We start from the raw sequence: 461373 nt of genomic DNA, 5'->3' as shown, positions 1-461373 counted from the left end.
TGTAGTAAAAGCTTATTTCGATGACTTAAAGAATATAGATGATGCAGGAGAAAAACGCGACCTAGGTGCAGTGATTAATGTTTTACGCAATAAGATAGACCAGCTTATAACAAGCAAAAAAAATGAACTAAAAGATAAAGAAGTTAAGTTAAAACTGCAAAATGAAGCAGTTGATATCACACTGCCTGTCAGACCAGAAAGAATTGGCAAGATTCATCCACTGAGCAAAGTTATAAGTGAAGTAAAGCTCATTTTTGCACATATGGGCTTCAAAGCAGTTGATGGTCCTGATATTGAAGATGAATTTCACGTGTTTGATGCGCTAAATACTCCAAGTCATCATCCTGCGCGAGAGGAGCAAGATACCTTCTACTTAAAGAATAAAATAAACGATAAAAGAATGGTGCTGCGCACTCATACCTCATCTGTGGAGATCAGAGCTATGGAAAAAGCGAAAACTTTTCCGATTAAAATCGTATCTCCTGGTAGAGTATACAGAAACGACTTTGATGCAACTCACACTCCTATGTTTCATCAGATAGAAGGGCTTTATGTTAATGAAAATGTCAATATGGGCCAATTAAAATTTACTATTCATCGCTTCCTTAGTAAATTTTTCGGAGATAAAGGTCTAAAAATACGCTTTCGTAATAGTTTTTTCCCTTTTACCGAGCCTTCTGCAGAAGTGGACATAAGTTATAAAGGTAGTAAATGGATAGAAGTACTGGGATGCGGTATGACGCATCCAAATGTATTTCAAAATGTTGGAATAGATCACACTAAATACAGTGGCTTTGCATTTGGGATTGGTATAGAAAGGCTAGCAATGCTGAAATATCAAATTAGTGATCTAAGGAGCTTTTACGACAATAGAGTTAGTTGGCTCAACCATTATGGTTTTCATTTTTTGTCTTTAAGATAAGTGACAAATAAATCTTATACATTTGTTGTACTTGCTGCTGGGCATGGTAAACGAATGAATTCAAGCTTGCCTAAGGTTCTGCACAAAATAGGTAATTTCTCCATGCTTGAGCATGTCATTTACAATGCAAAGCAGCTGAATCCTGAAAAAATAGTTATTGTAGTCGATTTGCCTTTAACTCAAAGGCTGAAATGCTTTGAGGGTATAAAACTAATTACACAAGAGTCAACGCTCGGTACAGGGGATGCAGTCAAAATTGCAATGAGAAACCTGAAAGAATTGTCAGATATAGTTGTTGTGCAGTATGGGGATACTCCACTAATAAAAAGCAGCACAATAACTAAAATGATAAGCTGCTTAGGAGAGAGCAATGCTTTAGTTTGTCTTGGGTTTCAAACTAATAATAAAGGATACGGTAGACTAATTATTGAGAACGGCTCCCTAAGAGAAATCGTAGAAGCACAAAATGGTAGAAATAATGATGAGGAATTTCTTGCTAATGCCGGAATAATGGTTGCACGTGAAAAGAATCTACGTGAATTGGTGGAGAAAATAGAGTGTAATAACCAAGCTCATGAATATTACTTGACCGATATCGTTGCCATTGCAGTAAAGAGTAATTTAAATGTCGGCTATGTTATTGCTGATGAGGAGGAGGCAACTGGCATAAATAATAGGAATGACCTTGCAACGGCCGAGTTTTACTTTCAAGAAGAAAAAAGAAAGTTTTTCACTAACTCTGGAGTAACGCTTGTTGCTCCAGAAACTGTTTTCTTCTCTCTTGATACGCAAATTGGTATGGATTCGATTGTTTACCCATACGTTTTTTTTGGTCCTGGAGTAAAAATAGGATCTGGTGTTAGGGTTGGTCCATTTGCCAAATGTGAAAATACAACAATAGGTGATGGTGCAATCATAGGTAATTTTGTTGAAACAAAAGCAAGTGATATAGGTATAAATACTAAGATAAAGCATTTAAGTTATATAGGAAATACTCAGGTAGGGCAGGGGAGTAACATAGGTGCAGGTACCGTTATTTGTAATTATGATGGGAAAAAGAAACATAGAACAAATATTGGAAGCAATTGTTTTATTGGTGCCAATAGTTCATTAATTGCACCGCTTAATGTTCATGATGACTCTCTAGTTGCAGCAGGTAGCGTTGTAGTCAAAGATGTGCCAAAGGGAAGTCTGGCAATTGCAAGAGAAAGACAAATAACAAAAAAAATAAAATAATTCCAATTTTTTACTTGCAATTTATACTATTTTTAATATTTATATGCTTGTATATGCATATATTAATCTTTGGAGGATAAAAATGAAAAGGTTACTTACTTTGTTGGCTTGCTGTTCTTTGTCAGCACCGTCTTTTGGAGTTGATTGGGTTAAAGATAGAACCTACACCTCTTCGTCGTATGGTATGCTTGGTATTAATTATGATCTTGGCTATCATTGTACAGATAGCATTAAAATTTCATTTGGTCCTGCAGTTAAACTTGTTATGAGTGAAGGGATTTTAGACGCGGGACTTATGACAAAGCTTCATTATCATTATAAATTTGAAAATACAGATATTACTCCTTATGTTACTTTTGGTGTAGGAGGAGTTGCTAAAATTCCTCTTTCAGAAAATCAAGGGCCAGACGTAGAAGAATTTTTTTCTTATCAAATAGGTTCTGGTATTAATCTTCCACTTTCTGAGAGAACAAGTGTTTTTGCTGGCTACAAGCTGCAAAAGTTTCATGAACTTTCGCATGGGGTTGAATTTGGAATGAGTTTTAATTTGTAAGCTCCGATTGAATGTTTTTAGTGAAGTCTGGTTTGAATTTTTGTTGAAAAAAAGCAAGTGATATAGGCTAAAATGATGATTGCAGTAGGTAACAAAATGTGACAAAGAGAAGTTTGGCAATTGCAAGAGAAAGGCAAGTAGCTAAGAAAGTGATTCCGATTTTATTATGTAAGTTATGTAATTTTTAACTTTTCTGTGAGTATATATGCGTATATTCATGGTTAGAGGGTGAAAATGAAAAAATTACTTACTTTAGTAGTCTGCTGTTCTCTGTCAGCACCGTCTTTTGGAGTTGATTGGATTAGAGATAGAATCTATACTTCGTCGTCATATGGCAATCTTGGTGTTAATTATGATCTTGGTTATCACTATACAGATAGTGTTAAAATTTCGGTTGGTTCTGTAGTTAAACCTATTCTCACTATTCTCAATAGTCAGTATAACCTTGCTGGACTAGAGTTGGGACTTATGGCAAAGCTTCATTATCATCATCAATTTGAAAGTACGGATATTACTCCTTATATTACTTTTGGCACAGGAGGCATTATTGCAATGTCTCAAAAACAAGAAGGATTTTTTCCTACCAGATAGGTGCTGGTATTAATCTTCCACTTTCTGAGAGAACGAATGTTTTCGCTGGCTATAAACTTCACAAGTTCAGTGATTTTTCTCATGGGTTTGAACTTGGAATGAGTTTTAATTTATAAGCTCCGATTGAATGTTTTTAGTGAAAGCTTGAGTTTTTATTAACGTCGTAAAGTTTTCATGAGACTAAGAGAATTTGAGAGTAGTCAAGTTTTAAAACTTGACTACTCTCCACAAGGAAAAGCAGATAAAGGTAGAAGTATTTCATGTTTTTATTTATATTGACAGTATGTGTAACATCATTTACGATTAGTGTTAATAACAATAATTGATATTTGTCATGTTTGCAGTAATCGAAACTGGTGGAAAGCAGTATTTAGTAAAAAAAGGCAGCATAATTAAAGTAGAAAGATTACAAGCTGAAGAAAAAGAGGAAGTGGAAATCAATAAAGTGATTTGTGTTTCAAGTAATGGCTTATCTTGTTCATCTAATGCTGTTGTTAAAGCTGAAGTACTGGAGCAGTGTAGAGATAAAAAAATTATAATCTTTAAGAAAAAGAGAAGAAAAAATTACCGTAGGAAAAATGGTCATAGGCAGTATATTACTGTTCTTCGTATCAATGAAATTAGTCTTCAAAAGTAAGAGGTAAGATATGGCAACTAAAAAATCAGGTGGTAGTTCCTGTAATGGTAGAGATTCGGCAGGGCGTCGGCTCGGGATAAAGAAGAATGGTGAGGTTATTCCAGGTAATATAATTGTACGTCAAAGAGGTACAAAATTTCATCCTGGAAAGAATGTTGGTATGGGTAAAGATCATACGATTTTTGCTAAAACGAAAGGCTGGGTGAGTTTTAGAAAATCAGCAAATAAAAAGACGTTTATTGATGTTGTGCCTACAGATGATATGCAAGCCTTGGCTTGAATAGATACGGGTCTGTAGCTCAGGTGGTTAGAGCGCACGCCTGATAAGCGTGAGGTCGGAGGTTCAACTCTTCCCAGACCCACCATTTAAATTTGCAATAGTTTTGATATCGTGTAACTAAGCGATGGTTTTACATAAGAATTCAGTAACCAGTGAATCAGTAGCAGCCGGTCATCCAGACAAAGTAGCAGACCAGATTTCAGATGCAATACTTGACGAATACCTTTTTAATGACTCTTCTTCACGTACTGCAATAGAGACTTTGGTTACCAAAGATAATGTTATTATAGCTGGGGAAGTATTTGGGCCGAACATTGAAAATAGCAAGATTGAAAGTATTGTACGGAATACAATAAAAGATATTGGTTATGAGCATGATGGTTTCCACTGGGAAACAGTGAAAGTAAATATATTACTACATGAACAATCAAATGACATTGCAATAGGTGTGGATCAAGGTGCTGGGGATCAGGGCATAATGTATGGCTATGCAACAATAGAGACAGAAAGCCTCATGCCAGCACCCATTTTTTATGCACACTCGATTCTGAGAAATATCATGAGTATGGTCAAAGAGGTAAAGCTTGGTCCGGATGCAAAATCGCAAATCACTTTGGCGTATGAGAATAACCTTCCAGTGCGTGCTGAAAGTATTGTTGTTTCAATACAGCATCTTGAGGATTTGAGTCAATCGAAAGTGAAGGAAATAATTTATCCTTATATAGCTTCATCTTTACCTGAAGGGTGGATGTGCCCTAAAGAAAATCTCTTAGTCAATCCAACAGGTAGATTTGTTATTGGTGGACCGGTTGGTGATTGTGGGTTAACTGGACGAAAAATTATGGTTGATACTTATGGAGGCTATATTCCACACGGTGGAGGAGCGTTTTCTGGAAAAGATGCAACAAAAGTTGATAGATCCGCAGCTTATATGGCGAGATACCTTGCTAAAAATATTGTCTTTGCAGGTTTAGCTGAACGTTGTCTTGTGCAGCTTTCTTATGCAATTGGTGTCTCAAAACCTACTTCATTTTACATTGATACATTTGGCACGAATACAATAGATGAAGAGAAGATTAAAGGGTTTATTGAAGGTAACATAGATTTATCAACTAAAGGCATAATAAGACATTTATCACTTAATCGTCCTATGTATAAACGTACAGCCTGCTATGGGCATTTTGGTAAAGAGTCGGAAGGTGATGGTGGATTTTCTTGGGAACGTACGGACTTATCTGCTGATTTTTGTAGAGAATTTAATATAGAAGAAGAAAAGAGAGAATTTCTTTAAACTATTAAACTCTTTTATTTCTAGCTTGATACTGATATAATAACTTATTATAAATTATAAGTTACTTTTTAGTAACTATACTGGTTTTAATATTTGTGAGGCTTACAAGATGTCCGACAAACCAAAAGAAGAATTTTATGATATTGCTATAAAAGAATCATCTGATCTTATTGAAGAAATAAAAGAACATCCTTTCAATGTTGAATTGATAAACAATATGCTAGATTATGAAAAGTTCAAAATTTATCTTCAGCAGGATTTTTTATATTTAGTGGACTGTACTCGTGCTTTATTGATTATTGCAGCTAAAGTTGATGACATTGAAATAATGGGCAGTTTGGTTAATGTAGCAAGGGGAACATTTGCGGTTCGAAAGCAGTATACTGAATATTTTGAGACTTGTGATTTATCCGATAATCATAAAAAATCAAAATCTTGTTCTGCTTTTACTGATTTTTTTATGCGTGCTGCATATCATAATTCTGTTGCTGAAGCTTTAGCAGCGTCTTATCCTTGTTTTAATATATACCAAATTATTATAAATCATATGGTAGGAGAGGTTATGCCTAAAAAAGTTGAAGATCACAGATATCAAGGGTGGATTGATATCTATAATAACACAGTAATGAATGCTACGATTAATCAAGTTACTGACGTTGCAAATAATCTATATGCAAAGGCTGGTGATTGTGAGAGGAAAAAGATGCGTGAGTTTTTTAAGAGAGGTCTAGAGCTAGAAATAATGTTTTGGGATGAGATGTATTCTCTAGCATAATCTGTAGTATTAACACTAAATTATATTCTAGTTTATGTGATGTTTAGTGGTATAATTAAGAGTTATTATGGGTCAAATCTTTTAAAGGATATTATTGAGCATCCTTTCAATGTTGAATTAGCAAATAATACTTTAAACATAGAAAATTTCAAGTTTTATATACAGCAAGATGCATTTTTTGTAGCTGATTATGTTCGTACTGTTTTAATTACTGCATCAAAAATGGAGAGTTGTAACAACATTGTTCCATTGATTGAGGTGGCTCAAGGAGGAATAGAGATTATAAGAGTGTTATACAACCACTACTTTTCTGTATACTCCATAAATCGTGGAGAAAAGTTGCTTGAGTGTTTCAATTTTACTAACTTTCTTTTGTCTACTTCATATAGCGATGTTTATGAAGCTGTAACAGTTCTTTACTCTTGCCATTTCATATATAAAATTATTGTTGATAATATGAGAAATAAAATTAAAAAAAATAATAGGTATAAGGATTGGTTTGATTTTTTTGGCGGTAGTTTGATGGAATCTGGATGTGTTGCTTTGGAAGATATTGTTGACGAGTATTGTAACAAAGCAAGGGAAAGTGAAAGAACCAGAATGCTTGAATTATTTAAAATAACTGCACAATTTGAGTTAGGCTTTTGGAATAGCGCATATAATTTTTCAAAATTTGATCAAGATTTTAAGAAATATTGACAATTTTAAGCTAATTTGTATGCTTGGTACGTATTTTTGAAGATGATATGAAAAGTAAAGAACATGATTTTCATTTAGTAGACCCAAGTCCCTGGCCAATTGCTATATCAGCAGCAATTCTTGTTCTTGCACTTGGATTAGTTGGTACACTCCATAAACAAATTTCTGGAATATTTGGTTTAGTTTTAGGAATCTCTGCGGTATCAGGAGTGCTGTTTTATTGGTGGAGAGATGTAATAAGAGAAGCAATTTATGATAAATGCCATACTGCCATTGTAAAACATGGACTCAAGCTTGCAATGTACTTATTTATCCTCTCGGAAGTTGTGTTTTTTATAGCGTTCTTTTGTTCATTCTTTAAAGCCTGGCTTGATCCGATTTTTTTGTTTGAAGCGTTTTCTCCTACAAAAAAAATTGAATGGCCCCCTGAAGGGATTTTACCACCTGATCCATGGTCGTTACCATTCATGAATACACTAATATTATTACTTTCTGGTACAACAATTACCTCAGCACATCATTTTTTACTTGAAAATGATAAAAAAAGCATGGTTAAAATGCTGTCTATAACTATATTGCTTGGGATGTTCTTTATAATAGTACAAGCAATCGAATATCATGAAGCAAGTTTTTCTTTACGAGAAACAGGAGAAAAACTTATTTATACATCCAACTTTTACATGATTACTGGTTTTCATTGTGTGCATGTTATAATAGGTATAATATTTTTGTCAGTATGTTTATTTAGAGCTCGAAAAGATCAATTTACACCTCAAGATCACTTATGCTTTGAGTTTGCTTCTTGGTATTGGCACTTTGTCGATCTAGTCTGGATATTTTTATTTCTGTTTATTTATTGGTTAAGCCTTTATTAAGTGATTAAAATAATAGGTCTAGATCCAGGAATAAGCAAAACTGGTTGGGCCATTATCAACCTGGAAGAAAAGAATAGTATTGAATTTTTGGGTGGTGGTGCCATATCAACTGATGGTAAATTGGGTACAGGTGAACGTCTACATATAATTTTTGAAGAATTAAAGAAAGTAATTTCTCTATATTCTCCAAATGAAGCTGCTGTAGAGAAAATTTTTGTTAATAAAAATCCAAAATCTTCACTAACTTTAGGATATGCAAGAGCAATTGCAATTTTAATATTACGAATGACGGATTTACCCATGAATGAATATGATGCAAACTATATAAAAAAGAGCATTACTGGAAATGGTCATGCTGATAAGGGTCAGATTATATTTATGGTAAAGCAAATAGTTAAAAGCTCAAATATAAAATGTCACCATACTGCTGATGCTCTTGCTACAGCAATTTGTCATGCTTATACGAGAAATTCTTGTTTTATTGAGTAGTTTTACATGAATTCAGTTTAAAAAACTATTTGATGGCATTTATCTTATCCAATGTTCGTTGCAGAATAATACATGCAGCAATTTTATCATCTATTTTTTTTGATTTTGTGATTGATATTCCAGTAATTTTTAGTGCGTGAGTTGCAAGAGATGTTGATAAACTTTCGTCTTGTAGATATATGTTTATCTTACATTTTTTTATTATTTTATTTGCGAATTGGATTATTGCTTTACACCATTCGGTCTCTTGGTCATCTATTTTGAATGGTAGTCCTATTACCATTGATCCAGCTTCATTTTCTTTGAATATTCTATACAGATAACCTAAATCTTTGCTCATATTTCTTCTATAATATATACTATGAGCTGTAGCTATAAGCTGTGTTTTATCACTAAATGCTACGCCTATTTGTTTTTCTCCCATATCAAGGCACATTATACGTTTATCTCTTGGAATAGACTTTAGAAATTCATCTGGATTTCTATGTAGCATCTATGAAAACATAACTTTTGTACAATTGTATTTTTGTGACAGTAAGGTATGTACAGTCTACTGGCATGATAGACATTCATCATAATTAATATCTGTTTTTTGTTGCAATATTTCACTTTTTTTGAATATGTCATGTGAGACCTTGTCAGCTCTCTGCATTGATTGTGATCTGCAGTAATACAAGCTTTTTAATCCTTTTTTCCAAGCAAGCATATGTATTTTGTGTAAGTAACGTTTATGCACATTGGCAGGTAAGAACAGATTTACTGATTGAGATTGACAAATATAAGGAGTTCTATCACTTGCATGTTCTATGATCCATTGTTGATCAAGTTCGTATGCTGTTTTAAATGTCAGTTTTTCATGCTTGCTAAGAAAATCTAAATGCTGAACAGAACCCTCATTTGTTGAAATTGAGGACCATGTTTCATCATTGTCTTGATTTTTTTCTGCTAGTAGTTTTTGCAAGAATTTATTTCGTACTACAAATGAACCTGTAAGTGTCTTCTGTATAAATACGTTTGCTGCATACGGCTCTATTCCAGGAGAAGTGTTGCCTGCGATAATCGAAATTGAGGCAGTTGGAGCAATAGCGAGCTTATGTGTAAACCTTTCCATTAGATCGATTTCTTTAGCGTCAAGACATGGCCCTTTTTCTTCTGCTAATTTTTTAGAAACTACATCCGCTTGCTCGCGCAAATGCTTAAATACTTTTTTATTCCATTGTTGGGCTGTTACTGATTCAAAAGGAACCATTTTACTTTGTAAAAATGAATGAAAGCCCATCACACCAAGACCGATACTACGCTCTCTTATTGCGGAATATTTTGCTCGCTGTATTTCATTTGGTGCGTGGTTTATGAAATCCTCTAATACATTATCAAGAAAACGCATTATATCTTCTATGAAAAGCTCATTATCTTTCCATTCTTCGTAGTATTCAAGATTTACGGATGATAAACAACATACAGCAGTGCGCGACTTGTTCAGGTGATCGTAACCTGTAGTTAAAGTTATTTCACTGCATAGGTTTGACATTTTGATATCTAAATTGAGCTTTTTGTAAGGTTCTGGTTTATTGTTATTTGTTGCATTAAGAAAGATAATATAAGGTTCTCCAGTTTCAATTCTTGCTGTTAATATTTTAATCCATATATCCCGTGCTTTTACTGTTGAAATAACTTTATTGTTATGAGGGCTTATTAAATTCCATTCTTGATCATTCTCAACAGCTTGCATAAATTTGTCTGTTACTATTACAGCATGATGTATATTTAATGCTTTGCGATTTGGGTCACCACCAGTTGGCTTACGTAAATCTAGAAACTCTTCTATTTCTGGATGCCATACAGGAAGATAAACTGCTGAGCTTCCTCTTCTTAAGGATCCTTGGCTGATTGCAAGCGTCAGAGCGTTTTGTACTACGATAAATGGCACAATTCCTGATGTTTTACCGCTACCTTTGACACTTTCACCAATTGAACGTAAATTTCCCCAATAACTACCTATTCCACCACCACGTGCAGCGAGCCAAACATTTTCATTCCATAGATCAACTATTCCCTTCAAGCTATCTTCAGTTTCATTAAGAAAGCAGGAAATAGGCAATCCTCTTTTGGTACCGCCGTTACTAAGTATTGGTGTTGAAGGCATGAACCACAAGTTGCTCATGTAATCATAAAGACGTTGTGCATGTTTTCTATCATCAGAATAGTAATTAGCAATACGTATAAAGAGATCTTGATAACTTTCATTTTCTATTAAATACCTATCCAATAGAACTGCTTTTCCAAAATCGGTTAATTTACTATCTTTTGCGTAATTAATAGTAATGTAATTCATAAGGCTCCTTTTATGATAATATAGAAATTTATTTGAGCGATTTCTCGATTAAGTTGTTGAATTTGTTTGTGGATGTTGTAATGCAAATAAGATACCATCAACCTGACTGCCATATATTTTACAGTAACTCATTTGACTTATTTGCATATTTGTTTCTTTTGCAACATGCTGAATATAATCTTCTGAATGACGAAAATAATCTCCTTTGTTTACAAAGTCAATACCTTTACCTTCCTTTCTTCTTACTAAACATACAATAACCCCTTTTTTGTTTGTCAATCCTTTTGCTAGTTCCAATTCTGCTAGAAAATCATGTAGATAGTGTAGCACTTCAGCAAAGATAATTACATCATACTGCTGGTTCTTCTCTTGTTTAAGAAACTCTTTCATTTCTGTATGTATTAACTCATTGTAAACAGGTTTACCTTTTATAAGACATCCTCTTGCAATATTGAGCATTCTATTTGAGATGTCAACTCCTGTTATGCGACTTCTAATATTATTTATTTTTAGGAAGTGACCACATATTCCAGTACCGCAACCAAGGTCAAGTATATTCAGTTCAGAAGTGGAGTTGTGAAAGATTTTTTTGATTATCATATGTACTAGTTCATGTCCTCTGTATTGTTTGGCAATTAGCCAATGCTCAACAAAATATTTACCTGTGTAATCAAAATATTGCTTTATGAGATTTTCAGGCAATTCCACGATATCTGATGTGTTTGTTATTTTCTTTATATAGTAAGAAGCTTCTTTATGACTACTATCTAATTTTAGTGTCTTTGTTAAATAATTATAAGCTTTATTAGTATTTCCTACTGCAAAATGACATCTTCCAATATTATACCAGATTATAGGTAAATTGGGGTAGAATATGCTAATTAACCAAAATCTTAACTTTGCATCTGATATATTACCTTTATAGAAGTGATATAACCCGATTTCAATGTTGGTATTTAACAGGTTTTTAGATTTTTCAAGAAACACTACAATTTCTTTATGGAGAGTATTGTATTTATCCATAATGAAATTTTTTACTTTTTTAATATTTAATAAGCCAGTGAGCTTAGATATACAATTTAAAGCAAAGTTTTTTATAAAAGATAGATTACTTTTCATACATTAGAAATACTCCAAATGTTCATTTTCATTTTTAGGTAACTAATTTTAACACATTTTATCTTACAAAATATCTTTTTCATTAATTTTTCTGTACATATCAATTTGTCGAATATTTCTCAGATTGTACTGTTTTAGATTGCTGGTATATTGTTGTTGATAATAATAGGTAAATGTTTTGTGTAAAAAGGCGTTGACATATGATTTATCAGATTGTAACATATAAAAGATTAGTTTTTAGATGTTTGAAAAGTTTTATGGTAGAGATTATTTAATCTCAATTCAATTGTAAGTTAATATTTAACTCTGCATATTCTACATATAGTCAGATAAATAAATTATTAAGAGCACTTGATGGATGCCTTGGCGTTAAGAGGCGATGAAGGACGTGGCAGGCTGCGATAAGCTGTGGGAAATTGTCAACAAATTTTGATCCGCAGATTTCCGAATGGGGAAACCCAACTAGCTTAGCTAGTTATTATATACTAAGTATATAAAGCAAACTTGGTGAACTGAAATATCTAAGTAGCCAAAGGAAAAGAAATCAACCGAGATTCTGTTAGTAGTGACGAGCGAAAGCGGAAAAGGCTAGTGATTTAAAAATAAGAATTAGAATACTCTGGAAATGGTAACCATAGAAGGTGATAGTCCTGTATAAATAGAAAGTTTTTAAATCCTTGAGTAGAGCGGGGCACGTGAAATCCTGTTTGAATATGGGGGGACCATCCTCCAAGCCTAAATACTCCTTAACGACCGATAGTGAACAAGTACCGTGAGGGAAAGGTGAAAAGAACCCCGGGAGGGGAGTGAAATAGAATCTGAAATCAAGTGCTTACAAACAGTTGGAGCTCTATATCAATTTATTGATATTTAGAGTGACAGCGTACCTTTTGCATAATGGGTCAGCGAGTTAATCTATGAAGCAAGCTTAAGCCGGTAGGTGTAGGCGTAGCGAAAGCAAGTCTGAATAGGGCGTTTAGTTTTATGGATTAGACCCGAAACCAAGTGATCTAGTCATGACCAGATTGAAGGTATGGTAAAACATACTGAAGGATCGAACCAGTTAATGTTGCAACATTATTGGATGAGTTGTGATTAGGGGTGAAAGGCCAATCAAACTTGGAAATAGCTGGTTCTCCGCGAAATCTATTTAGGTAGAGCGTTGTATGTATGTTGTTGGGGGTAGAGCACTGGATAGACTAGGGGGATTCATCATCTTACCAAATCTAACCAAACTCCGAATACCAATAATTAATTATACAGCAGACACACTATGGGTGCTAAGTCCGTGGTGGAAAGGGAAACAGCCCAGATCACTATCTAAGGTCCCAAAATTGCAGCTAAGTGGGGAAGGAAGTAGAAAAACCATTACAGCTAGGAGGTTGGCTTGGAAGCAGTCATCCTTTAAAGAAAGCGTAACAGCTCACTTGTCTAAATAAGTTTTTCTGCGCCGAAAATGTACCGGGGCTAAAGCTGTATACCGAAGATGTGGGTGCTTATTGATTTCGATTAATAGGCGCGGTAGCGGAGCGTTCCGTAAGTCTGTGAAGGTGGTTTGTGAAAACTGCTGGAGATATCGGAAGTGAGAATGCTGACATAAGTAGCGTAAAAGAGTGTGAAAAACACTCTCACCAAAAATCTAAGGGTTCCTACGTTAAGTTAATCTGCGTAGGGTTAGTCGGTTCCTAAGGCGAGTCCGTAAAGGAGTAGTCGATGGCAATTAGGTTAATATTCCTAAACCTCTTAAGTGTGACGGGTTTTGTATTTGTATAGGTCTTATTGGATTGATCTATGCTTAAAAGAAGCTCCAGGAAATAGCACTTATATTTATGAGGCCGTACCGTAAACCGACACTGGTGGATGAGTAGAGTATACTAAGGTGTTGAAAGAATGATGTTGAAGGAACTCGGCAAATTATACCTGTAACTTCGGAAGAAGGGTAACCTGCTTTTAGGCAACTATGAGTAGGTGGCACAAAATAGGGAGTAGCGACTGTTTACTAAAAACACAGGACTCTGCAAACACGTAAGTGGAAGTATAGGGTCTGACGCCTGCCCGGTGCTGGAAGGTTAATAGGAGGGGTGCAAGCTCCAAATTGAAGCCCCAGTAAACGGCGGCCGTAACACTGACGGTCCTAAGGTAGCGAAATTCCTTGTCGGGTAAGTTCCGACCCGCACGAATGGCGTAACGATTTCTCCACTGTCTCCAACATCATTTCAGCGAAATTGAATTCCCCGTGCAGATGCGGGGTACCCGCGGTTAGACGAAGAGACCCCGTGCACCTTTACTATAGCTTTACATTGCTATTAAAAGTGTGATGTGCAGGATAGGTGGGAGACTTTGAAGTTATGGCGCTAGCTATAATGGAGTCAACCTTGAGATACCACCCTTTACACTTTTGATATCTAACTATGTTTCATTATCTGGAACTAGGACATTGTATGGTGGGTAGTTTGACTGGGGCGGTCGCCTCCTAAAAAGTAACGGAGGCGTGCGAAGGTAAGCTAGAGCTGGTCGGAAATCAGCTTGATAGTACAATGGCATAAGCTTGCCTGACTGCGAGGCTGACAAGCCAAGCAGAGACGAAAGTCGGTCATAGTGATCCGGTGATTCTGTATGGAAGGGTCATCGCTCAACGGATAAAAGGTACGCCGGGGATAACAGGCTGATGGTGTTCGAGAGTTCATATCGACGACACCGTTTGGCACCTCGATGTCGACTCATCACATCCTGGGGCTGGAGAAGGTCCCAAGGGTTCGGCTGTTCGCCGATTAAAGTGTTACGTGAGTTGGGTTTAGAACGTCGTGAGACAGTTCGGTTTCTATCTGCCGTGGGTGAAGGAAATTTGAGAAGATCTGACTCTAGTACGAGAGGACCGAGATGGATATACCTCTGGTGTACCAGCTGTTATGCCAATAGCATCGCTGGGTAGCTATGTATAGATGGGATAATTGCTGAAAGCATATAAGCAAGAAACCCTCTTCAAAAAAATTTCCCAATTAAGGCCGTGGGAGACTACCACGTTGATAGGCTAGGTGTAGAAGCATGGTAACATGTGAAGCTAACTGGTACTAATAGCCTGATTGATTTATTTGCTTTCTATATGTGCATATGCAGTGTTAAATATTAAATTGAAATTTGTTAAGTCAGAAATTTTTATTGACTTGGTGACTATAGCAAAAATGAACCACCCGATCTCATCTCGAACTCGGAAGTGAAACTTTTTAGCGCCGATGATACTTAAAAAGGGAAAGTAGGTCGTTGCCAAGTTTATAAAAATTTCTTTTTATTTATATCTGTTCAGTAGAGCGATGAAACAAGGTAAACATAGAGTAGCTATGAGGTAATATAACTGATCTTTTAGAATTTTGCGAAAACTTTTAAATAAAAGTAGAAAATTTAAAAGTAGAATTTGTCACCTATTTGCAAATGAGGAGGAGAGATAGCAATATTTAACAAATCATCAAACAATTGATCTTCCGAAAATCAAACTTTATATAATTGAATATTAATTAAGTTGTTGGAGATGAGGAGAAAGAAGAAGTAGCAAACTACCAAAAAGCAGATACATTTGGTCTAATAGTTAGGTGATAATTGTAGCACTCAGTGGATTTTATAAAAATTCAAAACGTGAAAATTATAAGTGATGTTTTTAATGTGAATTGAAAGCGTATCAAATAGTGAATATAGAATTCCCTCAAAATGCAAAAAGGTGTATGAGCAAATCGAATAAGAAAAGTGAGGTTTTGCGCATCAACGTGTTATAATAAAGGTAAACTTGGTTAGTGCTTAAGCAATACTGCAAGTTTTAAAGGGAAAGAAGATTTAAAAGACAGAGTGTATGTTGCAATCGTAATAGTCGCTGACAGGTACTTTGAAACATAGCTGGACTATTGAAGTTAAAATTCTGGGCTGTTACTTAAAAAACGCATCCACTGAATTATTTATGCTAAAAAAAGCTTTATTAAAAAATGAAACAGAAGTGTAAGAAAGTTGCAAAACGTATAAGGTATTACTTGAAGCTACCTATCTGAAGCAACTGGAGCTTTTCAAGTTGCGAAAAATATTTTAAAATCTGAAAGAATGATGTGAAATTTTTTAAGTAAACCAGAAAGTATTCCACTATCGCGCTGAACAGCAAATTAGGCATTATATCATTTACTGTAAAAGCTCATATTTTACGTAATCAGAGCTAGGAATTTGAAAGGATAATTTCATTATACTTAACATGGAAACAAAGAGAACTATACAATCCCCTGCCTATCGTTTCTTGAACCACTCCCTTGAACGGGTACTTTTACTTTTATCAAACCATTCTCTTATTGTAATAAGTTGCTTCTATATTCAAATTTAGCAACTTCCCTGTAGGATTATCCTTATTTTGTTCTAAGTATTGGCTTTGTTCAAATGCCATTCCCCATTGTGTACGATAGCTAGACTTTCTATATTCAGAAAAACTCTCTTCAGCATTATTTGTATCGAGCTTTTTATCTTGTTTTCTTATACTCTCTACCATCAAGCACCCACATCTATTAATTTATTTTAAAAAGTTTACTTATCTTATCATAAAAAATATATCTGTAAATACTTTAGTGAAAATTTCTTCTTATTTTATCTTTCTTTAAGCAAATATTGAGGTCTTTTTGTAAATTTTTATAGCCTGCTTGCATAATGTTTTTATGGGTTAGTATTATGTAATAGTATCCTACATTACTTATATTAGAAATGCTAACTTTAGCTAGCATTCGTAATTGCCTTTTTATTTTATTTCTTTTTGCTGCTTTTCCGACTTTTTTACTGATAGCCAGACCTACTCTAATAACATGAATATACTTTTCAGGTTCTCTTTCTTTTATAGCATATAGTGATATATATACCCCTCGATAAAAAAGACTGTCAGGTGCTAATCTGTTTTTAAAAGCAAAGGAAAACTCTTTTTTTTTATGCTTACTATGCGCATAATTTATTACACCCTAATGAGCGACGCTTATTAAGAATTTTTCTTCCAGCTTTTGTTGACATACGTGAACGAAATCCATGTTTGTGCTTTTTTTTTAAATTTTTTGGTTGAAATGTTCTTTTCATTGTTTTTATATTAATATAACTATTTATTTTAAATTATTTTGCTCTATTGTCAAATAATGGTCAACTTCTATGGCATTCTTGTTGAATAAAATTTGATATATGGAAAAATGAATTTAATTATAGGCGTACCTGTTTTACTAATCCTTTTATTTTGTTTGAGTAAGTTTCAAGCAGTAAGTAAAGTTAAGTCTTATATATATTTGAGTTGTATGTGGATGCTACCTTGTTTGTTAGCATTCTATGATGGTTATTTTATAACTTCTATTTCTATAGCGTTACTTTTTTTTATGCTGATTTTTATCTTTAAAGGTAAAAGAAATAAGATGGTAAAATTTTTGTTATTTATGGCTTTAGCAATATCACTTTTTATCACTTTATTTATAATGCTATCTATTTTTGTTCAGTCCATTTCTTTTTTTAATAAAGTAGCTATTTCAGAATTCTTATTTTGCTTAAAATGGAAGCATAATGTAGCTATTATTGGCGAAGGAGAGGTGGGATGTTTTGGTATAGCGCCACTTTTAGTGGGGACATTACTTATAACTATTGTAGCAATGTTAGTTGCGGTGCCGCTTGGTTTATTTTCTGCAATATATATTAGTGAGTATGCGAGTGAAAAAGTGCGTTATGTTATTAATACAGCCTTACAGGTTTTGTCTGCTATTCCTACTGTTGTATATGGATACTTCTCAGTTGTATTTTTGTCTTTTTTTATAAAGCAGGTAGCAAATTTTTTTAATTTAAGTATACACTCAGAAAGTGCTTTGATTGCTGGTTTATCGATTGGAATAATGATTCTTCCTTTTATTATTTCTTTGCTTGAAGATGCTATAAGATCTGTTCCAAAAAGTTTACGTTATGGTTTTATGGCGCTTGGCGCAACACCAGCGGAAACTATATGGCATATAACAATACCTTATGCAATGCCTACAATTTTAAGTGCAGTTTTATTATCAATTTCAAGGGTGATAGGTGAAACAATGATTGTACTAATGGCTGTGGGAATCAATGCAAATTTGACCTTTAATCCTCTCAATTCAGTTACTACTATCACTGTACAAATTGCTACATTACTTACCGGAGATCAGGATTTCAATAGTGTGCAAACTCTTGCTGCTTATGCGCTTAGTTTAGTGTTATTTGTTATTACTTGGCTATTAAATGCATTTGCACTATTTATAATGAAACGTAACTAGTAAGTGTTTTAATATTGCAAAATTTCTGTTAATAATATAAGATTTATTTTTTAGAAGTTCTTTTATAGAATTATAGTGTTAGGTGATGAAAGAGATGAATATAGGTAGAACGGTTAAGATAACTCAAGCAGTTGTTGATCTAAAATTTGAAGGCGAGTTACCTAAGATATTTAATGCTTTAAAAAGCAAACTAAAATGTAAGGACAAGGAGCTAGTTTTAGAGGTTTCACAACATATAGGTGACAATATAGTTCGTTGCATTGCTATGGATAGCACAGATGGTATGTCAAGAGGTGATGAGTTTGTTGATACAGGTGCACCAATATCAGTTCCGGTTGGACGCTCAACTTTAGGAAGGATTTTTAATGTTGTAGGGGAGCTTATAGATGAGTGTGGTCCGCTAAAAGGAAAGTATGATTTAGAACCTATACATAGATTACCTCCAAGTTTTACTGAGCAGAAGATACAGGAAGAAGTTTTAGTTACAGGAATAAAGGTTATAGATCTTCTTGCTCCTTATCTTAAAGGAGGAAAAATTGGCTTATTTGGTGGAGCTGGTGTTGGTAAAACAGTTCTGATAATGGAGCTGATTAACAACATAGCAAAAGCTCATAAAGGATTTTCTGTGTTTGCTGGAGTAGGAGAGAGAACGCGTGAAGGTAATGATCTTTATAACGAGATGATTACTTCGAATGTAATAGATATAAATGAGCACGAAAAATCTCAAGCCGTTTTGGTTTATGGTCAAATGAATGAACCTCCTGGAGCAAGGGCTAGGGTTGCTTTAACAGCACTAACTATGGCGGAGTATTTTCGTGATCATGAAAATCAAGATGTTCTATTTTTTGTAGATAATATCTTCCGTTTTACTCAAGCTGGCTCTGAAATTTCTGCTTTGCTTGGAAGAATACCGTCGGCTGTTGGTTATCAGCCAACTCTTGCGACTGATATGGGCGCTATGCAAGAGAGAATAGCCTCAACTACTGCTGGTTCTATTACTTCTGTACAGGCTATATATGTTCCTGCAGACGATTTGACCGATCCAGCTCCAGCAACGACATTCTCTCATCTTGATGCCACTACAGTATTGTCAAGGCAGATAGCTGAAATGGGTATATATCCTGCTGTTGATCCACTTGACTCAACTTCTCAGTCTTTATCTGCTGAAATCATTGGTGAAGAGCATTATAATGTGGCTTCTGAAGTGAAACGTATATTGCAAACTTATAAGTCGCTGCAAGATATTATCGCAATACTTGGTATGGATGAACTATCTGATGAAGATAAAATTATTGTTGATAGAGCTCGTAAAATTCAGAAGTTTCTTTCTCAACCTTTTCATGTTGCGGAGGTATTTACTGGCATGTCTGGCAAATTTGTTTCACTTTCTGATACTATTTCTAGTTTTAAAGGAATTATTGAAGGTAAATATGATCATCTGCCAGAAGCTGCTTTTTATATGGTGGGAAGTATAAGTGAAGCAATAGAAAAGGCTGAATCAATAAAAGCTGAAGTTGGAGCCGGACATTAAAGATTATGAACACTTTTAAGGTGCAATTTTTTTCTCCTGATAATCGAATTTTATTCGATGAAGTGGTTTCGCTTTCAGTGAATGGGCTTGAAGGAGAGCTAGTGATTTTAGCTTACCATTCTCCTTACTTAATTTATTTATTGCCTGGTATAATTACTGTTCAAATGAGTAACCAGACAAAGGAAAAAGTTGTAATTGATAATGGTATATTAGAGGTTGCAAATAATAATTGTAGCATTATAACGAATCAAATTCAGGTTTTTGATCATTTGACTCATGATGAGGAATCATTAAAAGATAAGAGAGTTGGTATATATTTAAGTTATCTTGATGTCAAATCTCTTTAGGGGCTCTTTTTGTGTTCAAGAAATGAGTTTACTCTTGTCATTTCCACTTCAAGTAGCTGACACACAACTGTACGAACATTATGGTTCAGGGAAGATGTCATTCCAGTATCTTCCTTCTTGTCATCCCAGTGCGTGACACTGGGATCTATCTTATTTTCATCATGGATATGATTTTAACATATGTTCCTAGAATCTGTTGTCCATTGCATAATTTGCAAATGTTTTTATGTCCAGATCCCAGTGTCACGCACTGGGATGACATTGTTTATTATGTGCCGTATTGCAATGTTCGTACAGCTATGTGTCACACTACTCGGATGACAAGAGGGGCTACTTGAATAAAGAAGCCGCTGGTCTCATGTGCATCTTTAAACATTTCCACGCTGACTTTGGCTACACACCTTTGATGGACTGCTGATTAAGTCTAGAAGTGAATTACAGTGATCGCTATGAAATGCGCTATCAAGGCTTAAAGACCTAGGTTTTTTTTCTGAATCATCAATTTCCTCTGTAAGCTGGTAAAACATTTTTGAATTGTTATCAAAAACTTCCTTTTTATTAACAAGTACTTGATCAATTACTGGACTTAACAGTTCTACTTGGCTATTTAAGTATTGCACTGTACCTTTTAGCTCTTTTTTTTCTCTTATTAATCTTTCAATCTCATCTTCATATTCTTTAAACTTTAATTCCAGTGATGGACGGTACTTATTAACTATTTCTTCTTCTATCTCCTGCCGTAATTGCCCTCTTATTGTCTCGATCTGCTCATCTTTAAGCTCTAGCTCGTTCTTTAACGTTTCAAAATCCCACGTTAGCTGATCTGCCTCTTGTTCATCAGATTCCAAATGTGCGTTATGCTCATTTTCTAAATTTTGTATTTGAGATTTATAACTCGCTATACACTTATCCCTTGCACTTATCATGTGTTCTGCTTCCTCTATCTCTTCCTCTTTTTTTTCAAACTGGTTCAATTTACCTTGTAGTTTCTCTTGTTCTACATTAGCAGTTTTTAGCTTTTCCTTCAGTTCTTCTACCTTTTCTTCCAGTTCCTTATTTTTTCCATAAATTTCTTGAATTTTCTGCTCTTGCTCCTTATTGAGCTGGATTATTCGCTCATCTGTTTTACTCATTTCTTTCTCAAGTCTTTGTTCATTTTTTTCATACTCAATTTGTAAATTATTGCACTGTTTCTCCAATTCTTCAATTTTTTGCTTAGCCTCCACGAGTTCTTGTTCTGATTCTACTTGCTTTGCTTTTAACACTTGATTTTCTTCTTTTAGTGATAATAACTCTCCTTCCAAATCTGATATTTGCTGTTTACTGCTTTCTTTTGTACTATTAATATGGAGTTCTAATTGATCAAGTTTGTCTTCAAAACTATACTTTTCCTCTCTTAGTTGATTTAATTCCTCGTGCAATTTTCTTAACTCGCTTATCAACTCTTCTTTTTCTACATTGGCAACTTCCAGCTTTTTCTTCAGGTCTTTCTTTTCTTCATATGCACCTTCAAGTTCTTGCGCTCTTTCTTGCAGCTCTGTTGACATATTTGCTAGTTTTTCATTTTTTTGTGTCAGTTCAGCTTGCAATTTTGCATTTTTTTGCTTTTCCTCTCCAAGTTCATTCTGTAAATCACTATTATGCTTTTCAAATTCTTGCTCAGCCTTGTCGAGCCTATATCGTAATTCGTTCCTCTGCTCATTTAATTCTCTAATTTCTTGCTCAGCTTTTGTAAGCTTTTGATCTAGTTGTTGTGAATTAACTTCTATTTGAGTTGCAATTGCTTGAGTTGCAATCTGCTGTGGATTAACCTCTGATACATTGTTGCTAGTGAAAGAGAGAATAGGATTGTTTTTAGCATCATTTTCAAGATCTTTCATCTTTTCATCTTTATTGATTACGATATGTTCGTTATTCTGCAGATTACTAACAGCCGGTGCAATGTTAGCATTTTTGTTCTTTTTCAATAATGCTTTTACAGCATCATGTAGAGAGAGGCCTTGAATATATAATTCCTCATTTTGTCTTATTAATTCCCAAAACTCCTCAGGTGGCGATTCAAAATCTTGACCATTAAACTTTAGTACTTCAGTTATACCAGAATTACTTACATTCATAACCATAGTACAGGTAAAAGTTTTCCCATCCTTGTCCTGCACAGGCCAAGTGCTTGTCATTTCATAATATGCACCCTCTTTAAATTCATAATGTCTTTCCTTACCTTTTCGGTAAGCGTATATGTCATGCTTTTTATCGCAATAGATATTCAATGTGCTAATATCCTTTTCTTGCTGTAAGATATCACTAATTCTTATTGGCTACTTCTATTGTAATTAATAAGATTAATGTTTAACACTTTATCAGAATTGTTAGTTTCTACATAAAAAGCTCGAAGGTCTATGTCTTTGTCTCTAAAATACTTACTTACAGCTTTTTTTGCCTGATTTGCTAATTCTATAAAGTTTTTTTTAAAGCTCTTGTTGAAAGATAGATCTATATATGCTTGCTTAAAATTTTCATCATTTGTTAAATCCATGAGCAAGTCATAAACCTCCCATTTTTCCTGACAATGTTCTTCTAAAACAGTAATGCTATTTTTTCTTTTCAGTTCTGCTAATATGTTTTTCAATGTCAGGAAATTTGTTGACATAGTATACCCCCTATTACTATTGTTCTGATAATATATTTACTTTAGGAGTGATTAACTCCTTTTATATTAACCTTTTTAGTTGAATTTTATTGCGAGCGTTAAACTCGAACTTAGTCATTTTGTTTATTGTTCCTCACTACCTATTTGTGTTACTATACTAATAGTAGCACTAAGTTTTAGGCTATGCAAGAATTTCTATTGAACGTAAAGCTAGTAAACTTCAGAAATTGGTTATGCTAATTTTGTTAATAAAATGCAACCAATTAAGGAAAGCGCTATACTGTGTCTCAGTGCAATATTTTCTTTCCTAACGGACTGAAAATTGAGTTGAGTTAAAAATCCGATTTTATTTAATACTTTTCAAAGATGACAATATTTTGTAAAAATAGGTTTTTAATAGGACAATAATATGGAAATTTTTCTTGATAGTGTTGATTTGAATGAAATTAAGGAGCTAAAAGAGTTCATTGATGGCATAACAACTAATCCTTCTTTAATAGCAAAATCTGGACATAAAGATAAGTACGAAGATTTAGTAAGCGAAATATGCTCTATTATAAAAGGGCTTGTTAGTGTTGAAGTTGTTGCAGATAGCCATGAAGATATGGTTAAGGAAGGCCTTAAGTTAGCGAAAATCGCTAGTAATATCGTAGTAAAGTTACCTCTTACACATGAAGGATTAATTTCTTGTAAAAAGTTGTGGACAGAACATAAAATACCTGCTAACATTACATTATGTTTTTCTCCTGGACAAGCACTGTTTGCCGCTAAGGCCGGTGCTTGTTTTATTTCTCCCTTTGTTGGTCGCCTTGATGATATAAGCTATGATGGCTTATCGCTAATAGAAGATATATGCACTATATATTCTAATTATAATTTTAAGACAAAAGTTCTTGTTGCATCAGTAAGAAGTCCAGCACATGTAATAGAAGCTGCACGGCTTGGTGCTCATTCAATTACTGTGCCAGCAAAAATACTTAGACAGTTAATTAATCATCCACTTACTGATCAAGGGCTCGCAATATTTGAAAAAGACTGGGGCGTAAAACAATAAATGACATTGCTAAAAAAGACATAAAAACACAATAATTTATATAAAAAGGACATAGGTACCATCTGTCCTTTAAAGACATGTAGGTCAATGATATGCGTAATTCAGTGTTTTAAACATGATAGTCCTCCACTAATAAAAAAGATTGAGAAAAATGTATACAGCTACGACCGAAGTATAGCTAAAATATATTTTAACTGAAGATTATAGATTAATTGAATTGAAAAGTCTGCAGACGAAGATATATTCCGAGCTCTAGAATACCTTCATTGCGGATGGTAACAAAGCTGTCAAAATTTGTCAAGTAATTTTTTATTGCAATTTTACGAACATGTCATTCCAGTTTTACGTACACAGCTGTACGAATATTGCAATACGGCATATAATAAACAATGTCATTCCAGTGCTTGACACTGGAATCTAGTTAAATTTATGACTATAAAAGTAATGTTAAAATGCAATGCTTCTAGTGATGATGGATCCCAGTGTCAAGCACTGGGATGACAAGAGAAGAAGCACTGGTTAGCCATGCATCTAAAAATTTATAAACAAAAGATTACACTTCACAACTTTGTGATGGAATAAGTTTTTCAATGCTGTTGACGCAAAACTCAGTTGTATTATTAGCTATTTCATCGAATTTATCATTTATATCCTTACCTATTTTTTCATCTTTAATATATTCGTACAGAGCTAAAATAGCTATAGTTGAACATATTGCGATGAAACCAACTTTTGCTGTAATAAGTAATGATAGCCCACCTGCAAGTATGGACACTGCTCCAATAGCTAGGTTTATAATTTTATTTTGTGTTGATTGATTCTCTTTATCCTCTAAAACGTTTGATATTGCTTTTGAGGCAATTTTTATTGCTATTGCTGTAGTTGAGATTATAACAAACATCATAGCTATTTTTGCTAAGAGAAAAATTGATGGTAGCATTATTACAAGAAACAGTGAAGCACCTCCTATAAACAACCATTTCTCATTTATTTTTTTAGACTGATCTGTATTATTAGGCATTGCAACCCTCCACTTTCATTAATAGTTTATTCATATAATATGAAACATGCGATAGTCAAGATGTTTTTGTGTGGAGAAGCTTGCGATTGAGTTTTGAAGAGCTTTAGCTTTACAAGATGGTAGATTTGGTGATTATCGTAAGATTCTTGCAGTCATTTTAGTGGGAAGAATTTGTAAAATATGAAAAAATAACCGCCAGAAAATTGGAAACGCTATAACTTTCTTTCCTTTAAATATACTTTTTAAAATATATGCTGCAGCTTTTTCTGGCTCCCATATGAAGGGAAGTGGTTTATTAGACTTAAACATATCTGTTTTTACTGGCCCTGGCATTATGGTGATAAACTTTGTGCTACTGTTAGCATATTAGATTTTTAGTGATTGAAAACAACTTTTTAGTGCTGCTTTGCTGGCACAGTATGCAGAAGCATGTGGTGTTGCATGCATAGCAACAAGAGAAGATATAACCGCAAAAGTTGCCAAGGAATTATGATGAATCCATTCTTCAATCCAGTTGATAACGCCAAAATAATTGGTTTCAAATGTTTTTCTATGAATGTTGGTATGAAACTTATCTTCTATTTCGCCACATCCTGCATTAAGAAAAAAGAGATTTGGTATAATATTTTGCTTTTTTAAAAAATCAGACGAGTTTTTAATATTTTCACTTTTGCTTACATCACATGTTATAGGTAAAAAATTACTACCTAATTCTTCTTTTAATTTTTCCAGTTTTTCAGTGCGCCTTGCAATGCCAACCACAAATCATCCATCTTTAATGAGCAACCGTGCTAGACTTTCTCCAATGACAGATGATGCTCCTATAATGAGACAAGTTTTTCTATCCATGTGAATTTACATAACGTGAAGTATGAATGTAATGACTATTGCCTATTCACACAAGTTAAGTTTGCTATAATTTTGCTAAATAATAAAAAAAGAAAGCTACTTATAATTTTGAATTTTATATAAACTTAAAGGGAAGTTTAGTATTTGCTTACTTGTAATTTAAAATTCTTATATAATATTTTAAATGAGTTGAGAGAATTAAATGCAGGATGCAGCTTTAGTTTTACAAGATGGCAAGTGCTTTTTGGGAAAATCGGTAGGTAAAAGAGGCAAATGTATAGGTGAAGTTTGTTTTACCACTGGTATGACAGGTTATCAGCATACTATAACAGATCCTTCTTTTGCTGATCAAATAATAGCGTTCACTTTTCCTCATATTGGTAATGTTGGAATAAATCACAAAGATAATGAAGGAGAAAAAGTTTTTGCAAGTGGTGTGGTTATGCGTGAACTTTCTCCTATGTCTCACTCTTCTTCATATATTAGTTTAAATGATTGGTTGGAGAAAAATAATGTAGTTGGGATATCGGGAATTGATACTAGAGCTTTGACGAGATATTTGAGAAAACATGGATCTCAAAATGGAATGATATGTCCGTCAAGTGAGGCACATATATTAGATGAATTGAAGAAATACAAATCTGTAAATGGAATAGAAATAACTAAGAAAGTCAGTTTAAGTAATAACTTTCAAAGCGCTCTTAATGCAAAATATAGGGTTGTAATTGTTGATTTCGGTGTAAAAAATAGTATAATCTCACGCTTAGTAGAACTTGATTGTACGGTTGAATTAGTCAAACCAGATACAGGTTTTGCTCACAAAATATTAAGCATGAATCCAGATGGTATAGTGCTTTCAAATGGCCCTGGTGATCCACAAGAGATAGGAGAGAGTGTAATTTCAGAAATAGAAATTATTGTGAAATCTAAAATACCAGTTTTTGGAATATGCCTGGGCCATCAATTACTTGCAGTTACTTTGGGAGCAAAGACTGTCAAGATGGATATTGGTCATCGAGGGAGTAATCATCCAGTTTATGATCTGGAGAGTAAAAAAGTTGAGATAACTAGCCAAAATCATGGTTTTGTTGTTGATTCAGCTTCTCTTCCAAGTAACGTTGAAGTTACTCATATTTCTCTATTTGATAATAGTGTAGAGGGGATAATGATGAAGGATTACCCAGTCTTTTCTACTCAATACCATCCAGAAGAAGCGCCAGGTACACATGATTCACATTACTTATTTGGGCGTTTTATTGACAATATTTTGTTATATAAAAGTAAAATCTAACTGAAATCAGTTAGATTAGCTTTTATTACTTGATCTTTTGGATTTGGATGTTTAATATTAGGAATAATAAAACTTAAGTTAAGGTAGTGTTCTCTTAACAGATTTTTGTGGAGGAGTGACCGAGTGGTTAAAGGTAACAGACTGTAAATCTGTCCGCATTGCGTACGTAGGTTCGAATCCTACCTCCTCCATTGTGCGGGTATAGCTCAATGGTAGAGCTCTAGCCTTCCAAGCTAGTGACGTGGGTTCGATTCCCACTATCCGCTCTTTTTTTTGTTGTATTTATATAAAATCAACATATTATTTATTGATGTATTTGTATTTTAGGTAGAAGAGTTAAAATTATGACAGCGATAGTAGAAGCATTTGGAAAGCCGCATGTAAACGTGGGAACGATAGGACATGTGGATCATGGGAAGACAACGTTAACAGCGGCGATAACAAAGCATTATGGTAATTTTGTAGCATATGATCAAATAGATAAAGCGCCAGAAGAAAGAAAGAGAGGTATAACAATAGCAACAGCGCATGTTGAATATCAAACAGAAAAGAGACATTATGCACACGTTGATTGCCCTGGACATGCTGATTATGTAAAGAATATGATAGTAGGTGCAGCACAGATGGATGCAGCGATATTGGTAGTGTCAGGGGTTGATGGGCCGATGCCACAAACGAGAGAGCATATATTGCTGGCAAAACAGGTGGGTGTTGGATATATCGTGGTATATATAAATAAAGCTGATGTTGCTGATGCTGATATGATAGATTTGGTAGAAATGGAAGTGAGAGAGTTGCTGAGTAAGTATGGATTTCCAGGTGATGAAGTGCCTGTGATAGTTGGGTCTGCGTTAAAAGCATTAGAGGATGATAGTAGTGAGTATGGAAAGAAATCAATAGATAAATTGATGGAGAAGTTAGATGAGTATGTGGTAGCACCTAAAAGGCTTATAGATTTGCCGTTTTTGTTGCCAATAGAAGATGTATTTTCAATATCGGGCCGAGGGACGGTAGTAACAGGAAGAATAGAGAAGGGGGAGATAAAGGCAGGAGATGAGATAGAGATAATAGGTCTGAAAGCGACGCAAAAGACGATATGTACTGGTGTTGAGATGTTTAAGAAGTTGCTAGATAAGGGAAGTGCAGGACTCAATGTAGGAATACTACTAAGAGGAACAAAGAGAGAAGAAGTGGAGAGAGGGCAAGTATTGGCAAAACCAGGGACAATAACCCCGCATAGAAAGTTTAAGGCGGAGGTGTATATATTGAAGAAAGAAGAAGGAGGAAGGCATACACCATTTTTTGGAAATTATCAGCCACAGTTTTATTTAAGGACAACGGATGTAACTGGGAGCATAAAATTGCTAGATGGAAAGGAGATGGTAATGCCAGGGGACAATGTAAGTATAGAAGTGGAGTTGCAAGTACCAATAGCAATGGATAAAGGATTGCGTTTTGCGATAAGAGAAGGTGGTAGAACTGTTGGTTCTGGCGTTGTTTCGGAAATTTTAGAATGAGTGTAATAACTAAGATGAAGCAAGATATATATATTAGAATCAAAGCTTTCGATTGTTCTTTATTGGAAAAGTGTATTCGCGAGTTTATTGATCAATTAAAGCAGTTTAATGCAGATTTATCTGGTCCGATTGCGTTGCCAAGAAAAGATTCTAAATTTACTGTTAATAGGTCTCCTCATGTTGATAAAAAATCTCGTGAGCAATTTGAAATGAGAATTTCTAAGCGGTTAATTGTTGTACATAATCCTACTTCTACTCTGATGAAGATGCTTGCAGATTTATCTTTTTCTGCTGGTGTAGAAGTGGATTTAAAGGTTAAGGAAGTTAATATTTAGGAAAAGGAAATGAAGAGAATAAATTCGCTTAGGAGAATTGGTTTGTTAATGAGGAATGTTGGCCATACTGCTATGTATTCTGACAATAGTCGCATGGCTGTAACTTTATTGCATCTCAGCGAAACTTATATTATTGATATAAAAGGACAAGATAAATGTGGTTATAATTCAGTCATTTTAGGCACAGGAGATTTTAAAAATATAGCAAAACCTCAGTTGGAATATTTAAAGAAAAAGGGTATAAATAGTAAATGTAAATTATACGAAAGTAGATTAACTGATCTATTCGGAATAGAATGTGGTAAAAAGGTGGGGGTTAATCATTTTGTAGTTGGTCAATATCTTGACATTACGGGTTATTCTTTAGGCAAAGGGTTTGCTGGTGTGATGAAGCGGCATAACTTCAGTGGGCTTAGGGCATCTCATGGCGTTTCTATTGCTCATAGATCACAAGGTTCTACTGGTCAATGTCAAGATCCTGGTAGAGTATTCAAGGGGAAGAAAATGGCTGGTCATTTAGGTAATAGCAGAGTAACTGTACAGAATATGAAAATATTATCCATTGATTATGAAAATAGCATAATTGCTGTAAAGGGTAATAATGTTCCTGGGTTTAAAAACTCTTATGTTTTTGTGAGAGATGCAGTTAAAAAGCCTTTACATAAAGATGTTCCTTTTCCAGCAGGTCTGCTGTTGAATATGAGTGATGATGCTAATAATTTGGTGAGTTAGTTATGGAATGTGAATTAGTTGATCTATCTAATAATAATGTAGGTAGTGTTGAGCTTAATCCCTTGATATTTTCTGCCAAGCAAAAATTGAGTATTTTGCATGATATAGTGAGATGGCAATTAGCAAAGAGAAGAGTTGGTGCTCATAAAACAAAGGGTATCAGTGATGTTTCTGGTACAACAGCTAAGCCGTATGGTCAAAAACGTACCGGTAGGGCGAGACAGGGGAGCTTGCGATCTCCTCAGTTTAGAGGTGGTGGAATTATTTTTGGTCCTGTTGTGAGGAGTCATGCTTATTCTCTTAATAAAAAAGTACGTAAGTTTGGTTTGAAAATTGCTTTATCTCTAAAATATTTAAATAATCAAGTTATTGTTCTTGATAGTTTAAATGTTGATGTGAAGAAAACATCTAAAATGTGTGAATATATTAAAAATTTTAAATTTTCTTCTTTTTTAATAGTTGGTGATTATGGAGATGATTTGTTACGTGCTGCTAAAAATTTGCATTATGTAGATTTAATCAAACCTATTGGGTTAAATGTTTTTGATATATTGAATCATGAATGCGTGATGTTAACAAAAGACACTTTAAAGCATCTTGAAGGTAGATTGTTATGATTAAATATAATAATATAATAAAATCTCCTGTAATCACAGAAAAGGCTTCTCTTTTAAGAGAGAAGTTTAATAAATACTCTTTGTATGTTTTTGTAAATGTAAATAAGCGTCAAATAAAATCGGCAATAGAGTCTTTATTTAATGTCAGAATTTCTTCTATAAATGTTATTAGAGTTAAACCTAAATATAGACGGTTTAGGAGTGTGATTGGTTGTAAAAAACAGAGAAAAAAGGTTTATTTTTCTTTGATAGATGGTCAAAAATTAGATATAATGAGCGTTTAATATGGGTATGAAATTTTTTAATCCTGTTACTCCGTCTTCTCGTGGGACTGTATTAATAAGTAAAGTTGGTTTATCAAAAGATAAGCCGGAGAAGTCTCTTATATTTGGTAAAAAATCCAGTGGTGGAAGAAATAATCATGGTAGAATTACAACTCGTCATAGAGGTGGTGGTCACAAGAAGAAGTATAGAGTTATAGATTTCAAACGTAATAGAAGTGATCAGGGTATAGTTGAGAAAATAGAGTATGATCCAAATAGAAGTGGGTTTTTAGCATTAGTATCATATAAGGAAGATGATGCTAAATCTTATATATTAGCTCCTCAAGGTATGAAGCCTGGTGATGTTGTGATAGCTGGAGATGATGCTGATATTTTGCCAGGGAATTGTTTACTACTCAAGCATATACCTGTTGGTTCTTTCGTTCATAATATTGAGCTGAAGCCAGGTAATGGTGCTGCGATTGCTAGAGCTGCTGGTTGTTATGCACAAATCGTTGGTCGTGATGGCCAATATGTTTTATTACGACTCAGGTCTGGTCAAATTAGGTTGATTTTATCTTCTTGCAAGGCTACTATTGGTGTAGTATCTAACCCTGACCATAAGAATAGAAAGTTGGGTAAAGCTGGGAGAAGTAGGTGGCTTGGGATTAGACCTACTGTACGTGGAGTTGCAATGAATCCGGTTGACCATCCTCATGGAGGTGGAGAGGGAAAAACTTCTGGCGGTCGTCATCCTGTTACTCCTTGGGGTGTTGCAACAAAAGGAAAGAAAACTAGGAAAAAAAATAAATCTAGTGATAAGTATATAAAAAAATTGAAAGGTTAATTTATGAGTAGATCTGTATGGAAACCACCTTTTTTACACCCATCTGTACTAAGATTAGTTCAGAGAGCTTTAAAAGAGGGTTCTATTAATAAGGTGATAAAAATTCATTCCAGGGCTTCTGTAATTCTTCCTAATTGTTTGGGTTTAAAGTTTGCTGTTTATAATGGTAAAGATTACATTCCTGTTAGTGTTGATAATCAGAATATGATAGGTCATAAATTTGGTGAATTTTCACCTACTCGTAAATTTACTGGGCATGGTGGTGATAAAAAGGCAACAAGAAGGTAGGCAATTGATATGAAAAATAGGGATATAATAGTTGAGGCTGGTTCTAAGGTTTTAAGATCAACTCCTCGCAAATTAAATTTGGTTGCTGATTTAGTGCGTAATAAAAAAGTTTCTTTTGCTAATGTACAATTAAGATTTTGTGAAAAAAAGGCTGCCGGTTTTATAATGAAGGTGTTGAATTCTGCAATTGCTAATGCTCAAAATAATTATGGATTGAACGTTGATAATTTATATATAAAGGAAATTTTAATAGGTAAGTCACTTACTTTGCGTAGAGTATATCCAAAAGCTATGGGTAGGGCTAATAGAATGAGCAAATTTTATAGTAATATAACTATAAAATTGAAAGAAATTGTATGATTTATAGAAATGGAAAATTAATAAGGAAAGTGTAAAAATATGGGACAGAAGGTTAATCCTAAAGTATTTAGATTGCAAATAAATAGTAATACCTGGGATTCTGTTTGGTGTGCTACGGACGATTATAAACAGAAATTGCATCAAGATCTATTTATTCGCAGTTATATAAATGAATCCTTTAAGCATGCTGGTATTTCTAAAGTAACTGTAGAGCGTACAATTAATTTAGTGTCTGTAATAATACATTCTTCTAAGCCTGGAGTTATAATAGGTAAGAAAGGTTTGGATGTTGAGAAGATAAAGCAAAAAATAGCTAAAAAAGTAGAAAGTAGTGTCGAAGTGAATGTAGTAGGAGTTAAAAAGTCTGAAATAGATGCAGTTTTAATATCAAGGAGTATTACACATCAGCTAGAAAAAAGGATTTCATGTAGAAGAGCGATGAAAAAAGCTATTCAAAATTGTTTGAAGATGGGTGCTGAGGGTATTAAAGTAAGTTGCTCTGGGCGTCTTGGCGGAGCTGAAATAGCTCGTACTGAATGGTACAAAGAAGGTCGTTTGCCTTTACACACTTTGCGTGCTAATATAGATTATGCTTTTTGTGAAGCGAAGACTATATGTGGTATTATAGGAGTTAAAGTTTGGGTTTATGTTGGTAGTTAAGGTATATTGAAATGTTTGTTCCCAAAAAGAGTAAATATAAAAAGGTATTTAAGGGGAGAATCAAGGGTAATGCTAAGGGTGGTAGCACGCTGTCTTTTGGAGATTATGGATTAAAAGCTATGGAAGTAGGTAAGGTTCAGTCTAAGCATATTGAAACTGCAAGGCGCGTAATATCTAGAACGTTAAAACGCTCTGGTAAAGTGTGGATAAGAATTTTTCCTGATACCCCGGTTAGTAAAAAGCCAGCAGATGTACGTATGGGTAAAGGGAAAGGTAGTGTTGAATTTTGGGTATTTAAAGCTAAGCCCGGTAGGGTTTTGTTTGAAATTAGTAGTGATGTTCCCATGCATTTAGCAAGATTGGCGCTTGAAAAAGCGACTGCTAAGCTTCCTATGAAGTGTAAATTTATATCTAATCATAATTGAATGGAGTTGCAATGGATATAGTTAAATTTGAATCAGAATCTTCACAAGGATTACATGAACTTCTTGTGAATTTGAGGAAAGAATTTGTTAATTTGGCTTTTCAAAAAAAGCTGGGCCAGTGCAACAATTTTTCGCGTTTTAGCTTAATAAGAAAGAGCATAGCTCGTAGTCTAACTGTATTAAATAGAAGAAAGAGAGAGGGAAAAAATGCCTAAGAAGGTTTTTTGTGGTGTCGTAACTAATGCTGAGTCTGATAAGACTGTAAAGGTTTCGGTGTTACAAGTGTATAAGGATAGGCTGTATAAAAAAGTTATTAAAAAATACAAGAAGTATACAGCACATGATGAGAATAATAGTTGCAAAAAGGGAGATAGGGTTTTAATACAGGAACATAAGCCTATTTCTGTTACTAAAAAATGGGTTGTTATCAATAGCTAAAAAGGAATAGGTATTTATATGATTCAAAAAAATACATTGTTAGAAGTAGCTGATAATTCTGGTGCGCGTGCAGTGCTTTGTATTGGCTTGTTAGGTGGTAGGAAATCTGCATCTGTAGGTGATACGATTATTATATCTACTAAGTCTATTAACCCAAAAGGTAAAGTTGAAAAAGGAAAAGTATATAAAGCAGTTGTTGTTAGAGTAAAAAATAGTGTTAAGAAATCTGATGGTTCTGTAATTCGTTTTTCTAGCAATGCTGTGGTTTTAATTAATGATCAAGGTGAACCACTTGGCACTCGGGTGTTTGGTCCAGTAAAAAAGTTGTTATCTGGTTCTTTTATGAAAATAATGTCATTAGCTGATGAGGTTTTATAATGAGTGCTAAAATAAAAAGTGGTGATGATATTATAGTTTTAACTGGTAAAGATAAGAGAAAAATTGGTAAGGTAATCAAAGTTATAATACGTGATGCTAAAAAGAAAGTAGTTGTTTCTGGCGTAAATGTGTGTAAGAGACATACTAAACCAAGAGCTGGTAGTGGTGGTGGTATATTGAATAAAGAGTTAGCTATTGATGTATCCAATGTTGCAATATTGGATCCTAAGTGTAAAACTCCAACTAAAGTAGGATTTAAGATTATAGATGGTAGAAAAGTGCGTTTTGCAAAAGTTTCTGGAGAAGTGATAGATTAGGTTGATATGTTTAAACAATTGTATAAAGATAATATAGTAAAATCCTTAAAGGATAAGTTTAATTACGGCAATGTAATGCAAGTGCCTAAACTTGTCAAGGTGTGTATCAATATGGGCGTTGGAGATGCTGCTACGGACAATAAAGCGATAAATGAGCCATTTGATAATCTACATTTGATTACTGGGCAAAAGCCTGTGTTAACCTTTGCAAAAAAATCTATTTCTGGTTTCAAAATTAGAAAAGGTGCAACTGTAGGTTGTAAAGTGACTTTGCGTAGAAATAAAATGTATGAATTCTTAGAAAGATTAATATATATTGCTTTGCCAAGGGAAAAAGATTTTAGAGGGTTTAGTGTGAAGCAATTTGATGGTCATGGTAATTTTTCCCTTGGTATCAAGGAGCATATATCATTTTTAGAAATAGACTATGATAAAATAAGTAAAATTAGAGGTATGGATATTAATATTATAACAAGTGCAGTTAGTGATAAGGAAGCAAAGGAATTATTACTGGCTCTTAAATTCCCTTTTTTTGATAATTGAGAGAAAATATATATGGCAAAAAAATCCATGATACAGAAGAATCTTCGTAGAATAAAGTTATGCGATCAGTATAGGGAGAGAAGGGAAGAATTAAAATCTATAATGAATAATAAGGATTTATCTATTGCAAAAAGGTTTGCAGCTCAAAGTAAGCTGATTAAAAAATTGCCTAGAGATTCTTCTAAAATCAGAATTAGGAATAGATGCGCTTTAACTGGTAGGCCGAGAGGAGTATATAGAAAATTTGGTTTATGTAGGATTGTTTTACGTGATTTGTGTTCTTTTGGACAAGTTCCAGGGGTTACAAAATCTAGTTGGTAAATGTGATATAAGGAGTGTAATAGTGTCGTTATCTGATGGTATTGGTGATTTTTTAACAAGAATACGTAATGCTCAATTGGCAATGCATAGGGAAACAAGAGTCCTATTCTCTAAAGTGAATTCTTCTATATTGAAGATCTTAAAAGAGGAAGGGTATATTCTTAATTATGAAAAGCAAGAGAGTGATAGTATCCCTTCGCTTGTTGTGCAGTTGAAGTATTATGATAAATCACCTGTGATTAATGATATAGCTAGGGTATCAAAGCCCGGTTGTCGTTATTATTCTAAGTGTAAGGACATTTCTAAAGCATATAATGGTCTTGGAATTTTTATTATATCTACACCGAAAGGAGTGATGACCGATTATAATGCACGTAGATTAAAAGTTGGTGGAGAAGTTTTGTGTCGTGTATTTTAAATGATAGGAGAAATGTATGTCTCGTATAGGTGCCGCACCTATCAATATTCCTGCTGATCTTTCAGTTGAATATAATGATGGTAGGGTATTAATAAGAAGTGTTAGGGCAGAAAAAGAGCTGAACTTGTGTAGTGGCATTCTGTGTCAGATAGTTGATAATCAATTGTTACTTTCTGTTGATCAAGGCAGGGATGATTATGATAAAATAAAATCTATATGGGGCACTTATAGAAGTAATATTAATAACATGATTAACGGTATGGTTAATGATTTTTCTGTTGATCTTGAGATTAATGGTGTGGGGTATAAAGCAGAATGTGATGATAAGTATTTGACTTTATATCTTGGTTATAGTCATAATATTAAGTATAAAGTGCCTAAAGACGTTGAGATTAAGTGTATAAAGCCAACTCATTTAGTGATTCGCGGTATGGATAAGCAAAAAGTCTATATGGTGGCTTCTGATATATGCAAAATTAGAAAATATGATCCTTATAAAGGTAAGGGTATTGTAATAAAAGGCAAATTTATGCTGCGTAAGGTTGTAAATAAAAAGAAGTAATTAAAATGAAAAGATTGTATAATTTTTTAAGTAGCTATGAAAAAAGGAAACTTCGTAATAGAGCGAAGCTCGATAAGAGCGCTGGACGTTTACGTATATCCGTATTTAAGTCTAATAAACATTTTTACGTTCAGTTGATTAACGATGCAAAAGGAATAACCCTAGCTTCTGCTTCTACTTTGGATGATAAAATTAGGAATGTATGTAAAGGTAGGGTCAATGCTGAAACTATAAAACAGGTTTCTTCTTTATTGATTGAGCGTCTGCCTAGTACAAAATTGCAGCAGCGGTTCGTCTTTGATCGGGGAGCATATAAGTATACAGGATTGATTTCTCAATTTGCTGAGGCTTTAAGAAGCTCTGGATTTAAATTTTAGAAGGTTTTAAATATGGCTGTAAAGAATTTACAAAATAATAATGATTTATCAGAACTTTTGGTTTCAGTGCGAAGGGTAACAACGGTTACTAAAGGTGGTAGAAGATTTTCATTTTCAACTTTGGTTGTTGTTGGTGATGGTAAGGGTAGGGTAGGATGTGGAATAGGTAAACACGCAGAGGTTGCTGAAGCAAGAGTGAAAGCTGTAAATGCTGCAAAGAAGTCGATGATTAGGGTGTACTTACGTGAAGGTAGAACTTTACATCATGATATTAAAGCTAAATTTTGTTCTGGTGAGATAGTTTTAAGAGCTGCAAGAACTGGAACAGGTATTATTGCTGGTGGAGCAATGAGGTCGGTTTTTGAGGTATTAGGTATAAAGGATGTGGTAGCTAAGTCTACTAGATCAAATGATCCCCATAATATTATATGTGCAGTATTTAAGGCTTTTGATGTTATGTTATCTCCTCGCCAAGTGGCAGGTAAGAGGGGTAAAAAGATTAGTGAGATAGTTGGAAATAGGTAAAGTATGAATGATGCTGTAAAATTAAATTCTGTGTTTACCAAATTATCTAAGAAAAAGAAGCCTAAATTATTAGGTAGAGGTATTGGTTGTGGTAAAGGTAAAACATCTGGTAGGGGGCATAAAGGGCAAAAAGCGAGAAGTGGCGTTTCTATAAATGGTTTTGAAGGTGGACAGCAGTCTATATATACTCGTTTACCTAAAAGAGGTTTTAAGCCTATACGCAAAAACTTATACTCTATATTTAATGTTGGTGATGTACAGTGCTTAATGGAAGCTAAAAAAATAGTCAAGGATTCTATCATAGATAAGGAGCTACTGCATAAATTAGGTTTTATCAGATCTGTTAAAAGTAAAATCAAACTTCTTAATAAGGGTAAATTAAGCGAAAAATTTGTGTTTCATGTTGATTTTGCATCAGAAGCTGCAAAAAGATCTGTAGCTTCAGTTGGTGGTAGTGTAGAAATACTATCGTAAATCATGAGCAGTAAATTTGCATTTAATAGTTTGGATTCTACGTTATTATATAAAAGTGATTTACTAAAGCGTATATTTTTTACGCTAATGGCTTTAGTTTGTTATCGTTTAGGCACTTATGTTCCTATTCCTGGAGTTAATCTTGATATAATCAATGATATATTTCCAAAAGAGAGTTCTGGTGTTTTTGGAGTATTTAATTTATTTTCTGGTGGCGCTTTAGCTAGAATGACGATCTTGGCATTAAACGTTATGCCATACATAGTTGCATCCATAGTTATGCAATTATTATCTTCTGCCGTTAAAGGAATCAATGAAATTAAAAATGAAGGAGAGTTAGGACGTCGAAAGATGAACTCTTATATACGCTATATGACTATAGTGTTTTGTATCTTTCAATCAATTACGATCTTAATAGGGTTAGAAAGAATGAATAGGGAAGGGGTATTAGTTGTAGTTGAACCTGGTATTATGTTTCGTACTATAGGTGTCTTTAGCCTTTTAGGTGGAACTATATTTTTAATATGGCTTGGTGAGCGGATCAGTGTGAGCGGTATAGGCAATGGTATCTCATTAATCATTTTTACTGGCATAACATCTGAATTACATAATGCTTTATCATCTCTGCTAACATTAAATAAAAATGGTAGTATGTCGTTTTTCATTACCCTTTTTGTTATAGCATTGTTTTTTTTACTGCTCCTTTTAGTCATTTTTACAGAATCTTCTTATAGAAAGGTAATTGTTCAATATCCCAAAAAACAGTTTAAAAAATTACATAATGATGATTTTACTTACATTCCATTGAAGATCAATTTATCTGGTGTAATACCAACTATTTTTGCTAACGCAATTCTATTAACGCCTATTTCAATTGCAAATTTCTATAAAGGTCATGCCATTGCTGATTTTATTTTAAACTACTTTATGGCAAATAAAGTGATGTACATTATAACTTACTTAATACTCATAGTACTTTTTAATTTTTTCTATACCAATTTTATATTTAATCCAGAGGAAAATGCTGATTTTCTTAGGAAAAATGGTGGTTTTATTCCTGGTAGAGGGCCTGGAAAACATACTTCTGATTATCTTCAAGATATAGTTTTTAAATTAACATTTATTGGGTCTGCGTATTTGGTGGTAATATGTACTATACCTGAAATTATGAGGTATCATTATGATATACCATTTATTTTTGGTGGGACGAGCTTGCTGATTATAGTTAACGTTATTACTGATACTATTATGCAAGTACAATCTTATGTTTTTTCAAATAGGTACGATAGTTGGATAAAGAAATATGAGTCTAAAACAAGGAGACTAAAGTGATTATTACAATTTTTGGTCCTCCTGGCTCTGGTAAGGGTACTCAGTCCAGTTTGTTAATAGCAAAGTATAATTTTAAATTAGTTTCAGTAGGGGATTTATTAAGGAATATTATATCTAGTGGGAGTAAATTAGGTAAAGGAATAAAGGATACTGTTGAATCTGGTAATTTAATTCAAGATGAAGTTATATGTAAATTATTGTGTGACCAGCTTGCATTAATAGATGGTGATTTTTTGTTAGATGGTTTTCCAAGAAATTTAAATCAAGCTCATTTTTTAACTCAAGTTTTGCAAAAAAGATGCAATAGGGATGTTGATCTTGTAATTGAGTTGCAGCTTGACGATAATATTGCAATTGATAGATTAAAAGATCGTCTTACTTGTTTGGATTGTAAAAGTATATATAGTATATCTTCTTTTAAGAATACTACTTGTGCTAAATGTAAAAGTACGAGATTGGAGAAGAGAATTGATGATGCTAATATGCTTGCAATTAATAAGAGGATAAGAGAATATCATTCTCAGATAGAGGGTTTGCGCGAGTATTATAAGGACAAGTTGTTAACAATTAACGCTAATTTGAGTGTTGATAGAGTAATGCAAGAGATTGAAAGTAAAATTTCTTGTAATTTGATTTGACTATAAGTTGTTTTATGGTATAAATTAAGAATTATTATTAATAAAGTATCGAGGTATCAGTGGCACGTATTGCAGGCATAAATGTTCCGGTGAAGAAGTGTATTCCTTTTGCATTAACTTATATACATGGTATAGGTATTACTACTGCGAATATAATTTGTCGTAGCTGTAAAATTGATGAGCGTAAGCGTGTTTCAGAATTACAAGATGAAGATATAGAGAAAATTAGTAGTTTTATTAGGCAAAAATATGTCATAGAGGGTGAGCTCAGAAAAAAAGTGGCTATGGATATAAAATCTTTAATGGAAATCGGTTGCTATAGAGGATTAAGGCATAGAAAAGGTTTGCCTGTGAGGGGACAAAGAACCCATACTAATGCTAAAACTCGTAAAGGCAGATCTAAATTGCCTATTGCTGGAAAAAAATAAAATTTGTTATTATCGTGAGTTTTTATGAAAAAAGTTAAAACGGTTGGTAAGAATACAAAAAGGTTTATTACTGGTATTGTCCATATTCGTGCAACTTTTAATAATACTTTTGTAAATGTGACTGATGTTTGTGGTAATACGCTTTACCAGACTTCTGTTGGTGCATGTGGTTTTTCTGGTTCGAGAAAATCCACACCTTATGCTGCAGGTAAGGTTGCCGATTCTGCTGCGAAGAAAGTAATAGAGAGATTTGGTATGAAGGTTGTTTCTGTAATAATTCGTGGTCCTGGTTTTGGTGCAGAAGCTGCAGTTAAAGCACTTCGGAATTGTGGATTGACTGTCACTTCAATTGCAGATAAAACGGCGATACCTCATAATGGGTGTAGACTAAGGAAAAAAAGAAGAGTATAGGATATTTGGAAGGTTTTTGTATGTATTATAGTGATAATGTCTCTTTCTGTGGAAATTTAGATAGATTAACTAAGCCTAATGCGATTAAGGTAATATCAGGTGATTCAAGTAAAAAAAGTGATATAGTTCTAGAACCTTTGGAAAGTGGTTTTGCTTTAACGTTGGGTCATGCATTAAGGCGTGTAATGTTGTCTTCTCTTCGCGGTAGTGCTGTTTATGGAATAAAAATTGAAGGCGTGAATCATGAATTTACTTCGATCCAAGGAGTTAGGGAAGACATAACTGATATAGCATTAAATATGGGCATGTTGAGATGTAAGTTAAATAACACGTCTAATAAGTGCTTAAATTTGAGCGCTAAAGGGCCTTGTCAAGTATTAGCTGGAATGATAGAAACTGATGACCAATGCTCTATTGTTAATAAAGATTTGGTGATATGTACACTAGGTCAAGATGTGGAGCTTAACATTACTATATATGTTGCTAGCGGAAAAGGTTATCTTCCTGTAAATAAATATAAAGAAAATGAATTTTTAAAGCTTATGAATGAACAAGATTTAATTGGTTTTATTCCAGTTAATGCTTTATATAGTCCTGTCGAGAGGGTTTCGTATAGAGTAGAGAATAGTCGTGTTGGTCAAGTTACTGATAAAGATAAGCTAATATTGTCAATTGAAACTGATGGTACAATCTCTCCAAGTCAAGCTGTTGACTATGCTGCAAGAATATTACAGGAGCAATTTCAGCCTTTTATTAGTTCTGATATTAGTTATAAAAAATCGCAAGTTTCTTTGTCTAGTGGTGCTAAAGATTTGGGCTATGATCCTGTTCTATTGCGTAAAGTAGATGAAATGGAATTATCTGTTAGATCTCATAACTGTCTGAAAAATGAAAATATCACTTATATAGGTGATCTTGTGCAAAAGACGGAAGTTGAAATGTTAAGAACTGCTAATTTTGGCCGAAAGTCTTTGAATGAAATCAAGGCAATTTTAAATAATTCAGGTTTGTCTTTGGGTATGAATATACCAAATTGGCCGCCTAAGGATATAGATGAACTGGCTAAACAACATACTGATGAGGATTAGGTAGTATATGAAACATGGAATAAAGAAAAATAAACTGTCTCGTTGTACCGAGCATAGGTTATCAATGTTAAAGAATCTATCTATCTCGTTAATTAATCATGAGCAGATTGTAACTACTTTACCAAAGGCTAAAGCACTTCGTCCATATGTGGAAAAGTTTATTACAATTGCTAAGAATAACGATTCTTTACATGGTAGAAGGCTTTTGCTTTCACGTCTTCATAATAGTAAGTTAGTAGTTGATAAATTATTAAGCGTTCTAGCTAATCGTTATCAAGACCGTAAAGGTGGATATTCTAGAATAATAAAATTTGGTACTCGAAAGGGTGATTGCGCTCCAATGGCAGTGATAGAGCTAGTTGATAGAGATATTTCAGCAAAAGGTGAGATTTATAGTAAAAATAAAAAAGGAAGCAAAGTAGTTACACAAAGCTAATTATTCTTTTTATGGTAAGTAGGTTGCGCTATTTTGTAGGTTACTTTGGAGAATTGTTAGTTTCGATATATTTAAAGCTGAAATTCTATAATGTTATAAAACGTCGCTTCCGTTGTAAGTTGGGTGAAATTGACTTAATTGTATCTAAAAAAAGGGAGCTGATTTTTATAGAAGTTAAAACAAGTTTATTTGGAAAAGAAGTACCGATATCTCATTTTCAGTGTCAGTCTATTATAAATTCTTCTAAATATTTCTTAAGTAAAAATCTTGATTTTTTAGATTATTCAGTCAGATATGATTTATGTTTTCTTTCCTTAAGGAGAAGACCTATTTATATAAAAAATGCTTGGATTGAACAATGGTAGCTAAAATAATTTAGATTTACTAGAATAGGTAATTGAATATGAAAAACAATAATTTAGTTTCATCTTATGCTAGAGCACTGTTTCATGTCTCAGGAAGCAGATTAGGTATTATAAGAAAAGAAGTAGAATTTTTGTTAGCTTTTTTTAAAGATCAAGATGTTTTTGTGTATCTATCTCATCCTATGGTTTCTCTTTTGCACAAAAAAGAAGCGATACTTTCTATAAAGGAGAACTTGAGTGAAAACTTAGTCAAATTTATTATGGTTACACTTGCAAACAAGCGCTCCCGTTTATTAATCCTTATATTAGAAAAATTCTTAAATCTTGTAAGGGAAAGTGAAAATGAATTGGAAATTACTATAAAATCAGCAGAGATTTTAAAGAAACCTGATATAAAAATAATTACTGAATCTTTGAACTTTCTTGGTAAAATAATAAAAGTCAGTCATGTGGTTGATCCTTCTATACTAGGTGGCTTTGTAGTTAGGTATGGTTTTAACTTGATTGATGCTTCGCTTAAGAGTTATTTGGATAGATTGGTTGATTTGAGTAAAATGGAAATGTTGAAAATAAGGAATTGTATATGAAGAATAGCATAAATGCCTCTGAAGTAGTAAACATAATAAAAGAGAAGGTTGAGACATTTGATAATCCTATAAAACGAGAAAATATAGGTGAAGTAATTTCAGTAACGGATGGTATCACATTGGTCTATGGGCTGGAAAAAGCAAAGTTTGGTGAAAAGGTATCTTTTGCAAGCGGTGTAGAAGGAATAGTTCTTGATTTAGATCATGATACAGCTGGAATAGTTGTGCTTGGCAATGACCGTGATGTAAAAGAAGGGGACGTTGTAAAATGTAGTGGTGATGTTGTACAGGTGCCTGTAGGTCATGAATTATTAGGGAGAGTTGTAAATGCATTAGGCGATCCTATAGACGATGGCGGAGAAATTAGAGCCAAGAACAAAATGTATATAGAATCTAAAGCGCCAGGTATTATTGACCGTAAATCTGTGCATGAACCTCTGCAGACAGGAATTAAAATTATAGATTTGTTGATTCCTATAGGTAGAGGGCAACGTGAATTAATTATTGGCGATAGACAAATTGGTAAAACCACTATTGCGATTGATACTATTATCAATCAGAAGAAGATTAATGATGAGGTAAACGAAAATCAAAAAATTTACTGTGTTTATGTTGCTATTGGACAAAAAATTTCGACAGTAGCAAAAGTGGTGAATAAGCTAAAAGAAAGTGGAGCATTAGAGTATACAACCGTAGTTGTGGCTAGCGCATCTGACTGCGCGCCTATGCAATTTTTAGCACCTTATACCGCTTGCACTATTGGAGAATTTTTCCGTGATAATGGAATGCATTGCTTGGTGGTATATGATGATTTATCTAAGCATGCTGTGGCATATAGGCAGATGTCCTTATTGCTCAGACGTCCTCCTGGTCGTGAAGCTTATCCTGGAGATATATTCTATGTACACTCTCGCTTGCTTGAAAGAGCTGCCAAAATGTCTGATGAAAAAGGACAGGGATCTTTGACTGCTTTGCCGATTATTGAGACTCAGGCTGGTGATGTATCTGCATATGTTCCAACTAATGTGATTTCAATTACCGATGGACAAATTTTTCTTGAGTCTGAATTATTTCACAAAGGATTTCGCCCTGCAGTGAATATAGGTTTATCGGTTTCTCGGGTTGGCTCTGCTGCACAATTGAAATCTGTGAAAAAAGTTGCTGGTTCTATAAAGCTGAGTTTGGCCCAATATAGAGAACTGGAAGACTTTGCTAAATTTGGTTCTGATCTTGATGCTACTGTTCAATTGTCCTTAAACAAAGGTAAATACCTTATTGAATTATTAAAGCAAAAACAGTATTCACCTATGCAAATAGAAGAGCAAGTATTGCTTATGTATATCTTTTCTAATCTGTATGGTCAATTAAATAAGGTACAGGTGAGCAACATCAATAGGTTCGAGTGTGATCTTATCAATTATTTTCAAACTGTTCACCCTGGAGTTTTAAAAAAGTTGTCAGGTGACATGAATGATGATATAAAAGATGATATTCTTGGTATTGTGAGTGATTTTGTCACTCAATTCAATTGCGTTTAGGCGGTGATTATGACTTCATCCATTGTTAACAAGTTTCCTATTACAAGGGAAGGTTTTGAGAGTATGCAAGTCGAACTTGAGAAATTAAAGGAAGAAAAACCTTCTATCATACAGGCTATTTCTGATGCTCGTGATCAAGGCGATTTATCTGAAAATGCAGAATATCATGCAGCACGGGAAAGATTAAGTTTTATTGAAGGCCGCATAATTGAGGTAGAGAGTAAACTTTCACATGCAGAAGTGATAGAAGTAAAAAATTTGTCTGGTGATACAGTAATGTTTGGTGCAACTGTTACGGTAAGCATGCTCGGTGATGATAACAGTGAAATAGAATATGTTTATAAGATTGTAGGTGGGTATGAAGCTGATGCTTCAAAGCAGTTGATCTCTACGGATTCACCACTCGGTAGTGCTTTAATTGGCAAAAAAGTTGGTGAGTATGTGGAAGTGATAGTGCCAAATGGAGAGAAATTGTATAAAATAGTTAAGATTGAGTTTAAGTAAATCATGGTACAAGTAACTTATCCTTCAATTAGTCTACCCGGTATTTCTTCTGTGGAAGATGTATTGAGGGATGCTAGTTCTGGTAAATTATTCATTTTAGTTGACGATGAAAACAGAGAGAATGAAGGTGATCTGATTGTATTAGCTGAGAAATTAGAGCCAGAACATGTGGCTTTTATGGTTAGATACGGTACAGGGATTGTTTGTTTAGCAATGACTAAAGTTCACATGAAAAGGTTAGGCCTTACTTTCATGGAAAAAAAAAATGTTGGTGAAAATCATACTGCTTTTACTACATCAATTGATGCACGTTATGGTATTACTACGGGTGTTTCAGCTGAGGATAGAACAAAAACTATACATGTTGCTATTGATAAAAATAGAACTCAGGATGACATTATAACTCCCGGTCATATTTTTCCTGTGATTGCACATGAGGGTGGAGTAGAGCAACGTGCTGGTCATACTGAAGCAAGTGTTGAGATAGCTAAGTTAGTGGGATGTAATCATTCTGCAGTTATTTGTGAATTAGTGAATGATGATGGCTCTATGATGCGCTTACCCCAGTTGCTTGAATTTGCTGAACAACATAATATTAAGTTAACTACCATTGATAAACTTATCAGTTACGTTCAAAATTTAAACTAGCGTTTATAGATTCGTATAGTTTAAGTGTTAAAATATAAAATTCCTCAAAGTTATACAAACAAGGAATTTCCATGTCTAAGCTTTTTGTTTTACTATTTTTTTTCGTATACTGTAATAGCGCTTACTCTGTTAGTATTATTAGAGATAGTGAAGTGGAAGCGGTAGTTAAGGATCTAGCGCAACCTTTATTTTCTGCTGCGGGTATTGATAATGATAAAATAAAAGTTTTTATAGTTGATGATAGATCGATTAATGCTTTTGTAATTAACAATAATAGCATTTTCATTCATTTAGGGCTTTTACAATATTCGACTGAACCTTATGTCTTACTTGATATATTAGCACATGAAATTGCTCATATATCTGCTGGTCATGTATTACAAATGAGTAGTGCTGTAGGTTATTTTCAATCAATAGCAATGATTAGTTATATGGTAGGATTAGTTTCTAGTATTGTCATTAACCCTCAGGTTGCGAGTGCAATCTTGCTTAGTGGTGTAACGCTTAGTTCAAGGTTGTTTTTTAACTATTCTCAAGAGCAAGAGAGTGTAGCAGATAGCTATGCTTTAAGATACCTAGATGAATCTGGCTATGATAATTTGGGTATGAAAGAGATTTTTGACTATTTTAAGAGTATTGAGCATGAAAACACTGAAGAGTATTTCCGCACTCACCCACTTAGTGATAAGCGTATATTTGCTGTACAGAATTATAAGGTTAAAAACAATATAAAACCAATCCTTGCAGATAAATTGCTGAAGTTTGAGCGTATGGTTGCAAAGCTAGACTCTTTCTTTGCTCCTATTCATGTGTTATCTAATAAATATGAAGGTAGTTCTAAGTATGTAAATGCTGTAATTCACTATAGGCAAGGAAAGATAGAAGAGGCTATTACTAAAGTTAATTCATTGATTCAAGAGTCACGCAATGATCCTTATTTATATGAATTAAAAGCGGAGATGTTATACAAAGCTGGAAATTTAAGTGAAGCAATAAAAATGTATGAAGAATCACTTAGATATTTATCTGAGAAGAATAACTATTTAGTGAAACTTGCGTTATCTCATACTTTATTATTACACGGTGAAATAGAGAAGGCAATTTTTTACCTAGAGCAGGTTGCAAACGTAGAAACAAATAACGCCTTTGTCTGGAAGTATTTAAGTATTGCATATAAACGTAGCGCTGATATGGCAATGTATTATTTTGCTTTGACGAAAAAGGCTTGTATTGAAGGTAATTTAGAGAAATTTATGAAATACGCCGATTTAGCTGTTAAAAGCTTACCAAAAGACAGCTCTTACTTGCTACAAATTGAAGATATGAAACAACAATACACACAAAAACACGCTTACTTTTAGGATTATTTTCCACACTTATCCAACATATCTTTTACTTCAGTACTTATATTGGGTATAATTTTCATTATAATCGTTTTGGCGCCAAAAAATACACCACAAAACATACCTAAGGCAAAGAGAGCTGGCCATGGCATTCTACCAAATATTGCAAGCAAAGCTGCACCTATTATGACTACAGTCATAAGTGGTCCGCCTATTCCCCAAACGTAACCAATAATGTTGCATATTACTTGGGCAGTTGTATCTTCTATGTCGCTAGCAGCACTTGCGTAATCTGAAAAAGAGAGAAACAGCACTATACATAAAGCATTAAAAAATTTTTTTATTATATAGCTCATTCTTTTGCCTCCAAGTAATAAACTAGTGTGAATCTAAATTTATATATATTTATTTTAAGGTAAAACTCATAGTTTGTCCATAAATAAGTGTTGCTACATAAATAGCCCACCATTGATGTTAAGCACATGCCCCGTTATATATCTTGCTTCGTCGCTTGCTAAAAACAATACCCCTGCTGCTATTTCTTCTCCTGTTCCCATTCTTTTTATTGGAATATTATCTAATATTTTTTCTTTTTGTTTTTCATTTAAAACTTCAGTCATCTTAGTATCTATAAACCCAGGAGCAATGCAATTTACTGTTACACCGCGACTTGCAACTTCTTTTGCTATAGATTTGCTCATAGCTATTATTCCAGCTTTTGATGCTGCATAATTTACTTGCCCGGCATTTCCTGTCAATCCTACTATTGAGGAAATATTTATGATTCTTCCCCAGTTGTTTTTAATTAATTTTCTGCATGCTTCTCTATTTAGTTTAAATGTAGAGTTCAAATTAATATCAATTACCTTTTGCCATGCTTCATCTGTCATTCTCAACAATAAGCTGTCTTGTGTAATTCCTGCATTGCATATGAGTCCATCAAAGCCTTTCATCAACTCACTTGCTTTATTTATTAGTTGATTTACCTCTTCAGGATTTGATAAGTCGCAAGGAAGTACGTGAATGTTTTTTTCATATTTTTTAGCAACTTCTTCGAGTACTTCTTTTTTTGTACTAGAAATACATAAAGTTGCTCTGGCTTTATGCATAACTTCTACAATTGCTTGCCCTATCCCGCCTGATGCACCAGTAATCAGAAATTTCCTGTCTTCTAATCCGAACATGATAATTTTTATATTATCCCAGCTCTTAACAGAATATTAAAAGACTTGCAATAGATTTTTTTCATAACTTTCATTTAATAGAAGCTTCTTGTAATAGAAGCTTCTTGACAACTCTTGTGTTTATTGGCGAAAATTATGGCGGCTGCATGCCTTTTTTTATTTTTTTCTATTCAGCCTAAACTCGCTTCGTTTAAGCGTTAGCACATTATCAATTACAGTAATAAAATCAGCACCATGTGGATTCTTTTGCCTTTTTTTGATTGGTAAATTTTTTAACACTTATAGCTAAAGTAATTTAAGAGAGCCAGCGCGTGACTAGTTCTTATTACTTGATCAGTCTTCTGGATCCCAGTACTGGGATGACAGGAGTGTGAGATAAGGCTACATTCATACTCCAACAGGTATGACATCATAGAGGTCATTGAGATGACAGGAAAGAATACTTGAATGACAATAGGGACATTAGAATGAAAGGAAAAGAGGCTATTTAATTGTGCTGAATTTTACAAAATTTATTACTCCTGCCTGACAAATTTATTAGAATAGTATGTATAGTATGTTTATTAGTGAAAATCCGAAAAAAATGCAAGAAAAGTTAATATATTACTTTAGCCAAAGCAACTGTGAAGGTAATGCAGCAATGAGAAATCTACTAGGAGGGAAGGGAGCAAATCTGGCAGAGATGTGTAACATTGGCATTCCTGTTCCACCTGGTTTTACAATTTCCACTGCTGTTTGTCAGGCCTATTGTCAAGATAATGAATTGTCTTGTGATCTACGTAACGAGATAAAAAACTACATGGCGATGCTCGAAAGTGACATCGGTTGTAAATTCGGGGATTCAAATAATCCTTTATTAGTTTCCATACGCTCTGGTAGTGTGAATTCAATGCCGGGCATGCTTGATACTATTTTAAATGTTGGTCTAAATGATGAAACCGTTGTTGGGCTTGCAAAAAAAAGTGGCGAACGTTTTGCCTATGATAGCTACTGTCGTTTCATCATGATGTACTCGAGTGTTGTACTACAGCTTGACCATCACTTATTTCAAGACATTGTTGATAGTGAACAGCAAAAAAGTGGAGCAAAAAGCTTAGCTGATCTTAATGTTGATGTTTTAAAGAAAATTGTTAATGATTTTAAAGAGATAGTATGTGAAAAAACTGGAAAGCATTTCCCGCAGAACGTTGAAGAGCAATTGTTAAACTCAGTTAATGCAGTATTTGCCTCTTGGAAAAATGATAGGGCTGTTTCCTATAGAAGAATACATAGTATTTCTGAAAACCTTGGAACTGCGGTTAATGTACAAGCAATGGTTTTTGGCAATCTGAACGATAATTCTGCAACCGGCGTGATATTTACACGTAATCCTTCAACTGGAGAAAAAAAGCTTTTTGGTGAGTTTTTAGTTAATGCTCAGGGTGAGGATGTGGTTTCTGGTGTTTATACTCCTATGCCAACTGACGGGGAGCAAGAAAGTACCATGGAGAAGTTGCTACCAAGTGTCTACCGAGAATTATGCGCGGTATGTGAAAAACTTGAAAGTCATAATAAGGACATGCAGGATATCGAATTTACTGTACAGGACGGTAAGTTATGGATTTTGCAGACTAGGTCTGGCAAGCGCACAGCCGAAGCTGCTATTCGCATAATAGTTGATATGGTAAACGAAGGAGTGATTACAAAAGAGGAAGGAATATTGAGAATTGATCCAAAAACTTTTGACAATTTATTACATCCAGTTCTTGATGTTAAAATCGATCAAGAAGTAATAGGCAAAGGACTGCCAGCTTCTCCAGGTGTTGCTTCTGGATATGTAGTATTCAGTGCAAGTGATGCTGAAAAAGCTGCAGAGCAGGGTAAAAAAGTAATTTTGGTAAGATCAGAGACGAGCCCTGAAGATATTAATGGAATGAATGCTGCAAGTGGAATAGTAACAGCGCGAGGAGGTATGACCTCGCATGCCGCTGTTGTAACTCGTGGAATGGGTAAACCATGCATTTGTAGTCTAAATGGACTTTATATTGATAAAGATGAAAAATTTCTTTCTATAGGGGATATAAAAGTAAATAAAGGTGAATCAATCACCATCAATGGAGGAACAGGAGAGGTTATGCTTGGTATTCTCCCTACAATTTTGCCTGAATTATCTCAAGAATTCAAAACGATAATTAACTGGGTAGATGAAATCAAAACAGTGAAGGTGAGAGCGAATGCTGATACTCCAAAAGATGCAAAAATTGCAAAAGAATTCGGTTCAGAAGGTATAGGATTATGTCGCACAGAACATATGTTTTTTGCTAGTGATAGAATCGAATTCATTCAAAAGTTGATAATAGCTGATGATGAAAATGAAAGGACAAATGCATTAAATAAACTCGAAGAAATGCAAAAGTCTGATTTCAAAGAAATATTTTCTATTATGGAGGGCAGGGAGGTTACTATACGTTTACTTGATCCACCTCTACATGAGTTTTTGCCCCACAATCAATCTATTATAGAGAAAATTGCCAAATCACTGAATAAGTCAGTTGAATCAGTAAAAAATAAAATAGCACAGTTATCAGAAAAAAATCCAATGCTTGGCCATCGAGGGTGTAGGCTTGCTATTTCTCATCCTGAAATATATAAAATGCAGATTAGGGCAATACTCAGTGCTGCAAGTGAATTAAGGAAAGAAAAGAAGATAGAAGTGAAACCTGAAATCATGATTCCTTTTATCATGAGTGAGAAAGAGTTTATTCTGATATGCGAGTTAATAAAGAAAGAAGCCGAAAATTTCGATGTGAACTATTCAATCGGAACGATGATAGAACTGCCACGAGCAGCACTGATTGCTGACAAACTCGCAAAACACGCAGAATTTTTTAGTTTTGGCACTAATGATTTAACACAAACAACTATGGGACTTTCACGAGATGATTCAGTTAATTTCCTCGATTCTTATAAGGAAAGCAACATATTCAAAAACGATCCCTTTGAGGTGCTAGATGTCGAAGGGGTAGGGGAATTAATCAGAATAGCTATCGAAAGGGGCAAAAAAACCAGAAAAGAAATTAAACTTGGTATATGTGGAGAGCATGGAGCGAATCCACAGTCCATAGAGTTTTTCATCAAATCAGGGGTTGATTATGTGTCATGCTCGCCTTATAGAGTACTGGTTGCAAAATTAGTGGCAGCACAGCTTAGCATAAGTTTGTTGGGCAGCACAACTGTACGAACATAGATTTCGCTAACAAGTAGCGGAATGATGATTTTTCAAATTGTCGATAAATCTAAGTCAGTTTAGCTATTTTGCTGCTACTTTTTTTCTTAATATCTTAAGAAAAATTGACTTTTTGTTTAAAATAATATAAGATAAAGTAATAGTGAGTTAGGTAAAAATGTCAATATTAAAAGAACGTAAGGAATATTTACTAGAAAAGTTTAAATATGCTGCCAAAGAATTTGGCAAGTCTGGTACAAAGTCCAATCATCTAGCAGTACCAAAGGAACAGCAACTCTCTATTGATTTAGGTAATAGAAAAGTTTTTGGTATCATAAATAAGATTCTGTATTGGATAGAGAATAATTTTACTTATTTTTTTCCACGATATAATTTGTTTCCAGAAGTTGGAGTTGAAGGAAGAAAAATTCCTGGAACTAATACAAGGGTTAAGTATTTTAACTCTGATGAACAATTTGATCAAAGAAAATTTATTGGCGAGCAAGATGGGGAACTTAAGTTATACAACTTAGAGGGCAAATTATATGATACAACTGATAAAATTAGTAAGGGTAAAAAAGGTTGTGTAGCTTATGTGATCACGCTTGATGGAAAATTAGTAACTCATGAACATATTAATGTTAACAAAAGCGAATGGGCTTATCGTCATTCAACTCTTGCAGGCGGTAAGCCGATTTTATGTTCTGGTTTAATGAAAGTGGTAAATGGTAAAATAACTTATATAGACAATAATAGTGGGCATTATAAACCAGAATCAGCAAACTTATACAATGCAGTGAAAAAATTAGAAGGTCTATTTTCGGAAGATGCAAAAGTTGTTTGCCTACCATATTGGATTAGCTTGAAAAAACAAATTCCGCTTATACGCAAAATTAGTCTAGCCAAACGAGAACCTGTAGAGAAATTCTTGGAAAGGATGGAGAAAAAAGGGAAAGATGGATTGACTCAATATGAAAGACATTTTCACAGGATAAAAGAATTTAATGAAAAATACTCAGAGAAATTAGAAAGCCAGTCGGTTTATGCTAAAGTAGCTGCTCATAATTATAAATCAGTGCCTATTTCAGACTGCAGTAATCCTAAAATAATAAAAATGGCAATAGAACATTCAATAAGAAGGGTTATTGGAGCAAATTATGGCCATAAGCCTACAGTTGCGCTTGCTAAGGCACAGGTAATAGATAAAGATGGAAAGCTGCAAGAAACGGACGAAATAGTAGGTATAAATGTTGCTTTTCACTATGAGAATGATCGTGATGGCTTTGCTAAACTTCTAGATTTTAAAAAGTATAGCTATATTTGCGAACCTCATTTGCAAGATAAAAAAAATAGAGCAGATATGGAAAAATTAATGCCCAATAAACATGCAGTTTTTATGAGTACAGACCAGGCTAATAAATTTATAAAGGGCACTTTACAAATTAAAATTGATAGTGTTGAGCAATTGGGTGTTGGTTTAGTGATGGGCTAAAGCTCTGTTTAAATATATATTTAGTTTTGTTACAATATTCTTATTTTCATCATATAATATGATGGAAATTTTATGCACAACTTTTTTATTTGATTAAAAATTGCATTTTTGCAATAAAAACTTATTTATTGTAAGAAAACTTGCTCATATAAAACTATTTATAGAGTGACAATAGCTGTGTTATACTTACACTTCTGATTCGAAAATTTATGCAGTTATTTCTAACAAGATTGGTCAATAAATTTTACTGTTTAAGGATGAGAAACAAAGTAATCATCGTTTCCAGTATTGCTCTTATTCTACTGTTTTTTATCAACAATACATTTTTAAAAAAAGATCAGGCGGTTCATAGTGATAATCCAATTAGTAGTTTTTCAGTAAAAACTCAGGATTATACTCCACAAAATCGCACTGTATATTTAAATTTTTCTGGTACAGTAAATCCCTTGCATAGGGCAAGCCTTGTCTCAAGAACAAGTGGTCAAGTTATTGCTATTTATTTGTCTGATGGTGAAAAAGTAAAAAGAGGCGATGTAATTTTAAAGATAGAAGATTATGACAGAGTTGCACAAGTTGAGAAAGCCAAAGCTTTATTAAATCAGCGTGAAATTGAGTATGATTCCTCTCGAAAATTGAATAAAAAAGGCTATGGAGCACAGATAAGAGTGGAATCAGCTTTTACTGCATTGCAGAGTGCAAAAGCTGACCTAAAAAGGCTAGAGTTGGATTTAGAAAATACTGCGATTAAATCCCCTATTGATGGTTATGTAGATAAGATCAACGTAAATGAAGGGGATTTTGTTAATCTTGGACATAAGATAACTGACATAGTTAATTTTGATCAGGTTCTTGTGGTGTTATATGTTTCAGAAAATGAAGTAAATAAAATAAAACTGGGTAGTGCAGCGCAAATTAATTTGCTAGACGGAAGGGAATTAGTAGGTGAAGTGAGTTTTATTAGTAAAATTGCTGAGCCTAAAACTGGATCTTATAGAGTGGAGGTCAAGGTAACTGATAATGAAATTATATCCTTGCAAGGACTGACTGCTAGTGTAAGCCTACCTTCAGGTGAAAGATTTGCATATAAAATTCCTTCTTCAGCCTTGAGCTTAAATGACGATGGTATTCTTGGAATAAAGATTGTTGATGACAATAATTATGTAGTATTTACACCAATAGAAATTGTTGACCATGAAGACGATGGAGTTTGGGTAGTCGCAAATAATGAAAGTAAGCCTATAAAGTTAATAACATTGGGCCATCTATTTGTTAAGCCTGGTGATAAGGTATAACTCGAATGTAACATGACTGTCATCCCAGTGTGTGGTCATAATCTCATCAAAAACTCAAAATTCCTGGATCCCACCTGGGATGACACCAAATGAGCTACTCGCATTTTTGAGGACAATATTTGTACAGTTGTGTGTGTGCTACTAAAAGGGTGTCATTCAAGTAGCTGACACTGAAATCCAGAAAAGAAGGCAGTGTCTGGACACTGACACTATGTTTTTATTTTGCCACTCTGCTGTGTAAACTTACTCCGCAATAAGCTTTTTCTCTTTTAGCAAATTTTGTAATTCACCGTTTTCATACATCTCGCGGGTTATATCACAGCCACCAATAAACTCTCCCTTTATATATAATTGTGGAATTGTTGGCCAATCAGAAAAACTTTTTATGGACTGACGTATTTCATCATTCTCAAGTACGTTGATGCATTTAAACTTTACATTCAAGTTTTTGAGAATTGACACGACAAGTCCAGAGAATCCGCATTGAGGAAAATCAAAGGTACCTTTCATATACAGTACCACATCATTTTCTGCTATGTCTTTTTTTATTTCTTCAAAGTTGTTCATAAATATCACCTTAATTTTAAGTGCTAGTTTCTAATTGCAATGCATGTATAGACTGACCTTCAAGAGCTTTATATACCATTCTATGTTGTTCTATTTTTGTCTTTCCAGAAAAACACCGGGAAGTTATTTTTAAATGGTAATGATCATCATCTCCAGCAAGGTCCTTAATCTTTATATCAGCATCAGGGAATGACTGTTTGATAATTTTCTCTAATTCATGAATTGTAATAGTCATCAGTTTATTTTAATTATAAGTCTAAGATATGCAATTGGTTATTGTGAAGACAATAGGTTCAGCGTGCTGAGAGCACTAGCAAGACGAGATTTTAATTGACTTTCATACTTATCCCAATCCTCTATTTCCTTTCTTGCAACACCTGAGGTAACTGCGGCTTTTGCAACAGCAGGAGATACTATAGAAATTAATCTTGGATCAAATGGAGTGGGTATTATATATTCACGTCCATAGCTCATTTTACGACCGCCATAGGCTGCAGATATCTCATTCGGCACTGGCTCACGGGCAAGCTTTGCTATTGCATCTGCAGCGGCAATTTTCATTTCTTCATTTATTGTCGGTGCATGTACATCAAGTGCTCCTCTGAATATATAAGGAAACCCCATTACGTTATTGACTTGGTTGTTATAGTCTGATCTACCAGTTGCAATTATTGCATCTGGCCTGACAGACTTTGCAAATTCAGGCCTTACTTCTGGATCAGGATTAGCAAGAGCAAAAATGATCGGGTCTTTACCCATGCTTTTTAACATCTCTTCGCTGAGCACATCCTTTGCAGAGAGTCCGATGAATACATCAGAGCCTTTTATGGCATCAAGTAGAGAACGTTCTTTAGTGTCAATTGCATATTTTTCCTTCCACTCATTCATGTCCTCTTTTCTGTCTTTGTGTATTACTCCTTGTTTGTCACATAGTACTATGTTCTTAGCGCCCATAGACTTTAGTATTTCCAAACACGCAATACCAGCTGCTCCAGCTCCATTCATGATGATCTTGACGTCTTCTAATTTCTTTTCAGCAATATCGAGGGCATTTTCTATACCAGCTGCAACAACTACTGCAGTTCCATGTTGATCATCGTGAAAAACCGGAATATCCATCAATTCATTTAGACGTTTTTCTATTATGAAACAATCAGGAGATTTTATATCTTCTAAATTTATTCCCCCCCAACTTGGCCCAAGATACCTTACTGCATTGATGAAATTTTCTATATCTTCTGTGTCAACTTCTATATCGACTGCATCAATGTCAGCAAAACGCTTAAATAAAACAGCTTTGCCTTCCATGACGGGTTTTGAAGCAAGAGGACCGATATTGCCAAGTCCCAGCACTGCGGTGCCATTTGAAATGACAGCCACATAATTGCTTTTTGCCGTGTAATCATAAACAGCTTTAGGATTTTTAGCTATTGCAAGGCATGGAGCTGCAACCCCAGGGGAATAAGCAAGTGATAGGTCATACTGTGTGGATAAGGGTTTTGTTGGTATAATCGACACTTTACCAGGTTTACCACCCCTATTATGATACTTCAGTGCTTCTTGTTTTGTGGTGTTATCTAAATCATTATTCATTCTTATGCTTTGAGCTTATTGTTAGTAATTTTTTAAGTATATGGGGTTTTTATGAATGTTCAACTATTAGCTTGTGAACTCTATTGTACTTCTGTATAAATTTATCTACTACGTAGGGTGATGTGACATGCTTAAGAAAAACGTGCCTAATTTGCTAACAATTTCTCGTGCGCTCGCAATACCGGCAATAATATCAAGCTTTTATATAGAAAGTAAATATGCAAGTCTAATAACAATATTGATCTTTATGTTTGCGTGCATTACAGATTTTTTTGATGGTTATTTAGCGCGTGCATGGAAAGTCCAATCGAATTTTGGCAAGTTATTTGATCCAATTGCCGACAAGTTAGTAGTAGCTTCAACAATAATCATGCTAGTTTATAAGCATAAGATAGATGATATTACAATTATACCGTCAGTTATAATTGTTTGTAGGGAGATATTAGTTTCAGGCTTGCGGGAGTTCTTGATAGCTACAAACGTTAGTTTACCTGTGAGTAAGGCTGGGAAAATTAAAACATTTTTGCAGATGGTTGCTATAGTAGCGTTAATAATGAGTGATTATGAAGCAACTAAATATATAGGTGTGGTTTGCTTATGGGCTGCGGCTGTTATGACTATGTGGTCAGGCTATAATTACGTTCTAGCTGGCATCAAACAGATTGACTAAATTACTTAAGAGTATACAAAGAAAGTTAATAATTTCACAATATTGACTGATTAGTTAAAATCCTGTATAATGTATTAGTTCATAAGTTGGTCTGTTCATATGACTAGTATTACAGGCACTAAGTTTTTTTTAAAAAGATCCAAAGGTAAAAAAGGTGCTAAAATGGAAGATTTTTTCTGGGATTTTTGGCCAACAGTTGATGAAGAAGTCAGAAAAGAAAGAGAGGAAGAAAAAAGAAAAAAGCTCGAACAAGAACTATTAACACTAAAAAAAAGAGAGCTACATAGGAAATGTGTATCATTGGTAACAATGGTTCCATTTGCATTATTGATGGCAATTGAGCTCGAAAAAACATGTAGCGATCAGGTATTACTTGGCCTTATAAGCAGCTCATTAGGCCATACTATATTACCTTTCACAGTCTTATCCCTTATTTGCACGCTATATTTAATTTATAATAATAGAAAAATAGCACAAAAAGAACGAGAATTGGAGAATATTGAAAGTGGGAAAACAGTAGAAAAAGAAAAGAGAGACCTTCCTTGTACCGTTGATGATAGTGCGCCGTAGAAACACGGAAAGTGTTGAAGCTGTGCAGTAGATGAGGGAGGGCCCCTCGGAGCCGGTTTGCAAGAGCAGGCTTCAAACAGCCATAAGCTGCTTTGGTAAAGAGCTAAGGTAGTGAGCGTTATGGAAAAGGCACAATTATGTGTCATGTATGAAATAGAGAGACGAACGCAAGTGAACCACTGATGAAGTGTCGAAAGCGTAGAGACGACGTCAAAACCAGGGGGTAGTCGTTAACCTGGGATGAATCTACTGGGAGCTTGTTTACTGGGTAGGTGGCGTCCGGCATAAAAGTGGCGTGAATCTATTTTAGGCTATTGCATGGAACTACGGGAACCTGTCGTTTCGATGAAAAGGGAGAAGTCCAAAGAGCTGATCTCTGAGGATGAGAGTACCGATGCGAAAAACAGGGGCGGATTAGCTCGTAGTAGCGAAGAAGTTTCTGTAATGGAAATGGAGTGAAGGGGCTAAGTTATTTAGTTTTAATTATTTATCAACCGAAAGGGAGGAGTTAATGAATAAAACAAAGTCTTTTGATATACCGAAGCAACTTATTTGGAGAGCTTATAAACAAGTATCGAAAAATAAAGGTGCAGCAGGTGTAGATGAGGTCTCGATAACAAAGTTTGAAGAAAATCTAAAGGATAATCTATACAAATTATGGAATCGGATGTCATCCGGAAGTTATTTTCCAGAGCCGGTAAAAGCTGTTGCGATACCAAAAGATACAGGAGGGCAAAGAATTTTATGTGTGCCTTCAGTATTCGACAGAATAGCGCAAACAGCAGCTACAATGTATCTTGAGCCGTTAGTAGAACCGAAATTTCACGAAGATTCATATGGTTATAGACCAAATAAGTCTGCGCTGGATGCGGTATACACAGCACGGAAGAGATGTTGGAAAAATGATTGGACGGTAGATCTTGATATATCTGGATTTTTCGACAATCTGGACCACGATTTAGCACTGCAGGCTATCAAGAAACACACAGACTGCAAATGGGTCATACTGTATGTTGAGAGGTGGATGAAAGCCCCACTGCCATTAAGTTAAGGGAAAGAGAAGTTAAGATTGGACAAAAAATTTGAAGTGATTGATAATTATGGTAAATACTAGGGTGAATTTTTAAGAAAAGGGAGTCTGAAAAGTGCAAGTTATTTAAAAAAGTAATAATTGCAGGTTATTTTGCAAAGAATGTACTAATGCAATGATACTGAAAAGATATCTTGAATTTAAAACACATGTTTTCTAGCTCTTTTCTGGTAGTTGAGTGAACGAATATCAGATATCTTATGACGATCAACTCTTCTCCCTTTTCTCACCACTAAAGTGTTCATCAAAAATAACTGTGATAGTCGATCCATAATGCAGTCTATGTCTGACTCTGTAGAAAAAATATCAAAGGCTAAGTTTTTAATCGCATTAAATGAGACAGATTTATTGATGCTTTTTTTTAGTTTACTATTCTGTGAGCTCAATGTCTCTTCATCATCTTCTATCATGATACTTTCTAGATTACTGATGAAGATAGTTGACCAAAAATCCTGCTTGATAGTTTCAATACTTTTTCCTGTGAAATTCTCTAAATTTAATCTTCCCTTCAGCCTAGAAAAAAATGTTTCTACTCCCCAGCGCAAGTAATATAATCTCTCAAACTCTTCAACTGTAAAACGTTTCTCATCTAACAGAGATGTTACTAACACTTCAACTTCGCCAGAAGAAAGTATTATTTTGACTAACCTGAATTTCATCTCATCAGGTAATCCTAGCTTTCGTAGCTGTCTTGCTACTTTAATAGGTGCGGTAGACACTACCACCGTACTAGATGGGCTTTCCGGCTTAAACATAGCGTTTATTTCATTGAAAGACGAACTTGAACAGCGAATTATATAATTGATTTTCCTTCCTGTAAGCTCAGCAAGAAATCGATAAGATACGTATCCTCTATCACAGATTAACAAATCGTCTGATTTTATGGATTCAAGCATACCGATTGCTAAATCAACCTCATAGCTGTCACCTCTACTTAGCACAGATTTTATTGCAATATTATTTAGCACATCGTAACAAACTTCAAAGGTTGCACTTGTATAGTCTTCAAATCTCTGGATTCCATTCCATACTGCTCTTGAGCTAAACTCACCTATTATTTTGTCGCTCTTTGGCAGAATCAGTATTGAAGCATCAAATGCAAGTACTCTGAAGCCATGGTGGGTTTTAAATTCCTGATCTTGGTAGTATAGGGAAACTATATCATCATTTAACTCTGAAAACGCAGTATGTTTTAGCTTCTTTCTTGCTTGAGTAAATGCACTTGCCGTAATTGTATAATCTTTTCTTGTATGCAGAACAAACTCATTAAGCATCACTTGTAATGACTTTACACTCTTTCTAAAAATCAGGAGAAATACATTAACGAAGGGCAGCTTTCTTTTTCGTGAGAAGTCTTTTGAGGATGCTCTGTGTGCGTTTATAAAGTTTAAACTCATCAATTTATTTTTTATAAACATGATTATTCTTTTTTTTACTCATGTCATTACTTCTTTTAATTTGTGAATCTTACCTGATTTTATAATACAGTTCATCACTTTTCCTTAACTTAATGGCAGTGGGTCTGATCTTACCCCCTCCGTTAAATTAAGTTGGTCTATTATCTGATTCATGTAGTCGAAAACTAATTGTAACTTTATTCCATACTTAGTATTGCTTTCATAGCCACTGTAGCTAGTACCATAACCTTTATACATCTCTTCCATACTGTTAGGTAGAGTAATATAGCTACTGTCCAATAATTTAACACTATTAAATTGCTGTAAGATTTTGCAATCAACTTGCAAGATATTTTTAAAGAGAATCACAGATTCATTATACATCCTTTTCATAAATTCCACTGCTTCTTCAGTAAATCTAAAATCCAAACCTTGTTTTGTTATATCTATCGAGTCCTCGTTTAGTAATTGACACATTGTTTCTACGCTACAATTATCAACTCCTATATTACCCAAGACCATGGCTTTTACGAATGATGAACCTTTTAGCTTTCTCTTTCTTTTTATAAACCTTGTTGTAATTGAGATTTTCTCTGCTTTTTCATTAAAAAATTCTTTGAGCTTTTTTGATAAGCTAGTTATTTTATTCATTGGTTCTCTCACTAAAAGTATATCTGGGAGAACTTATACCTTATTATTCTATCTCTTTCATACCTTTATTTCCTTAACTTGACGCGTATGGTAGGATTCATATGGTGGTTGGCAAAACTTGACTTACGTGTACACATCCATGATAAATTTATAGAAAAAAACCAAGGACTAATCGAAATAGTCTATCGACTTGAAGAGAGAGTGAAAAACCTCACTGAAGAAGTCAACGAACTTGAAGCTATTCACAAACACAAATAAATTTTACAGTGACAAAGTACATTTTATCTGTAGATGGAGGTGGCATTAGAGGGATAATACCTGCCATTATTCTAGCAGAAATTGAATCTAGGACAAAAAAGCCAATTTCCCAGATTTTTGATTTAATGGCAGGCACCTCAACCGGTGGGATTATTGTTGCTGGACTTTGTAAAAGCAATAAACTTCAATACTCTGCCAATGATTTGGTTGAACTTTACCAAGAGTATGGAGCATATATCTTTCAATCATCATTTTGGAGAAAATCAATTGCTTCTTAGCTGAGTGGTTCTCAGTACTCATATAGAAATATGGAATTTATTCTCAACAAATACTTTGGTGAAAGTACTATGGCCGATGTTGCGAGTAATCTACTACTCACCAGTTATGACATTCACAATAGTTGTGAATTTTTCTTCAAAAGTTGGAAAGAAAAAAACATTAAGTTGAAAGATGCACTCAGAGCTACAACAGCTGCTCCAACGTACTTCACACCAAAACGTCTGAAAATTAGCCAAACAGAGAGAGTATTGATAGATGGTGGAGTGTTTGCAAATAATCCAGCGGCTTGTGCATATGCAAGTGGTAAGAGGTTATTTCCAAATGATGAGATTATACTGCTATCAATAGGCACTGGTGGAACAGATAGAAGTATAAAGTATGCTAACTCAAGGAAATTTGGCAAAATAGGGTGGATCAAGCCACTACTGAATGTGATGTTTGCCTCTGGATTGGATTGCGTTGATTATCAACTAGAACAAGTAATAGACGATAAATATATAAGAATACAATCGCAATTGAAAGTAGCATCGACTGAGATGGACAATATTACACTCAAAAATATCAAATCTCTTCAGCAAGAGGCAAATGCAATGATAGAGGACAACCAGAAATTAATAGATAAACTTTGTGATTTCATATCTTAATTTATACCAAGCAAAATTCAACTGAGCCAAAAAAGTTGGTTAGCAAATTCTGCTGGTTAAATCATTAACTAACTTTACTTATATCTTAAACACATTCAATTTTCACACTCACCCAACTCATCAGCAGTTAGGCCACTTGCTCGCACAATAATATCAATAGCAACACCTTCCTTAACTAGATCTTTTGCAATCTTGATTTTCTCTGCTTTTTTAACCTTTTCTTTACCAGTTTGCATTCCTTCAGATAAAGATCTGGCTACCGTATCCAGTAATTCTTGATCCTCAATTTTTTCGCATTTACCTATAAACCCAAAAACTGGCTCATTTTCATATTCTGTTAGTCCAAGAGCTTTAATGTTAACTGATAATGTCTTTGCTATCTTATATAATATTTCAATTGGAATATCTGTATATCCTCGTTCATAGTCGTGTATTTCTTTAGGTGTTGAACCGATTTTATTTGCCAAGTCCTCCTGAGTGTATTCCCGTATTAATCTCTGCTCTTTTATCCTTTTCCCCACTTTGTAGAGTATAGAATCAGTACAAATTTCTTTCTCTATATCATCATATTCGTAAGTAGATAAGCGAGTCACTTGGGAAATAATATCAACTGAAACTCCTTCTTTCACTAGATTCTTTGCTACTTCTATTTTCGCTTCTTCTTGGCTAATTTTCTCGCTAATATATACAAACCATTACTAATGGATACAGCTTCTTGCGTAATTCCTGATCCTTAATTTCTCTATGTATTTTTGTTAGATAGACTATTTCTTTATCCTCATCTTCATACCAACTGTTTTCTCTTAGTACTGTTGGTCCTGGAAGTAGATCTATAACATTAACTGACAATGCTCCTGCTATTATATACGATTCTTTGATTGTAATAGCCTTGCACCCTAGTTCAAAGTTATGTATTTCCTTATGTGTTAAACCAATTTTGCTTGCTAATTTTGCCTGAGTATACCCTTGTACTATCCTACAACCTTCTATTTTTTTCCCTAGCTCGTAGCTTACTGAGCCAATATGCTCTGAATTATCATAGATAAATCCTCTAAAAGCTGTTTTTCCTACAGAAGCAAACATATATTCTATCACAAAAAAATCCACTATTGGCTAAGTTTTTATGAAATCACAAAAATTTCTCAATCATATAATTTGATAAGCCTGTCGTTTGCAAGATAATATCAACAGAAATTCCTTCTTTCACTAAATTCCTTGCAACTTCAATCTTCTTTTCCTCTCTGACCTTTTCTCTACAAACATGTATACCTTTAAATAAAGACTTGATTAGCATATCGCGTAATTCCCGACTCTCAATCTTTTTGTATTCTTCTATCAAGTTTGATAGCTTTTCTTCCACTTCTTCATCTGATTCGGGAAGTAGATCTATGATACTGATTGATAATACCTTTGCTATTTCATCTAACATTTCAAGTGAAACAGAAGCTCTCCCTTGTTCATATTCGTATATTCCTTGATTTGTTATGCCAACTTTATTCGCTAAATCTTTTTGTGTATATCCTCGTATCAATCTCCACTCTTTTATCCTTTGCCCTACTTTGTATGGAACCGAAATTTTGTTCTCCTCATACTCACCAATAGATAGGTTAGTTGTTCGAGAGATAACATGAGCAGAAACTCCTACTTTCATCAAACCCCTTGCTACTTCTATTTTTACCGCTTTTCTGCTTCTTTCCTCGCTCAAACGAATAAATTTGTTTAATAAATAAAATACCTCGCTTAATTCTTCATCCTTATACCCCTTTACTAAATTTAATATTTCTTCATCTTCAAAATATCTTTTTTCATTTGGTAGTGTCTCTCCACAAACTAGACCTTTAACATTCACTGATAATGCTTCTGCTATGGCATATAACTTCTTAATTGGAATTTTACGACTCCCTTTTTCATATTGCAGTATTGCCCAGTACTTTACACCAATTTTCTCAGCTAAATCCTTCTGAGTATACCCTCTCTCTAACCTCCAACTTTTCACTTTTTGCCCTACTTCACAGTCTAGACTTTTTTCCATACAAAGAACCATACATATAATATTTTCTACTATAGCTCAAAGGCTCCAGATATAACGGTAAGAAAAAACCTCTGGAACCTTAAAGTTGGCTGTAGACGCATTAAAGTTCTCTAAAGGTTTCTTTACTACCTTCACGTATTCTATTTACCCACGGAGACAATACTTCATTATTGCTAACCTCTTTTATAGCATACTTTTCACTCCATATGCCACATCTAGTGAAATTACCTTTCTCTACTGCTTCTTGAAGTTTCACTCCTCCAAAAAGGCAGTTTTTTCCTATTTCTTCGCCTCTTTTTTGTAACTCAGCCCACATTTCCTTGTTTTCTACTCTGACTTGTACTTGATCATATTTTTTTACATCGTGGTACAATATAATATTTAGCTTACCAATGCTTGTAGGAAACTCTAATATAATAGAGCTTTCATCTGACATATCGATATAGTTTCTTATACCTCCCTTCTCACTTTTAACCTCAACTGCATCATTGCCAATTTTTAAAATATTACTTCCTAACTCTCTCAGTATTTTGGCTACCTCTACCTTGCTATCCCCAGAAAATTCTATATACGATGTTGTATTATCTATCTCAACATCTATTAATTCTCCTTCTTGCATAGCATTTTCGCCAGCTTTCTCTAGTTCTTCTAGTCTCTCATCTATCTGTGGCTGAACTTCTGGTTGTAGCTCATTATAGATTTCACCTATCAATTTATTCTCCAATAAAGTATCATGAAACTCTGCACCGCTTAGCATTAATTTACGTATTAGCTTTTTACGATCAACCTTATCAAATTTATGAAAATGTGTACCTAATACTACATACTCTGCAAAACTCCATTCCCCGTCATCACATGCATTTATTCTTGCTCCTGAGGCTAGTACTTTGTCTATAACTTTGTGCAATTCATTTACATTCTTTGCCTCTACCACTTCACTTTTTAACCAGCTCAAAGTTTCTGCACTCGGCTTTATTTTTTTCAAAGCTGAAGCAAATGGATTTTTATCTTCTTGATCACTTACAGGTTTTGTGCCATAAACATAGTCAAATCCTTTCCCATAGTTGATTTTGTTTTCGCGAACTTCTCTACCAGGGAAAGGTGCTATTTCTTCAGGCTTTTTAGCCTTATTAATTTTGCTTACAAAGGTGGATTGCTCCTTAGTACGACCTATTCCTACAATAGCATTTAACACCTCACCTTTTGATAATCTATCAAGATCAATGTTTAACTCGTAAGTACCTCCTTCTTGATCATCAAAAGGTACAATTATTTTATTACTCATATTAGCCTCCGCTATTAAATATATTTAACTAAGTCTATAACCGACTTTATTACTTTATTATTAATTTAATATATACTTTCTCATTAATTGTAAGCAATAATTAATGCACTTGCAAATACTTTCTTCATTCAAGTAGTTAAACAACTCATGAAAATCTTCAAATATCTGCTTTATAACAGTCCTTGCTCTTTAAAGCTAAAATACCCAACACTTGTGATGATAATGTGATCCAGTAACCTAATCCCTATAGTCTGACAAGCTTTAGCCAAGTCTTTAGTTACAGCTTCATCCTCATCAGATGGCTTTAACCTTCCTTCTGGGTGGTTATGCGATATTATTATTGACGTCGCTTTTCTTATTAATGCCTTTCTTGTTACTTCTCTTATGTAAAAAGGTACCTTATCCACTGTACCAGTGAACACTTCTTCCCCCTTTAAACGGCACTTTTGATCAAAATATATTATTTTCATCTTTTCCTCCTCTGAATAGCCAATACTAACCCTTAAATATTTTACGATGGTTTCCAAGTTATCCATTACAGGTCCTTTCTTTAACTCTTCTCTTGGTACTCTCTTTGCAGCTTCCTTTAGACATAAAATTACTGCTACTGTAGAGTCAGTTATCCCTTCTATAGTTTTCAAGTCATCTATTTCCTGACCTAAAATTCCTCCTATTCCAAAACTATCTATTAGCTTTCTAGCAATAACTCGAGCTTCTTCCCTGTCATGCACTGCACTTAGAAACGTTTCTATTACTTCACGATCAAGTAGAGCTTTACCGTTGCTTTCTAATGCTCTGAACTCTATTTCTTCTCTACGATCTTTCTTATTATTCATAAAAATTACCCTTCACTAATAACAAAATGTTTTTATATATTTACTGCTGTTTTTTTGTCAGCATTGGCATAAAGCCATAGCTTTTGAGTGAAGTTAAATCAATTTCTCAATCTTTTTTACTTATTTTTTCATGAATAGGTAAAGATATTAATATATACTGATTTTTTATTTTAAATTTGTTGAATTTCGTCTAAAGAGATGCCCACTGTTTTTAAAATAATATTGATAGAAATTCCTTCCTTAACTAAATTCTTTGCAATTCTCATCTTTTCTACTCTCTTCACTTTCTCTTTGCAAACTTGTATGCTTTCAAACAGAGATTTTATTAGTACATGACGTAGTTCTTGGCTTTTAATCTTTTTATATTCTTCTATTAACCTTGATAGTTCCACTTCACTATTCTCATTTTCTCTTGTTTCTGGAAGCAGATCTGTAATATTAATTAATAGCATCTTTGCTATTTCATCTAACATTTCAAGTGAAACAGCAGCTCGTCCTTGTTCATATTCATATATTCTTTGATTTATTATGCCCACTTTACTTGCTAAATCTTCTTGAGTGTATCCTCTTCTCAATCTCCATTCTTTTATTCTTTGACCTACTTTATACGGAATGGAAATTTTTTTCTCATCATTATCATATTCATCAATAGATAAACTGGTCGTTTGAGAGATAACATGAGCAGAAACTCCTTCCTTAACTAAACCCTTTGCCACCTCTACTTTTACTGCCTTTCCACTCTCTTCCTCACTAATACGGATGAATTTAGTTAATAAATAAAACGTTTCGCGTAATTCTTGATCCTTAATCTCTTTATGTCTTCTTACTAGATTTAATATCTCTTCTTCCTCATACCTTTCCTCATTTGATACTTCTTGTCCGCAAGCTAGATCTCTAGCAGTTGTTGATAATGCTTCTGCTAATTCATATAATTTCTTAATTGAAATTCTGCGTGTTCCTTTTTCATATTGCAGTATTACCTGATATGTTGTATCGATTTTTTTTGCTAAATCTTTTTGAGTATATCCCTTTGCTAGTCTATGATTTCTTACTTCCTGTCCTATTACTTTGTAATCTAAAAAATTAGAGCATTTATTCTCTTTTTTCACATTTTATACTCCATAACCAGAAGAGCTGTTACGTATACTTAATTGGGAACCTTTTTGACAAACTGAACTCATCTCCTTTCAAACAATTTTTCTATATCACTTAGTTTCATTTCTATATACGTTGGTCTTTCATGACCAGAATATGGAGTTTTCTCAATTCGTCTTAGTATCTCATTCATCTCTTCCAATTTCATTTTTCTTCCTGCTCCATGGCAAGCGATTGTGGCTGATATTTTATTCACCTTATCCTCTATTGACAACGTATCTTCCATTTCCGTTAACTTATCTACTATATCAACTAGCATCTCTTTTATACCTATTGTTCCCAAGATTGAAGGTATTTCTTTCACCATTATTTTATCTTCTGATTCTATTTCAATACCAAAACCCATTTCAAAAAGCTTATCTTTATAAGTTTCAACCATCTCCGTCCCTGCTTGGTTTTTAATCTCAACTATTTCAGGAAGGAGAAGTTTTTGTCTTTTTATGCTTGATTTTTGCTTTAAGCACTCGTAGATCAACCTCTCATAGGCTGCATGTTGATCTACTATAATCAGCCTATCTCCAGCCTCAGCAATAATGTAAGTATTGTGGACCTGACAACGTGCATATCCTAGGGGATGATCCTCTACCAAATCAATTTGCTTCCTTTCTAAAACCATCGTTCCCTTTTGGGGTAGGGATTCTCCATACTTAAAAGTTTCTGGTAAGCTTTGTCTTCTTTCATCTGGTGCATTGAATTCTTTCATTAGACGATTTTCTAAAAGACTTGGTCTCTTTTCATAAAACTCTTTTTGATCTTTTTTCTCTTGACTATCAACCTGCTCTTGGCTTTTACTATCATTAAAAATTAGCTCCTCTCCAATACCTTGATCACCCGCTGCAAATCTCGTTGATAGTGTTTTTATTATCCCTCTTCTCACTATTTCATATATTAGCCTTTTATTCTGAAATCTTACTTCCGATTTATTTGGATGCACATTTACATCTACTTGGTCATATGGTACTTCTAAATGCAACACTGCAAAAGGATACCTATTGTTTGGAATAAAATCGTGATACGCATATCTAATTGCACCAACAAGTAGATTGTCTTTTATTGGCCTTCCATTAACAAACGTATAAATCTGAGTTGAGTTGCCACGATTGACATTAGGTTTACAGATGTGTCCCTTAAGTTTGATGCCTTCTTCTTCCTCTTTAACTTCCAGTGAATTGCTTTGAAATTCTTCTTCTATTTCACATAATCTGTTGAACAGCGAAGTTTGCTTAACATATTTTAAGAGCTTTTTATTACCAGAAGTGAGAGTAAACCCAATACTATAATTAATCATCGCTAAGTTATTCACAATATCAACAATACTTTGTGTTTCTGCCCTTTCAGTTTTTAGAAACTTTAGTCTATTTGGTGTAGCAAAAAATAAGTCACGAACTTCAATATATGTACCTTGCAACAAAGAACAAGGGGTAATCTCTCTTATTTTTTCTCCTCCCTCATACCTTATAGACCATGCTTCCTTTGCTCCACTTGCCTTAGACGATAATTTCATTCTGCTTACTGCTGCAATTGAAGGTAAAGCTTCTCCCCTAAACCCAAGGTGCTTGATTTCTATTAACTCACTATCGCTTAATTTTGAAGTGGCATGCCTCATAAATGCTAGTTCTAAGTCGTCCTTTTCTATTCCATTTCCATCATCTGTCACAGTTATAAGGTTACGTCCACCACTTTCTATTTTGATCTCTATCTCTGAACTTCCAGCATCTATTGCATTTTCTACTAATTCCTTTTGCTGGCCTCTCTATTACCTCTCCCGCTGCTATACGATTTATAGTTTTTGTGTCTAAAAGAATTATTGCCATAACACTCCCTCCAATCTATGAAACTTAGAGCTCCCTCTATTTTTTTGTGATTTCTTGATCTCACAATCTCTATATTTTAGCTTTTTAGATTCCTTTCTAGCAAGTCTATCTGCCTCTTCATTATAGGTATTACCACTGTGAGCCTTAACCCACTTCCAGTTAATATCATGCTGCAAGACAATTTCATCCAATTCCTTCCATAACTCAACGTTTTTTACTGATTTTTTATTGGCTGTCTTCCAACCATTTGTTCTCCACTTATTGATCCACTCTGTTATACCTTGTTTAATATACTGACTATCAGTGTGTAAAACAACTTTGCAAGAAACTTTCAACATCTTTAGCCCGTTAATCACAGCCTTTAACTCCATCTTGTTGTTCGTTGTGTTTTCTTCACCTCCAGAGATACGTTTTTTCACTTTTATTTTCATACATCATCACAGCTGCCCATCCACCAGGCCCCGGATTTCCAGAACAAGCTCCATCTGTATATATTATAACCTTCTTTTTGTCCATATTGACAGGATATAGATTTAACATAAATTTGCTACTGAAATGTTGACACTAAGTTTCAAGATCTTTATCATGTAAAGGTGTGGGAGATTAATGAACCTGTCCTCACGATATTAGGTAAATCGTAATTGAGCTTTTGGGCTTGTATTTTTATTAGGAGGTTAATCTCTCACACCCAAAATAAGTGTTTTTAAAGCTCTTTATAGCTCATGAATTCATTTGCTGGGGTTTATGGAGGGAGTTGTAAAAGATGATAAAATAAACAGCTAAGGTGCGCAGTAGCATTCTATGGTCATCTATGAAGGTAGTTTTTTGCCAACTCTTGAAATTTAGCTAACTTTAATAGACTTTAGCACAAAAACGTTGAATATTTCTTCACAATTGTGTATAATTATTAATGCTTTTTAGGTTAATTTATCATGGCTTTTTCTAAATTTCTTGATGTACGCAATGATTATGCCTTTAAAAGAATATTTGGCACCGAGAAGAATAAAGATATTCTCATTCATTTCCTGAACGATATTTTAGGCTTTACTGGCTTAGCTGCTATTCACGATGTTGAATTCTTAGCTACCATTTTGGACCCTGAAATTGCCGCTAAAAAGCAGAGTATTGTCGATGTTCTTTGTAAAGACTCTCAAGGTTCAAGATACATCATAGAAATGCAGTTTACTAAGACCAAAGGCTTCGAAAAACGTGCTCAATATTATGCTGCTAAAGCCTACTCAAGTCAAGCTGATCAAGGTGATAATTATCATAATCTCAAGGAAATTATCTTTATTGCTGTTGCTGATTGTATTATTTTTCCAGATAAGGCTGAGTACAAATCTAATCATGTCATTTTAGATCAAAATAGCTTTGAACATGACTTAAAGGATTTTTACTTCGTATTCATAGAACTACCAAAATTTACAAAGACAAAAGAAGATCAATTAGAAAATATAGTAGAAAAATGGTGTTATTTTTTCCGATATGCAGCAGAAACAAGCGAAGAGGACCTAGATAAAATAGTTGGTAGTGACGTAATAATAAAACAAGCTTATGAAGAGATGAATAAGTTTAATTGGTCAGAAGAAGAGTTACTAGCATATGAACAAATGAAAAAACGCATAATGGATGAGGTAGCTGCTTTAGCTCAAAAATTTGATGAGGGTCTTAAAGTAGGTCAAGAAAAAGGTAGACAAGAAGGCATCCAAATCGGCCATCAAAAAGGTAGGGAAGAGGGAGAAAAACAAGCTAAAATAGCTGTGGCCAAAAACCTACTTAAGGCTGGCGTGTCTGTTGACTTAATAGCTGAATCTACAGGCCTTTCTCAAGCTGATATTTCACAGCTCAAGGAAAAAGCTTAAGTACTGTAGCTCCCTTAGAGCGCTTTTCAACTTATTATACTTCTTTATCCATTAGTCTGATATATTAAAGCCTACATCTAACTCTTCCGCTATTCTCGCTATAGCCTATTTGATTTTCTCACCAATTCTAGGCATCAGTTAAGTGCAAAATAGATGATATTTAAATATAAAAAACGTTTTTCATAAAATTTTTCTTGTCCTTGATAATTTTAGTGTTGCTATTTGATTCTAACTTTTGCATAATACCTTAAATATTTTTATATAGGGGGTACAATGCCAAGGAAGAAAGATCGTCATGCTGCGGTACTTAATAAGTTACAAAATGTTGTTGAACATTCGGATTCTAACATTGCTGCTAAGAGGCGCTTATCTGTTGAAAGATGGGTCAAAACTTACATTAGACAGATAGAATATCTCGAAGATAACAAGCTACAATTCTTATACAACATATTTCGTGATGAGAGTTGTTGGTCAGGTATAAAATTAAATAATGCTACCCTAGGACAGAGGCTGACTGAAGAAAGTATAAATGGAATAGAAAACCCATTTTCTAGATATAATATGGCATGTAGATATTGTGTGAAAGAAAAAATTAAAGATCTCTTTCAGGAAAAGTTCGATCTCCACAAGAGCAGATTTTCTCCTGATGCATTAGATAGTGATGGCAGACCTGCAGCTAGCAACAACAGGTACATAAGAAGCGATCTATTAGGGTCTATGGAAAGCTATGATCCTGTGTTTAGTTTCTGGATTGACCGAGAATCTGAAGGATTAAAATTAAAAGAATATAGTAATGTAGAAGGTTTTAGAGGAGCTGTAGGTTTTAGATGGAGTGAGGGAGTAGAGTATTTTTATGACCGTTTAAGTGAAAAAGAGAGAAAGAAGGAAATTATCGGTGCAATTACTACCTTATCCTCTGTTCAATGTAATCACAATGGTGCTGTTATTTTAGATTTTTGTCTGAATAAAATGAATACTCAAGAAAAAAGTAAATTATTGAAAAACTCTGAGTTATCAAAAAAAGACAAAGGAATATACTCTATTCTTAGTGTGTTAATACGCCAAGATTTCTTTGATACAGTTCAAGCTATGGTTCCTGTGTTTAAAAATAAAATATTAGAGGATAAAATACTTTTACCTAAGGATTACGCTCTTCTTCTTTCTTCGCTTTCGGACAAGGTCGTTGAAAGTCCTACCTTAAGTACTCAAGCTAGAAAGGTTATGATAGATCTTATAAAGTGTGGTAATTTCAATAACCACAAAGAAAAGGAAGTAAAGGCAGCAGTCTTTTTTTTCGGTGGAATAGCTCCAATTGACCATGCGCTTTCAGGATTGATTATTGATTGGGCACATGATAACACAACAGATAGTGCTATAAATGTAAAAAAGGGCGAAATATTAAAGATACTACAATTTGCTAAAGAGCTCTGTTCAGCTACAGACTTTAAGAATTTTGAGGAGTCTATAGTTGAAAATCTAAAGATGGTTGGCAGAGCTAGTATGAAAGATGATATAGATTATGACAAATTGGCAAAAAAGCTGTTTTCTGAGTTAGAGAAAGAAGTACCTATACCTCCTCAAGGTGGTGGCTCTGGTGATCCACAGTCTATGTTAGGGAATGCTGGAGTTAGTGGATTTTCTTGTTACAGAAGATAGAGGTATTTATATGCATGGTAACGGTGAAAATATTGGATTAATTAGAAGTTTGATGAATGGAAATTGCCAAGATTTCGTGGAAAGGTTTGAATCTTTTTTAAACCAGAGTCCATCTTTTTTACATTCCGTTGGTAAAGATCGCTTTTTTCCTGCATTCTTTTTTGGGATGTTTGCTACTGCACATGATTCTGGTGTTGCAGACAATAATGAAAAGATTTTCTTTCGCTTTGATAATGACCCAAATAATCTTGGGAAGGGAAATTTAAAAATTGCTATTTTAACCAATGAAACAAATTCAAGAAGAAAAAGAATTGTGAGATGTTACACTATTTCTGATAGGCAAAATAGTTTTGGCTCAAGGTTTAGTGAAGAAGAAAGGCGGGATATGGAAGATGAATTGTTGAATGGTAATATTGTTGGAGTCAGAAATAGACATGATCTAGTGTGGCAAGAGTATAAAACATTTGTATGGGCATGGAATCAGGGGGAAGATGAGGAAGAAGAAGCAGTAAGATGTATGCAATTTCGTGAGGGAGAAGCATTTACCGGAAATTCAGCATCTCCGTGCAATGGTTTCAGGGAAATTACTAGAACTAGACAACAACACTACTTATCAGATCTTATCGAAGGGCTAGCAAGTAATGATGCAGGTAATGTAATGGATGATACTATAAGAATTCTGCAGTACATTGTTAGTATTTACAACAGATATAATGTTGTACTAAATTTTCACGGTAGAGAATCTGATTATCATGGATTTTTGTCAGGCTTTTTGATGAATTTTAGGTACCGCCATGCAGCTGGCATTTATCTTGAATTGTTTGTAGGAGGAGGGTATACAGATATTACTTTTCTTGTGCGTGGTGTGCAGAGGTTAGGGGATTCTGTGCCTATCATAATTGAGCTTAAGGCAGGAAGAAGAAGTGCTGCAGATGCGTTAGAGCAAGCAGAGAACTACGTTAACAGATGTCCTGTTTCATCACTGTCTATCCATACCTCATCAGGCAATGCTATCTGTGTGGGACTGAACTTTGACCTTAATCGTAGGCGTTTTCAGCTTAGTATAGAAAATTTCTTAGAAAGGGAATATTCTTTAGTAGAAAGATTATTTGAACCCTTAGCAAATCAAGAAGTTGAAGAAAATGTCAGAGATTATTTACTCCATCCATCGTTTGGTGTACCTGCTGTACCTGGTGTGAGAAGTAGAGGTGGTGTTAGCGCTAGAGATAGAAGAGTATTTCTTTATACAACTGGGTTTACTTTTGGAAGTACTGCATTTACAAGAAGAAGAGTTGTGTTAAGAGATGGAAATGAGATATATGTAACTAAGTACTTGTTTGAGTATCATGATAACGATAGGATGCTAGGTCCGCAAGGAGGAATTGCACAAGTAAGTATTGGAGATCGTGCTTTAACTATGGTTTTACATGTGTTATTAGGGAGGGAAGAAAGAGTTGTTGTGTTTCATATCCGTCATATCTTGGGTCACCAATTTCCCAATATGGGATTAGATTTAGCACAATGGCCAAATGCTAGGGTTTATGAAGTGATATGCCAATTAGACCCTAATAGAAGGAATGAAGATGATTTAGGCCTAACTGTTAATATAATACCATTCCAGTCACCTGCTCATTATCTGCAGAATAGGGGTAATGCTGTTTTTCAAGGTGACGTTTTACAAGTAGGTGGTGTTAGTAATGTGCACAGTGCTGCAGATATAATGATGAATACTGGTTGGCAAGTACAAAATCGTCATGCACAAGTATTCCAAGCCATTTCTAATGTGTTATTTCCATTAAGGTGGACAGTAAATAGAGATAACGCTAGGGAAGCAGGATTTCATTCTATATTGCATGGGTTATTTTACGCTTGCAGTAATCCAGCTAGGGTAATTATTGAATTTCAGTTGGGAGGAGGGCAGAAAGTGGACTTAGTTCTGTTAAGATCTGTGGAAGCGAGAGATGGTACCCATCCAATTGTAATAGAGTTAAAGTTTGCTGGTACTGGAGAGCTACAGCGAAAAATCGCAGAAGCAAATACTCAGCTAGGTAATTATTTTAATGCTAGAGGATATAAGCGTATTACTGACGGGAACACAGTAGTTTTAACGTATGCCATCTTCAATGATCGTGCACAGGGGCCAAATACTCTTATATCAGTTAAGGATGTTCTTCGTATAAAGGACAACTTAGGACATAGTTCTGCAGATGATCTTCCTGGTAGATAAGGGTTATTGAGAGTTTGTGTGTCAAATCTAGTGGTATAATGCTAATATATGGTCAAGAGTGTAGTGGTAGAATATATAAAAATTCACTATAAGTTTTCCTTGAATTTTCTTTTTATTTCAAAATTCATTGTTATTAACTCAGTATCATATATTATTAAAAACTTAAATAATATGATCACTTCCAGCAACCAAAACCGCTGCCGGTGAGAATCGTTCTTCTTGGTATCGTATGCTCTACCAAACGATACATACGAACTTTTTTATATGGTGATTTTATTATACGGTAAAATCAGCTATATTAGCCCATTTTATCCATATCTACATACGAACTGTTTTGCCTAAGCTTATGGAAATAATTTAAATCTTCTATTTTTATAATTTTATTTTTACTCGGCTTGTTCTCATAAATATATGATCTTTTTTGCGATTTTTGAAAAAGTAAACATTCAAAATTTTTATCACGCTAATTTGCAGTATGTTTATGAAGCTAAAGTCGATATTAACAATCTTATATAAAGTATAAAGAAATATATAAATCTTGACTCTTTTATTAAAATATTTAATAATTAAATTATATTATTATTTTGAGGTACTTATGTCTTTAACACTAAAACAATGGGAAAACCTACTAAAAACAGTAAAATTAAACAAAGATGGCATATTTGAACAAATAAAAAAGGGGTTAAAGGAAAAAGATGAAAGCACATATAAAAGTTGGAAAGGCGAAAGGTTTGATGTAAATTATATGTTTTGCGTAGAAGATAGTCCATTCAAATGTGGTTTGTTGCATTTAGCTGTTTTTAACAGAAATATAGATTTGATAAAGCTACTAATAGAAAAAAAAGTTGATGTCAATCAAGGAATCTTTTCAAACTCTATCTCTCTTTTAGATTATGCTGCTAGCAATGCAGATATAGATATACTAAATCTTCTACTAAACGCAGGTCCTTCGACCATTGAATGCAATATGGCTTTAAAAACAGCTGCTAAAAAGGGACATAGAAATGTAGTAAAACGTCTAGTAGAAGCAGGGGTTGATGTTAATGATTCACAAGGAGGTTGTCGTAGAACCGCTTTACATCTAGCTGCTATAGAGGGACATAGAGATATAGTAGAAGATTTAATAGAAGCTGAGGTCAAAGTTGATTTACAAGACATACTTGACAGAACTGCTTTGCATTGGTCTGTTATCAAGGAAAATAAAGAAATAGCAAAGTTTCTCATAGCACATAAAGTTAAGCTAAAAGGTTACAACGCAGAAAAGCCGCTCTTTTTATCAAGATTTGAAAATGATCACGAAGCTAGCGTGGTGGGTAGACAATTATCAAAATATTGGGATAAATGTTTAGAAATTGAGAGAATGAAAGAAAAAAGTATTGATGGTACTACTATCACATTTTATGATATTTTAATATGCAAGGGTAGTGAATTAGTATATTATGCACGAAAGGGAATTTTGCAAAGAGCATTAGAAAATGATAACTATAGAAATGAATTTCCTATACATGCTAATGACTTAAAAGATCAATATGCTAAAGGAACAGAAAGACTAATTTTATCTAATGAAATTGAACACTTATCTCAGAAGCGTCAAAAACTTTTTTTAAGGAAGGATGAAGAAAAGCCTGATATTATAACAAAACTACCGACAGAACTACTTGAGGCAGTAGCCACACATCTAGAAAATGCGAGTATGAATAATTTAAAAAAAGCATTAGAGATAAATATATAACATCGTCGATAAGTTCCTAGTCTAGCTAGTAAATAATAGACTAAGTGTCAAGTTAAAGCGAGTAGGAAGGAGAAATTCTTCCTTTCTTTGCTGTGTGATTCATGTATATTATGACAACTGATTTCTCACATCAAGTCTTGTTTAATACACTTTACATTTTAATAATAGTGATATGAAAATAGACAGCAGTTCACAATTCCGTTAACCTAGCATACTTTACTAAATAGCTACTTGTAAAGGTGTAGTAGAAAACTCAAAAATGTATTGTAAGCTATATTCTCAACGCAGAGAAATGGCAGGAGGGTTGAGAAATATTGAGTTAATAATTTATAGATTCTTCTGAAGAAATTATTTTTCTTTCTCGGTGTTTATTATCTTTTGAGTATAGTTTTCTGTGCTAGATCCAGAAAAGGTTGTCTGCTTCACATTTTCTACTTTTTCGAGTTTTGTATTTGACAGAACTTCCTTTATCAGACCCACCACATGATTCAGCGGGAGAAGTGCGGTCAGGGACATTTAGGTCTTACGCAATAACTTTGGAGTTCTGGAATCGTTTCATATGTATGTTTAAGATTATCACTATTTTTATTACATAGTTAAGTATCAGTTCCTGTAAAACTAGTTTACCTTAATTCTTTGTTTTAAAGTATTGGTTTTCTGGCACATAGTCTTTTCCATTGCCTATTGCTTTTGTAAATTAAGATTCTAAGCCGTAAAACTTCTCCAGTTGGTCACTCCATAACATTGGTACTTCTCTTAAATAAGCTAGCTTCAAATCTCTTGGCTGTCTCCCATTTACTATGTCTTCCTTTATTTTTGGAGCTAAATAATTTAATCTCAAAATTTGCTGTATACGTCTTGCACCTATATTAATTTTGGCACTCAGCTTTTGCACACTTCTGTATTTTCCTTCTTCTAGTTCCCGTTTCCACAGGTAGGCTCTTACCACTGCTTTGAGTAACGCATTATTTGTTTTACCTTCTGGCTCAATTACTGTGCATTTGCTTCCTTTCTTTTTTATTGGTATAAATTTTTCCTCTGATTCAGAATGCACCTCTATTCCATCTTCTACCATTACTCCCTTTATTAACTTTTTCACTACTTCTTTCTGTTTTCCAAAACTTAAATTTTTCCATTCTTCTGCTTTTTCTCCCCATTTTTCATATAAATCTTCCGCTTTCTTCATCACTTCTTTTTCCACTTCTCCAGCAACTATTGTTCGATTTACTGATTCACAATTCTTTCCCCTTAAGTGATTGTTGCATACGTAATATCTATACCTTTTGTTCTCTTTTTTTTGAGTATGTCAGCGTCATATTTACATCACAGCTCTTGCACTTGATTATTCCCTTTAGCAGTGCTTCCTCATATTTTGCTTTTCTATATGGCTGATTACTTATCAATTCCTGCGCTTTTTGCCATTTTTCTTCCTCTATTATTGCTTCATGCTTTCCCTCATACTCTTTCTCATAATGCCTGATTTTTCCCATATATATTGGATTTGTTATTATTCTTCTCACCGTTGCTTTTTTAAAGATATCCGATTTTGTTCTGTAACCTTGACTATTTAATTCCCTTGCTAGTTCTGCCATTGACTTCAGCTCCAAATATCTTTCAAATATGTGCCTTACTATTTTTGCTTCTTTTTCATTTATTATTAATTCCTTCTCTTTTACATCATATCCCAGAGGCAAAGTTCCACCTATCCATATTCCTTGCTCTTTTGATGTTGCTATTTTATTTTTTACTCTCTCTACTATCATCTCTCTTTCTAGTTGTGCTGCTCCTGACAATACCGTTTGTACAAATTTTCCCATTGGCGTATTATTGTCAAATATCTGCGTTACTGCTACAAAATTTACTCGGTGCCTTCTAAAAAATGATGTTACTTCGATGCTGTCTTTTGTTTCCCTTGATAGCCTATCCAGAGTATATACTACTACACAATCTATCTCTCCTCCTTTCACATCTGCAAATAATTCCTTTATTGCTGGTCTTTCTAAATTTCTCCCTGAATATCCACCATCGTCGTACCTTTTGGCCAATACTACCCAGCCCTCTCTGCTTTTTATGTACTTTTCACATGCTACCCGTTGTGCATCAAGACTATTAAACTTTTGTTCTAGTCCGTCTTCATTTGATTTTCTCGTATATATCGCACATCTTACTTCTTTTAGCATTTTCAACTTCCATTTTTATCACGCATTCCAAATAATAAAGGTCCGTTATAGCTCATTCCCATTATTCTGCCTGCCACCGCTGACAATGACGTAAAAAATTCTTCTCTGTAGATTAAACCCTTATCTGTTACCATTACTGCATGCGTTTCCTCACCTCTCTCCAATATCAACTCTGTTCCTGCTACTGGCAGTTTATCGCTACTTATTCTTTTTCCCTTCTCCAGCCGCTCTGCCAGATACTCTAGTCTTTTTGTCCCCTTTCTTGACATTTCTCCATACGCTTCCTCCTGTATTCTATATGCTAGTCTCGGTATCAGATATTTCTTTGAGTATCTAGGCGCTTCTTCTCCATATACCTTCTTCCATATTTTTCTCAGCTCATCCAAAGGTTTTCTCTCTAAATTCATTACTTTCTTTTCTGTTTCTCTTTCCATATTTTCAGCCTCTCATAGAAGGTTCTATTTGTTCAAATAACTTTTCAATTCTGTCCGTTTCTTTCTTCAATACTTCAGTTACTTCTTTACTGTTTTTTGCATAATCTATTGCTGTCATCCCACATTCATCCTCTTGTTCTATTTCTCCTCCAGCTTTTACCAGCTCCTCCACTATTTCTTTTTCACCTACCATGCACGCAAGGTGTAGAGGTATGCATTTATTTCCATATTCCTCAGCATTTACGTCTGCTCCTGATTTTATCAATTCCCTCACGATTTCTAGACGTTTCTCCGTTACCGCTAGGTGCAGTGCTGTGTATCCTTTCACATCTGCTGCATTCACACTCGCTCCTTTTTCAACTAATAATCTCACTGTTTTTGCGTCTACTGCATAATGTAGAACTGTTCTGCCTTTTTCGTCTCTTTTATAAATATTTTTATATGAGTTCTCTAATAATTCTTTTGCTGATTTATTAAATTTACCAAGCTTTAACATAATCCACCTCACCTTTTCTTTAAAATCAAGTCCCCTTTTTAAGCCTTTCTTCCTACTACATTTTCTACCTCATCTATCATTTCGTTCACTTTGCTCATTATCTTGCTTGCTAAATTTTTACATTCTTCCTTTATTAGCGATTTGTCTCTCTTCCTTATTTCTTCTATCTCTATTATTTTTAACTCTGGTAAATAACTCCCATTCAACATGTCTGCTATTTCTCCCACTAGCCTCTCTATTCCATAGCATGTCAGTTCTCTACTTTTTGTTACTCCTCCTTTTTCTCTCAAAAATTTACTTGCCTTTTCACTCTCTTTGCTATCACATAGACGATACTTTTCACTTTCCCATATGTAATACATTGGTGTTGCACCATATTTATTCAGTTGATTAACCTCAGCTCCTGCCTTCACTAGCTCTTTTATTATTTCAACTCCTGCTCCTCCTATTTTGCATGCAGAGTGGAGTGGCGTACATCCAGTGACATATTGAGTGGCATTTACTTCTGCTCCTTCCCTTAGCAGCACTTTTACATTTTCTAAGCTTTTCGCAAATACTGCACAGTGTAGTGGTGTATAACCATTCTTATCTCTTGCATTAACCTCTGCCCCTTTTTTTATTAATAATCTCACTGTTTTGTAATCGGAGATTTCTACTGCTTGGTGCAATATCGTCTCTCCTTCTTCATTTTTTTTATTAATGTTTTTAAACCCGTTATTTGATACTTCTTTAAAAAACTTACTCTTGCTAAAACTCATTTCATACCTCACAAAATTAGCTTTTCTAGCGCCAGACAAATTTCTTATATTTACCTGCTGCTATTCAAGTCATGTCCTTTTTAGCATGAGAAAGCAAGTCCTTTTCTTTTTATTTCATACATTTTAACCTATTATTAATATAATATATGAGGATCTAAATATAAATATTTAACTTATTACACATATTGCTTGACTATTTTTCCAACTTCTGTGCAAATGTCGATGTTCATGCCACTTCAGTACTCCCGGGTAAAATACTAAAATGTGCTTTTCTAATTCGTGTATTGAGTCTTTTTGCTCTGAATCCAAATCATTTCTATAGTAAACGTTGTGTTCTGCTATAACGTATCCTACTATTTTCTGGTTAATGAAATTCTTTGTTTGATAAAAATGAGCGACGCTAAACCTTTCTAAAATTTGCTCGTATTTTAAGTTCCATAGTTGTTCAGATAGTTTACTACTTCCCAATACAAATTTATTCCCTCTTTCCTCCACACTACTAACTGGAAAGCACTCATTTATTTCTCCTAAGTTCCAACTGTCTGATAATATAACTTGCGCTTTCGCAAACTTAATTTCCGGCAATAAGCTCTGCGGTAGAGGATATAGTGCTTTTAAATTGTACCACTGATGATTTCTTTCATAAATACCGTTATAATCCTTTGTGTGAGGCTCTGTTTCTCCAAGTACTGCCACACCTAACCGATATACATCATTACTAAATGCTTGCTCATAATGAACACGAAAAGTACTAAACTTAAAACTTGGATTTAAGATTTTTAGCTCAAATGCGTTCTTTCTACCAAATGATAACACTGGTCCATCTTTTTCTATTTTTACCCCTGAATAATCAGAAAGAAGATCTCCAAATAAACTCTCATCCAATATAAATCTCTGCACATTATAATAATCGTTAAAAATCCTCATCAATCTGGACCTTACAGGCAGTGATAGTTTTGCCAGCTCTACTACTGCATCTACGAAGAAGTCATTTGGTACCTCTTTTATCCCTACTTGCAACTCAAAAAAGTGTTTACCGGGTGGCTCTTCAATAATTGTAATATCTTCTATATTTGCCCATTTTAATGCTATTTTTAGTGATGCTGGAGTTCCTCTCAGTCTTTGAAATTTTACTCCTTCTACTACGGCTTTTCTTCTATCTTTTACCCAACGCAGTATCTCTTCTAAACCATATTCTTCTATTATCCACGGCAATGTTTCTTCTTTAAGACTAAACTTAAATCCTCTGATACAGTTTGGATCTACTTTATAATCTATCGCATCTACTAGCGCTCTTTCCTGCCTTGTTGCATTTGGTGGCAGTAACATTAATTCAACTCAATCTTTAAATTTCTCAAATTTGCACATTCATTTCCCAGAACCACAACATCCTCTTTTGGCTCGATTAATTCTACGTTTTCTACACCATCTACAAATAAATTCGCTATTATCCATGATCTTGTAACATTCCATCCCAGCCTTCTACTTGCTTCAAACTTCTTGATGAACTGTTCCTTAATTTCCTCCTTTGATATTACAGAACTTATGCTCATTCTGCTGTCAATATCTATTTCCGTAATATTGCAACCAATTACTGTTACTGTATCTGTTAAAACCCTTATATCATCTCTATTAACTTGCTTTCTTACAATTTCAAGTAGCTCTTCTAACACTATGCCAGTTTGTGTTGATAAGATTGAAATTTGTACTTTCCCTGGTATAGGTGATTCTACTAGTGCATCTTTTACTCTACTATCTGCTGACAGTGCATGATATTTATAATATTCCTTACTTCCTCCTGTTGACCAACCTGCTATCTTTGCTTTAATTCTTTTTCTAAATCGTTCATCATCTTCTTCTTTTTGCCTCTCCACTCCATAAAACTCAGCTAAATTATCAACTGTCGCAAATTTAAGTAAATTACTTTTTATTGCTTCGTTTATTCTTTGTCTCAGTAACAACTCTCTCCACGCTGCTACTTCCAGAACTTTCATTGCTGGATCCGATTCTACTAATCCTGAAAAGGTTTCATCTCTACGGACTAACTCCTCTTTCATTCTTGAAAATATTTCCTCTAAATTTGGCTTTTCTACAATATTTAGCTGCTGCATCTTTAAACTACAATTTCATCAAAATGAATGTTTTTCCCGCTTGGTAAGTATAATCCTTCTAGGTCAAGCGTTACTTTTCCTTCTTTCACCTCTGTCATTTTTACTTTTTCTAGCTTAAATCTTTCCTCCCACCTTTGTAGAGCTTCTGCTACTGCTGCATAGATTTCCAAAGTTAAATCTCTATTTATTGGCTTATCCACCAATTCAAATAATCTTGAGCCATAATCTCTCCTCATTATTCTACTGTTAATAGGAGTGGTCAGTATATCAATTATTGATCAACTATGTTTTTTTTAATTTTTTGAGTTTAGTTTTATTACAACTCTTGTTTATAATTTTGTATTTCTACTCAACTAAAAAATGTATTTTCGGCAATAAAAAATCTAATTTATTACAGAAAAAGAATTTTATATCAAACAGCTGTTACTGCTTAGATCTTATGATTAATGAATATGTGCTTTCAGTTTGTGTGGGCGCACATATTCATTAACCTATTTTCTATGCAGCTTTTTTATTTCATATTAATTGCTTCTTTAAGTCGTGCATTGGCAATTACTATGATCTTTCGCATTAGAGCTGTTATAGCCACCATCTTCTTTTTACCTCTACCAATAAGATCAGAGTAAAAAGTACCAAGTGCAGATTTAGATCTTGTAGCAGCCATCGCAGCTGTAAAAAGCTTTGTACGAACATTGCTTCTACCACCTGTTATTCTTCGATAGCCAATAGTTTTTCCACTTTCCTTTGGATGTGGCGCAACTCCAGCAAGACTTGCGACTTCTTTTTTGTTTAAGTAGCCAAGTTCTGGCATTAGACATACAAAGTCTTGAGACAATTTTGGACCTATTCCTGGCACTGTTCTAAGGATTTTTTGGCGCTTCTGTAACTCTGGATTTTCATCGATAATCTTTTGTATGGAATCGTTGAGCTCCTTTATCTGACTGTTAAAAAAGTCAATAGTTTTTTGGCAACTTTCTTTTACATAGCTGTTTTCAGGTGCTTCTAATCTGCATTTCTCTTGAGTTCTCATTTGCGTAAGATCATCACGACGTTGGCAAAGTGCAGCTAAAGTTGTTTGTTCCTTTGACATAGGTACAAATAGAGGTAGAGTACTATAGCGTTCAAATCCATATTGAGCAATAGCTTTTGCATCTGATTGATCAGACTTTGCTAAAGTTCCATGAGATAAGGTAAAGCTTTTTACTTTGCGAGTATTAGCTCGATGTACAGCAATATTCTTATCAACAAGAAAATGTGCTAAGCCAAGTTCGTACTTTCCTGTGTTCTCCAAAGTTACTAAAGAATCAGGTAAGATATTTGAAAACTCTTTAAACAATTGTTGCCAACCAGCAGTATTATTGTTAAATGTAACAGCGTTTTTCTGATTGTGAACTGCAACAACATTTTTAAATTTTCCGATATCAATGCCTATAAAATTTTGATAAGATGTAATCATGATAACCTCGATAGTTTAATTAATTTAAGATTGTAAACGGGTGCATACATATGTCCCACGCAACTATTCAAACGTATCGAGAGATAGGGCTAGTGTACCTTGATCAATACGGTTGTAATACCAATTGTTTCACCGGTCGCACACACCCGTGATAACTCTATTCCTATAGTGATTAGAGTTATCTTCCCTCTTGTTTCCTTTATATCACATTTTTAACTTACAATAGTTTCAATACTTTTTCCTGTGAAATTCTCTAAATTTAATCTTCCCTTCAGCCTAGAAAAAAATGTTTCTACTCCCCAGCGCAAGTAATATAATCTCTCAAACTCTTCAACTGTAAAACGTTTCTCATCTAACAGAGATGTTACTAACACTTCAACTTCGCCAGAAGAAAGTATTATTTTGACTAACCTGAATTTCATCTCATCAGGTAATCCTAGCTTTCGTAGCTGTCTTGCTACTTTAATAGGTGCGGTAGACACTACCACCGTACTAGATGGGCTTTCCGGCTTAAACATAGCGTTTATTTCATTGAAAGACGAACTTGAACAGCGAATTATATAATTGATTTTCCTTCCTGTAAGCTCAGCAAGAAATCGATAAGATACGTATCCTCTATCACAGATTAACAAATCGTCTGATTTTATGGATTCAAGCATACCGATTGCTAAATCAACCTCATAGCTGTCACCTCTACTTAGCACAGATTTTATTGCAATATTATTTAGCACATCGTAGCAAACTTCAAAGGTTGCACTTGTATAGTCTTCAAATCTCTGGATTCCATTCCATACTGCTCTTGAGCTAAACTCACCTATTATTTTGTCGCTCTTTGGCAGAATCAGTATTGAAGCATCAAATGCAAGTACTCTGAAGCCATGGTGGGTTTTAAATTCCTGATCTTGGTAGTATAGGGAAACTATATCATCATTTAACTCTGAAAACGCAGTATGTTTTAGCTTCTTTCTTGCTTGAGTAAATGCACTTGCCGTAATTGTATAATCTTTTCTTGTATGCAGAACAAACTCATTAAGCATCACTTGTAATGACTTTACACTCTTTCTAAAAATCAGGAGAAATACATTAACGAAGGGCAGCTTTCTTTTTCGTGAGAAGTCTTTTGAGGATGCTCTGTGTGCGTTTATAAAGTTTAAACTCATCAATTTATTTTTTATAAACATGATTATTCTTTTTTTACTCATGTCATTACTTCTTTTAATTTGTGAATCTTACCTGATTTTATAATACAGTTCATCACTTTTCCTTAACTTAATGGCAGTGATTTTAGGACCAGACCATCCTAATACTTTAATAACAAAAAGTAATATTGCAGGAATACTAAGAGAACAAGGTAAGTATGATGAGGCTTTAAATGCTTTTAAAGAGGTTCTTGAAGGGTATAATAAAGTTTCAGGTCCAGAGCACACATATACTTTAACGATAAAGAACAACATTGGATTAGTACTTCAAAAGCAAGGTAAATATGATGAGGCTCTAAACGCTTTTAAAAAGGTTCTTGAGGGATATAACAAAGTTTTAGGACCAGACCACCCATCTACTTTAAGTACTCGGAATAATATAGCATCAGTGCTCGGTGACCAAGGTAAATACGACGAGGCTTTACAAGCTTATAATGAGGTATTTTGTAAGAGAAAAGCCATTTTAGGACCAGACCATCCATCTACTTTAAATACTCAGAATAGTATGGCGGTGGTGCTTTCCAAACAAGGTAAATATAACGAGGCTTTTCGAATCTTCAACGAAATTTATGAAAAAAAGAAAGATACTTTAGGGCTTGATCATCCTGATACTTTAGTTACTTGGAGTGGTATAGCAGGGGTACTTTCTAATCAGGGAGAATATAATAAGGCATTGCAGATTTATAATGAAGTTTACGATATACAAAAAAGAAAGAATATCTTAGGTCCTGATCATCAGGATACCTTGACTACAAGAAATGGCATAGCTGAGATACTGAGGAGACAAGGCGAATATGAGGATGCACTAAAGATCTTTGAAGAGGTTTATGAAAAAAGAAAAGAGAAATTAGGAGAAGATCACTCTGATACTCTAAGCACGGAAAATAATATGGCAGGAGTGCTTTTCGAACAAGGTAGATATAAGGAGGCATTAAAAGCGTATGAGGAGGTGCTAGAGAAAAGAAAACAGATCTTGGGTCAAGGATCATCCAGATACATTAGCTACTCAGAATAGTATTGAAATACTGAAGAAGAAACAGGTCAAAGATGAAGAAGTATCTTCAGGTTCAGTAAAGCCGGAGGAATGTCCACCAAGTTCAGAAAGTAGTGGTAGAAGAAAAAGAGAGGCTAAAGAATGTGAATTATCATGGAATGATGTGGATGAATTTAATGAGGAAAAAGAAGGGATAAGAGATTTTGGTAAGATCAAGATTAATAGTGATAAGTTTATTGACTACATTAAAAGTGAATCAATGTCAGAAGCCAAGCTTGCCCAGCTGATTCAATTAGCTGATAAAGTTGAAGTTACAGGTAAATTTCAAGATCTAGTTAATAAGCTGACCAGCAATCAAAAAGTCATGGATCATTTAAATAAAGTGGGAAAAGTTTCTGGTATGGTAATGCATGGCATGATGGCTAAAAATGTATTAGCTGACTTTTTAAATGGAGATTATCAGGGCGTAGCAATTAATGTTGGTTTTATAGCAGGTGGTCAAGGATTTGCTAAAGTTGCTGAAGCTGCATCTATTAAAGGATTAAAATTAGCCTCAGAAGGAAAGTTATTGCTTGGTAGATCTTTAAGAGCAGCATCTCCTTTCCTTGCTCGTGGTACTTCTGCTTTTGTTGTCTATGACTTAGTAAATCAGGTAAAAGCATTTAAAAATGGTACTGAAGAAGCATTGGTTGGCGTAGTAGGAGATAGCATTTACTTAGGTGTTGATGCTGCAGAGATTGGTATAGAAATCGCTGAAGCTTTTGAAGTATTAGAAGGAGTATCATCTGTTACTGGACCGATTGGCACTGCAATTGGTGCTGTAGTATTTGTTGGCACTGATGTTTACATGGCAGTAAAGAGAGTTGATAAAATTGACCAAATTATTCATCTAAAAGGAAGTGAAAAATTTATTGAAGGGTTACGTGCATTTATCGGTATGGAACCTGAAAAACATATAGAAGAGTTAATAGAAGAAAAGCAGCTTAATAACCAACTAGTAAAGCAAGGACTTGAGTACTTACAGCAGCATAGTGATATTCAAAGGTATGTTTTTCCTACTGGTAAGTCAGTTGTAGATTCTTGTAATAAGGTACAACAGAGCAAGAGGATATGTGTTAGTCCTGGATTTAATGGATGTACTAGGGCACGTACAGTTACAAGTTACACTGAGAAATGCACAACTAAGTTTGAAGAAGATTTAGATAACACAGTACTACTTGATAGAAGAAGAACTGATATAAAATGGAGCAGAGCAAAGCCTGATAATCCAAGAGGAGGTCAGTTATTCTGCTTACCACAAGGAAATTATGAACCTGTTCCAAACTATGGATCTTACTTATGTAAAAGTGCAATTGGCATAACTGACTTATCTACTAACAAAACAGGAGGTTATACTCTAATTAACTTAGGAGAAGGTGAAGATTATGTAAAAGGATTTATAGATAATCCAAATATCTTTGTAGTAAATAATGGATCTAAAAAGTATCACGGTGGCAATAAAGACGATATATTCATTTTGCAAGGAAGCTCTATAACAGGATATTTTTATGGAGAAGGTGGAGTGAATACTTTGGATCTAACATCATTTGCTCCAGAAAAAGAATCTATAGATGTAAAATTACATGTAGGGCAAGTTGAAGATTATTATCAAGATAATTCCTTTGGAATGAGTGGAATAAATAGGTTTTTAGGTAGAAAAGGCAAGGCAGATCGTATGTTTATTACATGTGATAGCAGTACTAGTGATATTAAATTTGTAGATGGTCAAGGTAGTAGTGAAAGGTTTGTAGATCATATAAAAATAGATGATAAAGATTGTGCCTATGAGATGCAGATAGTGGTAAGACCTAATACCGTTATATACAATCGAGCATTGAAAGGAGATTTTCACTATATTATACCATATGCACTTGGTAGCGCTAAAGTTGATTTCATTTATACTGCTGGAGCATTGAACTTAAGTAATACTTTTGCATTTGAGTATGAACCTGCTCAGATAAAGAATGTCGACGTGAGAAATATAAATGTACTAAATAAGACTTCGCATATAATTGCGTTCAATTTTTCACCAATGTCAGACAAGGAATTTAATATAACAATATCTGGTGCATCTAATCCTTCTTATAGGCTAGGTAACAATACTGAAATAAAAGTAGGAAATAAGGGCAACCTGTATATGCTTGAGAACACTAATAAATCAGTTGATGAAATTATAAAGGATTACTTAGTTGTAGCAAATCGACTAAATAAAATGTCATTTTTTATACAATCACTATTAAGCAATGAAACTGTTGCAATAGGAAGTGGAAATTACGAGATAATACATAACAACCCACTACATAAAAGTCATTTAGTAGGTAATGGTGGTGAAAATGTATATGTAATTGATTCCGAAAACAAAAGGTTTGAAATTCCTCTACCTGAAGTGGTTATTTATGACCTTGATGTAGAAAGTTCAGTAGATACAGTTGATTTGAGAAACTTAGTACAGCAAACAAAAGGTGAGTTCTCAAATAGTTTTAAATTACAAATTCTTAAATCTGCAAATGATTTATTACTAAAAGCAACAGTAGAAAAGTCAATAGAGGATTCATCTATAAGTGAAAAACATGAATATTTTACTGTTAGATTAAAAGATGGGGTTAATTGGTATAACAAGACTCATGTGATTATGGACAATGTTCCTATGAGAATTAACCTTGATAACAATGAGTGGAGTTTAAAACCATTACCTTTAGTATTTGAAAAGGATAAAGAAGTTATTATTGTAACAAGTCAAGATGTAGAAGAAAATACAGAATTAATAACACCAAAAAAAGCAGGAAACTATACGTTTGTTCGTGATCATGGCAGTGATCTAATAATAACCAATGCTTTTAATACTCAAGATGATCTGTGTACAATAGTGCTGAGTAAGTTTTATGAAACACCTAAAATGAAAACGTTATCCATAAAATTTGCTGATAAAGAAATAGTCTTAAAAGATAAGCAAAAAGAAATAAACACTGCAAGGTATGTAGATATTGTGAAAAGAGAACATAAGGATCAAGTGTATAATGATGTTTTCAATAGAGGTAAACAGCAAACTAGGCATAGAAGGCATAAGGATTTAGATAAAGAATTTTTAGAAAGCAGTAGCACAAGACCATCTTCATGGATAAATGATTTATTTGGTTGGGTGAGAGATTCTGTAGGTGGGTTATTAAGTTCTAAGCCTGCATTGCCTAGGGAAACATCAAGCACTTCAGGTACAATCTCACAACCAATGGATGTAAATGGTACGATAATGTTACTTGATGTGATTGTAAGAAAGTTTACGGGTAAACAATATATACCTGCAGTAGATCAATCTATACCTTTATTAGAAGCGAGAGGTTATGCACTAAATATTACAAATAGATTTGAGAAAGTGTTGAATAAAACTGCTATTAAGTCAGGAATATCAGTGACAAATCTAAACTTTGATCCTGTGGTAGTGCAATCAGCTATAATTGGAAAAATAATAAATGGAAAATTTTCTGAAATAGCAAAAACCCTATATTCATTTGCAAAAGAAGCGTGTCCAGAATTTAAACAAACTGATAAGTTTCTAGATAATTTAAAGAGTAACTTAGAAGAAGTTTTAGCTAAGGAAGAAACTATGATACTACAGCAGAAAGTAGAAAAGCCTTCTAAAGTTTTAGGTCAGGAAGTTTCAAGGAAAGTACAGTTATCTAAAAAGCCGGATACATTCTTAAATGGAACATCAGTGGTTCAAGGAATAAGCAGAGCGATAAATTGAGGGGACTATGAGGTCTTTTCTGCCTGTAACTGTTTGATCTCATCGAAAGAAAGACCTGTGGTTTGTGATATGATGTCAGTGGAGATGCCAGCTTCAAGTAGGTTTTTGGCCACAGCTATTTTAGCCTGTTGTTCACCCTCTGCTATACCTTCAATTTTACCTTCAATTTTACCTTTTTCATGACCGATTTGGATGCCTTCTTGTCTACCTTTTTGAGTAGCATCATCGAGTTTTTGAGCAAGGACAGCCTGTTCGTCACGAATGCGCTTGATCTCTTGTTCATAGGCAATAAATTCTTTTTCTGACCAGTTGAACCTATTTAGTTCTTCATATGCTCTTTTAATTATTAGATCACTTCCTATTATTCTCTCTAGCTCTTCTTCACTAGTTTCGTCTGCATATCTAAAGAAGTAGACCCATTTTTCAACTATACTTGAAAGCTGATCTTCTTTGGTTTTTGGAAATTTAGGCAACTCAATAAATATAAAGTAAAAATCTTTTAGATCATGTTCATTAGTATCTTCATCGCGAATAGTGTGCTTTGATTTATACTCAGACTTATCAGGAAATAAAATACAGTCTGCTATAGCAATAAAGATAATTTCCTTAAGGTCATGATATTGATCACCTTTATCAGCCTGTCTTGAGTAAGCTTTAGCAGCGTAGTATTGGGCACGTTTCTCAAAGCCCTTAGTTTTAGCGATCTGCATTTCGACTATCACTTGCAGCCCATTTTCATCTCTACAAAGAACATCAACAATGCTTTGTTTTTTAGAAGCAATATCAGGGTCTTGAATAGTACTTAAAAACTCTATATCCTGTATTGCATTTTTTCCAGCAAAGCCGATAATATCATTAAGAAAGTGAATAAGGATATCTTTATTTTTTTCAGTGCCAAAGATGCGCTTGAACGATATATCATTCTTGGGATCGAGAAACTTCGAAAGAGCCATAGGAAATCGACTTAAAAAGCATTAATAATTATACATAATTGTGAAGAAATATTCAACTAAAATGCAAACATTTTGTATATCTTTATTTGGTAGTATTAACCTGTATAATATTTATGACAAATATCTCTATAAGATACAAAATAGCACAAAAAGTAAGGAGCTGGAGGTTAAAGCGAGGATATACTCAAAAAGATTTAGCGGAGAAAGTCAGTGTAACGTATCAAGTAGTACTACAATATGAAAAAGGAACACGTAAAATTTCGATTGAGAAATTATACGCTATGGCAGAGGTATTATCAATTAATATTACGGATCTTATTCCTGTATCAAATGAAAAAATCTGTCTTGAAGATGAGGGAGAGGAAATTAGTAAGAAAATATAAAAAGATTAATGATCAGGAGTTACGTAGAATGTTTTGTTTACTAACCAAATTTGCTCAAGTTAGTGAAAAAAGTAGTAGAAAATCGGAAAAAATAAAAATTGCAAAGGGTCTGGTTAAAGCAGGAATTTCTGTTGATATTGTTGCAAAAACAATTGGTCTCTCTGCTGATGAATGTGTTGAAGAAAAAGTCGGTTCTATCTACTACAAAATAGGAAAGAAGATAAAAGAATGGAAGAGAGTACACTCAAAAGGATTTAGCAGAGAAGATAGATACAACACGTGACGAAATAAGCAACTATGAACAAGGACGTGTGGCTATTCCACTGGAAAAATTGTATGCAATAGCGGAAACATTATCGATTAATATTACAGATCTACTAATAGAAGAAGATGAAGGTAGTAAAGTGGAAAATGAGCTACCTGATTTGATTAAAGAATACAAAGAAATTGAGAGCCAAGAACTACGTCATGTACTAATAAAATCTCTGTTTGAAAGCATACAAATTTGCGAAGAGAAAGTGAAAAGAGCAGAAAAAATGAAAATTGCAAAGAATTTAGTTAAAAAAGGAATTTCTACCGATATTATTTTGCAAATAACAGGCCTCTCTTTAGGCGAAATTCAACAAGTTTAAAATAAAAAAATCACCATATATTAATATCTTCACCTATTCATGAAAAAATAAGTAAAAAAGATTGAAAAATTGATTTGACTTCACTCGAAAGCTATGGCTCTATGCCAATGCTGATAAAAAACAGCAGTAAATATTTAAAAAAAGTTTGTTGTTAGTGAAGGGTAAATTATATGAATAAAAGTAAAGAAGAAATCGAATGATTTGTAGATTTATTACCTGAATCAGTAATAGTAAGGGAAGACAGCTATGAAGACGAGGAAATACTCTATCTAACAAAAATATACGAGAATCAAAAGTTAGGCAAAATAGTACCTTCATTAGTCAGGTTTGTTCATATTAGCGAAAAAATTAATCAAGAAGAGGCAAGATTAGAGGTAGCAAAAAATCTAGTTAAAGAAGGAGTGTCAGTTGACATAATTTCCAAAGCAACCGGCTTATCTACTTACGAATATAATGATGCAAGAAAAGAAGTCTGCACTGACTCTATATACTACAGAATAGGGCAAAGAATAAGAGAATGGAGATTGATAAAAAGGTATACTCAGGAAGATTTGGCGGATAAGGTTGATTTAACGCTCAAGGAAATATACGAGTATTAAAGAGGGTATACTGCTATAACATTTGATAAATTATATGAAATAGCAGGAGCATTGTCAGTGAATATTAAAGTTCTGCTACCTAAAACAAATGAAGATAGTGAACTACTTAATTTACTAAGAAAAACTGAAGAGCAAGAATTAGTGAAGAAATTTTTATCTAGGGATATGAAGGATAGTAAAGAAAAAGTTAAAAAAACAGAAAAAATCAAGGTTGCGAAAAATCTAGTGAAGGCGGGTGTTTCTACTGATGTTATTTTGCGAGCAAGTGGCCTAACTGCTGATGAGTTAGGTGATTGTGAAAATTGAATTGTGTTAAAGATATAAGTGAAAGTGGTTAATATATTAACTATTCTAAATCCTTGTTTAGCTGACTCAACTGAAGCATTTTCATAAAGTTTTGCTGCTAATTCGTGTTGTTTGATAAACTTCAAATTTAATGCTTTTAAAATTGATGCTGAAAACACATATTGCTAATGCTAGCAGAGGAGCTAGTTGGTAAAATCGCCACAGCCGTCAGTACTCCCGATTACTTTTCCTGATAATGTGATAGTATTGACTCCTGCAACAATGTTGCAATAAACTTTGGTCCGCTTTTCCACTGTGTGTGAAAGAGTCTGGCAGCTCTTTTACTCGAAACACGATATGCACGTCTTCATGGTTAATCTCAATTCGCTTAACTAATGTTCTAATGATATCACGTCTAGTTAGCCAATCTGCGTTATCAAGACTTGAGTTAACGCTAGAAGAAAACTCTTCTAAAGTAGTCACCACTAGAGTTAAGTCTTGTTCAAGTCTTTTTTGATCAAATATCTTTTTCTTTTGCTCTCCGATCATTTGTAAGGTTTGTTTCATTGCTTTAATTCTTGGTTTAAACTCTTCTTCATTGATGTATCCTTGAGTATAGCCATCAATAAGCCTTGCAATGCCACAGTTTAATTGATCTTCTTTTTTCTCAAGAAAGTCACTTTTTTGATCTAATGGTGATTTTTTAATCTCTGAAAGTCTACGCTTGTATTCTTCTAATATCCGAGTAGGATTTTTCAATAGGTATTTTACCTCTTCCCATACAGCCACGTCTAATACATCTGTACGAATCATTCTATTATTACACATTTTATTGCCACCAAAGTGACCTCGCTCCGTACCAGTACAACGATAATATGTTCGACGAGCGCTAGAGCAAGTGCTAATACCATGATATCCATAATGACAAAGCTGACATACTGTTAAACCTTGCAACAAGTAATTTGCTCCCATTCGTCTTCTCCTAGCTATTCTTTTATTTTCAGTTAGCTGTTCTTGAACTATATCAAATAAATCTTCGTTTATAATATTAGGTACAGGAATATAAATCCAATTTTCTTTATCAGTACGAAAAGTAGAATAATTGTCTTTCGGTTGCTCACAAGAGCGTTTCTGTGGTCTTACGTGTTTTAATTTTACTCCTAGCTTTTTTTTACCGAATGCTGCTTGTCCTTTATAAGCAGGATTTTGTAATAGACGACAGACTACACTCCTATCCCAATACCTTTTTCCTGTTCGTGTTACGATGGACATAGCTCTTAATCTATGACATACTTCTCCAATGCTTACTCTTCCCCTTCCCACCCAAAAAAACATTTTACGAATGACTTCAGCTTCCTCTTCATTAATTTCAAAAAAGGCTTGTCCTCCTCCTATATGCTTATTTATATAACGATAGCCATAAGGAGCTCCACTCATTACATTTATACTGCCTTTATTGGCTGCGTGAATCTTGCCTCTACGACTTCGTTCCATAATTTTTGCACGTTCATATTCTGCTATCATACCCTGTATTTGTAATAGTAATTGAGATTCTGGATTATCGTCAATTTGACAATTCAAGAAAACTGTTTCTACACCCAATTTCTTAAATTCATCAACTAATAACATTTGATGTACATATTTGCGAGCCAAACGATCAGGAGAATGAATATAAACCTTATTAATATTACCTTCTGCTATTTGATCTCTTAATTTTTCTAAACTAGGACGTATTATATCAGAGCCACTATAACCATTATCAATAAATTTATATTCACTTAGTAATTTATGTCCATCAGCACTAATCTTATTCTCTATAGCAGTAATTTGGCTTGCTATTGTATCTCCTTGCACTTGTTTTCCTGAAGAAACTCTCGCGTACAGACTAACAGTTATCATTGCTCCCCCTTAAATTGATTCTATTGTTACATTCAAAAATTTTCTCCTTTTGGCTCCCATTTACTTGTTTATTTAATGCTAGTTTTTTATATGCATCTAATAAGTACAATTCTGCTAACCGATTAGGTTCATAACTATAGCTAACACGAACAGTCAGTTTCTTTTTTCCCATGAGCTTTCCTTGAAAATATATAAATATGTTCATATATCACTCATCGAAACAGATGGTCAGTTGATCGTTGGTTCTATAAGTGAAAACAACTCCTCGTTCTTTGAGTAGAAGCTGCCGGGAAATTATTTTTTTTAGTTTTATGTTTGTTGCAACATTGTTGCAGGGGTATTCGCAAGTATTATCATATATTACAAAAAAATCAGTTAGCATTTCTGTTTATTAAAATTATGCAATAAAGCTGCATTTTATATAACACTTCTCAAATTATTTCTACTAAATATTTATGAATATGGTTAAACAGTAGATAGAAGAAACCTTTTCTATTATTGATCTTTTGTACAGTAAAGTTATCTCATAAAATATTAAATTTGGAGTTTTATGGATCACAGACTAAGAGCTTATTTGCTTGGAGTTACCTGGTTTATACTCAGTTTACTTAGTAGTGTAGTTAATGATACTATATCAAAGTGTCTCGGTTTACACCTTCAAAGTTTTGAGATAATCTTTTTCCGTTTTTTATTTAGCACTATTACTCTTATACCTTTTATATTTTACTATGGAATAGGAGTTTGTAAAACAAGTCGAATATCTATTCAAATAACTAGAGGTGCATTGTTGTTTTGTGGAATGACCTTATGGACCTATGGGTTGACTATTTGCCCAATAGTAACTGCAACAATTATAGGTTTCTCAATACCATTATTTGTTATGCTTCTTGCAATTCCTTTTCTGGAAGAAAATATAATTTGGCAAAGATGGGTAGTAGCTGTCATTGGTTTTATTGGTATTGCTATTACTACTAAAGCTTATAGTGAGGATTTTAATCCTAAAATTCTTATTTTTATTGTATCCGCATTAATCTTCGCTACACTAGATGTACTTAATAAGAAGCTTGTAATGAAGGAGAAAATAATAAGTATATTATTTTACTCAGCTCTAACAACAACAATTTTTTCCACTCCATCTTTGTTATTTTATTGGCATATGCCTTCCTTGTCAGAATTAATATTACTGCTGATTTTAGGAATAAGTTCAAACCTAATTCTGTTCTTCATGTTAAAAGCTTTTGCTCTTACTGATGCTACTGCACTTGCACCGTATAGATACATAGAGCTAATAATTTCTGCAATAGTAGCATACGTTATATTTAATGAATTACCTGATAAAAGTGCTTTATATGGTACTTTGATATTAATACCATCAACCTTGTTCATAGCTTATTCGGAAGGTAAGGCAATTAAGAAAAATAATGTAACAACAAAAGTTTATAATTGTTAATGGTATTTATTTTAGATGCTAAGCTATATTTTTAAGGTGATAATAAAATGCACATAACTATTATAGGAGTAGGGTATGTAGGCTTAGTATCTGGTACAATATTATCGGAGCAGGGCCATAAAGTTGATTGCATTGACATAAATACTGAGAAGATTGAACTTTTGAAATCAGGGAAAATTCCTCTATATGAACCTGGATTAGCAGATTATTTAGAGAATAATATAAAGTCACAAAGGATAAGATTTTTCGATTCGTATTTTCAAATAAATCCCAATACAGAAGTAGTATTTATAACTGTAGATACTCCATCAGACTCCCTAGGAAATGCAAATTTAAAGAATGTATATAATGCAGTAAGTGAAGTTTCTGAGAGAGTTAATCAAGATTGCTTAATAGTGATAAAGTCAACTGTTCCTCCTGGTACTGCAGAAAATATATATAATTATTTATCTAATAAGGGCTATAACTTTGATTTGGGGGTTAATCCAGAGTTTCTCAAGCAAGGCTCTGCAGTATCAGATTTTTTATACCCAGATAGGATAATAATAGGAGTAAAAACTAATCTAGCTAGGGCAAAACTAGAAGTTATATATAAATCATTTATAGATAAGAATATTCCGTTAATAGTCACTGATACAGTTACTGCTGAAATGATTAAATATGCTTCTAATGCTTTTCTAGCAACAAAGGTTGCTTTTATCAATGAGATGGCAGGTTTATGTGAGCTATTAGGAGCAGACATTGACCTTTTATCTAACAGTATGGGAATGGACCATAGAATAGGTAAGGAGTTTCTCAAAGCTGGTCCAGGATTTGGAGGATCATGTTTTCCTAAAGATTTGTCAGCTTTAATAAGGCTTGCTGAAGACCACAATGTTAAGCTACAAATTTTAAATTCAGTTAAAGAATCTAACTATAATCATATAACAAACATTGCTAAAAAGGTAGAATATGTATTAAATGGAGTCCAAAATAAAAAAATAGCGATATGGGGGCTAACTTTTAAGTCTGGTACTGATGATGTAAGAAATAGCCCAGCTATAGATATTGCAAAATTGTTAGTGAATAACAAGGCTAAAATTACTGCATATGACCCAGTAGGGATGGATAATGCTAGGCAAATTCTAAAGGATATAGAGTACGCGGACAGCGCTATAGGAGCTGCAAGAGACGCGGAAGCCTTATTATTATTAACGGAGTGGAAAGAATTTAAAAATCAAGATTTTGCAAGTTTAAAGAGTATTATGGCTGCACCTAATGTTTTTGATTTCCGTAATTTATTAGATAGTGAGCTGTTACTAAGATATGGTTACCATGTTTATTCCTTGGGTAAAAAATCTATCTACAAAGTTTAACTGTTGAGAAATTTTTTTTACACCGCTTTACTTAGTTTTTTTAGATCTTTGCTTGATAGTATGGAAAAGCAAACGAGTGCAACAACAGAGCAAATGGAAAAAAATGAAAACATAATACTGTTACCACAGTGCTTAACAAGCACTCCTAAGAGCACGCATGAAAATATTGAACTTGCAATATACCCAAATAATCCTGTTAAGCTTACAATTGCACATACATTATTTTGTGGAGCAATTTCTACAGCTATAACACCTGTCAGTACTTGCACTCCAAATATAAAGAATCCTGATAAGATTGCACCAAGGTTCATAAGAATTATGTTTTGACCAAAGTTCATTGCAATAAAAGTGAGTGCTATACCCAACATATAAAGTGATGCCAGCAAGCTTCTATTTTGAAAGAAGTACATATCACTAATTCTTCCTGTGATTAAAGTTCCAAGGATTCCACCTAAATCATATACGCCTGTTATTAGTGAGGATTGTACAAGAGAAATTTGTAATTTATCCCTTAAAATTATAGGAAACCAAAAAAAGATTCCCATTTTTATAATATAAGCACAAAAAGTAGCACAACATAGAAACCATATGGAACTTGTTACCTTGATACCTATTTGAGATTTCTGCACCTTATAATAGGTAGTAAAGTTGGCACTTTCTTTGTAATATGCTTTTAATATTATATAAATTCCAAAAAGTAAGCATAAGAGACCAGAGTACAAAAATGCACTTTCTGCATCATATATTTTAATTATACTTGGTAATACAATTAAAGTAATACAAGAACCAAGTTGCTGAGATGCGCTCATAACTCCCCATGATGATGCAATTGAAGAGATGCTAGAGTTTGTAACCATAAACTTGGTAATAGCTGGCCAACCTAACCCTTGTGTCCAAGCTAATAATATTAATGTTAACAGTAATAAAGTTAGATTATTATATGATAAAGTTATACCAATGGTTAATAATCCAGTTGCAATATTGCATAGCCCAAACATAAATAATGGATTATTTTTGGAGTCCATGATTATTCCATTAACGAATTTTGATACTCCATAAAAAAAAGAAAAGCAGGCAAAAAAATAGCTTAATTTTACATGGTCAGTATCTATTAACAGTGGTAGAGCAATTGGTATACTTTGTCTTGATAAATAAAGCAGCATATATCCACAGAAGAATAGCAAATATTGAAAGAAGACAAAGTTCACACCTATTCCCAAATAGCTCTATGCAGATGCTAGCATAATACTATATTGGTATAATATTGTTTGACAAGAAGTTTGCAAACAATTAGTGCAGAAAATTACTTACTTAGTATCTTTCTTATAGCAGATACAGTAATATTAATATCTTCATAGCTTATATCTCTATGTGTTATAGCTCTGATTTTACCTTTGATGTTAGCCATTCTAATTCCATAATTTGTCATTAGTACGTTTATTAATTCTTGAGTAGATATACAATTAGTACGTAATGAAAAATACGCTATATTAGTTTTATACAGGTTGATATCAATTATAACTTGATCTATGGAGTCTAGGCCTTCTATAAGGTGCTGCATCTTTTTATGATCTTCCTCTAAACAATTTACATTATTATGTAGAGCATATAAACATGCAGCTGAAATAATGCCAGCTTGGTGCATACCTCCGCCAATTTGAAACTTATAGTACCAAGCTTTTTCAATAAACTCTTCACTTCCAAGCAATATTGCGCCCATTGGAGCACCTAATCCTTTACTAAAATCAATAAATACCGAATCAAAATAACTTGCATACTCCTTTGGAGATATTTTAGTATGAGCACAAGCGTTGAACAGTCTTGCTCCATCTAAATGAGTGAATACGTCATTCTCTTTGCAGAGACTTGAGATCTCTTGAATATATTCTAAAGGCCACACAGCTCCACCACCAAAATTTGTCGTTTGTTCGATAGAAACAAGCCCAACTCTCGGAATATTTCTTAAACTAGGACGAGTAATAAACTCAACAATTTGTTCTCCAGTAAATATTCCTCTCGTACCTTTGATGGGCAAAGGAGTGGCATGTGCCTGGGCTGCGATCAAGCCAGATTGTACTATGAGAGGATGTGAAGTTTCATCAAGCAGCAAGTAATCACCAGGTCTTTGAATGTGTACTTTATAAGCAATTACATTGGACATCGTTCCTGAAATCAAAAAGATTCCTGCAGGTTTACCTAATATTTTACATGCGGTTGCCACTAATTCGTTTACAGTTGGATCTTCACATGCAGCTTCGTTTCCAACTTTTGCTTTAGCCATTGCTTCCCTCATTTCAACTGAAGGGTCAGTGTTTGAATCGCTAAAGAAATCTATTTTTATTCTCATATTAAATTTAATACAACCTCCTTTATAATTTCAGCAGCTTTCATGATGTCTGTTTCCTTTATGCCAAGGTGGGTAACTGCTCTTATATGAGACTCGAGCCAAGGAAAAAGCAATAAACCATAGGTTTGGCATTTACTCAAGAAAACCTCATTAGTTACATTTAGTGCTTTTATACTAAAGCTTACTATATTAGTTTCTGGATAAGGTAGTATCAGTTTTATGTGTGGAATTTCTTTAATCTTATCTGCAAACAATTTAGCTAGCTTATTATCTTCTTTAAGCCTAGAGATATTATTCTGTAGTACATATTTTGCTGCATTAGCACAATACCCTATCTGATGATAACCACTACCTAGCCAAACCTGTAGCTTTTTAGCCCTTTCAATTATCTCTCTTTTACCCATAAGCATTGAACCAAAAGGAGCGCCAAGTCCTTTAGTAAAAGAAAAGCTCATTGTATCCACATATTTAGCATAATCTGCTAAAGCAATATTTGTTTCGATATGAGCATTAAATATTCTTGCACCGTCTAAATGAAGATTTACATTGTGAGCTTTTAAAAAGTGATATAACTCGACTTGTTTTTCAAAAGGATAAATTTTACCATTAAACCCATTTATACTATTTTCTATAGAAACAAGACTCACCTGAGCAAAAATTTTATACCTCGGCTTAGAATTAATAGCATATTCTACTTCATCAACATCTAAGATTCCGCTATTATTTCTAATACAATTAAATACGATATTATTTACTTTTGCATTGCCTGCGCTATCGAAAAAATTAACGTGATAATTATAATGAGTTATTAGTTCATCACCAGGACTTGTTTGACTGGCAACGGCTAATCTATTTGCAAGCATACCGCTGGTTACAAATAATGCTTCTTCTACTTTGAATAATTGTTTGCAATATTCTGATAAGTCATTACAGCTTTTGTCTTCACCATAAGCAAAATCTCCAACAGTTGCATTACTTATTGCATGTATAACGTTGGAGCTCTGCAGAGTTGTAGTGTCACTTCTCAGATCAATAATTTTTTCCATCTTATTTTTTGCCATTCAAACAACCAATTTGAGCATTCCAAAGTTCTTTATAAAGACCGTGTTTAGAAACTAGTTCAGCGTGTTTACCATCTTGGACAATTTTTCCTTTGTTAAATACTAGAATTCGGTCCATGTGTAAAAGTGTAGAAATACGGTGTGCTATAGTAATCGTAGTTTTATTTTGCATCAGTTTAAATAAACTCATTTGAATTGTTTTTTCTGTTATAGAATCTAACTGACTAGTTGGTTCATCGAGAAATAGTATTGGAGCGTTTTTTAAAAATGCCCTTGCTATTATTATTCTTTGTCTTTCTCCTCCAGATAGCTTGATGCCTTTTTCTCCGACTGTAGTTCCATATTGATCTGGTAGAGTCATAATGAAATCGTGAATACCAGCCAGCTTTGCAGCTCTCATTATTTCTTCGATAGTAGATTGAAGTTTACCATATATGATGTTTGCTAAAATAGTATCATGAAATAACAATGGGTCTTGAGGTATTACAGATATTTGTTGCCTCAAAGAACTCTGTGTAACTTCTGATACTATTTGATTATCAATCTGTATATTACCTTTTTTAACATCAAATAGCCTTAGGATTAAGTTTATAAAAGTAGATTTACCACCTCCAGAATAACCAACTAGACCTACCTTTTCGCAAGGATTAATGGTAACTGAAAAATCTTGAAATAATGACTCCTGACCTTCATAAGAAAAAGAAACATTATTAAACGTTATTCTTCCACTTAATAAATTTAATTCTTTAGCATTTTTCTTATCTTGAATTTCTGGTACAGTAGTTAAGATTGGCAATGCATCTGAAACTTTGCCGAAATGAGTAGAAAATTGGGTAAGATTCCTAGTTAGATGGTTAAGAAACTCTATAATCGATATATTAATTCCAAGTACAAGAGCAATATCTCCTATTGCGATCTTGTTCAATTGATAATCATGAATTAAAAAATACAAGTTTACTGCTTGGAGTATATCGAATGAATAGCCATATATAAACCAAAGACAAAAGTATGCCCACTGCAATTTTCTCTCTGCAATAGTTCTTTTCTTGCATATTTGAAAAAATTTGTGTCTCTCATGTGCTTGCTGAGAAAATAGCCTTACTGATATAACATTTAAAATACTATCTGCTATACTAGCTATTACTTGTGAATTTTGTTTAGAGTAATTATCAGCTAGTTCAGTAAGTACACGAAAGCTGAAAATCGAGACTAAAATAAAAATGCTTACCCAAGTGAATGTAGCGATTGCAAACTTTATGTTTACTAATGATAAGGTATAAATAGCTAAGACTAATGCTATACTGTAACCGAAAAAACAATCTATAAGCAATCTTATTAACTCTATCACACTATCCATTAAGCTACTGACCTTATGTACTAAGCTTCCAGATAAATTGTTCTGATAATAGGAATGGTCTTGTTGGAGTAGCCTACAAAAAGATATATCAGCTATTTTTTGACGCATTAAGGTAAACATTCGAATGTCAACAAAATAGCCATAGAATCTAAAAGCAGTAGTGATAAGTAATGCCATGCCAAGATAAGCGCTTACAGGTAATAAAAGATTTTCAATTACATTACCTTCCTGATATTTTACAGCTGTATCTAGAATATTTTTTACTAAATACTTTCTAAAAGACAAATCAACAGCTACCACCAGAGCAACTAAAGACATTATAAGTACATTAAGCTTGAATTTAGATACTATATTCAAGATGAACATCAATACACATTTGAAGCTATCAACTCTACTTCTGTTCATTTACAATGCTAGCTCCACTACTTTGACTTTTTTATTGAGAAATACAAGTAGTGAAAACCATAAATTTTTGTATATTTTTCCTGAGATGTCTCCAGCATCATGTAGTGCTGATGCTTGATTTAGAATAAGCAGCTTATATAAATCTCGCTTAGCCTCAGTAGTGTCGATCTCAGAAATATTTGTAGTTGTGTCTGTAATAAAGGCTAACCAGCTCTTGATAAGTTCTTCCATGTTTTTTGCTTTTATACTTTCCTGGTAGCCAAACAATGACAAGCATTCTCTCAGTATAGATTCTGTTAACTCACCACAATTGAGTATACCAAAAACTGAAGGCTGAGGTTTTGGCACATAGGGAAGGTCTTGATCTTTTATAATCCACCTTGTTACATAAGCAAATCTATCTTTAGCATCTGTATTCTTATCACTACCATGCCATAACCGTGAATCAAAAACTATCGCATCTCCTGCTGAAATAGGTAGTGACTTAATTTTATAATTTTCTCGGTTATTTGAGTACTGATCAAAGAAATATGGGTACCAAAAATCAACTAAAGGCTGTATTTCCCATTTATGACTGTTTTCTATAATTTGCAGTGCACCTGAAGTTTCACTGACATTATTCAAAGCTAACCAAACAGAAAAGTGGTAAGGACCATTGAAACTATAGGAGATGTCTTGATGGAAGGGAACTGCATCTATTAAATCAGCAGTTTTACATATAACATTTGATTTTTTCTGCAGTATCTGACACTGAAGTGACTTTTCAAGGTAATTTTTAATAATTTTATCTAATGCTTGAGAGATAATTCTAGTTACTCGAGATGACGTGCCCCATCTGCCGGTACAGTTTAAGTAGTCAGAAGTTGAAACACTTAGTTCTTGGGATAGCTTTGATATCTTATTTGTTATATCACTTAAAGACTGAGTTATTAGCTCTAAAGGAACCAGATTTTTGATAATAAAAAAACCATTTTTTTGTAATGTTTCCATATGATTAACACCTGACATCAATAACTGATAAGTAATCTGTTAAAGGTATAACAGCAAAAATTTTGAATCCTTTTACTTGTTTGAGTATTTTTTCCCAATCGCTTAATGTTCTTAGTTTACCTCCTGTTTCAACCATGACATTAATATCTACAGAGCCTCCAGCTGGAGAGCGGTAATCTAAAATAGTTTCTATCAATAAAATACGAGATATTCCTTTGACCAATTTTAAATAAGATAATACTTTATCATCATCATAATGCTGTAGAAAGCGGCAAAAGACACCTAATTCATAATTTGTAGCTGATAGTTCTTCCTGAGTTATAAGTTTGACTTTTAAATTTTCTACTAACTGTCTTGGCACTTTATGTTCGTTATATAGGCCTATGGAACCTTTATTGTGTATATCAGAATAAGCAAGAAATAAAGAGTGTACACCAAATAGCAATATATTCTTAGCATCATCTATATTAATTCTAGAATTAAACTCTTTAGTATCAAACCTAGAATATCCTAGCAATGCTTGGTAAAATGCTATTTTCTTATCTTCTGATGCTTCTCTTTCCTTAAAAGATTCAAATGAAGAGATAGACTTCTGTTTTAGTATATCGGCCATCTTTAACCAATTCTTTTCAGCGGCAACTCTTGCCCACATCGTTGCTGCTTTTGGCAAAAATGGTATTTCCTTAAAACACTTACCTTTTGATGATAGTTGCCATAAGTCCTTGTCCTTATCGTAATCAATAAACCCTATTTCCCACAACGCCCTTAACAGCCTTTCTAGATTTGGTACGATAATGTTTAACTTTTTAGATAAAACTGGCGTAGTTGCAGGTAAAATATTTAACAAATCAAGTTCAATAGCAACGCTTGTTAGGTAAGTTTTCCAAAAGGCTGAAAGTTCTGCAGAAATCCTATGCACTTGAGATTCTTTACCTAAATCAAAAATACTAAACTTTACATTTCCGGTAATATCGATTTGTCCTAACACACCTTCAAAAGTTTCAACTTTTGCCATCCCATTATAAAATGCTTCTACCATTTTAAATCTCTGCTGGTAAACAGGATCACCATTAATATCTATATGAAACCAACCATGTTGATCTTCTGCAATAGAATACCCTTTATGAAAAACATTAAGTTTTTTATACCATTTATTATGTACTAACTTTCCATGATGATTAATATGTGTAGCTTTACTATCCTTATAGACTACAGCGATACCATCCTTAAAATCTCCAACATAATCATATTCCTCCTGATAAATCCTGTTGCCATTTAAATTAATATGAAAACATTTATCATGTCTTCTAACTACACAAGCATCTTCCTGATAATTTCCAATCCATTGATAAGACTGTTTGTATACTCTACATCCAGATGAATCAATATGGTAACACCCTGTATCATCTTCTACGGCTGCTCTATTAAAGTAGAATCCAAAAGTTTTCAGAAATCTATTATGATAAACTGCTTCTCCTCTTACATTGATATGATAAGCACCTGTCTGATCATAAACCGGTGCAAGACCGGGCTCATGAAATTTACCAACCTTTATAAACCTATTTTCATATAAAGGATTTCCTAGCAACTCGTGAAAGCTCTCACACGGTGAAATTTTAATAGATTTAAAATTATCTTTGATTAATTGATCAAAGGTTTTCTCATGTTGCATGTTTTGCATAATTTGTAATTTAAATAATTCTTTTGTAAGCTTAGGTACTCACTACTCTGCCATATTTCCTCGAGTTTAACCTCATTAACATTACCAAAATTTCCTAATGTCTTACGGAGTTCATCTGGAGCACAGCAAGGACTAAACTTTCCTTCATTGTTTATCCATGCTTCTTTACCTAAAAATGGGCATTGACCACCTGGAGCCAAATCCTTAATACCTTCTTGAGAAAGGATTGTAAAATTTTCTAATTTTATCTTTTTACCATTTGGCAATAGCATATTATCTCTAAGCTCATATAACCTTCTTACCTCTGTATTCCATCTACTAATTGCTAATTCATCTCTTCTCATAGATAGATCCTTAATTTCCTCAAAATGTGCCCAAAGATGATGTCCTTTAACTCTATCTATGCCATTTTTTATGGCCATCTTAACTATGTCATAGAGTTCATGTAAATTACTTTCCAAAAATGTTAATTGTAAAGTAACGGTACACCTTTCACCTGTATCGCTAAAGTATTTATCTCTAACTTCAAGGAAAGTTTTTAAATTTTCTGTCACTACTTCCCATTTTGAACCTTTCATGATTTTTTCATGAGTTTCTTTAGTTGCCCCATTCCAGGAAATCTTAACATCAGACAAAATTGGTACCAATAATTCAGCCCATTTTCTAGCTCCTTTAATAGGAAAAGAACCATTGGTTGTGAGGTTAAGCTTAAGGCTGAACTCATGGCACAAATTGATTATTTCATCAAAGCTTTTATACATTAAAGGCTCACCCATAGTAGAAGGAATGATTTCCCTTAAAGGTGTGCCAGCTGCTTCCTTAATTACTTTTCTGATAGTTTCTATCGACAGTATCTTAGGTTTTATTCCTTTAGCTTTCTTTTCTTCTTTAACTTTGCTGTATGGTGAAAAACATTCACACATTATACAAGCAAAATTGCAGTAATCTGGATTAGTATCAAAAGTAATTCTCCAAGGACCAGGTTTCAAAGCTACTGACTTGCCTTTCTTTTCAATAGCATTACGGTAAATCTTGTTAAGTTTCTCACTATGCTCACTTATAGAAGGTATATTTCCATTTTCAGTATAAGGATAGCCTTTTTGGGTAAGTTTACTATATAACCCCTGATCTGTAGATAGGATTTGCATTTTTTCTGATAAACTACTTGCATCTCTGTGCTTAAATAATAGTCCATCTCTTACATATTCTGCCATACCACCATAATCGGCTGTTATAACTGGTATTCTAAGTTGCTGTGCTTCATGTATTACTAACGGTGAATTTTCACCCCAAATTGAAGGAACGACTATTGCATCAACTTTATTAAATACGTCAGTAACTATATTCTTATTATCATAACTTCCCATCCACTCTATTCTTTCTTTAACAACAGGTGAAAACTGATCGGCAATTGCTTTTAAAGCTTTAGTTTCTTCTCTTGCTGCTCCCCAAATTCTAAGTTTTGCTTTAGATGGTAAGTGAGAAAAAGCCTTTAGTAATAGGTCAACACCTTTTTCGGGAGTATGAGTACCAATATAACCGAAAATAAACTCTTTTTCTTGTACTCTATTTCTATTCTTAAGACGATTGAGATCAAAACCATAATCAAGATAAGAAATTTTGTTTATCGGAACATTAAAATCCTGAGTAAATTTATCCATCAAGAATTTCGATGGGGAAATAAAGTAATCTATATAGTCTATTATTTTCCTTGTGTACTTCATTCTAGTTGCAACCCATTGTTCCCAATAATTTAGGTCTAAATTCAGGAATTCTTCATCTCCTGTAAAATATCCCTTGTAACATTGGGTTGCACATTTTTGATCCTTTTGTCCATCACAAAGCCGTAATAAATCTTCAGAATTACGTTGAATAAACCTTCCTCTTGGACACATTAACCAAAAGTCATGTAGCGTAAAAATTGTAGGTATATTTTCTTTAAAAGCAATTTCTGGTAAAGTAATTGATAGATGATTAAGATGACCAAAATGTATAAGATCTGGTTGAAAGTTATCTATTACTATTTTAAATTGTATATCTACTTCTTCATTGATAAATTTGTAACGATATTTAGCTGTGGGTATATTAATTAAATGCAGTAAGATTCGAGAGTCACTACTATCTAGGACTGTAGTGTAATAAAAATCAGGTAAAAAGCTATTTTCATACCTAGTAAATACTTGTACCTCATTGTTATTTGCTAGTTCATGAGCAAGAGTTTGGCTGTAAACCTCTGAACCAGCACTATAATAAGGAGGGTAACCATGAATAATTTTTAATATTTTCATATATTACCATATCTATATTGTTAGGATACTCTTGTATATTGTTTTGTAGACTTTTTATAAAATTGCTTAATCCTACTTCTAATGAATGCTTTGGAGACCAACCAAGTAGCTCTTTGGCTCTAGTAAAATCACCATGGAACTTAGTTACGTCAAAATTTCTTGGAGGATAAAAATCAATTCTAGAATCACTTTTCGTGACTTTTAATATTGTTTTTGCTAAGTTTTCTAAAGTACATGGGCTATTAGTAGTAAGATGAATAGCAGGAAGGGAAGATTTTTCGCTTTGTAAATATTTAACAGTTAAGCATATACCCTCTATAACATCATCCAAATAGGTAAAATCAAAAACACATTCTTTACCTTCTATTTTAATTGGATCACCTCTTAATGCATTAATGAAGAACTAAATTATTATACTTTAAACAATCAGTCATTTTCATAACTGTATCACTAGATATAAAGGGAGTATCTCCGTACTGTATTAAAACTATGTCTTGGTCAGATAACCGCTCCAGGTTTTCTAGGGCAATTTTAACTGCAGTGCCAGTACCTGTAATATTTTCTTGAATTATCAATTTTATATTATATTTATCAATTATATCTTTTAAGGTACTAAATCTTTCTAACTCCTTTAGAAAAGCCTTGTTAATGACAATTGATAGACTTTTTAAACTCAGCGGTTTTGCATTGTGAATTATATGCTCTAAAAGAGTAAAATTTCCCACTTGGTGCAACGCTTTTGGATATTCAGAATTCATTCTACTGCTTTTTCCTGCTGCTAATATTATCAAAATTTTACTCATACATAACTCAGGAATTGATTAGGTAGTAAGTTAATTTATAATTAGTAAGATGTAAAGTCCGCTTTGATTTTCTAAATGATCTAGAGGAAAATAACTACCATCGAACAGACAAAATTCGTTAAATTAGCATCTGTAGTAATTCTTAAGTAAAATTTTAGAAAGAGACGCCCCATAGTTATAATTGAGTGTGTGCTACTTTCAAGTATGGTTTTTATTGATGAAACCTCTTAGACCACTCTGTTTGAAATAAGGTAACTACTGCTTAATTCACCAAAAAGCCTGTAATTAAGTTCTAAAGCGAGTGTGTCCAACCCAATCGATTGTATCTCTTTAGCGTCTGTAATGCCCTTTAAAATTTGAATAAAATGTACTTATACTAATTCTATTAGTATAAAATAAACTTGCACATGATTTTATCGTCATTTTTATTCATTGTAAAGAAAATTTTGTATGAAGGTTTTTTAGAAAACTCACTTGCCCCTCTTAAATGCTCTCAACATCCTGAAAATTTGAATAAAAGTAATTGCTATTTTCAGAAACTTTTTGAAAAATTACCACAAAATATCTAAATCTTTAATAGGCAAGACCGCACCATTTGCTTGTAGATAGTAATGTGTTGGCTTTATTAACTTGTGCTCTACTTTATCTCCTACTGAAACTTTAAATTCCATATCCTGCACACAAAGAAATCCATATTTAGAATTGGTCCCATATCCTGCAGCATTACGAAAGAATTTAATCTGTCCAAGAGTTGCAAGATTATTTATTCTTTCTCTAATATTGCGCTCACTGCCAAGACCCTCTTCTCCTTCAAAACGCTTTGCAAATTGTCCAGCAGTATAAATATTACCTTGATATGCGCTACTGCGAATTAAACTCAAGATAACCTCATGTTTTCTCATCCGTTCTAAATCCAACTTTTTACTATATTGATCTCTGATTATTGGTTCTGAATTTAAAACTGAATTGTCATGTACAAATGCCCCATTTTTCCAGTAAAGTGTCATTTGCCCGTTATTGCACTGCGAATAGTTAGATTTTTTGCGCGATAAAATTCTCTCATCAGGAGAAGCATTAGCTTTATCTGGTCTAGTCAAATACCAACGAGACCTTACTGTATTATTCCATGCTGTTGAACCGCCTGTGCCAGTTTTACGTATTATTCCCGCATCAGAAGGGTGGGCAAGTAATAAAACAGCTCCTTTTATTGCTTGAGCTATTCGACCACAACAACCTTGAATAAATTGTCTCACATGAGAACGGTCGTTTTCATTTCCTCCAAATAGGTCTGCTGCTGTATCTAATATCACAAGCTTCGGCTGAAACGATTGTAATTTATTAGCTGTAGTGTCTGCACGATTTTTGAATTCTTCTTGGAGAGAGCTTCCGTACTTTTCTGTATTAGCCAGTAACTTTATTGCATCCTCATACTTATTAAAACTTCCAGCTAATAATGCAATATCATCTTGATATTCCTGACCGAAAAGTTTCATCAGGATTGTAGAACGTTCCTGATTATCCATTTTCTTTAGAGTTTGAAAAAAGTGAAGTAGTGCTTCTTCTCCGCTTTCACTGATCCTTTGTACCATTTCTTCCGCGGTTATGCCCATTTCTTCTAGTGCTGCTTTGAATTCTTTTCCTTGACCTTCAGCAGTTTGAAGTTTGCTAAGCAGTGCATTTATAGCAGTTGCAGCTTTTGCTGGTTGTTTACCTAAACTAATAAAAGCATTTACTAAGCTGCTTGTTTGTTCAAACTTTAATCCAAACTGCTTTGCAGTACCACCAACTATTGCTAGAGCTTCAACCATATCTTTTGCTTTAGCAGCAGTGTTATCTGATAAGTGGTTGATTACATTACCAACATGCTCCATTTCACTAACATCAATTCCATAAACGTTAGAAAGTTTAGCTATGGAATCACCTGCTTGCTCTGCAGACATATCAAATGCTGTAGACATTTTTGCTACTGTTTCTGTAAACTTAAAAAGATCTTCTTTCTTGATACCAAGTTGACCACCGCTTGCAGCTATTTGTGCTAATTCTGCGGCTGATAATGGTATTGTTCTTGACATTTCCTTTAACCCTTCAGCAAATTTAGTTACTTCATCTTTTTTATTATCAAACTTTACTACCTTCTTAACATCAGCCATAGCCGATTCAAAATCAATCGCAACTTTAACTGGAGCTGCAAGCGAAAGACCTAGCCCAATAGTCTCTATAATTTGTGACTTAAAATGTGCTTTACTTGCTAAAAAACTTTGGTGACTACGTATTGCAGATCCAAGCTTACCATACTTGCCTTTCAGCGCTTCAATGGACGAGCCAAGTTTATATTGGTCGCTTACTAATGACTTAATATTTCTTCCACTTTTTCTTACTTCTTCATTAAATGAATGCAAAGCATCTCTCTTTTTCAAATATGCTTCTTTTGCTTTTATTGCAGAGGTTTTGGCCTTGTCAAATTCTGCTTTTAAAGTTTTGCTCGGTTTCTCTATTGCCTTCATTTGTTTAGCTAAAGATTTTACTTGATCTTCAAAGCCTTTCCATGACCTCTTGCTAGTCAAAACATCATGACCTAATTGCTTAAACTTTGATACTGATTTTAAAGATGAATCAAGCTTTCTTATATTCTCACCAAGATGAGTAAGTTGACTGCTACTTCCTTTTATTACAGTACTGAAACTGCCATCTAGGACTGCTCCAATTTTTATAGATAACGTTGACATTGTACCTTCCTCGCTGCTTCATTCCATAGGATAAATTCATTAATTTCCATTTCAAGTATTTGCTCAACCCCGCCCCCTACAACAGAGCTGAACATTAATACTTCTGACCTCAAGTCCTTTGAATAACTGGTGAAAAAAAATCCTTTAATACCTCTTGCACTTTCACATAATCAGCAATATCTAACTCTTCAATCGCTTCTTTTGCAACTGATGTCAAATTGGCAGTCAAAGTTACTTCCTTACTTAGATCACTACCATTAAGTCTCTCAATAGCAAGATAGTCTCTAACTTTTGGACGTCTAATGGTAAGCTCTGAGATAGAAATACCATCTACTGTTATTGGATTATCAAGTTTTACTGTTGTCATACTTTCTCCTAAAAAATAAAATTCTAAAATCTTTTTAAAACTAAACCTAAATACCTAAGACCGCTTGTAACAAAGCCATTTGATCAACACCATTTATCTTTCTAATCATATTTTCAGCATCGATTTCTATTAATTCATTACCACCTATCGTAAGTTTATAGTAATGGGCAGCTACAGTGCATTTGAGAGTGGCTTTTTCAGCAGGTTTCCAGCTACCAAAATCAAATTCTTTGAATATTCCCCTTAAATTGATTATTACTGCTTCAATATCATTGTTTCCGCTGCCTTGTAATCCGCCCCTTAGCGTCAAAGCTACTGAATTTCCATTTATCAACCCAAATAGCCGAAAGAGCTCTGTATCGTATTCAGAAAAAGTGAAATCTGCTTCTAACTTTTCCATACCCATGTCAATATTTATTGGAATATCCATACCACCAGCTCTATATTCATCTGTTTTAATGGTGAGCTTTGGCAAGGTTACTTCATCTATTTTTCCTGCATAACCACGACCATCAACGAATACGTTAAAATTTCTCAGTATTTTCGGTAACACTTTGCTTTCTCCTAACTTATATTTACGAGATGAGATTTGAATGTTATTTGTTCTGCCGGATATGGTGGTGTAAACTCAAAGTCAAAATACACTTTCCCGCTTGCAATGTTTGCTGGTGTATTGAGTTCAGGTGTTGGATAACATTTTCCGCTGATAATCGCTCCTTGTGCTTTTAAATTTGCTAAGTAGGAATTCACCCCCTCAATCACATCATCTATGTAAGTTTTGGTAATATTGCGATCAACTGCCCATAGATGAGCTCGAAGTAAACTATCGTTGATTAAATCTGCAGTTCTTCTTACTGATAGAAAAGCCCATTTCGAGTCATTTGAACATGTTCTATTTCCCCAAAGCCTATAGCCATTTTGATGAATTATCGTTGTTACTTCATTTTCATTTAAGTGGTTTGCTCTACAATTTGTATTACCGAGCGTAAAATCAATAGGCCTGCTTGTTCCAACAATACCATTTATCTCTTTATTTGAAGGTGAATGCCAGAAGCCTTGTTCGCTGTCTATTTTAGCTATTAAACCAGCTACAAATGGACTCGATGGCAAGATTTTTTCTTTTCCTTCAATAAACAACTTAATCCATGGGTCAACTACGTAAACTCTTGAGCTGCCTACACTTTTTCTCCACTTTATTGCTTCTTCATCATTGGTATTTGGACCATCTGCTACTATTATGCTTCTCAGCTTTTCTGCTACAGAAATTAATGCTGCAACCACTGCATCTTCTGGTAGTTGGTGAGTAAATTGAGGTGCAATTAATATTCTTGGAGCAACATGAACTATGCTTTCACTACTGAGGAATGCCTCTATCCCTTGATACTCTCCAGTCTCTTTATCAACACCGCCAATTATATTTTTCAGCGTCTCTTCTTCTTTTAATTTTGGATTGATGTTTTCACTCTCTTCAACTCTAATTACTATAACTGTTGCACCAATTTGGGAAAATACTCCATTTATTGCTGAAAAAAGAGTTCCCTTTTTGCCAAGTTTTGCCGCTTCTTTTAAGCTTCCTGCAACTAACACTGGTTTATTTAGCGGAAATTTTTGCTCATCTGCTTCAGGTGCAGTACCAATTACACCTATCACTGATGATTTAGCCGTACGTACTGCCCTTGCTCCAGAGGTTACCTCTATAACATTTACTCCGTGCAAAAATTCCTCTGTCATATAGTTATCTGCTAAAACTTGCTCTTTAAAATTGTCAAGAAAACTCTTTTAATTTTCTTCTTCTGATTGCTACTTTTTAAGGTTTATTATATTTATTAAGATAAAGACAAAAACTAGAAAATGTAGAAAATTTCGCATTTTGTAATAGCTCTTCTTAAATATTCTTTTTACTGCGTTGAACAATTTTTCTCCCCTGTTAAACAATTAACAATAAAAATTCTCTCTGGCTTGTTTTAAAGTATTTTGTTTTCAACTTATATGTTTTTTTAATGCCAAAGTTTATATGTTGCATCTAATCCTGGACATTGCCATGCTCTTAGTGTTCTCTCTACATCTATTTCAAGTCCTGTAGTTAAAAAATTGCTGCGAAAGTTATATATTCCCCACTGAATAAATTGACCATAGATTGTGCTATACGTATGCTCACTTGCAAAGAACTCAGGTGTCTCACCAACTCTTTCACCTCCTGAGTGAAGATTGGATGACGTATAAAGTAACACTGTAACAGTTTTTCCTGCTGGAATGAGTATGTTACCTGATGCAATAAATTCAGGACTGCTAATTTCATGCTGGTAAATACGTGTCCAAGTAATTCTCGAAATCTCTGATTTCCTTGTGTTAGTTTTATCAGGTGTGCCTATAAATAATCCTGCTCCCCCATAATTAACTTCATCTTTATACCACATTGCAGATCCAACAAAGTTTAGAGTTTTACTTATATCTACATTGCTTGTGTTTTTTACGAATATTACTCCCAGTGCAGCATAAGGGTATTTCAGCATATTGAATTGCTCCGAAAATCCATCATACATGAATCTTGGGTATGACTCTCCATAGATAAATGTACCTTTACTTCCTTCTAAAAAACTGAGTTGTCTTGGCCGATAAAAACTAACATAGCTTGTATCATATGTGTGAGTACCTGCAAGTAGTTGCAGCATATAGTCTGTTTTTGTTATATCACTACTCCACTTTCCAAGCTCTGTCGTAAAAGTTCCGTGGCCAAAATAATTATTTTTTCTGCCAAGTACACCAAATAAGAAAGGTAATGACCCTGGTTCAACCATGTTGCGCTTTCTTATTTCATTTATAAGAGACGCTTTTAACTGTTCATCCCGAGTTTTTACCTCATTAAGGATGTTTTCAATTCGAGTTTCTATTTCTCCTATAATTGATGAGCCAGGTGGTACATTATTAACAGCACGAAAATCTTCTACTAAACCTTTAAGACCATCTTTATGACTGTTACTAATGCTATTTATTGCTGCAATATTGGCATTCTTTCTCGTATCAAGTAGCGATATGTGCGAATCTGATGATGCTTTTAAAGTATTTAAGGAATTATCCCTAAGCTTGTTGATTTCATTAACAGACTCTGTTTTTACTGCAGTTATTGCTGATATTGAGTTTGTTTTATTGCTGTTTATATCATTTAGGTGTCTTTTTGCACTATCAAGAAGTTCTTTTAGCTTACCATCTGTCATCTGTATAATTTCAGAAACCGAACTTTTGTCGATTATTGATTCCAATGCCTTAGCAAGATATGCAAGCTGATCTGGAGTGCTGTTTGCTGCTAAATCCTTAAGTCTCTTTTGTAGTGCATCAATTATTTCTTTTACTTTAGTCATTTGCGTAACATCAGAAATAGCTTTTTTACCTATCATCGATTCCAATGATTTAGCAAGGTACGCTAATTGATCAGGAGTGCTATTTGCTGCTAAATCTTTAATTCTTTGATGCAATGCATCTATGGCTTCGTTAGCAATGGTCATTCCACAAATTCAAAAAAGTTTCAAAGCTCAGTCGTTTAAAATTATTTTTTAGTTCATCTTCTCTTTCGGTAATATCTTCATCTATTTTTTCTATAGCTCTTCGAATACGTACTACATCTTCCACTGCAATATTCTCTGGATGAGGCAAAGGATATCCTCGTTTGGTTGGGTCAACATTCATTATGTTACTATTACTCTAAGATTTTTGACTTTAGGACGATAGATAACTGTACCACTTAAAACCAGTTTTATCCTTGTTTCATTGGCGTTAAAGTTTGTCAGTACATGAGTTCTCTCCACCAAATTTTCTCCTATTGGTTTTCCTGATGTTAAATTTACTAATTGTCATTCTTCTCTTTCAATATTTTTTTGTACGTAAGCTTTAACATCTGCAGTGCCAGGTATCAGCGCATCATAGGTAATTGTTATCTTAGTGTTAGAACCTGCTGTAATACTTCTTGTAACATAATCTCCGGACTCTGAAAGATTACCCATAACTAGCTGTAACCCAGGATAGAGAACAGGACTTTTTTCTCGCCCTCCTTTTAGGCTTGCTTTTACCGTTAATTCTCCATTTATTCTTTCACGCAGCGCGAGCGGCAAATTATCAGATAAAAAGTTTTCTCTTCCCTCTTCATCTGTTAAGATAAATTCCACATTGGTATCAAATGCTACTTTTTCGACGTTCGTCAAAACAATTAAATCTGAAGTATTGTTTGCAGTAACTTTACCAAGATCCATAACGTGAGAATTTTCAGTGAACTTTGCAGCTAGTAGTCGAAACGTAAGGTCAAAGTTTTGATGTGGAGTCCAGGTACTTGCATTGCTCGATGAAAGTAATACTCCTACTTGATAAGGTTGACTCGTTACCCAACGGCTATTTACTGCATCATACTTGCCAAGCTCTGCTATTTTTACTGCAGTACCCTGATCATCAGTGAGTAGCACTATTGCATATTCCTCTCCTGCATGGCAAAACACTGGTGACCACTCTATACGTGTTGCTGTGCCATCTATCTTTATATTCTTTGGCTCAATATAACTTTCAGCAATAACAGTTTGTGAGGGCATTCCCACTGCTGTTTCTCTAATCTGCACAACAACACGTTTTTTGCCTTTATTTATAAACCATAGCTACACGCCTCCTATGTGTCTGCTCTCATTTAGCGTAAATGTTTGGGCTAAAGGATCAACTCGTCTTGCTGCAATAACTCTTCTTCTTTCTTCTATGGTAATTGTTTTTTTACCAGTATAAGTTGCTTCTCCATAACTTCCTTTATCACCATAAAACTGTACTAATTTAGTACCTGCTGGAATATTTGCTGGTACTTTCACCTTTCCCTTTATTTTTCCCTGATTATTGGCTGTTAACATCTTTTTTTACTCTTTCTTATTCCATAGGTTGAATACTTATTCCGTCAAATCTTACTTCTTTAAGCTTTTCACCTGGCTCAAAACCTTCAATTTCAAAATTCTGTATTGCTTCTCTCATAAATTCAGTTTCGTATGAAGTACTTGACAGCAGCTCTGTCGTTTCTTTAACATTAAATACTCTGGTTACTGGACTTTTCCAATTAGTGGTAACCTCTGTCCAGTGGTCAATGTTTTTATTTAGAGTAATTTGTGCCGGTACTGGATCAAAAGCTTGATATGGATTAATCTTTTCTCCTTTAGTCTGTAAAAGCTGCTCCAGTACCGGTTCAAGTTCATACGGCAACAAATAAGTTTTTTCTCCCCCATCAATATCAGCAATCGTTACGTCTATTGGTAAAATTAGTTCCTTATTTACTATTGCTGCAGACTGTGAAATTCCTTGATCACGCATATCATCATCAAAGAATGAATCAACAAACACTCCTTTTTTGCTGGTAGGTTCTCTTGAATTTGCATCACTGCGTAGACGTTCCTGTGCAACCAGCGCATAAAGATCATTTATTCCTTTTTTCATTGCTTCAAGCTCATTCATCGGTACAGCATGAATAGCATTATTCACTATTTTCACCCCTTCTTTTTCTCCGTTTTTCCATGTTTGGTGAATGTGGCAGAGCAAAAGTTGTCCACTAGGCGCTCTAGGCATTGATGGTCTCCAGGGATGGGCAATTCCCTTGATTCTTCTCACCACTCCTTTTGCATCTATAGTGATTAAATCATAGCGGGGCATTTTCCAGGTGTAGTCAATCAGAACCAAACTGTTATCAACTGCACCTCTGACTTTACATCCCTCTTCGCTTATATCTTCAGGACTTATATGAGTGCGACAGCGGTAGGTTATCAGGTAACTACTTCCAGGAGCTGTTTCTTTGCCTGGTAATAACCAATCAACATTTCCTGCATTTAACTTATAGTCTGTACTATTTTCATAAATAACATTGCCTTGTTTAACTTGAATAATCTCAAGTACTGCAGAGTCAGGTATCGGATCAATGGCTCCTGAATATGAACCGTGAGTAATGGTAATGGTTTTTTGAATAGTGATATCTACTTTTTTAATTTCACTTATTGGAAAATCATTAACCTTCAATTCCATTACCCTTTGGCTATTTGGCTGAAAAGTATGTGGCTCTGATTCAACTGACTTTATATCTGGATCTTCATCAAAAGAAACACGAATACTGTGAGGAAGTTCAATCTCATAGCCATCAACATGAGCTTTGCCCTCATTAATCACAAATATTTTTTTTCCTCCTTCTCCCTCTTCCTTTTGCAGGAACATTACTTCAAGACCATTTACGACATAGGAACCATTGGCTTCTTTGTCATAACGAGCAAGAGCTGTAGTTACTATATTTGCTTGTGGTGGCGGTGAATGTTCTATCAATACTCCATTTTCAATATTGTAAATTGGGTAAAATTCGCCATTTGTAGAGTTAACAGTAACACTTTCTACTTGGTATCCCTAAATGATGGAAACTTTAAGCCTTGCTGCGCCTACTTCCTGATAATTTCTTGTACCAACTGCAGGATCACGAAGGTTTTCATCCTCAAGTTCTGTAATCGTAGATTCTAGATAATAAACACCTATGCGAACTGTAGTATTAAGCGGGATAACAAACTCTTTTGCCTCTACCTTTCTCACCGCTCCACGAAGATAGATTTTTCCTGACTCAAGTGTAACTTTTTCCCCATCTATGATGCAATTGCTTCCTGTTATAACATCACCATCACGAAATATTGCATCACCTATGCCTTTAAGCTTAGAGAGAGCATACTCCTGAGTCTCGTTTAGTTCTGCAGATTGCAAACCTCTTCCAGCAAGAAATAAGCTTTTTTCGTATTCTTTGTCAGGATTAAAGCGGTTATAATAGGCGTTTAAAGTCATTTTATGCTAGAAAAATTCAAAAAGTTACAACAAATGAAAAAGTTTCCCGAGTTGCAGATGTTCTGATAAGTGGTACGGTGTATTCTAAAACTAACAAAATTCCAGGATTTTCCACGTCTTTTGGTTCAAAATATCTCTGTCCTTCAGGTAATCCTTCTTTTATTTTAGTACCAACCATAACCCCTAATTCCTGTATAACTTGATTTGCTGCGTCCGTGAAATCGAAAGTAAATTTAAGGTACAAATTATTGGTTGGTACATTTGAGGACCTAAACCTTCCAGAAGGAGTTACAAGTTCTCCATTCTCATCACCTGTGCAGAAGAGAACTTCGTCTGCAGTACGCCTGCCAAGTTCATTGAGTAGTTTTTGAGAAGTAATGGGCTCCGGTGGTGTGCTTTGAACGTACTCTATAGTAACTGTACTACTCTCTACAATAGAGCTGTTTTCTGTGCACTGAATAACACCAGTACTACTATCAACTGTATAATCAATACTTGGCTGATAAGTTGTTTGTCTGATAAAAATTTTTACGTCTTTAATGGGATGGTGATCAAGCTTGATTTCGCTATCAGCTGCAAAAGTTTTTTCTACTTTATGATTGCTTTCCCAACCTGCATCACCTGTTCCCCAGGCAAGATGTATCGGCTGCTCTTTTATACTTGCTGCTATTGCTGCTCTTCCTGATTGTGTAAGAATTGACACCTGTGATGAGTTTGAAAGGCTTATATAATATATATTCAGGATTTGGAAAATTTTTGTCCAAAAAAAATGAATTTTTGCCTAATTTTTTGTTGCAGTATTATTTAAAAATCGAACTGTATTATTCTCGAAAAAAAACAATAGAATATCAATAGGTTAAAAATTGCATCTGTATTATTTATTTTTGCCCCTGTCCTACAAAGTGGACCTGTAAGTTCTCATCCTTAAAGCATTAATTGTTTTAGGGAAAAGTTATGAAACTAAAAACTGCCATAGTTGTTCAAAATATACGGTATCAAGCTAAGAGATTAAAACTTTTTGAATGCTTTGCTCATGAAACTCATGAAGATCTTGAGCAAGAACTTTTCTGTGAAATTTGGACTTATCTTGATAGATATGATGAAAGTAAAGGTAGCTTTAACACTTTTGTAGCAAGATTAACTGAACGTCGTGCCAATAACTTATTGGAGAAACAACTATGTATGAAGCGCAATATTAATAACTATGTCAATATTGAGAAAACAGAAGCTTTTGAAGATGAAGTAGCGAAACGTACTGATGTAGATTACATGATTTCAACGCTACCAAGAAAGATGCAAAAGATATGCGAACAACTCAAGTACTTTAACTTATATGAAGTTGCTAAGATGAACAACATATCAAGAACTACTTTAAATACTATGATAAGAAAAATACGTATAAAACTCTCTTCCATCTACTACAAGAGCAAAAAGAAAAATTGAACATAAATTCTACCTTTCCTGAATATATAACATATACCATTGAGGTGAATAAATGACTTTTAAAATTCTAAACAATAATGAAAGATTGAAAACAACTACAGGAATAAAAGTAGTAATTTTTGGTCCTTACGGTATTGGTAAAACCAGCCTCTTAAAGACTATAAGTGAACCAACACTATGTCTTGACTTTGAAGCAGGTCTGCTTGCTGTTCAAGATTGGCAGGGAGATTCAATTAGTGTTCGTACTTGGAATCAAGCTCGGGATATTGCCTGCCTAATTGGTGGTCCGAACCCTGCACTAAAATCTGATCAAGCGTATAGCCAAAGACAATATGAGCACGTATCAAGTAAATACAATGAAGAGTTTTCTAAATATCGATGTATTTTTATTGATAGCATCACTGTAGCATCACGTCTTTGTCTCTTATGGGCAAAAATGCAACCGGAAGCTTTTTCTGAGAGAAGTGGAAAGCAAGACATGAGAGCTGCTTACGGAATACTTGCGCAAGAGATGATGGCTTGGCTCAATCAGTTTCAACATATCAGAGATAAAGACATCATAATAGTTGGCACATTAGGTCAATATCTCGATGACTGCAATCGTCCAACTTGGCTACCTCAATGTGAAGGAGCTAAAACTGCTAGTGAGATTCCAGGGATAGTTGATGAGGTAATCAGCATGGTTGGAATCAAGAAAGATGATGGTACAGAGAAACGTTCATTTGTCTGTCAGACTATTAATACTTGGGGATACCCAGCTAAAGATCGCAGTGGCTGCCTGAATATGGTTGAGGAACCACATCTAGGTAAATTACTTGCGAAAATTAAAGCCAAAACTTTGGCTCCTATTGTTTAATTAAAAATTGGAGAATAATTATTATGGAACAAAGCTTTTTCAATATCGGTCAAAAAATTCCCTTTTTCAGCATAAAAGAGTATTTAAACGACAAAGCACCGATACCAGAAGATATAATCTCACCAAGGATTTTAACAAAAAGAGGTCTATTGGTACTAGGTGGCCCACCTAAAATTGGCAAAAGCGATTTTCTAATTTCATGGCTTGTCCACATGGCTGCTGGAGTTTCATTTTTGGGTATGACTCCAAGCAAACCTATGAAAATTTTCTATCTGCAAACTGAAATTGAATATGAATATATGAAAGAACGTTTGCAACAACTTCAACTGGATAACGAACTTTTGAATATAGCTGCCAATAACTTAATCATTACACCAAGAGTACAATTATCTTTCAGCAGTGAAGAAATAGATGAAATTAAAAATGTTATCAAAGAGCGTTTCAAACCTGATATTATTGCCGTCGATCCTCTTCGTAACATTTTTAACTCAAGTGAATATGGCAATGAAAACGACAATAGCGCTATGTTATTCTTCTTGCAAAAAATACTTGAAAGACTGAGAAATGTTATCAATCCAGATTCGGGCATAATACTCACTCACCATACAAAAAAACTATCCAAAAAAATGTTAGAAGAAGATCCATTTCAAGGCCTAAGTGGTGCTGGATCTTTACGTGGATTTTATAGCACTGGCATGGTGATGTTTGCTCATGATGAGGAAAGCACTGTCCGTCGTATCCGTTCAGAGGTATGGTAAGGATAAAAAAGAATTGACATAACATATCAAAGTAATAATAACAGAAAATGTTGATAGTAAGGTAAGGCTAGATGCTTCAATTGTTGATCAGTATTGTAGAGTTATGTAAAAACTTAGAGCAAAAAGTAGCAAAGCTTGAAGAAAAAAATAAAATCTTAGAAATAGAGAATGCTGAACTAAGAGAGAGACTTGGCTTGAACTCAAGGAATTCATCTTTACCAAGTTCAAAAGAGCTGTACAAAATAAAAAAAGACACACCAGAAGATAAGTCAGAGGGTGGCAGGAAGATAGGGGGTCAAGTTGGTCATAAAGGAAATTATCGGATAAAAATGGAAGCAGATGAAGTAATTAGAGTAAGATTACATGATACTTGTGAATGTGGTGGAGAAATTGCAGTATGCAACAAACCCTATATTCACCAGAATGTTGATCTCCCAAAAATTAAGCCTTACGTAGTGGAATACCAACTAGAACATGGGCGCTGTCGTAAATGCGGAAAAAGAAGGAGTAGCAAATTACCAGAAGGAGTTACACCTGATACCTTTGGTCCTAGAGTTAAGTCAGTAGTTGCATCACTAAGTGGGTTTTATAAGAATTCAAAGCGAGAAATAGCGAATATCATGAAAGACATCTTTAACATGAGTATAAGTGTTGGTAGTGTGTCCAATAGCGAAGCAAGGGTCTCGTCAAAATGTAAAGAAGCCTATGAACAAATAGAGGAAGAAATGAAAGCAAGCGAAATTTTGCATATTGATGAAACCAGTCACTATAACAAAGGTAAATTGGAATGGTGCTGGATGTTTGCCAACAATAAAGCAAGTCTTATGAAGTTAGCAGATACAAGAGGAATGAAGTTTTTAAAGAATAGTGCATTTTGTGATTACAAAAATCGGGTAATTACCGACAGATATGGAGTTTACAACCACTTCAGTGATGAAAAACGACAAATTTGTTGGGCTCACTTATTGAGAAATTTCGAGAGGTTATCTCATAGCTGGAATAGTGAAGTAATGAGACTTGGCCATTGTTTAAAAGATGCAGCTAATGGATTATTTACATTAAAAAACGCTTTGTCAGAAAATGAAATTAGTATTTCAAAGTTCACTAAGCAAGCTAAAGAGTTACGAAGATTTATGCAGTACTGCATGATAAAAATATCTTATATACTTGAAGCAAAAGGAGCTTCACGAACGGTAAAGGGTATTATAAAATCCGAGCCAATGATGTGGACATTTTTGGATGATCCAGAGAATATTCCATTAACGAATAATCATGTTGAGCGACAAATACGGCATTATGTTGTCTATCGTAAGAATTCATATTTTGCACAGTCAGAGCGAGGGAATAGATTCCTTGAGCGGATAATTTCGTTGTATCTCACTTGGAGGCAAAAAAAGTTAAATCCATTTCAAAACCTTCTATCTATTGTCTCTTAAGCCACACCTCTGAACGGATACGATTAACACCATGTCTTAACTTATAAGAAAGACCTTATGTTAATTTTATCACGTTTTACTTTAGTTGTAAAGAAATTTTTTTAATGTATGACAGATTTGTATAGTCGATATTTTACGTAACTTATGGCGTTTAATTGGTTATTTAGTATCTCTAAAACTTAACGAGTTGCTTTTATAACCAAAGTAAAAGGGTTAATACGGTAGCCATAATCTTTACGTGATGATCCAGGCCAACCAACTGTTTGAATCACATCATTACGTTCGATGTTTAATCCTAACTTTTTAGCTAAAGTGGTTTTTATTGTTCTTTGGATTGTGTTTATTGGTTTTCTAATGTAATGTTCTGGGTCTGCTTCTGGATCAAGATTTAGGCGCTTTTCTATTTCAGTGATGCTAAGCAACATGTGTTTTTCAGGGGGTAATTCTTTTTTACAATCATTCAAAAATTGTTCAAATAATACGCGCAAAACTTTCATACATGCTACAGCTTTCTTATTTAGAATCTCTATATTGTTTACGTAAAGTGAGCCCTCTATCAATTGCAACTTTAGTAATTCCTTCTCTTTAGGAGGTTCAATTAGATTAAGTGCAGTATGTAAGATTTGCATTGAAGTATTTGGTATGAACTCTAGTACTCCTCTTTGTGCTGCTTCTTGGAATACTTCAATTAAAGTCTTATGCTGAAAGAAAAGGTCAACCATTTTTACTATGGGCAAATCAAGAGGTATGTTTGATGGATTTTTTCTCAGTATTACTAATACGGTTGGATTGACTCTTAGCCTATCTATGGTTAAGAATGTTGGATTGGTGCAAAAATCAAGAACAATGAGATTTACAAATTGACCTTGGTCACCAACATGATAAACTCCTCTTTCCACCTTTTGCCACATGAAATGCGTATTACTTAGCTGACCTTCAAACCAATGCATGATTTTCTCTGGGTTTAAATATACAGATAAGCGATGAAATCTTTGCTTCTTGTAGGTATTAGGTAAAATATCACGGTTGCAGTTTTCACAAATTATATTATCGCATGCTTCGTTAAAGTCCTCATCAATGAAAATCTCATTGTTACAGTATGGATCAACTATATTTGGCCAATCTAATTTATCTTGTCTACGAGAGCAGATAATGTAAGACCTCTCTTGCATCTTAATTAATTCAAGATCTGACAAATACCTTGCTGCTTCGATGTAATTTTGATTTGGATTAATCCAAGAGCTGCCAGAATTAAGAAGATCAGAGATTTGCTCTTGGCAAGATTGTAAGACCATAAAATTGTTTTATGTATGCTTTAAAATCCTCTCTTTCCCTTTTATTCAGAGGATGTTCAGAGTAGTAAATTGCTATATACTCATCACTTCGCTTGAAAAATAAGCCTATCTTTTTGCCTTGAAATATTACTTTAATCGATTCTATAAATGGCACTATGTCTCCTACAAATGGCTTTAAAACATGCAATTCCGGTGCAATAGGATCATATGGAGCAACAGTCAAAGTGATATTAGTATAGCTGTAATTGAAACGATTTGACTGAAACTTTAACTCAAAAACACGAATATTTGAATCAGATTCATTAATACAAGTTTCTATAAATTTATGCACCTGTTCCGCGAAATTTTTATCCTGCACATCTACAAAAATACATTCGCAACCAAAGTAACAACTTGCAATGCTATTTGCTATTTCTATAGCTTGATCAATATTTCTAGCACCAAGATCTACCTGAGTGCCATTTAGTAGAAAATCCAAAATCATCCACTCTGCCTTATGGCCATGAATGACTTTGTTTGAATTTAACAATAAATCTATATCGCTAGCTTTGCGTATTAACACATATAAACGATTCTGATGATAGAAGAAACCTTGTAGTTGATTCTCGAAACTGTCATTTCTCTTAATGTTATCTTCTTTCAGTATTTGTTGTATGATTTCCTCTGAGATAAAGTCCTTAAATGGAGTACTTGGTCGTCTTGGTATTTTTTGTAAGGCAAAAGACATGAAACTCTTTCTTTGTATTTTTTCAAAGTGATAGACAGACTTTAAAAGATTGTAATCTGCATGAAACAGTAGAAACAGCAAAGACTTCTTGTCATATTTATTATTATTTTTTACAAGGTAGGATTTCATGAGTTCTGTAGTTAATGCAGATCTTGCAATTTCACTGACAGTAACTTCTAGTTTTGCACGGTCAAAACAGGTAATCAAGTAGTAAGTAACGAGAGAATCGGAATAATTAGCAATCACTTTACGTTTGTATTGTACAGATGTATTATCGCAACTTTCATCATCAAAGAGTTGAGCATTTAATTTATCTTTAAAGGAGTTTTGAAAAATAATATTTAATTGCTTACCAGAAAGTGAATCTATCCAAGACTGACGTATTTTTGTATTGTGAAAACGATCAAGCAAATGGTTAACAGGTACTTCTAAATCATCTTCCCAAAATTTACGATTTGGATAAATGTTCATAAGAAACTAACCACACCATAATAGCATAATAGACTATTTAAATAGTTAAGATAGAAATCTGAAAGTCTTGACCAATAATTATGCAAGGGCTGTTTACTGATTTTTAACCAAGTTTTTTCTAAAAAGTTTGCTTAAGAAGAAGATTTTTTGGACAAAAATTTTTCAAATCCTGAATATATATTATATAGCACTCTAGCGAAACAAATTCTGAATATAAATGTCAATCCTAACACTAGACCTCGGCAAGCAAACGGGCTGGGCAATTTTAACAGGTGGAGTAATTGAAAGTGGAAGCGAAAGTTTTCATGGTAGTCGTTTCAGTGGAGGCGGCATGCATTTTTTGAGTTTTCGCAATTGGCTTAATTCCTTGAAGCATAAGTTCACTGCAGTGTATTTTGAGGAAGTAAGAAGACATCTAGGAACTGATGCAGCGCATTGCTATGGCGGTTTTTTCGCAGTTCTGTCTGCTTGGTGTGAAGAGAACAATATTCCCTACCAAGGTGTTAATGTTAAAACTATAAAACGCTTTATAGCAGATGCAAGTAAGAGTGAAGTTATTGAAGCTGTAAAGGAAAAAGGTTTTTTGCCTAAAGATGATAATGAATCTGATGCTTTAGCATTAATGTTTTACGCTATGAATCTTGGTAAAGATTTTAACATATCAAAAATACCATAAAAGTGGGTCCTTTCGGCCATAATGGCGGGTTTAGTGGGTCAGACCTCAGGCCTTTTCTAGTGTTAGACATATTTTGAATATTAACTTTTTAATTATTAAGATATGAATTTAGCAATCCACTACTATCCTGTTGAAAATCTAGTCGAATATGAGCGTAATCCACGTAAGAATGATGACGTAGTAAATAGAATGTGTGCTTCAATCAGGGAATTCGGCTTTCGTATTCCAATAGTTGCAAAAAGCGATGGAACTGTGGTTGATGGTTATTTAAGACTTAAAGCAGCAAGAAAACTTGGTATGGAGAGTATTCCAGTTGTTTTAAGTGATAATTTAAATGAACCACAAACCAAAGCTTTTCGATTACTGGCAAATCAATCAGCTAATTGGGCAAAGTGGGATGATGATCTTTTAAAGGTAGAAATTCAAGAGTTAGAAGATTTGCAGTTTGATCTTAAAATGACTGGGTTTGAATTAGAAAAAGTTCAAAACTTTCTTGATGATTTAGATGGTGAAAAAGAAGATCTTTCTGACTTAGTTGTTGATGACAAAAAGGTAGAAATAACAAAGCCAGGTGATCTTTGGATTTTAGGTGATCATCGAATCTATTGTGGTGATAGCTCTGTAGTTGAATCATATAAAGCGCTGTTAGATGATAAAATGGCAGACATTACTGTTTGTGATCCTCTATATAACGTTGATTATGGTAATAGCCAAGACAAAAAGATATTAAATGATAATCAAGGTGAAAAGTATGAGCTTTTTCTCTATGACATCTGTTCCCATATTTTAGCATATACGAAAGGAGCAATTTACATCTGTGCATCATCATCAGAGTTTTCAACGTTGCAAAAAGCATTTGAGGAAGCGGGAGGAAAATGGTCAACATTTATCATTTGGGCAAAGAATCATTTTACGCTAGGCAGGTCTGATTATCAAAGACAATACGAAGCAATGCTCTATGGATGGAAAAGCGGCAATAAACATGAGTGGCATGGAGGTAGAAATCAAAGTGATCTGTGGTTTTATGATAAGCCAACACACAATACACTACATCCAACGATGAAGCCAGTAGAGCTAATGGAAAGAGCAATAGTTAATAGCAGTAGATCAGGAGATATCGTACTTGATCCATTTAGCGGCTCTGGAAGTACACTGATTGCATGCGAGAGAACAGGAAGAATTTGTAGGACAATAGAGCTAGATTCAAAATTTGTAGATGTAACTATAAAACGTTGGCAAATATATACCGGAAGAGATGCCATTTTAGCCGGTACTGGTAAAACTTTTGCAGAAATTCAAGGAGAAAAACAGTAGGAAAAAAGTGAAAATTACACAAACAGAATGGGCAAGAGAGATAGGAGTATCAAAGCAATATGTCTGTTATTTAGTAAAGAAAGGAATAGTTGAGTTGGAGGATGGTTTGATCAATAGAGAACAAGCAAATGAAGCAGTAGCGGCAATAAGAGATCCAAGTCAGCCACTGAGGAGGAAAAATCCAGAAAACGAAAATACAAGTAACCTTTCCACGATGTTGCTAAAAACTCGAATAAAAAATGAAATGGAACGAGGTAAACTTCTTGAGGCAAAAGCTAGGGCTGAGATAGGAGAACTTGTAGCAGTAGAAGAAGTAAAGCGCGATGCATTTAATGTAGCAAGAGTTGTCCGTAATAATTTGCTTAATATTCCAAATAGAGTTTCAGCACTGCTTGCATCACTGAGCGACACTGAAAAGATTCATAAGACGCTAACCGAAGAGATTACAAACTCATTACAAGAATTATCTAATACTAAATTTCAAATATAAAAAAGATTTTGAATATAAAATGGCTGATAACTTAAGTTTGGAGTTAATAAAATGTCTAACCTGGATTAGATGTAAATATTAGAGGATTAAACGGAAAAACCCCACTACATTGCGCTATAGAGTTTGATGAATTAAGTATGGTAGATCTGTTACTCACGAAAAAGAACATTAATCCTTTTATAGAAGATAATGATGGTAAAACATCTCTTGATTACGCCAAAGAAGGGAAAAAAGCAGAAATATTACAAGCGCTAATCAACAATAAATATGGATCAGAGCAAGATAGTTTACTTCATTTAGCTGCAATGATAGGTGAAGTTAATGCAGTTAGATATTTGATAGGAAAAGGTATTTGACCTTACCCAGAAAAAGTAGACAGGTAGTTAAGACGTTTTGAGGTAAAATAAAAGGTTATTTCAAAGAGGTTTAACATGGCAAGTAGAAGGGAATATACAACAGAGTTTAAATTGGAAGCAATAAAACTAGTAAAAGAAACAGGTCAATCATCAGCAAAAATAGCAAGAGATCTGGGTATTAACGGCGATTCATTAAGCAGAAAAATACAATGATAAAATGTCTGGGACAGACGCGTTTCCAGGAAAAGGAAAGTTGGCTCCTTATGACAAAGAACGGTTTGATTTAAAGAAAGAACTGGCAAGAGTAACTAGAGAAAGAGATATTTTAAAAAAAGCCCTGGGATATTTTGCAAACCAAAAAGAGTGAAATATTCTTTTATAAAAGAGCATGAAAACTGCTGTAAAATAAGAGAGCTATGCAGGTTTTTGAACGTATCTGCTTGTGGTTATTATAAATGGATTTCTAAGGAAAAAAGTAATAAAAAATCAACAAGAGAAGAGCTCATAAAAGATATTCAAAAGATATATCAAGCGTCACAATGCAGATACGGAGCTCCACGCTGAATTAAAGGTTTTAGGTAAAAATTATAACATCAAAACAGTGCAAAATGTTATGCAGGAAAATGGCATTCAAGCCCAACTTAGACGAAGGTTTAAGACTAAGAAACTTCAAACAGACAATAGAGTTATAACTCCTAACATATTGGATCAGAATTTCACCACTGATCAGCCAAACAAGATATGGGTAACTGATATTACATACATAAACACCAACGAAGGATGGCTATATTTGGCAGCAATAATAGATTTATATTCACGCATGGTAGTTGGTTGGTCAATGAGTAATTCAATAAATAAGCAATTAGTTATAGATGCTTTATTGATGGCTGTTGATAGGCGCAAACCCGTTAAAAATCTACTATTTCATAGCGATCAAGGATCACAGTACACCTCTAAAAATTATCAATTTTTACTGAATACAAAAAGTATTATTTCTAGCATGAGTCACAAAGGTTGTTGTTACGATAATGCTGTTTCGGAGAGCTTTTTTAGTTCACTAAAGAGGGAATTACTCATTGATACCTCACAACACTCCGCACAACAAGCTAGAACCGCAATATTTGAATACATAGAAATTTTTTATAACAAACAACGTAGACATTCTACTATTAACTATTGCATTCCTGAAAAATTTGATTCATCATTTTCATGAAAAAAACGTCTTAACTACCTGTCTACTTTTTCTGGGTAAGGTCACTCCATAGAAGAAAAAGAAAGTTATAAGTGGATAACAGCTCTCAAAGAAAGCATAAACAACCTTCCTGCAAATGTACAACTTGTTACCCTTGGTGATAGAGAGGCAGATATCTTCAAATTTTTATGGATCACTGAGACATTAGGTAGTTTTTATGTAATCCGTAATCGAACTAATAGAAGATTTATCTGTACTGAAATTGGAAAAACAGATTTGCAAACACGCATCACTCAACTGCCAGTAAAGAAGAAAATTTCTCTAGAAGTTAATAAAGGTAGAAACCAAAGATCAAGGAAAGCTAATATTGAAGTTAAGTATATGAAAGGCTATATACCTATCAGATCTTCTTCAATTTATGGATCAAAAGACACAGTGCATAAAATAAGTGATAAAATCCCTGTATATGTGGTAAGTGCAAAAGAAACAAATCCTCCTGAAGGATTGGAAGCTATTGATTGGACTTTGCTGACTAATGTACCAGTTAATAGCACTTTAGATGCTATAGAAAGGATAAATTGGTATAAGCTAAGATGGAAAATTGAGGAGTATTTCAGGGTTTTAAAATCAGGATGTAAAATAGAAAGCTCTCGTTTAACTACAAAGGAAAGGCTACAGAAATTAATTGCTATAAAGAGCATTATTGCATTTAAAATTTTATATTTAACAAAAGTCGCTTTATCAAATCCCATGGAAACCTGTACTAAAATTTTAAGCAATGAAGAGTGGAAGGCCCTTTTCATACGTGAGCATAAAGTAGCTACATTGCCAGAAGAACCTCCAAACATAAAACAAGCTATTATTTGGTTAGGAAAATTAGGTGGATTTATGAATAGAAAAAGTGATAATTTACCAGGGGCTATGACTCTATGGCGGGGCTATGAAAATCTTAAGGAGAGCATAGTTATGCTTCACACCATGACCTCTCAAAATTGTGGGTAAAAGTGAGGATTGAGGTCAGGTGAGTATGGCGGTAGGTATATAATTTCGATATTTTTGGGTACCTTTAAATTTTTTGACTTATGCCAACTAGCGCAATCCATCACGAGAAAAGCCTTTCGTATTCCTAAATATTGCGACATCTGTTCAAGGAATATATTTATACAATCAGTGTTGACGTTTGGTGCAAATAAGCTAAAATTCTCTCCATTTCTGGGATTAACTGCACTATAGAGATAAAAATTTTCCCTACCTAATTTTACCTTAACCTGTGTCCTACTGCCTTTTTTAAACCACCCGTGTCCAACTTTTGAATGTGTACCAAATCGTGATTCATCGAAGAAAAACAGCTCTTTTTCAGAATGCATGACAATAGTTTCATTGAGGTTTTTTTTTAAACTCCTCTTGCTTATTTTTATCTTGTCCACTATGTTGGTGTGATATATGAGAATTTCATCCTTTGCATATTACGATGTATTGCAGATTTGCTGATATTCAAACCAAATCTTTCTTGGATTCTTATTCTCATTTCTCTAATAGTAATATTGGGGTTTTCCTCTATCCACACCTCAATTTGTTCAAGTTGACTTTGGTTCAATATAGTTTTTCTACGGCGTTGAGGTGGAGAAAATAATTTTTCTTCTCTTCCAAACTTTATGTGCTTTATCCATGTAGTAATTGCCTTTCTCGAAATGCAACATATTTTTGCTACAGCTGTTATACTGTGCTTTTTTGCTGCAATTACAGCATTTAGTTTTTTTGCAACATACGCATTATTTCTTACTTTCTTCAGCATCTCTTTTGCTGATTCCACCACTTTTTCGTCCAATAATTTTGATCTTAATGCCATCTAAACCTCGCTATTTTACTTACTTCAGTATGGCTTTTTTTTTCCATTATTGTCTATTCGTTGCTTGTATAACGGGAATTGGTATTAGTCCGTAGAGATGAAACCTTTTCAGCATTAGTTGAAAGTGATCCAGCGATAAAGATTCTTGAGGTAGCAGCATGGCAAGAACTTTTGCTTAGAGAAAAAATAAACGAAGCAATAAAAAGTAATTTACTTAAATTTGCGACAGGAGAAGATCTTGATAATTTAGCTGAATTTTATGGAGTAGAGAGAGAAAAAGAAGAAGAGGACGAACGATTTAGAAAGAGAGTAAAAGCAAAAGTAAAAGGCTGGAGCACATGTGGGAGCAAGGAGTATTATAGGTATTATGCACTGTCAGCAGATAGTAGAGTAAAGGATGCGCTGGTTGAATCAAAAGTGCCAGGAAGTGTGCAGATCTCAATTTTATCAACCACAGTGTCAGAAGAGCTACTAGAAATTGTAAAAAAGCGAGTCACCAGGGACGATATAAGGGTTTTAACTGATACAGTAACAGTAATTGGTTGCAATATTACGGAAATAGATATTCACAGCAGAATGAGCATAAGTCCTGTAATATCGAAGGAGGAAATCAAGAAACAGTTCATTAAGAAGTTTGAAGCAAATAGAAGGCTGGGATGGAATGTTACAAGATCTTGGATAATAGCGAATTTATTTGTAGATGGTGTAGAAAACATAGAATTAATCGAGCCAAGAGAGGATGTTGTGGTTCTGGGGAATGAGTGTGCAGTGCTTGGCTACGTCAAGTTAGATAGGATTTAAAACGTATTTTTTTTGTTTTGTGGAATCGTACCAGTGAGGGAATTGCGTGCAATAAGTGGTTTACTGGATAAAAATGCCCAATGTTAGGGAGACGAAAGTATTGATTTTCTTCCAGAAGTTGTAATTTGTTTTTTAAAGTATGGATAATATGGTCAAATATTATGGAAAGTGTTTTTGATATTAAGAACATCTTTATTTTTGATCAGTTCTGCAATGATCTCTTGCTTACTCATAAGCTACCTAAATAAAGGAAATTAAAGCAACTTGAAAGAAAAGACAAATGAAAAGTTTATTACCGCCAAACGCAACAAAGCAAGAGCAAGCACTGGTTGATGCAATAGATTATAAGGTTGATCCAAGCTGTATCAAAGGATTTAAGTTTAGTCTTAAAGAAGAAACATTGCCGTGGATAATAGAAGAATATGGTTTAGAAGAGATACTGCGTTGGGTAAAAGATAGAAGAAAAGCCGTAGTAGAAGGAGTAAAATTTCAAAGACTGAGAGGAACTCCAGCATCACTAAAAATAGCATTAAAATGGGCAAATATAGAAGATATTACAATTATTGAAGAGCCACCCGGTAAACACTTTTTTGAGTTGCAAGTAGGGATAAAAGAGGTACCAAATGACTTCTTCGTAGATGCAGTAGTAGAGCTGGCAAAACTATCACTGCCTGTAAGGTCCAGATTGATGAGGATTTTTAACGATTATTATAATGTGCAGAGATTTATATTGGATGAGAGTTTATTTGGAGATCTTCTTTCTGATTATTCAGGGGTAAAAATAGAAAAAGATGGACCAGTGTTATCATTTGGTAGAAAGAACGCATTTGAGCTAAAAATCTTAAATCCAAGTTTTAAGTTTAGTACTTTTCGTGTTCATTATGAGCAAGCATTTAGTAATGATGTATATCGGTTAGGTGTGGCAGTACTTGGAGAAACAGAGCCTCACACAAAGGATTATAACGGTATTTATGAAAGAAATCATCAGTGGTACAATTTAAAAGCACTATATCCTCTACCGCAGAGCTTATTGCCGGAAATTAAGTTTGCGAAAGCGCAAGTTATATTATCAGACAGTTGGAACTTAGGAGAAATAAATGAGTGCTTTCCAGTTAGTAGTGTGGAGGAAAGAGGGAATAAATTTGTATTGGGAAGTAGTAAACTATCTGAACAACTATGGAACTTAAAATACGAGCAAATTTTAGAAAGGTTTAGCGTCGCTCATTTTTATCAAACAAAGAATTTCATTAACCAGAAAATAGTAGGATACGTTATAGCAGAACACAACGTTTACTATAGAAATGATTTGGATTCAGAGCAAAAAGACTCAATACACGAATTAGAAAAGCACATTTTAGTATTTTACCCGGGAGTACTGAAGTGGCATGAACATCGACATTTGCACAGAAGTTGGAAAAATAGTCAAGCAATATGTGTAATAAGTTAAATATTTATATTTAGATCCTCATATATTATATTAATAATAGGTTAAAATGTATGAAATAAAAAGAAAAGGACTTGCTTTCTCATGCTAAAAAGGACATGACTTGAATAGCAGCAGGTAAATATAAGAAATTTGTCTGGCGCTAGAAAAGCTAATTTTGTGAGGTATGAAATGAGTTTTAGCAAGAGTAAGTTTTTTAAAGAAGTATCAAATAACGGGTTTAAAAACATTAATAAAAAAAATGAAGAAGGAGAGACGATATTGCACCAAGCAGTAGAAATCTCCGATTACAAAACAGTGAGATTATTAATAAAAAAAGGGGCAGAGGTTAATGCAAGAGATAAGAATGGTTATACACCACTACACTGTGCAGTATTTGCGAAAAGCTTAGAAAATGTAAAAGTGCTGCTAAGGGAAGGAGCAGAAGTAAATGCCACTCAATATGTCACTGGATGTACGCCACTCCACTCTGCATGCAAAATAGGAGGAGCAGGAGTTGAAATAATAAAGGAGCTAGTAAAAGCAGGAGCTGAGGTTAATCAACTGAATAAATATGGTGCAACACCAATGTACTATATCTGGGAAAGTGAAAAGTATCGTCTATGTGATAGCAAAGAGAGTGAAAGGGCGAGTAAATTTCTGAGAGAAAAAGGAGGAATAACAAAAAGTAGAGAACTGACGTGCTATGGAATAGAGAGGATAGTGGGAGAAATAGCAGACATGCTGAATGGGAGCTATATGACGGAGCTAAAAATAATAGAGATAGAAGAAATAAGAAAGAGAGACAAATCACTAATAAAGGAAGAATGTGAAAATTTAGCAAGCAAAATAATGAGCCAAGTAAATGAAATGATAGATGAGGTGGTGAAAAGGAGGGCTTAGAAAAGGGATTTAAATTCAAAGAAAAGGTGAGGTAGGTCATGAGTAAAAAAGGAAAAGAGGAGTCACTATTAGAGAACTCATATAAAAATATTTATGCAAGAGACAAGAATGGAAGAACAGCTCTACATTATGCAGTAGAGGTAAAAACAGTGGAGTTATTAGTCGAAAAAGGAGCGAATGTGAATGCTAAAGATATAGAAGGATACACAGCACTGCACCTAGCGGTAACGGAGAAACGACTAGAAATCGTGAGGGAATTGATAAAATCAGGAGCAGACGTAAATGCTGAGGAATATGGAAATAAATGCATACCTCTACACCTTGCGTGCATGGTAGGTGAAAAAGAAATAGTGGAGGAGCTAGTGAAAGCTGGAGGAGAAATAGAGCAAGCGGATAAATTTGGAATGACAGCGATGGATTATGCGAAAACCAGTAAAGAAGTAACTGAAGTATTGAAGAAAGAAATAGACAGAATTGAAAAGTTATTTATGAAAGGCTAAAAATATGGAGGAAGAAATAGAAAAGAAAGTAATGAATTTAGAGAGAAAACCTTTGGGTGAGCTGAGAAAAATATGGAAGAAGGTATATGGAGAAGAAGCGCCTAGATACTCAAAGAAATATCTGATACCGAGATTAGCTTATAGAATGCAGGAAAAAGCGTATGGAGAAATGTCAAGAAAGGGGACAAAAAGACTAGAGTATCTGGCAGATCGGCTAGAGAAAGGAAAAAGAATAAGTAGCGATAAATTACCAGTAGAAGGGACAGAATTAATACTAGAGAGAGGGGAAGAAACGCATGCGGTGATGGTAACAGATAAGGGTTTAATCTACAAAGAAGAGTTTTATACATCATTGTCAGCAGTGGCAGGAAAAATAATGGGAATGAGCTACAACGGACCTTTATTATTTGGGATGCGTGATAAAAATGGAAGTTGAAAATGCTAAAAGAAGTAAGATGTGCGATATATACGAGAAAATCAAATGAAGACGGACTAGAACAAAAGTTTAATAGTCTTGATGCACAACGGGTAGCATGTGAAAAGTACATAAAGAGCAGAGAAGGCTGGGTAGCATTGGCCAAAAGGTACGATGATGGAGGTTTCTCAGGAAAGAATTTAGAAAGACCAGCAATAAAGGAATTGTTTAAAGATGTAAAAAAAGGAGAAGTGGACTGTGTGGTAGTATATACGTTAGACAGGTTATCAAGGGAAACAAAAGACAGCATCGAAGTAACGTCATTTTTTAGAAGGCATAGAGTAAATTTTGTAGCAGTAACGCAGATATTTGACAATAATACGCCAATGGGAAAGTTTGTACAAACAGTGTTATCAGGAGCAGCACAGCTAGAAAGAGAAATGATAGTAGAGAGAGTAAAAAATAAAATAGCAACATCAAAAGAGCAAGGATTATGGATGGGAGGAACTTTACCGCTTGGGTATGATGTAAAAGATAAGGAATTAATAATAAATGAGAAAGAAGCAAAGTTGGTAAAACATATATTTGAGAGGTATATAGAGCTGAAGTCAATGGCAGAACTGGCAAGAGAGTTAAATAGCCAAGGGTACCGTACGAAAGGGAAATCAGATATCTTTAAGAAAGCGACGGTGAGAAGAATAATAACAAACCCAATATATATGGGAAAAACAAGACATTACGAGAAACAATATGAAGGAAAACATGAAGCGATAATAGAAGAAGAAAAATGGCAAAAAGCACAAGAATTAATAAAGAATCAACCATATAAAAAAGCAAAATATGAGGAAGCATTGCTTAGGGGAATAATTAAGTGCAAGAGCTGTGGTGTAAATATGACTTTGACGTACTCAAAAAAGGAGAATAAAAGGTACCGATATTACGTGTGCAATAATCATTTAAGAGGAAAGAATTGTGAATCAGTAAACCGAACAGTAGTAGCCGGAGAAGTAGAAAAAGAAGTGATGAGAAAGACAGAGCAGCTATATGAAAAACGGGGAGAAAAGACTGAAGAAAAATGGAAAAATTTAAGTTTTGGAAAGCAGAAAGAAGTAGTGAAAAAGTTAATAAAGGGAGTGGTGGTAAAAGAAGATGGAATAGAAGTGAGTTCTGAATCAGAGGAAAAATTTATTCCAATAAAGAAGAAAGGAAATAAATGCACGGTAGTAGAACCAGAGGGGAAAACAAACAATGCGCTACTGAAAGCAGTGGTAAGGGCACATCTTTGGAAACGTCAGATAGAAGATGGAAAATACGTCAGTGTGAAGGAGATGAGTGTTAAAATTAAGATAAGCATGAGGAGAATACAGCAAATTTTAAGGTTAAATTATTTAGCTCCAAAGATAAAAGAAGACATAGTAAATGGGAGACAACCAAGAGGTTTGAAGCTAGTTAATCTGAAAGAAATACCGATGTTATGGAGTGAGCAATTGGAAAAGTTTTATGGCTTAGCATTGTAATGTTTATAAAAGCAACAAGAAGAACTATGAAAACACCGAAAAAATATAGGAAGGTATTGCTGGAAAACTTAAAAATAAAAAGGGTATCCAAATTACTACTACCTCATAAGGAGCTACTGTAGAGGAACCAAGGATTATGGGAGAAGATTTTGAGGTGAAAGAGCAAACCAGTGTTACAGAAACTGACACTTAGTCATATGAGGATGTCAATGAAAATAGCGAAGATCTTCAACCTGTGTATGAAGCAGAGAAGAGGTTGTAAATGCTTTAGTAAGACACTGCCGCAAAAGAGCCAAGTACTTATGATATCCAACTTCAAACTGAATCATGTAGAGGATCTAGCAAAGGAAATTCTGTAGACATCAAAAAAGGCAACTCATCCAATTATGGCTGGTATTGTCGGTACAGTATTATTGATAAGCAGTATTGCATTGTATATCATGAAAATGCATATATTAGCGGTAGTTGGCTGGATTGTTGGATTGGCTTGCATAAGTTTTGCGTTTTATAGTAATATGAAGCCGGATACGAAACTCGAAAAATTAGAAGGTCCAGTACAGCCGGGAGTGTTAAATAAACCATACGCGTCAAGTTAAGGAAAAGTGTAAGTAAAATTAATAGAGTGAAGGAAAATAATAAGGTATAAGTTCTCTTGGATATGTGAATGAGAGAACTTACAATGGACAGAATAGCTTGCTTATCAAAAGACCTCAATGAATTCTTTAATGAAAAAGCAGACAAAATATCAATTGCAGTAGATTTTATAAAAAGAAAGAGAAAACTTAATGGCTCATCATTCATAAAAGCTATGGTCTTTGGTAACATAGGAGTTGGTGATTGCAGCATAGAAACAATGTGCCAATTGCTAAATGAAGACTCGATAGAAATTACAAAACAGGGTTTGGATTTTAGATTTACTGAAGAAGCAGTGAAATGTATGAAAAGAATGTATAATGAATCTTTAGTTTTATTTAAAAATAGCTTACAGGTTGATTGCAGAATTTTGAAGCAATTTAGAAGCATTAAGCTATTGGATAGTAGCTATATTAGCCTGCCCAGTAGCATGGAAAATATGTACAAAGGATATGGCAGTAGCTATAGAGATTGCGAGAGTAATACCAAATCAGGAATAAAGCTACAGTTAGTCTTTGATTACCTGAATCAAGCACTAGATAAGTTAAATTTAATGGAAGGAATAAGGTCGGATCAAGGTTATAGGGATTATCTGAACGGTTTATCAGCCAATGATTTGCCAATATTTGATTTGGGCTACTTTGTGCCTAGTTCTTTGAAACAGATTGATGAAGCAGGTGCATATTTTGTTAGTCGTTATAAGTCTAATACCAATATATATGATATAGAAACAAATCAAAAAATAGAGTTGTTGGAATGTTTAGAAGGTCAATCCCTTCTAGAGATGGAAGTGCTATTAGGAAAAGAAGTAAAAATTAAAGTAAGAATTATATGTCAAAAATTAACTGAAGAACAGTCTATAATTAGAAGAAGAAGGGCTAGTAAGTTAGCAAAATCACATGGATATACATCTTCTCAAAAGAATCAAAAATTTGCTGGATTGGTCGATATTCATAACTAACGTTCCAGAGAGTAAAATCAGCGCTGAACAAGTATTAACAATTTACAGGGTAAGATGGCAGATTGAATTATTATTTAAATTGTATAAGAGTCACATCAGGCTTGACGAACTTAAAGGAAAACCATACAGAGTATTATGTGAACTATACGCTAAATTGTGCGCAATTCTTATATTTCATGGAATAGTTGGTTGTATAAAACTGAAAGAGAATACAGAGCTGAGTTTAACAAAGGCATTCATTGAATTAAAAAGAAGGATTAGGGAGTTGTTTTTAGCGTTAAGCAGTAAAATTAATAATTTGAGAATTTTCCTGAAAAAACTTACCACAGACTGGTCACAATTTTCTGTGAAAGACAGATATAGAAAAACTAGAGTATCCACCTTAAGTTCATTGAATTTTCTTACCCTTGCTTCTTAACTTGACGCGTATGGTTTATTTAACCATACGCGTCAAGTTAAGAAAATAAGCCCAATATAGCAACCATTGAAGGTAGGTGCCTTATTTGTTATATTTATTTTTTAAGAAGTTTTGATCTAAAATAAGGTAAATTTTTTAAAGAATTTATAAATTACTAACTTTATTACTTAACATATAAAATAGTTTTTTTCATTTCTTTTCTTCCTTATGCCACTTTTTCTTAACTTGATGCGTATGGTTTGTTGAATGTTCCCTAAAAGGATAATTAAAATTATCTTTTTATATCTTTATTTGTTGCTACTTAAAAGTATACTATACTTGTCTCATTTTCACCATTCATACTTTTTCAACAGCCCATTCTATCTAATACATTTTAGGCAAGATCAAGGGTTATAAATTACCTTTCTTCAAGCCGATTTTCGAGATTACAATTTTATTTACCCCTTGTGAGTAGCTCTCTACAGCTGGAGTTACATTAAATTCTACTATGTTTTTATCCAAAGTTACGTCATTTACCACATAGTCAGAATTCAGAAGATCACTATAATAGCTTCCGCTTCCCCAGCTACCCTCTGATATTTGCAAATACTCTTTGTCTAGCCATATAAGAGATGTTCTCTCATGATCTTCATGAAAAAATGCTAAATTTTCATCTTCATTTCCACACGGATGAAGCACCAGCGAGTATAAGTAAAAATCATCTTTAATATGCTGACCATCTTTATTATATTTGTGTACTTCATAATAAGAGTTATCATTAACAAATTCTGAATTATTATTGAAAAAATCTATAAAGTCTGTCATAATGTTGGCCCCTTTTATTAGTAAATTACTAATAGTGTAACTAATATTTTTGTATAAGTCAATATCATTTAATTTATTAACTAAACAACCATCGCCTACAAGGCGAAGGGTTAAAATTTTCAATCAATTTGAAATTGATCGTCATCATGAACTGGCTCACCTTCCTGTATAGATATGTATTCTTGTATCACTTAATCTGTAATGGTGCCAGAGCTAACGGCTAATTGCCCACAAATGTCTTTCCCAAAATTGTTTGCGTAAGCTAGCAAACTCCTGCATTAATAACCTTGAGCTTGTCCCTTTTAAAAACTGCACAATTTTACTAACACTTTGCTGAGGTTTGTACAAAATAAACATGTGAACATGATCAACAGATACTTTGCCGGAGATAATTTGAATTTCATTTTCCATTGCAACCTGCCTCAGCAACTCTCTGGTTCTGACTGCAATTTGGCCCATAAGAATCCTTTTACGGTATTTGGGAATCCAGACTAAATGTACCTTCATGTCATATTTAGAATGTGCGTTATACCTATATCGTCGCATACGCGACATCATAACTTTTCCTTCGCCTCAAGGCGAGATATTCCCCGACGGGGGACACTAAGGGCTAATTTACTAGTACAAATGCCTTGTACAAACAGGTATATTGTGCTATAAAAAGGTAGAGCAAAAATGGATTATGGCTTTGCCTAATTGGGCATTAACTGTCTCTCAACTTGATATTTTCTTTTCCAATAGATTGAAAATTGAGTTGAGCTAAAAATTCGGTTTGACACACTTTTTTGAACGTTCCCTCCGCTGAACCATGTTTTTATGTTACAGACAAAAAAGACAAACCGTTAATGCAACAAAGGCAAGTAATTCTAGCTGGTATTGTTGGTGAGGTGTTATTGGTGAGTTGTGTTGCATCTTATATTATGAAAAATACAATAGCGGTGGAATGGTTGGATTAGCTTGTATGAGTTATGCGTTGTACAGTACTCTAAAGCCAAATGCAAAACTCGAGAAAGTGGAAAATATAAAACATCCAATTGCTGGTTGATAGGAGATGATTGCTGTAAGTTGGCTTTATCTAGCTTATCGCTAGGTTTTAATATTGCATATGTAATACCACCAGCAACAAGTCCAACTACCAACGCAGCAGTCGTAACTATAGCTAATATTGATACCCAAACACCAGCGATACCACATCCAACACCTACTGTCAGTGCAGTGATAATACCCAAAGTAACACCAGTCTTTATTGCTTTGCTAGTTATTTGTTTAGTTTCTGCATTTTTTAAAAGTTGTATTATATTTTTATCTTTAGCTAGCTGTCTCGGAGTGTCACCATTCTTATTCTTTAATGAAGGATCAGCTCCTTTTGCTAACAGAACTCTAACTGTATCTAAGTGGCCATTAAAAGCAGCCAAATGTAAAGGAGTCATTCCATCTTTACTTGCTGCATTAACATCGATTCCTTCTGCTTTTACTAAAGCACTTACTATCTCTGTATGACCATTGTAAGCAGCTATATGTGATAATGCCAATTTTGCATTGTACCCTTCTGTGGTCAGTGACACACCAAATAGATGATTTATATCAAAGTCTTTCCCTTCCCACTCTTGATATGTATCTTGATCTTGTTTCTTTAATTCCTCTTTTATTGCTTCAAGTATACTACCATAGTTGATTTTACTGCATCTAGTATCTCTTTCCACTAAAGCTATGATTCCCTCTATTAAGATGATAATTTAACAGTTACTTATTTTGATGAGAAAGTCAAATTTTTACTTTTCCTAATACTGTAAGTTATTAATGATCGCTTCAGCTAATATGGAAAGATATTAAAGATCAGCGTTGCAAAGGATTGAATTATTTACTCCTTCAAGAAAGGTCATATATTTGTGAGAACAAGCCGCGTAAAAATAGGGTTGTGAAAATAAAAGCACAAAATTATTGCGACAAAGTTAGGTAAATTAGTTCATATGTAAATGTAGTAAAAGTAGGCTAATATAGCTGATTTTAGCGTATAGTAAAGTTACTATGTGAAAAAGTTCTAATGTATCACTTGGTAGACCATCCCATCCCAAAACGAACGATTCTCACCGCCCTTGGTTTTGGGTGTTGAAAATGGTTATTTTACTTGAGATCTTAATAATATATTTTGCTAAATTAATATTAATTTGCTTGCGGAAGAATTAAAGTAAATTTGTAACAAAAACATACTTTAAAAGTAATAAAATGTCGTATATTGAGCCTTTTTTCCAAAACTACTCCAAGCTAAAAAATTTCCTAAAATAGTGATTGACAAGTTTTAAAAGTGGAGTAGTATGCTTAAAATGTCCTTAAGAGCTAATTCATTATGGTACTCGAGAGAGTTAAGGGTCAAAGTATTTTTTCATTCATTGTAAGGGAGGTAATTATGGATCGTGGAGACATTGCAGAAGTTTTGTTTTTATCTATTAAGGAAGATGATCCCTACAGGGCATCTAAGCTTATTCAAATTGAACGTTGGTGCTATGCAAATTGGGAGATACATGCAGGGGATGGTGAAATAAGAAATAATTTTCTTGCACAAGTGTTATCTAGTGAAGATTGCTGGGAGAAAGTTAATAATTTACATGGAGTTAAGCTCAATGGACAAATGGTAGGTAAAAAATTAATTACGCCAAGTTCAGATAATAATCCAAATCCTTTTGGCACTGATAGATACAAAATTGCATGTGAGTGTTGTTTAGAAGAGGATATCGTCAAAATATTTGAGGATTATAGGAAGGAACGTAATGTAGAAAATGATGATTCGTTAAAGAGGTTAGTAAGTAATTTAAGCTATGGGAATCCCCTAAAAACTTTTTGGTCGCACCATATTGGTGGTTATATGTCTGAGTTAGATTTGAAAGGCCGTCATCCATATGAGTATGGGCTTGACTGTGCTATAGATTGGAAACGGGCAGAGGCAGTGGAATTCTTCTGGGATAAAATAAAATCCTTACCTGAAAATGAAATGAGTGCAAAAAAGAAAGATGAGATCTTGATGAAAAATGCAATATATGCAGCAGGACCTAACTTTCGCGTTTATCCTGATATATTTGAGTTTTTCCTTAATCAGATAAGTCCTGATAGATATCCGGAACTTTTGAAAAGGGATTTAGTAAAAAATGGTCATTATGGTTCTTTAAATAGGATGATAGATATGCTTAGCTTTGATAAATTTCAGAAGTTATTTGATTATTTAGAACCAGGTAATATTTCAGAAAATCATTATCATACCCGTTTATTCTCTATAGAAATACAAAACTATTCAGGACATTATGTAGATGCAGCTAAAAAGCTTTTCATGCACATATGGACAAAGGAAGGGTTTGATAGCCATCGTGCACTTGTAATAAATGAAGAAGTAATGGACAAGTCTCCCTTTTTCCATAAAAATCTATTAGTACGTTGGGTGGAAAGGGATTGTATGGAACCAGTATGGGCAGTACTGGATAAACTAGATTCTAATCAAATAAAGGAATATATGACTTATAAGCAAGCGAGTTATATACGTTCTGTCTTGGAACAAAAAAATGATGACTTATTGAGCAAGTTTTTGTCCTATAGTAAGCCTGCAATTAAAAATCTTGATGAAGAGGTTGTAAGTGCTAATCTGGCAGCAGTTCAGTTAAGTAATGTACATGATCAGTCTTATGTGGGGTTAGGTGATCATTAAAAAGATCTAAAAGGAGGGTTATATGCCTAAACGAAAACAAGGGGAAGTCGATAATGAGGGAGTACAAGATTTTGAGTTAATAGAGTTGTTAATTCGAGAAGCAGGTTCAAATGCAGGAGCTAGGCCAAGTACTTCAACTCAACAAGGAAGTGATTTTGAATCTTTTAAAGCAAGGTTTCAATCGTATATAGATCAGATTCCATCATATTTACATTCAGTAGGTAAAGAAGGGTTTTTTCCGCATTTCTTTTTAGGAAGCTTTTCCACTTTGATAGATACGGAAATCGCGAAAAAGCTAGACATTGAAAAAATATATTTTAGTTTTGATGGTTCGAAAACTCTGAAAGTGGCTGTTATTAAGAAAGAAAAAATCACGAGTCCAGAGGATGCAGCTAATAAAGTAAAGCTCTTTGTTATCGGGGAATCTGATAGTACAAGAAAAAAGTTTAGTTATGGTGAGCTGGATAAGATATTAGATAATGCTAACATTGTCCAGAATGATCATGTGAGGCAGGCTAGAGATAAAGGCATGCTTGGTGTGAAATTGGTAGAAATTACCAAGAAGAAAGATGCTAAAGGGAAAACAGCAGGAATATCTGTTGAAGTAAAAAGTGATAACTTAGATCAAGACACCTCTACAGCACATGAGTTTAAGGAAATAAAAAAGGGGGTATGGAATAATCCAGAAAGTGATATAGCAGAGCTGACTAATTCTGATAAAAAAGAGGTGAAAAAATCTTTGAATAAAGTTCTTAAGAAAATTGGTGAAGTTCATTCTGGATATAGGGGCGAATTTAAAGAAGAAAGGCTTTTTATTCGTGATGGTTCTCTTACCTATGCTAAAGAGGCACGAGAAGCAGCACATCATGGATTTATAGCAGGTGCTTTAGTAAATTTCCGCTATAGGCATAATCTGAGGGTTTACCTGGAGCAATTTGCAGGAAGAGGTTATGCTGACATTGTTTTAGTGCCTCGTGGTAAAAAACGAGCATTAGATGCTATTCCTATTATCATAGAGATGAAAGCTGCTACTAAGGCAGAGTTAAAAGAAGGTAAAATAGGAGAAAATACCCCTGCAACAATGTTGCAACAAACATAAAACTAAAAAAAATAATTTCCCGGCAGCTTCTACTCAAAGAACGAGGAGTTGTTTTCACTTATAGAACCAACGATCAACTGACCATCTGTTTCGATGAGTGATATATGAACATATTTATATATTTTCAAGGAAAGCTCATGGGAAAAAAGAAACTGACTGTTCGTGTTAGCTATAGTTATGAACCTAATCGGTTAGCAGAATTGTACTTATTAGATGCATATAAAAAACTAGCATTAAATAAACAAGTAAATGGGAGCCAAAAGGAGAAAATTTTTGAATGTAACAATAGAATCAATTTAAGGGGGAGCAATGATAACTGTTAGTCTGTACGCGAGAGTTTCTTCAGGAAAACAAGTGCAAGGAGATACAATAGCAAGCCAAATTACTGCTATAGAGAATAAGATTAGTGCTGATGGACATAAATTACTAAGTGAATATAAATTTATTGATAATGGTTATAGTGGCTCTGATATAATACGTCCTAGTTTAGAAAAATTAAGAGATCAAATAGCAGAAGGTAATATTAATAAGGTTTATATTCATTCTCCTGATCGTTTGGCTCGCAAATATGTACATCAAATGTTATTAGTTGATGAATTTAAGAAATTGGGTGTAGAAACAGTTTTCTTGAATTGTCAAATTGACGATAATCCAGAATCTCAATTACTATTACAAATACAGGGTATGATAGCAGAATATGAACGTGCAAAAATTATGGAACGAAGTCGTAGAGGCAAGATTCACGCAGCCAATAAAGGCAGTATAAATGTAATGAGTGGAGCTCCTTATGGCTATCGTTATATAAATAAGCATATAGGAGGAGGACAAGCCTTTTTTGAAATTAATGAAGAGGAAGCTGAAGTCATTCGTAAAATGTTTTTTTGGGTGGGAAGGGGAAGAGTAAGCATTGGAGAAGTATGTCATAGATTAAGAGCTATGTCCATCGTAACACGAACAGGAAAAAGGTATTGGGATAGGAGTGTAGTCTGTCGTCTATTACAAAATCCTGCTTATAAAGGACAAGCAGCATTCGGTAAAAAAAAGCTAGGAGTAAAATTAAAACACGTAAGACCACAGAAACGCTCTTGTGAGCAACCGAAAGACAATTATTCTACTTTTCGTACTGATAAAGAAAATTGGATTTATATTCCTGTACCTAATATTATAAACGAAGATTTATTTGATATAGTTCAAGAACAGCTAACTGAAAATAAAAGAATAGCTAGGAGAAGACGAATGGGAGCAAATTACTTGTTGCAAGGTTTAACAGTATGTCAGCTTTGTCATTATGGATATCATGGTATTAGCACTTGCTCTAGCGCTCGTCGAACATATTATCGTTGTACTGGTACGGAGCGAGGTCACTTTGGTGGCAATAAAATGTGTAATAATAGAATGATTCGTACAGATGTATTAGACGTGGCTGTATGGGAAGAGGTAAAATACCTATTGAAAAATCCTACTCGGATATTAGAAGAATACAAGCGTAGACTTTCAGAGATTAAAAAATCACCATTAGATCAAAAAAGTGACTTTCTTGAGAAAAAAGAAGATCAATTAAACTGTGGCATTGCAAGGCTTATTGATGGCTATACTCAAGGATACATCAATGAAGAAGAGTTTAAACCAAGAATTAAAGCAATGAAACAAACCTTACAAATGATCGGAGAGCAAAAGAAAAAGATATTTGATCAAAAAAGACTTGAACAAGACTTAACTCTAGTGGTGACTACTTTAGAAGAGTTTTCTTCTAGCGTTAACTCAAGTCTTGATAACGCAGATTGGCTAACTAGACGTGATATCATTAGAACATTAGTTAAGCGAATTGAGATTAACCATGAAGACGTGCATATCGTGTTTCGAGTAAAAGAGCTGCCAGACTCTTTCACACACAGTGGAAAAGCGGACCAAAGTTTATTGCAACATTGTTGCAGGAGTCAATGACCAGGTTTTACTATTACTCAAAAAGTTACAAAATGACCTTTCACTGAATGGTTATGACCAAAATGTAATAGATCAGTGCGATAGGCTAATGATAACCTCAGGATTGGGAATATTAAAGCTACTTATAAATAACGCTGCTCAAAAAGGTGAATGGGAAAGAGTTAAAGATCTTCTTGATACTACTGCTAACAGAAGCAATGCCGATATTGAAAATAAGAAAGAATGGTCAAGTACTTGGACACTTTTACACTATGCTGTTTACAATGGAAATTTAGATTTGCTCAAGGATACATATCAACTCTTATTAAGTAAAGTTATTGATGTTAACGCTAAAGACAAATATGGTTGGACACCGTTGTACTATGCTATTTATTATAATGAACCTGAGATGGTCGAGTTTTTTATAGATAAAGGTGCTAATATTGATATTAAAAACAATAATGGCAAAACACCTTTAGAGGTAGCTAATGAGTATGGTAAGCCAAAGATAATAAGTATATTTATAAATAAGATTATTGAAAATGGTCAATTTGATGTAGTTAAAAACTTCCTCAAGAAAACTGCTAAAAAAACTAGTATGAAAGACGAAAATGAATGGAGAATAAGGTGGAAGCTTTTACATTATGCTGCTTACAATGGCAAGTTGAATAGAGTAAAAGATTTGTTTAGTCTACTTCTAGAAAAAAGTGGTGATGTTAATGTAAAAGAGGGTTACTATAGTTATACTCCCTTACACTGCGCTGTCTACTATAATAGGCATGAGATGGTTAAGTTTCTTATAGAGCAGGGTGCTAACATTGAAGCTAGAACTGTGTATAGTGGTATCCGTTCAGAGGTATGGTAAGGATAAAAAAGAATTGACATAACATATCAAAGTAATAATAACAGAAAATGTTGATAGTAAGGTAAGGCTAGATGCTTCAATTGTTGATCAGTATTGTAGAGTTATGTAAAAACTTAGAGCAAAAAGTAGCAAAGCTTGAAGAAAAAAATAAAATCTTAGAAATAGAGAATGCTGAACTAAGAGAGAGACTTGGCTTGAACTCAAGGAATTCATCTTTACCAAGTTCAAAAGAGCTGTACAAAATAAAAAAAGACACACCAGAAGATAAGTCAGAGGGTGGCAGGAAGATAGGGGGTCAAGTTGGTCATAAAGGAAATTATCGGATAAAAATGGAAGCAGATGAAGTAATTAGAGTAAGATTACATGATACTTGTGAATGTGGTGGAGAAATTGCAGTATGCAACAAACCCTATATTCACCAGAATGTTGATCTCCCAAAAATTAAGCCTTACGTAGTGGAATACCAACTAGAACATGGGCGCTGTCGTAAATGCGGAAAAAGAAGGAGTAGCAAATTACCAGAAGGAGTTACACCTGATACCTTTGGTCCTAGAGTTAAGTCAGTAGTTGCATCACTAAGTGGGTTTTATAAGAATTCAAAGCGAGAAATAGCGAATATCATGAAAGACATCTTTAACATGAGTATAAGTGTTGGTAGTGTGTCCAATAGCGAAGCAAGGGTCTCGTCAAAATGTAAAGAAGCCTATGAACAAATAGAGGAAGAAATGAAAGCAAGCGAAATTTTGCATATTGATGAAACCAGTCACTATAACAAAGGTAAATTGGAATGGTGCTGGATGTTTGCCAACAATAAAGCAAGTCTTATGAAGTTAGCAGATACAAGAGGAATGAAGTTTTTAAAGAATAGTGCATTTTGTGATTACAAAAATCGGGTAATTACCGACAGATATGGAGTTTACAACCACTTCAGTGATGAAAAACGACAAATTTGTTGGGCTCACTTATTGAGAAATTTCGAGAGGTTATCTCATAGCTGGAATAGTGAAGTAATGAGACTTGGCCATTGTTTAAAAGATGCAGCTAATGGATTATTTACATTAAAAAACGCTTTGTCAGAAAATGAAATTAGTATTTCAAAGTTCACTAAGCAAGCTAAAGAGTTACGAAGATTTATGCAGTACTGCATGATAAAAATATCTTATATACTTGAAGCAAAAGGAGCTTCACGAACGGTAAAGGGTATTATAAAATCCGAGCCAATGATGTGGACATTTTTGGATGATCCAGAGAATATTCCATTAACGAATAATCATGTTGAGCGACAAATACGGCATTATGTTGTCTATCGTAAGAATTCATATTTTGCACAGTCAGAGCGAGGGAATAGATTCCTTGAGCGGATAATTTCGTTGTATCTCACTTGGAGGCAAAAAAAGTTAAATCCATTTCAAAACCTTCTATCTATTGTCTCTTAAGCCACACCTCTGAACGGATACATTCCTTTAGGCTTAGATAGTCCTTCGGCATTAACATCAGACATATCAGTTTTTACCTCATCAAAATTCCTCTCAGCAAATTCGCTTGCCACTTCTGCAAAACACTTTCTAACAAGAGGCATAATTATCGGCATTAATAGCCTTCGTGGATCATACCGTCCTAACAGATCAGTCTCCTTTTGCACTCTATCTCTTGGATCTTCCTCAAGTAAATCTCTTATGTGCTTATCAGAATATATTTTACAGCCTTTTGAAAAAATAGGAGCTAATGCTTCAATTAATACTGCCAATAACAATAGTGGACCAAGTACAGCTCCACCAACAGTTAATCCATTAGCAATGAAATTTATTGTAACTAAATAAACAGAAAAAGCAGCTAAAGGATAGTTGATAAGAAGCTTACTGCCTAGCGCGATATAGTTCATTTTACTTATGAATTCATCAGTGGAAATTTCTGAATTTTTATACTTTTCCATATAATAATTCACTAATAAACCAGAGGCTCTACTAATAGCGATGTTAAATGCTATGATCCACCATGAAAAATCAACCTATAGTAACTGTAGTTAACAGGCCTAAGGGTAGAACACTAAGAGTCCGAATAAATAGTAAGGCATTTTTACGTTCTATAAATCTTAACGCTAATTCTTTTTTATCCTCATCTACTAGGTTCTTTTTTTCCTTTAGAGGAGTAATATAATTGAATAATTGTATGCTTGGCTTTGCTATATATTGATATAACTCTTGCATTAACTTTGCACTTTGTACACTCTTCTGAAAATTATCTAAATTTGAATTTAGCAAAATCCTCCCTATTTGAGCCTGAAGTTCATTATAGCTTTTTAGGTCTTCTCCAAACGAACAATCATTTCTTTTTAGTATAGCAATCAACCCATCAAAATCTTTACCTACAGCTTCTTCCTCACTGATTTTTAGCTCGTTAAACAACTTTCTCCTATAGTGAAACTCTCTTGCCGTTAAACGCCCATCACTTTCAGCATCAACGCTGACTTTAACACAAGGATTTCCTGACTCCAAAGGTTCAATGTATTTTTTTAGCTCTTGATGAGCTTTACAAATTTGATTAAATCTATTTTTATCTCCACCCTTGTCATGATGGTTTACAAGTATCAATTTACTATATTGTTTTTTCAGAAACTTGCTAAGAGCTTGATAATCTTTACCTACAATTTGTTCAGCTTTTATCTCTAGTACGTTAAACAGATCATTATTATCATAAAACTCCTGACCAGTTAACTTAAAATGTTGACTCATTACTACACCTCACATAAATACACGATGCTATTAGTATAATATATTTAATGTTTCACACAAGCATAAAAATATCAAGCAACCACTAAGAGAAGAAACCCTCTTTCCCATCATACAAATACAACTTATCCATTCTCACTACATTAAAGTTATTTTCTTCGAGTTTGATTAGTAAATTATTCACGTCACTATTTGTAATAGTTTTCTTTTCACTATTCGCAATAAACCTACAAGTTATTTGGTCACTTAAAGATTTTGAACTTCCTGGCCAAACTGCAAGACCCTTTGAGTATATTGCTATCATCTGCAGATTACTCGATTCTAATAATCCTACTATTTGATCAAAATTGTTGGATTTGTCCCAGGCAAGCGTTATATCACTACCCACTAGCTTTTTAACTTTGTAATCTTGTTCGTAATTGTCTTGTACTTTATTTATTTTACTATCCGAATCACTGCTAATTATAAGCTCAGATAACGTTGTGGGTTTTTTCCCTAGATTATCTATAACAGCTTTTGCAAATTCTTTTGTTCCAACCTTTTGTTTACTCTTTTTCTCCTTATATAAATCAGCGGTATGTACTCCATCTTCCAAAGTCTTGAGCCATGCATCGTAGATTAGTTTTGCAGTACTCACTTGACCAATATAGACCAACATATGTACTGCGGCATTTAAAAGACCAGAAGGATTAGCTATATTTTTTCCTGCAATATCAGGAGCAGAGCCGTGAACCGCTTCAAACATTGCATATTCATTACCTATATTGCTACTTCCTGCAAGCCCTACAGAACCTGAGGTTTGTGCCACTATATCTGATAATATGTCGCCATATAGATTTTCAGTTACTATAACATCGAAATTCTCGGGTTCTGTGGCAACACGTGCCATTCCAATATCAACTATATAATGTTCCGCCTTTATATCCGGATATTCTTTTGCAATACGATCAAACGCTGCATGAAAAGCGCCGTCAGTCATTTTCATTATGTTGTCTTTAGTCAGGCAAGTTACTTTCTTTCTGTTATGTTTTTTCGCATATTCAAAAGCATACCTGCATATTTTTTCTGAGCCAGATCTAGTAATAATTTTAGTGCATTGGTACGAGTCACCAGTGAGCCTATGCTCTATTCCGGTGTAAACGTCCTCTTCATTTTCGCGTATTACAACAACATCAAATTTATCGAATTTATTTTCTATAACAGGGTGATACGAAATGCATGGTCTAATGTTTGCATACAGCCCTAAGTTCTTTCTGAGTGCAACGTTTAAGCTTTTGTGCCCTTTACCTTGAGGGGTTGTTGTTGGAGATTTGAGTAATATCTTTGTCCTTTCGATAGATTCCCAACCACTCGGAGAAATTCCATGAGACCATTCCTTACTATAAACACGCTCCCCTATTTCAATAATATCTATTGAGATCTCTGCTTTCGCTTCACGCAATATCGACAGCACCGCTTCCATAATTTCTGGTCCGATACCATCACCATATGCGACTGTGATTGGTGTTGACATAACTTCCCTACCTATAAATGATTTAATGTTAATTCAAATGATAGAGCAGTACAAGTAGCTAATATTACCCAAATCAGTATATTTATGGTTATTTAATAACGTACTTTTATATTACTTGGTAAAACATAGGTGAAGATATGGATACTGAAACGGGTGTTAAAGTAAATTATGCGAAAATTACTAAACGCGTTACAGCGTATGTAGTTGACCAAATAATATTTCTAGCCTTTTATTTATTCATTTTGTTCATGTTATCAGGTAAACACTATGCTGACTTTTTTAGCGATTTCTTTTCTGATACCAAGACAGCCCCTTCAGTGCAAAATGAAGTACTAGAAGCATTAATATATATAGTATTAGAAGTATTAATGATAATAAAACTTGGCTGTACTCCAGGAAAATTGTTATGTGGTATATATATAAAAGATGCAAATACACCTAAAAATGTTGCTTTAATGCAAGGAGTAATAAGAAGTACTTTTAAAGTGTTTTTATGGGTACCTTGCTATATTTCTGGTTGGTTTTTTATTTTACCAATTTTTGTTTTAATATTTGCAGTATTTGATCGACGCAAACAAACTTTCTATGATAAAATCGCAAAAACAGTAGTATATGATAAAACTGCAAAAAAAACTGAAGAATGCCACTTAAATTTAAACTATGTGGGAATAACTAGGCGTGTAATAGCATATATTATTGACCTTTTTATTATTATAGGAATTTCTTTAGTCTTTTTTTCTCCTGCAAAGATGGCTTTTGATCCTGATGGATCTAAACTGTTGGCTATATGCTTGTGCTTTTTGCTATCAATAATATTCGGAGTATTCATGGTAAGGAGGTTCAGTGGTACTCCAGGGCAATTGCTGTGCTGTATCTGTATAAAAGATGCAAATACATTTGAAAATATTACTCTAGTGCAAGCAACAATTAGGTATGTTTTATTTAAAGTTCCTAGCTTATTTGTATTGAGCTTTATAGTTATTGTGGGCATTATAAGAGAATCTCTTGATAACCCTTATGAATGGTGGTTTTTACTTCCAGTAAACTTAGTCTCCATAACTATAATTATAGCTATAATACTAATTTTTATATATGCAGTATTTAACCAACGCAAGCAGTTTTTTTATGATAGAATTACAAAGACAGTGGCAATAGACTACAAACCTAGTTGATATTTTTCTTTAATTGTCTGTATTACTGCCTGCAAAGTAACTTTTTTCTTTCCTATATGAGCTACCTGCTAGCTAACATTAACTACCAATATCATACCTGAAGAACCCACCTGACCATTCTAGAAAATTTAACGCTGAGTACACTTTACTTTTAGCTTCTTCCACAGTGTTTCCTTCTCCTACTATATTTAGCACTCTTCCGCCATCGGAAATCCAATTACCACTTTCATCCAACTTAGTACCAGCATGAAAAACTAGCACACCAGGAATGTTTTCAATTTTATCCAATCCTTTAATTACCTCTCCTTTTTGATAATCACCAGGATAGCCTTTACTTGCAACAACTACACAAACTGTAGCTTTGTGATTAAACTCCACCATTTTTGTATTTAACTTGCCTTCTGCAACTGACAACATCAACTTTAGCAAATCACAATTTGGATCAAGTCTAGGTAACATAGATTGTATTTCCGGATCCCCAAACCTAACATTATACTCAAGAAGCTTTGGACTATCTTTGCAAATCATTAAACCAGCAAAGAGTACTCCTTTATAGGATGTTCCCATGTTAGTCAGTGCTTGAATTGTAGGATATATTATTTTTTGGATAATTTTTTGTTCCATGTCCTTACTTATAATCGAAGGTGATGAATATGACCCCATGCCTCCAGTATTTTGGCCCTCGTTTTTTTCACCAACTCTCTTATAATCTCTTGCACAACCAAAGGTTACTACTTTCAACCCGTCAATAAGAGCAAAAAAACTTACTTCCTCTCCAATTAAAAACTCTTCTATGATTATTTCTTCACCTGACTCACCAAGATTTTTCTCCACTAGCATTGAATCTATTGCTGAAAAAGCCTCATTTTCTGTGTGGCATATTATGACACCTTTCCCTGCTGCAATTCCATTTGCTTTAATTACAAGCGGCAATTTTATTTTATTACTACGGACAAAATTTTTAGCTAACCTTTCATCAATAAAACGTTCATATTTGGCGGTCGGTATACCATATTGTTTACATAGTTCCTTCGTAAAAGACTTTGATGCCTCAAGTTTTGCAGCTGCTTGACTTGGAGCAAAAACGTTTATCCCCTCCGCAGTTAAATCATCAGCAAGCCCATTAATTATCGGCTGCTCTGGACCAATAATCACTAGCTCTATATTTTCTTTCTTGCAAAATTGTGTAACATCCACTGAATCTTGAATATTTATATTCACAAGAACTCCAAAATTTTCCATGGCCGGGCGACCAGGAGTAACATATAACTTAGTCAAGGTAGGAGACTTCTTTAAAGCCCAAAGTAAAGCATGCTCACGCCCACCAGAACCTATAACCAGAACCTTCATCTTTATTTCCTCGCTTTTCTATATGTCAAAATTATTGTTTGCTTATAACAGTATCATTACTCATGTATCTTTGCAACACGTTTGGTATTGTAACTGACCCATCGGAATTTTGATAATTCTCCATTATGGCAACAATTGTTCTTCCTATGGCTAAAGCTGAGCCGTTTAAAGTGTGAACGTATTTTTTTGTTTTTCTGTCAGTTTCTAAGAAGTATTTAGTATTCATTCTTCTTGCCTGGAACGTACCGCAATTTGAGCAGCTTGATATTTCTCTATATTTATTTTGCTCAGGTAACCATACCTCTATGTCATAAGTCTTTTGTGCAGCAAAACCCATATCGCCACTGCAAAGTAGCATTACTCTGTACGGTAATTCTAGTTTTTTTAATATCTCTTCAACAACACTCGTCATGCGCTCAAGTTCATCATTTGATTGGTCTTCAGCTGTAATACTCACCAACTCCACTTTACCAAATTGGTGTTGCCTTATCATGCCCCTGGTGTCTCGTCCTGCGCTGCCTGCTTCTTTACGAAAACACTCTGAATACGCAGTAAAACGAATAGGCAGTTCTTTTTCCTCTACTATTTTATCAGCAACCAAATTCGTTAAAAACACTTCACTTGTGGGAATTAATCTCAATTCGTCGGTAGTTAAATACGAATCGTCAGAAAATTTCGGTAGCTGACCAACATTATACATAGCTTCGTTTTTCACCAAAGCTGGGTGGTACACTTCAGTATAGCCAAATTCATTAACATGCATTTCAAGCATAAAATTTATTAGCGCTCGTCCAAGCTTAGCTAACTGTCCTTTTAATATCGCAAATCTTGATCCGGAAATTTTCGCCGCTTGTTCGAAGTCTATTAAACCTAATTTTTCTCCGAGTTCATAATGAGATTCCGGTACAAAATCAAACTGTCTTTTTCCTCCATATCTTCTCACCTCTAAATTAGAGTTCTCATCTGCGCCTATTGGCACATCTTGCGCAGGAATATTCGGCAAGTTAGATAAAACATTCACTAACTTATCCTTTTCTGCTTGTTCCTTTAAGCTAATTGCCTCTATCTCATTCGTGATGTCTTTTGACAACTCTATTTGCTCTTCACAAGGGCTCTTGCTCATTTTAAGCTTCTTTATTTCCTCTGTGATTTCATTGCGCTGCCTATTTAAATCCTGCAGTTTAGTGGTTAATGATCTTTTCTCGTGATCAATTTCTAATATCTCTTCCGCAGTAAATTCTCTAATTCCCCTGCTTTTCATTGCCTTCTCAAATTCTTCAAAGTTCTTACGTATATATTCTATATCATGCATATATTGTGCTATTACTAACCATTATTACTGTACTTCAAAAGCTTTTAATGCTCAATATTTTTACATATAAATGTTAATATTGATTTTACTTCATAATTTGCTAGAATTAATAAACGTAAAATATAATATGTTAGGCGTCATAGAAAAATACGATGAATTTAAAGAGAGTACTCACTTCACCAAACTTAAAGCTGGTGGAAGATTTGCCATTTATGCGCTTGGTATATACTTAGCAGCTACAGTTACTATCGGCTGTTTGGGACTGATAGTGGGGTCTTTCCTCTTAACCTTACCACTTGCTATGCTAATTTTTCATCCTGTAGCTTGGATCTTAATGGGAATAGTGCTTGCAGCGACATACAAGATGGTTATTGAACCTTTATTTTACTTGGTAAAAGGTTATGTTGATGAAAAAGGAACTGTAAAGGAAGAAAAGAGTCCAAAAGAGCAAAAATTCACAAGATGTAGATCATTGGATAGTGGACTAGATACTATATCAAGAAAAACAGATAATTCAGATAAGAGGGTACGTAGAAATTCCTATTCTCCATCTACAGATAGTGGTATTAGTATCAGCTCAACAAAAAGTGAGCAACCTAAACAAACAAAAGTTGTTCGATGTTATACTGTAGGGGACGGTAACTGCTTTTTCCATGCTGTGTTTGGAGCGAAGAAAGGTGATTCCAGTAAATATAGAGCTGAAAAAGCACAAGAAATGAGATTAGAGTGGCATAAATTTTTAAGTCAATTCAATTCTTTAGATGATGAAAGAATGCCACCTGCTTTAAGAGCTGAATTACGGACAGTTTTTAATATGTTTTTAGACAGGCCAAGAGATCTAACAGATAAGTATAAGGAAATAGAAAAGTTAGCTGAGCACACAAAAAAGAAAATAAAAAAGGTTGAAAAAAAGGTTGAAAAATTGATAAAAAAACTACTTAGTACAGGATTACCTGAAAATGAAGTGAGTAGTAACTTAAGAGAACTTGCTGTTAATAACCTTATCAGCACAAAAAGATATGACAAAAATTATAGTAGCGAAAGTGTGACAAATTCTTTTCTGAATGGCAAATCCATTTATAGATCTTATCTAGAGGCAATTAGTAGTCAAAATTACTTTATTTTCATAGAAGAAATTCCTATCTTAGCTTCGTTGGCAAATATCGAAATCCACCTTCATCCTCATATATCACATAATCAAGGTATATTTAAGCCAAATCCTGAAATGATAAATGAAGGTTATCAACGGAACAACGAACTATGGGGAAATAAAAAACAAGAAACAATATACTTAAAACCTGGTCATTACGAGAGAGCTAAGGTAGTAGAGGCGGAGCCTTCTCTTATAGAGAAAGCAAATTCATTTATGCAAGATGCTATAATAGCAGCTTATAATAGTGTTAAAAATGCATTTTCTAGCGACTAGAAAGCCTGTGTCCCTCCAAATAGGAAATTTGGCTATTGATTCTCCAGTAATTTTAGCTCCGATGTCTGGAGTGACTGATTATCCGTTTAGGAGTATTGTAAAAAAACTTGGTGCAGGTTTGTTAGTCTCAGAAATGATTGCAAGCAGGGCTATGATCATGCAAACTCGCCAGAGCATGCAAAAAGCAAAAGTTGATGAACTAACCGCTGTACAACTTGCTGGTTGTGAGCCTGATATTATGGCGGAAGCTGCAAAGTTAAATGAGGACATGGGTGCGAAAATCATAGATATAAATTTTGGTTGTCCAGTTAAAAAAGTTGTAAACGGTTACGCAGGATCAGCACTTATGCGTGATGAAAAAAAGGCTGCTGAGATAATAGAAGCTGTAGTCAAGGCAGTGAGTGTGCCAGTTACAGTAAAAATGCGTACTGGATGGAATGACGAAAATCGTAATGCTCCGCGCTTGGCAAAAATTGCAGAAGATTTGGGAGCAAAGATGATTACTGTACATGGAAGGACAAGGGCACAGCTTTATAATGGTCAAGCAGATTGGAAATTCGTTAGAAATGTTAAAGAGCAGGTAAAAATTCCAGTTATAGTAAATGGAGATATTAAGAGTTTGAATGATGTTCAAAGTGCACTTAAAGAATCTGGGGCAGATGGAGTAATGATAGGTCGTGGTGCTTACGGCAAACCTTGGCTGATTAATCAAGCAATAAACTTTTTGAGTGGAAATAAAGTTTCTGAGCCAACAGCCTCAGAGAGATTAAGCATAATACTCAAGCATTATGACAGTATTCTTGAGTACTATGGAAGCGATACAGGAATAAAGATGGCCCGCAAACATATAGGATGGTACAGTAGCGGGCTTCAAAACTCATCTGAATTTCGTGTAAGAGTAAATAACATAATAGACAGCACAGAGGTGAAAGAAAATATAATTGATTTTTTTAGTTAAAAACAGATTAAACATACTACCTCATTAGCTATATTCAATTTGACTGATCATAGTGCGATGCCACCACACTCTCTTCTTCATCAGAATGTAATTGATAACTATTATCACTCAGCAATTTTTCGTCATAAGTCTCAATATCAAAATATTTTTCATATTTATCTATATTTTCACAAAGCGAAAGTGCTTTCACCTTATTCATAATCAGACCCGTACCAGCAGGAATTAACCTTCCTACTATAACATTTTCTTTTAACCCACTCAAAGGATCACTCTTTCCGCAAAATGCTGCTTCCGTAAGTACTTTTGTTGTTTCTTGGAAAGAGGCAGCAGAAATAAAGGAATTAGTTTCAAGGCTTGCTCTAGTAATTCCCTGCAGAATAGGAAGATAATGAGCAGGTCGTTTTCCAGAGTTATTCATAGCATCATTTTCTCTATCAATTTCCAGCCTGTCGATATTTTCTCCAATTAAGTACATAGTATCACCAGGATCGGTAATTTCTACTTTTTGTAGCATTTGCTTTAAGATCACTTCTAAATGCTTGTTATCTATGCGCACACCTTGCAATCTATAAACTTGCTGTATTTCAGAAATCATATAGTGTGCTAACGCTTCTAACCCAAGCACACGTAGAATATCATGAAGATCAGGATCGCCATCCATCAATAAATCACCTTTACGCACAAAATCACCTTCATTGACTATTACATGCTTACTTCTTGATACTAAATACTCAACTTGAGAAGCTTGCTCATCTACAGGTTTAATTACTACACTGCGTTTTCCTCTACGGTCTTTTTCAGAGAACGTTACATAGCCATCTATTTCACTAACGATAGCATGCTCTTTAGGACGACGTGCTTCAAATAATTCTATAACCTTAGGCAAGCCACCAGTAATATCACGAGTTCTAACTGACTCTCTCGGCGTTCTTGTGATAACATCACCTGAATGAACCTTTTGGCCATCCTGTACATTAAGCACTGCACCAACTGGTATAAAGTAACATGCTTCCACACCACTTGAAAGTGTTATTACTTTTTCATTATCATCAAGCAGTGCAATACGAGGACGTAAATTAGCTACACCAGAGTGCAATTTCCAATCTTTTACTACTCTATTTGATATTCCTGTAGATTCATCCATCACTTCAGTGATTGAAATTCCATCTTTTAAATCCTGGTAAGATATTGTACCACTCTTTTCCGTAATAATAGGTAGTGTATACGGATCCCATTCCGCAACTTTATCACCAATTTTTACTAACTCACCCTCATTTACATAAAGTTTAGCACCATAAGGCACACTGTGCTTCAATTTTTCACTACCAAGGCTATCAATTAAAACGACTTCACAGGAACGGCTTATCACAATTTTATTTCCGTTTTTATCTATAATTATATTACTATTGTTTAGTTTTATTCTAGCATTAATAGAAGCTATAATATTTGAGGATTCAATACCTCTAGTCATTACCCCACCTATATGGAAAGTACGCATCGTTAACTGAGTACCTGGCTCTCCAACAGATTGAGCAGCGATAACACCAACTGCTTCACCTATTGAAACAATTTTACCAGTTGCAAGGTCTCTTCCATAACACAAAGAACACACACCAGGACTTATTTCACAAGTTAAAGGCGATCTAATTTTTATAGCATCAAGACCTGCAATGTTGATTTGCTTTACTTTATCTTCATCAATTAATTCCCCTGCTTTTAATAATAACTCTTTGGTTACTGGGTTATATATATCATTTGCAGCTGTTCTACCCAGTACAACACTCTCTAGAGATGCAACTATAGTACTACCTTCAACTATAGCTCTTACAATAAGGCCATTTTTCGTTTTACAGTCATGTTTTGTAACTATGCAATTTTGAGATACATCAACCAAGCGACGAGTTAAGTATCCAGAGTTTGCAGTTTTAAGTGCAGTATCAGCTAAACCTTTACGCGCACCGTGAGTAGAATTAAAGTATTCAAATACATTTAATCCTTCGCGAAAATTAGAAATTATAGGTGTTTCTATAATTTCACCAGAAGGTTTGGTCATTAACCCTCGCATTCCTGCTAACTGCTTCATCTGGGAAGTAGAACCTCTTGCACCTGAGCTAACCATCATATATATTGAATTGTACTTACTATTTTCATCATACACAGATATCGCTTTTAACATATCATTCGCTATTATATCTGTGCACTTAGACCACTCATCTATAACTTTATTATACCTCTCACTTTTAGTGATTAGTCCGTCTTGATACTGTGCAGAAAATTTCTTAATTTCACCCCTTGTATAATCAACGTGTGTAGCTTTAGTTTCAGGTATGACCATATCGCAACGACTAAAAGAAGTACCAGAAAATGTAGCATACTCAAAGCCAAGTGTCATCAATTTATCAGAAAATACCACTGTAGCACTTTGACCGCAGCTACGATATACTAAATCAACAATACTAGTTATTTCCTTAACTGTTAATACCTGATTTATTAAATCGAAGCTTAGATTCTCATGTTTAGGAAAAATCTGCCATAATATTAAACGTCCAGGAGTTGTACAAATAGTTTTATACTGAATGTTTCCATCGCTATTGATGTATTCCATTTTGTACTTTATATGAGAATGAATATGTAGAGTACCGTTGTTTAAGGAATGCTCAACTTCACAAAAAGAACAGAAAAGTGGTAAATCATCCTCCTTAAGTTGCTGTAAAGTTAGGTAGTATATACCAAGCACTATATCTTTACTAGGAACTATAATCGGTCTTCCATTAGAAGGACTTAAAACGTTATTAATTGACATCATCAACACTCTAGCTTCAAGTTGAGCTTCCAATGAAATTGGCACATGTACCGCCATTTGATCACCATCAAAGTCAGCGTTAAATGCTGTACAAACAAGTGGATGGAGCTGTATTGCTTTACCTTCAATAAGGACTGGCTCAAAAGCCTGAATACCAAGCCTATGTAGCGTAGGCGCTCTATTTAGCAAAACAGGATGCTCTTTTATTACTTCTTCAAGCATATCCCAGACTTCTGGCTTTTCTGCTCTTATTAACTTACTAGCAAATTTAATAGTTGGAGCCATTCCATATATTTTAAGCCTTGAGTAAACAAAAGGCTTGAATAACTCAAGAGCCATTCTTTTCGGTAATCCACACTGATTTAGTTTTAAAGTTGGACCAACAACTATTACAGAACGTCCAGAATAATCTACCCTTTTTCCTAAAAGATTCTGACGGAAACGACCTTGCTTTCCTTTCAGCATATCGCTAATAGACTTTTTATATCCAGTAGCGCCAGCTTTATTTACCAGAGCATTACGACGACTATTATCAAAAAGAGAATCAACTGCCTCTTGTAACATTCTTTTCTCATTACGAATCATAATCTCAGGAGGATTTAAACTTAACAATTTTCTCAATCTATTATTTCTATTAATAATAGTTCTATAATGATGATTTAAATCAGAAACTGCAGGTCGACCACTTTCAAGCGATACCAAGGGACGCAAGTCAGGTGGTAAAATAGGTATAGCTGTAAGTATCATCCACTCAGGTCTGTTTCCAGACTTGATAAAATTTTCAACAATACGTAATCTCTTTATAATTTTCTTTCTTCTCATTTCAGAAGCAACAGACTCTAACTCCTGTCTTAAATTCTTCCTAATTTCATGTAAATCAAGGCGTGTTAGCAATTCTCTTATAGCTTCAACACCTTGCATAGCTATAAAGCTATCGACCCCATAGCTATCTTTAGCTTCATTATAAGCTTTCTCACTAATAATTTCACCTTTTTCAAAAGAGGAAACAAGGGGATCTATTACAACATAATTATCACTATATAAAATACTTTCGATATCTCTAAGAGACATATCTAATAATGCTCCAATTCTTGAAGGAAGTGACTTCAAAAACCATATATGAGCAACAGGAGATGCAAGCTCTATATGACCCATTCTTTCTCTTCTTACTTTAGAAGATGTAACTTCTACTCCACATTTTTCGCATATACGGCCCCTATGTCTTCTTTTTTTGTACTTTCCACATAAACATTCATCATCATTGACAGGACCAAAAATTTTAGGACAAAATAATCCACCTTTCTCAACTTTGAATGTACGGTAGTTTGCAGTTGAAACATCTGTTATCTCTCCATAAGACATACGTTTAATACTTTCAGGGCTAGCAATGGAAATGCTAACCTCATTAAAAGATTGTGCGATATTAGTGTGAGATATATCTTCAATTACTATGTCATTTTGCTTCAAATCCACATTAAAACACAAGGAACGCAACTCTTTTATCATGACATTAAAGGATTCAGGAATTCCACATTCAAAGTTACTGTCACCTTTTATTACCGATTCATAAATCTTAACCCTGCCATTAATGTCATCAGACTTCACAGTTAACATTTCCTGCAAAGTGTAAGCAGCACCGTAGGCTTGCAATGCCCAACATTCCATTTCACCAAAACGCTGACCACCGAAATGAGACTTTCCTCCAAGAGGTTGTTGAGTAACCAAACTATAAGGTCCTACTGAACGCGCATGAATTTTACCATCTACTAAGTGATGCAACTTAAGCATGTACATGTAACCAACTGTAACTTTGCGATCAAACTTCTCACCCGAGCAACCATCATATAATACAACTTGCCCAGAGTTATCCAATCCAGCAAGTTCAAATAGCTTTACTATTTGTTCATCTTTTGGACCTTCAAATACAGGTGCAGTAACAGGAATGCCATCACGCAACTTATGCGCAAATTCAATGAGGTGATTATCATTAATATCACGAATATTATTACAAATAGATAAATTACTGCCACAACTATAAACCTCAATCAGGAAGTGACGTAAACTACTGTGTACATCTTTACAAGAGTTAAAATAATTCTCTACTAATGTAGTCAATTCATTATTTAATTCATCCTTATTAGGCGTATCTAAAATAGAAGCCGTTATTTCATCATCATTAATATCCTCACATTTTTTATTATCAAGATATACTGCTGCAAATTTTACAAAATCATCATCACTGAGAGATCTAATTCCCTCACAAAAAGCACGTTTGATTTTATTGATCTCATCAAGAATATTGCCTACTTTTTCTCCTAATTTTTTACAAGCCCAACCTACATGCGTTTCCAATATTTGCCCTACATTCATTCGTGAAGGAACGCCAAGAGGGTTAAGAATAATATCAATAGGAGTACCATCTTCTAAATAAGGCATATCTTCTACTGGAACAACTCGAGAAATCACACCTTTATTTCCATGTCTACCAGCCATTTTATCCCCTGGCTGCAAACTATGTTTTACAGCAATAAAAACTTTTACTGACATCGACACACCTTGAGGCAGATCATAACCTTCATGCAATTTTTCTATTTTTTGCTTAAAGTTTGCTATTGCATGTGATACTTTTTCATCAAAATCTTTTTTTAAGCTCTCAACTTGCTTAGAAATAGATTGGTTTTTCAATCCTATATCCCACCATCCCTCACGTTCAATAAAATTAATACTTTCTCGATCTTGAGAGCCAGAATTAATAAGAATTTTTCTTAATTCATCATAGAAATATTGATTAATAACATTGATTATATGGTCTCGTTCTTTCTCAAAGTCGTTTGCCTCTTTTTGTTTAATAAGAAACGCCCTTTCGTTTTCTTCTTCCCCTCTGCGTGTAAAGACCTGCACATCAATGACTATCCCTTCAATATCTGGAGATGTATATAAAGAGGAATCCACACAATCAAATGACTTTTCACCAAAAATTGTCATTAACAATTTTGTCTCAGGAGGCAATGAAAGAGAATGCTTAGGTGTAACTTTCCCCACCAAAATATAACCTGGACCAACTCTTGTACCAACCTTTACTATACCACTATCATCCAAGTGATAAAGATTTTCTTCATTAACACCGGGTATGGCACGAGTTATTTTTTCCGACCCTAAAGGAGTGTCATGTACAACACATTCAAATTCTTCTATATGAATAGAAGTAAATAGATCTTTTTTAACAACTTCACTAGAAATAATGATTGAGTCTTCAAAATTATAACCTTGCCAAGACATAAAAGCGACTAGCAAGTTTTGGCCAAGTGCCAATTCACCGTTATTAATAGCAGGACCATCAGCTATCACATCACCTTCCTTAACACAATCACCTACATGCACCAGTGGTTTCTGGTTAATACAAGTATTATGGTTAGAACGCTGAAATTTTCTTAGATGATAAATATCTACATCCAAGTAGTTAATTCCTCCTTTGTCAAAAGCACGTATAACTATAGAGTTACTATCTGAGCTGTCAACTATGCCACCACGTTTTGCTAAAACTACAGCACCAGAGCCAGAAGCTACGAAAGATTCCATGCCAGTAGCAACCAAAGGAGCAGTAGGCTTCAATAAAGGTACAGCCTGACGCTGCATATTTGAACCCATTAACGCTCTATTAGCATCATCATTTTCTAAAAATGGAATTAAAGAAGCAGCAACCGATATTACCTGCTTAGGAGATAAATCAATGTAACTTACTTGATTACTATTTACCATTACAAAGGTACCAGCATACCTACAGTATAACATATCATCAACAAAGCAGTTGTTCTCATCAAGCTTTGCGCTGGTATCGGCTATATAATATAAACCTTCATCTATAGCAGACAGATACTCAATTTGATCAGTAACAACCTTATTAACTACTTTCCTATAAGGACTTTCAATGAACCCATATTTATTAATACGAGCGTATATAGCTAAGCTGTTAATTAAGCCTATATTCTGCCCCTCAGGAGTTTCAATAGGGCAAATTCTTCCGTAATGAGTTGGATGAACATCACGCACTTCAAATCCCGCCCTCTCTCTTGTTAAACCACCAGGACCTAACGCTGACAACCTTCTTTTATGTGTTATTTCAGATAATGGATTAGTCTGATCCATAAATTGAGATAATTGGGAAGAGTTGAAAAAATCTCTTAAGACATTGGTTAACACTTTTGGATTTATAAAATCAGATGGAGAGACTTTATCTAAACTAGAAGTAGACATAGAATCAACTACTGCCCGTCCCAATTTTAATAATCCAGTTCTAAATTGATTTTCTATAAACTCTCCAACTGAACGGACTCTTCTATTTGCTAAATGATCAATATCATCTACAGATCCTTGACCATCACGTAACAATACTATTTTTCTTATAATTTCAATAATGTCTTCATGTGTTAAAGTAGTTAAATTTTCCTCATAATTTAACCCAAGGCAAGAGTTAAGTTTTAATCTACCAATGTTAGACAAATCATAATATTCCGGACTGAAGAAAAGATTACGAAAAAACTCCTCTACTATCTTTAAAACAGGAACTTCACCAGGACGCAAGACCTTATATATTTCATATAGAGCGTTCTCATAAGACATGTTTTCATCTAAGAAAAGTGTGTTTAATATGTAAGGTCCAACAGAAACATTATCTATGTTCAACACTGATATTTTATCTATAGATAATAATTCAAGCTTTTTTATATCCTCTAATTTTATAGATTCACCAGCAGATAAGACTTTTGTAGAACTAGCACTATCTATTAAATCTTCTGCAAGAAATAAACCACATATAGAATCATAAGGAATTAGATACTCTTTCAATCCGTTATCATATAGATTTTTAGCTAATTTTGAAGTAATACGAACATTAGCTTTAAGTAACACATTGCCTTCAACATTCTTTAAATCAAAAGGAAGCCTCACTCCCTTGAATTTATCAGGGGAAAAAGGTACTCTCCAGCCACTTTTATGTTTTATATACTCTATTTTTTCATAAAATTTATTAAGTATGTCATTATTTGATAAGCCCAAAGCCTTTAATAAAACTGATATTGGCAACTTTCTCTTTCTATCAATACGAAAATACAAATGATCTTTAACATCAAACTCAATATCAAGCCAAGAACCTCTATAAGGAATAACTCTAGCAGAATAGATCAATTTGCCAGAATTGTAAGTTTTTCCCTTATCACTATCAAAAAACACTCCAGGAGATCTATGCATTTGTGAAACGATAACTTTCTCTACGCCATTGATGATGAAAGTACCTTTATCAGTCATCATAGGCAGTTCACAAAAGCGAACCTCCTGCTCTTCAGCAGATTTTATAACAGTTGCAAGCTTAGAATGATCATCATCTTCTTTAATCTCTTGATATTTTTCAAGAGAAACACCATCCTGCATAATAACAAGACGTATAGAAGCAATAACCTGAGCAGAAAAAGTTATACCACGTTTTATACATTCAGATTCACTATACTTAAGATCATCTACCCTACAATTCAAAAATTCGATAGTAGCCCTATGCAAAGGATCAGATATTGGAAAAATTGTATGAAAGATAGCTTCAAGTCTTTCATTACTCTCATTATTAGGAGTAAAGGAATTATATGACCCCTTTTGGACTTTAACCAAATCCAACAAAGAATCTTTTAAATCAATCGACCTGGAATAAGAAACTCTAGGAACAAAAGCACTAGAAGCACACATATAAGAAGAATCAACCATTAAAATACCTTCACTAATTAAAAGAGCTATATCAACATAAAATTAATATACTAACATTTTATTCAAGCTCAACTTTAGTTGCTCCTGCTTCAATAAGTTTTTGCTTTATTTTTTCTGCTTCGTCTTTAGAAACATTAGCAGTCAAATCTTTGGGTAAAGACTCAACTAATTCTTTCGCTTCTTTTAAATTCAATGTAGAATTAACTTCTCTAATAGCTTTAATCACTCCTATTTTTTTGCTTGCATCAATCTCTTTGATTACAACTTTATATTCAGCTTTTTCTTGAGCAACAGGAGCATTAGCATTATCACTAATAGGCACCCCAGCACCAACAGCCCCACCAAGAAAAGAACCACTAGGCAACCCTATTTTTTCTTCTAGAACTTTTACAAGTTCAGAAGCTTCTAATAGATTTAAAGATAATATTTTATCAACCAAATCACTTGTTACATTATTCATACTTACCACCATTTAACAACAAATTTATTTTTTAGAACTATAGTAATCCAAAACTCTCATAAGCCTCATAGAAGATGAATTAATAGATAATGCTAACCGAGCAGGAATATCATAAGATATTAAACGCATAATTTTAACACGCAATTCATCCAGAGAGGGAAGCTTAGCCAATTTGTTAACATCTTCCACTGTTAATAATTCATTTATATGAGCCGCACAAATCACAGACATTTTTTCTTTGTTAGCATTAATAAAATCAACTATTAACTTTGCAGCTTCTACTATAGCACTAGAATATATAATAGCAACAGAACCAGAAAATTTACCTGATAAATAAGAAAATTTACCAGTCCTTTCCAAAGCCAAGCAAGCTAGAGTATTTTTAACTACTAACATCCCACCCATTACAGATTTTAGACTATTCCTAAGAATTAATGAATTGCTAACATTCATAGACTTGAAATTTACCAATATTAAGAAATCATTATTTACAAACACATTCATTATGTTTTGTATAAATTCATCCTTATCTTTACGCTTCACAATTTCGCTCCCTTAAATTATATCTTCTACTTTGTTTATTTTATGAGCTTTACCCATAGTTGAATTTAAAAAAACGCTTTTAAAGTAAACTCCTTTCACAGAAGCAGGTTTATTGTCTCTAATTACTTTAAGAAAGGCTTTTAAATTTTCCAGCAAATCATCAATATCAAATTTAATACTTCCTAATTTACCATGAATAACCCCATTTTTATCCGTCCTGAATTTTATTTGACCAGACTTAATGGTTTTAGTAGCTTCCGCAATGTTAGAAGTCACAGTACCAAATTTAGGGTTAGGCATCAGCCCTTTAGCACCCAATACTTTTGCAATAGGAGTGATTTTTGCCATGAAATCAGGAGTAGTGATGCACCAATCAACATTCAACTTTCTACCTTTTTTTATCTCTTCAACTAAATCTTCTCCTCCTGTAATATCAGCACCAGCTTTTTCAGCTTCTAATAAATGTTTATCTTGAGCAAAAACAGCTACTTTAATATTCTTCCCGATACCTTTAGGCAAAACTACTGTACCACGCACCTGCTCTTCAGATTTACGTGAATCTACACCTAAATTGACTGCGATATCAACTGATTCATTAAATTTTGCTGAAGCAGACTCAACAATCTTCTCCAAACACTGCTTAGAATTATCATTATATGTACTCATTTACCTAACCTTCCACAACTTCTATACCCATAGATTTTGCAGTGCCTATAACCATCTTCACTGCTGAATCTTCATTATCCACTTTCATATCAACCATCTTACACTTTGCCACTTTAATGATAGCAGACATAGATAATTTAGCCACTAATTCTTTACCAGAATTACCAGAACCTTTACTTAATTTAGCTTCCTGCTTAAGCAAATAAGCCACAGGCGGACCGCTGACAGTAAAATCATGAGAGCGATCATCCTTTATGGAAATTCTCACTGTTACTAAATCACCTACTTTATAACTAGCGTTAGCAGCGCTAGTAGCTTTATTAAAAGCTTCACAAAATTTAGGAACAGGTATACCACGCGGGCCAAGTACTGAAGCAATTTTCGGTCCTGGAACTGCTTTCCCAGCTTCCATAAGTAAGTTAATCTTAGCAACTATATTACTCATAATTAATCCTCTATTTTCTCTACTTGAGCCAAATCAAGCTCTATTATTGTTGGCTTACCTAAGATTGATACTTCAACATTAATAATTTTTTTCTCGTCATCTACCATATCTACCTTACCAGTAAAATTTTGAAAAAGACCATCATTAATTTTTACTTTTTCACCTTTCTCATAACCATAACTCAACTTTTTCGTTTCTTGAGCATTGTAAAGCGCACTACACATTGAACGAATCTCATTATCCTCAATCACCTTTGGAACATTACCATTTTTCAAAAATCCATAAACCTTAAGAGATTTTGGTATATTATTAATAAAATTTAATACCTCATCGCATAAATTCATGTATAAAAAGACATAACCAGGAAAGGACTTCCTTCGTTTAGCATTTTTTTTAGATTTTAAATCCATCTCACTTAATTCTTCACAAGGAATAAAAACCCTATTAAAATAATTATTAATATTCAATCTCATAGAATTTTCTAATATATATTGGCGCACTTTCTCTTCATAATTAGAGGCAACTCTTAAAATGTACCACTTATACCTATTAAATTCCTTACGTTTTAAAATTACTTCATCATCTGAAATCATCTCAAAATGACCAGACTCATCACCACAAAACCCAGTCATTTGATTCAAAATATTTTTGCTTTCATCACACAGATGCATACATATATATACTTCACATAACTCTTTTATATCAGATTTTACATCACATACTGTCTGATAAGGAATAAACACCTCCTTAAAGTAAACAGTATTGGTTGCCAACTCGCATATATCCTTCTCATACCCGTAATCGACTTTAATGATATACCATTTATACTTATATTCCATAAATAATTCCAAATAAAGTCTTAATTACGTAAAGAGACATAAAATCTACGAAGCAAAAGAAAATCGAAAAGCATAATATAACAGTTATTACAATAAACAAAGATGACAATACCTGCTGTTTTTTTATCCAAGCAATTCTCCTTATTTCTTGCTTTATATCGCAAAAAAAAACATACAGGTTTTTTAACATTTCTACCATAATATTAATGCAGGAGCGATAGGAATTGAACCTACAACCTCTGGTTTTGGAGACCAGCGCTCTACCAATTGAGCTACACTCCTATAATTCAAAGTTTACTCTAAAATTTCCGAAACAACGCCAGAACCAACAGTTCTACCACCTTCTCTTATCGCAAAACGCAATCCTTTATCCATTGCTATTGGTACTTGCAACTCCACTTCTATACTTACATTGTCCCCTGGCATTACCATCTCCTTTCCATCTAGCAATTTTATGCTCCCAGTTACATCCGTTGTCCTTAAATAAAACTGTGGCTGATAATTTCCAAAAAATGGTGTATGCCTTCCTCCTTCTTCTTTCTTCAATATATACACCTCCGCCTTAAACTTTCTATGCGGGGTTATTGTCCCTGGTTTTGCCAATACTTGCCCTCTCTCCACTTCTTCTCTCTTTGTTCCTCTTAGTAGTATTCCTACATTGAGTCCTGCACTTCCCTTATCTAGCAACTTCTTAAACATCTCAACACCAGTACATATCGTCTTTTGCGTCGCTTTCAGACCTATTATCTCTATCTCATCTCCTGCCTTTATCTCCCCCTTCTCTATTCTTCCTGTTACTACCGTCCCTCGGCCCGATATTGAAAATACATCTTCTATTGGCAACAAAAACGGCAAATCTATAAGCCTTTTAGGTGCTACCACATACTCATCTAACTTCTCCATCAATTTATCTATTGATTTCTTTCCATACTCACTACTATCATCCTCTAATGCTTTTAACGCAGACCCAACTATCACAGGCACTTCATCACCTGGAAATCCATACTTACTCAGCAACTCTCTCACTTCCATTTCTACCAAATCTATCATATCAGCATCAGCAACATCAGCTTTATTTATATATACCACGATATATCCAACACCCACCTGTTTTGCCAGCAATATATGCTCTCTCGTTTGTGGCATCGGCCCATCAACCCCTGACACTACCAATATCGCTGCATCCATCTGTGCTGCACCTACTATCATATTCTTTACATAATCAGCATGTCCAGGGCAATCAACGTGTGCATAATGTCTCTTTTCTGTTTGATATTCAACATGCGCTGTTGCTATTGTTATACCTCTCTTTCTTTCTTCTGGCGCTTTATCTATTTGATCATATGCTACAAAATTACCATAATGCTTTGTTATCGCCGCTGTTAACGTTGTCTTCCCATGATCCACATGTCCTATCGTTCCCACGTTTACATGCGGCTTTCCAAATGCTTCTACTATCGCTGTCATAATTACTAACCTTTAATTATACTTTAACTTTAACTCATCAACCACATATTGTGGCACTTGTTCATAACAAGAAAAATGCATACTATACTGAGCTCTTCCCTGAGATATAGAACGCAAAACATTTATATAACCAAACATATTTGCAAGAGGAACCGAAGCAGTAATTATTTTGCTATTATTACCTAAATCCAGCATATCAACAACACTGCCTCTTCTACTATTTATATCACCCATAACATCACCCATATATTCTTCAGGAGTAATGATTTCCACTTTCATTATAGGTTCTAGCATTTTTGGACCAGCTTTATTTGCCATTTCCTTAAAAGCACCTTTAGCAGCAAGTTCAAAAGCCAAAGGACTAGAATCAACATCATGAAAAGCACCATCAAGAAGAGTAGCCTTAAAATCAATCAATGGAAAGCCAGAAATTATACCACCTTCTTTTATCAACTCTAAGCCATTTTGCACTCCAGGTATATACTCTTTTGGAATAGCACCGCCTACAATTTTACTTTCAAACTGAAAGCCAAAACCAGGCTCAAGAGGTTCGAATTTTATTTTAACTTTAGCAAACTGACCAGCACCACCTGATTGTTTTTTATGAGTGTAATCAATTTCAACAGATTTAGTGATAGTTTCACGATATGCAACTTGAGGCGCACCAACGTTAGCTTCAACATTAAACTCGCGCTTCATTCTATCAATAATAATCTCAAGATGCAGCTCACCCATACCTTTCAATATAGTCTGGCCACTCTCCGCATTTACTGACATCCTTAAAGAAGGATCTTCTGCAACCAATCTATTCAAAGCAACACCTAATTTTTCCTGATCTGAGGTGGTTTTCGGTTCTATAGCAATTTCAATAACAGGATCAGGAAATTCCATACGCTCTAATAGTATAGGAAAATCAGATGAACATAAAGTATCACCAGTAATTGTTTTCTTTAATCCAACTAAGGCAACTATATCGCCAACTTTAGCTTCGTTTATATCTTCTCTGTTATTTGCATGCATAAGCAACATTCTACCAATTCCTTCAGTCTCATTCTTTCCAGCATTTAACACAGCAGATTTAGATTTTAACTTACCAGAATAAATACGAATAAACGTCAAGCTACCTACAAATTTATCCGTCATCACTTTAAACGCAAGAGCAACGAATTTCTCTTTTTCTGAAGGTTTGATCTCAATTTTCTTTTCTGAATCTTTAGGATCAGTTCCAATAATTACATCAACATCAATAGGAGAGGGTAAAAAATCAACCACACCATCTAAAAGTGATTGCACACCTTTGTTTTTAAAAGCTGACCCACATAATACAGGGACAAATTTTCCTTTAATGGTCCCGCTTCTCACACACTTTTTCAATAAATCAATTGGCAGATCGTTAGATTCAAAGTAAGTATTTATCGCCTCATCATCCATTTCAGCTGCAGCATCTAATAAAAGATTTCGATACTCTTGAGCCTTATCAAGCAAATCAGAAGGAATATCTTCATAAGAAAATTTAGCACCTAATGTTTCTTCTTGCCATATAATAGCTTTCATAGAAATAAGATCGATTATGCCTTTAAAATCTTTCTCACTTCCTATTGGCAACTGAATAACTAAAGGTGATGCGCCAAGCTTTGTTTTTATCATATCGACACATCGATAAAAATTTGCCCCGATTCTATCCATTTTATTAACAAAGCAGATACGAGGAACGGTATATTTATCAGCTTGACGCCAAACTGTCTCAGACTGAGGCTCAACTCCAGCAACTCCATCAAATACAGCAACTGCACCATCCAAAACCCTCAAAGATCTCTCAACCTCAATAGTGAAATCAACATGACCAGGAGTATCTATTATATTAATCCTATGATCATTCCAAAAACATGTTGTTGCAGCAGAGGTAATTGTAATGCCACGCTCCTTCTCTTGCTCCATCCAATCCATAGAAGCTGCACCATCGTGCACTTCACCAATCCTATTTTGTTTACCAGTATAAAATAAAATACGCTCTGTTGTGGTGGTCTTGCCAGCATCTATATGAGCCATTATTCCTATATTTCTATACCTAGATATTAAAACTTCCATACCACAATCAATCAGCTAATATTAAAAACGAAGATGAGAAAATGCCTTATTAGCTTCAGCCATTTTATACTTTTCTTCACACATCTTAAATGCACCACCACATTTATTATAAGCATCTAATATTTCAGACTGCAAACAATAAATAGTAGTTCTACCGCTCTTTTTTCGAGCAGCAGAAGTTGCTCTAGCAATCCACCTTAATGCCAAAGAAATTGCTCTATCTTGACGAATTTCAACAGGGACTTGATAAGTTGCACCACCAATACGCCGAGAGCGTACTTCTATAGAAGGGGTAACATTTTCTACTGCTGTTTCAAAAATTGATAAGGCATCTTTGCCTATTTTCTTTTCAGCTAAGGACAAAGCACTATAAGCAATCTTTTCTGCAATAGATTTTTTACCACATTTCATAATTATATTAATAAAACGCATAAGCAAGACACTACCATAACGAGAGTCAGGGCTTGTTCTTTTTTTTGCTTTATTACGACGTGCCATAAATTTTAACCAGATTTCTTTACACCATATTTTGAACGAGCTTTCTTTCGATTTTGCACACCACGTAGATCAAGAGCACCTCTTATTATGTGATAACGTACACCCGGCAAATCCTTAACTCGCCCACCACTTATTAAAACAACGGAATGCTCTTGTAAATTATGACCTTCGCCAGGTATATAAGCCGTCACTTCACCGTATCCACTAATCTTTACTCTAGCTACCTTACGTAGTGCTGAATTAGGCTTTCTAGGAGTTGTAGTATATACCTTAGTGCAAACACCCCTTCTTTGAGGATTGCATTTTCCCAAAGCTGGCACCTTCTTCTTGCGAGTTAACCCTGATCTACCTTTACATATTAATTGATTTATCGTAGGCATATACTGTAAACTTAAAACTCTAAAAATAACTAAGTCTTAGTTATAAAATAATAAACCTCAATAGTCAATATAAAAATAAACATTACTACTCTAATAATCTCAGCCTAATTGCTTTGAAAGCTACTGATAATTATATGCTAAAGCGCATATTGGTTTTAATATTAAGAAATTATCACTTGCTGTGGTCGAATTAATATAGATATGGAACAAGTAATATACTGTGATGGCTATCAAAGAATATGCAGAAAATAATGCTTATAATAGAGCCAAGAGCTTCTAACATTAATGCAAAAATACCAACCGAACTAACCGAATTACCAGTAAAGCCGGATGATTTTTACAATCCTACTCTTGACACTTAGATTTAATGCAGCTACCCTAAGTTCAAAATTCTATACTCAATTTTGCTGTTCTTGCATACAAGGAACACGTTTTTAGAATAATGAAAACAATCAGCGCTTTAATTAAAGAAGGGTCAAAGCTACTATCATCACATAGAATTGAATCACCACATTTGGATTGTGAAATCATCATGCAGTACGTACTTGGAGTAGAAAGATCATTCACAATCATGAATCACATCAATCAGGTACCAAGAAACAAAGAACTTCTATTCTGGAAATTAACAAAAAAAAGAGCAGAAAGATATCCAATATCGCAAATAATAGGTAATCGTGAATTCTGGAGTAAAAATTTTATAGTTAACCAACATGTTCTAGATCCAAGACCAGATAGTGAGACAGTAATTTCAACAGTGTTAAAATATTACCAAAATAAGAAGCAAAAAATAAAAATTGCAGATTTTGGCACAGGCACAGGCTGTTTGTTGATCTCCGTACTTAGTGAGTATGAATATGCTATTGGAGTTGGTTTTGAAAAAAGCCTGGAAGCATACAAAATTACCTGCCAGAACACAAAGAAACATAATCTTCTCAACAGAGCTAAAATATTTCCAAATTCGTGGACAGAATGCAGAGATTTATTTGATCTCATAATAAGCAATCCTCCATATATTAAAAGAAGTAAGTTAAAAGATCTGCAAGCTGAAGTGCAAAAAGAGCCAAGAATTGCTCTTGATGGTGGTATCGATGGATTGAGCTGTTACCTGAGTATTTTTCCAATATTGAAAAAGTGCCTTAAAAAAGATGGGTTTGCGATATTGGAAATAGGCGAAGATCAAAGCAATATTGACAAAATAATACCCTTATATGGACTGGTTTTTCAGGAATACGTATACGACTTGGCTGGAATGAAAAGATGCATTGTTGTAAAGCAAGATAAAGAACATGACTAGTAAAACGCTAGCTTTCTAAGAACCTGTTCATAATCTCAAGAAAGGCATAAAGTAAGAAATAGAGTGTATAAATTAGGATATATGAGGAGTGTATACCCAAGTGACATAAGTCGAGAGAAGTTTGAGATTATTTCACCAGATCTGGAGTCTTGTGGAAAAAACAAAACCAAGAAAACTTGATTTGTATGATATATTTTGCGGAGTGTTGTACGCCCTAAAAAGTGGTTATCAGTGGAGGATGCTACCAAAAGAGTTTCCAAAATGGCGCAATTGTTATGATTATTTCAAAAATGGAGTGAAAAAGTAAAAGGAAATAAAAAAAAGTATTTTGGAGTGCATGTTAAAAAAAATAGTTAGTGTGGTCCGACAAAACAATGTTTGGAAAGAAAAAATCAGCTTTTGCATAATTGACACTCAGAGTGTAAAGAACGCAGACACTGATGAAGAAAAAGGCTATGACGCTGGTAAAAAAATCTCAGGAATAAAACGCCATATCGCACAAGATATAGATGTTTGCTATTTATTCTTAAGCTTGGGAGTGTTAAATAGCATTTTACTTTTTTTAGTATGTAGAGATTTTCTAGGAATTATTCTATTGAATTCTATGATATTATTTTTTGTAACATTGTTATACATACCATAAGAATGAACTGACGAAATTTGTAAAGGAGTTTTATGGCTTAGCTACATGGTACTAACACTCAAGTAAATTTTCATCAATGACGCAATTTGCTATGTCTATATCTCACATAGCTTACAACTTGCTTTACTCCTTTTACTTTTCTTGCAATTGCTATTACAGCTTTTAATTCCGCCTTATTTTGAGCTATACCCATCAAATAAACGACTCTATCAACTGTATTAACGCTATAATTAATTGATTTAATATTTCTTTTTCCCAGAAGCCTCGTGCTTATCTCTGCTGTTATCATACCATCTACAGTAACATCTAGCATAGAAGCCATTTTAATTGGTATGACTCTTATTTCATTTATCACTTCTTTAATCTCTTTTTGCTGCCAAGCTATTTTCTCTGCTGTGAGTTGCTTTTCATGATTATCAACATTTCCAATGAGTAATACTCTTCCTTCACTCACTTTAACTTTTATAGATGAAAACAGTCCGTGTTTTAAGAGTCCCTTATTGATTCTTATTACTATAGTTGTATCATCAATAATGTTTCCCAAGGATTTATCTTGCATTGTTATTGCTGTAGCCGCTGCAGTTGCTGTTACCACTATACCACTCACAAGAGTCGTACAGCCACTCTGTGTAATCAGAAAAATTGCGAGTAAGAAGCTTGCTATTAATCTCATTATTAATTTCCAGAGTTTAGAGCTTTAATTAAAGAATATTAATAAGCTTTTTTTATTGTGTAAATACTATAAATTGAATAAGCCTTGAATATTTCTAAGACAGTACTTATCTCAATAATGTTAGTTAAAGTAATTCAGGCTTAGATTCATAGTGGAGTTAACCAGTATTATAAGTTCAGTCTGTGGTACTAAAATCTAATCTTTAAATTGCATAAGATGACAGAAGTGGTTATCTATAAGTTAATGAAGGGTTCTTGCGGATATGGCGAAATTGGTAGACGTGCCAGGTTTAGGTCCTGGTGAGCTTGCTCGTGGGGGTTCAAGTCCCTCTATCCGCACTTAAAGTCATGTAACTCAGGTTTTAAGAGAAAATTTATAATCACTAAGTACACTTTTGTTTGTATAAGAACCTGTTCTTAAGGATTGTATTTAACTTAAATTCTGGTAAAATGGCTTTATTAAAACATAAATAAAATATTGATAACAGGTTGTAATGTCTAGTAATATAACTCAAAATGCAGTCGAAGCAGATACATTAAGTAATATATATACCTATAAGGAACTTAGTGTAGATAAACTAAAGTATGAGTATGAAATCACAGTTAGTAGTGATTATATAGAACAAAAGATAAACTCTAGATTACAAGAAATAGCGAAGGATGCAAAATTGCCTGGATTTAGATCCGGAAAGATGCCTTACGATCTTGTTGTTACAAATTATAAAAACGAAGCTTTGGAATATGTGATAAAAGATACGATTGACTATTGCTCAAGTGATTTAATGAAAAAAATCGAAGTTAAGTCTCACATCCATCCTAAGGTTGATATTATGTCATTACCAAACCTGGATAAAAAGGATGAAAAAGGCGACTTTCTGTACAAATTATCTTTTGAATCGATGCCAAAAGTGCCAGTAATAGATCTTGATAAAATAAATTTGAAGAAAGTTAAGGCAAAAATCAAAGAGGGAGACATAAAAGAATTTATTGATTCTATAAAAACAAAATTTCCTAACTTTGTCTCTGTTGATGATGCTTCTTATCAAGCAAAAAACGAGGATAAACTGATAATTGACTTTGAAGGGCGAATTAGAAATAAGCTCTTTCAAGGTGGAAGTGGCAAAAATTTTACTGTTAATTTAGGATCTGGAACATTTATAAATGGTTTTGAAGATCAATTAATTGGCATGAAAAAAGGGGAAACAAAAAGCTTTAAGTTGAGATTTCCTGAAGATTACCAGGTAATTTCCCTTGCGGGGCAGGAGGCTGCTTTTTCTGTTCGAGTTAATGATATTCAGATTGCCGAAGATTTGCAAAGTGATAATGAAATAGCTAGGAGAATTGGTTTTGAAGATCATTCTTCGCTAATAAATCATGTAAAAGAAGTAATTGATAATCAGTGTAAAGAAATGGGAGATCTCTTAATTAAGAAAGAGCTATTTGATTGTTTGGATGCTAGTTATAGTTTTGATTTGCCTATAGAAGTAGTAAAACAGGAACAGCAGAGAGTGGAAAGAGAGTTGAATGCTAAAGATGATTCTTGTAAAGAAGCTGAAAGACGTGTAAAGCTTGCAATGCTATTTATGGAGTTCAGTAAAGAACATGAAATATCATTAACTCAAAGTGATATTATGAATGTTATTGTAAATCAATATGTCAGTAAAGATGTATCATTTGACAGAGTATTTAAACATTTTAAATCAGACGGACAATTTCAGGAATTAGTTAGAGGGCAAGCGCTTGAGTATAAAGTGACAGATTATATGATAGAAAAAGCTAGTAAAGAAGAACAGATTGTTTCTGTGAAAGAATTAAAGGAATTATTTGATAATATTTGATAGGAAAAGGTATGACTCTTATACCAATTGTAGTTGAACAAACTAGTCGCGGTGAGCGGGCTTATGACATATATTCAAGGCTAGTAAAAGAAAGAATAATTTTCGTAACTGGCCCTATTGAAGACAACATGGCCAGCGTAATAGTAGCACAGCTTTTATTTTTAGAATCGGAAAATCCTGATAAAGACATTCATATGTATATTAATTCGCCAGGCGGTGTTGTAACTGCTGGTTTATCAATCTACGATACAATGCAGTACATAAGGCCAGACGTTTCAACTTTATGTATAGGTCAAGCTGCATCTATGGGTTCTTTGTTGCTTGCAGCTGGTGCGAAAGGTAAGCGCCACTCTCTACCTCATTCAAGAATTATGATACATCAACCATCTGGTGGTTATCAAGGTCAAGCAACTGATATAGAAATACATGCTAAGGAAATTTTGCGAATTAAGAAAAAGCTAAATCAAATTTATGAAAAACATACTGGGCATTCACTCAAGAAGATTGAAGGAATGATGGAAAGAGATAAATTTTTGGATCCTATAGAAGCAATGGAACTTGGCTTGATTGATAAAGTAATAGCTGAGCGTAAAGATATTAAGATTGAAAACATTAAAGTTAAACAAAAGGTAGTTTAATGGATAACAATAATGATTTACACTACTGTTCTTTTTGTAACAAGGCACAAAACGAAGTAGATAAATTGATTACTAACTCTTCAGATGGTTTAAAGGTGTTTATTTGTAATGAATGCATAGAGTTATCCCATAAAGCAATAAGTCAAAAGAAAGAGAGAGCTTTTAATTCAGATCATATATCTGATATGAAGCTATTACTAAAGAAACCTGAAGATATAAAAATTTTTCTTAGTAAGCATGTTGTAGGTCAGGAACATGCGCAACACGTTTTATCTGTGGCTATGTATAACCATTGTCAATCCATGGTGCAACTTCATTCTATAAGTGATATTGAAATTGAGAAGTCAAATATAATGCTTATTGGCCCTACTGGTTCTGGTAAGACTTTGCTAGCCAAAACACTTGCTAAAGTTTCAGATGTGCCATTTGCTATGGCCGATGCGACAACTTTGACTGAGGCAGGTTATGTAGGTGATGATGTAGAAAGCGTGTTGTCACGTCTATTACAAGCTGCAAATTATGACGTTGCAAAAGCACAGTGCGGTATAGTGTTTATCGATGAAATAGACAAGATTACAAGAAAATCTGAAAGCGCTTCAATAACCCGTGATGTTTCAGGTGAAGGGGTCCAACAAGCTCTACTAAAAATCATGGAAGGTACGGTTGCTTATGTTCCTCCACAAGGAGGGCGAAAACACCCGCAACAAGAGTTTATACAAGTAGATACTAGTAACATACTGTTTATTTGTGGAGGAGCTTTTGAAGGCCTCGATAAAATTATTGAAGCAAGGAAAAAGGGAACGTCAGTTGGCTTTGGTGCGGACATAAGTCAGTCTAAAGAACAAAAGAAAAAAAATGCTTTACATGATGTTCAACCTGAGGACTTAATCAAATTCGGTTTGATACCCGAATTTGTAGGACGGGTTCCAATAACTGCTGTTCTAGATGAGCTGGATCACGAGGATTTAATACATGTGTTGACAGAGCCAAGAAATGCGCTAGTAAAACAATATAAAGCATTGCTTGCATTTAGTAAAGTAAACCTTGAGTTTTCAGATGAAGCAATATCAGCTATTGCTAAAAAAGCTATAAGCTATAAAACAGGTGCAAGGATGTTACGTGCTATCTTAGAGTCACTTTTGCTTGATGTTATGTATACAGCTGGCAATGGAGGTTTTGAAGGTAGCGCTATAACGGTTACTAAGAAAATGGTAGAATTAGGCAAAGCGACTATTAATCATAATAATAAGGGTAGTGTTATAACGGTTAATGATTAATTTGAGGCATATATTATGAGTATTGGACGTGCTGTAAACTTTAATTCTACTGTATTACCAGTATTACCTCTAAGAGATGTAGTAATTTTTCCAAATATAATGTTGCCTTTATTCGTAGGTAGAGAAAAATCTGTTCATGCACTAGAGTATGCAATAAGTAGCAGTAGTCACCAAAACGAGATTTTTCTCATAGCACAAAAAGATGGTTCTATTGATAATCCAGAGCCAGAGAATCTTTATGAAGTAGGCGTGTTAGCAAACATTATACAACCATTAATAAAACTGCCTGACAATGCAGTAAAAGTCATGATTCATGGGGTAAGAAGGGGAAGAGTTATAGAATATATTAGCTCTCACACTTTGTTACAGGCCAGAGTAGCGTTAGATGGTCATTATGAGTATGGAGAAAATGAAGATAATATTGATTTAGAAGCTTTAAGGCGTTCTGTTATAGATGCATTCGACAATTGGTGTAAACTAAGCAAGAAAAGTCGACCCGAGATTATTATTGACCCCATTGATCAAGTTAAAGAGGTTAATCAAATTGTAGATATGATAGCTTCGCACTTAAATATAAAGGTATCAGATAAGCAAAACATACTTGAAGTTTATAACCCAAAAGAGCGTTTAAAAAAAGTTTTTGCTCTTATTGAGAGAGAAATAAGTATTTTGAGTGCACAAAACCGCTTGTATAAGACAATTAAATCACAGGTTGAAAGTACTCAAAAAGTTTACTACCTTAATGAGCAATTAAAAGCTATACAGAAAGAATTAGGTGAGTTTGAAAATGGAGATGAAGGGAATATACTCAATGAATTTGAAAAAAAGATAAATGAAACAAAGCTTTCTGAGGAAGCAAAAGAGAAAGCCATAACTGACTTAAAGAGATATAAGAAAATGAATCCCATTTCTCCTGAAGCAACAGTTATATCTAGTTACTTGCATTGGTTGCTTGATTTGCCATGGGGAAAGTACAAAGATGCAAAAATTAACTTAAATGCGGCTAAAAAAATCTTAGATGAAAATCATTATGGCATAGAGAAAGTAAAAGATAGAATAATAGAATTTTTAGCAGTATTAAAGAGAGTAAAAGAGATAAAGGGTCCTATACTTTGCTTAGTTGGACCACCTGGTGTTGGTAAAACTTCTTTAGCTAAGTCTATGGCAAAAGCAGTAGGAAGAGATTTTGTTCGCATATCTCTTGGTGGTATACGTGATGAGTCTGAAATACGAGGACACAGAAAAACTTATATTGGCTCAATGCCTGGTAAAATCATTCAACACATGAAAAAAGCTAATTCATGCAACCCGCTTTTTCTGCTTGATGAAATAGATAAGATGGGTTCTGATTCGCGTGGTGATCCTGCATCTGCATTACTTGAGGTTTTGGATACTGAGCACAATAAACACTTTACGGATCATTACTTGGAAGTTGAATTTGATCTTTCAAGTGTAATGTTTGTAGCTACGGCAAACAGCTTAAATTTGCCACATCCTTTGCGTGATAGGATGGAAATTATACAATTATCTGGATATAGCGAAGATGAGAAGATCAGTATTGCTACGCATCACCTTATTCCAAAATTAAAAAAAGAGCATGGTTTGCATAAGAAGGAGTGGAAAATAACTAATGAAGCATTATACGAGTTGATACGTTTATATACACGTGAGAGCGGCGTGCGAAGCATGGAAAGGGAACTTGCAAAGCTCATGAGAAAAGCAGTTAAAGCAATATTAACTGATAAAAATAAGAAAATATCCGTAGAGGTTGGTAATTTACAAGATTACCTAGGGGTACGTAAGTATACCTTTGGCATTGCAGAAAATGAGAGTTTGGTGGGAATAGTAACTGGGCTTGCCTATACTGAAACAGGTGGTGATATTTTGATGATAGAATCAGTCCTAATTCCGGGCAAGGGAGAAATAAAATACACAGGAAAGCTTGGAGAGGTTATGCAAGAATCTATAAAAGCTGCGTATAGTTATATTCGATCAAATTGTTTATTTTTTGGTATAAAGCCCGAAAAATTCCAAAATAATGATATACATTTGCATGTACCTGAGGGTGCTGTACCAAAAGATGGCCCTTCTGCTGGCGGCGCGGTATGTACGTCTATTGTTTCTCTTATGACAAATATACCAGTTAACAAAAATGTTGCTATGACAGGCGAAGTGACATTGCGTGGTAGAGTTTTAGCTATTGGGGGCTTGAGAGAAAAATTGCTTGCAGCGCTCAGAGGATCAATCAAAACTGTGATTATACCAAGTGAAAATGAGAAAGATATGCAGGAGATTCCCTCAAATATTAAAGAAGGGATCAACGTAATTTTTGCTAAGAATATTGATGAAGTTATAAAAATTGCTTTAACTCACCCTATTACTTCAATTGATGGTGATAATCAAAATAGTCTACCTTCCTCCATAGAAAATAAAGATAGTACCTTCTCTGCGTTAGAAACATTAAAGCACTAAATTGAAAAGGTTTATGCAATTTTCGTTTCTTTTTTTAACCTAAAAGCTCTGATTTGAATATATAAATTACAAGTAACATATATGGCAATTTCATAAGTTCATTTTTCAAGCATATATTGCAATATCTCACTAGCAATTGCAACATCTTGGCGTGGAGTTTTGCCGTGTTCTATAAACACTGAGATTGCATAGCGCGGGTCATGGTAGGGGCCATAAGCGATAAACAATTTATGACTTTCACCTTTAGAGTTTATCTCTGGTGTACCGGTTTTGCCAGCAATTTGTATACTGCCTAGTCCTTTTCTATAGTTAGAATTCACCACGTCAAACATAGCTTTTCGAACCACACTAAGATGCTCATGATTCACATCAATATCAAGAAAGTCTTGCCCTGGTTTACTCATCTCAATGTGGGGAGTTACCTCCTTTCCTGTTGCAACCCTCGCTGCAAGAACCGCAAGCTGTAATGGCGTTGTAAGTAAATACCCTTGTCCTATAACTAAGTTAATGGTATCACCTAAATACCACTCTGAATATAGCTTGCGTGCACGCCAATCCACATCAGGCAACAATCCCGGAGCTTCTTCCTTAAACATTCCAATTAATGGTCCACTTCCTATACCAAATTTGCTAGCCATTTCTAGTAGAGAATCTACATTTATTTTTTTTCCTATATTATAAAAGTAAGTGTTGCATGAGAAGGCCATTGCCTCGTTTAAAGATACATATCCATGGACTTTGCTTTTTAGGCAACGAAATTTTCGTTCACCTATTTTCATATATCCCCTACACGAGAACTTTTCTTCTGGTGTTATTATTCCATCTTTTAAACCCGCAAGCGCATCTATTATTTTAAATATTGAACCAGGTGGAATTTGATATGATAATGCACGGTTTACAAGCGGTAATGAAGGATTGTTTAAATTTTTCCAAGTTTCATTTGATAATCTGCTAGTGAAAAGATTATTATCGTAAGAAGGTGAATTATATAATGCTAAAATTTCTCCGTTATTCACATCAATTACCACTGTGGAACCTTGGTGGTCTTTAAATATCTCTGCAATTTTCTTCTGTAAATCAACATCAATTGTCAGCTGTATATCTTGTCCGTCTTGCTGCGGTATGCTAGATAACTCTCTCATGATACGCTTCTTAGAATTTATTTCCTGCTCAGATTTTCCGGTCTTGCCTTTTAATACATGATCATATGTATATTCAATTCCACTAACCCCTGCTTCATTTATGTCTTGCTGTCTTTTTGTATATCCGATTATATGAGAACATATCGAACCAAACGGGTAATAACGTTTATAAAGAGCAGTTATTTTTGTATCTGATGATTTTGTTGCATCAGGTTTAATTTCTGATAACATCTGCAAATCAACTTCCCTAGTAAAGGTTTTTTGCCCATCAAATAAAACAATATACGAAATTTTGTTTACTGCGAGTTCAACGCTATTCCTATCCAAAATCCTGCCTCGTTTAGGCACAATAGTAACAACTTTTATCCTATTATTATTGGATAGCACTTCATATTTTTGTCTATCTCGTACTTGTAAAGTATACAACCTATAACTAAAAATAGCAGAAATAGTAAGCTGAATACCACCTAATATGAATGCCCTGCGGTTGAAGACCTTGTTTTTTGTCCACATAGAATTCCTTTAGAACGCACTCATCCTCCTTTTATTGGCACATTTCTAGCTTTCACTACATCACAAACCCTTTCTTCCCACTCACTTAAGGTAACAAGTTTGTAACCCGATTTTTTTAGTATTTCAATAATCTGAGGTAAAGCTTCAACTGTATTTGATTTGTTATCGTGATCATGGAACAATATAATCGCTCCATTATGTACATTGCTTAAAACTCTTTCAACCAAAATCTCTGATTTATCACCTTGCCAATCCAGAGAATCGACTGTCCATAATATGGAATACATATTTAATCGATTAGTATTTTCGATCAAATTATCATTGTGACATCCATATGGTGGACGAAACCATTTTACATTCTGTTCTGTTGCATTTTTAATTGCCACATTTGTCTTTTCCAGTTCTTGCAATTGCTCCTCACTTGAAAGTGATGTCAACTTCCTATGCGACCAAGAATGATTACCTAATTCATGACCTGCTTGATGGATCTTTTCTACTATTTTAGATGTTTTTTTATTTATGCGTTCACCAAGCAAAAAAAATGTCGCTTTTGTTTTATTGCTCTCCAGAATATTAATAATATCTCCTGATCTATTATAAGATGGACCATCATCAAACGTAAGCGCAACGAACTTATCGTTGTTATTCAATAATTTCTTTATATTACTTAAATTTTTATATGATAGATCCAAATCACAATTGAGCCCACGATATGGTAAGTTAAAGTTACAATCACTACAGAAAACTGCGCTTGAATATAGCAAAAGAAAAGCGATTATTCTTATAAACATATATAATCAGCAAAGTGATAGAGTACTACACTTTTTTGCTAAATTAAACCACTTTTAACGTATCCGTTCAGAGGTGTGGCTTAAGAGACAATAGATAGAAGGTTTTGAAATGGATTTAACTTTTTTTGCCTCCAAGTGAGATACAACGAAATTATCCGCTCAAGGAATCTATTCCCTCGCTCTGACTGTGCAAAATATGAATTCTTACGATAGACAACATAATGCCGTATTTGTCGCTCAACATGATTATTCGTTAATGGAATATTCTCTGGATCATCCAAAAATGTCCACATCATTGGCTCGGATTTTATAATACCCTTTACCGTTCGTGAAGCTCCTTTTGCTTCAAGTATATAAGATATTTTTATCATGCAGTACTGCATAAATCTTCGTAACTCTTTAGCTTGCTTAGTGAACTTTGAAATACTAATTTCATTTTCTGACAAAGCGTTTTTAATGTAAATAATCCATTAGCTGCATCTTTTAAACAATGGCCAAGTCTCATTACTTCACTATTCCAGCTATGAGATAACCTCTCGAAATTTCTCAATAAGTGAGCCCAACAAATTTGTCGTTTTTCATCACTGAAGTGGTTGTAAACTCCATATCTGTCGGTAATTACCCGATTTTTGTAATCACAAAATGCACTATTCTTTAAAAACTTCATTCCTCTTGTATCTGCTAACTTCATAAGACTTGCTTTATTGTTGGCAAACATCCAGCACCATTCCAATTTACCTTTGTTATAGTGACTGGTTTCATCAATATGCAAAATTTCGCTTGCTTTCATTTCTTCCTCTATTTGTTCATAGGCTTCTTTACATTTTGACGAGACCCTTGCTTCGCTATTGGACACACTACCAACACTTATACTCATGTTAAAGATGTCTTTCATGATATTCGCTATTTCTCGCTTTGAATTCTTATAAAACCCACTTAGTGATGCAACTACTGACTTAACTCTAGGACCAAAGGTATCAGGTGTAACTCCTTCTGGTAATTTGCTACTCCTTCTTTTTCCGCATTTACGACAGCGCCCATGTTCTAGTTGGTATTCCACTACGTAAGGCTTAATTTTTGGGAGATCAACATTCTGGTGAATATAGGGTTTGTTGCATACTGCAATTTCTCCACCACATTCACAAGTATCATGTAATCTTACTCTAATTACTTCATCTGCTTCCATTTTTATCCGATAATTTCCTTTATGACCAACTTGACCCCCTATCTTCCTGCCACCCTCTGACTTATCTTCTGGTGTGTCTTTTTTTATTTTGTACAGCTCTTTTGAACTTGGTAAAGATGAATTCCTTGAGTTCAAGCCAAGTCTCTCTCTTAGTTCAGCATTCTCTATTTCTAAGATTTTATTTTTTTCTTCAAGCTTTGCTACTTTTTGCTCTAAGTTTTTACATAACTCTACAATACTGATCAACAATTGAAGCATCTAGCCTTACCTTACTATCAACATTTTCTGTTATTATTACTTTGATATGTTATGTCAATTCTTTTTTATCCTTACCATACCTCTGAACGGATACCTTTTAACAGCTACTGTTTACTTCGTTACTTTGTCAATATATTATATTAATAACTTTATATAATATAGTATGATTGCAAATATAAATACCGTTACACTTCAGGGAACCAGCACAGTAAATGTTAATGCACAAATTCACATGGCAAATGGTATTCCAGCTTTTAAAGCAACAAGGACAACATTGCAAATTTAGAGTTCAAAAGGGTTATTCCTCGAGAACTACTGCGTCAGAAAGCTGGCGTTGAATTTGTATATAATGTTGACCTTGGAGGTTTTTATGAATAATAGTGAGAGAAAAGAAAAATTGGAAACTCGCATTTTATCAAGTAGAGGCAGGTCTTTACTTGACCATGAGCTACTGGAACGTACTCTATCTGAATGTGAAGAAGGAAGAGAAGTGGCCAAAAAGCTAATAGAGCTCTTTAGTAGTTTAGGAAGGGTAATTAACGCTGACTTTCATGAGCTAAAAAATGTTACAGGAATGAATGATGGAGCAATAGCAAGTATCTTTTGTCTGAAAGAGATTTTCGATAGGATACTGAAAGGTAAGTTAAAAAAGCTGTCGATTCTTGATAACAGAGAAGAGCTACTAAAATACTTTAAAACAGCAATAGGGCAGTCACGAAAGGAAAGCTTGCGAGTAATATACTTAGATCGAAGTGGTCATTTGATATACGAGTATATTCAAGACTGTGGAACTATAGACAGAGTACCTCTATATGTGAGAGAAATAATCAAACAGGGATTACTGATCGATGCATCATCTATTGCAATTTCACATAATCATCCAAGTGGAGATACAGAACCATCAAAGGAGGATGAGGATAACACACTTACATTAGCTGCAACCTGCGAAAATGTAGGAATGAAATTAATAGATCACATAATCGTAACACAGAAGAGCCACTTTAGTTTTTATGATAGTGGTTTATTGTAATCTGTAGACCGGAAGGAAAGTTCTCCAACTTTCCTTCTTTTTTTCTACTTCATAAATTAAAAAATTCAATATAAGCTTGAGCAGCTAAAATTAGTAATGAAAGTTGGAATTAGGCAAAAAAATAAAAGAACTTAGATTATACTGTGGTTTAACTCAAACTGAGTTGGGAAAGAAAATAGGCGTTTCGTATAGACAAATACAAAGGTACGAAAATAGTTCAAACCAAATTTTGGCCAGTAGGCTATACGACTTAGCAAAAGCACTATCGATTAATGTGGCTGATTTTTTTACTGATGTGCATGTCGACTCACATGAAACTTATGATGAAGAAATACTAAAATTAGTCAAAGGATATAATGAAATTAAAAGCAAAAGGTTACGTAGCGTAGTTTATATATTGGTAAAATCTTTTTCTCAAAGTTACAATGAGAGTTAGTATTGCTTCAATACCTCAGTTAATATATTAATAAATGATTGTACAAGATGAACAACATCCTATTGATAAACAAATAGGTGAAAGAATAAGGAAGAGAAGGTTAATATGCGGTTTTAGCCAAAGAGACTTAGGAAAAAAGCTCGGAATTTCATTTCAGCATATACAAGGATATGAAACTGGAGAGGTAAGGCTTGTAATTGATAGATTGTATAATTTGGCAGAAGCTTTGTCCGTTGATATGTCATATTTTTTTACCAAAGCTTCTGAAGACTTACACGATAAGGCCTTTTGTAGCGATGTGGGTAGTGAAGAAATATCAAGGCTAGTGAGGGAATACAGGAAAATTAAGGATGAAACGTTGCGTAATATTGTGCATTCAGTGATAAAAGCGCTTGCCAATAAATAATATTGCCTGAATATATCTTCAATCCACTTCTACAAGCAATGCTAGTTAAGGTAAATTTTTTATGGTAATTTTGATTAAATTTCAAGAACTACTTTACTTTGCAATAATTATGGCTATGTAAAAACATAGCCACCAATCAAGAACGTCCTACAGATGTCGTTTTGGTATCTTTTAATTTGCTCACCCAAGAAAAGGTCTCACTACTTTTAGAATTTTGGTCGCCCCACCTTCCACATCTAGTAAAGCTGCCTTTTTCCACTACTTCTTTAACAGACATTCCAGCAAATAAACAACCCTTTCCTACGATTTCTCCTATTTCTTGCAACTCGTTCCACATTTCTTCATCTATCTACCTCAACTTGTACTTGATGATAGTCTTCTGTGTCATGATATACCATTAAATTTAGCTCTCCTAGGCTAGTGCAAAGTGTTACTGTAAAAGCGCTGTTATCGGATATATCTACGTAATTTCTTTTACCGTCTTTCCCAGTTTTGACCTCAACTTCACCATCACCTATTTTTATGATACTACCGCCAAGGTTTAAGTCTCCTTTACTTAAGCCCAAATTTTTTGCACCTTCTACAACTTTGGCAACATCAACTATGCAGCTATGTGAAAATTCAATATAGAAGGTCTTATTATCGATTTCTACATCTTCAACAGTTCCTTCTATAGTAGCGTCTTCTCCAACTTCCCTAAGTTTCTTGAGCCTACTATATATTTGTGGCTCAATTTCTTTTTGCACTTTTTGATACATTTCAGCTATTTTCTTATCAACTTGTACATTAAAATCTGCTCCATGTAAGGCTAACTTTCTGATTATATCTTCTTGTTTATTTTCTTTGAATTCATCACGATACATCTTAAACATTGTAACGTTAGTGAAGCTAAAGCCATCTTCGTTGCGAGCGTTTACTCTTATTCCTAAATCCAAAGCTTCATCGACGATTTTACTTAATTTGTCTAGATTTTCAGCTGCAATAGCTTTTTCCAAGAATTCATTTAATTTCACATTTTCATATTCACTTAGCCTTATCTTGCATAAAGCTGATCGAAATGGATTGAGCTCCTCAGGATATGTTAAGACAGGTAATTTACTAATCTTTTTATTTGCTGTTGGAGCAGCTTTTATAAAATTAGGTAATAACCCTTCTTTTGCTATTCGCTCTACCGCTTTTAACATTTTACTAGACAATTTTTTACCATTTATTTTTTTCATTGTAACCCTCACTTAATTTCATTACTATTCGATCATATCGTGATAAATATTATTTAATTGTCAATATTATGCGACTTATTGATTTACTGTATATTATAATAACAAGTTTTGCGGGCATCTACACTAGAAAAACACATCCTATAAAAATTATTTCAGTTTCAACAAAAATGGGGTATCGTAATCGTAAAATTGAAAAAAATGGATATCCTATCTTACTCTACTGAAAAGCTGAAAAAGCATTGTCAGCTACTTGATGATGAAGAAAAAATAGTTCTATATGAGCAGCTGCTAGACAAGGCTAAAGATATACTTGAAAACTCAAGAGATGATATTGCAAAGTTGAAAGAGGTAAGCAAAGCAGTTGTAGCAATAGAGGAAACTACCGATAAGCAGTTACTAGAAAAGTTTAATGATGATCACCCGCTAAGAGAAGTGGACATTTTAATCTACTCTCCTCAAGGAAATACTGAATATCTATTCAGCATAGATAACTCATCAGAGCTTTATGATTTAAAAGAAGATAAAGAAAAAGCTCTTTATAATGCAGTAAAGTTAAATGATGTTGAGCTTGTAAAAAAGCTGCTAATGATCCTTTCACCTACAGAAGTAAGTAATTTTGACACGAAATACTTGGAAGAATTGAAAATATTGCTGTCAGGAATTCACAAAGAATTGCAATTATCACAAGATATGAAAAATTATCTTGAGAAGACGATAAAGTTCTATAGTTTTTTATGTAGTAATTTTAACTTACTAGTTACAAATCCTACTGACGTAAAAGCCATAATTGATCTATTTGCTGCTCAACCAAATATTGATTACCAAATAGATAAGCTTCTACTTTCTTTTATTGTAAGAGATGTTGAGGAAAAAAAGCTAAACTCTGAAATTAGTCATATGATAGAACTTCTTGAGCAACACGAAAGATTTGCTGAGCTCGAATACAAGGTTAGAAGATTAAGATCAGAGTTTGCAAGTGGCAAAAGCAGATACTCGGCTGAAGTAATACGAAATAGCATTGCAGAACGAGAAAAAGAGATGAGGGAAATTGAGAAAAAATACGTAAGGCCAAACGATTTAATTAGCGAGAGGCAGAAATTATTAAAGCAATTACTTTGCTAGCTTTTTTTCCACTTCATAAAATTTGTTGTAAATTTGAATAAGAGGTGAAAAGTGCAATTAGGTAAAAAAATAAAACAACTTAGGTTAGATCGTGCTTTGACACAGACCGAATTGGGAAAGAGAATAGGTGTTTCGTATAGACAGATACAAAAGTACGAAAATGGTTCAAATTGTGTTTTGGCCAGTAGATTATATGATTTAGCAAAAGCACTATCGATAGATGTTGCTAACTTTTTTACTGATATGCACACTGACTCACATGAAGCTTATGATGAAGAAATACTAAAGTTAGTCAAAGGATATAACGAAATTAAGAGCAAAAGGTTACGTAGTGCAGTTTATATATTGGTAAAATCTTTTTCTCAAAGTGATAATACATAGTTAATATTACCTGATACGTAAAATGACTATACAACATCCTATCGATAAACAAATAGGTGAAAGAATAAGGAAAAGAAGGCTAATGTGTGGTTTTAGTCAAAGAGACTTAGGAAAAAAGCTTGAAATTTCATTTCAGCATGTACAAGGATATGAAAGCGGAGAGATTAGGCTTGTAGTTGATAGGTTATATAAATTAGCAGAAGTACTATCGGTTGATATGTCGTATTTTTTTACCAAAGCCTCTGAAGACTTACATGATAAGGCCTTCCATAGCGATGTAGGCAGCGAAGAAATATCAAGGCTAGTGAGGGAATATAGAAAAATTGAGGATGAAACTCTGCGTGACATTGTTCATTTAGTGATTCAGGCTCTTGCTAATACAGGCTTTAAAGCATAAATTCTCTCCTTGAGTCGTTGAAGAAAACTTAAACTTTCATTTTCTTCATCATTTTGCTTTTCTTTCACTTTGATGCGTGTAGTTATACCCTACACAAAGTATAATGTTTTAAAAATAAAAACCTGCACCATAAAATATTGAGATTTAGAATATTAACTTATAAAGTCTTTTCGGCAGTTTTAGCGAGGGTTTATTAGCAAGGATGTTGGAGGTTAGCAATGACTATATCTGAAGGTGTAATACAGCGTATAAGGCATAATGATAAGAACGCGATAGGGGGATGATTTTTTGGTCAAGGTGGCTGTGCACCATCCAGCTAAGTTTGATAGCTTAGAAGTAACAAAATTTTTAGTAAATAATAAAGGTGTAAGTTTTAACGCTAAAACTAATGACGAAAACAAGCCTATTCATATTGCAGCTGATTTTTGAAATATCGATATTGTAAAATTTTCTCTTAATAAGGGAGTAGAAGTTGGTACAAAAGGTAAAAACAATTGGACTCCTTTGCATTATGCTACCAATAAAGGATATCTAGGAATTGTAAAGCTTCTAATAGAAAAGCAACAACAAGAATCATTTATTAATAATTCTAATATTAATAATTCTAAAACTACAGATCAGTCTACTATGCTGCCAAGGAAGGCCATTTACCATCTGTAGAATTTCTCATAGAATATAATGCACCCCATAAACTAGACCAAAAAAAAATGGTTGATCCGAGTAGGAAAGTAAAGGGGTAAAAGTATGGCAACAAAAAAATATGAACCAGAGTTAAAAGCAAAGATAGCTTTGGAAGCAATAAAAAATCAAAGAAGCACAGCTGAGATATGTAGTGAATATAAAATACCATCAACAAATCTATATGATTGGCGTGATAGAGTATTGGCAGGGTTAAAAGACCTATTTGTTGAAGAAAGTGAAAGTGCGAGAAAACAAAGAATCTTAGCGCAAGAAATAGAAAGTTTACATAAAGTAATAGGAGAATTGACAGTGGAAAATAGTTATTTGAAAAAAAAATTACTGAAATAAGCAAAAAAGATAGAGTAAGATTTATAGAAAAAGATTCTGATCTGTCAATTAGGAAACAGGCTGATTTACTGGGGATTTGCAGATCTAGCCTATATTATAGGCCTATAATTAATAACGAAAGTGAAATTTGATTCAAGAAGTATATTTGGCTTCTGATTGCCGTTATGGATATCATAAAATTACTGCTGAGATCATAGCGAGTGGAGTAGTAGTCAATCACAAAAAAATCTTAAGAATTATGAAAAAAATGAAGATTAGTGGGCTGTATTGTAGAAAAAGATGTAATACAAGTATTAAAGAAAAAAAGCATAAAATATATCCTTATTTACTCAAAGATTTGATTATTTGTAGAGTTAATCAGGTATGGGCTACTGATATAACATATATTATGGTAGAAGGTAAGTTTGTCTATTTTGTGGCAATAATGGACTTGTATAGTCGCTATATTATTGCTCATTCATTATCACCATATCTCGATGCTGGATTTTGCCTTTATACTCTCAAAGAAGCTCTAAAACAAGGTAAACGTATCCGTTCAGAGGTGTGGCTTAAGAGACAATAGATAGAAGGTTTTGAAATGGATTTAACTTTTTTTGCCTCCAAGTGAGATACAACGAAATTATCCGCTCAAGGAATCTATTCCCTCGCTCTGACTGTGCAAAATATGAATTCTTACGATAGACAACATAATGCCGTATTTGTCGCTCAACATGATTATTCGTTAATGGAATATTCTCTGGATCATCCAAAAATGTCCACATCATTGGCTCGGATTTTATAATACCCTTTACCGTTCGTGAAGCTCCTTTTGCTTCAAGTATATAAGATATTTTTATCATGCAGTACTGCATAAATCTTCGTAACTCTTTAGCTTGCTTAGTGAACTTTGAAATACTAATTTCATTTTCTGACAAAGCGTTTTTTAATGTAAATAATCCATTAGCTGCATCTTTTAAACAATGGCCAAGTCTCATTACTTCACTATTCCAGCTATGAGATAACCTCTCGAAATTTCTCAATAAGTGAGCCCAACAAATTTGTCGTTTTTCATCACTGAAGTGGTTGTAAACTCCATATCTGTCGGTAATTACCCGATTTTTGTAATCACAAAATGCACTATTCTTTAAAAACTTCATTCCTCTTGTATCTGCTAACTTCATAAGACTTGCTTTATTGTTGGCAAACATCCAGCACCATTCCAATTTACCTTTGTTATAGTGACTGGTTTCATCAATATGCAAAATTTCGCTTGCTTTCATTTCTTCCTCTATTTGTTCATAGGCTTCTTTACATTTTGACGAGACCCTTGCTTCGCTATTGGACACACTACCAACACTTATACTCATGTTAAAGATGTCTTTCATGATATTCGCTATTTCTCGCTTTGAATTCTTATAAAACCCACTTAGTGATGCAACTACTGACTTAACTCTAGGACCAAAGGTATCAGGTGTAACTCCTTCTGGTAATTTGCTACTCCTTCTTTTTCCGCATTTACGACAGCGCCCATGTTCTAGTTGGTATTCCACTACGTAAGGCTTAATTTTTGGGAGATCAACATTCTGGTGAATATAGGGTTTGTTGCATACTGCAATTTCTCCACCACATTCACAAGTATCATGTAATCTTACTCTAATTACTTCATCTGCTTCCATTTTTATCCGATAATTTCCTTTATGACCAACTTGACCCCCTATCTTCCTGCCACCCTCTGACTTATCTTCTGGTGTGTCTTTTTTTATTTTGTACAGCTCTTTTGAACTTGGTAAAGATGAATTCCTTGAGTTCAAGCCAAGTCTCTCTCTTAGTTCAGCATTCTCTATTTCTAAGATTTTATTTTTTTCTTCAAGCTTTGCTACTTTTTGCTCTAAGTTTTTACATAACTCTACAATACTGATCAACAATTGAAGCATCTAGCCTTACCTTACTATCAACATTTTCTGTTATTATTACTTTGATATGTTATGTCAATTCTTTTTTATCCTTACCATACCTCTGAACGGATACCACTGTAGCTAGTACCATAACCTTTATACATCTCTTCCATACTGTTAGGTAGAGTAATATAGCTACTGTCCAATAATTTAACACTATTAAATTGCTGTAAGATTTTGCAATCAACTTGCAAGATATTTTTAAAGAGAATCACAGATTCATTATACATCCTTTTCATAAATTCCACTGCTTCTTCAGTAAATCTAAAATCCAAACCTTGTTTTGTTATATCTATCGAGTCCTCGTTTAGTAATTGACACATTGTTTCTACGCTACAATTATCAACTCCTATATTACCCAAGACCATGGCTTTTACGAATGATGAACCTTTTAGCTTTCTCTTTCTTTTTATAAACCTTGTTGTAATTGAGATTTTCTCTGCTTTTTCATTAAAAAATTCTTTGAGCTTTTTTGATAAGCTAGTTATTTTATTCATTGGTTCTCTCACTAAAAGTATATCTGGGAGAACTTATACCTTATTATTCTATCTCTTTCATACCTTTATTTCCTTAACTTGACGCGTATGGTTTATTTAACACTCCCAACAAGTTCTAATCATTAATGTTATACACGTTCTTTTCTTTTTCTATTCTCTCTTGTTCTTCAATACAATACATAGCAAGCGGGTTAGCTTTAAGTCTTTCGACTCCTATTTCTTCTCCCGTTCCATCGCAGTAACCATAAATGCCTAATTTTATTTTTTCCAACGCCTCCTTAATTTTTTCTTTTCTATCTTTTCGGCGCTTAATTAATTCTCCATTTTCACTATCAGAATAAATACTACTATCTTCTAGATCTTGTTTCTCCAGTTCATAGAGTATTGATTTTAACTTTAAGCTAAAGTATTCCAGTTGTTTTACGTTCATATATTCTTCATTTTCTGAAGGAACGTAATCTTCCGGTAACTTTATTTTTATTAATTTTTCCATAGCATTATCAATAAAATATATTAAAACTTATATAACTTATAAACAAAAAAAATTATACTACCCTCAAAGTAAACACTATAATTTATAATAAACATTTAAAATCCTGGTATGATTAGTTCGGTAAAAAAATTAGTAATAAATGATAATAATCTTACTTATATAGTATGTATTTTTATTATAATGTTAAGTTTATCTTCATATACACTTGAAAACAACAGTAAACAAGAAGTCATATTAACATTAACATGGATATGTGCTACATTTGTTTTGCAGATCTCTACAAATAATTTATTTACATCTGATTATCATGATGGAATATTAGAGCAAATCTTTGTGCAGCCACTCTCTTCTAGGCTGATAGTTGCTTATAAAATCTTCGCTCACTGGTTGTTATTTGGGTTACCGATTTCAGTGATTTCTTTCATGTTCAGCTTTGCAATTCTAGGCAATAATATTGAACATTCAATAGCAGTTGGAGTGTCTTTATTATTTAATACGCTGATAATCATTAATATTTCAGCTACTGGAAATGCATTGATGATTGGTCGAAATAACTTAGCATCAGGAGTGTCGCAAATTCTTGTTTTGCCAATGATAATGCCAACTTTTGTATATTTCAAATTGCTAACTCAATTTGAAAATTTATCCTTGAATATTTATACACTACTAATCACCATCTTAGTTTTTGTCATTTTAATTGTTAACAGCACTATAACTACTCACATAGCATTAAAATTTGCTGTGGAGCAGGATTGAAAAAACTTACTAGTTATTTACTTGTATCTGCTTAGTTAAGGGTGTTAACTTAAGTAGAGATGGAGACATTAGACTTCTTACATGAATTGAAGAGTTACAGCGTGTGAAACCATTATTGGATTTCAGACTGGCTGGTTATGCAAGAAATCTAATATCTATCGAAGAGTCAGAAACTTTTATAACTTACCTTTAATCAACCTAACCCATGCGTGCCAATCTCTCTCACCAAGATTGCTTTCGAAAGACAGAAGATCCTTTACGGCTTTTGAGCAAATTTCTTCACTTGGAATTGACAACTCCCTATTCATTGCTAGCATCAGGCATTGAGTTTTACAAGCTTGTTCTAAGTGATACGTATAAAACATTGCTTCTTGTATAGTCTGACCACATGTTATAGATCCATGATTGCGCATTAACATCACAAAATTTTCTTTCAAATCAGCTATTAATCTTTTTCCTTCTGTATCATCAAGTGCCAGGGAATTATAATCATGGTAAGATACCTTATTATAAAAGTGCAGCGCCCACTGACTTATTGGGAGTAATCCATCCTTGAGAGAAGAAACTGCTACAATAGAAGGTGTATGTAGATGAAAAATTGCTTGAATATCTTTCCTTGCTTGATAAATGAAGCCATGGATTACATAGCCAGTTTTATTATATTGATATTCTTTGCCTTCAATTATATTCCCATCAAACGATACTTTCATCAATGAACTTTCATCTACTTCATAAAAACGTATACCAAACGGATAAACATAAAATGACTTTTTATCTTCAGAACGTACAGAGAGATGAGTATACGTATGATCATCTAATTTAAGATAAGATAAAATTTGATAGGCGTTAACTAGGTCTCTTTTCAACTCACTATTTGTTAATAACATAGCTCTTGACTAAAATTTTCTAAAGATTTATACGTAAAAAAAAGTTTATTACAAACTAAAAGGTGAACCTACGTTAAAATACTAAGCACTTTTACTTGCCTTAGGTGATTAGAGTTTACATTTCTAGATTAAATAATATTTTAACTATAAAAACGGCTTTTTATGTAATATTTCATATGTTTTAAAGCCTTGTTTTTATGTTATTATAAGTGTAGATTTTAATATTAAAAGTAATATGGTAAATATTGACATAAAAAAACAGCTAACAAAATTTTTCATATATATCACCGGTCTTCCAGGAAGTGGTAAACTTTCTACAGCAATAGTATTATCTAGTATGATAAATGCACTAATTGTAAGTGGATTTGAATATAATCAAACTTCCAAAGAAGTTCAAAATAGAATATATAACATTGTGCAGGTTATGCTTCAGGCAGTAGAAGCCTATCCAATTGATTCAAAAAATTATATATTTCTTGATGACTTAATGAAAAATAATAATGACAACATAACAATATATAACTCAATAGTAGAACTTAGTAAAAAAATGAGCACAAAAATCCTTCCCATAGTACTTAGGTGCAATCCATTGATATTACAAGAGCGTACTATATTAAAAAAGCAAAGAAAAAATAGGAAGGTTACCAATATAAATAGTATTAAATTTAGAGCGGAAAATTTATTTGTGCCACCAAATGCTATAGAGATAGAAAATTCAAATATGAGTATAAAAGAAGTAGCAGAAGAAATAGTAAGTCAGATGTACAAACTTGGCCAAATTAATAGTGTTTACGCAATAGGCAACGATTTCATATACTGAGGCTCATTTAAATATAGAGCCTCAACACCATTTAATTTTTGTTTATTTTTTAGTCTATAACGGACTAATAGCCCTGCATGGCTAGCATTTAACTCTGGTAAACTGCAATCCATATATGTAATGCAGTCCGTTTCAGGCTGAAGTTCACTTACTACAGCAGGATTTGATAGCGGTAACAAATTGAAATCAAATAACTGTGTATAAAACTTTTGATCGTCTTCGATTATAGCTTTAATATTTTTTTTGCTATTTGCACAAAGTAGCGATATTGCATATGCTTGAGCTTCCAGCTCACTAACCCCATATAACGGCTTATTTGTAGCAAGATTTATACCTTGTGCAGTTGATATACCAACTCTGATTCCAGTAAAACTTCCTGGTCCAACTATCACTGCTAAATGGTCTATTTTATCGTAGCTGTAATTATGCTTATCAAACAAAGTATTCAGTATTTGAAAAAATGATTCTGCATGACTATTGTTTGCAGAATTGCGTTCTACAAAACAATTACCATCGTAATCAATTACTGCTATTGAACTACCAGCACCTACAGTATTAATTGCTAGAATGGACATCACTTAAGCTTATCATAGAGCTTTGTAAACATCATAGTGAACGCACCGTTACCCATAACATTTGCTGAAGTTATTATTGGGTCAAACACTATATACAATGCTGTAATTAATGAAAGCATCTCTGGGGAGAATTTAAGATACTTCTCAAGAACGGGCAACATTACCATAATCCCTCCCGCTGGAACTGCAACAATAGCAAATTTAAATAACAGAAAGTAGAGAAGGAAAGTCACATAGTCTGTTGCAGACAATGCACCACCAAAAGTCATTATCATTGATAGTATTATAATAAAAAAGCAATCACCTACTAAATGAAAGCTAGCAGTTATTGGCACAACAGACGATGCTATATCATGCTGCTTTACATTTTTTTTGCTTCCTTCAAGAGTAAGCGGCATAGCTATATTACTAGACATTGTGCTCATTGCAGTAATAAATGCTGGTATCATATTACCTATACTAGCTATCCAGCTTGTGATCTTGAACGAATTTGCTGCTCCATATAAGAGAAAAACATAAAGGTAGGTTGCAGATGATATAATAATAAAAATTATTGAGTAATCCTTAAATATTATGGGTAAAACCTGATCATGTTCCATTTTTAAAGCAAGACCAAGTACAAACATTGGAATAATTGGCGTCAAAAATGTCTTCAAAATAAAGAGAGTTAAATCTAACATTTTGTTCGAGAGCTCTTTGCTTTTTTTTGGTAATATTGTGGACACTAATATGCTTAACACAAATCCACAAGCAAGGGCATAAAAATTAGAAAGCAATGCAGGTATCCTAAATGACCATAAAGGAACAATTGTTTCTTCATATGTTATATCTTGTATTGAATAAGTGTTTTGTGTGATGAAATGCCCAACAGAATAAGCTATTAAACTTGAAGCTAGATTCGACAAGAAAATCGTTATAATAAGTAATAATATAAACTTTATAGCCGACTGCTTAAGATTGTTAACACTACTAAAGATTAATGCAAAAACAATAAAAGGCATTATAAATAGTAAGATCTCTTTTATACTAAGGCTTATTGAATACAAGAAGGTTTTCACTTCCATTGGAACTAGATGACCAAAAAATACAACCGAAGTGATAACAGCAAGTAAGGTTAGTAATTGTAACATATTCTAATATAGCGATATCCTATGGAAATACATATGATAAATTAGCTGCTAAGTAAAGTAAAACTGCCTAAAATATTTGCATTACCTTCTAGTACTTGAATGAGATTTCAAATTACAACGTTTCCACAAAGTATATAATTAACATCCACACCTTTGGTCAAGTTCCATTCACGCTTTATTACATTATATTCCATACCAGTCATATCTTGTAGTGTTACATTGTTTTCCCTTAGATGATTTGCAATTTCTGATGGCTTGAGAAATTTATTCCAATTATGTGTGCCTTTTGGCAGCCAGTTTAATATGTACTCTGCGCCGACTATTGCAAGACAGAAGGATTTAATAGTTCTATTTATCGTCGATATAAAAATTAGCCCTTCTGGCTTCAACAGCTCTATTGCTTTTTTCATGAAAAACTCTAAATTATCGACATGTTCAACCACTTCCATCAACAAAACCACGTCATACTTCTTGTCATTGCTTAGCTCTTCAATGCTAGTGTGTGTGTATTCTATATTTAACCCTACTTTCTTCGCATGCGACTGTGCCACTTTTATGTTTTCCTCACATACATCTATTCCCGCAACGCTAATACCAATACGCGCCATTGACTCTGACAAAATGCCACCACCACAACCAACATCGAGCAATGATAGTTCTTTTAAATCGCATTTTTTTAATTCTTTTATTTTCTCAACGATGTATGATACTCTCACAGGATTCATCATGTGCAATGGCTTGAATTTGCCATTCTCATTCCACCATTCACCTGCTATTTTAGCGAATTTTGATATTTCATCTTCGTTATAAGTTTTTGTAGTTTTTTTCTTGCTAATATTGCTAAGTTTATCAAGGCGTTCTTTATGTCTACTTTCTTTTGAAAATTCTGTTTCGAGGAATTGTTTGACTATGTCTTTTGCTAATCCACTCGCAGTAAACCCTGCACCAAGACAAAGTATATTCGCGTTGCCATGCTCGCGAGCTAATTTTGCGATCTCAACACTATTACATAAAGCAGCGTAGATTCCTTCAAAACGATTTGCCACAGTACTCATGCCCAAACCTGTACCGCAAATTAATATTCCATAATTTGCTTTTTTGTTTGTTATATCTTCTACAACTTCAGCAGCATAGTCAGGGTAGTCTACACTCTTTTGTTCAGCAGTGCAGCCACGGTCTATCACTGTATAATCTAAAGTTTCCAAGTAAGCCTTTATTTCTGATTTTAGTTCATAACCTGCGTGGTCTGAAGCAACTGATATCACATCTGACATATAAGAAATTGCAACTTAAGGGTATTTATATGGGTAATTTATTTTGAGCTTTTTGTCAAGCTCTCCTGATCTTTCTGAATAAATTTCGAGTCAGATATGCATAAATTCTATATAATTTTTATCCTACCACTACTCATTCGGTAAAATGGATCATATAGATATTATAAAGTCAAAATTATTGTTGTCCGACATAGTAGGAAAAAAAGTTAGGTTAATAAAAAGAGGAGATAGTTTTGTTGGACTCTGCCCATTTCATAACGAAAAAACTCCATCTTTTTCGGTCAGCAATGTTAAGGGCTTATATTACTGTTTCGGTTGCTCAGCTCATGGTGATGCGTTTGAATTTATTTCACAAACTGAGGGCTTAAGTTTTAAGGAAGCGTTGGAAAAATTGGCATCTGTTGCAGGTGTTGAGTTACCCAAAAACCTCAGCTTTGCTAAAGAAAATGACAAACTGTTTTCAGCACTGAATTTAGCTGCAAGTTGGTTCGCGCAGAAAAATCGAGGTGTTATGGCTTATTTAAGGCAGCGCAAGATCTCACTCAAAATCATAGATAAATTTAAGATAGGTTATGCACCAAGTTCTGGCTTGAAGGAATATTTGAACTCCTCTGGTATTAAAGACGAGATTTTGATCGATGTTGGGTTAATAAATAAGAATTTTCGTGATTATTTCTATGATCGGCTGATATTTCCTATACACAACATCACGGGCAAAGTTATTGGTTTTGGCGGACGTGCGCTGAACTCTGAGCAACAGCCGAAGTATTTAAACAGCCCAGAGAGTCAGCTCTTTAAGAAAAGAGAAAATTTATATGGATTAAACTTTGCTTTGAGTGAAATACGCAAAAAACAGCATCTATTTGTTGTTGAAGGATATATGGATGTAATAGCACTACATCAAGCGGGAATTAGCAATACAGTTGCTCCGCTTGGTACCGCAATTTCTGCAGAGCAGATAAAAAATCTTTGGAAACTTGCTAAAGAAATTTCTATCTGTATGGATGGCGATAGTCCTGGATGTCATGCTGCTATTCGAATTGCAGAACTTGTTCTGCCGATACTGGAGCCTGGATACACATTGAAGTTCGTGACTTTGCCAAGCAACAAGGACCCATACGATATATGCAATGAACTAGAATATAAGACGGAAGATGTACTATCCGCTTTTAACCGCTCAACAGAACTGCACTCTGAATATTTATGGCATCACATAATTGGTAGCAATTTGCAAAATTATGAAAAATTTGCTCCGGAAAAATATTCAATTCTTGAGCACAAGTTCATGAAATATGTCAATGCTATCGGTAACAGCAGTATTAGAAGGTATTATAGAGATTATTTTTACAATAAGGTCAGTGAATTAAGAAGAAACTTTAAAAAGCTGATTTTTAATAGCAAAGCAACAAAAGGTGAGTATCTTTACAATAAATCTCCAGAGCTAATTGAAGCAGAGCAAAATCAGGCCATAATTTTGCGTATAGCCGTAGAATTTCCTGAAATCTTGAACCGTCCTATATTTTTTGAGCAATTTTCTCATTTCGAATTTACTAATGAGATGAAAAAATTACAACAGTGCGTAATTAATATGGTAACTAATGAGAGCAACTTTAATAAAGAAATTCTGCTACAGGAGTCTAGTGTTATAAAGTTTATATTTGAAAAAACTAGCGTACTAAATAGTCAATTAAGTGAGAAGAGATCGGCAGAAACTGTCTGGAATAACATAGTATTACGGAAAGAATTAAATGTATTACAAGAAGAAAAAATTAAAGCAAGGCTGGGCGGTAATTTTGACTTAGAGGAAAGGCTAATAGAACAAATAAAGCAAATAGAGGATAGTATACAAGAAATGCAAATGGAATTTATTCAAAAGTAGATGGCTTAAGATGTTCAAAATTGGTAGAAAAACAATATATTGATGATTGCTTAAAATAGCTTGTTCTAGTATACTTCCGATTTGTTCAACTACGATAAGTGTTTGCATTTCTTCCTCTCATTATCTTTCTAGCTTTATACCTTGGAAGTGGTATTTATTTTTCTTTTATCGGACTTGGCAATCCTCTTCATCAAATTTCACCGTTAGTTTGCTTATTACCAGCATTATTTTTTGCTGTTCTATTCAATAAAAACAAAATTCAGCATAGTATTGATACACTTATAAAAGGTATGGGTAATAAAACTACTCTTACCGTGTGTTTGATTTTTCTATTTGCTGGAGCATTTTCTACTATTACTGAATCGCTTGGTAGTATAAATGTTATTACTAACTTAACTATTCGCTTTCTTCCAGCACGATTATTACTTCCTGGAATGTTTTTACTTTCTACTTTTATTTCAAGTGCAATCGGCACATCAATCGGAGTTATTGCACTTATAACACCAATAGCTGTTAATTTAGCACAAAATGGAGCTTTTGATTGTGCAGTAGGTGTTGGAGCTGTGATAGGTGGAGCTATGTTTGGCAGCAACCTTTCAATGATATCTGACACTACTATTGCTGCTACTTCTTCACAAGGAGCTTCAGTAAAGGATAAAATAAAACTCACTTTCAAGACAGGATCTGTTACAGGTCTTATAATACTTATTTATCTAGTAATAATTTCAAATAGTACAGAAATTGTTTCTATCTCAAGTCTGAATTATTTATCCATAGTCAAAATTATCCCTTATATATCTTTAATAATTATGGGTTTATTTGAAATAAACACTCTGGTAACATTAGCTATTAATATGGTTATTGCTGGGATATTAGGAATAGCTTTTTTTGATTATTCTCTTATTGAATATTCTCGTGACATATATAGGGGTTTTTATAAGATGAATGAAGTAATGATATTTATTCTCTTCAGTAAAAGATAGATATATTCACCGATAAGGTGAATATGACAAAAACTCAAGCTGAATTTATGATTGCGGGAATATCATCTCTGTTTACTATTTTAGTTTCCAGCAATGTTGTTGCTATTTTATTAACTAGTAATATTGCTAAAAGGCTTGCGCAAAGATATAACATTGCACCACACCGTAGTGCGTACTTATTAGAGATATTTACTTCTATCACAAAAAGTATCTTACCTTATGGTTCTCATGTATTACTAGCAAGCAGCATTGCCTCTCTGTCACCTATCATCGTACTAACAAAAGTATATTATTGTTTTGTTTTTGCAGCAGTTGCGATAGGTGAAATAGTGATTAATGACAGACGTCATGTGGTTGTAGCTCCTCAATTACCATAAACAACTCTTCTGTAGCTTTGTGGAAATTATGCTAACCATGGATGGCTTTCTTGCATAGTACTAACAGACATATGGTTTTAGAGTATCATTATAGGGATTTGGTATTAATAATTCAGGAATACTGGGAACATATAAATTCATAAAGGGTTTTGAGTTTTTTTGCTCTACCAAATGATCTTTACGAACTTGTTATTTATTATAAATGCAATAGGAAATACTATATGAGATATGATAGTAAATATAGGTCCTAATAGGAATACAGATTACAAAAGATAGGCAATGGAATTACAAAGAGTTTGCAAATATTAGTTATTATTTGTAGAATATAGAGAAATTAGTAGAGATTTTAATAGTATGCCATCCGTTACTTTTATTTTACCTGATGGAAGTAAGAAAAGTTATGAAGCTGCAGAGGGAGAAACTCTTCTTAATTTAGCCCATAGAAGTGATCCAGATCTGCTTGAAGGTGCATGTGAAGGTTCTCTTGCTTGCTCTACATGCCATGTGATTGTTGATCCAAAATTTTATGATGTTGTAGAAACACATAATCCTATATCTGATGAGGAAAATGACATGCTGGATCTAGCTTTCGGTTTAACAGAGACATCGAGGCTTGGATGCCAAATAAAAATCACAAAAGATATTGACGGTTTGTGCGTAACCGTGCCCAGAGGTACAAGAAATATATCATTAGATAAATAAGAGGATAATGCGTAAAATTTTTATCTATATTCTCATCTCCTTACCTTTGTTTATTCCTCTAGCGTATAGTGGTTTTTGGTATTTTTCTGCATTTAAGGTAAAAAGTCTTTTAACTGATTACATTAATGACGAAAAAGTTGATATTTCACATGATTTTAAGGGATTTCCTTTTAACCTAGTTTTTCGTGTAACGAATCCAAAATTTTCTAATGAGCAATTAACTGTTTCATCTGAAGCTTTAATGATAAAAAACAGATTATTTGATAAGTCAGTATATATCTATATACCAAGCAATAAAGTAAACATTGCTGTCCGTAGTGATGAGAAAAAGAATATAAAGTGTCACACACACGTGAGTAGCCACTTTGTTGTTAAACTAAATGATTTACTATCTTCATTAAAATTCAACAGAAATAGCACTGTAATAGAATATATAGATACATTTCGTTACGAAGATTATGGATTAAAATGTGATGTTTTAGAAAATCAGCAAAGTGTTATAACTGAAGTGAATGATAAAAGTAATTACATTCAATTTCACTTTGATAAAGAACTGAATGAAAATACTAAACTAGAATTTGATTTTTATACTTACCGTTATAAACATACTGCAAGTCCTGAAAATTACCTTAGTGTCGACGCTAAATTAGATTATGAATTTGTAAACCATATTTCAGCTTCTAAGATTAATTTCAACATAGAAAAATTTTTGATTGAGAGTAATAACTTTTCTATTGCTGCGAATGGTGGAGTAAATAATTACAATTTAGTTACATCTTCATTTGAAGATAAAATCAATGTAGCCATATCAAATTATAAAGAATTAATTTCGTTTGTGACTAATGATTCAAAGACTGCAGATAAATTGGAAAAATCAATATCTTCCTTATCAGAAAAAATCACTGATAACGACATTCAATTTTCAATAAAATACGACAATAATGTAGGTTCAGGCTTTATTGGAAAATTATCCACTACTGATTTTATCACTCAATTCACCAAGAATGAGAATAGTAATTAGCTTACTTTTTACATTGATATTCCATTTAAGCATAAATGCTTTTACTTTGGATGATAAACTAAGAGACGAAAGCATGGAAGAGCGAGCAAGTAGCTTATTTGCAGTAATAAAGTGTCCAGTATGCTCTGGTGAATTATTATCCGAATCTGAGTCTCAAGTTGCATATGGTATGCGTAAGACAATTCGCAAGAAGATCAGTGATGGATATACTAACGAGCAAATAGTTTCAGAGTTAAAAAATTCTTATGGAGATTCAATTATCATTGTACCACCTGTAAAATCTAGTACCTACATTTTATGGTTTATTCCTTTTATAATTCTTCTTATTGGATGTTTTCTAATACGAAAATCAGTTCAGAAAATAGATAAAGTAGTAAAAAGATAACTATAGAGTAAAAGTGAGTTTACAACAAATGCAAGTAGCTACTATACGAACATGAGTTGGGAGTGTTAAATAAACCATACGCGTCAAGTTAAGAGATTGTGAGCAAATTTAGAGAGGTTAAAGTGGATACTCTAGCCCTTCTACGTTTGTCTTTTAATGAAAATCGCGACCAAGTTATAGTGAGTTTTTTAAGAAATGCTTTTAAACTATTAATTTTGGTTAATACTAAAAATAACTCTCTAACCCGCCTTTTTAGCTCAATAAATGCCTTTGTTAAGCTAAGTTCTGTATTCTTTTTCACTTCTGTGCAACCAACTATGCCGTGAAATATAAGAATTGCGCACAATTTAGCATATAGTTCACATAATACTCTGCATGGCTTTCCTTTTAGCTTATCAAGTCTGATATGGCTTTTATACAATTTAAATAATAACTCAATTTGCCACCTTACTCTGTAAATCGTTAATACTTGCTCAGCACTAATTTTATTTTCTGGAACATTAGTTATAAATATTGACCAGTTCAACAATTTTTGATTTCTTTTAGAGGATGTATATCCCTGCGATCTTGCTAATCTATTAGCTTTCCTTCTTCTGGCCATAGACTGTTCTTCAGTTAGTTTCTGACATATAATTCTTACTCTAATTTTTGCTTCTTTTCCTAACAATACCTCGTTTTCTAAAAATAACTTATCCTCTAAACATTCTAATAACTCCATTTTTTGATTTGTTTCTACATCATATATGTTGGTATCGGATTTATAACGACTTATGAAATAAGCTCCTATTTCATTGATTTGTTTAAAAGAACTTGGCACAAAATAACCGAGATCAGATATTAGCAAATCATTGCTTAATATATTACTTAAATGTTTCCTATATCCCTGGTCTGATCTCACTGCCATTAAGTTAAGGAAAAGTGATGAACTGTATTATAAAATCAGGTAAGATTCACAAATTAAAAGAAGTAATGACATGAGTAAAAAAAAGAATAATCATGTTTATAAAAAATAAATTGATGAGTTTAAACTTTATAAACGCACACAGAGCATCCTCAAAAGACTTCTCACGAAAAAGAAAGCTGCCCTTCGTTAATGTATTTCTCCTGATTTTTAGAAAGAGTGTAAAGTCATTACAAGTGATGCTTAATGAGTTTGTTCTGCATACAAGAAAAGATTATACAATTACGGCAAGTGCATTTACTCAAGCAAGAAAGAAGCTAAAACATACTGCGTTTTCAGAGTTAAATGATGATATAGTTTCCCTATACTACCAAGATCAGGAATTTAAAACCCACCATGGCTTCAGAGTACTTGCATTTGATGCTTCAATACTGATTCTGCCAAAGAGCGACAAAATAATAGGTGAGTTTAGCTCAAGAGCAGTATGGAATGGAATCCAGAGATTTGAAGACTATACAAGTGCAACCTTTGAAGTTTGTTACGATGTGCTAAATAATATTGCAATAAAATCTGTGCTAAGTAGAGGTGACAGCTATGAGGTTGATTTAGCAATCGGTATGCTTGAATCCATAAAATCAGACGATTTGTTAATCTGTGATAGAGGATACGTATCTTATCGATTTCTTGCTGAGCTTACAGGAAGGAAAATCAATTATATAATTCGCTGTTCAAGTTCGTCTTTCAATGAAATAAACGCTATGTTTAAGCCGGAAAGCCCATCTAGTACGGTGGTAGTGTCTACCGCACCTATTAAAGTAGCAAGACAGCTACGAAAGCTAGGATTACCTGATGAGATGAAATTCAGGTTAGTCAAAATAATACTTTCTTCTGGCGAAGTTGAAGTGTTAGTAACATCTCTGTTAGATGAGAAACGTTTTACAGTTGAAGAGTTTGAGAGATTATATTACTTGCGCTGGGGAGTAGAAACATTTTTTTCTAGGCTGAAGGGAAGATTAAATTTAGAGAATTTCACAGGAAAAAGTATTGAAACTATCAAGCAGGATTTTTGGTCAACTATCTTCATCAGTAATCTAGAAAGTATCATGATAGAAGATGATGAAGAGACATTGAGCTCACAGAATAGTAAACTAAAAAAAAGCATCAATAAATCTGTCTCATTTAATGCGATTAAAAACTTAGCCTTTGATATTTTTTCTACAGAGTCAGACATAGACTGCATTATGGATCAACTATCACAGTTATTTTTGATGAACACTTTAGTGGTGAGAAAAGGGGGAAGAGTTGATCGTCATAAGATATCTGATATTCGTTCACTCAACTACCAGAAAAGAGCTAGAAAACATGTGTTTTAAATTCAAGATATCTTTTCAGTATCATTGCATTAGTACATTCTTTGCAAAATAACCTGCAATTATTACTTTTTTAAATAACTTGCACTTTTCAGACTCCCTTTTCTTAAAAATTCACCCTAGTATTTACCATAATTATCAATCACTTCAAATTTTTTGTCCAATCTTAACTTCTCTTTCCCTTAACTTAATGGCAGTGGGTCTGATCTTACCCCCTCCGTTAAATTAAGTTGGTCTATTATCTGATTCATGTAGTCGAAAACTAATTGTAACTTTATTCCATACTTAGTATTGCTTTCATAGCCACTGTAGCTAGTACCATAACCTTTATACATCTCTTCCATACTGTTAGGTAGAGTAATATAGCTACTGTCCAATAATTTAACACTATTAAATTGCTGTAAGATTTTGCAATCAACTTGCAAGATATTTTTAAAGAGAATCACAGATTCATTATACATCCTTTTCATAAATTCCACTGCTTCTTCAGTAAATCTAAAATCCAAACCTTGTTTTGTTATATCTATCGAGTCCTCGTTTAGTAATTGACACATTGTTTCTACGCTACAATTATCAACTCCTATATTACCCAAGACCATGGCTTTTACGAATGATGAACCTTTTAGCTTTCTCTTTCTTTTTATAAACCTTGTTGTAATTGAGATTTTCTCTGCTTTTTCATTAAAAAATTCTTTGAGCTTTTTTGATAAGCTAGTTATTTTATTCATTGGTTCTCTCACTAAAAGTATATCTGGGAGAACTTATACCTTATTATTCTATCTCTTTCATACCTTTATTTCCTTAACTTGACGCGTATGGTTTATTTAACACTCCCGATAGCTTGCTTAAACCCATAAAATCTCTTCATTTGCTCACTCCATAACATTGGTATTTCTCTTAAATCAGCTAGCTTCAAATCTCTTGGCTGCCTTCCATTTACTATATCTTCTTTAATTTTTGGTGCTAAATAATTTAATCTTAAAATTTGGTGTATACGTCTTGTACCTATATTAATTTTGGCACTCAGCTCTTTCACACTTCTGTATTTTCCTTCTTCTAGTTGCCGTTTCCACAGATGGGCTCTTACCACTGCTTTGAGTAACGCATTATTTGTTTTTCCTTCTGGCTCGATTACTGTGCATTTCTTTCCTTTCTTCTTTATTGGTATAAAATTTTCCTCTGACTCAGAATGCACTCCTATTCCATCTTCTTTTATCATTACTCCCTTTATTAACTTTTTCACCACTTCTTTCTGCTTTCCAAAACTTAAATTTTTCCACTCTTCCGCTTTTTCTTCCAAATTTTCATATAGGAGTTCAGCTCTTTTTATTACTTCTTTTTCTATTTTTCCAGCTACTACAGTTCGGTTTATCGATTCACAACCTTTTCCTCTTAAATGATTGTTGCATACATAGTATCGATACCTTTTATTTTCTTTTTTTGCATACGTCAGCGTCATATTTACACCACAGCTCTTGCACTTAATTATTCCCCTAAGTAGCGCTTCCTCATATTTTGCTTTTCTATATGGTTGATTCCTTATTAATTCTTGTGCTTTTTTCCACTTTTCCTCTTCTATTATTGCTTCATGTTTTCCCTCATACTCTTTTTCATAATGCCTAATTTTTCCCATATATATTGGATTTGTTATTATTCTCCTTACCGTGGCCTTTTTAAAGATATCTGATTTCGTCCGGTATCCTTATATGTTAAAAACAAGTTCATAAATATTACAAAGTGGTAATACTAAGAACATGCAGAGAAGAGGAACCGTCGGTATTCTTGGTCATAAGGACCGCACTGAAGCAAGGTTCTCTTTTCTGTTTATATACTGAATAGTTCCGAACAACTGATTGAGCGTTGAGGCTCGTATATAAGGGTGGAAAATGCAGTACTACATATTATTCTATGGAGGAATTATGAATTCATCAAATATTACTTCTGGCATTGATGTTAGCAAAAACAAACTAGATATCCACATTCATCCACTTGGACATCATAAAGTATTTGAAAATAACATTCAAGCTATTGATCAAATACTCGACTTTTTGCGGTTACATAACGTAATCAAAGTTGGACTTGAAGCAACTGGTGGGTACGAAAAATTATGTGCTTATACTTTACTAAGCCATGGTTTCGAAGTATACGTCATTCAACCTAGATGGGTTAGAGATTATGCAAAAAGCCTTGGCATTGCCACTAAAACTGACAAGATAGACTGTAGCATCATCTCACGTTACATTAGTAATACAGATATGCGTGTTACTCCTTTAAAAGTTAGTAATAGTAATGTTGACTGTTTGAGGCAAAAATTATCTCGCAGAAATCAACTAGTAGAAATAGCAAAAATACAAAAAATCCAAGCTCATCAGGTAACTGATATATCCATAATCAAACAAATGGAAGAGCTACTTGTTGTTTTGCAAAATCAAATCCAATCTTTAGAAGATCAGATGATAGAATTGGTTGATCAAAGTCAAGAGCTTAAAAAAAAATACATATCAATAACTAGTATTCCAGGTGCAGGTCCAATCTTAGCTATCACTATGATTTGTTATCTACCAGAACTAGGAACTATCAAACATAAAGAAATATCTAGCCTTTCCGGAGTAGCACCTTTTAATCGAGATAGTGGTTTTAGTAAAGGGAAAAGGTGTATTCAGGGTGGTAGAGCACAAATTAGAAAAGTTTTACATATGTGCATCCTTACTGCTCGTGAGTGGAATTCTTACATAAAAACTTTTTTTGATAGGTTGTACGATCAATATAAAAAACCATATAAAGTTGCTTCCACTGCTGCAATGAGAAAATTGCTTATTCTTGCTAACTCTTTAGTAAGAGATGGCAGGATTTTTACTAAGGAATACAGCCCTAAATCTGCTTAATTAGCAAATTAGTGTGGTTGTGGATAAGTGCGCTTACACAGATTTAAAGCACTTATACACATCCACGCTTATTGAAAGAATTTAAGCTAAGAATTACAACTTAAATGCCTAAAATTGTTTGCAGTAAGGCCATTTGGTCAACACCGTTAATTCTCCGAATCATGTTTTTAGCATCAATTTCAATGAGTTCCTTACCAGATATGGTGAGCTTATAATAATGAGCGGCTACTGTACATTTGAGAGTTCCTTTCTCAGCAGGCTTCCAGCTACCAAAGTCAAACTCTTTAAAAATGCCTCTTAAATTGATTATTACTGCTTCAATATCATTGCTACTACTACCTTGCATTCCACCACGAAGAGTCAAAGCTACTGAATTTCCATCTATTAAACCAAAGAGTCTAAAGAGCTCAGAGTCATACTCAGCAAAAATAAAGTCTGCTTCCAGTTTTTCCATTCCCATGTCTATACTTATTGGAATATCCATACCACCAGCTATATATTCCTCTGTTTTAATGGTGAGTTTTGGCAGAGTGATCTCATCGATGCGGCCAGCATAACCACGACCATCAACTAACACATTAAAATTCTTTAAGATTTTTGGCAACATCTTTTTATGTCTTTAAAAAGTATTTTCAGTATTTTCATTTTTTCTATTGACTTTTAACACAACTGCTTCTCTGTTTAACTCCCTTGACAACTCTGCCATTGACTTCAGCTCGGTTCTGTCGCATTTGTAGGGAAGTAGAAAGAAGAATGATATAATTGTCTAAAAAAAAAGCAAAGATGTTTCGTATCAATCAAAAATTGTTGCCATATTTCAAAGGATTTAGCTTTTCAGAGGATGTTATCTGTATACATGAAATGTCGATTCTCTTTGAGCTATCGAGATTTGGAAGAAATGATGAGTATAAGGGGAGCAAAATGCTACGTTACAAAGGTGGGTTATCACCACTGATAGATGAGGCAGTAAGGAAAAGAAAGAAGCAGGTTGGTAGTAGTTGGAGAGACTTACATTGAATTAAACGGTAAATGGGTTTATTTATATACTGTAGACTTGTGTGTTAGTAGAGACAAGTCTGCAGCACTTGCATTCTTTCGTAAAGCCTTCAGGAGTAACTATCTTCCTGAGAAAATTGTAATTGATAAAAGCGGCAGTAATACTGCTGCTCTTGATGATTTGAATGCAGAAATTTCTGAAGATTACAGTTCTTCAAATAAAATATCTAAATAATATTGTTGATAGATTTATCAAAAAACTAATAAAGCCAATGCTTGGGTTTAAAAGCTTCCATTTCGCAAAGATTACCATCACAGGCATAGAAAATATTCGTATGATTCAAAAAAGACAAATTATTAAAATAATGTTTCTACTTTTGAGAATTTTGCTATGTTAATGGCTTCATAACTCCTATAATCTCAGCTTTTTTCCTATGGTTTATAGATGCGACAGAACCGTTTTTATAGGATTGGGGCTAGAGAAAACTTGCATGTAAATGTATCAAGGTATAAAATTATAAATATTAAGAATGAATAGGTTAGTTATGAATCTTGTAACAAAATCCGCTATCGATTTTACTGCTTCGGCTGTTCTTGCTAGTGGAAAAATAGTTGATGATTTCTGTTTAAGTAAACATATAAAGGATAAGTATGCTGTCCTTTTTTTCTATCCACTTGATTTTACTTTTGTCTGTCCAACTGAGTTGATATCATTTAGCAACAAAATAGAAGATTTTTCAAAACGTAATGTTGAAGTGATAGGAATAAGTATAGATTCAAAATTTTCACACTATAAATGGCGAAACACTCCAGTTAATGATGGTGGTATTGGAGAGGTTAGCTACAATTTAGTGTCTGATATCAAAAAGTCTATATCAAGAGACTATGGGGTCTTATATGATGACTCAATTGCACTAAGAGCAACTTTTGTTATTGATGATAAGTTTGTTGTACGTCATCAATCGATAAATGATTTTCCTTTAGGGCGTAATATCGATGAGTTTATTAGAATTATTGATGCAATAAAACATAATGAAGAGCATGGTGAAGTATGTCCAGCAGGGTGGAAAAAAGGTAAGCCAGCAATGCAGGCAAGCGATGAAGGAGTGGCTGATTATCTAAACTCACACAGTGCAGAATTATAAATTGAGTACAAAAGTTCTTATTATTGGATCTGGAGCAGCGGGTTATGCTGCTGCTATATATGCAGCACGTGCAAATTTAGAGCCAATTGTAGTAACAGGAATGCAACCTGGTGGTCAGCTTACAATTACTACGGATGTTGAAAACTATCCAGGTTTTATTTCTATACAAGGTCCAGAACTCATGGAACAAAAGAGGTTGCATGCAGAGAAGGTGGGGGCAAGGATAATAGATGACGAAATAAAAAGCGTTGAACAACTTGAGGATTCTAATGAGTATAGATTTAGATCTTGTGGTAATGCTAGTGACTACTATTCGAATGCAATTATAATCGCAGCTGGTGCGCAAGCGAAGTGGCTTGGCCTGGAGAGTGAAAAGAAATTTCAAGGTTACGGAGTTTCGGCATGCGCAACTTGTGATGGTGCATTTTTTAAGAATAAAGTTGTAGCTGTGATTGGTGGTGGAAATACTGCCGTTGAAGAGGCAATATTTTTAACTCGATTTGCTAAGGAAGTTATACTGATACACAGGCGTGATAAGTTAAGAGCAGAGAAAGTAATGCAAGACAGGCTCTTTAAAAATGATAAGATAAAGGTAATATGGAATCATACCGTAGAGCAGATTCTTGGAGAAGAAAATCCTAAAAAAGTTACTGGCATTACAATTAAATCGACAGACATCAATAAAACCCAGGAATTGAAAGTAGATGGAGTGTTCATTGCAATTGGGCATGCACCAAATACAGGTATTTTTAAGGGCTTTGTTGAAATGGATCAGCAAGGTTATATAATTACGAAACCTGGAACAACTCTAACCAGTAGGGCAGGGGTGTTTGCTGCTGGTGATGTTCAAGATAAGGTATATCGCCAGGCAGTAGTTGCAGCAGGTACAGGGTGCATGGCTGCACTTGATGCAGAAAAATTTTTGGAATCATAATTAGTTCTAAAATTTTTAACTAAATTACTTGCAATTTTCTTTGTTTTTTTTATAATTATGTCAATAAATTATAGGTTAGGGAGAATTTAGTATGCTTTCGAGAAGTAATGTAGGTTTTAGAAGAAGTGTTGTTAATGATACAGGATTACGAGCTCAAAATCAAACAACTTCAGGACAATCAGCAACAAAATTATTTGAAGCTATTGATGAAAAAAAGCTAGGAGATTTTGAGCGAGCTCTGGCAGAAGGTGCGGATGTTAATGCGTTTAATGAAGAAGGCATGACACCTTTGATATCTATAATTGATGATTTATCTGCAGGCTCTGAAACAGAAGAAGAAAAAGAATATCAGAGTATGATTAGGTTACTTCTACTTCACCGAAGCATAGATGTTAATATTCAAGAAAAAGGTGATGGCAATACAGCTTTGCATCTAGCAATGTCCTTTCAACAAAGGAAAGTGTTACAACTCTTACTAAGTCATCCGAGAATAAGTATGTATCTACAAAATAAAAGATTTCAAAATCCTGGGGAATTTGCTAAAAAACATCGTGCTGAGCATTTGATCATAGAAATACAAAAAGCACAAACAGGAAAACAATTATTGAATGCTCTTTCTCATGGAAATTTCCATGAAGCAAAAAGACTATTAAATGAAGAATTCAACCCTAATTGCTGGAAAAGAAATTTCAATTGAGAAATAGAAACGCTGCTTAGCCTGATTATCAAATCATGTTTACAAGGAATAACACAAGATAACGAGGAAGTATTGACTAAACTTTTAGAACATAAAGACCTAGATTTTAATCAAATAAAACCGATACCAGCTATAGAGCAAAATCCATGGGTGAAGCAAATAATTGAGCAAGTTATGAAAGAGCGATTAACTGATGCTATTAATAGAAAAGATTTGGATGATATAAAAAAATTAGTAGAAGATAATTGCTTTATGAATGATCAAATTGTTATTGAGGTGCTTAAAAGTTTTAATCCTGTCAGAGAATATCTAAATGAAAAATTCCCTACAAGTGCAGAGCAACCTGTAGCAAATGCACATAATGTTGCTCCGGAAATAAACGACGATTTGATTGCTCAAGAATTGCAGCAGCTCGAAAACCTTAGAAATGAGCTTGAAAGAACAAAGGCTCAACTTACAGAAAAAGAGCAAGAGCTGAATAGGACCGTAGATGAAAGAACAAGAGACACTGACAAAATTTCACAGTTAGAAAGGGATTTTAGGCAAGAGAGATTAGAACTTCAAGCTCAAAATCAAGACTCAAAGAACAAAAACAGAAAACTTTCAGAAGCAAACATTTATAATAGAAGGCAAAGTAACTATGCCTCTGCTTCTTTTGTGTTATCTGGAGCGTTTGCTGTTGGTACATGTTTAACAATATCGAATTTAGAAATATGAATTTCACTTGCTGTAGCTGCATCTGTTTTCATTGCAATTGGGTGCTACTGTTCATATAAAGCAAGTACAGTACTGAGTGATGTGACAAGCACTGAATTTGGTAATGTTATCAGTTTAAGATAGAGTTAAGTTCTTCTCTAAACTCTACTGAAAGTTTTATACATCCTGAAAATACCTTGATAATTCGAGTGAATGTGAACCTGAGTGGTTTCAAGACTTAAATAGTTGTTGTAAACTTGCTTTTATTATCTTTTAGTTCAAGAAATTAAAAGTTTAACGATGAGAATTATAATTACAGACCAAAGTAAAAAGTAGGCTTTTCCATTTGATTTATTTTTCACCTGTAATTTTTTGTCAGCTATTAGGTTTAATTTTTCTATAAGGCTAAATATTCCTTGGATTGTTTTGATGGGATAAGAGCTTTTAATTTTTTCCCTATACCCTATTTTACTTTCATGTTGACTGTTTATCCATGTTTCAACTACTTTCCACATATTGATTTCTGGATAGACTTTCCTACATGTTCCTTCTAATAAAATCATAGTTTTCTGCAGCAATAACAATTGTGTTTGAACTTTCATATCAAAATCACCAGTTATTTTTAGTAGCTGAGTAAGTAATCGAGCAAATGAAATCTTCTGTATAGGCTGTCCAACAATGGGCTCACCTATTGCTCTGCAAGCTGTAACAAAATTTCTATGCTGTGATGGAACATAACCGGCTCTAAAGTGCATTTTTGCAACGTGATCATAATCCCTATTTAAAAAGCCTTTGAGTATCTCTATAACGTAATAGCATGTCTCACGATCTATTCTACCCATGATTCCACAATCCAGGGCAATAATATTGTTATTACTATCGATCATTAAATTTCCAGGATGCATATCAGCATGAAAAAAACAATCCCTATATACCTGATTACAAAAAGATTCTATAAGCTTGATAGCTATTTGCTTTCGGTTATTCAGCTTTTCAACTTCGTATATTGGTATAGCTTCCATCCATTCTAATGTTAAAACCTTTTTTGAAGTTCTACTCCAATCTATTTCAGGTACGTAGAAACCTCTGTCATGTTTAGTATTTTCCTTCAGTTCCGAAGAGTGGGCAGCCTCAAAACGTAGATCTAACTCTAATCGGCAAATTTCAGCAAAAGTTTTGACTAATTCAACTGGCTTCAGCCTTTTTGATTGTTCACTAAATTTTTCTGCAATTTCTGCAAGCCAAGAAAGCATTTTTATATCCCTTGAGAATGTTTTCTCAATATTTGGCCTTAAAACCTTTACAGCAACTTCCTTACCCGCAGTTGTAACTGCTCTATGCACTTGAGAAATTGATGCTGCTGCAATTGGCTTTTCAGAAAAGCTTGAAAAAATATCGCTTAATTTACAATTAAACTCACTTTCTATAGTTTTAACTGCTATTTTATACGAAAATGATGGCAATCTATCACATATCAATAGCAAGTTATTTGTTATGTCCTCATTTAAAATATCAGTGCGTGATGAAATGGATTGCCCAAACTTAATGAACACCGGACCTAATCTTTCAAGAGCACGCTTTAGTTTATGACCTTGTATTTTATTTATTGATTTTTTTGATGGTGGAAGTAAATAAGGTAACACATTGTAGCGTGTTAGCACTGTAGTTATTTGCAGAAGACGTAGAATATTTTGAATCATTTCGCTGCGTAACTGCCAAATATTTCATTTATCTCCATAATTTCATCAGGTTTACCTTGATAATAGATAGTATTATTTATGCAAATTATGTAATCTGAGGATGGTAGAGCAGAGTTAAGGTCATGAGAAGTCATGAGAATCGACACTGATCGTTCTTTTGCGATTTTATTTATAATATCATAAAATTTAGCTCGTGCGTTAATATCCATTGCACTGACTGGTTCATCTAAAATGATCAAATCAGATTCTGAAATTAAACAGCGTGCAAGCAGCAGTAATTGTGTTTGTCCTGCAGAGATTTCTAATACTTGATTTTTTAGGATGTTACCGATACCAACCGATTCTATTGCTTCTGTAACAATGGGTTGATTTTTCTTCAATTTCTTCGAGTAGCTATTGAAAAGGAAAGACTCAACTGTTATTGGCATCAAATTACCAATACTAAAATTTTGTGGCATATAGCTAATTTTTACATTATCGGCAAATAAAATACTGCCAATATAGCCTTTATTTATACCAGCAACTGCTTTCACTAAAGAGGTTTTACCTCCGCCATTTGGACCAAGTATTGTAACTATATCTCCTCTTTGTACTGATATGTTGATATTATCAAGAACTTTTTTATTACCGTATGAAAGAGTAAGGTTTTCTATTTTTAGAATGCAGTTATTGACATTACTTAACTTTTTGGCGAAAATTGACTTCTTCTCAATATTTATATGAGACATTTACTGATTTTTTTTCTATTACTTTCACTTACACTATACTACAATAGTGCCTTTTCATCCAATTTAAAAATTGTAGCTACAATCAAACCTATACACTCACTTGTAGCTTCTGTTACAGATGGAATTTCAAAGCCAGAACTACTAATGTACGAAGTAGTGTCTGAACATAACTACATGCTCAGGCCTTCAGACGCAAGTAAATTAGAATCTAGTAATATTATATTTTATATCGATGATTCTTTGGAAACATTCATTAAAACTTTCGCTAAAGAAAATAAGAAGTTAATACCGCTATCAAGTGCAATCGATCTACTTCCTGCTCGACCACATTCATTTTCTAGTCACATTCAAGATGAAAAAGATTTGCATATTTGGCTGAGTCCTGAAAATGCAAAAAGTATGATACTTTCTATCAGTGCAACATTATCTAATATAGATAAAGAAAATGCCTATCGATACAATACTAACGCAGAGGAGGCTATAAGAAAGATAGACCAAGAAGTAGAAAAAATTACGAAAGAATTGGATGAGTTAAAAAATCAAAAATACATAGTTACTCACGATGCTTATCAATATTTCGAAAAATATTTTGATTTAAGTTACCCAAGCGCCATTCTTTCTATAGAAGAGGATTCTTACATAGGTATGAAGAGTTTAATGAAATTAAAAAAGGTAATGAAAGAGGAAAACGTTAAATGTATTGTTTCTCATTCACGAGAGGATAGCATAAAGCCTAATGTCTTTTCTAGTGACGTAAAAATGGTGATTCTTGATCCTATTGGATCAGATGTAGAGCCTGGAAAGGATGCATATCTAGATATAATCAGCAGCATTGCACAAAATTTCAAGTCTTGTTTCACTGAGTAATGAGTTCTTTTATCTATTCAGATAGCATTGCAAACTTAGTGCTTTCTATTCCAATCACAACTATACCGACATTATCTACCAGAAGTATATCATCCCAGTATCAAATACTGGGATGACACCTTCTACTACGCAAATTACCACAATGTCCGCATGGCTATACACGTGATGCTGGAATTCTTAGCACACCTTTTGATTTATGAAAAATCAGTGTCTGCATTTACTTCTATTTTTTTATCTATTTTATTTTGCCATTTTACTGCTTACTCTGTATTCAAATTACATGAACCTTTTTATATTAGGCAAGCTCAGGTTATTTTTACGTTTATATATTGATCCGATCTAGTCCAATAAACCCTCTAAGGAAAACCCTTAGATTTTTGACCTACTAACGTGTGACACTTTAGGTTTTAGAGCGTTTTCTGTGTTTTATACTTTATGTTTATTAATTGTGTAATGATCAACACTATGAGTTTCACCTTCCCTTCCATTATATCTCTGAGCTCTATTATTAGAGTATAACTTGATTATAAACTATATATAACAATAAACTTACTTTAATTTTTCTTCTTTAAATAATACGTGTCTTCTGACCACTGGGTCATACTTCCTAAACTCGAGCTTTTTGGGAAGGTTCTTAGGATTACGTTTTTTTACACAAAAATAGCCTGTTAGTTTCTCTTCTCCAGTTTTTGTTGTTTTAGTTGCAGTGCTAACTAGCTTGACAAGCAAAGAAGCATTTTTTTTCGCCATAATTGTTAATGATATAATAAACTCTATGCAAGTTTAGAACGCAAAACACTGAAAGTCAACCCAATAATGCAGGTCGCAAAATTCTTGACAATCAATAATATATTAAGTAGTATAAAAAGATTTCAGAATGAAAAGCAGACGGTAAATAAGTGGCGAGTGATGGCAAAAGGTTATTATTGATAGAAAGTACTACCTGTTCTAACGAGGTAAGGGTTGCCCTACTAGTTAATGGTAGGGTTGTAGAGTTTGAACAAGAATTCAAGGAAAAAAGACAATTAAGAGGTAATATATACGTTGCTTATGTAAAGCGTATAGAGCCTGCTTTGCAGGCCGTGTTCATTGAGTATGGAAAAAATAAGCAAGGTTTTTTGTCTTTTTCTGAGATATCTCTCAATTACTTTAATATTCCAGAAAAAGAGAAGGAAATTTTCCCTGACGAAGGCTATTCGAGCGGTGTGGACTGTTCAAATGATAATTGCACAGAAGAAGGCCTAGATTCTACAGCTAGTAATGAATCCAGCAGTGGTTTTGTGAGGGAGGTACCTTTACATAGAAAATATAAGTTACAAGATGTGATTTCAGTAAATCAAAAGTTATTGGTTCAATTAACTAAAGAAGAACGAGGAAATAAAGGAGCTTCATTTACAACATACGTAACTTTGGTCGGTAGATACTGTGTTTTCATGCCCAATTCCATAAGTAGGGGTGGAGTATCTCGCAGAATTGAAGATACCAACGTTAGAAAACAGTTAAAGGATATATTAAATTCAATAAATTTACCAAAAGGCTCAGGTTTAATAGTAAGAACTGTTGGTGCAGGAAAAAGTAAGAAAGAAATTGAGCAAGATTACGATAATTTGACCTTATTATGGCAAAATATCCAGCAAAACTTCTCTTCTTTAAATGTTCCATCATTAATTTACAACGAAGCAGATGTAGTTATGAGATCTGTACGTGACTTTTGTAGTAATGATACAGAAATTATAGTATCTGATAGAGAAGTTTGTGAAGCGGTAAGAAAATACACTAAAAATGTGTTACAAGGAAAATTACGTCCTAGGTTATATAGAGGCTCTGTTCCAATCTTTACTTACTATCGAGTCGAAGATCAAATTTCTGAATTATATAGCAATAGAGTAGAATTACCATCTGGTGGGTCTTTGGTGATAACCTTAACTGAGGCATTTGTTTCAATAGACGTAAATTCAGGGAAAATGACAAGAGAAGATAACATAGAAGAAACAGCTTATAGAACTAATATGGAGGCATTATCTGAAATATCAAGGCAAGCGAATCTCAGGGGCTTATCAGGGTTAATAGTTGTTGATTTTATTGACATGTTGAAACTTGAGTATTGCAAAAATGTTGAATTTGCTATCAAGCAGGCGTTTAAAGATGATAGAGCTAAAGTTCAATTTAGCTTTATCAATGACTTTGGTTTAATGGTCTTTTCAAGACAAAGAATTAAACCAAATATACAGGAAATTAATACTACAGAGTGCTTACGCTGTAAAGGTATTGGAAGAGTAAAATCAAACGAAGTGGTTGTTGCATCGATACTAAGGGATTTGCAACATATTGCTAATAAAAATCAAAATAAGTCCTTTGATTTAATAGCACGCAGTGCAGTTATAGCGCACATTTTTAATAATAAGCGTGATATGGTTTCTACAATCGAAAAAGAGTTCAATATTACATTAAATGTTAGTATTGATAATAGTTTAGATGCAGATACATTTATTTTAAAGCAAGGAGACCATATTAATTTTAATGATTATAAGCCATTGCAGAATTCTGGATGTCAAATTGTGAATAGCAGGGATAAAGAAGCTGGTAGTTCAGATAAACTACCGGGCAACTTTTGGTTAACTAAATGGCTTTCGCGCCTTTTGGGCTCTAACAACTAAACGGGACTTGTAATTAACGAGTTTTATACTTATATATTTTACATCAGATAATATTTAAAAGGGAGTATTCATTATGGGAAGAGCAATAGGTATAGATCTTGGAACGACAAATTCTTGTGTTGCAATAATGCAAGGTAAGGATACAAAAGTAATTGAGAATAAAGAAGGAGCAAGAACTACTCCATCTATAGTTGCATTTACTTCATCTGGAGAAAGGTTGATTGGTGCTCCAGCAAAAAGGCAAGCAACTACCAATGCAAGTAATACTTTTTTTGCAACTAAGAGATTGATAGGTCGCCAATATAGCGATCCTGAAATGAAGAATCTAGGTGTACCGTATAAGGTATTTGCAGCAAAAAATGGTGATGCATGGGTTAAAACAACTGATAGTAAAGAATACTCTCCTAGTCAAATTGGTGCATTTATATTGCAAAACCTGAAAGAAGCAGCGGAAGCTTATCTTGGGGAAGAAGTAAAGGATGCTGTGATAACAGTGCCGGCGTACTTCAATGATTCTCAACGTCAAGCAACAAAAGATGCAGGAAAAATTGCTGGATTAAATGTCCTCAGAATAATTAACGAACCAACTGCTGCAGCACTTGCTTATGGTCTTGATAAAAAGCACGGACACACAATAGTAGTGTATGATCTTGGTGGTGGTACATTTGATGTTTCAGTTCTTGAAATAGGTGATGGAGTTTTTGAAGTAAAGGCTACAAATGGTGATACTCACCTTGGAGGGGAAGACTTCGATAATGCAGTAGTGAATTATTTACTGGGTGAATTCAAGAAAAGTAATGGCATTGATTTGAAAAACGATCCAATGGCTATGCAAAGAATCAAAGAAGCTGCAGAAAAAGCAAAGGTAGAATTGTCAAGTGCAATGGAAACAGAAGTAAATCTACCGTTTGTTACAGCTGATTCAAGTGGCCCAAAACACTTAAATATGAAGCTAACAAGAGCAAAGCTTGAAAGCTTAGTGAATGATTTGATTGAAAGGACTATAATTCCTTGCAAAAAAGCTCTTGAAGATGCTGGTTTGTCTGCTAGTCAAATTGGTGAAGTAGTTCTTGTTGGTGGCATGACTCGTATGCCAAAAGTCATAGAGAAAGTTAAAGAATTCTTTGGCAAAGATCCACACAGAGGGGTTAACCCTGATGAAGTTGTAGCAATTGGAGCTGCAATACAGGCGGGAATCATTCAAGGTGATGTAAGAGATGTATTACTACTTGACGTAACTCCACTTTCTCTTGGTATTGAAACTCTAGGTGGAGTATTCACTCCACTTATTGAACGTAATACTACTATTCCCACAAAAAAATCTCAGGTGTTTTCAACTGCAGAAGATAACCAAACAGCCGTTACAATTAAGGTACATCAAGGTGAAAGAAAATTGGCGGTTGATAATAAACTGCTTGGTCAGTTTAGTTTAGAAGGAATACCACCTGCTCCTCGCGGGGTTCCTCAAATTGAGGTGACATTTGATATAGATGCAAATGGAATAGCGCATGTTTCTGCAAAGGATAAAGCTACTGGAAAAGAGCAAAAAATACGTATTCAGTCTTCAGGTGGTTTATCGGAGGATGAAATAAATCGGATGGTGAGAGAAGCTGAGGAAAAAGCACAAGAAGATGAAAAGCGTAAGAAATTTATTGAAGTGAAGAATCAAGCGGATAGTTTAGTTCATTCTACAGAAAAATCTCTGACAGAATATGGTGATAAAATTTCTCCAGAAGATAAATCTGCTATTGAAAATGCAGTTAATGAGTTAAAGGAAGTGAGTAAATCTGACAACATTGATGATGCTGATTCAATACAACAGAAAGTTACTAACCTCTCTCAGTTATCTATGAAACTTGGAGAAGCTATGTATCAAGCATCTCAGCAAAACAGTGCTGAAAATGGCTTTTCATCAGAAGGAAATCCAAATGATAAGGAAGAAAAAGTAGTAGATTCTGATTATCAAGACATGGATAATAAAGAAGAGAATAAGTAATTCGATTGTCATCCCAGTGCCCAGATACTGTGGGATGACAAGAGGAGCGTATTGTTGCTTAAAGGAACTATTGTGGATATTATTAAGACAATAGAAGAAAAATTACGCGATTCAATAGGTGTAATTGATATTAATATTATCGATGAATCAGCAAAGCATGTAGATCATTATTTTGCTTCTTCTTCGACACTACCTTCACATATCAAATTAGTATTAATATCTAACGACTTTTCTGGAATGAGCTCTTTAAAGAGGCATAAATTGATCTATGAATTATTAAAGAGTGAAATAGAACGAGTACATGCGATTTCTCTTCACTTGTATACGCAAAGCGAATACAATCTAAAAAATAAATAATAAAAATGTGAACGAAGAGTCTTTATTAGTTAAAGCAGGAAGAAAATTTAATGATTATAAAGGGTCGATGAACCCACCAGTTTATCATTCTTCTACTATATTATTTCCTACTTACAAGGACTACTTAAATGCAGCAAATGGAGAAAGTATATACGATGTAATCAATGATGGTGTTGCAAGGGATTACAGTTACAGTAATGTTGGTACGCCTACTGTTCATTATTTTTCAAATGCACTGGCTGAAATTGAGGGTAGGGGACAAGCACTCATCTACCCTTCTGGATTATTTGCACTTACTTTTGCTATTTTGACTTTCACTAAAGCAGGTTCACATGTCCTGATACAAGATAATAGTTATTATAGGCTAAAGAGATTTGCCGAAAATGAGCTACCAAAAAGAGGAGTAGAAGTAACTTTTTATAATCCGACACAGGATATAACTGATTTAGTTCAGAGTAATACTTCACTCATCATGATTGAGACTCCTGGTTCTATAACGTTTGAGATTTCAAATATAGAGCATATAGTAAAAGTTGCTAAAGCACGTGGAATCGTAACCGTTTGTGACAATTCATGGGCCACTCCTTTGTTGTTTAAGCCGCTTGATTATGGAATTGATGTTGCACTATACGCGGTGACAAAGTATCTAGCCGGTCACTCAGATCTAGTGATGGGAGCTATGGTTGCTGAAAGTAAAATTTTTAAATTGCTTTATGAGAGCTATAAAAATTATGGAGTCACCATTCAATCGCATGACTGTTACCTTGCACACAGGGGACTTAGAACACTGCAAACACGCATGAGGAAGCATCAAAGTACAGCAATGCAAGTAGCAAAGTGGCTGGAAAAACATCCAAAAATCAAAAAAGTCTTATACCCCGCACTTTTTTCCTATTCTCAGCATGATTTATGGAAAAGTTATTTCAAAGGGGCAAGTAGCGTATTTAGTATAGTACTCGATAGAGAATATTCATGTGAAGAACTAGGCTGCATGGTTGATCACATGAAAGTTTTTGGCATTGGTGCTTCTTGGGGAGGATGTGACAGTTTGATATTACCAGTAGACCATAGATCTATGTCAAGATCTGTAATGAATTCAGATTATGGTGGAAGTTTTGTGCGAATATTTTGCGGACTAGAAGATCCTGAAGATTTGATTTTTGACTTGAATACTGCATTAATAAGACTGCCATGTTCAAGTGTTAAAGATGATTGTGAGACTGAAAGAGCTACTGCATAACATTGTAAATGCTGACTTTGATATTGAAATCAAAGGCGTCACATGTAATCCTAAGAGAGTTAAAGAAGGTTACCTTTTTGTTTGTGTGTCAGAAAGGAGTAAAGAACACGTAACATGTCTTCCTAATGGATGTGTACACAACTGTGTAGACGTTGTAATACAAGGGGCCAAGAAAGATGTCATCCCAGTGCTCAGACACTGGGATCCAGAAAATTTAATTGTAAACAAGCATACTAGACAATTGTATAATGAAAACTGGATTCCAGTGTCCGCTACTCGAATGACAAGTACTCCAAGTTTTGCAGTGCTTTACCACTCGGACCCTCAAGGAATATACAGTGAAATAGTCAGCAGGTTTTATCAATTCAAACAACCTAAATATATTGCTGCTGTAACTGGTACGAATGGTAAAACTTCAGTAGTGGAGTTTTGTCGCCAGATTTGGCAAGATAATGCAGCGTCTATAGGAACACTGGGAACATGTGTCAATAATAATAGAAAAGATAATAGCCTTACAACGCCAAGTGCAGATGATCTTTATTCCACATTGCGTGACATAAATAATAAGAACGTAGAACACTTAGCATTAGAAGCTTCAAGCCATGGAATCGATCAATACAGAATCCATGGACTCAGGCTCAATGCTGCAGCTTTTACTAATTTCTCTCAAGATCATTTGGACTATCACAAAAGTATCGATGAGTATTTTGAGGCCAAGAAAAGGTTGTTTGATGAGGTATTGCCAAAAGAAAAAACAGCGATTTTAAATGCAGATATAGGCGAATATGGAGAGTTGCTCAACATAGCTGAAAAGCGTGGCAACAAAGTTATAACCTATGGAAAAAAAAACTCTGACATTACTTTATTAAAGCAGATACCCACTGCCAATGGTCAATACCTGACAATTCAAATCGGTGATGAAATTTATAACGCATTTTTTCCGATTTTTGGGCAATTTCAAGCATATAATTTGTTGTGTGCAATCGGTATAGTTATTTCATCTGGTATGGACTATCAAAGAATGTGTATAGATAAACTCGCTTCTCCATCTGGAAGAATGGAAAAAGTGAACACTTTTGCATTTGTCGATTACGCTCATACTCCAAGTGCACTCAAACAAGCTCTGTTGTCTTTAAAATGGCACTTCAATAAAAAGATAGTTCTAGTGTTCGGTTGTGGCGGGAATCGTGATCAAACAAAACGTGCAGAGATGGGTAAAATAGCACAAATGCTTGCAGGTAAAGTTATAGTCACAGATGACAATCCGCGTGATGAAGATCCGGGGAAAATTCGTCACGATATTTTGTTACATTGCCCTGATGCACTGGAGATAGGAGATAGAAAAAAAGCTATAGAGAAAGGTATAAATATAGCACATGATGAAAATATGATTCTGCTAGTTGCAGGAAAAGGACATGAAAGATTCCAAATAATAGAAGGCCAATCCCTTGAATTTAGTGATGTTGAAGTTATTAGAGAGGGCCAAAAATTTGCTACTGCTGTTTTGCTCTCTCCTTCATCCAACGCCTGAATGGCTTTTTTCCTTAAGTCATAACTGTATGCTGCTGGCATTTTTACCTTCTTGTTATACTAAATCACTATCTTATCTTGTTCCTACTATTATGAGAAGAGCTATACAAGGATATGAAAGTGGAGATTGTGGTTACAAGATTAGTGAGAGAATATAGAAAAATTGAGGATGAAATATTGCGTGATATAGTTCATTTAGTGATAAAGGCTCTTACAGGTATAGTAGCGCTTCATAAGTAAGAATATTTTTACAAAGAATTTAATAATCACAATTTAGGCAATGATGAAAGTTCTTTAAGAAAAAAGTTTAATACTATCAAGAAAAGTTTGCATAGGCATAGCAATATAATACATAATAATCAAAATATCTAAAATTCTGTCAATTTATTTGCACAGTCAATCACTTGAGAATTCGGAAATTGATTTTTAAACCAAGTGTACTGGCGTTTTGCATAATGCCTTGTGTTTGTTTGAGCAATCTGTATTGCTTCGTCTAAAGTAATCTCCCCTTTTAAGTATCTTATAATTTCTGGTACTCCATGTGCTTTCATAGCTGGCAAGTTTGGAGATAGGTTCATGCTAAGTAAATTTTTTACTTCATCAATTACTCCATTTTCAATCATTTCAATAAAACGAGAATTTATTTTTCGGTATATATCCTCACGTTTAGGTAGAATTGTATATACCTTAAAATTATTGAATAAAGGAGGCTGCCTATTTTCTTGCCATACAAAAATCGACTTGCCAGTTTCAGTGATAACTTCAAGTGCCCTTGAAAGGCGATGCGAATCATTCATAAGTATTTTTCCCTGAATTTTTAAGTCTTTGCTTAGCACTAACTTATAGAACTCCTCTTTACTTAAATTTTTCCTTAATTCGCTTACATTTTTCCTAACTTCCTGACTTATTTGTGGCATTGATGATAAGCCTTTGATTAAACTGCTGATGTAAAGCCCACTTCCTCCAGTAATGATAGGTATTTGCGCATTTTCTAATGCGTGATTAACTTCTTTTTCTAAATCCTCTAACCATAGACCCACGGAATAATTTTCTTTTGCTGAAACATAACCGTATAGCCTATAAAATTCTTTCTGCTTTGGTGGTTGAGCAGTAATTACGGGAATCTCTTTGTATACCTGCTTTGAGTCACAGTTTATTATGCTAATGTTTTTATACTTTTTTATCAAGTTATCGCATAATTCTGATTTACCTGAGGCTGTAATTCCTGTAATAATTACTATATTATCCTTCATTTATATTAATTTAACTAACCTATGATAGGGTGTAGTAAAAATTTGGATTCTACAATCTAAAATTTGGAGACTTTTATGGCAGAAAATGATAACGATAACTCGTTTACTAAGCGTTTTACAAATAGGACCTCTAATGAGACAAGAGGAGGTTTTTCCAGTAAGTATTCATCTCAAAATACCAAAGAACATGCACTAGGAGCAAAAGGAAAAATTTCTGAATTGGCAAACAAAAAAGCTGAAGCCAAGGAAGCTTTTTCTGAAAGTGGCGGCATAAAGAGTAAAAGCAGAACTATCAACGAAAGATCCTTTGCTGATGCAACAAGAAGAAGTAGATCAGATCTCATATATCTAGTTCGTGGTAAAGATCGAGGAAGATCAGCTTGGCACTATGTATTAGTTGATAAAGATAAAAGAGAAATGTTTCTGGCAAAAAGTAGAACTGGCTCTATAGATGTTGCAGATTATGGAGAGATTTTATATTCAGGATGGGGAGATGATCCACCACAGACGATAGTCGATAAAATCAATGAGGAGTTCGGATTGTAGTAAATCTGTTGTAAAAGCAACAAGGACAACATTGCGAATTTAGAGTTCAAAAGGGTTATTCCTCGAGAACTATTGCGTCAGAAAGCTGGCGCTGAATTTGTATATAATGTTGACCTTGGAGGTTTTTATGAATAATAGTGAGAGAAAAGAAAAATTGGAAACTCGTATTCTATCAAGCAGAGGCAGGTCTTTATTGGATCACGAGCTACTAGAACGTACTCTGTCTGGATATGCAGAAGGAAGAGAAGTTGCTAAAAGGCTAATGGAGCTCTTTAGTAGTCTAGGAAGGGTAATTAACGCTGACTTTCATGAACTAAAAAATGTTACAGGAATGAACGATGGAGCAATAGCAAGTATCTTTTGTCTGAAAGAGATTTTTGATAGGATACTGAAAGGTAAGCTAAAAAAGTTGTCGATTCTTGATAACAGAGAAGAGCTATTAAAATACTTTAAAGCAGCAATAGGACAGTCAAGAAAGGAAAGCTTACGAGTGATTATACTTAGACCGAAGTGATCATTTAATATATGAGTATATTCAAGATTGTGGAACTATAGACAGAGTACCTCTGTATGTGAGGGAAATAATAAAACAGGGATTACTGATTGATGCAGCATCTGTTGCAATTTCACATAATCATCCAAGCGGAGATATAGAACCATCAAAGGAGGATGAGGATAACACACTCACATTAGCTGCAACCTGCGAAAATGTAGGAATGAAATTGATAGATCATATAATCGTAACACAGAAGAGCCACTTTAGTTTTTATGACAGTGGCTTATTGTAATCTGTAACCTGGAAGGAAAGTTCTCTAGCTTTCCTTCTTTTTTTTCCACTTTATGAATTAAGAAATTCGCTGTAAGCTTGAACAAATAAAATTAGCAATGAAAGGTGGAATTAGGCAAAAAAATAAAGGAACTTAGGTTATACTGTGGTTTGACACAAACTGAATTAGGAAAAAGAATAGGTGTTTCATATAGACAGATACAAAGGTACGAAAATGGTTCAAATTGCATTTTAGCCAGTAGACTATATGACTTAGCAAAAGCCCTATCAATTGATGTTGCTGATTTCTTTACTGGTATGCATGCTGACTCACATGAAAGTTACGATGAAGAAATACTAAAATTAGTCAAAGGATATAATGAAATTAAGAGCAAAAGGTTACGTAGTGTAGTTTATATATTGGTAAAATCTTTTTCTCAAAGTGATAATACATAGTTAATATTATCTGATACGTAAAATGACCATACAACATCCTATCGATAAGCAAATAGGTGAAAGAATAAGGAAAAGAAGGCTAATGTGTGGTTTTAGCCAAAGGGACTTAGGAAAAAAGCTTGGAATTTCATTTCAGCATATACAAGGATATGAAACTGGAGAGGTAAGGCTTGTAATTGATAGATTGTACAATTTGGCAGAAGCTTTGTCCGTTGATATGTCATATTTTTTTACCAAAGCTTCTGAAGACTTACACGATAAGGCCTTTTGTAGCGATGTGGGTAGTGAAGAAATATCAAGGCTAGTGAGGGAATACAGGAAAATTAAGGATGAAACGTTGCGTAATATTGTGCATTCAGTGATAAAAGCGCTTGCCAATAAATAATATTGCCTGAATATATCTTCAATCCACTTCTACAAGCAATGCTAGTTAAGGTAAATTTTTTATGGTAATCTTGATTAAATTCCAAGAACTACTTTACTTTGCAATAATTATGGCTATGTAAAACATAGCCATCAATCAAAAACGTCCTACAGATGTCGTTTTATCATTTTTTAATTTATCTACCCAAGAAAAAGTCTCACTACTCTTAGAATTTGGATCGCCCCATCTTCCACACCTAGTAAAACTGCCTTTTTCTACTGCTTCTTTAACAGACATGCCACCAAATAAACAACCTTGTCCTACGATTTCTCCTATTTTTTGCAACTCATTCCACATTTCTTCATCTTCTACCTCAACTTGTACTTGATGATAGTCTTCTGTGTCATGATATACCATTAAATTTAGCTCTCCTAGGCTAGTGCAAAGTGTTACTGTAAAAGCACTGCTATCTGATATATCCACGTAGTTTCTTTTGCCGTCTTTCCCAGTTTTGACTTCAACTTCACCATCACCTATTTTTAGGATATTGCCACCAAGGTTTAAGTCTCCTTTACTTAAGCCTAAATTTTTTGCACCTTCTACAACTTTTGCAACATCAACTATGCAGCTATGTGAAAATTCTATATAGAAGGTCTTATTATCAATTTCTATATTTTCAACAGTTCCTTCTATAGTAGCGTTCTCTCCAACTTCCCTGAGCTTTTTGAGTAGATCATATATTTGTGGCTCAATTTCTTTTTGCACCTTTTGATAAATTTCAGTTATTTTATTATCAACTTGTACATTAAAATCTGCCCCATTTAAAGCTAACTTCCTGATTATATCCTCTTGTTTATTTCCTTTGAATCCATCACGATACATCTTAAACATTGTAACGTTAGCGAAGCTAAAGCCATTTTTATTGGCAGCATTTATTCTTATTCCTAAATCCAAAGCTTCATCAACAACTTTACTTAACTCGTTTATATTTTTAGCTGCAATAGCTTTTTCCAAGAATTCATTTAGTTTCATATTTTCATATTCACTTAGCCTTATCTTGGATAAAGCTGATCGAAATGGATTGAGCTCCTCAGGATATGACAAGACAGGTAGTTTACTGATCTTTTTATTTGCTGTTGGAGCAGCTTTTATAAAATTAGGTAACAACCCTTCTTTTGCTATTCGCTCTACCGCTTTTAACATTTTACTAGACAATTTTTTACTTTTTATTTTTTTCATTGTAACCCTCACTTAATCTTATTACTATTCGATCATAACGTGATAAATGTTATTTAATTGTTAACGCTATACGACTTATTGATTTATTATATATTATAATAACAAACTTTACGGGCATTTACACTAGAAAAACACATCCTATAAAAATTATTTCAGTTTCAACAAAAATGGGGTATTGTGATTATAAAATTGAAAGAAATAGATCTCCTATCTTACTCTACTGAAAAGCTGAAAAAGCATTGTCAGCTACTTGATAATAAAGAAAAAATAGTTCTATATGAGCAGCTGCTAGACAAGGCTAAAGATATACTTGAAAATTCAAGAGATAATGTTTCTGAGCTGAAAAGGATCAGTAAAGCAGCTGTAGCGATAGAGGAAATTACCGATAAGCAGTTACTAGAAAAGTTTAATGATGACCACCCGCTAAGAGAAGTGGACATTTTAATCTACTCTCCTCAGGGAAATACTGAATATCTGTTCAGCACAGATAACTCATCAGAACTTTATGATTTAAAAGAAGATAAGGAAAAAGCTCTTTATAATGTAGTTAAGTCAAATGATGTTGAGCTTGTAAAAAAGCTGCTGATGATTCTTTCACCTACAGAAGTAAGTAATTTTGATACGAAATACTTGGAAGAATTGAAAATATCGCTGTCAGGAATCAGCAAAGAATTACCATTATCACAGGATATGAAAAATTATCTTGAGAAGATGATAAAGTTCTATAGTTTTTTATATAGTAATTTTAGCTTATTAGTTGCAAATCCTACTGATGTAAAAGCCCTAATTAATCTATTTGCTGATCAACCAAATATTGATTACCAAATAGATAAGCTTCTCCTTTCTTTTATTGTGAGAGATATTGAGGAAAAAAAGCTAAATTCTGAAATCAGTCACATGATAGAACTTCTCGAGCAGCATGAAAGATTTTCTGAGCTTGAATATAAGGTTAGAAGATTAAGATCAGAGTTTGCAAGTGGTAAAAGCAGATATTCGGCTGAAGTAATACGAAATAGCATTGCAGAACGAGAAAAAGAGATGAGGGAAATTGAGAAAAGGTATATAACGCTACATAATTTAATTAGCGAAAGACAGAAATTATTGAAGCAATTTTTTTGTTGACTGTTTTTCCACTTCATAAAATTTGTTGTAAATTGAATAACTGAAATTAAAGGTGCAATTAGGCAAAAAAATAAAGGAACTTAGGTTATACTGTGGTTTAACGCAAACTGAGTTAGGAAAAAGAATAGGTGTTTCATATAGACAGATACAAAGGTACGAAAATGGTTCAAATTGTGTTTTGGCCAGTAGATTATATGATTTAGCAAAAGCACTATCGATAGATGTTGCTGATTTCTTTACTGTTATGCATACCATACGCGTCAAGTTAAGAGATTGTGAGCAAATTTAGAGAGGTTAAAGTGGATACTCTAGTCCTTCTACGTTTGTCTTTTAATGAAAATCGCGACCAAGTTATAGTGAGTTTTTTAAGAAATGCTTTTAAACTATTAATTTTGGTTAATACTAAAAATAACTCTCTAACCCGCCTTTTTAGCTCAATAAATGCCTTTGTTAAGCTAAGTTCTGTATTCTTTTTCACTTCTGTGCAACCAACTATGCCGTGAAATATAAGAATTGCGCACAATTTAGCATATAGTTCACATAATACTCTGCATGGCTTTCCTTTTAGCTTATCAAGTCTGATATGGCTTTTATACAATTTAAATAATAACTCAATTTGCCACCTTACTCTGTAAATCGTTAATACTTGCTCAGCACTAATTTTATTTTCTGGAACATTAGTTATAAATATTGACCAGTTCAACAATTTTTGATTTCTTTTAGAGGATGTATATCCCTGCGATCTTGCTAATCTATTAGCTTTCCTTCTTCTGGCCATAGACTTGTTCTTCAGTTAGTTTCTGACATATAATTCTTACTCTAATTTTTGCTTCTTTTCCTAACAATACCTCGTTTTCTAAAAATAACTTATCCTCTAAACATTCTAATAACTCCATTTTTTGATTTGTTTCTACATCATATATGTTGGTATCGGATTTATAACGACTTATGAAATAAGCTCCTATTTCATTGATTTGTTTAAAAGAACTTGGCACAAAATAACCGAGATCAGATATTAGCAAATCATTGCTTAATATATTACTTAAATGTTTCCTATATCCCTGGTCTGATCTCACTGCCATTAAGTTAAGGAAAAGTGATGAACTGTATTATAAAATCAGGTAAGATTCACAAATTAAAAGAAGTAATGACATGAGTAAAAAAAAGAATAATCATGTTTATAAAAAATAAATTGATGAGTTTAAACTTTATAAACGCACACAGAGCATCCTCAAAAGACTTCTCACGAAAAAGAAAGCTGCCCTTCGTTAATGTATTTCTCCTGATTTTTAGAAAGAGTGTAAAGTCATTACAAGTGATGCTTAATGAGTTTGTTCTGCATACAAGAAAAGATTATACAATTACGGCAAGTGCATTTACTCAAGCAAGAAAGAAGCTAAAACATACTGCGTTTTCAGAGTTAAATGATGATATAGTTTCCCTATACTACCAAGATCAGGAATTTAAAACCCACCATGGCTTCAGAGTACTTGCATTTGATGCTTCAATACTGATTCTGCCAAAGAGCGACAAAATAATAGGTGAGTTTAGCTCAAGAGCAGTATGGAATGGAATCCAGAGATTTGAAGACTATACAAGTGCAACCTTTGAAGTTTGCTACGATATGCTAAATAATATTGCAATAAAATCTGTGCTAAGTAGAGGTGACAGCTATGAGGTTGATTTAGCAATCGGTATGCTTGAATCCATAAAATCAGACGATTTGTTAATCTGTGATAGAGGATACGTATCTTATCGATTTCTTGCTGAGCTTACAGGAAGGAAAATCAATTATATAATTCGCTGTTCAAGTTCGTCTTTCAATGAAATAAACGCTATGTTTAAGCCGGAAAGCCCATCTAGTACGGTGGTAGTGTCTACCGCACCTATTAAAGTAGCAAGACAGCTACGAAAGCTAGGATTACCTGATGAGATGAAATTCAGGTTAGTCAAAATAATACTTTCTTCTGGCGAAGTTGAAGTGTTAGTAACATCTCTGTTAGATGAGAAACGTTTTACAGTTGAAGAGTTTGAGAGATTATATTACTTGCGCTGGGGAGTAGAAACATTTTTTTCTAGGCTGAAGGGAAGATTAAATTTAGAGAATTTCACAGGAAAAAGTATTGAAACTATCAAGCAGGATTTTTGGTCAACTATCTTCATCAGTAATCTAGAAAGTATCATGATAGAAGATGATGAAGAGACATTGAGCTCACAGAATAGTAAACTAAAAAAAAGCATCAATAAATCTGTCTCATTTAATGCGATTAAAAACTTAGCCTTTGATATTTTTTCTACAGAGTCAGACATAGACTGCATTATGGATCGACTATCACAGTTATTTTTGATGAACACTTTAGTGGTGAGAAAAGGGAGAAGAGTTGATCGTCATAAGATATCTGATATTCGTTCACTCAACTACCAGAAAAGAGCTAGAAAACATGTGTTTTAAATTCAAGATATCTTTTCAGTATCATTGCATTAGTACATTCTTTGCAAAATAACCTGCAATTATTACTTTTTTAAATAACTTGCACTTTTCAGACTCCCTTTTCTTAAAAATTCACCCTAGTATTTACCATAATTATCAATCACTTCAAATTTTTTGTCCAATCTTAACTTCTCTTTCCCTTAACTTAATGGCAGTGGGTCTGATCTTACCCCCTCCGTTAAATTAAGTTGGTCTATTATCTGATTCATGTAGTCGAAAACTAATTGTAACTTTATTCCATACTTAGTATTGCTTTCATAGCCACTGTAGCTAGTACCATAACCTTTATACATCTCTTCCATACTGTTAGGTAGAGTAATATAGCTACTGTCCAATAATTTAACACTATTAAATTGCTGTAAGATTTTGCAATCAACTTGCAAGATATTTTTAAAGAGAATCACAGATTCATTATACATCCTTTTCATAAATTCCACTGCTTCTTCAGTAAATCTAAAATCCAAACCTTGTTTTGTTATATCTATCGAGTCCTCGTTTAGTAATTGACACATTGTTTCTACGCTACAATTATCAACTCCTATATTACCCAAGACCATGGCTTTTACGAATGATGAACCTTTTAGCTTTCTCTTTCTTTTTATAAACCTTGTTGTAATTGAGATTTTCTCTGCTTTTTCATTAAAAAATTCTTTGAGCTTTTTTGATAAGCTAGTTATTTTATTCATTGGTTCTCTCACTAAAAGTATATCTGGGAGAACTTATACCTTATTATTCTATCTCTTTCATACCTTTATTTCCTTAACTTGACGCGTATGCTCATAAAAAGTGGGTCCTTTCGGCCATACTGGCGGGTTTGGTGGTGCTGACCCCAGGCCTTCTTTAGCGTCAGAGATATTTTGAATATTAACTTTTTAATTATTAAGATATGAATTTAGCAATCCACTACTATCCTGTTGAAAACCTCGTCGAATATAAGCGTAATCCTCGTAAAAATGATGACGTAGTAAACAGAATGTGTGCTTCAATCAGGGAATTTGGCTTTCGTATTCCAATAGTTGCAAAAAGCGATGGTACTGTGGTTGATGGTCATTTAAGACTTAAAGCAGCAAGAAAACTTGGTATGGAGAGTATTCCAGTGGTCTTAAGTGATAATTTAAATGAACCACAAACTAAAGCTTTTCGGTTACTGGCAAATCAATCAGCTAATTGGGCAAAGTGGGATGATGAGCTTTTGAAGGTGGAAATTCAAGAGCTAGAAGATTTGCAGTTTGATCTTAAAATGACTGGATTTGAATTGGAAAAAGTTCAACGATTTCTTGATGATTTTGATGGTGAAAAAGAAGATCTTTCTGAGTTAATTGTTGATGACAAAAAAGTGGAAGTAACAAAACCAGGGGATTTATGGATTTTAGGTGATCATCGAATCTATTGTGGTGATAGCTCTGTAGTTGAATCATATAAAGCGCTGTTAGATGATAAAATGGCAGACATTACTGTTTGTGATCCTCCATATAACGTTGATTATGGTAGCAGTCAAGAAAGAGAGGATAAAAAGATACTAAACGATAATCAAGGTGAAAAGTATGAGCTTTTTCTCTACGATATCTGTTCCCATATTTTAGCATATACGAAAGGTGCTATTTATATCTGTATATCATCATCAGAGTTTTCAACGTTGCAAAAAGCATTTGAGGAAGCGGGAGGAAAATGGTCAACATTTATCATTTGGGCAAAGAATCACTTTACGCTAGGAAGATCAGATTATCAAAGACAATACGAAGCAATGCTCTATGGATGGAAAAGCGGCAATAAACGTGAGTGGCATGGAGGTAGAAATCAAAGTGATCTGTGGTTTTATGATAAGCCAATACATAACTCACTGCACCCAACAATGAAGCCAGTAGAGCTAATGGAGAGAGCAATAGTAAACAGCAGCAGATCAGGAGACATAGTACTTGATCCATTTAGCGGTTCTGGCAGCACGATGATTGCATGTGAGAGAACAGGAAGAATTTGCAGAACAATAGAGCTAGATTCAAAATTTGTAGATGTAACCATAAAACGTTGGCAAATATACACAGGTAGGGAGGCAATTCTTTCTGGTACTGGTAAAACTTTTGCGGAAATTCAAGAAGAAAATTCGTAAAAAGGAGCAAAAAGAGAGGAGGAAAAGAGTGGAAAAAATCACGCAGACGGAATGGGCAAGAGAGATAGGAGTATCAAAGCAATATGTCTGTTATTTAGTAAAAAAAGGAATAGTTAAGTTGGAGGATGGTTTGATCGACCGAGAACAAGCAAATGAAGCGGTAGCAGCAATAAGAGATCCAAGTCAGCCACTGAAGAGGAAAAATCCAGAAAACGAAAATACAAGTAACCTTTCCACGATGTTGCTAAAAACTAGAATAAAAAATGAAATGGAACGAGGTAAACTGCTTGAGGCAAAGGCAAAAGCTGAGATTGGTGAACTTGTAGCAGTAGAGGAAGTAAAGTGCGAAGCATTTAATGTAGCAAGAGTTGTCCGTAATAATTTGCTTAATATTCCAAATAGAGTTTCAGCACTGCTTGCATCACTGAGTGACACTGAAAAGATTCATATGGCGCTAACCGAAGAGATTACAAACTCATTACAAGAATTATCTAACGCTAAATTTTAATAATGTCTGCTAAGTTAAGTTTAGAATTAATAAAGTGCCTCATTAATCAACCTGGATTAGATGTTAATGTCAGAGGATCAAACGGAAAGACACCACTGCATTATGCAGTAGAAATTAACGAGCTTAGTATGGTTGCGCTCTTACTAAATAGGAAAAATATTAATCCACTAATTACTGATGATGATGGTAAAAGTGCGCTTTCTTGTGCAAGAGAAGAAATATTACAAGCACTAATCAATCATAAATATGGATCAGAGGGAGATAGCTTACTTCACTTAGCTGCGATGTTGAATGAAGCAAATGCTGTAAGGTTTTTACTCAACAAAGGAGTTAATGTTAATGAGCAGAATGCTTTACTACATACACCATTACACTTAGCGGCAGGAGCTGGACATGAAGAAATAGTAGAAATTTTAATTAGAGAAGGAAACGCGGATAAGGATGTTCTTGACGTGAGAAATCATGCAGCAATGCATTATGCAGTAAACAACAAGAAGCTAGAAGTAGTAAAATTACTTTCAAATCTTGGTGCGAATGTCAATATAGCTGGTAGCGGCAGAAATGCAATGAAATTATCTTCTTTGCACGTAGCTGTAAGTAGTAGTAATTATGATGAGAGAGATTTATGTTTGGATATTGTAAGGTGTTTAATAAATGCTCCGAATTCCAAGGTCAATTTACAAGATTATGAAAATAAAACGCCACTACATTATGCTGAAAGGCTGAAAACAATAGAAGTTTTACTAACGCGAGAAGATATAGATCCTTTAATTAAGGATGATAATGGCAAGACACCATTTTGTTATGCAAAAGAAGCAAATAGATTAGATATAGTAAAGATTTTAGCAAGTAATAGATACGGAGCTGATAAAAACAGTTTGCTTCATTTAGCTGCCAGAAAAGGATATGAAGACCTAATAGACGGTATTCTTGGTGAAGGAGTTGAAATAGATGCTGTAGATGAGAGTGGAAAAACGGGAATTTATGTTGCTGCAAAGCATGGTCACTTTAACGTAGTAAAGTTGTTGCTAAAGAGAGGAGCAGATGCCACGGATGTTTTTCAGTATGCAATAATAACGAACAATGCAAAATTAATAGAACTACTGAGTAAAGAGAAAGAAATAGTGTTATTTGGAAGACAGAAGAACTTTCCAACATTTCATTTATTGAGCAATAAATATTTTGAAGAAAGGAAAATAGCAGACAAAAAAATAAAGAAATATACCAATATCATCTGTGTCACTATAACAATATGCGCAATAGCGATAGTAGGAATTTACCCTAACATTATAGCTGCGGTAATGGTGGGAATAGTTGCGCTCATAGCTGCAATAATAATGAGTAATTTAATTCAGAAGTATATAGAAGAAGCACTTGAAAAGAAAATGTTTATTGAACTCGAAAGTGAGAAAACAAGTGAGTGCAGTTCTATTTTAAGTGATGTTGAAGTATCATCTAATGATGGTGAAGAGCTAGCAATATGATATACGCTACATCTTTTTCTGAAGGTTTAAGGCCAGATCCGCACCTTAAAGTATCAGAGTGGGCGAATGAGTATCGAGTTTTAGCGCCAACTGCAGCATCAGAGCCAGGGAAATGGAGAACGGAAAGAACTCCTTATTTAAAAGAAATCATGGATTCACTTTCTCCGTCCTCACCAGCAGAAAAAGTAGTATTCATGAAAGGAGCGCAGATTGGGGGAACAGAAGCTGGCAACAATTGGATTGGCTATATCATCGATCAAACACCAGGTCCAATGCTGGTAGTACAGCCAACAGTTGAAATGGGAAAGCGTTGGTCAAAGGGAAGATTTGCACCGTTAATAGAGAGTACACCATGTCTAAAGAGTAAAGTAAAAGACCCAAGGTCAAGAGATTCAGGGAATACTGTACAAAGTAAGGAATTTCCAGGTGAAATAGTAGTAATAACTGGAGCAAATAGCAGTGTAGGCCTCCGATCTATGCCAGTAAAATACCTCTTTCTTGATGAAATAGATGCATATCCAGGAGACTCAGGAGGAGAAGGAGATCCAGTACTGCTTAGTATTGCACGAACTAATACATTTGCAAGGCGAAAGATTTTTTTAGTTTCAACACCAACGATTCATGGAATCAGCAGAATTGAGAAGGAATTTGAAGCAACAGATAAGAGATACTTTTTTGTTCCATGTCCGCATTGTAATTACTATCAAGTTCTGAAATGGTCACAAATTAAATGGGAAGATAAAAATCCAAATACAGCACACTATATATGTATAGAATGTGGTAAAAAGATAGAAAATCATCAAAAGACAGAGATGCTGGAACGTGGAGAATGGAGAGCTACTAATAGAGTAAAAGGTGAGAAAAAAGGATTTCATCTTTCAAGTCTTTATAGCCCAGTTGGCTGGTATAGTTGGCAACAAGCAGTAGAAGATTTTTTACATGCAAAAGAAAGTGAACAATTACTAAAAGTATGGATAAATACCACTTTAGGAGAAACCTGGGTAGATAAAGGAGAAGTGCCAGATTGGAAGCAATTATTTAACAGGAGAGAATTTTTTCCCGTAGGCACAGTACCTAGGAGAGAAGTGGTGCTTACAGCAGGAGTAGATGTACAAAAAGATCGCTTAGAAGTAGAAGTTGTAGCATGGGGAAAAGGCAGAGAAAATTGGTCAATAGATTACCGAGTATTTGAAGGTGATACTGGAAGAGGAGAAGTATGGGGAAAGCTTTCGGAGCTCCTCAATCATCATTTTATCGGTGAAAATGGGCTTGAGTATATGATAAGTATGATGGCAGTTGATGCAGGATATGCAACACAAGAAGTATACAATTGGGTAAGAGGTCATCAAGGATCTGGAAGAGCAATGGCAGTCAAAGGTGTCAATAAAGCGCTAGTGCCGCTGAGCAGCCCAAGTAGAGTAGATATAACAGTTGGTGGTCAAAAGCTGAAAAGAGGAATAAAGCTGTGGCCAGTAGGAGTATCGATATTAAAATCAGAGCTTTTTCAATTACTTAATATTTTAAAAGAAGAAGAGGGAAAAGCTCTACCTGGATACTGTCATTTTCCTGAGTACGCACCTGAATATTTTAAGCAGCTAACGGCAGAGCAATTAGTCAGCAAGGTAGTAAAAGGATATACCAAACAAGAGTGGCAAAAGGTAAGAGAAAGAAATGAAGTACTAGATTGCCGAATTTATGCGAGAGCAGCATCGATAGCACTGGGAATAGACAGATGGCCAGAGAGTAAATGGAATAGTTTGAGTGGAAAACCGGAAAGTAAAAAATCAAAGAAAATAGTCAAAAGCAAATGGATCAGCAAGTAATAAATGTATAACGAAGATTATTTAATTCAAGTCGAAGAAGCGATAAAGAAGCTGCAAAACGGAGAGCGAGTAGTATCAATTGCATATGGTGATCATGTGGTAAGATATGCAGAAGTAGATATAAATGATTTACTAAACTTAAGACAACGAATTAAAGCTGGTGCGGCCCGAAGGTCATAAATGTCGTGATGGTTAAATTCCATCTCCCATAGCATCTGGGTAAAATCATGATCCACACCTTAAGAAAGTGGCAAATTCTCATGGTGTAAGCATGGATCAAAAGGGAGTAATATCAAACCTTATGATAAATCCTCTCGAGAAGAGTTAGATATGGCTACGAAAAGAAACTTATGTTTGAACTGTCGTTAATTCGAATATGCGAAATAAGGTTGAATACGCATATACCAAAAGGTATGAAGAAACGGGTAATTAGGATCGGCTTTTCCTGATTAAGATGCTTCCAATCTTCCGGCAGATAGTAAGAGCCTAAGTTTAACGAGAAACGATTTTATGGAACGGAGTAACTACATAGAAGCTCTTATTATTCTTTATTTTCAAAAGGATAACTAAGAAGGTAGCCAGCCGAATGCTCCTATGTAGAGGGATTGTCTAAGAAGCTAATGCCTAAGGTAATGTTTAGGATATGCAAACGTAGACACTGTAGTTTGGAAGGTAAAGTTGTGAATAGTAGTGAATATGTTATGAGCCAACAAAATGTTAGGTATGAATGGAATGAAATTCCTTGGCGCAAGCTGGAGAAATCTTCATTTAAGCTACAAAAACGAATTTACCGAGCTTCACAATGTAATGATATCAAAAAGATGCATAATCTTCAGAGATTGTTACTCAGATCAACAAGTGCAAGAACGCTCGCTGTTAGAAAGGTAACTCAGGATAACAGAGGAAAAAAGACTGCAGGTATAGATGGAAAAGCGAATCTTAATCAAAAAGAAAGGTTACAATTAGTATATTCTTTGGATATAAGAGAAAAAGCAAAACCATCGAGACGAGTTTGGATTCCAAAACCTGGTAGGAGAGTAGACCGGCGGAGCTTCCCCACCAGTCTCTCGCAGAACTGCACGGAAACCTCTCGACTTATACAGCTCCCATTATTTAGCCTTTTGATCCTAACCCAAGTGTCCAATGATAGAAAATACTTGGAGACCTCTTTCTCACTTTTCCTAGAAATTGCTTTGCTAGTCTTCCGTGATCACGAAGTTTCTTATATTTTGTCCTGACCCATCTTATGAGGTATCTCTCTATATTTCTGAGAGATGGATACATCTCTGATTTATAAAACCTGCCATAGTACTGAAACCAGCCTCTGACTATTGGATCTATTTTCTTCGATATTTCCTCTAGTGTGGTCCATGTAATCCGATGTATTCTCCATGACTTTATGGTTTTCTTGATCTTCTTCTTGGCTTTGTTACTAATTGCAGGTAGAAATGAGATGAAATAATTCCTCATCTTATTCTTTGCTACTCTAGGTCTAAAAGTATAACCTAGAAAATCAAAGCTTTGTTTAGGAAATTGTTCTTTTCTATCATCATCCTTACTGTACACAATCTGTGTCTTTTCAGGATGTAACTTCAATTTACACTTAGCCAATCTTTCTTCAATCATTACTTTCATAAATCCTGCCTGTCTTTTAGTTCTGCAGTGCACTATCGCATCATCTACATATCTTTCAAATGGTACTGTTGGATAATTTTGTTTCATCCACATATCAAACGCATGGTGCATAAATATGCTTGAAATGATTGGGCTTATTGAACCTCCTTGCGGAACTCCTTTATCCCTTGTTACCCTACTGCCATCTGCTTGCTGAATGGGGGCTTTCATCCACCTCTCAACATACAGTATGACCCATTTGCAGTCTGTGTGTTTCTTGATAGCCTGCAGTGCTAAATCGTGGTCCAGATTGTCGAAAAATCCAGATATATCAAGATCTACCGTCCAATCATTTTTCCAACATCTCTTCCGTGCTGTGTATACCGCATCCAGCGCAGACTTATTTGGTCTATAACCATATGAATCTTCGTGAAATTTCGGTTCTACTAACGGCTCAAGATACATTGTAGCTGCTGTTTGCGCTATTCTGTCGAATACTGAAGGCACACATAAAATTCTTTGCCCTCCTGTATCTTTTGGTATCGCAACAGCTTTTACCGGCTCTGGAAAATAACTTCCGGATGACATCCGATTCCATAATTTGTATAGATTATCCTTTAGATTTTCTTCAAACTTTGTTATCGAGACCTCATCTACACCTGCTGCACCTTTATTTTTCGATACTTGTTTATAAGCTCTCCAAATAAGTTGCTTCGGTATATCAAAAGACTTTGTTTTATTCATTAACTCCTCCCTTTCGGTTGATAAATAATTAAAACTAAATAACTTAGCCCCTTCACTCCATTTCCATTACAGAAACTTCTTCGCTACTACGAGCTAATCCGCCCCTGTTTTTCGCATCGGTACTCTCATCCTCAGAGATCAGCTCTTTGGACTTCTCCCTTTTCATCGAAACGACAGGTTCCCGTAGTTCCATGCAATAGCCTAAAATAGATTCACGCCACTTTTATGCCGGACGCCACCTACCCAGTAAACAAGCTCCCAGTAGATTCATCCCAGGTTAACGACTACCCCCTGGTTTTGACGTCGTCTCTACGCTTTCGACACTTCATCAGTGGTTCACTTGCGTTCGTCTCTCTATTTCATACATGACACATAATTGTGCCTTTTCCATAACGCTCACTACCTTAGCTCTTTACCAAAGCAGCTTATGGCTGTTTGAAGCCTGCTCTTGCAAACCGGCTCCGAGGGGCCCTCCCTCATCTACTGCACAGCTTCAACACTTTCCGTGTTTCTACGGCGCACTGTCATCCGAGTAGCTGACACTGGGATCGATTGTTCTTTCTTTCTGGATTTCAGCGTCACGCGCTGGAATGACATTAAATGATTTTTCTTTGAATTTGAGTTATGCAAGCAGCCCCTTCGATGTCACCCGAGTAGCCCTCTTCCTGTCATCCCAGTACTGGGATCCAGCCTTTCTTACCAACAAAAAACTTGGCATAACTTGCGTGCTCAAAAAATTCCTGGATTCCAGTACTGGAATGACACCCTTTTAGAAGTTCCTTCTGGGTAAAAACTATTGTCAAGTGCTGGAATGACACCTTGTGTGTATTCGTATGATGTCTATTCCAGACTGTGTAGTAATGCTCCTTATTAATTGATTTTCTGCGCATTTCCTTGAGAAAAAACATCACTTAATGAAGAGCTCACTGATGAACTTCTAGACAAGCTTCTACTAGATAAGCTTCTAGATGAGCCAGATGACAGCCTTGTATCCCTGTTTCGAGCTTTTTCGTTACTATGTTTCTTATTCTGCTTATCTTCAATGTTGCGTTCCTCCTTAAACTTTTTACAGAAAGTGCGAAGATATTTTATTTCGCCTTCCTTTTCTGTAGTTTCGTTTATTTTATCGATTAAGCAAATCAGATTTGCTATTGAGAATCCCTTACTAGCCTGTACAAGAATTTTCATATCGCTATCTTTTAATTTTTCGAGCCGTTCTTGTAATATTTCTTGACGTGTATCGTCTTTATCCAGCCCAGGAACCTCAATACACTCCAAACGACCACCCCTAATAAGCGCAGGATCTAAATGATTCTTATGATTAGTTGCAGCAACTACCGTTATATTTTTTAAGGATAAAAACTCTCGATCCAATTTAGTGAGTAAATGAGTTAAAGGTCCTGCATTCTCATTACCAGTTCGCTTTTTGCCAATGCCGTCAACCTCATCTATAAAAATTACACAAGGACTATTTGTCTCTGCTTGCTCAAAAACTTGATCTATATTCTTTTGATTAGATAAGCAAGATGCAGGAACAGATATAAACGCAAACAGAGATTTAGTTTGATTTGCAATTGCCTTACTAATACTAGTCTTACCAGTTCCTGGTGGACCGTACAAGAGATATCCTCTGCCTTGTAACTCACAAATCCCTTTCAATTTTTCTTTTATGTCATTTGGTAATATAATATCACTAAATGTTGTATTCCACCCTCTTTCTTCACCTTTTGCATAAAATTCCATACTCAACTTTTCTTCTACTTCATCTATTGCAGTACTATTAATTAACTGTGCAGAAAGGTCACCAACCACTTTTTCTAACCCCTCCACTTTATCTTTCGTTACAAAACTATCTGAAATTCTCTCGACTTTTTTTTCTAGATCACTAAGCTTCTTTTTATTTTCTTTAGCCTCTTCATTCTCTAATTCTTCTTTAATTGGAGCTAGCGTATTTTCTTCTTTCCTTGACTCTTTATTTAGCTCTTCAACTTCAGCTTTCGAGTTTTCTTGAGATTTTTTATTTTGTTTAATCATTTTATATGAAAACACAATTACTACTGCAGAAAGCGCAAATAAAATAAAAATAACAGGGGGAGCTATATTTAAAGCTGCAACTGAAGATAAAAATGCAACGTAAGGAGCTACAGCAAAAACTCCAGATGTAATTAATGTAAGAGAAGCAATAGCACCAGCTATAAGAAAAGGTATATTAGTTCTACTAAACATATTTTAGTTTATAGATTAATAGTTGATTTTTAAATAATACAAGCTTTTTATAGTAAAGCAAGACTAACTTAAGGCATCCTTAATCAATCTATAATTGAGGTATTATGAAGTATTAAGAGATATAAGATGGTATGTTGTATTTTTAATTCAGTGTTCTTTTTCTATCATTCCAGGGTACTGGAATGATAGATGCTATGATAAGAAATTCAATAACTTAAAGTAGGTAATTAAAGCCTCTAATTAAGATCTAAATCTATAGTTATTATAAGCAACACTAAAGAAGTGCGGAAGTAAAAATTTACGAAAGAGCATTATGTATACATATGCTTTGTAGTTCTACACTTTGCCACCCTTCTGTTAAGCTTTGCCTCCCTTCCATTACGTTTTGTCGCTCTTTTATTTCTTTTATTTCGTTATCGAATGTTGATATTAGATATTTAGCGTAACCAGATGTTAATGCTGTTGATGCAGATACAGCTATTGCTGCCATAACAGATGTTAATGTACCTTCCATTGTCTCGGTTATAAAAAGTGTCGATGCTAAAAAATTCCCGAACATGGCAACTAAGCCACCAACAACTACACTACCTTGAACTACTTTATTTTTTAAAAACCCTTTTATACTCTCTACCATATCTTCTTGGTGATTTATAATGGCATAATACAAAGGAGTTTTCTGCAAACTATCTTTTTCATAAACATCTGCACCTCTGTCTAGTAGAGCATCTACTATCTCTAAATAGCCATTTTTAGCAGCATAATGCAAAGGAGTACAACCATTTCCATCTTTTATATTAGTATTTGCACCTCCGTATAGTAGAGCATCTACTACATCTATGAAGTTATATATAGTAGCATAATTTAAAGGAGTACGACCATTCCCATCTTTTATATTAACACCTGCACCTCTCTTTAGTAGAACATTTACTACATCTATGAAGTTATATATAGTAGCATAATGTAAAGGAGTCCGATCATTTCTATCTTTTACATTAACACCCGCACCTTTTTTTAGTAGAGCATTTACTACATCTACACATCCACTATAAACGGCATGATGCAAGGCAGTCTCTCTATTTTCACCTTCTACATGAACATCCGCATGCCTATCTAATAAAACATTCACTAAATCCTTACAGCCAGCTGCTGCAGCTGCAATTAATAATGTAAATTCGGCATCAGGATCACTTTGGATGAATGTATGATTTATACTAAAATTTTTATTTTTCCACTCTTGATACGCTATTGTATCTTCCCTTCGCAATACCTCTTTTATTTTATTAATTACGTTATCTTTATTTACACTTGCATCTTTATCAATTACACTTAATATTTTTTTCAGATTTTTAAAATTCATCTTTACCTCCTATAACTTTACGTTGCAGTTACTACACAATTACAAACAAAAGTAAACACATTTTTAGGAATTATTTAAAAAAAGAAACCATTGAAAAAGTCAGTAATTTACAATAAATAACTGATACATTTAATTGGAAGAAATATGTGATGTAACTATAGCCATTATAAACAACAACAGAAAAAACACGGAAGTAAAAAATTTATGTTGATCTAATCATATTTATTATTACCATCATTAGCATAATTATAAACATGGGAAAGCAAATACAAGTCAACTTATCTAAAAAAATAGTGAGAGGGTCTTATCTGGCGCAAAATGGATGGCCAACCTTAGTGAAAATTATTTTGCATCATTGAATAATAACAGCATTAAACCAGCCAGCTCTATAAGAAAACTAATAGAGGCTTTTTTACTTGTTCCAATTATTATATCCAGTGCTATTACACTAGCATGTACCTATTTTTTCTGAATGCAGTGAGTATTCAAAAATATGATTGCAGCTTTGAATAAGGGAAAAATTATGGCGCCTATGATTTTTGAAGGCCATTGCGATACAGACGTTTTTAATAGCTAGTTCAAGCTTTTTGCTGGGTGATTTTGGATAATGCAACTTTTCATAGAAAATAAGTGAATTTGTTAAAAGTGTCGGTGCTGAAGTTATATATCTGCCTCCATATTCTCCTGATTTTAATCAAACCATTGGTTTGTTATAAAAAAAGCTGATTTTCATATAGTTCTTGCAAGCGATAACACTCTTACTTCTCTTGCACCAGAGTTTAAAATTTCCTGAGAGCAAGACCTTGCGGTTGCGCCAGTTGTTACTACATCATCAACCAATATCACGATTTTGTTTTTGATAATTTCGCTGTTGCTTACTTTAAAAGTATTTTTCAAATTTTTTTCACGCTGTTTAAGTGAAAGACCAGCTTGAGGTTTGGTGTGACGAATACGTTTTATTGCAAATGGTGTATAAGATAAATTAGATAACTTACTTAATTCCTTCGCGAGCAATGCTGCTTGATTATATTTACGTTTAAATAAGCGTATTTTATGTAGCGGTATGGGAACTATGACCTCTGCATTTTGAAACATGTCTTTGTTAGCTTTGTACATCCACTTTGCATAGACTTTCACATAATTTAAATTATCAAAAAATTTAAAATTTATAATCATATTTTTGCTATGTTCATCATAAGCAAAAACTGATCTTAATACTTTAAATGGTAGAGGGTTGCTGATGCACTTACCACATGTATAAATGTTATCTGGAATTACTACACCACAAACATTGCAGTAATGCTTAGTTAAGAAACTAACTTTTTTGTTGCATTCACTGCATAAATCATAACTTTTATCAATTATACGTTCACAACTTACGCATACGTTTGGAAATATGAGATCTGTAGCTTTTTTTAATAAGAGAAGATTCATGAATTAAATATGTTAGGTATACCTTTTAAAATGCTCCTCATAACCTAATTATTAAGAAATAGTCGATACTTGATCCAATAAATATGTTTTAAGATACTTGCCTGTAACGCTTTTTGGAGTCTGTGCAACTTTTTCTGGAGTTCCTACAGCAACCACTTCGCCACCTTTTACTCCACCCTCTGGACCAATATCTATTATGTAATCAGCAGTTTTTATAACATGTAAATTGTGCTCAATAACTATAACAGTATTTCCTAAATCAACTAGCCTATAGAGTATTTTCAGTAAATTATTTACATCTTCAAAATGTAACCCAGTTGTTGGCTCATCGAGAATATACAATGTTTTCCCGGTAAATCGCTTTGATAGTTCCTTAGACAGCTTTATTCGTTGTGCTTCACCCCCGGACAACGTTGTTGACGACTGTCCAAGCGTTATATAGCCAAGCCCTACTTCCTGTAAAGAAATCAACTTTTCCTTTATCATTGGAAGATTTTCAAAAAAGTCACATGCTTGATCTATTGTCATATCAAGCACATCAGAAATTGATTTTCCCTTGTAAGTAACTTCCAATGTTTCTCGGTTATACCTCTGTCCTCTACATTGCTCACATTTCACATAAACGTCCGGTAGGAAATGCATCTCGATCTTTAAATGCCCATCACCTTTACAAGCTTCACATCTTCCTCCCTTGGTATTAAATGAAAATCGGCCTATATTGTAACCTCGTGCCTTCGACTCTGGGAGACCTGCAAACCAATTTCTGATGTGAGTAAACATACCAACATATGTTGCTGGATTTGATGCTGGGGTCCTACCAATTGGCGATTGATCAACTTCTATAATTTTATCTATATACTCAAGGCCTTCTATTTTGTCGCATTGACCATGCCTTGCAGATGAATGATTTATCTTGTGTGCTGAGTATTTATATAATGTTTCTATCACTAAACTTGATTTCCCTCCTCCTGATATTCCAGTAACACAAATAAAATTCCCTATAGGAAATTCAACATTTATATTTTTTAAGTTGTTCTCACAAGCATTAACTACCTTTATGAACTGAGTTGTTTGCTTTCTTCTTTTTGAAATTGAAATTTCCTTCTTTCCACTTAAATACTGTCCTGTTATGCTTTCTGAATTTTTTTGTACCTGATCTGGTGTTCCTTCTGCAACGATTTTTCCTCCATTCACGCCAGCTCCAGGACCAATATCAATCACATAATCAGCAGCCATTATTGTGTCTTCATCATGTTCAACAACAATCACAGTATTACCCATGTCTCTCAGATTTTTAAGTGTGGTAATTAATCGATCATTATCACATTGATGAAGGCCAATTGAGGGCTCATCAAGCACGTATAGCACTCCTGTTAAACCAGAGCCAATTTGCGAAGCAAGCCTGATCCTCTGGCTTTCACCACCAGAGAGAGTGCTAGATTCACGGTCAAGTGTAAGGTAATTTAGCCCTACATTCTTTAAAAATGTCAGCCTTTTGATTATTTCGTTTAATATTTTATTTGAAATTTGCCTTTGTTGTTCTGTAAGGTTGTCTGATAAATTTCCAAACCACTTAAGGGATTCATCGATGCTGAGCCTTGATATTTCACCTATATGTTTTTCGTCAATTTTCACTGTAAGTGCTTCTTTTCTCAATCTATAGCCAGCACATTCTTTGCAGTCAGTAACAGAACAATACCTATCAATAAGTGATGCATCGTAATCCATCTGGCGTTCTAGGATACTGACCAAACCTTGAAATTTCATTTCTCTAGAGCCAAAAAGTATTAAATCCTTCACTTTTTGGTCTATATTCTTCCACGGAACATCAAGGCTAAATTTGCAATTTTCAGCCAGTGATAGAATTGCATTTTTTAGCAATCCATAGTTTGTATGCACTTGACGGAACATTGATCCAATTGGCTTTAAAGCACCTTCAGATATCGAGAGCGTTTCGTCTGGCACTATTAGCTTTGCATCAACACTTAGTTTTTTACCGAGCCCACTGCATGAACTGCATGCACCGTAGGGGCTGTTAAAAGAAAACAATCTTGGCTCTATTTCTTCAAGAGTAAAGCCAGACTCAGGACATGCAAAATTCTCTGAGAAAGTTAAAGTTTGACCATTTTTATACTCGGAATTGTGGTTATCAGGTAAGTTCACTATTTCTGCATACATTAAGCCATGGCCCAGCCTCAATGCTGATTCTATACTGCCTGGTAGTCGATTTCCTATATCATCTGACATGGAGATTCTATCTGCAATAACAAAAATATCATGTTTCTTGTTTTTGTCGAGTTTAGGCAAGTCATCTATATTGTATGTTTCACCATCTATTTTTAGTCTCACGTAACCCTGCTTTTTAATTTCCAATATCTCTTTGAAGTGCTCTCCTTTTCTGCCACGCACAATAGGAGCAAGTATATATATTTTAGTTTCTAAAGGTAATGCTATAATAGTATCTACAATTTGAGATACAGCCTGTTTCGTTATTGGCAACCCAGTTACAGGCGAATAAGGTATTCCCACTCGTGCATATATCAAACGTACATAATCGTAAATTTCAGTAACGGTTCCAACAGTTGATCTTGGATTTTTTGAGATCGACTTTTGATTAATTGATATTGCAGGAGAGAGGCCTGTGATTGACTCAACATCTGGTTTATCTTGAATATTAAGAAATTGACGTGCATAAGCCGATAGACTTTCGACGTATCGGCGTTGGCCTTCTGCATAAATCGTATCGAATGCAAGGCTAGACTTACCAGAACCACTTAGTCCAGTTATAACAACTAACTTATTTTTTGGTATATTGACATCAATACCCTGCAAATTATGCTCTCTTGCACCTTTAACTCTGATCATACTTCATGTACCTTTGACCATTACAGCCTCAAAATACATAAACTCACAACAACTTGCTACTAATTTTTTCAACTGTTATGGAAAGCGAAGTAGCATAACTAGTGCAAAACATTTTGCCACACAACTATATGAACATCTGTTTTCGCCAAGTTAGTTCGTACAACAAATGGTGTCATAAAAGTATGTTTTCTACAATCTCATCAAAAACATGCTTACCAATTTTTGGAAACAGGAAATTTTATTTTATATAAAACATAGAATTTCGATAAATTTAACTTTTTTATGTAACTGTGCGGTAATGATAAATAAATTAGGTGTAAAAGTTATGGCAATAGAAAAGGAAAAGTTTTTTGAAATAATAAATAAAGTAAGCAAGAGTGAAGATTTGAATAAGGATAATTTACTTAAAAAAATAGTAAGTGAATCAAAAGAGATAGACTTAAAAGTATATAACGCGTGTAGTGGCTTAAAGGACAATGTGCTGCCTAATAAGACATTCATGATACAAGATTTAGATAAAATTGCAGGTTACACATTGTTACATCTTGCTGTGGAATGTAACAGCGTACCAATAGTAAAACTCCTACTAAAAAAGAAAGTAAAAGTTGATGAACAAATGTCGGGTGATGTTAATTCTAAATTCACTGCTTTGCACATTGCTGCTTTGCGTGGTCATAAAGAGATAGTTCAGCTTTTATTGAACAATAACGCAGATCCTTCACTAAAAGATAGTCGAGGCCGAACTCCAAGGGATATTGTCGGCGATGTAGAAGGTAAAAAGGCTATAATAGGAATGTTAGAGGCAGCAAGTTCTTTGACAAGAGATAATGAGAATACGAAAGCATCAGTAGTGGAAAGAGTGCGAGTATTGGAAAAACGTCAGAAAGAGAACAATAATGAAAACAATATAAACAAAGTAGATGATGCATTAGAAGGAGAACAGGCTATAAGAGAAATAGAACAAACTTATTTGCACAATCAACATCCAGAGCAGTATACTACATATAATGAGGAACGGACCTTTTTAAATAAAAGTAGTAGTGAAGACAGCGGAATATGTTTTTATGCAGATAAATCTGAAGCTTTAAGCCAATCTATATTAGAAGATGGAAAAGACATTTATGCACAAGATGAAAATGGATATACTCCTTTACACCATGCTGCTGCAAATGGTGATGTAAAGAATGCAAAGTCTCTAATAGATAATGGAGCAGGTGTTAATGCACAAGATAAAGATGGCGTGACCCCTTTACACCATGCTGCTGCAAATGGTGATGTAAAGAATGCAAAGTCTCTAATAGATAATGGAGCAGATGTTGATGCACGAAATAGAGATAAACATACCCCTTTACATTATGCTGCTGTGCATGGTTATGTAGAGATTGTAAAGTATCTAATAGATAATAGAGCAAATGTTAATGCACAAGATGAAGATGGACATATCCCTTTACACTTTGCTGTTAAATATGACAATAAAGAATTAGCCAACCTTTTGATAAAACATGGAGCAGATCGCTCATTGATAAATGATGAAGACCTAATAGATAAACTAAACAGTATGTGTGATCAGCCATCTGAGGTTGTACCTAGTACCTTTTCTCATTCCAAAACACACAACGCAACGAAAACTACAGAAGAAACAGAAAAGGTTAAAAAACGTAAAGTTAAATTAAAAAAATTATGTGCTCAGCTAAAGGAAGAGAACCAATCACTAAAACAAAAAATACAAGATCTAGAAAGCGAAAAAGCAACGCTTAATAGTGAATTAGAAGAAAACGAAAATAAGCATTCTAAAATAAAAGTGTTGTTAAAAAAAGCGCAAAAGGAACTAACAGAATCAAAAAGTTGCATAGCTGGACATGAGACTAAGTTGAAAGAATTCAATAAAGAGAACCAATCACTAAAACAAAAAATAAAAGATATGGAAAACGAGAATACAACACTTAATAGTGAATTAAGCAAAACCAAAGCAAATAAAGTATTACTAGAAAAAACAGAAAAAGGACAACTGTCTTTCTTAAAAATTGCTTCTGTAAACTTTGCAATCATGTTGACAGTAGGTGTTGCCTTTAGTATAGCCTTCCAATTACCAATTCTATTGATGATTGCAACTTCTGTGATGTCTTCATTGATAGTCGGTGGAGTTACATACGCACTATCACCGCAACCTACTGAATTAAAAGAAGTAAGTATTCAAGGCTTGATGCAACATGATGTTTATAAAACTTAACTTGTGCGCTTCCTGGTAATTTTGATATAGTTATTTCAGTTGAAATCTACAGGTTTACAAATGGCAATCTTAAGTGTAAGAGAAGCTTTATGCACAGCGATCAGAGAAGAAATGCAAAATGACCCTGATATATTTATCATGGGTGAAGAAGTTGCAGAGTATGATGGTGCTTATAAAGTAACGAAAGGATTACTGAAAGAGTTTGGAGAAAATAGGGTAGTTGATACACCCATTACTGAACATGGATTTGCTGGTCTTGCTGTTGGAGCAGCATTTGCTGGACTTAGGCCAATAGTGGAGTTTATGACTGTTAATTTTTCTATGCAGGCTATCGACCAAATCGTAAATTCTGCAGCAAAAACAAATTATATGTCGGGTGGACAACTTGGATGCCCTATAGTGTTTCGTGGACCAAATGGAGCTGCAGCAAGAGTTGCTGCACAACATTCTCAGTGCTTTGCATCTTGGTATTCGCATGTTCCAGGGTTGAAAGTAATAGCACCTTACTTTGCCTCCGATTGCAGAGGTCTGCTTAAAGCTGCAATTCGTGACCCTAATCCGGTAATATTTCTAGAAAACGAGATCGCTTATGGACATGAACATGAGATTCCTGATTCTGAGCTATCAAATAAAGATTATCTACTTGAGATAGGCAAAGCTGCTGTTATACGGGAAGGAAAGGATGTAACTATCACTGCTTTTTCATTGAAACTAATGGATGCGTTAAATGCGGCAGATTTACTCTCTAGTGAAGGAATAGAAGCTGAAGTTATCGACCTCAGAACCTTAAGACCACTTGATACTGAAACAGTTATTAACTCTATTAAGAAGACCAATAGATTAGTAAGCATAGAAGAGGGTTGGCCATTTGCAGGAATAGGAGCAGAACTCTCAGCCATGATTATGGAACAAGGATTTGACTACCTTGACGCTCCGGTTGTACGGGTAACCGGCAAGGATGTCCCCTTACCTTATGCTGCAAACCTAGAAAAGAAAGCATTACCACAAGTGGAAGATATAGTTGAAGCTGTGCACCAAGTCTGCTTTAGAAAGAAATAGTCCTATTGACTCTTTTTTTTATCTCCCGTTCCACATTCTTCCATAAAAGAGGCATTTGTAGAGTTTATACCACCCATTACTTTTATGACAATAGTTTTAGCGCCAAAAAACACAGCGCAAAATACACCGAGGGCGAAAAGAGCAGGCCACGGCATTCTACCAAATATTGCAAGTAAAGCTGCTCCTATTATCACTACGGTCATAAGCGGTCCCCCTATTCCCCAAACGTAGCCAATAATATTACATATTACTTGAGCAGTTGTATCGTCATTAGAGTTAGCAGCACTTCCAACATGAGAAAAAGAAATAAATAATACTATAAGTAGAATACAAAAAACCTTTCTAATTGTAGGGTTCATCCCTATACCTTAAGTTTAAATATTATAATTATATCTAAAATAGTATAATTTTCAGTAAAACTAGCATTGTGATTTATACAATATTGCATAGCAAATGATGTCTATTGGTTATCAATCACTGTCAATTACTTGAGAGCTTATTTCGACTTTCGAAAAAGAGCAATAACACCCATGAGTAAAATTTCACATTACCACTTTTATGTGTTATGATAAGCTTAAATTTATAAAGAAAATAAAATTGAAAGAATTGAGAGAGAACCGGATAGCAAGAACGAGAAAGTTTTTATCTTCACTGTTTTTTTTGCTACTAATTGCGCTATCAATACGTAGTTTTTTATTTGAGCCATTTCATATTCCTTCTGGTTCAATGAAAAGCACTCTACTTGAGGGAGATTATATTTTTACTAGTAAATATTCATATGGTTATAGTAAACACTCTTTTCCATTTTCTCCAAACATCTTTAGCGGTAGAATCTTTTATACCCCTCCGGAGCGTGGTGATATAATAGTTTTCAAGCCTACAAGAAATGACAGCATTAGATTTGTTAAGCGGGTAATAGGAATACCGGGCGATAAAGTGCAAATGATAGAGGGGGAGTTATATTTAAATGATCAGAAAGTAAAGCGAAGACAAATTGAAAATTTTTTTGATTATGAGTCAAAGCGTAATATAGCAAGATACATCGAAACACTCCCGAGCGGCAAGGAGCATGAAATTCTAATAGATAATCTTTCTAATAAGTTATCATACAATACTCCAGTTTATTATGTGCCTGATGATCAATTTTTTGTTATGGGAGACAATAGAAATAATTCTTTTGATAGCAGGTTTTCTGAAATTGGGTTAATACCAACTGAAAATATAGTTGGACGCGTAAGCATGGTTGGTTTATCGTTTAAATTAGGCAAAGTTGATTGGTTGCCGTTTGATTTTAGGTTACCTATTGCTCTGAGATTTGACAGGGTACTTCACAAAGTTGTATGAACTCTATCTGTCTGCTGATTCGCATAATTCTAAAGCAGAGTTTTCTAACTCAGAGATAGCATTATTAATGTTGTCTAAGTCATTTTCCTGTAAAGCGTCTTTTGCGTTCTGTAGTAAAATTTTTAACTTTTGCTCAGTGGAAACATTTTCAACTAGATGTATGAGCTTGTTACCGTTAATTTTAGCCTCTGCAAGGGAACGAGCCTTCATATCTTCATCAAAGTTACTTACTGACTGATTGACCATATCTTGAATATCTTCTTCACTTAAGCCAGAGCTTGAATTTATTTCAACTGTCTGTTCGACTCCAGTAGTTTTTTCTCTTGCAGTGACAGTCAATATTCCATCAATGCTAACTGTAAATTCTATTTCAACTTTTGCAGAACCTGCAGGCAATTGTGGTATACCTTTGAGTTCAAATCGTGCTAGAGATTTATTATCTTTTATCATTTCACGTTCTCCTTGACAAACGTGAATTTTCATTGCTGTTTGCCCGTTAGCGTAAGTTGTAAACTCTTTTATTTCTGAAACTGGTAGTGGTGTATTTCTTGGTATAATTTTTTCAACTATTCCCCCCATAGTTTCTATGCCAAGTGATAAAGGCAGCACATCAAGGAGAATATTCCTATCTTTTGAGTTTGAAGTTAAATAATGAGCCTGCAAAGCTGCCCCATTGGCAACTGCTTTGTCCGGATCCACATCATTCAGCACTTTATTGCCAAAGAGTTTGATTAGTGAATTTTGCACTAATGGCACTCTAGTTGCACCACCAACTAAAATTACCCCTTTTATATCATCGATTTTAAGATCTATGTTGCTTATAGTACGAGTAACTATATTTATAGTCTTATTAACCAAAGGACTGATTGCTTGCTCGAATTCTTCTTTGGTAATTTTGCACTTAAATAATTCACCATTGATGCTGAATTCAAAAGTGCCAGATGCATTTTCACTTAGGTACTCTTTTATAGCACGTATATTGCAGATACCAGTTTTAGTGTATGAATGTTGTAATTTGTAGGTAGTTGTATCAGATGGTGTCATTCCAGTGCTTGACACTGGAATCCAGTTCTTATTATATAACTTTCTGGTGTGTTCACTTGCAATCAAACTTTCTGGATCCCAGTGTCGGAGCACCGGGATGACACTAGAGCATTTTTTATTTAAACCTACCTGTTCTCTATACTTTTCAAGCACGATTAAACTAAGTAGATGATCAAAATCATCACCACCAAGTTTAGTATCACCACCAACTGCAAGAACTTGAAACACTCCTTGATGTAATTTTAATATTGAAATGTCAAATGTTCCACCACCGAGGTCATAAACTGCATATATGCCACTGTTATTGTTCTTTTCAATGGAGTAAGAAAGTGCTGCAGCGGTTGGTTCATTAATGAGGCGAAGAACATCTATGCCAGCTAATTTTGCTGCATATTTGGTTGCGTTACGTGCTGAATCATCAAAATAAGCTGGTACAGTAATCACTGCTTTGTTAACTTTCATCCCTGTGAATTTTTTTACCCTCTTGCATAGAGTTTTTAGTATCTCAGCAGAGATCTCAATAGGAGTGAGATACTTTTCTTCTGAGCATTTTACCCTAATAACTTTTTCACTTTCGTTATCTATTTCACAATTGATACCTTCTTTATGCAAGTCTTTAACACTTTTACCCATTAAGCGTTTTATAGAGCAGATAGCATTCTTGCTAACATCGTAGCCTACTTTTAGTACATCCTTTTCATATGAAATGACAGAAGGTAATAGTTCACGACCTTGCTCATCTTTAAATATTTCTACATTGCCAGCTTTATTTACCATGGCAATTAAAGAGTTAGTAGTTCCAAGATCTATACCAAAAACCACCTCATTTGAACTTGGTTCAGAAATTTGAACTGGCCGCATTTTCCTTTATCTCCTCAAATGACTTATATAAATATCTCAATCTAAAAACTTGCGTAGCAGCTTCATCAAAATTTTTTGTAGCAAAAGCATTAATTAGGTTTTTAGTACAATCTTTTACCTTTTCATCAATCATCCTACTTGCAAATTGTAAATCATCGCAGTCTAGAAAGTATTCTCTTATTTCCATTGATTCATTTAATATTTCAGGATCAAGATGCTCTTTTTTGCTTTGTACGTCAAAAAGATCCAACAAATGTTCGGCACGCTTTAGCGGTGACTTCAGTACCTGATAAGCTTTGTTGATATTTTCCATATTTTTGGACTCTCTTTCATTTATATCAGTTTTGCTTAGCTCAATATATTTTTTCTCCAGCTCATCAAAGCTGATGTTAAAAGCCGGTTCAATTCCAAATAATGTGAAATGGTTGCTAGACATGAAAACTCTCTCCACAACCACATTTTCCTTTCTCATTAGGATTTTTGAAAATAAAACCTGATGAGAATTTTTCCTCTACATAATCCATTTCAGAGCCAAGGATAAACATGATAGATTTTGGATCGATCAGCACCTTGACTTTTTGATCATCACTGCAGCTTTCTTCAATTACCGACTCCAAAGGACGAACATCATATGCATATTCAATATCATATTTTAAACCAGAGCATCCTTTTTGCTTAATTAGAACTCTTATTCCTATTGCTTCTTCAAGGTTAGCATGCTTCTTTTTGTCCAATAAAAACCTTACCCTCTCTACTGCATTTGCAGTTAGAGTGATAGGTTTTTTAACAGAATTTACTCCTTGAAATTCACTCATATTCCTCAATGTTTTTGTTTATTTTGATAATCATGAATAGCAGCTTTTATAGCATCCTCAGCAAGTACTGAACAGTGTATCTTTACTGGCGGCAAAGACAATTCTTCCACTATTTGAGTATTCTTTATCTTTGTTACATCCTCAATAGTTTTTCCTTTGATCATTTCTGTAAGCAAAGAACTTGAAGCTATAGCAGAACCACAACCAAAAGTTTTAAATTTTGCGTCTTCAATAACACCTTTATCGTTGACCTTTATTTGCAGTTTCATTACATCTCCGCATGATGGTGCACCAACTAAACCAGTACCAACATTTGGATCATTTTTATCCAGAGAACCAACATTCCTTGGATTTTCGTAATGATCTAAAATTTTCTCATTATAACTCATAGATTACCCGTAAACCATTACTTACATTATAACATATTTAGGTTAAAAACTAAAGTAAAATACACTAGCAAGCGGTACATTTTACTCACAAAATATATAGGTTACGAGTGTATTTACTTTACAAATACATATAGTGCATGTCATTCTTTATATGGTAATTTTAGAAGGAGTATTTCTTGAGTTTATTCAGTAATCTTTATCAAGGACTATTAAAAACCTCCTCCCGTTTTAGTGATGGAGTAAAAAATATTTTTTCTGGCAAAAAAAAATTAGATCAGTCGCTTTTAGATGATCTGGAAGAGCTGCTGATTAGCATGGATATAGGTCATAAAACTTCTAGATTGCTTATTGATAAGCTCGCAAGTATCAAATTTGAATCAGAAGTTGAACATAACATTATCACACAGCAGTTAATGAGCGAAATAGAAACAATATTAAACCCTGTTGTGCAGCCGCTCATTTTGAATAAAAAACCACACATAATAATGGTATGCGGAGTGAATGGTAATGGAAAAACTACAACTATAGGTAAACTTGCCCATAAATATAAGGAAAAAGGAAAATCCGTTATGCTTGTTGCGTGCGACACATTCAGAGCTGCTGCGAGTGAGCAATTAAATATTTGGGCAGAACGTTCTGATTGCTCTATTGTTACTGGAGAGCACGGTAGCGATTCTGCAAGTGTGGCATATAGAGCTGTAAATCAAGCGATAAAAGATAGCGTTGATGTTGTTTTGATTGACACAGCAGGAAGGCTACAAAACAATGTAAATCTCATGCAAGAGCTGTCAAAAATACATAGAACGATAAAGAAATTGGATGATACTGCTCCTCATGATGTTATTTTAGTTCTTGATGCAACTACTGGCCAAAATGCTTATAGCCAATTAGAGGCGTTTAGTAAAATGGTTGGTGTTACCGGGTTAATTGTAACAAAGCTAGATGGTACTGCCAAAGGTGGAGTAGTGATTGGGCTTGCAGAAGCTTATAAGGTGAAATTACACGCTATAGGAATTGGTGAAAGTATAGAAGACCTGAGGGAATTTACTGGCAAACAGTTTGCTGAAGCGCTGTTTAAATGTGATTGAAGATCTCTTTTATATGACCAAGCTTAATTATCATGAGAAGCCGTTTTTAGATGGTATCATTCCAGTACTTCCTATCCGAGTAGCCTTTTCTTGTCATCCCAGTCTGGGATCCAGATTGCAAGTGGGTTGGGTGAGCCGTTAACGTATAAAAATTACTTCCGCATATTTTCAATCTCATTATAATTACAAATAGAGATATTTTAAGAGCTCAAAATCTATCTTTAGTCTGCAGACTTTTTAATCAAACTTATTAAAAAATGTATTCTTCAGTGTATATCTGTCGTATGTGCACTGCATTTTTTTTCTAACTCTTTTTTATACAGGAGGATTTTATGTCCAGAATTCCAGATACTTGATCTTTACTTTAGCCAATAAAAATCAATGGGCGCCCATGGTTTTTATAAAGAAAGTATAAGAAAAAAAATATTTTAAAGAATATGAAATAAGGATCTAATATGTTTTGTGGGCAACCAAAAACCACTTCAACTTGCCATGTATACTTGAAAAGTAATTATAATAATATAAATACAATATTTATACTTGTATGCTAATATAAGTATTAGCTTTTAATTAAGGAGTATATTATGAAACAAAAAGCACCAACAGAATATGCAAAGACTCAATGTTACATACAATGTTATAACTACAGAGACGGCTATACAGATCAATACTATCGATGCGTCGACGAATGCATTCAGAGGCACAGTTCTGAAGTTTTTAAACCTCATTCACAAGTTAGTGAGAAATTAGCAGCTAGCGCAAAAAGTCTCTATGATGAGAGCGAAAAATTATTGCTTATAGCAGAGGAAATATATAATCAAGATCCAATGAATTTTTAATTACAGTAAAAACAGTAAAAAAAGAAGCCAGTGTCAGCTACTTGAATGACATTATGGGAGCTGGGATAACATCCTTCTCACAAGCAAAATGTTCATGCAGATAGTATTTAACTGTGATTGAAGATCTCTTTTAACTCTTTTATATGACCAAGCTTAATTATCTCAATATCATGAGAAGAATAATTGCCATTTTTAGGCATAATCGCTTTTTTAAATCCTAACTTTTGTGCTTCCCTTAGTCTGAGATCAGCATGCGAAACATTTCTAATTTCTCCTGAAAGTGCAACTTCACCGCAGATTATTGAAGAAGTTGGTAGCGGTAAATTTACTAAACTTGAAATAAGGGAAGCAGCAACAGCAAGGTCAGCTGATGGTTCCTGTATTTTGAGTCCTCCCGCAATGTTTAGATATACTTCTTTATCATGCAAAAACATTTTACAACGAGCATTTAGCACCGCGATGATCATAGCTAATCTATTAATATCCCAACCAACTACTGCCCTTCTTGGAGTTGCCATATTAGTCCTTGCTATTAATGCTTGCACTTCCATTAAGATTGGTCTTGAACCTTCAACTCCTGCAAATACGGCGCTACCCACTACTTCTTTATCGTGTGCAGTTAAGAATAATGATGATGGATTATCAACAGGCATGAGTCCTGCTTCAGACATCTCAAAAACACCAATTTCATTTGCAGGGCCAAATCTATTTTTAATAGTGCGTAAAATGCGATATTGATTACTATTTTCACCCTCAAAATATAGTACTGTATCTACCATATGCTCCAGGGTTTTAGGTCCTGCTATTTGTCCATCTTTCGTTATATGGCCAACTATTAAGAGAGAAACACCATATTGCTTTGCAAGAACAGTCAATTCATGAGCGCAGGTACGGACTTGAGTTACAGTTCCTGGTGCTGATGTGACTTTGCTATCATACATAGTTTGTATAGAATCAATTATCAAGAACTTAATACTTTTATTTTTCCTTATTGTTGCTACTACATCAGTTAAAGATACTGTAGATAAAAGCTTAATTTTAGGTTCATTTATCTTAAGACGCTTTGCTCTGAGGCTCACTTGCTCTAAAGATTCCTCGCCAGATACATAAAGACATTCAAAAGAGGAAAGTTGTACAACATTAGCTGCAATCCTAAGCAAAAGAGTAGATTTTCCAATTCCAGGTTCACCACCAATTAAAATGCTAGCACCTTGAACGATACCTCCACCAAAAACTCTATCTAACTCTTCTATTCCTGTTAAAAAACGATCGGGGGTAATAATTTCACTATCTGATAACGCTTTTATTGAAATTGGTGCAGATGTACTTCTCGTTTCTGTTTTTAGTACTATTTCTTCGACAACCGTATCCCAACTGTCACATGCAATACACCTTCCTACCCACCTTCCAGTGCTATGACCGCAGAATTGACATACGTATGCAGTTTTCATAAAAGCCAAAATTATAATTGTAATAAAAATTAGCTAAATAAGTGAAATAAATTTAAATAGAGAAAATTACCAATCACACTTTTTATCTTGTGGTTTTATTTGCAATATTGCTACTAAGCTGACTAATAAGCAAAAAATTACATAAAGCCCAGCAGCAAAGTCTATTTTAGGAAACATTATAGTAAACCCAGTGCATATCATAGGAGTAAATCCACCATGCAGGGCATAAGAAATGTTACGTGATAAACTCACACCACTAAATCTAACATTAGTAGGAAAAAGCTCAGCAGTAACTATCCCTATAGGATTAATACCCCTCTCGATTATAGAAAGAGCCATAACACTCAACATGATTATAAGATAGCTTTTATAGTAATATGCAATAGATAACATAGGACAACATAATACCATTGTTATCACTATAAATAAGATTGCAGTGCGTTCTCTTCCTGTTTTATCAGCTAAAATTCCAAGCACTATTGAAGATATCGGCATTAATATACTGGTTATAATGAGTACAACTTCGTTGACATACGTTGTTACATAAGTTTCAACAGACACTATTTCTTTTGCAATTGTTCTAAGAAATATGGTAAATCCAACAGCAACATTAACAGGTACAGATATTAAAATGGCAAGTATCAGGGCTCTTTTATAGCGTTTTGTAAGCTCTATTATTGGTAAATTAGGTAAATTTCTTTGTTCTCGATTTTTTTCATACACTGGAGTTTCTCCTAGTGTATATATACTATATGCGCTTATTAATCCTAAAATGGCTGAAAAAATAAACGGCAGCCTCCAACCCCAAGCGTTAAAATCAGTGGTTTTTTTACAGATGATCACTGCAACCACAGAGAGCAATATGCCAATAGAGCGACCAAAACTTATTATTCCAAAAAACATTCCTAGTTTTTTCTTATTAGGTAAATGCTCTATGAGATAAACAGAGCTACCTCCTTGCTCAGCGCCAAGTGCAACCCCTTGTATCAGATGGATTGTAAGAAGCAACATAGTAGAGGTTATTCCTATTTTACTATAACTTGGAATAAACGCAACGAGACTAGAAGGAATCGATATTAGCAAGATAGCAATCGTTAACGCCATTCTCCTTCCATACCTATCACCAATGTGACCAAATACGAATGCACCAAGTGGTCTTACCATTGCACCCAGTCCTGCAATTCCAAACAATTGCAATATGCTGTAGTAGATATCTTTTGCATAACAAAATTCTCTACTAATTATATTAACCAGATCAATAAAGAGCATATGGTCATACCATATTGCGATTCTACAGAGTATTGTTGCAATCAATACTCTTGTTTGTTGATTGTACACTTAGTTTAATTTGTAAATGTCTACTTATTTTTATTTTGGCTGCTTTTTAGAACTTTGCAACTCAAGCGTATGGCTTATATGTAAATATTATTAAAATTGGAACTTGCATAACCAGCCAGTCTGGGATCAAATAAAAAAATCTGGTCATCCGCTGGAATGACATGGTGGAATGACACCTCTCTTAAATTACTTTAGCTACAAATATCAAGAAATTTACCAAGTAGAAAAAAGACAAAAGAAACCCCCTATTAGCTAGTTGTGACTCCTGAAAATTGGCCTGTCTTAAACAGCCCGTTTCAGCTTATATGGTTAAAAAACTGGAAGTTTTGTAAAGAAATAAGATGCACATAGTGCAAAAAATTAAAAATAAGACGACAACTGCGTTATGCTTTTGTCGTTTAATCTGCACAGACGAAGATAAATAGTATAGCGTTATCCTTATGGTAAGGGAGTTGGGAAAATTTGTAAAGTAGGCTCTTTCATTAGGTTTTTTGCTAACATTAAAACAATTCACTTAAAAAACTGAGAAGACCATTAAAATATTTTTTTACTTTTTATTCTATATATTTCAACATATTACCTTTAAGTACTAATAATTATGGCATTATTGATAGTTGAGTCGCCGGCAAAGGCAAAGACGATAGGTAAATATTTGAGTAAAGAATTTAAAGTTGCTGCATCCTTTGGCCACGTCAGAGATCTGCCAGCGAAGAATGGTTCTGTTGATCCTGATAATGACTTTGCCATGAAGTATGAGATTATTGAAAAAGCAGAAAAGTATGTAAAAGAGTTAGTCAAGGAAGCTAGTAAAACATCAGATATATACCTTGCAACAGATCCAGACAGAGAAGGAGAAGCAATAGCTTGGAATGTGATAGAGGCACTAAAGGAAAGAAAAGCAATCAATGATGAAAGCAACATTCATAGAGTAGTCTTTAACGAAATAACAAAAAGAGCAGTGCAAGAAGCTATAAAAAATCCACGTGAAATTAATATGGACTTAGTGCGTGCACAGCAAGCACGCAGAGCTTTGGATTATCTAGTTGGATTTAGCTTGTCACCGCTGCTGTGGACAAAATTGTCGGGAAGCAAATCTGCAGGGCGAGTGCAGTCTGTTGCATTAAAGCTTATATGCGAACGAGAGGATGAAATCAGTAAGTTTATAACACAGGAGTATTGGAGCATAAAGGCAGAAATGCAAAATAGCAAAGATGAGGCTTTTTTTGCTATGCTAAGCCACTATGACAATAAAAAGCTAGAAAAATTTGATATTAAAAATGAAGAAGAGGCAAAGAACTTAGTCAGGGAGATCGAGTCAAGGCAGTATGCTGTAAGCACAGTAGAACGCAAGCAAGTTAAGAGAAACCCGCTTCCTCCATTTATCACCTCAAGTCTTCAGCAAGATGCAGTGAATAAACTGTATTTTAATGTGAAAAATGTTATGCGAGTAGCGCAAAATTTATATGAAGGTATCAATATTGGTGGTGAAACCGTAGGGTTGATAACTTATATGCGTACAGATGGGTTTCATATTGCAGATGAGGCTATAAACTCAATCAGGGGATCAATTAAGTCATTATATGGTGATAAATATTTACCGCAGTCTCCTCGTAAATATGTAAAAAAGGTCAAAAATGCTCAAGAAGCACATGAAGCAATCCGGCCAACTGATATTAATAGAACACCGGGTAGTATTAAGGATTACTTAACGCCAGAGCAATTTAAATTGTACGATTTAATCTGGAAAAGAACCATCGCAAGTCAAATGGAATCGGCGATTCTTGATCAAGTGGTAATTGGAATTAGTTCTATTGACCAGAAAGTGATTCTGCGAGCAAGTGGATCAAGTATATTCTTTGATGGTTTTTATAAAGTCTATCAAGATAACATGGAAGCCGAAAATGAAGGCCTGCTACCTGCCATGAAGGAAGAGGAAGCGTGCAAGTTGATTTCTGTTGATCCGAAACAGCACTTTACTCAACCGCCACCTCGTTATAGTGAAGCGAGTATAGTAAAAAAAATGGAAGAAGTCGGTATAGGTCGCCCATCAACTTATGCAACAATTATTTCGGTATTACAAGATCGTGAATATGTTTCATTGGATAACAAAAGATTTATTCCAAGCAGCCGCGGTAAGATCGTGACTATATTTTTGGAAACTTTTTTTCAGCGTTGTGTAGAGTATGACTTTACAGCACAAATGGAAGAAAGGCTTGATTCAATCTCAAATGGACATGCAGATTGGAAAAAAGAACTAGGCTATTTTTGGGTGCCATTTTTTAATCATGTAAATTCTGTTAAGCAAATGACACATGATGAGATTTTTAGTGGTATTCATGATTTGGTAGTCAATTGGTTTTGCTCAGAGGAAGGAAAGGAAGAAATAGGTAAAAAATGTCCTAATTGCTCTGGTGGTATATTGAAATTAAATTTTGGAAAAGCCGGTGTGTTTCTTGGATGTTCTAACTATCCTGCATGCAATCATACAAAAGAAATTACGGGCAGTAATGACAATTCAGAATATCCAAAAAGTTTGGGTATAGATGATGTGACAGGCCAAGAGGTAATGATCAAAAAAGGTCCTTTTGGACTTTATCTGGAGTTTAATAGTGAGTCAGAAAAGAAAAAAAAGATTTCTGTACCAAAAGATATAAATGTTAATGATATTGATCTAAATACCGCCACTCGATTACTTTCCCTGCCGAAAATAATCGGAGAACACCCAGAAACTGGAAAGGAAGTAAAAATAGGTCTTGGACGATTTGGGTACTATATTCTCTATGATGATCGATACTTTTCTCTTAAAAAAAGCTCTAAGGAGGTATTAGACACACAATTAAATGAAGCTATACAAATTATTGAGAGCAGCCCACGCAAAGAGCTAAAATCTCTTGGTTTTAATGAAAAGGGAAAAGAAGTTTTTATCTGCAACGGTAGGTACGGATTCTATATAAAATGCGGTAAAACAAACGTTGCTTTGGGCAAGAATGCAGATATTGAAAGTATAGATCTGAAGAAGGCTTTAGAGTTAATTAAGAATAAAAAGTAGACTTCTTGCATAACCATTCTTTATATGTTCTTTATTGTTGTTCCAGCGCTACACGCTGGAACTGAGAAAAAAAGAGACTGAATGACAGGAAAGAAGTTACTGCGGCCGCTACTAAGTCAGCAGCTGCAGTAGTGTAACGCAGACATGCTACCAGGAAAATAGTCTCTATCAGAGTTAAGCTTTGCTTGCAAAATGAAAAGTAAGACCAGCTTCTATACCGTGTGTGTGAAAAAAGCCATTCTGTATGGTAGTAGTCATTTTATTATCACCTGTTTGTTGAGCCATTTTGTTTGTTTTAGTATCCAACTTTAAAGTTTCCGGTTTGTATTCACTGCTACCAATAACACCAAAACCTCTATATCCGATATGCATATTTACATCTTCATTTATATGATAATCAAAGCCAGCCTTTAATTGACCTGCAGGTCTTATTGACGATTTTTCAAACATTGTCATTCTTGTTGCACCAACTCCAATACCAACATAAGGAGAAAAAGAGAAACTCTCACTTTTCCAATGATGATAAACATTTGCCATTACAGATATGTTCTCAATTTTGTCATGGTTAATAATTGATCCATATTGATTGCCGCCTTCTGTGTACGATATTGTCATCTGGCCGCTTGTTAAACGAACATTATCCACTTTCACGGAAGAATACATTCCTTCTAATTCAGCTCTATAGCTATTATTACCTAATTCCCCTGTATAACCAAGTGCTACATTTGCAGCAAAAGGTGGATTATAATCTCCTTCATACTTGTTTAGTAGCTGACCTTCTGTACTCTGAGCACCCCTGTCATTTACAGATACCTTATTGGCATCTGTAGCATCTTTACTTCCAATTTTTGCTTTCAACTTACCAAAGTTCAAATATTGACCGTAATATCTAGTACCAAAGTAAAATCCTTCCGTTTCACTTGCAAAAGATTGTTGTGACAACAATAAAGCAAGTGCTGTAACTGCTAATGTTTTTTTACTCATCATGACTATTCCTCTAGTTAAAATAGCCACTCTAGTACTAATTAATTAAAAATGATTTAATATGAAAAAACTAATTATTTTCTAAGCTAAAAAATAGGTAAAATTAACCTCTATCCTCGATTTTATTGCCGTCTAGTTTGTCCTCATCTTCAAATTCATCATCATCGTCAAATTCATCCTTACTGTCTTCATCATCAAACCCATCATCGTCTTCCTCATCATCAAACCCATCACCACCTTCAAACTTATCATCAATATCCTCGTCTTCAAATCCATCTTCAATCTCTGGCTCATCGTATATTGCATCTTCAGTTTTAGCTTCAACAGGATAATCAGCAGCTTCAATAGCATTACTCTCTTCTTCATTACTAATCTTATCTTTGTTAGCAGCAAAAAAGACCTTGTTTGGATCATATGGCTCTTGTGTAGGCACACGTGTTGGTTTAATCAGCCTTCTTGTGAATGTGCTATCACTATAGTACAAAATTTTCTTTGACTTAATTGGATAAGTCGATTCTATCAAAATTATCTGATCATCACGTGGCAGCATAATAATTTCTTGAGGTAAGAGCAATGCTCTCTGTGTTTCAGAGATATGCAATGATCTTGATGCAGGATTCAAGTCTAAAAATTTAGGTTTGTTTAATGATTCTTGTTGTACAGTTTTGTTTCCTATAAGCTGAGATATCAAATTAGCCGTTTCAATATTATTGGCTGCAAAAGTTATTCTATAGGTTGAGTTTGATAAAAAGGAGTTCATTCCTGCTTCTTCATATATTCCTTTAAGCTGTTCAGTATCTTGAACAATTAAAAATAACCTTACTCGATAGCCACGAAAGTATGCGATGCCCGTTTGAAATTGCTCCATTTTTCCAAGTGTTGGAAACTCATCCATTAAAAATAATACGCCGTAAGGCTCGTCATCCGATGGCAATTTTCTACATAAAAACTCAGTTGCCTGTTGGTAAAAAACCTGCATTAAAGGCCTGAGCCTAGTTAAGTTATCAGGAGTTAAACCAACATAAACTGTAGTTTTCTTCCTTTTAAAATCCAAAATATTAAAATCACTTGATGCAGTTGCAGTATCGATCAATGGGTTTGCCCACAATTCAAGCGACGAGTTCATAGTTGACACAACACCTGATCTTTCTTTGTCAGCCTTTTGCAAAAAAGCTGCAATGTTCATATACGCTACCGGATGTATTATTTTACCCATTGTGTCCAAAACTACAGCAAGATTGTAAACTACGTCATCGCTACGCATCGTACGCACAACCTCACCAAAAGATTTAACTTTCTCTGGTGCAGCAAGTAAATATAGTACCACCCCAACAAATAAGCTTCTTGCTTCGTTTTGCCAAAAATCTTGTTCAGGCATGATTAGGTTAGCTATTTTTTGCACATCGTCAACCATCTGTCCAGGTTTTTCACTAATCCATTCCAGTGGATTATAACAATGGCTTACCCCATCTGGCTGCGCTGGGTTCCATACATATACTTTTTGTCCTTGTCGCTCTCGCCAACCACTTGTTATTTCATAGTTTTCTAATTTTATATCATGAACAATTACCGAATCATTCCAAAATAACAAATTAGGAATTACAAAACCAACACCTTTACCAGAGCCTGTAGGTGCAAAGAGCAATGCATGCTGAAACCCATCAGCAATAAAATATCCTCTCTTATCTTTACCAAGCAATAGACCTTTTTTGCTTCTTAATCCCGCTTTTCGTATGTCTTTCTCTGATGCCCACTGTGAATCTCCATGAAGTGATTCTTTCTTTTTAAATGGCCGCCACTCAATTAGTCTTTCTCTCACATTCCACAAAATAATCATCAAAACAATTTGAGGCAGTAGAGAAGATACAACTAATTTAATTTTGAGCTCAAAGCTATATAGCTCTGGATGATGCCAACAATATTGTATATGATCAAAAATTGTCGGCCAGAGAGCTTGAGGAAAAGGTGTCAAGCTAGGATTAATTGCTCTAAAATCTACACCATCTGGACCGTCAACAAACAGGTAGAATAATATACCAGACAAATAAAAGCAAAATTCAAGTATGCTAAAAGATACTACACCTCCTATGAGAATATTGCGTAGGTGATTTCCATTACTCATAAACTACTTTTTCTTAACTTACGTATAAATTTAAGCATTTTCATTTGAAGATCTAGTAAATAATATTTCAGAAATGCTTCTTTTGCCTCCACTGGTTCTTTTTAGCTGAATAACAATATCAATTACATTTCTAATGTATGGTATGATCTGATCTGGAGGAATGCCAAGATTTGCTTGCATAACCATAAGTTTTATTTGCTCAAGAGCCATTACCGGACTATCCGCATGAAGAGTTGATATTGACCCTGGGTGGCCAGTGTTTATTGCTCTAAGAAAACTAAAAGCTTCTGCTCCACGTAATTCACCAACTATTATCCTATCTGGTCTTAAACGTAAACATGCCTCTATCAAATCTTGAGTGGTCACTTTTGCCCTGCCTTGCCCTCCTTTAGAGGCAATTAAATGGACTTTATTGGGATGATCATTCAAAACTATCTCCCTCGCATCTTCAACAGTAATAATTCTTTCTTCAGATGGAATAGCACGCAAAGTAGCATTAGTAAAAGTGGTTTTACCAGTGGAAGTTCCACCACTAATTATGATATTTTTCTTACTTATTACAGCATATTCTAAAAACTCTTTTATTTTTTTTTGTTTCAGTAGCAAATCTAGGTGACGATCTACTGGATTATCGGTCACTCCTATAACAGTTTCAGAAAAAGCCCCCATTTTTTCATAATCATCCAATGCCAATTGCATAGAAGAAGGTTTACGAATTGAAATGACTACTTTATCAGGCTCACATGCTGGAGGAAACACTATCTGTATACGATAACCATTTGGTAATGTAGCTGAAAGCAGCGGTGTCTCTTCGCTCAGTTTTTGTTCTGTAGCTTGAGCAATCAACCTGCTAAGAGATTTTAAATGATTAAGATCAAATATTTCTAACTTTTCGCATCTTATTTCACCGCGATTTTCAATCCATACTTCCTTCGGTTTATTTATTGATATTTCATTTACACCTTCCTCTTGAAATATCCCTTGTAATGGCTCCAAGTATGTATCAAGTGCAGCATAGTTCATTTCAGTTATTTAATATTGACTGTGGAGGAAATACTATATCTTGGTTAACAAATACTTTCAATGCAGTTCCTTGATTAACATAAATAGTTGGTTTTTTATCTACACTCCTATCAACTATATCTCGCATGTCTTTGGAAAAATCATTGATTGACTTCCCAATTGCTTCATCATAAACAGATTTGCTTCTTTTCTGAGTTTGCCTCAACAGTTGACGTACATCGTCTAAAGTTATACCGATATTGTCACTAGTAATTGTATCAACTCCACTAGCTCCAGAACTTTTTATCACACTTACTATTTCTTCCTTTATTATTCTCAGCAAATCCTGATCACTTTTAGCATTTCGAATTTTTTCAATAGCCCTAATACCCAATTTCCATTTTTCGTCTCCTACCCTCCCAACTTCAGTTTTTATAGAATTCTCCAATCTCTCAACAATAGCCCCTTTGAGAGAAGAAATATCTATTTCAGTTGCAGTAATAGACTTCACTGCATCCATGGCAGTTAGCGCATCGATAAGATTAGAGGCTTTTTGTCCTATAACGGCTGAGCCAATCGAAACACCAGCAAGTGCCACTGAAGAGAATAATGCACTTGCTATTTTATTATCAACTATTCCAGCTATCCCTGCCCTTCCAAGCTCATCGGTACCAGATGATGAAATAGCAACATCTATACCATGAGGAAGAATGATCCTATTCCAATTTATGTTCACGCGGGCTTTTGCAACATTTGAGTCGAATGAATAACCACCTATTAACCTTGAACCTTTTGGTATTAAAATTGTATCACCAGTTTCTGCATAAACGTCTCTACTAACAACAGCACGGAGCATTCCTTGTAAGTCAGAACTTATTGCAGTTTCAAGAATAGCGTCAATAACTTTACCTTGAATAATCATTAAACCAAGCTTTCCAGCTTTGGTAGCTTTGCTCGATTGTGCTGAGGTATTGGATAAAACAGCATCTGTAGCTTTACCTTCCCCACTACTACCTGAAATTGCTAACATTTGTGCACTACGTCTGTCTCTAGGATAACCGCCACCCCCTATTGTAGGAAATGAAGTAGGCAAATTGCTAATAACATTACCAGAAGGAAAATTTTGCTTTGGTAAAACAGGTATATTTGACAAGGGAATTTCTTTTAGTTGCTCTTCTTTTTTTGTCACTTCCTCTTTTTTGATTTGTTTTACTTCTGGTATGACTTGTGGAATAGGAAGAGGAGGTAAGGGTGGCAAGAGATCAGTTACTACTCTTTCGGAAACTATTGCATTATCTGGAACTTGTTCTAACTTTCCTTTCAATTCTTGAATGTTTTGCTTTGTTTCCTCTTTTTTAACAATCTCTGGACCCTCTTTATTAGAAGGACTAAAATAAAGATAGTACACTCCACCAACTAAGAGCGCTACCATAACTATCATCAATGCCTTATAACCTTGATTAGAGCCAACTGTTACTACCTTGCTTTCTATCTCTGATTCATCTTCTACACTATTATGCCTTTCTTTACTCATATTATATGTACCACAACTAAAGTGACCTATTTATAACTTCAACTTCACTACCTTCATAACGCATTAATAGCTTTTTATGTACTCCTTTTATTACAACATAATCATCAAATAACAGCCTTTTACAGGATTCGCCTTCTATAAAAATCTGAGGAATTTTATTACTATTTCTAAACTTTAAATAGGTTAAATAACCATCATCGAATAACTCAATTGGAACTATATCTACGTTACCACCTTCATCAATATATGTATAGTTGTACCTCGTATTATTTTCTTGTATTATTTTTTCTGGCTTTTCTGTAATGTATTGCATTTGAGTAGGTAAAGAAACCTCATCTAAATCAACATCAAATTCATCTTCTTCTTGAGGATAATAAAAACGTATTACGTAAGATATATCCTTTTCAACGGAATAATCATGATCCACTTTTTTAGCATCAGCATCTGGGTATTTATCGTAATTTGGTCTTGAAATTAGATCAAAAATGTAATTTCTCTTTTTAGTTGTCGTAATAATCATGTTAGTGCGACTACTGACTTCAAATGGCATGACAAGCAGTTTATTATCATAAGGATTAATTTTCCAACTTGATGCATCACCAACAGCAATATTTTTGACTTTTTCCCCTTCTGCAAACTCAATATAAGAATAGTAACCTTGACTAAAAATTACTGTAAACACCTCATTAGGGCTATATACAAAAGTCTTTATTCTACTATCTACAGAAATAGGTTTATTATTAATAGATGCATTTAAGTTGCCACTTATTAGTAAAGCTAAAACTAACAATATCCTACACATATTCATCATCTACTCTATATGAAATAACTTGAAACCCTAACGGGTTAATATATCTTTGCTGATCATTCATTTCAAGCGATGCATATTTATACGACATCACAACTATCTTATTTTTCCTTGAGGAATTTCCATCTTTTTGTGTAAATTCTATAGAAAATCTCACTTGAAGAGCATCATTACCTAATTTTTGAATTGAACGAATTTTCAACTCACCTTTAGCATCTGAATATAAATTAAAAAGGTCATTCATATTCTGCGATTTTATATAATTGCTAAATTCACTATATACACTAGGCGAAGAAAACAACCTTACTTTTGTATAATAATTATAATTATAATTATATGGGTCAAAAACCTCCCTTGCTTTTATATACTCTGAAATAAAATAATCGTTCAGCGTTTCATTTGCAGAATATTGTTTTACTGTAACAGGATCAACCAATTGCACTATTCCTGACTTTTTGTCAATTTCTATAACGAATGGCTCAATAGTGCTACTTGTGCTAATTTTAAATATAGCTAATATGCTTATAGAAATTGCAACTAGTAATATTAATGTAAATAAAAGTAAAGTATTTCTCTGAGCAACAACTGTGCTATAGCGACTTGAATTCCAATTTATATCCTTATCCAATGACTCATTACTTTTTTCTTGTTTTAAAAATTTCAGCATCTCAATATTCTTAAAAATCTTAACTTATATTAATTAACATAGCAAGCTAACAAAGTAGTTATAACAAAAAAGCTAATAAACCCTTAATCCATGGCCTAACTTGCCAAATTTTGTTTCCATATATGAATCATTATATTCATTGCGTTCCATAATAAGTGGTATACACTTTGTAACTTCTATACCGTTATTTTTTAACTCTGATAACTTTCTACCATTGTTTGTAAGTAATTGTATTTTGTTAATGTTCAATTTCTTAAGTATTTTAGCTGCAACAGCAAAGCTCCTTTCATCATCTTCAAAACCCAATACTCTATTTGCATCAACAGTATCAAGATTATATTTTCTTTGCATACTGTATGCTCTTAACTTATTAGTTAAACCAATGCCTCTCCCATCTTGCATCAAGTATAATATAATGCCATTCCCAAAGTCGGTCATTATTTGAATCGCTTGATGTAACTGGCTTCTGCAATCACATGATAAGCTGTCTAATAAGTCTCCTGTATAGCATGAAGAATGGATTCTCACTAATGGCTCATTATCTTTATCTGGATTGCCAATTATAATTGCATAATGTTCTCTTCCGCCACTTTTGGTTCTATAAGATATGATATCTACTTCTTGAGTCTGTTTTAAAAATAATGATGTTTTGCACACTTCATACACACTATGATTTTGTTGAAAATCATTCACAAGTAACGTATTTAGTGCAATAATGTCATTTTCTTCACACCAATTTCGCATTTCATGTTTATTCTCAAAAGTCATATCAGCCACTAACGCGTATGGCAATAATTCTGAGAACTTAAGCAAGGCAACAGCATACGCATCTATTGTCTTTGAGCATTGCAACTCTTTTATCCAATCTTCCTTTGAACAGTTTATTAAATGGAGCAGTTCATCAAAATTGCTTATCAACAGACGTTTGCTACTATGTTCTTTACTCTGACATATGTATTTTACCTTACTTGCAGTCAAAGTAACATACACATTACCTGATATAAGCTTATATTGACTAAATAAATTTTTTTCTAAAGTTTCAGCAGCAGCAAGAAATAGATAGTTATTTTCATCATCATATATTAAAATTGGAAGACCACGCCTGACTTCACTGATGGCCCTTTCTACTTTATTTCTACTTTGATTTCCTATAAACATTTCACCTACACCAAACAACTTGGTGCGGTCGAGAAGACTTGAACTTCCAAGGCTTTGTGAGCCACAGCGACCTCAACGCTGCGTGTCTACCAATTCCACCACGACCGCACTTTATTCTAGTTTCTATATAATTACTTTAAATTACTTAATCATTTTAGGATTTTTCATCTAAAGTGTCAATCTGATACTAGGATAATTTAGGAAATGCCTGTATAATTTAACTATGAATTTTATGGTTACAAACTTTAATCATTTAAGATAATCTTACTACTAATTCTTAATTTAGGTCTTTATACAAATGAAAATAGCTAATATCTTCATTTTTTTAATTCTATCTCTTACAATTAGCTTTTACCCCACTCATGCACAAATATTGTACACATGGTCTCAAATCATTCCAGAAAATAAATTAAGCATACGTGCGATTATAGACAATAACATGTGTCCCATTGCTTACGTCGATAATAAGGCAGTAGAAATGCTAAGTCGCAGCTCAATTAACAATACCGAAACAGTTTGTGAACTGATAGTAGAAACAAATGCTCAAAACATTAGTATTGACAATATAAAAGTTCCCGTATTAGCGGAAAAGATCAGCAAAATTGCCTTCATTGGCGATACAGGATGTAGAATAAATATGTTATTTCAGCAAGAATGTAATTCTGTAGATAACTGGCCTTTGAAAAAAAATTTAGATTCAATCGCTTTTCATAAACCAGATTTAATTATCCATGTTGGTGATTATCATTATAGACAAACAAAATGTAGAAACACAAAAAAGTGCAGCGATATTTATGGATATAGCAAAGAAGCTTGGTACGCTGATTGGTTTGAGCCTGCAAAAGATATTTTAACACAATCTCCTTTTCTTTTTGTTCGTGGAAATCATGAGAGTTGTAATAGAGCTTATGAAGGATGGTTCAGATATTTAGATTCATACCCCTTTTTCCCTCAAAAATGTGAAGATCTTATTTCCAGTTGGTTCTTAGATGCTGGGCCAATGAAGTTTTTTATCTTCGACTCTTCATCCGGTGAGGAAATTTTTACAACCCAAAGCACAGTTGATGCTTTTGAGAGGCAGTTTGATAAATTGATACAAGATAAGCCCACGTGGTTTTTGACTCATAAACCACTTTGGAGATCTCCAAAAAAAGAATTTTTGACATTAAAAAGCCATGGTAATCTTACACAAATTGAAGCTTTTGGAGATAAATTTCCAAGCAATGTTACTACCATAGTTTCTGGCCACATTCATATAGCCCAGATTTTATTAATGGATAATGTTCCAGATCAGATTATAGTTGGAAACGGCGGTGCATTATTACACGCTCAAGATCAAGAACCTGTTTATCAAAACGTAGAATTTAACTATCCAAATAGTAGAAATTACTTAGCACACGAAGTTAGAAACTTTTTCGGCTTTGGCTTTGCAATATTAGGTTTAGACGATCACAAATTTACTTTCTATAACCAAGATAATAAGGAAATGTATTCTGCAAACCTAACGAAAGACTTTAAACTTAAAACAAATTAAAATTAGGACTATTTAAGGACGCAGAAAAAACGTGCTGAGCTTAAAAAACTCATAGCAACAAAAAACACTGAAATTCTTGTATATATCGACTAATCTGGAATTGATAACACAAAAGTCAGCGTATTAGTATGATTGCAGCTTTGAATAAGGGAAAAATTATGGCGCCTATGATTTTTGAAGGCTACTGCGATACAGACGTTTTTAATAGCTAGTTCAAACTTTTTGCTGGGTGATTTTGGATAATGCAACTTTTCATAGAAAATAAGTGAATTTATTAAAAGTGTCAGTGCTGAAGTTATATATCTGCCTCCATATTCTCCTGATTTTAATCAAATCATTGGTTTGTTATAAAAAATTGAGCCAGAAAGAATATCCAGCTATTCGAACTATTAGAAAAAGAGCTATATATGAGCATGTTTTAGCACAGACATTATTTTTGTAACTAGGCAAATGCAATCAGTGTTAGCGGCTTGAAAGGATATCAATTAATAAAGAAATGCATCTAAAGTAATCACTTAACTAACGGCAAAGTGATACCATACTGATTCATATATTTTCCCTTCATATCATCATATGATTTCTCACACTCACTTTCGCCGCTTAAAAACACAAATTGGCATGCGCCTTCATTAGCATAAATTTTTGCAGGAAGTGGAGTAGTGTTTGAGAATTCAAGTGTGACGTGACCTTCCCATCCAGGCTCTAAAGGTGTGACGTTTACTATAATACCACATCTTGCATAAGTTGATTTACCAACACAAATTACCAGTACATTCCTTGGTATACGAAAATACTCCACTGTGCTGGCAAGTACAAAACTATTTGGTGGGATTATACATACATCTGTTTCCTTATCTATGAAACTATTCTCAGAAAAATTCTTGGGGTCTACAATAGCTGAATTAACATTAGTAAAAATCTTAAACTTATTACTAACTCTTGCATCATAGCCATAAGATGATAATCCGAAAGATACAACACCCTTACTGCTTTTATGATTCACAAAAGGCTCTATCATTCTAGAGTTTTCAGCCTTTTCCCTTATCCATTTATCTGGCATAACTGCCATAATTGTCCTTTAAAGTTTTGTAATACTTATAATAATATGTAATAGAATTTAAATGTAAACCTGAATTAGCGTTACACTCTGGAATGGCAAAGTTTCCAGTATAAACTACCTATACAAAAATAAATTGGCAATATTTCAAGCCTGCCAAGCAGCATCAAAAACGATAGAAATAGCTTTACTCCACCACTAAAGGAGGAATAATTACCTGAAGGACCTATTAGGTTACTAAATCCTGGGCCAGAATTTGTAAGCATTGCAGAAACAGAGCTGATGCTAGTTATAAAGTCCGCATTGCTCAAGTAAGACATCACTATTGATGATATAGCGAACGTTAACATGTAAATCGCAAAAAACGTAAAGACAGATTGAACTTCATCATTCTCCAGTATTTTACCATTGAGTTTTACTCTATCGCTTTCACTTGGATTTAATAAAGAGCTAAAGTAATTCCTTATAGATTTTAGAAAAATGACTAAACGGAAGATTTTGATTCCACCACTAGCAGAACCACCACATCCACCAATAAAGGCTAAAAAGAAAGCTAAGACTGAAATAAAGCTCCAATTCAAGTAGTTGCACATTACATAGCCAGTTGATGTGATAAAGGAGGTAATGGTGAATGTGCTGTACCTAAATGATAAAAATACTCCTAAGTCAAAATTTTTATATAACCAAAAACAAGCAAGCAAAGATGAGATAACAACTATCTTAATAAAGTAAGAGACCTGTTCATCATAACAAACGTCTAATCGTCTTATAATTTTTAAATAGCTCAGAAAAGGTAAAGAGCCTAAAATCATAAAGATAATTGTTATGACCTCCAATATAGGGTTATTGTAGTAGCCTATAGAATCGTTATAGTTAGCAAATCCACCAGTTGATACAGCGGACATTCCGTGACATACTGCGTCAAATAATGGCATGCCAGCTAGATAGTAGGAAAATATGCACAATAAAATTAGGCAGTAATATATTTCTGCAATATGTATTACTACGCTTCGCGTATGTGGTAACTTTCTTTTAAGAGCATCTGAGTACTCAGAATAGAGTAAATTATTTAAGCTCAAAACCTTAAATATGGGAAAAATTGCAATTCCTACTGTAATTACTCCAAAACCACCTATACCGTGCAGCATTGCTCTCCACAGTAGTATCCCCGGAGATTGTTGCTCGATGTAACTTAGAACAGTTGCTCCTGTGGTTGTAATCCCAGATACTGCTTCAAACAGTGCATCAATGTAGCTTAAACTATCAAGATAAAATGGAATAGCTGCAAATAGAGATAATGCAATCCAGGTACAACTGGTAATCGCAAAAATTGCCGGCATTCCATGTAACCTACTTAGTTTACCCAGTAGAATAAAAATCGCACTAAATATGCAGGTAACTATAAATCCAACCAGAAAATTTTTCCATTCGTAACCTAGATAATTATTAGTAATAGCAGGAATAAGCATTGCTACGCCAAACAACAATAGAAAAATTCCCACAATAAACGCAATTGAACGTAAAACTTGCAGACTTTCCATAGACAGTACTTTAAAAGCTATATATTATTAAAACTTCAACCGCTTTGCTAATTTTTTCTCTTGACTTGATTATAAATACGTATAATTATAGCGCTAAATTTGCCATAAGAGGTAGAGGTAAGGTATGTTATTAACTGAAAGACAAAAAAACATTCGAGATTCATTAATTAGTGAAGCTATACAAGGCAACTTTGAGAATATAAAAAATAATTACGATAGCGATATACAAGAAGTTTTGAAAAGCGAATTACCTAGTAATATAAAAAAAGAGTTTAAAGACGATCTACCTAATCCTTGTACCATTTCACAGTTGATTATATTCAAAAAAAATCAAAAGGAAATTAATCAATGTATACAGAAAATGGAGCAAAAAATTGAGAGTATTTCGTGTGATATAGCTATGCAAGAAGAGGAAGGAAGTTATGATTCGCATATGCAAAAAGTGAAAAACTTAAAGAGAACAAGTGATCTTCACCACAAATTACGTCAAGCAATAGATTATTTAGATGTTAAAAAAGTTAAAGCAGTATTAGAAGATTGTGATACAAATTTAGCAATGATTTTAAATAGACCTATACATTCACAGAGCAAAACTACCCTTTTACTTTATCCTCTGCAAGTTGGTCTTAATAAACGATATATAGGTGATGGTAAAAGATTGAAACAAGAAGATCTGAGAAATATAAAAGAAATTACTAAACTTCTTTGGGATAAAGCTTCTCCTGATATTCGCAATTTCTGGTTTAAATTCCATCAAGATCAACAAGAAGAAAGTACAAAAGACACAAAAGCAACCTTTGAAGCTCATTTGAAAAAAGCTCCTCCTGATATTCGTGACTTGTGGCTTAAATATCAAAGAGTGCCTGAAAATCAAGATGCAGCTGTAATAAAACTTCTTAAAGGTGAGCAACAACGACATGCCAAGATAGGTAGTGAGAAGTGGCTTGAAGATTTCATTCAAGAAGTTAAAGATTACACAGAACAAAAAAGCATAGAAGAAAACCTTGAAATAGCTACAGAGAAACCTACAACAAAATCTGTTCTACAAGACGCACAACTTTCTCAAATAAATAGAACTTGTTGTATTTTGTAGTAAATAAGTTCTTAGGAAATATAAGTATGATAACAATAAAAACAAGAAATTTAAACGTTCTATTTTTAACCTAGTATCCAGAATAAAAAAATATCAAAGTCATCATATTATATCACGAACCTTTTCCAAGACTTTTTTCATATTTTCGCTTGAAAGTGGAATTAAGCCAAGCCTAGATAAATATCCACCTTCAGTACTAATAGAGTCTACAACTTCTCTAATGAATTCCCTTAATCCATCAACAGTATCTAAGTGTTCTTTCTTTATATAAAGATATAAAGGCCTTGCTAACATATACTCCCCCGATGATATATTTTTATAAGTTGGCTCAATTCCTGCGATTGTGCTTCCTTGAATCTCATCTTGGTTTTTCGCTAAAAAGCTGAAGCTAAATATTCCTAAAGCATTTTTATTGCTCTTCAATTTTTGTATTATTATGTTTTCATTAATTCCAACTTCTATATATCTTCCATCATCTCTGATATTACTACATGCTTTCTTTCTTTTTTCTTGGTCTTGATAATTCTCTTTGAAAATCCTTGAGTTCATACATGAATATTGATCAAGCATAATAAAATTAATCAAAGTTTCATGTGTACCTGTATTTTGATGTGGGCCATAGATTTTAATTTCTGTTTTTGGTAGAGCTTGATTTACATCAGACCAAAATTTCTTGTTATTCTTTACTAATCTATCATTGTCTTCAGAATATGAAGATAAAGTTTCAAACAGGTCATTTTTTGTAAAATCAAATCTATGGCTTTGATTTGAATTTGCAATAACAATTCCATCATAGCCAATTATGATCTCTATTACTTCATTCACTTTATTTCTTTTACATAATTCTCTCTCTACTTCCTTCATAGGGCGAGATGAAGTAGTGATATCTGGTGTGCCTTCCCCTATTCCTGAACAAAACATTTTGAACCCTGATCCACTTCCTATCGATTCTACAACTGGAGTTTTAAAGGAAAATATACGGCTGAATTCTTCAGATATAAATGAGATAAAAGGAAAAACAGTTGAAGATCCAACAATTCTGATATATCTTCTGGCATCAACATTTGACAGTGGGATGAGTAATACAAATGCAAAAATAAGGAAAAGGCGTTTCAGCATCGTTTTTACTCAAGAGTATAAACTTAATTATTGTAATAAAAAATCAAACTGAAAAGCTTTTTTTCTAGATTTCAAAAGGTATAACGATCAAATGTGTGCGTAATGATGAGATCTGAATCACAGCATTCATACAACTGTATCTATATCGAATCCTCTTATGTTTTTCAATACTGAAAAATTCTTTCATATTAACTTAATGATGCAATATATCCTTTTCTTTAATAGATAAGTCATCATCGACTTTTTTTACATTATCATCAGTAATGTTTTGTATTTCCTTTTTGGCAACATGAAAATCATCTTCTGAGATTTCCTTATTTTTCTTCATTTCCTCTATTTCTTCCATAACATCTCTGCGTATATTTCTAATTGCAACTCGTGCATTTTCAGAAAATTGATGCAATAATTTCACTAATTTTTCACGAGTTTCTTGTGTTAAGTCTGGAAGAACTATACGTATAGTATTTCCTTCAACAACAGGATTTAAATTCAGGTTAGCATTGATTATCGCATTTTTTACTTCACCGATAACAGTAGCATCCCAAACTTTAACTGATAGAGTTTTGTTATCTATAGCTGAAACGCCTGCAACTTGGTTCAGTTTTTGATGTCCACCATAGATATTTACAACTATACCATCAAGTAATGATGCGTTAGCTCTACCAGTACGTACGCCTTTCATATCATCGTGAAAAGACTGAATAGTTTTTAGCATTCTTTCTTTTGTTTTAGCTTTTATTTCGTTTAACATAAATTACCTAATGTTTACAATCTGAAACTATAGTATAAGTGCCTTGACCCTTAATAATATCAACCATTTTTTCTCTTTTTAAAGAAAAAACTACAATTGGGATAGAATTCTCACGAGCAAGTGAAATTGCTGATGCATCCATAACTTTTAAATCACGAGTTAGCAGATCTGTATAAGAAAGCCTATCATACATCACAGCATTCTCATTTTTTTTTGGATCGGCAGAATATACACCACTTACTTGAGTACCTTTTAAAATAACATCACAATTCATTTCAACAGCACGTAAAGCTGCAGCTGTATCTGTAGTAAAAAATGGGTTACCTGTGCCTGCTGCAAAAATGACCACTCTACCTTTCTCTAAATGATGAATAGCCTTCCTTCTTATATAAGGCTCACATATAGTAGTCATGGGTATAGCAGACAACACCCTAGAGACTATAGAGCTTTTTTCTAAAAAATTTTGCAAAATTAAAGCATTAATGACAGTACCAAGCATTCCAATATAATCACTGCTTGCTCTTTCACAGCCACTTAAAGATGCTGATGCACCACGAAAAATATTCCCACCACCAACAACAATACAAACTTGAACTCCGAGATTACAAACTTCAACTATGTCTTTGGATAGTTTATCTATAACTTCCATATCATGGCCAAATAGCTTTGATCCCATCAAAGCCTCCCCAGAGATTTTGAATAACACTCTGGGGTACTTTACTTCTGAAGTTTTGTTACTTATTTGCACCATCCAAAGTAAGTAACTTATAATTAGCTAATTTAACAGCACTTGATTCTATAAAATCAGCAATCTTCATTTTATCATCTTTTATAAACTTCTGCTCTAGCAGAACAACTTCTTCATAGTATTTAGCCATTCGTCCATCTACTATTTTTTTCGCTACCTCTTCAGGTTTATTTAAGCTCTTTACTTGCTCCTCGATTATAGAACGCTCATTTTTTAATTTTTCTTGATCTAAATCATTTATAGATAAAGCTTCAGGTTTCATAGCAACTACATGCATAGCTATTTGCTTTCCAATCTCTTTTTTATCACCAGATGACTGCAATGCTACTAAAGCACCAATCTTACCTAAGCCAGGCATATCACCATGTACGTATCCAGAAATAATCCCATCTTTAGTCTCTAGGTAGCAAAGATTGCTTAACTCTAACTTCTCACCAAGAACCGATGTACCACTCATAATAGCTTCCTGCACTGTACCAACATCTTCATATTTGGCATTTTTTAACTCATCAAGACTAGTACAACGTTCTTGACAAGCAATTGATGCTAAATTTGAAACTAATGCTATGAACTTCTCATTTCTAGCAACAAAATCAGTTTCACAATTGACTTTAACCAATACACCATAATTTTTAGCCAAGCACATAGCAATAAGCCCATCCGAAGCTACTTTATCAGACTTTTTGTCAGCTTTAGCAAATCCTATTGTACGTAACCTATCAACGGCTTTCTTAATATCACCATCACACTCTTCTAACGCTTTCTTACAATCGCTTAAGCCAAGCCCTGTTCTATCGCGTAATTCCCTTATACTACTTGAATCCATCTTCATTTACTTACTATTACCTCCCTTTCTGTTTCAACCTTAATACGCTTCTTTTTAGTTTGCACAATATCCTCTTCTTTTTCTTGAATAAGCTCATCATCCTTAACTCTAGACCTTGTCAAACTAGACTCTATTCCAGCTAATATAGAATCAGCAACTAATTTACAATAGAGCTCTATTGATTTTCTTGAATCATCATTTCCTGGTATAGGATAGGCAATACCATCTGGGTCAGAATTGGTATCAAGTACTCCAACTACAGGAATACCCAGTTTTTTAGCCTCTTTAACCGCTATATGCTCTTTGTTAGTATCAATAATAAATAAAATATCAGGAACTGCTCCCATTTCTCTAATTCCACCCAATTCTTTATCAAGCTTTTTTCTTTTCTTTTCAATGTTTCCTAATTCTTTTTTTGTTAAGATGCTATCTTCATCATTGGATATTTTCTCATATTGTATCAAAGTTTTTATCGAAGAAGAAACAGTGTTCCAATTAGTAAGCATACCACCAAGCCATCGATCATTTACATAATACTGACCACAACGAACTGCTTCACTTGCAACAATATCTAAAGCTTGAAATTTCGTACCAACAAATAAAATGCGACCATCTTGAGATGCAACATCGTATAAAGCTTTCATCGCCGCCTCTAACAATGGTAATGTTTTTCGTAAGTCTATTATGTGTATACGATTCTGTTGATGTATACCATATATATATGGTGCCATTTTCGCATTCCAGCGACTAACTTTATGGCCAAAATGCACACCAGATTCAGCTAAATCACGTATAGTGACTTTAGGCAAATTTGTCATATTTACTCCTCCAAATAGTTTATCCTCCATGGCATAACCCTAACGGGACTACTTGCATAAGCCATGTGTGAAATTAAGTTATTTACATAGTAATAAAAAAGACAAAAAAGCGCAAACAAAAAATATTGACAAGTGGCAACACGTTGATTAGCTTTAAAGTTGCAAACGTTAAAAAGCAATGGGGGGTGTAGCTCAGTTGGTTAGAGCGCATGCCTGTCACGCATGAGGTCGTGAGTTCAAATCTCATCACTCCCGCCATTACAGCAGAAACACCTTAAAATTCTTTAAGTTTCTTATTAATTTGAATTAATTTCTTTCAGAGACTTGACATGATATTGTAATTGCTGCTTAATCTATTTAACTTTATCGTTAATAATTGGGATTAAATATGTTCATTTCTGAGGTTTTTGCGGCAGATGCGACTAACAATGTATCAGCATCTGTTGCTAGCTTTATTCCACTCATTTTAATATTTGTAGTATTTTATTTTCTCATTATTCGCCCCAATCACAAAAAACTAAAAGAACATAGAAGGATGATAGATCAAATAAAACGTGGTGATACGGTTATTACTTCTAGTGGAATAATAGGTGAAGTAAACAAAGTTGACGAAGTAAATGCACAACTAATACTAGAAGTAGCACCAAAAATTGAAATAAAAATCCTAAAGTCTGCTATATCTGAAATCTTAAATAAAGAAATTCAAAAGCCAGTAGCTAAATCTATTGAAAAAAGCAAAGTTGAAAAGAATGGCAAGAAAAATAAACTAGAGGAAAGTAAAAAAGACAAAAATGCTTCATAATTTAAGAAGTGTGTGGAATATTAGGTATAGTAAGTAGCGGTGATTCAGTAATACCAACTTTACTAACCGCGTTGCAAAAATTGGAATACAGAGGGTATGACTCTTCAGGTATAGCAATTATAAATAATAGAGGTAAGATAGAAGTCAAAAAATCAGAAGGTAAAGTTGAAAGATTGTGTGAAGTTGTTCATGAGAGCAAGATATCTAGTAGCAAAGTTGGTATAGCACATACTCGTTGGGCTACACATGGAGCTCCAAATCTTAAAAATGCTCATCCCATTTATATAAATAATGTTGTTGTTGCTCATAATGGCATAATTGAAAATTACAATATATTAAAAAAGGATCTGGAGGAAAAGGGAGTATCTTTTCATACCGACACTGATACAGAAGTAATACCAAACATATTAACTGCATATCTTAATGAAGGATTGTCACCAGTTGATTCTATATTACAGTGTCTAAACAATTTACAAGGTTCACTTGCTTTGGCTTTATTATTTGCAGAATATCCAGATACTTTATTTGTTGCAAAAAGAAATTTGCCTTTAGCAATAGGATATAACTGTAATAAAGTGTTTGCTGCTTCTGATACTAATACTTTGAATTCATTTGTAGAAAAAATATTGCATTTAGAAGATAATGATATTGCAGTAATAAAATCTAACGAATTCAGTATATATAATAATGGTATACAAGTTAAACGCAGAACAGAAAATAGCAGTCCAAGAAATTTTCTAATTAGTAAAAATGGTTACCCTAGCTTTATGCTAAAAGAAATTTTTGAGCAACCGTATGCATTAAACAAAACAATAAATCAATTTTATAAACAATATAAAGAAATCAACAAAGAATTATTTTCTGAACTAGGTTACATTACTATAGTTGGATGCGGTTCATCCTATTTTGCTGGACTAATAGCAAAGTGTTGGCTGGAAAGTATTGCTCAAATTCGGGTATATCTAGAAATCTCGTCAGAATTTAGGTATAGCAGCGTCAAGCTCGAAGAAGGTAGTATTGGCTTATTCATTTCTCAATCTGGTGAAACTGCAGATACTATGGAAGCACTACGTTATGCGAGATTGCAGAAACAAATGATCATTAGCATAATTAATACATTTAATAGCAGCATAGAAAAAGCCTCAGATATTGTATTGCATACTCTTGCTGGACCTGAGATTGGTGTTGCTTCGACAAAAACCTTTTCTACGCAGCTTGCAATTTTAGCATGCTTTGCTGTAGAGCTTGGAAAAATAAAAGGTATACTGGGTAGAGAGAGGATAAAGGAACTAAGCGGTGCTATTAATTCCATTCCCGAACATGTAGAGCATGTTTTGAATGTGATGGAAATACAACATATATCAGGCAGTATATTAGAGCACAATAATATAATTATAATTGGGAGAGGAAGCTCATATGGAGTTGCAATGGAAGGTGCATTGAAGATAAAAGAGCTTTCATATATCAACACAATTGGTATTGCAGCGGGAGAAATGAAGCACGGTTCTATCGCCTTGATAGACTCTACTGTACTTGTTATCGCAATTATTCCTTACGATAATTTATTCTTTAAAACGCTATCCAATATACAAGAGATTATTGCAAGAAAAGGTAAAGTAATTGCCTTTAGTGATAAGCAAGGAGCACCGCTCTTAAAGGGAATTTGCATAGATGTGGTGCAACTTCCAGAAGTTGACAATTTTGTTTCTCCAATTATCTACAGTGTTGCTATGCAATTTCTTGCTTATTCTATTGCAGAAAAAAAAGGGTTAGATGTAGATTGTCCGAGAAATTTAGCTAAATCTGTCACAGTTGAGTAACTTATTTAAAGTGAGTTGCTAATTAACAGCTCTAATTGTCAGTTATAAATTACTGAATTTTACTAATAAATTCATTAGCCCTCTGCGAAAGAATATGTAACTAATGTAAGGATGAGAGAGGCTAAAATCCACGCCTCAAATTAACAAGATTTGCCATTATGGTTACCAGACACAACTTAACCTAGCAAGCAAGAATTAACTAACAGAAAAATTGAAAACTAATATCAGTCTCTTATGTAATGCTACTAATATTTTTCTAAAAGCAATATGTTTTCTATTCAGGAAAGTCTACATCGCCATAACAATATTTACTAGAATGAGGTCTTGTCTCATTGTAAAAACACAACCAATGATCAACGTCTATCTGAAGATCTTCTAATGAATTGTAGATTGTTTTACAAAAAAAGAGGAGTAAATGAGAGTTCAGTAACTTGATCATAGAGTTGTACTGCCTTTCCATATTTGAAGCAAGTTGTTATTCTACCTCAAACCATAGCACAAAGTAAATATGGCATTTTATACTAAAATTTTCTGTTTATGAGTTATATTATGTAAAGATACTATTTGACATTGAGCTTTAAAGATATTATGTAATAGCATTATTTAATATGTGAGGTTTATTATGGCTAAAGTAAGTGCTGGTGAAAACTCAAAAAAGCTTAAAGATGGTAAAAATCAGCCCATATCACCAAAAAAGTTCAAAGGCAGTCAGTCTATGTCACCAAAACGGAGTCAGAATTCTGGTGAAAAGCTATGGAATGTATTAGAATCATTAGAAGAAGCAAAATCAGAGTTGAAAAAAAGAAAGTTTGAAATAGAACTAAAAAAAGACACTAAAATATCAGAAGAAGGAATAGAAAAAGTAGTGGAATTGGAAAGGAAAATAGAAAAAGAGATAGAAGAAATAGCAATGCCAATATCAACGTTACTACTTAAGGAAACAATAATAAAATTACAAGGAACAAAAATAATAAATTTTTTAAAAAAATTAGAAAAACAAGTAAAAGAAATGCAAGAATTATGTAAGAAACTAGAATTAAATGCTAAAATAGAAGAAGAAGATCTAAATAAGCTCGAGGACATAAAGAAAGAATCAGAAAAGTGTTGCAGAGAGTTAGTGAGCTATATGCCTAATTCAAATAATCCTAGAATGTTGTACACTGCTGTTATTGGTGTTGGTCTTGCTGTTGGGCTGGTAGCAAGTACTATACTTGAACATACAACTAGACTAAGTATATTAGCAATAATTGGCATAGCTACAGCATCTGCACTCGTAGCTGTTGGTGCTACATATGAAGCACTAAGACCTAATACTAAAATAGATGAATCAAAAGAAGTCCAAATAAAGAGTTCTCATCACTCACTTTCCTAATCACACTTTAATTCAAACTTTATCAGTTTTATTCAAGTTGCTTCTAAAAGGAGAATATTAATGGTGTTCTCCTTACTGATTTGGTTAAAATGCAGAAAATGCCTATGTCAAAATTTACACAGATGTTAAGTGCTGCCACTAATTCCCAGTTAGTACAATTTGTGTATATTATTGACATATTTAATTCATTCTGTTACAATTTTTATTAATTAGGTTGAGGTAAAACAATGAAGAGTTTTAAATGGCTACTTAATCAAGTCAGACTTTCATGGATTAGCTTAATATCAAAAGTAAAGAGCTTTTTTCAAACTAACGATACACATCATCAAACAACTGCTAGCAATGGAAATGACCATACAAAAAAATAAGTATAGAGAATAAAATAGAAACGAAAGGTAATGAGATTGATTTAGAGGATGAACAGGATGTGTTTGAGGATGCTCTAACAGGAGAAGAGCTAGATGAAGAAGAATTTTTTTATGCTGTTGAAAGTTTTAATGAACAGGAAGTTAATGCTAATAGAGAAAAAAAGGAATATGAAAAAAATAAGTACTATAGTCTACAAGATGGTCTACAAGAAAAAAATGAATTTGATCACACAACGCACACTCTTACACTTGCTTTTGAAATTGAAAAGCCATTTCCAGACTCTGACCTTAGTAAATTTAAATTGTGCGAGCTTAAGCAAAATGGTGGTAAATATACATTTACTCTAGAGGATGACCAGAAAAATCGTATAGAGCTACACTCTGAATACCTTAATATGTATTTTCCTAAGTATTTTGAGAAACACAGTAAAAAAGGAGCATACACTGAACTTTTTTCTCAAGAAGAAAATGGAATTAGCAATGATATTATCATCCCATTAGAAGTTCCAAAAGAGGTAGGGATACTTACTGAAAAATTCAGCCGGATGAACTTCATAAAAGCAAATATACAATCTCAAATATCAGATTTTCCGGGAGATATAAATCTAAAAGATTGTAAAGATCATGTAAACTTTTATCTTAATTCAAATAATACTATATCTCTTTTTCTAACGTCAGCACCGATAAAATTTGCAGCTAAATTATCAGGTACTCCAATAGAAACAAACTGGCCAATAAAGGATGTTTTAGTCAGAGGTAGTTTTATTAATCAACATATTGATAAGCAATCAAGAGTTGAAGAAGTGATTGAGCCTTATATTGATAAGCATTCTATAGTTGAAGAAGCTTTTGAAGTAGTTGACGTAGAGTGTGCATCAGGGCTGAAGATTTCTTAATCTAGCATATAGGCTTATATTCTTTCATTAGCGTAATATAATTTTGTGCAGATTGTGTAATATATTTTATCTCTTCACTTGACATCTTTTTGAAGATTTTTGCTGGCCTGCCAGCCCATATTTCACCACTTTTTATCACTTTTCCATGTGTCACCAGTGAGCCAGCAGCTACCATAGCTCCAGACTCCACAATCGCATGATCCATTATGATAGAGCCCATACCAATAAATGCTTTATCATGCACCGTGCATGCGTGTAATACGCAAAAATGTCCTACCGTCACCATACTACCAATAATCGTATCACCACCTGGGTTTCTATCTACATGAATTACAGTGCCATCTTGAATATTCGTTCCATCGCCTATTTTGATTGATCCAACATCTCCTCTGATCACACAATTAAACCAGATACTCGCATTCCTTCCTATTTCAACGTTACCTATGATACGCACACCATCTGCGATAAAAGAACTTTCATCCATTTTTGGTTCATAATCTTTGTATTTTAAAATGTGATAGCTCATAATTTAAATAAGGTTTAATACATACTTGGATTCCAGTAGTCAAGTTACTCGAGTAAAGATATTCTTGACTTATGATCCTTATGCTCCTAAAATCTTTATTTTTAGCTCTATTCATAATGTCAGTAACAGTACTTAGTGTACTTCAAATAATATTAGTTGTTGTATTGGTAATTTTAGTGCTCCTGCAGCCACCTGGAAGTAGTTCATTAAGTGGCTTTAGTAATTCACAACAGGGAATGAATTCAATAATTCCGGTAAAGTCTTCTGAAAATCCACTCAGTAGAATAACTTCTATAGTTGCTGGACTGTTCATTATAAATACACTGTTACTATCAGGATTATGTTCAAAAGATGTACATAAAAAATCAATTGCAGAGAAGATTATATCAGAAAAGAAGCAAGAAGGCCAATCAACTTCTGTTCCATTTGAAAATTAATGAAAGAAACCAAGTTTATCTTTGTTACAGGTGGAGTTGTTTCATCACTTGGTAAGGGTTTAGTTGCTTCAAGTGTGGGAGCACTTCTTCAAGCTCATGGATTCAATGTTCGCATCAGAAAGCTTGACCCATATCTCAACATTGATCCTGGAACAATGAGCCCAGCTCAGCACGGGGAAGTATTTGTTACTGAGGATGGTGCTGAAACTGATTTAGACCTTGGACATTACGAGCGTTTTACTAAAATTAAAGCAACCAAGGACGACAATATAACAACTGGTAAAGTATATAATAAATTATTAAAGAAGGAAAGGTGTGGTGATTATCTAGGCAAAACTGTGCAAATCATTCCTCATGTGACAGATTTAATCAAATCTTTCATTTTTAATGGTACAGAAGATTTAGATTTTGTAATATGCGAAATAGGCGGAACCGTAGGTGATATTGAAAGCCAACCGTTTTTGGAAGCTATACGCCAAGTTAATTATAAACTAGGAAAGCAAAAAGTTATCCTTATTCACTTAACTTTAATACCATATCTCACTGCAGCACAAGAATTAAAGACAAAACCGACACAGCATTCAGTTCGAGAGTTAAATTCTGCGGGGTTACAACCAGATATTATATTATGTCGCAGTGAAAAAGAAATTTCCGATAATCAAAAAGAAAAGATAGCCAATCTTTGCAATGTTTCTTTATCTAATGTAATACCTGCTCCTGATGTAAACCATATATACGAGTTACCGTCCTTGTATAATCAATGTGGGCTCGGGACACAAATTTTGGATCACTTTCACTTAAGTAAGCCAAAACCAAGCTTACCTGAATGGGACCAAATAGTACACTCTATGAAACATCCAACACAAGAAGTTATCGTTTCCATAGTAGGAAAATATACTGAATTTCCTGACGCATATAAATCACTGATTGAAGCATTAAACCATGGTGCAATTAGTAATAAAGCTAGAGTGAAGATAAATTGGGTCAACTCAAGAGAAGAGAATGGAAAATCTATAGATGCAAAGTTTATCAGAGAAAAATTACAAAGCTCTAATTCAGTCCTTGTTCCAGGAGGATTTGGTGATAATGGAATAGAAGGTAAAATATTAGCAATAAACTATGCCCGTGTAAATAACATTCCTTTTTTAGGAATATGTCTTGGTATGCAGCTTGCAGTGATTGAATTTGCTCGTAACGTTATTAAGCTTGAAGATGTACACTCTGAAGAATTTTATACTTGCAAACACCCAATCATCAAGCTCGCTGATGGTAAGAACGTTGATCTTGGTGGAACCATGAGACTTGGAACATACAAGTGTAATGTAAGTCCAAATTCAAAAATGGCAAATGTGTATAGTAGTGTCACTATTTCAGAAAGACACAGACACAGATATATAGTTAATTTAGATTATAAAAATAACTTAGAAGAGAATGGAATGATATGCAGTGGTATATCAGAAGATAAAACATGCATAGAGGCAGTGGAGCTAAAAAATCACTCATGGTTTATTGGTGTGCAATTTCATCCAGAATTTCAATCAAGACCATTTTCTCCTCATCCTCTCTTTACATCATTTATTAAGGCAGCTATTGACAATAGAGTTTAATAGAACTTAATAAACTATATTCTAATAGAGAGGTAAAAAATGTTACTAAGAAATAGTAAAGATAGCATTACATATGGATCTGCGACCTTCGAGGAATTGAATAGGCATGTAGAACAAATAATATATAAATTAGAGGAGGATCAAATTATAGAGGATATAATGGAAGAAGTAGTTGTAGCTATAAACGAACTAAAATCGGTAGAAGAAATAAAAAAATATTTAAAGCGAGAAATAGATAGCCTTGTAAAAAGGACAATAGTCCTTAGTGAATTCTATAACCTAGAAAAAATAGAAAAGCCAAGAAAAGAAAATTATATTTACCCAAGCACCTAATGTTTAAGTACCAATACATGGAACTTGCCATAGAGCAAGCAAAACTTGCTCAGAAAGATGGCGAAGTGCCAATAGGTGCTGTAATAGTTAATGGAAACAATATCATCTCCTCTGCACACAATATATCTAATGATCCAACTGCACATGCAGAAATGTTAACAATTAGACAAGCATTTTCAACTTCCACGCTTTATGAAGCTAAAATGTACGTAACGTTAGAGCCGTGCCCGATGTGCGCTCAAGCTATCTCTTTTGCAAAAATTAAACGTCTGTACTTCGGGGCTTACAATCCCAAAGGTGGAGGAGTTGAAAACGGCACTAGAATATTTCAATTCTGTAACCACATACCTGAAGTTTATGGTGGAATATTAGAAACAAAATGTTCTCTTTTGTTAAAAGATTTCTTTGAGAAATTGAGAACTTAGTTTAAGATGTGTGAGATTGTTTCAATATTTTTTGAGTAAAATCTGTATTATAACTCTTTCGTATATTTGACCAATTTTCTCATGCAACGTACATAAGGGGTGTTATTACGATAACTCCGTTGCAGAAAAGTTTACTCAAAAGGGAGCTTCTTATTGATACTTCTCAACGTTCTGTTCAACAAACTAGAACTTCCATATTTAAACACGTAGAAATTAGATTTCTTGCACTACTAGAATTTAAAGAGTTCCAGCGCGTAACGCTGGAATCTAGATTTTCTTGCTAAATCCCAGCTGGGATGACGCTTAGTTATGCAAGAAATCTATTTTTTATCATAAATAACTTAAATATTATATTATAAACTCTGCTAAATTTATTCTCACAACAAAAACTTCTTCTCTACTTTTTTTTGAGTAAGGTCACCAATTCTATTTTTCTAAAAAAGTGTTCTCTGAGCTGAAAAGCCCAGAAAACGGGAGTGTTAAATAAACCATACGCGTCAAGTTAAGGAAATAAAGGTATGAAAGAGATAGAATAATAAGGTATAAGTTCTCCCAGATATACTTTTAGTGAGAGAACCAATGAATAAAATAACTAGCTTATCAAAAAAGCTCAAAGAATTTTTTAATGAAAAAGCAGAGAAAATCTCAATTACAACAAGGTTTATAAAAAGAAAGAGAAAGCTAAAAGGTTCATCATTCGTAAAAGCCATGGTCTTGGGTAATATAGGAGTTGATAATTGTAGCGTAGAAACAATGTGTCAATTACTAAACGAGGACTCGATAGATATAACAAAACAAGGTTTGGATTTTAGATTTACTGAAGAAGCAGTGGAATTTATGAAAAGGATGTATAATGAATCTGTGATTCTCTTTAAAAATATCTTGCAAGTTGATTGCAAAATCTTACAGCAATTTAATAGTGTTAAATTATTGGACAGTAGCTATATTACTCTACCTAACAGTATGGAAGAGATGTATAAAGGTTATGGTACTAGCTACAGTGGCTATGAAAGCAATACTAAGTATGGAATAAAGTTACAATTAGTTTTCGACTACATGAATCAGATAATAGACCAACTTAATTTAACGGAGGGGGTAAGATCAGACCCACTGCCATTAAGTTAAGGGAAAGAGAAGTTAAGATTGGACAAAAAATTTGAAGTGATTGATAATTATGGTAAATACTAGGGTGAATTTTTAAGAAAAGGGAGTCTGAAAAGTGCAAGTTATTTAAAAAAGTAATAATTGCAGGTTATTTTGCAAAGAATGTACTAATGCAATGATACTGAAAAGATATCTTGAATTTAAAACACATGTTTTCTAGCTCTTTTCTGGTAGTTGAGTGAACGAATATCAGATATCTTATGACGATCAACTCTTCTCCCTTTTCTCACCACTAAAGTGTTCATCAAAAATAACTGTGATAGTCGATCCATAATGCAGTCTATGTCTGACTCTGTAGAAAAAATATCAAAGGCTAAGTTTTTAATCGCATTAAATGAGACAGATTTATTGATGCTTTTTTTTAGTTTACTATTCTGTGAGCTCAATGTCTCTTCATCATCTTCTATCATGATACTTTCTAGATTACTGATGAAGATAGTTGACCAAAAATCCTGCTTGATAGTTTCAATACTTTTTCCTGTGAAATTCTCTAAATTTAATCTTCCCTTCAGCCTAGAAAAAAATGTTTCTACTCCCCAGCGCAAGTAATATAATCTCTCAAACTCTTCAACTGTAAAACGTTTCTCATCTAACAGAGATGTTACTAACACTTCAACTTCGCCAGAAGAAAGTATTATTTTGACTAACCTGAATTTCATCTCATCAGGTAATCCTAGCTTTCGTAGCTGTCTTGCTACTTTAATAGGTGCGGTAGACACTACCACCGTACTAGATGGGCTTTCCGGCTTAAACATAGCGTTTATTTCATTGAAAGACGAACTTGAACAGCGAATTATATAATTGATTTTCCTTCCTGTAAGCTCAGCAAGAAATCGATAAGATACGTATCCTCTATCACAGATTAACAAATCGTCTGATTTTATGGATTCAAGCATACCGATTGCTAAATCAACCTCATAGCTGTCACCTCTACTTAGCACAGATTTTATTGCAATATTATTTAGCATATCGTAGCAAACTTCAAAGGTTGCACTTGTATAGTCTTCAAATCTCTGGATTCCATTCCATACTGCTCTTGAGCTAAACTCACCTATTATTTTGTCGCTCTTTGGCAGAATCAGTATTGAAGCATCAAATGCAAGTACTCTGAAGCCATGGTGGGTTTTAAATTCCTGATCTTGGTAGTATAGGGAAACTATATCATCATTTAACTCTGAAAACGCAGTATGTTTTAGCTTCTTTCTTGCTTGAGTAAATGCACTTGCCGTAATTGTATAATCTTTTCTTGTATGCAGAACAAACTCATTAAGCATCACTTGTAATGACTTTACACTCTTTCTAAAAATCAGGAGAAATACATTAACGAAGGGCAGCTTTCTTTTTCGTGAGAAGTCTTTTGAGGATGCTCTGTGTGCGTTTATAAAGTTTAAACTCATCAATTTATTTTTTATAAACATGATTATTCTTTTTTTTACTCATGTCATTACTTCTTTTAATTTGTGAATCTTACCTGATTTTATAATACAGTTCATCACTTTTCCTTAACTTAATGGCAGTGGGTCTGATCTTACCCCCTCCGTTAAATTAAGTTGGTCTATTATCTGATTCATGTAGTCGAAAACTAATTGTAACTTTATTCCATACTTAGTATTGCTTTCATAGCCACTGTAGCTAGTACCATAACCTTTATACATCTCTTCCATACTGTTAGGTAGAGTAATATAGCTACTGTCCAATAATTTAACACTATTAAATTGCTGTAAGATTTTGCAATCAACTTGCAAGATATTTTTAAAGAGAATCACAGATTCATTATACATCCTTTTCATAAATTCCACTGCTTCTTCAGTAAATCTAAAATCCAAACCTTGTTTTGTTATATCTATCGAGTCCTCGTTTAGTAATTGACACATTGTTTCTACGCTACAATTATCAACTCCTATATTACCCAAGACCATGGCTTTTACGAATGATGAACCTTTTAGCTTTCTCTTTCTTTTTATAAACCTTGTTGTAATTGAGATTTTCTCTGCTTTTTCATTAAAAAATTCTTTGAGCTTTTTTGATAAGCTAGTTATTTTATTCATTGGTTCTCTCACTAAAAGTATTTCTGGGAGAACTTATACCTTATTATTCTATCTCTTTCATACCTTTATTTCCTTAACTTGACGCGTATGGTTTATTTAACACTCCCAAGCTTAATAGACAAATGGTAGGCAAAAAGCTTGTTACACCACCTCCAACGTTTCCATTACCCTTTTCCTTAAGTCATAACTATATGCTACTGGCATCCTTACCTTCACTACTATAAATCCATATCTTACTCTTTTTGGACTATTATGAGAAGGGCTATAGTTCCTTCTTTCTTTATCATTTATTTTGATAGTTCCAATCCTATCCTATGTTTATCACTATAACCAACACTGCCTGGCTCTAAATTAAAAAGCATCTTCGCTCCTCTTGTTTTTACATTTTAGTATAATGCAGATAATTTGTATTATCATAATCCTGGACCATATCTCCTTGCATTTACTTTGAGTAGTTGATTTTTATTAACCCCCTCTAGAAAGCTAGATGGATTTTCTATTGTATAATCTGACTGTTTAATAGCCTTATCTAACTCTTCAAATACGCTGCTATTTCTTTTAAAATACCCATATTCTATAGCTGTTAAAACACTTTTCCCCCCTAATAGACAATTTAGCCCTAAACTTGATTTATTCTCTAATTTGTTAAATCTTACTTCATCGACAAGCCTCACCTCTATTTTATTACTATCTTTCTCATTAGGACATAGATGAATACTGATCTCTCCTACTTCAGTGGTAAAAGACATTTCAATGATATCTCCTGAGATGTCTGTATAATTTCTCCTTCCTTCTATGTTTTCAACTCTAATTATACTTTTTCCAACTTGAACTATACCAATATTTAGATTTAAATCTTTAGCTTTTTGATTATTGAATATCTTTGCAACTTCAATAGTACTACTTTGTGGGTAATCTATACAAAAATATCCATTATCTATTTCTAGTTCAAAGTCATGTTCATCAATTTGCTCACTTTTACTTATAATACTTTCAAGTGCTAACTCCTTCAGCTTTGAAAGGTTTGCTTTTCGCTGACCTAAGGTATCTTTATCTGAACAAATTACGTTTACTACATCTCCATGCTCTTCATCGCTAAATCTGTTTAAAGATGCACCTTCTGATATTATCTGAAATATTTTTTTCTTGTGTAAAAACTCATAAATTCGAGTAGTGTCAGCAGATAAATATAGCTTTGGGAATGTGTCAGCTATACGATCTATCAAGGACATATCAGATTTATATGGAAAAGTGAACATTATTCCTTGTTTTAGTGCTTCGTTTATAACTTTATCAAGTTCTTTTTCGCACTCCTCATAATCTTCTTCGCTACCAGAGTAACCTAAAATGTCCAGATAATCATGGATCTTATTTATTTTTTGCCAAATACTTTCATACTTTTCTTCTTCTCTTGTATTCGGTTTTACTTTCGCTAAAGAAAAAGAATCTTTTTGACGAATTAAAACAAAAGTATCTTTTTCTTTATGAATTATGGCTTCATCATAGAATAGTTGACTGTAACGCCTACCAAAACTTTCATCATAATCAGGGCAAGGGCTAACATTGTTGTCATCGTCACTTTCACTATCCGTTTCGTTCCATACTTCAATTGGGAAATCATTATTTTCAAGGTTTTCATCTTCACTTGTTCGACAATTTTCTGTTTTTCCATATAGCCAGGTTGATTTCTGGTCATCGCTACTTTCATCGTCATCTTCATTCCATACTCCAATCTCGAAATCATTATTTTCAAGGTTTTTATCTTCACTTGTTCGATAATTTTCTGCTTCTCTATCTGGTAAGGTTGATTCTTGGTCATTATTATCAATAATATGTTTAATTTTCACTTCAGGTACAAACTGAAGCTTTGCTATTTCTTCTCTTACGTTTTCTTTGTTTATTTCATCTGCAAGAGACACTTCATTACTAATATAGAAATTTTTCTGTTTTAAACTTTCGTTTTCCTTCTGCAGTCTATTGAATTCTGCAAATAGTTCTTTATACTCTGATAAATAAATACAAAATTGATCTCTTACATCATTAAGCTCCTTCTCTTTTTCTAATATCTGATTTTCATAATCACCTTTCAAATCCTCTATACTGTTTATCAGCACTGTACTTTCTTTTCTTACTCTATTTAACTCATCTTCAGTCAAAACCAGTTTTTGCTGTAACTCTTCATTTATTTTGTCTGTTAACTGAATTTCATTCTTTGCCTCTTTTAATTGATTATTTAAGTTCTTAATTATATCACTTTTGTTCTGAGTTTCTAATAATAATATTTCTATTTTCTGTTTTAGCTGTTCGATGTCTTGATCATTTTCAGTTAAATTTCTCGTCCTTCTTTGTAATTCAACTTCAAGCCTTTTAATTTTCCCTTCTAGGGTTTGCATTTCTCTGGTAAGTTCACTTACTTCTTCGTAATACTCTTCTACTCTTTTCTTATAGTGTTTTTGTAACTCTACATTTTTTTTAAGATCAAAATTTTCTTGTTGTAGATTTTCTATTTTACTTTTCAAACTATCTATTGCTTGATTTTCTTCATTGCTAATCTCAAATACCTCTTCAGGAAAATCTTCAAATTCACAAGATGAATTGACTTCAAGGTCGTTACTACCAAATAAATTGTATTGTACTACCTGCTTTAAACTAAACATACCTATACCCCCTACTAAAATAAACAAGTAATATATTGTATGCGCTATATATCATAAATACAATCAATTTGAATATAATCTATTTACTAATTCGTATTATGAATTTTTATAGAGTAGGTTTAGGTGTAAAATATTATAATACCATTAAAGCAGGTGAATAAAGCACAGTCTTTTTGAGAGGATAAATTTAATGAAAAGACCATACTAATTAGTGTTATAAGGAATTGAATTATTGACTCTTCTGAAATTGCAAAAAAGATCGTATATTTTTGAGAACAAGCAGCGTAAAAATAAGGTTATAAAAATAGAAGATTTAAATTATTTTCATAAGCTTAGGCAAATTAGTTCGTATATAAATTTGGTGAAAGTAGGCTAAAATAGCTAGTTTCGTGTTGTATTAAAATTACTATAAAGGAAAGTTAGCATAGGTTGCGTGGTAGACCATGCCATCCCAAGAAAAACAGTTCTCACGTCTCTTGATTTTGAGCACTGGAAATGGTTAATTTGCTTGAGATCTTAATAATATATCTTGCTAAATTAATAGTATTTTACTTGCGGAAGAATTAATAAGCGTATGATAAAAACAGAATTTAAAAAAATGAAAGATCAGATTGACCTTATCAAGAGGCTCTTATTGAAAATTATTGCAAGTCTGAAATTTTCTATAATATTACTGGCCCTTTAATTTAACCAACAAGTAGTAAAATCTTTTATAGATATTAATCCATTTTTACCTTTTAGTGGACTTATTTATTAATATTAAATTTTGCATTTCTTATAATATTATTCACAGTTTCAATATCATCATTAAAAGAGCGATATGCATTTTCTACTGAAGTTTTATCATCAACGAAGTAGTTATAAGGATTTGTCATACGTGAATGAATGTCAAAGAAAACGCACTTGCCATCAATCATACCTCTGTATATATATGTATCATAAGCAGTACCTGCTTCACCTTCACCTGTATAAAGATATATAAAGTGATACCCATCTATCAATATTTTATCTGGTAACACTTTTTCCTTGCTGTTAAAACTCATGAATGTTGGGTAACTACTATAACATGTTTCTTCTAAAACATCACCCTTGCTAATTAGCACATCCCCTCTTATGCAATAGTGGTAGATATCAGACTTATCAATTTCGAATGAGACAACTTTTCTTGAGTCTTTTATGAGAGAATCATTTTTGTAATGAGCTATCAGGGCAGTATTGTCATCATCTATAATCATATTACTAGGTAGTGGTAGCTGCAAATCACTTTCTTGATCGTAAAACACATCTAGCTTTTCTTTTGCAAGAAGTGGCAAATGAAAAAAAAGAGCGAAAATAAAAATTCTAAATAAAGAAACACTATACATCTGCAAAATTATGATGAAATAAGAAAAATCTCTTCCTAATCATACAGGTTACTTTAATTCTCTTCTACTCTATTTATTGATATACGTTGGACTTATAGTGTAAAAAAAGTTAAACCAAATTCCAAAAATGTGTATAGCTAATAAAAAACCTTATATTAAGCCTGTTAAAACCCTTTTATCAAAATATTACTTTTGGTTAGAAAAAATCCTACAATATTAATTGACAAATTTTAGAATCTGTTCGTAATCTTTTGAGGAGTAAAGCAATAAGAGCCAGAACGACCATTTGTAAGCTGGTGTTGAGTTTACGCTTGTAATTTTTCCATAACCTTCTACATTTTTCCAACCAAGCAAAAGAGCGTTCCACAACCCATCTTTTGCGCAATACGACAAACCTGTGAAATTTGCTTCACCTCAACAGTTGCACCAATAGTATCTTTTATTTGAGTTGCAAAATTTTCTCCAGTGTAGCCAGCATCAACTAGTATATTTTTTAACTTCAGAGAGGTTTTCTTTAGCATTTTTAACCATTTTTACAGCACTACTACGATCAGCTGCTTCTGCCGTTGTTATATGAATTGCGTGTGGGAGACCTTGTGTATCAACTGCGATATGAACGCTTTATACCTGAAATCTTTTTACCTGCATCATAGCCTTTACTTTCAGCGGTATCTGTATTTTTAACACTTTGAGCATCAATTATACAGAAACTGGTTTTCTCTTTCCTACAATTGTTCTTTCTAACTAATTTTTTTAAAACACTCTCCGAAATACTTTCTTTATCTTTCCATTTTTTAAAGTAGTCGTAACAACTTCTCCATTTTGGAAACTCTTGTGCTCCACTGGCAACAGCTTTTTAGGACGTACAGCACTCCACAAAATACATCATACAAATCAAGTCTTCTTGGCTTTGTTTTTTTCTACAAGATTCTAGATCTGGTAAAATTATCTTGAATTTTTCACGACTTATGTCACTTGGGTATACACTTCTCATATATCTAACTTATATAAATTATCTCCTACTTTATTCCTTCTTTGATATCATGTACATTTTCTTAAATGTTGTTATATTGGAAGAGTTTCCTTAATTTAACTTTTATGGTCAAAAAGAGGAAAATCTCCCCTTACCTTATACTTTACTAATGCACTCCGGTGTTTTCTGCTCTGCTTTCTTTTTGGGTTTCTTAAAAAGTTTTTTCCATAAAGATGTTTTTTTTGCTTCACTATTTATTGGATCTACATTATCAATTTTCATCACAGTTGTTGGCAATAGTTGTACATTTTTTGATTTTGGAGGTTGAGCTTCTTCTAAATCAGAGGAATAACCAGAGGACTGTCCACTATTGTCCCCTTTTTTTGTATCAGTAAACTTTATAGATGAAAAAATATGCTCTAAAATTATACCACGAATGAAGTCATGATCATTCTGACTTTCCACCTGATTTTTCTCTTCTTGTTGTTTCTCTACCCTTTCGATATACTCTTCTTGTGTTTTGAGCTCAGTATTATCTTTTATTTCCACATTCGATAGATGCTCACTTTTTTTTCTCCTATTCTCTAGACATTTTTTCAATTCCTCCTGTAACCCTTCACTGTGGTCCTTAGGTTTAGTAAAAGAGGAATTTTTTAATGAACCACTATCAAGAAATTCTTTACTAACAGCGCTATCTTTTTGTAGCTTCCAATTATTCAAACCTTCAGTTGGGAAAGGAGGCGGTGGTGGTACACTCACATCTTGATTTGGAAGAGGCGGAGGAGATGGTATAAATGGTGCACTATTGGGTTCTATTTTAGAGGAAGTAGTGGTTGATGGCATAGATTTTTGTGCCTCTATGAGTTTTTTTCTTTCTTTTTTTTCGCTTGATTGAATACCTTCATAATCATCACTTCAACCAGATTCATTTCCAGAATGTTCGCTTGCACTACTTGAGAATGAAGCACATTTCCTTATACCATTTATTTTTTCATAAAGAGATGCAAGAATACCTTCATCCCTATTCTGCTTCTTTCTTTCCTCTAATTTGCTACCAACTCTTATAGCATATTCTTTTTGTGTTTTGAGCTCAGTATTATCTTTTATTTCCACATTCGATAGATGCTCACTTTTTTTTCTCCTATTCTCTAGGCATTTTTTCAATTCCTCCTGTAACCCTTCACTATGGTCCTTAGGTTTAGTAAAAGAGGAATTTTTTAATGAACCACTATCAAGAAATTCTTTACTAACAGCGCTATCTTTTTGTAGCTTCCAATTATTCAAACCTTCAGTTGGGAAAGGAGGCGGTGGTGGTACACTCACATCTTGATTTGGAAGAGGCGGAGGAGATGGTACACTAACTTGTGGTACTTGAAGAGCAGACATCTTTTCCGGTGTTTTTGTGCTAATGTCATTATTAGTAATAGAGTTCAAAGTAGGCAAAGATGGTGTGCTAGTATCATTACCATGTGGTTTCTCTTCAAGAATATTACACGTATTTTTATTATTTATTGCAGCTGATTTGACAAGGTATACTGTTGAACTTAATGCAATTATTGCAGATACAGAAGCAATTGCCACAAAAAGCAGTGGTATCGTAGTAGCATTCAAAATTGCTAAACTTACAGGGTAAATAAATATTCCAGTTGTAAGTGCAGATGTACATAGCAAGAAAGTGGCAATAGAATACTTTAATGGAGACGAAGCTTTAGAAGTGCTCATTTTTAACCTCATATATTAACAATGCTAATGATAGTATTGTTAGCAGCTTATATCAACTAAAAAATTATGTATTGAACTTACAGTACGTAGCTTTGATATAGAAGTTTGAGTAACGTTATGATAGTAATTTATATAATTCTTTGTGCTATTTTTATAGCTATTTTAGACAGTTCATTAGACTCTTAATTAGGGGATATTTCTAACTTAGAAAAGGTTTTTATAAGTGTTAAAGTGAATAAGTAGGAATATTATGTTTTTTCTTTGAGTTGTGAAATTTCAGAATGAGAGAGACCGGTAATTTGAGCTATAACATCAATAGAGACACCTGCCTTGAGTGAGTTTTTTGCAACTTCGATTTTTTCTTCTTGCCTACCTTCTTGTCTACCTTTTTCTTGACCAACTCTAAGGCCCTCATCAAATTTTTGAGCAAAAGCAGCAATCTCATCCATTATGCGTTTTTTCATTTGTTCATATGCTAGTAACTCTTCTTCTGACCAATTAAACTTATTCATCTCTTCATAAGCTCGTTTTATTATTACGTCACTACCAACTATCTTATCTAGATCCTCTTCCCTTGTTTCTCCTGCATAGCGAAAAAAGTAACACCATTTTTCTACTATATTTTCTAGTTGGTCTTCTTTTGTCTTTGTAAATTTTGGTAGTTCTATGAATACGAAGTAAAAATCCTTTAAGTCATGTTCAAAGCTATTTTGATCTAAAATGACATGATTAGATTTGTATTCAGCCTTATCTGGAAAAATAATACAATCAGCAACAGCAATAAAGATAATTTCTTTAAGGTTATGATAATCATCACCTTGATCAGCTTGACTTGAGTAGGCTTTGGCAGCATAATATTGAGCACGTTTTTCGAAGCCCTTGGTCTTAGTGAACTGCATCTCTATAATGTATCTTGAACCTTGAGAGTCTTTACAAAGAACATCGACAATACTTTGCTTTTTAGCGGCAATCTCAGGATCCAAAATGGTAGCTAAGAATTCAACATCGTGAATAGCAGCTAAGCCAGTAAAGCCTAAAATATCGTTCAAGAAATGAATGAGAATATCTTTGTTTTTCTCAGTGCCAAATATTCTTTTGAAGGCATAATCGTTGCGTGCATCAAGAAATTTAGAAAAAGCCATGATAAATTAACCTAGAAAGCATTAATAATTATACACAATTGTGAAGAAATATTCAACGTTTTTATGCTAAAGTCTATTAAAGTTAGCTAAACTTCAAGAGTTGACAAAAAACTACCTTCATAGATAACCCTAAAATGCCATTGCGCACCTTAGATGTTATATTTTATCATCTTTTACAACTCCCTCTATAAACCCCAGCAAATGAATTCATGAGCTATTAAGAGCTTAAAAATATTTATTTTCAGTGTGAGAGACTAACCTCCTAATAAAAATACGAGCCTAAAAGCTCAATTACGATTTACCTAACATCGTGAGGACAGGTTTGTCAATCTCTCACACCTTACATTTTAAAATATTAAAAAAATAATATCAACATGTTTCGGTAGCAAATTTACGTTGAATCTATATCCTGTAAGTATGGGCGAAAAAAAGAAGGTTATAATATATACAGATGGAGCATGTTCTGGAAATCCGGGGCCTGGTGGATGGGCAGCCGTGGTGATGTATGAAAATAAAAGTATCTTTATCAAAAAACGCATCTCTGGAGGTGAAAACAAATAACAAAATGGAGTTAAAGGCTGTGATTAACGGGCTAAAGATGTTGAAAGTTTCTTGCAAAGTTGTTTTACACACTGATAGTCAGTATATTAAACAAGGTATAACAGAGTGGATCAATAAGTGGAGAACAAATGGTTGGAAGACAGCCAATAAAAAATCAGTAAAAAACATTGAGTTATGGAAGGAATTGGATGAAATTGTCTTGCAGCATGATATTAACTGGAAGTGGGTTAGAGCTCACAACGGTAATATGTACAATGAGGAGGCAGATAGACTTGCTAGAAAGGAATCTAAAAAGCTAAAATATAGAGATTGTGAGATCAAGAAATCACAAAAAAATAGAGGGAGCTCTAAGTTTCATAGATTGGAGGGAGTGTTATGGCAATAATTCTTTTAGACACAAAAACTATAAATCGTATAGCAGCGGGAGAGGTAATAGAGCACTGCCATTAAGTTAAGGGAAAGAGAAGTTAAGATTGGACAAAAAATTTGAAGTGATTGATAATTATGGTAAATACTAGGGTGAATTTTTAAGAAAAGGGAGTCTGAAAAGTGCAAGTTATTTAAAAAAGTAATAATTGCAGGTTATTTTGCAAAGAATGTACTAATGCAATGATACTGAAAAGATATCTTGAATTTAAAACACATGTTTTCTAGCTCTTTTCTGGTAGTTGAGTGAACGAATATCAGATATCTTATGACGATCAACTCTTCTCCCTTTTCTCACCACTAAAGTGTTCATCAAAAATAACTGTGATAGTCGATCCATAATGCAGTCTATGTCTGACTCTGTAGAAAAAATATCAAAGGCTAAGTTTTTAATCGCATTAAATGAGACAGATTTATTGATGCTTTTTTTTAGTTTACTATTCTGTGAGCTCAATGTCTCTTCATCATCTTCTATCATGATACTTTCTAGATTACTGATGAAGATAGTTGACCAAAAATCCTGCTTGATAGTTTCAATACTTTTTCCTGTGAAATTCTCTAAATTTAATCTTCCCTTCAGCCTAGAAAAAAATGTTTCTACTCCCCAGCGCAAGTAATATAATCTCTCAAACTCTTCAACTGTAAAACGTTTCTCATCTAACAGAGATGTTACTAACACTTCAACTTCGCCAGAAGAAAGTATTATTTTGACTAACCTGAATTTCATCTCATCAGGTAATCCTAGCTTTCGTAGCTGTCTTGCTACTTTAATAGGTGCGGTAGACACTACCACCGTACTAGATGGGCTTTCCGGCTTAAACATAGCGTTTATTTCATTGAAAGACGAACTTGAACAGCGAATTATATAATTGATTTTCCTTCCTGTAAGCTCAGCAAGAAATCGATAAGATACGTATCCTCTATCACAGATTAACAAATCGTCTGATTTTATGGATTCAAGCATACCGATTGCTAAATCAACCTCATAGCTGTCACCTCTACTTAGCACAGATTTTATTGCAATATTATTTAGCACATCGTAACAAACTTCAAAGGTTGCACTTGTATAGTCTTCAAATCTCTGGATTCCATTCCATACTGCTCTTGAGCTAAACTCACCTATTATTTTGTCGCTCTTTGGCAGAATCAGTATTGAAGCATCAAATGCAAGTACTCTGAAGCCATGGTGGGTTTTAAATTCCTGATCTTGGTAGTATAGGGAAACTATATCATCATTTAACTCTGAAAACGCAGTATGTTTTAGCTTCTTTCTTGCTTGAGTAAATGCACTTGCCGTAATTGTATAATCTTTTCTTGTATGCAGAACAAACTCATTAAGCATCACTTGTAATGACTTTACACTCTTTCTAAAAATCAGGAGAAATACATTAACGAAGGGCAGCTTTCTTTTTCGTGAGAAGTCTTTTGAGGATGCTCTGTGTGCGTTTATAAAGTTTAAACTCATCAATTTATTTTTTATAAACATGATTATTCTTTTTTTTACTCATGTCATTACTTCTTTTAATTTGTGAATCTTACCTGATTTTATAATACAGTTCATCACTTTTCCTTAACTTAATGGCAGTGAGGTAATAGAGAGGCCAGCAAAAGGAATTAGTAGAAAATGCAATAGATGCTGGAAGTTCAGAGATAGAGATCAAAATAGAAAGTGGTGGACGTAACCTTATAACTGTGACAGATGATGGAAATGGAATAGAAAAGGACGACTTAGAACTAGCATTTATGAGGCATGCCACTTCAAAATTAAGCGATAGTGAGTTAATAGAAATCAAGCACCTTGGGTTTAGGGGAGAAGCTTTACCTTCAATTGCAGCAGTAAGCAGAATGAAATTATCGTCTAAGGCAAGTGGAGCAAAGGAAGCATGGTCTATAAGGTATGAGGGAGGAGAAAAAATAAGAGAGATTACCCCTTGTTCTTTGTTGCAAGGTACATATATTGAAGTTCGTGACTTATTTTTTGCTACACCAAATAGACTAAAGTTTCTAAAAACTGAAAGGGCAGAAACACAAAGTATTGTTGATATTGTGAATAACTTAGCGATGATTAATTATAGTATTGGGTTTACTCTCACTTCTGGTAATAAAAAGCTCTTAAAATATGTTAAGCAAACTTCGCTGTTCAACAGATTATGTGAAATAGAAGAAGAATTTCAAAGCAATTCACTGGAAGTTAAAGAGGAAGAAGAAGGCATCAAACTTAAGGGACACATCTGTAAACCTAATGTCAATCGTGGCAACTCAACTCAGATTTATACGTTTGTTAATGGAAGGCCAATAAAAGACAATCTACTTGTTGGTGCAATTAGATATGCGTATCACGATTTTATTCCAAACAATAGGTATCCTTTTGCAGTGTTGCATTTAGAAGTACCATATGACCAAGTAGATGTAAATGTGCATCCAAATAAATCGGAAGTAAGATTTCAGAATAAAAGGCTAATATATGAAATAGTGAGAAGAGGGATAATAAAAACACTATCAACGAGATTTGCAGCGGGTGATCAAGGTATTGGAGAGGAGCTAATTTTTAATGATAGTAAAAGCCAAGAGCAGGTTGATAGTCAAGAGAAAAAAGATCAAAAAGAGTTTTATGAAAAGAGACCAAGTCTTTTAGAAAATCGTCTAATGAAAGAATTCAATGCACCAGATGAAAGAAGACAAAGCTTACCAGAAACTTTTAAGTATGGAGAATCCCTACCCCAAAAGGGAACGATGGTTTTAGAAAGGAAGCAAATTGATTTGGTAGAGGATCATCCCCTAGGATATGCACGTTGTCAGGTCCACAATACTTACATTATTGCTGAGGCTGGAGATAGGCTGATTATAGTAGATCAACATGCAGCCTATGAGAGGTTGATCTACGAGTGCTTAAAGCAAAAATCAAGCATAAAAAGACAAAAACTTCTCCTTCCTGAAATAGTTGAGATTAAAAACCAAGCAGGGACGGAGATGGTTGAAACTTATAAAGATAAGCTTTTTGAAATGGGTTTTGGTATTGAAATAGAATCAGAAGATAAAATAATGGTGAAAGAAATACCTTCAATCTTGGGAACAATAGGTATAAAAGAGATGCTAGTTGATATAGTAGATAAGTTAACGGAAATGGAAGATACGTTGTCAATAGAGGATAAGGTGAATAAAATATCAGCCACAATCGCTTGCCATGGAGCAGGAAGAAAAATGAAATTGGAAGAGATGAATGAGATACTAAGACGAATTGAGAAAACTCCATATTCTGGTCATGAAAGACCAACGTATATAGAAATGAAACTAAGTGATATAGAAAAATTGTTTGAAAGGAGATGAGTTCAGTTTGTCAAAAAGGTTCCCAATTAAGTATACGTAACAGCTCTTCTGGTTATGGAGTATAAAATGTGAAAAAAGAGAATAAATGCTCTAATTTTTTAGATTACAAAGTAATAGGACAGGAAGTAAGAAATCATAGACTAGCAAAGGGATATACTCAAAAAGATTTAGCAAAAAAAATCGATACAACATATCAGGTAATACTGCAATATGAAAAAGGAACACGCAGAATTTCAATTAAGAAATTATATGAATTAGCAGAAGCATTATCAACAACTGCTAGAGATCTAGCTTGCGGACAAGAAGTATCAAATGAGGAAAGGTATGAGGAAGAAGAGATATTAAATCTAGTAAGAAGACATAAAGAGATTAAGGATCAAGAATTACGCGAAACGTTTTATTTATTAACTAAATTCATCCGTATTAGTGAGGAAGAGAGTGGAAAGGCAGTAAAAGTAGAGGTGGCAAAGGGTTTAGTTAAGGAAGGAGTTTCTGCTCATGTTATCTCTCAAACGACCAGTTTATCTATTGATGAATATGATAATGATGAGAAAAAAATTTCCATTCCGTATAAAGTAGGTCAAAGAATAAAAGAATGGAGATTGAGAAGAGGATACACTCAAGAAGATTTAGCAAGTAAAGTGGGCATAATAAATCAAAGAATATATGAATATGAACAAGGACGAGCTGCTGTTTCACTTGAAATGTTAGATGAAATAGCAAAGATGCTATTAATTAATATTACAGATCTGCTTCCAGAAACAAGAGAAAATGAGAATAGTGAAGTGGAACTATCAAGGTTAATAGAAGAATATAAAAAGATTAAAAGCCAAGAACTACGTCATGTACTAATAAAATCTCTGTTTGAAAGCATACAAGTTTGCAAAGAGAAAGTGAAGAGAGTAGAAAAGATGAGAATTGCAAAGAATTTAGTTAAGGAAGGAATTTCTATCAATATTATTTTAAAAACAGTGGGCATCTCTTTAGACGAAATTCAACAAATTTAAAATAAAAAATCAGTATATATTAATATCTTTACCTATTCATGAAAAAATAAGTAAAAAAGATTGAGAAATTGATTTAACTTCACTCAAAAGCTATGGCTTTATGCCAATGCTGACAAAAAAACAGCAGTAAATATATAAAAACATTTTGTTATTAGTGAAGGGTAATTTTTATGAATAATAAGAAAGATCGTAGAGAAGAAATAGAGTTCAGAGCATTAGAAAGCAACGGTAAAGCTCTACTTGATCGTGAAGTAATAGAAACGTTTCTAAGTGCAGTGCATGACAGGGAAGAAGCTCGAGTTATTGCTAGAAAGCTAATAGATAGTTTTGGAATAGGAGGAATTTTAGGTCAGGAAATAGATGACTTGAAAACTATAGAAGGGATAACTGACTCTACAGTAGCAGTAATTTTATGTCTAAAGGAAGCTGCAAAGAGAGTACCAAGAGAAGAGTTAAAGAAAGGACCTGTAATGGATAACTTGGAAACCATCGTAAAATATTTAAGGGTTAGTATTGGCTATTCAGAGGAGGAAAAGATGAAAATAATATATTTTGATCAAAAGTGCCGTTTAAAGGGGGAAGAAGTGTTCACTGGTACAGTGGATAAGGTACCTTTTTACATAAGAGAAGTAACAAGAAAGGCATTAATAAGAAAAGCGACGTCAATAATAATATCGCATAACCACCCAGAAGGAAGGTTAAAGCCATCTGATGAGGATGAAGCTGTAACTAAAGACTTGGCTAAAGCTTGTCAGACTATAGGGATTAGGTTACTGGATCACATTATCATCACAAGTGTTGGGTATTTTAGCTTTAAAGAGCAAGGACTGTTATAAAGCAGATATTTGAAGATTTTCATGAGTTGTTTAACTACTTGAATGAAGAAAGTATTTGCAAGTGCATTAATTATTGCTTACAATTAATGAGAAAGTATATATTAAATTAATAATAAAGTAATAAAGTCGGTTATAGACTTAGTTAAATATATTTAATAGCGGAGGCTAATATGAGTAATAAAATAATTGTACCTTTTGATGATCAAGAAGGAGGTACTTACGAGTTAAACATTGATCTTGATAGATTATCAAAAGGTGAGGTGTTAAATGCTATTGTAGGAATAGGTCGTACTAAGGAGCAATCCACCTTTGTAAGCAAAATTAATAAGGCTAAAAAGCCTGAAGAAATAGCACCTTTCCCTGGTAGAGAAGTTCGCGAAAACAAAATCAACTATGGGAAAGGATTTGACTATGTTTATGGCACAAAACCTGTAAGTGATCAAGAAGATAAAAATCCATTTGCTTCAGCTTTGAAAAAAATAAAGCCGAGTGCAGAAACTTTGAGCTGGTTAAAAAGTGAAGTGGTAGAGGCAAAGAATGTAAATGAATTGCACAAAGTTATAGACAAAGTACTAGCCTCAGGAGCAAGAATAAATGCATGTGATGACGGGGAATGGAGTTTTGCAGAGTATGTAGTATTAGGTACACATTTTCATAAATTTGATAAGGTTGATCGTAAAAAGCTAATACGTAAATTAATGCTAAGCGGTGCAGAGTTTCATGATACTTTATTGGAGAATAAATTGATAGGTGAAATCTATAATGAGCTACAACCAGAAGTTCAGCCACAGATAGATGAGAGACTAGAAGAACTAGAGAAAGCTGGCGAAAATGCTATGCAAGAAGGAGAATTAATAGATGTTGAGATAGATAATACAACATCGTATATAGAATTTTCTGGGGATAGCAAGGTAGAGGTAGCCAAAATACTGAGAGAGTTAGGAAGTAATATTTTAAAAATTGGCAATGATGCAGTTGAGGTTAAAAGTGAGAAGGGAGGTATAAGAAACTATATCGATATGTCAGATGAAAGCTCTATTATATTAGAGTTTCCTACAAGCATTGGTAAGCTAAATATTATATTGTACCACGATGTAAAAAAATATGATCAAGTACAAGTCAGAGTAGAAAACAAGGAAATGTGGGCTGAGTTACAAAAAAGAGGCGAAGAAATAGGAAAAAACTGCCTTTTTGGAGGAGTGAAACTTCAAGAAGCAGTAGAGAAAGGTAATTTCACTAGATGTGGCATATGGAGTGAAAAGTATGCTATAAAAGAGGTTAGCAATAATGAAGTATTGTCTCCGTGGGTAAATAGAATACGTGAAGGTAGTAAAGAAACCTTTAGAGAACTTTAATGCGTCTACAGCCAACTTTAAGGTTCCAGAGGTTTTTTCTTACCGTTATATCTGGAGCCTTTGAGCTATAGTAGAAAATATTATATGTATGGTTCTTTGTATGGAAAAAAGTCTAGACTGTGAAGTAGGGCAAAAAGTGAAAAGTTGGAGGTTAGAGAGAGGGTATACTCAGAAGGATTTAGCTGAGAAAATTGGTGTAAAGTACTGGGCAATACTGCAATATGAAAAAGGGAGTCGTAAAATTCCAATTAAGAAGTTATATGCCATAGCAGAAGCATTATCAGTGAATGTTAAAGGTCTAGTTTGTGGAGAGACACTACCAAATGAAAAAAGATATTTTGAAGATGAAGAAATATTAAATTTAGTAAAGGGGTATAAGGATGAAGAATTAAGCGAGGTATTTTATTTATTAAACAAATTTATTCGTTTGAGCGAGGAAAGAAGCAGAAAAGCGGTAAAAATAGAAGTAGCAAGGGGTTTGATGAAAGTAGGAGTTTCTGCTCATGTTATCTCTCGAACAACTAACCTATCTATTGGTGAGTATGAGGAGAACAAAATTTCGGTTCCATACAAAGTAGGGCAAAGGATAAAAGAGTGGAGATTGATACGAGGATATACACAAAAAGATTTAGCGAATAAAGTTGGCATAACAAATCAAGGAATATACGAATATGAACAAGGGAGAGCTTCTGTTTCACTTGAAATGTTAGATGAAATAGCAAAGGTATTATCAATCAGTATCATAGATCTACTTCCCGAATCAGATGAAGAAGTGGAAGAAAAGCTATCAAACTTGATAGAAGAATACAAAAAGATTGAGAGTCGGGAATTACGCGATATGCTAATCAAGTCTTTATTTAAAGGTATACATGTTTGTAGAGAAAAGGTCAGAGAGGAAAAGAAGATTGAAGTTGCAAGGAATTTAGTGAAAGAAGGAATTTCTGTTGATATTATCTTGCAAACGACAGGCTTATCAAATTATATGATTGAGAAATTTTTGTGATTTCATAAAAACTTAGCCAATAGTGGATTTTTTTGTGATAGAATATATGTTTGCTTCTGTAGGAAAAACAGCTTTTAGAGGATTTATCTATGATAATTCAGAGCATATTGGCTCAGTAAGCTACGAGCTAGGGAAAAAAATAGAAGGTTGTAGGATAGTACAAGGGTATACTCAGGCAAAATTAGCAAGCAAAATTGGTTTAACACATAAGGAAATACATAACTTTGAACTAGGGTGCAAGGCTATTACAATCAAAGAATCGTATATAATAGCAGGAGCATTGTCAGTTAATGTTATAGATCTACTTCCAGGACCAACAGTACTAAGAGAAAACAGTTGGTATGAAGATGAGGATAAAGAAATAGTCTATCTAACAAAAATACATAGAGAAATTAAGGATCAGGAATTACGCAAGAAGCTGTATCCATTAGTAATGGTTTGTATATATTAGCGAGAAAATTAGCCAAGAAGAAGCGAAAATAGAAGTAGCAAAGAATCTAGTGAAAGAAGGAGTTTCAGTTGATATTATTTCCCAAGTGACTCGCTTATCTACTTACGAATATGATGATATAGAGAAAGAAATTTGTACTGATTCTATACTCTACAAAGTGGGGAAAAGGATAAAAGAGCAGAGATTAATACGGGAATACACTCAGGAGGACTTGGCAAATAAAATCGGTTCAACACCTAAAGAAATACACGACTATGAACGAGGATATACAGATATTCCAATTGAAATATTATATAAGATAGCAAAGACATTATCAGTTAACATTAAAGCTCTTGGACTAACAGAATATGAAAATGAGCCAGTTTTTGGGTTTATAGGTAAATGCGAAAAAATTGAGGATCAAGAATTACTGGATACGGTAGCCAGATCTTTATCTGAAGGAATGCAAACTGGTAAAGAAAAGGTTAAAAAAGCAGAGAAAATCAAGATTGCAAAAGATCTAGTTAAGGAAGGTGTTGCTATTGATATTATTGTGCGAGCAAGTGGCCTAACTGCTGATGAGTTGGGTGAGTGTGAAAATTGAATGTGTTTAAGATATAAGTAAAGTTAGTTAATGATTTAACCAGCAGAATTTGCTAACCAACTTTTTTGGCTCAGTTGAATTTTGCTTGGTATAAATTAAGATATGAAATCACAAAGTTTATCTATTAATTTCTGGTTGTCCTCTATCATTGCATTTGCCTCTTGCTGAAGAGATTTGATATTTTTTGATGTAATATTATCCATGTCAGGTGATGCTATTTTTAATTGCGATTGTATACGTATATATTTATCAGCTATAACTTGATCCAACTGATAATTTACTGCATCTAAACTTGAAGTAAACATCACATTCAGTAGTGGCTTGATCCATCCTATTTTTCCAAATCTCTTTGAATTGGCATACTCTATGCTTCTATCTGTTCTGCCAGTACCTATCGATAACAATAGAATATCATCATTTGGAAATAACGTATCCGTTCAGAGGTGTGGCTTAAGAGACAATAGATAGAAGGTTTTGAAATGGATTTAACTTTTTTTGCCTCCAAGTGAGATACAACGAAATTATCCGCTCAAGGAATCTATTCCCTCGCTCTGACTGTGCAAAATATGAATTCTTACGATAGACAACATAATGCCGTATTTGTCGCTCAACATGATTATTCGTTAATGGAATATTCTCTGGATCATCCAAAAATGTCCACATCATTGGCTCGGATTTTATAATACCCTTTACCGTTCGTGAAGCTCCTTTTGCTTCAAGTATATAAGATATTTTTATCATGCAGTACTGCATAAATCTTCGTAACTCTTTAGCTTGCTTAGTGAACTTTGAAATACTAATTTCATTTTCTGACAAAGCGTTTTTAATGTAAATAATCCATTAGCTGCATCTTTTAAACAATGGCCAAGTCTCATTACTTCACTATTCCAGCTATGAGATAACCTCTCGAAATTTCTCAATAAGTGAGCCCAACAAATTTGTCGTTTTTCATCACTGAAGTGGTTGTAAACTCCATATCTGTCGGTAATTACCCGATTTTTGTAATCACAAAATGCACTATTCTTTAAAAACTTCATTCCTCTTGTATCTGCTAACTTCATAAGACTTGCTTTATTGTTGGCAAACATCCAGCACCATTCCAATTTACCTTTGTTATAGTGACTGGTTTCATCAATATGCAAAATTTCGCTTGCTTTCATTTCTTCCTCTATTTGTTCATAGGCTTCTTTACATTTTGACGAGACCCTTGCTTCGCTATTGGACACACTACCAACACTTATACTCATGTTAAAGATGTCTTTCATGATATTCGCTATTTCTCGCTTTGAATTCTTATAAAACCCACTTAGTGATGCAACTACTGACTTAACTCTAGGACCAAAGGTATCAGGTGTAACTCCTTCTGGTAATTTGCTACTCCTTCTTTTTCCGCATTTACGACAGCGCCCATGTTCTAGTTGGTATTCCACTACGTAAGGCTTAATTTTTGGGAGATCAACATTCTGGTGAATATAGGGTTTGTTGCATACTGCAATTTCTCCACCACATTCACAAGTATCATGTAATCTTACTCTAATTACTTCATCTGCTTCCATTTTTATCCGATAATTTCCTTTATGACCAACTTGACCCCCTATCTTCCTGCCACCCTCTGACTTATCTTCTGGTGTGTCTTTTTTTATTTTGTACAGCTCTTTTGAACTTGGTAAAGATGAATTCCTTGAGTTCAAGCCAAGTCTCTCTCTTAGTTCAGCATTCTCTATTTCTAAGATTTTATTTTTTTCTTCAAGCTTTGCTACTTTTTGCTCTAAGTTTTTACATAACTCTACAATACTGATCAACAATTGAAGCATCTAGCCTTACCTTACTATCAACATTTTCTGTTATTATTACTTTGATATGTTATGTCAATTCTTTTTTATCCTTACCATACCTCTGAACGGATACCTTTTTTATTCTTTAGAAAGTTTACTAGATCTCTTACATCAATCTTAGCACTTATATCTGATATTGTTAAAATTTTGTCATGTACATAGTCACTAAAGTTCACCTTACCCTCTGTTAATATACTATGTAAATATTTTAGCTGGCATCTCAGTAGCTGTCAATTGCTTATATAAGATCTTAAACAGCTGGTTTAGGTGCTGTAAAATTCATACTTTTTGTGATCAGCTAAGTAAAAAGTTAAGCCCAGGGCAACACACTAAGCTTTCCTGACTTATTGTCCCAAATTTGGGACAATAAAATCGAGATGTCAATTACAGGACTTGAGCCTGTTAAAATCTTCTTCAGCGTGATATGATGAACGGGTTAATGGACTTGATGCAACTACCAAGAAGCCTTTAGAATAAGCAATATATTTATAATGCTCAAACTCTTCTGGAGTAACATATCTATCAATTTTTGCATGCTTTGGAGTTGGTTGCAGATATTGACCAATTGTAATGAAATCAACTTCGGCGCTACGTAAATCATCCATAACCTGAAAGATTTCTTCTTTTGTTTCTCCAAGACCAACCATAAGCCCTGACTTCGTGAAAAGTTTAGGATTAATCTGTTTCACCATCTTTAGCAAATATAGTGAATGAAAATAACGAGCTCTTGGTCTTATTTTTGCATACAGCCTTGGTACTGTTTCGATGTTGTGGTTATAAACATCAGGTGATGCAATAGCTATTGCTTCAAATGCTCCTTTCTTATTTAAAAAATCAGGAGTGAGAATCTCTATTGTTGTTTCCGAAGTTATCTTTCTAATTTCTTCTATACACCTTATAAACTGATTTGCACCACCATCTGGTAAATCGTCACGGTCAACAGAGGTAATGACAACGTGCTTTAAATTTAACTTTTTTATTGCTTTTGCTAAATTTTCTGGTTCATGAGGATCGAGCTTATCAGGAATGCCAGTTGCAACGTTGCAAAACGCACAAGCACGAGTACAAACAGAACCGAGAATCATCACAGTAGCATGACGTTTATTCCAACATTCACCAATATTTGGACACGCAGCTTCTTCGCATACTGTATGTAAGTTATGTAGCTTAACAGTGTTTAAGGTTTCATTGAATACTTTACCAGCTGGAGCTTTTGCTCTGAGCCATGTAGGCTTACTATGCATCTGAAACAGCTAGCTCTACCTCTTGTTTTGCTAAAACTTTCTTTAATCTTCTTTTTATCTTTTGCGCTTCTTTACTTAGTTTAATTGTTTTTGTGTTGAGCAAGAAAGCATCAAGATCACCTTTGTAATCTATAGTTCTTAAAGTTCTTGTCGCTATACGAAAGCTAAACTTTTTTTCTAATATATTACTCGTTAATGTAACCTTATGTAAATTTAAGAGAAAGGTACGCTTTGTTTTACGATTTGAGTGCGATACCTTATTACCAAAAGACTTTTTTCTATTTGTTAATTCACAAATTCTACTCACTTCAATATACCAATTTATCCTATGTAACTAGGTTAACCTTATATAGTTAAATAGTCAACTCCCTTGCTTGATTTTTATACCGTATACTGCTTTATAGCCAAAAAACACTGTAATTTTTTCTATTACAAGAGAAACCATATGCTGCATTTCTAATGCTTTACTGCCATTTGTTACTAACAGATGCAGAACACCAGAATTTACGTTTTGTGCGTATGAGATCTTTTGTGGTTTTGTACATTCTGCTAATTCCTCTCCAACTATACTTTTCCAGTTTAAAATAAGACGTATTTCATTTTTGCTGATCTTATTTTTCATGCATTTTAATGCATAGTTTTCTATTATAGATTTTAATTTCTTTGGCCCGCTATATTTAAACATCTTTCCAGTGCTTAAAATTAAATTATATTACAACTTTCTGATACAAAAAACTAACTTATTGTTTTCATGATCCTCGGCCTCACACATAAAAAGCAGTATTTGTATATCTAGCATTTGCCAGAATTTTGTGTTTCCTACCTTGTAATCATTTTTAATTTTAATTTGTTAAATTATTATGAAGCTAATTAAAATTCGAGTAAAGTATAGTATTTCCAAGAAGATTATCTTTTTACTGTATGCAGTAATTTTCTTATAGCTATCTGTTTTTTAAGATCTTTCTGCAATCCAAGCTGCTTGAATGGCCTCTAATATTTTTTCATTACAATACTTTTCATCATCATCAAACTCTTCTAAATCCAAGACTTTTCTTTTAAGTTCAGTGAATCTAATACTAATTATATCTTCATTTGGAAATTTCTCTTCTAGAGCTTCTGCAATATCTTCTATATCAAGCCATTTCATACTTTTTTAATAAATTAAACTGGTGCCCATGGGGAGACTTGAACTCCCAAGGTCGCAAAACCCACGGATTTTAAGTCCGCTGCGTCTACCGATTCCGCCACACGGGCCTTATGTTGTTTATCTAGAGTAAAATTCTACTACTAAATTGACTTCCATGTCTGCTGAATAGGGGACTTCGGAATATTGAGGCGCTCTCAAATACTTCACTGAAAGTGCTTTGCTATCTGCCTCTAAATAATCTGGAGCCTTACGTTCTTGTTTTTGTTCAGCCTCTATTAATATAGGAATTTTTGCTGCTCTTTCCCTTATTTTTACTATATCACCAGGCTTCACTCTATAACTTGATATGTTAACCACCTTATCATTAACTGTAACATGTTTATGAGATATAAGCTGTTTTGCCGAGTAAATTGTTGGCACAAAACCAGAGTGATATAAAACAGAACTTAACCTTGATTCCAAGGCACCAATAAAATTATCAGCCGTATAACCCTTTCTTTTGTAGGCATCTAAAAATGTACGTCTAAGCTGCTTACTTGAAATTGCATAGTAGAACTTAAATTTTTTATGTGCAGCAAACTGCTTACCAAAATCAGATAACTTCTTAAATCCAAGAATACCATGCTGACCTGGAGGGTATTTTCTTTTATTGACCGAATCTTTTGCTCTACCCCATAAGTTTACACCAAGCCTGCGACTGATTCTATACTTTCTATTGATAACAGTTGTCATACAAAAATTCTCACAATCTAACTATAAATTATTAATGATTTTAACATTAAGTGTCAACTTGTTTTTGCCACTATGATATAGTATACTTCACTTTTAAGTTTTCCTATTAATACATGAATCATCTACTACTAAAATCCATGGCAAATGCTGTCCGCTTTTTATCAATTGATGCAGTACAAAAAGCAAATTCTGGACATCCAGGTATGCCACTTGGCATGGCAGATGTTGCCACTGTATTATTTGCTAAATATCTAAACCATAACCCTGATGATTCTCAATGGATCAGTAGAGATCGTTTCGTCCTATCAAATGGTCACGGTTCAATGTTGCAATACTCTATATTATATCTGACAGGCTACATTAGTATAGATGAACTAAAAAACTTCAGGCAACTTACATCAAAAACTCCAGGTCACCCAGAATTTGGCTTAACTTCTGGTATAGAAGCAACAACAGGCCCGCTTGGTCAGGGATTTGCCACTGCTGTTGGCATGGCACTTGCTGAATCGATTCTTGAAAAGCAGTTTGAAATCAGTCACTACACTTATGTAATGCTAGGAGATGGTTGTCTTATGGAAGGTATAAGCCATGAAGCAGCGTCCCTTGCTGGGCATCTTAAATTAAATAAGCTGATAGCACTTTTTGACGACAATGACATCTCTATAGACGGCTCTACTAGCCTCTCTTGCTCTGATGATGTAGAAAAGCGTTTTTCAGCGTATGGATGGAATGTTGACAAAATCGATGGGCATGACTTTGATGCTATATCCCTTGCAATAGAGCAGGCGCAAAAGTCTGATAAACCTACACTAATCTGTTGCAAAACTATTATCGGAAAATTTTCGAGCCGTGCTGGCACATCTTCTGCTCATAGTGGTGCCTTTACAGAGGAAGATGTAAAACAGATGAGAGAAAAATTAAATTGGGACTATGAACCATTTCATGTACCAGAAGATGTGAGAAACGCTTGGATAGAAACAGTTAAGAGGGCAAAGCAAAACTATACATCCTTGATCAATAAAGAACTACAAAGAAGACTTGAGAAACGTTTGCCGAATAATATCGAGAGTGATTTGGCTAACCTGAAGAAACAAATATGTGAGCTAATGCCAAACGAAGCTACTCGATCTTCTTTCGGCAGAGTAATGGAACTATTAACTAAGTCTATGCCAGAACTAATTGGTGGCTCTGCTGATCTTACCGGTTCAAATTGTACTAAATATAAGCACATGCAGGCAATAGATAGTAATAATTATAGTGGCTCTTATGTACACTATGGAGTGAGAGAGCACGCTATGGCAGCTTGTATGAATGGTATGGCTCTTCATGGTGGAATTATTCCTTATGGTGGAACTTTTTTAGTATTTTCCGATTACTGCCGCCCTGCTATACGTCTTTCAGCTTTGATGAAACAGCAGGTTATATATGTAATGACTCATGACTCAATTGGAGTAGGAGAGGATGGTCCAACTCACCAGCCAGTAGAGCATTTAGCTTCTTTGAGAGCTATACCAAATCTGTATGTTTTTAGGCCAGCAGATGCAATTGAAACTTTGGAGTGCATTAGCATTGCACTTGAAAAAAAAGAGTCACCTGCACTATTTGCGCTTTCAAGGCAAAATATTAATTACATGCACTCTTATACTGACCAATTGGTCAACCTATCAAAATTTGGTGCATATATACTATGCGAATATTCAGGGAAGCTAGAAGTGACGATATTTGCTACCGGATCTGAAGTTGAAATTGCAGTTGAGGCAAGAGAAAAATTACAGGAAAAAGGTGTAGGTACAAGGGTCATTTCTATGCCGTGTTGGAGGCTTTTTGACGAGCAAAGTGATGAATATAAAGGGGTAGTATTAAATAATGACAGCATCAAAGTTGCAATTGAAGCTGGAAGTGAAGTGGGTTGGCATAAATATATAGGTTCAAACGGTATATTTATTGGCATGAAAAATTTTGGAGAATCAGCACCTTATGAAGCTCTTTATAAGCATTTTAATATTAGCGCTGATTATGTAGTAAAATGTGTTTGTGAAAACGCTTTTTATCATTCCACTGCCCATAAAATTACTTAATGAACTCAGCCAGTGCCGTTATTATGATATATATAACAATTTTACAAAAATAATATCATAGAATTCAAGAATTGCTACGTGCTAAAAAAAGCAAAATGCTGTTTATAAGAATAAATGGCAAACACTCAACCAATTTCTATTTGTAAATCAGGTGAAGTCAAACCTATAAAAAATTTGGGAGTGTTCATACGCGTCAAGAAAGGTGGTTTTTTTAAAAGAATCTTAAATTATTAATCAAAAACTACCTTACTCTACACTTCTGCCATTTTCTCTAATTTAAGCTACAGCACCAGCAAGAACTTTTTAACTTGCCAAACAGGTACAAATTTAAAAGCCTAAAAACTATCTAAACAACTACAAGATTAGTAGTTTGATCAATTTCAACATTACTAAGTATTGTATTTGCCTTATACAAACAGTAACATCCTGCTGCAAGAAAAATTAATGCAGCTACAGGGAATGAAAGACACATTGCTAAATGAAACATTGTCAAACTTGCACCAACAGCAGATGCTCCAGATAATACAAAAGAAATAGAGGCGTAACTACCTTGCCTTTTACTATTGTTGCTTGCTCCTAAGAGTTTTTCATATTTACTATTTAGCTCTTTAACACGATTCTCTAGTGTGCTTTCATATTCCTTAAGTTTGGTTACCATTTGTTTCTGCAGATCTTCAACACGATTCTCTAGTGTGCTTTCATGTTTCTTGAGTTTGGTTGTTACCATATTCTCGAATTCACTCTGTAGTTGAGTATATTTTTCAGTGATAGTCTTTAGATTATCCTTTAATTTAGTGTATTCTTCAGTGCATTGAGTTATTTTAGTTAAGTCTTGCCTTACACAATCTAGATCTTGTTTTACGTTGCTGTTCTCAGAGTCAAGTTCTGCAAATCTTTCATCGTATCTTCCTTTAGATTGTTAATTTGAGTTTGTATATGCTCAAATGTCTTAGTTGTTGTTTTAGCCCATTGATATATAGTACCAACAACATATGAATTACTATTTGCAGAGCTATGACTTTCTACATTATTTTCATTATCAACAGGACTATTGAGTGACTCTAGATCATTATTAACTTGCTTACTTGCAGGCTCTTGAGATTTCTCCTTATTAAGATTCTTAATTGCCTTAATGAAGTTACTAGTACCAATAGTGACTTTTCCTTCATTTGTAGCATAATATATAATATCCCATGATGTTTTATCTATTAAATATTCTAACTCAGCTCCCGAAAAACCATCAGTTTTATCTGCAAGTTTTTCAGTATCTACTGTAACTTCCAACCCTTCTTTATCTTTGAATTTTTTTATATATAAGTCCAATATATCCTTACGCTGGGCCTTACTTGGCAAAGGAATTTCAATATGATTAGAGAGACGGCCTGGCCTAATAAACGCTTTGTCTAAAACATCTTTACGATTAGTTGCAGCAATCACTGTTACACCTTCTAGTGGGTTGAAACCATCGAGCTCGGTTAAAAACTGATTCACAAGGCTGTCGCATGATTGAGCATGACTAGAACTACCACCGCTACCACGTTTTGTAGCAATACAATCAATTTCATCTATAAAAATTATACAAGGAGCATTTGCTCTTGCCTTTTTAAAAATTTCTCTTACGTACTTTTCACCTTGACCAATATACGATTTCAGAAATTCAGATGCAGAAACACTAATAAACTTTGCTTTAGCTTGACGTGCAATTGCACGAGCAATTTTGGTTTTACCATTTCCGGGTGGACCATAAAAAAGATAGCCTTTTTCTGGTTTGTAACCTGTCTTTTGAAGTAATGCTTTATTTCTTTCTGGAATAATACCAAGAATCTTGTTTAGCTCCTTTTTAACGCTTTCTGGAATTATAATATCATCAAGTGTTGTTTTATTTTCCGATTTATCTGGATCAAAAATTTCTATTGAAGAGTTACTTTGTTTTAATTGATTTATAAAACTATCTATTATTCCAAAATTTTCTATACCTTTAACATTAACTTTTTTAAGATCAGCTAAAGCTTTTGCTCCTTCATCACCAATCTCGTTAAAACTTAAATCAAGTTGAGTAAGGTTTGCAAGATTACCATTAGCTAAAGCTTTTGCTCCTTCATCACCAATACTGTTCGAACTTAAATCAAGTTGAGTAAGGTTTGCAAGATTACCATTAGCTAAAGCTTTTGCTCCTTCATCATCAATATAACAGTATTTTAAACTAAGCTTTGTAATATTAGAATTGCTCTGTAAAAATCTTACTAATTCACTTATGTTTATTGTTTTCGAGTACAAATAAAGAAAGTCGTCTCGAAGAAATTGATTAAAATCCATTTCGTTTCTCCATTAAATATATAGATATTTTAGCCTATATTTTAATAATTGTCAAATTTTTAATAAATCTAATGAAAAATTATAGAAAATGCTTAGTATCACAAAAAATTTACTTTATTTTTAAGTAGAAAAATAGTACGTACCTTTGTGAAAACGAGTTGCATGATAAGAAAGCTGGTGAAATGTTTCGAGTAACTTTTTCGTTTCTATGATCCACTTGGCGGCAAGAATAAAGTTTTAATCGTTCCATGGTTTCTGTATAATTTTCAAAACTTAATTGGTATATATGAAGGTAATAATAGGTAGCGCTAGTAAACGATTAGGAGATTCAATAGCAAGTGGGCTAAATGCTCAGCTATTCCCCAATCAGGTGTCAAGATTTGCCGATGGTGAGGTAAATGTAGAAGTAGCAAATGATCTACGTAATCAAGAAGTATATATAGTACAATCTCTTTCTTCCCCTGTAAATGATAACCTTATGGAGCTTCTGCTTACAATTGATGCAGCAAAGAGATCTGGAGCCAAGAGAATAACAGCTATTATTCCTTATTACGGATACAGTAGGCAGGATAGGGTTATTAAAAACAATAATATGCAATCTGCTTTAAGTGCTAAATTAACTGCAAATCTTATTCAAACAGCTGGTGCAAACAGTGTTGCTGCTATTGATTTGCATTCAAGTCAAATTGAAGGTTTTTTTGATATACCAGTTACTAATCTAAGCTGTTTTGAAGTATTTGTTAACTCTATATACAAGGAAAACTTGGCAATAGTTGCGCCTGATGTTGGAGCAATTGGCAGAGCTCGTGCTTTTGCAAAGATTTTAGAGGAAAAACACAAGTTGGATAATGATATTGTTGTAGTAGATAAATATAGAGAAAAAGCAGGTACATCTGAGGTAATGAATGTAATCGGAGAAGTTGCAAACAAAAATTGCGTCATTGTTGATGATATAGTTGACTCTGGCGGAACATTATGTAATGCAGCTCTTGCTTTAAAAAACCGAGGAGCAAAGTCTGTAGTTTCGTGCATTACACATGGAATACTTTCAGGAAATGCAGTTGAGAAAATCTCTTCCTCTTCTCTGGATAAATTAGTAATTACGGACACCGTATTTCACAAATTTGAAAAAAATGATAAGATAGAGGTTGTTTCAATTGCAAATATTTTAATTTGCTTTATGCAAGGAGGTAAAAGTGCCAGCTAGATCAACAGAAGATGTTATCACTTCGTTAATAGAATTTGCAAATAAGAGAAAAATAACAATTACTAAGGAAGAAATGCTTAAAACTGCACAGCTTGTGAGGATTAAGTTATCCGATGATGAGATTCAATACTACTCAAAAGAACTGACAATGCTGGATTGGATACATGATACTTTGTTGAAAGTTAATACTGAAGGTGTTTCTCCTATGCGTTATGGAACTATAGATAAGGATGTCCATGTACGCGATGATATTATAAATTCTCAAAACATTAAAGAAGAAATATTATCCAATACAAAATCGGAGCATGGGTATTTCGTAGTACCGAAGGTTATAAACGATTAAGATAAAGCAAGATTTATACCGATTTTATAGATCTACTTTCAAAAATAAGACCAATCTGGTAAAGAAGCATTCGTTGGAGTAAAAACCATTTTTTGATTTTTCTTTACTAAATCTACTAAATATAATTTAGAGTTGCTTGGTGATTCTGCGTTAGTAAAGATAATTTCTCTGCCATTTGGTAGCCATGCCGGAGATTCAATTTTATGTCCCTCTGAAAGCAAGCGCTCTTCTTTGCCATCTGGCTTCATAACTCCTATGTAAAATTTTCCTGACTGAATTTTTGTAAAAGCTATCAGATCTCCTTTTGGCGACCAAACAGGTGTAGCATATCTTCCATTTCCAAAACTAATTCTCTTGGGTTTTTTGCTTTTTTTAGTGAAATCTATGATATATAGTTGCTGACTTCCACTTATATCAGAACTAAAAACCATGTACTTTTGATCTGGAGACAAAGAGGGAGAAGTACTTATAGCTGAACCTTTAGTAATTTTTTTTGTTCGTTTACTGCTTAAGTCTAGAGATAATATATTTGTTTCACCACTCAATGAGTGGGAAATAAAAAGAGATTTACCATCAGGAGAAAATCTTGGTGCAGAAATAACTCCTTCAAATGCGCTGATTATTGATTCAGTGTTATCTTTTAAATTTTTTAATATTATATAACTTTTACCATTTGTGTATGAGATATAAACAATACCCTTTCCATTTGGTGAAAATCTTGGTGTTGACACAAATTTCTCACCATTTGTTAAGTACTTTATATTACTTCCATCTTGATTCATCACAGCAATTTTACGTACGGATTTATAATTGCTATCTTTTTCTTCAGCAATATACGTGATTTTTGTGTTGAAGTGCCCTTTCTCACCAATCAGTCTATCATGTATCACATCCGAAACGAGGTGAGCAATTTTTCTCCAGTCTTTTGCCGGAAAAACAACTGACTGAGTGAGTAATTCTCTGTTTGTAAAGCTGTCAGATAAACGAAAAGATAGCTCTAAATTTCTGTTTGATACTTCACTTAAACTTACTGTGACTACAGTATCGCTTTTCCAAGACTCAACTTTCGTGTTACGTTTCACATTAAATAAGCCACAATTAGATAGATTTGTTTCAATTACTTTTGTGATGCTTTCGCTTAGCTCACTTTCCACTTCTGTCTTGCATGCACATTTAGATACAACAAGATCAATATTACCAATATTGCTTTTTTTTATATCGACATATAAAACAGCTTTTGTGGAATAAGGAATAAATAACGAAACAAGCAATATTAGTTGAACGAATAATTTCATTCTTTCATTTCATACCTGTTCTATCTGGATCTCAATTATAGGCTTTTTTAGTAAATATTCCTTTAAGATACTCAATATTGAACTTTCAATCTTATTTCTTATTTTTTTTATCGGTTGTGAGTCAAATGCTGACTCAACTTTCTTGATTATTCCTTGTACAATTGGTCCATCACCTAACACTTCAAAAACACCGGGTGCAAACACTTTTGGCTTAGCGAGTAATTTATTTTTCTTGTTCACAATTGCTGTCACTACAATAACCCCAGCATCCTTCATCTTCTTACGCGCCTTTATTACACTGCTTTCTGGATAGCGTAAAAATTTACCATCAATACCAAAGTAATCAACATCAATTGAATCAACTTTTTCCCCATTTTCTAAATTAACAATATCACCTGGTGCAATCATTATTGCTTTTTTCACACCGCACTCTTTAGCAAACTTTACATGTGCATCCGTATGAATATACTCACCATGAACTGGAATAGCTATCTTAGGTTTTATCAAAGAATACATTTCCCTTAGCTCTGCTTTTACTGGATGTCCGGAAGCATGAACATTCTCTGTTTTTTCAGTAATAACTTCCACTCCCATCTCAATAAAGGCATTGAGCATGTTATGTGCACGAGTTTCATTGCCAGGAATGATTTTTGATGAAAAGATCATGGTATCACCTTGCTGCATTTTAAATGCTTGATGACTCTTATTAGCAAGCCTTGAGGTTGCTGCCAATGGCTCACCTTGACAACCTGTGCAAAGTAGCACCAGTTCTTCCCTTGGAAAATTTACTGCTTCCTTTGCTTCAAGAAACTCAGGAGAATCAGTTAAATAACCACTATCTTGAGCAACTTTCACTATTCTCCATAAGGATCTACCAAGTAAAACCACCTTCCTATTTAGTGCTTGTGCAGCTTTAGCGATAGTCTCAATTCGCGCCACATTCGAGGCAAATAGCGAGACAGCAACCAATTTTTTAGACCGCTTTATTATATTGTAAATATTATCATAAATTTCACTTTCTGACTCAGGGTGATGCTTGCTTAATATATTGGTTGAATCGCAAATTGCTGCAAGCAGATCACCTTTATCGCCAATTTCTTTTAGACGCTCCATATTAGAAGTTAATCCAACAACAGGTTTTGGGTCAAATTTCCAGTCTCCAGTATGGAGTGCACTACCCATTTCAGTGCTAATTAATATTGAATTTGCCTCAGGAATTGAATGAGTTACATTTATAAACTCAACGGTAAAAGGACCCAAATTTATTCTGCCATTTATGTCCACCTCTTTCAAAGGCACTATACCTTCCAATCGAAATTCTTTCAATTTTTCTTTGAGAAAGTTAACCGTAAACTTTGTTGTATATATGGGACATTCTAACTCTTCCCACAGATGAGGCACTGCACCACAGTGATCCTCATGTGCATGTGTAATGATTATTCCAAGCAAATCTTTTTTTCTTTGAGCAATAAAATCTACATCAGCGATGAGCAGCTCAACACCTGGCATAGTTTCATCTGCAAAACCGATACCAAGGTCGATCATAATCCACTTGCCTTGATAATGATATAGGCTAACGTTCATCCCAATTCTTCCTACTCCTCCAAGAGGAAGAAATAAAAACTCATTTTTGTTTATGTTCATTAATTTTAAATTATTAAAATGCGAGGATAGCAAAACTTCGACCTTAAATAAAGGAATTTATCACTTTTGCATAACTTAAAAAAATCTTTTCACTAAAAGAGAAGGCTTTCAAATTGGTAAAAAGAATTAAGTGTAGACAGCTACCTCTTTATATCATTTAGCAAATTTCTCATTTTTTTTTTACTTTTCCAAAGAATCCTTCAGATTTCTGCTCTACACTTTCATGTTTCTCTTCCTCAAGCGCTTTTAATAGCTCAATCTGCTTTTGGGTTAAATTCTTTGGATTTAAAGTCTCAACTATTACCTGTACGTATAAATCACCACGAGCATGTGAGTTCATATATGGCATACCCTTTTCCCTACAACGTAGTTTGGTACCAGTTTGAGTGCCTTCAGGGACCTTTACTTTTATTTTAGCTCCATCAATTGATTGAATATCGATTTCACCACCAAGTACTGCTAGTGTCATTCTTATAGGCACTTTACAGTGTAAATCTGCTCTATTGCGAGTGAAGATCTGATGAGTAGCTATTTTCACACATACGTATAAATCTCCGCTTTTTCCACCTCTTGCTCCAGCTTCTCCTTTACCACTGACCCTTACCTTAGCTCCTTCTTCTATGCCTTTTGGAATTGAAACGGAGATATTTACTTCATCTCTTTTACGCCCACTTCCACCGCATTTCTTACATTTATTTTGTATTATTTCTCCTTCCCCATAGCATGTAGTACACGTTCTTTCAATGGTAAAAAAGCCCTGTTGAGTTCTAATTCTACCGCTTCCCTGGCATGTGTTGCACTGAACTGGTTTGATTGCTCCTTCGCTACCTGTGCCTTGGCATGTATTACATTTTATATTTGTCACATAATGTATAGGTGCTTGTATTCCTTTAAATGCATCTTCTAAGGTAATTTTAAGATCGTAGCGCAGATCTGCTCCAGATACTCCTGTTGTACTTCTTTTTGTTCTTGACCTACTTGTACTGCCGCCGAATCCTCCACCAAAAAAATCGTTAAATATATCGCTAAAATCCCCTCCAGCTTGGCTGAAATCAAATCCACCGGAAGCACCATCGTGACCATAACGATCATAACCTGCTCTTTTTTCAGAGTCAGATAGAACTTCATATGCAGCTGTTACTTCTTTAAATTTTTCCTCTGCTTCCTTATTACCAGGATTTCTGTCAGGATGATATTTTAATGCTAGTTTTTTATATGCTTTTTTTATCTCGTCAGTACTAGCATTTCTGCTCACTTCTAGCAGATCATAATAGTCTTTTTTGTTCATATATAATAGCTCAGTATTTTACCTTTAAAGATAGGTATTACACATATGAATTTCAAGTATGACCTCTATTTCCTATAAAATATGGTGCACCCTGAGCGACTTGAACGCCCGACCTTTTGATCCGTAGTCAAATGCTCTAATCCAACTGAGCTAAGGGTGCTTGCACAAAGTTGACTTTAACAGATTTTATAGCTTATTTCAATTGGTTTAGCTAAAAATAAAACTCTTATCATGTATGAAAACTGTAAGAAATTGTACTAGCTCTCTTAAAGGATAACTTAAGTTAACAGTTTCCAATTACTTTGATTTTAGAACCGCTATCCGAATAAAAGCTTTTCATATTATACTGCCAAGCTGCTAACAAATAGCGGAATGACGGTTATAGTTAAATCTAAACTATTTTGGCTATATCAGAAGACGGGTTATGCAGAAACCTTAAAATACTTCTTGCTTGCCAAGGAGAATAAATACATTCCTACAAACAAGCAGATACTCAATATCGATGCATAGGAAAACTTGAAAATTAAATCTTTAATATATCTTGATAAGCATTTACCTGCAGAAATTTTGTATAGTAGTCCAACACAAACAATCGTACTATCAATGACTGATGCTATAATTAAAGTGATGAAATTTGCCATATGAAAATTCAATTTCGACTTTAATTCTTCAAAAACAACTATGCTTGAGAGAAGAGAGATTAAAATTGCAGTATATAGAACCAGTATCATAAAACTAAAATTTTGCAATTTAAAAAGACAGCATATCACTGTACACACTATTAAGCTGTAAGTAGCTTTGCTTCTACCATAAAACTCAACCATTGAGTTTACAACTAAAGTAGCTCCCACAAATAAGGCAGCACATATCATTAATTTATTTGAAGTGTTAAGTAAAGAAAGACTGATAAGCAAGAGTATTGATAAAATGGACATAATCACCTACCCAAATTTAATAATATGCATTTATTTTAATCAGACATTACACATAATGAAAAATTTGTCTAGCGTAATCAAAAGTTATTTAAACTAGTACCTAAGTCTTTCAAATCTATTCTTATAATATCCTTTATATTGAGAGCTTTCTCCTCTGTCACTTTTCCAATACATGAAAAAACTATACCTTTAAACAATTCTTCAAACTTCCGCTGATTTTGCGGGGCAATGGTTACTAATATTCTACTTTGCGATTCAGAAAACATTATTATCTTGTTTATTATGTCTGTATTTTGTGTTTTTCCTATTGGTACTAGTGAAAGATCAATTTCAGCACCAAGGTCTCCTGCAATTAGCGATTTTGCCAAAGCAATAATTAAGCCGCCTAAGTTTGGTGCAATTGCAGAGACAATTATGCCATCTTTTATTGCCTGGTTGTAACGTTCATACAACTTCCTAGCGCTCTTTGCATTAACTTTTGGCACGTTGTTATTATCTATTCCACTATATAACTGATATTCAGATCTACCAAGCTCATCGTGGGTTGTACCAAGCACATATATCAAGTCCCCTGGCATTTTCACATCAAGCGATACCGCATTTTCAATATTGTCTATAACTCCAATTGCTGAAATGAGTAGTGAAGGTGGTGCAGATATCATCACTTTCTCGCCATTTTCATCATATCCCTTAAAGTTGTTAAACATACTATCTTTTCCGGATATAAATGGTGTTTTAAATGCAGTTGCAAAGTCGTAACAAGCCTCTGCAGCTCTCTTTAGTTGCCACAGCCTTTCTGGATTATAAGCATCACACCAGCAAAAATTGTCGAGCAACGCTAGATGATTTATATTTCCTCCTGCAGCTACGTAGTTGCGTATTGCAGTGTCAATCGCACATGCTGCCATGTGATAAGTGTCAATTTCTCCATAACTTGAGCCAAATCCCTGCGATTTTACAACACCTTTGTTTGAAGAAAGGACTGGCCTCGAGACAACAGCTTCACTGCACACTCTTCCCTTGCCTTGCAGTGGTTTCAGTATTGACGATCCTTGAACCTCATGGTCATATTGCACCACTATAAACTCTTTGCTGCGTATGTTTGGTCTGCTTAGCATTTCTTTTAGTGCAAAGGTGTCATTCCAGTGCTTGACACTGGAATCTATCTCAAGCTCAACTCTGCCATCGCACGTATTTTTACATAAAGTTTTAGATTTATTTGCAGACAAAGCCTGCTGGATTCCAGTGTCAAGCACTGGGATAACAGGAGAGAATTCTGGAATGACAGCGTATGGGTTAGATTTTCCAGACCATGGCTTTGTCTGTAAATGCATTTTAGGATTACCATCATGCAGAAATTCAGTTTCGATGTCCATTATTACTGCCCCTGGGGGACATTTAACAACGGCTTTGCCACTTTTGTTGAATTCTCCAATTACACAGACCTCCACATCATGTGTTTTCATGATTTGCTTAAACGCAGGAAGATTTTCTTCTGGCACTGCTAAGGTCATTCTCTCTTGTGATTCTGATATCCATATTTCCCACGGAGCCATACCATCGTTTTTAAGGAGAACCTTGCTCAAATCAACTTCAAATCCGTCTTTTCCCATTTCACCAATGGACGATGATAGACCGCCTGCTCCATTATCCGTTATTGCATTATAAAGACCAAGATCTCTTGCTTTTACGACGGCGTTGGATAATTTTTTTTGTGTTATAGGATCACCAATTTGCACAATTGTTGAAGGGCTGTTTCCCGACAATGCCTCTGAAGAAAAAGTTGCACCGTGAATTCCGTCCCTTCCAACTCTTCCACCAATAATTACGATTTTATCACCGTTTTTGGGTTCTTTTATGTGTGAAGGTGCATTATTTATATTCCGTGGAATAATTCCGATGCTTCCAACAAAAACTAATGGCTTTCCACAGAATCTATCGTCAAAGTATACCGATCCAAGTTGCGTTGGAATACCGGAGCAATTACCAGCAACATTAACACCGTGAATCACTTCTTTCATTATATATTTTGGTGGTAAGATTTTATCAGTACGCTCTTTATCTCTATAAAGTTTGCCTTTTGATTCTTTGGCAAAGCAAAAGTAATAAGTATTCATGATAGGTTCTGCACCTTTGCCAAAACCGACTATATCTCGATTAACTCCAAGCACTCCAGTCATTGCTCCACCGAACGGATCGAGAGCTGAAGGACTATTGTGAGTTTCAACTTTATCTACAATCAAGTAATCGTCATCAAAAATTATTCCTCCTGCGTTGTCGGAGAAAACTGACACGCATATGTTAGAATTTATCTCACGCGTTGCACGCTTAATATAATGAGCATATAGACCATCTTTTATTTCATCAATAGGGGAGCAAAAAATATTGTGTTTACAATGTTCAGACCAAGTCTGTGCCAGAGACTCAAGTTCAATATCATATGGATTTCTACCGAGTTTTTTAAAGTAATCCTTTATAGCTTTCATTGCTGCCAGCGAGAGCCCTAAAGTGCCATTACCATCGATTCCATCTCTGCTGATTTTTTCAAGCTCTTGGTCACTTACATTGAGTTTGACAGATTTTGCTCCATTATTACCTGGTGTCATCCCAGTGCTTGACACTGGAATCCATTCTTTTTTTTCCTGGTCACGCGCTGTAATGACGCCAGGTGGGGTATTTGGTTTACTGTAATACTTCCAATGGCAATTGCCGTTTTCTTTATAGACAAGTGTGCAATATTCAGTAATAGGATTGAATTCCTGTTTTATGTCATCTTCGGTTGGAAAACCTCCTTGACTTAGAATCAATTTTGAACTTCTTGCCTTGATAGAAACACTTTCATCAATGTGGCCTTTGCTCATTAGATATTCTCTAACAATTTGTTTTGCCGTGTTTCCTACGTTATCGGTCATGCCAGGTAAAAAGCTTATCTCCAAGCCCCACTTTGCTTGTGATTCTATGAAGTTATATTGAACTTTTTCAAGGTTTTCATTGTAGGAATAATAACGGCAGTCTTGTATGACTTTATTATAAAATAGCCCACAAATTTCTTCATGTAATTTTGATGGTAATTCTTTGCTTATGTAAATCAAGTAAACATTAACTACCCTTCTACGGCCAACTTGTTCACATTTATTAAAAACTTCTATTCTGATGTTTGCCATGTAATATTGTGAAAGACTTTAATATATCATAGCATAAGAAACTGCGAGCACATTTATATTTTAAATAATTTCTATACAATAAAAGTGTTGTATTAATTGTTACTGTTAGTGGGAAGAGTTTTTACTGTTAATGTGAATGAGTCCCTTTTTGATGTTCTGGTTCAGCACATATTTTCTGAATATGAAAGAGAAAAAATTCCCGAGATAAAGATCATACTTCCCTGCAAGAGGGATGTGATAGCATTGCTGAGTGCATTCAAGAATTACAGAACTATAATTTTGCCAGAGATAGTTTCACTAGAAAACATTGATGAAGAAGATTTAATATTAAATCTTGATAGAGTTAAAGTTATTAACCCGACAAAGAGAACGCTGCTACTCATTCAATTTATATTGGAGTGGAATAAAAAACACAATGATAGTTTTCCAATCGATCTAGTTTACAGTTTGCCGTCATTACTTCAATATACCCAAATAGCGGATTGTTATCAGCTTGATGAGCATTCAAAGAAAATGGAGAATTTCATAAACTTACTTATCAAAACTTGGAGTAACACTTTAAAAAATTTAGGAGTAGTAGATATACTAAAGCATAAGAGTGACTACATAAACAATATGATAGCCTCCCTGAATAAAGATCATATGCTGATCTTTATTGGAATTGGAAAGGAGGAGATTTATAAGTTGTTGATTAAAGCTGTATACGACCTGCCATTTGGAAAGATAATTTTACCTAATCTGAATTTGAAAATTAAAGAGAAAGATTGGCAATCACTTGATAAAAAACATTATCAATATTGCCTGAAAGATCTGCTCGATTATTTAAGTATAGGCAGAGAGGATGTAAGTTTTCTGCCAGAAGCGTGTTCTGATTTCATTCCAGTGTCCAGACACTCGGATCCAGAAAACTTAACTTTAAATGAGTGCACCAGGTGGCTGTACAATAGAAACTGGATTCCAGTGTCAAGCACTGGAATGACATCATCTACTACTCAAATTACCTGCAAATTACAATGTTCGTACACTAAAAATCAGAGGGCTGGGATGACAGGCAGTCCTGAACTAGATTATGTCTTTGATACAACTGCCGATCTAAGTAAAGTTAGTAATGGATATATTGGCAATATTGAAGTCATCACTTGTGATTCCAGAGAGGAAGAAGCACAGGTGACGTCACTAATTATGGAGAATGAAGGTTATGAAAACGTTTCTTTGTTTGTTTTTGATAAATTACTTGCAGTTCGTATGGTGTGCCCCATATCGAAAAACTATTCTTATGTGACGCTTCTGCTTTATAGTATTGAGATTTTGAACTCAAAATGGAACGGTGTGGCATTGCTTTCTCTTCTTAAACATAGGCTAGTGACTTTTGGTTACGCTCAAGAAGAGTACACTCGTATTTTATCTGAGTTTGAGATAGAAGTATTGCGTAGCTTTGATATAAATGGTCTTAAGGATATTATCAACGCTATTAGTACTTGTAAAAAGCTAAGATATAAAGAAGATATATTAATTATTATCAGTAGATTAGAAACTATATTTAATCTTTTACTTAATCTTATAAATTATCCTATTTCTGATATAGCAGCAGCTCATTTACAGTGTGTTAATGTGCTTTCTAATGTGAATTTTCTAGAGCTAAATGGTGAAATAGGTAATTTTACTCGTGATTTCTTAAATGCATGTGACGGTATAGCAATTGAGTGTTCCTTAGAGTTATATAGTCAAATCCTGATATTATTTTTAAAAAGGAAGTTTTTTTCTCCAGAAAATAACTTTGATAAATTTAGCTTATATCAAAATAAAGTTGTAATACTTGCTGGATTTAATGATATACCAAATTTTCAGAATCCGTTTTTGAGTGCACTGAATAGAGAAAAATTTAACCTTCCTTCTGTGCAAGAAGAGCAAGGGTACTTTTTGTATACTTTGCGCAATTTATTTGGTGCCGGCAAGGTTTATATTACGAGGCTAGTGAGTGATAGAAAATCAATTCTATTGCGCCGTTTGGAAGTTCTGTTACAAGAACCAAAATATCCTTATCGCAATTGGCTAAGAATATTAAATACACCTAAGTGCATTGTTCCATGTACTCAGCCTATGCCAAAACCTCAAGCCAAAGTCAGAGAAGAAAAAATGCAAGTGATGTCTTGCAGTGCGGTAGAAAAACTGATTCGTAACCCTTATTCATTTTATGTTGAATACATACTGAACCTTAGACAGTTGAAAGACTTAAATTTTAAGCCATCGATATTGGAGTTTGGCACTATGGTACACAATATTCTTGCAAGATATTTACGCAACGAAAAGTCGCTGATGAATATTGCACGAGAAATATTCTCGTCTAATCGATTCCACTTTTCAAATATGTGGTGGGTAAGGTTGCAGAGGATAATTCAATCTTTTGTTGAGTTTGATAGGACTGGAAACAATCAAGTTGAGTTGGAGAAGAGCTTTTCCTATCCGATATTTCATATTCCAGCGCGTGACACACAACTGCGCGGATGCTGTACAACTTCCACTAAGAATAAGGGTGTCATCCCAGTGCTTGACTACTTGGATCCAGAAAATTTGATTGCAAATGAACACACCAGACAATTGTGTAATAAGAGCTGGTCAGATACTCGAATGACAGAAGAAATTTTATTGACAGCAAGATGTGATAGAGTTGAGTATCTACCAGGTGGGCAAGTAGCAATTATAGACTATAAACTTGGTTCACCACCTTCCAATGAGGAAGTTATGTCAGGATTTTTCCCGCAATTAATTTTACAAGCTTTAGCAGTGGAATACACAACAAAAAAAGAAGTCTCGGAGCTTGCTTATTGGAAACTTGATTATGATAAAATAAAGGTTATTGCTTTGAAAGATTATAGACAAAAAATGCATGAATTTCAGAATATTCTACCAGATTTCTTATCTAATTATTTAAGAGATACTACTCCCTTCATTGCCTCTCCTTATTTTGATAAATTCCTGAGATTTAACATCTACAAACAACTAGAAAGGATAGGGGAGTGGTTATAAATTATATCTCCTCTCATCCAGATCAAAATAGCTGGTTGTACAGCTGGTTTACTAAGTGCAGTAGGAGAATTACTAGATTGTGATATAGACTCATCTTTGCTAGACTCAAACAACCATAAAAAAACACTAAAAAGTGATTCAATCAATTTTAGCCATTAAAACTTGAATAGTGGCTAAAATAGCTTTAAATTGTATATTTATTTTAGAGGGGTATATGCCATCACAAAAACAGCTAAATGCGCAGCTAATTGATGCTGCTAAAAAAGGACAGCTAGATTTTGTTCAGCAAGCTATACAGGGTGGAGCAATTATTAATACAATAGATGATGATTATGGGAGAACTGCTTTAATATGGGCTGCTGACAATGGTCAACTAGAGATATTACAATACTTGATAGAAGAGGGAGCAAATGTTAATGCAGAATCTCCGGGAAACATAACTGCTCTAATTCATGCTGCTGCCCATGGTCATCTTGAGGTAGTACAACTTCTAATAGCAAATGGAGCTGATTTAAATGTGAAACGTAAAGGTCAATTCTCTGCCCTAACATATGCTATTGTAAATGGCCATACGGAGATAGCAAAGCTTCTAACTAGATATCATTTAATAGCTAATCTTGATATGTCAATACCTCGCTTACCTATTCCTACTTGTATACCAGAGTTATCATCTTATTGGTATGACTGTAAGGATGAGCTCAATAAAATGAAGGAAGAAGATAGTGAATTATATAATTTTCTTGTAAGTAAGAGAATTAATGAACAGGTAAGAATTTGGACAGAGAGTGAGACAATACGAAATATTTCACAAGATAGATTAAATATAGAATACTCAATCTATGCTAAAGATTTAACAGGTAAAATAGAATTAGTGATATTTTTTCTTAACAACAGGGAAATAATCAATTCTTTATCGCGGTATTATAAGGTAAGAATTCAAACAATTGATCAGGTAAAAAGGCTACTTGATCGTTTCACAAGAGAACATGTAGAGCTTGAAGTAGAAATTGTTCCAGCACAATTAAACTTTAATACTCAAGAGTTACAACCCCCTAAACTAAAAACATTATCATTTGCACAAATGATTAACAATCATGCAGGATTATTTTCAGCTGCCAAAAATGGTCAATTAGAAACAGTAAGATACCTGATAGAAAAACAGAAAGAAGATATTAATTCAACAGATCACTATGGAAGAACTGCTCTAATGTGGGCTGCTGGAAGTGGCTATTTAGAGGTAGTAAAGTACCTGATAGAAACAGCAAAAGCAAATGTTAATGTGAAAGATGGCTATGAAAACACTGCTCTGAATTATGCTACTAGAAACGGGCATTTAGATGTAAAAGAATATCTGAAAAGTCATATACAAAAAGAGCTACGGAAGAAATACGTCTGCATTGGTGTTAGTGGTATAGTAGGTTATGTTGCAGGTATGACAATATCATGTTCTGCGGGAGCAGTGATTACAGTTTGTGCAGCATCAGCGACCGTTAGTCTAGCGTTAGGTGCAATGTTGGGTTATATGATTGTAGAAGTAAAAAAAGAGAAAGCAAACAAAGGTATAGCTTCTGCGCTTAAAGATGTTTTCACTATTCAAGCTCTAAGTAGAATAGCCTTATAGAGAGTGAAAGTAGGTTTATTGCTTAAGGTTGCATGATTGCCTTAATAACAATAAAAAAATAATAGAAGCAAAAGATATGGCTTGAAAATTTTCTAAGGTCTTCACTAAAAATGTCTCAACTTGACACTGAAATACAATTTGATTTAATTAATTCATATATGTAGTGTCAAGCACTAGAATGAGGAAATATGGATAAAAAAGTTAGAATAGAATCAGATAGCTTAGGAGAAGTAAAAGTACCAAGTGAACATTACTGGGGAGCGCAGACTCAGCGTTCTTTGGAAAATTTCAAAATTGGTACAGAGAAAATGCCAGAGTTTCTGATTAAAGCGCTAGCAATAGTAAAACTTGCAGCAGCACGTGTTAACATGAAGCAGGGTAGCATAGATAATAGAGTAGGGGATGCAATCTGCTCAGCTGCAAAGGAAATAATAGACGGTAAATTTAATAATCAATTTCCACTTGTTGTTTGGCAAACCGGGTCTGGAACTCAGACTAACATGAATATGAATGAAGTGATCAGCAATCGTGCAATAGAAATTTTGGGCGGTGATTTAGGTAGTAAGTCTCCAGTGCATCCAAATGATCATGTAAACTGTGGTCAGTCATCAAATGACACTTTTCCAACAGCAATGCATATAGCAGTAGCAGAGCAAATAAACCGCTTGCTTATTCCCAATCTTGAAGAATTATATAAAGCGCTAAATAATAAGGTTCATGAATTTAAAGATATAATAAAAGTAGGGCGTACTCATCTGCAAGATGCAACTCCTCTAACACTTGGGCAGGAATTTTCTGGCTATGCAGTTCAGATTAAAAAGGGAATAGAGAGAGTAAAGTCAACTCTGATCAATGTATATGAACTTGCACAAGGTGGCACCGCGGTTGGCACGGGAATCAATACTAAAAAGGGTTTTGCTGAGGATTTTGCTAAAGAAGTGGCAAAAATCACTAATTTTCCATTTATTTCAGCAAAAAATAAGTTTGAAGCACTAGCAGCAAATGATGCTTTAGTTGAGCTCAGTGGAGCACTCAATACAGTAGCAGTAAGCTTGATGAAAATTGCAAATGATATAAGGCTACTTGGTTCTGGTCCAAGATGCGGAATTGGAGAAATAATGTTACCAGAAAATGAGCCTGGCTCTTCAATCATGCCGGGTAAGGTGAATCCAACTCAATGCGAAGCGGTGACTATGGTATGTGCTCAAGTTATGGGAAATCATGTTGCCGTGACAATTGGTGGCTCAAATGGTCACTTTGAATTGAACGTGTTTAAGCCGGTGATAATTTACAATGTTTTGCAGTCTATAAGACTTTTAGCTGATGCAAGTTTAAATTTTGCAGAGAAATGCGTAGTTGATATTAAAGCAAACGAAGAAAGAATAAAGGATTTACTAAATCAGTCGTTAATGCTAGTTACTATATTAAATACGCATATAGGATATGACAATGCAGCAAAAATAGCGAAGCTTGCTTATAAAGAAAATATCACTCTAAAAGAAGCAGCAGCAAAACTTCAACTGCTCACTGAGGAGGAGTTTGAAAGGATAGTGAAACCAGAGGAGATGGTAGGTTAAACTACCACCTTTTTTAGGGTTCTGTCGCATTTGTAGGGAAGTAGAAAGAAGAATGATATAATTGTCTAAAGAAAAAGCAAAGATGTTTCGTATCAATCAAAAATTGTTGCCATATTTCAAAGGATTTAGCTTTTCAGCGGATGTTATAGCCCTTTTCATAATAGTGGGAACAAATGAAGGAAAGCAGAGTCGACAGCCTGGCGAAAAGATTTAAAAAGAGGAATGTTTTTCCTGATTCTGTTTTTATAGGAAACCAATGGTGCTCAATTTTATTGAAATCTGGAGAATATGGCGGTAGATACAGAATATCTACACCAACACTTTTGGCAAATTCAACAGTCTTTTTAGACTTATGAAAAGTTGCATTATCCAAAATCACCGTTTGTCCAGGATGTAAAATTGGTACAAGAAATTGCTCAAACCAGCCATTAAAAACCTCTGTATCACAATAGCCTTCGAAGGTCATAGGTGCAACGATTTTTCCCTTATTTAAAGCTGCAATCATGCTAACTCTCTGAGTTTTCTTACCTGATTTTAGTGCATTCTCCTTTTCTGCAATATCCATATAGGTAATCTTCTGTATTGTCTATACCGGATTCATCAATATATACCAAATTTTTATGGGACTTTGCCGATATGATTTTCAAAAATTGAGCTCGTTTTTCTTCGTTTCTTTCTTTATATCCATAAGTCTTTTTTTGCGTGTAAATCCAATTTTTTTTAGAGCTCTATGAATCGTTTGACGACTTATATTTCCCCAGAGTTTGGCCACCTCTGATTGTGTTTTACCGCCGTATTTTTTTATAAATTCTGCAAATGAATTCCAATCAGTGATTTTATGATTATAGCCTCTATTCCCCAGTTTCTTCGATTCCTGTTTCTTTCCGCCTTTTCTCCCATTTGTATAATGTTACTCTACCGATTTTGAACCTCTTTGCTACTGCTGTTTTACTCTCTCCTTCATCTAACGCCTGCATGGCTTTTTTCCTTAAGTCATAACTGTATGCTGCTGGCACTTTTACCTTCTTATTACCCTAAGTCTCTATTTTATCATGTTTCTACTATTATGAGAAGGACTATATCTGTATACATGAAATGTCGATTCTCTTTGAGCTATCGAGATTTGGAAGAAATGATTACTATAAAATTTAAGTTGTGTAAAGGATAAAAAGTTATCCTTTACACAGAGTTCTTTCCCAAATTAGCGATTCCAATCTATTTCTATATGGTAAGTTTAATATAGATTAATACTATGTAAAGCATAATTTTATGTTTACATGAATTTTTCTGAAAGTTCAATTTAGTATTAGCTTTTCAATATCGTCAACTGCAAGACCAGTGGATTCAGCGATTAGGTTAACAGTTACGCCAGCTTTAAGTAGATTTTTTGCTATTTCAATCTCTCTTGTCTTTTTACCTTCCTCTCTACCTTCTTCTTTAGCGTCATCAAGTTTTTGAGCGAGGACGGCTTTTTCATCACGAATACGCTTTATTTCTTGCTCATAGGCTATAAATTCTTTCTCTGACCAGTTAAATTGGTTTAGCTCTTCATATGCTTTTTTGATTATTACATCACTTCCTATTATTTTTTCTAGCTCTTCTTCACTAGTCTCATCTGCATATTTAAAGAAGTAGACCCATTTCTCGACTATATTTGAAAGTTGATCTTCCTTATTTTTTGGAAATTTTGGCAGTTCAATAAATGTAAAATAAAAATCTTTTAAATCGTGTTCATTAGTCTGTTCATCTCTAATAGTATGCTTTGATTTATACTCAGACTTATTTGGAAACAGAATACAATCTGCTATAGCAATGAAGATAATTTCTTTGAGATCATGATATTGATCACCTTTATCAGCTTGCCTTGAATACGCTTTAGCAGCGTAGTATTGAGCGCGTTTTTCAAATCCTTTAGTTTTTGCAACTTGGTCAGGTAAGGAAGCAATATTACTACTACTCCCTCCCTTAGAAACGCAGCATGCAGGTTTCCCCACACTACGCTTGAGTCCCTTATCTAAGTTCTTCTTTTCTCGAACCGGCTTGTCTTTCATAAATCCTCAGAATACATCAACTTTAGTGGTGACACTAACAGTAGAGAACCTTCTCTTGAAAAGGAGCTTGCTAACATTCTTGTTCGTTTTACTCTCTCATCAAAATACTTTTTCCATTTTAAGTCAAGGGGATTTGCATCCGCTCTGATTTTAACATGTCGTCTGATAGGTATATCAATCAGCTTTAGCAGTCTTAAATACCGTATCTCTTTTGGTTTGTTCTTGCATATGGGTGCAGCAAAAACCCATTGTCGTTGACCCATTACTTTGAAGTAACGATTCTTTATCCAACGTAATCCTTTACGAGGATGTCTTTTCTTTGCCCATTTCCATAAACTATGCCAAATTTCATTGTCGATTTTTCTAAACGCTTTTTTAGCACACACATGGTGATAGTAATTTCCCCATCCTCTCAGTAGAGAGTTGAGTGACTTAATTACTATAGCCTGAGTGTTCGCTATATTTGCTTTTATCAATGTACGTGCTTGATTAAGAAGTTTTTTAATACTTTCTTTCGAAGGTTTAATAATTAACTTCTTATTATATCTACGTACATTACAACCAAGAAAGTCAAACCCTGTTGTAATAAATGTAATCTTTGTCTTCTCTTCTGACAGAGCTAGACCTCTCTCATGAAGGAAAGATGATACTAATGGCTTAACTTCATTTTCCAGTAGTTCATGTGTAAAACCTGAAATAATAAGGAGAGTAGACCGGCGGAGCTTCCCCACCAGTCTCTCGCAGAACTGCACGGAAACCTCTCGACTTATACAGCTCCCATTATTTAGCCTTTTGATCCTAACCCAAGTGTCCAATGATAGAAAATACTTGGAGACCTCTTTCTCACTTTTCCTAGAAATTGCTTTGCTAGTCTTCCGTGATCACGAAGTTTCTTATATTTTGTCCTGACCCATCTTATGAGGTATCTCTCTATATTTCTGAGAGATGGATACATCTCTGATTTATAAAACCTGCCATAGTACTGAAACCAGCCTCTGACTATTGGATCTATTTTCTTCGATATTTCCTCTAGTGTGGTCCATGTAATCCGATGTATTCTCCATGACTTTATGGTTTTCTTGATCTTCTTCTTGGCTTTGTTACTAATTGCAGGTAGAAATGAGATGAAATAATTCCTCATCTTATTCTTTGCTACTCTAGGTCTAAAAGTATAACCTAGAAAATCAAAGCTTTGTTTAGGAAATTGTTCTTTTCTATCATCATCCTTACTGTACACAATCTGTGTCTTTTCAGGATGTAACTTCAATTTACACTTAGCCAATCTTTCTTCAATCATTACTTTCATAAATCCTGCCTGTCTTTTAGTTCTGCAGTGCACTATCGCATCATCTACATATCTTTCAAATGGTACTGTTGGATAATTTTGTTTCATCCACATATCAAACGCATGGTGCATAAATATGCTTGAAATGATTGGGCTTATTGAACCTCCTTGCGGAACTCCTTTATCCCTTGTTACCCTACTGCCATCTGCTTGCTGAATGGGGGCTTTCATCACTGCCATTAAGTTAAGGGAAAGAGAAGTTAAGATTGGACAAAAAATTTGAAGTGATTGATAATTATGGTAAATACTAGGGTGAATTTTTAAGAAAAGGGAGTCTGAAAAGTGCAAGTTATTTAAAAAAGTAATAATTGCAGGTTATTTTGCAAAGAATGTACTAATGCAATGATACTGAAAAGATATCTTGAATTTAAAACACATGTTTTCTAGCTCTTTTCTGGTAGTTGAGTGAACGAATATCAGATATCTTATGACGATCAACTCTTCTCCCTTTTCTCACCACTAAAGTGTTCATCAAAAATAACTGTGATAGTTGATCCATAATGCAGTCTATGTCTGACTCTGTAGAAAAAATATCAAAGGCTAAGTTTTTAATCGCATTAAATGAGACAGATTTATTGATGCTTTTTTTTAGTTTACTATTCTGTGAGCTCAATGTCTCTTCATCATCTTCTATCATGATACTTTCTAGATTACTGATGAAGATAGTTGACCAAAAATCCTGCTTGATAGTTTCAATACTTTTTCCTGTGAAATTCTCTAAATTTAATCTTCCCTTCAGCCTAGAAAAAAATGTTTCTACTCCCCAGCGCAAGTAATATAATCTCTCAAACTCTTCAACTGTAAAACGTTTCTCATCTAACAGAGATGTTACTAACACTTCAACTTCGCCAGAAGAAAGTATTATTTTGACTAACCTGAATTTCATCTCATCAGGTAATCCTAGCTTTCGTAGCTGTCTTGCTACTTTAATAGGTGCGGTAGACACTACCACCGTACTAGATGGGCTTTCCGGCTTAAACATAGCGTTTATTTCATTGAAAGACGAACTTGAACAGCGAATTATATAATTGATTTTCCTTCCTGTAAGCTCAGCAAGAAATCGATAAGATACGTATCCTCTATCACAGATTAACAAATCGTCTGATTTTATGGATTCAAGCATACCGATTGCTAAATCAACCTCATAGCTGTCACCTCTACTTAGCACAGATTTTATTGCAATATTATTTAGCACATCGTAACAAACTTCAAAGGTTGCACTTGTATAGTCTTCAAATCTCTGGATTCCATTCCATACTGCTCTTGAGCTAAACTCACCTATTATTTTGTCGCTCTTTGGCAGAATCAGTATTGAAGCATCAAATGCAAGTACTCTGAAGCCATGGTGGGTTTTAAATTCCTGATCTTGGTAGTATAGGGAAACTATATCATCATTTAACTCTGAAAACGCAGTATGTTTTAGCTTCTTTCTTGCTTGAGTAAATGCACTTGCCGTAATTGTATAATCTTTTCTTGTATGCAGAACAAACTCATTAAGCATCACTTGTAATGACTTTACACTCTTTCTAAAAATCAGGAGAAATACATTAACGAAGGGCAGCTTTCTTTTTCGTGAGAAGTCTTTTGAGGATGCTCTGTGTGCGTTTATAAAGTTTAAACTCATCAATTTATTTTTTATAAACATGATTATTCTTTTTTTTACTCATGTCATTACTTCTTTTAATTTGTGAATCTTACCTGATTTTATAATACAGTTCATCACTTTTCCTTAACTTAATGGCAGTGGGGCTTTCATCACTGCCATTAAGTTAAGGGAAAGAGAAGTTAAGATTGGACAAAAAATTTGAAGTGATTGATAATTATGGTAAATACTAGGGTGAATTTTTAAGAAAAGGGAGTCTGAAAAGTGCAAGTTATTTAAAAAAGTAATAATTGCAGGTTATTTTGCAAAGAATGTACTAATGCAATGATACTGAAAAGATATCTTGAATTTAAAACACATGTTTTCTAGCTCTTTTCTGGTAGTTGAGTGAACGAATATCAGATATCTTATGACGATCAACTCTTCTCCCTTTTCTCACCACTAAAGTGTTCATCAAAAATAACTGTGATAGTCGATCCATAATGCAGTCTATGTCTGACTCTGTAGAAAAAATATCAAAGGCTAAGTTTTTAATCGCATTAAATGAGACAGATTTATTGATGCTTTTTTTTAGTTTACTATTCTGTGAGCTCAATGTCTCTTCATCATCTTCTATCATGATACTTTCTAGATTACTGATGAAGATAGTTGACCAAAAATCCTGCTTGATAGTTTCAATACTTTTTCCTGTGAAATTCTCTAAATTTAATCTTCCCTTCAGCCTAGAAAAAAATGTTTCTACTCCCCAGCGCAAGTAATATAATCTCTCAAACTCTTCAACTGTAAAACGTTTCTCATCTAACAGAGATGTTACTAACACTTCAACTTCGCCAGAAGAAAGTATTATTTTGACTAACCTGAATTTCATCTCATCAGGTAATCCTAGCTTTCGTAGCTGTCTTGCTACTTTAATAGGTGCGGTAGACACTACCACCGTACTAGATGGGCTTTCCGGCTTAAACATAGCGTTTATTTCATTGAAAGACGAACTTGAACAGCGAATTATATAATTGATTTTCCTTCCTGTAAGCTCAGCAAGAAATCGATAAGATACGTATCCTCTATCACAGATTAACAAATCGTCTGATTTTATGGATTCAAGCATACCGATTGCTAAATCAACCTCATAGCTGTCACCTCTACTTAGCACAGATTTTATTGCAATATTATTTAGCATATCGTAGCAAACTTCAAAGGTTGCACTTGTATAGTCTTCAAATCTCTGGATTCCATTCCATACTGCTCTTGAGCTAAACTCACCTATTATTTTGTCGCTCTTTGGCAGAATCAGTATTGAAGCATCAAATGCAAGTACTCTGAAGCCATGGTGGGTTTTAAATTCCTGATCTTGGTAGTATAGGGAAACTATATCATCATTTAACTCTGAAAACGCAGTATGTTTTAGCTTCTTTCTTGCTTGAGTAAATGCACTTGCCGTAATTGTATAATCTTTTCTTGTATGCAGAACAAACTCATTAAGCATCACTTGTAATGACTTTACACTCTTTCTAAAAATCAGGAGAAATACATTAACGAAGGGCAGCTTTCTTTTTCGTGAGAAGTCTTTTGAGGATGCTCTGTGTGCGTTTATAAAGTTTAAACTCATCAATTTATTTTTTATAAACATGATTATTCTTTTTTTTACTCATGTCATTACTTCTTTTAATTTGTGAATCTTACCTGATTTTATAATACAGTTCATCACTTTTCCTTAACTTAATGGCAGTGATAGAAGCCTATCCCTTTTTCTTTGTTGAAATTACTTATCTTGCTGGTGCTGTTACCAATCTAACTGCTTTCGCAACTTCGTTCAATATTGTTGATGGATCTTTATTACTAACAAGTGTTAGATTACCCTCATTACTCATTATAGGATTACCATCACTATTTTTTTCACAAGCATTAAGTACACTTTGCTTTACTTCCTCAATTTGACTTGCCTTATTACTGTTTTTATATGCATACACAGGTGCAGTTATTAAAGCTGCTAATGCAGCAAGAACTACCAAACTAGCAACAAGTGGATGAGCAACTGCAAATGCAGACATTGCAGTAATAGCAGGACTAACAAGTGTTGCAGCCTTTGTTCCAACTGTACCAACAAAAGTTGCATAAGCTGGACTTAAGAAATAAGCAGCCGTAAGCGAAGCTACTGCTGCAATTGCTGCAAAAGTAGCAGCTGTTTTATACGGATGTTCTTTTACAAAATCACGACCCTTACCATAAACGTCTTGAGCTTTACTTTTGATTTTTTCTACTATCGGCATAACTATACTCCTAAAATATTAAAATTTCACTAAGGGGATAGTATGTGGCAAAAAAGAGTTACCTGTCAAGTAAATTAATTTATTTATACATTCTTATTCTGTAATTCAGCGCTTCTGCAATGTGTGCTTTCTTTACCTCTTCACTTTTCGCAAGATCTGCAATGGTTCTTGCGACTCTTAATACACGTGTATAGCCTCGATTGGAAATGTAATTTTCTTTCAGTACGTATTTTAGCAATTCTAACCCTTCCTGATCTGGTTCAGTGAATTTATTTAATGCTTCACCACTGACTTCTGCATTGCAACGAATATTAAATTTACTATAACGCTCAGTTTGAATTTTTCTCGCTGCTATCACCCTTCCTCTTATAACCTCGGTACTTTCTCCCTCCACAGAGATTTCAGGAGAAAGTATGCTAACGTTTGGCATTTCAATGCATATGTCTATTCTATCAAGCAAAGGTCCTGATATTTTATTTCTATAATCTGTGCCGCATTTTGGAGCTTTGTTGCACGATCTACTTGCATCACCTAAGTAACCGCACCTGCAGGGATTCATTGCAGCTATAAGTTGAAAATTAGCTGGATAAGTAATGTGAGCATTTGCACGTGCAATAGTAACTTTTCTATCTTCAAGTGGTTGACGTAGAGAATCAAGCACAAGCCTTGGAAATTCAGGTAGCTCATCAAGAAATAACACACCATTGTGAGCCATGGTGATTTCCCCAGGCTTTGCATTTTTCCCTCCTCCTATCATCGCTGACATCGAGCATGAGTGATGAGGTTCACGAAAGGGACGAGTTACTTTAAATGTTTCGTTACCGGCTTTTGTTATGCTAGAGATAATATTAACATCAATCATCTCTTGTTCAGTCAAATCGGGTAATAGCCCTATAAATCGCTTAGCAAGCATTGATTTTCCAGTACCAGGAGGTCCAACAAGAAGCATATTGTGTCCACCTGCTGCTGCAATTTCAGCTGCTCTTTTTGCAACAACTTGACCTTTAATATCCTTTATATCTGGAACTGAATTTTTTTCTTTGGGTGCAGCGCTATAGTTAAAAGTTACCGGCTGAATTAACTGCTCACCCTTAAAATGTCTGATAATATCGGTTAATTTCTCTATAGCCAGAATAGAAACATTCTTTACCCATAAAGTACTCCATTTCCCCTTGGGCAAATTACTCCTTTATTTACCTGTTTTGCACTGATTGCTGTTGGAAGTACTCCTGAGATTGGTATGACTCTGCTGTCTAGTGCAAGCTCGCCCATAATTATATAAGACTGAACTTTTTCAACTGGTATCACATTCATTACAACAAGTAATCCAACAGCAATAGCTAAGTCATAATGACTACCTTCTTTAAGCAAATCCGCAGGGGAAAGATTAACCGTAATCCTTTTTGGAGGTAACAGAAGATTGATTGAATTTAACGCTGCTCTGATGCGCTCTCTGGATTCTGCAACAGTTTTATCCGGCAGTCCAACAATATTGACTACTAGTACAACATTGCATAATTCTATTATGGCTATTTTGATCAAAATGTGCAAGATTTTTTATGCGAAATACTATATACAAGTGATTGTGATTGATTTCAATTTGATGAATCAACATTCTAATAATATTTTGTTTAGTCTGCCAATCCACTTGATCAAGCTTTGACTCAACGCTTGAGGAAAAGTTTTTCAAGCTATCTGTAACAAGGCTCAATTCTTGTTGTAGTTTTTTTTGATCAATCGTTCTTTCTTTCTCTTCTTCAATTTCTTTCAAATGCTGTTTCATTGTTGTGATTCTTGGTTCAAATTCTTCTTGGCTTATAAACCCTTTGGCATAGCTATCAATAAATTTTTTGATACTTAATCTTAGCTTACTTTCTTGCTTTTCACGTGTTTGATTATGTAAAGGTTTTTTGTTCTCTGATAATCTACGTTGATATTCATTTGCAATCCTATCTGGCTTTTTCAAGATACTCTTGACTTCTTCCCATATCACTCCATCTAATACATCAGTGCGTATTGATTTATTATCGCAGATTTTATTGCCATTGAATTTGCTAGAGTTTGTACCAGAGCAACGATAGTAATAATATGTCGACTTTTTATGAACGTGGTTTGTACCACAATAAGTATATTGACAACGTTGACATACCATTAAACCTTGCAATAAATATGTTTCTCTTCTTTGTCGTACTCTTGCTCTTTGTCTATTTTCAGCTAATTGTGTTTGCACTGAATCAAATAAATTTTCATTGATTATTTTTGGTACTGGAATATAAGTCCAGTTCTCTTTATCACTGTTAAAGCGACCACTTTTAAGTTTACCACAAGTTCCTTTTTTTGACTTTTTTACTTGTGGTTTTGAGCATGTCCTAGTTTTACCATAAGCTGCTTGTCCTATATAAGCAGGATTTTTTAACATGTTCCAAATAGTGCTCCTTTTCCAATACCTTTTTCCTGTTCGTGTTATTACCGGTATCTTATTCAGTTCATGTACAACTTCTCCTATACTTGCTCTTTCTTGGCCAACCCAACTAAATATTTTACGCACTATATTTGCCTCTTCTTCATCAACCTCAAATTTAGCACTTCCTTCACCTACGTGTTTTGCTATGTAGCGATAACCGTAAGGCGCCCTACCCATCACACTTATACACCCAGCTTTGGCCGCATGAAGTTTACCTCTACGGTTTCGTTCCATAATCTTTGCACGTTCATACTCTGCTATTGCTCCCTGAATCTGTAGAAATAAATGGGAATCAGGATTATCATCAAACTTATGATTCAAAAATACTATTTCAGATCCAGCCTTTTTAAACTCTTCGAGTAAGATCATTTGATATGAAAATTTCCGTGATAGCCGATCAGGTGAATGAATGTATATCTTATCAATCTTACCTTCTGCTACTCTATCACGTAAACTCTCTAAGCCAGGACGTTCTAAGTTTGATCCACTGTAGCCATTATCGATGAACCTATGCTCATCTAATAACTCATGTTCATCGCTACTAATGCGACGCTCCAATTCTACAATCTGACTCTCTATCGTATTCTCTTGTGCTTGTTGTCTTGATGAAACTCTTGCATACAAGCTTACCGTTGTCATTTTCTTTCACCTCCTTAGTTCTATATTTCAATAATTGTTCATAAGCATCTGCCAAATATGTACCCGCTAACCTATGAGGTTCATAACGGCAATAAATAGTTAAATCCCCTTTTTGCATGTTTTTCTTCCTGTGAATTTTCTAATAGGTTGGGAGAATTCTTATCAACAGCTAAAAGAAAACTTTTACCATTTTAGACTAAACCAATGGATACCTTATTCAAGGTAGCTGTCTAGTTCACACAAATTCTCCCTAATAAATATACAAGATTTGAAAAAATTATGTCCAAAAAATCTTTGCTTAAATTATCATATTATATATGATATAGCTTATTTAAAGTATCATGAATGTTTATCCAAGTAATGAATTCTGGGAGAGTGATTTAGAAGTTCCTGTTAACCTCTTACTAGAACGTTTTCAGGATTCTAATGTACGTCAATCTTGGTTAGATTCCCTTTCTGGTAAACAACTTAGCATCATTTTTCAGCATTGCTTTAAAAATCATTTAAATGGGCAACTTTTTCAGGACGGAAATTATGACGATAGATCCACTCAACAAAAACGTAAGATACTTACCAGTTACTCTGACTCTCTTTTTGACTATTATCTCATTAGCTACTTTGATCGTACAAAACTTGAGGCTACAGTTAGTGAAGTAGCAAGATTTGCTCTGACTGAGAAGTTAATGAGATCGTACCTGGTAAAAAACAATACCAAGTATGATAAAAGATCCTTATTGTTTTTACTATTTCACATAAATTGTGAACTTCTAAAATCTGTCTATCACTTTGATAAAGTACAAAAGAAAGGTTTCGTATCATTTGCTTTACAGAAATCACCAAGACAAATACATACTTCATTTAAGGAATTTATGTCACGAGAAGCCGTAGAGCAGATACTTAAGGATGATGACCAGTTGCAGGGTTTTTTCCATCATCAAGATCGAATATATATGTTTGTACGTCGAGGAAGTGACATGGATTTACTGCTTAATTCAAACAAAGTTGTTCATGGTCATAAACCTGAGTGGATGATTTTAGACTTTTCTCTTGATGGCACTCAGGTTAATCTCTGTGCTAAAAATACTAACAAGGCTGTGGAAATAGCAAATAGCATTGTAAGTGGGTATTTTGACTGCGAATGTACTTTTGTAAGTATACAAGATAAGAACTTTCCATTACAAGTGCACAAATTTCTTCAAGCATGTATAGATGGTTCTGACTCTGACATTTGTATATTTGAGTTAAATTTTAAGTCAGATTATTTTAAAAATAGTAATACATATCTTACTTTGAGTGTAAAGCCATATGATCCTATTGCACCAGAGTTACATATTTTAAAGCCAGCTATTGGCAACATACTACAATCTATTCAATCAGCTAAAGTAATGTTCCAAAACAAAAAGGTAACATTTTCTTTCAAAATAAGTGGGGAAGTTTATTATTCAGAGCATCCACTCAATAAAAAAGAAAGAGAGGACCTGAAGAAACATATGGAACAATCTTATGGTCTTAAAATTCTTTCACGAGCAAATTGCTGATCTTTTAAGTTCAAATAGTTCTTGGGTAAATCCAAGCCAAAATCATATTAAAGCAGCAAGATACTTATTTGATCTTGGATGGATAAAAATTCAAGAAAGGTATTATATTGTTTGTTCTCGTGAGGAAGATCGTCTTGATTGGCCAAATGTAGTTGATCCAAGTTGTAGTAATGAGATTTTTATTGATTCAGACTTTGATGAAGCATGTGATGACGCTATTTGTGAAAACTGTTCTCGTCATATTTTACCTAACACTTATCAAAAACAGAGATTTCATCTCTTATCCATATACTTAAATACAGAAAAGGTCATAGACTGGTTTGAAACAAAGTTGAATGATTCAAGACTTATGTGGGAAAAAGTGGAACAAGGAGTTTATTATATTTGTAATCAAGGTCGTATTGTAAATCTAATAATCCTTGATTTTTGTACTGATGCGATATTTTTAACTATAGATAAACTTAGAGTCCACCCTACAGTTCTCATCACTCTAAAAAAAGATATACCAAATCTATTACTGAATCTATATGTAGTGCCAATGGTGAAACTGTTTTGTCAGCTTAAGACTGTAACTGAGATCATACGCGTCAAGTTAAGGAAATAAAGGTATGAAAGAGATAGAATAATAAGGTATAAGTTCTCCCAGATATACTTTTAGTGAGAGAACCAATGAATAAAATAACTAGCTTATCAAAAAAGCTCAAAGAATTTTTTAATGAAAAAGCAGAGAAAATCTCAATTACAACAAGGTTTATAAAAAGAAAGAGAAAGCTAAAAGGTTCATCATTCGTAAAAGCCATGGTCTTGGGTAATATAGGAGTTGATAATTGTAGCGTAGAAACAATGTGTCAATTACTAAACGAGGACTCGATAGATATAACAAAACAAGGTTTGGATTTTAGATTTACTGAAGAAGCAGTGGAATTTATGAAAAGGATGTATAATGAATCTGTGATTCTCTTTAAAAATATCTTGCAAGTTGATTGCAAAATCTTACAGCAATTTAATAGTGTTAAATTATTGGACAGTAGCTATATTACTCTACCTAACAGTATGGAAGAGATGTATAAAGGTTATGGTACTAGCTACAGTGGCTATGAAAGCAATACTAAGTATGGAATAAAGTTACAATTAGTTTTCGACTACATGAATCAGATAATAGACCAACTTAATTTAACGGAGGGGGTAAGATCAGACCCACTGCCATTAAGTTAAGGAAAAGTGATGAACTGTATTATAAAATCAGGTAAGATTCACAAATTAAAAGAAGTAATGACATGAGTAAAAAAAAGAATAATCATGTTTATAAAAAATAAATTGATGAGTTTAAACTTTATAAACGCACACAGAGCATCCTCAAAAGACTTCTCACGAAAAAGAAAGCTGCCCTTCGTTAATGTATTTCTCCTGATTTTTAGAAAGAGTGTAAAGTCATTACAAGTGATGCTTAATGAGTTTGTTCTGCATACAAGAAAAGATTATACAATTACGGCAAGTGCATTTACTCAAGCAAGAAAGAAGCTAAAACATACTGCGTTTTCAGAGTTAAATGATGATATAGTTTCCCTATACTACCAAGATCAGGAATTTAAAACCCACCATGGCTTCAGAGTACTTGCATTTGATGCTTCAATACTGATTCTGCCAAAGAGCGACAAAATAATAGGTGAGTTTAGCTCAAGAGCAGTATGGAATGGAATCCAGAGATTTGAAGACTATACAAGTGCAACCTTTGAAGTTTGCTACGATGTGCTAAATAATATTGCAATAAAATCTGTGCTAAGTAGAGGTGACAGCTATGAGGTTGATTTAGCAATCGGTATGCTTGAATCCATAAAATCAGACGATTTGTTAATCTGTGATAGAGGATACGTATCTTATCGATTTCTTGCTGAGCTTACAGGAAGGAAAATCAATTATATAATTCGCTGTTCAAGTTCGTCTTTCAATGAAATAAACGCTATGTTTAAGCCGGAAAGCCCATCTAGTACGGTGGTAGTGTCTACCGCACCTATTAAAGTAGCAAGACAGCTACGAAAGCTAGGATTACCTGATGAGATGAAATTCAGGTTAGTCAAAATAATACTTTCTTCTGGCGAAGTTGAAGTGTTAGTAACATCTCTGTTAGATGAGAAACGTTTTACAGTTGAAGAGTTTGAGAGATTATATTACTTGCGCTGGGGAGTAGAAACATTTTTTTCTAGGCTGAAGGGAAGATTAAATTTAGAGAATTTCACAGGAAAAAGTATTGAAACTATCAAGCAGGATTTTTGGTCAACTATCTTCATCAGTAATCTAGAAAGTATCATGATAGAAGATGATGAAGAGACATTGAGCTCACAGAATAGTAAACTAAAAAAAAGCATCAATAAATCTGTCTCATTTAATGCGATTAAAAACTTAGCCTTTGATATTTTTTCTACAGAGTCAGACATAGACTGCATTATGGATCGACTATCACAGTTATTTTTGATGAACACTTTAGTGGTGAGAAAAGGGAGAAGAGTTGATCGTCATAAGATATCTGATATTCGTTCACTCAACTACCAGAAAAGAGCTAGAAAACATGTGTTTTAAATTCAAGATATCTTTTCAGTATCATTGCATTAGTACATTCTTTGCAAAATAACCTGCAATTATTACTTTTTTAAATAACTTGCACTTTTCAGACTCCCTTTTCTTAAAAATTCACCCTAGTATTTACCATAATTATCAATCACTTCAAATTTTTTGTCCAATCTTAACTTCTCTTTCCCTTAACTTAATGGCAGTGGGGCTTTCATCCACCTCTCAACATACAGTATGACCCATTTGCAGTCTGTGTGTTTCTTGATAGCCTGCAGTGCTAAATCGTGGTCCAGATTGTCGAAAAATCCAGATATATCAAGATCTACCGTCCAATCATTTTTCCAACATCTCTTCCGTGCTGTGTATACCGCATCCAGCGCAGACTTATTTGGTCTATAACCATATGAATCTTCGTGAAATTTCGGTTCTACTAACGGCTCAAGATACATTGTAGCTGCTGTTTGCGCTATTCTGTCGAATACTGAAGGCACACATAAAATTCTTTGCCCTCCTGTATCTTTTGGTATCGCAACAGCTTTTACCGGCTCTGGAAAATAACTTCCGGATGACATCCGATTCCATAATTTGTATAGATTATCCTTTAGATTTTCTTCAAACTTTGTTATCGAGACCTCATCTACACCTGCTGCACCTTTATTTTTCGATACTTGTTTATAAGCTCTCCAAATAAGTTGCTTCGGTATATCAAAAGACTTTGTTTTATTCATTAACTCCTCCCTTTCGGTTGATAAATAATTAAAACTAAATAACTTAGCCCCTTCACTCCATTTCCATTACAGAAACTTCTTCGCTACTACGAGCTAATCCGCCCCTGTTTTTCGCATCGGTACTCTCATCCTCAGAGATCAGCTCTTTGGACTTCTCCCTTTTCATCGAAACGACAGGTTCCCGTAGTTCCATGCAATAGCCTAAAATAGATTCACGCCACTTTTATGCCGGACGCCACCTACCCAGTAAACAAGCTCCCAGTAGATTCATCCCAGGTTAACGACTACCCCCTGGTTTTGACGTCGTCTCTACGCTTTCGACACTTCATCAGTGGTTCACTTGCGTTCGTCTCTCTATTTCATACATGACACATAATTGTGCCTTTTCCATAACGCTCACTACCTTAGCTCTTTACCAAAGCAGCTTATGGCTGTTTGAAGCCTGCTCTTGCAAACCGGCTCCGAGGGGCCCTCCCTCATCTACTGCACAGCTTCAACACTTTCCGTGTTTCTACGGCGCACTGTCATCTGCGTACCTAATTACATTCACTCCACTTCTGATTTTTCCTCTTCTTTTGCTACCTAATTTATCAAAGCGACTTTCTAATAACTGTTCAAGACCATCTAAGGTAAAGTTAGCTAGTATTGGAGAAATTATACCTCCTTGCGGAGTGCCAGCAGTTGTGGGATACAAGGTTTTTGACTCTAGGAAACCAGCCTTTAACCAACTATGCAGAATTTTCTTCTCCATAGGAATATGCTTCATAAGCCATTCATGGTTAATGTTGTCAAAGCACCCTTTGATATCACCTTCTAGTATCCATTGTGGTCGATTGCGTCTTGCCAGTAATAAGTGACAAGCAGCAATAGCATCCGCGCAGGATCTTTTAGGTCTAAAGCCATAGGAGTGACGGTCGCTGATCGTTTCAGATACTGGCTCCAGGGCAAACAGATATAATGCTTGCATGGCTCTATCTTTTATCGTTGGTATTCCAAGAGGTCTTCTTTTGCCATTAGATTTACTGATATAAATCCGTTTTAGCGGAGAAGGTTTATATCCTCTTTGCTTTAACTGCTTTATTCCTTGAAATTTAGCATTGCAAGTTGACCATAGTTGACGATCTACACCCGCTGTGTTTTTTCCTTGGTTTTCAGTTACTCTCTTAACAGCCAAAGCTTTTCCGCTAAAAGAGCGTGTGAGAAGATGTTGTAAAGCTTTTACCTTACCCCATCTTCCTTCTTGGACAGCCTTAACAATACGTCTTTGTAGCCTTATAACAACTTTTGGCACTTCTTCCATGGCAATTGCTTCCATGCTTCGGAGTTGTCGGTAGGTGCACTTACAGTTTTATCTGTAATCATCTGCTTTCCTCCCTTAAGTGGTTAACAAAGTTTCTTGTCACGAGGGACCAAATGGAAGTCTGCTCGTTTTCACGCGAATTAATGTTACAAATTCTATCCATTTCGTTACAAAATGGCATTCGCTTTCTCCATTCTCCTTTACCTGCACTTCCATCAGCATTCCTTGCGGTTTGCTTGCCATGTAGGCGAAAATACAGGCTTACCCTGTTCCTTCTATCATACAACAGTGGGTTAGGTGGCTTCTCTATACCGGTGGAGTTATTATTTGCGTACATCTAGAAATGAAAAATGTAACTTATCCACATTACCTTTTGGTCAGAGCTTATCAGCATCTTTAGCTCCTTAATCATTACGATACTTATGAAGCTTCACTTACGTTCACCATACCACTAGCCTAGCCCTCCAACAACATGATGCTTGTAGTTTATGCTCCTCTCACGATTGAGCATCTTCTTTTTCAAGAGGAGGTTCATTGTCCGCATCGCTTGGCACCAACCGGTTGCCCGATTCGCACTGATGCGTAGACTCAGATGGCAAAACATCTGGTTTAATAAGTTTTAGAATCCTTTCAGTTTCTTTCTGAATGAATTCCTCTCCTTTTAAACAATATGACCGAAGACTTTCAGGTCGCACCATTTCAACTATAACTTGCACTCCACTTTCATTCCTGCAGAGAACATCAACAATGCTTTGTTTTTTAGAGGCAATTTCAGCATCCATGATAGTGCTGAGAAACTCTATGTCTTTTATTTGATTTTTGCCAGTAAAGCCCAGAATATCATTGAGAAAATGAATGAGGATATCTTTATTTTTTTCTGTACCAAAGATACGCCGAAACGCAACATCATTTTTTGGATCGAGAAATTTAGAAAAAGCCATAAGGAATTCGCTTCAAAATTATTAATATTATACACTATTTTCTGTGATTTTTCAATTTAATATTCTACCCGTATTAACCTGATAAGGCACGGTGACTTTACCGGTTGAGCCACTTCTATTCTTTGCGACATTTATCTCCAGTTCGTTATTAGAGCCTATTTTATAGTAGCTGTCTCTGTAGAGTAGTAAAACTATGTCGGCATCTTGTTCCTGACTCTCGCAAGTCTCCTAATTGCGGTCTTTTGTTTTGCCTTTCTTCTACTCTGCGACTAATTTGTGATAGCGCGACAACAGGAACTTCAAAATCCTTGGCGATGTTCTTTAAAGTTCTGCTGATTTCTGTCACTTCAAGCGTTCTGTTCTCTGTTCTTCCTGATCCTCTGAGTAGCTGCAAGTAGTCAATGTAGATGCATTTTATGCTGTATTTATTACAAATTGATGCGATCTTTTTTCTTAGAACATTTAAATCCATACTTCCTGAACTATCGACAAGGAGATTTAAAAAGGCTAATTCATTTAATCCTTGGTACAGAAGCTCCATGTTCTTCTTCTTGATGATGGTGTTGATTGTCTCATTGACTTCAATGCTGATGATTCTGTTAATCAGCTGGTTTGCTGACATTTCGAGGGAGAAGAAGCAAACATATTCATGATCCTTTAAAGGTTTTGCGGCCTCTAGAGCCATGTGTAGTGCTATTGAGGTCTTACCAATTGAAGTGCGTGCTGCAAGCACAGAGAGCTCTCCTTCCTTGAAGCCACCTGTAAGCTCCTTTATTCCTGTTGTTATTCCCTCTATTTCGTCGGGTTTTGCTAGCCGTTTATCGATGTATTCTCTGTAGTCTTTGAGATAATCAAATATTGGCCTTACGTCCTCATCGACCCTGAGCCCTCCTTCCTGATCCATTCTTCACCTAAAACCGGAGGCTCCTCAAACTCAAGATCTTGTTTTCGTCGCCTCTCCCAATGAGTTATATTATATATAAATAATATAATATAATATAACTTATAGTGGGGGGTACCCAAAAAAATGGTTATTTTTGAGCTGAGCAAAGCCGCCTAAGGTGAAGAATGGATCAGGAAGGAGGGCTGTATAATTAAATATACTATGCTTATAGGAAGGTTCTAACTTTTATAGATGTATTCTCTATGTTCTATTGCAGTAATTATTACTGTACGTTCTAATTTACTTATTCTATAAACCAAACGATAATCACCAGATCGTATTCTACGATGCCCTTTAAACTCACCAAGTAAAGGATCTCCTGCCTTTTCAGGAGAAAGCGTAAGACGCTCTTTTACAATTTCTTTTATCCTTGACCATATTGTCTTTGGAAGGCTTGTTTGTGAACTACATTTTCTTCATAGCAGATTAAATACTTATCACCAGTTGATATCTTCATGCCTGATGAATTTTGCATTTCGAGTGTCGCGTTGAATAGCGAGTTTGGCTATTGCCATATCTTCTTCATTTTCAATTGCTTCTTGTATGAATTGCTCTGCTAGTTCTTGAACTGATTGATTTTTTACTTTAGCTAGACGAGCAAGGTTTTTTAAAACTTTTTCACTAATATTAAGACCTGAATCAGTCATAAGTTTTACCGAGTTCTACTACTCTATAATTATACAACATTTTCATGAAATTTTCAATAAAGAATTGTTAAGGTGAAGAGGAAGGAGGGCTGTATAATAATATATTTATAATTTACCTATACTACCAAGATCAGGAATTTAAAACCCACCATGGCTTCAGAGTACTTGCATTTGATGCTTCAATACTGATTCTGCCAAAGAGCGACAAAATAATAGGTGAGTTTAGCTCAAGAGCAGTATGGAATGGAATCCAGAGATTTGAAGACTATACAAGTGCAACCTTTGAAGTTTGTTACGATGTGCTAAATAATATTGCAATAAAATCTGTGCTAAGTAGAGGTGACAGCTATGAGGTTGATTTAGCAATCGGTATGCTTGAATCCATAAAATCAGACGATTTGTTAATCTGTGATAGAGGATACGTATCTTATCGATTTCTTGCTGAGCTTACAGGAAGGAAAATCAATTATATAATTCGCTGTTCAAGTTCGTCTTTCAATGAAATAAACGCTATGTTTAAGCCGGAAAGCCCATCTAGTACGGTGGTAGTGTCTACCGCACCTATTAAAGTAGCAAGACAGCTACGAAAGCTAGGATTACCTGATGAGATGAAATTCAGGTTAGTCAAAATAATACTTTCTTCTGGCGAAGTTGAAGTGTTAGTAACATCTCTGTTAGATGAGAAACGTTTTACAGTTGAAGAGTTTGAGAGATTATATTACTTGCGCTGGGGAGTAGAAACATTTTTTTCTAGGCTGAAGGGAAGATTAAATTTAGAGAATTTCACAGGAAAAAGTATTGAAACTATCAAGCAGGATTTTTGGTCAACTATCTTCATCAGTAATCTAGAAAGTATCATGATAGAAGATGATGAAGAGACATTGAGCTCACAGAATAGTAAACTAAAAAAAAGCATCAATAAATCTGTCTCATTTAATGCGATTAAAAACTTAGCCTTTGATATTTTTTCTACAGAGTCAGACATAGACTGCATTATGGATCGACTATCACAGTTATTTTTGATGAACACTTTAGTGGTGAGAAAAGGGAGAAGAGTTGATCGTCATAAGATATCTGATATTCGTTCACTCAACTACCAGAAAAGAGCTAGAAAACATGTGTTTTAAATTCAAGATATCTTTTCAGTATCATTGCATTAGTACATTCTTTGCAAAATAACCTGCAATTATTACTTTTTTAAATAACTTGCACTTTTCAGACTCCCTTTTCTTAAAAATTCACCCTAGTATTTACCATAATTATCAATCACTTCAAATTTTTTGTCCAATCTTAACTTCTCTTTCCCTTAACTTAATGGCAGTGTCCACAGAACACCCTTATAATAATAGAAACTGGCGATATCAGGTCGATCTCTACGAAGTAATCGACTTGATACTCCTTTCAGACTGTTAACTAGTCTTGATACTGGGAGCTTTGGAGGATAATTGATCAGCAAATGAACATGGTCTCGTTCACCATCTATTTCAATCAATTCAACATTAAAATCATCACATACACTGGTAAAGTAGCTTCGGAGTTTTTCTATTGCATCCTGATCAAATATTTTTCTCCGGTATTTTGTGACAAATATCAAGTGGACGTGCATTAGGAAAACACAGTGCCTACCATGTCGAATATTGTTTTCTTTTGTCATATACCAAAATATAATAGAAAACATGAAACGACTACAAGCCTTTAAATACCAGTTAATACCAAATGGTAAGCAAGAGCGTGATATGCGGCGCTCTGCTGGAGCTTGTCGTTTTGTATTCAACAGAGCGTTGGCTTTCCAACACGAGAATTACGAAGCGGGTAATAAGTACAGTTCCTACACAAAAATGTCTGCATGGATCACTGAATGGAAAAATGATACTGAAACTCAATGGCTTAAAGAAGCCCCAGCGCAGTCACTACAGCAATCTCTGAAAGATCTGGATCGCGGATATAAAAACTTCTTTCAGAAAAGGAGTGCATTCCCCCGTTTTAAAAAACGGGGTCAGAATGATAGCTTCCGCTATCCACAGGGTGTGAAACTAGATCAGGAAAACAATCGGATTTTCCTGCCTAAACTCAAATGGATGCGCTATCGCAACAGCCGTCAAGTCACTCGTAAAGTAAAAAACGTCACCATCAGCAAGTCATGTGGCAAATGGTATGTTAGCATTCAGACGGAATATAAGGTTCCTGAACCACATCATGAATCCACTTCGATGGTTGGACTTGACGCTGGGATAGCCAAACTTGCCACTCTTTCCGATGGTTCGGTATACGAGCCTGTGAATAGCTTCAAATCTAACCAGCATAAACTAGCAAAGCTACAACGTCAGTTAAGTCGTAAAGTTAAATTCCGTGCCAACTGGCAGAAGCAGAAGCGGAAAATTCAGCGATTGCACTTAAATATCGCCAACATCCGCCGCGACTACCTTCATAAAACCACAACGAAAATCAGCAAAAACCACGCGATCATAGTCATTGAGGATTTGAAGGTCAGCAACATGTCGAAGTCAGCAAGAGGTACGGTGGAACAGCATGGACGCAATGTACGTGCAAAATCTGGGTTAAACCGCTCGATACTGGATCAAGGCTGGTACGAAATGCGTCGCCAGCTTGAGTACAAGCAGCTTTGGCGCGGAGGTCAGGTGTTAGCTGTAACGCCGGCGTATACTAGCCAGAGATGTTCCTGCTGTGGTCATACTGCAAAAGAAAACCGCCTATCACAAAGCAAATTCATGTGTCAGGTATGCGGATATACAACGAACGCTGATGTAAATGGTGCTCGTAACATTTTAGCGGCAGGGCATGCCGTGTCTGCCTGTGGAGGGGATAGTGCATTTAGCCTACCGATGAAGCAGGAACCCGCCGAGATGATTCAGACTTCGGTCTGAACGTGGTAGGAATCCTTGCCCTTTAGGGCGGGGAGGATGTCAACTCAGTTTTCACAGTTGAACATGATATTCATGAGTTTCTCAGCAAATACGAGCATAGGCTACACGCAGTAGTCGTGGAAGAACACGGCATTGGCTTTAAAGTGATCGCAGATCTTAGGACACTGCTGCCAAACACACTCATTTTAGGCTCAAGAAGAACGAGGTCAAAGATGGAAGTGTTTCAGTCTTGCAGTCAGTTTGTTGAGCAAGGTCACATCTTTCTTGAGAAAGAGGAAAGAGATTTTCATTATTTGATATTTGACGAGTTTGAAAAGATTCATACGGAAACTGAGTTCACCGATGATATCGCCGATGTCCTCAGTGAATTCATCATGTGGTTCGCCGAAAGAAACCGTCTAGGAATACCTTGTCCTGATGACCTGTATATATAATGCGATTTTGAAGAAAGGCGCTAAAAACACTGTTTCTGTTCGAGCAAGAGCACCTTTTTCTTGTTTAAATATCTGTGATCTTTAGTTATCCACAGAATTGTGAATAACTAAGTTGATAACCTAGTAGAGTATATAATTTTACATTTCTGAGTACTTTGGAGATTTATAATAAATATGATCTCCAAATACTAATATATATATAATTGAGAATAAAAAAACTGTGGATAACTCTGAAAAAGATCAAAAAAGACATCAAAAAGAGTATGATTAGATTGAAATATTTACAGAAAAACTTACTCAATTGATAAATATCTTAACGCTTTTTAAGATAAAGACAAATAGAGGGTCGTATTGGAGCTAAAGGTTGAAATTTTAAGTGCTTCTTAATACTTAAAGAGGTACTTTAATAATTCCTTTTAAGTACTAATCCGGAGGTTCGATAGGTTGTTGTTTAAAAGATTGGCAGATATTTTTATTAGCATCGAAAATTACATAATGTATATTATGGAAAATATAAGAAACACAAGCTTTCAGAAAGAGAAAATGAAATTTTTGCTCTTCTCAAACAGCATAAAAAAGTGCCTGTTGAACCTCCAGATTAATGCTCAAAAATGTTCAATTGATACTTTAAAGTATTACTTTAAAAATACCTAAAGTATCACTTCAAAAGCACTTAAAAATTTTATCTTTTAGCTCCAATACGACCCCCTTATTGGCTTTTGTTAGAAAAATATTAAAATTATAACCAAATATGTAATCTTTTATATGATTGTATTAGCTTGGCTCCCTTAATGGTTGTTTCTTTTCTTTAAAAAATATTAAAATAAATATAACTTTTTAGAGTTATCCACAGTTTTTTTATTCTCAATTATATATATATTAGTATTTGGAGATCATATTTATTATAAATCTCCAAAGTACTCAGAAATGTAAAATTATATACTCTACTAGGTTATCAACTTAGTTATTAACAATTCTGTGAATAACTAAAACAATAAAAAGGGGCTTCTAATCAAATGGAAAATAGTGTCATTCTTTAAAGAACGACGCTAAAAACATTGTTTCTGTTCGAGCAATGGTTACACCTATTATCAGATCTAGGTACCCTGAATAGGATTAAGGGTACCTAACGAAGTAAAAAATTTGGAGAAAAAGGAAGAAGAAACTGTATCCGTTCAGAGGTATGGTAAGGATAAAAAAGAATTGACATAACATATCAAAGTAATAATAACAGAAAATGTTGATAGTAAGGTAAGGCTAGATGCTTCAATTGTTGATCAGTATTGTAGAGTTATGTAAAAACTTAGAGCAAAAAGTAGCAAAGCTTGAAGAAAAAAATAAAATCTTAGAAATAGAGAATGCTGAACTAAGAGAGAGACTTGGCTTGAACTCAAGGAATTCATCTTTACCAAGTTCAAAAGAGCTGTACAAAATAAAAAAAGACACACCAGAAGATAAGTCAGAGGGTGGCAGGAAGATAGGGGGTCAAGTTGGTCATAAAGGAAATTATCGGATAAAAATGGAAGCAGATGAAGTAATTAGAGTAAGATTACATGATACTTGTGAATGTGGTGGAGAAATTGCAGTATGCAACAAACCCTATATTCACCAGAATGTTGATCTCCCAAAAATTAAGCCTTACGTAGTGGAATACCAACTAGAACATGGGCGCTGTCGTAAATGCGGAAAAAGAAGGAGTAGCAAATTACCAGAAGGAGTTACACCTGATACCTTTGGTCCTAGAGTTAAGTCAGTAGTTGCATCACTAAGTGGGTTTTATAAGAATTCAAAGCGAGAAATAGCGAATATCATGAAAGACATCTTTAACATGAGTATAAGTGTTGGTAGTGTGTCCAATAGCGAAGCAAGGGTCTCGTCAAAATGTAAAGAAGCCTATGAACAAATAGAGGAAGAAATGAAAGCAAGCGAAATTTTGCATATTGATGAAACCAGTCACTATAACAAAGGTAAATTGGAATGGTGCTGGATGTTTGCCAACAATAAAGCAAGTCTTATGAAGTTAGCAGATACAAGAGGAATGAAGTTTTTAAAGAATAGTGCATTTTGTGATTACAAAAATCGGGTAATTACCGACAGATATGGAGTTTACAACCACTTCAGTGATGAAAAACGACAAATTTGTTGGGCTCACTTATTGAGAAATTTCGAGAGGTTATCTCATAGCTGGAATAGTGAAGTAATGAGACTTGGCCATTGTTTAAAAGATGCAGCTAATGGATTATTTACATTAAAAAACGCTTTGTCAGAAAATGAAATTAGTATTTCAAAGTTCACTAAGCAAGCTAAAGAGTTACGAAGATTTATGCAGTACTGCATGATAAAAATATCTTATATACTTGAAGCAAAAGGAGCTTCACGAACGGTAAAGGGTATTATAAAATCCGAGCCAATGATGTGGACATTTTTGGATGATCCAGAGAATATTCCATTAACGAATAATCATGTTGAGCGACAAATACGGCATTATGTTGTCTATCGTAAGAATTCATATTTTGCACAGTCAGAGCGAGGGAATAGATTCCTTGAGCGGATAATTTCGTTGTATCTCACTTGGAGGCAAAAAAAGTTAAATCCATTTCAAAACCTTCTATCTATTGTCTCTTAAGCCACACCTCTGAACGGATACAAGAAACTTCTTCCTTTTTTTACTTAACTACATTGCCACTGTATCAGCTTCTTGTTTTACAGTGTCAAACCCTTTTGTATAAACGGTATCTACACAACTCTTAGGCTTTAAAACATCGTACGTAATAGCACCAATCGTAGCTCCAACTACTAATGCAGCGACTAAGGCTATACCAATTATAGTCGGCAATACCGTTAATGCAGCGCTAGTACCAAAATACAATCCTAACCCAACTGCCAATGCAGTTATAGCACCACCAATAGCACCAAATTTCATTCCTTTCTTAGCTGCATCTTTCTATAATCGAGTTTTAATCCTTTCACGATCATCTTCAGATATAACTTCCCAAAGTGATTTTAATCCGTAACTTTCATTAATTGCATGTAAAACGCCTGGCAGAAATTTAAAATCAGGATTTTTAATGCATCCATCTAGTGAGATACTTTCTCTTTTTTTACTTTCACTATCAAAACTTAATAAAAAAACTCGCATATTTAAAATGTCTGCAAGAGGAATATCTAGTTCTTTCGCACGATTTAAAACCGCTTGAACTTGCTTTACCTTTAATGATTCATAAGATCCAAGAATTGTATCTCCATTGGTGAAATAATATACATTAAAAACAGCGAGAAGATCTTCTTTGTTTTTTATTTCTCTTAAAGATGCATCAATATCATCAACCTTTCTGAATTCTTCATATAACTGGTCAAATAACTTTCCTTGTTCTTCTGTTAAGAACATATCAAACTCACTGCCATTAAGTTAAGGAAAAGTGATGAACTGTATTATAAAATCAGGTAAGATTCACAAATTAAAAGAAGTAATGACATGAGTAAAAAAAAGAATAATCATGTTTATAAAAAATAAATTGATGAGTTTAAACTTTATAAACGCACACAGAGCATCCTCAAAAGACTTCTCACGAAAAAGAAAGCTGCCCTTCGTTAATGTATTTCTCCTGATTTTTAGAAAGAGTGTAAAGTCATTACAAGTGATGCTTAATGAGTTTGTTCTGCATACAAGAAAAGATTATACAATTACGGCAAGTGCATTTACTCAAGCAAGAAAGAAGCTAAAACATACTGCGTTTTCAGAGTTAAATGATGATATAGTTTCCCTATACTACCAAGATCAGGAATTTAAAACCCACCATGGCTTCAGAGTACTTGCATTTGATGCTTCAATACTGATTCTGCCAAAGAGCGACAAAATAATAGGTGAGTTTAGCTCAAGAGCAGTATGGAATGGAATCCAGAGATTTGAAGACTATACAAGTGCAACCTTTGAAGTTTGTTACGATGTGCTAAATAATATTGCAATAAAATCTGTGCTAAGTAGAGGTGACAGCTATGAGGTTGATTTAGCAATCGGTATGCTTGAATCCATAAAATCAGACGATTTGTTAATCTGTGATAGAGGATACGTATCTTATCGATTTCTTGCTGAGCTTACAGGAAGGAAAATCAATTATATAATTCGCTGTTCAAGTTCGTCTTTCAATGAAATAAACGCTATGTTTAAGCCGGAAAGCCCATCTAGTACGGTGGTAGTGTCTACCGCACCTATTAAAGTAGCAAGACAGCTACGAAAGCTAGGATTACCTGATGAGATGAAATTCAGGTTAGTCAAAATAATACTTTCTTCTGGCGAAGTTGAAGTGTTAGTAACATCTCTGTTAGATGAGAAACGTTTTACAGTTGAAGAGTTTGAGAGATTATATTACTTGCGCTGGGGAGTAGAAACATTTTTTTCTAGGCTGAAGGGAAGATTAAATTTAGAGAATTTCACAGGAAAAAGTATTGAAACTATTGTAAGTTAAAAATGTGATATAAAGGAAACAAGAGGGAAGATAACTCTAATCACTATAGGAATAGAGTTATCACGGGTGTGTGCGACCGGTGAAACAATTGGTATTACAACCGTATTGATCAAGGTACACTAGCCCTATCTCTCGATACGTTTGAATAGTTGCGTGGGACATATGTATGCACCCGTTTACAATCTTAAATTAATTAAACTATCGAGGTTATCATGATTACATCTTATCAAAATTTTATAGGCATTGATATCGGAAAATTTAAAAATGTTGTTGCAGTTCACAATCAGAAAAACGCTGTTACATTTAACAATAATACTGCTGGTTGGCAACAATTGTTTAAAGAGTTTTCAAATATCTTACCTGATTCTTTAGTAACTTTGGAGAACACAGGAAAGTACGAACTTGGCTTAGCACATTTTCTTGTTGATAAGAATATTGCTGTACATCGAGCTAATACTCGCAAAGTAAAAAGCTTTACCTTATCTCATGGAACTTTAGCAAAGTCTGATCAATCAGATGCAAAAGCTATTGCTCAATATGGATTTGAACGCTATAGTACTCTACCTCTATTTGTACCTATGTCAAAGGAACAAACAACTTTAGCTGCACTTTGCCAACGTCGTGATGATCTTACGCAAATGAGAACTCAAGAGAAATGCAGATTAGAAGCACCTGAAAACAGCTATGTAAAAGAAAGTTGCCAAAAAACTATTGACTTTTTTAACAGTCAGATAAAGGAGCTCAACGATTCCATACAAAAGATTATCGATGAAAATCCAGAGTTACAGAAGCGCCAAAAAATCCTTAGAACAGTGCCAGGAATAGGTCCAAAATTGTCTCAAGACTTTGTATGTCTAATGCCAGAACTTGGCTACTTAAACAAAAAAGAAGTCGCAAGTCTTGCTGGAGTTGCGCCACATCCAAAGGAAAGTGGAAAAACTATTGGCTATCGAAGAATAACAGGTGGTAGAAGCAATGTTCGTACAAAGCTTTTTACAGCTGCGATGGCTGCTACAAGATCTAAATCTGCACTTGGTACTTTTTACTCTGATCTTATTGGTAGAGGTAAAAAGAAGATGGTGGCTATAACAGCTCTAATGCGAAAGATCATAGTAATTGCCAATGCACGACTTAAAGAAGCAATTAATATGAAATAAAAAAGCTGCATAGAAAATAGGTTAATGAATATGTGCGCCCACACAAACTGAAAGCACATATTCATTAATCATAAGATCTAAGCAGTAACAGCTGTTTGATATAAAATTCTTTTTCTGTAATAAATTAGATTTTTTATTGCCGAAAATACATTTTTTAGTTGAGTAGAAATACAAAATTATAAACAAGAGTTGTAATAAAACTAAACTCAAAAAATTAAAAAAAACATAGTTGATCAAGCAGGATTTTTGGTCAACTATCTTCATCAGTAATCTAGAAAGTATCATGATAGAAGATGATGAAGAGACATTGAGCTCACAGAATAGTAAACTAAAAAAAAGCATCAATAAATCTGTCTCATTTAATGCGATTAAAAACTTAGCCTTTGATATTTTTTCTACAGAGTCAGACATAGACTGCATTATGGATCGACTATCACAGTTATTTTTGATGAACACTTTAGTGGTGAGAAAAGGGAGAAGAGTTGATCGTCATAAGATATCTGATATTCGTTCACTCAACTACCAGAAAAGAGCTAGAAAACATGTGTTTTAAATTCAAGATATCTTTTCAGTATCATTGCATTAGTACATTCTTTGCAAAATAACCTGCAATTATTACTTTTTTAAATAACTTGCACTTTTCAGACTCCCTTTTCTTAAAAATTCACCCTAGTATTTACCATAATTATCAATCACTTCAAATTTTTTGTCCAATCTTAACTTCTCTTTCCCTTAACTTAATGGCAGTGATGTAAATCTACTCCTATTTTTTCACTCTGTAAATTTCCTAACATAATATTCTTCTTAATTAAAAAACTAAATAAGCATTAATACTATACTAATAATAGTATGATTACTTTTCAATACAATTTTCACAAAAGTCAAAACAATTAATATACATTATACAGCCCTTCTTCCTGATCCATTCTCCCGATATAATTCTTTATTGAAAATTTTAGGAAAAAATAAAGAAGCCTCACACTTTTTTAACCTGTATCTGCTACAGAACAGACACTAAATCTGCGAGGGTATAGAAGTTATCTCCAATATCTCTTAATACATCACTTGTGACAATGGGTGCTGACTCTTGTGAAGGAGATTCATACCACTTATTACATTTTGCCTTGCATGTTGATCTCTCGATTAATTTAGACCAATTAGGGTACTCTCTTTCACACCATCTGTGGCAATCGTGAAGTGGATTAACTTTCTCATCACAAGCATCTCTCCAAGCTTGCTTACATTTTTCCTGGCATTCCTCCACCACTCTTAAGCCACGTTCAGACAGATCTTTCTCACATTTGTCCTCGCAGTTTCTACACCTTAACCACTCCACCTTCTGATTACATTTTGCTATAATATACTCCTTAAAAAAATTTGTATAATTATAACATATAAGCATTAATATATTATTAATAGCATATTAGCTTTCCAACACAGTTTTCACGAAAGTTAAAACAAATTATACAGCCCTCCTTCCTCTTCACCTTAACAATTCTTTATTGAAAATTTCATGAAAATGTTGTATAATTATAGAGTAGTAGAACTTGGTAAAACTTATGGCAAACGCTAATTTAGCTTTCAGTAAAGAAACTTTACAGCATCTTGCTGAATTATCTGAACTTACTAAGCAACCTGCTCAAGCATTAGCAGAAAAACTACTCAGAGAAGCAATAGATAGTGAAATGGAAGATTTTTTATTATCTGTGGTTGCTGATCAATATGATATTGAAAATGAAAAAAAAACTAAAAGTGAGGACGTGGATTGGAATACACTATTATCTTCCTAGACAGTGTTCTTGAAAAAGATCTTCCAAGTCTTCCAAAAAAAAAGTACGGTCAAGAGCTGTAGATGCAATAAATGAGCGACTTACAGTCGATCCAGTGAATCTTGGTGAGCCTTTATACCATAGCTTTAAAGGGTTCAGAAGACTAAGGGTTGGTGACTATCGTATCATGTATTGTGCAGACACCAAAAAACATGAAGTAACTATTATTACAATAGGACATAGAGACACCATTTACGAGAAAGCTTTGAAAGTACTTAAGAACTATGTTTTTCAATAATTTCTGTTTCGTTAAGTTACGTAAGGAAACTATATCATCATTTAACTCTGAAAACGCAGTATGTTTTAGCTTCTTTCTTGCTTGAGTAAATGCACTTGCCGTAATTGTATAATCTTTTCTTGTATGCAGAACAAACTCATTAAGCATCACTTGTAATGACTTTACACTCTTTCTAAAAATCAGGAGAAATACATTAACGAAGGGCAGCTTTCTTTTTCGTGAGAAGTCTTTTGAGGATGCTCTGTGTGCGTTTATAAAGTTTAAACTCATCAATTTATTTTTTATAAACATGATTATTCTTTTTTTTACTCATGTCATTACTTCTTTTAATTTGTGAATCTTACCTGATTTTATAATACAGTTCATCACTTTTCCTTAACTTAATGGCAGTGGTTCTGTGGAGTCCTAGTTATTTCGCCTCAAGTTGTGGAGGTGCCCCACTTTCAGTCATCAAACAATACATTGAACAGCAGGCAACGCCTGAATAAAGCCCTTTAGGCTTTTCGCCTTATATCCCCGCCCTAAAGGATGGGGCTTTACGGCGTTTTTGGGTAAAACATACCCAGGTCCATGCCCTCGATCATCAATTTGGAGACCAATATTAAACTGCCCATCGATGAACAAATTATCAGATATGACGGCACTAATTGGATTAGCTTTCTGCGGCTCCTGAAAATATGGAAGGTTGTCAAAAACAATTTCAGCAGCTGCAGCATTGCCGTAACAGCACTTTAGCTCCGCGATATAACGATCTTCGGGGTCGTCTACGTCAACGAAATAGTAGAGTTTGTGGGGCAATGCACCATTTTCATCAAGTTGCAGAGGATTTGGTGCTGGTACGACATTTCCTTTTGAATCTTTGTGATACACATTACGAAGAGTTGTGGGGCTCTTTTAGAAGACTAAGAGTTGGGGATTATCGTATTATGTATTGTGCAGACACTACAAAACATGAAGTAACTATCGTTACAATAGGACATAGAGACACCATTTACGAGAAAGCTTTGAAGGTACTTAAGAACTATGTTTTTCAATAATTCCTGTTTCGTTAAGTTACGTAAGTAAATTATAAATATATTATTATACAGCCCTTCTTCCTGATCCATTCTTCACCTTAGGCGGCTTTGCTCAGCTCAAAAATAACTATTTTTTTGGGTACCCCCCACTATAAGTTATATTATATTATATTATTTATATATAATATAACTCATTGGGAGAGGCGACGAAAACAAGATCTTGAGTTTGAGGAGCCTCCGGTTTTAGGTGAAGAATGGATCAGGAAGGAGGTGCTACCTTAATGGTTGTTTCTTTTCTTTCAAAAATGTCTAAATTGACCTAATTTTTCAGAGTTATTCACAGTTTTTTTATTATCAATTATATATAAAAAATTTGGAGAAAAGAGGAAGAAGTCTCTTCTTCCTTTTTTTACTTAACTACACTACCATACTTGCCGCTGTACTAGCTTTTTGTTCTGCATCAACGCTATCTAGCTTCTCACTAGGAACCTGCTTTGACATTGCATATGTAATACCAAAAACAACAAACCCTATTGCTATAGCAACAGCTGCGCCAATAAAAGCCGATATTAGTAATGAAAGACCAGCAGCAGCAAAAAGTCCATTACCAACTCCCACTCCAGCCGTAATACCAACAATAGCACCAAATTTCATTGCTTTATTGCTTGTATTTATCTTCTGCCTTTTTTAAAAGCTGCTTTGATTCATCACGGGCATGTTTTCTTGCAGTCATTCCATAATGATCCTTTATAAAAAGATTAGCACCTGCATCTAGTAAAATTTGTGTTACCTCTTTGTCATGACTATTGTGCAAAGGAGTTTTTCCAAAAGAATCTCGTGCATTAACATTAGCACCTTTGTCTAATAGATATCGTATTAACTTCTTCTTCTCCTCCTCTAAGCAATCAAAATCTCCAACTATTACATGCAATAATGTAACTTTATATCTATACTCTCTTTTCTCTAAGCTAAATAGATGATTTATATCAAATTCTTCCTCCTTCCACCTTTGATATGTATCGCAAGCTTCCGTTGAAACGATAAAAAAGGGTGAAGTTACTGCTATTCACTTTTTGTATCGTTTTTAGCAAAAGCTTCCTCCCAAGTGCCTTGAGTTGCTGCACGGCTATACTCTGTTACTCTATTTTCAAAGAAATTTGTATGTTCCACGCCATTTAGTATTTCATCAAGCCACGGAATAGGGTTATCTTTAACATTATATATAGATTTAAGACCTAATTGCGTTAACCTTCTGTTTGCTATGTAACGTATATAATTGCGCACTTCCTCTGCAGATAGCCCTTCAACATCTCCTAAATCAAAAGCAAGACTTATAAATTCATCTTCAAGTTCAACAATAGTGCGACATGCAGAATATAATTCTTCTTTGAACTCGTCATTCCAAATTTCATTATTCTCTTTAATAAACGTATTGAACAAATTGATAATTGAATTGGTGTGCAAGGTTTCGTCACGTGCTGACCAAGCAATTATTTGCCCCATACCTTTCATTTTTCCAAACCGTTGAAAATTGAGCAAAATTGCAAATGATGCAAATAACTGCAATCCTTCAGTGAAGGCACCAAATACTGCTAAAGTTTTAGCAACATGTTTTTTATCGTGCTTTTTACTTTCCTCAAATTCTAACATGTATTCATACTTCTTTCTCATAGCATCATATTTTAAGAATGCTTGATATTCACTTTCTGGCATGCCAATCGTATCTAGAAGGTATGAATAGGCTGCAATGTGTATAGTCTCCATATTGGAAAAGCTTGCAAGCATCATACATATTTCTGTTGGCTTAAATATATTTGAATAATGCCTCATATAGCAATTATTTACTTCAATATCTGCTTGAGTAAAAAACCTAAAAATCTGGGTCAATAAATTTTTCTCTACATTAGAAAGTTTAGTTTTCCAATCTTTCACATCATCAGCAAGCGGAACTTCTTCAGGTATCCAGTGTATCCTTTGTTGCTGCAACCATGCATCATATGCCCAAGGATAATTAAAAGGCTTGTATATTGGATCTGCTTCTAGCAATGACATAAGGTACCTAATTATTTTGAAGTAAATATTATATTAAATGATATTGAGAATCAGTCAATTTAACTTTTTTGAAATTTGACGACAGATAGTTTATCAGTGTATTATGATTTCAAATAACTAATTGACAAAATGCGAGTATTAATATTTACTGTTTTACTGTTTTCAGTAGGCTGCATGCACACTATCTATAATCACGGAGTTCCTGGCATTAATGTTGAACTGTGGAGCAAAATAAAAGTAGGTGATGGTAGAGAAAAAGTGGTTCATACTTTAGGATTGCCAACATTAGTATCAAAGTTCGACGAAAATGTTTGGTACTATGTCTCATATAAAATTAAACAAGCTAACTTCTTGGGAAAAAGGAAGTACAGTAGTAAGTCTCTGCAAATTTCGTTTAATCAGAATGACGAAGTTACAGATATAAGAGAAATCAACGTTGCAGAAAGGTCTTTAGCTGTTGTTGATTGAAAATTTGCTGATCTATTTTTCATCACAAGTAACTAATTTAGGTAACGTAAATTCACCTATTTAGAATAAAATCTAACGTGACTTCGCGCCAAATGTGATGATGCTCAGCAGGTAAGCCAATTAACGGGCTACATTTATACACTGCACGCATTGCATTATCTGCTGCTGATCTAAAAAGAGGATTATTTTGATAAGAACTACTATCTGCTACGTTGGCTACAACGATCTCGCCTTTACTGGATAATAATAAGTTAATTTTTATACTAAAATTTTCTTTATAAACTATGCCCTCAGGAATGCTCCAACACTCTGTCAGTTTATCCCTTATAGAATTAATAATTTCTGTTACAGCCAATTCATCATCTTTGTTCTCAATATTTTTCTTATCTCTTATTTCATTTTTCACCTCTTTGATGTCTTCTCTTAGTTTTCTTTCTACACCCTTTTTTCTTTTGGGAATTGGAATACCCTCATCAATTTCCTGTATTTCAATAATTTGCCTCGGTTGTACTAACTCAACTAATTCTTTTTTTCTTTGTGGTATAGGAATAACTGATGAATCATTCGTTTGGGCTTTCATTGAAAAAAGCAAAAAACAACATAGAGACAAAAGAAGAATATAATTAAAATAGAGAGGGCGCATATGTTAAGCAGCTTGTTTTACTGGTTTAAAGCTAATATTGCACATAAAGTCAATATATTTCAGTTGACTTAAACTAAAATTTGCTACACTAATTTTATTATCTCTATAATATCATATGATCAATATACTCTAAATGAGATGGAAAGATGAAGGTGTTATTATAGCTGTTAAAAAATACGGTGATAAAAATTTAATTCTTTCTCTATTTACAAAAAATCATGGAAAGTGCAGAGGATTAACTAGGTTAACAAACAATAGCAATTATAAGTTTCAAATAAGTAATCTATTACATGCAGAATGGAGTGCTAAGCTACCTGAAAATCTAGGTTTTTTAAAGTGCGAATTGATTGAATCTCCATTTCATCATTTCTTTCAAGATAGGTTAAAAAGCATTGCTATTGTTTCTTTCTCGTCTATATTAGAAAAAGTGCTTCCAGAAAGTGAATCCTGCATCAAGTTGTATGATAATTTTAGACACTTCATCGATGTAATAAAACACAATAGCCAGTTTTGGCAAAGTCATTACCTTAACTTAGAGCTTCTGCTTCTTACGCAACTTGGATTTAAGTTAGACCTATCAAAATGTTCTGTAACAGGTGTGAAAGAAAATCTACAATTTATTTCTCCAAAAACTGGTAGAGCAGTGTCAAAAAAAGTAGGTGACTGTTATGCAGATAAATTACTACCTTTTCCACAGATGTTGCATGATGTATACAATAACAACCTACAAAATAGCTACTCATATCAAGAATTCAGACTAGGGTTAAAAATTACAGGGTATTTTTTAAATAAATATCTATTTCTGCAGTTAAATGCGAAATTTCCGGAGTTGAGAAATTTTATGCTATCATTTGAATCTTAGTTACTACTTATTTAAAAGAACTTCAACCAGTAACCACTCTATTTCTACCACTGTTTTTTGCTTTATATAAATATTTGTCAGCACGTACTATAAATTTTTTAACATCATCAAGGTCAGATCTTTGCATTGCTGAAATTCCAATGCTCACAGTTACATTATGGGTTGTATTTTTATCCACAAGTATAAAAGGTTCTTTGGCAATAATTTTCCTTATTCTCTCTGCAATAGTATACGCATCTGATACATTGGTATCTGGCATTACAACAACAAATTCCTCACCACCAAACCTAGCTAATAAATCTGTCACTCTGATATTTTCAGAAATTCTTTTCTGTATTTCCTTTAAAAATTCATCTCCAGCATTATGCCCAAAGTTATCATTCACCATCTTAAAATAATCTATATCAAGTATCATAAGAGATAAACTTCTATCTTTTTCCACAGAATCCTTAACAATATTTCTTAAGTGTGCATCAAAATATCTTCTATTATAACAGTTAGTTAATGGATCCTTTATAGACATTTCCACATTATTAAATAAATTCATTCTCAAGGCATCTTGATACCTTTTGCGTTTCACTTGCAAATTAACCCTAGCTATTAATTCACTCTCATCTAAAGGTACTGTTAAATAATCATTAGCACCTACATCAAGTGCCTTTACTAAATTGCTTTTATCATAATCTTCAGAAAGGATCAGAATTGGTGTATAACGTGTTTCTACTTTACTACGAAACTTAGAACACAACCGTAGGCCGTCAGTTTTTGAAAACTGCATGTCAGAAATAATCAGGTCGTAATTATCCTTAATACCAATCTTTAATGCTTCTTTTGGATCGTGCAGTATTTTAATTGATCTGAAGCGTTGCTTTAAAACATTGTGTATCTGCTCTGCTTGAAAGGTGTCCTCATCTACAACAAGTATGTTAGCATCAAAAATCTGATTAGAATAATCCATAATACTGCTTTCTGCTACTCCACCAATCTCAGCATTAGTTTCTCCTCTCAAGCACAACTCATCTATTATCATCTTTAAGCGCACAAGAGACTTAATTCTTGCAGATAAAGCAGTTTCATCTATCGGCTTAGTTAGAAAGTCATCCGCACCAGCATTAATTCCTTCCACCCTATCATGAGTGTCATGCAGCGCAGTTACCATAATTATTGGAATATAAGTCGTTAAGGGATCATTCTTTAGCTTCTTACAAACCTCAAAACCACTCATTTTTGGCATCATGACATCAAGTAAGATAATATCTGGCTGCTGTTCCGCTACTAAATCTATCGCCTCCTCGCCATCATAAGCTACAATAACTGTATAGTACTCTGCTTTTAGCTGAGCCTCCAAAAGCTTAACATTAGATGGTATATCATCTACTACTAGGATTTTTGCTGTCATTTTTTGTACTATCTAAATTGTAAGTAGGATAAAGCTTGCCATCTTCACCAATTATGTAATTGACTTTTTCAACGTTATGCTCTTCATATAATTCTTTAATTCCGGTATCCTTCAACAATTTCCTAACTCTTGATTTTACAACCCAGAAATACCTATATATATTTTTAATAAGATTAAGAAATACAGGTACTTTACTTTTATCAAGAACAATTATACTCACTAAAGCTACAACTAAAACTTCTGACAGACCTATATTAAACATTTTTCCTATGAAGCAAGTATTTTAACTCTTCTGATTATGAGTATTAATTTACTTAAATCAAGTTTATAAGCGACCATCTCATCTAAAAAGCTATTGTAGCGCTCTATATAATCCTTATCATTAATAGCCCAAGTTTGAACCTTGTCTACATGATTATCAGTAGCTTTTATAACTTTAACAGCTAGCTTATGTTGATAATTGCTTAAATCATCTAATAAATCATTAATTAAGCTGCGATCCCAATAGGAAGAATGGCTTTTCATCTTGCCAGCAACTGTTCTAATCATATCAAATCTTAGCAGCGACTTTAATTCAAAGTATATTCTACCAGCCTCAAGGATGGACAAAGATGTCTGCTCAGCAACAGATATAACGTCCAGCGCATAAATAAGAATACGTAGATCAGCAACCCTTTTTGCTAGATCTTTATTTATGTTAAGCTCTAACAAAGAAGCTAATCCATGATTATAGACCTCTAATAGGTGCTCATCTAAAATATCATGGCCTAAAGTTTCAATTGCACCCCTAAATTTTGTAACACCATCTAGTTCTACAAGATTAAGCTTACCAAGATTTTTTACTAACCAAAATGATACCCTACCAATAAATTTTTGCACACTTCTCACTACTTGCAAATATGAATCAACATCAATTTTTCCATCCAATTCATCAATTTTCTGCCAAAGGCTACTTAAATTATATAGGTGATTAACAACGATATATATGTTAACTGCTTCATGTACTTTAATTCCAGTACTCTCAACCAAATTATTAATAAATATACAGCCCATCCTATTTACTACATCGTTTGTAATGCAAGTAGAAATAATTTCCCTACAAAGTTGGTGTTTCAATATGGAATCCTTGAACTCTGTTACCATCCTTTGTGGAAAGTAATTTAGTAAGTAATCACGGCACAAAAAATCTTTTTCAGGTAGCTCAGAGTGTATAACTTCATTTTTTATTGCTGTTCTTGCATAAGATATCAGAACAGAAAGCTGAGGAGAACAGAAACCTTCTCCATCAGTTAACATTCTTGCTACCTCTTCTTCAGCTGGAAGAAATTCTACATCTCGGTTTAGCAGCCAAAATTTCTCTAAACTGAGTAATAATTTATGGTGCTGCTCCAACTTTTCTTTAGCTTGCAAGCACTCAAGAAGCAATGCTTTTGTTTCAATCCTGTTATGGTTTTCAAGTACCTTAGATGCAACTTCATCTATCATGCTAGCCAGTATTTCATTCCTTTTTTCCAAGGAAATTCCCCCTTCTTTCATAATTGCAACAAAAGCAATCTTGATGTTAACTTCAAGATCGGAACATATTACTCCTGCTGAATTATCAACAAAATCTGCATTGATGTACCCACCTCTCTTAGCATACTCTACCCTTCCAAGCTGCGTGCAACCAAGATTGCCACCCTCTATAAACATAGAAGCTCTAATATCCTCACCATTCACTCTTAACTCATCGTTTGCTTTATCACCAACCATGCCATGGCTTTCACTCTTTGCCTTAACAAATGTGCCAATTCCTCCATTCCATATGAAGTCCACTTTTGCCTTGAGCAGATACCGAATCAAATCATTTGGAGATAAGATATCTTCCACTATATCAAAGCACTTTTTCATTTCTTGAGAAATGTCTACTTGCTTGCTGCTACGCTCAAATACCCCACCACCATAAGAAATCAAATCTTTATTGTAATCCATCCAAGTGGAAAACGGTAATTCAAAGAGGCGTTTACGCTCTGCGAAACTTTTTTCTGCGTCAGGGTTTGGATCAACAAAAATATGCATATGGTTAAATGCACCAATCAAGCGCATATTTTTTGAAAGCAGCATACCGTTTCCAAACAGATCGCCAGCCATATCTCCAATTCCAATAACAGTTGCATCTTGGTAAATATCCTTATTCATTCTCCAAAAATGCCGCTCTGCTGCAATCCATGCACCTCTTGCTGTAATACCCATTTTTTTGTGGTCATAACCTGCTGATCCACCAGATGCAAATGCATCTCCAAGCCAAAAATTACATTCATAAGCTATTTGGTTAGCATAATCAGAAAATGAAGCAGTGCCTTTATCTGCCGCAACTACCAAATATGGATCATCTTCGTCATACCTAATTACATTCTCTGGTGGAATTATTTTGCCATCAACTACATTATCAGTAATATCAAGCATTCCTCTAATGAAATTCTTGTAGCATTCAACACCTTTCTCCCTTAAAGTGTTTTTGTCTTTATAAACTGGCTTTATTACAAACCCACCTTTTGCACCAACAGGTACAATAACTGCATTTTTTGTCATCTGGGCTTTCATGAGGCCCAAAACTTCAGTGCGAAAATCTTCCGTCCTATCTGACCATCTCAAGCCGCCACGGGCCAATTTCCCTCCTCTTAGATGTATTCCTTCAAAAAGGTTTGAATAAACATACAATTCACGATATGGACGCGGATCAGGTAAATCATTTATCTTACTTGAATCAAATTTTATAGATAAGTAAGGTTTATCATCCTGATAATAACTGGTCCTCAAAATGGCCATCATCAAATTAAATATCGAACGTAAAACATAATCATGTGAAGCATTGCTGATTTCCTTTAGAAGCTCCTCGATTTTTTCTGTCAAAATGCTAGTAGTTTCTACCCTGTCGATATCTATTTCAGGATCAAGTCTTGCATGAAACAATTCTATTAAATACTTTACTACTTTTGGATATTCTGATACTATTTTTTGTATATATTCTGGGTTATAGTTAAATGATGTCTGCTTTAGGTAGGCGCTTAGCGCTCTAATCAGAAGCACTTCCTTCCACTCGAGCCCAGCAATAATGATCAAACTGTTAAAATAGTCATTTTTTATTTCCTTGCTGAACACTTTGACAAGTGTTATCTCAAACTGCTCTTTTAAAGTAATGTTGTCTATTAATTCATCGACTCTTGACAACACAAAATGATGTATCCATATTCCACCGTTGATTTCTATATAATAACCATTATGAGATAGAATCTTAGCTCCTAAATTCTTAGTAACCTTTAATATCTTTGACAATTCAAGGCCTCCGTTGCTTGGAGTGTAAACCTTCAATTGATAGTTGAGATTGTCACGAGTAAGCCTCAAATCAACTTCGCTGACTTTTTTCTTTCTCACTATCTCCAATTTTTTCATATCATAATACGCATCATGAGGTTCAAAATTCTCTTGATAACTTATCGGAAATGCCTTGCAATAGCGGATAAATATATCCTCAACAGTGCTAAAAGTATTATATAAATTGTCTATAAAACGATCTTCCCACTTTTCTGTAATGTTTCCTAATTTGTTTTCGATACGCAAAACTTCATCATCAAAAACGCTAGAGCTTTTGGTTCTTAGCACCACGTGTAATTTCATCAAATCATATTCATTGATGATGTGGTTGTTGTAAATATCTGAACTTTCTGCATTCGTTTCATCTTTCAATATATCGCGTATCTTAAACATTAGTCTTGCACTAGCATAACGCATCGGTATCAATACTATGCAACTAATAAAGTTCCCTACCTTTCTCAAAAATAATTTGACTCTTGGTCTAATTGCAAGAGACATGATCGAGGTGCAAATTTCAAATAACTCGTCTTCATTTGATTGGAATAATTCGTCACAAGAAAATGCCTGTAAAATGGAAATTAAAGCTTTATTGTTATGGCCACCAGGAACAAATCCTGCCTTTTTTTCTATTGTTGTAACCTTATCCTTTATTACCGGAATAGTTCGAATATCTTGCACTTCTGCTATAGAAGTAAATAGCCCAAAAAAATGCTGTTCCCTTATTACATCACCCTGATCATTAAATTCTTTCACTCCTATACAATTCATATAGGTACGCCGATGAACTATTGAGATTAGGTCTGATCTTAGTATGTATAAAGAATTCAAGCTTTCAGAAGAAATTGATGAATTTTGGTACTCTTCACTTGCTCTCATTAACCCGAGGCTCTCCTTACCACTTAGAGCAAGCTTCCCTTCTTTATTAGTAATGTATTCTTGATAACCTAAAAATACAAAATTGTTATTTTTCAACCAAGCTAGAAAATCTCTGCCTCCAGCATCCAATGCCGGATGCTCAAGAAGCTTCTTGAGCATCAATTGCCAGTCCTTTACAACGCAGTTAACTGCTTTTAGCGTCTTTCGTAGAGATTCTTCTAGTGTATCAACAAAGCTACCGCTTATGCCTTTAATAATTACATATATTACTGACTCTTTGATTCCATTACTTTCTTCCAAAAGATGAATTTTATCTATTAGGCTATTTTTTCTTTGAACATTAATTATGCTGTTACTATAATAGCATATAGTTAAACCGTTTGACTTAATAGTGGAAATGACAGAATCCACTAAAAAGGGCATGTCATAATTTGTGATTTTAATTATAGTGAAATTGCCTTCTATTCCTGAAATATCATTTACATTACTTACTGCCAATTTACTTTCTTCTTTTTCTTTTTTAAGAATGAAGTTGTATGCATCTTCTGCAATGTATAAAAGAAATTTATCGTTGACTTTTAGGTCACTATTATAAACAAAATTATAAAAGTACTGTATAAACTCTTTAATTTTTTCTTTCTCTTTTTTATTCCCTTGATCAACTAGCTTAAATAAAGACTCAACATTAACATTATGATTTATACACATTTTTCAAAACAAAAATACACAGCGAATCTAGATCTTTTTAACTAAGATTTCGTTACCAGAAGTATACACTATTAGCTCATCTCCTTCTACTATTTCCCCCGATAAAACTAACTTAGCTAGATTATTTTGAATGCATTCTTGTATTACCCTTTTCAGAGGCCGCGCTCCATATTCAGGGTCATATCCAGTTTGTGCTATTAGTTCTTTAGCTTCTTGCGATAAACTAATACTCAGTTTACGCTTAGCAAGCATCTTTTGTAAATAAGAGAATTGAACATCTATAATTTTATCAATGTCATCTTTGGTTAAGCTGTGGAATATAATAATTTCATCCAGTCTATTTAAAAATTCTGGACGAAATGCTGACTTAACTATTTTCATCACCTCATCTTTCACAGATTCGGTAGCTCCTCTTAGCATCATCTCAGCTCCAAGGTTAGAAGTTAAAATTAGTATGGTATTACGAAAATCAATTAATTTGCCATGGCTATCGGTTAGTCTACCTTCATCCAAAATCTGCAGTAGTATATTAAATATATCTGGATTTGCCTTTTCTATCTCATCAAACAAAATTACCTGATATGGTCTTCTCCTTACTGCTTCGGTTAATCTGCCACCTTGTTCATAACCAACATATCCTGGAGGCGCACCAATTAACTTTGAAACGGAGTGTTTTTCCATATACTCTGACATATCAAAGCGTAGAAGTGCTGATTGATCATCAAACAAAAATTCGGCAAGAGATTTTGCTAACTCTGTTTTTCCAACTCCGGTTGGACCTAAGAATAAAAATGAACCAAAAGGTCGATTAGTATCCTGAACACCAGAACGGGAGCGCCTTACTGCATTACTTATCGCTTTAATTGCATCTCTCTGCCCTATTACTCTTTTTCCTATTTCATTTTCCATGTTAAGGAGCTTTTCCTTTTCACTATGCATCATGTTATCAACTGGAATGCCTGTCCATTTTGAAACAATATTTGCAATATCACTCTCAGTAACTTCTTTCTTTAGGAAACTATCAGTAACTTTTTCCTGATTTTTTAACTCATTTTCAAGTTGAGGAATCACACCATACATCAACTCCCCTGCCCTTCCTAAATTTCCATTACGCTGAGCCAGTTCCAACTCTTTTCTCGAGTTATCCAATTTTTCAGCTGTTTCTTGTATTTTAGCTATCTTATTCTTTTCCATCTGCCATTTACTGCTTAAGTCAGCAAATTTACTGTTTAGACTCTCAATTTCCTCATTTATCTTTTTTAAACGTTGCTTAGAGTTTTCATCACTTTCTTTTTTCAAAGCCTCTGACTCAATTTTCAGCTGTATAATCTTTCTTTCAAGCTCATCAACAACCTCAGGCTTGCTGTCCATTTCAATTCTAACCCTACTTGCTGCTTCATCAATTAAATCGATCGCTTTATCAGGTAAAAACCTATCTGTTATATATCTATTAGAAAGCGTTGCAGCAGCGATTATTGCACCATCTGTGATTCTAATACCATGGTGCACCTCATACCTCTCCTTCAAACCCCTCAGTATTGAAATAGTATCAGTCTCAGTCGGTTGAGAAATAAACACAGGCTGAAAACGCCTTGCAAGCGCAGGGTCTTTCTCTATATGTTGACGATACTCATCCAAAGTTGTAGCCCCTATACAGCGAATTTCTCCACGCGCAAGAGCAGGCTTGAGCAAATTTGAAGCATCCATCGCACCACTTGTCGCTCCTGCTCCCACTAAAGTATGAAGCTCATCTATAAACAAAATAACTTTTCCCTCTGCTTTTGAAATCTCATTAATCACTGCTTTTAGTCTCTCTTCAAACTCCCCTCTAAATTTTGTTCCAGCAATTAATGCACCAAGATCCAAAGCTAAAACTTTTGCATCACGCAAACCAAGTGGTACATCATTTGCAACAATTCTGTTTGCTAAACCTTCAACTATTGCAGTTTTTCCAACACCAGGTTCACCTATCAGTACTGGATTATTTTTTGTTCGCCTCAACGATACCTGCATAGTTCTTCTGATTTCCTCATCACGACCAATTACAGGATCAAGCTTACCTTGCATAGCAAGCTCTGTAATATCTTTTGTATACCTCTTTGCCGCATTTAATTTTTCCTCGCTATTTGGAGAGTCTGCACTGCCACCTTTTCTCATTTCTGCAATAACTGAATTTAATTTTTGCGGTGTTACACCACCTTCTGCTAAAATTTTACCTACAATCTCATCTTTTTGTGCAGCAAGGCCCTGCAGTAACCGCTCAACAGTAACAAATGTGTCTTTATTTCTCCTCGCAATACCAATTGAATCATCAAAAACTTTTGCTACCTCTCTTGAAAGCTGAAGCCCACCACTACCTGGTCCTCCAACCACTGGAAACTTTTTAATTGCACTACTCACAGCATCAGAAATATTCTGAACATTTCCACCACAAGCGCCTATCAAATCCTGAACTAAACCTGACTCATCTTCAAGCATTACTTTAAGTAAATGTTCAGGCATAAAAATCTGATGCCCAGCTCCCAATGCTTTCATTTGAGCGCTCTGGATTAGGCTTTTTGCTTTTTCGGTAAATTTATTCAAGTCCATAATACAAATTTAACTCATACTTGCTGGTATATATAACAACTACTTTCTCAATTTTAAACTTAAAGTCATTTATCAATAAAAATTTTCTAAGTTCATACAAAAAAAGAAAAAGCAGATTCTCTACAAAAGAGAAAACTTATATTAAAATATTAATTTGTTTTAAAACTAAATTAATGTTAAGATATAAAGCATATAGCTTGATTTTTTTTATAAAAGAGCAATGGATATCAATGATTTTAACATAAAGAACTTAACAACAATTTCTATAGTACAAGAAATAAAGAATGGCGTTAGGCTTGTTCCAGACATAATCAAACCTGGAATACAGGGTATATTTTAGGTTCTGTCGCATCTATAAACCATAGGAAAGAAGATCATTAAAGTTGGGATTATAGGAGTTATGAAGCCATTAACATAGCAAAATTCTCAAAAGTAGAAACATTATTTTAATAATTTGTCTTTTTTTTAATCATACGAATATTTTCTATGCCTATGATGGTAATCTTTGCGGAATGGAAGCTTTTAAACCCAAGCATTGGCTTTATTAGTTTTTTGATAAATCTATCAACAATATTATTTAGATATTTTATTTGAAGAACTGTAATCTTCAGAAATTTCTGCATTCAAATCATCAAGAGCAGCAGTATTACTGCCGCTTTTATCAATTACAATTTTCTCAGGAAGATAGTTACTCCTGAAGGCTTTACGAAAGAATGCAAGTGCTGCAGACTTGTCTCTACTAACACACAAGTCTACAGTATATAAATAAACCCATTTACCGTTTAATTTAATGTAAGTCTCTCCAACTACTACCAACCTGCTTCTTTCTTTTCCTTACTGCCTCATCTATCAGTCGTGATAACCCACCTTTGTAACGTAGCATTTTGCTCCCCTTATACTCATCATTTCTTCCAAATCTCGATAGCTCAAAGAGAATCGACATTTCATGTATACAGATAACATCCTCTGAAAAGCTAAATCCTTTGAAATATGGCAACAATTTTTGATTGATACGAAACATCTTTGCTTTTTTTTTAGACAATTATATCATTCTTCTTTCTACTTCCCTACAAATGCGACAGAACCGAAAAACTTCCTCTTATGGCTGTAAAAATGTTATGATAAGAGCTAATTTTCATGAGTAGGGAAATACCAAAATATTACTATCTTCCATCTTTTCTCTTTTCAATTCGTGCAACCATTTCTTTTACACTTACATTCGTGGAAGGTAAATTTTTGCTGGCAAGATGGTTGATCGAAGATTTTTTATTCCCTACTGGAAATGAACAAGATTGTTTTCTCTTCACACTGATATCCGTTTGTGTTACTGAAGTAGTTTTGTTTTCAGCAGGCAACACGTTCTTTACTTGATTTCGCTCAAATCTTTCTTTTAATGACTTTACTTTACTACTCTCGCGAGTCACTTCTTTTTTCATAGCAACTACTAGTACTTTTGGTCCATCAGCTTTTTTTGCTGATTCTTTACCATCTTGATTTTCAGATTTTAGTGGTAGTATAGGGTTACTCTCAGCTGATTTTTCCACTACTATTTTTTGCTCTGTGCTTACTTTTTCGCCTAAATCTTTAGGCTTTGGTGGTACTGCAGGTTTATCTTTTTTCGGTTCTTGTCTAATTTTTTGATTGGCAGTAAACATTTTCTCTGGTACTGGTGGTACTCTTGGTGGTTTTGGTGGTGCAAGAGATTGAAGTTGTTGTTTCTTCCTATGTTCTCTTTTTGCTTCTATATGTTCTTTAGAGATTGTTGCATAAATCGGCTCCTCTTTAATTGATTGTAGATTACGCAAATCTTTTGTTAAAGATTTACTTTTTTCCTCTTGATAATTTGATATTTCTTCATACTCAGGATCTTCGTTTAATGAACCTCCATAACCTGAATCTTCTCGCTCATATAAGAGATTTTTCTTTTGCTGTCTATTTTCTAAATTTATTCCATATGACCTATATTTATCTTGACTTCTTTCTATTCGCTCTAAATCTGAAATTTTTTGAATAACATCTGTATATTCGATTGCTGTTCTAGCAGTTGAAGGAGGCAATTTATCTTTTATAAAATTACTTATATTCCTAATCGAAACATCTCTTCCTAATATTCTATTGAATATCCTAAAAATTAATGGCTTTTTATTTGCCTTCTTTACACAATTATTCAAGTCATCACGTATAACAAGCTTAGCTACATCTTCTGCCTTATCTGTAAAATCCTCTAAAGCATGAGACAGATCTGTTACTGCTTTATAACATTGTTTCTCTGGATTTCCTAGATTTATAGCTTTGATCAGAGAATCAAGATTTTTTTTATAATCCTCACTTTTAAATGGATCATTCATACTAATTGTAATATTTTACTAAAATATAGATCTAAAATATTAAGATCTAGTGAATACTACTTTTTTAATTCATATATAGCTATAGTCATACGGCGATAATGCGTAGCAGAATAACGATTTTGTCATTCTAGTGTCCGCTGGTACCCCTTATCTAGGTGTGTAAAAGTGAAATCTAGTTTCGCTATATAACACAGTCTCATACAAGTAGCTTCTCGATAATATTCTCACCTTCTTTTATCGAAGTCTGTAACTTATCATATGATCCTTGTTGTGTTTCGTTTAACTCTTCATAGCTTGGCATATCAAACTCTCCTATTAAAAATTACTTTAATTATGATATATTTAAATAATAAAACCAAGAATTTAACTAAGTATCACAAACACTTAAACAAGAAAGAAGAGAAGCTCAAGTATTCATCTACTTTGCTTTCTTTTCAATGTATCTACATATCAGAATAGACAGCTCATATAATACTAGCATTGGAATTGCAAGCCCTACTTGGCTTAGTACATCAGGTGGAGTTAAGATTGCAGCAATAATGAAAATTACCACTATCGCAATTCTGCGTTTATTTGACAAACTTTGTGCAGTGATTAGCCCTACTCTCACCATTAAGGTTAGTATGACTGGAATTTGAAATGCAGTACCAAACGCAAACATGAATTGAAGAACAAGGTCTAAATATTCACTAACTGATGGCATAAACTCTATTGGTATACCGAAAGATTTACCGCTATGTTCAAAAGCAATAAAAAATTTCCAGGCTAGGGGAAATATGTAGTAGTAAACTACAGCGGCTCCCGTTACAAACAAAACCGGTGTTGCAATTAAGTATGGCAATAACACTGCCCTTTCTCTTTTATATAAGCCAGGTGCTAGAAACATATAGAATTGCCATGCAAACACAGGAAAAGAAAACAACAGTGCACTCATTATTGCAACCCTGAGATATACAAAAAACGCTTCTGTTAAGTCTGTATAGATTAGAGAAAAATCATTGCTATCTTTTGTAACTTCTATTAAAGGTGCAAGTAAAAAGCGGTATATATTTTCTTTAAAGTAGTAACAAAACCCGAAGGTAACACAAAAAAATAGAAAGCAAAAAATAACCCTTTTTCTAAGTTCCGCAAAGTGCTCATAAAATGAAGCATATTTTTGTGAGTTTTCGTTCATACTTTACAATAAAGCTATATCTAACATTCTCAGTGAAAAAGCCCATTCATTATCGTACCACGCTGCAACTCTACAGATATCACCTGTGACATATGTACCAGCTAAATCCACAATTGCACTATAAGGGTTATGGACAAAGTCTATTGAAACTAAAGGCTCGTTACATACGGAAAGCACATGATTTGCTGAATTCTTAAACATTTCATTTATTTCTCCAGCTGTTACCTTCTTATCAGTCGTAAATTTAAAATCAACCATAGAAACGTTGCTAACCGGAACTCTAATAGCAGTACCATCTAGCTTACCCTTTAACTGAGGAATGACAGAACCAATTGTTTTTGCTGCTCCAGTTGTAGTTGGCATCATAGAAAGGCCACAAGCTCTTGCCCTACGTAAGTCTCTATGGTTGCCATCAAGAATATTTTGATCATTCGTATAGGCATGTATAGTGGTCATAAAACCGCTTTTTATACCTAAATTGGAGTGTAAAACGTGTACAATCGGAGCCAGGCAGTTTGTAGTACAAGAACCTGCTGAGATCACTTTATGCTCCTTTTTTAGCATATCGTTATTTACGCCGTAAACTACAGTTACATCAGCATCTGAAACTGGAGCAGAGACAATTACTCTCTCTGCATTATGCTTTGCTGCTTCCGCACGCTTGTTGAATGCACCAGTGCATTCAAGCACTACATCAACATTCCAAGGAATATTTTCAGGGCTACGTTCTCTATATAAAGAAAATTTCCTGCCATTTATAGATAGCCAATTTTCAGACTCGTTAAAATCAATATCGCCGTTAAATTTGCCATGAACAGAGTCATATTTAATCAAATGTGCATGCTGCTCAGCACTGAGCGACCCATTTACCGCCACAACTTCTATTTGCTCGCTATAGTTTTCTACTTCAAAAATAGCACGCAATACACTTCTGCCTATTCTACCAAGACCATTAATTCCTACACGAATTGTCATTTTTCCATCTTAAAAGTTTAATTATAGGAAATATTGCCTAATATTTCATTCTATTCTTTTAGTTGTTAATCCTAATGTTATAATATATTGATTGACTAAAGAAACTGTATCACTTAATTAATAATATCTAAATTTTAACTCGGAGTAGGTTATGCATGGATTACCAATGACAAATTCAGATAATCAGTGCAAAAAGAAAATAAAGGACTGTCAGAAGAAGTGAAAACATTACAGAAAATGTCAGTGCTGCAAAATGAAATGCTAGTAATGCTACAGTGGAAATCAATAACAGAGAAACTGCGCACAGAAATATTAAAAAAACTGCTAGAAGCACCTCAAGAGGCAGCAGCATTTCAATTAGAAGAAAGAGATGAGGATCAGCAAGTAATAGAAGACATACTTGATATGCAAGAAGAATTTAAATCTTTACAAAATTTGGAAAGTACTACTACTGAACAACCAAATATTCAAGGACAGAGCATATAAACTTGTAATAGTTTCAAACTATTACATATAACTTTCCCTACTTCCTTCTTTATCGTTACCCCGGGTGTTGTAGAACTGGGGTAACACCTTCCGCTACGCAAATCACCTACAAAACACAATCTTTTTATTTCCCCAAACAATTAGTTGTGAATTTAATCAATCATATTAATATAGTAAATATTTACTTAATATACTAATATTTACCTTGACTAAACAATTATAGTGCTGTATTATTCACACTTAAGCTTTAATAGTGAGGTGTTGATGGACGCACAAGAATTAGAAAACTTACAGAAAAGTTCATCAACAAAATCCCAAGATGCTGAAGAGAAAACATCAGAAGAGTTGGAAAGAAATTTAAACCCGAATGAAGCCAATAATGATATATTCTAAAATCTATCAAGAATACGAGGGAGAAACATGGACAGAGTCATTAATGAATGGTTTTATAGCCGCTGTTTCTTTGGGATTTGGCTTCCTTCTAGGAAAAATTCTACAAATGAAGCTGTTTCTACAAATCTGGAAAACGCTGCTGTTGAACAACCCAATGTGCAACAAACCCTACCCTTATGTATATAAAATGACAAATTTTATAACTAAAAAAGTACTTCCCCATTTTCAAAGCACTGCATACAATAGAATTATATTGTAGTGCCTTATACTCATCCTGAGATATAGGAAAACAATCTATACAACATTTTAAGCTGGCTCAGAGCGCTGGCAAACCCAATACCATAATTTACAAGGAGGACTTATGAATAAGAAATTTCTCTATTCACCATTATCAATAAAAAGCATAGAAGAAAACGGAGTATTTTCTGGCTATGCGAGCGTTTTTAATATAGTTGATAAGCAAAATGATCTGATATTACCCGGAGCATTTAAGAACAACTTAAATAAAAGTCAGATAAAACTTCTTTGGCAGCACAACCCAAGTGAGCCTATAGGTAATATTACAGATATTTGCGAAAATGATGTTGGCCTATATATAACTGCACATTTGCTTTTTGGTATTCAAAAAGCAGAGGAAGCATATTTAATGCTAAAAACTGGAACTATTAACGGGCTTTCGATTGGCTATATACCGATAGAGTATGATGTTGATCATGAAAGCGGAGCTCGAGTGTTAAAACAAGTGGAGCTATGGGAAGTTAGTTTAGTCACTTTCCCTGCAAATTTGTCAGCTCAGGTAATCAACGTGAAAAATCAGCACAATGAACAAGAAATGTTAGCAAGAGCAATAGAAAAAGCAAATTCTGTGCTTACGAACATGTGTATTTCTACTTAAAATCTATAAAAATTTTCACACAATTTAACATTTATATTATTATTTATTTAATAATTATATTGATATATATAACTTCAATACTTTAAAAATTAGGTAATTTTATGCTAAATGCTAACAATAAGGTTAATTACGAACCTAGTATTAAACAAAAGGAAAAAAAATATAGCTTATCCACTGTGCTTGCTTGGCTATATCTAAAAACAATCGGACGAATATTGCCAGGGAGATGGAATAAATGGGCAGAGAATATCCTACACCACAATCAAGTTATTGTGGTTAATGGAGTGCATACTGATAATCTTTTCAATTCTGACAGAGAAAACGAACTTACAGAACAAGTAAAATCATTAGAAGAGGAAAAAATAAATGAAACTGTGAAGAAAGAAAATGAAAGCCTACGAGCGCAAAACACAGAACTTGAGAGTAAAGTTAGTAAGTTAAAAAAAGAATCTGATACTCAAATAAAGCAATTAGAAAGTCAACTTGAGGAGAAACAGGCAGAATTAGAACAAGCTAAGAAAAAAAATACTGAAGTAGAGGACCTTACAAGAGAATTGGAAAGTACTCAGCAACAATTAGAGCAAGAAAAGACTAATCTAAATACCATTGAAAAAAAGAAACAAGATTTAGAAAGTGAAATTAATGAATTGAAAGAACAAGCTAAGGGAAAAGATGCTGAAGTAGAGAATCTTAAACAACAATTAGAGAAAGAAAAAGATGAATTAAAAGATTCAAGTAGTAAACTAAATGCTACTGAAACAGAGAAAAAAGAATTAGAAGGTGAAGTTAAAGAATTGAAAGAAAAATTACAGATATTAGAAAAAAATAGTGTTGAAATAGAAAAACAAAAGGCCGATTTAGAGAAAAAATTAGAGTTTTCACAAGGGGAGAATAAAAAGTTGCAAGAACAAGTTGAACATCTGAGTGCAGAACAAGAAAAAGCGAAAAGTGTTGCAGTATTATCTATTACGGATAGTACAAAAACATTTAATGAAAATTTGACATTAAAAAATCAACAGATTGAAAGTTCAATAGCTGAAGGTGGACAACAAAAGTTAAATAAGCTGGAAGGCGCTAGTAAAAGGCTAGAAGATATGGATAAAAAAACTAAAGAGGTAGATGCAATTAGTATAGCATCTACTACAAAAAAAAACACTTTTTCATTCTATGAAGTCAAGCTTTTCAAATGGTTCTTATGATCTTTTCAGTAATAAGAAGCTCAAGGAATTTTTATCTCATAAAAATAGAGAGTTGAAAAAAAGTTTTCCTGAACTTGAAGGAAAACACTTTTGCCATATAGTGCTTAAGAAAACTATACAATCTCTATCAAATCAAAGTGATGGTAAATTTGAAAGCAATAAGTTACTTGAATTATTAGAAAGTAATTTGACAAGATCAGCAAGTAAGATCATAGAAGCTAAAGTTAAAGGAGTTGTCAAAAAAAAATGTTTTGATATTAGAAATGTAGATAAGGAGTTATTTGATGGCGTGTTAAAAGAGAAGAAGCTGTTACTTCCTATTAAAAAATGCATGAAAGAGTTAGAGTGGGATGAAAAAGTTGCTACAGCAATCACAGATTCTGTCTTGAACAACTTTCATAGCAAAGATAATAGCAATCTCCAAGAAATTGTTTCGGAGGAGTTAATAAAAGGTAGAATGAATTGTTTTTCAGGTAAGGTTCAAGAACTAGCATCAAGTATAAGAGATAAATTTTTATGCCCAGATGAGAAAATGTGCGTTCAAACTTCAGAAGAAAACAATGAATACCAATTAACAGAGAAAGCTAAAGAAGAATACAAATTAACACTCCCATTAACACCTAATTCTTCCATGAGTCACACTGCTACATCAAACATTCAGGGATTAGCTAGATAACTAGAGTAGGCTCTTAGCATAAAGTATTAGCTCCTCCTTTGTTAAAGTGTAGGAGCTGTCTTCCCAATGTTGTCGTAGCAATTCCAAGTTTCTACCTAAACTTTTCCCTGGTTGATGACCTATAGTTATAAAATCATCACCAGATAAAGGAAATTTTGGAATGTTAAACATCTTAGCAAATGAAATATACTCATCAACATTTATTCCAGACTCAATACCACAAATCTTCATTAAGTCACAATATAATTCCTTACCAAATAAAGATATGTATTTCTTTTGCTCTTTTTCTGAAAGCTCTGTTTTGATATTGTTTGATAATAAAAATAATATTTTTTTCTTTTGCTTATTTGAAAGACGTAGAAGTTTGCTTACATATTCTCCAAGATTAAGCCTATCTTCAGCAGTCCTAAGAAGCAGCGCTAATTTTGTTAGTGCATCGATTGTGGGATCTAGGAAAGGCGTATAGACATACGCTGAGGGTTTTGTAGGAGGTTTAGTGTTGATAAGAAGTGGTGAAGATAAAATTTCGCATTTTACTTCTTTTGGAATAATTTTTTGTAAAACATCAGATTTTTGCATGCTCTTAAGTGTTGGAGCAGGATCATTGCATTCCAAGAGTTTAAATATTTCTTCTCTTATTCTCTCTCCAGAGAGGTTTTGAATCATGTGCGAATGCTTTTTGCACACATCCAATATTTCATCACTTAAATCTCCTATGCATATTTTAGCATGAAAACGAAACGCTCTTAAAATACGTAGATAGTCTTCCTTAATCCTATCTTCAGCGTTACCTATAAAGTTTAACTTTCGTGCTTTTAAGTCCTGAATGCCACCAAAGTAGTCGTATATATGGCCATATTTGTCTGCATAAAGAGCATTAAACGTAAAGTCGCGCCTTGAAGCATCAGCTTGCCAATCATTAGTAAATTCTACCTTCGCATGTCTACCGTCACACTTTACATCATGCCTTAGCGTTGTAATCTCAAAGGATCTTTTATTTAAAATCGCAGTAATAGTTCCATGTTTTAAGCCAGTTGGAATAGTTTTTATATTACGGAGTTTTAACGCTTTAACTGCTTGATTAGGCAGCAGATTAGTAGCAAGATCAATGTCGTGAATTTCACGCTGCAAAATTGAATCTCTCACACATCCACCAACAAGTCTTGCCTCACCACCAAATTTCTCTATGGCCTCAATAATTACACTAGTTTCGTGATCAATTTGCATTTAGGTTACACATACTGAAAATCATGTTACAAAAAATGCGAAACTTTTGCAAAAATCCTCATATAAAAATATATAGGCAGGAGAGTGGTAAAATAAGAGGGTAAAGTGATAGAGTAAGTCTACAACAAATCCAGTGCCTAGAAACTTATAAGTATAAAAGTAATGTTAAAATACAATGTTTTCGATGATTATAAAAAAGCTGGATGAGCTACTTGCATGACACCTTTGTAGCCTTCTCTTGTCATCCCAGTACCTGCTCAAGTAACTGACACTGGTTCCCTTTATGATGGTGTTATCCGAGTAGCTCATCCAGATTTTTATCAGGAACGTTGATTACTCCTTATTCTTCGCCCTTCCTGCACGCTTACGTTCATTCGGATCAAGTGTACTTTCATTGTCTATATACGCTCTCTAAAAAACCCTTTAATATTATTCTAGCGTATATTGACACATTAATTTTAATAATTAAACTACATTGACTTTAAAGCGAGGTTACAAAAATATGCTAAATCATCAAAATTTAACACGAAAACAAAAAGATTTGTATTTTCAGTTAAAAAGGGCCATATGGAATAGAAAGAGCATTAATAATATTTTAGAAGCAGCCTCAGAGAATGATTTACTAAAAGTTCTTACAGTTGGATATACTACACGATTTCCAAGAGGTGGGGGACGCACTCTAACACTGCTGAACCTTGCTATATATAAAGATAATAATGAATCTGTTGATCTTATTTTAACACACTCTAACAACAAAGGTATACTGCAAGAAATTCTTAAGACTTCAAGTACTATGAACTATACAATAAGAGGTTATACTTACACTTTGACACCACTTGCGTTTGCTATACATAGAAGTAATAACGAATGTATCAATTCTATTTTAATGCAGGCTCAATATAGTGGTATACTGCACAATATCCTTGCTTCTAAAGATATTGTACAGTTTCCAGGTCTGACGTATATCATCACACCACTTAACTTTGCTATATATAAAGGCAATAACGAATGTATCAATTCTATTTTAATAAGAGCTCAAAATAGTGGTATACTACACAATATCCTTACTTCTAAAGATATTATGCAGTTTCCAAGCCTGACGTATGTCATCAAACCACTTGCCTTTGCTATATATAAAGGTAATAACGAATGTATCAATTCTATTTTGATACAAGCTCGAAATAGTGGTATACTACAAGAAGTCTTTATTGCAGTAAGTACTGTACTGTCTCCATATGTTGAATATACTTTAAATGCTTTTGAGCTATCTGTAGTTATTCATCAGAACGGTACTAATGTTAGAACTGCATTAGATAATGTATCTATTCTCATAGACTACAAGAAAATAGAAGAACTTAATCAGTGTCCGTTCAACAGAGTGGCAAAAAAGCCCAGTATCAATAATGTCGTGACAGTACTTCTTCTCCTATCATGCAAGTAGTTACACTGGGATTCAGATTTTTATCAGGAACGTTGATTACTCTTTATTCTTCGCCCTTCCTGCACGTTTACGTTCATTTGGATCGAGGAACTTCTTACGCAAACGTATAGATTTTGGAGTTACTTCTACCAATTCATCATCGTCTATATATGCTATCATATCCTCCAGTGTCATTATTTTTGGTGGAGTAAGCTTTATAGCTTCATCGCTACCTGAAGCTCTTACGTTTGTTAATTGCTTACCTTTAAGTACATTTATTTCTAAATCATTGTCACGACTATGCTGACCGACAATCATACCACAATATACCTTATCTTGTGGCTTAACAAACATAATTCCCCTATCTTGCAGATTGAAAATTGCATACGCTACTGCTTCGCCTTTGTCTGTTGAAATTAAAACCCCATTACGCCTTCCGGAAATTGAACCTTTATGTGGAGCATAACTGTGAAATAAACGGTTGATTATACCAGTGCCGCGAGAATCAGTTAAAAATTCTCCTTGATAACCAATCAGTCCCCTTGATGGCACTAAAAATGTCAACCTAGTTCTGCCACTACCAGAAGGTCTCATGTCAGTTACTTCACCTTTTCGAAAGCTAAGTTTTTCCATGATGATTCCACTATACTCATCATCTACATCAATTACTACTTCCTCTATAGGTTCAAGTTTTTTGCCATCTTCTTCTTTAAACAGCACTCGAGGCCGTGAAACTGAAAGTTCAAAACCTTCCCTTCTCATATTTTCAATCAGTACCCCAAGCTGCAACTCACCACGTCCACCTACTTCAAATGCTTCACCACTTGGAGCCAAAGTTACAGTAATTGCAACGTTTGTTTCTGCTTCTGCATATAAACGATCTTTTATAACAGTTGAGGTAAGTTTTGTTCCCTCTTGCCCAGCAAAAGGTGAATCATTCACGCTTATAGTAATCGCCATTGTTGGTGGGTCAACTGGAGTTGAGCTGATCGCAGTTGTAACTTCTGGTGCTGCTATAGTGTCTGAAACTGAAGCTTTCTCAAGTCCTGCAATGGCAATGATATCACCAGCTACAGCTTGCTCTACTGGAACGCGTTTTAAGCCAGAAAATGAGAGTAACTTAGTTAATCTCCCTCGCTCAACCACTTGACCATCAAGATCAATTACCTTAAGATCTGAGTTAACTTGCGCGATTCCTTGGTAAATCTTTCCTGTCAATATTCTGCCAAGAAATTTATCAGATTCAAGTAAAGTAACTAGCATAGCAAAAGGTGCATTTTGATCATAAACGGAAGGTTTTATGTAATCTATCACCGTTGAAAATAATGGGCTTAAATCTTTTCTTTCATCAGATAGCTCCTTAGCACACCAACCATTTCTACCTGAAGCATAGAGTACTGGAAAATCTAGTTGCTCGTTGGTTGCATCAAGGTTAAAAAATAACTCATATATTTCATTTAGTACTTCATCAATTCTGCTATCTGGTCGATCAACCTTATTGATTATCACAATCGGTTTTAAATTTGCCTTTAGTGCTTTTGACAACACAAACTTAGTCTGTGGCATTGGACCTTCTGCAGCATCAACCAGTAGTAATACACCATCTGCCATGCAGAGCACCCTTTCCACTTCTCCACCAAAATCCGCATGTCCTGGTGTATCAATGATATTGATTTTCTCATCACCCCACATTATTGACGTACATTTTGCAAGTATTGTAATCCCACGTTCACGTTCTTGATCACCACTATCCATCACTCGTTCTTGAACTTCTTGATTCTCACGAAACGTGCCACTTTGTTTTAACATGTTATCAAGTAAAGTAGTTTTTCCGTGGTCAACGTGTGCAATTATTGCAATATTGCGGATTGATTTAAATTCACTCATTTCTTATAATTTCAAATTTAATTTAATAACAAGTATACGTATAATATATTTAGAGTAAATAACTAAAGCCGTGCTTTCAGAGTATTTTAGGCAGATCATGGAACTCTAACAAAAAGGTTTCATATTCGCTGTACTTTGTAGCAACTAACACCAAGACAAAGAAGAATCTTGCTTTAGCAGTACATTTATATAAAATTAAAATAAACTAAAGTAATCATTTAAATGCTAACAAGATTCGCTCCAAGCCCAACTGGCTACCTACATGTAGGAAACATACGCACTGCACTCATTTGTTGGATGTACACACGTAATCAAAATGGAAAATTTTTACTACGTTTTGATGATACTGATCTTGAGCGTTCAGATATCAAATATGTAGATAATATCATAGAAGACCTAAAATGGATTGGCATAAATTGGAATTCAAGTTTTAAGCAATCAGAGCGTTTTGAGCGCTATAACGAGGTGTTCTTACAGTTAATGAAAGAAGGTCATATTTATGCATGTTATGAAACAAGAGAAGAATTAGACACTAAACGAAAATTGCAATTAAAACAAGGTCTTCCCCCTATTTACAATAAAGGTGCGTTGCTTCTAACTGAGCAAGAGAAAATTCGTTATGAGCAAGAAGGACGAAAACCACATTTCAGATTTAAATTGGATAGAAATAAAACTGTAAAATGGAATGATGAAGTTAAAGGCGAAATAAATATTGCAACAATTCATATCAGCGATCCTGTAGTAAAAAGAGAAGATGGAATTTATACGTACATGCTACCTTCTGTTATTGATGACATTGACTTTAATGTAACCCATGTTGTACGCGGGGAAGATCATGTAACTAATACCGCAGTTCAGATTCAAATGATTCAAGCATTAAAAGCGAAAATTCCTATCTTTGCCCACCTTCCCCTACTACACTTTGATGATAGCAAAATATCGAAACGGAAAGGTGGGTTGGATATTAAGTCCATAAGAGAAGATGAGATTGAGCCAATGGCGCTAACTAGCTATTTAGCAAAACTTGGCACATCTGATCCAATAGAAGCTCATGTTGATATGCAGCCTTTAATTGACTCATTTGATATCAAAAAATTTAGCTCAGCATCTTTACAATTCAGCTTGAGTGAAATGTATAAGCTAAATAGCAAAGTGCTGCAACAAATGCCATTTGAAATGGTGCAAGATCGTTTAAGTCAAATTGGTTCAGAGTTTTGGTATTTTATAAGAAACAACATAAACAGGTTTTCTGAGGTGGCCAAATGGTGGCAAGTATGTAAATCCAATATAGAGCCTGTGGTTATTAATAAAGAATTTATAAAAATAGCGCTAAGCACATTACCTCAAGGTGATTGTAATGAAAATACGTTATCAGAATGGGTTAAAAATATTCGACAGACAGTTGATATAAAGGCAAAAGATCTATTTATGCAGTTGCGCCTCGCTTTAACAGGAACAGAAACAGGTCCAGAACTTGCTAAATTATTAATTTTTATCGGTAGAGAGAGCATTGTTGCAAGGTTAGAAGAAAATCATACAAAAGGTTTAAATGCACCGAATGTATTTGAATTACACCAATAGTTAATCTCATGCTGAAAGATCATTTTATGATTCAGATCAGTTCTTTTACAGGTCACTTCCAAGCTCATCAAATTTTCTAAGATCTTCTTAAGTTCTGAAAGTTGCAAACTTTTCAAATGAGATTTAAAACTCTGCAATTGTTTGAAGAACAATGGAGGACTCAGCTGGTCAATTGCAGCTTGTTCATTCATTCCATTTTGTATTAACAGCAAAACGCTTTCTAGCCGTAGAAAATAATTTGATATAATACGGATTAATGCTATCGGTGAAAAATTCTCTTGTAATATCAATACATCGGAAATTTTGATGAATTGCCCCATGTCTTTACTCACTATTGCAGAGCACAGATTATCAAGTGTAACATAATCATTGCCGGAGGTTGAAAAGCATAGATCTATATCAGCAAGTTTAAGATCTTTTCTTTTTCCTAGATATAAAACTAATTTTTCAAGCTCTGAATATATAGGCAGTTTGCTATGATTAAAATAAGACTGCAAGTGGTAGATTATCTCACTTGTGCACTCTATATCATTTTGTTTCAAGTAACTTGATATAATATCACAAAGATTACTACCGCTGTCCTTATAGCAGGTAATGACACCGAAAATTTTTGAGCTTTCCATATAACTTTTAGTTGTAGAACTATATGGAAGATCATTTGCTATCATTACTATATAATGATCGCCTATATTATGATCCAATATGTTTCTTAACTCTTTAGATATACTTCCACTGACATTTATCAGCTTAACTAACCTTTTTTTAGTAAACATCGAAATGTTTGCCAACTCGGAAAATAACAAGCCAGGCGACTTATTCACTACTGCAAAATCCATCACCTGAACTGAATACTCATTCAAGTTGGCAATTATTTCCTGTACAAAAATATCGACCTTACTATTGTCACTCCCATGAATTAATACACCACTTAAAGTATCGGGTTTCTCAAGGAATTTTTTAACTTTAGATGGCGTGATTCTCATGCCATCTATATTATATTATCACTATTTGGTGGTACATCATTTGATTGCACATCAGTTTCCAACAATTCTGAGCTTTCTTGATTTGCTGTATTCTGCATATCATCAGACACTTCTTTCTTTCCCGTAACATAATTATAAAAATTTTTTATAGGCTGTCCTATATATCTAGAAAAAAATCCTTCGGCCATATCTTTCACTCCACAAATTAACAATTAGCACATAAAAACAACGTAGCAAAAACTACTTTACGCTCAGATAGTTACACTCATTTGTTAATGAATTATGAACTTCCGAGACCAAAATTAAGTCGATCTACTTAACACCAATCTTATAAAATAAGCAATGATTAAATACACAGCTGCGATAAGTATAATTGCAGGTCCAGTTAATAAGTCAAAACTTGCAGATAATATCAAACCTGATACTCCAGAAATCACAGAAAAAACTGTTGCAACAATAATCATTTGCATTGGAGTTTTTGAAATGAGTCTTGCTGATGCAGCAGGTATTAACAAAAATGCAGCAATGAGTAATATTCCTATTAATTGAGCAGAAATTGCAATAAAGATAGCGAGTATAATCAAAAATTCTAGCCTAACAAAATTAACATTTACTTTCTCAACTGTTGCCAAATCTTGATTAATCGAAATCATCAGCCAATAGCGCCATCTAAATATTAATATCAAAGTAACTATTACGGAGGTTAGAAAAATTGATATTATATTACTTTGGTCAATCATTAATATGTCACCAAAAAGTGAGCTAATAATACTATTATTACCTGATGGAAGAAAAGACATAAGTATTAAACTCGATGATAAAACTACATTGGTAACTATGTTCAATATCGTATCAGCAGAGTATAATTTATTAAAATTAAGAGAAAGTAGTATAGCAAACATAATTGCAATGAGCATTATACTTACCGATGGGCTGATATTAAAGATCAAAGCAAGTGCAATACCAAGCAATGAAGAATGGGACAAACTATCACCCAAATACGATAACCTTTGCCATATCATAAATGACCCTAGAGCTCCTGTGACTAGGCTAATCATAATTACCGCAATTAGACTGTTTATAAAAAAACTCTGTGTAAATATCTCTAACATGCTATCAGATAACTGACAACAAATCTATCTTCAGATATTAAAACGTTATGGGTTCTGCATGCAGAACCCGTCGTCATAAATTCAAAATTTAAATTCTTTTGCTCCATAAGATAAGACTTCATTGAACAATCGCGTATCTTACCAGTACCTATTATCAAAATCTCTATTTCCTCTGTTAAAAAAGATTTAAAATACTCCTTGTTATTTATATCACTTTCTTTCAATTCAATCACCTTTTCAGGAAAAATTATAATTGAGCCATGATATTCTTGATTATTTACCCAAAATCTTTCTTCCCTGTAACCATCTATAAGATTTTTCTTCTTGGAAATTAAGGGCATAAATCAAACTATTAATTCCGTGTCGCACACCCACCATTCTGGATATTCCTTTTTGATATTTGCTGCTGCAGCTTTTGCATTTTCTTTACTATCAAACATTCCAAAACACGCTACACCACTACCTGACATACGAGAAAGTATAGAGCCTTCTTGTGACTCTAGTGTTGATATTACATTCTGAATTTCAGGTACAAGACCTATTGCTGCTTCTTGAAGGTCATTTTTTGTCTCTTTAAGAAGCTCTAACAAATTCTCCTCAGTGTTATCACTCCACTTAATTGGATTAGAGAAATCCTCTTTATACTTGGAAAATACTTCTGATGTATTCAAAAACTTTTTTTTTGGTTTCACAAGTACCAGACTTATGGGTAAAGAGCATTGTTTAATGGAACATAATTCCTCACCAACACCTCTAACAAAAACTGGCTTACTATCTACACTTGCAGGCACATCAGCACCAACGCTTAAAGCTATATCACTTAAAATTTGCCTATCAATATCCCACAGCTCTCCTAGCGTGCGTATCACAGCTCCAGCATCTGAGGAACCACTACCAAATCCTGCAGCAATTGGTACATTTTTTATAACCTTTACAGTGACTTTAGTTCGTATAGGAGCGTACCTAAGCAGTAGACTCAATGCTTTCGTTATAGTATTATATCGATAATTTATTTTAAACTCAGAGTTTACAAATTGAACTGTAGAGTTATCATATCTAAAGTTTTTTTCTCCTACTTTTATCTCTAAAAAATTAGAAAGTTTAGCAAAGACAACCAAACTTTCAATTAAATGATACCCTCTTTCTTCTCTATTTATAATATGTAAAAAAAGATTGATCTTTGCAGGAGCCTTTACACAAAAACTTTCCATCTGTATATCTTCACTAACACTATCTTATTTACTATACTTGAAATGCCACTTCAGTCAAACTTTATACACTCCTAATGAGATCAAATGCCATAAATCCTAACTTCTCTGTATGGGTAAGTGCATCAGCTGGTACAGGTAAAACAAAGATCTTAATAGACAGAGTATTAAGACTTCTATTAGAGAATAAGAGAAATATTCTCTGCTTAACATTTACCAATGCTGCAGCAAATGAAATGGAGGATCGCATTTACAGTACACTTAGTAAGTGGGCAATATGTCCAGAGGGTATATTGGTCACAGATTTAGAACAATTAGCCCAGTGTGTGACCAGAGAAAATAAAGATTATTTAACAAGAGCAAGAAGGCTTTTTTCTGAACTGGAAAATCTTGGTCTTAATATTCAAACTATACACGCCTTTTGTTACAAATTAATCTCCAGCTTTCCTACAGAAGCTGGTATCGCTCCAAATTGTACGTTGAGCGAATGTAAAGAATTGCATTCCATCGTATTTGAAAAAACGCTTCATAACGAAACTGTGCAGGACGATATCAATATCGTTGCAGCTGAAATTGATGAAAATAAGCTGCGTGATTTGCTCTATACCTTATGTATAAAGAGATCAGCTCTAGAAAATAATTTAGGATATATCAAAGATAAACTAAGCGTCCCAGACAAGATTGACAATTTACAGAATGAAACGATTGAGCAGATAAAAAGATTAGCTAAAATATTAAGTAAGGGAAGCAAAAGAGATCAGAGTTACAGTGCGATACTTTATGATTGGTGTAATAGCACAAAATCGTCCGTACCAAATGTTATCATCCCAGTGCTTGACACTGGGATCCAGAAAAAAAGAAATATGGATCCCAGTGTCAAGCACTGGGATGATAACAAGATAGAGAACTTAGCTAAAGTATTTCTCAAATCAGAATCGTACGAAAAAAAGAGCATATCATCCATTATAACAAAGGGTGCTTTGGAAAAATTTGAAGACGTAGAGCAAATGATAGAAAGCATTCAAAATGCATTGTTTACCCATGTAAAGGATATAAATTCTTATCAAATATTCGCAAGAACCAGTAGTTTACTTAGTATATTTAAAGTATATGTTGATCTATATAATAGTGAAAAATCAAAGAATGCACTGCTTGATTATGATGATATCATCAATTTAGCAACAAATCTCCTTAGCAATCCAGGCTATAAAGATTGGATATTGTTTAATCTAGATCAAAAAATAGACCACATTCTTGTTGACGAGGCACAAGACAATAGTATCAGTCAATGGAAAATTATAACAAATCTCTGCAATGAATTTTTTACCGGTGGTGACGAAAAGAGAACTTTATTCGTTGTTGGCGATGTAAAACAATCAATTTACAGATTTCAAGGAGCAAATCCCCATCTATTTAATTACATGCAGCAATATTTTCACACGAAAACCGGTGGCAGAGATTGGGTATCATGTCAACTTGAAAAGTCATTTCGCTCAACTCCAGAAGTTTTGATGCTTGTAGACAGAATATTTAACAATTTTCGTGAAGAAATATCTTTCAATGATAACAAGATAAAACATATTCCATATAGAGAAAACGATCAAGGGTACATTGAAATCTGGCCGTTACTGCCAAAGTATAAAGAGGAAGAGCAGCAAGCCTTACAAATTCATTTAATACAGAGGAAAGATTATGTAGTAACAGATCGATTACTTGCTCAGGCAATAGCCCAAAGAATTCACAATTGGTTAAACGAAGGGCGGATTTTAGTCGCCAAAGATCGTCATATAGAACCAAGGGATATTATGATTTTGGTACGGCAGCGAAATGTGTTAGTTGATTACATAATAAGTGAACTAAAAAAAGTAAATGTACCAGTTATAGGCCGAGATTATTTTAGAATTATGGATTACATAGCTGTGCAGGACTTAATAGCTTTAGCTGAATTTTTGCTCCTCCAGGCAAATGATCTTGCTCTTGCAAATGTTTTAAAATCACCGCTATTTAACTTCACTGAGGATGATTTATTCAATATTGCATACGATCGTAAAGAACAGTCGTTGTGGGAAAAACTTCAAGATTATCAGGAGATTATCTCTCATGAATTAAACTATCTAATTAATTTATCTCAGACAGAATCTCCCCTTACACTATTCACGCATATATTGCGCACAGGCAAGAAGAAATTTGCTGCAAGGCTAGGTCTTGAGTGCTTCGAGATTCTAGACGAATTTATGAACCTCGTATTGCAATTTGAGCACCCATCTCTTCAAGCATTTGTTCAGTGGATCAAAGAAAATAATCCTGAGATTAAAAACGATATGCAATCAGAACTCAATGCTGTACGAATAATGACAATTCATAAATCAAAAGGTCTACAAGCTCCAATAGTGTTTTTAGTTGACACAAATACAGTACCAAGAAACAGCGAAAATATTTTGTTTGATGCAACGGAAGCACCGTTTTGGTGTGGCAAAAATAGTAATGCTTATTGTAATCAAGTAAAAAGAGAGAAAAAACTAGAGGATTATAACGAATATTTGCGTTTGCTGTACGTGGCACTTACGCGTGCTGAAGATGAGTTATACATTTTAGGCAAAGAGCCAGTGCAAAAGGGCTCTTGGTATGATCTAGTTATTCAATATGGAGCATTATATGAGAGGAAAAAACTATACTTACAGCCGATATTTAAAGAAAAAGTTGAAGTGCTATGCATGAATGCAAACTACCCTTCTATTTATAAAAAACGTGATTATTTTGATGTTCCAGTGATTTCACCTCCATCAAACCTATCAATGTCATTGCAGCACGTAACGCTGGAACCTGGAGAAAAAAAGCCAGTGTCAAGCACTGGGATGACAGATGAGAATGCTGGAATGACAAAAAGGAGCATTGGGACGACAGACAGCTATGCAAGAGGCTTAATAATTCACAGTATATTGCAATATATGCCCAAGATAGAGAAAGACAGGAGAAAAAATTGGGTTAGGAAATATCTTGATAGCATAAACACTAGTGAAGATAAGGATGAAATTTACAGCAAAATATTAACCTTTAATGAAAAATATGATTACCTGTTCGACTTGGAGGGCAAATCAGAAATTCCACTTAGTGGAACAATTGACGGAAAACCAGTATTAGTGCGGCTAGACAGACTGTGTATAACAGAAGACAAAGCAATCATAATTGACTATAAATCACACCATAACGTTTCTATTTCCTCATCAAATGAAATAAAAAAGCAAATGTTGATCTATAAAACCTTAGTGCAAGAAGTCTACCCAGATAAGCAGGTAGAGTGCGTGGTTATTTGGATGGAAGATTTAACCTTACAATCTTTGATCTAAACTCCAAGGGAGTGTTAAATAAACCATACGCGTCAAGTTAAGAGATTGTGAGCAAATTTAGAGAGGTTAAAGTGGATACTCTAGCCCTTCTACGTTTGTCTTTTAATGAAAATCGCGACCAAGTTATAGTGAGTTTTTTAAGAAATGCTTTTAAACTATTAATTTTGGTTAATACTAAAAATAACTCTCTAACCCGCCTTTTTAGCTCAATAAATGCCTTTGTTTAAGCTAAGTTCTGTATTCTTTTTCACTTCTGTGCAACCAACTATGCCGTGAAATATAAGAATTGCGCACAATTTAGCATATAGTTCACATAATACTCTGCATGGCTTTCCTTTTAGCTTATCAAGCCTGATATGGCTTTTATACAATTTAAATAATAACTCAATTTGCCACCTTACTCTGTAAATCGTTAATACTTGCTCAGCACTAATTTTATTTTCTGGAACATTAGTTATAAATATTGACCAGTTCAACAATTTTTGATTTCTTTTAGAGGATGTATATCCCTGCGATCTTGCTAATCTATTAGCTTTCCTTCTTCTGGCCATAGACTGTTCTTCAGTTAGTTTCTGACATATAATTCTTACTCTAATTTTTGCTTCTTTTCCTAACAATACCTCGTTTTCTAAAAATAACTTATCCTCTAAACATTCTAATAACTCCATTTTTTGATTTGTTTCTACATCATATATGTTGGTATCGGATTTATAACGACTTATGAAATAAGCTCCTATTTCATTGATTTGTTTAAAAGAACTTGGCACAAAATAACCGAGATCAGATATTAGCAAATCATTGCTTAATATATTACTTAAATGTTTCCTATATCCCTGGTCTGATCTCACTGCCATTAAGTTAAGGGAAAGAGAAGTTAAGATTGGACAAAAAATTTGAAGTGATTGATAATTATGGTAAATACTAGGGTGAATTTTTAAGAAAAGGGAGTCTGAAAAGTGCAAGTTATTTAAAAAAGTAATAATTGCAGGTTATTTTGCAAAGAATGTACTAATGCAATGATACTGAAAAGATATCTTGAATTTAAAACACATGTTTTCTAGCTCTTTTCTGGTAGTTGAGTGAACGAATATCAGATATCTTATGACGATCAACTCTTCTCCCTTTTCTCACCACTAAAGTGTTCATCAAAAATAACTGTGATAGTCGATCCATAATGCAGTCTATGTCTGACTCTGTAGAAAAAATATCAAAGGCTAAGTTTTTAATCGCATTAAATGAGACAGATTTATTGATGCTTTTTTTTAGTTTACTATTCTGTGAGCTCAATGTCTCTTCATCATCTTCTATCATGATACTTTCTAGATTACTGATGAAGATAGTTGACCAAAAATCCTGCTTGATAGTTTCAATACTTTTTCCTGTGAAATTCTCTAAATTTAATCTTCCCTTCAGCCTAGAAAAAAATGTTTCTACTCCCCAGCGCAAGTAATATAATCTCTCAAACTCTTCAACTGTAAAACGTTTCTCATCTAACAGAGATGTTACTAACACTTCAACTTCGCCAGAAGAAAGTATTATTTTGACTAACCTGAATTTCATCTCATCAGGTAATCCTAGCTTTCGTAGCTGTCTTGCTACTTTAATAGGTGCGGTAGACACTACCACCGTACTAGATGGGCTTTCCGGCTTAAACATAGCGTTTATTTCATTGAAAGACGAACTTGAACAGCGAATTATATAATTGATTTTCCTTCCTGTAAGCTCAGCAAGAAATCGATAAGATACGTATCCTCTATCACAGATTAACAAATCGTCTGATTTTATGGATTCAAGCATACCGATTGCTAAATCAACCTCATAGCTGTCACCTCTACTTAGCACAGATTTTATTGCAATATTATTTAGCATATCGTAGCAAACTTCAAAGGTTGCACTTGTATAGTCTTCAAATCTCTGGATTCCATTCCATACTGCTCTTGAGCTAAACTCACCTATTATTTTGTCGCTCTTTGGCAGAATCAGTATTGAAGCATCAAATGCAAGTACTCTGAAGCCATGGTGGGTTTTAAATTCCTGATCTTGGTAGTATAGGGAAACTATATCATCATTTAACTCTGAAAACGCAGTATGTTTTAGCTTCTTTCTTGCTTGAGTAAATGCACTTGCCGTAATTGTATAATCTTTTCTTGTATGCAGAACAAACTCATTAAGCATCACTTGTAATGACTTTACACTCTTTCTAAAAATCAGGAGAAATACATTAACGAAGGGCAGCTTTCTTTTTCGTGAGAAGTCTTTTGAGGATGCTCTGTGTGCGTTTATAAAGTTTAAACTCATCAATTTATTTTTTATAAACATGATTATTCTTTTTTTTACTCATGTCATTACTTCTTTTAATTTGTGAATCTTACCTGATTTTATAATACAGTTCATCACTTTTCCTTAACTTAATGGCAGTGATGACAAGAGAGGGGCTACTTTCATTTGCTGTCTTCAAAAATTTACAATTATGCTTCATATATTTTATTAAATATTTTACTTAAAAATTCAATTTCTTATTATAAGAGATAAGCAATTCATGAATAATGAAAGATTACAAAAAAGGTCATAGAAAGCGCCTAAGAGAGAGAATTATTTCAGATAACGGACAATCATTACTTGATTATGAGATTTTAGAACACATTTTATATTCAGCATATAGTAGAATTGATGTAAAGCCAGTAGCAAAGAATTTGATAGAAATTTTCGGCAGTTTGAATAAGGTTTTTAATGCCGATTTAGAAGCACTGCAGAATATTAAAGGAGTTAGTAATGCAGCTATATCTGCTATCTTTTGTGTTAAACAGGCTTTTGTTCGTTCTGCACGAGAAGAAGTAAAGGACCTACCTATAATCAATAATTGGGAAAAATTGCTTGATTATTTAAAAGCAAGTATAGGAAGCCTTAATAAAGAAAATTTTCGCGTTATCTATATGAATAAAAGATATCGTCTAATAGCAGAAGATCTACAAAACTTTGGTACAATAGATCAAACTCCTCTTTATGTTAGAGAGATCATAAAACGCGCTCTTTTGATTGGCTCAACATCGATTGTAATATCCCACAATCACCCAAGTGGAGATATACAGCCTTCAAGTAGCGATATGTTTCTCACCAGACAGCTTGCAGAAGCTTGCAAAAGCATAGGAATAGAATTAATAGATCATATATTATCACATTTAGTAGCTATTTTAGTTTCAAGGAAAATAGGCTTTTATTAGAGTAGATCTAAAATTGCTTTTGCCATTTTTCTTATTATGGAAGTAAAGCTATACATGAGGTGGTTGCCAGTGGAACAAAAATTTTCCTTCTGGAAGACAATGTTTGATTTAGGTGGCGTAATAGTGGCAAATTGAAAGAAATACATGGTATTTGCCACTATTAGAAATCTCCTGTTTTGATAAGACTTATGAGATCTTTATTGGTTTTTTGAATTTTGTTGAAGCACTCACATGCTTACTCTAATATTTTGTTCACAGAGCCTAGTTAGCTCAATTTCAACGTTAATTTGTGAAGCTCTGAGTTCTGTTAGGGGATTTTCTGGTTGAATATCTAGCTTATTCTGTATGTTCGATAAACAAATTAAAGCCGAATCAAAAATTTCATCATACTGCTCTGCTTCATGCACACAATTGATTATTTCCTTCACATCTTGCGGCGTATCTTTTAATATTGCTCTTATTTGGTTTAGGTTTTGACGAATTTTTTCCTGATATCCAGCAATTCTCTCTTGATATATATCAATCATTTTTTGACATGAGGTGCCTCTAAATGGGTGTTCTGCTTTTTCCTTTATGTAGGAGCTCTGAAAATTTTTGCAATTAAGGACTGCTTCTCTACATTTTTTTATGTCACTAATTATACTGGTTATTGACTTACTTGCTTTCTCATGCTCTTCTTTTTTGATTATACATTCATTCTTTGTTTGGCTCATTTTATCATACAGATTTCTGCATTCTTTATATGATACCAGCGGTTGTAGTATTCCTTCCTCTACACCTTTATTATAAAAATTCTTCAACTCATCGCTTGATAGTATTCGTATAGCATCTTCCCTTTTACCTTGTGATTTAGGATACTTTTTGTTCAGTGAACTAATATAATTTAATAGGAAACTCTTAGTTAAATCTTCCTTTTTAACTTCTGATAATTTTTCTAGTGTTTCTATATATTTCAAAGTTTCCGCAAAAAGCTGCGCACCAGATGTAGCAAATCCTGGCAGTGGTTTGCTCTGCGCCTTATAAAAATCGGTTTGTAAAAAATCTTCGGCTTGTTTTTTTATTACTGAAAGTTCATTGAAGGCTTTTTCTGGATTGATTTTTTTTAAAATACTAGTAGCTTTTTTAATCGCTCTTTCTCTCTTTTTATTATCTTGTTTTTCGTTTAAGATTAAGCTTTCAGCTTCAGTAAAAGCATTGCCTTGGGCACTTTTGGCAATATTACAAACAACGTTTTTTACAACTTGCTTAGTTGCTACATAATCTATTTCCTTTGTAAAGCAATCAATAAATAGCTGCCAAATTTTTTTGTTAACGGACTTACTTGTCTTATGTTCTAAATCTTCTACATCTTTGAATCCTAAAATAGTATAGAGATTTTTTTCAATTATTGGTTCAGCATGTTGTTTTGCCACTTTACCTTTTATATTGAATAGAAATTCACTAATCTTAGTTGTGCCCATAATATTACCTCACAATATTAATGTTATATAATATAAAGTATAAAAGCTTAATGATTAATTTTTACTTACTATTAATATAATTGAAGATTAACTTTGTTCCTATATTAAAACTTTAACTCCCAATTTATTATTAGTAATATCATTATATGAATCTTATGCCTGAATTTGGGAATATATTGTTATTGGTAGCCTGTTTGTTATCTTTAACGTATTTGTTTCTACCGTTTAGTTCTTACCGATTCGTCTCCTCTGCCATATTTTTTTGTGTGTCAGCATCAATGGCTATTTTGATCTACTGCCACATTAAAAATGATTTCTCACTTGAAAACGTATATTACCACTCACACACAACAAAACCTTTGATCTATAAGATTTGTGGTATTTGGGGAAATAAAGAAGGGTCTATGTTGCTTTGGACCTTAGTGCTTGTCATGTATTTATTACTAATGGATATTTATATACCTTCTGTCATCCCAGTGCCCAGACACTGGAATTTAATTGCAAATGAGTACATCAAATGGCAGTGTAATAAAAACTGGATTCCAGTGTCAGCTACTTGCATGACACCAGAACGAACTAATGGTAGTAAATTAAAAAAAATATCTCTTATCACCCAAGGCTTGATTTGCTTTTGTTTTTTACTGTTCACTTTACTTGAATCCAGCCCCTTCACTAAAATGCCAGGCATTGAAACAGATGGACTGGGTTTTAATCCGATATTGCAGGATATAGGCCTTGCTATTCATCCACCGGTATTATATTTGGGGTACCTTGGATTTAGCGTTCCTTTTTCGCTCTCTATAGCTGGATTAATTTTAAATACTGAAGGAAATGTTTGGGCTAAAATTGTCAGGCCTTGGGTACTTATTTCTTGGTCGCTGCTCACTTTGGGCATCAGCTTGGGTAGCTGGTGGGCATATCGTGAACTCGGTTGGGGTGGATTTTGGTTTTGGGATCCAGTGGAAAACGTTTCTTTGATGCCGTGGCTAATTGCAGTGGCGCTGACACATTTGTTGCTCGTTGTACGAAATTTCAATACTTTAAGGAATTTTGCTATTTTACTTACGCTCACAACTTTTATATTGAGTGTGACTGGAACATTTCTAGTCCGCTCAGGAATACTTACCTCAGTGCACACGTTTGCAGATGACCCAAGATATGGACTGTATATATTAGCTCTACTTGGTGTAATTACAGTCAGTAGCTTAGTAATATTTGTAGTGTTTACGAGAAAGAATCACACATCTTTCCAGTATTCGATATTGGAATCTGAAAAGAAATCTGCTACTCAAGTGACAGAAGGTAGAAGATTCTTTTCACGCCTTACGATGATGCTGATGAACAATTTATTATTCATCACTGCCTTTTTCATCGTGTTCGTTGGCACTTTATACCCTACAGTGCTTGAGTATTTAACCGGTGAATTAATTTCAGTTGGAGCACCATATTACAATTCTTTATTTAACTCTATTGCACTAGCTATTCTAGTGCTCACCATGATAGGGCAATACTGCAGTTGGCAGGGAAATAGTCTATTGCCAATATTCCGTGAATATAGATTTTCATTTTGTAGTGCTGCAGCTATTTTGCCGTTTATCTTTCACATGGAGCTAATGATTGTGCTATCAATTACCATCTCCATAGCATTATTAATCTTTGTTTTAGAAGCATATAGTAAAAGAATTTGTTTATTTAAGGTAGCATTTGGTGAATCAATTTTATTAGCAAGAAGAGTTTCTAAGTCCTACTATGCAATGATGCTTGCTCATGCTGGAGTGGCAATTCTAGTGCTTGGTATATCTTATTCAGTTGGTTGGCAGGAGAAAAAAGAAAACTACTTGGGAATAGGAGACAGCATAACAGTCAATAAATTTAAAGTTACTTTACGAAATATTGAGCTAATAAAAGAAAAAAATTTCCATGCAGTGAGGGGTACAATGGATATCAGGAATTTGCTGAATAATAAGATATTAGGTGAAGTAACTCCTGAATATAGATTTTACCTTGCGGAAGGTCAGAAAAATGTTGAAAGCAGTATCTACCACAATTTATTTTCTGATATTTATGTTGTAATTGGAGAGATTGATAAGAGTAAGAGCAAAATCGCAGCTAAAGTGCACTATAAACCTGGAATGTCTATAATCTGGCTAGGATCCTTTCTTATCGCTTTTGGTTTGCTCCTTGCTGCTTTGCCTTCTAGCAAAAAAGTAGTTCCTTCAGTATCATAAAGTTTGCATTTTTTGGCAATTTAAACTTAAGCTAAGCAACACTAACCTTGCTAGCGAATTTTCTCTATGTTCTGTTGTACAATAGGAAATAAAGATATATTTTCTAATGAAGAACTTACATGATATATGGAATCTACTTCCTCAGGCCTTTTAAAATATCCCTGCTTAATAGCGTCGTAGACAGAAGAACCACCAAGCAAGCAGTTCTCACCTAACTCTTCTTTATAATTTTTAAACTTTTCCAATATTTCCTCCTTGTTACTCACTTCTACTATAATTTTTCCTTCATCTTGCACATCAGAATACAATCTAGCATCTACTTTTCCCAAATCAGTATGAAAAGTCAGTACTATATTACCTATAAGGTCAGTATAATTTCTTACCCCACCTTCCGTTAAAATTTCTGTCTCGCTTTCACCGATTGCTATCACGTCTCTTCGAAATTCTGTGCTTTCATCTGTTCCATTTATGATTTTTGCAACCTCGACTATACTATTCTTTGAGTATTTCAAGTAGAAAGTGAAGTTGTCCATTTTTGCCTCTTTTACCTTACCAGTAGTTGCGTTTTTTGCAGCTTCCAAAAACCTTAGAGAGTAATGTATATAGCTTTTACGTGCTTCTTTAAGATTAGCTTTGTGGTCTTTAAACTTCTCTAGTTTATCAATTACAATTATACTACTTAAAGTTTCAAATACTGCACCTCTTTTTACCAAATTACATACTATGCGACTAGCAACTTCTATGTCCCTTTCAACTTGAAAAATCTTTAATTCACTAATTCTTCTTATTACATAATCTGTAAAATTATACTTACTCTCATAAGTATTTTCATATATATTTCCCTCACAAGTAAGATTGAACCTTACCCTAAATTTTATAGCTTCATTTACAACCTGTTCTAGCTGATTTATGTCTTGAACTTCATCTAATTTACAAAAATATTTATCTGGATCTTGCTCATCTAGTAGAAAATCCTCTCCCCATAGATTTACACTTTTGCACAAAGGCTTTTTTCCATTATAGTCAACTTGTGTTTTTTTACGAAAAGTTTCATAAATAACATCATCAGTTAAAAAGTACTCTTTAATATTAAGGTTGGGATTGTTAACTGCAAATTCTATTGGGGTTTTACCTTTTTTATCCTTTATATCAAGATTAGCTCCTTTCCTTAGAAGCAATTTGATAATTGTATCACAATGACCAGAACGAGTAGCATAATGTAAAGGTGTTCTTCCTGTGTCGTCCTTTTCATTAGGATCAGCACCTGAATTCAACAGTAAATCTATGAATTCTCCCGCATTGCTACATTCCATACTTGATAGAATATGCAGTATTGTCAGTTTAGATTCTCCTCTTTTAAGGTTGAGGATGGTTTTTAGATCTTGATTACTTTTATGATCCAGTAAAAATTTTTTAATTTTTTCAACATCGTTCTTATAATCCTTATAAGTAACATGTGGAAAGTCTTTAAAAGTACTTAAGAATTTTTATTCAACTCCTTCTGACTCTCTGTTAAGTTGGACATGTCAACAAGCCACGTAGATATCAACTTACCAAATGCACCTCTTTCAGCAATATCAGTTAAAGAACAGTCATTGCGAAGTACCAGTGAGTATTTAATCAATTCATATTCATCATCCTCTTGTTGCTGTGTTTCTTCTGCTTTCTTAGAGTGCTTAAAATCATTTTTTATTAATTCAATCAAGAGCTTTAATGTGTTAAAACTTTTATGTCCCAATAAAGGATCTGCTTTGTTTTCAAGTAGAATTCTTGCTATTTCTGAATAGCCATTTCTAATAGCCCAGCATAACGGAGTACGCCCGTATTTATCCGCTATGTCAACAGCAGCTTCCTTTTCTATGATAGCTTTTACTATTTCCACTTGGCAATTTTCAGCAGAAACAGCATGATGTAATGCAGTACTCTCAGCCTGACTTACTGCATCAACATTAGCTCCCGTGTCTAATAGGAGTTCTACTATCTCTTTATTTGCATTGTGAGCAGCACAATGCAAAGGAGTACACCCATTTTGATCTGCTGTATTAACATTAGCCCCGTTTGCTATGAGAACTTTTATTATCTCTGTATAACCAAAGCGAACAGCAGCGTGTAAAGGAGTTATCTTAACTTTATCTACTGCATCAACATTAGCCCCCGTGTCTAATAGGAGTTCTACTATCTCTTTATGTCCATTGTGAGCAGCACAATGCAAAGGAGTACACCCATCTTGATCTGCTGCATTAACATTAGCCCCGTTTGCTATGAGAATCTCTACCACTCCTATACTACCACTTGCAGCAGCAAAGTGTAAAGGATTCCATCCATCTTGATCTGCTGTATTAACATTACCCCCTTTTTTTATTAAAAGCTCTGCTATCTTTACAAGATCATTTCTAGCAGCTATATGTAACAATGTACTTTGATCATCGAATGTATAATTTATGTTAAATCCATTATCTTGCCACTTTTTATACGTGTCTGGATCTTCTTTTTCCAATTCCTCTTTTACCCTTTCGATTATATTGTTCTCATTTAAGTCACTTATTGTCCTTAATATTTTTAACAACCGTTCATATTCCATAATTCTACCTCAAACTATTTGTTTTTGTACTATAGCTAAAAAAAAATTATTGATCCATAATAAAATAACCAACACCAGAGTAAGTGGTTTGCTGCTAACATATTTAAAAATGTTATGAACTTAATAAGAGAAAAAAATACCCCTGTAATGGAGCAATATTTAAATTTGAAAGCTCAATACACGGATCATCTATTGTTTTATAGACTGGGCGATTTTTATGAATTATTTTTCGATGATGCTATTAAAGCTGCGAAATTGCTGAATATAGTGCTAACCAAGAAAGGCAATTCAAATGGGCAAGAAATACCAATGTGTGGAGTGCCAGCACACAGTAGCGAATCTTACCTACACAAGTTAATAGATTTAGGATTCAAAGTAGCAATCTGTGACCAATTAGAAACTGCTGATGAAGCAAAAAAGAGGGGCTATAAATCCATAGTAAAACGTGATGTAGTACGAGTTGTAACTCCAGGTACAATTATAGAAGATTCGCTACTGGAGGATAAAAGCAATAATTATCTCGCGTCCATAGTTGAACAAAATGACGAATATGCTATTAGTTGGCTTGAATTATCGACGGGAAAATTTTTTCACACTTTAACGAGTTTGAAGGCTCTAGATAGTGATTTATTGCGTATATCACCAAGAGAATTATTAATTTCTGAAAAATTCACTGAGGACGAAAAAATTAGATCGATTTTAAAAAATTATAAAATATCAATTACGCAACACGCACAGAGCTTTTTTGAGTATAGTAAATCTCACAGAACGTTATGCGAGTTTTATAAAATCAGGGAACTTGGGAGTATAGGAAATTTCAGCAAAGTAGAAATCATGGCGTGTGGTGCACTGCTTGAATATGTCAGAGTAACACAAAGGGGCTCCATTCCAAGGCTTGAATTCCCAAAAACCTATAAGCAACAAAATTTCATGCTTATTGATGCTTCAGCAAGGAGAAACCTTGAGTTGTTTTCAACTCAATTTGGTGAAAAGAAAGGTTCACTAATTTCAGTTATTGATCACACAGTAACAGCCTCTGGTGGACGCCTGCTCAAACAAATGCTCGCTTCACCCCTTGCTTGCTCTAAGGCAATTAATTTGAGGCTCAGCACCGCTCAATTTTTTGTAAATAATCATGAGCCACGCAGAAAAATACGAGAGATATTATCTAACATTCCAGATATTGAGAGGTCTTTATCGCGCTTAATACTAGGGCGTGGTTCACCAAAGGATATGAACCTATTAAAAATAGGCCTAGGAAAAACTTTAGAGTTGTCTGAGTTTCTGTCTACCTTGCATAATTATTGTTTAAGTGAAAAATCAGAAATTAACTCTCAGATGTCATTCCAGTGCTTGACCAGAGAAAAGGAACCAGTGTCTACTACTCAGGTGATAAGTAGTGACGAAAGTGAACTAAGCACAATACATAAAAGCCTTGGCAATCATAAAGACCTATTTGAACTGTTAAATAGTGCTATACTCGATAATAACCTCAGTTCCGTGAAAGAAGGAGGATTTATTCACTCAAAATACAACTCAGAATTATCTGAGTTATCCTACATATTAAATAATAGTAATAAACTAATAACCAAACTCCGTGAATCTTATCGCGACCTAACTGGTATTGCCGCACTTAAAATATTACATAACAACATACTCGGTTATTACGTTGAAGTGTCGGCAAATCACAAAATAACTTCGGATATATTTATTCATAGACAAAGCTTAGCAAATAGCATGCGCTACACTACTAATGAGTTGAAAGAACTAGAAAATAAAATTCTTACGGCACGTGATGCTGCAATCGGCTTAGAAATGAAAATTTTTAGTGAACTGTGTAGTGAAGTCGCTAAAGAATCTGAAAAAATTGCTCTTGCTGCAAATGCTTTGGCAAAACTTGATATTAGAACCGCGTTTGCAGAGCTTGCAGTGCAAAATAATTACGTAAAACCCATCATTGATGACAGCAAAGAGTTCAATATCTGTAGCGGAAGACATCCAGTGGTTGAAGTTAACGATAAATTCATTGCAAATAGCATCAATTTAGCTGGTATACATCTAATTACTGGTCCTAATATGGCTGGAAAAAGCACTTTCTTGAGGCAAAACGCTCTCATTGCAGTTTTAGCTCACATGGGGTCATTTGTGCCAGCAGAGAGTGCGCATATTGGAGTGATTGACAAGATATTCAGCAGGGTTGGCGCAACGGATAATATAACAGCTGGTTATTCTACCTTCATGGTAGAGATGATCGAAACAGCAACGATAGTAAATCAGGCAACGGACCGTTCCTTGGTGATACTTGATGAAATTGGTAGGGGCACAGGAGTGTATGATGGATTATCTATTGCACAGGCGGTGATTGAACATATTCACAATGTAAATAAGTGCCGCGCCATTTTTGCAACTCATTATCATGAATTGACTAAAGTAGGTGAATACTTAGAAAATGTGAAATGTTTTTGTATGAAAATAAAAGAATGGAAAGGAGAAGTCATCTTTTTACATGAAGTAATTGAAGGCATTGCAGATGAGTCATATGGAATACATGTAGCAAAACTTGCTGGTTTTCCTGATTCTGTTTTAAACAGAGCAAGAGAAGTATTTGAGGAGCTAAAGGCTTGAGGAAAGTAACATTATATTACTCCACAATTATGGAGTTTTAGCAATCTATGGCGCTTTAATTTTAGTCAGCTTTCTGAGTAGCTGAATTAACGTAGCATTGATCTATTGCCACATTGGTCAAGATTCCAATTCCACCACCTACAACTGCACCTACAGCTCCTAATGCTAGTTGAGTACCAATTCCAGCAGAAGACCCAATGATTAATGGAGCAAGAAAATATAGCGTTAAGGCACAAAATATTGCAGCTACGCTTATAACAGCGAGTTTTCTTGGGCAAAAATCTTCTGATGTATTAGGACTAGGAGTAGATATTAATGATGCTTTTACTAAATTTTCTCTACTATCATGATCTAGAAATTCACTCAATATTCTCATTACAGGTTTTATGGATACATCACCACTATTCAAGTCAATATTATCTCCTACCATATCATATAGCTCTATAACTTGAGCACGACATTCATCCCAGTAGCTTGATAACTCTTCTTGACCATTGAGAAGATCTGGTTTATTTGAAGTTGTTAACCAGTGTGAGTCATGTTCCAAAATATATCGAATTGTAGCTTTCCCTATATCTATATGCCCTTCAGTAATTGCATACTTTAAAACACCTTCTGCTTTTTCCCTTCCAACATTAAGATCAGCACCAGCTTTTATCAATAATTCTACTATCTTTGGAGAATTATGAAATATAGCAATATCTAAAGGGACCATCTCATTACAATCTTTAATATTTAAGTTTGCTTTTTGTTCTATTAAATAACTTATAAATTTTAAGGTTTCATCAGATTTTTGATCGTCTATGTCTTTATATTTGTAATATATTCTAATTGCAAAATTCAACTCAGTTTCACCCTTTAACGCACTACCACCAATAATTAAGTTCTGATAGCTTTTTACCTCTTGATTTATTAAGTTAACATCCGCGCCGTTTTCTATTAAAGCCTTAGCTCCTTTGAAATTGCTTTTTGCAATTTGCAGATGAAGTAAGTAACGACCAAGATGATCAGTTGCATTAGGATTTGCACCTTGTTCAATCAAATACCTTGCAATTTTATCATTAAATTTGTGATCATAAGTTGCAGATTGTAGTGGCTCAGGATTTTGCTGTAACTCATGTTTAGCTATTGATTTATTTATCTCACAGATTGATTTTACTAACCCTAAATTTCTTTTCATAATCGCCTTTTTGACTGCAGCGCTGAAACTTACACCTTGCTCTATTAAATACTTAGCTATTTCTTCATCAACAGCATCACCTAATAAATTTGTACCGCTTTGGGAATTAACGTCAGTAACAACATCTCGAATAATGGAACTATTTTTCTCAAAAATTGACTTTACTTTTTCTGAATCATTTTTGGTAACAGTATCAACAAGATCTTTTATTACAGCATCCACCCTCTTTTTTTTAGCCAACATTTCCTCTAATTCTTCAGAATTCATAAGTATACCTCAACACACACAATCAAAAAAATTATATCCAAATCAGAATTGTTTGTAAAGGATTTTTAGATATTAGCTTGCCCAAAGGTTAATTTATTTTATAATCTTTCTGTATTCTAGAAATTTCAATTAAATGAACTGCTATAAAACTCACGCGTGTAATGAATTAAGGAAGAACGATGTAGAAAAGGAAGTTACTCTCTCTGGTTGGCTGTATCGCAAACGTGACCATGGTAATCTGATCTTTGTTGATTTAAGAGACTTTCATGGAATTACTCAGCTGGTATTCAATAATGATAAAGACTTTTTTGATAAAATTTCAAATTTAAAATCCGAAAGTGTGATCACTGTTACAGGGGTAGTCAAAGCTAGAACTGAAGATACGGTAAATAGCTCTATTTCCACAGGAGAAATTGAGGTAATAGTTGGCAGTTTGCAAGTTGAATCAGAAGTTGAGTTCCACTGCGATGAGGAAATAGCAAAAGAAGAAAGGAGTATATTAGCAAGCATTGCCGGTGAGCAAGAATACCCAGAAAACATGAGATTTAAATATCGTTTTCTTGACTTAAGGCGTGAAAAAGCCCGAAGTAATATTATTTTGCGCTCACAAATCATCGCAGAACTCAGGAAGCTCATGATAGAGCAAGAATTTTTGGAAATTCAAACTCCAATACTCACTGCTTCGTCCCCTGAAGGAGCACGTGACTACTTAGTGCCAAGTAGGCTGAATCCTGGTAAATTCTATGCATTGCCACAAGCTCCGCAGATTTTTAAGCAGTTGCTTATGGTCTCAGGGTTCGATAAATATTTTCAAATTGCACCGTGTTTCCGTGATGAAGACGCAAGGGCTGACCGTTCTCCGGGAGAGTTCTACCAGCTGGATCTTGAAATGTCTTTTGTAACTCAGGAGGATATATTTCAGGTTACTGAGTCTACTTTATATAAAGTATTTGCTAAATTTTCCCGCAAATCAGTGGATAAAGATTTTCCGCGCATTACATACAAAGATGCAATGCTCAAATATGGCTCTGATAAGCCAGATCTGCGTAATCCATTATTAATCAGCGATGTTACAGAGATTTTCCGTGATTCAGAGTTCAATATTTTCAAAAGCAATATCGAGCGAGGTATGGTAGTCAGAGCCATCCCTGCTCCTAAAACAGCAGAGGAACCACGCAGTTTTTTTGATAAAAAAATAGAACATGCGCAAAAAGAATTCGGTGCTAAAGGTCTTGGATATATAACGTTTGATAAAGATGGCATTGCAAAAGGGCCAATTGCTAAATTCCTCGATGACAATAGGCTAAATTCCATAAAAGAAATAACGAATGTAAAGCCTGGAGATAGTGTATTTTTTGCTTCTGATAAGGAAAATGAAGCAGCAACAATTGCAGGGAAAGTGCGCACTCTTTTAGGTTCAGAATTGGGATTAATAGATGACGATATCTTCAAATTCTGTTGGATTATTGATTTTCCATATTTTGTATATGACGATAAGAGCAAAAAAATAGATTTCTTTCACAACCCATTCTCTATGCCACATGGTGGCTTGAAGGATTTAGAAGAAAATAATCCACTAGACATCCTTGCTTATCAATATGATCTTGTTTGTAATGGAATAGAGCTTTCAAGTGGAGCAATTCGTAATAACAAACTGAATATAATGTACAAAGCTTTTGCCATTGCAGGCTACAGCAAAGAAGAAGTTGATACAAAATTTGGTGCACTCGTGCGTGCATTCAGATTTGGTGTTCCCCCTCATGGTGGAATAGCACCAGGGGTTGATAGAATGGTTATGCTACTTGCCGATGAACCAAACATTCGTGAAGTAATCTGTTTTCCTATGAATCAGCAAGGTGAGGATGTTCTAATGGGTGCTCCTTCTGAAGTAGAGGATAAGCATTTACGTGAATTATCCTTAAAGGTTATTGAATAAAAATTTTTATAGCGAAGTGTGGTAAATCAGAAGTCATGAATGATATTCAAAAAGCAATACTATCAAGCATAATCTGCAATATGATTATATGGTATGAAGTAACTCTGTTTGGAGTTTTAACGCATATAATAAGCAACGTTTTTTTTCCTTCAGAAAGTGATTATTTAAGCACAATCAAATTTCTTGGCAGTTTTGCAATTGGATTTGGATTTAGACCACTTGGTGCATTTATTTTTGGTTACATTGGAGATAAATACGGCAGAAGGAAAATTTTGCTGACTTCCGTAATATTAGCTTCGATATCATCTACTGCAATTGCGATTATACCAAGCTTTAAAGAAATAGGAATATTTTCTCCTATACTGCTTCTGCTTTGTAGAATAACACAAGGAATGGCAGCAGGTGGAGAAACAAGTATCAATTCAGCTTTTTTAATAGAGCATTCAAGCGATAAAAAAAATCTAGGCTTTTTAGGTAGCATGAAAGCTTTTAGTGGTGCTCTTGGTTCTATTACATGCTTTGTAATGATAGCTGTTTGCAAAAAGTTTACAGGTGAAAATTATGAAATTTGGGGCTGGAGGTTGCTCTTCTATTTCTGCTCTGTTATGGGTGTAATAGGCTTTTTAATAAGGTACATAATGGAAGAGAGTCTAGCATATAAAACTCATGACCAAAATAAAAGCTTATCTAATTCTCCCTTTTTAGAATTAATCAAGAATTATAAAAGAGCATTTGTGATAGCAATTGGACTTGGCATTGCTCAAAACGCAATTGTTTATTCAGTAATCATGTTTTACAACATATCTGTAAAAGAGCTTATTCTTTCAGATATTGATATTAAAAATGTAGTAAGGATTATGGTTGAAATTACATTTGGGACGTCTGCAGTGCTGTTTGCAATACTGTCTGATAAAGTTGGAAGAAAAAACGTGATCATTCCTACGTTATTAGCTTTAGCTTGTGTCAGTTTGCCGGCACTTTCACTATTATCATATGATAACCACTATATTGTAACGCTCACTTTTCTATTAATAAGTGTGCCGATAGGCGCATCTTTTGGAATATATAATTCTCTCGCCTGCGAGTTATTTCCAACAAAAGTTAGATGCACTGGCTTTAGCCTCGCACATAACATATCTGCAGGAATATTTGGTGGTCTTTCTCCATCGATATGTATGTGGATTATAGAAAAAACCGAAACAAAACTTGCAGCAGGGATTTACCTTACTGTTTGTGCATTAATTAGCCTAATATCTGTACTTCAAATTAAAGCCAAAGATAGAAAAGTTGATTGGTGAAATCGTTTCAGTTGAAAGATAGCACTTCAATAGATTTTTCGATGTGCCTAGGTATAGGAGCAGTAATAGTGATTTCTTTATTATTTGGCAATTTTAAAGATAAAGAATGCGAATGAAGGTGTATCTGATTTACTACTCCATCGATAAAAGCTTTTTTACCACCATATTTACCGTCACCAAGAATAGGGCAATTTATATGAGCTAAATGTGCACGCAACTGATGTGTCCTGCCGGTAATTGGTTGTAATTTTAAATAAGCAACATTGTGTTTGAATTTTGCTATAATTGAAAAATGCGTAGTGGCATTCTGAGGTGAATTTTCATCAACGACCACTTTTTCTTGACCTGAAACATATTTTTTCACCAATGGATAGTCTATTGTTCCACTATCCTTACTCGGTATGCCAGAAGTTAATGCTAAATAAGTTTTTTTTACTCTTCGTCCTTTAAATTCTTCCATAAGGTATCTGGCAACATTAGCGTTGCGTGCGAATATTATCACTCCACTCGTATCTCTATCTAGCCTATGGACAATTTTAAATGTTTCTCCCTCTCTTATTTGGTCAAGCAAATCACTCATGCTAATCTTTACTTTTACGCCACCTTGAACGATGACCCCTGCGGGTTTGTTTATAGCTAGTATATATTCGTCTTCATATAATATGTTCTCTCTTAGTAGATTCACTAACTTTTCATTATATTTACGATCAGAATTAGTGTTTTCAATATAATCTAAGTATCTTATCGTTATAGTTTGCCCAGAATTCACTCTATCGCTGGATTTTGCCGTGCAATTATCAACCTTGATTAATCCTTTCCTTAAAGACTTCTCAATTGCAGATTGTTTCAAATTGGGAAAAATTCTTCTGATGTACCTATCGAGCCTAACGTTATTGTCTTCTACTAATATAGTTTTGATACCTTCTGACATCTTACTTATAAAAATTTTATTGTGTAAACTAAAATCTAACATAGCTAATGTACTCCTCAGTTTCAGCTACTTGCATCGAGTGCTACGTGCTGGAATTTAGAGGATTATTTAACTATTTATAACAGCTTCATATTTTCCTACAGCTGAGTAAAGTGGTAACAATGATAGTTTCTCGATCATAGAGAGGTGAGTATTAGGCTCTTTAGTACTAGGGCCTGGACACGCTTCAGTGTTAGGCCCTAACTTCATACACTCAATGCCGTTAGCTAAAGATGTTATTCTTCCTACATTAACATTTTTAGTGCGATATGACCACCTGCAAGGACTATGTAATACTTGTTCTTTTACTCCATCCATTTCAGCTGGACACGCTTTAGTGTTAGTTCCTAACTGCATACATTTAATGGGGTCAGTTATAAGTACTACTCCTTTTTCATTAAGTTTAGCGTTATACTGTAATTGTTCAATTTGATTAGCTTGGTCTCTTATCATAAATTCAAAGCTGATAGATAGATGTAATTCTATTTCTCTCAACATATGTGATGCTATGTGTTGCACCATATGTGAATCTGTGTGTTGCACTGTCATTAATGCTTTGTTTCTGAGTATACTTAATTCTAAGTTAAGCCGCGTAAGTATATCTGGTACTCTTTTTTCTGCTTCTATTAGAAGATTACTTATACCTTGACGTTCAGCTAAATCTTTTACAGTTTCACCGCAGTGATCAGGCAATGAAGTTTTTGCGCAATAAAATAGTAAGGTCATTACTACTATCCAGTGTCTACGTTCGATAGCATAACTTAAAGGACATTCGCCTGAGTTATTCTGTGCATTAACATTTGCTCCATATGAAATTAAGGTCATTACTACTTTCGGATGGTTATACTTGGCAGCTTTATGTAAAGCAGTTGATCCTAAATCGTCACTTGCATTAACATTTACTCCAGCTGCTAATAAAGCACATACCATTAGTATATTACCATTTCTGGAAGCATAACGTAAAAAATCAGTTTCCACCAATTTTATCACATCCTTACATGTTTCAAGTTGTATCATAGTATTTACTGCTTTTAGAAAATTATATGGATGAATAGAAAATAATATTTTCTGTGGATCATTCGTCTCAATATTTGCTCCATTGGCTATTAGACAATTCATTACTTCTATATTGCCTCTTGCAGCAGCACAATTAAAAGGAGTCCATCCCCATGCATCCTTATAGTTAACCTCTGCTCCATAGTTTATTAAAAGCTCTACTGCTTCCACATTATCATTCGTAGCAGCAATATGTAAGGGAGATCGCCCAATTAACATATCCTCTATATCAACACTTGCTCTATATCGTAATATGGCCTGTAATAGGCTCCCTAATATTGATGTATTATTCCTTGCAGCAGCCCAATATAAAGGAGTCCATCCAAATACATCCACTGTCTCAATATTTTCGTCAATATTCTTATCGTTTTGTATTATACAATCCACCATTGCTTCATCAACATTTGCAACAGCAATATGTAAAGGAGTAAGTTTAAGCGCCCCATTCTTCTTAACATCTGCTCCACTATTCATTAAGAACTTTACTACTTCTTTATGGCTATTCCTGGCAGCCTCATATAAAGCAGTCAATCTCGCTAGATCCTCTGCATTAACATCTGCATTATTTTTTACTAAGATTTTTGTTATTTCTATATCGCCATTTACAGCTGGCTGATATAAAGTAGTCCGTTGAGATGAATCCAACTGATTAACATTTGCCCCTTCTTCTATTAGCTTGCGTGCTACTTCTGTGTTCCTATTTTCAACAGCCCAATGTAAAGCAGTCCATTCGGAAAACGGACTTGGTGCATTAATATCGATTCCTTTTACTTTAAGCATAGAATTGATTAAATTGTTCAGCTTAAAATCAATAGCTAAATATAATAACGTGTATGAAAAGCGTTCATGCAAACAATCTATTTCAAACCAATAATTTATATTAAACTCATTTTCTTCCCACTCTTTATACACATTTCCACTTTCTTTCTTTAGTCTATTTAGTGTTTCTAGTATCTTTTGTGTATCTAGCATCACTGGTACCTTTTCTGAGATCTTTCGTGCATTTAGCACATCCTCTAGCGCCACTGCTTTTGATTCTTCTGATGTCTCTTGTACACCTAACCTTTTTAGCATTCTTTTTACCATCTGTTGCGCATTTGATACCCTTGACTCCTTTAGTATCTTTTTTGCTTCTTCTTTTGTCTGCGGTACATTTACCACCTTTAGTCTCTTTTTTAATGGCTCTTGTGTCTCTTTTACTCTTGGAATCTTGCTTGATACTTCTAATCCATGCGATATCTCTTCTAACATTCTTGATGTTTCTGCTTGCCCTAGTATCTTTACTTCCTTTAATAACTCTTTTATTCTTTCAATTACATTGTCTTTACTTAAATTTACCTCTTGATCAATTACACCTAATATTATGTTCCACTGTTCATATGTCATTACCATAGCTTTACCTCATACTATAGAGTATTTTTTGATGCTATATATTTATGGTAGAATAGTCAACGCATTTTCCATAGCGTAACTTGAGAGTCTAAAAGGACTGTTATTAACTTACAGAAAACCAAGCTTGCCTGAAACCACTTAATTGATTATAATCATAGGTTTTAAGGCAGTAAAATGACAGCTTTTTTTCCTTTGGTTATTTTTTTAATCTTATACCTTGGAAGTGGTGTCTATTTTTCCTTTATTGGAATTGATAATCCGCTTCGCCAAGTTTCACCGGTAATTTGCCTACTACCGGCGCTATTTTTTGCTGTTGCATGCAGTGCAGGTAAAATTCAACGTAATATCGATACTGTCATCGAGGGTATGGGCGATAAAAACACCCTTACTATGTGTTTAATTTTTCTATTTTCTGGAGCATTTTCTGTGGTGACTCAATCAATTGGTAGTGCAGATACTGTTGCTGATTTAATTCTCAATTTTCTTCCAGCAAGATTATTACTGCCTGGAGTATTTTTGGCTTCCGCTTTTATATCAACTGCAATTGGTACGTCTATGGGAGTTGTTGTATTAATGGTACCAATAGCTGTTAACTTAGCAAAAAGTGGGGCTTTTGGTCTTGAAATAGGAACTGCAACTGTAGTTGGAGGTGCCGTATTTGGTGATAATCTTTCAATGATATCTGACACTACTATTGCATCTGTTTCTTCACAGGGGGCCACGATAAAGGATAAACTTAAAGTGAATTCTAAAGTAGCATTTGTTGCCAGCATTATAACGCTTGTCTATCTGGCAATTATGGCAGATAGTACAAAAATTATTCCTACATCAAATTTAGATTATTTATCAGTAATAAAGATTATTCCTTATATTTCTTTAATAATCATGGGGTTATTTGAAGTTACTACTTTAGTAACAATAACTATAAATATAATTGTTGCTAGTGTATTAGGGATGACTTTTTTTGACTATACTATCATTCAACTCTCTCATGACATATATGACGGTTTCAAAAAAGTAAACGAGATAGTGATATTTGCTCTATTTATTGGCGGATTGAGTCATATAATGTACAAGCAGGGTCAAAAGGCATTACACAAACTTATCGATGAAAGCAATATCACAAAAACTAAAGCTGAATTTGTAATAGCGGGCATAGCATCTATGTTTACTGTTTTAGTTGCTAATAATACCATTGCTATTTTATTAAGTGGCGATATTGCAAAAAGGCTCGCGCAAAAGCATAATATTCCGTCATACCGTAGTGCATACTTGTTAGACATTTTTGCTTGCGTTACAAAAGGCATTTTGCCTTATGGTTCCCAGCTGCTGCTAGCAGGTAGCATTGCTTCTGTCTCACCTATTTCTTTGTTAACACAAGTTTATTACTGCTTTATTTTAGCAGCAGTTACAGTAGGTGAAATAATCATCAATGGCAGACGTTGCGCGGCTACAACTTAATGTACGAAGATTTCTCTTCATATTACATTTTGTGCCCATAAGAAACGAGTTGCCATTTTCATCAGCTACTTGGATAATAGATATATTCACAAAATTGTTCCATTTTTCTCAATAGATTTTGGTTTTCTTTTCCCCTTATTAGCAGAGCATAAAACTTAGCTTTTTAATAAATCTCATTTTAACTCCAATACACTAACTATGAAACAATCTATATTGCCATCAAAAACGGAATTTATATTGCCAACTTCATGTCCAGTCCTTAAATCCTTTACCATTTGATATGGATGCATAACATACGATCTGATCTGACTGCCCCAACCTATATCGCATTTCTTGCCATATTCTTCGGCCATTTTCTGTTCTTTTTTTTCCAATTCAATTTGATATAAACGTCCTTTAAGTAGTTTAAGTGCTTCATCTTTATTTTTATGTTGAGAACGACCATTTTGGCATTGAGCTACAACGCCTGTTGGAATATGCGTAATACGTACCGCGCTTTCAGTCTTATTTACATGCTGACCACCTGCTCCAGAAGCACGGTAAGTGTCGATCTTTAAATCCTTTTCATCCACAACAATATCTATTGAATCTTCAATCACTGGAGTTACTCCTACACTTGCAAAACTGGTATGACGTTTACCATTTGCATCAAATGGTGATATTCTAACCAATCTATGAACTCCACTTTCGCTTTTTGCCCACCCGTAAGCTTTTTCTCCGATGATCTTTATTGTTGTAGATTTTATACCAACTGCATCACCATCTAATTTTTCTACAACTTCAACTTTAAAATTGTGATAAATTTCTGCCCATCTTGTATACATGCGCATGAGCATCTCAGTCCAATCATTGCTCTCTGTTCCACCAGCTCCTGAGTGGATTTCTAAAAAGCAGTTATTGTTATCTGCTTCACCAGTAAATAAGGATTCTGTCTCTTTAAGTTTGATTAATTTCTCTAGCTTTACTAACTCACCTTTAACTTCAGAAAAAAATTCTTCATCATTCTCATCAATAGCAGATTTCATCAAGCTGATAGCATCGTTGTAATTGCTTTCTAGCTTTGAAAACGATTCTATGTCATGCTTAATTTTAGAGCGTTCTTTTAAAATTTCTTGTGCTTTTTGATTGTCTTGCCACAGATTATCATTCAACGCTTGAGAATCCAGCTCTTCAAGACGCAACTTCAATTTTTCTATGTCAAAGACACCTCCTGATAAGAGAAATACTTTTATTTAAGCCTTGAAAGTATTCAAGGATTTCTGGATGGGTTTTCATTATACTTTAGACTTTAATATATTTATTATCACTAACAATAACAGCAAACAAAATAGAAATTTAACCATATAATAGTTAATTCAAAATAATTTTATTATACTTGAATGTTCAATAAAATCAAGTGTGTATATTTATTAAAAAAATAAGGTAAAGTAATGAATATTAAAACAAGTTCTCATTATGGTTTAGACAAAAAGGCTATTGATGATTTAATAGAGTCTCTCGATAATCAAGAATTAGAGAATGTTCGTAATATTGTAAAAACGATAGATAGCGTTCAGTTAGCTTATTTTTTATCTACTTCGATCAGTGATCACAGGGAGAAATTAGTTAATATTCTCGATCAACATTTGTTAAGTGATGCCTTAGTACATGTAGTACCAGATTTACAAGTAGAGATCATAGAAATATTGGGAATAGAAAATACAGCAAAGTTACTAATGCTTCTTGATATAGAAGACATAGTAGCTATAGTGAAAGATTTAGATAGAAAGTCTATAGAAAATATACTTAACTACTTACCCAATGCAACTCAAAAATTAGTAGAGGAATTGTTATCATACCCAGAAGAAAGTGCAGGAAGGTTGATACATAAAAATATGGTTATAGCTCCATATTATTGGACGATAAATCAGCTAATGGAATTCTTACGCAACTATAAAAAAATACCAGAAACATTTTATCAAATTTTCATCATTAACTCAAAATTAGAACCCATAGGCATTTTCAACTTAAATAAGGTAATATCTCACTCAGGAGAAACAATAATAAAAGAGATAATGAGTCAAGATATAAAAATAATAAAAACTGGAATGGACCAAGAAGAAGTAGCAAGAATATTTAAAGATTACGCTCTATTATCAGCTCCAGTAGTAAATAAGAATGGTAAAATTATAGGTGTAATCCTTATTGAAGATGTAATCAAAATTGTTCAACAAGAAGCAGAAGAGGATGTGCTTAAAATAAGCGGTGTATCTTCTAAATCTGATATAAATGCCCCTATACATAAAACTATAATTAAAAGACTACCTTGGTTACTGTTTAACCTCTTAGCTGCAACAATATGTTCTATAGTAGTTGGCTTTTTCGATAACGTAATACAAAGTTTTATAGTACTGCCAATAATTATGCCAATCATTGCATCGATGAGCGGAAATGCAGGATCCCAAACAGTAACACTAACTATCCGGGCAATCGCAACAAAATATCTAACTGAGCAAAATGCAAAAAGAATACTGATGAAAGAATTTTTAATAGGTCTTATAAACGGGGTGATCTTATCTACTATTTCATTAGTAGTGTTAGCAATAAGGTTTCACAATGTCAAAGTGGAGATGATTTTTGTGGTCTCCATGATTATGATGTCAATTATTGCAACGTTCATCGGAACTTTCATTCCTATAATGCTTCATCGTTTAAGATCCGATCCTGCTGTTTCGTCTTCAATCTTAACATCAGCAACAACTGATATTCTCTCAGCTCTTATATTTTTTGGTCTAGCCACGATCTTTTTATTAAATAGCTGAATCTTGCTATATAAAAAATTGCTTTACAAGCTTTAACTGCCACGTTATCATTACTCACAGGTGAATTGAAGAAGAAAATAACAGTCGATAAAGAAATAAAAGTACATGAAACTGAGCTGCTTTAGTTTTAAAATAAAATGCTAGAATATGCAAAAAAGTCCTTGCTCTGCTAAATCTTTTTAGCTATAGTACAATTTAATGTAATCAATATGTGGGGTATGGTGTTAGATGCACTGTATTATGTATGTCATTGGGAAAGCAATACTAGCTTTCTTAGGCATATATCTAGTTTAGTAAGAAATAAAAAGAAAAACACACTGTTACTCAGCAATTAAAGTTACTTAGGGTTACTATAAAGTTTCTACAGTAAATTGCTTTGGTACAACTGCATAAGAATCAAATGTTGAAACCAATCTTCAGAAAAGAGGTTTACGACAAAACAATCAAAATATGAATATTAAAATATAGGGGGCTTTATGTTAGGTAAAGAAAATACAAAGGGACAAGTAATAGATAATCAAATGGATTATGTAGATGATGAGTCAACAATAGGAGCAAAAGGAGGTCTTAATCATGAAGATAGATCATCTAGTGAAGAACTTCAGCGTGGACGAAGTCAAGAGAGCCCTAGAGTAACAAGATCTTCATCTATAGGCAGCAGTAGTACATCGACTGATGATGAAGAAATGTTTAGCTGTATAAGCATTACAAGTGATGAAATAGTGAAAAAAGCAACTTTTTTTGTTAAGACTTTTGTTAAAGAATTCGAGGAAAAATTATCTAAATATTTTGAGGAGGCAGAACCAGACTCAAATATACAAAAAATAAGCAAAGCTTCAGCCAGCTTTAGTTCTGTTTTGAATAATACTATTCCAGCAAGTCCACTGAAATTATTTAGTGTTAAAGTTAATGAGAGTATCAATCATTGTGTTACAGGAAAACGGCATAAGAAAGGAGCGAAAAATATTTTTACAATAACTACGCCTTGCTACAAAGCTGAAATGAGAGAGATTTTAGTAAAAGCTGGCTTAGAAATTTTTCACAGGTTTGAGGTACCATTCATAAAAGTTGTAGATATCAATCCCTCTTTTTATCATAGGAGAGTTAAGAAGTTAGCAATAGATGCTGTACATAGAACAATGAATTACCTTTTAACTTCTGAGGAACAAGACTTTTCTGTTGATCTTATAACACAAGGTGTTGTTCTAGGTAAGTCAAAAAAGAAAGGATATTTTACGCGTCCTGGATATGAAGTAAAAGATGAGCAAAGTGGTGAAAGTTTAGTAACCTCAGAATTGTATGAATGGGTAGGAATAAAGAAAAAAGAAGAAGATGAAACTGTTAATTATTATCAATATAATTCTGAGGAACATAATCTAGAGGAATATAACTGTGCTGAAAAATACGGCTATCGGCTTCCCTTTGAATGGGAGTTAAGAAAGTGGGAGGAGGTAAAACAAAAGTATGTATCTAGTGAAATACCCATAGAAAGATATGTGTATATTTTAAATGATGAAAAAAAAGAAGAATTAGCTCGTTTTATATTAAAGGAGATTAATGAACAAGATCCTGTGAAAAGGAAAGATATAGAAGATGTAAAAGAACATCTTAGAAAGCAAGATGAAGATAGGCGTCAATTTTCCTATAGTTTTGGCAAGACACCAGAAAATTTCATTGAAAGAAAAGAGGTGGTAAAAAATTTGAACCTAAGGTTACACAGTAGTAGTCAAGAAGTAAAAATGTCACGAGTAGTCTTAATTAGTGGGAAGTCTGGAATAGGAAAAAGCGAACTTGCTAGAGGCTATGGGTTTAGTGAAAGGCGTAAGGCTACTTGGGCAAGGATTATGTGGATAGATGCCTCGTCATGTACCAATCTTTCAAATTCATTTCATGGGTTGGCTGAAAGGTTAGGGATTTCTAGAAAAAGTGAGCAAAGGAGAGAGAGAAACATTAAATCTATTGTCGAGGATGTATATGAGTATCTTCAAGACACAAAAAGTTTGTTTGTTTTCGATGATGCTAGTAGTTATAAGGAGATTGAGAATTTTTTACCATCCAGCTTTCCTGTTTTTTCTAATAGAGAAAAACCTTACGTTTTAATTACTTCTCCTAACAAGAATTGGAAAGAAGAAATAGAAGATATAGAAGAAATAAAGTTGGGTAATTTAAAAAAAGAAGAAGCCGAGGAATTTACTCGAAAAACCTTAGGGGAAGATGAATCACAAGGTAAATCTATATCAGAGTTAATAGAAGAGTTTAATTGTTTTCCATTAGATTTGAAAGCAGCAACATCATGCATTAAACAAAAAGGTCTTAGTATTAGAGAATATCTGGAGGAATATAGAGTAGCTCAGCAATCAAAACCTGATTTTTTGGAGACACAAGTTGTTAATAAAAAATCTTTTAAAGCTTTGAAGATTAACATTGATAAAATAAAAGAAGAAAAAAATGTTGGGCAGCAAGCGTATGTTATTTTAGTATTCATGGCTTACCTGGACCCTAATCAAATTAATACAAAAGAAATTTTTTTCAAGGGGGAATCAAAAGAAAATCAACAAAGGGTTTTGGATGCACTTGATCTACTTAATAAGTTCTCATTGATTGGATTAGAGAAAGGGATAGCAAAAATTCATCAAGAAGTACAAAAAATGATAAGGTTAGGGCAAAGAAAAGAAGAAAGAGAAGAAAAATTTTTAAGAAAAATAATGACATCATTGATGAATAATAACTGTAAAAATGTAAGCCATATCATATCCATTTGGAATTATGCAAGTGAATATAAAAAGTTAGTTAATGAATTTATTCAATCTGATTATTACGGAATGAATATCTTACATTTTCTGGCCATAGATGATAATGAAGAAGTTATTAAGCTTATATTCGAGAATGTAGATCCAAGTAAATTAAGTAAAATTGTTAATGTCGGTGATAAAGATGGATCTACTCCTTTAGAATATGCTGTTATATATGGTCACTTAGCGTTAGTTAAATACTTTATAGGAAAAGGGGCTGATTTTAAGGTAAATGATGACCCCACTGCCATTAAGTTAAGGGAAAGAGAAGTTAAGATTGGACAAAAAATTTGAAGTGATTGATAATTATGGTAAATACTAGGGTGAATTTTTAAGAAAAGGGAGTCTGAAAAGTGCAAGTTATTTAAAAAAGTAATAATTGCAGGTTATTTTGCAAAGAATGTACTAATGCAATGATACTGAAAAGATATCTTGAATTTAAAACACATGTTTTCTAGCTCTTTTCTGGTAGTTGAGTGAACGAATATCAGATATCTTATGACGATCAACTCTTCTCCCTTTTCTCACCACTAAAGTGTTCATCAAAAATAACTGTGATAGTCGATCCATAATGCAGTCTATGTCTGACTCTGTAGAAAAAATATCAAAGGCTAAGTTTTTAATCGCATTAAATGAGACAGATTTATTGATGCTTTTTTTTAGTTTACTATTCTGTGAGCTCAATGTCTCTTCATCATCTTCTATCATGATACTTTCTAGATTACTGATGAAGATAGTTGACCAAAAATCCTGCTTGATAGTTTCAATACTTTTTCCTGTGAAATTCTCTAAATTTAATCTTCCCTTCAGCCTAGAAAAAAATGTTTCTACTCCCCAGCGCAAGTAATATAATCTCTCAAACTCTTCAACTGTAAAACGTTTCTCATCTAACAGAGATGTTACTAACACTTCAACTTCGCCAGAAGAAAGTATTATTTTGACTAACCTGAATTTCATCTCATCAGGTAATCCTAGCTTTCGTAGCTGTCTTGCTACTTTAATAGGTGCGGTAGACACTACCACCGTACTAGATGGGCTTTCCGGCTTAAACATAGCGTTTATTTCATTGAAAGACGAACTTGAACAGCGAATTATATAATTGATTTTCCTTCCTGTAAGCTCAGCAAGAAATCGATAAGATACGTATCCTCTATCACAGATTAACAAATCGTCTGATTTTATGGATTCAAGCATACCGATTGCTAAATCAACCTCATAGCTGTCACCTCTACTTAGCACAGATTTTATTGCAATATTATTTAGCACATCGTAGCAAACTTCAAAGGTTGCACTTGTATAGTCTTCAAATCTCTGGATTCCATTCCATACTGCTCTTGAGCTAAACTCACCTATTATTTTGTCGCTCTTTGGCAGAATCAGTATTGAAGCATCAAATGCAAGTACTCTGAAGCCATGGTGGGTTTTAAATTCCTGATCTTGGTAGTATAGGGAAACTATATCATCATTTAACTCTGAAAACGCAGTATGTTTTAGCTTCTTTCTTGCTTGAGTAAATGCACTTGCCGTAATTGTATAATCTTTTCTTGTATGCAGAACAAACTCATTAAGCATCACTTGTAATGACTTTACACTCTTTCTAAAAATCAGGAGAAATACATTAACGAAGGGCAGCTTTCTTTTTCGTGAGAAGTCTTTTGAGGATGCTCTGTGTGCGTTTATAAAGTTTAAACTCATCAATTTATTTTTTATAAACATGATTATTCTTTTTTTTACTCATGTCATTACTTCTTTTAATTTGTGAATCTTACCTGATTTTATAATACAGTTCATCACTTTTCCTTAACTTAATGGCAGTGGGTCTGATCTTACCCCCTCCGTTAAATTAAGTTGGTCTATTATCTGATTCATGTAGTCGAAAACTAATTGTAACTTTATTCCATACTTAGTATTGCTTTCATAGCCACTGTAGCTAGTACCATAACCTTTATACATCTCTTCCATACTGTTAGGTAGAGTAATATAGCTACTGTCCAATAATTTAACACTATTAAATTGCTGTAAGATTTTGCAATCAACTTGCAAGATATTTTTAAAGAGAATCACAGATTCATTATACATCCTTTTCATAAATTCCACTGCTTCTTCAGTAAATCTAAAATCCAAACCTTGTTTTGTTATATCTATCGAGTCCTCGTTTAGTAATTGACACATTGTTTCTACGCTACAATTATCAACTCCTATATTACCCAAGACCATGGCTTTTACGAATGATGAACCTTTTAGCTTTCTCTTTCTTTTTATAAACCTTGTTGTAATTGAGATTTTCTCTGCTTTTTCATTAAAAAATTCTTTGAGCTTTTTTGATAAGCTAGTTATTTTATTCATTGGTTCTCTCACTAAAAGTATATCTGGGAGAACTTATACCTTATTATTCTATCTCTTTCATACCTTTATTTCCTTAACTTGACGCGTATGATCTCAGTTACAGTCTTAAGCTGACAAAACAGTTTCACCATTGGCACTACATATAGATTCAGTAATAGATTTGGTATATCTTTTTTTAGAGTGATGAGAACTGTAGGGTGGACTCTAAGTTTATCTATAGTTAAAAATATCGCATCAGTACAAAAATCAAGGATTATTAGATTTACAATACGACCTTGATTACAAATATAATAAACTCCTTGTTCCACTTTTTCCCACATAAGTCTTGAATCATTCAACTTTGTTTCAAACCAGTCTATGACCTTTTCTGTATTTAAGTATATGGATAAGAGATGAAATCTCTGTTTTTGATAAGTGTTAGGTAAAATATGACGAGAACAGTTTTCACAAATAGCGTCATCACATGCTTCATCAAAGTCTGAATCAATAAAAATCTCATTACTACAACTTGGATCAACTACATTTGGCCAATCAAGACGATCTTCCTCACGAGAACAAACAATATAATACCTTTCTTGAATTTTTATCCATCCAAGATCAAATAAGTATCTTGCTGCTTTAATATGATTTTGGCTTGGATTTACCCAAGAACTATTTGAACTTAAAAGATCAGCAATTTGCTCGTGAAAGAATTTTAAGACCATAAGATTGTTCCATATGTTTCTTCAGGTCCTCTCTTTCTTTTTTATTGAGTGGATGCTCTGAATAATAAACTTCCCCACTTATTTTGAAAGAAAATGTTACCTTTTTGTTTTGGAACATTACTTTAGCTGATTGAATAGATTGTAGTATGTTGCCAATAGCTGGCTTTAAAATATGTAACTCTGGTGCAATAGGATCATATGGCTTTACACTCAAAGTAAGATATGTATTACTATTTTTAAAATAATCTGACTTAAAATTTAACTCAAATATACAAATGTCAGAGTCAGAACCATCTATACATGCTTGAAGAAATTTGTGCACTTGTAATGGAAAGTTCTTATCTTGTATACTTACAAAAGTACATTCGCAGTCAAAATACCCACTTACAATGCTATTTGCTATTTCCACAGCCTTGTTAGTATTTTTAGCACAGAGATTAACCTGAGTGCCATCAAGAGAAAAGTCTAAAATCATCCACTCAGGTTTATGACCATGAACAACTTTGTTTGAATTAAGCAGTAAATCCATGTCACTTCCTCGACGTACAAACATATATATTCGATCTTGATGATGGAAAAAACCCTGCAACTGGTCATCATCCTTAAGTATCTGCTCTACGGCTTCTCGTGACATAAATTCCTTAAATGAAGTATGTATTTGTCTTGGTGATTTCTGTAAAGCAAATGATACGAAACCTTTCTTTTGTACTTTATCAAAGTGATAGACAGATTTTAGAAGTTCACAATTTATGTGAAATAGTAAAAACAATAAGGATCTTTTATCATACTTGGTATTGTTTTTTACCAGGTACGATCTCATTAACTTCTCAGTCAGAGCAAATCTTGCTACTTCACTAACTGTAGCCTCAAGTTTTGTACGATCAAAGTAGCTAATGAGATAATAGTCAAAAAGAGAGTCAGAGTAACTGGTAAGTATCTTACGTTTTTGTTGAGTGGATCTATCGTCATAATTTCCGTCCTGAAAAAGTTGCCCATTTAAATGATTTTTAAAGCAATGCTGAAAAATGATGCTAAGTTGTTTACCAGAAAGGGAATCTAACCAAGATTGACGTACATTAGAATCCTGAAAACGTTCTAGTAAGAGGTTAACAGGAACTTCTAAATCACTCTCCCAGAATTCATTACTTGGATAAACATTCATGATACTTTAAATAAGCTATATCATATATAATATGATAATTTAAGCAAAGATTTTTTGGACATAATTTTTTCAAATCTTGTATATTTATTAGGGAGAATTTGTGTGAACTAGACAGCTACCTTGAATAAGGTATCCATTGGTTTAGTCTAAAATGGTAAAAGTTTTCTTTTAGCTGTTGATAAGAATTCTCCCAACCTATTAGAAAATTCACAGGAAGAAAAACATGCAAAAAGGGGATTTAACTATTTATTGCCGTTATGAACCTCATAGGTTAGCGGGTACATATTTGGCAGATGCTTATGAACAATTATTGAAATATAGAACTAAGGAGGTGAAAGAAAATGACAACGGTAAGCTTGTATGCAAGAGTTTCATCAAGACAACAAGCACAAGAGAATACGATAGAGAGTCAGATTGTAGAATTGGAGCGTCGCATTAGTAGCGATGAACATGAGTTATTAGATGAGCATAGGTTCATCGATAATGGCTACAGTGGATCAAACTTAGAACGTCCTGGCTTAGAGAGTTTACGTGATAGAGTAGCAGAAGGTAAGATTGATAAGATATACATTCATTCACCTGATCGGCTATCACGGAAATTTTCATATCAAATGATCTTACTCGAAGAGTTTAAAAAGGCTGGATCTGAAATAGTATTTTTGAATCATAAGTTTGATGATAATCCTGATTCCCATTTATTTCTACAGATTCAGGGAGCAATAGCAGAGTATGAACGTGCAAAGATTATGGAACGAAACCGTAGAGGTAAACTTCATGCGGCCAAAGCTGGGTGTATAAGTGTGATGGGTAGGGCGCCTTACGGTTATCGCTACATAGCAAAACACGTAGGTGAAGGAAGTGCTAAATTTGAGGTTGATGAAGAAGAGGCAAATATAGTGCGTAAAATATTTAGTTGGGTTGGCCAAGAAAGAGCAAGTATAGGAGAAGTTGTACATGAACTGAATAAGATACCGGTAATAACACGAACAGGAAAAAGGTATTGGAAAAGGAGCACTATTTGGAACATGTTAAAAAATCCTGCTTATATAGGACAAGCAGCTTATGGTAAAACTAGGACATGCTCAAAACCACAAGTAAAAAAGTCAAAAAAAGGAACTTGTGGTAAACTTAAAAGTGGTCGCTTTAACAGTGATAAAGAGAACTGGACTTATATTCCAGTACCAAAAATAATCAATGAAAATTTATTTGATTCAGTGCAAACACAATTAGCTGAAAATAGACAAAGAGCAAGAGTACGACAAAGAAGAGAAACATATTTATTGCAAGGTTTAATGGTATGTCAACGTTGTCAATATACTTATTGTGGTACAAACCACGTTCATAAAAAGTCGACATATTATTACTATCGTTGCTCTGGTACAAACTCTAGCAAATTCAATGGCAATAAAATCTGCGATAATAAATCAATACGCACTGATGTATTAGATGGAGTGATATGGGAAGAAGTCAAGAGTATCTTGAAAAAGCCAGATAGGATTGCAAATGAATATCAACGTAGATTATCAGAGAACAAAAAACCTTTACATAATCAAACACGTGAAAAGCAAGAAAGTAAGCTAAGATTAAGTATCAAAAAATTTATTGATAGCTATGCCAAAGGGTTTATAAGCCAAGAAGAATTTGAACCAAGAATCACAACAATGAAACAGCATTTGAAAGAAATTGAAGAAGAGAAAGAAAGAACGATTGATCAAAAAAAACTACAACAAGAATTGAGCCTTGTTACAGATAGCTTGAAAAACTTTTCCTCAAGCGTTGAGTCAAAGCTTGATCAAGTGGATTGGCAGACTAAACAAAATATTATTAGAATGTTGATTCATCAAATTGAAATCAATCACAATCACTTGTATATAGTATTTCGCATAAAAAATCTTGCACATTTTGATCAAAATAGCCATAATAGAATTATGCAATGTTGTACTAGTAGTCAAAACGAGCAGTTGCTAATAAAATTTACTGTAAGTATACAACAGATGCGTGCTAGCCATTTCGGTATCTTAATTGCTACCATATAGGGAGATAACGGTAAACCCAGAGCTATTGTAGACATAAGTTTTAGCTATATGGTATTTGAAGTAATAAATGCAATAAAAAATAATTTGTTAGCATGCTTTCCAACAGAGACAGTATATGCTCTTTCTTGTAATGCGCTAGGTAACGAATCTATAGAAAAAATATATCGAATAAAAAAGCGTTCTCAAAACAAGCCGCTCTCTGTATTTGTTAGTAATATTGATAGTTTGATAAATATAGCAAAGGTAAAGGAAGAGTATATCGATTTAATAAACTATTTTTCTCCTGGACCAATGACCTATATTTTACCACTTCAAGATAACAGTATATTACCAAATGAGTTCTTTAAAGATAGTATAGGCATAAGAATTCCTGATCATCCTATTGCGATTTCAATATTAAATGAACTGAAAACTCCAGTAGTTGCAACTAGTATTAACATTTCAGGAGAAAAAAGTATATGCAAAGCAAGAGATATACCTCAGTCTATTAAGCAACACTTATCTTCAGTAATTGAAGATGATGAATTAGTTTCTGGTATAGAATCTACTATTATTGACTTAACTGGAGACAAGATTAAGGTTTTAAGAAAAGGTAAAATTTCATTACAAACAATAAATAACGAATTTTCAAACTAAGATCTATAGGAGAAAGAATGAAAAAGGTGATAGGCCACAACCAAGCAAAAAAAAAGATAATGAACAACTTGTCTGTTCAATCTTGGCTGATCTGTGGTAAAAAAGGTATAGGAAAAGCAACATTCGCAAAATCCTTTTCTAATTGGTTTCTTATAAAAAATTACGATGAAGTAGCATTAGACTTACACATTGTTGAAGGTGATACAATAGGAGTGGAAAAGGTGAGAGAAATGAAAAACTTTTTGCACTTAAGCCCCATTCAATCAGAATATAAAATAGCTATAATAGATAGCTTAGAGTCAATGACTAATAATGCTAAGAATGCAATATTAAAAATATTAGAGGAGCCGCCACAAAATTCTAAAATATTTGTAATTAGCCATAAGCCATATGATGTACAAACCACCATCCGGTGTAGGTGTTTTCAGCTGAATTTACTTCCATTAACTTACGATGAAACAAAGCAGGTTGTTTCATCTCAGTGTAAATTCGACGATAAAATATTTAGTGAGATCATTACTTTGTTTCCTGGAACTCCGGGAATAATAATAGATGCAATAAATAGTGGTGCTTATGAGTCACATAAGCATTTTTATACATTTTTCCGTAATCTAAATAATTCTGATATAGTTAATAAAATAATTAATAGTGAGATTGAGCTAGAACTAGCATCACATATAATTCAAACCTCCATTTTAGAAAGTATAAAGAAAGAAGTAAATAATGTTGAAATTCTACTAAGTCAATGGAAAGAAATAGATGAACTTTTCGTTGCTGCAAAGCAATTTCGCTTAGATAAAAAGCATGTTTTAGCTAATGTAGTTAACATCATGACACAAAAATGTAATACTTTTAACATAAATTTATGATAAAATTCTGCTAATTTAATACTGAAAGTATATAACTTGAATGATAATAAATTAACTGTATGGCAATCAATAGAAGTTTTAACAAACACTATACTGAACATGCAGAAAGAATTGAGTTTAATCAAGAATACATCTTTAGATCAAGACGTCACTTTAGAAAAAGGGAAGGAGCTATCAAGTGGCATCTATGAGGCAAATTTTAAGCTAAACAAGGCAATCAATATAGCTACTTTGCCAAGAATCGGCTATTATATGATTAATGATGAACTTGTTGTACGTAATCATATTACGAAAGAGGAAGTAAAGATCCCTAGAGGTTTTCATTACTTTAAAGTTGTTAAATCCAATCACGATGATTGTAAATTAACGTTTTGTAATTTTTTAGGTAATGAGTTTTTTGAATATAAAAAGTATGATCCACAATATTCTGGTCTTTCAGATGAATATAAACTCATGGATTTTGGTAGTATAAAAAAGACTAATAATCTAAAACTTAAGGAGTATGTTGGTCATGCACCTAAATTTTTGCTGTAGAAGGATCTATTGAGCCTGGATCTGAAAACCATGTAATTGATCTATTTGAGCTAGTCAGAGACGGTAAAGGCAAAAAAGTGGGAACTCTTGCTGATGAATTTGGTTATTTTGATGATCAAAATAAATTACACTACTATAATTATCACAAAAGTGCAGAAAGTAATACTTATGATCCTGAAAGCTTCAGTGTAAAAATGATAAATTTAGATGTGAGCAAAATTGATAAATTTTACCTTATTGCAGAACAAGGTGATATAATAATTCATCCTATTTTGGAAAATTTAGACATATTTTAAAGTTTTTTAGAGTATCCAGTATATTATATAATTGGGTTTGTATTATGGAAGATAAATTACTTGAATCAGTAAAAAACAAAAGTTACTTCAGGAAAGCAGTTGAATGGTATTGCCACAGATACCTGTTCTGCGTTGTAGAAAGATCTTGGATGGCGTTAATAGCGTTACTTCTCTTAGTATGTTTATTTTTATCACTACTAAACATATACCTATTACTTCCTGTTAAAAAAGATTTAAATTTTGTGAAGTATATGAACCACACAGAAGATGAGTTCTCTGCAATACATAAACTTAGTTTTAGTAAAAAAGAAGATGAGTACATTTCCATAGCAAGGTATTTAATAAGTAAATATATTGAAACATATGAGTCCTCTCGGACTGTTGAGCCAAAGTATCAAGAAAATTTTATAAAAAACAATTCTGTATACAAAATCTACCAAAACTTTCAGGAAAAAGTGAACAATGAAGCTGTTTCATCCACAAGAAAAATTACCAACATAAACGTAACAACATTATCTATTGACCGGTTGACCAAGAACTTAGTTACATTTGCTGGAAACGCTACTGTAGTTTTTACAGCTGAGCAAAATAAGAAGATGAAAGATTATGCTGTGGAGGTCAGCTTCACTTTGTCAAATATAAAAGCAACTCTAGCTGGAATAGTGCCATTTAAATTTATTGTTAATAGCTATAAATATAGATGATTATATTTATAACATTATTTGGTAGCTAAAAAAAATAACTAAAGTGCATATAGCAGTAATAACTGGGGGTAAAACTAGAAGCATTGGTGTCTTTTTAATAAAATAATTTCTAGAAGGTTTTGAGAAAAAGGCGTTGTAAATTATTGGTAAAAAGTATAGAGCATTGAGTATAGTACTAACAATTAACACTAGAGTTACAAACACAGAAAGTGTTACATTACTAGAGTTGAAAACAGCTTGAAAGATGAGAAATTTGCTCCAAAAAGTCGGAGCAGGAGGTACTCCTATCATGGACAATGCACCTATAGTGAATGCTATCATGCTAATTGGCATACTACGTCCTATACCGTGAATTCTATCTATATATTTTTCACCCGTTTTCGTTATTATGATACCTGCAAAAAAAAATAAAGTAATTTTTGCAAATGCATGGCAAACTAATTGAAAGATTGCAATCTTCATGCTGAATTCACTAAAAATTGAAGCGAACAATATAATATACGACAATTGGGAGATGGTAGAGTAAGCAAGCAATTTCTTTAATTCCTTTTGCTTTAATGCAATCAACGATGCAGTAATGATAGTAAATCCAGCAGCGTACGGAAGCCACCCTCCAGCAAACCAATTTTGCTGCACAAAACGTTGCATATTATCGACGCCAAAAGTGTATAATATAACTTTGATGATGATGAAAACTCCGGATTTCACAACAGCAACAGCATGTAATAGTGCACTCACAGGAGTTGGTGCAATCATTGCTTTTGGTAACCAAAAATGCATTGGCATTAATGCAGCTTTTCCTATTCCATAAATCAGCATAGCAAAACACACTGCAATAAAAGTGATGAGTGAAGTATCAAACTTGAATATTCCACCACTTACAAAATCTAAAGTATGGAATTCATTATATAATAGGCCTATTGCAGGAAAAAATAATACTAAAGAAGAGAAAAATAGTAAACCAAAGTAATAGCGTCCTGCAATTACTGATTCATTTGTTGAGTTGTAAGTAATCAGAGGGTATGTACTAATAGTTAGAAGCTCATAAAAGACAAATGTAGTGAGCAAATCTCCAGAAAAAGCAATAAACATTGCACAACTGATTGATGTTGAAAAAAAGCATAGAAAACTTGAGTGATTGCTATCAGCATAGTTATTTCTCATATAACATATTGCATATATACTGGTTAGTACCCACAAAAATGATATTAATAAACTGAATATTGCTCCACTAGACTCTAGCTTTAAACTAATATGCAAATTATTACCAAAATCCATGAGAATAAATTGAGAATGATCACCATACACCAAATATAAAGTGCATAGAGATGTATACGCAAACAGAAGCATAGAAGAAGCAACAGTAACGCTACTGTTCACTCTGGGCCATTTACTAGTAAAAGAAATAGCTAATGCACTTAAAAGTGGGATCAACGCAGTAATTAACAAATAATTCTCAGTAATAAAAAGTGGCAAGGAAAGAGATATTAAAACAAAATCCATTAAGTAATTCATCTTTCTGTTTAGGTAAAGCTAAAATTATATTCAAGTTATAGAGAATTTGCTATTTTTTAGTTGTATATCGGAAGTGTTAAATAAACCATACGCATCAAGTTAAGAAAAAGTGGCGTAAGGAAGAAAGGAAATAAGAAAAAACTATTTTATATATTAAGTAATAAAGTTAGTAATTTATAGATTTTTCTAAAAAAATATCTTATCCTAGATAAGAATTTCCTAAAAAAATAAATGTAACAAATAAAATGCCAATCTTAAATATTGCTATATTTCACGATAGCTACTTAATTTGGTACGTATGGTTTGTTAAACACTTCCAGAATTACTCAAAACCGCTACAGACTATATCTTTCTGTATAATCTTTAAATGCACCTCTATTGGAGTCAAAATGTAGTTTCACACTACCAATTGGCCCGTTTCTTTGTTTTGCAATGATCAGTTCTGCAATATTTCTAATTTTCTCCATTTTCTCTTGCCACTCTCGATGTTTATTACTTCCTTCATTTGGTTGCTTTCTTAATTCATAATATTCTTCTCTATAAAGGAACATTACTATATCCGCATCCTGCTCTATACTTCCTGAATCACGTAAATCAGAAAGTTGTGGTTTTTTATCATCCCTTTGCTCAACAGAACGAGAGAGCTGTGATAGTGCAACAATGGGAATATTTAGTTCCTTTGCAATTGCTTTTAAACCCTGCGTCACTTCTGAGATTTCTTGCACTCTATTTTCACTACTCCTTTTTGTTGTTCCTCGAATTAACTGCAGATAATCGATAAAGACCAACTCTACATTATATAGTTGATAGAGAAGACGTATTCTGGTACGAAGAGCACTAATTGATAACGCAGGAGTGTCATCTATGATGAAAGGTAATTCGGATAGATCTGTACTAGCATTAATGAATTCGTGTAATTCAAAATCACTAATTCTCCCAGTCAGTGCCTTATAATAACCAATGCCTGAATCTATAGTAATCAATCTTGCGGTCAATTGCTCTGCTGACATTTCAAGTGAAAAGAATGCTACATAATGTTGTTTATCTGTTCTTTTTTGCAAAATCTTACAAGCATTAAGTGCGATGTTCAGCGCCAATGCTGTCTTTCCCATTGAGGGCCTTGCAGCTATAATTAACAGATCAGATTTCTGCAAACCACCAAGAAGCTGGTTTAGGTCTTGAAGTCCGGTTGTAATACCTAGAGCCTCTGGGTTATTCTTCAGCTTGCTGATCTTCTCAACCACATCTTTAATTGAACTTGCAAGCTTTATATATGTCTTATCACCTTGCTTTTTTACTGCTAAGTTGAACAACTTTGTCATTGCCTGCTCAATTTGTACCTGTGCAGGATTTTCAATGTCGTAGTTGTAACTATCGTCAACTATCTCCTGCCCGAGCTTGATTAAGCATCTCCTTAAATAAGTATCACGGATTATTCTGGTCAAGCTATAGATGTCAAGCGCAATGCTTGCCTTTGCTGCAAGTTTTGCTAGGTACTCAACTCCACCACATTCGGCAAATGCTTTATCATTCTCGAAAAACATCTTGAGGCTAAGTTCATTAGCAACTATACCGTGTTTTCTGGTTTTAGATATCTGGGTAAAAATGCTTTGATGTAGTGGATCATAGAAATTATCTGCTGCAATTATATCTTCGACTGCATCACAAATTCTATTATCACGAACCATTGCACCAATGAGCATTTGCTCTGCTTCTAAATTGTGTGGCAATTTACATATTTCTTCTCTTGAATCAATAAGATTGGCTAATTCATTCATTTTAAGTTTTCAGAGTAATGATTGATTATTGTAGAATATTCAGTCCTTACTTGAAAGAGAAAAAATTTGACTAATCCTGTGTTGCTTATAGCATTAAAGTAGGCCCCTGTGGTGGAATGGTAGACACGGCAGACTCAAAATCTGTTGCTTGCAAAAGCATGCTGGTTCAAGTCCGGCCAGGGGCACTCAAATATTGGAAAATGCTTTATGTTACACAAGTTTTTTAATCGTTTATTTTCCATTCTTTCTTCTATAAATGCTATTCAAAGGGTAAAGAAAGATGAAAATGGAATATGTTACGTAACAGGACTTAGACGCTATTTGTCAGTGCTGCTTGATTTAATTATCATCGTTTTGTTCTTGCAGCTTTGCGGCCAAGCCTTAAGCCAACTCTTCATGAACTCAGAGAGCAGTAAAATATTAGGCCAAATTGCTGCGAAATATCAGATGCAAACACCATTATCTGCAGAGGAAACAGCAATGCAGAGTAAACTAATCAAGTTACTAGTTCTAAATCAGATAGTTCAATTTATTATGCTTTTTAGTTATGTAGCATATATGTGGATAAGATTTGGCGCTACACCTGGAAAGTTATTACTTGGACTCAGAGTTGTAAATGCACAAACTTTTGAAAAATTGACTCTAAAACAAGCAATAAAGAGGTTTTTTTCCTTTATATTGTCAACTTCACCACTATTCTTAGGTTTCATATGGGCAAGCTTCGACAAACGTTGCCAAACTTGGCACGATAAGATTGCAGGCACAGTAGTTGTAACAAGTAAAAGTCTTAGATGTATGGTCTCAGAACATAATAGAGTGGATTAAGGGTTCTGTCGCATTTGTAGGGAAGTAGAAAGAAGAATGATATAATTGTCTAAAAAAAAAGCAAAGATGTTTCGTATCAATCAAAAATTGTTGCCATATTTCAAAGGATTTAGCTTTTCAGAGGATGTTATCTGTATACATGAAATGTCGATTCTCTTTGAGCTATCGAGATTTGGAAGAAATGATGAGTATAAGGGGAGCAAAATGCTACGTTACAAAGGTGGGTTATCACCACTGATAGATGAGGCAGTAAGGAAAAGAAAGAAGCAGGTTGGTAGTAGTTGGAGAGACTTACATTGAATTAAACGGTAAATGGGTTTATTTATATACTGTAGACTTGTGTGTTAGTAGAGACAAGTCTGCAGCACTTGCATTCTTTCGTAAAGCCTTCAGGAGTAACTATCTTCCTGAGAAAATTGTAATTGATAAAAGCGGCAGTAATACTGCTGCTCTTGATGATTTGAATGCAGAAATTTCTGAAGATTACAGTTCTTCAAATAAAATATCTAAATAATATTGTTGATAGATTTATCAAAAAACTAATAAAGCCAATGCTTGGGTTTAAAAGCTTCCATTTCGCAAAGATTACCATCACAGGCATAGAAAATATTCGTATGATTCAAAAAAGACAAATTATTAAAATAATGTTTCTACTTTTGAGAATTTTGCTATGTTAATGGCTTCATAACTCCTATAATCTCAGCTTTTTTCCTATGGTTTATAGATGCGACAGAACCGACATATCAGTTGATAAACAGACTAATCAGTTATTGTTTATACCTGTTTCAGCATGAAAATTATTGTGAGGCTTGATTTTATATATATCACTACACATAATAGACTTTAGTATAAATTAGTAATATGCATCCAATCATATACTTACTTAACCTGTTACTTGATCTTTACAGCTTCGTTCTAATATGCTCAGTTGCTCTCGATTTGTTGATTAAATTGAATGTAGTTAACATGTATAATGAGATTGTAAGCAGCATAATGCAAACTTTAAACAGACTTACCCATCCTCCACTAAAGGTTATCAGAAGGTATATACAACCATTCAATGGATTAGATTTATCCGTGATGATATTGATAATAGCAATTCACTTTGTAAAATATACAATTACTTATTACTTTAAGTAGATGTTAAAAAAACAGCTAAAATCAGTGATATACTTGTCACTATTAATGTATATATATATATCGGTTTTTAGCTATAATTATAAAGATCAATCCTTAAACACATCTACAAATGAGGAAGTAACAAATTTAGGTGGAATAGTAGGTTCATATTTAGCTGATATATTAGTTCAATTTTTTGGACTCGCTAGTATTACAATAGCTACAACCATAGTTTACTTTTTGATATCAAAAAGGCTGCTGAAAATTCTCTATTTAATATTAATCAATTTAGGAATATGTGCTACATTAGCGCAACTTTCGCTCGGTATCACTACTAGGTACATGCACAGTGGAATAGTTGGCAATACTCTAATTGGCCACTGCCCGTTTTACATATTCACAGTAGTAGCATCAATAGGTATTGTAGGATTGATTGGTTGGAAGAGAACGGTTTATTCTTTGCTTTTCCTATGTAAAAAAATATTTTCCCTTTTTACAAAGGTTCTGTTTTTCAGGTTACGTAAAACTACTGATTATTCAATAGCACCATTAGTAATAGAGGGAAAATATAGAACCACTAGACAACAACCAAAAGAAAGACAGAAAAAAGCTACCGAAGAGATTGTTAAACCACCTTCTAGCGAGTTTGAGTTTCCAAGCATTCACTTACTTTCTAAAGTAGAAGAATCTATGCAGAGAAAACAGTTGAATGCATTAGAGAGCAATAAGAATTTATCTCTGCTCGAACAGGTGCTGAGTGATTTTGGCGTGCAAGGAAAAATTATAAGTGTATGTTATGGACCGGTTGTGACTTTATACAAACTTGAACCACAAGCAGGTACAAAATCTGCAAGAGTGATTGGTCTTGCAGATGATATTGCACGTTCAATGAGTGCACTCTCTGCACGTATTTCAATAATTCGTGGACAAAATGCCATGGGAATAGAATTGCCAAACAAAGAACGAGAAATTGTTATGCTGCGTGATTTGCTTGAATCGCCAGAATATCAAAATGCAAACTTAAATCTTCCAATTGCGCTTGGCAAGGAAATAAGCGGAAAGCCAGTTATTGCAGATCTGACTAAAATGCCCCACTTGCTTGTTGCCGGAACTACAGGGTCAGGTAAGTCGGTTGCAATTAACACGATGATTCTGTCGCTTGTTTATCGACTAAGTCCTGATGAATGCAAGATGATAATGATCGATCCAAAAATGCTTGAGCTTTCAATATATGATGCAATACCGCATCTAATAACGCCAGTGGTAACAGAGCCAAAAAAAGCTGTTATTGCTCTTAAGTGGATAGTAAAAGAGATGGAAAATCGCTATCGCATGATGTCATATTTAAATGTGCGCAATGTAATAAACTATAATCAAAAAATTACAGAAGCGATGAATAGCGGAATAGAGTTGGAGCGCGTTGTACAGATTGGGTTTAACTCAACAACGGGTAAACCTTTATTTGAAAAAATACCACTTAAAATGGAGACATTTCCGTATATTGTGGTGATCGTAGATGAAATGGCAGATTTAATGCTTGTTGCTGGCAAAGATATAGAATGCTCTATTCAACGTTTAGCTCAGATGGCTCGTGCTGCAGGAATACACATCATAATGGCAACACAACGCCCATCTGTAGATGTGATAACAGGTGTGATAAAAGCAAACTTTCCAACGAGAATTAGTTTTGCTGTTACTTCTAAGATAGATAGCCGTACAATACTTGGTGAACAAGGGGCTGAACAATTGCTCGGTATGGGTGATATGCTTTATATGGCTTCTGGTGGTAAGATTATTCGAGTTCACGGTCCATTTGTGAGCGATGATGAGGTACAAAATATAGTTGATCATCTGAAAATGCAAGGTGAGCCAAACTACATGGAGGAAATCACTCAAGAAGATGAAAATTCTTTTGCAGAATCAGAAAGTGAAACAGAGGATGAAGAGAACGATCTATACAAGCAAGCGGTGGCCATCATTCAGAGAGATCAAAAGGTTTCAACTAGTTACATTCAAAGGCAACTTAGAATAGGCTATAACAGAGCTGCAAATATTGTTGAAAGAATGGAGAAAGAAGGGATCGTTAGCGCTCCGAGTTACTCAGGAAAGAGAGAGATATTGGTAGAATAATCGCTAACTTAAACCAAGGAAAGTTATTTCTAAGATCAATAGATCTCTTGCATAACTGGAATTCAAAAGTTCCAGCGCATGACCAGATATTTCTTATTGGATCCCAGTTGTATAGTGTTTAATACTAAATTAACTACTAAAAACGTACAATAGTAATATATTAATTAGCTAGGGGGTTAAAAATGGGTATAACCAAATTTGTATTCGGTTTTGATAAATCGGATGTAACAGCATTGCAGGAAAGTCAAAATATTGATGCTAAAAAGTTTCAAGAAGTATTTAGCGCATTAAAAGAATGGCAAGAAGCTCAAAAGATAGATGCTAAACAGTTTGAAGAGGTATTTAGTGCATTAAAAGAGTGGCAAGAAGCTCAAAAGATAGATGTTGAGCAGTTTGAAAAAGTTTTTGGTGCATTAGAAGACAAGATTGGTACTGAGCAGTTTCAAGCTATGCAAAAGCACTTAAGCGGCTTGCAAGAAAAATTTACAGGCTTAGAAGAAAAAGTAGAAACATTTGCAGACATGGTAGGGGGACAAGAACAAGCAATACTAACTTGTGCCATAGTCAGTGCTGTTGCTGCAATAGCTGTAACTAGTTTTGTTGCATTCTGTATCTATCAGGGAGTTAAGCTTGATAAAGAGAAGAAAAACGACTTGTCTCAAGATATGCCAAGCGGAAAGTTTAATAATGTGAATGATACCGAAAAACTGAAGAATAACTTACAGCAAGGAAGAGTGTAATGCTCTTCTTGAAAGGGTGTTACGTAAAATTTGTAACACCTTAAATTTCCTTTAGATTATGTAGGTTTTGGTAGTAAATTTTTTAGAAAGATGTTTGTATTATAAAGTTGGTAGAGATTCTGATTTACTTGAAGTTTGTTAATTGGTATCTTTTAAAGCACAATATTCACTATAGTATGCTTAAGATCTTTTCTAAAGTTTTATTTATATTAATACTTTTGGTTTCTAGTTTCTTTACTGTACATAATGTTGAAGCGAAGTCTAAGGTAAAGTTCAGTAAGAGGTACATACCTCCTGGTAACCCTGGTGGTGCAAACTTTCATGCAGACGAGGATTTTGCTGAGTCATATAAACTGTATGAGAAGCGTAGGGAGCTCCTCAAGAAAAAAAAGTTACAAGATCTAGCTATAAATAAAGAAGATCTAATCAAAAAATTAAAAGAAAAAAAAATTGCTAGCCTTGATAACGAGCCAAACAACGTGGGAGCTTGCATAGTTGAAGATGGGGAGGATGCTATGATCAATCAGCATGGTATTAATCTTGCACGTTTAAAGGGTGCTGTATTTATAGATCAAGAGCCAGTTTCTCAGTATGAAAGTAAGCAGCATAAAAGTGAACAACAAAAAGGGAAAAAAGTTACTTCAACACGAGAAAAAAAAGTTTCCCCTATAAATGTTACTATAAAAGAAAGTCCATCAAGAAGAACGTGCTCTCATGATTCTATTACTGATCTAAATAGAACACCACAGCATAGTTTAAATGGTTCAAGTTCATTTGGCAGTGTAGTTGACACAGTAAAATAGTGTCACGATTAATAATATGCTAGATAGAGACCTGACATTGAGTGATGATGCATATGAGTCATCGCCGGTTTCCAGGCATAAAACTCATACTGTAAAAGTTGGACAAGTGAAGATAGGTGGAAATAATCCTATAGTTGTTCAATCCATGGCACTTGGTGCACATATAGATTCTGACAACATAAAAAGCAGTGCTCAGAAATATGCAAAAGAAGTAATAGAACTAGCGCATGCAGGTTCAGAATTGGTGCGAATTTCTTTGAACTCAGAGGAAGTAGCAAAAGCAATACCTTATATAGTAGAGGAAATAAATAAAGAAGGCTTTGATGGTAAGATATTAGTAGGCTGTGGACAATATGAGCTCTACAGGCTGATTCAGGATTATCCAGACAACATTAAAATTCTGGGTAAAATTAGGATAAATCCAGGTAATATAGGCTTTGGTGATAAACGTGATGAAAAATTCGAAAAAATTATAGAGTATGCAATAACGCATGATCTTCCTGTCAGAATTGGAGTAAATTGGGGTAGTCTTGATAAGTACCTTTCACAAAAATTAATGGATGAAAACTCCTTGTCTAGTAATCCAAAAACTTCTGATGTTATATTACGTAAGACGCTTGTAATGTCTGCTCTTGGTAGTGCAAAAAAAGCTAAAAAGATTGGCCTTAATGCAGAGAAAATAATCATTTCATGTAAAGTCAGTAGAGTGCAGGATTTAATTTTAGTTTATACGGCACTTGCAAAATCTTCCAATTATGCGCTGCATTTGGGTTTAACCGAAGCTGGTATGGGTAACAAAGGCGTAGTAAATACCACAGCAGGGCTTACTTATTTATTGCAAAATGGTATTGGAGACACTATCCGGGCTTCTTTAACTCAGCGCCCTGGTGAATCACGCACTAATGAGGTGGTAGTATGTCAGGAAATACTACAGTCTATAGGTTTGCGCTACTTTAACCCTCAGGTGAGTTCATGTCCTGGTTGTGGACGCACAAGTAGCGATCGTTTTCGTATATTAACTAAGGAAGTAAATGGCTACATAAAAACTCATATGCCGGTATGGAAGAAAAAGAATCCTGGTGTAGAGTATATGAAAGTTGCTGTTATGGGATGCATAGTAAATGGTCCTGGAGAGAGCAAACATGCAAATCTGGGGATCAGCCTGCCTGGGTATGGAGAAAAACCTGTTTCAGCAGTCTACAAAGACGGCAAATATTTCAAAACTTTACAAGGTGATAATATTTTTGAAGAATTTAAGGAAATTATTAGTGATTATGTGGAGAAGCATTACGCATAAGCCTTTCACAAGTTTGTACTTAGACTACATTCTGTTTAGTGAACGTCAAATGAGACAATAAAGAACGTAAATTTAAAAAATAGATAATAGCTAATAGGGTTTCTTTTGCCTTTTTTTTATATGGTAAATTTCTTAATATTTAGATTGGCCCGGAGTAGTATAGAGATGTTATTCCAGTATCAAGGACTGAAGTTTCCTGATCTACAATATTTGTACAGTTATGAAATAGACGTAATTTGACATAAAAAGCTTTACTTTTTGAAATTTTGGGTTACGTTTAATTTAACATATTTCAGTGGGGAATTTATTGTAAGTAGAAAGGAAGCTTTAAAAATATTAGGTTTTGAATCAAGCGATGCGCCCAGTGAACAAGAAATTAAATCAGCGTATAGAAAATTAGCCTTGAAATATCATCCTGATAAACATTCAGAAGCTGTAAAGAAACAAAATGAGGAGAAATTTAAAAAGCTAGGTACTGCATATGAATTTCTCACTAAGGAAAATATAGAAGGGGTTAAAAATCTAACTGACGAAAATTTAAATGAAATTAATTCACCTGGAGATTTGAGGTTTTACTTATATAGGGCTCTATATAATCAGGATATAAAGTTTCTTGAAAAGCTTTTTTCCAAATTTAAAAGCAGTAAAGATGGAAGATTTGGTGATTACATCAATGAAGAACTTATTTGTATTTACTTTCCATTATCTATTGCTTTAATGCAAGCCAAAAATTCAAGAGATTATAGTATTTTGAGACTTCTTTTAGAAAATGGTGCTGACCCTAACATAAGGCTACTCAATAATAATGAAGCTTCGTTATGCTATTATATGGTTCTCAACGACAGCAGCATTGTAGAGTTATTGTTACAATATGGTGCTGATCCTAATATGGTAGATAGAAATGGTAAAAATCCGTTGTTTGAAGCGTTTTTGTGTGATGATGATCATACTATGGAAATACTTTTGAAATATGGTGCTAATCCTAATATGTTAGATGAAAATGGTCGAGGTCCATTATATCAAGCAATCAATTGTGACAACTATAAACGCGAAAAATATTTAGAGTTGCTTCTAAAGTATGGTGCAGATCCTAATCAGAAGGTTAATGGCTCCAGAGTTATAGAGTGTGCTCCATATTTCACTAATAATGGTGTAATGAATTTGATTAAAACGCTTACTCTGCCATACGGTAGCAATGATAAAGTTAAAGGGTTGATGGCTGAATACGGTGGAGTTGATAGACGTTATCTACGTGATCAAACGATACTGACTTGTTGTTGCTTAATCGTCGCTTCTGCTACTTTTTTTAGTATAGCTTCTCCTTTGCGCTATGTACCGACAGCAATATTTGCACATACTGCATGTTTTTTTATTAAAAATGCTGTACATGCTGCATTTTTTGCAAAAGAACCTTCTACTGAGTTTACCGAAGCTAGAGCTTGTCCAGGGATTAGTAAAAGGCTATAATATCTAAAGTTTTAGTACTGGGTAAAGATGAGAAAAAAGCATCCAGCAGACCTAAGTCAAAGGGAATGGACAAGAATAGAAAGCTATTCCAGAGTATCATACAGGAAAGTAAGAAAAAAATATACTATAGTTAAAAAAATGTGATGGGATACCAAGGAGAAAATTTAAAAAATCATATAAAGGAAGAATATGGTATGGATATTGAGATTGTCAAAAGGCCTTCATGTAGGTTCTAAGTCAACAAAGGCACACCGCCTTAGCTACTACCAATGAGGGGTTTAAAGTACAGCCAAGAAGGTGTGTTGTAGAAAGGACTTTTGCTTTAGGAATAGAAGACTATCGAAAGAATAAGATTTACTCACTGAAAATTTCATATATCTGGCTATGAGTAGAGTTATGTTAAGGAGAGAAATATGCTTGAGTTTATCAATTCCCGGACAAGTTGGGAGTGTTAAATAAACCATACGCGTCAAGTTAAGGAAATAAAGGTATGAAAGAGATAGAATAATAAGGTATAAGTTCTCCCAGATATACTTTTAGTGAGAGAACCAATGAATAAAATAACTAGCTTATCAAAAAAGCTCAAAGAATTTTTTAATGAAAAAGCAGAGAAAATCTCAATTACAACAAGGTTTATAAAAAGAAAGAGAAAGCTAAAAGGTTCATCATTCGTAAAAGCCATGGTCTTGGGTAATATAGGAGTTGATAATTGTAGCGTAGAAACAATGTGTCAATTACTAAACGAGGACTCGATAGATATAACAAAACAAGGTTTGGATTTTAGATTTACTGAAGAAGCAGTGGAATTTATGAAAAGGATGTATAATGAATCTGTGATTCTCTTTAAAAATATCTTGCAAGTTGATTGCAAAATCTTACAGCAATTTAATAGTGTTAAATTATTGGACAGTAGCTATATTACTCTACCTAACAGTATGGAAGAGATGTATAAAGGTTATGGTACTAGCTACAGTGGCTATGAAAGCAATACTAAGTATGGAATAAAGTTACAATTAGTTTTCGACTACATGAATCAGATAATAGACCAACTTAATTTAACGGAGGGGGTAAGATCAGACCCACTGCCATTAAGTTAAGGAAAAGTGATGAACTGTATTATAAAATCAGGTAAGATTCACAAATTAAAAGAAGTAATGACATGAGTAAAAAAAAGAATAATCATGTTTATAAAAAATAAATTGATGAGTTTAAACTTTATAAACGCACACAGAGCATCCTCAAAAGACTTCTCACGAAAAAGAAAGCTGCCCTTCGTTAATGTATTTCTCCTGATTTTTAGAAAGAGTGTAAAGTCATTACAAGTGATGCTTAATGAGTTTGTTCTGCATACAAGAAAAGATTATACAATTACGGCAAGTGCATTTACTCAAGCAAGAAAGAAGCTAAAACATACTGCGTTTTCAGAGTTAAATGATGATATAGTTTCCCTATACTACCAAGATCAGGAATTTAAAACCCACCATGGCTTCAGAGTACTTGCATTTGATGCTTCAATACTGATTCTGCCAAAGAGCGACAAAATAATAGGTGAGTTTAGCTCAAGAGCAGTATGGAATGGAATCCAGAGATTTGAAGACTATACAAGTGCAACCTTTGAAGTTTGCTACGATATGCTAAATAATATTGCAATAAAATCTGTGCTAAGTAGAGGTGACAGCTATGAGGTTGATTTAGCAATCGGTATGCTTGAATCCATAAAATCAGACGATTTGTTAATCTGTGATAGAGGATACGTATCTTATCGATTTCTTGCTGAGCTTACAGGAAGGAAAATCAATTATATAATTCGCTGTTCAAGTTCGTCTTTCAATGAAATAAACGCTATGTTTAAGCCGGAAAGCCCATCTAGTACGGTGGTAGTGTCTACCGCACCTAATTAAAGTAGCAAGACAGCTACGAAAGCTAGGATTACCTGATGAGATGAAATTCAGGTTAGTCAAAATAATACTTTCTTCTGGCGAAGTTGAAGTGTTAGTAACATCTCTGTTAGATGAGAAACGTTTTACAGTTGAAGAGTTTGAGAGATTATATTACTTGCGCTGGGGAGTAGAAACATTTTTTTCTAGGCTGAAGGGAAGATTAAATTTAGAGAATTTCACAGGAAAAAGTATTGAAACTATCAAGCAGGATTTTTGGTCAACTATCTTCATCAGTAATCTAGAAAGTATCATGATAGAAGATGATGAAGAGACATTGAGCTCACAGAATAGTAAACTAAAAAAAAGGTATCCGTTCAGAGGTGTGGCTTAAGAGACAATAGATAGAAGGTTTTGAAATGGATTTAACTTTTTTTGCCTCCAAGTGAGATACAACGAAATTATCCGCTCAAGGAATCTATTCCCTCGCTCTGACTGTGCAAAATATGAATTCTTACGATAGACAACATAATGCCGTATTTGTCGCTCAACATGATTATTCGTTAATGGAATATTCTCTGGATCATCCAAAAATGTCCACATCATTGGCTCGGATTTTATAATACCCTTTACCGTTCGTGAAGCTCCTTTTGCTTCAAGTATATAAGATATTTTTATCATGCAGTACTGCATAAATCTTCGTAACTCTTTAGCTTGCTTAGTGAACTTTGAAATACTAATTTCATTTTCTGACAAAGCGTTTTTTAATGTAAATAATCCATTAGCTGCATCTTTTAAACAATGGCCAAGTCTCATTACTTCACTATTCCAGCTATGAGATAACCTCTCGAAATTTCTCAATAAGTGAGCCCAACAAATTTGTCGTTTTTCATCACTGAAGTGGTTGTAAACTCCATATCTGTCGGTAATTACCCGATTTTTGTAATCACAAAATGCACTATTCTTTAAAAACTTCATTCCTCTTGTATCTGCTAACTTCATAAGACTTGCTTTATTGTTGGCAAACATCCAGCACCATTCCAATTTACCTTTGTTATAGTGACTGGTTTCATCAATATGCAAAATTTCGCTTGCTTTCATTTCTTCCTCTATTTGTTCATAGGCTTCTTTACATTTTGACGAGACCCTTGCTTCGCTATTGGACACACTACCAACACTTATACTCATGTTAAAGATGTCTTTCATGATATTCGCTATTTCTCGCTTTGAATTCTTATAAAACCCACTTAGTGATGCAACTACTGACTTAACTCTAGGACCAAAGGTATCAGGTGTAACTCCTTCTGGTAATTTGCTACTCCTTCTTTTTCCGCATTTACGACAGCGCCCATGTTCTAGTTGGTATTCCACTACGTAAGGCTTAATTTTTGGGAGATCAACATTCTGGTGAATATAGGGTTTGTTGCATACTGCAATTTCTCCACCACATTCACAAGTATCATGTAATCTTACTCTAATTACTTCATCTGCTTCCATTTTTATCCGATAATTTCCTTTATGACCAACTTGACCCCCTATCTTCCTGCCACCCTCTGACTTATCTTCTGGTGTGTCTTTTTTTATTTTGTACAGCTCTTTTGAACTTGGTAAAGATGAATTCCTTGAGTTCAAGCCAAGTCTCTCTCTTAGTTCAGCATTCTCTATTTCTAAGATTTTATTTTTTTCTTCAAGCTTTGCTACTTTTTGCTCTAAGTTTTTACATAACTCTACAATACTGATCAACAATTGAAGCATCTAGCCTTACCTTACTATCAACATTTTCTGTTATTATTACTTTGATATGTTATGTCAATTCTTTTTTATCCTTACCATACCTCTGAACGGATACAAAAAAAGCATCAATAAATCTGTCTCATTTAATGCGATTAAAAACTTAGCCTTTGATATTTTTTCTACAGAGTCAGACATAGACTGCATTATGGATCGACTATCACAGTTATTTTTGATGAACACTTTAGTGGTGAGAAAAGGGAGAAGAGTTGATCGTCATAAGATATCTGATATTCGTTCACTCAACTACCAGAAAAGAGCTAGAAAACATGTGTTTTAAATTCAAGATATCTTTTCAGTATCATTGCATTAGTACATTCTTTGCAAAATAACCTGCAATTATTACTTTTTTAAATAACTTGCACTTTTCAGACTCCCTTTTCTTAAAAATTCACCCTAGTATTTACCATAATTATCAATCACTTCAAATTTTTTGTCCAATCTTAACTTCTCTTTCCCTTAACTTAATGGCAGTGCTCTTGTCATCTCCTGCTCCCTCCTTCTTGTCATTCAAGTAGCCTCTAATCCCAGTGTCCCTTCTATACATCATCCCAGTGCTCCTTCTATACATCATCCCAGTGCTCCTTCTATGTCATCCCAGTGCTCCTTCTATGTCATCCCAGTGCTTGACACTGGTTTCTTACTAACAAAAACCTAGCATAACTTTTGTGCTCAAAAAATTTCCAGCATCAAGTGCTGGCCTGAAGCTTTAGCTGTAAATGTTAAGAAATTTACCAAGCGAAAAAAAAGGCAAAAAAATCCCCGTGTAACGAGTTTTGACCCTATAATAATGTAAATTGGCGCTGTAATAATGTGCTAACGCTTAAAATAAGCGCGTTTTGGCTGAATGTAGAAAAAATAAAAAAGACATGCAGCCGCTATAATTTTTATGTAATTTGCCAATAAATATCTGAGTTTTTTACTGAATTTTTGTTGTTGAACCCGCGCGGATCGAAAACAAAGATAAATACTCTTATTATCATAATAAGGGGGCTAGCGCAGTTTGTCAAGGAAGTTTTATGCGAGAGATCTATTGAAATGCTCGTGCAAAATCATACTATTAATTAGTACACTATAAATTTAAAATTATAAATATGTTAAGCAAATTAGTAACTTTGCTATTAATTTTTATATTTCCTTTTTACTCATACTCATATCAGTTTAGAACCAAAGCAAAGCAAGCAATTGTTTTAGATTTAGCTTCAGACTCTTTCATTTTTGAACACAATTCCAGGGAAAAAATGGCCCCATCTTCAATGAGCAAATTGATGACTTTATATGTAGCTTTTGACTATCTAAAAGCTGGAATAATAAAAATGGAAGATAAATTTCGAGTAAGTAGAAAAGCATGGGAAAGGAAAGGCTCTTCTATGTTTTTGAAAGAAGGTCAATTTGTTACGGTAAAAGAACTACTTGAAGGAGTTACAATTGCCTCAGGTAATGATGCATGCATAGCGCTAGCCGAGGGTATTGCAGGATCAGAAGAGAATTTTGTTGCTGAAATGAATGAAGTTGCACAAGATTTGAATCTTAATGATAGTCATTTTGTTAACTCAAGCGGATGGCCAGATGAAAACCATTTTATGAGCGCAAAAGACTTGGTAACACTGGCAAAAAGGATTTTTACTGATTTTCCTGAATACTATGATCTATTCTCTGAACAATATTTGACATATAACGATATTGTACAAAAAAATAAAAATCTTTTACTTTTCCATGATATTGGAGTTGATGGTCTAAAGACAGGTCATACAAGTGCTGGTGGTTATGGAATTATAGTATCTGCAAAACGGAACGATAGGAGAATTTTTGCTGTTGTTAATGGTTTGGACACCGAGAAAGAGCGAATAGAGGAAGCAAAAAGACTAATACAATATTCCTTAAATCATTTTAATACCAAGAAAATATTTGCTAAGGATAGCGTAGTTGAAGAAATAAATATTGTTTATGGAAAAGATAAAAAGGTGCCCGTTACAGTTGCAAACGATGTTACCATAACTTATAACCGCAGATTACATGATAAAATTAAAGTGCGTATTGAGTATAAAGATATGGTACCCGCACCAATTAAAAAAGGTCAAGAAGTGGGCAAAATTTTTGTAGAAATACCTGGTACTGAGCAAAAAACTATACCTGTTTATGCAGCAAATGATGTGCAGGAATTGAGCTATATAAAAAAAATTTTTAGAAAGTTGTTTTAATCAGCAAATGTAAGTTAAGGAGACCTGAAATACTAATCTACTTTCAACCCCTCAGCATGTAAACTGCGTGGTAAAGATTCCAACTCTTTTGCAGCAGTGAGTTCTTTATTTTTTGCATGTATACCAAGCTTATTGAATTCTCGGGCAGCAGGAAACACTCTTACCTCAAGCGAACCAGCAGTTTTATTGTAATGATCAACAGCACTTTTTAAGCTTCTGCGTAAATTATCAAAATTTTCGCCCATTGTGCAGATTCGCTCATATAAAATATGGCCTAGTTCACTTATTTTCTTTGCATTTTCAGCTATCATCTCTTGCTTCCATCCATAGGCTACTGCCCTAAGTAGCGCAATTAAAGTGATTGGTGTTGCAATAATTACTTTTTTTTCTATTCCAATTTCTATCAAAGCTGGTTCACATTCTAGTGCTGCGCTGAAAACCCCTTCTCCTGTTAAAAAAAGCACCACAAACTCTGGCGTATTTTCAAATTGGTTCCAATATTCCTTTCTGCCTAGATCATTTATATGTTTTTTTATTGCCAGAGAATGATTCTTCAATTTTTCCTTTTGTATCTGTAAATCATTTTGCGACATAGCATCCATGTAAGAATCAAGTGGTACTTTAGCATCTATTATTATTTGCTTTCCTGATGGCATTTTTACTATTAAATCAGGACGCAACAAATTGTCCTCGTTTTTATCAATCACTGAGGCTTGAGTAAAAAAATCGCAATATTCAATCATTCCCGCCATCTCTATCACTCTTTTGAGCTGCATTTCACCCCACTTACCTCTAATGTGAGGTTTCCTCAAGGCGTTAGCAAGGCTAGAAGTTTGGTTCATTAATGCTCCAATTTGCTCCCTTAAACCTTCGTAGGCCCCTACCCTCTCTTTCTCTAGCTCACGTATTTCACTGTCGAATTTTTCTAATTTTTCTTTTATTGGAGTGATAACTTCGTTGATCGTTGCTTGCCTTTTTTTGAAGTCACTTTCTGTTTCTTTTAGCTTATTATCGATCACTTCTTTTGCTAAGTTCAGAAAATTATTATTGTTTACCTGAAGAGCATCAAGAGAAAGTGCTTTAAAATTGTTCGTAAGCCTCTCCTCTGCTTTTGTTAGTAATTCTATTTCCTTTTTCTTTTCTTCACGCTCTTTCTGAAGAATTACTTGAAGTTCTGCGTTCCTCACTTTCAAATCAACTATTTCCTTATTTTTATCTACTAAAGCCTGTTTTGCCTCTTGAAGTTCATGTTCTACTTTAAGTAAATTCTTCTCAAGATTCTCACTAAATTTTCTGTTCTTTCTTACAATAATATAGAGAAATAGTAGTAAAAAAAGGAAATTCAATACAAAAGCTATAGAATTGAAAAGCATCAGAACACAGAAAAAACCGCACTCACAATACTATCTAATTTTTTTATATATAAAAAAGAAAAAAAGAGCACCTGAAGAGATGCGCTTACTGAAGAGCTTGGTTTGCTAATTAATAACCGTTTTCTCCTACACTTGGATTAGTAACAGAATGTCTTTTTATTGAAAATCTTATGTAATAGTTATTTTTATAATATCAAATATATTAACAACTCAATTTTACTCTCATTACTACAATACTTACATACCAGTTACTTCACTAAAAACTTAGCTTCAATCCGGCCAAAAGCACATACCCGTAGTTGTTATCTTTTACTACAGGTTCCTGAGTACTAAATTTTACAATATCGAAGTAGTATGAAGTGCCAAGAGCTAATGGATATTCAAGACTGAAAGCCTGTGATGTGAATTCGTTTGTACCTTTACCTGCAATATACCTAACACTATTAAAATATGTTAAGCTCACTTTACGAGAATCAGAATGATAAGCAACACCTGCATTTACATAATGCATATTATTTGTTTCAGGACTACGCTTCTCACCAGATTTACCGCCATTACCGTACGAAAAAATGCAATCAAGTTCAAAAAGTTTTAGCTTCAATCCAAAATTCCAGTGTAGTAATTGATTACGGCATTCATAATTTTGAGAAGTACCATCCGAGCAGTCAGTTAAATTTTCCCTTGCAAACTCACCAGCCAAGGCAGTAGTAAAACTTATATCATCTGATAGGCCATTTTCATACGAAAGACCAGCGGCTATTAGATTGTTATATTGTAAATTATTTTTACCTGGAACATAACTAAATCCAAGTTGAAAGTTATAGATTTTAGGAGAGATATAGTTTAACGTTGGTTGTTTTAACTTTAGTTCTAGTCTATTATAGTCGCTATAAATATTAGGCTTGACCCAAAATACCTTATCCTTATCATACCCAGAACCATCATCTTTTTTTTTATTACCGCGCAAATTTGCATAATCTGTCCAATGACCATTTATTCCTCCAGCAGCTGTGTAAATTTTTGAAGTGTTAATTAACATACTCTGACTAACTAAACTTCCTTTACCATATTCAACTGATCCAAACTCCTGGTTCTTTATGATAAAATAGCACTTCTCCATTTCTAATTTTTCTATGTCTAATGCTTTTAGGTTTGCAATAGCAGAAACTCCTGCCTTAACATTAAACCCCATGTGCGTATTGGGATAAACTTGCTGCAAATAAAGAAAGCGCAGGTCTGAATAACTTGAGGTCTTGTCTTTTGTAGAGCTAAAAGAATCTCTGTTGAAAGCGTAGCCAAATCTTAAATCTATTTTTCCATCTAGTTCTGCATAAAACATCTCCTTATCCAGAATTACCCTAGCATTGACACTCCCTACCACGAATAATAATGAAAATAGTTTGATCAGTAACCTCATAGTTAAGCTTAAATTTTTAATATAAGCTTAATAGAAATAAAAAACAATTCTTATATTGTGTAGAACTTAGATACTACAAACCAATTAATGACAAAAGCGTTTAAGCATTCTTCACACTATGTTTTTGAATTATATTTCCATAAATAATTGATATACTTGGTAACTTTCGCTTTAGTAACTGCTTATTAATGGTAGAATATATACGACTAATTATTTTAGATGTGTTCTTTGCATCACAGTTAATCAAAATAAAAAGCACCTTATTCTCATCAATAAATCCTAGAAAATCATCACTACGGCAATTTTTATAAAAATGCTCTGTGATCATACTCAATGCATCGTTTATCTCATTAAATTTATTATTGAAGCCTATTATTCCTATAACTGCATTAATTTGATATTCAAAGGCAAAATTCAATATGACATATAACTCCAAAATCGTTGAATCATTGTCTGGTATATCAAACAAGTTGTGTTTTTTATATTTCTTACCCATCAGATATTTATCCCTAAACATTGCTAGCTTATGAAACAGGCTAATGTCACGTATCAATAGCTCATAATTAATCTTGCTATTAGTAAATTGCGTTGTGCGAAAAACTTTTACCTTTGTTTTTATATCTTCTCCTTTAGCGTCGATTAAAGAAAAGCCTATCACTTTTGGCAATATATCGGGCAAATCGCGCCCATCTTCAGTATACTCCAAATAGCTTTTCATATCTTCAGCTGCTCTTTTACTTAAAATATTGATTAACGGCTTATTAAGTAAATTCTCTTCCTCACATTTTAATAAATTCCTTGCAGCTTGATTGAGTCCCAAGATTAATACGTTCTTTTTCTCATTATCCTGACAAACAGATATCACAGCATCATCTTTCCTTCTTGCAGTTATAAAATCTTCCATATCTTCTCACATATAACGTATTTATAAGTATAATAAGATTGTATTAAAATTCATTTACCCATTAATATACTTGATAAAGCATAGACAAATCGTCATGTTGCTGCATGTTCTAAG

384 protein-coding genes, 10 tRNA genes, 2 rRNA genes and 63 pseudogenes (1 of these 459 only partly in view) are annotated in these 461373 nt (G+C 34.0%); 241 read left to right on the top strand and 218 right to left on the bottom strand.

The genetic code is table 11. From position 1 onward, the window contains the following. From pheS to ruvC, 12 genes and pseudogenes are all read left to right on the top strand, one after another. Positions 1-922, top strand: the 3' portion of a protein-coding gene (pheS, locus tag ABWU45_RS06830) for a phenylalanine--tRNA ligase subunit alpha (protein ID WP_353278314.1). 122 nt of this gene lie to the left of the window's left edge; only the last 922 of its 1044 coding nucleotides appear in the window; its start codon lies off the left edge, out of view; its stop codon occupies positions 920-922. Continuing rightward, positions 923-2158 carry an NTP transferase domain-containing protein gene (locus ABWU45_RS06825; RefSeq protein WP_353278313.1) on the top strand — a complete coding sequence of 412 codons (1236 nt, stop codon included), beginning with the start codon at positions 923-925 and terminating at the stop codon, positions 2156-2158. 82 nt (positions 2159-2240) lie between these two features. Continuing rightward, the gene (locus ABWU45_RS06820) at positions 2241-2711 is read left to right on the top strand and encodes a P44/Msp2 family outer membrane protein (protein WP_353278312.1); all 471 of its coding nucleotides are present in this window, start codon (positions 2241-2243) and stop codon (positions 2709-2711) included. A gap of 234 nt (positions 2712-2945) precedes the next feature. Continuing rightward, a pseudogene (locus ABWU45_RS06815) lies at positions 2946-3418 on the top strand (P44/Msp2 family outer membrane protein). A gap of 218 nt (positions 3419-3636) precedes the next feature. After that, entirely contained in the window at positions 3637-3939 is a 303-nt protein-coding gene (rplU, locus tag ABWU45_RS06810; RefSeq protein WP_015588327.1) for a 50S ribosomal protein L21, read from the top strand. A 10-nt stretch (positions 3940-3949) separates the two neighbouring features. Beyond that, the gene (rpmA, locus tag ABWU45_RS06805) at positions 3950-4219 is read left to right on the top strand and encodes a 50S ribosomal protein L27 (protein ID WP_006012184.1); all 270 of its coding nucleotides are present in this window, start codon (positions 3950-3952) and stop codon (positions 4217-4219) included. 8 nt (positions 4220-4227) lie between these two features. Beyond that, positions 4228-4304, top strand: a tRNA-Ile gene (locus ABWU45_RS06800). A 39-nt stretch (positions 4305-4343) separates the two neighbouring features. Next, positions 4344-5510, top strand: coding sequence for a methionine adenosyltransferase (gene metK / locus ABWU45_RS06795; RefSeq protein WP_353278311.1), 1167 nt, complete (start codon positions 4344-4346; stop codon positions 5508-5510). A 109-nt stretch (positions 5511-5619) separates the two neighbouring features. Further along, complete coding sequence (locus ABWU45_RS06790; RefSeq protein WP_353278310.1) at positions 5620-6285, top strand: TenA family protein; 666 nt, start codon at positions 5620-5622, stop codon at positions 6283-6285. 39 nt (positions 6286-6324) lie between these two features. After that, a complete protein-coding gene (locus tag ABWU45_RS06785) occupies positions 6325-6984 on the top strand; it encodes a TenA family protein (RefSeq protein ID WP_353278309.1) in 660 nt (219 codons plus the stop codon). Positions 6985-7031: 47 nt separating this feature from the next. Continuing rightward, positions 7032-7859: a cytochrome c oxidase subunit 3 gene (locus tag ABWU45_RS06780; protein ID WP_353278308.1), complete on the top strand. Its 828-nt coding sequence runs from the start codon at positions 7032-7034 to the stop codon at positions 7857-7859. After that, positions 7860-8348 (top strand): crossover junction endodeoxyribonuclease RuvC, encoded by a 489-nt coding sequence (ruvC, locus tag ABWU45_RS06775; protein ID WP_353278307.1) that lies wholly within the window; start codon positions 7860-7862, stop codon positions 8346-8348. A gap of 25 nt (positions 8349-8373) precedes the next feature. Here the strand turns inward: ruvC and ruvX are convergent, their stop codons facing one another. From ruvX to ABWU45_RS06760, 3 genes are read right to left on the bottom strand one after another with little or no spacing between them, the layout of a single operon-like run. Then, positions 8374-8841 carry a Holliday junction resolvase RuvX gene (gene ruvX / locus ABWU45_RS06770; protein WP_353278306.1) on the bottom strand — a complete coding sequence of 156 codons (468 nt, stop codon included), beginning with the start codon at positions 8839-8841 and terminating at the stop codon, positions 8374-8376. Positions 8842-8898: 57 nt separating this feature from the next. Then, the gene (locus tag ABWU45_RS06765; RefSeq protein ID WP_353278305.1) at positions 8899-10683 is read right to left on the bottom strand and encodes a ribonucleoside-diphosphate reductase subunit alpha; all 1785 of its coding nucleotides are present in this window, start codon (positions 10681-10683) and stop codon (positions 8899-8901) included. A 48-nt stretch (positions 10684-10731) separates the two neighbouring features. Next, positions 10732-11802 (bottom strand): methyltransferase domain-containing protein, encoded by a 1071-nt coding sequence (locus tag ABWU45_RS06760; protein ID WP_353278304.1) that lies wholly within the window; start codon positions 11800-11802, stop codon positions 10732-10734. A gap of 331 nt (positions 11803-12133) precedes the next feature. Here ABWU45_RS06760 and ABWU45_RS06755 point away from each other — a divergent pair. The 3 genes and pseudogenes from ABWU45_RS06755 to ABWU45_RS08410 all read left to right on the top strand — a co-directional run. Further along, a 23S ribosomal RNA gene (locus tag ABWU45_RS06755) occupies positions 12134-14898 on the top strand. 67 nt (positions 14899-14965) lie between these two features. After that, positions 14966-15072: ribosomal RNA gene (rrf, locus tag ABWU45_RS06750) — 5S ribosomal RNA — on the top strand. 191 nt (positions 15073-15263) lie between these two features. Beyond that, positions 15264-16076: pseudogene (locus ABWU45_RS08410) on the top strand (IS66 family transposase); the annotation flags it as partial. A gap of 32 nt (positions 16077-16108) precedes the next feature. Here the strand turns inward: ABWU45_RS08410 and ABWU45_RS06740 are convergent. The 3 genes from ABWU45_RS06740 to rpmH all read right to left on the bottom strand — a co-directional run bounded on the left by ABWU45_RS06740 (position 16109) and on the right by rpmH (position 16887). After that, positions 16109-16318, bottom strand: coding sequence for a hypothetical protein (locus ABWU45_RS06740; protein WP_353278303.1), 210 nt, complete (start codon positions 16316-16318; stop codon positions 16109-16111). A 73-nt stretch (positions 16319-16391) separates the two neighbouring features. Continuing rightward, a complete protein-coding gene (gene rnpA / locus ABWU45_RS06735; protein ID WP_080589533.1) occupies positions 16392-16769 on the bottom strand; it encodes a ribonuclease P protein component in 378 nt (125 codons plus the stop codon). Then, positions 16753-16887, bottom strand: coding sequence for a 50S ribosomal protein L34 (gene rpmH / locus ABWU45_RS06730; protein WP_010404613.1), 135 nt, complete (start codon positions 16885-16887; stop codon positions 16753-16755). Before rpmH ends, rnpA begins: the two co-directional genes overlap by 17 nt. A 107-nt stretch (positions 16888-16994) precedes the next feature. On the opposite strand from rpmH, the gene pstC reads away from it, so the two are divergent. From pstC to ABWU45_RS06715, 3 genes are all read left to right on the top strand, one after another. Next, positions 16995-18083, top strand: coding sequence for a phosphate ABC transporter permease subunit PstC (pstC, locus tag ABWU45_RS06725; protein WP_264375924.1), 1089 nt, complete (start codon positions 16995-16997; stop codon positions 18081-18083). A 94-nt stretch (positions 18084-18177) separates the two neighbouring features. Then, complete coding sequence (gene atpD / locus ABWU45_RS06720) at positions 18178-19614, top strand: F0F1 ATP synthase subunit beta (RefSeq protein WP_353278302.1); 1437 nt, start codon at positions 18178-18180, stop codon at positions 19612-19614. 5 nt (positions 19615-19619) lie between these two features. After that, positions 19620-19961 carry a F0F1 ATP synthase subunit epsilon gene (locus ABWU45_RS06715; RefSeq protein ID WP_353278301.1) on the top strand — a complete coding sequence of 114 codons (342 nt, stop codon included), beginning with the start codon at positions 19620-19622 and terminating at the stop codon, positions 19959-19961. A gap of 368 nt (positions 19962-20329) precedes the next feature. On the opposite strand, the gene ABWU45_RS06710 is transcribed toward ABWU45_RS06715, so the two are convergent. Next, positions 20330-22231 (bottom strand): hypothetical protein, encoded by a 1902-nt coding sequence (locus tag ABWU45_RS06710; protein ID WP_353278300.1) that lies wholly within the window; start codon positions 22229-22231, stop codon positions 20330-20332. Between the two features lie 41 nt (positions 22232-22272). Continuing rightward, a complete protein-coding gene (locus tag ABWU45_RS06705; protein WP_353278299.1) occupies positions 22273-22611 on the bottom strand; it encodes a hypothetical protein in 339 nt (112 codons plus the stop codon). A gap of 409 nt (positions 22612-23020) precedes the next feature. On the opposite strand from ABWU45_RS06705, the gene fsa reads away from it, so the two are divergent. After that, positions 23021-23665: a fructose-6-phosphate aldolase gene (gene fsa / locus ABWU45_RS06700; RefSeq protein WP_353278298.1), complete on the top strand. Its 645-nt coding sequence runs from the start codon at positions 23021-23023 to the stop codon at positions 23663-23665. A 553-nt stretch (positions 23666-24218) separates the two neighbouring features. Here fsa and ABWU45_RS06695 read toward each other — a convergent pair. Continuing rightward, complete coding sequence (locus ABWU45_RS06695; RefSeq protein ID WP_007302528.1) at positions 24219-24686, bottom strand: hypothetical protein; 468 nt, start codon at positions 24684-24686, stop codon at positions 24219-24221. Between the two features lie 366 nt (positions 24687-25052). Then, on the bottom strand, positions 25053-25448 hold the full coding sequence (locus ABWU45_RS06690; RefSeq protein WP_353278297.1) for an SDR family NAD(P)-dependent oxidoreductase: 396 nt from the start codon (positions 25446-25448) through the stop codon (positions 25053-25055). 289 nt (positions 25449-25737) lie between these two features. Here ABWU45_RS06690 and carA point away from each other — a divergent pair, with 289 nt between their 5' ends. The 36 genes from carA to ABWU45_RS06510 all read left to right on the top strand — a co-directional run bounded on the left by carA (position 25738) and on the right by ABWU45_RS06510 (position 46559). After that, entirely contained in the window at positions 25738-26826 is a 1089-nt protein-coding gene (gene carA, locus ABWU45_RS06685) for a glutamine-hydrolyzing carbamoyl-phosphate synthase small subunit (protein WP_264682333.1), read from the top strand. A gap of 109 nt (positions 26827-26935) precedes the next feature. After that, positions 26936-27017, top strand: a tRNA-Tyr gene (locus tag ABWU45_RS06680). A 4-nt stretch (positions 27018-27021) separates the two neighbouring features. Continuing rightward, a tRNA-Gly gene (locus ABWU45_RS06675) sits at positions 27022-27092 on the top strand. Positions 27093-27170: 78 nt separating this feature from the next. Continuing rightward, complete coding sequence (tuf, locus tag ABWU45_RS06670; protein WP_213863921.1) at positions 27171-28343, top strand: elongation factor Tu; 1173 nt, start codon at positions 27171-27173, stop codon at positions 28341-28343. A 14-nt stretch (positions 28344-28357) separates the two neighbouring features. Next, positions 28358-28678 carry a 30S ribosomal protein S10 gene (gene rpsJ, locus ABWU45_RS06665; protein WP_264683408.1) on the top strand — a complete coding sequence of 107 codons (321 nt, stop codon included), beginning with the start codon at positions 28358-28360 and terminating at the stop codon, positions 28676-28678. A 9-nt stretch (positions 28679-28687) separates the two neighbouring features. After that, positions 28688-29410 carry a 50S ribosomal protein L3 gene (rplC, locus tag ABWU45_RS06660; RefSeq protein ID WP_353278296.1) on the top strand — a complete coding sequence of 241 codons (723 nt, stop codon included), beginning with the start codon at positions 28688-28690 and terminating at the stop codon, positions 29408-29410. A 2-nt stretch (positions 29411-29412) separates the two neighbouring features. Next, the gene (gene rplD, locus ABWU45_RS06655; RefSeq protein ID WP_006012216.1) at positions 29413-30027 is read left to right on the top strand and encodes a 50S ribosomal protein L4; all 615 of its coding nucleotides are present in this window, start codon (positions 29413-29415) and stop codon (positions 30025-30027) included. Next, positions 30024-30311: a 50S ribosomal protein L23 gene (locus ABWU45_RS06650; RefSeq protein ID WP_353278295.1), complete on the top strand. Its 288-nt coding sequence runs from the start codon at positions 30024-30026 to the stop codon at positions 30309-30311. Before rplD ends, ABWU45_RS06650 begins: the two co-directional genes overlap by 4 nt. Position 30312: 1 nt before the next feature. Continuing rightward, positions 30313-31137: a 50S ribosomal protein L2 gene (gene rplB, locus ABWU45_RS06645; RefSeq protein WP_353278294.1), complete on the top strand. Its 825-nt coding sequence runs from the start codon at positions 30313-30315 to the stop codon at positions 31135-31137. A 3-nt stretch (positions 31138-31140) separates the two neighbouring features. Next, the gene (gene rpsS / locus ABWU45_RS06640; protein WP_010404687.1) at positions 31141-31425 is read left to right on the top strand and encodes a 30S ribosomal protein S19; all 285 of its coding nucleotides are present in this window, start codon (positions 31141-31143) and stop codon (positions 31423-31425) included. A gap of 9 nt (positions 31426-31434) precedes the next feature. Continuing rightward, a complete protein-coding gene (rplV, locus tag ABWU45_RS06635) occupies positions 31435-31785 on the top strand; it encodes a 50S ribosomal protein L22 (protein WP_007302537.1) in 351 nt (116 codons plus the stop codon). 39 nt (positions 31786-31824) lie between these two features. Beyond that, positions 31825-32445 carry a 30S ribosomal protein S3 gene (gene rpsC, locus ABWU45_RS06630; protein WP_353278293.1) on the top strand — a complete coding sequence of 207 codons (621 nt, stop codon included), beginning with the start codon at positions 31825-31827 and terminating at the stop codon, positions 32443-32445. Between the two features lie 11 nt (positions 32446-32456). After that, on the top strand, positions 32457-32870 hold the full coding sequence (rplP, locus tag ABWU45_RS06625; RefSeq protein ID WP_006012233.1) for a 50S ribosomal protein L16: 414 nt from the start codon (positions 32457-32459) through the stop codon (positions 32868-32870). A gap of 11 nt (positions 32871-32881) precedes the next feature. Beyond that, a complete protein-coding gene (gene rpmC / locus ABWU45_RS06620) occupies positions 32882-33085 on the top strand; it encodes a 50S ribosomal protein L29 (protein ID WP_007302540.1) in 204 nt (67 codons plus the stop codon). Then, positions 33078-33308: a 30S ribosomal protein S17 gene (gene rpsQ, locus ABWU45_RS06615; protein WP_010404696.1), complete on the top strand. Its 231-nt coding sequence runs from the start codon at positions 33078-33080 to the stop codon at positions 33306-33308. Before rpmC ends, rpsQ begins: the two co-directional genes overlap by 8 nt. A gap of 18 nt (positions 33309-33326) precedes the next feature. Then, positions 33327-33686: a 50S ribosomal protein L14 gene (rplN, locus tag ABWU45_RS06610; protein ID WP_007302542.1), complete on the top strand. Its 360-nt coding sequence runs from the start codon at positions 33327-33329 to the stop codon at positions 33684-33686. Then, positions 33686-34003: a 50S ribosomal protein L24 gene (rplX, locus tag ABWU45_RS06605; protein WP_010404700.1), complete on the top strand. Its 318-nt coding sequence runs from the start codon at positions 33686-33688 to the stop codon at positions 34001-34003. The genes rplN and rplX overlap by 1 nt, the downstream gene beginning before the upstream one ends. Before the next feature lie 6 nt (positions 34004-34009). Then, positions 34010-34546: a 50S ribosomal protein L5 gene (gene rplE, locus ABWU45_RS06600; protein ID WP_052265060.1), complete on the top strand. Its 537-nt coding sequence runs from the start codon at positions 34010-34012 to the stop codon at positions 34544-34546. 12 nt (positions 34547-34558) lie between these two features. Next, the gene (gene rpsN, locus ABWU45_RS06595) at positions 34559-34867 is read left to right on the top strand and encodes a 30S ribosomal protein S14 (RefSeq protein WP_007302545.1); all 309 of its coding nucleotides are present in this window, start codon (positions 34559-34561) and stop codon (positions 34865-34867) included. A 22-nt stretch (positions 34868-34889) separates the two neighbouring features. Beyond that, the gene (gene rpsH, locus ABWU45_RS06590; protein WP_007302546.1) at positions 34890-35285 is read left to right on the top strand and encodes a 30S ribosomal protein S8; all 396 of its coding nucleotides are present in this window, start codon (positions 34890-34892) and stop codon (positions 35283-35285) included. 16 nt (positions 35286-35301) lie between these two features. Continuing rightward, complete coding sequence (rplF, locus tag ABWU45_RS06585) at positions 35302-35847, top strand: 50S ribosomal protein L6 (protein ID WP_010404706.1); 546 nt, start codon at positions 35302-35304, stop codon at positions 35845-35847. A 5-nt stretch (positions 35848-35852) separates the two neighbouring features. Then, a complete protein-coding gene (gene rplR, locus ABWU45_RS06580) occupies positions 35853-36224 on the top strand; it encodes a 50S ribosomal protein L18 (RefSeq protein WP_052265059.1) in 372 nt (123 codons plus the stop codon). Positions 36225-36236: 12 nt separating this feature from the next. Beyond that, positions 36237-36749, top strand: a complete 513-nt coding sequence (gene rpsE, locus ABWU45_RS06575) for a 30S ribosomal protein S5 (RefSeq protein WP_010404712.1) — start codon at positions 36237-36239, stop codon at positions 36747-36749. A 3-nt stretch (positions 36750-36752) separates the two neighbouring features. Further along, on the top strand, positions 36753-37223 hold the full coding sequence (gene rplO, locus ABWU45_RS06570; RefSeq protein WP_006012263.1) for a 50S ribosomal protein L15: 471 nt from the start codon (positions 36753-36755) through the stop codon (positions 37221-37223). 3 nt (positions 37224-37226) lie between these two features. Continuing rightward, positions 37227-38555 (top strand): preprotein translocase subunit SecY, encoded by a 1329-nt coding sequence (secY, locus tag ABWU45_RS06565; RefSeq protein ID WP_010404717.1) that lies wholly within the window; start codon positions 37227-37229, stop codon positions 38553-38555. After that, entirely contained in the window at positions 38552-39193 is a 642-nt protein-coding gene (locus tag ABWU45_RS06560) for an adenylate kinase family protein (protein ID WP_052265056.1), read from the top strand. Before secY ends, ABWU45_RS06560 begins: the two co-directional genes overlap by 4 nt. Before the next feature lie 59 nt (positions 39194-39252). Further along, complete coding sequence (rpsM, locus tag ABWU45_RS06555; protein ID WP_006012270.1) at positions 39253-39621, top strand: 30S ribosomal protein S13; 369 nt, start codon at positions 39253-39255, stop codon at positions 39619-39621. Between the two features lie 24 nt (positions 39622-39645). Next, on the top strand, positions 39646-40032 hold the full coding sequence (gene rpsK, locus ABWU45_RS06550; protein ID WP_006012273.1) for a 30S ribosomal protein S11: 387 nt from the start codon (positions 39646-39648) through the stop codon (positions 40030-40032). A 20-nt stretch (positions 40033-40052) separates the two neighbouring features. Next, positions 40053-41120: a DNA-directed RNA polymerase subunit alpha gene (locus ABWU45_RS06545; protein WP_264682360.1), complete on the top strand. Its 1068-nt coding sequence runs from the start codon at positions 40053-40055 to the stop codon at positions 41118-41120. Positions 41121-41127: 7 nt separating this feature from the next. Next, on the top strand, positions 41128-41556 hold the full coding sequence (rplQ, locus tag ABWU45_RS06540; RefSeq protein WP_010404731.1) for a 50S ribosomal protein L17: 429 nt from the start codon (positions 41128-41130) through the stop codon (positions 41554-41556). Between the two features lie 11 nt (positions 41557-41567). Then, positions 41568-41921 carry a YraN family protein gene (locus ABWU45_RS06535; protein WP_010404733.1) on the top strand — a complete coding sequence of 118 codons (354 nt, stop codon included), beginning with the start codon at positions 41568-41570 and terminating at the stop codon, positions 41919-41921. Positions 41922-41959: 38 nt separating this feature from the next. Continuing rightward, a complete protein-coding gene (atpH, locus tag ABWU45_RS06530) occupies positions 41960-42508 on the top strand; it encodes an ATP synthase F1 subunit delta (protein ID WP_064085599.1) in 549 nt (182 codons plus the stop codon). Beyond that, positions 42505-44046 (top strand): F0F1 ATP synthase subunit alpha, encoded by a 1542-nt coding sequence (gene atpA, locus ABWU45_RS06525; RefSeq protein ID WP_353278292.1) that lies wholly within the window; start codon positions 42505-42507, stop codon positions 44044-44046. The genes atpH and atpA overlap by 4 nt, the downstream gene beginning before the upstream one ends. A gap of 9 nt (positions 44047-44055) precedes the next feature. Then, positions 44056-44550 (top strand): transcription elongation factor GreA, encoded by a 495-nt coding sequence (gene greA / locus ABWU45_RS06520; protein WP_007302559.1) that lies wholly within the window; start codon positions 44056-44058, stop codon positions 44548-44550. Positions 44551-44553: 3 nt separating this feature from the next. After that, entirely contained in the window at positions 44554-45198 is a 645-nt protein-coding gene (ribB, locus tag ABWU45_RS06515) for a 3,4-dihydroxy-2-butanone-4-phosphate synthase (protein WP_353278291.1), read from the top strand. Positions 45199-45269: 71 nt separating this feature from the next. Next, positions 45270-46559, top strand: coding sequence for a M48 family metalloprotease (locus tag ABWU45_RS06510; RefSeq protein ID WP_353278290.1), 1290 nt, complete (start codon positions 45270-45272; stop codon positions 46557-46559). 2 nt (positions 46560-46561) lie between these two features. Here ABWU45_RS06510 and ABWU45_RS06505 read toward each other — a convergent pair whose 3' ends face one another. Then, the gene (locus ABWU45_RS06505; protein ID WP_264374639.1) at positions 46562-46897 is read right to left on the bottom strand and encodes a TrbC/VirB2 family protein; all 336 of its coding nucleotides are present in this window, start codon (positions 46895-46897) and stop codon (positions 46562-46564) included. Positions 46898-46990: 93 nt separating this feature from the next. Then, positions 46991-47725 carry a 3-oxoacyl-[acyl-carrier-protein] reductase gene (fabG, locus tag ABWU45_RS06500; protein ID WP_353278289.1) on the bottom strand — a complete coding sequence of 245 codons (735 nt, stop codon included), beginning with the start codon at positions 47723-47725 and terminating at the stop codon, positions 46991-46993. A gap of 556 nt (positions 47726-48281) precedes the next feature. Between fabG and ppdK the strand changes: the two genes are divergently transcribed. The 3 genes from ppdK to ABWU45_RS06485 all read left to right on the top strand — a co-directional run bounded on the left by ppdK (position 48282) and on the right by ABWU45_RS06485 (position 53714). Then, positions 48282-50951 (top strand): pyruvate, phosphate dikinase, encoded by a 2670-nt coding sequence (gene ppdK, locus ABWU45_RS06495; protein WP_353279098.1) that lies wholly within the window; start codon positions 48282-48284, stop codon positions 50949-50951. Positions 50952-51108: 157 nt separating this feature from the next. Next, positions 51109-52422, top strand: coding sequence for a hypothetical protein (locus ABWU45_RS06490; RefSeq protein WP_353278288.1), 1314 nt, complete (start codon positions 51109-51111; stop codon positions 52420-52422). 257 nt (positions 52423-52679) lie between these two features. Then, entirely contained in the window at positions 52680-53714 is a 1035-nt protein-coding gene (locus tag ABWU45_RS06485; RefSeq protein WP_353278287.1) for an efflux RND transporter periplasmic adaptor subunit, read from the top strand. Positions 53715-53957: 243 nt separating this feature from the next. On the opposite strand, the gene grxD is transcribed toward ABWU45_RS06485, so the two are convergent. The 3 genes from grxD to ABWU45_RS06470 are packed head-to-tail and all read right to left on the bottom strand — an operon-like array spanning position 53958 to position 55874. Then, on the bottom strand, positions 53958-54281 hold the full coding sequence (gene grxD, locus ABWU45_RS06480) for a Grx4 family monothiol glutaredoxin (RefSeq protein ID WP_353278286.1): 324 nt from the start codon (positions 54279-54281) through the stop codon (positions 53958-53960). A 16-nt stretch (positions 54282-54297) separates the two neighbouring features. Then, complete coding sequence (locus tag ABWU45_RS06475; RefSeq protein ID WP_353278285.1) at positions 54298-54516, bottom strand: BolA/IbaG family iron-sulfur metabolism protein; 219 nt, start codon at positions 54514-54516, stop codon at positions 54298-54300. Between the two features lie 38 nt (positions 54517-54554). Then, positions 54555-55874 carry a malic enzyme-like NAD(P)-binding protein gene (locus tag ABWU45_RS06470; protein ID WP_353278284.1) on the bottom strand — a complete coding sequence of 440 codons (1320 nt, stop codon included), beginning with the start codon at positions 55872-55874 and terminating at the stop codon, positions 54555-54557. A gap of 127 nt (positions 55875-56001) precedes the next feature. Between ABWU45_RS06470 and pgsA the strand changes: the two genes are divergently transcribed. The 4 genes and pseudogenes from pgsA (at position 56002) to ABWU45_RS06450 (ending at position 58165) form a co-directional block, all read left to right on the top strand. After that, positions 56002-56544: a CDP-diacylglycerol--glycerol-3-phosphate 3-phosphatidyltransferase gene (gene pgsA / locus ABWU45_RS06465; protein WP_006012406.1), complete on the top strand. Its 543-nt coding sequence runs from the start codon at positions 56002-56004 to the stop codon at positions 56542-56544. A 99-nt stretch (positions 56545-56643) separates the two neighbouring features. Then, positions 56644-57102 (top strand): annotated as a pseudogene (locus ABWU45_RS06460) (hypothetical protein); the annotation flags it as partial. 330 nt (positions 57103-57432) lie between these two features. Next, positions 57433-57573: a hypothetical protein gene (locus ABWU45_RS06455; protein WP_019078704.1), complete on the top strand. Its 141-nt coding sequence runs from the start codon at positions 57433-57435 to the stop codon at positions 57571-57573. Positions 57574-57625: 52 nt separating this feature from the next. Next, positions 57626-58165 (top strand): reverse transcriptase domain-containing protein, encoded by a 540-nt coding sequence (locus ABWU45_RS06450; RefSeq protein ID WP_353278054.1) that lies wholly within the window; start codon positions 57626-57628, stop codon positions 58163-58165. Between the two features lie 179 nt (positions 58166-58344). Here the strand turns inward: ABWU45_RS06450 and ABWU45_RS06445 are convergent, their stop codons facing one another. Together ABWU45_RS06445 and ABWU45_RS06440 are read right to left on the bottom strand one after the other, a co-directional pair. After that, complete coding sequence (locus ABWU45_RS06445) at positions 58345-59622, bottom strand: IS4 family transposase (RefSeq protein ID WP_353277994.1); 1278 nt, start codon at positions 59620-59622, stop codon at positions 58345-58347. 102 nt (positions 59623-59724) lie between these two features. Beyond that, a pseudogene (locus ABWU45_RS06440) lies at positions 59725-60264 on the bottom strand (IS4 family transposase); the annotation flags it as partial. Positions 60265-60339: 75 nt separating this feature from the next. Between ABWU45_RS06440 and ABWU45_RS06435 the strand changes: the two are divergent. After that, positions 60340-60510, top strand: a complete 171-nt coding sequence (locus tag ABWU45_RS06435; protein ID WP_167480074.1) for a hypothetical protein — start codon at positions 60340-60342, stop codon at positions 60508-60510. An 8-nt stretch (positions 60511-60518) separates the two neighbouring features. Beyond that, positions 60519-61433 (top strand): annotated as a pseudogene (locus tag ABWU45_RS06430) (patatin-like phospholipase family protein). 95 nt (positions 61434-61528) lie between these two features. Here ABWU45_RS06430 and ABWU45_RS08405 read toward each other — a convergent pair. From ABWU45_RS08405 to rnhA (ABWU45_RS06390), 7 genes and pseudogenes are all read right to left on the bottom strand, one after another. Then, positions 61529-62516: pseudogene (locus ABWU45_RS08405) on the bottom strand (helix-turn-helix domain-containing protein). Between the two features lie 46 nt (positions 62517-62562). Further along, positions 62563-63465 (bottom strand): helix-turn-helix domain-containing protein, encoded by a 903-nt coding sequence (locus ABWU45_RS06415; RefSeq protein WP_353279069.1) that lies wholly within the window; start codon positions 63463-63465, stop codon positions 62563-62565. A gap of 100 nt (positions 63466-63565) precedes the next feature. After that, a complete protein-coding gene (locus ABWU45_RS06410) occupies positions 63566-64750 on the bottom strand; it encodes a hypothetical protein (RefSeq protein WP_353278082.1) in 1185 nt (394 codons plus the stop codon). Between the two features lie 170 nt (positions 64751-64920). Then, positions 64921-65586 carry a RadC family protein gene (locus tag ABWU45_RS06405; protein ID WP_143688905.1) on the bottom strand — a complete coding sequence of 222 codons (666 nt, stop codon included), beginning with the start codon at positions 65584-65586 and terminating at the stop codon, positions 64921-64923. A 170-nt stretch (positions 65587-65756) separates the two neighbouring features. Further along, a complete protein-coding gene (locus tag ABWU45_RS06400) occupies positions 65757-66695 on the bottom strand; it encodes a helix-turn-helix domain-containing protein (protein ID WP_353278084.1) in 939 nt (312 codons plus the stop codon). Between the two features lie 68 nt (positions 66696-66763). Further along, positions 66764-68555 (bottom strand): annotated as a pseudogene (gene mutL / locus ABWU45_RS06395) (DNA mismatch repair endonuclease MutL). Between the two features lie 92 nt (positions 68556-68647). Then, positions 68648-69071: pseudogene (gene rnhA, locus ABWU45_RS06390) on the bottom strand (ribonuclease HI); the annotation flags it as partial. Positions 69072-69487: 416 nt separating this feature from the next. On the opposite strand from rnhA (ABWU45_RS06390), the gene ABWU45_RS06385 reads away from it, so the two are divergent. From ABWU45_RS06385 to ABWU45_RS06370, 4 genes are all read left to right on the top strand, one after another. Continuing rightward, positions 69488-70417, top strand: coding sequence for an Rpn family recombination-promoting nuclease/putative transposase (locus ABWU45_RS06385; RefSeq protein WP_353278282.1), 930 nt, complete (start codon positions 69488-69490; stop codon positions 70415-70417). A gap of 273 nt (positions 70418-70690) precedes the next feature. Then, positions 70691-72073 carry a hypothetical protein gene (locus ABWU45_RS06380; RefSeq protein WP_353278281.1) on the top strand — a complete coding sequence of 461 codons (1383 nt, stop codon included), beginning with the start codon at positions 70691-70693 and terminating at the stop codon, positions 72071-72073. 10 nt (positions 72074-72083) lie between these two features. Then, positions 72084-74300: a hypothetical protein gene (locus ABWU45_RS06375; protein ID WP_353278280.1), complete on the top strand. Its 2217-nt coding sequence runs from the start codon at positions 72084-72086 to the stop codon at positions 74298-74300. 595 nt (positions 74301-74895) lie between these two features. Continuing rightward, complete coding sequence (locus ABWU45_RS06370) at positions 74896-76032, top strand: ankyrin repeat domain-containing protein (protein WP_353278279.1); 1137 nt, start codon at positions 74896-74898, stop codon at positions 76030-76032. A gap of 697 nt (positions 76033-76729) precedes the next feature. On the opposite strand, the pseudogene ABWU45_RS06365 reads toward ABWU45_RS06370, so the two are convergent. The 9 genes and pseudogenes from ABWU45_RS06365 to ABWU45_RS06325 all read right to left on the bottom strand — a co-directional run. Then, positions 76730-78212: pseudogene (locus ABWU45_RS06365) on the bottom strand (recombinase family protein). 2 nt (positions 78213-78214) lie between these two features. Next, complete coding sequence (locus ABWU45_RS06360; RefSeq protein ID WP_353278278.1) at positions 78215-78646, bottom strand: DUF2924 domain-containing protein; 432 nt, start codon at positions 78644-78646, stop codon at positions 78215-78217. Between the two features lie 4 nt (positions 78647-78650). Further along, positions 78651-79142, bottom strand: a complete 492-nt coding sequence (locus tag ABWU45_RS06355) for an ankyrin repeat domain-containing protein (protein WP_353278277.1) — start codon at positions 79140-79142, stop codon at positions 78651-78653. 38 nt (positions 79143-79180) lie between these two features. Continuing rightward, positions 79181-79900: an ankyrin repeat domain-containing protein gene (locus tag ABWU45_RS06350; protein WP_353278276.1), complete on the bottom strand. Its 720-nt coding sequence runs from the start codon at positions 79898-79900 to the stop codon at positions 79181-79183. A 168-nt stretch (positions 79901-80068) separates the two neighbouring features. Next, positions 80069-81229 carry a phage tail protein gene (locus tag ABWU45_RS06345; protein WP_353278275.1) on the bottom strand — a complete coding sequence of 387 codons (1161 nt, stop codon included), beginning with the start codon at positions 81227-81229 and terminating at the stop codon, positions 80069-80071. Further along, the gene (locus tag ABWU45_RS06340; RefSeq protein WP_353278274.1) at positions 81229-82011 is read right to left on the bottom strand and encodes a baseplate J/gp47 family protein; all 783 of its coding nucleotides are present in this window, start codon (positions 82009-82011) and stop codon (positions 81229-81231) included. Before ABWU45_RS06340 ends, ABWU45_RS06345 begins: the two co-directional genes overlap by 1 nt. Positions 82012-82013: 2 nt before the next feature. Continuing rightward, positions 82014-82286, bottom strand: coding sequence for a GPW/gp25 family protein (locus ABWU45_RS06335; RefSeq protein ID WP_353279068.1), 273 nt, complete (start codon positions 82284-82286; stop codon positions 82014-82016). A gap of 236 nt (positions 82287-82522) precedes the next feature. Then, entirely contained in the window at positions 82523-83467 is a 945-nt protein-coding gene (locus tag ABWU45_RS06330; protein ID WP_353277894.1) for an IS110 family transposase, read from the bottom strand. Between the two features lie 221 nt (positions 83468-83688). After that, positions 83689-84648, bottom strand: a pseudogene (locus ABWU45_RS06325) (IS4 family transposase); the annotation flags it as partial. A gap of 91 nt (positions 84649-84739) precedes the next feature. Between ABWU45_RS06325 and ABWU45_RS06320 the strand changes: the two are divergent. Next, positions 84740-85681, top strand: a complete 942-nt coding sequence (locus ABWU45_RS06320; protein WP_353278273.1) for a tetratricopeptide repeat protein — start codon at positions 84740-84742, stop codon at positions 85679-85681. Between the two features lie 142 nt (positions 85682-85823). Next, a complete protein-coding gene (locus ABWU45_RS06315) occupies positions 85824-89441 on the top strand; it encodes a latrotoxin-related protein (RefSeq protein WP_353278272.1) in 3618 nt (1205 codons plus the stop codon). Between the two features lie 5 nt (positions 89442-89446). Here the strand turns inward: ABWU45_RS06315 and ABWU45_RS06310 are convergent, their stop codons facing one another. Next, on the bottom strand, positions 89447-90394 hold the full coding sequence (locus tag ABWU45_RS06310) for an Rpn family recombination-promoting nuclease/putative transposase (protein WP_353278271.1): 948 nt from the start codon (positions 90392-90394) through the stop codon (positions 89447-89449). A 113-nt stretch (positions 90395-90507) separates the two neighbouring features. Here ABWU45_RS06310 and ABWU45_RS06305 point away from each other — a divergent pair. Together ABWU45_RS06305 and ABWU45_RS06300 are read left to right on the top strand one after the other, a co-directional pair. Further along, positions 90508-91409, top strand: a pseudogene (locus ABWU45_RS06305) (helix-turn-helix domain-containing protein). 203 nt (positions 91410-91612) lie between these two features. Next, positions 91613-92314 (top strand): annotated as a pseudogene (locus ABWU45_RS06300) (helix-turn-helix domain-containing protein); the annotation flags it as partial. Positions 92315-92521: 207 nt separating this feature from the next. Here ABWU45_RS06300 and ABWU45_RS06295 read toward each other — a convergent pair. After that, the gene (locus ABWU45_RS06295; protein WP_353272550.1) at positions 92522-94192 is read right to left on the bottom strand and encodes a recombinase family protein; all 1671 of its coding nucleotides are present in this window, start codon (positions 94190-94192) and stop codon (positions 92522-92524) included. Next, positions 94179-94397: a hypothetical protein gene (locus tag ABWU45_RS06290; protein WP_341819653.1), complete on the bottom strand. Its 219-nt coding sequence runs from the start codon at positions 94395-94397 to the stop codon at positions 94179-94181. Before ABWU45_RS06290 ends, ABWU45_RS06295 begins: the two co-directional genes overlap by 14 nt. A 345-nt stretch (positions 94398-94742) precedes the next feature. On the opposite strand from ABWU45_RS06290, the gene ABWU45_RS06285 reads away from it, so the two are divergent. After that, positions 94743-95642, top strand: coding sequence for a DMT family transporter (locus tag ABWU45_RS06285; protein ID WP_353278270.1), 900 nt, complete (start codon positions 94743-94745; stop codon positions 95640-95642). A 47-nt stretch (positions 95643-95689) separates the two neighbouring features. Next, positions 95690-96997, top strand: coding sequence for a UDP-glucose dehydrogenase family protein (locus ABWU45_RS06280; protein WP_353278269.1), 1308 nt, complete (start codon positions 95690-95692; stop codon positions 96995-96997). A 17-nt stretch (positions 96998-97014) separates the two neighbouring features. On the opposite strand, the gene ABWU45_RS06275 is transcribed toward ABWU45_RS06280, so the two are convergent. From ABWU45_RS06275 to ABWU45_RS06190, 18 genes and pseudogenes are all read right to left on the bottom strand, one after another. Continuing rightward, positions 97015-98160, bottom strand: coding sequence for an MFS transporter (locus ABWU45_RS06275; protein WP_353278268.1), 1146 nt, complete (start codon positions 98158-98160; stop codon positions 97015-97017). Positions 98161-98300: 140 nt separating this feature from the next. Next, positions 98301-99344, bottom strand: coding sequence for a threonine aldolase family protein (locus ABWU45_RS06270; protein ID WP_353278267.1), 1044 nt, complete (start codon positions 99342-99344; stop codon positions 98301-98303). Then, complete coding sequence (locus ABWU45_RS06265; RefSeq protein ID WP_151807617.1) at positions 99341-100390, bottom strand: threonine aldolase family protein; 1050 nt, start codon at positions 100388-100390, stop codon at positions 99341-99343. The genes ABWU45_RS06270 and ABWU45_RS06265 overlap by 4 nt, the downstream gene beginning before the upstream one ends. Position 100391: 1 nt before the next feature. Further along, positions 100392-102167 (bottom strand): ABC transporter ATP-binding protein, encoded by a 1776-nt coding sequence (locus tag ABWU45_RS06260; RefSeq protein ID WP_353272545.1) that lies wholly within the window; start codon positions 102165-102167, stop codon positions 100392-100394. Beyond that, a complete protein-coding gene (locus ABWU45_RS06255; RefSeq protein WP_353278266.1) occupies positions 102168-103157 on the bottom strand; it encodes a phytanoyl-CoA dioxygenase family protein in 990 nt (329 codons plus the stop codon). Between the two features lie 4 nt (positions 103158-103161). Further along, positions 103162-104838, bottom strand: a complete 1677-nt coding sequence (locus tag ABWU45_RS06250) for a WG repeat-containing protein (protein WP_353278265.1) — start codon at positions 104836-104838, stop codon at positions 103162-103164. Next, positions 104799-107126: a glycosyltransferase gene (locus ABWU45_RS06245; protein WP_353278264.1), complete on the bottom strand. Its 2328-nt coding sequence runs from the start codon at positions 107124-107126 to the stop codon at positions 104799-104801. The genes ABWU45_RS06250 and ABWU45_RS06245 overlap by 40 nt, the downstream gene beginning before the upstream one ends. Further along, positions 107083-107457: a hypothetical protein gene (locus ABWU45_RS06240; RefSeq protein ID WP_353278263.1), complete on the bottom strand. Its 375-nt coding sequence runs from the start codon at positions 107455-107457 to the stop codon at positions 107083-107085. The genes ABWU45_RS06245 and ABWU45_RS06240 overlap by 44 nt, the downstream gene beginning before the upstream one ends. Before the next feature lie 61 nt (positions 107458-107518). Beyond that, complete coding sequence (locus ABWU45_RS06235) at positions 107519-107929, bottom strand: NTP transferase domain-containing protein (RefSeq protein WP_353278262.1); 411 nt, start codon at positions 107927-107929, stop codon at positions 107519-107521. Positions 107930-108480: 551 nt separating this feature from the next. Next, positions 108481-110655 carry a phage tail tape measure protein gene (locus tag ABWU45_RS06230; protein WP_353278261.1) on the bottom strand — a complete coding sequence of 725 codons (2175 nt, stop codon included), beginning with the start codon at positions 110653-110655 and terminating at the stop codon, positions 108481-108483. Between the two features lie 109 nt (positions 110656-110764). Beyond that, on the bottom strand, positions 110765-111022 hold the full coding sequence (locus tag ABWU45_RS06225; protein WP_353278260.1) for a phage tail assembly protein: 258 nt from the start codon (positions 111020-111022) through the stop codon (positions 110765-110767). A gap of 46 nt (positions 111023-111068) precedes the next feature. Further along, positions 111069-111575, bottom strand: a complete 507-nt coding sequence (locus ABWU45_RS06220; RefSeq protein WP_353278259.1) for a phage major tail tube protein — start codon at positions 111573-111575, stop codon at positions 111069-111071. Positions 111576-111586: 11 nt separating this feature from the next. Continuing rightward, positions 111587-112753: a phage tail sheath subtilisin-like domain-containing protein gene (locus ABWU45_RS06215; protein ID WP_353278258.1), complete on the bottom strand. Its 1167-nt coding sequence runs from the start codon at positions 112751-112753 to the stop codon at positions 111587-111589. Positions 112754-113019: 266 nt separating this feature from the next. Next, complete coding sequence (locus tag ABWU45_RS06210) at positions 113020-114525, bottom strand: hypothetical protein (RefSeq protein WP_353278257.1); 1506 nt, start codon at positions 114523-114525, stop codon at positions 113020-113022. Next, on the bottom strand, positions 114512-114706 hold the full coding sequence (locus tag ABWU45_RS06205) for a hypothetical protein (protein ID WP_353278256.1): 195 nt from the start codon (positions 114704-114706) through the stop codon (positions 114512-114514). The genes ABWU45_RS06210 and ABWU45_RS06205 overlap by 14 nt, the downstream gene beginning before the upstream one ends. Continuing rightward, a pseudogene (locus ABWU45_RS06200) lies at positions 114706-115899 on the bottom strand (hypothetical protein). The gene ABWU45_RS06205 and the pseudogene ABWU45_RS06200 overlap by 1 nt, the downstream one beginning before the upstream one ends. Before the next feature lie 16 nt (positions 115900-115915). Next, a pseudogene (locus tag ABWU45_RS06195) lies at positions 115916-117844 on the bottom strand (DUF4815 domain-containing protein). Positions 117845-117860: 16 nt separating this feature from the next. Next, positions 117861-118547, bottom strand: coding sequence for a hypothetical protein (locus ABWU45_RS06190; RefSeq protein WP_353278255.1), 687 nt, complete (start codon positions 118545-118547; stop codon positions 117861-117863). A 251-nt stretch (positions 118548-118798) separates the two neighbouring features. On the opposite strand from ABWU45_RS06190, the gene ABWU45_RS06185 reads away from it, so the two are divergent. The 4 genes from ABWU45_RS06185 (at position 118799) to tnpC (ABWU45_RS06170) (ending at position 122337) form a co-directional block, all read left to right on the top strand. Beyond that, the gene (locus ABWU45_RS06185) at positions 118799-119287 is read left to right on the top strand and encodes a sigma-70 family RNA polymerase sigma factor (protein WP_264377110.1); all 489 of its coding nucleotides are present in this window, start codon (positions 118799-118801) and stop codon (positions 119285-119287) included. A gap of 52 nt (positions 119288-119339) precedes the next feature. Further along, on the top strand, positions 119340-120143 hold the full coding sequence (locus ABWU45_RS06180; RefSeq protein ID WP_353278254.1) for an ATP-binding protein: 804 nt from the start codon (positions 119340-119342) through the stop codon (positions 120141-120143). Positions 120144-120166: 23 nt separating this feature from the next. Continuing rightward, positions 120167-120901, top strand: a complete 735-nt coding sequence (locus ABWU45_RS06175) for an AAA family ATPase (protein ID WP_353278253.1) — start codon at positions 120167-120169, stop codon at positions 120899-120901. 83 nt (positions 120902-120984) lie between these two features. Then, complete coding sequence (tnpC, locus tag ABWU45_RS06170; protein WP_353279066.1) at positions 120985-122337, top strand: IS66 family transposase; 1353 nt, start codon at positions 120985-120987, stop codon at positions 122335-122337. 179 nt (positions 122338-122516) lie between these two features. Here tnpC (ABWU45_RS06170) and ABWU45_RS06165 read toward each other — a convergent pair whose 3' ends face one another. Further along, complete coding sequence (locus tag ABWU45_RS06165; protein ID WP_353278252.1) at positions 122517-123632, bottom strand: hypothetical protein; 1116 nt, start codon at positions 123630-123632, stop codon at positions 122517-122519. Beyond that, entirely contained in the window at positions 123598-124830 is a 1233-nt protein-coding gene (locus ABWU45_RS06160) for a hypothetical protein (RefSeq protein WP_353278251.1), read from the bottom strand. Before ABWU45_RS06160 ends, ABWU45_RS06165 begins: the two co-directional genes overlap by 35 nt. Positions 124831-125047: 217 nt before the next feature. On the opposite strand from ABWU45_RS06160, the gene ABWU45_RS06155 reads away from it, so the two are divergent. From ABWU45_RS06155 to ABWU45_RS06120, 8 genes and pseudogenes are all read left to right on the top strand, one after another. Then, a complete protein-coding gene (locus ABWU45_RS06155) occupies positions 125048-125506 on the top strand; it encodes a Holliday junction resolvase (protein ID WP_353278250.1) in 459 nt (152 codons plus the stop codon). A 102-nt stretch (positions 125507-125608) separates the two neighbouring features. After that, positions 125609-126820: a DNA modification methylase gene (locus ABWU45_RS06150; protein WP_353278249.1), complete on the top strand. Its 1212-nt coding sequence runs from the start codon at positions 125609-125611 to the stop codon at positions 126818-126820. A 7-nt stretch (positions 126821-126827) separates the two neighbouring features. Then, entirely contained in the window at positions 126828-127310 is a 483-nt protein-coding gene (locus ABWU45_RS06145; protein ID WP_353279096.1) for a hypothetical protein, read from the top strand. Between the two features lie 19 nt (positions 127311-127329). Beyond that, positions 127330-127663: pseudogene (locus ABWU45_RS06140) on the top strand (ankyrin repeat domain-containing protein); the annotation flags it as partial. Between the two features lie 78 nt (positions 127664-127741). Continuing rightward, the gene (locus ABWU45_RS06135; protein ID WP_353278248.1) at positions 127742-127879 is read left to right on the top strand and encodes a transposase; all 138 of its coding nucleotides are present in this window, start codon (positions 127742-127744) and stop codon (positions 127877-127879) included. Between the two features lie 4 nt (positions 127880-127883). Beyond that, positions 127884-128033, top strand: coding sequence for a hypothetical protein (locus ABWU45_RS06130; protein ID WP_353278247.1), 150 nt, complete (start codon positions 127884-127886; stop codon positions 128031-128033). Between the two features lie 234 nt (positions 128034-128267). Next, a complete protein-coding gene (locus tag ABWU45_RS06125; RefSeq protein WP_353278246.1) occupies positions 128268-128879 on the top strand; it encodes an IS3 family transposase in 612 nt (203 codons plus the stop codon). A gap of 48 nt (positions 128880-128927) precedes the next feature. Beyond that, entirely contained in the window at positions 128928-129860 is a 933-nt protein-coding gene (locus ABWU45_RS06120) for an IS4 family transposase (protein WP_353279094.1), read from the top strand. A 5-nt stretch (positions 129861-129865) separates the two neighbouring features. Here ABWU45_RS06120 and ABWU45_RS06115 read toward each other — a convergent pair. Beyond that, positions 129866-130707 (bottom strand): annotated as a pseudogene (locus ABWU45_RS06115) (IS630 family transposase); the annotation flags it as partial. 78 nt (positions 130708-130785) lie between these two features. On the opposite strand from ABWU45_RS06115, the gene ABWU45_RS06110 reads away from it, so the two are divergent. The 8 genes and pseudogenes from ABWU45_RS06110 to ABWU45_RS06075 all read left to right on the top strand — a co-directional run bounded on the left by ABWU45_RS06110 (position 130786) and on the right by ABWU45_RS06075 (position 138278). Continuing rightward, positions 130786-131508, top strand: coding sequence for a baseplate J/gp47 family protein (locus ABWU45_RS06110; protein ID WP_353278245.1), 723 nt, complete (start codon positions 130786-130788; stop codon positions 131506-131508). Positions 131509-131788: 280 nt separating this feature from the next. Beyond that, complete coding sequence (locus tag ABWU45_RS06105; RefSeq protein WP_353278244.1) at positions 131789-132955, top strand: phage tail protein; 1167 nt, start codon at positions 131789-131791, stop codon at positions 132953-132955. 168 nt (positions 132956-133123) lie between these two features. Continuing rightward, entirely contained in the window at positions 133124-133834 is a 711-nt protein-coding gene (locus tag ABWU45_RS06100; RefSeq protein ID WP_353278243.1) for an ankyrin repeat domain-containing protein, read from the top strand. Positions 133835-133872: 38 nt separating this feature from the next. Next, positions 133873-134334 carry an ankyrin repeat domain-containing protein gene (locus ABWU45_RS06095; protein WP_353278241.1) on the top strand — a complete coding sequence of 154 codons (462 nt, stop codon included), beginning with the start codon at positions 133873-133875 and terminating at the stop codon, positions 134332-134334. 4 nt (positions 134335-134338) lie between these two features. Next, positions 134339-134770, top strand: coding sequence for a DUF2924 domain-containing protein (locus ABWU45_RS06090; RefSeq protein ID WP_250778223.1), 432 nt, complete (start codon positions 134339-134341; stop codon positions 134768-134770). A 2-nt stretch (positions 134771-134772) separates the two neighbouring features. Beyond that, complete coding sequence (locus ABWU45_RS06085) at positions 134773-136266, top strand: recombinase family protein (RefSeq protein WP_353278239.1); 1494 nt, start codon at positions 134773-134775, stop codon at positions 136264-136266. Between the two features lie 386 nt (positions 136267-136652). After that, complete coding sequence (locus ABWU45_RS06080; protein ID WP_353278237.1) at positions 136653-136862, top strand: hypothetical protein; 210 nt, start codon at positions 136653-136655, stop codon at positions 136860-136862. 83 nt (positions 136863-136945) lie between these two features. Continuing rightward, positions 136946-138278: pseudogene (locus tag ABWU45_RS06075) on the top strand (IS4 family transposase). A gap of 390 nt (positions 138279-138668) precedes the next feature. On the opposite strand, the gene ABWU45_RS06070 reads toward ABWU45_RS06075, so the two are convergent. Both ABWU45_RS06070 and tnpA (ABWU45_RS06065) read right to left on the bottom strand, forming a co-directional pair. Beyond that, entirely contained in the window at positions 138669-139082 is a 414-nt protein-coding gene (locus ABWU45_RS06070; RefSeq protein WP_353278235.1) for a hypothetical protein, read from the bottom strand. Between the two features lie 213 nt (positions 139083-139295). Beyond that, on the bottom strand, positions 139296-139589 hold the full coding sequence (gene tnpA, locus ABWU45_RS06065; protein ID WP_353278233.1) for an IS200/IS605 family transposase: 294 nt from the start codon (positions 139587-139589) through the stop codon (positions 139296-139298). 107 nt (positions 139590-139696) lie between these two features. Here tnpA (ABWU45_RS06065) and ABWU45_RS06060 point away from each other — a divergent pair. Beyond that, positions 139697-139845: pseudogene (locus ABWU45_RS06060) on the top strand (IS256 family transposase); the annotation flags it as partial. Positions 139846-139972: 127 nt separating this feature from the next. Here ABWU45_RS06060 and ABWU45_RS06055 read toward each other — a convergent pair. Continuing rightward, positions 139973-140785, bottom strand: a complete 813-nt coding sequence (locus tag ABWU45_RS06055; protein ID WP_353278231.1) for an ankyrin repeat domain-containing protein — start codon at positions 140783-140785, stop codon at positions 139973-139975. Positions 140786-141489: 704 nt separating this feature from the next. On the opposite strand from ABWU45_RS06055, the gene ABWU45_RS06050 reads away from it, so the two are divergent. From ABWU45_RS06050 to tnpC (ABWU45_RS06025), 6 genes are all read left to right on the top strand, one after another. Further along, complete coding sequence (locus ABWU45_RS06050; RefSeq protein ID WP_353278229.1) at positions 141490-142776, top strand: hypothetical protein; 1287 nt, start codon at positions 141490-141492, stop codon at positions 142774-142776. 22 nt (positions 142777-142798) lie between these two features. After that, positions 142799-143875, top strand: coding sequence for a hypothetical protein (locus tag ABWU45_RS06045; protein WP_353278227.1), 1077 nt, complete (start codon positions 142799-142801; stop codon positions 143873-143875). A gap of 104 nt (positions 143876-143979) precedes the next feature. Next, a complete protein-coding gene (locus tag ABWU45_RS06040) occupies positions 143980-144198 on the top strand; it encodes a hypothetical protein (protein WP_341819653.1) in 219 nt (72 codons plus the stop codon). Continuing rightward, a complete protein-coding gene (locus ABWU45_RS06035) occupies positions 144185-145819 on the top strand; it encodes a recombinase family protein (protein ID WP_353272414.1) in 1635 nt (544 codons plus the stop codon). The genes ABWU45_RS06040 and ABWU45_RS06035 overlap by 14 nt, the downstream gene beginning before the upstream one ends. After that, entirely contained in the window at positions 145770-146663 is an 894-nt protein-coding gene (locus tag ABWU45_RS06030; protein WP_353278224.1) for an ankyrin repeat domain-containing protein, read from the top strand. Before ABWU45_RS06035 ends, ABWU45_RS06030 begins: the two co-directional genes overlap by 50 nt. An 83-nt stretch (positions 146664-146746) precedes the next feature. Continuing rightward, a complete protein-coding gene (gene tnpC, locus ABWU45_RS06025; RefSeq protein WP_353279066.1) occupies positions 146747-148099 on the top strand; it encodes an IS66 family transposase in 1353 nt (450 codons plus the stop codon). Here tnpC (ABWU45_RS06025) and ABWU45_RS06020 read toward each other — a convergent pair. The 3 genes from ABWU45_RS06020 to icd form a co-directional block, all read right to left on the bottom strand. Then, positions 148096-148596: a hypothetical protein gene (locus ABWU45_RS06020; protein WP_353278222.1), complete on the bottom strand. Its 501-nt coding sequence runs from the start codon at positions 148594-148596 to the stop codon at positions 148096-148098. The genes tnpC (ABWU45_RS06025) and ABWU45_RS06020 overlap by 4 nt on opposite strands. A 70-nt stretch (positions 148597-148666) precedes the next feature. Further along, on the bottom strand, positions 148667-149395 hold the full coding sequence (locus tag ABWU45_RS06015) for a hypothetical protein (RefSeq protein ID WP_353278221.1): 729 nt from the start codon (positions 149393-149395) through the stop codon (positions 148667-148669). An 82-nt stretch (positions 149396-149477) separates the two neighbouring features. Continuing rightward, a complete protein-coding gene (gene icd / locus ABWU45_RS06010; RefSeq protein ID WP_353278219.1) occupies positions 149478-150905 on the bottom strand; it encodes an isocitrate dehydrogenase in 1428 nt (475 codons plus the stop codon). Between the two features lie 137 nt (positions 150906-151042). On the opposite strand from icd, the gene ABWU45_RS06005 reads away from it, so the two are divergent. After that, positions 151043-152077: an RDD family protein gene (locus tag ABWU45_RS06005; protein ID WP_353278217.1), complete on the top strand. Its 1035-nt coding sequence runs from the start codon at positions 151043-151045 to the stop codon at positions 152075-152077. A 78-nt stretch (positions 152078-152155) separates the two neighbouring features. Here ABWU45_RS06005 and purD read toward each other — a convergent pair whose 3' ends face one another. Both purD and serS read right to left on the bottom strand, forming a co-directional pair. Further along, positions 152156-153427, bottom strand: coding sequence for a phosphoribosylamine--glycine ligase (gene purD, locus ABWU45_RS06000; RefSeq protein WP_353278215.1), 1272 nt, complete (start codon positions 153425-153427; stop codon positions 152156-152158). 31 nt (positions 153428-153458) lie between these two features. Further along, on the bottom strand, positions 153459-154739 hold the full coding sequence (gene serS / locus ABWU45_RS05995) for a serine--tRNA ligase (RefSeq protein ID WP_353278213.1): 1281 nt from the start codon (positions 154737-154739) through the stop codon (positions 153459-153461). A 70-nt stretch (positions 154740-154809) separates the two neighbouring features. On the opposite strand from serS, the gene ABWU45_RS05990 reads away from it, so the two are divergent. Both ABWU45_RS05990 and dusB read left to right on the top strand, forming a co-directional pair. Then, the gene (locus tag ABWU45_RS05990; RefSeq protein WP_353278211.1) at positions 154810-156165 is read left to right on the top strand and encodes an OTU domain-containing protein; all 1356 of its coding nucleotides are present in this window, start codon (positions 154810-154812) and stop codon (positions 156163-156165) included. A 7-nt stretch (positions 156166-156172) separates the two neighbouring features. Further along, entirely contained in the window at positions 156173-157123 is a 951-nt protein-coding gene (gene dusB / locus ABWU45_RS05985; protein ID WP_264683061.1) for a tRNA dihydrouridine synthase DusB, read from the top strand. Between the two features lie 34 nt (positions 157124-157157). Here the strand turns inward: dusB and ABWU45_RS05980 are convergent, their stop codons facing one another. From ABWU45_RS05980 to rpsL, 12 genes are all read right to left on the bottom strand, one after another. After that, the gene (locus tag ABWU45_RS05980) at positions 157158-165677 is read right to left on the bottom strand and encodes a DNA-directed RNA polymerase subunit beta/beta' (protein ID WP_353278209.1); all 8520 of its coding nucleotides are present in this window, start codon (positions 165675-165677) and stop codon (positions 157158-157160) included. Positions 165678-165735: 58 nt separating this feature from the next. After that, on the bottom strand, positions 165736-166137 hold the full coding sequence (gene rplL / locus ABWU45_RS05975) for a 50S ribosomal protein L7/L12 (RefSeq protein WP_007301986.1): 402 nt from the start codon (positions 166135-166137) through the stop codon (positions 165736-165738). Positions 166138-166161: 24 nt separating this feature from the next. After that, positions 166162-166680, bottom strand: a complete 519-nt coding sequence (rplJ, locus tag ABWU45_RS05970) for a 50S ribosomal protein L10 (protein WP_007301987.1) — start codon at positions 166678-166680, stop codon at positions 166162-166164. A gap of 12 nt (positions 166681-166692) precedes the next feature. Next, positions 166693-167346 (bottom strand): 50S ribosomal protein L1, encoded by a 654-nt coding sequence (gene rplA, locus ABWU45_RS05965; protein WP_213864005.1) that lies wholly within the window; start codon positions 167344-167346, stop codon positions 166693-166695. 4 nt (positions 167347-167350) lie between these two features. After that, a complete protein-coding gene (locus ABWU45_RS05960) occupies positions 167351-167791 on the bottom strand; it encodes a 50S ribosomal protein L11 (protein ID WP_143689749.1) in 441 nt (146 codons plus the stop codon). A 2-nt stretch (positions 167792-167793) separates the two neighbouring features. Next, positions 167794-168630: a transcription termination/antitermination protein NusG gene (nusG, locus tag ABWU45_RS05955; RefSeq protein ID WP_353278207.1), complete on the bottom strand. Its 837-nt coding sequence runs from the start codon at positions 168628-168630 to the stop codon at positions 167794-167796. Beyond that, on the bottom strand, positions 168620-168820 hold the full coding sequence (secE, locus tag ABWU45_RS05950) for a preprotein translocase subunit SecE (protein WP_007301991.1): 201 nt from the start codon (positions 168818-168820) through the stop codon (positions 168620-168622). The genes nusG and secE overlap by 11 nt, the downstream gene beginning before the upstream one ends. 19 nt (positions 168821-168839) lie before the next feature. Further along, positions 168840-168912 (bottom strand) — tRNA-Trp (locus ABWU45_RS05945). A 12-nt stretch (positions 168913-168924) separates the two neighbouring features. Then, positions 168925-170097, bottom strand: a complete 1173-nt coding sequence (gene tuf / locus ABWU45_RS05940; RefSeq protein WP_213863921.1) for an elongation factor Tu — start codon at positions 170095-170097, stop codon at positions 168925-168927. A 12-nt stretch (positions 170098-170109) separates the two neighbouring features. Continuing rightward, complete coding sequence (gene fusA, locus ABWU45_RS05935; protein ID WP_264683055.1) at positions 170110-172185, bottom strand: elongation factor G; 2076 nt, start codon at positions 172183-172185, stop codon at positions 170110-170112. A gap of 21 nt (positions 172186-172206) precedes the next feature. Further along, positions 172207-172683, bottom strand: coding sequence for a 30S ribosomal protein S7 (gene rpsG / locus ABWU45_RS05930; RefSeq protein WP_211908503.1), 477 nt, complete (start codon positions 172681-172683; stop codon positions 172207-172209). A gap of 5 nt (positions 172684-172688) precedes the next feature. Beyond that, positions 172689-173063: a 30S ribosomal protein S12 gene (rpsL, locus tag ABWU45_RS05925; RefSeq protein WP_353278205.1), complete on the bottom strand. Its 375-nt coding sequence runs from the start codon at positions 173061-173063 to the stop codon at positions 172689-172691. A gap of 442 nt (positions 173064-173505) precedes the next feature. Here rpsL and prmC point away from each other — a divergent pair, with 442 nt between their 5' ends. Next, positions 173506-174357: a peptide chain release factor N(5)-glutamine methyltransferase gene (gene prmC, locus ABWU45_RS05920; RefSeq protein WP_264374995.1), complete on the top strand. Its 852-nt coding sequence runs from the start codon at positions 173506-173508 to the stop codon at positions 174355-174357. An 81-nt stretch (positions 174358-174438) separates the two neighbouring features. Next, a pseudogene (locus ABWU45_RS08400) lies at positions 174439-174862 on the top strand (transposase); the annotation flags it as partial. Positions 174863-175073: 211 nt separating this feature from the next. On the opposite strand, the gene ABWU45_RS05905 reads toward ABWU45_RS08400, so the two are convergent. Next, positions 175074-175673, bottom strand: a complete 600-nt coding sequence (locus ABWU45_RS05905; protein WP_264683054.1) for a BON domain-containing protein — start codon at positions 175671-175673, stop codon at positions 175074-175076. Positions 175674-175929: 256 nt separating this feature from the next. Between ABWU45_RS05905 and ABWU45_RS05900 the strand changes: the two genes are divergently transcribed. The 5 genes from ABWU45_RS05900 to lon all read left to right on the top strand — a co-directional run bounded on the left by ABWU45_RS05900 (position 175930) and on the right by lon (position 181897). Beyond that, positions 175930-176011, top strand: a tRNA-Leu gene (locus ABWU45_RS05900). Positions 176012-176166: 155 nt separating this feature from the next. Beyond that, complete coding sequence (tig, locus tag ABWU45_RS05895; protein ID WP_139686894.1) at positions 176167-177510, top strand: trigger factor; 1344 nt, start codon at positions 176167-176169, stop codon at positions 177508-177510. 11 nt (positions 177511-177521) lie between these two features. Then, on the top strand, positions 177522-178148 hold the full coding sequence (gene clpP, locus ABWU45_RS05890) for an ATP-dependent Clp endopeptidase proteolytic subunit ClpP (protein ID WP_252153872.1): 627 nt from the start codon (positions 177522-177524) through the stop codon (positions 178146-178148). Beyond that, positions 178148-179425 carry an ATP-dependent Clp protease ATP-binding subunit ClpX gene (gene clpX / locus ABWU45_RS05885; protein ID WP_353278201.1) on the top strand — a complete coding sequence of 426 codons (1278 nt, stop codon included), beginning with the start codon at positions 178148-178150 and terminating at the stop codon, positions 179423-179425. The genes clpP and clpX overlap by 1 nt, the downstream gene beginning before the upstream one ends. 15 nt (positions 179426-179440) lie before the next feature. Continuing rightward, positions 179441-181897, top strand: coding sequence for an endopeptidase La (gene lon, locus ABWU45_RS05880; RefSeq protein WP_353278199.1), 2457 nt, complete (start codon positions 179441-179443; stop codon positions 181895-181897). Between the two features lie 98 nt (positions 181898-181995). On the opposite strand, the gene ABWU45_RS05875 is transcribed toward lon, so the two are convergent. The 3 genes and pseudogenes from ABWU45_RS05875 to tnpC (ABWU45_RS05865) form a co-directional block, all read right to left on the bottom strand. Continuing rightward, positions 181996-183552 carry a penicillin-binding transpeptidase domain-containing protein gene (locus ABWU45_RS05875; protein ID WP_353278197.1) on the bottom strand — a complete coding sequence of 519 codons (1557 nt, stop codon included), beginning with the start codon at positions 183550-183552 and terminating at the stop codon, positions 181996-181998. Positions 183553-183572: 20 nt separating this feature from the next. Then, on the bottom strand, positions 183573-184343 hold the full coding sequence (locus tag ABWU45_RS05870; protein ID WP_353278195.1) for a polysaccharide deacetylase family protein: 771 nt from the start codon (positions 184341-184343) through the stop codon (positions 183573-183575). A gap of 80 nt (positions 184344-184423) precedes the next feature. Continuing rightward, a pseudogene (gene tnpC / locus ABWU45_RS05865) lies at positions 184424-185775 on the bottom strand (IS66 family transposase). Positions 185776-186157: 382 nt separating this feature from the next. On the opposite strand from tnpC (ABWU45_RS05865), the gene ABWU45_RS05860 reads away from it, so the two are divergent. The 3 genes from ABWU45_RS05860 to ABWU45_RS05850 all read left to right on the top strand — a co-directional run bounded on the left by ABWU45_RS05860 (position 186158) and on the right by ABWU45_RS05850 (position 187659). Next, a complete protein-coding gene (locus tag ABWU45_RS05860; RefSeq protein ID WP_012673223.1) occupies positions 186158-186817 on the top strand; it encodes a RadC family protein in 660 nt (219 codons plus the stop codon). Positions 186818-186920: 103 nt separating this feature from the next. Next, positions 186921-187253: a helix-turn-helix domain-containing protein gene (locus tag ABWU45_RS05855; RefSeq protein WP_041582615.1), complete on the top strand. Its 333-nt coding sequence runs from the start codon at positions 186921-186923 to the stop codon at positions 187251-187253. Between the two features lie 34 nt (positions 187254-187287). Continuing rightward, the gene (locus tag ABWU45_RS05850; protein WP_353278193.1) at positions 187288-187659 is read left to right on the top strand and encodes a helix-turn-helix domain-containing protein; all 372 of its coding nucleotides are present in this window, start codon (positions 187288-187290) and stop codon (positions 187657-187659) included. Positions 187660-187795: 136 nt separating this feature from the next. Here ABWU45_RS05850 and ABWU45_RS05845 read toward each other — a convergent pair whose 3' ends face one another. Both ABWU45_RS05845 and ABWU45_RS05840 read right to left on the bottom strand, forming a co-directional pair. Beyond that, positions 187796-187996 (bottom strand): hypothetical protein, encoded by a 201-nt coding sequence (locus ABWU45_RS05845; RefSeq protein WP_353278192.1) that lies wholly within the window; start codon positions 187994-187996, stop codon positions 187796-187798. A 4-nt stretch (positions 187997-188000) separates the two neighbouring features. Then, positions 188001-188879 carry a hypothetical protein gene (locus tag ABWU45_RS05840; protein ID WP_353278191.1) on the bottom strand — a complete coding sequence of 293 codons (879 nt, stop codon included), beginning with the start codon at positions 188877-188879 and terminating at the stop codon, positions 188001-188003. Between the two features lie 198 nt (positions 188880-189077). Here ABWU45_RS05840 and ABWU45_RS05835 point away from each other — a divergent pair, with 198 nt between their 5' ends. The 6 genes and pseudogenes from ABWU45_RS05835 to ABWU45_RS05810 form a co-directional block, all read left to right on the top strand. After that, positions 189078-190001: a hypothetical protein gene (locus ABWU45_RS05835; RefSeq protein WP_012673225.1), complete on the top strand. Its 924-nt coding sequence runs from the start codon at positions 189078-189080 to the stop codon at positions 189999-190001. A gap of 51 nt (positions 190002-190052) precedes the next feature. Beyond that, positions 190053-190382, top strand: a complete 330-nt coding sequence (locus tag ABWU45_RS05830) for a helix-turn-helix domain-containing protein (protein ID WP_007549995.1) — start codon at positions 190053-190055, stop codon at positions 190380-190382. Between the two features lie 22 nt (positions 190383-190404). Next, complete coding sequence (locus tag ABWU45_RS05825; protein WP_353278188.1) at positions 190405-190779, top strand: helix-turn-helix domain-containing protein; 375 nt, start codon at positions 190405-190407, stop codon at positions 190777-190779. 297 nt (positions 190780-191076) lie between these two features. Then, positions 191077-191208: an ankyrin repeat domain-containing protein gene (locus tag ABWU45_RS05820; RefSeq protein WP_007551899.1), complete on the top strand. Its 132-nt coding sequence runs from the start codon at positions 191077-191079 to the stop codon at positions 191206-191208. Between the two features lie 3 nt (positions 191209-191211). Further along, positions 191212-191439 carry an ankyrin repeat domain-containing protein gene (locus ABWU45_RS05815; protein ID WP_082246108.1) on the top strand — a complete coding sequence of 76 codons (228 nt, stop codon included), beginning with the start codon at positions 191212-191214 and terminating at the stop codon, positions 191437-191439. Between the two features lie 84 nt (positions 191440-191523). After that, a pseudogene (locus ABWU45_RS05810) lies at positions 191524-192334 on the top strand (IS3 family transposase); the annotation flags it as partial. Between the two features lie 22 nt (positions 192335-192356). Here the strand turns inward: ABWU45_RS05810 and tnpC (ABWU45_RS05805) are convergent. The 3 genes and pseudogenes from tnpC (ABWU45_RS05805) to ABWU45_RS05795 form a co-directional block, all read right to left on the bottom strand. Continuing rightward, complete coding sequence (tnpC, locus tag ABWU45_RS05805; protein WP_353279066.1) at positions 192357-193709, bottom strand: IS66 family transposase; 1353 nt, start codon at positions 193707-193709, stop codon at positions 192357-192359. A 95-nt stretch (positions 193710-193804) separates the two neighbouring features. Then, positions 193805-194239, bottom strand: a pseudogene (locus ABWU45_RS05800) (IS4 family transposase); the annotation flags it as partial. Between the two features lie 115 nt (positions 194240-194354). After that, positions 194355-194732: a TraR/DksA family transcriptional regulator gene (locus ABWU45_RS05795; protein WP_353278187.1), complete on the bottom strand. Its 378-nt coding sequence runs from the start codon at positions 194730-194732 to the stop codon at positions 194355-194357. 108 nt (positions 194733-194840) lie between these two features. Between ABWU45_RS05795 and ABWU45_RS05790 the strand changes: the two genes are divergently transcribed. Beyond that, positions 194841-195488 (top strand): heme exporter protein CcmB, encoded by a 648-nt coding sequence (locus ABWU45_RS05790; protein WP_264374763.1) that lies wholly within the window; start codon positions 194841-194843, stop codon positions 195486-195488. A gap of 176 nt (positions 195489-195664) precedes the next feature. On the opposite strand, the gene ABWU45_RS05785 is transcribed toward ABWU45_RS05790, so the two are convergent. Further along, on the bottom strand, positions 195665-196375 hold the full coding sequence (locus tag ABWU45_RS05785) for a class II aldolase/adducin family protein (RefSeq protein ID WP_007302673.1): 711 nt from the start codon (positions 196373-196375) through the stop codon (positions 195665-195667). Between the two features lie 235 nt (positions 196376-196610). On the opposite strand from ABWU45_RS05785, the gene ABWU45_RS05780 reads away from it, so the two are divergent. After that, a complete protein-coding gene (locus ABWU45_RS05780; RefSeq protein ID WP_264377893.1) occupies positions 196611-197195 on the top strand; it encodes an AAA family ATPase in 585 nt (194 codons plus the stop codon). Here the strand turns inward: ABWU45_RS05780 and tsaB are convergent. The 3 genes from tsaB to ubiG all read right to left on the bottom strand — a co-directional run bounded on the left by tsaB (position 197165) and on the right by ubiG (position 200174). Next, positions 197165-197770, bottom strand: a complete 606-nt coding sequence (gene tsaB, locus ABWU45_RS05775) for a tRNA (adenosine(37)-N6)-threonylcarbamoyltransferase complex dimerization subunit type 1 TsaB (RefSeq protein ID WP_264377894.1) — start codon at positions 197768-197770, stop codon at positions 197165-197167. The genes ABWU45_RS05780 and tsaB overlap by 31 nt on opposite strands. Continuing rightward, complete coding sequence (locus ABWU45_RS05770; RefSeq protein WP_264331070.1) at positions 197770-198900, bottom strand: dicarboxylate/amino acid:cation symporter; 1131 nt, start codon at positions 198898-198900, stop codon at positions 197770-197772. Before ABWU45_RS05770 ends, tsaB begins: the two co-directional genes overlap by 1 nt. 107 nt (positions 198901-199007) lie before the next feature. Further along, positions 199008-200174 carry a bifunctional 2-polyprenyl-6-hydroxyphenol methylase/3-demethylubiquinol 3-O-methyltransferase UbiG gene (gene ubiG, locus ABWU45_RS05765; RefSeq protein ID WP_010401578.1) on the bottom strand — a complete coding sequence of 389 codons (1167 nt, stop codon included), beginning with the start codon at positions 200172-200174 and terminating at the stop codon, positions 199008-199010. A gap of 145 nt (positions 200175-200319) precedes the next feature. On the opposite strand from ubiG, the gene dnaG reads away from it, so the two are divergent. The 5 genes and pseudogenes from dnaG to ABWU45_RS05740 all read left to right on the top strand — a co-directional run bounded on the left by dnaG (position 200320) and on the right by ABWU45_RS05740 (position 205521). Continuing rightward, a complete protein-coding gene (dnaG, locus tag ABWU45_RS05760) occupies positions 200320-202053 on the top strand; it encodes a DNA primase (protein WP_353278185.1) in 1734 nt (577 codons plus the stop codon). A gap of 98 nt (positions 202054-202151) precedes the next feature. Continuing rightward, positions 202152-203413 (top strand): annotated as a pseudogene (locus ABWU45_RS05755) (Na+/H+ antiporter NhaC family protein). A gap of 354 nt (positions 203414-203767) precedes the next feature. Next, positions 203768-204115 carry a ferredoxin family 2Fe-2S iron-sulfur cluster binding protein gene (locus ABWU45_RS05750; protein ID WP_006013713.1) on the top strand — a complete coding sequence of 116 codons (348 nt, stop codon included), beginning with the start codon at positions 203768-203770 and terminating at the stop codon, positions 204113-204115. Positions 204116-204122: 7 nt separating this feature from the next. Further along, positions 204123-205136, top strand: coding sequence for a hypothetical protein (locus tag ABWU45_RS05745; protein ID WP_353278183.1), 1014 nt, complete (start codon positions 204123-204125; stop codon positions 205134-205136). After that, a complete protein-coding gene (locus ABWU45_RS05740; protein ID WP_010401557.1) occupies positions 205120-205521 on the top strand; it encodes a cytochrome c-type biogenesis protein CcmH in 402 nt (133 codons plus the stop codon). The genes ABWU45_RS05745 and ABWU45_RS05740 overlap by 17 nt, the downstream gene beginning before the upstream one ends. 88 nt (positions 205522-205609) lie before the next feature. On the opposite strand, the pseudogene ABWU45_RS05735 reads toward ABWU45_RS05740, so the two are convergent. Next, positions 205610-206434: pseudogene (locus tag ABWU45_RS05735) on the bottom strand (IS4 family transposase); the annotation flags it as partial. Positions 206435-206517: 83 nt separating this feature from the next. On the opposite strand from ABWU45_RS05735, the gene ABWU45_RS05730 reads away from it, so the two are divergent. Continuing rightward, positions 206518-207795 carry an IS4 family transposase gene (locus ABWU45_RS05730; RefSeq protein WP_353278181.1) on the top strand — a complete coding sequence of 426 codons (1278 nt, stop codon included), beginning with the start codon at positions 206518-206520 and terminating at the stop codon, positions 207793-207795. Between the two features lie 197 nt (positions 207796-207992). Here the strand turns inward: ABWU45_RS05730 and ABWU45_RS05725 are convergent. Both ABWU45_RS05725 and ABWU45_RS05720 read right to left on the bottom strand, forming a co-directional pair. Beyond that, positions 207993-208532, bottom strand: a pseudogene (locus ABWU45_RS05725) (IS4 family transposase); the annotation flags it as partial. 80 nt (positions 208533-208612) lie between these two features. Further along, positions 208613-209494, bottom strand: a pseudogene (locus tag ABWU45_RS05720) (recombinase zinc beta ribbon domain-containing protein); the annotation flags it as partial. Between the two features lie 184 nt (positions 209495-209678). Here ABWU45_RS05720 and ABWU45_RS05715 point away from each other — a divergent pair. Then, positions 209679-210677, top strand: a complete 999-nt coding sequence (locus ABWU45_RS05715; protein WP_353278179.1) for an IS110 family transposase — start codon at positions 209679-209681, stop codon at positions 210675-210677. A 100-nt stretch (positions 210678-210777) separates the two neighbouring features. On the opposite strand, the gene ABWU45_RS05710 is transcribed toward ABWU45_RS05715, so the two are convergent. Then, the gene (locus ABWU45_RS05710) at positions 210778-211284 is read right to left on the bottom strand and encodes a phage major tail tube protein (protein ID WP_353278177.1); all 507 of its coding nucleotides are present in this window, start codon (positions 211282-211284) and stop codon (positions 210778-210780) included. A gap of 176 nt (positions 211285-211460) precedes the next feature. Between ABWU45_RS05710 and ABWU45_RS05705 the strand changes: the two are divergent. The 5 genes and pseudogenes from ABWU45_RS05705 to ABWU45_RS05685 all read left to right on the top strand — a co-directional run bounded on the left by ABWU45_RS05705 (position 211461) and on the right by ABWU45_RS05685 (position 215166). Next, a pseudogene (locus tag ABWU45_RS05705) lies at positions 211461-212082 on the top strand (IS6 family transposase). A 136-nt stretch (positions 212083-212218) separates the two neighbouring features. Beyond that, positions 212219-212818 (top strand): peroxiredoxin, encoded by a 600-nt coding sequence (locus ABWU45_RS05700; RefSeq protein ID WP_010401485.1) that lies wholly within the window; start codon positions 212219-212221, stop codon positions 212816-212818. Beyond that, positions 212805-213752, top strand: coding sequence for a thioredoxin-disulfide reductase (trxB, locus tag ABWU45_RS05695; protein ID WP_353278176.1), 948 nt, complete (start codon positions 212805-212807; stop codon positions 213750-213752). Before ABWU45_RS05700 ends, trxB begins: the two co-directional genes overlap by 14 nt. Positions 213753-213843: 91 nt before the next feature. Beyond that, positions 213844-214449: an ankyrin repeat domain-containing protein gene (locus ABWU45_RS05690; RefSeq protein WP_353278174.1), complete on the top strand. Its 606-nt coding sequence runs from the start codon at positions 213844-213846 to the stop codon at positions 214447-214449. A gap of 72 nt (positions 214450-214521) precedes the next feature. Next, entirely contained in the window at positions 214522-215166 is a 645-nt protein-coding gene (locus tag ABWU45_RS05685) for a hypothetical protein (RefSeq protein ID WP_353278173.1), read from the top strand. 257 nt (positions 215167-215423) lie between these two features. Here the strand turns inward: ABWU45_RS05685 and ubiB are convergent, their stop codons facing one another. Next, positions 215424-216845, bottom strand: a complete 1422-nt coding sequence (gene ubiB, locus ABWU45_RS05680) for a 2-polyprenylphenol 6-hydroxylase (protein ID WP_353278171.1) — start codon at positions 216843-216845, stop codon at positions 215424-215426. Further along, entirely contained in the window at positions 216842-217573 is a 732-nt protein-coding gene (locus ABWU45_RS05675; protein WP_353278169.1) for a metal ABC transporter ATP-binding protein, read from the bottom strand. Before ABWU45_RS05675 ends, ubiB begins: the two co-directional genes overlap by 4 nt. Between ABWU45_RS05675 and ABWU45_RS05670 the strand changes: the two genes are divergently transcribed. Further along, positions 217565-218440, top strand: coding sequence for a zinc ABC transporter substrate-binding protein (locus ABWU45_RS05670; RefSeq protein ID WP_264682649.1), 876 nt, complete (start codon positions 217565-217567; stop codon positions 218438-218440). The genes ABWU45_RS05675 and ABWU45_RS05670 overlap by 9 nt on opposite strands. 549 nt (positions 218441-218989) lie before the next feature. On the opposite strand, the gene rpmG is transcribed toward ABWU45_RS05670, so the two are convergent. Next, on the bottom strand, positions 218990-219190 hold the full coding sequence (gene rpmG, locus ABWU45_RS05665; RefSeq protein WP_012481745.1) for a 50S ribosomal protein L33: 201 nt from the start codon (positions 219188-219190) through the stop codon (positions 218990-218992). 149 nt (positions 219191-219339) lie between these two features. Between rpmG and ABWU45_RS05660 the strand changes: the two genes are divergently transcribed. The 6 genes from ABWU45_RS05660 (at position 219340) to ABWU45_RS05635 (ending at position 226460) form a co-directional block, all read left to right on the top strand. Further along, positions 219340-221097, top strand: coding sequence for an Rne/Rng family ribonuclease (locus tag ABWU45_RS05660; protein ID WP_353278167.1), 1758 nt, complete (start codon positions 219340-219342; stop codon positions 221095-221097). 73 nt (positions 221098-221170) lie between these two features. Next, positions 221171-223093, top strand: a complete 1923-nt coding sequence (gene dnaK / locus ABWU45_RS05655; RefSeq protein WP_353278165.1) for a molecular chaperone DnaK — start codon at positions 221171-221173, stop codon at positions 223091-223093. Positions 223094-223165: 72 nt separating this feature from the next. Continuing rightward, positions 223166-223450, top strand: a complete 285-nt coding sequence (locus tag ABWU45_RS05650; RefSeq protein WP_264682652.1) for a BolA family protein — start codon at positions 223166-223168, stop codon at positions 223448-223450. 7 nt (positions 223451-223457) lie between these two features. Continuing rightward, entirely contained in the window at positions 223458-224690 is a 1233-nt protein-coding gene (gene metC / locus ABWU45_RS05645; RefSeq protein WP_006013396.1) for a cystathionine beta-lyase, read from the top strand. Then, positions 224659-226221 (top strand): Mur ligase family protein, encoded by a 1563-nt coding sequence (locus ABWU45_RS05640; RefSeq protein WP_353278163.1) that lies wholly within the window; start codon positions 224659-224661, stop codon positions 226219-226221. The genes metC and ABWU45_RS05640 overlap by 32 nt, the downstream gene beginning before the upstream one ends. 113 nt (positions 226222-226334) lie before the next feature. Then, on the top strand, positions 226335-226460 hold the full coding sequence (locus ABWU45_RS05635) for a hypothetical protein (protein WP_006013387.1): 126 nt from the start codon (positions 226335-226337) through the stop codon (positions 226458-226460). Between the two features lie 128 nt (positions 226461-226588). On the opposite strand, the gene miaA is transcribed toward ABWU45_RS05635, so the two are convergent. Beyond that, entirely contained in the window at positions 226589-227473 is an 885-nt protein-coding gene (miaA, locus tag ABWU45_RS05630; protein ID WP_353278161.1) for a tRNA (adenosine(37)-N6)-dimethylallyltransferase MiaA, read from the bottom strand. Positions 227474-227548: 75 nt separating this feature from the next. On the opposite strand from miaA, the gene ABWU45_RS05625 reads away from it, so the two are divergent. From ABWU45_RS05625 to ABWU45_RS05605, 5 genes are all read left to right on the top strand, one after another. Next, complete coding sequence (locus ABWU45_RS05625) at positions 227549-228019, top strand: hypothetical protein (protein WP_019236353.1); 471 nt, start codon at positions 227549-227551, stop codon at positions 228017-228019. A 127-nt stretch (positions 228020-228146) separates the two neighbouring features. Next, a complete protein-coding gene (locus ABWU45_RS05620; RefSeq protein ID WP_353278159.1) occupies positions 228147-228533 on the top strand; it encodes a DNA repair protein RadC in 387 nt (128 codons plus the stop codon). Between the two features lie 7 nt (positions 228534-228540). Continuing rightward, complete coding sequence (locus ABWU45_RS05615; RefSeq protein WP_353279092.1) at positions 228541-228807, top strand: JAB domain-containing protein; 267 nt, start codon at positions 228541-228543, stop codon at positions 228805-228807. A gap of 104 nt (positions 228808-228911) precedes the next feature. After that, the gene (locus ABWU45_RS05610; RefSeq protein ID WP_353278157.1) at positions 228912-229241 is read left to right on the top strand and encodes a helix-turn-helix domain-containing protein; all 330 of its coding nucleotides are present in this window, start codon (positions 228912-228914) and stop codon (positions 229239-229241) included. Between the two features lie 22 nt (positions 229242-229263). Further along, positions 229264-229626 (top strand): helix-turn-helix domain-containing protein, encoded by a 363-nt coding sequence (locus ABWU45_RS05605; RefSeq protein ID WP_353278156.1) that lies wholly within the window; start codon positions 229264-229266, stop codon positions 229624-229626. Positions 229627-229761: 135 nt separating this feature from the next. Here the strand turns inward: ABWU45_RS05605 and ABWU45_RS05600 are convergent, their stop codons facing one another. Next, positions 229762-230844: a hypothetical protein gene (locus ABWU45_RS05600; protein ID WP_353278154.1), complete on the bottom strand. Its 1083-nt coding sequence runs from the start codon at positions 230842-230844 to the stop codon at positions 229762-229764. A gap of 177 nt (positions 230845-231021) precedes the next feature. Between ABWU45_RS05600 and ABWU45_RS05595 the strand changes: the two genes are divergently transcribed. Both ABWU45_RS05595 and ABWU45_RS05590 read left to right on the top strand, forming a co-directional pair. Continuing rightward, complete coding sequence (locus ABWU45_RS05595; RefSeq protein ID WP_353278152.1) at positions 231022-231966, top strand: hypothetical protein; 945 nt, start codon at positions 231022-231024, stop codon at positions 231964-231966. A gap of 52 nt (positions 231967-232018) precedes the next feature. Beyond that, on the top strand, positions 232019-232255 hold the full coding sequence (locus tag ABWU45_RS05590) for a helix-turn-helix domain-containing protein (RefSeq protein ID WP_353278150.1): 237 nt from the start codon (positions 232019-232021) through the stop codon (positions 232253-232255). On the opposite strand, the pseudogene ABWU45_RS05585 reads toward ABWU45_RS05590, so the two are convergent. Beyond that, positions 232232-233057: pseudogene (locus tag ABWU45_RS05585) on the bottom strand (IS4 family transposase); the annotation flags it as partial. The gene ABWU45_RS05590 and the pseudogene ABWU45_RS05585 sit on opposite strands and share 24 nt — an antisense overlap. An 83-nt stretch (positions 233058-233140) precedes the next feature. Between ABWU45_RS05585 and ABWU45_RS05580 the strand changes: the two are divergent. Further along, positions 233141-234418, top strand: coding sequence for an IS4 family transposase (locus ABWU45_RS05580; protein WP_353277926.1), 1278 nt, complete (start codon positions 233141-233143; stop codon positions 234416-234418). A 197-nt stretch (positions 234419-234615) separates the two neighbouring features. Here the strand turns inward: ABWU45_RS05580 and ABWU45_RS05575 are convergent. Then, positions 234616-235155 (bottom strand): annotated as a pseudogene (locus ABWU45_RS05575) (IS4 family transposase); the annotation flags it as partial. 188 nt (positions 235156-235343) lie between these two features. On the opposite strand from ABWU45_RS05575, the gene ABWU45_RS05570 reads away from it, so the two are divergent. From ABWU45_RS05570 to ABWU45_RS05545, 6 genes and pseudogenes are all read left to right on the top strand, one after another. After that, positions 235344-236564, top strand: a complete 1221-nt coding sequence (locus ABWU45_RS05570; protein WP_353278149.1) for a DNA modification methylase — start codon at positions 235344-235346, stop codon at positions 236562-236564. A 28-nt stretch (positions 236565-236592) separates the two neighbouring features. Continuing rightward, positions 236593-237072, top strand: coding sequence for a hypothetical protein (locus ABWU45_RS05565; protein ID WP_353278147.1), 480 nt, complete (start codon positions 236593-236595; stop codon positions 237070-237072). Positions 237073-237074: 2 nt separating this feature from the next. Further along, on the top strand, positions 237075-238556 hold the full coding sequence (locus tag ABWU45_RS05560) for an ankyrin repeat domain-containing protein (RefSeq protein ID WP_353278145.1): 1482 nt from the start codon (positions 237075-237077) through the stop codon (positions 238554-238556). Beyond that, complete coding sequence (locus tag ABWU45_RS05555) at positions 238553-240379, top strand: phage terminase large subunit family protein (RefSeq protein ID WP_353278143.1); 1827 nt, start codon at positions 238553-238555, stop codon at positions 240377-240379. The genes ABWU45_RS05560 and ABWU45_RS05555 overlap by 4 nt, the downstream gene beginning before the upstream one ends. Before the next feature lie 3 nt (positions 240380-240382). Further along, entirely contained in the window at positions 240383-240559 is a 177-nt protein-coding gene (locus ABWU45_RS05550) for a gpW family head-tail joining protein (RefSeq protein ID WP_353278141.1), read from the top strand. Positions 240560-240999: 440 nt separating this feature from the next. Next, positions 241000-241296, top strand: a pseudogene (locus ABWU45_RS05545) (reverse transcriptase N-terminal domain-containing protein); the annotation flags it as partial. A 196-nt stretch (positions 241297-241492) separates the two neighbouring features. Here ABWU45_RS05545 and ltrA read toward each other — a convergent pair. The 4 genes from ltrA to ABWU45_RS05525 form a co-directional block, all read right to left on the bottom strand. Further along, positions 241493-242737 (bottom strand): group II intron reverse transcriptase/maturase, encoded by a 1245-nt coding sequence (ltrA, locus tag ABWU45_RS05540; protein ID WP_007302363.1) that lies wholly within the window; start codon positions 242735-242737, stop codon positions 241493-241495. A 52-nt stretch (positions 242738-242789) separates the two neighbouring features. Further along, positions 242790-242930 carry a hypothetical protein gene (locus ABWU45_RS05535; RefSeq protein ID WP_019078704.1) on the bottom strand — a complete coding sequence of 47 codons (141 nt, stop codon included), beginning with the start codon at positions 242928-242930 and terminating at the stop codon, positions 242790-242792. 677 nt (positions 242931-243607) lie between these two features. Further along, a complete protein-coding gene (locus ABWU45_RS05530; RefSeq protein ID WP_353278139.1) occupies positions 243608-244963 on the bottom strand; it encodes an AAA family ATPase in 1356 nt (451 codons plus the stop codon). A 298-nt stretch (positions 244964-245261) separates the two neighbouring features. Next, complete coding sequence (locus ABWU45_RS05525; RefSeq protein ID WP_353278137.1) at positions 245262-246320, bottom strand: ankyrin repeat domain-containing protein; 1059 nt, start codon at positions 246318-246320, stop codon at positions 245262-245264. A 490-nt stretch (positions 246321-246810) separates the two neighbouring features. On the opposite strand from ABWU45_RS05525, the pseudogene ABWU45_RS05520 reads away from it, so the two are divergent. After that, positions 246811-247018, top strand: a pseudogene (locus tag ABWU45_RS05520) (transposase); the annotation flags it as partial. 31 nt (positions 247019-247049) lie between these two features. On the opposite strand, the gene ABWU45_RS05515 reads toward ABWU45_RS05520, so the two are convergent. Together ABWU45_RS05515 and uvrA are read right to left on the bottom strand one after the other, a co-directional pair. Then, positions 247050-247754 carry a ComF family protein gene (locus ABWU45_RS05515; protein WP_353278135.1) on the bottom strand — a complete coding sequence of 235 codons (705 nt, stop codon included), beginning with the start codon at positions 247752-247754 and terminating at the stop codon, positions 247050-247052. A 51-nt stretch (positions 247755-247805) separates the two neighbouring features. After that, entirely contained in the window at positions 247806-250619 is a 2814-nt protein-coding gene (uvrA, locus tag ABWU45_RS05510) for an excinuclease ABC subunit UvrA (protein ID WP_353278133.1), read from the bottom strand. A gap of 325 nt (positions 250620-250944) precedes the next feature. Here uvrA and ABWU45_RS05505 point away from each other — a divergent pair, with 325 nt between their 5' ends. Both ABWU45_RS05505 and ABWU45_RS05500 read left to right on the top strand, forming a co-directional pair. Beyond that, positions 250945-252849, top strand: a complete 1905-nt coding sequence (locus tag ABWU45_RS05505; protein WP_353278126.1) for an ankyrin repeat domain-containing protein — start codon at positions 250945-250947, stop codon at positions 252847-252849. Between the two features lie 60 nt (positions 252850-252909). Next, a complete protein-coding gene (locus tag ABWU45_RS05500) occupies positions 252910-253908 on the top strand; it encodes a pyruvate dehydrogenase complex E1 component subunit beta (RefSeq protein WP_353278125.1) in 999 nt (332 codons plus the stop codon). Positions 253909-253910: 2 nt separating this feature from the next. On the opposite strand, the gene ABWU45_RS05495 is transcribed toward ABWU45_RS05500, so the two are convergent. Then, positions 253911-254267, bottom strand: coding sequence for a TrbC/VirB2 family protein (locus ABWU45_RS05495; protein ID WP_007302624.1), 357 nt, complete (start codon positions 254265-254267; stop codon positions 253911-253913). 199 nt (positions 254268-254466) lie between these two features. Between ABWU45_RS05495 and lepB the strand changes: the two genes are divergently transcribed. After that, on the top strand, positions 254467-255252 hold the full coding sequence (lepB, locus tag ABWU45_RS05490) for a signal peptidase I (protein ID WP_007302623.1): 786 nt from the start codon (positions 254467-254469) through the stop codon (positions 255250-255252). Positions 255253-255255: 3 nt separating this feature from the next. Here the strand turns inward: lepB and ABWU45_RS05485 are convergent, their stop codons facing one another. The 4 genes from ABWU45_RS05485 to iscU are packed head-to-tail and all read right to left on the bottom strand — an operon-like array spanning position 255256 to position 258361. Next, positions 255256-257157, bottom strand: coding sequence for an Hsp70 family protein (locus ABWU45_RS05485; protein WP_353278123.1), 1902 nt, complete (start codon positions 257155-257157; stop codon positions 255256-255258). Further along, a complete protein-coding gene (locus tag ABWU45_RS05480; RefSeq protein ID WP_006012616.1) occupies positions 257135-257593 on the bottom strand; it encodes an iron-sulfur cluster co-chaperone HscB C-terminal domain-containing protein in 459 nt (152 codons plus the stop codon). The genes ABWU45_RS05485 and ABWU45_RS05480 overlap by 23 nt, the downstream gene beginning before the upstream one ends. After that, positions 257586-257972, bottom strand: coding sequence for a HesB/IscA family protein (locus tag ABWU45_RS05475; protein WP_006012614.1), 387 nt, complete (start codon positions 257970-257972; stop codon positions 257586-257588). The genes ABWU45_RS05480 and ABWU45_RS05475 overlap by 8 nt, the downstream gene beginning before the upstream one ends. Positions 257973-257977: 5 nt before the next feature. Then, positions 257978-258361 carry a Fe-S cluster assembly scaffold IscU gene (gene iscU, locus ABWU45_RS05470; RefSeq protein WP_006012607.1) on the bottom strand — a complete coding sequence of 128 codons (384 nt, stop codon included), beginning with the start codon at positions 258359-258361 and terminating at the stop codon, positions 257978-257980. 176 nt (positions 258362-258537) lie between these two features. Here iscU and ftsY point away from each other — a divergent pair, with 176 nt between their 5' ends. Then, on the top strand, positions 258538-259449 hold the full coding sequence (gene ftsY / locus ABWU45_RS05465; protein ID WP_353278121.1) for a signal recognition particle-docking protein FtsY: 912 nt from the start codon (positions 258538-258540) through the stop codon (positions 259447-259449). A 584-nt stretch (positions 259450-260033) separates the two neighbouring features. After that, on the top strand, positions 260034-260288 hold the full coding sequence (locus tag ABWU45_RS05460; protein WP_265031076.1) for a hypothetical protein: 255 nt from the start codon (positions 260034-260036) through the stop codon (positions 260286-260288). A 107-nt stretch (positions 260289-260395) separates the two neighbouring features. On the opposite strand, the gene radA is transcribed toward ABWU45_RS05460, so the two are convergent. Beyond that, complete coding sequence (radA, locus tag ABWU45_RS05455; RefSeq protein WP_353278119.1) at positions 260396-261739, bottom strand: DNA repair protein RadA; 1344 nt, start codon at positions 261737-261739, stop codon at positions 260396-260398. A 66-nt stretch (positions 261740-261805) separates the two neighbouring features. Beyond that, positions 261806-263077 carry an MFS transporter gene (locus ABWU45_RS05450; protein ID WP_353278118.1) on the bottom strand — a complete coding sequence of 424 codons (1272 nt, stop codon included), beginning with the start codon at positions 263075-263077 and terminating at the stop codon, positions 261806-261808. Positions 263078-263675: 598 nt separating this feature from the next. Here ABWU45_RS05450 and topA point away from each other — a divergent pair. Then, a complete protein-coding gene (gene topA / locus ABWU45_RS05445) occupies positions 263676-266126 on the top strand; it encodes a type I DNA topoisomerase (RefSeq protein ID WP_353278116.1) in 2451 nt (816 codons plus the stop codon). A 174-nt stretch (positions 266127-266300) separates the two neighbouring features. Here the strand turns inward: topA and ABWU45_RS05440 are convergent, their stop codons facing one another. The 8 genes from ABWU45_RS05440 to ABWU45_RS05405 form a co-directional block, all read right to left on the bottom strand. After that, complete coding sequence (locus ABWU45_RS05440) at positions 266301-267113, bottom strand: P44/Msp2 family outer membrane protein (protein WP_353278114.1); 813 nt, start codon at positions 267111-267113, stop codon at positions 266301-266303. Positions 267114-267213: 100 nt separating this feature from the next. After that, the gene (locus ABWU45_RS05435; protein ID WP_353278113.1) at positions 267214-269232 is read right to left on the bottom strand and encodes a type IV secretory system conjugative DNA transfer family protein; all 2019 of its coding nucleotides are present in this window, start codon (positions 269230-269232) and stop codon (positions 267214-267216) included. 30 nt (positions 269233-269262) lie between these two features. Beyond that, positions 269263-270255: a P-type DNA transfer ATPase VirB11 gene (gene virB11, locus ABWU45_RS05430; protein WP_353278111.1), complete on the bottom strand. Its 993-nt coding sequence runs from the start codon at positions 270253-270255 to the stop codon at positions 269263-269265. A gap of 1 nt (position 270256) precedes the next feature. Continuing rightward, positions 270257-271768 carry a TrbI/VirB10 family protein gene (locus ABWU45_RS05425; protein ID WP_264682676.1) on the bottom strand — a complete coding sequence of 504 codons (1512 nt, stop codon included), beginning with the start codon at positions 271766-271768 and terminating at the stop codon, positions 270257-270259. A 16-nt stretch (positions 271769-271784) separates the two neighbouring features. Next, complete coding sequence (gene virB9 / locus ABWU45_RS05420; RefSeq protein ID WP_254230093.1) at positions 271785-272576, bottom strand: P-type conjugative transfer protein VirB9; 792 nt, start codon at positions 272574-272576, stop codon at positions 271785-271787. Beyond that, positions 272563-273243: a virB8 family protein gene (locus ABWU45_RS05415; RefSeq protein ID WP_353278109.1), complete on the bottom strand. Its 681-nt coding sequence runs from the start codon at positions 273241-273243 to the stop codon at positions 272563-272565. Before ABWU45_RS05415 ends, virB9 begins: the two co-directional genes overlap by 14 nt. 72 nt (positions 273244-273315) lie before the next feature. Then, positions 273316-274401 carry a GTP cyclohydrolase II gene (locus ABWU45_RS05410; protein WP_353278107.1) on the bottom strand — a complete coding sequence of 362 codons (1086 nt, stop codon included), beginning with the start codon at positions 274399-274401 and terminating at the stop codon, positions 273316-273318. Positions 274402-274421: 20 nt separating this feature from the next. Then, positions 274422-274509, bottom strand: a tRNA-Leu gene (locus ABWU45_RS05405). Between the two features lie 190 nt (positions 274510-274699). Between ABWU45_RS05405 and ABWU45_RS05400 the strand changes: the two genes are divergently transcribed. Then, positions 274700-275935, top strand: a complete 1236-nt coding sequence (locus tag ABWU45_RS05400) for a metallophosphoesterase family protein (RefSeq protein ID WP_264682674.1) — start codon at positions 274700-274702, stop codon at positions 275933-275935. 15 nt (positions 275936-275950) lie between these two features. Continuing rightward, positions 275951-276291, top strand: a pseudogene (locus ABWU45_RS05395) (transposase); the annotation flags it as partial. A gap of 155 nt (positions 276292-276446) precedes the next feature. On the opposite strand, the gene dcd reads toward ABWU45_RS05395, so the two are convergent. Together dcd and ABWU45_RS05385 are read right to left on the bottom strand one after the other, a co-directional pair. Continuing rightward, entirely contained in the window at positions 276447-277004 is a 558-nt protein-coding gene (gene dcd / locus ABWU45_RS05390; protein ID WP_353278105.1) for a dCTP deaminase, read from the bottom strand. Positions 277005-277075: 71 nt separating this feature from the next. Beyond that, positions 277076-278533, bottom strand: a complete 1458-nt coding sequence (locus ABWU45_RS05385; RefSeq protein ID WP_353278103.1) for a TrkH family potassium uptake protein — start codon at positions 278531-278533, stop codon at positions 277076-277078. Between the two features lie 124 nt (positions 278534-278657). Between ABWU45_RS05385 and ABWU45_RS05380 the strand changes: the two genes are divergently transcribed. Continuing rightward, positions 278658-279626, top strand: coding sequence for a hypothetical protein (locus ABWU45_RS05380; protein WP_353278101.1), 969 nt, complete (start codon positions 278658-278660; stop codon positions 279624-279626). A 102-nt stretch (positions 279627-279728) separates the two neighbouring features. Here the strand turns inward: ABWU45_RS05380 and ABWU45_RS05375 are convergent, their stop codons facing one another. From ABWU45_RS05375 to rpsB, 5 genes are all read right to left on the bottom strand, one after another. Next, positions 279729-280745 (bottom strand): substrate-binding domain-containing protein, encoded by a 1017-nt coding sequence (locus ABWU45_RS05375; RefSeq protein ID WP_135352867.1) that lies wholly within the window; start codon positions 280743-280745, stop codon positions 279729-279731. Between the two features lie 193 nt (positions 280746-280938). Further along, the gene (frr, locus tag ABWU45_RS05370; RefSeq protein ID WP_017532537.1) at positions 280939-281496 is read right to left on the bottom strand and encodes a ribosome recycling factor; all 558 of its coding nucleotides are present in this window, start codon (positions 281494-281496) and stop codon (positions 280939-280941) included. Positions 281497-281503: 7 nt separating this feature from the next. Then, on the bottom strand, positions 281504-282247 hold the full coding sequence (gene pyrH / locus ABWU45_RS05365; RefSeq protein ID WP_010407219.1) for a UMP kinase: 744 nt from the start codon (positions 282245-282247) through the stop codon (positions 281504-281506). Next, positions 282231-283076: a translation elongation factor Ts gene (gene tsf, locus ABWU45_RS05360; protein ID WP_341810890.1), complete on the bottom strand. Its 846-nt coding sequence runs from the start codon at positions 283074-283076 to the stop codon at positions 282231-282233. The genes pyrH and tsf overlap by 17 nt, the downstream gene beginning before the upstream one ends. Beyond that, positions 283073-283888 (bottom strand): 30S ribosomal protein S2, encoded by an 816-nt coding sequence (rpsB, locus tag ABWU45_RS05355; RefSeq protein ID WP_264682668.1) that lies wholly within the window; start codon positions 283886-283888, stop codon positions 283073-283075. The genes tsf and rpsB overlap by 4 nt, the downstream gene beginning before the upstream one ends. Positions 283889-284069: 181 nt before the next feature. On the opposite strand from rpsB, the gene ABWU45_RS05350 reads away from it, so the two are divergent. The 3 genes from ABWU45_RS05350 (at position 284070) to glmS (ending at position 286510) form a co-directional block, all read left to right on the top strand. Continuing rightward, a tRNA-Asp gene (locus ABWU45_RS05350) sits at positions 284070-284146 on the top strand. A 130-nt stretch (positions 284147-284276) separates the two neighbouring features. After that, positions 284277-284690 (top strand): preprotein translocase subunit YajC, encoded by a 414-nt coding sequence (gene yajC / locus ABWU45_RS05345; RefSeq protein ID WP_319803491.1) that lies wholly within the window; start codon positions 284277-284279, stop codon positions 284688-284690. An 8-nt stretch (positions 284691-284698) separates the two neighbouring features. Next, entirely contained in the window at positions 284699-286510 is a 1812-nt protein-coding gene (gene glmS, locus ABWU45_RS05340) for a glutamine--fructose-6-phosphate transaminase (isomerizing) (RefSeq protein WP_264375401.1), read from the top strand. Positions 286511-286742: 232 nt separating this feature from the next. Here the strand turns inward: glmS and ABWU45_RS08395 are convergent. Next, positions 286743-286919: pseudogene (locus tag ABWU45_RS08395) on the bottom strand (IS481 family transposase); the annotation flags it as partial. 213 nt (positions 286920-287132) lie between these two features. On the opposite strand from ABWU45_RS08395, the gene ABWU45_RS05335 reads away from it, so the two are divergent. Beyond that, complete coding sequence (locus tag ABWU45_RS05335) at positions 287133-287882, top strand: hypothetical protein (RefSeq protein WP_264682665.1); 750 nt, start codon at positions 287133-287135, stop codon at positions 287880-287882. Between the two features lie 427 nt (positions 287883-288309). After that, a complete protein-coding gene (locus ABWU45_RS05330) occupies positions 288310-289146 on the top strand; it encodes a hypothetical protein (protein WP_353278098.1) in 837 nt (278 codons plus the stop codon). Position 289147: 1 nt separating this feature from the next. Here ABWU45_RS05330 and ABWU45_RS05325 read toward each other — a convergent pair whose 3' ends face one another. Continuing rightward, complete coding sequence (locus ABWU45_RS05325) at positions 289148-289672, bottom strand: gamma carbonic anhydrase family protein (protein WP_265025079.1); 525 nt, start codon at positions 289670-289672, stop codon at positions 289148-289150. Positions 289673-289788: 116 nt separating this feature from the next. On the opposite strand from ABWU45_RS05325, the gene secG reads away from it, so the two are divergent. From secG to ABWU45_RS05300, 5 genes and pseudogenes are all read left to right on the top strand, one after another. Next, positions 289789-290109, top strand: a complete 321-nt coding sequence (gene secG, locus ABWU45_RS05320; RefSeq protein ID WP_007302593.1) for a preprotein translocase subunit SecG — start codon at positions 289789-289791, stop codon at positions 290107-290109. Further along, positions 290109-291716 carry a CTP synthase gene (locus ABWU45_RS05315; RefSeq protein WP_353278096.1) on the top strand — a complete coding sequence of 536 codons (1608 nt, stop codon included), beginning with the start codon at positions 290109-290111 and terminating at the stop codon, positions 291714-291716. Before secG ends, ABWU45_RS05315 begins: the two co-directional genes overlap by 1 nt. A gap of 39 nt (positions 291717-291755) precedes the next feature. Further along, positions 291756-292049: a hypothetical protein gene (locus ABWU45_RS05310; RefSeq protein ID WP_007302591.1), complete on the top strand. Its 294-nt coding sequence runs from the start codon at positions 291756-291758 to the stop codon at positions 292047-292049. A gap of 17 nt (positions 292050-292066) precedes the next feature. Continuing rightward, the gene (locus ABWU45_RS05305) at positions 292067-292474 is read left to right on the top strand and encodes a nucleoside deaminase (protein ID WP_353278094.1); all 408 of its coding nucleotides are present in this window, start codon (positions 292067-292069) and stop codon (positions 292472-292474) included. 567 nt (positions 292475-293041) lie between these two features. Then, a pseudogene (locus tag ABWU45_RS05300) lies at positions 293042-293581 on the top strand (IS4 family transposase); the annotation flags it as partial. 197 nt (positions 293582-293778) lie between these two features. On the opposite strand, the gene ABWU45_RS05295 reads toward ABWU45_RS05300, so the two are convergent. The 8 genes and pseudogenes from ABWU45_RS05295 to ABWU45_RS05260 all read right to left on the bottom strand — a co-directional run bounded on the left by ABWU45_RS05295 (position 293779) and on the right by ABWU45_RS05260 (position 303544). After that, positions 293779-295056, bottom strand: coding sequence for an IS4 family transposase (locus tag ABWU45_RS05295; RefSeq protein WP_353277926.1), 1278 nt, complete (start codon positions 295054-295056; stop codon positions 293779-293781). Positions 295057-295158: 102 nt separating this feature from the next. Continuing rightward, positions 295159-295698: pseudogene (locus tag ABWU45_RS05290) on the bottom strand (IS4 family transposase); the annotation flags it as partial. 401 nt (positions 295699-296099) lie between these two features. Then, on the bottom strand, positions 296100-298343 hold the full coding sequence (locus tag ABWU45_RS05285; protein WP_353278092.1) for a hypothetical protein: 2244 nt from the start codon (positions 298341-298343) through the stop codon (positions 296100-296102). A 746-nt stretch (positions 298344-299089) separates the two neighbouring features. Beyond that, positions 299090-299626, bottom strand: a complete 537-nt coding sequence (locus ABWU45_RS05280; protein ID WP_353278090.1) for a hypothetical protein — start codon at positions 299624-299626, stop codon at positions 299090-299092. Between the two features lie 289 nt (positions 299627-299915). Beyond that, a pseudogene (locus ABWU45_RS05275) lies at positions 299916-300701 on the bottom strand (IS5 family transposase). Between the two features lie 135 nt (positions 300702-300836). Beyond that, entirely contained in the window at positions 300837-301523 is a 687-nt protein-coding gene (locus ABWU45_RS05270; RefSeq protein ID WP_353278088.1) for a hypothetical protein, read from the bottom strand. 72 nt (positions 301524-301595) lie between these two features. Then, on the bottom strand, positions 301596-302402 hold the full coding sequence (locus tag ABWU45_RS05265) for a hypothetical protein (protein ID WP_353278086.1): 807 nt from the start codon (positions 302400-302402) through the stop codon (positions 301596-301598). Positions 302403-302650: 248 nt separating this feature from the next. Beyond that, on the bottom strand, positions 302651-303544 hold the full coding sequence (locus ABWU45_RS05260) for an Rpn family recombination-promoting nuclease/putative transposase (RefSeq protein WP_265030109.1): 894 nt from the start codon (positions 303542-303544) through the stop codon (positions 302651-302653). A 417-nt stretch (positions 303545-303961) separates the two neighbouring features. Here ABWU45_RS05260 and rnhA (ABWU45_RS05255) point away from each other — a divergent pair. Both rnhA (ABWU45_RS05255) and ABWU45_RS08390 read left to right on the top strand, forming a co-directional pair. After that, positions 303962-304388: pseudogene (gene rnhA / locus ABWU45_RS05255) on the top strand (ribonuclease HI); the annotation flags it as partial. A 92-nt stretch (positions 304389-304480) separates the two neighbouring features. Next, positions 304481-304543: pseudogene (locus ABWU45_RS08390) on the top strand (DNA mismatch repair protein); the annotation flags it as partial. 196 nt (positions 304544-304739) lie between these two features. Here ABWU45_RS08390 and ABWU45_RS05250 read toward each other — a convergent pair. After that, complete coding sequence (locus ABWU45_RS05250; RefSeq protein ID WP_353277994.1) at positions 304740-306017, bottom strand: IS4 family transposase; 1278 nt, start codon at positions 306015-306017, stop codon at positions 304740-304742. A gap of 122 nt (positions 306018-306139) precedes the next feature. On the opposite strand from ABWU45_RS05250, the pseudogene mutL (ABWU45_RS05245) reads away from it, so the two are divergent. The 6 genes and pseudogenes from mutL (ABWU45_RS05245) to ABWU45_RS08385 all read left to right on the top strand — a co-directional run. Beyond that, positions 306140-307858 (top strand): annotated as a pseudogene (mutL, locus tag ABWU45_RS05245) (DNA mismatch repair endonuclease MutL); the annotation flags it as partial. 68 nt (positions 307859-307926) lie between these two features. Continuing rightward, positions 307927-308865: a helix-turn-helix domain-containing protein gene (locus ABWU45_RS05240; RefSeq protein ID WP_353278084.1), complete on the top strand. Its 939-nt coding sequence runs from the start codon at positions 307927-307929 to the stop codon at positions 308863-308865. A 170-nt stretch (positions 308866-309035) separates the two neighbouring features. Beyond that, the gene (locus tag ABWU45_RS05235; protein WP_143688905.1) at positions 309036-309701 is read left to right on the top strand and encodes a RadC family protein; all 666 of its coding nucleotides are present in this window, start codon (positions 309036-309038) and stop codon (positions 309699-309701) included. Between the two features lie 170 nt (positions 309702-309871). Continuing rightward, positions 309872-311056, top strand: coding sequence for a hypothetical protein (locus ABWU45_RS05230; protein ID WP_353278082.1), 1185 nt, complete (start codon positions 309872-309874; stop codon positions 311054-311056). A gap of 100 nt (positions 311057-311156) precedes the next feature. Next, positions 311157-312059 (top strand): helix-turn-helix domain-containing protein, encoded by a 903-nt coding sequence (locus tag ABWU45_RS05225; protein WP_353279069.1) that lies wholly within the window; start codon positions 311157-311159, stop codon positions 312057-312059. A gap of 46 nt (positions 312060-312105) precedes the next feature. Further along, positions 312106-313093: pseudogene (locus ABWU45_RS08385) on the top strand (helix-turn-helix domain-containing protein). A 95-nt stretch (positions 313094-313188) separates the two neighbouring features. On the opposite strand, the pseudogene ABWU45_RS05210 reads toward ABWU45_RS08385, so the two are convergent. The 9 genes and pseudogenes from ABWU45_RS05210 to rpsD form a co-directional block, all read right to left on the bottom strand. Continuing rightward, a pseudogene (locus ABWU45_RS05210) lies at positions 313189-313521 on the bottom strand (patatin); the annotation flags it as partial. Between the two features lie 22 nt (positions 313522-313543). Continuing rightward, positions 313544-314895: pseudogene (gene tnpC / locus ABWU45_RS05205) on the bottom strand (IS66 family transposase). An 83-nt stretch (positions 314896-314978) separates the two neighbouring features. Then, positions 314979-315104: a hypothetical protein gene (locus ABWU45_RS05200; RefSeq protein ID WP_353278076.1), complete on the bottom strand. Its 126-nt coding sequence runs from the start codon at positions 315102-315104 to the stop codon at positions 314979-314981. A 204-nt stretch (positions 315105-315308) separates the two neighbouring features. Beyond that, positions 315309-316172 carry a lipoyl synthase gene (lipA, locus tag ABWU45_RS05195; RefSeq protein WP_264686416.1) on the bottom strand — a complete coding sequence of 288 codons (864 nt, stop codon included), beginning with the start codon at positions 316170-316172 and terminating at the stop codon, positions 315309-315311. After that, a complete protein-coding gene (rpmB, locus tag ABWU45_RS05190; protein WP_007302640.1) occupies positions 316165-316479 on the bottom strand; it encodes a 50S ribosomal protein L28 in 315 nt (104 codons plus the stop codon). The genes lipA and rpmB overlap by 8 nt, the downstream gene beginning before the upstream one ends. 54 nt (positions 316480-316533) lie before the next feature. Next, the gene (locus tag ABWU45_RS05185) at positions 316534-316857 is read right to left on the bottom strand and encodes a DUF721 domain-containing protein (protein ID WP_006012687.1); all 324 of its coding nucleotides are present in this window, start codon (positions 316855-316857) and stop codon (positions 316534-316536) included. 267 nt (positions 316858-317124) lie between these two features. After that, a complete protein-coding gene (gene iscX, locus ABWU45_RS05180; protein WP_007302643.1) occupies positions 317125-317319 on the bottom strand; it encodes a Fe-S cluster assembly protein IscX in 195 nt (64 codons plus the stop codon). 20 nt (positions 317320-317339) lie between these two features. Beyond that, a tRNA-Leu gene (locus ABWU45_RS05175) sits at positions 317340-317426 on the bottom strand. 10 nt (positions 317427-317436) lie between these two features. Beyond that, positions 317437-318051 carry a 30S ribosomal protein S4 gene (gene rpsD / locus ABWU45_RS05170; RefSeq protein ID WP_006012690.1) on the bottom strand — a complete coding sequence of 205 codons (615 nt, stop codon included), beginning with the start codon at positions 318049-318051 and terminating at the stop codon, positions 317437-317439. A gap of 113 nt (positions 318052-318164) precedes the next feature. Here rpsD and tkt point away from each other — a divergent pair, with 113 nt between their 5' ends. Then, positions 318165-320129, top strand: coding sequence for a transketolase (gene tkt / locus ABWU45_RS05165; protein WP_353278074.1), 1965 nt, complete (start codon positions 318165-318167; stop codon positions 320127-320129). A gap of 346 nt (positions 320130-320475) precedes the next feature. Here tkt and ABWU45_RS05160 read toward each other — a convergent pair whose 3' ends face one another. Both ABWU45_RS05160 and ABWU45_RS05155 read right to left on the bottom strand, forming a co-directional pair. Next, positions 320476-320856: a hypothetical protein gene (locus ABWU45_RS05160; RefSeq protein WP_353278072.1), complete on the bottom strand. Its 381-nt coding sequence runs from the start codon at positions 320854-320856 to the stop codon at positions 320476-320478. A gap of 131 nt (positions 320857-320987) precedes the next feature. After that, positions 320988-322445: an ATP-binding protein gene (locus ABWU45_RS05155; protein WP_353278070.1), complete on the bottom strand. Its 1458-nt coding sequence runs from the start codon at positions 322443-322445 to the stop codon at positions 320988-320990. A 286-nt stretch (positions 322446-322731) separates the two neighbouring features. Between ABWU45_RS05155 and ABWU45_RS05150 the strand changes: the two genes are divergently transcribed. Continuing rightward, on the top strand, positions 322732-323652 hold the full coding sequence (locus tag ABWU45_RS05150) for a ribose-phosphate diphosphokinase (RefSeq protein WP_149168843.1): 921 nt from the start codon (positions 322732-322734) through the stop codon (positions 323650-323652). Beyond that, positions 323642-323995, top strand: coding sequence for an Asp-tRNA(Asn)/Glu-tRNA(Gln) amidotransferase subunit GatC (gene gatC, locus ABWU45_RS05145; RefSeq protein ID WP_010401704.1), 354 nt, complete (start codon positions 323642-323644; stop codon positions 323993-323995). Before ABWU45_RS05150 ends, gatC begins: the two co-directional genes overlap by 11 nt. A gap of 38 nt (positions 323996-324033) precedes the next feature. Here the strand turns inward: gatC and ABWU45_RS05140 are convergent, their stop codons facing one another. The 5 genes from ABWU45_RS05140 to ABWU45_RS05120 form a co-directional block, all read right to left on the bottom strand. After that, entirely contained in the window at positions 324034-325290 is a 1257-nt protein-coding gene (locus ABWU45_RS05140) for a Tol-Pal system protein TolB (protein ID WP_265031090.1), read from the bottom strand. 9 nt (positions 325291-325299) lie between these two features. Continuing rightward, positions 325300-326934: a ribonuclease J gene (locus tag ABWU45_RS05135; RefSeq protein ID WP_353278067.1), complete on the bottom strand. Its 1635-nt coding sequence runs from the start codon at positions 326932-326934 to the stop codon at positions 325300-325302. Positions 326935-327103: 169 nt separating this feature from the next. Continuing rightward, complete coding sequence (gene dnaJ / locus ABWU45_RS05130; protein WP_264683370.1) at positions 327104-328222, bottom strand: molecular chaperone DnaJ; 1119 nt, start codon at positions 328220-328222, stop codon at positions 327104-327106. 82 nt (positions 328223-328304) lie between these two features. Further along, positions 328305-328382, bottom strand: a tRNA-Arg gene (locus ABWU45_RS05125). An 852-nt stretch (positions 328383-329234) separates the two neighbouring features. After that, entirely contained in the window at positions 329235-332321 is a 3087-nt protein-coding gene (locus ABWU45_RS05120; RefSeq protein WP_353278065.1) for a phosphoribosylformylglycinamidine synthase subunit PurL, read from the bottom strand. A gap of 108 nt (positions 332322-332429) precedes the next feature. On the opposite strand from ABWU45_RS05120, the gene ABWU45_RS05115 reads away from it, so the two are divergent. The 3 genes from ABWU45_RS05115 to fumC all read left to right on the top strand — a co-directional run bounded on the left by ABWU45_RS05115 (position 332430) and on the right by fumC (position 338546). Beyond that, the gene (locus ABWU45_RS05115; RefSeq protein ID WP_353279090.1) at positions 332430-335348 is read left to right on the top strand and encodes a PD-(D/E)XK nuclease family protein; all 2919 of its coding nucleotides are present in this window, start codon (positions 332430-332432) and stop codon (positions 335346-335348) included. Between the two features lie 214 nt (positions 335349-335562). Beyond that, positions 335563-336969 (top strand): ankyrin repeat domain-containing protein, encoded by a 1407-nt coding sequence (locus ABWU45_RS05110; protein WP_353278063.1) that lies wholly within the window; start codon positions 335563-335565, stop codon positions 336967-336969. A 188-nt stretch (positions 336970-337157) separates the two neighbouring features. Then, the gene (fumC, locus tag ABWU45_RS05105) at positions 337158-338546 is read left to right on the top strand and encodes a class II fumarate hydratase (protein ID WP_264683365.1); all 1389 of its coding nucleotides are present in this window, start codon (positions 337158-337160) and stop codon (positions 338544-338546) included. A 155-nt stretch (positions 338547-338701) separates the two neighbouring features. Here the strand turns inward: fumC and ABWU45_RS05100 are convergent. From ABWU45_RS05100 to ABWU45_RS05060, 9 genes and pseudogenes are all read right to left on the bottom strand, one after another. Beyond that, positions 338702-339562: pseudogene (locus tag ABWU45_RS05100) on the bottom strand (IS630 family transposase). A gap of 279 nt (positions 339563-339841) precedes the next feature. Beyond that, entirely contained in the window at positions 339842-340597 is a 756-nt protein-coding gene (locus ABWU45_RS05095; protein ID WP_353278062.1) for an Rpn family recombination-promoting nuclease/putative transposase, read from the bottom strand. After that, positions 340594-341328 carry a group II intron maturase-specific domain-containing protein gene (locus ABWU45_RS05090; protein WP_353278061.1) on the bottom strand — a complete coding sequence of 245 codons (735 nt, stop codon included), beginning with the start codon at positions 341326-341328 and terminating at the stop codon, positions 340594-340596. The genes ABWU45_RS05095 and ABWU45_RS05090 overlap by 4 nt, the downstream gene beginning before the upstream one ends. Positions 341329-341381: 53 nt before the next feature. Continuing rightward, positions 341382-342122, bottom strand: coding sequence for a reverse transcriptase domain-containing protein (locus ABWU45_RS05085; protein WP_353278059.1), 741 nt, complete (start codon positions 342120-342122; stop codon positions 341382-341384). Between the two features lie 187 nt (positions 342123-342309). Continuing rightward, positions 342310-343587 carry an IS4 family transposase gene (locus ABWU45_RS05080; RefSeq protein WP_353278057.1) on the bottom strand — a complete coding sequence of 426 codons (1278 nt, stop codon included), beginning with the start codon at positions 343585-343587 and terminating at the stop codon, positions 342310-342312. 307 nt (positions 343588-343894) lie between these two features. Then, positions 343895-345172 (bottom strand): IS4 family transposase, encoded by a 1278-nt coding sequence (locus ABWU45_RS05075; RefSeq protein WP_353277926.1) that lies wholly within the window; start codon positions 345170-345172, stop codon positions 343895-343897. A 136-nt stretch (positions 345173-345308) separates the two neighbouring features. Further along, the gene (locus tag ABWU45_RS05070; RefSeq protein WP_353278056.1) at positions 345309-345812 is read right to left on the bottom strand and encodes a hypothetical protein; all 504 of its coding nucleotides are present in this window, start codon (positions 345810-345812) and stop codon (positions 345309-345311) included. Positions 345813-345891: 79 nt separating this feature from the next. Then, positions 345892-347366: pseudogene (locus ABWU45_RS05065) on the bottom strand (YifB family Mg chelatase-like AAA ATPase). Then, positions 347284-348915, bottom strand: coding sequence for a recombinase family protein (locus ABWU45_RS05060; RefSeq protein WP_353278055.1), 1632 nt, complete (start codon positions 348913-348915; stop codon positions 347284-347286). Before ABWU45_RS05060 ends, ABWU45_RS05065 begins: the two are co-directional and overlap by 83 nt. Positions 348916-349256: 341 nt before the next feature. Between ABWU45_RS05060 and ABWU45_RS05055 the strand changes: the two genes are divergently transcribed. The 4 genes and pseudogenes from ABWU45_RS05055 to ABWU45_RS05040 all read left to right on the top strand — a co-directional run bounded on the left by ABWU45_RS05055 (position 349257) and on the right by ABWU45_RS05040 (position 353030). Beyond that, the gene (locus ABWU45_RS05055) at positions 349257-350453 is read left to right on the top strand and encodes a hypothetical protein (protein WP_353277991.1); all 1197 of its coding nucleotides are present in this window, start codon (positions 349257-349259) and stop codon (positions 350451-350453) included. Then, the gene (locus tag ABWU45_RS05050) at positions 350419-351057 is read left to right on the top strand and encodes a hypothetical protein (RefSeq protein ID WP_353277993.1); all 639 of its coding nucleotides are present in this window, start codon (positions 350419-350421) and stop codon (positions 351055-351057) included. Before ABWU45_RS05055 ends, ABWU45_RS05050 begins: the two co-directional genes overlap by 35 nt. Positions 351058-351110: 53 nt before the next feature. After that, a pseudogene (locus ABWU45_RS05045) lies at positions 351111-351650 on the top strand (IS4 family transposase); the annotation flags it as partial. Positions 351651-351752: 102 nt separating this feature from the next. Next, positions 351753-353030, top strand: coding sequence for an IS4 family transposase (locus tag ABWU45_RS05040; protein WP_353277994.1), 1278 nt, complete (start codon positions 351753-351755; stop codon positions 353028-353030). A 179-nt stretch (positions 353031-353209) separates the two neighbouring features. Here ABWU45_RS05040 and ABWU45_RS05035 read toward each other — a convergent pair whose 3' ends face one another. From ABWU45_RS05035 to ABWU45_RS05000, 8 genes and pseudogenes are all read right to left on the bottom strand, one after another. Then, on the bottom strand, positions 353210-353749 hold the full coding sequence (locus tag ABWU45_RS05035) for a reverse transcriptase domain-containing protein (RefSeq protein ID WP_353278054.1): 540 nt from the start codon (positions 353747-353749) through the stop codon (positions 353210-353212). Between the two features lie 52 nt (positions 353750-353801). Further along, the gene (locus ABWU45_RS05030) at positions 353802-353942 is read right to left on the bottom strand and encodes a hypothetical protein (protein ID WP_019078704.1); all 141 of its coding nucleotides are present in this window, start codon (positions 353940-353942) and stop codon (positions 353802-353804) included. 318 nt (positions 353943-354260) lie between these two features. After that, on the bottom strand, positions 354261-355064 hold the full coding sequence (locus tag ABWU45_RS05025; RefSeq protein ID WP_410541939.1) for a reverse transcriptase domain-containing protein: 804 nt from the start codon (positions 355062-355064) through the stop codon (positions 354261-354263). A 43-nt stretch (positions 355065-355107) separates the two neighbouring features. Beyond that, entirely contained in the window at positions 355108-355386 is a 279-nt protein-coding gene (locus tag ABWU45_RS05020) for a hypothetical protein (RefSeq protein WP_012481962.1), read from the bottom strand. 358 nt (positions 355387-355744) lie between these two features. Then, positions 355745-355990 (bottom strand): annotated as a pseudogene (locus tag ABWU45_RS05015) (PD-(D/E)XK nuclease family transposase); the annotation flags it as partial. Between the two features lie 51 nt (positions 355991-356041). Next, positions 356042-356894: pseudogene (locus ABWU45_RS05010) on the bottom strand (replicative DNA helicase). Positions 356895-357112: 218 nt separating this feature from the next. Next, positions 357113-357292, bottom strand: coding sequence for a type II toxin-antitoxin system RelE family toxin (locus ABWU45_RS05005; protein ID WP_353279088.1), 180 nt, complete (start codon positions 357290-357292; stop codon positions 357113-357115). Between the two features lie 78 nt (positions 357293-357370). Beyond that, positions 357371-357580 (bottom strand): DUF6290 family protein, encoded by a 210-nt coding sequence (locus ABWU45_RS05000; RefSeq protein WP_353278052.1) that lies wholly within the window; start codon positions 357578-357580, stop codon positions 357371-357373. 107 nt (positions 357581-357687) lie between these two features. Here ABWU45_RS05000 and ABWU45_RS04995 point away from each other — a divergent pair. Then, positions 357688-358707, top strand: a pseudogene (locus ABWU45_RS04995) (IS4 family transposase); the annotation flags it as partial. A gap of 194 nt (positions 358708-358901) precedes the next feature. Here the strand turns inward: ABWU45_RS04995 and tnpA (ABWU45_RS04990) are convergent. Continuing rightward, positions 358902-359234: pseudogene (tnpA, locus tag ABWU45_RS04990) on the bottom strand (IS200/IS605 family transposase); the annotation flags it as partial. Between the two features lie 82 nt (positions 359235-359316). Between tnpA (ABWU45_RS04990) and ABWU45_RS04985 the strand changes: the two are divergent. From ABWU45_RS04985 to tnpC (ABWU45_RS04975), 3 genes are all read left to right on the top strand, one after another. Then, positions 359317-360465, top strand: a complete 1149-nt coding sequence (locus ABWU45_RS04985; RefSeq protein WP_353278050.1) for an RNA-guided endonuclease InsQ/TnpB family protein — start codon at positions 359317-359319, stop codon at positions 360463-360465. Between the two features lie 116 nt (positions 360466-360581). After that, positions 360582-360899 (top strand): hypothetical protein, encoded by a 318-nt coding sequence (locus ABWU45_RS04980; protein ID WP_353278049.1) that lies wholly within the window; start codon positions 360582-360584, stop codon positions 360897-360899. Between the two features lie 1273 nt (positions 360900-362172). After that, positions 362173-363525, top strand: coding sequence for an IS66 family transposase (tnpC, locus tag ABWU45_RS04975; RefSeq protein ID WP_353279066.1), 1353 nt, complete (start codon positions 362173-362175; stop codon positions 363523-363525). Positions 363526-363573: 48 nt separating this feature from the next. Here tnpC (ABWU45_RS04975) and ABWU45_RS04970 read toward each other — a convergent pair whose 3' ends face one another. After that, positions 363574-363822 carry a hypothetical protein gene (locus tag ABWU45_RS04970; RefSeq protein ID WP_264683361.1) on the bottom strand — a complete coding sequence of 83 codons (249 nt, stop codon included), beginning with the start codon at positions 363820-363822 and terminating at the stop codon, positions 363574-363576. 21 nt (positions 363823-363843) lie between these two features. Then, positions 363844-364287, bottom strand: a complete 444-nt coding sequence (locus ABWU45_RS04965) for a hypothetical protein (RefSeq protein WP_264683362.1) — start codon at positions 364285-364287, stop codon at positions 363844-363846. A 109-nt stretch (positions 364288-364396) separates the two neighbouring features. Here ABWU45_RS04965 and ABWU45_RS04960 point away from each other — a divergent pair. From ABWU45_RS04960 to ABWU45_RS04950, 3 genes and pseudogenes are all read left to right on the top strand, one after another. Then, positions 364397-365356: pseudogene (locus ABWU45_RS04960) on the top strand (IS4 family transposase); the annotation flags it as partial. 221 nt (positions 365357-365577) lie between these two features. After that, positions 365578-366522: an IS110 family transposase gene (locus tag ABWU45_RS04955; RefSeq protein WP_353277894.1), complete on the top strand. Its 945-nt coding sequence runs from the start codon at positions 365578-365580 to the stop codon at positions 366520-366522. A gap of 232 nt (positions 366523-366754) precedes the next feature. Beyond that, positions 366755-367075: pseudogene (locus ABWU45_RS04950) on the top strand (IS4 family transposase); the annotation flags it as partial. 447 nt (positions 367076-367522) lie between these two features. Here ABWU45_RS04950 and ABWU45_RS04945 read toward each other — a convergent pair. Then, positions 367523-367924 (bottom strand): hypothetical protein, encoded by a 402-nt coding sequence (locus ABWU45_RS04945; RefSeq protein WP_353278047.1) that lies wholly within the window; start codon positions 367922-367924, stop codon positions 367523-367525. 157 nt (positions 367925-368081) lie between these two features. Between ABWU45_RS04945 and ABWU45_RS04940 the strand changes: the two genes are divergently transcribed. After that, a complete protein-coding gene (locus ABWU45_RS04940) occupies positions 368082-368312 on the top strand; it encodes a hypothetical protein (protein WP_353278045.1) in 231 nt (76 codons plus the stop codon). Positions 368313-368406: 94 nt separating this feature from the next. Continuing rightward, a complete protein-coding gene (locus tag ABWU45_RS04935; RefSeq protein WP_353278044.1) occupies positions 368407-368589 on the top strand; it encodes a type II toxin-antitoxin system RelE family toxin in 183 nt (60 codons plus the stop codon). 21 nt (positions 368590-368610) lie between these two features. Here ABWU45_RS04935 and ABWU45_RS04930 read toward each other — a convergent pair. Further along, positions 368611-368880 (bottom strand): annotated as a pseudogene (locus ABWU45_RS04930) (IS4 family transposase); the annotation flags it as partial. A 101-nt stretch (positions 368881-368981) separates the two neighbouring features. On the opposite strand from ABWU45_RS04930, the pseudogene ABWU45_RS04925 reads away from it, so the two are divergent. Then, positions 368982-369077, top strand: a pseudogene (locus tag ABWU45_RS04925) (transposase); the annotation flags it as partial. Here ABWU45_RS04925 and ABWU45_RS04920 read toward each other — a convergent pair. After that, positions 369040-369459, bottom strand: a complete 420-nt coding sequence (locus ABWU45_RS04920) for a hypothetical protein (RefSeq protein WP_353279112.1) — start codon at positions 369457-369459, stop codon at positions 369040-369042. The pseudogene ABWU45_RS04925 and the gene ABWU45_RS04920 sit on opposite strands and share 38 nt — an antisense overlap. Here ABWU45_RS04920 and ABWU45_RS04915 point away from each other — a divergent pair. Then, complete coding sequence (locus ABWU45_RS04915) at positions 369387-369626, top strand: type II toxin-antitoxin system RelE family toxin (protein WP_353279086.1); 240 nt, start codon at positions 369387-369389, stop codon at positions 369624-369626. The two genes, ABWU45_RS04920 and ABWU45_RS04915, sit on opposite strands and share 73 nt — an antisense overlap. A 396-nt stretch (positions 369627-370022) precedes the next feature. Here the strand turns inward: ABWU45_RS04915 and ABWU45_RS04910 are convergent, their stop codons facing one another. The 3 genes from ABWU45_RS04910 to ABWU45_RS04900 all read right to left on the bottom strand — a co-directional run bounded on the left by ABWU45_RS04910 (position 370023) and on the right by ABWU45_RS04900 (position 371657). Then, entirely contained in the window at positions 370023-370259 is a 237-nt protein-coding gene (locus ABWU45_RS04910; protein ID WP_139686560.1) for a hypothetical protein, read from the bottom strand. Positions 370260-370263: 4 nt separating this feature from the next. Next, entirely contained in the window at positions 370264-370536 is a 273-nt protein-coding gene (locus ABWU45_RS04905; protein ID WP_264683355.1) for an ankyrin repeat domain-containing protein, read from the bottom strand. Positions 370537-370667: 131 nt separating this feature from the next. Next, entirely contained in the window at positions 370668-371657 is a 990-nt protein-coding gene (locus ABWU45_RS04900; protein ID WP_006013958.1) for a ribonucleotide-diphosphate reductase subunit beta, read from the bottom strand. A 129-nt stretch (positions 371658-371786) separates the two neighbouring features. Between ABWU45_RS04900 and ABWU45_RS04895 the strand changes: the two genes are divergently transcribed. Further along, positions 371787-372125 carry an outer membrane protein assembly factor BamE gene (locus tag ABWU45_RS04895; protein WP_353278041.1) on the top strand — a complete coding sequence of 113 codons (339 nt, stop codon included), beginning with the start codon at positions 371787-371789 and terminating at the stop codon, positions 372123-372125. Between the two features lie 52 nt (positions 372126-372177). Here ABWU45_RS04895 and ABWU45_RS04890 read toward each other — a convergent pair whose 3' ends face one another. After that, positions 372178-372768 (bottom strand): hypothetical protein, encoded by a 591-nt coding sequence (locus ABWU45_RS04890; protein ID WP_179943619.1) that lies wholly within the window; start codon positions 372766-372768, stop codon positions 372178-372180. A 133-nt stretch (positions 372769-372901) separates the two neighbouring features. Here ABWU45_RS04890 and recO point away from each other — a divergent pair, with 133 nt between their 5' ends. After that, a complete protein-coding gene (recO, locus tag ABWU45_RS04885) occupies positions 372902-373630 on the top strand; it encodes a DNA repair protein RecO (RefSeq protein ID WP_264683349.1) in 729 nt (242 codons plus the stop codon). A gap of 22 nt (positions 373631-373652) precedes the next feature. Here recO and ABWU45_RS04880 read toward each other — a convergent pair whose 3' ends face one another. The 8 genes and pseudogenes from ABWU45_RS04880 to gap all read right to left on the bottom strand — a co-directional run bounded on the left by ABWU45_RS04880 (position 373653) and on the right by gap (position 387053). Continuing rightward, on the bottom strand, positions 373653-375029 hold the full coding sequence (locus ABWU45_RS04880; RefSeq protein WP_353278039.1) for a PleD family two-component system response regulator: 1377 nt from the start codon (positions 375027-375029) through the stop codon (positions 373653-373655). Then, a complete protein-coding gene (locus ABWU45_RS04875; protein WP_264375303.1) occupies positions 375001-375291 on the bottom strand; it encodes a hypothetical protein in 291 nt (96 codons plus the stop codon). Before ABWU45_RS04875 ends, ABWU45_RS04880 begins: the two co-directional genes overlap by 29 nt. Positions 375292-375296: 5 nt before the next feature. Continuing rightward, positions 375297-379967 (bottom strand): NAD-glutamate dehydrogenase, encoded by a 4671-nt coding sequence (locus ABWU45_RS04870; RefSeq protein WP_353278037.1) that lies wholly within the window; start codon positions 379965-379967, stop codon positions 375297-375299. Between the two features lie 27 nt (positions 379968-379994). Further along, positions 379995-382556: an ATP-dependent chaperone ClpB gene (gene clpB / locus ABWU45_RS04865; RefSeq protein ID WP_353278035.1), complete on the bottom strand. Its 2562-nt coding sequence runs from the start codon at positions 382554-382556 to the stop codon at positions 379995-379997. Between the two features lie 446 nt (positions 382557-383002). Next, positions 383003-383577: pseudogene (locus ABWU45_RS04860) on the bottom strand (IS6 family transposase). Positions 383578-383719: 142 nt separating this feature from the next. Further along, positions 383720-384904: a hypothetical protein gene (locus tag ABWU45_RS04855; RefSeq protein ID WP_353278033.1), complete on the bottom strand. Its 1185-nt coding sequence runs from the start codon at positions 384902-384904 to the stop codon at positions 383720-383722. 418 nt (positions 384905-385322) lie between these two features. Further along, the gene (tatC, locus tag ABWU45_RS04850) at positions 385323-386078 is read right to left on the bottom strand and encodes a twin-arginine translocase subunit TatC (protein ID WP_264683340.1); all 756 of its coding nucleotides are present in this window, start codon (positions 386076-386078) and stop codon (positions 385323-385325) included. A gap of 3 nt (positions 386079-386081) precedes the next feature. Beyond that, the gene (gene gap, locus ABWU45_RS04845; RefSeq protein WP_353278031.1) at positions 386082-387053 is read right to left on the bottom strand and encodes a type I glyceraldehyde-3-phosphate dehydrogenase; all 972 of its coding nucleotides are present in this window, start codon (positions 387051-387053) and stop codon (positions 386082-386084) included. A 186-nt stretch (positions 387054-387239) separates the two neighbouring features. Between gap and ABWU45_RS04840 the strand changes: the two genes are divergently transcribed. The 5 genes from ABWU45_RS04840 (at position 387240) to ABWU45_RS04820 (ending at position 390702) form a co-directional block, all read left to right on the top strand. Then, complete coding sequence (locus ABWU45_RS04840; RefSeq protein ID WP_353278029.1) at positions 387240-387539, top strand: hypothetical protein; 300 nt, start codon at positions 387240-387242, stop codon at positions 387537-387539. Between the two features lie 264 nt (positions 387540-387803). Next, positions 387804-387932, top strand: coding sequence for a hypothetical protein (locus ABWU45_RS04835; protein WP_306794333.1), 129 nt, complete (start codon positions 387804-387806; stop codon positions 387930-387932). 361 nt (positions 387933-388293) lie between these two features. Beyond that, complete coding sequence (locus ABWU45_RS04830; protein WP_264683334.1) at positions 388294-388827, top strand: HK97 family phage prohead protease; 534 nt, start codon at positions 388294-388296, stop codon at positions 388825-388827. A gap of 374 nt (positions 388828-389201) precedes the next feature. Next, complete coding sequence (locus tag ABWU45_RS04825) at positions 389202-390026, top strand: hypothetical protein (protein ID WP_353278027.1); 825 nt, start codon at positions 389202-389204, stop codon at positions 390024-390026. Positions 390027-390078: 52 nt separating this feature from the next. Next, positions 390079-390702 carry a hypothetical protein gene (locus ABWU45_RS04820; RefSeq protein ID WP_353278025.1) on the top strand — a complete coding sequence of 208 codons (624 nt, stop codon included), beginning with the start codon at positions 390079-390081 and terminating at the stop codon, positions 390700-390702. Here the strand turns inward: ABWU45_RS04820 and ABWU45_RS04815 are convergent, their stop codons facing one another. Beyond that, complete coding sequence (locus ABWU45_RS04815; protein ID WP_353278023.1) at positions 390703-391929, bottom strand: CCA tRNA nucleotidyltransferase; 1227 nt, start codon at positions 391927-391929, stop codon at positions 390703-390705. It abuts the gene before it with no gap. 502 nt (positions 391930-392431) lie between these two features. Here ABWU45_RS04815 and ABWU45_RS04810 point away from each other — a divergent pair. Beyond that, positions 392432-393370 carry a hypothetical protein gene (locus ABWU45_RS04810; protein ID WP_353278022.1) on the top strand — a complete coding sequence of 313 codons (939 nt, stop codon included), beginning with the start codon at positions 392432-392434 and terminating at the stop codon, positions 393368-393370. A gap of 36 nt (positions 393371-393406) precedes the next feature. On the opposite strand, the gene typA is transcribed toward ABWU45_RS04810, so the two are convergent. Beyond that, positions 393407-395236, bottom strand: coding sequence for a translational GTPase TypA (gene typA, locus ABWU45_RS04805; protein ID WP_007302691.1), 1830 nt, complete (start codon positions 395234-395236; stop codon positions 393407-393409). A gap of 222 nt (positions 395237-395458) precedes the next feature. Between typA and gltX the strand changes: the two genes are divergently transcribed. Then, a complete protein-coding gene (gene gltX / locus ABWU45_RS04800) occupies positions 395459-396817 on the top strand; it encodes a glutamate--tRNA ligase (RefSeq protein ID WP_353278020.1) in 1359 nt (452 codons plus the stop codon). Here gltX and holA read toward each other — a convergent pair. From holA to ABWU45_RS04775, 5 genes are all read right to left on the bottom strand, one after another. Beyond that, positions 396769-397800: a DNA polymerase III subunit delta gene (holA, locus tag ABWU45_RS04795; protein WP_353278018.1), complete on the bottom strand. Its 1032-nt coding sequence runs from the start codon at positions 397798-397800 to the stop codon at positions 396769-396771. The two genes, gltX and holA, sit on opposite strands and share 49 nt — an antisense overlap. A gap of 5 nt (positions 397801-397805) precedes the next feature. Continuing rightward, complete coding sequence (locus ABWU45_RS04790; RefSeq protein ID WP_007302688.1) at positions 397806-397988, bottom strand: hypothetical protein; 183 nt, start codon at positions 397986-397988, stop codon at positions 397806-397808. Positions 397989-398102: 114 nt separating this feature from the next. Continuing rightward, positions 398103-398912 (bottom strand): metal ABC transporter permease, encoded by an 810-nt coding sequence (locus ABWU45_RS04785; protein WP_015588476.1) that lies wholly within the window; start codon positions 398910-398912, stop codon positions 398103-398105. Next, complete coding sequence (locus tag ABWU45_RS04780; RefSeq protein WP_007302686.1) at positions 398906-399253, bottom strand: Mth938-like domain-containing protein; 348 nt, start codon at positions 399251-399253, stop codon at positions 398906-398908. The genes ABWU45_RS04785 and ABWU45_RS04780 overlap by 7 nt, the downstream gene beginning before the upstream one ends. 3 nt (positions 399254-399256) lie before the next feature. After that, positions 399257-400123: a 4-(cytidine 5'-diphospho)-2-C-methyl-D-erythritol kinase gene (locus ABWU45_RS04775; protein WP_353278016.1), complete on the bottom strand. Its 867-nt coding sequence runs from the start codon at positions 400121-400123 to the stop codon at positions 399257-399259. 74 nt (positions 400124-400197) lie between these two features. Here ABWU45_RS04775 and ABWU45_RS04770 point away from each other — a divergent pair, with 74 nt between their 5' ends. Next, positions 400198-403467 (top strand): UvrD-helicase domain-containing protein, encoded by a 3270-nt coding sequence (locus ABWU45_RS04770; RefSeq protein WP_353278014.1) that lies wholly within the window; start codon positions 400198-400200, stop codon positions 403465-403467. A gap of 37 nt (positions 403468-403504) precedes the next feature. Here ABWU45_RS04770 and ABWU45_RS04765 read toward each other — a convergent pair. Together ABWU45_RS04765 and ABWU45_RS04760 are read right to left on the bottom strand one after the other, a co-directional pair. Then, positions 403505-404330, bottom strand: a pseudogene (locus ABWU45_RS04765) (IS4 family transposase); the annotation flags it as partial. Positions 404331-404508: 178 nt separating this feature from the next. Continuing rightward, positions 404509-405786: an IS4 family transposase gene (locus tag ABWU45_RS04760; protein ID WP_353277926.1), complete on the bottom strand. Its 1278-nt coding sequence runs from the start codon at positions 405784-405786 to the stop codon at positions 404509-404511. Between the two features lie 227 nt (positions 405787-406013). Here ABWU45_RS04760 and radC point away from each other — a divergent pair. Then, a pseudogene (gene radC, locus ABWU45_RS04755) lies at positions 406014-406693 on the top strand (RadC family protein). Positions 406694-406915: 222 nt separating this feature from the next. On the opposite strand, the gene ABWU45_RS04750 reads toward radC, so the two are convergent. Then, entirely contained in the window at positions 406916-408148 is a 1233-nt protein-coding gene (locus ABWU45_RS04750; RefSeq protein ID WP_353278013.1) for a hypothetical protein, read from the bottom strand. Between the two features lie 146 nt (positions 408149-408294). Between ABWU45_RS04750 and ABWU45_RS04745 the strand changes: the two genes are divergently transcribed. Then, a complete protein-coding gene (locus ABWU45_RS04745) occupies positions 408295-410376 on the top strand; it encodes a heme lyase CcmF/NrfE family subunit (RefSeq protein ID WP_353278011.1) in 2082 nt (693 codons plus the stop codon). 50 nt (positions 410377-410426) lie between these two features. Here the strand turns inward: ABWU45_RS04745 and ABWU45_RS04740 are convergent, their stop codons facing one another. Together ABWU45_RS04740 and ABWU45_RS04735 are read right to left on the bottom strand one after the other, a co-directional pair. Next, entirely contained in the window at positions 410427-411689 is a 1263-nt protein-coding gene (locus ABWU45_RS04740) for an ankyrin repeat domain-containing protein (RefSeq protein ID WP_353278009.1), read from the bottom strand. Positions 411690-411853: 164 nt separating this feature from the next. Then, entirely contained in the window at positions 411854-412957 is a 1104-nt protein-coding gene (locus ABWU45_RS04735) for an ankyrin repeat domain-containing protein (RefSeq protein WP_353278007.1), read from the bottom strand. 114 nt (positions 412958-413071) lie between these two features. Here ABWU45_RS04735 and mutS point away from each other — a divergent pair, with 114 nt between their 5' ends. Next, positions 413072-415582 carry a DNA mismatch repair protein MutS gene (mutS, locus tag ABWU45_RS04730; protein WP_265041646.1) on the top strand — a complete coding sequence of 837 codons (2511 nt, stop codon included), beginning with the start codon at positions 413072-413074 and terminating at the stop codon, positions 415580-415582. A gap of 61 nt (positions 415583-415643) precedes the next feature. On the opposite strand, the gene ABWU45_RS04725 is transcribed toward mutS, so the two are convergent. Beyond that, on the bottom strand, positions 415644-417029 hold the full coding sequence (locus tag ABWU45_RS04725; protein WP_353278005.1) for an ankyrin repeat domain-containing protein: 1386 nt from the start codon (positions 417027-417029) through the stop codon (positions 415644-415646). A 133-nt stretch (positions 417030-417162) separates the two neighbouring features. Here ABWU45_RS04725 and aspS point away from each other — a divergent pair, with 133 nt between their 5' ends. Both aspS and ABWU45_RS04715 read left to right on the top strand, forming a co-directional pair. Continuing rightward, entirely contained in the window at positions 417163-418965 is a 1803-nt protein-coding gene (aspS, locus tag ABWU45_RS04720) for an aspartate--tRNA ligase (RefSeq protein ID WP_353278003.1), read from the top strand. A gap of 35 nt (positions 418966-419000) precedes the next feature. After that, positions 419001-420263 (top strand): MFS transporter, encoded by a 1263-nt coding sequence (locus ABWU45_RS04715; RefSeq protein WP_353278001.1) that lies wholly within the window; start codon positions 419001-419003, stop codon positions 420261-420263. Between the two features lie 7 nt (positions 420264-420270). Here the strand turns inward: ABWU45_RS04715 and ABWU45_RS04710 are convergent, their stop codons facing one another. Together ABWU45_RS04710 and ABWU45_RS04705 are read right to left on the bottom strand one after the other, a co-directional pair. Continuing rightward, a complete protein-coding gene (locus ABWU45_RS04710; RefSeq protein WP_353279085.1) occupies positions 420271-421194 on the bottom strand; it encodes an RluA family pseudouridine synthase in 924 nt (307 codons plus the stop codon). A gap of 108 nt (positions 421195-421302) precedes the next feature. After that, positions 421303-423675: an ankyrin repeat domain-containing protein gene (locus ABWU45_RS04705; protein ID WP_353277999.1), complete on the bottom strand. Its 2373-nt coding sequence runs from the start codon at positions 423673-423675 to the stop codon at positions 421303-421305. A 180-nt stretch (positions 423676-423855) separates the two neighbouring features. Here ABWU45_RS04705 and ABWU45_RS04700 point away from each other — a divergent pair, with 180 nt between their 5' ends. Further along, the gene (locus ABWU45_RS04700) at positions 423856-425142 is read left to right on the top strand and encodes a Na+/H+ antiporter NhaC family protein (protein ID WP_264683249.1); all 1287 of its coding nucleotides are present in this window, start codon (positions 423856-423858) and stop codon (positions 425140-425142) included. Positions 425143-425315: 173 nt separating this feature from the next. On the opposite strand, the gene prfB is transcribed toward ABWU45_RS04700, so the two are convergent. After that, a protein-coding gene (gene prfB / locus ABWU45_RS04695; RefSeq protein ID WP_264683250.1) for a peptide chain release factor 2 occupies positions 425316-426417 on the bottom strand; the annotation gives its coding sequence in 2 pieces (ribosomal slippage) (positions 425316-426350 and positions 426352-426417; 1101 coding nt in all). Positions 426418-426572: 155 nt separating this feature from the next. Here prfB and mgtE point away from each other — a divergent pair. Next, the gene (gene mgtE, locus ABWU45_RS04690) at positions 426573-427943 is read left to right on the top strand and encodes a magnesium transporter (protein WP_064085731.1); all 1371 of its coding nucleotides are present in this window, start codon (positions 426573-426575) and stop codon (positions 427941-427943) included. Between the two features lie 476 nt (positions 427944-428419). Next, entirely contained in the window at positions 428420-431029 is a 2610-nt protein-coding gene (locus ABWU45_RS04685; RefSeq protein WP_353277996.1) for an NB-ARC domain-containing protein, read from the top strand. A 144-nt stretch (positions 431030-431173) separates the two neighbouring features. On the opposite strand, the gene ABWU45_RS04680 is transcribed toward ABWU45_RS04685, so the two are convergent. From ABWU45_RS04680 to ABWU45_RS04665, 4 genes and pseudogenes are all read right to left on the bottom strand, one after another. After that, the gene (locus ABWU45_RS04680; protein ID WP_353277994.1) at positions 431174-432451 is read right to left on the bottom strand and encodes an IS4 family transposase; all 1278 of its coding nucleotides are present in this window, start codon (positions 432449-432451) and stop codon (positions 431174-431176) included. A 102-nt stretch (positions 432452-432553) separates the two neighbouring features. After that, positions 432554-433093 (bottom strand): annotated as a pseudogene (locus ABWU45_RS04675) (IS4 family transposase); the annotation flags it as partial. A 53-nt stretch (positions 433094-433146) separates the two neighbouring features. Beyond that, the gene (locus ABWU45_RS04670) at positions 433147-433785 is read right to left on the bottom strand and encodes a hypothetical protein (RefSeq protein WP_353277993.1); all 639 of its coding nucleotides are present in this window, start codon (positions 433783-433785) and stop codon (positions 433147-433149) included. Beyond that, positions 433751-434947: a hypothetical protein gene (locus ABWU45_RS04665; protein ID WP_353277991.1), complete on the bottom strand. Its 1197-nt coding sequence runs from the start codon at positions 434945-434947 to the stop codon at positions 433751-433753. Before ABWU45_RS04665 ends, ABWU45_RS04670 begins: the two co-directional genes overlap by 35 nt. A 341-nt stretch (positions 434948-435288) precedes the next feature. Here ABWU45_RS04665 and ABWU45_RS04660 point away from each other — a divergent pair, with 341 nt between their 5' ends. The 5 genes and pseudogenes from ABWU45_RS04660 to ABWU45_RS04640 all read left to right on the top strand — a co-directional run bounded on the left by ABWU45_RS04660 (position 435289) and on the right by ABWU45_RS04640 (position 440022). Next, on the top strand, positions 435289-436983 hold the full coding sequence (locus ABWU45_RS04660; RefSeq protein WP_353277989.1) for a recombinase family protein: 1695 nt from the start codon (positions 435289-435291) through the stop codon (positions 436981-436983). A gap of 48 nt (positions 436984-437031) precedes the next feature. Further along, positions 437032-437619 (top strand): L-threonylcarbamoyladenylate synthase, encoded by a 588-nt coding sequence (locus ABWU45_RS04655; protein ID WP_353277987.1) that lies wholly within the window; start codon positions 437032-437034, stop codon positions 437617-437619. A gap of 17 nt (positions 437620-437636) precedes the next feature. Continuing rightward, positions 437637-438488: a DNA polymerase III subunit delta' gene (locus ABWU45_RS04650; RefSeq protein ID WP_353277985.1), complete on the top strand. Its 852-nt coding sequence runs from the start codon at positions 437637-437639 to the stop codon at positions 438486-438488. Positions 438489-438524: 36 nt separating this feature from the next. Then, positions 438525-439318: pseudogene (locus ABWU45_RS04645) on the top strand (hypothetical protein). Positions 439319-439362: 44 nt separating this feature from the next. Continuing rightward, a complete protein-coding gene (locus ABWU45_RS04640) occupies positions 439363-440022 on the top strand; it encodes a VirB8/TrbF family protein (protein WP_139686506.1) in 660 nt (219 codons plus the stop codon). Between the two features lie 6 nt (positions 440023-440028). Here the strand turns inward: ABWU45_RS04640 and ABWU45_RS04635 are convergent, their stop codons facing one another. Both ABWU45_RS04635 and ABWU45_RS04630 read right to left on the bottom strand, forming a co-directional pair. Beyond that, entirely contained in the window at positions 440029-441525 is a 1497-nt protein-coding gene (locus tag ABWU45_RS04635; RefSeq protein WP_264374839.1) for a proton-conducting transporter membrane subunit, read from the bottom strand. 347 nt (positions 441526-441872) lie between these two features. Then, positions 441873-443315 (bottom strand): replicative DNA helicase, encoded by a 1443-nt coding sequence (locus ABWU45_RS04630; RefSeq protein ID WP_139686507.1) that lies wholly within the window; start codon positions 443313-443315, stop codon positions 441873-441875. Between the two features lie 102 nt (positions 443316-443417). Here ABWU45_RS04630 and ABWU45_RS04625 point away from each other — a divergent pair. From ABWU45_RS04625 to ABWU45_RS04570, 12 genes and pseudogenes are all read left to right on the top strand, one after another. After that, positions 443418-443500, top strand: a tRNA-Leu gene (locus ABWU45_RS04625). Between the two features lie 22 nt (positions 443501-443522). Continuing rightward, the gene (locus tag ABWU45_RS04620) at positions 443523-444140 is read left to right on the top strand and encodes an RDD family protein (RefSeq protein WP_264374840.1); all 618 of its coding nucleotides are present in this window, start codon (positions 443523-443525) and stop codon (positions 444138-444140) included. 66 nt (positions 444141-444206) lie between these two features. Further along, positions 444207-444828, top strand: a pseudogene (locus ABWU45_RS04615) (IS6 family transposase). A gap of 173 nt (positions 444829-445001) precedes the next feature. Next, positions 445002-445280, top strand: a complete 279-nt coding sequence (locus tag ABWU45_RS04610; protein WP_265022424.1) for a YggT family protein — start codon at positions 445002-445004, stop codon at positions 445278-445280. Beyond that, positions 445281-447389: an FtsK/SpoIIIE family DNA translocase gene (locus ABWU45_RS04605; RefSeq protein ID WP_353277981.1), complete on the top strand. Its 2109-nt coding sequence runs from the start codon at positions 445281-445283 to the stop codon at positions 447387-447389. Positions 447390-447571: 182 nt separating this feature from the next. After that, a complete protein-coding gene (locus tag ABWU45_RS04600) occupies positions 447572-448129 on the top strand; it encodes a hypothetical protein (protein WP_353277979.1) in 558 nt (185 codons plus the stop codon). 176 nt (positions 448130-448305) lie between these two features. Then, positions 448306-448932 carry a TRP75-related protein gene (locus tag ABWU45_RS04595; RefSeq protein ID WP_264330408.1) on the top strand — a complete coding sequence of 209 codons (627 nt, stop codon included), beginning with the start codon at positions 448306-448308 and terminating at the stop codon, positions 448930-448932. Positions 448933-448948: 16 nt separating this feature from the next. Then, positions 448949-450229, top strand: a complete 1281-nt coding sequence (gene ispG / locus ABWU45_RS04590; RefSeq protein ID WP_353277977.1) for a flavodoxin-dependent (E)-4-hydroxy-3-methylbut-2-enyl-diphosphate synthase — start codon at positions 448949-448951, stop codon at positions 450227-450229. Positions 450230-450487: 258 nt separating this feature from the next. Next, complete coding sequence (locus ABWU45_RS04585) at positions 450488-451696, top strand: ankyrin repeat domain-containing protein (RefSeq protein ID WP_410541938.1); 1209 nt, start codon at positions 450488-450490, stop codon at positions 451694-451696. A gap of 111 nt (positions 451697-451807) precedes the next feature. Continuing rightward, positions 451808-452155: pseudogene (locus tag ABWU45_RS04580) on the top strand (hypothetical protein); the annotation flags it as partial. An 80-nt stretch (positions 452156-452235) separates the two neighbouring features. Then, positions 452236-452775 (top strand): annotated as a pseudogene (locus ABWU45_RS04575) (IS4 family transposase); the annotation flags it as partial. A gap of 102 nt (positions 452776-452877) precedes the next feature. After that, positions 452878-453940, top strand: a pseudogene (locus ABWU45_RS04570) (IS4 family transposase); the annotation flags it as partial. A 23-nt stretch (positions 453941-453963) separates the two neighbouring features. Here ABWU45_RS04570 and tnpC (ABWU45_RS04565) read toward each other — a convergent pair. Continuing rightward, positions 453964-455316, bottom strand: a complete 1353-nt coding sequence (tnpC, locus tag ABWU45_RS04565) for an IS66 family transposase (protein WP_353279066.1) — start codon at positions 455314-455316, stop codon at positions 453964-453966. A 106-nt stretch (positions 455317-455422) separates the two neighbouring features. On the opposite strand from tnpC (ABWU45_RS04565), the pseudogene ABWU45_RS04560 reads away from it, so the two are divergent. Continuing rightward, positions 455423-455644 (top strand): annotated as a pseudogene (locus tag ABWU45_RS04560) (IS4 family transposase); the annotation flags it as partial. 144 nt (positions 455645-455788) lie between these two features. On the opposite strand, the gene ABWU45_RS04555 reads toward ABWU45_RS04560, so the two are convergent. Continuing rightward, on the bottom strand, positions 455789-455938 hold the full coding sequence (locus ABWU45_RS04555) for a hypothetical protein (RefSeq protein WP_353277975.1): 150 nt from the start codon (positions 455936-455938) through the stop codon (positions 455789-455791). 520 nt (positions 455939-456458) lie between these two features. On the opposite strand from ABWU45_RS04555, the gene ABWU45_RS04550 reads away from it, so the two are divergent. Then, on the top strand, positions 456459-457565 hold the full coding sequence (locus ABWU45_RS04550; protein ID WP_353277974.1) for a D-alanyl-D-alanine carboxypeptidase family protein: 1107 nt from the start codon (positions 456459-456461) through the stop codon (positions 457563-457565). A 32-nt stretch (positions 457566-457597) separates the two neighbouring features. Here ABWU45_RS04550 and rmuC read toward each other — a convergent pair whose 3' ends face one another. The 3 genes from rmuC to ABWU45_RS04535 all read right to left on the bottom strand — a co-directional run bounded on the left by rmuC (position 457598) and on the right by ABWU45_RS04535 (position 461259). After that, entirely contained in the window at positions 457598-458938 is a 1341-nt protein-coding gene (rmuC, locus tag ABWU45_RS04545) for a DNA recombination protein RmuC (RefSeq protein ID WP_353277972.1), read from the bottom strand. A 256-nt stretch (positions 458939-459194) separates the two neighbouring features. Next, on the bottom strand, positions 459195-460355 hold the full coding sequence (locus ABWU45_RS04540) for a porin (RefSeq protein ID WP_353277970.1): 1161 nt from the start codon (positions 460353-460355) through the stop codon (positions 459195-459197). Between the two features lie 100 nt (positions 460356-460455). Then, a complete protein-coding gene (locus ABWU45_RS04535) occupies positions 460456-461259 on the bottom strand; it encodes a hypothetical protein (RefSeq protein WP_006015273.1) in 804 nt (267 codons plus the stop codon). Positions 461260-461373 lie beyond the last annotated feature (114 nt).

Source organism: Wolbachia endosymbiont (group B) of Longitarsus flavicornis (genome assembly GCF_964028135.1).
In the GTDB taxonomy this organism is placed as follows: Bacteria; Pseudomonadota; Alphaproteobacteria; order Rickettsiales; family Anaplasmataceae; genus Wolbachia.
Note: the sequence above shows the minus strand (reverse complement) of the source record. Positions and strands in the feature narration are given on the sequence as shown.

Excerpts from the sequence above, each read along its gene's own strand:
- ABWU45_RS06820 (WP_353278312.1), top strand. The coding sequence starts at position 2,241 with ATGAAAAGGTTACTTACTTTGTTGGCTTGCTGTTCTTTGTCAGCACCG.
- rplU (WP_015588327.1), top strand. The coding sequence starts at position 3,637 with ATGTTTGCAGTAATCGAAACTGGTGGAAAGCAGTATTTAGTAAAAAAA.
- rpmA (WP_006012184.1), top strand. The coding sequence starts at position 3,950 with ATGGCAACTAAAAAATCAGGTGGTAGTTCCTGTAATGGTAGAGATTCG.
- metK (WP_353278311.1), top strand. The coding sequence starts at position 4,344 with ATGGTTTTACATAAGAATTCAGTAACCAGTGAATCAGTAGCAGCCGGT.
- ABWU45_RS06790 (WP_353278310.1), top strand. The coding sequence starts at position 5,620 with ATGTCCGACAAACCAAAAGAAGAATTTTATGATATTGCTATAAAAGAA.
- ABWU45_RS06785 (WP_353278309.1), top strand. The coding sequence starts at position 6,325 with ATGTTTAGTGGTATAATTAAGAGTTATTATGGGTCAAATCTTTTAAAG.
- ABWU45_RS06780 (WP_353278308.1), top strand. The coding sequence starts at position 7,032 with ATGAAAAGTAAAGAACATGATTTTCATTTAGTAGACCCAAGTCCCTGG.
- ruvX (WP_353278306.1), bottom strand. The coding sequence starts at position 8,841 with ATGCTACATAGAAATCCAGATGAATTTCTAAAGTCTATTCCAAGAGAT.
- ABWU45_RS06765 (WP_353278305.1), bottom strand. The coding sequence starts at position 10,683 with ATGAATTACATTACTATTAATTACGCAAAAGATAGTAAATTAACCGAT.
- ABWU45_RS06760 (WP_353278304.1), bottom strand. The coding sequence starts at position 11,802 with ATGAAAAGTAATCTATCTTTTATAAAAAACTTTGCTTTAAATTGTATA.
- ABWU45_RS06740 (WP_353278303.1), bottom strand. The coding sequence starts at position 16,318 with ATGGTAGAGAGTATAAGAAAACAAGATAAAAAGCTCGATACAAATAAT.
- rpmH (WP_010404613.1), bottom strand. The coding sequence starts at position 16,887 with ATGAAAAGAACATTTCAACCAAAAAATTTAAAAAAAAAGCACAAACAT.
- pstC (WP_264375924.1), top strand. The coding sequence starts at position 16,995 with ATGAATTTAATTATAGGCGTACCTGTTTTACTAATCCTTTTATTTTGT.
- atpD (WP_353278302.1), top strand. The coding sequence starts at position 18,178 with ATGAATATAGGTAGAACGGTTAAGATAACTCAAGCAGTTGTTGATCTA.
- ABWU45_RS06715 (WP_353278301.1), top strand. The coding sequence starts at position 19,620 with ATGAACACTTTTAAGGTGCAATTTTTTTCTCCTGATAATCGAATTTTA.
- ABWU45_RS06705 (WP_353278299.1), bottom strand. The coding sequence starts at position 22,611 with ATGTCAACAAATTTCCTGACATTGAAAAACATATTAGCAGAACTGAAA.
- fsa (WP_353278298.1), top strand. The coding sequence starts at position 23,021 with ATGGAAATTTTTCTTGATAGTGTTGATTTGAATGAAATTAAGGAGCTA.
- ABWU45_RS06695 (WP_007302528.1), bottom strand. The coding sequence starts at position 24,686 with ATGCCTAATAATACAGATCAGTCTAAAAAAATAAATGAGAAATGGTTG.
- carA (WP_264682333.1), top strand. The coding sequence starts at position 25,738 with ATGCAGGATGCAGCTTTAGTTTTACAAGATGGCAAGTGCTTTTTGGGA.
- tuf (WP_213863921.1), top strand. The coding sequence starts at position 27,171 with ATGACAGCGATAGTAGAAGCATTTGGAAAGCCGCATGTAAACGTGGGA.
- rpsJ (WP_264683408.1), top strand. The coding sequence starts at position 28,358 with ATGAAGCAAGATATATATATTAGAATCAAAGCTTTCGATTGTTCTTTA.
- rplC (WP_353278296.1), top strand. The coding sequence starts at position 28,688 with ATGAAGAGAATAAATTCGCTTAGGAGAATTGGTTTGTTAATGAGGAAT.
- rplD (WP_006012216.1), top strand. The coding sequence starts at position 29,413 with ATGGAATGTGAATTAGTTGATCTATCTAATAATAATGTAGGTAGTGTT.
- ABWU45_RS06650 (WP_353278295.1), top strand. The coding sequence starts at position 30,024 with ATGATTAAATATAATAATATAATAAAATCTCCTGTAATCACAGAAAAG.
- rplB (WP_353278294.1), top strand. The coding sequence starts at position 30,313 with ATGGGTATGAAATTTTTTAATCCTGTTACTCCGTCTTCTCGTGGGACT.
- rpsS (WP_010404687.1), top strand. The coding sequence starts at position 31,141 with ATGAGTAGATCTGTATGGAAACCACCTTTTTTACACCCATCTGTACTA.
- rplV (WP_007302537.1), top strand. The coding sequence starts at position 31,435 with ATGAAAAATAGGGATATAATAGTTGAGGCTGGTTCTAAGGTTTTAAGA.
- rpsC (WP_353278293.1), top strand. The coding sequence starts at position 31,825 with ATGGGACAGAAGGTTAATCCTAAAGTATTTAGATTGCAAATAAATAGT.
- rplP (WP_006012233.1), top strand. The coding sequence starts at position 32,457 with ATGTTTGTTCCCAAAAAGAGTAAATATAAAAAGGTATTTAAGGGGAGA.
- rpmC (WP_007302540.1), top strand. The coding sequence starts at position 32,882 with ATGGATATAGTTAAATTTGAATCAGAATCTTCACAAGGATTACATGAA.
- rpsQ (WP_010404696.1), top strand. The coding sequence starts at position 33,078 with ATGCCTAAGAAGGTTTTTTGTGGTGTCGTAACTAATGCTGAGTCTGAT.
- rplN (WP_007302542.1), top strand. The coding sequence starts at position 33,327 with ATGATTCAAAAAAATACATTGTTAGAAGTAGCTGATAATTCTGGTGCG.
- rplX (WP_010404700.1), top strand. The coding sequence starts at position 33,686 with ATGAGTGCTAAAATAAAAAGTGGTGATGATATTATAGTTTTAACTGGT.
- rplE (WP_052265060.1), top strand. The coding sequence starts at position 34,010 with ATGTTTAAACAATTGTATAAAGATAATATAGTAAAATCCTTAAAGGAT.
- rpsN (WP_007302545.1), top strand. The coding sequence starts at position 34,559 with ATGGCAAAAAAATCCATGATACAGAAGAATCTTCGTAGAATAAAGTTA.
- rplF (WP_010404706.1), top strand. The coding sequence starts at position 35,302 with ATGTCTCGTATAGGTGCCGCACCTATCAATATTCCTGCTGATCTTTCA.
- rplR (WP_052265059.1), top strand. The coding sequence starts at position 35,853 with ATGAAAAGATTGTATAATTTTTTAAGTAGCTATGAAAAAAGGAAACTT.
- rpsE (WP_010404712.1), top strand. The coding sequence starts at position 36,237 with ATGGCTGTAAAGAATTTACAAAATAATAATGATTTATCAGAACTTTTG.
- rplO (WP_006012263.1), top strand. The coding sequence starts at position 36,753 with ATGAATGATGCTGTAAAATTAAATTCTGTGTTTACCAAATTATCTAAG.
- secY (WP_010404717.1), top strand. The coding sequence starts at position 37,227 with ATGAGCAGTAAATTTGCATTTAATAGTTTGGATTCTACGTTATTATAT.
- rpsK (WP_006012273.1), top strand. The coding sequence starts at position 39,646 with ATGAAAAAAGTTAAAACGGTTGGTAAGAATACAAAAAGGTTTATTACT.
- ABWU45_RS06545 (WP_264682360.1), top strand. The coding sequence starts at position 40,053 with ATGTATTATAGTGATAATGTCTCTTTCTGTGGAAATTTAGATAGATTA.
- rplQ (WP_010404731.1), top strand. The coding sequence starts at position 41,128 with ATGAAACATGGAATAAAGAAAAATAAACTGTCTCGTTGTACCGAGCAT.
- ABWU45_RS06535 (WP_010404733.1), top strand. The coding sequence starts at position 41,568 with ATGGTAAGTAGGTTGCGCTATTTTGTAGGTTACTTTGGAGAATTGTTA.
- atpH (WP_064085599.1), top strand. The coding sequence starts at position 41,960 with ATGAAAAACAATAATTTAGTTTCATCTTATGCTAGAGCACTGTTTCAT.
- atpA (WP_353278292.1), top strand. The coding sequence starts at position 42,505 with ATGAAGAATAGCATAAATGCCTCTGAAGTAGTAAACATAATAAAAGAG.
- greA (WP_007302559.1), top strand. The coding sequence starts at position 44,056 with ATGACTTCATCCATTGTTAACAAGTTTCCTATTACAAGGGAAGGTTTT.
- ribB (WP_353278291.1), top strand. The coding sequence starts at position 44,554 with ATGGTACAAGTAACTTATCCTTCAATTAGTCTACCCGGTATTTCTTCT.
- ABWU45_RS06510 (WP_353278290.1), top strand. The coding sequence starts at position 45,270 with ATGTCTAAGCTTTTTGTTTTACTATTTTTTTTCGTATACTGTAATAGC.
- ABWU45_RS06505 (WP_264374639.1), bottom strand. The coding sequence starts at position 46,897 with ATGAGCTATATAATAAAAAAATTTTTTAATGCTTTATGTATAGTGCTG.
- fabG (WP_353278289.1), bottom strand. The coding sequence starts at position 47,725 with ATGTTCGGATTAGAAGACAGGAAATTTCTGATTACTGGTGCATCAGGC.
- ppdK (WP_353279098.1), top strand. The coding sequence starts at position 48,282 with ATGTTTATTAGTGAAAATCCGAAAAAAATGCAAGAAAAGTTAATATAT.
- ABWU45_RS06490 (WP_353278288.1), top strand. The coding sequence starts at position 51,109 with ATGTCAATATTAAAAGAACGTAAGGAATATTTACTAGAAAAGTTTAAA.
- ABWU45_RS06485 (WP_353278287.1), top strand. The coding sequence starts at position 52,680 with ATGAGAAACAAAGTAATCATCGTTTCCAGTATTGCTCTTATTCTACTG.
- grxD (WP_353278286.1), bottom strand. The coding sequence starts at position 54,281 with ATGAACAACTTTGAAGAAATAAAAAAAGACATAGCAGAAAATGATGTG.
- ABWU45_RS06475 (WP_353278285.1), bottom strand. The coding sequence starts at position 54,516 with ATGACTATTACAATTCATGAATTAGAGAAAATTATCAAACAGTCATTC.
- ABWU45_RS06470 (WP_353278284.1), bottom strand. The coding sequence starts at position 55,874 with ATGAATAATGATTTAGATAACACCACAAAACAAGAAGCACTGAAGTAT.
- pgsA (WP_006012406.1), top strand. The coding sequence starts at position 56,002 with ATGCTTAAGAAAAACGTGCCTAATTTGCTAACAATTTCTCGTGCGCTC.
- ABWU45_RS06455 (WP_019078704.1), top strand. The coding sequence starts at position 57,433 with ATGGAACTACGGGAACCTGTCGTTTCGATGAAAAGGGAGAAGTCCAAA.
- ABWU45_RS06450 (WP_353278054.1), top strand. The coding sequence starts at position 57,626 with ATGAATAAAACAAAGTCTTTTGATATACCGAAGCAACTTATTTGGAGA.
- ABWU45_RS06445 (WP_353277994.1), bottom strand. The coding sequence starts at position 59,622 with ATGTTTATAAAAAATAAATTGATGAGTTTAAACTTTATAAACGCACAC.
- ABWU45_RS06435 (WP_167480074.1), top strand. The coding sequence starts at position 60,340 with ATGGTAGGATTCATATGGTGGTTGGCAAAACTTGACTTACGTGTACAC.
- ABWU45_RS06415 (WP_353279069.1), bottom strand. The coding sequence starts at position 63,465 with ATGGAAAAAAGTCTAGACTGTGAAGTAGGGCAAAAAGTGAAAAGTTGG.
- ABWU45_RS06410 (WP_353278082.1), bottom strand. The coding sequence starts at position 64,750 with ATGAGTAATAAAATAATTGTACCTTTTGATGATCAAGAAGGAGGTACT.
- ABWU45_RS06405 (WP_143688905.1), bottom strand. The coding sequence starts at position 65,586 with ATGAATAATAAGAAAGATCGTAGAGAAGAAATAGAGTTCAGAGCATTA.
- ABWU45_RS06385 (WP_353278282.1), top strand. The coding sequence starts at position 69,488 with ATGGCTTTTTCTAAATTTCTTGATGTACGCAATGATTATGCCTTTAAA.
- ABWU45_RS06380 (WP_353278281.1), top strand. The coding sequence starts at position 70,691 with ATGCCAAGGAAGAAAGATCGTCATGCTGCGGTACTTAATAAGTTACAA.
- ABWU45_RS06375 (WP_353278280.1), top strand. The coding sequence starts at position 72,084 with ATGCATGGTAACGGTGAAAATATTGGATTAATTAGAAGTTTGATGAAT.
- ABWU45_RS06370 (WP_353278279.1), top strand. The coding sequence starts at position 74,896 with ATGTCTTTAACACTAAAACAATGGGAAAACCTACTAAAAACAGTAAAA.
- ABWU45_RS06360 (WP_353278278.1), bottom strand. The coding sequence starts at position 78,646 with ATGGAAAGAGAAACAGAAAAGAAAGTAATGAATTTAGAGAGAAAACCT.
- ABWU45_RS06355 (WP_353278277.1), bottom strand. The coding sequence starts at position 79,142 with ATGTTAAAGCTTGGTAAATTTAATAAATCAGCAAAAGAATTATTAGAG.
- ABWU45_RS06350 (WP_353278276.1), bottom strand. The coding sequence starts at position 79,900 with ATGAGTTTTAGCAAGAGTAAGTTTTTTAAAGAAGTATCAAATAACGGG.
- ABWU45_RS06345 (WP_353278275.1), bottom strand. The coding sequence starts at position 81,229 with ATGTTACTGCCACCAAATGCAACAAGGCAGGAAAGAGCGCTAGTAGAT.
- ABWU45_RS06340 (WP_353278274.1), bottom strand. The coding sequence starts at position 82,011 with ATGCAGCAGCTAAATATTGTAGAAAAGCCAAATTTAGAGGAAATATTT.
- ABWU45_RS06330 (WP_353277894.1), bottom strand. The coding sequence starts at position 83,467 with ATGATTACATCTTATCAAAATTTTATAGGCATTGATATCGGAAAATTT.
- ABWU45_RS06320 (WP_353278273.1), top strand. The coding sequence starts at position 84,740 with ATGGCAGTGATTTTAGGACCAGACCATCCTAATACTTTAATAACAAAA.
- ABWU45_RS06310 (WP_353278271.1), bottom strand. The coding sequence starts at position 90,394 with ATGGCTCTTTCGAAGTTTCTCGATCCCAAGAATGATATATCGTTCAAG.
- ABWU45_RS06295 (WP_353272550.1), bottom strand. The coding sequence starts at position 94,192 with ATGATAACTGTTAGTCTGTACGCGAGAGTTTCTTCAGGAAAACAAGTG.
- ABWU45_RS06290 (WP_341819653.1), bottom strand. The coding sequence starts at position 94,397 with ATGAACATATTTATATATTTTCAAGGAAAGCTCATGGGAAAAAAGAAA.
- ABWU45_RS06285 (WP_353278270.1), top strand. The coding sequence starts at position 94,743 with ATGGATCACAGACTAAGAGCTTATTTGCTTGGAGTTACCTGGTTTATA.
- ABWU45_RS06280 (WP_353278269.1), top strand. The coding sequence starts at position 95,690 with ATGCACATAACTATTATAGGAGTAGGGTATGTAGGCTTAGTATCTGGT.
- ABWU45_RS06275 (WP_353278268.1), bottom strand. The coding sequence starts at position 98,160 with ATGCTGCTTTATTTATCAAGACAAAGTATACCAATTGCTCTACCACTG.
- ABWU45_RS06270 (WP_353278267.1), bottom strand. The coding sequence starts at position 99,344 with ATGAGAATAAAAATAGATTTCTTTAGCGATTCAAACACTGACCCTTCA.
- ABWU45_RS06265 (WP_151807617.1), bottom strand. The coding sequence starts at position 100,390 with ATGGAAAAAATTATTGATCTGAGAAGTGACACTACAACTCTGCAGAGC.
- ABWU45_RS06260 (WP_353272545.1), bottom strand. The coding sequence starts at position 102,167 with ATGAACAGAAGTAGAGTTGATAGCTTCAAATGTGTATTGATGTTCATC.
- ABWU45_RS06255 (WP_353278266.1), bottom strand. The coding sequence starts at position 103,157 with ATGGAAACATTACAAAAAAATGGTTTTTTTATTATCAAAAATCTGGTT.
- ABWU45_RS06250 (WP_353278265.1), bottom strand. The coding sequence starts at position 104,838 with ATGCAAAACATGCAACATGAGAAAACCTTTGATCAATTAATCAAAGAT.
- ABWU45_RS06245 (WP_353278264.1), bottom strand. The coding sequence starts at position 107,126 with ATGAAAATATTAAAAATTATTCATGGTTACCCTCCTTATTATAGTGCT.
- ABWU45_RS06235 (WP_353278262.1), bottom strand. The coding sequence starts at position 107,929 with ATGAGTAAAATTTTGATAATATTAGCAGCAGGAAAAAGCAGTAGAATG.
- ABWU45_RS06230 (WP_353278261.1), bottom strand. The coding sequence starts at position 110,655 with ATGTCAACGTTATCTATAAAAATTGGAGCAGTCCTAGATGGCAGTTTC.
- ABWU45_RS06225 (WP_353278260.1), bottom strand. The coding sequence starts at position 111,022 with ATGACAACAGTAAAACTTGATAATCCAATAACAGTAGATGGTATTTCT.
- ABWU45_RS06215 (WP_353278258.1), bottom strand. The coding sequence starts at position 112,753 with ATGACAGAGGAATTTTTGCACGGAGTAAATGTTATAGAGGTAACCTCT.
- ABWU45_RS06210 (WP_353278257.1), bottom strand. The coding sequence starts at position 114,525 with ATGACCATTGCTAACGAAGCCATAGATGCATTGCATCAAAGAATTAAA.
- ABWU45_RS06205 (WP_353278256.1), bottom strand. The coding sequence starts at position 114,706 with ATGAATGTTGACCCAACCAAACGAGGATATCCTTTGCCTCATCCAGAG.
- ABWU45_RS06185 (WP_264377110.1), top strand. The coding sequence starts at position 118,799 with ATGAAACTAAAAACTGCCATAGTTGTTCAAAATATACGGTATCAAGCT.
- ABWU45_RS06180 (WP_353278254.1), top strand. The coding sequence starts at position 119,340 with ATGACTTTTAAAATTCTAAACAATAATGAAAGATTGAAAACAACTACA.
- ABWU45_RS06175 (WP_353278253.1), top strand. The coding sequence starts at position 120,167 with ATGGAACAAAGCTTTTTCAATATCGGTCAAAAAATTCCCTTTTTCAGC.
- ABWU45_RS06165 (WP_353278252.1), bottom strand. The coding sequence starts at position 123,632 with ATGGTCTTACAATCTTGCCAAGAGCAAATCTCTGATCTTCTTAATTCT.
- ABWU45_RS06160 (WP_353278251.1), bottom strand. The coding sequence starts at position 124,830 with ATGAACATTTATCCAAATCGTAAATTTTGGGAAGATGATTTAGAAGTA.
- ABWU45_RS06155 (WP_353278250.1), top strand. The coding sequence starts at position 125,048 with ATGTCAATCCTAACACTAGACCTCGGCAAGCAAACGGGCTGGGCAATT.
- ABWU45_RS06150 (WP_353278249.1), top strand. The coding sequence starts at position 125,609 with ATGAATTTAGCAATCCACTACTATCCTGTTGAAAATCTAGTCGAATAT.
- ABWU45_RS06135 (WP_353278248.1), top strand. The coding sequence starts at position 127,742 with ATGGCAAGTAGAAGGGAATATACAACAGAGTTTAAATTGGAAGCAATA.
- ABWU45_RS06130 (WP_353278247.1), top strand. The coding sequence starts at position 127,884 with ATGTCTGGGACAGACGCGTTTCCAGGAAAAGGAAAGTTGGCTCCTTAT.
- ABWU45_RS06105 (WP_353278244.1), top strand. The coding sequence starts at position 131,789 with ATGAAAAGTTTATTACCGCCAAACGCAACAAAGCAAGAGCAAGCACTG.
- ABWU45_RS06100 (WP_353278243.1), top strand. The coding sequence starts at position 133,124 with ATGAGTTTTAGCAAGAGTAAGTTTTTTAAAGAAGTATCAAATAACGGG.
- ABWU45_RS06095 (WP_353278241.1), top strand. The coding sequence starts at position 133,873 with ATGAGTAAAAAAGGAAAAGAGGAGTCACTATTAGAGAACTCATATAAA.
- ABWU45_RS06090 (WP_250778223.1), top strand. The coding sequence starts at position 134,339 with ATGGAGGAAGAAATAGAAAAGAAAGTAATGAATTTAGAGAGAAAACCT.
- ABWU45_RS06085 (WP_353278239.1), top strand. The coding sequence starts at position 134,773 with ATGCTAAAAGAAGTAAGATGTGCGATATATACGAGAAAATCAAATGAA.
- ABWU45_RS06080 (WP_353278237.1), top strand. The coding sequence starts at position 136,653 with ATGGCTGGTATTGTCGGTACAGTATTATTGATAAGCAGTATTGCATTG.
- ABWU45_RS06070 (WP_353278235.1), bottom strand. The coding sequence starts at position 139,082 with ATGACAGACTTTATAGATTTTTTCAATAATAATTCAGAATTTGTTAAT.
- tnpA (WP_353278233.1), bottom strand. The coding sequence starts at position 139,589 with ATGAAGGTACATTTAGTCTGGATTCCCAAATACCGTAAAAGGATTCTT.
- ABWU45_RS06050 (WP_353278229.1), top strand. The coding sequence starts at position 141,490 with ATGGATCGTGGAGACATTGCAGAAGTTTTGTTTTTATCTATTAAGGAA.
- ABWU45_RS06045 (WP_353278227.1), top strand. The coding sequence starts at position 142,799 with ATGCCTAAACGAAAACAAGGGGAAGTCGATAATGAGGGAGTACAAGAT.
- ABWU45_RS06040 (WP_341819653.1), top strand. The coding sequence starts at position 143,980 with ATGAACATATTTATATATTTTCAAGGAAAGCTCATGGGAAAAAAGAAA.
- ABWU45_RS06035 (WP_353272414.1), top strand. The coding sequence starts at position 144,185 with ATGATAACTGTTAGTCTGTACGCGAGAGTTTCTTCAGGAAAACAAGTG.
- ABWU45_RS06020 (WP_353278222.1), bottom strand. The coding sequence starts at position 148,596 with ATGGAAAAGTATAAAAATTCAGAAATTTCCACTGATGAATTCATAAGT.
- ABWU45_RS06015 (WP_353278221.1), bottom strand. The coding sequence starts at position 149,395 with ATGAGTCAACATTTTAAGTTAACTGGTCAGGAGTTTTATGATAATAAT.
- icd (WP_353278219.1), bottom strand. The coding sequence starts at position 150,905 with ATGTCAACACCAATCACAGTCGCATATGGTGATGGTATCGGACCAGAA.
- ABWU45_RS06005 (WP_353278217.1), top strand. The coding sequence starts at position 151,043 with ATGGATACTGAAACGGGTGTTAAAGTAAATTATGCGAAAATTACTAAA.
- purD (WP_353278215.1), bottom strand. The coding sequence starts at position 153,427 with ATGAAGGTTCTGGTTATAGGTTCTGGTGGGCGTGAGCATGCTTTACTT.
- serS (WP_353278213.1), bottom strand. The coding sequence starts at position 154,739 with ATGCATGATATAGAATATATACGTAAGAACTTTGAAGAATTTGAGAAG.
- ABWU45_RS05990 (WP_353278211.1), top strand. The coding sequence starts at position 154,810 with ATGTTAATATTGATTTTACTTCATAATTTGCTAGAATTAATAAACGTA.
- ABWU45_RS05980 (WP_353278209.1), bottom strand. The coding sequence starts at position 165,677 with ATGGTTGATTCTTCTTATATGTGTGCTTCTAGTGCTTTTGTTCCTAGA.
- rplL (WP_007301986.1), bottom strand. The coding sequence starts at position 166,137 with ATGAATAATGTAACAAGTGATTTGGTTGATAAAATATTATCTTTAAAT.
- rplA (WP_213864005.1), bottom strand. The coding sequence starts at position 167,346 with ATGAGTACATATAATGATAATTCTAAGCAGTGTTTGGAGAAGATTGTT.
- ABWU45_RS05960 (WP_143689749.1), bottom strand. The coding sequence starts at position 167,791 with ATGAGTAATATAGTTGCTAAGATTAACTTACTTATGGAAGCTGGGAAA.
- nusG (WP_353278207.1), bottom strand. The coding sequence starts at position 168,630 with ATGGAATATAAGTATAAATGGTATATCATTAAAGTCGATTACGGGTAT.
- secE (WP_007301991.1), bottom strand. The coding sequence starts at position 168,820 with ATGTTAAAAAACCTGTATGTTTTTTTTTGCGATATAAAGCAAGAAATA.
- tuf (WP_213863921.1), bottom strand. The coding sequence starts at position 170,097 with ATGACAGCGATAGTAGAAGCATTTGGAAAGCCGCATGTAAACGTGGGA.
- fusA (WP_264683055.1), bottom strand. The coding sequence starts at position 172,185 with ATGGAAGTTTTAATATCTAGGTATAGAAATATAGGAATAATGGCTCAT.
- rpsG (WP_211908503.1), bottom strand. The coding sequence starts at position 172,683 with ATGGCACGTCGTAATAAAGCAAAAAAAAGAACAAGCCCTGACTCTCGT.
- rpsL (WP_353278205.1), bottom strand. The coding sequence starts at position 173,063 with ATGCCTACGATAAATCAATTAATATGTAAAGGTAGATCAGGGTTAACT.
- prmC (WP_264374995.1), top strand. The coding sequence starts at position 173,506 with ATGAAAACAATCAGCGCTTTAATTAAAGAAGGGTCAAAGCTACTATCA.
- ABWU45_RS05905 (WP_264683054.1), bottom strand. The coding sequence starts at position 175,673 with ATGAGATTAATAGCAAGCTTCTTACTCGCAATTTTTCTGATTACACAG.
- tig (WP_139686894.1), top strand. The coding sequence starts at position 176,167 with ATGTCTAGTAATATAACTCAAAATGCAGTCGAAGCAGATACATTAAGT.
- clpP (WP_252153872.1), top strand. The coding sequence starts at position 177,522 with ATGACTCTTATACCAATTGTAGTTGAACAAACTAGTCGCGGTGAGCGG.
- clpX (WP_353278201.1), top strand. The coding sequence starts at position 178,148 with ATGGATAACAATAATGATTTACACTACTGTTCTTTTTGTAACAAGGCA.
- lon (WP_353278199.1), top strand. The coding sequence starts at position 179,441 with ATGAGTATTGGACGTGCTGTAAACTTTAATTCTACTGTATTACCAGTA.
- ABWU45_RS05875 (WP_353278197.1), bottom strand. The coding sequence starts at position 183,552 with ATGTGGACAAAAAACAAGGTCTTCAACCGCAGGGCATTCATATTAGGT.
- ABWU45_RS05870 (WP_353278195.1), bottom strand. The coding sequence starts at position 184,343 with ATGTTTATAAGAATAATCGCTTTTCTTTTGCTATATTCAAGCGCAGTT.
- ABWU45_RS05860 (WP_012673223.1), top strand. The coding sequence starts at position 186,158 with ATGAATAATAGTGAGAGAAAAGAAAAATTGGAAACTCGCATTTTATCA.
- ABWU45_RS05850 (WP_353278193.1), top strand. The coding sequence starts at position 187,288 with ATGATTGTACAAGATGAACAACATCCTATTGATAAACAAATAGGTGAA.
- ABWU45_RS05845 (WP_353278192.1), bottom strand. The coding sequence starts at position 187,996 with ATGTGGAACGAGTTGCAAGAAATAGGAGAAATCGTAGGAAAGGGTTGT.
- ABWU45_RS05840 (WP_353278191.1), bottom strand. The coding sequence starts at position 188,879 with ATGAAAAAAATAAATGGTAAAAAATTGTCTAGTAAAATGTTAAAAGCG.
- ABWU45_RS05835 (WP_012673225.1), top strand. The coding sequence starts at position 189,078 with ATGGATATCCTATCTTACTCTACTGAAAAGCTGAAAAAGCATTGTCAG.
- ABWU45_RS05825 (WP_353278188.1), top strand. The coding sequence starts at position 190,405 with ATGACTATACAACATCCTATCGATAAACAAATAGGTGAAAGAATAAGG.
- ABWU45_RS05795 (WP_353278187.1), bottom strand. The coding sequence starts at position 194,732 with ATGGAAAAATTAATAAAAATAAAGTTACCGGAAGATTACGTTCCTTCA.
- ABWU45_RS05790 (WP_264374763.1), top strand. The coding sequence starts at position 194,841 with ATGATTAGTTCGGTAAAAAAATTAGTAATAAATGATAATAATCTTACT.
- ABWU45_RS05785 (WP_007302673.1), bottom strand. The coding sequence starts at position 196,375 with ATGTTATTAACAAATAGTGAGTTGAAAAGAGACCTAGTTAACGCCTAT.
- ABWU45_RS05780 (WP_264377893.1), top strand. The coding sequence starts at position 196,611 with ATGGTAAATATTGACATAAAAAAACAGCTAACAAAATTTTTCATATAT.
- tsaB (WP_264377894.1), bottom strand. The coding sequence starts at position 197,770 with ATGTCCATTCTAGCAATTAATACTGTAGGTGCTGGTAGTTCAATAGCA.
- ABWU45_RS05770 (WP_264331070.1), bottom strand. The coding sequence starts at position 198,900 with ATGTTACAATTACTAACCTTACTTGCTGTTATCACTTCGGTTGTATTT.
- ubiG (WP_010401578.1), bottom strand. The coding sequence starts at position 200,174 with ATGTCAGATGTGATATCAGTTGCTTCAGACCACGCAGGTTATGAACTA.
- dnaG (WP_353278185.1), top strand. The coding sequence starts at position 200,320 with ATGGATCATATAGATATTATAAAGTCAAAATTATTGTTGTCCGACATA.
- ABWU45_RS05750 (WP_006013713.1), top strand. The coding sequence starts at position 203,768 with ATGCCATCCGTTACTTTTATTTTACCTGATGGAAGTAAGAAAAGTTAT.
- ABWU45_RS05745 (WP_353278183.1), top strand. The coding sequence starts at position 204,123 with ATGCGTAAAATTTTTATCTATATTCTCATCTCCTTACCTTTGTTTATT.
- ABWU45_RS05740 (WP_010401557.1), top strand. The coding sequence starts at position 205,120 with ATGAGAATAGTAATTAGCTTACTTTTTACATTGATATTCCATTTAAGC.
- ABWU45_RS05730 (WP_353278181.1), top strand. The coding sequence starts at position 206,518 with ATGTTTATAAAAAATAAATTGATGAGTTTAAACTTTATAAACGCACAC.
- ABWU45_RS05715 (WP_353278179.1), top strand. The coding sequence starts at position 209,679 with ATGCAGTACTACATATTATTCTATGGAGGAATTATGAATTCATCAAAT.
- ABWU45_RS05710 (WP_353278177.1), bottom strand. The coding sequence starts at position 211,284 with ATGTTGCCAAAAATCTTAAAGAATTTTAATGTGTTAGTTGATGGTCGT.
- ABWU45_RS05700 (WP_010401485.1), top strand. The coding sequence starts at position 212,219 with ATGAATCTTGTAACAAAATCCGCTATCGATTTTACTGCTTCGGCTGTT.
- ABWU45_RS05690 (WP_353278174.1), top strand. The coding sequence starts at position 213,844 with ATGCTTTCGAGAAGTAATGTAGGTTTTAGAAGAAGTGTTGTTAATGAT.
- ubiB (WP_353278171.1), bottom strand. The coding sequence starts at position 216,845 with ATGATTCAAAATATTCTACGTCTTCTGCAAATAACTACAGTGCTAACA.
- ABWU45_RS05670 (WP_264682649.1), top strand. The coding sequence starts at position 217,565 with ATGAGACATTTACTGATTTTTTTTCTATTACTTTCACTTACACTATAC.
- ABWU45_RS05675 (WP_353278169.1), bottom strand. The coding sequence starts at position 217,573 with ATGTCTCATATAAATATTGAGAAGAAGTCAATTTTCGCCAAAAAGTTA.
- rpmG (WP_012481745.1), bottom strand. The coding sequence starts at position 219,190 with ATGGCGAAAAAAAATGCTTCTTTGCTTGTCAAGCTAGTTAGCACTGCA.
- dnaK (WP_353278165.1), top strand. The coding sequence starts at position 221,171 with ATGGGAAGAGCAATAGGTATAGATCTTGGAACGACAAATTCTTGTGTT.
- ABWU45_RS05640 (WP_353278163.1), top strand. The coding sequence starts at position 224,659 with ATGATTGTGAGACTGAAAGAGCTACTGCATAACATTGTAAATGCTGAC.
- ABWU45_RS05635 (WP_006013387.1), top strand. The coding sequence starts at position 226,335 with ATGAAAGTGGAGATTGTGGTTACAAGATTAGTGAGAGAATATAGAAAA.
- miaA (WP_353278161.1), bottom strand. The coding sequence starts at position 227,473 with ATGAAGGATAATATAGTAATTATTACAGGAATTACAGCCTCAGGTAAA.
- ABWU45_RS05625 (WP_019236353.1), top strand. The coding sequence starts at position 227,549 with ATGGCAGAAAATGATAACGATAACTCGTTTACTAAGCGTTTTACAAAT.
- ABWU45_RS05620 (WP_353278159.1), top strand. The coding sequence starts at position 228,147 with ATGAATAATAGTGAGAGAAAAGAAAAATTGGAAACTCGTATTCTATCA.
- ABWU45_RS05605 (WP_353278156.1), top strand. The coding sequence starts at position 229,264 with ATGACCATACAACATCCTATCGATAAGCAAATAGGTGAAAGAATAAGG.
- ABWU45_RS05600 (WP_353278154.1), bottom strand. The coding sequence starts at position 230,844 with ATGAAAAAAATAAAAAGTAAAAAATTGTCTAGTAAAATGTTAAAAGCG.
- ABWU45_RS05580 (WP_353277926.1), top strand. The coding sequence starts at position 233,141 with ATGTTTATAAAAAATAAATTGATGAGTTTAAACTTTATAAACGCACAC.
- ABWU45_RS05570 (WP_353278149.1), top strand. The coding sequence starts at position 235,344 with ATGAATTTAGCAATCCACTACTATCCTGTTGAAAACCTCGTCGAATAT.
- ABWU45_RS05560 (WP_353278145.1), top strand. The coding sequence starts at position 237,075 with ATGTCTGCTAAGTTAAGTTTAGAATTAATAAAGTGCCTCATTAATCAA.
- ABWU45_RS05555 (WP_353278143.1), top strand. The coding sequence starts at position 238,553 with ATGATATACGCTACATCTTTTTCTGAAGGTTTAAGGCCAGATCCGCAC.
- ABWU45_RS05550 (WP_353278141.1), top strand. The coding sequence starts at position 240,383 with ATGTATAACGAAGATTATTTAATTCAAGTCGAAGAAGCGATAAAGAAG.
- ltrA (WP_007302363.1), bottom strand. The coding sequence starts at position 242,737 with ATGAATAAAACAAAGTCTTTTGATATACCGAAGCAACTTATTTGGAGA.
- ABWU45_RS05535 (WP_019078704.1), bottom strand. The coding sequence starts at position 242,930 with ATGGAACTACGGGAACCTGTCGTTTCGATGAAAAGGGAGAAGTCCAAA.
- ABWU45_RS05530 (WP_353278139.1), bottom strand. The coding sequence starts at position 244,963 with ATGTTTAGTAGAACTAATATACCTTTTCTTATAGCTGGTGCTATTGCT.
- ABWU45_RS05525 (WP_353278137.1), bottom strand. The coding sequence starts at position 246,320 with ATGAATTTTAAAAATCTGAAAAAAATATTAAGTGTAATTGATAAAGAT.
- ABWU45_RS05515 (WP_353278135.1), bottom strand. The coding sequence starts at position 247,754 with ATGAATCTTCTCTTATTAAAAAAAGCTACAGATCTCATATTTCCAAAC.
- uvrA (WP_353278133.1), bottom strand. The coding sequence starts at position 250,619 with ATGATCAGAGTTAAAGGTGCAAGAGAGCATAATTTGCAGGGTATTGAT.
- ABWU45_RS05505 (WP_353278126.1), top strand. The coding sequence starts at position 250,945 with ATGGCAATAGAAAAGGAAAAGTTTTTTGAAATAATAAATAAAGTAAGC.
- ABWU45_RS05500 (WP_353278125.1), top strand. The coding sequence starts at position 252,910 with ATGGCAATCTTAAGTGTAAGAGAAGCTTTATGCACAGCGATCAGAGAA.
- ABWU45_RS05495 (WP_007302624.1), bottom strand. The coding sequence starts at position 254,267 with ATGAACCCTACAATTAGAAAGGTTTTTTGTATTCTACTTATAGTATTA.
- lepB (WP_007302623.1), top strand. The coding sequence starts at position 254,467 with ATGTGTTATGATAAGCTTAAATTTATAAAGAAAATAAAATTGAAAGAA.
- ABWU45_RS05485 (WP_353278123.1), bottom strand. The coding sequence starts at position 257,157 with ATGCGGCCAGTTCAAATTTCTGAACCAAGTTCAAATGAGGTGGTTTTT.
- ABWU45_RS05480 (WP_006012616.1), bottom strand. The coding sequence starts at position 257,593 with ATGTCTAGCAACCATTTCACATTATTTGGAATTGAACCGGCTTTTAAC.
- ABWU45_RS05475 (WP_006012614.1), bottom strand. The coding sequence starts at position 257,972 with ATGAGTGAATTTCAAGGAGTAAATTCTGTTAAAAAACCTATCACTCTA.
- iscU (WP_006012607.1), bottom strand. The coding sequence starts at position 258,361 with ATGAGTTATAATGAGAAAATTTTAGATCATTACGAAAATCCAAGGAAT.
- ABWU45_RS05460 (WP_265031076.1), top strand. The coding sequence starts at position 260,034 with ATGAAACAAAAAGCACCAACAGAATATGCAAAGACTCAATGTTACATA.
- radA (WP_353278119.1), bottom strand. The coding sequence starts at position 261,739 with ATGAAAACTGCATACGTATGTCAATTCTGCGGTCATAGCACTGGAAGG.
- topA (WP_353278116.1), top strand. The coding sequence starts at position 263,676 with ATGGCATTATTGATAGTTGAGTCGCCGGCAAAGGCAAAGACGATAGGT.
- ABWU45_RS05440 (WP_353278114.1), bottom strand. The coding sequence starts at position 267,113 with ATGATGAGTAAAAAAACATTAGCAGTTACAGCACTTGCTTTATTGTTG.
- ABWU45_RS05435 (WP_353278113.1), bottom strand. The coding sequence starts at position 269,232 with ATGAGTAATGGAAATCACCTACGCAATATTCTCATAGGAGGTGTAGTA.
- virB11 (WP_353278111.1), bottom strand. The coding sequence starts at position 270,255 with ATGAACTATGCTGCACTTGATACATACTTGGAGCCATTACAAGGGATA.
- ABWU45_RS05425 (WP_264682676.1), bottom strand. The coding sequence starts at position 271,768 with ATGAGTAAAGAAAGGCATAATAGTGTAGAAGATGAATCAGAGATAGAA.
- virB9 (WP_254230093.1), bottom strand. The coding sequence starts at position 272,576 with ATGAATATGTGTAGGATATTGTTAGTTTTAGCTTTACTAATAAGTGGC.
- ABWU45_RS05415 (WP_353278109.1), bottom strand. The coding sequence starts at position 273,243 with ATGCTGAAATTTTTAAAACAAGAAAAAAGTAATGAGTCATTGGATAAG.
- ABWU45_RS05410 (WP_353278107.1), bottom strand. The coding sequence starts at position 274,401 with ATGTTTATAGGAAATCAAAGTAGAAATAAAGTAGAAAGGGCCATCAGT.
- ABWU45_RS05400 (WP_264682674.1), top strand. The coding sequence starts at position 274,700 with ATGAAAATAGCTAATATCTTCATTTTTTTAATTCTATCTCTTACAATT.
- dcd (WP_353278105.1), bottom strand. The coding sequence starts at position 277,004 with ATGGCAGTTATGCCAGATAAATGGATAAGGGAAAAGGCTGAAAACTCT.
- ABWU45_RS05385 (WP_353278103.1), bottom strand. The coding sequence starts at position 278,533 with ATGGAAAGTCTGCAAGTTTTACGTTCAATTGCGTTTATTGTGGGAATT.
- ABWU45_RS05380 (WP_353278101.1), top strand. The coding sequence starts at position 278,658 with ATGTTATTAACTGAAAGACAAAAAAACATTCGAGATTCATTAATTAGT.
- ABWU45_RS05375 (WP_135352867.1), bottom strand. The coding sequence starts at position 280,745 with ATGCTGAAACGCCTTTTCCTTATTTTTGCATTTGTATTACTCATCCCA.
- frr (WP_017532537.1), bottom strand. The coding sequence starts at position 281,496 with ATGTTAAACGAAATAAAAGCTAAAACAAAAGAAAGAATGCTAAAAACT.
- pyrH (WP_010407219.1), bottom strand. The coding sequence starts at position 282,247 with ATGGTGCAAATAAGTAACAAAACTTCAGAAGTAAAGTACCCCAGAGTG.
- tsf (WP_341810890.1), bottom strand. The coding sequence starts at position 283,076 with ATGAAGATGGATTCAAGTAGTATAAGGGAATTACGCGATAGAACAGGG.
- rpsB (WP_264682668.1), bottom strand. The coding sequence starts at position 283,888 with ATGACAAATTTGCCTAAAGTCACTATACGTGATTTAGCTGAATCTGGT.
- yajC (WP_319803491.1), top strand. The coding sequence starts at position 284,277 with ATGTTCATTTCTGAGGTTTTTGCGGCAGATGCGACTAACAATGTATCA.
- ABWU45_RS05335 (WP_264682665.1), top strand. The coding sequence starts at position 287,133 with ATGGCTAAAGTAAGTGCTGGTGAAAACTCAAAAAAGCTTAAAGATGGT.
- ABWU45_RS05325 (WP_265025079.1), bottom strand. The coding sequence starts at position 289,672 with ATGAGCTATCACATTTTAAAATACAAAGATTATGAACCAAAAATGGAT.
- secG (WP_007302593.1), top strand. The coding sequence starts at position 289,789 with ATGTCAGTAACAGTACTTAGTGTACTTCAAATAATATTAGTTGTTGTA.
- ABWU45_RS05315 (WP_353278096.1), top strand. The coding sequence starts at position 290,109 with ATGAAAGAAACCAAGTTTATCTTTGTTACAGGTGGAGTTGTTTCATCA.
- ABWU45_RS05310 (WP_007302591.1), top strand. The coding sequence starts at position 291,756 with ATGTTACTAAGAAATAGTAAAGATAGCATTACATATGGATCTGCGACC.
- ABWU45_RS05305 (WP_353278094.1), top strand. The coding sequence starts at position 292,067 with ATGGAACTTGCCATAGAGCAAGCAAAACTTGCTCAGAAAGATGGCGAA.
- ABWU45_RS05295 (WP_353277926.1), bottom strand. The coding sequence starts at position 295,056 with ATGTTTATAAAAAATAAATTGATGAGTTTAAACTTTATAAACGCACAC.
- ABWU45_RS05285 (WP_353278092.1), bottom strand. The coding sequence starts at position 298,343 with ATGTTTAGTTTAAAGCAGGTAGTACAATACAATTTATTTGGTAGTAAC.
- ABWU45_RS05270 (WP_353278088.1), bottom strand. The coding sequence starts at position 301,523 with ATGCCATCAACCACTACTTCCTCTAAAATAGAACCCAATAGTGCACCA.
- ABWU45_RS05265 (WP_353278086.1), bottom strand. The coding sequence starts at position 302,402 with ATGAGCACTTCTAAAGCTTCGTCTCCATTAAAGTATTCTATTGCCACT.
- ABWU45_RS05260 (WP_265030109.1), bottom strand. The coding sequence starts at position 303,544 with ATGGCTTTTTCTAAATTTCTTGATGCACGCAACGATTATGCCTTCAAA.
- ABWU45_RS05250 (WP_353277994.1), bottom strand. The coding sequence starts at position 306,017 with ATGTTTATAAAAAATAAATTGATGAGTTTAAACTTTATAAACGCACAC.
- ABWU45_RS05235 (WP_143688905.1), top strand. The coding sequence starts at position 309,036 with ATGAATAATAAGAAAGATCGTAGAGAAGAAATAGAGTTCAGAGCATTA.
- ABWU45_RS05230 (WP_353278082.1), top strand. The coding sequence starts at position 309,872 with ATGAGTAATAAAATAATTGTACCTTTTGATGATCAAGAAGGAGGTACT.
- ABWU45_RS05225 (WP_353279069.1), top strand. The coding sequence starts at position 311,157 with ATGGAAAAAAGTCTAGACTGTGAAGTAGGGCAAAAAGTGAAAAGTTGG.
- lipA (WP_264686416.1), bottom strand. The coding sequence starts at position 316,172 with ATGCATAGTAAGCCTACATGGCTCAGAGCAAAAGCTCCAGCTGGTAAA.
- ABWU45_RS05185 (WP_006012687.1), bottom strand. The coding sequence starts at position 316,857 with ATGTTTAAATATAGCGGGCCAAAGAAATTAAAATCTATAATAGAAAAC.
- iscX (WP_007302643.1), bottom strand. The coding sequence starts at position 317,319 with ATGAAATGGCTTGATATAGAAGATATTGCAGAAGCTCTAGAAGAGAAA.
- rpsD (WP_006012690.1), bottom strand. The coding sequence starts at position 318,051 with ATGACAACTGTTATCAATAGAAAGTATAGAATCAGTCGCAGGCTTGGT.
- tkt (WP_353278074.1), top strand. The coding sequence starts at position 318,165 with ATGAATCATCTACTACTAAAATCCATGGCAAATGCTGTCCGCTTTTTA.
- ABWU45_RS05160 (WP_353278072.1), bottom strand. The coding sequence starts at position 320,856 with ATGGTAACAACCAAACTCAAGAAACATGAAAGCACACTAGAGAATCGT.
- ABWU45_RS05155 (WP_353278070.1), bottom strand. The coding sequence starts at position 322,445 with ATGGATTTTAATCAATTTCTTCGAGACGACTTTCTTTATTTGTACTCG.
- ABWU45_RS05150 (WP_149168843.1), top strand. The coding sequence starts at position 322,732 with ATGAAGGTAATAATAGGTAGCGCTAGTAAACGATTAGGAGATTCAATA.
- ABWU45_RS05140 (WP_265031090.1), bottom strand. The coding sequence starts at position 325,290 with ATGAAATTATTCGTTCAACTAATATTGCTTGTTTCGTTATTTATTCCT.
- ABWU45_RS05135 (WP_353278067.1), bottom strand. The coding sequence starts at position 326,934 with ATGAACATAAACAAAAATGAGTTTTTATTTCTTCCTCTTGGAGGAGTA.
- dnaJ (WP_264683370.1), bottom strand. The coding sequence starts at position 328,222 with ATGAACAAAAAAGACTATTATGATCTGCTAGAAGTGAGCAGAAATGCT.
- ABWU45_RS05120 (WP_353278065.1), bottom strand. The coding sequence starts at position 332,321 with ATGGCAAACATCAGAATAGAAGTTTTTAATAAATGTGAACAAGTTGGC.
- ABWU45_RS05110 (WP_353278063.1), top strand. The coding sequence starts at position 335,563 with ATGCCATCACAAAAACAGCTAAATGCGCAGCTAATTGATGCTGCTAAA.
- fumC (WP_264683365.1), top strand. The coding sequence starts at position 337,158 with ATGGATAAAAAAGTTAGAATAGAATCAGATAGCTTAGGAGAAGTAAAA.
- ABWU45_RS05095 (WP_353278062.1), bottom strand. The coding sequence starts at position 340,597 with ATGAAAGACAAGCCGGTTCGAGAAAAGAAGAACTTAGATAAGGGACTC.
- ABWU45_RS05085 (WP_353278059.1), bottom strand. The coding sequence starts at position 342,122 with ATGGCAGTGATGAAAGCCCCCATTCAGCAAGCAGATGGCAGTAGGGTA.
- ABWU45_RS05080 (WP_353278057.1), bottom strand. The coding sequence starts at position 343,587 with ATGTTTATAAAAAATAAATTGATGAGTTTAAACTTTATAAACGCACAC.
- ABWU45_RS05075 (WP_353277926.1), bottom strand. The coding sequence starts at position 345,172 with ATGTTTATAAAAAATAAATTGATGAGTTTAAACTTTATAAACGCACAC.
- ABWU45_RS05070 (WP_353278056.1), bottom strand. The coding sequence starts at position 345,812 with ATGCCGATAGTAGAAAAAATCAAAAGTAAAGCTCAAGACGTTTATGGT.
- ABWU45_RS05060 (WP_353278055.1), bottom strand. The coding sequence starts at position 348,915 with ATGACAACGGTAAGCTTGTATGCAAGAGTTTCATCAAGACAACAAGCA.
- ABWU45_RS05055 (WP_353277991.1), top strand. The coding sequence starts at position 349,257 with ATGAATGTTTATCCAAGTAATGAATTCTGGGAGAGTGATTTAGAAGTT.
- ABWU45_RS05050 (WP_353277993.1), top strand. The coding sequence starts at position 350,419 with ATGGTCTTAAAATTCTTTCACGAGCAAATTGCTGATCTTTTAAGTTCA.
- ABWU45_RS05040 (WP_353277994.1), top strand. The coding sequence starts at position 351,753 with ATGTTTATAAAAAATAAATTGATGAGTTTAAACTTTATAAACGCACAC.
- ABWU45_RS05035 (WP_353278054.1), bottom strand. The coding sequence starts at position 353,749 with ATGAATAAAACAAAGTCTTTTGATATACCGAAGCAACTTATTTGGAGA.
- ABWU45_RS05030 (WP_019078704.1), bottom strand. The coding sequence starts at position 353,942 with ATGGAACTACGGGAACCTGTCGTTTCGATGAAAAGGGAGAAGTCCAAA.
- ABWU45_RS05025 (WP_410541939.1), bottom strand. The coding sequence starts at position 355,064 with ATGGAAGCAATTGCCATGGAAGAAGTGCCAAAAGTTGTTATAAGGCTA.
- ABWU45_RS05020 (WP_012481962.1), bottom strand. The coding sequence starts at position 355,386 with ATGTACGCAAATAATAACTCCACCGGTATAGAGAAGCCACCTAACCCA.
- ABWU45_RS05000 (WP_353278052.1), bottom strand. The coding sequence starts at position 357,580 with ATGACTGATTCAGGTCTTAATATTAGTGAAAAAGTTTTAAAAAACCTT.
- ABWU45_RS04985 (WP_353278050.1), top strand. The coding sequence starts at position 359,317 with ATGCGGCGCTCTGCTGGAGCTTGTCGTTTTGTATTCAACAGAGCGTTG.
- ABWU45_RS04970 (WP_264683361.1), bottom strand. The coding sequence starts at position 363,822 with ATGAAATTTGGTGCTATTGGTGGTGCTATAACTGCATTGGCAGTTGGG.
- ABWU45_RS04965 (WP_264683362.1), bottom strand. The coding sequence starts at position 364,287 with ATGTTCTTAACAGAAGAACAAGGAAAGTTATTTGACCAGTTATATGAA.
- ABWU45_RS04955 (WP_353277894.1), top strand. The coding sequence starts at position 365,578 with ATGATTACATCTTATCAAAATTTTATAGGCATTGATATCGGAAAATTT.
- ABWU45_RS04945 (WP_353278047.1), bottom strand. The coding sequence starts at position 367,924 with ATGCTTATATGTTATAATTATACAAATTTTTTTAAGGAGTATATTATA.
- ABWU45_RS04940 (WP_353278045.1), top strand. The coding sequence starts at position 368,082 with ATGGCAAACGCTAATTTAGCTTTCAGTAAAGAAACTTTACAGCATCTT.
- ABWU45_RS04915 (WP_353279086.1), top strand. The coding sequence starts at position 369,387 with ATGCACCATTTTCATCAAGTTGCAGAGGATTTGGTGCTGGTACGACAT.
- ABWU45_RS04910 (WP_139686560.1), bottom strand. The coding sequence starts at position 370,259 with ATGAAATTTGGTGCTATTGTTGGTATTACGGCTGGAGTGGGAGTTGGT.
- ABWU45_RS04900 (WP_006013958.1), bottom strand. The coding sequence starts at position 371,657 with ATGTCATTGCTAGAAGCAGATCCAATATACAAGCCTTTTAATTATCCT.
- ABWU45_RS04895 (WP_353278041.1), top strand. The coding sequence starts at position 371,787 with ATGCGAGTATTAATATTTACTGTTTTACTGTTTTCAGTAGGCTGCATG.
- ABWU45_RS04890 (WP_179943619.1), bottom strand. The coding sequence starts at position 372,768 with ATGCGCCCTCTCTATTTTAATTATATTCTTCTTTTGTCTCTATGTTGT.
- recO (WP_264683349.1), top strand. The coding sequence starts at position 372,902 with ATGAGATGGAAAGATGAAGGTGTTATTATAGCTGTTAAAAAATACGGT.
- ABWU45_RS04880 (WP_353278039.1), bottom strand. The coding sequence starts at position 375,029 with ATGACAGCAAAAATCCTAGTAGTAGATGATATACCATCTAATGTTAAG.
- ABWU45_RS04875 (WP_264375303.1), bottom strand. The coding sequence starts at position 375,291 with ATGTTTAATATAGGTCTGTCAGAAGTTTTAGTTGTAGCTTTAGTGAGT.
- ABWU45_RS04870 (WP_353278037.1), bottom strand. The coding sequence starts at position 379,967 with ATGTGTATAAATCATAATGTTAATGTTGAGTCTTTATTTAAGCTAGTT.
- clpB (WP_353278035.1), bottom strand. The coding sequence starts at position 382,556 with ATGGACTTGAATAAATTTACCGAAAAAGCAAAAAGCCTAATCCAGAGC.
- ABWU45_RS04855 (WP_353278033.1), bottom strand. The coding sequence starts at position 384,904 with ATGAATGATCCATTTAAAAGTGAGGATTATAAAAAAAATCTTGATTCT.
- tatC (WP_264683340.1), bottom strand. The coding sequence starts at position 386,078 with ATGAACGAAAACTCACAAAAATATGCTTCATTTTATGAGCACTTTGCG.
- gap (WP_353278031.1), bottom strand. The coding sequence starts at position 387,053 with ATGACAATTCGTGTAGGAATTAATGGTCTTGGTAGAATAGGCAGAAGT.
- ABWU45_RS04835 (WP_306794333.1), top strand. The coding sequence starts at position 387,804 with ATGGACGCACAAGAATTAGAAAACTTACAGAAAAGTTCATCAACAAAA.
- ABWU45_RS04830 (WP_264683334.1), top strand. The coding sequence starts at position 388,294 with ATGAATAAGAAATTTCTCTATTCACCATTATCAATAAAAAGCATAGAA.
- ABWU45_RS04815 (WP_353278023.1), bottom strand. The coding sequence starts at position 391,929 with ATGCAAATTGATCACGAAACTAGTGTAATTATTGAGGCCATAGAGAAA.
- ABWU45_RS04810 (WP_353278022.1), top strand. The coding sequence starts at position 392,432 with ATGCTAAATCATCAAAATTTAACACGAAAACAAAAAGATTTGTATTTT.
- typA (WP_007302691.1), bottom strand. The coding sequence starts at position 395,236 with ATGAGTGAATTTAAATCAATCCGCAATATTGCAATAATTGCACACGTT.
- gltX (WP_353278020.1), top strand. The coding sequence starts at position 395,459 with ATGCTAACAAGATTCGCTCCAAGCCCAACTGGCTACCTACATGTAGGA.
- holA (WP_353278018.1), bottom strand. The coding sequence starts at position 397,800 with ATGAGAATCACGCCATCTAAAGTTAAAAAATTCCTTGAGAAACCCGAT.
- ABWU45_RS04790 (WP_007302688.1), bottom strand. The coding sequence starts at position 397,988 with ATGGCCGAAGGATTTTTTTCTAGATATATAGGACAGCCTATAAAAAAT.
- ABWU45_RS04785 (WP_015588476.1), bottom strand. The coding sequence starts at position 398,912 with ATGTTAGAGATATTTACACAGAGTTTTTTTATAAACAGTCTAATTGCG.
- ABWU45_RS04780 (WP_007302686.1), bottom strand. The coding sequence starts at position 399,253 with ATGCCCTTAATTTCCAAGAAGAAAAATCTTATAGATGGTTACAGGGAA.
- ABWU45_RS04775 (WP_353278016.1), bottom strand. The coding sequence starts at position 400,123 with ATGGAAAGTTTTTGTGTAAAGGCTCCTGCAAAGATCAATCTTTTTTTA.
- ABWU45_RS04770 (WP_353278014.1), top strand. The coding sequence starts at position 400,198 with ATGAGATCAAATGCCATAAATCCTAACTTCTCTGTATGGGTAAGTGCA.
- ABWU45_RS04760 (WP_353277926.1), bottom strand. The coding sequence starts at position 405,786 with ATGTTTATAAAAAATAAATTGATGAGTTTAAACTTTATAAACGCACAC.
- ABWU45_RS04750 (WP_353278013.1), bottom strand. The coding sequence starts at position 408,148 with ATGGGCACAACTAAGATTAGTGAATTTCTATTCAATATAAAAGGTAAA.
- ABWU45_RS04745 (WP_353278011.1), top strand. The coding sequence starts at position 408,295 with ATGAATCTTATGCCTGAATTTGGGAATATATTGTTATTGGTAGCCTGT.
- ABWU45_RS04740 (WP_353278009.1), bottom strand. The coding sequence starts at position 411,689 with ATGGAATGTAGCAATGCGGGAGAATTCATAGATTTACTGTTGAATTCA.
- ABWU45_RS04735 (WP_353278007.1), bottom strand. The coding sequence starts at position 412,957 with ATGGAATATGAACGGTTGTTAAAAATATTAAGGACAATAAGTGACTTA.
- mutS (WP_265041646.1), top strand. The coding sequence starts at position 413,072 with ATGAACTTAATAAGAGAAAAAAATACCCCTGTAATGGAGCAATATTTA.
- ABWU45_RS04725 (WP_353278005.1), bottom strand. The coding sequence starts at position 417,029 with ATGAATTCTGAAGAATTAGAGGAAATGTTGGCTAAAAAAAAGAGGGTG.
- aspS (WP_353278003.1), top strand. The coding sequence starts at position 417,163 with ATGAACTGCTATAAAACTCACGCGTGTAATGAATTAAGGAAGAACGAT.
- ABWU45_RS04715 (WP_353278001.1), top strand. The coding sequence starts at position 419,001 with ATGAATGATATTCAAAAAGCAATACTATCAAGCATAATCTGCAATATG.
- ABWU45_RS04710 (WP_353279085.1), bottom strand. The coding sequence starts at position 421,194 with ATGTCAGAAGGTATCAAAACTATATTAGTAGAAGACAATAACGTTAGG.
- ABWU45_RS04705 (WP_353277999.1), bottom strand. The coding sequence starts at position 423,675 with ATGACATATGAACAGTGGAACATAATATTAGGTGTAATTGATCAAGAG.
- ABWU45_RS04700 (WP_264683249.1), top strand. The coding sequence starts at position 423,856 with ATGACAGCTTTTTTTCCTTTGGTTATTTTTTTAATCTTATACCTTGGA.
- mgtE (WP_064085731.1), top strand. The coding sequence starts at position 426,573 with ATGAATATTAAAACAAGTTCTCATTATGGTTTAGACAAAAAGGCTATT.
- ABWU45_RS04685 (WP_353277996.1), top strand. The coding sequence starts at position 428,420 with ATGTTAGGTAAAGAAAATACAAAGGGACAAGTAATAGATAATCAAATG.
- ABWU45_RS04680 (WP_353277994.1), bottom strand. The coding sequence starts at position 432,451 with ATGTTTATAAAAAATAAATTGATGAGTTTAAACTTTATAAACGCACAC.
- ABWU45_RS04670 (WP_353277993.1), bottom strand. The coding sequence starts at position 433,785 with ATGGTCTTAAAATTCTTTCACGAGCAAATTGCTGATCTTTTAAGTTCA.
- ABWU45_RS04665 (WP_353277991.1), bottom strand. The coding sequence starts at position 434,947 with ATGAATGTTTATCCAAGTAATGAATTCTGGGAGAGTGATTTAGAAGTT.
- ABWU45_RS04660 (WP_353277989.1), top strand. The coding sequence starts at position 435,289 with ATGACAACGGTAAGCTTGTATGCAAGAGTTTCATCAAGACAACAAGCA.
- ABWU45_RS04655 (WP_353277987.1), top strand. The coding sequence starts at position 437,032 with ATGGTATTTGAAGTAATAAATGCAATAAAAAATAATTTGTTAGCATGC.
- ABWU45_RS04650 (WP_353277985.1), top strand. The coding sequence starts at position 437,637 with ATGAAAAAGGTGATAGGCCACAACCAAGCAAAAAAAAAGATAATGAAC.
- ABWU45_RS04640 (WP_139686506.1), top strand. The coding sequence starts at position 439,363 with ATGGAAGATAAATTACTTGAATCAGTAAAAAACAAAAGTTACTTCAGG.
- ABWU45_RS04635 (WP_264374839.1), bottom strand. The coding sequence starts at position 441,525 with ATGGATTTTGTTTTAATATCTCTTTCCTTGCCACTTTTTATTACTGAG.
- ABWU45_RS04630 (WP_139686507.1), bottom strand. The coding sequence starts at position 443,315 with ATGAATGAATTAGCCAATCTTATTGATTCAAGAGAAGAAATATGTAAA.
- ABWU45_RS04620 (WP_264374840.1), top strand. The coding sequence starts at position 443,523 with ATGTTACACAAGTTTTTTAATCGTTTATTTTCCATTCTTTCTTCTATA.
- ABWU45_RS04610 (WP_265022424.1), top strand. The coding sequence starts at position 445,002 with ATGCATCCAATCATATACTTACTTAACCTGTTACTTGATCTTTACAGC.
- ABWU45_RS04605 (WP_353277981.1), top strand. The coding sequence starts at position 445,281 with ATGTTAAAAAAACAGCTAAAATCAGTGATATACTTGTCACTATTAATG.
- ABWU45_RS04600 (WP_353277979.1), top strand. The coding sequence starts at position 447,572 with ATGGGTATAACCAAATTTGTATTCGGTTTTGATAAATCGGATGTAACA.
- ABWU45_RS04595 (WP_264330408.1), top strand. The coding sequence starts at position 448,306 with ATGCTTAAGATCTTTTCTAAAGTTTTATTTATATTAATACTTTTGGTT.
- ispG (WP_353277977.1), top strand. The coding sequence starts at position 448,949 with ATGCTAGATAGAGACCTGACATTGAGTGATGATGCATATGAGTCATCG.
- ABWU45_RS04555 (WP_353277975.1), bottom strand. The coding sequence starts at position 455,938 with ATGATGTATAGAAGGAGCACTGGGATGATGTATAGAAGGGACACTGGG.
- ABWU45_RS04550 (WP_353277974.1), top strand. The coding sequence starts at position 456,459 with ATGTTAAGCAAATTAGTAACTTTGCTATTAATTTTTATATTTCCTTTT.
- rmuC (WP_353277972.1), bottom strand. The coding sequence starts at position 458,938 with ATGCTTTTCAATTCTATAGCTTTTGTATTGAATTTCCTTTTTTTACTA.
- ABWU45_RS04540 (WP_353277970.1), bottom strand. The coding sequence starts at position 460,355 with ATGAGGTTACTGATCAAACTATTTTCATTATTATTCGTGGTAGGGAGT.
- ABWU45_RS04535 (WP_006015273.1), bottom strand. The coding sequence starts at position 461,259 with ATGGAAGATTTTATAACTGCAAGAAGGAAAGATGATGCTGTGATATCT.